Source organism: Ensifer adhaerens (assembly GCF_000697965.2).
In the GTDB taxonomy this organism is placed as follows: domain Bacteria; phylum Pseudomonadota; class Alphaproteobacteria; order Rhizobiales; family Rhizobiaceae; genus Ensifer; species Ensifer adhaerens.
In genome coordinates this window covers 680563-1141935 of record NZ_CP015882.1, presented here as the reverse complement: position 1 = coordinate 1141935, position 461373 = coordinate 680563, and the positions used below count along the sequence as shown (strand labels likewise).

The following is a 461373-nucleotide window of genomic DNA, read 5'->3' as shown; positions in this document are numbered from 1 at the left end:
ATCCGCGGCAACCCTATCGACGGCGTCGTGCTCATGGCGGGCTGCGACAAGACCACGCCGTCGTTGGTGATGGGGGCCGCCTCCTGCGATCTTCCTTCGATTGTCATCTCCGGCGGGCCGATGTTGAACGGCCGCTTCAAGGGTCGCACGATCGGCTCAGGCACCGATGTCTGGAAGTTTTCCGAAGACGTGCGTGCCGGTGTCATGTCTCAACAGGATTTCATGGCGGCCGAAAGCGCCATGTCGCGCTCGCCAGGCCATTGCATGACGATGGGCACCGCCTCGACCATGGCGTCCATGGTTGAAGCGCTCGGGCTTGCGCTGCCCGGCAATGCCGCCTGTCCGGCGGTTGATGCGGGCCGCGCCCGGCTGGCGCGGCTAACCGGGCGGCGGATCGTCGAAATGGTTGCCGAAGACCTGCGCCTGTCGAAGATCCTGACCCGTGACGCCTTCGCCAATGCCATCCGCGTCAACGGTGCGATCGGCGGCTCCACCAACGCCGTTGTGCATCTCCTGGCAATCGCCGGGCGGATTGGCACGAAGCTCTCTCTCGACGACTGGGACCGGCTCGGCCGCGATATTCCGACCATCCTCAACCTCATGCCTTCGGGGCGCTATCTGATGGAGGATTTCCACTATGCCGGCGGGCTGCCCGCCGTCATGAACGAGATTGCTGCGCTTCTGGAACTCAGCGCCCTGACGGTGACCGGCCAAAGCGTCGGCGCCAACATCGAATCTGTCGAGAACTACAACGACGACGTCATCCTGCCGCTCGATCGGGCCCTGACGTCGAGTGGCGGCATCGCCGTGTTGCGCGGCAACCTTGCGCCTGACGGCGCGATCATCAAGCCTTCCGCGGCGACCCCGGCGCTGATGCAACACCGCGGCCGCGCTGTCGTGTTCGAAACCATCGACCACTACAAGGCGCGGATCGATGACCCGGATCTTAACATCGACGAGACCTCGATCATGGTGCTGAAGAACTGCGGCCCGAAGGGCTATCCGGGCATGGCTGAGGTCGGCAACATGGCTCTCCCGCAGAAGCTCCTGAAAAAGGGCGTGCGCGACATGGTGAGGATCTCGGATGCCCGCATGTCGGGGACGGCCTTTGGCACCGTCGTCCTGCACACGGCACCCGAAGCTGCGGTTGGCGGCCCGCTGGCCCTGGTAAGGGATGGCGACTGGATTGAGCTCGACGTTGCCGGCCGCCGACTCCACCTCGACGTGAGCGACGAGGAACTGGCGCGCCGAAAAACCGCCTGGACCGCGCCACCCCCGGAAATGGTCGGTGGTTATCAGGGCCTCTATGTCGAGCGCGTGATGCAGGCCGACACCGGCGCGGATCTCGATTTTCTTGTCGGCAGCCGCGGCCACGCAGTTGCGCGCGAAAGCCATTGAGGAGGCGACGGTGGACGACTTCCGTATCGAAAGCCTTCATGGCATCCACGCCATCCTCTACGCGCTTTTCGACAAGGACGAAAAGCTCGATCGTGCCGCCATGCGCCGCCAGACGGAGATCTGCCTGGCAAGCGGCGTGCACGGCATGGCAGGGCTCGGCCTTGCGACCGAGGCCTCCAAGCTCGACGAGGTCGAGCGCATGGCAATCATGGAGTGGCTGGTCGAGGATACGGCCGGCCAGGTGCCGGTCGTCCTGACGATCTTTGGCGCGTCGGTCGAGGAACAGGTGCGCCAGGCGCGCCATGCGGCACGGGCCGGCGCCGACTGGCTGATCCTCCAGCCGCCGATGGTCGGCCAGTTCTCGGCCGCCGAGTACATCCGCTTCTTCGGCCGCGTCGCCGATCAGACCGAGCTGCCGCTTGCCATTCAGAACGCCCCGGCCCTGATGGGACGAGGGCTGACGGCCGCAGATATTCGCGAGCTGGTGCGCCAACACCCCAACATTCGGCTGGTCAAGGGCGAGGGGCCTGTCGTCGACATCGCCCATCTCATCGAGGTTACCGAGGGCCGGTTGCCGGTATTTAATGGTCGTGCGGGCCTCGAGCTGCTCGAGAACCTGCGCATCGGTTGCCACGGCCTGATCCTTGCGCCAGATTCGATCGACTATGCCGTGCGCGCCTACGAGTTCTTTTCAGACGGTTGGGACGAGCACGCGCAAGAGGCTTATCGGCAGATGCTGCCCGGCGTGGTCTTCACCATGCAGGGCATCGAGACGCTGCTTTGTTACGGGAAGCGCCTTTTCGGCGAACGGGCGGGCATAACCATCCACGACCGTGCGCCGGCCATGCGACCGACCGCGATTGGCATCGAGATGACCCGCCGCTACGCGGCCGCGATGGGTGGCTTTTCCTGATCGGGGCGACCGGCTATGAACGGGGCGGAGATGCAATGGAGAGAGTGGGCATGAAGGCAATCGCTCGGGAGGATCGCGGCCTGCCTGCTCGCATCGCAGGCGATATTGGCCGCCGCATCACGCTCGGCGAGCTGAAGGTTGGCGATACCCTGCCCAAGGAAGCCGACATGCTGGCGACGCTCGGCGTCAGCCGCACGACGTTGCGCGAAGCGCTGAAGATCCTGTCGACCAAGGGCTTCATTGAGGCAAAGCCCCGCCTCGGGACACGCGTGCGGGCGGCCGAACACTGGAACACCCTCGATCCCGTCGTGCTTTCGTGGCAAAGTGACGCGGAGGATCAGGCAACGCTTGCCGAAGAACTGTTCGAGCTCCGCCTGTCGATCGAACCGCTTGCTGCACGCCTTGCCGCCAGACGCGGATCTGCGGCCGAGCATGCAGAGATTCGGGCCGCTTTCGCACGAATGGCGGAAGGCGGCGCTCGTGTCGAAGACGCGATCGAGGCTGATATCGCCTTTCACCTCAACATCTTTCAATCCGCGCACAACCGCTTCCTCTTGCCGGTTGCTTCCGTCATTCGGGCAGCGCTCTCCATCAGCATCCCGAAGACGATGGCGGCTACAGGCGGTTTCGGCCAATCCCTGGCCCAGCATGAGGCGATCCTCGTCGCGATCGAAGAACGCGACGAGGACAAGGCATTCGAACGCGCTGCAGCGTTGATCGCGTCGACCTACAAGCGCAATTTCGCCTCCTAACCAGTTGCTCCGGCGATACCGCCCGCAAGTTCGAGATCGTCACCGCGGCTCACGGGGAGACCTGATCCAAGAAAATCAGGCGCAGAGGTTCTTCAAGGAGGGTATCGATTTCGGTCGCGAAGGCTTGAAAATGGGGTGTTGCGAAGTGCGCGTCGAGCGCAAGCTGGTCGGCGAAAGCTTCGCGCATGTAGAAGGTACCGGGCTCATCTCGCAGCTCGAACAAGACATAGTCGAGGTTGCCGGGTTCTGCCCGCGTTGGAGCGATGAGACCAAGCAGGCCTTGCCGGAGGGCCTCGCGTTGGTGCGGTTTGGCCTTCAAAATCGCGATGGAGATTACCTTTTGTGTGGTCATGACGGTTCCTTGCGTCGGGCGCTGGTGCGAACGATCTCGGGGTGGTTCTGCGGGTTGGTGGCGTGTGAACGGGTTTGAAATGCCGTGGGCCGATCGAGGTACATACTCATCTAGGAGCCCGGATCGACCAAGAGTGACGATAGTGCGGTGCAGCCCGGTCCGATAATCCGTCACGGACAGAAATGTTATTTCGGAGTTGGCGAATAATCTGTGCTCGCGTTGCCGGATCGCCGGCCTCGGTTCCGGCGGCAGGCCGCTGCTTAGAGCAAATCTCCTAGAACTCGACCGCCGACGTGCCCCTCGTTTTCTATGATCGGATGGCGTCGAGGACGATCTCTATCAGTCGGCCAGACGGTGCGTTGCGTGGCCTGAGCAAACCGATCTCACGGCTCGGCGCGTTCGGCAGCGGTAGCCGCGCGACGCGCAGCTTGTCGAAGAGCGGCGAGCGCCAGTCGGGCATCAGCGACACGCCGAGCCCAGCCTCAACCATCATCGATATGGCTTCCAGTGAATCGAGCTCCAGCCACTCTCGAGGGAGAATTCGCTGGGTTTGAAGGTAGGTATCGGCCAGTCGGCCACCCCAGTTGCTTCTGTCGTATCGAATGAACGGTTGCTCGCGAAGCAGGCGGTCGACAGGGGTCTCTGAAAGGTCCGGGGGGGCCAGGAGTACGAACCGTTCCGACCGGATGAGGTCCCAGTTGAGCGTCTTTGGAATGGGGAAGGGCGGTTTGACAAGGATTGCCGCGTCGATCTTCTCTTCAGCGACACTGTTATAGAGTTCGGCCGACGTTCCCGGCAGCAGGAAGATGTCGATGCCCGGCGTCCTGTCGAAAACCCGCCGCAAGGCGTTCGGAAGCAGGCCGGTCAGAACCGTCGAGATGGCTCCCAGACGGAGTTCTCCGAATGCCTGGTCGTCGCGCGCCACGCCTTTCAACTGCCTGACTTCGGCCAGAACGCGCCGGCTCTTTTCCAGGATTGCGACGCCCGCTTCGGTTGGCTTCACCCGCCGGCCTGATCGCGCAAGAAGAGGCAGTCCGATCTCGTCTTCCAACGCCTGGATCCGTTGCGCGACCGCCGCTGGCGTGACGCCCATGCGGCGTGATGCCTCGGCGAGCGAGCCATGCTGGACCACCGCCAGAAAGGTTTCGAGAAAGCGCGTTTCCATCGTTATTTTTACTATCGTCTGAAGGGATAAAAAGGAAGGTTTTTCTTCCGTTTCCACCTTGGCATAGTGCCGTCAAACAACAGGAGGAAGAGTTGGATCTTCAGTTGAACAGCAAGACGGCGCTCGTATTCGGCGCCGGTGGTGGGCTTGGCGGCGCGATCGCCAGGTCGCTCGCGGCAGAAGGCGTTTCCGTCGTTGTCGCCGACATCCACGAGGAAAGCGCCACGGCGACGGCAGAGGCAATCAGCGGCGCAGGCGGCAAGGCCATTCCGCTCGTTTGGGATATCGGCGACCTTTCCCTGATCGGTCAGAAGCTCGATGCCATAAAGGCTGCGTTCGGACCGGTCGACATCCTTGTCAACAACACCGGGGGGCCGCCGCCAACGCCCGCCGCCGGACAGCCGCCCGACGATTGGTCGAAATATTTCGACCTCATGGTTCGCTCGGTGATCGCGGTCACCGATGCGGTGCTTCCGGGTATGCGCGAGCGCAAATGGGGACGCATCATTACCTCGACGTCCTCCGGCGTCGTCGTGCCGATTGCAAATCTCGGGATATCGAACAGCCTGCGCCTGGCCTTGGTCGGCTGGTCGAAGACCCTGGCGCGTGAGGTTGGTCGCGACGGTATCACCGCAAACATCGTACTGCCGGGGCGTATTGCCACCGGGCGGATCGTCTTTCTGGACGAACAGAAGGCCAAGCGCGAGAAGCGCCCCGTCGCCGAGGTCACGGCTGAAAGCACCGCGTCGATCCCGGTCGGCCGCTACGGCGATCCGAAGGAATATGGCGACACCGTCAGCTTCCTTGCGAGCCCCCGCGCATCCTATATCACCGGCTCAGTCATCCGTGTCGATGGCGGGCTGATCAACAGCATCTGATGTGCGAGGTTTCTAATGACACTTGAGCCTCACGTCGTTGAAACTCTGACGAGCGTCTCCACCGCGACGCTCACCACGGTTCTCCTCAAAAAAGGGCTTCGCAACACCTGGCTGCGCGGCACGAAACCACTGAAGCCCGGCCAGGGACGGGTTGTCGGCAAGGCCTTTACGCTGCGGTTCATTCCTGCCCGGGAAGACCTCGCCACGCCTGCGAGCTGGGCGTCGCCAATCTCCACGCGGGCGGCGATCGAAGTGATGCCAGAGGGCTGCGTCGCCGTTGCCGATGCAGTGGGCGTCAGTGATGCCGGCATCTTCGGCGACATCCTGTGTGCCCGCATGGCGAAACGCAAAGTTGCCGGCCTCGTTACCGACGGCGTGATGCGGGACGCCGAGGGGGTGCTGGCGAGCGGCATGAAGGTGTGGTGCAATGGTGTTGCGGCACCGCCTTCAGTCGCAGGCTTGACCTTCGTTGGATGGCAGGAGCCGATCAATTGCGGCGGCGTCGCCGTTCTGCCTGATGATATTGTCGTCGTCGACGACGACGGCGCAGTCCTGATCCCGGCCGCGCTTCTCGAAGAGGTGCTCGCTGAGGCACCCGAGCAGGAGCGTATGGAAGCCTGGATCATGAGTGAAGTGGATCGGGGTGTGCCGCTTCCCGGTCTTTACCCGATGACCGCTGAAACGAAGGCCCGGTACGAGGCCTGGAAGGAAAGCCAGAAATGACGTTCAGCACGCAATCCAAGGGCGTCTACGCCATTGCGACGACACCGTTCTTCGAGGACGGCTCGATCGATTTCAATTCGATCGACAAGTTGACAGACTTTTATGAGGAGAGCGGTTGCACCGGCGTCACGATCCTTGGGATCATGGGCGAGGCCCCGAAGCTCGAACCGGAGGAAAGCAGAGCCATCGTCAAGCGGGTGGTCTCCCGGTCGAAGATTCCTGTCATCGTCGGGGTATCCGCTCCAGGTTTTGCCAGCATGCGCTCGCTGGCGCGTGACTCGATGGAGATGGGTGCTGCCGGCGTCATGATCGCTCCGCCACCTGCGCTGCGCACGGATGATCAGATCGTCAACTATTTCGCAGGTGCGGTGGAAGCGGTCGGCCAAGATGTGCCGTGGGTTTTGCAGGACTATCCGCTGACCCTCACTGTTGTCATGGCGCCTGGCGTCATCGCGAAGATAATCGCCAACCATTCGTCCTGCCTGATGCTGAAGCACGAGGACTGGCCCGGTCTTGAGAAAATATCAAAGTTGCGCGCCATGCAGAAGGCGGGCGAACTTCGCGAATTTTCCATCCTGTGCGGCAATGGCGGCCTCTTCCTCGACTTTGAGCCGGAGCGCGGTGCCGATGGTGCCATGACCGGCTACGGTTTTCCGGACATGCTTACCGAACTGATGGAGCTTTCTGCGGCCGGGAAAAGGGATGAAGCGCACGATCTATTCGACGCGCACCTGCCGTTGATCCGTTACGAGCAGCAGCTCGGGATAGGCCTTGCCATTCGCAAGCACGTTCTGAAGCGTCGCGGCGTTATCGCCACCGACGCGCAACGCAAGCCAGCCCAGATGCTGACCCCGACAGCGCGGGCGGAAGTGGACTATCTGCTTGCCCGTCTCGCGAGATACGACAGGCGAGCTGCTTTCTAGGCCGCTTCTTCTCCCCGGGGCTCCCGTCCGTCTCTGATCTGAAGCGGCGGACGGGTTTTTAAAGGTCGTTCCCGTTCTGCGACTTGTCATTGCGGTCTGTGCTCGCGCTCGCGCGCCTGATACTCTGACCTTGCCGATTGTCGATACACCTGTTTCAGAACGAGGTTTGACGATGCAGGGCCAGGAAACCTTCCTTGAAAGAACGTTGCGTATCGGTGTGACCGTTGTGATCGCGATCCTGCTTGCGGCGATCCAGTACGTGGTGTCTTCGCGAGGCCTCTATCCCGTTCTCTGAGAGAAAATCGCGACCTTCTGAGCTGGCGGCCTCGGCAATTATCCTTGCGGCCTGATCTGTATATCGAAACAGCCCCGCCGCCCAACACCGAGATGGATGTTGGACGCCGGGGCTTGTCTCACATTTAAGCGAGCGTGTAGGCCGTCTTGACGGTGGTGTAGAACTCGGCGGCGTAGCGCCCCTGCTCGCGTGAGCCGTGGGACGAGCCCTTGCGGCCGCCGAAGGGCACGTGGAAGTCGACGCCCGCCGTCGGCAGGTTGACCATCACCATGCCGGCGTCGGCATTGCGCTTGAAATGGGTCGCGTGCTTGAGGCTGGTGGTGGCAATGCCCGAGGACAGACCGAAGGGCGTGTCGTTGGCGACAGTGAGCGCCTCATCGTAGTCCTTGACGCGGATGACGGATGCGACCGGCCCGAAGATCTCTTCCCGAGAAATGCGCATCGCGTTCGTCGCTTCGGTAAACAGCGCCGGCTGCAGGTAGAAGCCGGGCGTGTCGCGCTTCAGAAGCTCGCCGCCGAAGGCAAGCTTGGCGCCTTCCTGGCGGCCGATGGCGATATAGTCGGTGTCCTGGTTGAGCTGGCTCTCATCGACCACCGGACCGATCTGGGTGCCGGCCTTCAAGGCGTCGTCGATCACAAGCCCCTTCATCCGTTCGCCCATGGCCCCCACGAAGCGATCGTGAATGCCCTCGGTGACGATGAGGCGCGAAGATGCGGTGCAGCGCTGGCCGGTCGAGAAGAAGGCGGAATTGACCGCCGCCTCGACCGCGACCGCAAGATCGGCGTCGTCAAGTACGACGAACGGGTTCTTGCCGCCCATCTCCAGCTGGTATTTGCGATTGTGTTCGACGGAGGCGAGCGCCACGCGTTTTCCCGTGCCGGTCGAGCCGGTGAAGGTGATGGCGTGAATGTCCGGGCTGTCGAGCATGGCCTGGCCGACGACCGAGCCCTTGCCCATCACGAGGTTCAAGACGCCCTTCGGCAGGCCGGCACGGTGAAGAATGTCGACGATCGCCCAGGAACTGCCGGGCACCAGTTCGGCCGGCTTGAAGACGACGGTGTTGCCGTAGCAAAGCGCCGGCGCGATCTTCCAGGCGGGAATGGCGATCGGGAAGTTCCAGGGCGTGATGATGCCGACGACACCGATCGGCTCGCGGGTGATCTCGACGCCGATATTGGGTCTTGCCGACGGCAGCACTTCGCCCGCCAACCGCAGGCACTCGCCGGCGAAGAAGTCGAAGATCTGGCCGGCGCGCACCGTCTCGCCGATGCCTTCGGCCAAGGTCTTGCCTTCCTCACGCGACAAGAGCTTTCCGAGTTCGTCCTTGCGGGCAAGGATCTCGTCGGCGGTCTTCCTCAGGATCGCGTGGCGCTCGAGGATACCGGAGCGCGACCAGGCCGGAAACGCCGCCTTGGCGGCAGCGATCGCTGCGCGCGCATCCTCGGCTGACGCGCGGGCGTATTCGCCGACCACGTCGTTGGTATCGGACGGGTTGATGTTGCGGAACGCTTCGCTACCGGCGATCCATTCCCCATCGATCAGGTTTTTCTGCACCATATCTATCCTCCGCGGCGCTCACACTTTGATCATGTCTCTGCTTATCGGATGCGATGGATCCGGCAGAAAGAACAATCTTTCGACCCCGTCATTGCCAAAACGGCAAACCTAAATTCCGACCCGAGCGTTGCCGTATCGGCAATGCCAACCGCTAAAAATTGTGCTTTATGAGATGCCAAATTCCATCATCATCGCTCCCATAACAAGCAAGGGGAACGATATGTCTCGTTTTATGATGAACCGCCGAGGTTTCCTTTCGAATGCGGCCGCAATGGGCGCGATTGCCGCAACTCATAGCCTCATCAATGTTTCACCAGGCCTTGCGGCCGATTCCGCGACGATACGCATGCAGCTCGGTTGGCTGCCATCGAACGGGCTTCTCGGAGAGCTCGTGGCCCGCAAGAAGGGTTACTACGCCGAGAAGAGCATAGAGCTCGAAATCGTGCCCGGCGGACCGAATGTCGATGGTGTTGCGGGTGTTGCCGTTGGCCAGTCGACCATCGGTCAGATTTCCTCCAGCCCGTCAGTCATGCTGGCTCGTTCGGCCGGCGCACCGATCAAGGCATTCGCCGCCGGCTACCAAAAACATCCCTTCGCCTATTTCTCTCGCAAGGCAAATCCGATCGCCAAGCCTCAGGACATGATTGGCAAGACGATCGCCGCGATCCCGACCTCGGTCATTCTTCTGCGCGCGCTTCTCGCCAAGAACGGCATATCGGAAGACCAGGTCAAGATCGTCAACATGGGCTCGGACATGAACCAGCTCGTGACCGGCCAGGCCGATGCGGTCTGTGGCTGGCTGACGAACGTCAACGCCCTGAAAGTGCTTGGGGATGACCGGGTCGATCTGACGCTCTGGGATGGCGGTATCCGGCTTTATGCCAACGTCTACTATACCACCGACGACCAGTTGCAAAATCACGCGGACCAGCTCGCAGCCTTCGTATCCGGTTCGGCGCGCGGGTGGGGTTATGCCCGCGACCATCAGGAAGAGGCCGTCGACATCCTGCTTGAATCCTACCCCAACCTCGACAAGGCGAGCGAGCTGGAGGCCATCGGACCGCTGATGAAGTTCGTGTTCAACGAAACCACCGCGAGCGAGGGTTGGGGAGGCATGGACCAGGCAAACTGGGCGGAGCAAATCAAGACATATGCGGACCTCGGCCAGTTCACAGGTCCGGTTCCCAACGTCGATGACGTCTACACAATGGCAATCCTGGATGCGACGGCCGATGTCCGCAAGAGCGTAGGATAAGGCGATGTTGGAAACGCTTATCAGACCCGGCCAGGCTTCGCTCGGCAACGCCGCGGTGTCGGTGAAGAACCTTCACATTCGCTTTGGCGCGGATGATTCAGGCTTCACCGCACTCTCCGATGTCTCGGTCGAGATACCGGCCGGCTCGCTCGTGACCATGCTCGGCCCATCCGGCTGCGGCAAGTCGACTTTGCTGCGTACCGTCGCGGATCTCGTGCACATCACCGACGGTTCGGTGTCCGTCCATGGCCAGACACCGCGCAAGGCGCGCGAGGGGCGCGATTTCGCCTTCGTCTTCCAGGAAGCGACGCTGCTGCCGTGGCGCAATGTGATCGACAATGTACGTCTCCCGCTGCTGGTGGGAAAACGCGAACCGGGCGCGACCTATGCCGATCCGGAAGAGCTTCTCGCCCTCGTGGGCTTGAAGGGGCGCGAGAAGGCGATGCCGCACGAATTGTCGGGCGGCCAGCGCCAGCGCGTGGCGATCGCCCGGGCACTGGTGACCCGCCCGCGTATTCTCTTGATGGACGAGCCTTTCGGCGCGCTCGACGAGATCACGCGCGACAAGCTGAACGAAGAACTGCTGCGCCTCTGGCAGGAAACCGGCACGACGATCCTCTTCGTCACCCATTCGATCCCCGAGGCCGTCTTCCTCGGTCAACATGTGCTGATGCTCGCCGCCCATCCCGGCCGCGTCAAAGAGTTCATGAAAGTCGACTTGCCCTATCCGCGAACTCTCGCGATGCGCGACACGGTCGAGTTCATCCAGGTGACCGCCCACCTGCGCAAACTTTTGGGAGAATGCTGATGGCGAATGCCCTTCCTTCACAGGCGGAAGGCCGCGCTTTGACCGACGGCAACCGGTTCCGGATACTCGATGGTCTTGCCGCTGCGATCCTGCGACATCTTCCGGCGACACTCGCGATCCTTGGCTGCATCCTTTTGTGGCAACTCGTCGTCTGGGGTTTTTCGGTGCCGACCTTCATGGCGCCCGGACCGGTCGACGTCATCAAGGCCTTCGGCGAAAACGCCGGCGTGCTCTGGACGAACTTCTGGCCGACGCTCATGGAGGCCGTTCTCGGTTTTATCTTCGGCAATGTCATCGCCGTCCTTCTGGCGGTCTGGTTCGTCTATAGCCCGCTCGCGGAACGCGCCTTCTATCCGATCGCCGTCATCATCAAGTCGATCCCGATCATCGCGCTTGCCCCGATCCTGGTGCTGCTTGTCGGCAACGGCATCGCGCCGAAGATCATCATCGCCGGCCTGATCTGCTTCTTCCCGACGCTGGTCAACATGGTGCAGGGACTGAAGTCGGCGAGCCCCGCAATGCTCGACCTGATGCGCATCCTGTCTGCCAGCAATTCCGAAATCTTCTGGAAGGTTCGCCTGCCGGGCTCGCTGCCCTTTCTGTTCGCCGCGCTGAAGATTGCGGCAACCAGCAGCGTGATGGGCGCGATCGTCGCCGAATGGATCGGCTCCAGCTACGGTCTCGGTGCGCTGATCATCGAGGCGACCTACAATTTCCGCTCGCCGCTGCTTTACGCGACGGTGGTGATTGCGGCCTCGCTTGCCGTGGTTCTCTTCTTTGCCGTCTCCTACGCGGAATCGAAGATCGTCCGCTGGAAACCGACGACAGACCACTGACCCCCAAACCCTTTGCTGCCGGACCTGGATAACCGGGTCCGGTCAACCGACGAAGTCACTGGCTGTGAGCTCCTCACATTTCGCCGGACACGTCCCCTATGGAGGAACGACCATGGAAACAATCAGAGAACCCCTGCGCAATGCCCGGATCGTCGACCGCTCGGACGTCGTCGTCGTCGGCGGTGGACCGGCTGGGATCTCCGCCGCGGTTTCGGCGGCACGCACCGGAGCCAGCGTCACGCTTATCGAACGCTATCCCTATGTCGGTGGCCTTGCCGCAGGCGGTATGGTTCTGGTGCTCGACGACATGGTCAACGGCGTCGAAATCACCGTGCGTGGCATCTGCATGGAAATGATCGAACGGATGAAGACGCTCGGCCTTTGCGTCACGCCGACGGATGGCGACCGCCAGCTCGATATTCGCGATACGCCGGAAGCCTGGCAAAGATGGGCGCGCTGGGGCCTGTTCGACTTCCACACGCCGTCTGCGCCGCACCCGATCTGCTATGCGGCCGCCTTCGATCCGGACGCCTTCAAGCGCGTCTCCTACGACATCCTGCGCGAATCCGGCGTGAAGCTGAGGACCCATAGCTGGTTCTCCTCGGCGATCGTCGAGAACGGCACGATCAAGGGTGTGGTTTGCCAGACGAAATCCGGCCGCGAGGCCATCATGGGCGACGTCGTCATCGACGCCTCGGGCGACCTCGACGTCGCGGCCGATGCCGGCGCCCAGCATACGGACGGCAATTTCATCCTGACGACGGTTTCCCGCTGGGGGGGCATCGACACTGAAGCCGCCGAGCGCTTCGAATTCGAGGAACCCGAAAAGTTCAAGGCAATCGACCACGAGGCCAAGCGTCTGATTGGCGGTTGCTGGTCGTTCTGGTGGCTGAAGACCCCGCTGCCGGGCGTCATCTGGCTCAACTGCCCGCACATGCCGAAGCTCTCTGGCCTCCGTGTCGAAGACTTAACCTATGCGGAACTCGAGGGCCGTGGCCGCATTGCCCGCCTGCTCGACTTCGCCCGCGCCAACCTGCCGGGCTTCGAAAATGCCCATGTGATCGACTTTGCGCCGCAGACGGGCGTGCGCCAGTCGCGACTGCTCCAGGGCGAATATGTCGTCACCAAGGACGACGTGATGAACCGCCAGCACTTCACCGACACCGTGTGCCGTGGCCGCGACTACTACACGCCCTATAGGGCCATGCTGCCCAAGGAGGTCGATCAGTTGATCGTCGCAGGCCGGCATTATTCCGCGACCATTCAGGCGCAAAAATCGAGCCGCGAGATCCCGCCCTGCATGGCGATGGGCGAGGCGGCCGGTGTTGCCGCCACCGTCGCGCTCAATGCCGGCGTCAAGGTGCGAGACGCCGACGTCAAGGCGATCCAGAAGCAGCTGCGGGCGCAGGGCGCCGATCCCGGCGACGTACCATCCGAAAATGCAACCTATCTGGAGGCCGCAGAATGACGTCTCTTCCCCTCGACGGTATCCGCGTCGTCGACTTTACCCAGGTCATGCTTGGCCCGTGCTGCACGCAGATGCTGGCCGATTACGGCGCCGAGGTCATCAAGGTCGAAAAGGCCAAGATCGGCGACCTCTCGCGCTGGTCGCTGGGCTCCGACCCGGATGGCCTCAACAATCCGGTTTTCTCCTCGCTCAACCGCAACAAGAAGAGCCTTGCACTCGACCTCAAGCAGGACGAGGCGCGGGCAGCCGTCCGCGCGCTGATCGACACTGCCGACGTGGTCGTCAACAATTTCCGTCCTGACGTCATGGAGCGCATGGGTTTCGGCTATGAAGAGCTGAGGCGGACAAACCCACGGCTGATCTACGCCGTCGGCACGGGCTTCGGCCTTGAGGGTCCCTACCGGCACAAGGGCGGGCAGGACATCCTGGCGCAGGCGCTTTCGGGCGTCATGCGGCGCAAGTCCGACGCGAGCCATCCGCTGTCGATCTACGCGACGCCGCTTGCCGACTACTCGGCCGGCATGCACCTGGTGCAGGGCATTCTGCTTGCCTTGCTGCATCGCGAAAAGACCGGGCACGGCCAGCAAGTGGCGGTCAGCCTCTACAGTTCGATGCTCGCCATGCAGATGCAGGAAGGCACCACGCACATGATGCGGGAAAAGGACCTGAACTGGGGCGCCTTCCCGCTGACGGGCGTGTTCGAGACGACCGACGGCGCCATCGTCATGGTCGGTGCCTTCAAGCAGAATCCGCTGCGCGACATCTGCAATGCCCTTGAGATCGAGGACCTGTCCCTCCAGCCGCAATTTGTCGATTTCGACGCGCAGATGCAGCGCCGTCCGGATTTGCAGCAAATCTTCCGCGAGGCGTTCGCAAAAAACAGCAGCGCCCATTGGCTCGGCCGCTTGGAACAGGTGGACATTCTCTGCGCACCGGTACGCTCGCTTCCCGAAGCCCTTAACGACGAGCAGACGACGATCAACGGCATGATCCTGGACGCGGGAGAGACGAAGGCCGGTCCGATCCGGCTGGTTGGTTCGCCGATCGACATGTCGGCGGCGACCGTGACGGTTCGCATCGCGCCGCCGACGCTCGGCGAGCACAATGACGAGATCCTTTCGGGGCTTTCGGTTCGTCAGGGAGATGCGGCATGAGCGTCACCTTCGTGGTAGAGGATCGCGTCGCAAGCGTCACTCTCAACCGTCCCGAGCGGATGAACGCGGTGGATGCCGCAACCGAGCGCGAACTGGATGCGATCTGGGAGGAGATCGAAGCACGCGACGACATCAGCTGCGTCGTCTTGACGGGCGCCGGCGAACGGGCGTTCTGCGCCGGGGCGGATCTGAAGGGGGCTGAAAAGACCGGCCTTGATTACTGGACCGAAAGCCGGCCGAACGGCTTTGGAGGACTGGCCTTTCGCCGCTCTCTGGATGTTCCTGTCATCGCGAGGGTCAATGGCTATGCGCTCGGTGGTGGATTCGAGATGGTTCTCGGCTGCGATATCGTCATAGCTTCGACGGAGGCGGCCTTCGGCCTGCCCGAGGCTCGCGTCGGGCGCCTGCCGCTCGATGGCGGCATGGTGCTTCTTCAGCGCAGGATCCCGCACAACCTTGCCATGGGTGTGCTGTTGACCGGTCGGCGGTTCTCGGCCGCCGAGATGCACGCCTTTGGTATCGTCAACGAACTTGCCGAACCGGGCGAGCTCGACGCGGCCGTCTCCCGCTGGGTGAAGGAAATCGTCGCCTGTGCGCCGCTCTCGCTGCGCGCCATCAAGCAGACGGTCAATCGCACCGCACACCTGTCTCCGGCGGAAGCCCAGGGATTACGCACGCCCGCGCTTGTGAAGGCGCTGAACAGCGAGGATGCGCTGGAAGGTGTGCGCGCTTTTCAGGAGAAGCGCGCGCCCGTTTGGAGGGGACGGTGAGCGTGTTATAGGTCGGGGCCCAGGGGAGGAGGGGTCCAATCGAATGCACGCCAGCATCCTGAAATACTTCGTCTCGGTCGCTCGGTCCGGGTCCATTCGCAAGGCCTCCGAGGAGCTTCATGTCGCATCCTCGGCGGTCAGCCGGCAGATCAAGAAACTGGAGGACGAGCTTGGGATCGCGCTCTTCGAGCGGCTCTCGAATGGTCTGAGGCTGACTGTTGCCGGGGAAAACGTGCTGCGCCACGCCCGGGTGACGCTGGAAAATTTCGAACTGCTGCGCAGCGACCTCGGCGCCCTGCAGGGGAAAAAGACTGGTCGGGTGCAGATGTCCTGCCTCGATAGCCTGGCGATCCAATTCCTGCCGGACATGGTCAACGCGTTCCACAGTATCCATCCCGGCGTGAGCTTTCACATCCACACCGCCGGCCACGGCAATATCAGCAGCCTGGTCGCCGAGGGCGATGTCGATATGGGCCTGACCTTCGATCTGGCCCGGCCTGACGATACCGAGATGCTCTTTCGCGTGCCGATGCCGCTGATGGCCTTCGTCGGACGGGAACATCCGCTGGCCAAACAGCGGCAGGTTTCGCTTGCCGAATGCGCCCAGTACGACCTTCTCCTGCAACTCGACACGCAACCGATCCGCTCGCTCATCGAAATCGAACTCTCGGTCTTCGAGCGGACCGGGCGGCCTTTTGTTCTCTCGAACAGCCAGATGATGCTCAAACCTTTCATCCTGTCCGGTCAGGGCGTGGCTTTCTTCACGCCGATCGGTTTCCTCGCCGAGATCAGATCGGGCGATCTCGTCGCCATACCGCTTTCCGGCTCGCGCCTTCAGAACCTGCATGTCGGGATTCTGGTGCAGCGACGCCGGCAGCGCACGCATGCGGCGGAAGCCGTCATCGAATTTGTCGGCGCGGAACTGCAGAGGTTCAGCGACCAGATCATGGAGGCGATCCATCCGTGAATACAGCATCCGTTCCCGGGCGACTTCTCTTGCGACCGGGCCACGAGGCCGCAGGGCGCACGCAAAATCTGTTGGATCATTTGCCTGAGGGCGCCTCATGGACGACGATCCCGGCCGGTGCTTTGCTTATGCCGCCGCCCGTCAACGCCCATGACCATGGTTATGGCATCCGCACGCTCGATTTTGGCAACGCGGACGATGCCCTGGAAGTGTGGATCCCGGGACTTCGGCTTCGACCGCGAACCGAGCCCTATCTGGAAGCGCTGGTGGCCTTCTCAAGGTTGGCGCAAACGGGCGTCGGCGCGACCATGCATTGCCATAATTCTTTGAACATCGACCGTCTCGTCGACGAGGCAGGCGCGGTCATGCGCGCGGCGTGCGACGCAGGCATAAGGCTTGCGCTTTCCTGCCCGCTTCTCGACTACGATCCGTGGGCCTATGACGGCGGGCCTCAGCGATTGCGGCCATATCTTGATCCGGCAGACTGGGACGATCTCAGCGGCTCGATCCCGAGCTATGCGCCGCCATCGGTGCAGATCTCGGCAGCCGACGCGGTCGCTGCGGCCAACACAAGTCCGTTGATCGATGTGCAGTATGGTCCGATCGGGCCGCAATGGTGTTCCAATGCACTGCTCGAAGCGATCGCCGAGGCCTCTCACGCAACCGGCCGGCGCATTCACATGCATCTCCTTGAAAGCCCGAGGCAGAGGCAATGGCTGGATCGGCGCTTTCCGCAAGGGGTTGTCCGATACCTCGACGAGATCGGCTTCCTGTCGCCCCGCCTCGCCGTCGCCCACGGCGTCCAGCTGCGACCGGACGAGTTGGAGCTGCTGGCTGCGCGCGGCGTGCAGCTCGTTTCGAACCCGTCGGCGAATTTGCGCCTGCGATCAGGCGTGGCGCCGGTCGCCACCATTCCGCCAAGCGGCCCCGCTTTCGCGTTCGGCCTCGACGGAACGGGCTTTGACGATGACCAGGATCTCTGGCGCGAATTGCGCCTTGCCCATCTGCTGCATGGCGGCCGCGACCTGACGCGAACCTTTACGGCGGGACGTGTCTTCGATGCCGCGATCCATGTCGGCGCCAAGGTGGTGAACGCCCCGGCGAACGAAGACCTGGTGCTCGTGGACTATGCTGCGCTGGTTGCCGACAGCCTGATGGACGACCTGGATGAAGCGGAGGTGCTGCTTACCCGGATGACGGCCGCGCATGCAAAGGCGCTCTATGTCGGCGGACAGGAGATCCTGTGCGATGGACGGTTGACCCGGGTCGATTTCGAGGCTGCCCGGGCCGAACTCCTGCAGCAGGCGCGCGCTGACCTTCCGCGGCTGACCGCCGAGCGGGGACGCGTGACCAAACTGGCCGCGGCAACAAGGGCCTATTACGCCAGCTGGTGAGCGCGGCGACAAGGCGGTAGGCGTCACCCTCTGGTCTCCTATAGGGGGCGGACTTGCTAAGCGATCGCGGCTGCCTTCTCGAAGGCGGCAACGAAAGGATGGTCCTGCGTCGTGGAGCACTCCTTGCTCCAGCCGCCGGGCGACCCCATCCCCGTGACATCGGACCCGAAGAACTCCTTGTTCACAGCGATGAAGTGGCGCTGGTTGTTTGGTATCTCCTGATCCCAGGCAATGGCATCGACGGGACAGATCGAAAGACAGAGCCCGCAATTTATGCATTCGTCGGGGTGGATGTAGAAGGTGCGGCCACCCTCGTAAATGCAGTCCACAGGGCAGGCGGCGGTGCAGTCGCCATCCTTCACGTCGATGCAGGGTTCGGTAATGACATAGGCCATCTTGCGGATCTCTGAAGAGTTGTTTGCACGGCCAATTATTCAGAGTTTCCCTTGCCGAAGAAGCACAGATATTCGCAAGGTCGATTGCCAAAAAGGCAACGTCCGGGGCCCGTTCTCTCGTGGTTGGGCCTGTCGCCATGGCGAAGTGCTGCACAAGCGCGAGCCGTGGAGCGCGCGTGACCGCCCGAACGTAGAGAGAGCCGGCAATCCCGAATGCGAGCTCGGTTGAGAGGCGTCGGTGATCGCTGCGACAGTTATCGCGATCCGATCTCGTGGTGGCAACGGGACGAGAAGACAACAGGCCAACGATTCCCGGGCGCGTTGATTGCAGCTATCAAAAACCGAGAGAAAAAACGGACGACCCACTTTGGATGAGACGATTTTTGTCAATTTTCAATTGACATTTGCAGCTTTCATTAAAGTAGCAGTGGCGATAACTTTACAGACGCGCTACAATGTCAAACATGAGTGGACAAAGCGAGACAAAGCTAAAGCAGCTTCTCCAAGCCGTCCCACCTGGATTCCTGGTGGACACTGCGTGGATGGCTCGTCACGCCATCTCGCGACAATCGGTTTCGGGCTACGTCAAACGCGGTTGGTTGGAACCAGCATTGACGGGCCTCTATCGACGTCCATTTTCGCCAGACACGAACCCGGATGCCGTTACGGGATGGAAGATCCCTTTGCTTTCGGCCATATGGCTGATGCGGCACAAATTCCACGTTGGCGGGGCAAGTGCTCTCTCCCTGCGGGGCCATAGTCACTATCTCTCGCTCAGCGGCGAGTTCGTTCTTTGCCTCTACGGCTCCGACATTCCGTTGTGGCTGTCGAAAATGCATACCGATGCGCGGATCCTGACCAGAAGCGCCAATTTGTTTGGAGACGCGGCCCTCGGCGTTGAACATTCTGATTTCAATCTATCGGACGATGCCGACGGCGAGCTCGCCCTGAGCCCGTGGCGCTGGCCGATCCCGATGTCGTCTCCTGAACGCGCGATCATCGAAATGCTCGATGAGCTGCCAAAGAGCGAAAGCTTCCACACCGTCGACATGGCGTTCGAGAGCCTGGCCAATCTGCGCCCGAAGCTGCTGACAAGACTTCTGGCGGAGTGCCGAAGTGTAAAGACCAAGCGCCTCTTCTTCGTTTATGCAGACAAGCACGGGCACGCTTGGCGCAGGCACATCGACATGTCGGCGATCGATCTCGGCACGGGCGACCGAGCACTCACCCCAGGTGGTCGGCTTCACCCGGCTTACCGAATCACCATTCCAGACGAGCTGATGCCAAATGAGACGCCCCGTGGCGCGTGAGCAATATATGCGGCAAGTGGAACTCCTGGTGAAGACCCTTCCTTTCATTGCACGTCAGGAAACCTTCGCCCTTAAAGGTGGCACGGCGATCAACCTCTTCTACCGCGACATGCCACGACTATCAGTCGATATTGATCTGACCTATCTCCCGATCGAGGATCGCGAGACGACGCTGAAAGGTATCGACACCACACTCGAGCAAATCCGCACGATCTACTGCGAAACCTCCGGGGTGTCACGGTGCAGAGGATAGCCGGCGGAGGCAACAACGACACGCGCGTCCTCGTCCGGCAAGGAGGCGCCGAAATCAAGATCGAGACCTCGCCGGTCGCCAGAGGGACGGTCCACCCGCCTGAACTACGACGCGTGAGCGAAGCGGTCGAAGACGAATTCGGCTTTGCGGAAATGAAGGTCGTTTCGTTCGAGGACCTTTTCGGCGGCAAGCTGCATGCAGCTGTCGACCGCCAGCATCCACGTGACTTGTTCGACGTGAAGCTGCTGTATGAGAATGAAGGTCTGACAGATGCGTTGTTTCACACGTTCCTCGTTTATGTCGCAAGCTCCGGCCGACCGCCGCACGAATTGGTGCGTCCCTCGCTCGTGAAGCTCGACGAGGCTTTCGTAAAAGAGTTCGAGGGCATGACATCGGAAGCAGTCAGCCTTAACGAGTTGGAAGGGGTGAGGAACCGATTGACCGGCGATATTCTCGCAAGGCTGGATGAAAAGGCCATGCGGTTCCTTCTAACGCTCCATGACGGCGAGCCCGATTTCGACGCGATCGGCCTTCCACAGGCAGCGGATCTTCCGGCTGTCCGCTGGAAGGTCCTCAACCTCGTAAAGCTGAAGGAACAGAACCCCGCGAAACACCTTAAACAGCGCCGTGAAATACTGGGCATTCTTTCTTAAATCTGGCCCAGCGGTTCTGGGTACCTCACATCGCCGACATGCCTCACATGCCCAAGCCCAGTCCCTTCTTCAGCCCACACGTGAGTTCATAGGCCCGGCTCAACTCCGCCCGGTGTCCTATTGACAAGGCTGGCGACGTCCTTGATGCGATCGACTACAGCCGGATCTTTCAACCCCAGACGATCGAGCTCCTAATTGAAACTTCCCGGATCCGAACTGCCAAGACGTCGCTCAAGAGCGCGGGCCAGGGCCTTGGCCTCTTCCAGCACCTGGCGGCCTTCCGGCGTGCCGGAGAGCCCCGCGAGCAATGGTGGCGGCGGAGAGAGTTTTTTGCCGATACCACTTCATCCAGGATCAACAGGACGGACGTCTGCTCCGCCGATGGGGCGATCGAACCCCAGCATGCCCAATGCCGCCTCGCGCCTCTACTGAACGGCAATCCGGATCGGCCAGCGTCGCGGCTGGCGGCCGCTCAAGTGGATCGCCACGACCGACAGCCATCTTAGTGATCACGGCTGCTCGTACACCTGGCCGATACTCCTCATTTTTGCCTTTCCGTTTCCCGGGACCGGCCGCCCGACCCTGCAGTTGGCAGTTTCGCAACAGGGTCTGCTGGGCGGAACCGTTTGTTCGCTGCTGCGTTGGGACTAGCCTTTGACTGCCACAAAAGTCGGAGGCTCGGGTGATGGCCCCGCTTGTGCCGCGTCGTAAGGCGCGCCGTTCGTACAGCGCCAACGGGCGCTGGGGTCTCCCAGTAACAGGAGTGAAAATCATGTCGATGCCTTCCAAACTTTTCGCAACGGTGGCCCTTCCAGTCTTCGCCGCATCATTCGTGATACAGCCGGCGCTGGCCGAGAACCTGAGGGTGCCGTTCCAGGTCGCTCAGGAAGGCGTCGACCAGCAGTCGCCCGAGGATTTACTGCTGCTCAAGAAGCGCAAGAAGCAGCAGGACGGGGGGGAAGGGCAGGTAGAACAGCAGCAACCGCAGGCCGAGGAGCCGCAGCGCCAGGCAGAAGAGCCGTCTCGCAAGAAGCGCAAGCAACAGGCTGAGGAACAGCAGCCCGGTACCGAGGAAAGCGCGCCACGGAAGGCTGAAGAACAGCAGGCGCCCGAACGCAAGAAGCGCAAGCAGCAGGCAGAAGAACAGCAACCCGCCATCGAGAAAGGCGCTCCGCGGCAGGCTGAAGAGCAACAGGCGCCTCAGCGCAAGAAGCGCAAGCAACAGGCTGAAGAACAGCAGCCCGGTACCGAGGAAAGCGCGCCACGGAAGGCTGAAGAACAACAGGCTCCCGAACGCAAGAAGCGCAAGCAGCAGGCAGAAGAACAGCAACCCGCCATAGAGGAAGGCGCTCCGCGGCAGGCTGAGGAACAACAAGCACCTGAACGCAAGAAGCGCAAAGAGCAGGCAGAAGGACAGCAACCCGCTATAGATGAGAGCACTCCGCAGAACGCTGGGGAAGCGCAGGTACCGGTGCCCAAGAAGCGCAAGCAGCAAACTGAACGTCAGCAGCCGGAAGAGCAAAAGCTGGCGCCACAGACCGGTGAGAGTGAGCCGCAGCCCGTTCCAGGGTCTGAACAGCCCGTGACGGCCGAACAGCGCCAGAGTGAGGAGCCTCAGGCCAAGCCTGCACCTGTTGTCGTCGACAAGCGCACGAAGGCAGACAAGCGAAAGATCGCCCAGGATCCGGCAGCGACCGACGAAACCATTGTGCTTCCGGTCGATAACGGCGCGGCCGTGCTCGACAGTGACAAGGACGCCGACAAGTCCGGCGGCAACCAGGGGCGCGAGGCTCGGCGCAAGCAGCGCGAAGAATTGCGCGTCCAGGGGAACATAGCGCCACCGACGGATGACGCCGCGGCCCAGGCTGAAATCCCGGCCGACGTGCGGCAGACGGCCGCGCAGAGGATCGAGGCCGGGATCAAGGAGGAAGGTCGACGCGTTGACGCGGTGCCAGCATTCGCGGTGCCGGACACGACGAACATCGTCAACAATACCGTCATCAACAACAGGACTGTCAACAGCACGACGAACAATGATGTGACCGAGGTGCGCGTCGTCGAGAGGCTCGACGATCGTGTCGTCCTTGGCGTCGGCGACCAGATCTTCGTGCGTGGCGACGATCGTCCGCGCCTGCGCCACGGCGCGCGGGAGGCGTACTACGACGAGCTTCCGCGCGGCCGCGTGCGTGAAACGATCGTGCGCCCGGGCGGCTACCGGATCGTCACCGTCTATGACCGTTACGGTGACGTCTTGCAGCGCTCGCGCGTCGACAGCGATGGCAACGAGTATGTGTTGATGTACGCGCCGGACTATCAGGACGAAAGGCGCCCGGCGATCGTCGACGTCGGTTATGACCTGCCGCCGATGCGCCTGACGATCCCGGTCGATGACTACATCGTCGACTATTCGCAGGAGCCGGATCGAGATTACTACGCGTTTCTGTCCGAACCGCCGGTCGAGCGCGTGGAGCGTGTCTATTCCATCGATGAAGTCCGCAATTCCGCCCGTCTCCGTGACAAGGTCCGGCGCATCGATCTCGACACGATCCATTTCGAAACCGGCAGCGCCGAAGTGTCGATGTCACAGGCAAAGACGCTGCGAACGGTCGCCGACGCCATGCAGAAGGTGCTCGGCAAGGATCCCGGTGAAACCTTCTTCATCGAGGGGCACACGGACGCTGTCGGTTCCGACCGGTCGAACCTCGTCCTCTCCGACGAGCGTGCCGAGTCCGTCGCGGTCCTCCTGACGGAAGTCTACGGCATCCCGGCGGAGAACCTGGTGACGCAAGGCTACGGCGAGCGTTTCCTCAAGATCAGTACGCCCGAGCCGGCGGAAGATAACCGCCGCGTGACCATCCGACGCGTGACGCCACTGGTACGCCCAGTCGCACAGCGATAACGCTCGCGACGTCCAGCCACCATGCGTTCGCGACGGCGCCCGGGAAGCTCAGTGTTGTTCGGTCCGATGACGTGGCGCCCTTAGACGAGAGCGGCGAAAACCGTCGCAGTCCTCGTGATCGAGGCTTATGGCATCGCGGCCTGAAACCTGCCGTTGCCATCCTATTGCGAGCGCTTCCTGAAAATCGGCGCACGGAAGCCCAAGGACGAGAACCGATGCCTAACATCGGTCGCGGCAGAGTGCGCCTAATTTGTAATTTCTTTCCAAAAAATATTGACATTTCAATATAAAATGGACAATTAAAGATAACAACAAATCGTCTGGATTTTGAGATGCTCGTCATTGTCGCTGATGATCTGACCGGCGCTCTGGATGCCGCGGCGCCCTTTGCCGCGAGGGGCTTTTATGTCGAAGTCGCTTTGGCGCCCGAAGCGATCGATGATGTCCTGAAAACGGGGCCGGACGTGGTTTCGGTCAATCTCGGATCGCGAGAACGCAGCCCCGCATCCGCCCGGCAACGAACAGTTGCCACGCTCGCTGCGCTGCCTTCGGGTTCGCGCATCTTCAAGAAGGTCGACTCCCGTCTTAAGGGCAACATCGTCGCCGAACTCGACGCAATGTCTTTCGGATCGGCGCTCGTGGCGCCCGCCATCCCGGCCTTCGGTCGGGTTGTCATGTCCGGCAGCGTGCAAGGCTTCGGAGTAGATGTGCCCATCTCCGTTGCCGAGAAGCTCGGCCGGCATGCGGCCAAGGCCATCATCCCGGACGTATCCACTGAAGCCGAGATGCGCGCCTTGCTTGAGAATGCGGAAAGAAGTGGTACGGATCTGCTGATTGGAGCGCGCGGTCTGGCCGAGGCGCTTGCCGAACGGATGAGTGGCGGTCAACAACCGCGGGCTGCCCAGGTGATTGCCGGTAGGGCTTTGTTCGTCATTGGGTCCCGAGACCCGATTACCCTTGCCCAGATCGACACGCTTCGCAACGACCTTGCCTTATCCTATTTGCCCGCGCCCAACGGGCGGCTTTCGGCCGCAGACGACACCGGCGGCGCAATCACGCTCGTTCAGGCGGTGCCGGGTGAAGGGGAGGTGACGCCGGAGGCCGTTTCCGAGGCGCTTGCCGAGAGCGTCTGTCCGGGCCTTGTCGAACGGGCAGGGACGCTGCTTCTGTCCGGCGGCGCAACTGGAGAGGCAGTTTTGAGGAAAATGGGCATCCAGCGTTTTCGCCTGCTGGGCGAGTGCCTGCCCGGCCTGGGCTTGGCTGAGGTCGATGGACGTTGCATCATTGCCAAGTCCGGCGGATTCGGCGCGCCGGATACGCTTAAGGAAATCGCGGAGGCTGTCCTTCGCAAGATGGGATGACGGATGGGACTGGAGAACGGAACAGCACGCAAGAGCCTCGGCGATCTCGTCTTTGAGCGCATGCACCGTGCGATCAAGTCCGGCGCCTACAAGCCGGACGAGCGCTTGCCGACCGAGCACGAACTGGCAAGTGAATTCGAGGTTTCGCGTCCGATCATTCGAGAGGCGTTGCGCCGGCTGCGCGAGCAGGGTTTCATCTATTCACGCCGCGGCGCCGGCAGTTTCGTTCGTGCCGTCGGCATGCGTGAGCCGCTGGGCTTCGGACAACTGGAAAACGTCGCCGATCTTCTGAACTGCTACGAGTTCCGATTGACGGTCGAGCCGGCTGCCGCGCAGGCTGCTGCCGAGCGGCATGACGCGGCCAGCTTGTCCGCCATCCGCCAGGCGTTGGAACTGATGCGGGACGCCACCAACCGGCAATCGCACCGGGAGGATGCGGACTTCCAGTTTCATCTTGCGATCGCACGTGCGGCCCAGAACAGCTATTTTTTCACGGCAATGGAAGCGCTCAAGGATCACATCGCGGTCGGGATGCGGTTTCATGGCGCCTCGGTCAAACGGGAGACGACCGGGCTGACGCGCGTTTTCGGGGAGCACGAAGCGATCGCGGAAGCGATTGCCGCGCGTGAAGGCGTAAAGGCGAGACAACTCATGCATGACCACCTTTCCGGATCCCGCGAACGTCTGTTCCAAGCGACCAAGTAATCGACAAAGCAAAAACCCCGGCAGACGCCGGGGTTTTGTTTTTTGCATGGTCTATGGATCAAAAGGCTGCCTTGTAGACGGCAAGCACGTCCTCCACACTCATATCGCTCGGGTTGTTGTCCATGAGCCTTCGGTTGGCATGGGCCTCGCTTGCATAAAGCGGCAAGTCGTCGGCACTTGCGCCGTGAGCGGCAAGCGACATCTCGATGCCGAGATCACGGCAGAAGCCACGGGCAGCGCCCAGGAGTTCCTGGGAGGAGAGATCTTCGCCGAGACCGAGCGCCCTTGCGACTTCTGCCGTCTTGGCCGCGGCAACCGGTTGGTTGAAGGCGAGCACATGCGGAAAGATGATGGCGTTTGCCAATCCGTGGGGCAGGCGAAGCCGCGTTCCGAGCGGATAGGCGATGGCATGGCCAGCCGCGGTATTGACCGGCCCAAGGCAGATGCCGCCGTAGTAGGAAGCAAGCATCATCCCTTCTCGCGCCTCGGTATCGGCTCCATCCCTGACTGCGCGGGCGAGATGTTTGCCCACGAGCTTGAAGCCCATTCGGGCAAAGCCGTCGATCATCGGATGGGCGCGGCGATTGGTGAAGGCTTCCACGCAATGGGCCATGGCGTCGACGCCGGTGGCGGCGGTTACCGCCGGCGGCACGGAATAGGTGAGTTCCGGATCGAGAACAGCCAGGTCGGCAATCATGTGCGCGCTTTCGACCGCGATCTTGTTTCCCTTGGCCGGGTCGGTGATGAGCGAGCGGATCCCGGCTTCCGAGCCGGTGCCGGCGGTCGTTGCGACCTGAGCCAGGCGGGTGTTGCGGCCGAGTACGCGGTTTGGCCCGGCGACATCGGCAAGCGTCTGCTCGGAGTCCCAAAGCACGGCGACAAGCTTGGCGACGTCGAGCACCGATCCGCCCCCAAGGCCGACGATGAGGTCCGGGCTGTTTTGGCGCGCGAAGTCGAGTGCGGCATCGAGCGTGTCGACATCGGGTTCGCCCGGGATGGCGTCGAACACCGTAACGCGGCCGGAAAGCTTCAGGCGGTCGACGAAGCCTGCGGTGATCGGCGTGGCGATGACGAGCACTGAACGGGCATCGGCCGCCCAGGCGCCGACCTCTGCGATTGTGCCGGCGCCGACGGCGAGGCGGCGCGGCTGATAAAGGGTGATGGGAGCGATGGTCATGGTGTCATCCTCGCTTGGCGTCGCCTGCCACCAACTTGCGGGCATAGGCGATGGCGGAGTTCATGTTGCCGTGGTTGGCGATCCCCTTGCCGGCGATGTCGAAGGCCGTGCCGTGATCGACCGAGGTTCGGTCGATCGGCAGGTCCACCGAGACGTTCACGGCGGTGTCGAAGGCGACAAGCTTCACGGGGATGTGCCCTTGGTCGTGATACTGCGCGACCACGAGGTCGAAGGCGCCCGAATAGGCGCGATAGAACACCGTATCTGCTGAAATCGGTCCATAGGCATCGATGCCTTCCGCGCGTGCTTGCGCAACGGCCGGCACGATCTGGTCGTCATCCTCGGTGCCGAACAGGCCATTTTCGCCACAGTGGGGATTGATGCCGGCGACCGCGATTTTGGGCGCTACGTAGCCGATACGCTTCAAGTGAGCGTCGCCGGCGCGGATCGTGGCGAGCACCCGTTCCGTCGTCGAGCGTCGGATCGCCTCCTGCAGCGCCACGTGGGTGGAAACGTGGATAACCTTGAGGCGCTCGGAGGCAAGCAGCATGTAGGCAGCCTTGGAGCCCGTGAGGCTGCGCAGCATTCCGGTGTGGCCGTCATAGTGATGACCAGCAAGGTTTAGCGCTTCCTTGTTGATGGGCGCCGTGACGATGCAACCGATCACACCGGCTTCTGCATCGCGCACTGCCTTTTCGATGAAGCGAAAGGCCGCGTCGCCGGCGACAGGGCTCAGCTGTCCCCAGGCAAGCGGCGCACCTTCAATCGGCAGATCGACGACATGTCCGGTGAGATCAACCTCAAGGCCGAGAGCGGCGCGGGCCGCTTCGAGCGTCGCGAGATTGCCGTAGATCCGGACCGTATCGCGTTCTTGCGGCGACATGTCGGCCAGCGCGCGCACCGAAATCTCGGGGCCGACGCCGCACGGGTCGCCCATGGTTATGCCGATGATATTGCTCATGAAGGTCTCCGTTGGTCAGCGTGGTCCCAGCCAGGGGCCAGGCGGACATATTTGATGGCGCGCCGGTGGTAGGTGTAGGCAAGGTGCATGGCGCCGTCCGGCCCCTCCAGCAGCCAGGGATAGGACATCTCCTTGTTGCGGCCGTCGGTCGAGTCATTGGAAAGGCATGTCCCGGGGCCGTCCTCGATCAGCAGGCGCACGGGAAATGTCTTGCCGCCATCTTGAGAGAGGCAAAGAGAGACTGGCGCGCGCCGGACACCCCAGATCGGAACGCAACCGCCCGTGGGGTCGGCGTCCGGGCGGTTGTCGTCCTCGCCGAGCTCGTCATAAAGCGACGTGCGTCGTTCGGCGGTGTCGGCCGCGCTTACGGGGTTGCAGATCATCGCGATCCGGCCGTCTTTCAGACTGAGAGCGGCGATCGAGGAATTGTTGTTCGGGATGTCACTGGCCTCGGGCCTGGACCAGGAGCGGCCCTCATCGAGGCTCTCGGTCCTGTAGACCCAGTCGGCCTGCCGCCGGCGGAAAAAGGCAGCAAGACGGCCTTCGCCAAGCGACACCGGCGACATGTGCACGCAGCCAATGGACTGATCCAGTTCTTCCAGTTGCCAGGTCTCGCTCTGATTAAGCGAAATGCCGACGGCTGCCGTATCATGGCTGCCGTTCCACTTCTGCCCGGGGCGCTGAACGCAGCGAAAGATCGGCAGCAGCCACGCGCCGTCACCGCGCACCACGAGCGGCGCGCGGATGAAGCAGCCACGGGGAAGGTCCAGGTAACGGCCTTCGCCGGTCGCTAGTACCAGCGGATCGGAAGCATCGCGGCGGACCTCAGCCATCCGGATCCGGCACTCGTCCTGATTGCCTGAGGGTTGGGAGGTGTGAAAGAGCCACAACCTGCCATCGGGCGCAGTGAAGAGCACCGGGTTTTGCTCCGAATGCGCGGCATCGAAGCTCAGGCGCTGCGGCGGTCCCCATTGCGTCGCCCCCTTGGGCAGCACCGAAGCAAAGATGGAAATGTCCGATTTGCCCTCGAGCGTGCCGCCGAACCAGGCACAGGCGAGCGCGCCGTCTGAAAGCAGATGCAGGAAGGCTGCATGGTTCTGGATCATCGGCGACGGCAACAGCGCTTCCATACGCTCGGGCGACACGGTTTGAAGCAGGCCATTCATGCTGCGGGCGATTTCTTCAGGGTCCATGAGTTCCTCCTGTATGCTTCGAAAATCACCCAATTTTCAAAGTTGTCAAGTTTGATAAAGTTACAAATAGACATGTGCCCGTTTACTATGACGCATAACGCACTGATTTTACTGAAATATTAATTGTGATTATTTCGATACAAAATTTACATCGCGAATTAATTTGACAAACTTTGGTGAAAGGTGGATGGTCTGAACAAGCCGGCAAGAGGATGCCGGGAGGAGGTCTGATGCTGGAAGCCAGCCCGAAGGGGGCTAAGATGGCGGTCATGTTCGCGGTTGGTGCAGCGATCCTTGCTGCCGCCGACGCGGTGATCGTGCGGGCGCTGAACGGCGCCGTGCATCCTTTCGTCATCGGCTTCTTCCGCGCTTTCTTCGGCGCGCTCATCCTTCTGCCTTTTGTTGCCCTGCGCCCATCGGTGCTCAAGTCGAGCCACCCCTTGCGTCAGCATGCGGTCCGTGCCGGCTTCAAGCTGCTCGCCATGGTCGCCTTCTTCGCTGCCTTCAGCTGGGGGCCGCTTGCTGACGTGACGGCCATCGCTTTCATGTCGCCGATCTTCCTTTTGCACGGTGCCGCACTGGCGCTGGGCGAAAGGCCTGGCCCGGCTATGATCGGTGCGGTGGTGCTCGGTTTTGGCGGCGCGATGCTGATCATCGGCCCCTCGGGAACCGGCTTCAGTCTCGCCATCCTTCTCGCCCTCACTGGCGCGATGCTCCAGTCGACCATTCAGTTGATCCTGAAGTCCATGTCGAAGGGCGATAAGACCTCAACGCTGGTCGTCTGGAATCTCCTTTTGACCGTTCCGATCGCGCTTCTTTTCGCCTTGCCGTTCTGGACCATGCCTGGGGCGAGGGAGATGACGCTTCTGGCGCTGCAGGGTTTCGTGGGAACTGCCTGCATGGGTATGATGACCCATGCTTTTTCACTCGCGCCCGCCACGATCGTCGCGCCGGTCGATTTTTTGCGCTTGCCGCTCGTGGCGCTCGGCGGCTTCGCGCTTTTTGGCGAACAGATCGCCCTCACCACCCTTTGCGGCGGCGGGCTCATCGGTTGCGCGGCGCTAATTGCCGCGCGATCCGGAAAAGCAACATCCAGCTGAACGAATTTCACTAGGGAGGAAATGCCGTGAAGAAATTATTTGTCTTGAGTGCACTCATGTTGAGTTCGGCCCTGTCGCCCGCATTCGCCGGGTCCGGCCCCATTAAGATCGTGCTGGCCGAGGAGGCCGACCTGCTGGAGCCCTGCATGGCCACGCGCTCGAACATCGGCCGCGTCATCATGCAGAACGTCAGCGAAACGCTGACCGAACTCGACGTTCGCAGTGACAAGGGCGTCATGCCGCGCCTGGCCGAAAAATGGGAGCAGAACGAAGACAGCAGCTGGCGCTTCCACCTGCGCAAGGGCGTCAAGTTCTCCGACGGCACGACCTTTGACGCCAAGGACGTCAAGCACAGCTTCGATCGCATCATGAGCGACAAGAACACCTGTGAATCGCGCCGCTACTTCGGCGGCATCACGGTGACCCCGACGGTCGTCGACGACTACACCATCGATTTCAAGGCCGATCCGGTTCAGCCGATCCTGCCGCTGCTGATGTCTCTCGTCACGATCGTGCCGGAGGAAACGCCGCTTGAGTTCGTGCGCGAACCGGTCGGCACCGGTCCGTACAAGCTGACCAACTGGACGCCGGGCCAGCAGATCGTGCTGACCAGCCGTGACGACTATTGGGGCGCAAAGCCCGAAGTGACGGAAGCCACCTATCTGTTCCGCGCCGACCCGTCGGTGCGCGCAGCCATGGTGCAGACCGGCGAAGCCGACCTTTCGCCGTCGATCTCGCAGCTCGATGCCACGAACCCGGCAACGGACTTTTCCTACCTCGACAGCGAAACCGTCTACCTGCGCATCGATCACAACATCGAACCGCTGAACGACGTTCGTGTCCGCCGCGCGCTCAACGTCGCCATCGACCGCCAGGCCTTCCTCGGTACCCTGGTTCCCGAAAGTGCATTGCTCGCCACCGCGATCGTGCCGCCACCGACGCTTGGCTGGAACCCCGACGTAAAGGTCTTCCCCTACGATCCGGAAGGCGCAAAGAAGCTGCTTGAGGAAGCCAAGGCCGATGGCGTCAAAGTCGACACGCCCATCACCATCATCGCCCGTTCTGCAAACTTTCCGAACGTGACCGAGATCATGGAGGCCATTCAGGCGCAGCTTGAGGAAGTCGGCTTCAAGGTCGAGCTGAAATTCGTCGAGGTCGCCGAGCACGAGCAGTACTATTCCAAGCCCTTCAAGCAAGGTCGCGGCCCGCAGATCGTTGCCGCCATGCACGACAATTCCAAGGGCGATCCGTCGTTCTCGATGTTCTTCAAATACGCAACCGAAGGCACCCAGTCCGGCTTCTCCGATCCGAAGGTCGACGACCTGATCAAGCGCGCGTCGGCTGCCGTCGGCGACGAGCGTGCCAAGCTCTGGTCGGAACTGATCGCCTATGTGCATGACGATGTCGTTGCCGACGTCCTGCTCTTCCACATGGTAGGCTTCTCCCGCGTTTCCGAGCGGCTCGAATTCAAGCCGACGATGGCGACCAACGGGACGCTGCAGCTCTCGGAGATCAAGATCAAGTAATCTGCCCTGGCGAACGACAGGTTCGCCAGTCACAACAGCAATCAAGGCGGTGGGATGATCCCGCCGCCGGATTTCTTCGAGGGCGCCATGCTGAAATTCGTTCGAAAACGCGCCGTGGCCAGTCTGATCTCGCTCGTCGGGCTGCTCGTCATGGTCTTCTTCCTGTCGCGGTTGACAGGTGATCCGGCCGCCTTGTTCCTGCCGGTCGAAGCCTCCGCAGAGATGAAGGCGCAATTCCGCGAGCTGCATGGCTTGAACGATCCAATGCTGGTGCAGTTCGGACGCTATGTCGGCGACGTCGTCACCGGCGATTTTGGCGAATCCCTGCGCAAGGCGCGTCCTGCTCTGGACGTGGTGCTTGAGGCCTTCACCTGGACGCTCTGGCTCGCAGTCATCACCATGACGCTGGTCGCTGGTGCTGCGATCGTCGTCGGTTCGCTTGCCGCCTTCCGCGCTGGAGGCTTCTTCGATCGGCTCTCCTCGCTGATCTCGCTGGTCGGCGCTTCCGTTCCCGATTTCTGGATCGCCATCGTCGCGATCGTCGTCTTTTCGGTAAACCTCGCCTGGCTGCCGACTTCGGGCACGGGGTCGCTGCTTCATTGGATCCTGCCGATCTCGGTTCTGTTCATCCGGCCTTTCGGCATCATCGTCCAAGTGGTGCGCGGCTCGATGATCGGGGCGCTTTCTTCGGCCTATGTGAAGACGGCGCGCGCCAAGGGCGTCAAATCCGGGCCGATCATCTTCGTGCATGCGCTGCGCAACGCCATGCTGCCGGTCATCACCGTCATTGGCGACCAGGCCGCGAGCCTTTTGAACGGCGCGGTCATCGTCGAGACGATCTTCGGGTTTCCGGGCGTCGGCAAGCTGATGATCGATTCCATCTTGCAGCGCGATTTCAACGTCGTGCTCGCCGCCATCCTCGTCACGGCGCTGGCGATCTTCCTCATGAACCTGCTGATCGATCTGGCCTACGCGCTGCTCGATCCGCGCATCCGGCACTGAGGAGGGGACCATGACCCTGCAGACCGCCGATACCGTTGTTACCGAAGAACCGCGCTTTGCGACCCGCATGTTCCGCATGCTGCTTGCCGACAAATTCGCGCTTTGCGCCGCGATCTTCCTGCTTTTCGTTCTCATCATCGCAATCATCGGGCCGACCTGGCTCGGCGATCTCGCGACCAAACAGAACCTTAGAGGCCGCAACGCCGTGCCTTTCGACTGGGAGCGCGGCTGGGTCTGGTGGATGGGGGCCGATGCCCTCGGGCGGCCGCTGCTTGCCCGCATCATCGTTGCCACCCAGAACACGCTGATGGTGGCCGCCGGTGCCGTCGCGCTTTCAGCAACCGTCGGCACCTTCCTCGGCCTTGTCGCCGGCTTTTCCTCGCCGCGCGTCAATCAGATCATCATGCGGCTCGCGGACGTGATCATGTCCTTTCCGTCGCTGCTGATCGCGGTCATCGTTCTCTATATTCTCGGCTCGTCGATCCTGAACCTCATGCTGGTGCTGGCGATCACACGCATCCCGGTTTACCTGCGAACCACACGCGCCGAAGTGCTGGAAATCCGTGAACGCATGTTCGTGCAGGCCGCGCGCGTGATGGGCGCATCAAGCAAGCGCATCCTGTTCCGCCACATTCTGCCTGTCGTGTTGCCGACGCTGACGACGCTTGCGACGCTCGACTTCGCCTATGTGATGCTGGCCGAAAGCGCGCTTTCGTTCCTCGGTATCGGCATCCAGCCGCCGGAAATCACCTGGGGCCTGATGATCTCGCAGGGACGTCAGTACCTCACCAACGCATGGTGGCTTTCGTTCTGGCCCGGCCTTGCGATCATCCTTACCACCATGTCGCTAAACCTCTTGTCGAACTGGCTGCGCATCGCGCTCGACCCAGTGCAGCGCTGGCGTCTTGAAATGAAAGGTCGCAAGAATGGCTGACCATCTCCTTGAAGTTCGCGACCTGTCGGTCGAATTCCACACCGCAGTCGGCGTCGTGAAAGCGGTCCGCAATATCTCCTACCATCTCGACCGTGGCGAGACGCTCGCAATCCTTGGCGAGAGCGGATCCGGCAAGTCGGTCTCCTCCTCGGCGATCATGAACCTGATCGACATGCCGCCGGGACGCATCAGCTCGGGCGAGATCCTGCTCGACGGCGTCGACCTGCTGCCAATGCCGGCGCAGGAAAGGCGAAAGGTCAACGGGCGCCGTATCGCCATGATCTTCCAGGACCCGCTGAGCCATCTTAACCCGGTCTATACCGTGGGCTGGCAGATCCGCGAGGCGCTCACCACCCACGGGACCGACGCCGCGAAAGCCGCTTCCGAGGCGTTGCGGCTGTTGACCCGGGTCGGCATCCCCGACCCGGAGCGCTCGCTCGACAAATATCCGCACGAATTCTCCGGCGGCCAGCGCCAGCGCGTCATGATTGCGATGGCATTGGCACTCAGGCCAGATCTCCTGATCGCCGATGAGCCGACGACGGCGCTCGACGTCACCGTGCAGGCCGAAGTGCTCGCGCTGCTTGAGGAATTGCAGCGAGAGACCGGCATGGCGGTCCTCATCATCACCCACGACCTCGGCGTGGTCGCGGAGATCGCCGATCGCGTGGTGGTGATGGAAAAAGGCGTTCTGGTCGAAGCCGGCACGGTGCGCGAGGTCTACAAGAACCCGCAGCATCCCTATACCAAGAAGCTGATTGCCGCCGCCCCAGGCAAGGGCGAGATGCATGTGCCAGCCGCTCGCGCCGAACCCGTTCTTTCAGTTCGCGACGTGCGCAAACGCTATGGTTCCTTCGAGGCGCTGAAGGGCCTGTCCTTCGACCTCATGCCCGGCGAGACCATGGCCGTCGTCGGCGAGAGCGGGTCAGGCAAGTCGACGCTGGCGCGCATCCTGCTTCGCCTCGACGAACCGGATAGTGGCAGCGCCTTGTGGAAGGGCCGCGACCTCTTCACGATGTCGCCCACGGAACTCTACAAGCTGCGCCGCGACCTGCAGATGGTCTTCCAGGACCCGACGCAGTCGCTCAATCCGCGTATGACCGTTTACCAGCTCATTTCCGAGGCCTGGGTCATTCATTCGGATATCTTGCCCAAGGCGAAATGGCGCGAGCGGGTGGCTGATCTTCTTGTGCAGGTCGGTCTCGGCCCGGAGCACATGGGCCGCTACCCACATCAGTTTTCCGGCGGCCAGCGCCAACGCATCGCAATTGCCCGCGCACTCGCACTCGAGCCGCAGCTGATCATCTGCGACGAGGCGGTCTCGGCGCTTGACGTTTCGGTGCAGGCGCAGGTGATCGCGCTGCTCGACCGGCTGCGCAAGGAAATGGGTATCGCCTTTATCTTCATCGCCCACGATCTGCCGGTGGTGCGCGACTTTGCCGACCACGTCATGGTCATGCAGAAGGGCAACATCGTCGAGCTTGGCACGGTGCGCGAGGTGTTCGACGCGCCGCAGCAAGACTATACGCGTGCGCTGCTTGCAGCCGGCCTCGACCCCGATCCCGACGTCCAGGCCGCTCATCGCGCCGCCCGTCTTCAGCGCGCGTCCTGAGGCGCCGTCCATTGAGAGGAAAATCCGCATGACCAAGCAAGCCTTCGTCGCCCTCGTGACCTGCTTCAACGACGACGAGACCATTAACTACCAGGCGACGCGCGCCCAGGTCCGCCGACAGGTCGCAGCCGGCAACAACATCATGTGCGCCGGAACCAACGGTGACTTCACCGCGCTGACATACGAGGAAAAGGTGCGCCTGACGGAGGAGGTGGTTGATGAGGTCGGCGGCCGCGTCAAGGTGATCGTCAATGCCGGCATGCCTGCCACCTTCGAGACAGTAAAACTCGCCCGAGAATTCGACCGGATCGGCGTCGACGGGATCGCAGTGATCACGCCGTTCTTCATTGCCTGCACCCAGGATGGCCTTGTCCGTCATTTCTCGACCGTCGCCGATGCCGTGAAGACGCCAGTCTACCTCTATGACATACCCGCCCGCACGCAGAACCATATCGAGCCCGACACGGCGCGCGCCCTTGCCGGCCACGGCAACATTGCCGGCATCAAGGATTCCGGCGGCGCGAAAGAAACTTTGGAAGCCTATCTGCAGATTGCCAACGAAGTCGATGGTTTCGAAGTCTACTCCGGCCCCGATCATCTCGTGCTCTGGGCACTGCAGAATGGTGCGGCTGGCTGCATCTCGGGCCTCGGCAACGCCATGCCGGATGTGCTTGCAGGTATCTTGAAGGCCTTCAATGCCGGCGACATTGTCGAAGCGCAGAAGCAGCAGGCAACCTTTGCTGCCTTTCGGACCGACCTCTATGCACTCGGCTTTGCCCCGGCGATGGTCAAGCGCGCCCTCTACCTGCAGGATGCATCTGTCGGCGCAAGCCGACAGCCAGCACTTCTGCCAAACAAGGCACAGGACGAACAGATCGCTGAAATCCTTGAACGATACCGCCTTCTCCAGCGGCTCTAAGACACGCAGGCGAATTTGGCCGGCACCGATCACTCAGGTCGCCAGCCCGATCAAGGCCGCCACTTGGCGATATCGGGCGATGACGTCGGGTGTGAAGTGGAAGGCGTCGAGGAAATTGTCCGTCCGGTAATCCGGCTTCTGCAGGCGGATGCGGGCCGCGTAGCTGCGAGCCTCACTGAGGCGTCCGGCGAGCGCAAGACAATGGGCTGCGATCGCGAGGATGTGCACATGCGCGTTCGGACGGGCTGCCGCCTTGATCGCCCAGTCTGCAGCCTCCTCGAAGGCGTCCAGCCGGATGAGGGCAATCGCGCGGGTGCCGAGCATGCCGAACAGCAGCGGGTCGTAGGGGCTCAAAAGCCGCGAGTAATCAGATGCGGTGATCGCCGCTGCGGGGTCGCCGGACTGCGCGTGCACGAAGGAGAGCGCATAGTGCCCGAGGGCGAAATTGGGGCTGAGAAGGACCGAGTGCTCCAGTGCGCGCACCGCCTGGTCGTGGTCTCCGGTCAGCCAGAGGGCACGCCCCATCGACCAGTGCGCGGCGGGGTTCTGATCGTCAACCAAGAGGCTCTGCCCGGCGGCCTTGAGCGCGTCCCGGGTCTCGCCGTCGCGGTCGCCCCAGCGCTGGAATGCCCTTTGCCAGTGGGTGAAGGACAGCCCGGCATGGGCGCGTGAGAAGGTTGGATCGAGGCGTGTCGAAAGGCGGAAGAACTCGGCGGCGCGCTCGTTTTCCTCGGCGGTGAAGCGAAACATGTGCCAGAGGCCGCGATGATAGGCCTCCCAGGCGTCGAGCGAATCCGGAGGCTTCAGGATCGCGCGGTTGCGCTCTTCGTTCTCGATTTCAGCGGCGATCGACGACACGATGCTGTTGCTGATCTCGTCGACGACGGCAAAGTGCTCGGCCGCGCGCGCCTCGAACCGCTCAGTCCAGACGATATGGGCGGTGGCCGCCTCTGCGACCTCCACGTTCACTGCGATCCCGAGTTCGTGCTGTTCCAGGAAGCCGGTGGCGACATAGTCGACGCCGAGCCGGCGGCCGATTTCCGGCAGTTCGAGCCCTTCGCCAGCGATGGCAAAAACAGAGCCTCGGGCAATAACGAAGAGACTGCGCAGGCGCGCCAGCTTGCTGATGACGTCATGCGCGACCGCGCTGCCGAGATCGTTCCGGCCCGCCCCGCCCGCGACAAGTTCGCGGAACGGCATGACGGCAATCGAGGCGCGGCGCGCGACCGTCACGTGGATGGGCTCGGAAGGTCTGCCAACACCGTCAGAAACGACGACGACCGCCGGTTGTCGGGACAGGGGCCTGAGGCGTTCCCATGCCTCTCGGATCGGCGCGAAGTCCTCGCCCTCATCGGCAAAGAGGCGCGCTGCCGCATCGAGATGCCGGTTGCAGGCGTCGCCCATCCGCCTGCGGGACAGTTCCGCCAGGAAGCGGAGATTTGCGTCTGCGTCGAGCGGCGCGAGGTCGAGCCATTGCCGGGCTGCCGGCAAGCCGTCCTCACCGCCGACGGGTGTTTTCTTGCCGATTTCTGCCGCGATCTCCAGCGCGTATAGGCGAAACTCGCTCCGCACCGATGTCAGCCAGTGCTCGAAGGCAGGGCTGTTGTCGATCTCGACCCCTTCGAGCAGATCGCCTCCGCATCGTCCAGCAATCGGCCGCAACGCCTCCAGATCGAGGTTTCCGATACCGCGCCGCCTTGCTTCCTGGATGTGGCGTGCGTCGATGTCACAGTCTTCGAGATCGAGTGAAATCCGGTCGTTAGCCGTGATCACGCGCTTGCGGCCATCCGTGTCCATGAGCAAGCGGATTTTGCTCAGGCTCCAGCGCAATTCACCGCGCGGATCGCTCGGCACTTGCCAGAGCAGATGGCAGAGCCGTTCCCGAGGAACCGAACCTGGCGTCAGGGCCAGATAAGCGAGCAGCGCGCGCACCTTGCGCGACGGCGGTAACGGCACGGCCACCCCGCGGCGCATGAGTTTCATCGGCCCGAGCAGCCGCAGTTCCAGCTCCTTTGCCGAAAAAACCACGTCCGGGCCATCCGTTTCCATGCGCACTCCCACGCCGGCTCCCACGCCAGCACTTTAGCATCCCTCGCCGAACCTAGCATCCGGAAGAGTGAGAGGACCCATGCCAAACAATTCTGGACTGAGAACCACGAGCGGCCGCGGGCGGCTTTTCGACAGCGTGCTGGAGACGATCGGCGACACGCCGGCGATCCGCGTCAACAATCTCGGCGTCGGCAACGCGACCATCTATGTCAAGGCGGAGTTCTTCAATCCGGCTTCGTCGGTGAAGGACAGGCTGGCGATTGCGATCATCGAGGAGGCCGAGCGCACAGGCAAGCTGAAGCCCGGACAGACCGTAGTCGAGGCCACCAGCGGTAACACCGGCATCGGACTGGCGATGGTCTGTGCGCAAAAAGGCTATCCGCTGGTTGTCACCATGGCCGATAGCTTCTCCGTCGAGCGCCGCCGGCTGATGCGCATGCTGGGCGCCAAGGTCGTTCTGACGCCGCGCGCCGAGAAGGGCCTGGGCATGTATCGCAAGGCGGTCGAACTCGCAGAGAAGAACGGATGGTTCCTCGCCCGGCAGTTCGAGACCACAGCCAACGCCGCGATCCACGAGGCGACGACCGGCCGGGAAATCGTCAACGACTTTGCCGGCTCCCGTCTTGATTACTTCGTCACAGGCTACGGCACCGGCGGCACGGTGGTTGGCGTCTCCCGGGTTTTGCGGCGTGAGCGTCCGGAGACGAAGATCGTGCTTGCCGAGCCCGCCAACGCGCAGTTGCTCGGCAGCGGTCATGCGCAACAGCGCGGAACGGGCGGTGCGCCGGCCGCCAGCCATCCCGCCTTCGAGCCGCATCCGATCCAGGGCTGGACACCGGACTTCATACCCGACGTCCTGCAGGAGGCGATTGACAACCGCTATTATGACGAACTCGTCCCCATTGCCGGTCCGAAGGCGATGGAATGGGCCAAGGCGCTCGCACAGAAAGAGGGCATCTTCACTGGCGTTTCGGGCGGCGCGACCTTCGGCGTTGCGCGCCAGATCGCGGAGCACGCGCCGGCCGGCTCGGTGATCCTGTGCATGCTGCCTGACACAGGGGAGCGCTATCTGTCGACGCCGCTGTTCGAAACGATCCCGGCGGACATGGATGACGAGGAGATGGAGCTGTCGCGATCCACGCCCGGCTTCCAGCTCGCCGCCGAATAGGGAGAGGAAGGATGGGAGCGCGATCACCGAGGCAAAGCGTGGGAGCCTTCACGCAACCGGAACTCCTGGCTACGCTCGAGACCCTCGACCCACCCGATTGGTCGTCCGTCTCGGCGCTCGCCCACCGGATCATCGACGATGCCGTCGGCCATCTCGGCCGCGTGCGCGAGCGTCCGGTCTGGCAACCGCTGCCGGAGGAGATCGAAGCGCTGTACCAGGCGCCGGTCCCGGATCGGCCGACGCCCCTCGAGGACGTGTACCGACAGGTCAAGGACACGGTGCTCGCCTATCCAATGGGCAACATCCATCCACGGTTCTGGTCCTGGTACATGGGCTCCGGCAACTTCACCGGGGCGCTCGGCGATTTTCTCGCAGCGATCCAGGGTTCCAATCTCGGGGGCGGACGCCATGCCGCTGCCCTCGTCGACCAGCAGGTCGTCGGATGGCTGCGCGACATGATCGGCTTTCCCGAGGCAGCGAGCGGCACGCTGGTCAGCGGCGGTTCGGTGGCCAACCTCGTCGGGCTGACGGTTGCCCGCAACGCCATGGCGGGCATCGATCTGCGCGAAGAGGGCGTTGCGGCCCTCACGGAACCCATGCGCTTCTACGCCTCGGATCAGGTTCATTCCTGCCATCGCAAGGCGGTCGAGACGCTCGGCCTCGGCAACAAGGCACTTAGACGGATCCCGACCGATTCCCGTTACCGCATCGACCTTGAGGCGCTTCGCGCGGCGATCGCCGAGGATCGCGCGCGGGGCTTCAGGCCTGCCTGCGTCATTGGTACTGCCGGTACGGTCAATTCCGGTGCAGTAGACGATCTCACCGCCTTGGCCGGGATCGCCGCGGAGGAGAACCTGTGGTTCCACGTAGACGGGTGTATCGGAGCGCTGCTTTCGATCGCGCCCGAGAACGCCTGGCGCGTCAAGGGCATCGAGCGGGCGGATTCCGTCGCGCTCGACCCGCACAAATGGCTGCATGCCCCCTTTGAGGTCGGTTGCGCGCTTGTCCGGGACCGGGCAAAGCACCGGGAAACCTTTGCGGTGTCGCCGGAGTTTCTGCAGGGCATGCCGCGTGGCATCGCCTCCGGTCAGTGGCTTCACGAATTCGGCTTTCAGACCAGCCGCGGCTTTGCGGCGCTGAAGGTCTGGATGGCGCTGATGGAGCACGGCATCGCCAAGTTCGGCCGGCTGATCGACCAGAACGTCGCGCAGGCCGCCTTCCTCGCCGATCTCGTCCGTTCGAATCCGCCTCTGGAACTCATCGTTGAACCGGAGATCAACATCGTCTGCTTCCGCTATGCGCCCCAAGGTCTAAATGAGGAGCGACTGAAGGAGACCAACCTCGAGATCATGCTGCGCCTGCAGGAAACCGGCGTGGCGGCGCTTTCCGACACGACGATCCGGGGCAAGCATTGCCTGCGCGCAGCGATCTGCAATCATCGCACCCGCCCGGACGACCTGAACCTTTTAATCTCGGAGGTCCTGCGGATTGGCAGGGAGATTGCGCAGTCGTGAGCCTGGTCGTTTTTGCGCATGAACACAGTCACTGACTGCGTAGGGTTTGCCTCGACCCTAAGGTTTCGTCGCGCGAATGGCGTAGCGATGCTGCGACTGTCGCGCCAAGCCCTTGAAAAGGTTCCAATTCGCGGCCTGGGTGCGATGGATTTCGCGAAGGTCCCTGTCGATCGTAATCTCGGTGAAGCCGGCCTCGCGCAACAGCGCGACGACGGCCTCGGCGCGGGCGCCTTGTGCGAAATGCACGCGGGAGAGGATGCTGCGGTGCGTCGCCGTCATCTGCGGCGAACCGGTTGGCGTCTCAGCCTTGAACAGGCCGAGGCGCTGTCCCCATGTGCTGAGCTTGGAGAACAGCCGCTCGAGCGCGGTTGTATTGACGAAGTCGCCATCGACGATCAGCAACATGCCGCCGGGCTTCAGGACCCGTAGCCATTCGCCAAAGGCTGCGGCCGGGTCCACGAGCGTCCAGACCAGATGCCGGTTGACGATTACATCGTAGTGGTTGTCGGGCTCCATGGTATTTTCGGCGTCGCCGAGGGCGAAGCGGATCGCTCGCCCGCGCTTGCGCGCCTTATCCCTGGCGCGTTCGAGCATCGGCTCGGCCCAGTCGAGGCCCTGCACCTTGAAGTCGAGTTCATCGAGAAGATGCGAGATGACGCCGGTGCCACTCGCAAGATCGAGCGCGGCACGCCCTGCGCCCGGCCCAAGGTGACGGAGAAACAGTTGATGCCAGGCCGCGCGTTCTTCCTCCGAGAAGATCTCGTGGCCCGGGGACAGATCGAAGGTTGCCGCGCGGTCCGACCAGTAGGCCTTGATTTCATCGCGCAGGTTGTAGTTCTGCCGCTCCGTCACATCGCTCATGTCGATACCGCTCGTTCCTGTTTGGAGGCGTTCTAAAAGATAAATGTTGACTAATAAAGTCATCAAACATTAGATCGCCTGAATTTTCCAGCGGAGCTAAAACAATGCGGTTTTTCAACAGGGTGGCTGCGGCCGCCGCAAGCCTTTGCGTGCTTTTTTCTACGGCAGCCTTCGCTGATGTCGTGACGTTGAGGGATGTCACGGGCCGCGATGTCGAGGTCAACGTACCCGTCGAGCACGTGATTCTCGGCGAAGGGCGGCAGATCTATTTCCTCGGCGCGCTCGACCGCGACGAGCCGTTCAAGCGCGTCGTCGGCTGGCGCGATGATCTGGCAAAGGCAGACCCTGAAAGCTATGCCGCCTATCTCGCAAAGTACCCTGAGATTGCCAAGCTGCCGACCTTCGGCGGCATGAAGGATGGCACCTTCGACATCGAGCAGGCGGTTGCCTTGAAACCCGATGTCGTTCTGATGAACGTCGACGCGAAGACGGCGACGGAGGAGGCTGGCTACATCGAGAAGCTTGCCAAGGTCGGTATCCCGCTCGTCTACGTCGATTTCCGCGAGAAGCCGATGGAAAACACCGAGCCGAGCATGCGCGTGATGGGCAAGCTTTTGGGAAAGGAAGAGAAGGCCGAGGGGTTCATCAAGTTTCGCGCCGAGAGCATCGCCAAGGTGACCGACGTTTTGGCGAAGGCCAATCCGAAGAAGCCGCTCGTTTTTGTCGAACGCGCCGGTGGTTACTCCGACGATTGCTGCATGTCTTTCGGTAACGAGAACTTCGGCAAGATGGTCGAGTTCGCCGGCGGCGTAAACATGGCAAAGGACATCATTCCCGGCACCTTCGGCGTGGTCAATCCGGAGCAGATCATCGCTGCCAATCCCGATCAGATCATCATCACCGGCGGCAACTGGCAGGGTTATGTGCCGGGTGGTGCCTGGGTTGGCGTCGGCTATGGCGCCGATGAGAAGGAAGCGGCCCGCAAGCTCGAAAACCTGACCAAGCGCCCGGCTTTCACCGGCGTTGAAGCCGTGAAAGACGGCCAGGTTCACGCCATCTGGCACCAGTTCTACAACAATCCCTACCAGTTCGTGGCCATCCAGCAGATCGCCAAGTGGCTGCACCCGGATCTCTTCGCGGACCTCGACCCGGAGGCGACGTTCAAGGAGTTGCATGAGCGCTTCCTGCCGCTTCCCTACAAGAGCGGCTACTTCGTCTCGCTGACGTCAGCCCAGTAAGCGCATCGACAGCTGGAGGAGGGGAGGACTCCGGCGTCGCAACTAAAAAGGAATGAGAATGTCGATCTTCGGGAAAATCGCGTCGGCGATGGTCGCAGCCTTGGTATTGGCGGCTTTGCCCGCCAGTGCGGCTGAAATCATCGACGTCACCGGCCGTCGGGTCGAAATTGCGCTTCCGGCCAAGCGCGTCCTGTTGGGCGAGGCGCGGCAGATCCACGTGGCCGCAGCGCTGAAAGGCGAGCATGTCTTCGACACGATCGTCGGTTGGCGCGATGATCTTTTGAAGAAGGATCCGGACTCCTACGCTGCCTATGTGGAGCGCTTCCCCGAAATCGAGAAACTGCCGCGGTTCGGCTATATCCCTTCGGGCGATTTCAGCCTCGAGGCAGCGATTGCGCTCAAGCCTGAGGTTCTGACGCTCAATCTCGAAGCGCAGCAGGCGGTCGAAGAATCGGGCTTCATCGAAAAGGCCGCTTCCGCCGGCATTGCCGTCGTCTATCTCGATTTCCGCGTGGATCCTGCCGCCAATAGCGAAAAATCGGTCGAAATCCTCGGCCAGCTCTTCGGTGCCGAAGCGAAGGCCCGCGAATTCATCGACTATCGCAATGCTCAAATCGCGCTGGTGACGGACCGCCTCAAGAAGGCGGGGGAAATTGCGCGGCCGAAAGTCTTCATCGAGCGCTCTCCCGGCATCACCGGCGACGTTGTCTGCTGCCGCACCTTCGGTCCGGCCAACTTCGGCAAAATGGTGGAAGAGGCCGGCGGCCACAATATCGGTTCTGACGTCGTCAAGGGGACCTTCGGCGACCTCAATCCTGAGCAGCTGATCGTCAGCGATCCGGATCATGTCATTATCACCGGCAGTAACTGGTCGGCGGAATCCGATCTCAACCAGTTCGTTAGCGTCGGACGCGGCGCCGATGCGGCGGCGGCAGAAGATCGCCTGCGCGGCCTTATGCAGCGCCCGGGCTTTCCCGGCCTGAAGGCGGTGAAGGAGGGCAATGTGCATGCCGTCTGGCACCAGTTCTACGGCGCCCCTTACGAGTTCATTCCGATCCAGCAGTTTGCCAAGTGGTTCCATCCGGAGCTCTTTGCCGACATAGACCCGGACCGGACTTTCCGCGAGTTCCATGAGAAGTTTCTGCCGGTGACCTACCGCGCGGGTTACTTCGCCTCGCTTCCAAAGAGTGGTGAATGATGGTTGCCATGACCGAACAAGTATCCGGCGTTGAAGGGCGAGGGCGCTACCGCTCTCTCGTTTTGCGCCGCTTGGTGTTGATCTTCTGCCTCATCGTTGCGCTCTTTGCGTCGGTTGCAGTCGACATGGCTCTCGGGCCTGCAAACTATCCACTCGCGGATGTGCTGACCGCGCTCTTTCGACCGGAAACTGTAAGCGACCAGCTCCGGGTGGTGATCTGGGACATTCGCATGCCGATCGCCCTGATGGCCGTGACGGTGGGTGCCTCATTGTCGGTCGCAGGCGCGCAGATGCAGACGATCCTTGCCAATCCACTGGCAAGTCCATTCACGCTCGGCATTTCCGCCGCTGCCGGCTTCGGTGCGGCCCTCGGTCTCGTTGCCGGCGTGGCGGTTTTTCCCGTCGCCGTCCAATACATGGTGCCAATCAACGCCTTCCTTATGGCGATGTTGGCGGCGCTCTTCATCCATTTCGCCTCCACCATGCGCGGCGTTACGGTCGAAACAATCGTTCTGCTCGGCATTGCGCTCGTCTTCACCTTCAATGCCGCGCTGTCTTTGCTCGAATATCTCGCCTCCGAACAGGCGCTGGCCGCCGTCGTCTTCTGGACGATGGGCAGTCTCACCAAGGCAACCTGGCCAAAGGTCTGGATCACCGGCGCCGTGCTGCTGTTCGCCTTGCCGCTGTTTGCACGGCACGCCTGGGCGCTAACCGCGCTTCGGCTTGGTGACGATAAGGCTGCGAGCTTCGGTATCAATGTTCGAAGGCTCCGGCTCGAAGCAATGATGACGGTCAGCCTGCTTGCGGCGATCCCGGTTTCTTTCGTTGGCACGATCGGCTTTGTTGGTCTCGTCGCTCCGCACATCGCACGCATGCTGGTCGGCGAGGATCAGCGCTTCTTCCTGCCAGCTTCTGTGTTGTGCGGCGCGCTCCTTCTTTCGGTCACTTCGGTCGTGAGCAAGATGATTATTCCGGGCGCCGTCCTGCCGATTGGAGTCATCACCGCGCTCGTTGGCGTGCCCTTCTTCTTCGTGCTGATTTTCACCAACAGGAGGCGCGCATGGTAAGCCTGTCGCTGGAAAAGGTCGGCGCGAATTATGGCCGGCGCACGGTGCTCTTAGATGTCAACACCGGTGTCTTGCGCGGCGGTGGCCTGACGGCGGTGATTGGTCCGAATGCGGCCGGCAAGTCGACGCTGTTCAAGCGCATAGCAAACCTGACCTCCGGTCCCGGCACTGTCCACCTGTCCGATACGGCCAAGGGGTCCGAAGGCATCTGCTACATGCCGCAGGATACCGGCGCCAATGCCGTGCTGACCGTCTACGAGTCGGTGCTGTTGTCGGCCAAGCAAGGCTCAGGCTGGAAGGTGAAGGACGCCGAACTCGCCGAGATCGACCGAGTGCTGGGCGAACTCCGGATCGCCGATCTCGCCTTTCGTGGCCTTGGTGAGCTCTCAGGCGGCCAGCGCCAGCTCGTCTCCATCGCGCAAGCTCTCGTGCGTAAGCCCGAAGTGCTGTTGATGGACGAACCGACCTCGGCGCTCGATCTCTTTCGCCAGATCGAGGTCCTTGGCTTCATGAAGCGTTTGTCGGCGCAGTCGGGTATGGCGGTGTTGATCGCGCTGCACGACCTGAACCATGCGCTGCGCTATTGCGACGACACGATCGTCATCAGCGGCGGGTCGGTGCTGGCGAGCGGCCCCACCCACGACGTCATCACCGCGGATATGCTGCGCTCGGTTTATCGCGTCGAGGCGCGGGTGGAGGCCTGCTCCCTGGGGCGACCGGTCGTCATTGTCGACGAATCCCTTTGATGCGTGGACGCGCGGGTCGTTCACGTTCGAGCTCGTCACCCCTGCAAATCTGAGCAGCTACGAAAGCCGCAACTAGAACATCCTCCCAAGGGGCCGCACGGCGCGGCACGCGGCGAGACCGCGTCGCCGTGCCGTGCCGAGGGCATTGAAATAAAAACTTCCGAAGGAGGGCTTGCAGCAGCGGCCCCGTAGCGTGTCGACGCCAGGCGCCGGATTGTCAGTCGCGGCTCGGCACGATTGTTTCATGAAACGCGCGCAGGTCGGGACCCCTCTCTGGTGAAGCGTCGCTTCACATACGCAATCGGCGGCCCCCTGGAGCCGATGCAGCACCCTCTTCGTGGGGGCGTCGCCGTCCCCTTTTTGTTGGCCATTGGTGCCCGAGCGGCCCGTCGGCTGGAGTGCTTGGCCAATAAAAACGATTAGTGAAAACTAAAAAGCGACAAGAATGGACGGATTCGCGGCAAAGCGTACTGGACAGTACTCTCAAGGTTTGCTTGTTCTGCTGTCGCATTGTTGAGGGACAAGGCATTGCCTAGTCGGCAGGAGAGGACAGACAAGCATGGCGATTAAAATTGGCGCGCCGCGGGAGGTAACCGCAAGCGAGGCGCGCGTGGCGCTGACACCTGACAGCGCGGTGCAACTTGCGAAACTTGGCTATTGCAGCATCATTGAGACGGGCGCGGGCGTTGCGGCCGGTTTTTCCGATGATGCCTATCGGGCCGTGGGCGTCGAGGTGGCCCCGTCGGCAGAGGCGCTGTGGGCTTCGGCAAATGTCGTCGCCAAGGTACGGCCGCCCGAGCCGAGCGAGGTCGCTTATCTGTCTGCGGACAAGACGCTGATCTCGTTCTTCTATCCGGGCCAGAATGCCGAACTTCTGGAGCTCGCCAGGGAAAAGGGCGTCAACGTCATCGCCATGGACATGGTCCCGCGCATTTCGCGCGCCCAGAAGATGGATGCGCTGTCGTCGATGGCCAATATCGCCGGCTATCGCGCGGTGATCGAGGCCGGCAACAATTTCGGTCGCTTCTTCACCGGCCAGGTGACGGCCGCCGGCAAGGTGCCGCCGGCCAAGGTCCTGGTGATCGGTGCGGGCGTCGCCGGTCTTGCGGCGATCGGGGTCGCCACCTCGCTTGGCGCTCAGACCTACGCCTTTGACGTGCGGCCGGAAGTCGCCGAGCAGATCGAGAGCATGGGAGCCGAGTTCGTCTATCTCGATTTTGCCGATGGTGAGGGGGGCGGTCAGCAGGATGGCGCTGCCACCGGCGGTTATGCGGCTCCCTCTTCGCCGGAGTTCCGCGAGAAGCAGCTTGCCAAGTTCCGCGAGCTTGCGCCCCAGATCGATATCGTCATCACCACGGCGCTGATCCCGGGCCGTGATGCACCGAAACTCTGGCTTGCCGACATGGTCGCCGCGATGAAGCCGGGATCGGTGGTGGTCGATCTTGCGGCCGAGCGTGGCGGCAACTGCGACCTGACCGTTGCCGATCAGCGGATCGTCTCCGACAACGGCGTCGTCATCATCGGCTATACCGATTTTCCGAGCCGCATGGCCGCGCAGGCGTCCACGCTCTATGCCACCAATATCCGCCATATGCTGACGGACCTGACGCCGGGCAAGGACGGCAAGCTCGTCCACAACATGGAGGACGACGTCATCCGTGGCGCGACCGTCACCTTCGAGGGTGCGATCACCTATCCGCCGCCACCGCCGAAGATCGCCGCGATCGCGGCGCAGAAACCAAAGGAGAAAGTGAAGGAGCCGACGCCGGAGGAAAAGCGTGCGACCGAGGCCGCAGCCTTCAAGGCCCAGACGAAGAGCCAGCTGACGCTTCTCGCCGTCGGCACGGCGCTGCTGCTTTTGGTCGGCGCCTTTGCTCCGCCTGCCTTCATGAGCCACTTCGTCGTCTTCGTGCTCGCCTGCTTCGTCGGCTTCCAGGTCATCTGGAACGTCTCGCATTCGTTGCACACCCCGCTGATGGCCGTCACCAACGCGGTTTCCGGCATCGTCATTCTCGGGGCGCTGCTGCAGATCGGGTCTGGCAACTGGCTGGTGGTGCTGCTTGCGGCGCTGTCGGTGCTGATCGCCACGATCAACATCGTCGGCGGCTTCCTCGTCACGCGGCGCATGCTCGCCATGTTCCAGAAATCCTGATCGGGCAGGGGTAAGCATTATGATGATCGGTATCGTATCGGCCGCCTATATTGCGGCAGCCGTCCTCTTCATCCTCTCGCTCGGCGGGCTTTCGGGCCAGGAAAGCGCCAAGCGCGCCGTCTGGTACGGCATGACGGGCATGGCGCTTGCCATTGTCGCCACGGTCTTCGGACCTGATGTCGGCAACTGGTTCATCATCGCGCTGATGATCGCGGGCGGCGCCCTGCTCGGCCACTTCGTCGCCTCCCGCGTCCAGATGACCGAGATGCCGCAACTCGTTGCAGCACTCCATTCCTTCGTCGGTCTTGCCGCAGTCTTCATCGGCTTCAACGCCCATATCGAGGCGGCTGATGTCGCCGGCCTCGATGCGGCGGCCCGCTCTGCATTGACCGGCTTTGCCGCGATCCTTGCCCACAAGGAACCGGTGGAACTGTCGATCATGAAGGTCGAGGTCTTCCTCGGCGTCTTCATCGGCGCCGTCACCTTCACCGGCTCCGTCATCGCCTTCGGCAAGCTTGCCGGCAAGGTCGACGGCAAGGCCAAGAAGCTGCCGGGCGGTCACCTGCTCAATGCCGGTGCTGCCCTTCTCTCGCTCGTGCTGCTGGTGCTCTACGTCAATGGTGCCGGCACCTGGACGCTGCTTGTCATGACGCTCGCCGCTTTCTTCATCGGCTATCACCTGATCATGGGCATCGGCGGCGCCGACATGCCGGTGGTGGTGTCGATGCTGAACAGCTATTCCGGCTGGGCGGCCGCGGCCATCGGCTTCACGCTCGGCAACGACCTGTTGATCGTCACCGGCGCCCTGGTCGGCTCCTCGGGCGCGATCCTCTCCTACATCATGTGCAAGGCGATGAACCGCTCGTTCCTGTCGGTCATCCTCGGCGGCTTCGGGGCAACCACGGGGCCGGCAATGGAAATCACCGGCGAGCAGATCGCCATTGATGCCGATGGCGTGGCCGCAGCCCTTAACGACGCCGACAGCGTCATCATCGTGCCGGGCTACGGCATGGCGGTGGCGCAGGCGCAGCAATCGGTCTCCGAGCTCACCCGCAAGCTGCGGGCGGCCGGCAAGAACGTGCGCTTTGCCATTCATCCGGTCGCCGGCCGTTTGCCGGGCCACATGAACGTGCTTTTGGCCGAAGCGAAGGTTCCCTACGACATCGTGCTCGAGATGGACGAGATCAACGAAGACTTCCACGAAACCGATGTCGTCATCGTCATCGGCTCGAACGACATCGTCAATCCGGCCGCCCAGGAGGATCCGAACTCACCGATCGCCGGCATGCCGGTGCTCGAAGTCTGGAAGGCCAAACAGGTGTTCGTCTCCAAGCGTGGCCAGGGAACCGGTTACTCCGGCATCGAGAACCCGCTGTTCTACAAGGACAACACCCGCATGTTCTACGGCGACGCCAAGAAGAGCATCGACCAGCTGCTGCCCGCGCTGGCGTGATGACGCCCTGAAAAGACAACTCATCGCTCCGCATATAGGGGCGGTGAGTTCAACTCCGTTGATGAGCGACCGATGCGTCCGATGGCGTCGCCCTAGGCGCCGAGTAGGTCGGGTTTGACGACCATCAGAGCTATTATCAGAGCAAAAAGCGAGATCGATGCCAGAAGGCCGCCCAAAGCGCGCTTGTTTCTAAGAAGCGTTCGGACTTCCATTTTGTCGATCGTGCCTTCAAGGGCTGGATGCACCTGTGCCTCCCATGGCCGCACGACCCTGCTTTCGACAATCATCAAGGCGGCGATCAGGGTGAATGACATCAGTAGCCAGGGTGTCGATAGCGGCCACCCACCCAAAACGATGAGGCCAATGCCTCCGGCAATCCCTATGCCGGTGAGCAGACCTGCAATCCTGTTTGCGGTCAGGGCCAACTTTGCAGCCCCGATTTGCCCTCGCCGGGCAGAAATGAAAAGGAGCTCCCTTGCTGCAAGCAGCAGAAATGCCGTGCCCATGGCCGCGGCATGAATCATCACGACGTGTGCGTACATCTCTTGTTACCTTGGTATGGAGCTTCGAGAAGCGGTCGCTCGACCGCTCGTGCTGCATTTGATTTCGACACGAGGTTGGCTGTCGGATTGGCCGCGTGCAGCCTCAATTGTGAGCGATCACTCGCAAAAATCTACTCGCGTTCGAGAAGCTGTCTCTGCGAGCGCCCCCGGTTCATATTCCCCCGGTAGTTCGCGCAGTTGGACGCCGGCGTTCACGGAGCGACATCAAGTCGCCAAGACCCAGCTCTCGCATCTTGGATGTCTGCTACCCGAAGGCCGTTACTTCAGGTAGCGCGTGATCAGCGTCGTCACTTCGTTGATGAAGGCGTCGACGTTCCCATCGTTTAGCTTCTCTGGACTGTCGACCACCGCGCCGTGCGTCAGCGCCTCCTTGCAGCTGACGCAAATGTAAGCGGCCAGATCCAGATCCATCGGCCGCAGTTCTTCCTTGTGCAATTCGAGATAAGCCCTGATCAACCCGTAGAACTCTCTGTCAAAACCGTCGATCGTACCGATCCGCCCTGCACGTGGCGTTTCCTCGACCAACACCCGATGAAGGTCCGGGTTCACACGATGAGCATCGATCATCGTCTTGACCAGTTCGCGCACGGCACTGTCGAGCGGCAGCGTCGCCACTTTGGCCAGCGTACCCCGCAAGACATCCACCATCTCGCTCTTGTGGCGTTCGATGACGGCAACGACGAGCGCTTCCTTGCCCGGAATTACTGATAGAGAGAGCCGATGCTGACGCCGGCCTCTTCGGCAATCCGGTTTGTGTTGGCGCGTTCAAATCCTTCTTTGATCAATGCACGCGCAGTCGCTTCGACCAAGGCCTCGATCATCGCTCGCGAGCGTTGCTGCGAACCGACCTTTCGTGGCGTCAGGAGAGCTTTCTTGTCCATTCGGCTTTGATCCGGTCGCGGCGGCCCACTTTCAGTTGGCGATCGATAGCGACTGACGCGGCGTTTCCATTGGCGAAAACCCGAAGCGCTTCTTGTAACAGGTGGCAAAGTATTGGCTCGATGAGAAGCCGCAATCAAAGGCGATGTTGGTGACCGATTGCGCGCCGCTTTCAAGAAGCAGCCGTGCGGCGTTGAGTCGGAGCGTCTGGAGGTAGCGGACAGGCGTCATGTTGGTCAGCACCTGGCAATGCTGCGAAAATTGCGTGCGGGAAAGATTGCACTCCGCCGCCATGTTCTCGAGCGTCCAGTCCTCGTCGAGCGCATGACGCAGCCGCTTCAGGAAGATCTCGACCGTGCGCTTCGAGCTTGCAAGAGCAAGATCGAGAACCGGTGCCTGGCTTTCCAGCATCTGGCGGAATTGCAGCAGCATCATCGAAATCAAGAGGCGCAGGTGCGCCTCTCCACCGTCGATATCGCCGCCTGCCACCACCTCGTGGATGTCGAGGAAGGTGCGGGTAACTTCGCGGGAGGCGTTGTAGGAAATCTGTTCGTTCTTCGACAGAAGTTCGCTCAGGCGCTTTCGGTCGCGCTCGGGCCAGCCGATCCAGTCGGGCCACAGCCAGGTTTCGTGTGGTCGGCGCACGCCCATATCCATGAGCACCCAGATGATGTGGCTGGCACCGACATTGGGATCGCCGAGCGCGTGCAACTGCCAGGGCCGCACGACGAACATCTGGCCTTCATTGATCGTCGTCCTGCGGCCATCCATGGTGACCGTCAATGAGCCGCGCGCCAGATAGGCGATCTTGACCCCCTCGTTGCAATGTTCGCGCAGGCCCCAGTCCTGCGGGGTCGTCGCATCCCATCCGCCAACGGAACAGACCTGCGGCAGCGCCGCGCCGAGGTCGATGCCGGGATAGCCGCGTCGCGTCCAGGCATTGAGCGACACCTGGCCCGCAAGCGAGGCCTTCATCAGGTCCTGGCAATTGCCGGCATAGAGCAGGGCGCCCGGCTCGCGGAAGACCGCGGGCCGATTGACCGCCCGTTCGTTGCTGCTCTTCGTCATCCCGCTCCCCCGCAGATGTATAAAATTTACCAGTCGTCTATTTCGAACGCAGGCAGCGATTTATTGCGCAATGCTTGGACATCATCAAGCGGCATTTTGGAGGCGCTGGTGATTTGCCGTTGAAACTCAATGGCATGGGGGAAATTGGGAGGATTTTGCCGGTGCGGATAGGCTTCCACACGGACGCGTTCAACTCGGCCTACTGGTCGTTTGAAAAATGCCTGGAATGGGCGAGCGACAACGATTTGCACTTCATCGAGTGTGGTCTGATCGACGGCGTGAGCTGGATCCACGGACTGGGCTATCAACCGCATGTCGCGCTCTACGAGGACCCGGTCCTCTTGCGTCGCAAGATGGAGCGTTACGGCGTGCGCTTTTCCCAGGTCGATGCGGCCTATCCGCTGTCTGGCGAGGACGGACCGCTCAGAGGTGTGCCCTATGTGCTGAAGTCGATTGCCTGGGCCGCGCAGGCCGGCAGTCCCTGCGTCGACACGACCGACGGGCTCCACATGCCGCCCGGACTTACCGAAGAAGACTCGATGGCGCTGATGAAGCGCAGCTACGAAAAGATCGTCGAAGTCGCCGAAGCGCACGAGATCGTCGTCAACATCGAGCCTCATGGTCATTTCACGACGCGTCCGGAATTCATGGAGCGCATGCTCGCCTTCGCAGACAGCAAGTGGCTGCGCATGAACATGGACACCGGCAACACCTTCATCGCCGGCCAGGAACCGCCGCAGTTTCTGTCGCGGTTCATCGACAGGGTGTCTCATGTCCATCTTAAGGACGTGTCACCGTCGCTGGCAGCGGCTGCCCGTGGCGGACAGACCGGGATCGCGGTCAGCCATTGTGCGCTCGGCGATGGCGTCAATGCCGAGAATATCAAGATCTGTCTCGCCATGCTTCGCGACCACGGCTACGACGGCGTACTCAGCCTCGAATGCGAAGGCGCCGCCGGCCCGATGATCGAAACGTCACTGGCCTGGATCCGCGCGACGTGTCGCGATCTCGGCATTTCGCTGAAGTGAGCGCGTCATGAAGCTTGGTATCAATCTCCTTTGCCTGACCGATTTCGTCGAGGAGAGGCATCTCGACAATATCGGCCGGTTGCGCGATCTCGGCTATGATGGCGTCGAAGTGCCGGTTCTGTCGGGCAAGGTCAGTCACTACGAACGCCTGGGCCGCGAACTGGACGGGCTCGGCCTTGGCCGATCCACCACATCGATCGTGCCAACGCCTGAGGCAAACCCCGTCAGTTGCGATGCCGAAGTGCGGGCGCGCGGGCTTTCCCATCTCGACTGGGCGCTGGATTGCGCAATAGCGCTTGGTGCTGAAAGCATGGGCGGGCCGTTTCATGCCCCGATCGGCTTCTTTACCGGCAGGGGCGCCAGCGAAGACGAGTTGAAGTATGGGGCAGACGCGCACCATGCGCTGGCGGAGCGGGCGGCGGCCAACGGCATGCATTTGAGCCTCGAGCCGCTCAATCGCTTCGAGACTTATTTTCTCAACACGATGGAGCAGGCGCGTGCCTATGTGGATCGCGTGGCGCATCCTGCCTTCAAGATCATGTACGACACGTTCCATGCCAATGTCGAGGAGCGTCGGCCGGAGGCGGCGATCCGCCTGATTGGCCAGGATATCGGGGTCTTCCATGTCTCCGAGAACGATCGTGGCATTCCCGGGCGGGGGCATATCGAATTTGGCGCGATGTTCACGGTGTTGAAGGAGCTCGGCTATGACGGTTGGCTGACGCTTGAGGCATTCGGCGCCGGGCTGCCGGCGATCGCGACGGCGACCCGCGTCTGGCGGCCGCTGTTTCCCGACTTCGATACGCTCTTTTCCGAGAGCGCGACATTCATCCGCAAGACATGGGCTGCTGCATGAACACGAAACACCCCGCTATCGAGATGCGCGGCATCGCCAAGAGTTTCCCCGGTGTCAAGGCGTTGAAAAACGTCAGCTTCTCCGCGCATTGCGGTGAGGTCCATGCGCTGGCGGGAGAAAACGGTGCCGGCAAGTCGACGCTCATGAAGATCCTCTCCGGCATCTATCGGCCGGACGCAGGCGCGGTTGTCGTAAACGGTGAGGAACGGCATTTCACGCATCCGCTTGCGGCGATCCGCGCGGGCATTGCCGTCATCTATCAGGAATTCTCCCTACTGCCCGAGCGAACCGTCGCACAGAACATCTTCCTCGGCCGCGAGCCGACGCGCCGCGGTCTAATCGACCACAGGGCGATGAATGACGAAGCGCGGCGCGTGCTTGCGCTCTTCGGCTCGGCGCACCGGATCGAGCCGAGCACCGTTGTCGCTGACCTCGACGTCGCCAGCCAGCAACTGGTGGAGATCGCCAAGGCGGTGTCGCTAGAGGCAAAGGTGATCGTGATGGACGAGCCGACGGCAGCGCTGAACGAGGCCGAATGCGAGGTGCTCTACGGTCTCGTCGACACCTTGAAGAAAAGCGGTGTGGCGATCGTCTACATCACCCACCGCATGCCCGAAATCACGCGGCTGGCCGATCGTGTTACCGTGCTCAAGGATGGCGAGGTGGCGGTTCGCTTCGACCATGTGCCTGAGCCCGAGGCGATCGTACGAGCCATGGTGGGCCGCGACCTTGGCGATTTCTATGCGGAACCGGCAGCACCGCAGGAGATCGGCGGCGTCGTGCTCTCAGTCCGCAACGCCGGCAACGAACGGCTGAAAAATGTGTCCTTCGAACTGCGCGCAGGCGAGATCGTCGGTTTTTCGGGCTTGCAAGGGGCAGGGCGCGTCGCGCTCGCGCAGGCGATATTCGGCCTTTCTCCCTTCACCAAGGGTGAGATCACCCTTTCCGGCAAGCCGGCGCGGTTCACCAGTCCGCGCGAGGCGATCAGCGCCGGGGTAGGGTTGCTGCCGGGCGATCGCAAGGCCGAAGCGCTGGTGTTGATGCAATCGGTCGTCGACAACGGCATGCTTACGTCTCGCGCACTCTCCGGCCTTTCCGGCAATGCCAATGCGACGCCTTTCGTTTCGGCGGAAGCGATGGAAAAGCTGCTGCGCGAACTCGACGTGCGCGCCGGCAGCTTTGCCCAGGACATCAAGGCGCTGTCGGGCGGCAACCAGCAGAAAGCCATCGTTGCGCGCTGGCTGGCGCTGGCGCCTCGGCTGTTGATCTTCATCGAGCCGACACGCGGCATCGACGTCAATGCCAAGGCCGGGATCTACCACCTGATGCGCGATCTCGCGCGCAGGGGCACGGCCATCATGATGGTCTCGTCCGATCTCCCGGAGGTTCTCGGCGTATCCGACCGCATCCTTGTGATGCGGAACGGCGAACTCGTCGCGGCGTTTTCGCGCGGGGCCTCTGAAGCCGATGTGATGTTGGCGGCAACCGGCGAGGAGGCGGTGGCAGCATGAACAAGGCAACTCTCATCCGGCGTCCGGCCTGGCGCATGGAACACTACGCGCCGGCGCTTCTGCTCGGTCTGGCCGTCCTGATCTATGCGGCGATTGCGCTCAGCCTCGGCCTGACACGCTTCCTGACACCGGAGGCGACCGTCTCCATCCTTAACCGGTCCATCGCGCTCGGCATCACCGCCGTTGGGCAGACCTTCACCATCCTCGTCGGCTCGATCGACCTGTCGGTGGCCCATCTCATCTCGGCCTCGGCCGTGGTGTCCTCTGCGATCATGAACGGCGACCCGGCGATGATGGTGCCGGCCGTTGCTGCGGTGCTCGTGATGGGGACGGTGGTCGGAACCCTCAACGGGCTCCTGATCACCCGCCTCGATGTCAACCCGCTTATCGCGACGCTCGGCATGGCGCTGATCATTCAGGGCTGTCTTGCCTCCCTTCATGGCCGGTTCGGCGGCTCGGTACCGGATGCGTTCCAGTATTTCGCCTATGGCGAGGTGCTCGGGCTGCCGGTCAGCCTGGTCGTTCTGGCGCTGCTGGTCCTTGGCGCATGGATCGTCCTGCGCTTCACGCGCTTTGGCTCCAACATCTACTCGGTTGGAGGCAACCGCGACACGGCGCGCGCGGCCGGCATCAACACGACGCGGGTCGTCATGGCGAGCCATATCATCTGCAGCCTTTGCGCGGCGCTCGCCGGCCTCTATTTGGCCAGCCGCCTGAAATCCGGTTCGCCCTGGATCGGCACGGAGGGCGCATATGATCTGGAATCGATCGCCGTCGTCGTCATCGGCGGCACAATCCTCTCCGGCGGCAAGGGTGGGATCTGGGGCACTGTTGCCGGCGTGATCATTTTCTCGCTGATCGATTCCATCTTCAATCTCGCCGGCATTGACGCCTTCGCCAAGCAGGTAATGCGCGGCATCATCATCGTCGCCGCCGTCGCCTTTTACGCAGTCCGTTCAAAGAGGATAGTGGCATGATCCAGGAAACCGTCGGCTCCGCAAAGACGCGCGGCGTGGCAAGCATTGGGCGGCTGCCGAAGATCAATCCCGTCTTCTTCGTGCTGGCAGCCCTTCTCGTTGCCATCACGTTTTCGAACCCGAACTTCATCGAGCCCACGGGCTACATGAATTTCCTGAAGCGAGCCGCTCCTCTTGCAATCCTTGCGGCCGGCCAAATCTACGTCATCGTCTCCGGCGGTTTTGACCTTTCGGCAGGCTCGCTCATCACGCTGACGGTCGTCGGCTCGTCGATGCTGCTCGACAACAGTGCCGATGCGACCTGGTGGGTGATTGCGGTCATGTATGCGGTGGGGCTCGCCGTCGGCGTGGTGAACGGCCTGGTCGTTTCCTATCTGCGGGTGCCGTCATTGATCGCCACGCTCGGCATGATGATCACGCTCAATGGTGCTGCCTTCATGTGGTCGAGCGGATCACCGCGCGGCTACCTGCCGGAGACGTTCCGCTTCTTCGGGCGCGCCAGCCTTCAGGGCATTCCATTGATCCAGTTCCTGCCGGTGGCATTGCTGGTGCTGTTGGTCGTCGGCTTCGTCTTCTTCTGGCTCATGCATCGCACCAATCTCGGGCGCATGCTGCATGCGCTCGGCGACAATCCGCGCGCGGCGCAAATGTCGGGTGTGCCGATCGAGAGGGTGCGCATCATCGCCTTTGTCGCCTCGTCGCTGAGCGCGGTGACGGCCGGCATCCTGCTCGGTGGATTTGCGGGCGTATCAACCGATGTCGGCGTCGGCTACGAGCTGCAGGCGATCACCGCCTGCGTGATCGGCGGAGCGCAGCTTCTCGGCGGCCGCGGCTCCGTGCCCGCCTCGATTGCAGGCGCGCTGACGCTGACCGCCATCTTCACGCTGCTCAACTTCATCGGACTGCCGAAGCCGACGCGCGATGTCGTCCAGGGCTTGATCCTGATCGCCGCAGTCGTGCTTGCAACCTACCGGCGCAACCGCGCCGGCGGGACCTGATTTCGAGGGTCAGAGCGGTTGCGGGCACTTTCCGCATTCCGCTCCAGGCCATCGGGAGGAACTGAAAAATCATGATCAATGGGAGTGAGACATGAAAAAATTGCTGACCGCCGCACTTTCGGCTGCGCTCGTCGCCGGCACGGCGCATAGCCAACAGCTGAACTTCGACGATACTGCCGAGTTCGACAGACAGCGGACGCTGCTGACGGCCAAGGCCAATGGTCCCGACGGGGAGCCTTGGGAGCAGTACTACGGCGACCAGATGGCCGACACCGCAAAGCACAAGAAGCCAGGTCCCTACACGATCTGCTTTTCGAACGCCGGCGTGAACAATGCCTGGCGGGTAACCGGCTGGACGAACATGCAGGCCGAAGTAAAGCTCCATCCGGAAATCAAGGAGCTCATTCACGTCGATGCCGAAGGGTCCGACGACAAGCAGATCGCTGACATCGACGACCTCATCAACGGCGGCAAATGTTCGGCCCTGATTGTCTCGCCGAATACGACGGCAGCCCTGACGCCTGCAGTCGAGAAGGCTTGTGCCAAGCTGCCGGTGATCGTCTTTGACCGCGGCGTCAACACCAAATGCCCGGTCACCTTCATCCATCCGGTGGGTGGTTACGGCTTCGGTATCCAGGCAGGCGAGTTCGTGGCGGCCACAGCACCCGCGGGCGCCGACGTCCTGATGCTGCGCATCGTACCGGGTGTCGATGTGCTCGAGACCCGCGCGTCCGCGGCCAAGCGCATTTTCAAGGAGACAGGGCTGAACGTCGTCGGCGAGGAATTCACCGAGGGCGACAATGCCAAGACCAAGTCGATCGTCGAAGACTACCTGCAACGCGGCAAAATCGACGCGATCTGGATGGACGCTGGTGCCACAGCAGTTGCAGCCCTCGAAGCCTTCGAGGATGCGGGCCTGCCGCCCCCGATCATTACCGGCGAGGACCAGCAGGACTTCCTGGTCAAGTGGAAGTCGGAAGGCTTCAAGGCGATAGCCCCGACCTATCCGACCTACCAATGGCGCACGCCAATCATCGCGGCAGTGAAGGTGCTGCAGGGCGAGGCGGTGCCGGGTCCGGAATGGGTAATGCCGCAGCCGGCGATCACGGCAGAAACGCTCGATCAATATGTCGACGCCAAGATGCCCCCGCTGCATCACGCCATGTGCGGCTGCGAGAAGCTGCCGGACTATCCCGCCGCCTGGGGTGGAAAATAAGCTTGAAGACCGAGCCGCTTGCGGCTCGGTCTCAGTCCCATCAGCTGAGTAGCAAGCCCAGCTTTCTCATTGTCTTGAGCAGCCTTCGGCTGACGGCACGAAGCGTGCAGCCGCTACGGCCGTGTCAACAGCATCGAGATGCCCTGTCCGACGCCGATGCACATGGTGGCGATCGCACGCTTGGCACCCTGCGCTTCGAGCTCCAACGCGGCGGTCAACGCCAGGCGTGCACCGGACATGCCGAGCGGATGGCCGAGCGCGATGGCGCCGCCGTTCGGATTGACACGGGGCGCATCGTCGGCAAGCCCCAGTTGCCGCATGCAGGCGAGCGCCTGCGCTGCAAAGGCCTCGTTCAACTCGACGACATCGATGTCGCCGATGCCGAGACCAAAACGTTCCAGGAGCTTGTGCGTGGAAAAGACCGGTCCGATGCCCATGATGCGTGGGGCAACACCGGCCGTTGCCATGCCGTCGACGCGGGCCAAGGGCTGAAGTCCGTAGCGCTCGACCGCGCCGGCTGAGGCGAGAATGAGCGCGGCCGCGCCGTCGTTGACGCCCGATGCGTTGCCCGCGGTTACCGTGCCATTGGCGCGGAACGGCGTCGGCAGGCTCGCAAGCTTTTCGAGCGTCGTCTCGCGCGGATGTTCGTCGTGTTCGACGTGGGTCGTCTCGCCCTTGCGTCCCTTGATCGCGTAGGCGGCGATCTCGCGGGCGAGACGCCCGCTCTTTTGCGCAACTGCCGCGCGCGCCTGGCTGCGCAGTGCAAAGGCGTCCTGATCTTTGCGGGAGATGGAAAATTCGGCGGCGACGTTTTCGGCGGTCTCCGGCATCGAGTCGATGCCGTATCGGTCTTTCATGGCCGTGTTGATGAAGCGCCAGCCGATCGTCGTGTCGTGGATCTCGGTGCTGCGCTGGAACGGGCTTTCGGCCTTCGGCATGACGAAGGGCGCACGCGACATGCTTTCGACGCCGCCGGCGACCACGATTTCGGCCTCTCCCAGCCGGATCGCGCGAGCGGCATAACCGACTGCATCGAGCCCGGAACCGCACAGCCGGTTGATCGTCGTTCCGGCGACCGTCTCCGGTAGCCCGGCGAGCAAGGCGGCCATGCGGGCGACGTTGCGATTGTCCTCACCCGCCTGGTTGGCGCAGCCAAGTACGACCTCGTCGATCGCTTCGGCCAGAATGGACGAAACACGCGCCAGCGCCTCGCGGATCACATGGGCCGCAAGATCGTCCGGGCGGGCGCTCGAGAGTGCCCCGCCGTAGCGGCCGATGGGGGTGCGCACGCCGCCGACGATGTAGGCTTCAGCCATGAGATTTATCCTTTGCTTTGCCCGGCTGCAAACATCGGCCCTCCCTTGTGCGCGGGAAATCCGTAGCCGTTGATCATCACGAGATCGATGTCGCCGGGACGCGCGGCGATGCCTTCGGCGAGCAGCGCCTTGCCTTCGTCGCACATGGCGTTCAGAAGCCGGTTCATGATCTCATCGGATTTAAAGGCGCGCGGCGTGATGCGCTTGGCTGCCCGCGCCGTTTCGATCACCGCCGTGACGTCGGGATCAACGGTGCGCTCACCATCGGGATAGGCGTACCAGCCGCGGCCACTCTTGCGGCCGAGACGGCCGGCCTCGCAGAGCCTGTCGGCGATTTCGACATAGCGTGCGGCAGGATCGCGTGTTGCCGCCTGTCGCTTGCGTCGTGCCCAGGCAATCTCCAGTCCGGCCATGTCGTTGACGGCGAAGATGCCCATCGGAAAGCCATAGGCCTCGAGCGCGGCGTCGATCTCCTGCGGCAGTGCTCCATCTTCCAGCATGAACTCCGCCTCGCGGCGATAGGCCGAGAAAATGCGGTTGCCGATGAAGCCTTCGGTGACCCCGGTTACGACCGGCAGCTTGCCGAGGCGTTTGACGAAGGCAAGCGCCGTCGCCAGGACGTCCGGCGCGGTCTTGGCGCAATCAACGACTTCGACGAGCCGCATCACGTTGGCGGGCGAAAAGAAATGCAGGCCCACCACCCGTGATGGATCGACCGTCGCCGCCGCGATCGTATCGGGGTCGAGATAACTGGTGTTGGTCGCGAGGATGGCGCCCGGTGCGACGATGCCGTCGAGCTTCTGAAACAACTCCGTCTTGACCTGGAGGTCGTCGAACACCGCTTCGATGACGAGGTCAGCTTTCGCGAGCTCAACGGCTTCTGCGGTGGTCTGCAGCCGCGCGAGGCATTCGTCGCGTCCGTCAGCAGTCAATCGTCCAGCCCGCACGGTCTTGTCGAGCGTCTCGGCAATGCGTGCCCGTCCGCCGGCTGCGGCTTCTTCCGTCTGCTCCAAGGCGACCACGCGGTAGCCGGAGATCAAGGCGGAGACCGCGATGCCGGACCCCATCAGCCCGGTGCCGACGACACCGACGATCGCGATCGGCCGAGGCGAAACCTTGTCGAGCCCTTCGACCTTGCCGGCGGCGCGCTCCGCAAAAAACACATGCCTGAGGGCCGCTGACTCGACCGAATCCCGCAGACGCCGGAAAGTCGCGCGTTCCTCAGCCAGTCCTTGCTTCAGGTCGAGTTCACCGGCTGCCTTAACGAGGCGGATTGCCTCGGCGGGGGCAGCCTGGCCGCGGGCCTTTGCCAGAACCTTCGCTTCCACCGCGCCGACGGCTTTGGCGTGCGCAGGCGGGACGGCGATCATGCCGGTCCGACGGAGCGGCTTGCCAGCTTGCTCTTGAACGAAAGCCAGAGCGACAGCGACAGGATCGGCGGCAATGCTGTCGGCAAGCCCAAGCGCCACAGCTTCGGCGGCCTTCACGGCACGACCGGTTCCGATGAGATCGATCGCCATGACCGTGCCGATCAGGCGTGGCAAGCGCTGCGTCCCGCCAGCACCCGGGACAAGCCCGAGCTTTACCTCGGGCAGGCCGAACGACACCTTCTCGCCGGCAATCCGGCCGTGGCAGGCAAGCGCCACTTCGCAGCCGCCGCCAAGGGCGGGGCCGTTGACGGCTGCGGCAACCGGCTTGTCGAAGGTCTCGATGCGCTCGATCACTTCGGGAAGCAGCGGGTCGACCGGCGGCTTGCCAAACTCCCTGATATCCGCGCCGCCGATGAAGGTATTGCCGGCGCCGGTGATGACGAGACCCGCAATCGTCGACCGTTCGGCAACATGGTCAAGCGCCGCCATCAGGCCGGAACGGACATCCGCGGAGAGCGCGTTGACGGGCGCGTTGTCGATGGTAACGAGGAGAACGCCACCTTCAAGTCGGGCGGAAACGCTTTCGGAAAATCGGATCTCGGCCATGCTGCCAAACCTCAATCGGGGACGACGGCCGTTGCCTGGATCTCGATCTTGGCGCGGTCTTCGACGAGCGAGACGACCTGCATCGCAGCCATGGCCGGGAAATGCCGGCCGATGATGTCGCGATAGGCCTGACCGATGCCGCGCAGATTGCCGACATATTCCTGCTTGTCAGTGAAGTACCAGGTCATGGTGGTGATGTGCTGCGGCTCGGCGCCGCCGGCCGCAAGCACTGCGACCACGTTCTTCAGCGTCTGGCGCACCTGCTCGACGAAATCGTCGGTCTCGAACTCGGACTGCGCGTTCCAGCCGATTTGGCCGCCGATGAAGACGGTGCGGCCTTTGGCCGAGACGCCGTTGGCATAGCCGATGGGCTTAGCCCAGCCTTCAGGTTGCAGGATGGTGTGCATCGGTCGTCTCCAGATGTTGTGTCAGCGCGGCGCGGATATCGTCCGGCCAGGCACAAGAAGCGTGATTGTCGAGCGAGGTGGCAACGACCCGCTGTTTTGCTGTCCAGAGCACGGTGCTTCTCGCCGAGACCGTGTGCTCCATGTCGAGCGACGAGCGGCCAATGCCGCGCACCGCCAGCGCGAAATCCAGATCGTCGCCCTGGAAGCCCGGTCGAGAGAAGGTGAGATCGAGGCGCACCGTCGGCACGCCGATCCGCCGCTCGTCGTTCATGGCTTTCCAGGGAAAGCCGAGCGAGGCGAAGAAGTCCTCCGTCACCCCGACAAGAATATTGAGATAGGACGGGAAGTAGGCGATCCCCGAGGGGTCGCAGTCTCCGAACCGCAGTGGTCTCGTGGTCCTGAACATCGATGCCGACCTCAGTTCGCAAAGGCGGCAATGCCGGTGATGGCACGGCCGAGGATCAGCGCATGGATGTCGTGGGTACCCTCATAGGTGTTGACCACTTCCAGATTGACGAGGTGGCGGGCCACCGGAAATTCGTCCGAAATGCCGTTGCCGCCGAGCATGTCGCGCGCAGTTCTGGCGATTTCCAACGCTTTTCCGCAGGAGTTGCGCTTGAGGATCGAGGTCAGTTCGACCGGCGGATTGCCTTCATCCTTCATGCGCCCGAGGCGCAGGCAGCCCTGCAGGCCAAGGGCGATTTCGGTTGCCATGTCCGCAAGCTTCTTCTGGATCAGCTGGTTGGCGGCAAGCGGCCGGCCGAACTGTTTGCGGTCGATCACGTATTGCCGCGCCGTGTCATAGCAGGACTCGGCTGCACCAAGGGCGCCCCAGGCGATGCCGAAGCGCGCGGAGTTGAGGCAGGTGAAGGGGCCCTTCAGTCCTGTCACCTCAGGCAGCATGTTTTCGTCCGGCACGAAGACCTCGTCCATGACGATCTGGCCGGTGATCGATGCCCTTAAGCCCACCTTGCCGTGGATCGCCGGCGCGCTGAGACCCTTCCACCCCTTTTCGAGGATGAAGCCGCGGATGGCGCCATCTGATGTCTTTGCCCAGACGACGAACACGTCGGCGATCGGCGCATTGGAGATCCATGTCTTTGAACCGGACAGCAGATAGCCGCCATCGACCTTGGCGGCCTTGGTGATCATCGATCCGGGATCAGAACCGTGGTCGGGCTCGGTCAGGCCAAAGCAGCCGATCTTGGTGCCGGCAATCAGTCCTGGCAGGTATTTGCGCTTCTGCGCTTCACTGCCGAAGGTATGGATCGGCACGATGACGAGCGAAGACTGCACGCTCATCATCGAGCGGTAGCCGCTGTCGATGCGTTCGACCTCACGGGCGATCAGGCCGTAGGAAACGTAGTTGAGGCCGGCGCCCCCGTATTCCTCCGACACCATCGGACCGAGCAGGCCGAGTTCGCCCATCTCGGCAAAGATCGACGGATCGGTTTTCTCGTGGCGGAATGCCTCCTGGACGCGCGGAGCCAGACGGTCTTCGGCATAACGCGCAGCGGTCTGGCGCACCATGCGTTCTTCTTCGCTCAACTGCTGATCCAGGTTGAACGGGTCCTGCCAGTCGAATGACGCCTTCGAACCATGCATGTTCGACACCCCTTGTTATCGTCCCGTGCCCTTCATCAGCTCGCGGCCGATGATGAGCTTTTGAACCTCGGTCGCGCCCTCGTAGATTCTGAGCGCGCGGATCTCGCGATAGAGCCGCTCGGTGATCTCGCCGACGCGCACGCCGCGGCCGCCAAAGAGCTGCAGCGCCTGGTCGATGACCCATTGCGCGTTCTCGGTCGCGGTCATCTTGGCCATCGCCGCTTCGCGCGTCGTTGGTCGTTTCTGCACGTCGCGTTGCCACGCCGTGCGGCCGGTCAGGAGTGCTGCCGCGTCGATAGCGGTCGCCATCTCGCCAAGCGTGCTTTGCGCCGTCGGCAGATCGCCAAGGGTCGCGCCGAACATCCTGCGGCTCTTCGCGTGGGCCACCGCCTCGTCAAGCGCGCGCCGGGCAAATCCGATCGCGGCGGCTGCCACGGACGGGCGGAAAATGTCGAGGGTGCGCATGGCGATCTTGAAGCCTTCGCCAGACGCGCCCAGAAGTTGCGACGCCGGGATGCGGCAATTGTCGAAACGAAGGCGGGCGAGCGGATGCGGCGCAATCGTCTCGATGCGCTCGGGGATGGTAAAGCCCGGCGTATCGGCGAAGACCACGAAGGCGGAAATGCCGCGCGTACCCGGCGCCTCGCCTGTGCGGGCAAAGACGGTATAGACGTCGGCGATGCCGCCGTTCGAGATCCAGGTCTTTTCACCGTCGAGTACGAAATGATCGCCATCCCGGCGCGCAGCGCACGCCATCGCCGCGACATCCGAGCCGGCCTCGGGTTCGGAAAGCGCAAAGGCGGAGATCCATTCGCCGCGGGCGACCTTGGACAGGACGGCGTGTTTCAACGCCTCGGAGCCGGACAGGCTGATCGCACCCGTCCCGAGGCCCTGCATGGCGAAGGCAAAGTCGGCAAGCCCGTCTGTGTAGGCGAGCGTTTCGCGGATGAGGCAGAGCGACCGGCTGTCGATCTCGTCGCTAGCACCGCCGAACGCCTTTGGCACGCAATGGCGAAGCACGCCTGCAGTACCGAGTGCCGCGACCAGCTGCTTGCAGGCGGCATCGACATCAGCGTGATCGATCTCGCCGAGGCCGCCACGAGCCACGAAGGCGTCGAGTTCCGCAGCGAGCGCACGGTGACTGTCATCGTAGAACGGCCAGTCGAGATGATCGCGGGAAGGTGGGCGCAAGGTCGTGCCATGGGAACTCATGCTCAGTTCCCCTTGAATTCAGGCTTCGCCTTGGCGGCAAAGGCCTCGAAGGCGCGGCGGAAGTCGCCGGTCGCCATGCAGATCGCTTGCGCCTGGGCTTCCGATTCGATCAGTTGGTCGATACCCATCGCCCATTCCTGGTCGAGCATCTTCTTGGTCATCGCATGGGCAAACCAGGGGCCGTCGGCGATACTGCGTGCAAATTTCTGGGCTTCGGCAAGCAGCGACGGACGCTCATGCAGAGCATTGTAGAAGCCCCAGGCGTGGCCTTCCGACGCGGTCATGACGCGGCCGGTGAAGAGCAGGTCGGCGGCGCGGCCCTGGCCGATGATGCGGGGAAGAATGCCGCAGGCGCCCATGTCGGCGCCGGCCAGCCCGACGCGGGTAAAGAGAAAGGCCGTCTTCGCCTCGAGCGTTGCCACACGGAAGTCCGAGGCCATGGCCAAAATGGCACCGGCGCCGGCGCAGATGCCGTCGACGGCTGCTATGACCGGCTGCGGGCAGGCGCGGATCTGGCGGACCAGTTCGCCGGTCATGCGGGTAAAATCCAGCAGATCGGGCATCGCCATACGCGTCAGCGGCTCGATGATCTCGAACACGTCGCCACCGGATGAAAAGTTGTCACCGGCGCCGGCCAGCACGACCGCGCGCACGTCGCTGGCGCGGGCAAGCGAGCGGAAAAGATCGCAAAGTTCCTCGTAGCTTTCGAAGGTCAGCGGGTTCTTCTTTTCCGGACGGTTGAGGGTGATCGTGGCGACGCGTCCGTCAGCATCCGTTTCGAACAGGAAGTGCTTGGCCTTGTGGTCTTTGAAGGCGCGCTTCTTGGCCTGCATCGGGTTTGTCATCTCTATCCTCCAAGAACTTCGCCGCCGGCGACAGCGATCGCCTGACCAGTGATTGCCGTCGCCTTTTCCGAGACGAGCCACGAGACCGTGTGGGCGACTTCTTCCGGCGTCACCAGGCGTCCCTGCGGGTTGGAGCGAGCAAGGCTGGCGCGCGCTTCCTCGCGCGAACGGCCGGTCTTTTCGCTGATCGTATCGAGCGCGCCGTCGATCAGCGGCGTGTCGGTGAAGCCGGGGCAGACGGCATTGACGGTGACGTCGGTGCGCGCAAGCTCAAGCGCCAGTGCCCTCGTCAAGCCGATGACGCCGTGCTTCGACGCGCAATAGGCCGAAACATAAGCATAGCCGGTCAGGCCCGCGGTGCTCGCAACGTTGACGATCCGGCCGTTGCCGGCCCGCCGCACGGAGGCAAGCGCTGCCTGCGTCACCAGATAGACGCCGGTGAGGTTGATGGAAAGCACCCGCTGCCAAAGCGCGAAGTCGGTCTTTTCGAACGGCGCCGAGGGCGCTTCGCCGGCGCAGTTGACGAGAACGGCAATCTCTCCGGCTTCAGCGATCGCAGCCGTGATACCTTGCTCGACGGCCTGCGGGTTGGTCACATCGAAGCCGTCACGGACAAAGGCCTGTCCGCCGGCAGCAAGGATGTCGCCCCGTACCGCTTCAAGCGGTGCTGCGCGCCGACCGGCGAGGCTGACGATGTGGCCGTCGGCGGCGAGCCTAAGGGCAATCGCCTTGCCGATACCGCTGCCGGCGCCTGTGACGAGGGCGTGCCTTGTCATGGCTTGCCTGCCGTCGTTGCGGCGCGCGCGAGGTTGTTCACGTACTGGGCCCGAGCCGAATGGTACTGTTTCGGCCAGGGCTCGCCGTCATAGCCAATCTTTGCCGCCTCGTGCATCACGAAGGACGGATCGGCCAGATGCGGGCGGGCAATCGCGCAGAGATCGGCTCGACCGGCTGCGATGATCGAATTGGCGTGGTCGGCCTCGGAAATCGCCCCGACCGCAATGGTCGGAACCTGGATCTCGTTGCGGATCTTATCGGAAAATGGCGTCTGGAACAGGCGACCATAGACCGGTTTTTCTTCTTTCACCACCTGGCCGGACGAGCAGTCGATCATGTCGGCGCCCGCCTCCTTGAACAGGCGGGCGAAAATTGCCGCGTCCTCGGGCGTGTTGCCGCCCTCGTGCCAGTCATGGGTCGAGAGGCGAACCGACATCGGCCGGTCCTCGGGCCAGACTTTACGCACTGCGTGGAACACTTCGAGCGGGAAGCGGGCGCGGGCGGCGTGATCGCCGCCATAGTCGTCGGTGCGCAGATTGGTAAGCGGCGACAGGAAGCTCGACAGCAGGTAGCCGTGCGCGACGTGCAGTTCGAGGATATCGAAACCGAGGTCACGGGCCCGTTCGGTGGCCCGCACGAAATCGGTGACGACCCGGTCCATATCCTCCCGCGTCATTTCGCGCGGCATGTCCGAATGCTTGAGGTAGGGCAGGGCGGACGCGGAAATGAGTGGCCAGCCGCCTTCGGCCAAGGGCTGATCGATCCCCTCCCAGGCGACCTTTGTCGCGCCCTTGCGGCCGGCATGGCCGAGCTGGATGCCGATCTTGGCGGGGGTCTGCTGGTGTACGAAGTCGACGATGCGCTTGAAGGCCTGGGCCTGCTCGTCGCGCCAGAGCCCCAGACATCCGGGCGTGATGCGGGCATCGGCCGACACACAGGTCATTTCCGGGAAGACGAGCGCCGCACCGCCCATGGCGCGCGCGCCGAGATGAACGAGATGAAAATCGTTCGGCACGCCGTCGGCTGCCGAATACATCGCCATCGGCGAAACCACGATGCGGTTCTTCAGCGTCAGGCCGCGGAGCTTGAACGGCGTAAACATCGGCGGCGGAACCGCCCCGTTCGCCGCCGGCGCCACACCGGCGCGTTCGGCAAACCAGCGCTCGAAGCCTTCGAGCCAGTCCTTGTCGCGCAGGCGAAGGTTCTCGTGGCTGATGCGCTGCGAGCGGGTCAGCATCGAATACATGAACTGTTCGGGCTCCAGCGTGTCGGCATAGCGCGTGCCGACCACTTCGAACCATTCCATCGCATTGCGGGCCGCATTCTGGATGCGGGCGACATCGACGCGGCGCACCTCTTCGTAAGCCGACAGCACGGCGGGAATGGTTGCCTTGTCGTGGCCCAGAATATCGAACTGGCGGGTGAGTTCGATCGCGTCATCGATCGCAAGCTTGGTGCCCGAGCCGATGGCGAAATGGGCCGTGTGGGCACTGTCGCCCATCAACACGACATGGCTCTGGCCGTTGAAATGGCTCCACTTTTCGCAGATCAGCCGGCCGAAGTTCAGCCAGGCGGAGCCGCGCAAGTGCCGCGCATTGGTCATCAGCTTGTGGCCGTCGAGCGTGCCTTCAAAGAGCTTTTCGCAGAACGCGATCGACTGGTCCTGGTCCATCTGGTCGAGGCCATGGGCGCGGAAGACGTCGTCGGTGGTCTCAACGATGAAGGTCGAGGTGTTCTCGTCGAAGCGGTAGATATGCGCCTGGAACCAGCCATGCTCGGTGCGCTGGAAGTCGAAGGTGAAGGCGTCGAACTTCTTGTCCGTGCCGAGCCAGACATAGCGGTTCGGCCGGATCACCATGTCCGGCTTGAAGATGTCGGCGTATTTGTTGCGGATCCTTGAGTTGACGCCGTCGGAGGCGATGATCAGATCGGCGTCGGCGAACTGCTCGTCGCTTTCCACGTCCTGCTCGAACAGCAGTTCGACGCCGAGTTCGAGGCAGCGTTCCTGGAGGATGTTGAGCATCTTCTTGCGGCCGATGCCAACGAAGCCGTGGCCGGTCGTGCGGATCTTGCGGCCCTTGAAGACCAGCTCGATGTCGTCCCAATGGTTGAAGGAAACCTCGATCGCCTCGGCGGTCTCCGGGTCCCATTGCCGCATCGACTGCATGGTCGCGTCCGAAAAGACGACGCCCCAGCCGAATGTGTCAAAGGGGCGGTTCCGTTCGACGACGGTGACGTGATGCTCCGGATGCTGCCGCTTCATCAGCAGCGCAAAATAAAGGCCGGCAGGCCCGCCACCGATACAGACGATCCGCATGTCGTTCTCCTCCCGAGTTCCGGCTGCGCGTCACCGTCGAGCTGGCACAAGTGGCCATGCTGGACTGTTGCAAGCAGGGTGGACTCGTTCAGGAGAAATTTCAAGCTTAAAATTGTTTTGGGCAGATGGGAAGCCGACGCCGGGCGCTCGCAGCGCCGCCGAGCGGCGTCGCATCGCTTCGGGGCCGGTGCGGCAGAAAGTAAGGCAGTTGTAGGCAGAAGCGCCGTGAACTCAGGAATTTCGCGCGAGCGAGGCGATGATCGACCGCTTGAGTGTGGCAAGCTCATCCATCAGCACGCCGCCTTCCTTGGCCGGAAGGCCGGCAAACAGATCCGAGATCCAGTCGGCATGGCTTGCTGCCATCTTCTCGAATTCGGCGCGGCCGAAGGGGGTAAGCGCGATGATCTGGACACGCCGGTCGGTCGGAAGCGTCGTGCGGCTGATGTGGCCGCTCTCGGTCAGCCGTTCCACCAGCACCGTGATGTTGCCGGGGGAGACCATCATGCGCTTGGAGACTTCGCCAAGCACCATGCCGTCAGGCGCACGCTCGAGCTGGGCCATCAGGTCGAAACGCGGCAAGGTCGAATCGAATTCTTCCCGCAACCGCCGACGGATTTCGCTTTCGACAAGTGTCGAACAGGTCAAGAGACGCAGCCATAGCCTGAGCTCTGCACGGTGATCGCCCGGAGCCTCGAGCGCCTTGGTCTCGCCATCGACCCATTCCGGCGAGGTGTCGAACTTGTCTTCACCCATCATTCCCAACGTCCGCTTCCAACCCTTGGCCGCAAATCAGCGGCTCTTTCGTTTTTCTGCTTTTAGAGAGGTAAGCAGGTCTTGGACAGGTTGTCACGGGCCGTCATTTGGACGCAAGCCCAGGTACCGACTGGGCGAGCAGCGGCGACGCGCGACCGCCATCCTCGGACTGGACATAGACGTTGACGGTAAAGCCGATGTGCTCGGCCATCAGGATGCGGGCACGCTCGATATCGCGATCGAGTGCTGCCTCCATCAGCTCGGTATGGTGCTCGATCGCCATCGCGTCCTCAAGCGCCGAAACGGCCTCCTCGTAGCCTGCGCTCATACCGGCGGCGGCCCTAATCGTCGGCGCCAGACTTAGGAAGCGGTGGTGACGGCGAAGCTGGTCGGAGATCGTCGCCTGAAAGCGCGTGAGCCAGCGCGACCTCGCAGCACTGATCAAGGCCGTATGAAACCCGGCATGCTTCTCGTCCCACTCGTCGACTTCGCTCTCGGAGAAACGCTCGACGGAAACCTTGCAGCGCGACAGCCGGTAGTGTGCCGTGACGACGGCGGATTCCCAGGCGCTGTCGCCGTTCTCGATCGACTCGATGAGCAGCGGCATTTCGACGGCAAGGCGGGCGCGGGTGAGGTCGTCGAGTTCCTCGCGTGACACCGGAGCAACAGCAAAGCCGCGATTACTGATGGCGGTCACCAGCCCTTCCGCCTCCAGCCGCGACAGAGCCTCGCGTAGCGGCGTCCAGCCGATCCCGTAGCTTTCGCGCAGCGTGCTCAGCTTCATCGGCGCGCCCGGCTTCAGCCGCGTCGAAAGAATGTCGCGGCGCAGCAACCGGTATGCCGATTCCGTTTTGGTCGACTGTTCGTGGTCTTGCATCAGGTTCCCTTAGCGCCCACACCGGGTCGATACAAATATATATAGTTCTGCGCCTCATGTGAAAATATATATATTAATTTGACAAGAGGCCGGAGCGGTTCCATGATCCGCGCAAGCCGCCGAGGAGGGCGGTAACGCTCGTCAAATTCTGGGAGGGATGTATGAGCAGGCTTAAGAGCACGTGGCTTTCGGGATTGGTTGTCGCCGGTGCAATGGCATGGGGACTGGGAGCAGCGGCCGCTGATCCGATCCGCATCGGCATCGCCAATTTTGGCGAGCATCCGCAATTGAACGCATCGATCGCCGGCTTCAAGAAGGCGCTGGCCGAAAACGGCTTCGTCGAAGGCAAGGACGTCGTCTACACGGAGAGCCACACCAATTTCGACGCCTCGCTGGTGCCGCAGATGATCGCCAAGCTGCAGGCCGAACAGCCGAAACTGGTCTACACGATCACCACGCCCGTCTCGCAGATCGCCAAGAAGGCGCTCGCCGGCTCCGGCATTCCGGTCGTCTTCTCCGCCGTTACCGATCCGGTGGCCGCCAAGCTCGTTCCGTCTTGGGAGGCCGGTGACGACGGCATGACCGGTGCGACCGACCTTCAGGACGTGGCCGCCGTCATGGCCTTCACCCACAAGCTGCTGCCGAACGCGAAGCGCTTTGGCGTGCCCTATAATCCGGGTGAGGCGAACGACCAGGCCCTGCTCGACAAGATCAAGGAAGCAGCGCCTGACGCAGGCTTCGAGGTCGTGGAGGTCGGCGTCGACAATGTCAACGACATCCAGCAGCGCATCGCCTCCTTCGCCGGCAAGGCCGACGTGATCTATACGCCCGCATCGAACCTGTTGCAGCCGGCGATCGGTGCTGTGTCGGCAGCCGCGCGCCAGGCGCAGATCCCGATCGTAAACTCCGACGACGGTGCAGTGCGTGACGGCGTCGTACCGGCAAGCTTTGCGGTCAACTATGAGCAGGTCGGCGTCAATGCCGGCAAGATCGCTGCTCAGATCCTCAAAGGTGCAGACCCGAAGACGATCGCGCCGTCGCGCCCGGCCTATGAGGATCACGCGCCGCTGATCTCGAAGAAGGCTGCCGCTGCCTTCGGCATCGAAGTGCCGGCAGCGCTCGCGACCGAATGCAACTGCGTGGTCGATTGATCTCCGTCTTGTCTCTTCAGTGACGGCGCCCCGAGCGCCGTCATCTCATAAGTTAAGGGGGAGCCAATGCTGGAAATCAGATCGGCCCGCAAAGTTTTCTACAAGGGGCAGGCGGACGAAAAAGTCGCGCTCGACGGCCTCAATCTCAGCCTTGCCACGGGCGAATTTGGCGTCGTCATCGGTTCCAACGGCGCCGGCAAGAGCAGCATGCTCAACGCCATTTCGGGTGCATTGGTGCTCGATAGCGGCCAGATCGTCATCAATGGCGACGACGTGACCGCAACGCCCGTACACAAGCGCGCGATGCGGCTTGCCCGCGTGTTCCAGGACCCGATGCGCGGCACCGCTGCCTCTATGACGGTGGCCGAAAACATGCTGCTTGCCGAATTGCGCAGCAACAAACGCACCCTGCGGCGCGGCCTGAACGCGACGCGGCTCGCCACCTACAGGGAACGCCTGTCGCTGCTCGGGCTCGGCCTTGAAAACCGCCTCGACACACGGGTGGAGCTGCTTTCCGGCGGCCAGCGGCAATCGCTGTCCTTGATCATGGCGGTCGGCGGCGAGCCGGAACTGCTGCTGCTCGACGAACACACCGCAGCGCTTGATCCGCGCACCGCCGATATCGTCATGCAGGCGACGATCCGCGCGGTCGAAGCCCTGAAGCTGACAACGCTGATGGTGACGCACAACATGCAGCACGCGGTGGATTTCGGTCACAAGGTCATCATGCTCGACGCCGGGCGCGTCCGTCTCGAAATCGACGGCAAGGAAAAGGCGCAGACGACCGTGCCGGATCTGATCGGCCACTTCTCCGTCAAAACCGACCGCATGTTCCTGGCGAGCTGACGATCATGGATATTCTTCAAAATACCTTCGCGAGCTTCGTCTCGCTCGTTCCCGTCACGCTCGCGCAGAGCCTGATCCTCGCCTTCGTCGTGCTCGGGATCATGATCCCGTTCCGCATGTTGAGCTTCCCGGATCTGACCAGCGAGGGTGCGTTTCCGCTCGGCGGCTGCGTCTGCGGCGTGCTGATGGCGGCGGGCATGTCGCCGCTCGCCGCGATCGCCATCGCACTTCTCGCCGGATTCGTTGCCGGCTGCTGCACGGCCTTCATCCATCTGCGGTTCCGGATCCACACGCTGCTCGCCGGCATCCTGATGATGACGATGCTTTATTCGATCAACCTCCGGATCATGGGGCGCTCGAACCTCTCGGTCTTCGGTGCGCCAACGGTGTTCGACTGGGCGCCGGGGCTGCAGCCGGGCTTCCCCGCAAGCAAGATCGTCGTCGCGGGCCTGATCGCACTCATCGTCTTCGTCCTGCTCTACCACTTCTTCCGCACGGAAAAAGGCACGGCCGTTCGCGCCGTCGGCGCCAATCCCGATATGGCTGAAGCTCAAGGGATCAATGTCTGGATGGCGACGATCGGTGGCGTCGGGCTTGCGGGTGCGTTTTCGGCGGCAGGCGGCGCGCTGATGGTGCAGTCACAGGGCTTTGCTGACGTCAACATGGGCCTCGGCATCCTGATCAACGGCCTTGCGGCGCTGATGATCGGCGAGGCGATCGTTGGCAAGCAGAGCGTGGCGCGCCAGCTCGCTGCGCCGTTCGTAGGTGCGATCGTCTACTACCAGCTCGTCTCCTTCTGCCTGGCCGCCGGCATGCCACCGCCGGACCTGAAACTTGCGACCGGCCTCTTCGTTCTGGCCATGCTGGCTCTTCCGAGCCTCAAGCGAAGCCGCGGCCCTGCGCCCGCCCGCGAAACCGTTCGCGAATAAATGAGGACCACCTTCATGAATGCAGTTCCTGATCTTGCCGCGATAAAGGCCATGGATGTGGCCGATGTGCTCAGCCCGATGCGCGAGCGTTTCATCCTGCCGCCGGGTCTCATCTATCTCGACGGCAACTCGCTCGGCGTTGCCTCGACCGCCGCCTTCGACGAGCTTCGCAAGGCCGCCACCGAGGAATGGGGGCAGGACCTCATCCGCAGCTGGAATACGGCCGGCTGGTTCGAGATGCCGCTGACGCTCGGCGACCGGGTCGGGCGGCTGATCGGGGCGGCCGCCGGCCAGACCGTCGTCTGCGACACCACGTCGATCAACATCTACAAGGCCCTCCATGCGGCCATGGCCTTGCGGCGCGATCGGTCGGTGATCGTCAGCGAAGGCGGCAGTTTTCCGACCGATCTCTACATGGCCGAAGGCGTGGTCTCGACGCGTCCGGGCGCCTCGCTCAGGCTCGAAGGGGTCGATGCGCCCGAGATCGAGGATCTGATCGATGGCAGCGTCGCCGTCGTTCTGGTCAACCACGTCAACTACAAGTCCGGCGAGCTGCGCGATATGGCGGCCCTGACCCGCAAGGCGCACGAACATGGCGCACTGGTCATCTGGGACCTCTGCCATACGGCCGGCGCGTTGCCAGTCGATCTTGACGGCGCCAATGTCGATTTCGCGGTCGGCTGCACCTACAAGTACCTGAACGGTGGCCCCGGAGCCCCCGCCTTCATCTATGCAGCCACCCGTCACCACGGCGATATCCGCCAGCCGCTCACCGGCTGGTGGGGACACGCCCGTCCCTTCGCCTTCGAGAAGCACTATGCTGCCGGCGAGGGCATCCGCCGTTTCCTCTGCGGAACACAGCCGATCCTGTCGCTGCGGGCGCTAAAGGGCGCGCTCGACGTCTGGGACGAGGTCGACATGAAAGCGCTGCGCGAAAAGAGCATCCAGCTCACGGATCTCTTCATCGCGCTCGTTGAGGCGAAATGCGGTGCCCACGGTCTGGCGCTCGAAAGCCCGCGCGACGGAACCAAGCGCGGAAGCCAGGTATCGTTCAAACACCCGCACGCTTACGAAATCATGCAGGCGCTGATTGCCCGTGGCGTTATCGGTGATTTCCGCGCGCCGACGACGATGCGCTTCGGCTTCACGCCGCTCTATGTGAGCTACGCCGACGTCTGGCAGGCCGTCGAAATCCTGGAGGACATCCTCAAGACCGGTGCATGGCAGGATGCGCGCTTCGCGGTCCGTGCGGCCGTAACCTGATTGATGGCACCAAAGAGCAGCGGGCGGTATTTCGCCCGTTGCCTCTTGTTCAGACACATACCGAGGCTGCCGCCCCGCAGCGGATTCGTTCAGAGCCATTGTGCCTGGAGGCGAGAGGACGGCTAACGGGGGATTTAAGCAATGATCGCGCCACACCGCCCGACCCCGGAGGAAATCGCCGATGCCCGTAAACGCATCGCGCCGCATTTCGCGCGCACACCGCTCGTCAGGCTCGATCTTGGGTTTCCGGACCGTCAGATATTCCTGAAACTGGAGACGCTGTCGCCAATTGGCGCGTTCAAGCTCCGTCCCGCCTTGAACGCTGTGTTGTCGCGCGATCCGGCCGAACTCGAAAGCGGCGTCGCAGTCACCAGTTCCGGCAATATGGCCTATGGCATGGCCTGGGCGGCACGCCTCATCGGTGTGCCGATGGTTGCCTACATGTATCGCGGCGCACCCCAGACCAAGATCGACGGTGTGCGTGCGCTCGGCGGAGAAGTACGGTTCGTCAGTGCCGAGACCTGGTGGGACTACATCACTGGCGCCGATCATCCGGATGCGCTGGAACTGCTGATCAATCCGGTGACCGATCAGGCGGTGCTGGCCGGGAACGGCTCCATCGGTGTGGAGATCATCGAGGATCTGCCCGATGTCGACGTCGTGCTTACCCCGTATGGCGGTGGCAGCATGACCACCGGGGTGGCCAGCGCTATCAAGGCCGCTTCCGACCGCTGCCGTGTCTTTGCGGTTGAAGATGACAGCGCCGCCCCTGTTTCGGCGGCCCTGGTCGCTGGCCAAATCGTGACGATCGAAACCCGCCCCTCCTTTATCAAGAGCATCGGCGCGCCGTCGCTGGTGCCTCAGATCTGGCCGGTGGTCGGTGACCTGATCGATGGGGCGATTGCGGTCAGCCCGGGGCAGGTGACCGAAGCGATGCGGATTCTCTTCAAGAAGGCGAAGATCGTTGCCGAAGGCGCGGGTGCTGCCTCGCTTGCCGCCGCAATCGCGCGGCCGGATCTCAAGGGAAACATCGTCTGCGTGGTCTCGGGCGGAAACATCGACGCGGCTGCCTATTCCACAGTGCTCGGCGGTGGCATTCCCTCGGCCTGAGCGACCGATCAAACGCCGAGATAGCGATCCTGGAGTTCTGGCGTCAGCGCAAGCGGCGCTCCCTCGAACACGGTCGCGCCCTTTTCCAAGACGAAGCAGCGGTCGGCAACGGGCAGGAGTTCCGAAAGCGTCTTGTCGACGACGAGGATCGACTGCCCTGCCGCCTTCAGAGTGCGGATCGCCGACCAGATATCCTGGCGAATGACCGGCGCCAGCCCTTCCGTTGCCTCGTCGAGAATGAGCAGGCTGGGATTGGTCATCAAGGCCCGGCCGATCGCAAGCATCTGCTGCTCCCCGCCCGAAAGCGTGTTGGCATACTGATCGCGCCGCTCGCCGAGGCGAGGGAAGAGCGCGGTCACTTTCTCGAAGGTCCATTCGTTTCCGCGAGCCGTGGCGACGAGGTTCTCCATGACGGTGAGATTGGGAAAGCAGCGCCGTCCTTCAGGAACGAGACCGAGGCCGAGCCTTGCAATCCGGTGCGGGCGCAGGCCGGAGATGGTCTTGCCGGCAAAGGAGATGGCGCCTGAACGCGGGCGCACGAGCCCGAGGATCGAGTTGATCGTCGTCGTCTTGCCCATGCCGTTGCGGCCCATGAGCGCGACGACCTCGCCCTCGCGCACATCTAGGGTGACGCCGAAGAGCGCTTGGGATGCGCCGTAGAAGGTTTCGAGACCTTTGAGTTCGAGCAGGCTCACGCGGCTTCTCCCAGATAGGCCCGGCGCACATCCGGATCGCTGCGGATTTCATCGACTGTGCCTGACGCGATGATGCGGCCGTAGACCAGCACGGAGATGCGATCCGCCAGCGCAAAGACCGCATCCATGTCGTGCTCCACCAAGAGCATTGGCGCTTCGTGACGCAGCCCATCAAGGAACGAAGTCAGCCGCTTGGAGCCCTCCGGTCCCATGCCGGCCATGGGCTCGTCGAACAGAAAGACTTTCGGCGACAGCGCCAGCGCGATGGCGATTTCGAGTTGCCGGCGTTCGCCGTGCGAGAGTTCGGCCGCCGGCACGTGGGCACGCGCAGCAAGATCGACGCGCTCCAGCATCGCCATCGCCGGTTCGGTCAGTTCCTTGTCGTTGCTGACCTGGCGAAAGAAGTGGAAGCTGCTGCCGTGGCGCGCCTGCACCGCCAGCATGACGTTGCGAAGAGCCGAGAATTCCTGCGCCAGCGAGGAGATCTGGAAGCTACGGGCAAGGCCGAGCCTTGCGCGGGCGGCCATATCGAGGCCGCCGATATCCTGGCCGAGAAAACGGATCGTGCCGCTGTCGGCCCTGAGCGATCCGGCGATCTGGTGGATCAGCGTGCTCTTGCCGGCGCCGTTCGGGCCGATCAGCGCATGGATCTGCCCCGGGTGAAGCTCGAGGCTGACGCCATCAGTCGCTTTAAGGGCGCCGAAGGATTTTCTGAGGTCGCGGATTTCGAGAACGGGCTCAGACATGGCGCGGCTTTCCGGAGAGGAGACCCAGCAGACCGCCGCGGGCAAACAGCACGATGCCGAGCAGGATGAGGCCGAGGAAGAACTGCCAGCGCTCGGTGATGCCGCCGAGCACATATTCGAAGAAGACGAAGATCATCGCGCCGGCAACCGGGCCGAACAGTCGGCCTTTGCCGCCGAGGATGATCAGCACGATCAGTTCACCCGACATGTGCCAGGAGAGCATAGAGGGACCGACGAAGCGATTGAGGTCGGCATAGAGCGCGCCGGCAAACCCGGTGATCATCGCCGAGACGGCGAAGGCGACGAGGCGGATGTTGAAAGGTGCGATGCCGACTGCGGCAAGGCGGGTACCGTTCTGTCTCGCCGCCTGCAGGGCGCTGCCGAAGCGTGAACCCTCGACCACGCGAAACAGAAGCAGCGCCGCCATCAGTGCCGCGTAGCAGATCAGGAAATAGGGCAGGGGCTTGGCCGTGTTGACGCCGGGAAAGGCGTTGCGCATCGACAGCGACAGGCCGTCCTCGCCGCCATAGGCCGGCCAGGAGATCGCGAAGTAGTAGATCATCTGCGCGAAGGCGAGCGTGATCATGATGAAATAGACGCCTGAGGTGCGCAGGCTGATCGCACCGATCGGCAACGCGATGAGCCCGGCGACTGCGACGGCGACGACCCAGATCAGCGGCATGGATGTCGTCGCCGGAATGCCGGCAAAGAGCGGCTCGGCATTGAAGGCGTGCGTGGCGAGGATGCCGGCGACATAACCGCCGAGGCCGAAAAAGGCCGCATGCCCGAAAGAGAGCAGCCCACCAAGCCCGAGCGCCATATTGAGGCCGACGGCGGCAAGCGCCAGCACGACGATGCGGGTTGCGAGCGTCACATAGAAGGGTTCGCCCAAGCTTGCAGCCAGTATCGGCGCACCGAGAAGCAGCAGGGCGAGCAGCAGGTTGATTGTGGTTTCGCGGGTCATCTTGGCCTCACGACTGTGCCGAAAACAGGCCACTCGGCCTGAAGGCGAGGATAAGGGCCATGACGACGTAGATCAGCATCGAGGCGAGCGCCGCCCCGATCGTGGTCGCCTGCGATGCGGGCATGGTGAGTGCCAGAAGCGATGGGAGCAGGAAACGGCCCATCGTGTCGACGACACCGACGATGACAGCGCCGACCAGTGCCCCCTTGATCGAGCCGATACCGCCAATGACGATGACGACGAAGGCGAGGATGAGGACCGGTTCGCCCATGCCGACCTGCACCGATTGCAATGCGCCCACCAACGCGCCGGCAAGCCCGGCAAGCGCTGCACCGAGTGCGAAGACGACCGTATAGAGCGTGCCGATGTCGACACCGAGCGCTCCGATCATCTCTCGATCGGACTCGCCCGCCCGGATGCGCATGCCGAGCCGGGTTCTGGAGATCAACAGATAGAGGCCGATCGCAACGGCAATGCCGACGCCGATGATCGCCAGGCGGTAGAGCTGGTACTGGCCGCCGCCCGGCAGCGGTACGGCACCCTGGAGCAAGGGCGGAATGTCGAGATAGAGCGGGAAGGAGCCGAAGAGCCAGCGGGCGCCTTCCGACAGGATCAGAATCAGCGCGAAGGTCGCAAGGACCTGATCGAGATGATCGCGGTCGTAGAGCCTGCGGATGACGGCAACCTCGATGATCGCGCCGACACCAGCTGCAGCTGCAAGGCTGGCGATGAGGCCGATCCAGAAGGAGCCGGTGGCGGCTGCGACCGTGGCGCAGGCAAACGCGCCGATCATATACAGTGAGCCGTGCGCCAGGTTGATGAGGCCCATGACCCCGAAAATCAGGGTCAGGCCGGCGGCCATCAGAAACAGCATCACACCGAGCTGGAGCCCGTTGAGCAGTTGTTCGATCAGAAGTGCGGTGAACAAGAGACCGGTCCAAGCTTGATGTCAGGAGGACATGGATCTTCGACCGGATGGCGGCATCAAGGCCGCGCACCCGGGCAAACGACAGGTGCAGGGCACTACATGCTGCACTTCTCGGCGTAGGCGTCCTTGTGGTCTTCGAAGGCGGTGGCGATAATCTTGTTGGTGAGCACGCCGTCGGCTTCCTTCACCACCTCGCGGACGTAGATGTTCTGGATCGGGTGGTTGTTGTTGTTGAAGACGAATTTGCCGCGCACCGACTGGAAGTCTGCTGCCTTAAGTGCCGCGCGGAAGGCGTCCTTGTCTTTGACGCTTGCCTTGGACAGCGCGGCGAGGATCAGGTTTGCGGTATCCCAGCTCTGCGCCGCGTAGATCGAGGGCAGGCGCTTGTACTCGGCCTTGAAGGCTTCGACGAACTTCTTGTTGGCCTCGTTGTCGAGGTCCTTCGACCAGGTCGCCGAGTTCTTGACGCCAAGCGCCGCGTCGCCGATCGCCGGCAGGACGTCCTGGCTAAAGGAGAAGCCCGGGCCCATGACGGGGATGTTCACGCCCGACTGGGCATATTGCTTCATGAAGGCGATGCCCATGCCGCCGGGCAGGAAGAAGTAGACGGTGTCGGCACCCGAGGCGCGGATCTGGGCGATTTCGGCGGCGTAGTCCGTCTGCCCGACCTGCGTGTAGATCTCGCCGGCAAGCGCGCCCTTGTAATAGCGCTTGAAGCCGGTCAGCGCGTCCTTGCCGGCCGGGTAGTTGGGGGCGAGGATGAAGGCGTTCTTGTAATCCTTGTTGGCGTATTGGCCCATCGCCTCATGGAAATTGTCGTTCTGGTAGGCGACGTTGAAATAGTTCGCATTGCAGTTCGCACCGGCAAGTGCCGAGGGACCGGCGTTCGGCGACAGATAGATCACGTCCTGCGCCACCGTGTTCGGCACGACGGCCATCGCAAGGTTCGACCAGATGATGCCCGTCATCAGGTCGACCTTGTCGCCCTGGATCATCTTCTCGGCGATCTGCACCGCAAGTTCCGGCTTCTGGGCATCGTCCTCGATCACCAGCTCGACGTCCTTGTTGCCCGACTGCTTGATCGCCAGCGTGAAGGCGTCGCGCATATCGATGCCGAGGCCGGCGCCGCCGCCCGACAGCGTGGTGATGACGCCGATCTTCACCGGCTCGGCATGGGCAAGGCTTGACGTTGCAAGTGAAAGGCCAAGAAGGCCTGGTGCCAGAATGCGGTTCATGCTGTTCTCCTCTTTGTTGGTTCCCTTTTGGGTTGTGTTCTATCAGAGACCCGTGCGCACGTGCCAGAGCTCGGGGAAAAGTTCCACTTCGAGCATCTTTTTCAGATAGGACGCGCCGGATGTGCCCCCGGTTCCGCGTTTCATGCCGATGATGCGCTCGACGGTCGTGACGTGGTTGAAGCGCCAGCGACGGAAGTAGTCCTCGAAATCGACCAGTTTCTCGGCGAGCTCGTAGAGCATCCAATAGCGCTCGGGATCGCGGTAGACGATCTGCCAGGCGGCGAAGACCTTTTCGCTTGCCGTGCGCGTCTCGCGCCAATCGCTCTTGTCCGCTTCCGCGCCGACATCGAAACCGTTGCGCGAAAGAAGCCGGATCGCCTCGTCGTAGAGCGACGGCGCTGCCAGGATCGCTTCCAGCTTTTCCATGATGTCGGGGCGGTGCGCATGCGGCCCGAGCATCGCGACATTGCGGTTGCCGGCGAGGAACTCGATCGCCCGGTACTGCCAGGACTGGAAGCCGGAGGATTGGCCGAGCGATTCACGGAACGTGGTGTATTCGCTGGGGGTCATCGTTCGCAGCACATCCCAGGCGCTGTTCAGCTGCTCGAAGATGCGGGCGACGCGCGTCAGCATCTTGAATGCGGGCTCCAGCCGGTCGTCGCGGATCGAGCGGACCGCCGCATTGATCTCGTGCAGCGCGAGCTTCATCCAGAGCTCGGACGTCTGATGCTGGATGATGAACAGCATCTCGTCATGGGCTTTGGAAAGCGGCTCCTGCGCATCCAGTACCTTTTCCAGCATCAGGTAGTCGCTATAGGACATGCGTCCCTCGAACGACATCTGGGCGCCTTCTTTCGAAGGGTCGTATGATTTGCTCATGTTTTCAGTTCTCCGACCGCAATCGGAACCGCTGGATCTTGCCCGTGGCTGTTTTCGGCAGGTTGTCCAGGAACTTTACCGATCGCGGATATTTGTAAGGCGCGATCGTCGCCTTCACATGATCCTGCAGACGCTTGATCGTTGCGTCGTCTGCCGACACGCCAGATATCAGAACGACATAGGCTTCGACAATCTGGCCGCGTTCCTGATCGGGCGCACCGACGACGGCGCATTCTGCGACCTCCGGGTGGGAAATCAGGGCGGCTTCGACCTCGGGGCCGGCGATGTTGTAGCCGGCGGTGATGATCATGTCGTCCGAACGGGCGGCGAAATGGAAGAAGCCGTCCTCGTCCTGATAGAAGGCGTCGCCGGTCAGGTTCCAGCCGTCGCGCACATAGTCGCGCTGTCGGCTGTCGGCCATGTAGCGGCAGCCGGTCGGGCCACGCACCGCAAGCCTGCCGATCGTGCCGCGGGGGACTTCCTGCATGTCGTCATTGACGATCCGCGCTTCGTAGCCGCCGACCGGCTTTCCGGTCGAGGCGGGCTTGCGGTCCTCGAAGCGGTTGGAAATGAAGATATGCAGCATCTCGGTCGCGCCGATCCCGTCGAGGATCGGCTTGCCGGTCTTGGCCGTCCATTCCTCGAAGACCGGACCGGGCAGGGTCTCGCCCGCCGAGATCGCGACGCGCAGTGATGAAAGATCGGCGCCGTTATCCATCGCCTTCATCATTGCCCGATAGGCGGTGGGGGCGGTAAACGAGATCGTCGCTTTGTACTTCTCGATGATCTCCACCATGTTGGCCGGCGTCGCATGCTCGAGCAGTGTCGCTGCGGCTCCAAAGCGCAAGGGGAAGATCGCGAGGCCGCCAAGGCCAAAGGTGAATGCGAGCGGCGGCGAGCCGACGAAGATATCGTCGGGCGTGACCCCGAGCACTTCGCGGGCATAGCCGTCGGCGATCGCCAGGAGATCGCGGTGAAAGTGCATGGTCGCCTTCGGAATCCCCGTCGTGCCAGAGGTGAAACCGAGCAACGCCACATCGTCGCGACCGGTATGCACCGCCTCGAAGACCACTGATTTGTCGAGCGCAATGCGGTCGAGTTCGGCGTCGTGGTTCGCGGTCCCGTCGAAACTCACGACCTGCTTCAGGAAGCGGCTGTCCTTCGCGCAGACGATCATTTCTTCCATCAGTCGCGTGTCGCAAAGTGCCAGGCTGACTTCGGCCTTGTCGACGATCTTGGCGAGTTCCCCGGCCCGGAGCATCGGCATGGTGTTGACGACGACGGCGCCGGCCTTGGTGGCTGCCAGCCAGCAGGCGACCATGGCCGGATTGTTGGCGGAGCGGATGAGCACGCGGTGCCCGGGCTTCACACCGTAATTCTCAACCAGCGCGTGGGCGAGACGGTTGGTCCAGTCGGACAGTTCCTTGTAAGTCCGGCGGCGGCCATTGCCGATCAACGCGGTATGATCGCCGAAACCCTTGGCAACCATGGCGTCCGTCAATTCGACGGCGGCGTTGAGGTGATCCGGGTAGTCAAAACCTTCGAGAAGAAACTCCGGCCATTCTTCCTGTGGCGGAAGATGGTCACGGGTGAACGTATCGACGTGCGAAGTCGGTCCAAGCATGTGGCGGCTGTTCCCTAATTTCGTTCGTGCCTGTTGCCCAGGCATTGTTCAAAGCCGGCGGAAAGTCTTGCGGTGGTTCAAAGCCCTGGTCTGCGGACAAGCGGCAAGCGTCGCGGCACTATTCAAAGTGACACGGGCCGTCGCCGGCGCGACTCCAGTTATGGCGATAGGCACAGCGAGACCTCCACTTCTCGGCTGAACATGGGGCAGCATCGCACCAGTCCAAAATTATTTCAAGCCTAAAGTTTTTTCGATTGCCGGCATTGCCTTTCCCGGTGGGGCAGGCGATTGCTATCTGTGAGGAGACATCAAAGGGAGGATGAAATCGATGCTGGAACACCGCATTTCCGACTGGGACGACGCCTATGCGAACGGCTCGAACATCGCGCGCGGCGATCGCTGGCCGGAAGCCTGGGTCAAACCGGCCGAGGCGTTCCGCAACGCCCTCTTGAGCGCTGGACGCGCCAAACTCGACCTTGCCTATGGCGATCGGCCGAGGAACCGCATGGATATCTTTCTTCCCGACGGTTCGCCCAAGGGCCTGGTGGTCTTCGTCCACGGTGGGTACTGGCTACAGCTCGACAAGAGCTTCTGGTCGCACCTGGCGGCCGGAGCAGTGGAGCGCGGCTATGCCGTCGCGATGCCGTCCTACACGCTCTGCCCAAAGATTCGCATTGCCGGGATCGTCGAAGAGGTCGCCGCCGCTATCAGCGAGGCATCGAAACGCGTCGAGGGTCCCTTGATGCTGACCGGCCATTCGGCCGGCGGCCACCTCGTCAGCCGAATGATCACGACGACCGCGCCGCTTTCGCCTGATGTCCAGGGCCGGATCCGCAACGTCGTCTCGATCTCCGGCGTGCATGACCTGCGCCCGATCATGTCGACGGCCATGAACGAGAAGCTCGCGATCGACGAGGCCGAGGCACTTTCACAGAGCCCGGCACTGCTGCGGCCGATGCCAGACGCCCGCATCACCTGCTGGGTCGGAGGCGGAGAGCGTGCGGAGTTCCTGCGTCAGAACGCGCTTCTTGCCAATATCTGGACCGGATTGGGTGCAACGACGGCTGCTGTCGCGGAGCCGGACCGGCACCACTTCAACGTCGTCGACGGCCTTGCCGACGCCAAGCATCCCCTGGTGCGGACGTTGCTGTTGGGCGTGTGAACGTCGGGCTGGGTCGCTCCCGCATTCCCTCGATAAGGGTATGAAGCGCATCTATCTGCGCCATATCTTGGTGTTTGTATCGCTACTATATCCGTCAAAACTGACTAGAGTGCTCCTCCCGGTCTCGCCGGAAGCGAGCGACGCAAAATGAAGGCAAGCATGGAGACGCCGTCGACTGTCATCGATCTCGCTTCGATCGTCCAAACCTCGCTGGCGCCCGTCTTTCTTCTCGCCGGCACTGCCGGCTTCGTCAGTGTCTATGCCTCCCGGCTTGGCAGGGTGTCCGATCGCGTCAACGAGATCGGGGAGAAATACGAGCAGAACGACGCGCGGCGGATGCAGCTTGACTATCTGCGCCGGCGGACGCTGGCGCTGGAGATCGCCGTTGCGCTGGGGACTTTCGCGGCGATCTGCACGGGCTGCGCCATTCTCAATCTGCTCGCCGGCGCGCTTGCCTTCGGGTTTCGCGAGGAGAACCTTTTCTGGTTTTTCGGCGGCGCGATCGTCTCGCTCATCGGGTCGCTGTTGGCCTTCCTGTTCGAGATGCTGATCGCCGGGCGGAACATGCTGCGCCAGATGCGCATGGATCAGGCAGCGTCGGGCGGCGACTGATGCCGGTGCCGCCGTCAGCTTTGAGGCGAATTCGACCGTCGCCTGCGCCTCGTTGACTACGTACTCGATCTTGGCGACCGGCATCGGTCCCGGTTCTTCGCACACATTTTGGCGATCGGCTTGCCCATCTCCATCGTATCGAGCACCGCCAGGATGTCACGGCTCTCGGCGATCAATTCGGAAAAACGGATGAGGACGTCGGTCCGCCGCCGAAGCGGAATGCGCGACCAGACATCCTATCGAAACCGCGTGGCCGCGATATCGCAGGCGACCTCGATGTCGGCGGCGTTGCCATGGCGCGATCGATCTTCAGGGCGTCTAACCTGGCACTCGCCGGTGATCGCTTTCGATCGCGATTTGATCGCGGCCGTTAGAGCAAGCGCAAAGAGGGTGCCAACTCTCCCATCGCGACATCGTTTCCGGTGCCGGCCATGACGTGTTCAATCTGACGCGCCGGGTCCGGCGCCAACGGGTGGGGAAGAAGTAGTCGGTCCGGGACCGGGAGAAAGTGTGGGACCGGAGGCGTCGGGTGAGCCGTAAAGCTGCCGTGGAATGGTCAGCAAATGGCCCCGATACGGCCGCATCGAGCCCATTCCAACGTTCCATCGTCGCGGCGCATTCGGTATCCGGCCGACCTTAGGGGCGATTGAAAGTCAGTATCGCTCCTAATCACGTCATGCGCATCAGAGAGGAATGAATATGATCACCGGTTACAAACCCGTCGCGTCGCTCGCGGCGGCAGTCTTTAGCTTCATGGTCGTCAGTCCCGCATCCGCCCTTGAGATCGCTCAGGCCGAAACGACCCAGCCGACGCAGGGCCAGGCTGGCAGCAAGGGCCCGGACGCTGCGATCAGCGACCAGAAAATCGAGGCCTTCGCGGTTGCCTATCTTCAGGTCGACAAGGTGAGGCAGGAATATTCCGCCAAGATAGAAGCAACGTCGGATGCAACGGCGAAGAAGGACCTGGAGACCGAAGCCAGCAAGAAAATGGTCGAGGCCGTCCAAGCCTCACCGGCCATTTCGATCGAAGAGTATTCGGCAATCCTTACGGCTGCACAGAGCGATCCCGCAGTCGCCAAGAAGGTTCAGGCAAAACTCCAAGACACCGCTCCGGCACAGCAATAGCCGGGCTCGGACGCAACCAGTTGGACAGCGACAAATGGGTAGCCCGCACCAGGTGTGGGCTACCCGCTACGAAATGGACCTTCACCGATCTGCCGGGCCAAGGTCCAGCCGCTTCAATATCGCCGGTTAGCCTCTTCCGCTTTCCTGTTGTCCTTTGACGATCGCTTAAGCCCCAGTTCGCGATCTCTCGCGCTGAAACCCGCAATCCGGCAATGAGCGCGTCAGTTCGGGCGCCTGGCAAGAAGTCCGGCGAGTGCTGTAATCTCGCGCTCGAGCACTTCGGGCGTTATTCCGATGAACCGTCCTTCCAGGCTGAGAGAGATTACCCCATGAACGGCCGCGAAGAACGTGCGGGCACGAACTGCCACATCCTCCTGAGCAGCCTCCGGAAACTGCTGCGCAAGCGGTGCTGCGATGAGACCGATCAGAAAGCCGTGTTCGGCAAGATGCCACTCGGGGACCGGGGCACCCTCGGGCATTCTGTGTTCAAATAGCGCCGACCATAGATTTCGCTCTGCGAGCGCAAAACGGAGATAGGCGAGCGACAGGCTCAGGAAGGCCTCCTGAACATCTGCCGCCGGTTGGACCGCAGCGTTGAGGGCGGCTTCCAGGCGCTTCAATGTACCCGAGTTGATATGCAGGATCAGTCCGTCGAGATCATCGAAGACGGTGTAGAGCCCGCCGAGTGCTGCACCTGCACGCTCGGCTATATCGCGGGCGCGCAGGTTCTTTAATCCTTGCTCCCGGATCAGCTCCGTGCCGGCGGCAATAAGCCTCGATCTCAGATCTTCCTTCTTCGCTTCACGCTTTCCGGCCACTGGCCACCTCATTTTGTTGAACGATGTTCATTTTCAATCTTGAACAACGTTCATTTTTGTGGGAAAACATTATTGAACATTGTTCATACATGGAGGTGAGGAGATGTTCAAACAAATCGTAACGCTCTTGCGCGGTCGCGCTCATATGGCGGAGGAGGCCTTCGCCGATCGGCATGCGCTGCCCATTCTTGCTCAGCAGATACGCGACGCTGCCCGCGGTGTCGAAAGCGCGCGACGGGCCGTCGCTTTGGCCATAGCGCAAAATCGCCTGGAAAAGGAAAACGTCGAGAGGCTTTCCGCTCACATCGAGGAGCTCGAAATCCGCGCCATTGCAGCCCTTGAAAAGGGGCGAGAGGATCTGGCCGCGGAAGCCGCAGCCTCGATCGCGCGGCTGGAAACCGAACTGCAGAATGCGCGCCAGGTTCAGGCGGAATTTGCAGACGGAATAGATCGGCTGAGGCAAGCGGTGCGGCAGAGCGAAACGCGCCTGGAGGCGCTGCGCCGCGGCGAACGCCTGGCCGCCGCACGTGACCGGACGCAGCGCCTTTCCAAAGAGGTGCCCGGCAATGATCTCGCGACACTCAGCGACGCCGAGGCAACGCTCACGCGGCTCGAAACGCGTCAGCGCGAGGCCGAATTGACCGCCGAGGCGCTGATCGAGCTGGAAGAGCGGCCGGATCCGGCAGCACTTGCGCAGAAACTGGCTGCGGCCGGTTGCGGACGCCCTCTGGTGACAAGCGCCGACGACGTGCTCGAGCGCTTGCGCGCCAAGATGAACCTTACGCTTTAGAACCTCTGTTTCTCAAAGGACAACAACGATGAACGACAGCCTGATGAAACACTCTCCGGCCTGGACCTCCTTCTCTTATGTTAGCTTCGGGGTGGCCGCTTTCATGGTGGTGATTGGCCTTTACATGATGCCGATCGACCTCTGGGGCAAAGGGTACCTGGCCATGGGCATCCTGATGCTGTTGCAGACGGCCGTGAACGTCACCAAGACGCTGCGCGACAATCTGGAGGCAGAAAAGCTCATCCGCAGGATCGATGATGCCAAGACCGAGAAATTGCTGCTCGGCATTAAGGCGGACGAAGTTTAATCGCTCATTAGCCTTGTCGCTATGGCGAACAACCTGTGGACGAGTGCGTAACTATTTTCATCTAGAACGCTCAAAAAAGGGAGACGTCCCGTGAAAACCAATCTCATGACATCCCGGCGCTTTGCGCCGCTCTTCTGGACGCAGTTTCTATCCGCGTTCAACGACAATTTTCTTAAGAATACGCTCGTCTTCCTCATCCTCGCAACCGTGGCGGCCGATGATGCGGGATCGCTGGTCACGCTGGCCGGCGCCGTCTTCATGGCGCCGTTCCTAGTCTTTTCCGCACTCGGCGGCGAACTCGCCGACAAGTTCGACAAGGCGATCGTTGCCGAGCGACTGAAGCGCTGGGAGCTTGCTGCCGCAGGCGTTGCGGTTGTCGGGATCGCGTTCTCCTCCATCGCGGTGCTGCTGGTTGCGCTCTTCCTGTTCGGCGCCATCTCCGCGCTCTTCGGGCCGGTCAAATACGGTATCCTTCCCGACCACCTGGAGCGCAAGGAACTACCGCGCGCCAACGCCTGGATCGAGGGTGCGACGTTCATCGCCATTCTCAGCGGCACTGTCATCGCAGGGATTGCCGCAGCCGACGGCGTCAATCCCTGGCTGTTTGGTCCCATGATGCTCGGCCTGGCGCTCGCCTGCTGGCTTTCGAGCCGCTACATTCCGCGTCTTGGCGCCAAGGCGCCGGACCTTGTCGCCGATCGCAACGTCTTGCGCTCCACCGGCCGGCTCGTTGCGTCGCTGCGCGGCGACAGGCGGCTTTGGCGCACCGCGCTGATGGCCGCCTGGTTCTGGCTGGCAGGCGCTATCGTGCTGTCGCTGCTGCCGCCGATGGTGAAGAATCATCTCGGCGGCGACGAAACCGCAATTACCGCCTATCTCGCTGTCTTTGCCGTGGCCATCGGTGTCGGCTCCGCAATCGCGGCCTGGATGTCTGCGGGCCGTATCGTGCTGCTGCCGGCACCAGCCGGCACGCTGATCATGGCGCTCTTCGGCCTCGATCTCGCCTGGTGCGTCGGGCATGCCGGTGCGGTCGCCCCGACGGAGACGCTCCCTGCCTTCTTCGCCGGTCCCTACACGGTACGGATCGCCATCGATCTTGCCGGCATGGCGATTGCCGGGGCATTCCTCGCCGTACCCACGCTCGCAGCGCTTCAGGCCTGGGCGCAAGAGGACCAGCGTTCGCGCGTCATCGGTGCGTCGAACGTGCTGTCTGCAGCCTTCATCACCGTTGGCGGCGGCCTTGTCGCGATCCTGCAGGCATTGGGCATGTCGACACCGGTGCTCTTTGCTGGCCTTGCCCTTGCCAATGCCGTTGCGGCCTGGGTTATGCTGCGCACGCTGCCGACCAACGCATTCCGCGATTTCGTCTCCATCCTCTTCCGCGCCTTCCTGCGGTTGGAAGTCGAAGGCCTCGACAATCTGAAGAAGGCCGGTCGCGCACCGATCATTGCGCTCAACCACGTGTCCTTCCTCGATGGTGCGCTGGCGCTGGCACTCACCGAGGAGGAACCGACTTTCGCGGTCGACTACACGATCGCCAAGGCCTGGTGGGTCAGGCCGTTCCTGAAGATGTGCAACTTCCTGCCTCTGGATCCGTCAAAGCCAATGGCAACGCGCACGCTCATCAAGACAGTCAACAATGGTGAGCCGTTGGTGATCTTCCCTGAGGGCCGCATCACGGTAACCGGTGCGCTGATGAAGGTCTATGACGGCGCCGCGATGGTGGCCGACAAGACCGGCTCCATGGTCGTGCCGGTGCGTATCGATGGGCTGGAGAAGAGCTACTTCTCACGCCTCAGTTCCATGCACGTTCGCCGTCGCCTGTTCCCGAAGGTGAAGGTCACCATTCTGGAGCCGGTTCGCCTGTCCGTTCCGGAAGAACTGAAGGGCCGCAAGCGCCGCATGGCCGCGGGTGCTGCGCTCTACCAGGTCATGTCGATGCTGATGTTCCGCACCACCGACACGGACACCACCGTGATCGAGAAGGTAATCAAGACGGCCAGGGAGCGCGGGTTCAACAGGCTCGCCGTGCAGGACCCGGTCACCGGTTCGCTCACCTATGGCAAGCTATTGACCGGTGCGGCCGTGCTCGGCGCGAAGTTCCAGTCGCTCTTCCCGAACGAAAAGGCGCTTGGCGTTCTCCTGCCCAACGCCAACGGTGCGGTTGCCACCATCCTCGGCGTGATGTCCGCCGGTAAGGTACCGGCCATGCTCAACTTCACCGCCGGTGCAGCCAACATCATCTCGGCCTGCAAGGCAGCCGAGGTCCGTCATGTGCTGACGTCGCGTGCCTTCGTCGCCCAGGCGAAACTCGGGCCCGTCGTCGAGGAATTGGCGAAGACGGTGGAGATCGTCTGGCTCGATGATCTGCGCCAGACGATCGGTCTTGCCGACAAGCTGCGTGGTCTTTTGCGAAAGGGGCGGCCGCTCGTCCGGCGCACGGCCGACGAGCCGGCGGTCATTCTCTACACTTCGGGATCCGAGGGTACGCCGAAGGGCGTGGTGCTGACACACCGCAACATCCTCTCCAACGCGGCCCAGGCTGCTTCGCGCATCGATTTCCACTCGGGCGACAAGGTGTTCAACATCCTGCCGGTGTTCCATTCCTTCGGTCTCACGGCCGGAACGGTCCTGCCGCTCATCTCCGGCGTGCCGGTCTATTTCTATCCGTCACCGCTGCACTACCGCATCATCCCGGAGTTGATCTATGCGTCCAACGCGACGATCATCTTTGGGACCGACACCTTCCTGAACGGCTATGCACGAACGGCGCACCCCTATGACTTCCGCTCGATCCGATACTGCTTTGCCGGCGCCGAGCCGGTCCGGGCAGCCACCCGTGCGCTCTACATGGAAAAGTTCGGCGTCCGCATCCTCGAAGGCTATGGTGTGACCGAGGCCGCGCCGGTGATCGCGCTGAACACACCGATGTTCAACAAGGCCGGCAGCGTCGGCAAGATCATGCCGGGCATGGAGTACAGGCTCGATGCCGTGCCGGGTGTCACCGAGGGCGGACGGCTCTTCATCCGCGGCGCCAACGTCATGGCCGGATATCTTCGCGTGGAAGCGCCCGGCGTGATCGAACCGACACCCGATGGCTGGCATGACACCGGCGACATCGTCACGGTTGATGAAGAGGGCTTCATCGTCATCCGCGGGCGGGCCAAACGGTTCGCCAAGGTCGGCGGCGAGATGGTTTCGCTCGGCGCCGTGGAGGCGCTGGCGGGCGAGATGTGGCCCGGCCAGTTGACGGTCGTCGTGTCGCTGCCTGATCCCAAGAAAGGTGAGCGCCTGGTCATGCTCACCGACGCTCCGGGTGCGACACGCGCCGCCTTCCTCCGCTTCGCCAAAGACAAGGGCGCCATGGACATGATGGTTCCCTCGGAGGTGAGGGTAGGTGCCGTACCGGTGCTCGGTACCGGCAAGGTGGACTTCGTCAACGCCCAGAGGCTTCTCGCCGAGACGGCAAAGGCCGAGAACGCCGCCTGAGGATGTCGAAAAGGAAGCCGGCCCTTCAGGCCGGCTTCCCGTCCAGCACGAGATCGCCTGCCGGAAGGCGATACTTCGGAACCGTCGACGGTGCCGGCCCAACGCGCAGCACGTTGATCAGCCGGTGTCCGGGTGGCAGCGCGAAGCGCTCTCGCAACGCCTGCGCAGCGGATGGCAGGTCGGCAAGCACCGCCATCGGCCAGCCGGCAAAACCAAAGCGGGTGAAGCTCAGCCAGAAACGGTAGAAGGCTTGTCCGGAGACGATCGGGCTCTCATTCTCCGGCCGGTGAAACAGGAGACAGGCGGCTGCCGTCATCGTCTTTTCCAACTCCGCGACGAGAGCTTGGCCAAGCCCCAGGCGGTCGGCAATGTCGAAAAGCGGTGAGGCCAGAAGATGTCCCGCCAGTGCACCTTCCAGTCGTCCCATCTGCAAGGCTGCGAGGTTGAGGCCGTCAGTGGAATAGGCCGGATGCCGGGGTGACAGTCGCATCCATCTTACGAGTTCATCGCGGAATGCGCGTTCTCGCATGGTTGCGAGGCTTGACCGGTCGTTGAGCGACGCAACGAAGGCAAGGTCCTTGCGGCCGTACGCAAGCCTCACATCGACCGCCTGAACGGCCCAGTGCTCGAGCCTCTTAATCTGCTCAGGGGAGGTTGGCGAGAAACGCGCCCGCCATGTGAAGCGCCTGGCGGTCCACTCAGAAAGCGCCGGCCGCACCGCGTCCTCGCCGGTAAGCTGTAGCCGTGCGGCCAACCGATAGCCGGGTCTCCAATCGAGTAGATTGCGCGTCCAGAGATCATCGATCGTCACACCGATCCCGCGGGCTGCGAGCGCCATCGCCATGCCCTCAAGTGCCGCCCCACAGGAAAGCCCCATATCGCGGCTGGTCGGATCGCCGACGCTCAGATGCCGGGAGAGGTCGGCGGCAAGCAGGACGCGTCCCTCCTCGTCGAGCGCCCAGCGCGCAGGCTGGGTGTTGTGGACGGAAGGGGCGAGGTTGGCCTCCGCCGCGAGAACGGCGAGCATGGCGGCATCAACGCGCTTCATAGCGTCTTTCCGAAGAGATGCAGGCGATGAAGCGGCCTTGCGCCCGCCTTCTCCGCCTGTCTCAGGCTCGCCGCGTTGACGTCTGCAATCCAGGTGCCACCGGCGGTGTCATAGCCGGCACGGCGCATCTCGCCCAGCACATGGGCAAGCAGCAGCGGGTTGAGCCCGCGTCCCTGGTGTTCCGGCTTCACACCCTGGAATATGATCACGGCGCGGCGGCGCTTCAGGCGATGCTTGAGCAGGTACCAGGGCGCAGTCAGTCCCAGCCGTGAGCCCATCGCCTTCAGCATCGGATTGACATCAGGAATGGCGATCACCGCGCCGGCAGGCGTGCCGTCCTTTTCCGCGACCGCCGAAATGCGTGGATCCATGATCCACTTCATCTCCTTGGCCTGAAACTCGAACTCCGCACGGCTGACGGGCACGAACATCGGATTGTCTGCGAAGCTCTCGTTGAGGATCAATCGGGAGTCTCCAGCCTTTGTTCGAGCGTCGATCGCCGGATTGGCGAAAAGCGGAAATCGTCGTCGAAAAGAGCGCGCATCTGCGCGCTGGCAAGCAATCCGTCGATCTCCACGGTGCGAATGTCGATTTCGAAAGTGGTCATCGGGAAACAGGGCGCATAGCCCCGGTTTTCCAACAAGCGAGGCAGATAGGGCGGTCCCCAGATCTGGTCGGTATAGGGCGCGTTCTCGAAACCACCGGTCATGACGCCCACCTGCTGCATGGCCGTCAGGTTGAAGTTTCCAAGGATCTCCCGAAAGCCCTTCGCGCGCGCCCAATCCTCTGCTCGCTCCAGGAGGGCGGCTGCGACCCGTTCATCGTCGGCACAGTCGAAGTAACCGAAATAGCCGCGATCAAGTGCGAACTGCGCGTTCGATGCGCGATGCACATGCGCCGTTATGCGCCCGCGCACGGCACCACCCTCATGGGCCGTGAAGCAGGCATAGTCGGCAGCCGTGTCGAAGAGTGGATTCGTCTCGGCGGAAAGGAAGCGCTTGAGGTCGCTCAGCATCGGCGAGACATAGGGTTTCCGCGCACCGTAGATCTGAAAGGGCGCTGAGAAGAAGGCGTCGATATCGCCGGTACGGATATCAATCATGAAGCGGGTCTCTTTCGGAGATCAGCATGGCCATGCGCTGGACGACCTTCAATTCGGTTTCTGCACCCGGCGTGGCGGAGACGGAAGGCATGTTGAGCGCAATCAGTCGGAACGGCCGGTTGGACACAAGCATGACGTGGGTTGCCTCGTATTTTTCAAGCAGCCAGGACATCTGCTCCGCATCCTCTTGAGGAAGGCCTCCCGTCTCGGCAATGCGCAGCAGTGGGCGGGTCGCAAACAGCGCCTTGACCGTGGGCAAGTCGAGGTCGGAGAGTTCGTCCTCGCCAAGCAGAAGTGCGCCGTCGACCAATGGATGGTTCTGCAGCTCCTCGAGAAAGCCCAGCGTGTCGTCGATGCTGTCCTCCGCCAGATGCCGGATCAGGCTTTGCCGCCGTTGCTCCATGCGCAGGCTGATGCTGTCCTTCCAGATCACGCCGAGCAGGGCGGCACTGAGGATGACGCTTGCCGCTCGCACCAGCGCGGCTGGTTCGAGGCTGTTTTCGACGCCGATGACGAGGGCTGCAAGGAGCGCAACGGAAAGCAGGATGACGAAGGAGACCACCGTGTCACGGTGCCCGACGGCGCGCTGGCCAAGGCTGATCAGCAGCCAGCACAGGAACAGGATGGCGACCCCGCCGAGCCGCACTGGCTGGTCGATGTAGACGGAGCGAAAGTCCGTCACGAGCAGCGGAAGGATCAAAAGCAGCGAGAGAGCAATGCGGTCGACGGCCTGGTTTTCCGCCTTCGACAGGCTCGTCCGATCGCGCGTCACTGTCATGTGACCGGCAAGGGCGAAGGTGACCAGTTGGTAGAGGAACAGCAGTGCGACCCGCCAGGGTTCGGCGAGCGATACCGGCAGGAATGCGAGGACGAAGAAGGTGGCCGCGCCGCCGGCCGCGATCCACTTCGTGTTTCTCGGCGCGTGTCGCCGCAACAGGCCCTCGGCAAGCAGAACGGTCGAGAGCGGGACGAGCCCCGCGGTTATGATCGTCGCGGCCTTGAAGATGAAAAGGTCCGTCCACCAGGCGAGCACCCGGCTCGCCATCAAGGCCGCCAGCACCTGCAGACCGAAGAGGAACCGACGGTTCAACGGGCTCTTGGCGTCGAAACTGCGGATCACCCCGATGAGCACGAGCAGACCACCCAGTGCCGCCAGCGAAACGAAACTATCGGCAATAAGCGAGGTGTTCATGGCGTCGCCGGAGCTGCAAGTCGGGTCAGGTAGCGCCTTACCAGCGGTCGCAGCAGTGCCGCAACGAGCGCATTGCGGGGTCGCTCGACGCGTCCGGCATGCGGGTTGAAGAACCAGCCGCGGCAATCGGCGGACTGTGGGCGGCCGAGGATTGCATGGATCGCCTCATAGGCCATCAATGTGCCCGTTGAGATCACCATCGGCGCGAAAGACATGCGGCTGCGGGTGCCGGCGATCACTTCACCGGCGAGCGACAGGTCGACATGGTGACGGGACGACGAATGCACCATCACATATTCCGCCTCGCGCAGGAACGCCTCGGCCCGCTGGTCCGGCGTCAACGCGTTCCAGGCCGTGCCGACAGTCGGATAACCGAGCCGCTCCTCGGGCATCGAATCCTGCGGGCGTGTCACATAGACGGAGGGCAGCGGCGAGGCGTAGGCGTCGATCACCGTCTGGCCGTGATCTCGCGACGTGCGATAGAGCAGCAGGCTGGCGCCGAGATCGTCGGTTCCGTTGATGACGACATCGGCTGCGGCAATGATCGCATCGGCATGGTCGGTCCATTCGGGCCCGTAGACGGTCACGTCCAGGCCGGGATTGATCTTGAGGCAAAGCTCGCGGGTTGCCTGCGCCTTCGGCATGCCGATCGTGTCGGCGAAGCAGAAGACCTGCCGGTTGAGGTTCGAAAGCTCGAAATCATCGATATCGGCAAGAACCAGGCGACCAATCCCGGCGCGCGCGAGCGACTGGATACAGGCGCCACCCATGCCGCCGGTTCCACAGACGAAAACGGTCGCCTGGCTCAGGCGCCGTTGTTCCGCTTCGGTGACGAAGCCGATGTTGCGTGTGGTGAAGGTCTCGTAGGAAAATTGGCTGCTCATCGGCTGGGCCTCAACACGCCCCACTGCCGGCGGCTGTCAGCCCAATGCAACGCGGGCAGCACGAGCCTTTGTACGAGGATGACACTACTTGCAACGGCAAGGCGACCAAGCGCGTTGCGCGGCACGCTTTCCATGAGGTAGCGCTGAGCCGCATTGAGATCCAACTGTCCGATTTGCAGGAGGTCGTCACCGCGATCGTAGTCGAGTTCGGCGGCGCAGAAGTCGTTATACTCCGCCTTGCGGTGCTTCGGGGCCGCCTCGAACGTCTTCTTCAGGTTGTCGGAACCGCCGGTATAGGAATTGGTGATGACGAAACGATCGGCATCGAAGCCGGCGTCAGGGCCGACCCCGAAGACATGGCGATGTGATTCCATGATGGCCGTGGCGATCAGTTGCTGGCGCAGGGATCTGCGTGCGCCACGGGTGGGTGCGGGAAAGACGCCGCTGAAGGTCTCGGCCACCATGCCGGCAACGGCCGGCACCTGGGTGACATTCGAAATCCAGAGCGGGCGAAGCTGGTTGCGCAAAAAGAGAAGGAAACAGGTGAGGCCGTAGAGGATCCAGGAAAGCCCTTGGCTGCGAACCGCCGGGTCGATCATCACGAGCCCCAGGTGGAGGACTTCGACCGGTTTGCCGGAAAGAGAGACCTGGAGGACAGGCAGCGCGTTGAAGGCAACCGGCTCACCGTCGGAAACCCGGTAGACGAGCGTGACGATCGTTCGGGTGAGCGCATCTTCACGCTCGGAGAAGATGCCGTAGCCGAGCTCCCCATCGGGAACCGACCGTTGCGCGACTTTTCGCAGGTCCTGCCTTAGCCTTCCGACCTCGCGCTCGTTCATCCATTGCCCGGGAGCTTCCACGATCCTTGCGCGGAAGTCTGGCGATGTCTTGAATGAAAGATCGAGGCGCTTCTTCAGAACGACCGATATCAGATTGTACAATGTCCCGTGTCCGCAGCTTCAATTCTGGGGTGGAGCTTCTGCAAGCTTCGGTCGCATCCTTGCGGAAGAGGACAAACATTTGGTTTAATTCCTGGAAGAGATGCCGGGGCGAGCGCAATCATGCTCCCGCCCCACTGGTTGTGCATGGATGTCTGACGCGGCCTTAGAGGCCGGTCGTCTTCAGCAACTGTTCTGGGTAGCGCTCTCCCTCGATCGGGATTGCCGCGGCCGCTGTTTCGATTTCTGCGAGATCGGCATCCGTCAGCGCGACATTGACCGAGGCGAGGTTCTCTTCCAGGCGATGAAGCTTGGTCGTGCCGGGGATCGGGACGATCCATGGCTTTTGTGCCAGCAACCAGGCGAGCGCGATTTGCGCAGGCGTGGCGCCCCTGTCGTCCGCGATCCTCTTCAGGAGATCGACGAGCGCCTGGTTCTTTTCCATTGCCTCGGGCGTGAAGCGCGGCAGGATCTTGCGGAAGTCGCCCTCGCCGAGCCTGGTATCCTTGCTCATCGCACCGGTAAGAAAGCCCTTTCCGAGCGGGCTATAGGGCACAAGGCCAATGCCGAGCTCTTCGCAGGCTTCAAGGATGCCGTTCGTCTCCGGGCCGCGGGTCCAGAGCGAATACTCGTTCTGGAGCGTCGTGACCGGCTGGACTGCATGCGCCCGCCGCACGGTTTGAGCCCCGGGCTCGGACAGGCCGAAGTGCCGAACCTTGCCGGCAGCGATGAGATCCTTCACAGCGCCTGCGACGTCCTCGATCGGCACGTTTGGATCGACGCGATGCTGATAGAAGAGGTCGATGACATCGACCCCGAGGCGTTTCAGCGATGCGTCGCAGACCGAGCGGATGTGCTCCGGCCGACTGCTCAAGCCCGACTGCTTGCCGTCAACGATGTTGAAGCCGAACTTGGTGGCGATGGCCACGCGGTCGCGTACGGGCTTCAGGGCCTCGCCGACCATCCCCTCGTTGGTGAAGGGGCCGTAGACCTCCGCGGTATCGAAGAAGGTCACGCCGCGATCGACCGCCTGGCGGATCAGCGTAACGCCCTCCTGCCTGCTGACCTTGCTGGCATAGCCGAAATCCAGGCCCATGCAGCCAAAGCCGAGGGCTGAGACTTCTAGACCCGCTCTTCCGAGAATTCGCTTCTTCATGTCTTTGCTCCGTTCGTGATAGCGGCGAGCGCGCACGAGACCAGCCGGCGCTCTCTTCAAGAGGGCACGCCGGTTCAACGCGTCCTGGCCCCAATCTAGATCTCGCGGAGAAATTCGATTAGATGCTAAATCAAGAATGAACCTATATTGTGGATTCATGAATGAAGCGAGATGAACTGGGTGATCTTGTCGCGTTCCTGACGGTTGGCGAGGAACGTAGCTTCACCCGAGCGGCCGCCCGCCTCGGCACGTCCCAGTCGTCGCTCAGCCATACGGTGCGACGGCTTGAGGAGCGCATGGGCGTGCGCCTCTTGACCCGGACGACGCGCAATGTCGTGCCGACGGACGCAGGGGAACAACTGATGGAGACGCTGCGCCCGGCCTTCAACGACATTCGCAGCCGGCTCGACGCGCTGAGCGCGATGCGCCAGCAGCCGGGCGGCACCATCCGCATAACCTCCAGCCGCCACGCGGCCGAGACGATCCTCATGCCCGCCGTGAAAAGGCTGATGGCCGAGTATCGAGAGATCAGCGTCGAGATCTCGATCGACCAGCGCTTCGTCGATTTGGTCACTGAGCGCTATGATGCGGGTGTGCGGCTGGGCGAAAGCATCGAAAAGGACATGATCGCCGTCCGCATAGGTCCGGATCTCAGAATGGTGGTGGCGGGGTCGCCGGACTATTTTGCACGCTACCCCAGGCCTCAGACACCTCATGATCTGACGGGACACAATTGCATCAATCTGCGCCTGCCCACGCTTGGCGGACTATACGCGTGGGAGTTCGAACGCGACGGTCGCCCGCTCAATGTCCGCGTCGAAGGGCAATTCGTCTCTAATGATGTGCCGATGATCATCGACGCGGCTTTAGGCGGCCTGGGCCTTGCCTGTCTTCCCGACGATCACTTGGGACCGCTCGTCAAATCGGGGCGGCTGGTGCCCGTGCTAGAAGATTGGTGCCCGCCTTTTCCCGGATTCCATCTCTACTATCCAAGCCGGCGGCTGGCGTCGCCCGCGTTTGCATTGCTGGTCGAGGCATTGCGCTTTCGCGGTGCCTAGCGTGCCGCGCCGGGCCGTGGACGAGCACTATCGATGATGTGGGACTGCGCTCGTTTTAGCGACCGCCAAGGGGCGAGGGAGCCGGGCAGGGCTCGGCTCCCCGTTGGTCCGTAGCGATATCAGGGCTGGTAGTCGGCAGGGGCGATGATCTTGCTGAAATCGTAGGAGGCGACCTTTTCGCGCGTCACCAGCAAAGCGGGGGCTTCAATGCGGCCCAGCACCTTGCCGCCTTCGATCGCGGCGGCCGCCTCGCGCATCGCATCGCGTCCCATCGACACTGCCGGCTGAAGCGACGCGCAGGTGAGCGTGCCCCTTTCAAGGGCGGCGCGCGCGGCGTCGTTGAGGTTCGAGGTCGAGACCTTGATCTTGTCGGTCGCCCCAGCCTGTGTCAGCGACTTGATCGACTCTATCGCCATGGTGTCGGCCGCGGTGAAGATGCCGTGAATGTCCGGGTGGCTCTTGGTCCAGTCGGTCGCCGCCATGCCCGCATCCTTGGTGCCGCCGGCCTTTTCGGCGACGATCTTGATCTCGGGAAATCGGCTTCGATGGTGCTCTTGAACCCGTTGACCCGAAGCTTGGCCCACATTTCGTCCGGACCGGGATTGCGTTCGTGCCGTCATTCCAATTGACAATATACATACGTATGTATATTTTTAGTCAGTATTGCGGATCGGCGACCAGGAGACGGCATGAAGGCGAACGACAAGCGGAGGGAGCGCGGCGATCGCGCCCGGGCGAACATTCTTCATCACGCGACGCAGATCGCGTCGGTGGAGGGGCTGGAGGGATTGACGTTCGGACGGGTCGCGGCTGATGCCGGTGTGGCGAGAGGCAACGTTCAGGTTCTCTTTGGCGACCGGGAAGCCTTGCAGTTGGCGACGATCGAGAACGGCGTGGCACTTTATGCCGAAACGGTGGTTGGCCCCGCGATGGCACTCCCGACAGCGGTCGAGCGCCTGATCGCTCTGATTGAGGGATGGTACACATTCGTTGAGCAGCGAACACTACCCGGCGGCTGCCTGGTGCATGCGCTCAGCAGCGAGTATCGCACCCGGCCGGGAGAGATCCGCGACCGTGTCGAGCATCACCGGGCCGAGGCGAGACAGCGTATCGTCGATCTGGCAAACGCGGCGATCAACGCAGGCGAACTTCAAGGCGGCATTGATGTCGGCGTGCTGGCCTTCGAACTGACGTCCTACCAGGCATCGGCCAATGTGGCAGCGCTCATGGGGGAGCCTGAGCAGTTCGAGCTGGCACGCCGTGCGTCCAGGGAGCGCCTTGCCGCGGCACGGGGTGTGTGATGGACAACGACCCCTTTCACGCCGGAGAGCAGCAACTCCAGAGCCTCTTTGCCGTCCGTGAGCAACTGGCCGGGTCGCGCGCGATACAGGCGAGCCTGCCACCCGGCTTTGCGGGTTTCCTTGCGGAACTGCACTATGTCGTTCTTGCCGTGCCTGACCGGGAGGGGCGGATCTGGGTCACCATGGTCTTCGGTCGGCCCGGCTTTCTGAGCGCACCAGATGCCATGCGTGTGCGTGTCGCAGCACGCCCTGACGCCGCAGATCCAGTGGCTCGTGGCATTGTCGAGGGAACTCCGATCGCGATCCTTGCGATCGATCTTTCGACCCGGCGGCGCATCCGCGTCAACGGTAGCGTAGGTCGGGTGGGACAAAGCGATTTTGTCGTCGACGTGCAGCAGGCCTTTGGAAACTGTCCGCAATACATTCGTCCGAGGGACGTTAAACAGGCGGTCGGCGCAAGTGGAGAGCCGCTTCTGATCTCGGCCGATACAAGTTTGGCTCGACGTGTCGTTGCTGGTGCCGATACGTTTTTCGTTGCGACCCGCGCCGCCTCCGATGCCGGCGGCGATATGGATGTTTCCCATCGCGGCGGTCCGCCTGGTTTCGTTCGGTGGGACGGCGAATGCCTGATCTGGCCGGAATATCGCGGCAACTACTATTTCAACACCCTCGGCAACCTGCTCGTCGATCCTGCCTGCTGTCTGCTGTTTCCTGATTTTGGCACGGGCGAGATGGTGGTCATGACCGGACACGCCGTGCTCGACGGCTTCGACGGCCGCCTGAGGCGCTCGCATGAGGGCATGCCGATGAACGGGCTGGTTCGCTTCAAGCCTGACCTCCTGATGAGCCGCACTGCGCTGGCGCGCCCGTAGTTCGATCCTATTCCAGTTTTGTCATTAGCATCTTGGCACCGGTCGTAACATGGCCGTGCCGGAAAGGTCTTGCCATGGTCAATGCCACGCTCGAAACCCCGCATGAGGCCGATCAGCCGCAGGCGACCAATCCATGGCTTTCGGTGTCGATGCTCGCCTTCGGCGTCTTCGTTGTCGGGACAGGTGAGTTCGTTCTGGCGGGCCTGTTGCCGCTTCTCAGCAGTTCGCTCGACATCGCGCCATCCGTTGCAGGGCAGGTCATTACGATTTTCGCTTTGACGTGCGCGATCGCGGGTCCGGTTCTCGTGGGCGTGACTGGCGGCTGGGAACGCCGAACCGTTCTCCTCGTCGCAGCCCTTGTCTATCTCTTCGGCAGTGTCTGGACCGCGCTTGCGCCAAGCTATGCGCAGGTTCTGATCGGTCAGGTCGTGGCGGCTCTTGGCGTCGGGCTGTTCGTGCCGACCGCCACTGTCACCGCCGCCGCCATGGTCCTGCGGGCACATCGGGGCAGGGCGATCGCTCTGGTCGTCAGCGGCTTTACGGCGGCCACTGCGCTTGGCGCGCCGCTGGGCACGGCTTTCGGCGGCGTGTTCGGCTGGCGATCGACCATGTGGCTTGCAACCGGGCTGGCAGCCCTCGGCGTCGTCGGCGTCGCCGTCTTCATTCCGAAGTCGATCAGGATCGCAACGACGACGGGCTTGCTGCAGCAGTTGCGGCTGCTGCGTAACCCGCAAATCCTGGCGGTCCTCGGAGTAACGCTCCTCGCCTTCACCGCGGTCTATCTGCCCTACACGTATATGGGCATCATCTTTGCGACCGCCACGCAAGGAAACGGCGTCTATCTGGCCGGCCTGATGGCGACGCTCGGCGTGATCGGCACGATCGGCAACCTGGGTGCCGGCATGCTTGCCGATAGGGTTGGCGGTCAGAAGGTTGTGGCAATCGCCTTGCTTTGGCTCATCGTCAGCATGCTGATCCTGCCGCTGACCACCGAGACACTGGCATCGGCCTTCGCGATCATCGCATTCTACGGGATCGCCGCCTTTGCGATCACGACGCCGCAGCAACACCGGCTGATCTCGCTGAAACCGGAGGCCGCCGGCGTGCTGGTCTCGCTCAATCAGGCCATTCTCTACCTTGCCATTGCGCTATCCGGTTCGATCGGTGGGCTTGGAATAGAGTGGGCAGGTGCTGGCAATCTCGGCTTGGTGGCGGCAGCGCTGGCAGCGGCGGCATTGCTGTTATCGGCGTCGATGAGATCGAGTGCCGATCGGAGCTGACAGGCAGGCAACCCGCCGGGTGTTCGGGCACCTCGTGCCCGGCTTGCCCTCCCAGACTATCCGCCGTGCCGCCGTGCAGGATAGAGCCAGGCAATCAAGAGAACTGCCATGGTGACGTCCGGTGCCGAGGCATCGCCATCGATCCGGACGCTGACCGTGCCACGGTCGGGAGCGCATCAGCCAGGACGGAGGCTGTTCTGAGCCGTGGACGTTTTGGCCAACGGCGTCTTCTCCACATTGAGTATCCAATCCCGGAAGGTCGCAATCTTTGGATTGTCCTGGGCGTGCTCGGGACACACCAGGTAATAGGCAAACTCGTCTATCAAAGCCGCGTCCAGGAGCTTCACCAACTCACCGCTGGCGAGTTCCGCTGCAATCATTGCAGCGGGCAGCAACCCTGCGCCATGGCCAGACAGGATCGCCTTCAAAATAAGGCTGCTATCGTCAAACGACGGACCGCGGGGAGAACGGAACTCTTCCACGCCATTTGCCTGGAACCAAAGGCTCCATCCCTTGCGGTCGGCATCATGGACATGCGGCCAGCGGATGAGATCGTCCGCGCATCGAGGGACGCCGAGGCGATCGACGAGATCAGGAGCTGCCACGGCGACCATCTCGACGGTTACGACGCGGTCGCTGCGCAAGCCCGGATAACGGCCGGCACCATGACGCACCGCGACATCGACGCTGCCGCGGGAGAAATCGGCAAGGGTGCTGCTTGCGACGATTTGGAGATCGATTTCGGGGCTGATCTCCTGGAAGGAATGCATGCGCGGCAAGAGCCATGCCGATGCGAAGAATGGCGTGACGCTGACTGTCAGCATGCCGCTGTCGTTGGAGGCCATGACGCGTCGCGAGGCTTCGGCAATCTGGCGAAAGGCATTGCGGACCGCTGGCAGGTAGTCCCGGCCCGCATCGGTCAAATAGATGCCGCGTGTCACTCGTTCAAACAGCTTCACGCCAAGATGCGTCTCGAGCGATTTCAACATCTGGCTGACAGCGCCCGGAGTGACGCAAAGCTCGTGGGCCGCCATCTTGACCGAGAGATGGCGGGCGGCGGCCTCGAAAGCCTTCAGGGCATTGAGCGGGGGAAGGTGGCGGCTCATGATTTAGATTTTCTAAGTTATAAGGATGATTAAATCTGGTTTGTCGGCCGAGTATGGCGTGCTTTATCACATTAAACTGTGCTTGTCTCGCTCCTCACAAGGAACAGGAGGCGCGATTGAAGATAGATAGATTTTCTAATGCATGTCGCTCACCGTAGTCGGGAAAAATTGAATGACGATAGTTTCGGATGATTTCACTTTGCTCAGCCTCACGGAGATCGGAGACAGAATCAAAAGAGGGAGCATTTCCTCGCTGGCGATCACCGAGGCGCAGCTTCGGCGCATCGCGCGACTGGAACCGGACCTCCACGCCTATGCGCAGGTGATGGACGCAAGCGCGCTGGAACAGGCGAAGGTGGCGGATGAGGAAATCGCCGCTGGACGCCATCGCGGCCCGCTGCACGGCGTTCCGATCGCCGTCAAAGACCTGTGCTGGATCGAAGGCGTGCCAACGAGGGCTGGCACACTCGTCCATGGCAATTTTGTTCCGGACGAAGACGCCACTGTCGTCAGACGCCTCAGGCAAGCAGGCGCGATCATTATCGGCAAGACGCAAATGACCGAGGGAGCGTATTCGGACTACCATCCGGCAATAACCCCGTCTGTCAATCCATGGAACGCGGACTACTGGACCGGGATTTCCTCGAGCGGTTCAGCTGTCGCGGCGGCAGCGGGCCTTTGTTTCGGTGCGATCGCGTCCGACACCGGCGGCTCGATCCGCTGGCCGGCGGCCGCAAATGGTGTCACGGGCCTCAAACCGACATGGGGGCGGGTCAGTCGGCACGGCGTTTTCGATCTCGCTCCCTCCCTCGACCACATCGGTACGATTGCGCGAAACGCCATGGATGCGGGGATCATTCTTGCCGCCATCGCGGGAAGTGATCCGAAGGACCCGACGGCGGCAGCGCAACCGGTGCCGGATTTCGCTTCCGCTTCGCGAAGCGGGGTCGGCGGTCTGCGGATAGGCTTTGATCCAGGGTGGAACAGCGAGGACGTGGAGCCTCAGACACAGGCCGCACTCGCCGCGGCCTCGGACGTTTTTTCCGATCTTGGCGCGCACATGGTCGAGATCAGGTTCCCGGACGTGAGCCAGGCCGTTGCCGATTGGGTGCCGAACTGCGCCGTGGAGGCGGCAGCCGTTCACGCGCGAGACTTTGCTGCGAACAAAGACTTGTACGGGCCTATCCTTGCCGGCGTCATTGAAAAGGGCAAAGCCGTCTCGGAGGCGGAGTATCAGCAGATCCTTCTGCGACGCGCGATTTTCCGCCGTGACGTCGAAGCCTTGTTTGCATCCGTCGACCTGATTTTGACCCCGGTTCAGCCGTTCGCTCCCCTGACACTCGCTGCCATCGCGACACTTGGTGAGCAGCCGGATCTGATCGCTAGGCTGCAGCGCTATACCTGCCCCCTCGATATGAGCGGCCATCCGGCACTGACTTTCCCTGCAGGTGTCACAAAGGACGAGATGCCGATCGGCCTTCAATTGCTGGCTGGTCAGTTCCAGGAACTGACCCTTGTGCGCGCCGGAGCGGCATTCCAGGGGCATACGGCTTGGCACCAGAGACACCCGGGAAAAGGGTGACGGAGACGAACGATCATGAACGCTCACCGCCAGCGCCAAGGCATCTTCTACGGATGGGTCGTCGTCGCCGCGACGTTTACGCTGACATTCGTAGGTTTTGGTAGCGCCTATACCTTCAGCGCCTTCATCGAGGTATTGCAGCAGGATCTCGGGGCATCGCGTGGCTCCGTTTCGCTTGTTTTTTCTTTGGCAGGGTTTTTGTACTTCGCCCTGGGCGTGATTTCCGGTCCCCTTGCGGATCGGTTCGGAGCAAGATCGCTTTGCCTTGTCGGCATGGTGCTTGTCGGCTTCGGCCTTGCCTTGGCGGGCCAGGCGCGCACCATCGCCGAGGTCTATGCCGCCTATGGGCTCGGAATAGGTCTGGGCGTGGGATGTGCCTATGTGCCGGCCCTTGGGGCCGTTCAGCGCTGGTTCGTCGCGCGACGTGGCCTGGCATCGGGTCTTGCGGTCAGCGGTATCGGCTTGGGCACGCTTGTCATGCCGCCGCTGGCGACTTGGTTGATCGCCGCTTTGGGCTGGAGAGAGGCCTATCTGGTGCTCGGTGGAGCGGCCGCGGCCTTCGGCATAGGCGCCGCATTGCTGCTCGAAAACGATCCGGGGCGACGTGGTCTTCGGCCGGACGGAGTCTTCGTCGAACCGGGCGTCGTGAATTCGGCAGCAAAGGAGGGCGTTTCGGTCAAGGATGCGATACGGACTCGGCAATTTGTCGGCATGTATGTCGCATGCCTGTTGAGTGCAGTCGGCGTGTTCGTTCCCTTTGTTCATCTCGTCCCGTTTGCAGTCGATCACCAGATCGCTCCGACGGTCGCCGTTCTCCTCCTGAGCGCGATCGGTGTTGGGAGCACGGCGGGGCGCTTCTGCCTTGGGGGGCTTGCCGATCGTTTGGGTCGCGACACTTTCCTGGCGGCAATGTACGCGGGCATCGCCGTGTCGCTTGCGGTTTGGGCCTTTGCGACCGGGCTTTTGGCCCTTGTTGCCTTTGCTCTGTTGTTCGGATTGTTCTACGGTGGCTGGGTCGCGGTGCTGCCGGCCGTGGTTGCCGATCATTTCGGCCGCCGCAATGTGGGCGGGATCATCGGGCTTCTTTACACGAGCGTCGCAATCGGCACGCTGATCGGCCCGAGCCTCGCCGGCTTTATCTACGACGCCAGCCACAGTTACTTCCCGGCCATTGCGATCAGCGGAGGCGCCAACGCGGTGGCCGCGCTTGTGGCGATCGTGACCATCGGTCTCAAATCAAGAACGGCTGCGGAAGGGCTTTGAACTGGCGGTGCAGTTTTTTCGTCCGTTTCGCAATTGCATATCGCTGCCATGCGTTCGCATTGCTTGCGATAAATTGCTAACGATACAACCAATGAGATATGGTCGAGGGTGAGGGAACGAATGCCGTTCCATCCCTTGCGCGTTTCGCTTGCCGTCACGCATGGCCCCAATCGAAGCCGGCCGAAGAATGGGCCTCGATACTTTGTGAGGGGGCGGTTGCGCAGGTGCCAGGAGCACGAGCCCAACACCCCCCTTTAGCGGGCGTAGTATTTCAGCCAGCCCGTCGGCCATGGACTTCGTCTCGGTGTCGGTCTTATCCGGGCCGTCATCGCGAAGAATAGCGGCTACAGAATCAGACGTGCGGCCAGGGCCTGCCGGGTGGGATTGCAAAGGACGAACGCAGTGAAGGATCTATCCCTAGAGCCAATCGCGACCGCCTCCGTTGAGAGGGAAGTCGACGCCACTCGTGGCGGTACCGATGCGATGCCCCTTCAGAGGATCGTTGCGGAACTTGGCTTGCCATCCGAGCCTGCGGCTGTCCTGATCGGCTCGGGGCAGAACTCGGTGGCCTACGAGCTTGACGGCAGGATCCTTCGATTACCGCGTCATTGCGGCGCTGAACGCGACCTGGTGCGCGAAGCCGCGGCGCTTCGCGCGGTGCGGCCGCTTCTCCCGGTGCCGGTACCTGATCTTGAGGTGCGCCGCATCGACGGCCAATTCGTCTCGCTGCACGCCAAGATCTTGGGCGAACCGCTTTCGGACCTGACCGGCTTCAGGATAGGCGCACAGAGGGTTTTGGCCGCGGATCTTGCCGCCTTTCTAAAGGCTCTGCATTCGCTCCCCATCGACAGCGTGGAGGCCGAGCCTGCCGGGGCGTCTTCATCCGAGTGGAATGGCCTTTTGGCGCAATGCGAAGCAGTGGCCTTTCCTCTGCTTTCGCCTGATGTCGTCACCGCTCTGCGGAAGCGCTTTTCCGACTTTTTAGCGACCTGCGACGCGCTTCCGCAGTGCCTTATTCACGGGGATTTTGGGACCGGAAACATTCTCGTCGATCGCGGCAGACTTTCAGGCGTCATCGATTTCTCCGGCTGCGGCCTCGGCGACCCAGCTTACGATTTTGCGAGCCTCGCGGCAGGGCTTGGTGACCCGTTCGTCGACCTGGTGCTCGCGCACTTTTCCCCAGACACGGCGGCAAGGGATCGTATGGGTTTTTATCGAATGACCTTTCCGCTTCTCGACATTCTGTACGGCGTCGAAAACCGCGACCCGGAGACAGTCCGCGCGGGCGTGCACGCCTTTGCGGCGTAGTCCGCTCATCCTCTCACCGGGATTTGCTTCGGCCCACCTCATCCGAACGCGGTTCGATGTCCGCCATTGGGCGCGATGTGGACTTCGCGCCTCGGTTTACAGCATCGAAAAAAGCCGTTCGGCTCTCGTTTTTTTTGCGCAATCGGGGAACAGCGGGCCAAGCCTATTCGTTGAGTGAGACGGGAGAATGTGTCGGAACGACGAGGGGTTCGCGAAGCAATGTCGGGTGAGCCTATCAAGCGTCATCGTGAACTGGTCCTTAGGCGACACGCAAATCTGGTCCGCCAAGGGTGTTTAGTTACTCTCCATACCGGCTGCCGTCGTGGACTTCTGTAGAAGCCCGCTACGGCGCTTTTCTCGTAGCCTGTAGCTGTCGCCACGGATTGTGATGACGTGGCTGTGATGCAGCAACCGATCAAGGATAGCAGTTGCCACGACGGGGTCGCCGAACACTGTTCCCCATTCTCCGACACTGCGGTTGGAGGTGACGAGCATTGCACCCCGCTCGTAGCGCCTCGATACGAGCTGGAAAAATAAGTGGGCTGCATTGGGCTCGAGTGGAAGATAGCCAAGCTCGTCGATGATGAGCAGCTTGGGCTTGGCGAGAAACCCAAGTCGTTCTTCCAGGCGTCCTTCGCCATGTGCTCTCACGAGCGTTGCGACCAATGCCTGCGCCGTTGTGAACAACACCGTGTAGTTTTGACGGATGACCTCTCTTCCAAGCGCAATCGCGAGATGGGACTTCCCAACGCCAGGTGGACCGAGCAGCAGCAAGGCATCACCATTTGCCACCCAACGGGCGGTGGCGAGTTCTCGTATCTGTTGCGGATCGACACTGGGCTGCGCCTCGAAATCAAATCCCTCGAGATCTCGTGCATGCGGGAAATGCGCGATCTTCATCGCCATGATGATGCGTCTCTCGTCCTTCCTTGCAATCTCGCGTTCGCACAGGAATGCGAGCGTCTCGCGAATGGTGAGATCCGCGCGCGAGGCTTCGTCAAGAAGGTTGTCGAGCTGGTCGCGGATGGCGGTGAGCTTCAGCCGGCTCAGCCAGCCGATCAGCGTGTCGTGATCAACTGCCATCACCATTGCCCTCCGATCAACCGCTCATATTCCGACAGTGGGCGAAGAAGTTCGGGCAGCTTGGGAGCGGGCGGATCGGCCTGCGCGGCTTGCTTGACAGGCATGCCGAAGCCGCTGACGCCGACAAAATGGGCGGGATCCGTCAGGCGACGATGACGCCCGTGTGACTCGGCGTGGCTCGCGACAAGCTGACCAGCATGGAATACGCGGACCTGGCCACCGCTGATCGTCACCTCGACAATCTCGCCGATGAGCCGCCACGGGACTGAGTAGGCGTTGGTGTCGACCTCAACGGCGCAATCGGCGTGGACCTTGCGCAGCAGTTCTCGGATCTGACGAAATGGCGGCCTGCCATTTAGTGGGTGTAGCGTCATAGCTTCGTCGCGGACAAAGCGCTCAAGTGGTGGTTCGCCTGTCGTGCCATGGCATCGAAGATCGGCAACCGTGCGCATCCACCACGCAAGGTGCAGGTGAAGGCCTTCCATGCTGTCAAAGCTGTGTCCGGCAAGTGCGTTGTGCTTCACATACCCGACGCCTCGCTCGTCCTTGCCTTTGGTACGAGCCCGGTATGGTGCACATGCGCGAGGACGGAAGTCCCAATAGCGGGAGAAGGCATGCAGCCGATCGTTGAACACGACCTCGCGGGTCACCGCGTCGTGCCGTGTTACCAATGCCGCAGCATTATCGAGAAGGACCTCGCTTGTGACACCGCCAAAATGCCTGAAGGCTGCCTCCATCCCATCGAACCAGGCAGACTGACGGTCGTGGAGAAACGCCGTCGCGTATGTGCGACGCGAATAGCCAAGCGTTGCCACGAAGATGTAGACGCGGACTTTCTCGCCTCCGATCTCCATTCGCTTCTCGCCAAAATCGATCTGTATCTGATGGCCTGGCGGTGTCTCGAAGCGCATCGTCGCTAAAGCCGATGCCGCCAACTGCTGCCGATACCCCGCGACCGCTCGCTCAACCGTGCGCAGACTGACCTCAATGCCGAGTTCTCGAGCCAGATCCTGCCGCACGACATCAGCATTGCCGCCATGGCGAAAGAACCGCTCACGGACCCACGCTTCATGCTTCGAGAGCTGCGTTTCCCGGCGGGCTCGCCGATACCCGCGCCAGCCACCCGTCTCGATGTATCGCTGTACCGTCGTGCGCGAGCATCCCAGCTCCGCCGCGATCCGCCGCGTGCCCCACCCCAGCTTCTTGAGCCGCAGCATCGCAGTCACCTCGTCCGGTTCGAGCATCGCTTCTCTCCGCGCCAATCTCGCGGAGATCTTCGTACCTGTCTCAACGTCCATTAGTCCCTCCTAAGGTCTGAAAGGGGGACCAGTTTTAGGTGTCGCTACCGGACCAGTTTTACATGTCGCCTGACAGAGCCATCAAATCGCCCCGGTGCGTATATTTCGTTTCCCTACGACCGAACCATGCTGGCAGAGTTTCGACGGGCTTTTCCCCGGGCCAGATGGAGCGATGATAGGCGCAATTGGTTTATTCCGGGCAAGACTGCCGACCGCCGGTTTACCAGATGGATGGACGGCCAATTGTCGGAACGAGATCCGTTCGGTGAATCAAAGGGCAGGGACGCTTACGACTTCGATCCCATCGGCAGTCCGTATCTGGTGGCAGGCGATGACCTTTGCCTGCGGACACCTTTCTCCCGCACCATCGTTGAGGAATTGCGACAGGTGCCGTGGGCGCATTTCGATGACAATTCCAGGACGTGGCATGTTCCGTTCCGCTCCTACGAGGAATTGCGGAAACGGTGGCCTGTGATCGAAGCGGCCGCCCGCCGCAATGAACCGGATGCACGAAAGCAACGCCGACTTGCGTCGCGGGGGTCCGCCGAGGAACTGGAAGCGAGAAGTCGCAGCGTCGAACGGAGAAGACGGCGATATCCTGTTCCTGCGGTTTTTCCACCGCGGCTCGGGCGTGCCGTCTCCACTGAAACCTACGGCGTCATAATATTCATCGGGATTTCACAGGAGATTGTCCCTCGAACTTTCTCCTGCTCGTATCCATTCATGAACAATAGCCTGATGGAGTTTGTCTGGGCCTCCTGGCGGCCCGCAACACTACCGGAATTGATCTCTGTATGGCCGGCACGCACCGGTCCCGATCATCGCAGCGGCTGGTGGCTTCCAGATCTGGAGGAATTGCGGGTTTCCAGGAAACAGGCCCGAACTCAAGAGCGCCGGCGCGCGGCATCCCGTTCTCATCGGGCGATTGCCGACGCGGGACGACCAAATGCACATTGATCGCTTTTGAAACAGGCAAAAGGTCATTCTCTGCTGACACGCCACACGACATTGCCGACATCGTCGGCAACCAGCAAACTACCCGTCTTATCGATTACCACGCCGACCGGGCGCCCCATGGCGCTGCCGCCTTTGCCGACGAACCCGGTGAGGACATCTTTTGGCCGGCCGCTGGGCTTGCCATTCAAAAACGGGACGAAGATGACCTTGTAGCCGCTGGGTACGCTTCGGTTCCAGGAGCCATGCTGTCCAACGAATGCGCCGTTCGAATAGGTGGGGCCGAGCGACGAGCCCCTCGAGAATACCAGTCCCAATGATGCCGTGTGGGCGCCCAGCGCGTAGTCGGGCTTGATGGCCCTTGCGACGAGGTCAGGACGCTGCGGCCTGACGCGGGTGTCGACGTTCTGGCCGAAGTAGCTGTATGGCCAGCCATAGAAGGCGCCATCGCGCACGGATGTCATGTAGTCCGGGACGAGATCGTCACCGAGTTCGTCGCGTTCGTTGACCGCGACCCACAGCTTTCCATTCTGAGGGTTCCAGGAGAGCCCGTTGGGATTGCGCAGGCCCGAGGCGAAGGGGCGCATGTGGCCGCTTGCCTTGTCGATCTCGAGCACGGCTGCACGGTGCCGTTCGACGGCCATGCCGTTTTCGGCAACATTGCTGTTGGAGCCGACCGTAACGTAGAGCTTGCGGCCGTCCGGGCTTGCGATCACATCCTTGGTCCAATGGTGATTGAGATCGCCGGCCGGTAGATCCGCGATCTTTTGCGGCGGCGCCGTGATCCGGGTCTGTCCGTTCGAATAGGGGAAGGCGACGAGAGCGTCGGTGTTGGCGACATAGAGCTTGCCCCGCGACAGCGTCATGCCGAAAGGCGAGTTGAGACCTTCGGCGAACGTGGTCCGCAGGTCGGCCACCCCGTCGCCATCGGTGTCGCGAAGCAGCGTGATCCTGTTTGCGCTTGGTGTGGCGGCGCCAGCGCGCTTCATGGCCGCGCTCATGAAGACCTTCTTCAGGCTGAAGCCCTCGTCGTGTTTGGCCGGAGCATTGCTTTCGGCCACCAGAACGTCACCGTTGGGAAGGACGCGCAGCCAGCGCGGATGGTCAAAATTCGTCGCAAAGGCGTTGACCTTCAATCCTTTGGCAGCGAGTGGATGTTCTCCGCCCCGCCACCCGGTCGCATCGGCGATGTTGACCGTCGGGATCACGGTTGGGCGTGGTTTTGGCAGAACCGGATCCGAACCGTATCCAACCTTGCCGGTGTTGCTCGCTGTCTGCCTGGCTGAGACGTTGGCGCAACCCGCCAGTAAAGCAGCGGTTAGGAGGATGACGACTGCCGCACACGGGAAACGGTTTTGCATTGGAAGGCCTCCGCAGGGATTGGCCCATCTCATCGTGAGACGCAACGGCGCCTCGCAACATTCCAACCACAAAACAGCAAGGGTTGCGACTTGTTCCCGGCGGTAGGAACGTTTGAAGAACTTTCCCCTGTCACAATGCCTGTAAGCGGCCTATAAGACACGAATGGTTCAGCGAGCTGGAAGTGCAGATCTCCCTCTTCATGGCGGCAGGGTTCCCCCGTGGCTCGGCGATCGCATGACGAAGCTCGGGACGATCATCGCCGAAGCCATCGTCATCGAATACGGCCGTGACGAGTTTCTGCGCCGTCTGGCCCATCCTTTCTGGTTCCAGTCCTTCGGCTGCGTCATGGGCATGGATTGGCACTCATCCGGCATCACCACCAGCGTCATCGGCGCTCTCAAGCGCGGTCTCGCTCCTCGTTCGCAGGATCTCGGGATAAGCGTCTGCGGCGGTCGCGGACGACATTCGCGGCAGACGCCAGACGAACTGATCGCCATCGGCAACCGCGTCGGCATCGATGGTGCCGGCCTTGCGGCCACCAGCCGGCTTGTTGCAAAGGTCGATAGTGCCGCGGTCCAGGACGGCTTCGACCTCTACCTGCACGGTTTCATCGTCGCTGACGATGGCAAATGGGTGGTGGTACAGCAAGGCATGAACGGCGATAAACGCCAGGCCCGGCGCTATCATTGGTTGTCGGAGGGCGTTTCCAGCTTCGTCGACTCTCCCCATGCGGCGATCGAGGGAAAAGGTCAGGGGGAAATCGTCAATCTCGCAGACAGACGGGCTGCCGCATCACGCCACGGGCAGCTTGAGCTTTTGGCATCGCTTGGGCCTGACCGAATTGTCCGGGAAGTCGTCGCTCTGGATCCAAAGGTTAAACCGAAGGAGGCCGATCAGCCGTTGCTCCCACATCTCGTGATGCCGGCACATCACGACGTACGGGAGGAAAACGTCAACATGCGACGGCTGCATGCGACACTTTCTGCGGCTGCCGATCGCGGGCCGGAAGATTTCGAGCGGCTTTTGATGGTTCCGGGCGTCGGTGCCCGTACGATCAACGCGCTCGCGATGGTGGCTGAAGTCGTTCATGGCGCGCCTTGCCGTTTCGCCGATCCGGCCCGGTTTTCGCTTGCGCACGGTGGCAAGGACCGCCATCCGTTTCCCGTGCCCCTCAAGGTGTACGACCACACGATCGCGGTCATGCGATCGGCCGTGACGAAAGCGCGGCTCGGACTTGGCGAGGAACTGGAGGCGCTGAAGCGCCTTGACGACCAGGCACGGCAGCTCGAAAGATACGCCACCGGCCCGGACCTCAAGGAAATTGTTGCCGGAGAGTTTCGCCACTCGCCCGAATGGGGCGGTCGCAGTGTGTTTGGATGGGAGGAGACTGGCGGATCGGCCGAGCAGAAGTCGCTGGAACCGACGCCGTCGAACGCTCACCGTCAGGCACGCTAGAAAATCGAGTGGCCGGCGCTGGTTCAGCGAGGTGAGCTTCAGTCGAGGGGCGGGAGCGAGATATTCCTTGGGGAAGGATGCCTTAGCCGATCTTCTCTCCCACCTCCAATAGATAAGCGTCATAGCCGAACAACAAATCCTGGCTCAGGTCCTTGCCGTCGAACCGCGCTATAAAGTCGTCAAGGTCGGCCTGACGCGAGAAGCCCATCGCCATGGCAGACATGCTTTCGATGTCGCCCTCTTCGTCCTCGTAAGTCGCGCTCATCTCCAGGACACCCAACCGATCGAAGTTCGCTTGCATGTGGAATGAAAGCCAGACCAGGTATTCCAGCGGGTAGCCGGGATTCCTCCCGTATGTCACCACAAAGGGATAAGCTGAACGGAACCGGCTGGCCAGAACTTCGCCATCGGTGGCAAAGACGAGCAGATCGCTATCCTCATCGAGGTTGTGAAGTTCGATTGTCAAATCATGCTTGCGCAACGCAACGTAGCCGCCAAGTTGGTCCCACGGCAAGGAAGTCAAGATGATCTCGCGCCATCGTGTGATGGCGACATCGAGATCGGTGCGGACCAAGAACATGAAGAAACCCTACAGCGTCACGACACAATCAAGAGCTTTCAGCCTTGCATAGTGCACGCTATAGTCAATAGATATTAGCCGCGCCTAAATTCATGGTAAGAGTTATCGTGATTTGAGAGGCGCCGGCGAACATCAGCTTCGCCGGCTGGCGGATCTATCGCCAGTATCCCCGCCCGGTATCGACCGATGACCGTCCCACGACGTAGCCGATGGTAAAGGCGAGGGCGCCGATCAGCAATCCGAGAGTGGTCGCGGTGTGAGGATGATCTGCTGCGGCAGTCGCGACAGCGCTCGTCTCTCTCTTCACTGCTTCGGTGGCTGTCTGCGCAGCTTTGCGAACGCCAGCGAGAGGTTCTTCGGGTGTGCCGGTAAAGCCGGCTTTTAGATCGTCGTCTTTGGCCATCGCCTTCTTCTCCTATCGCGTATGCAGGAGAAACCGAGGACAGCGCCATCGGTTCCGAATCCTTGGAAAGATCTTTTTTAAAGCACCAATTTGCTAGCGACCTTGTGCCCAGAGTTCTTCGGCAAAGTCCTAGTGGGTCGACAAGATCCGGTTGTTCAACGCTCCTTGATACGTCTTCCTGGTCGCAATTTTGTTCTCCAGCGACTCGAGGATGTCCTCGCAGAAGTCGACGTCGTAGAGTTCACGAATGGTCTGGAGACCACCGGGCGTGAACACGTTTATCTCAAGCAGCTTGTCGCCGACGATGTCGAGGCCGACCAGGAACATGCCATCTTCGACAAGCTTCGGGCGTAAGGTCTCGGCGATCGCCAGCATTTCCTTTGTCACATGCGCCCGTTTTGGCGTCCCACGCGCGTGAATATTGGAGCGCACGTCTCCCTTCGCGGGAACGCGCCTGAACGCAGCGTAGACGTCGCCGCGCTGCAAAGGTCGCCCGTTCATGAGAAACAATCTGGTATCTCCTTCCGACGCCTTCGGAAGGTAACATTGCGCAATGAGATAGCCGACCTCACCCACCGCATCGATGATTTGATTGAGGTTGGATTCGGTGCTGCTTCCGACCCGAAAAACGTTCTTGCCGCCAGATCCCTGTAGCGGTTTGATGATTACGCCGTCTGAATGATCGTCGATAAACGCCCTGATCTCCTCGATGTCCTTGGAAATCAAAGTGGTCGGACGAACGATGGCCGGGAAATCCTGGAAGTAAAGCTTGTCTTGCGCCAAGGCCAGACCACATGGGTCGTTGACGACGATCGTGCCTCTTTCTGCGGCAAGCCGACCAAAATTTGCACCCGCATGCGCGGCCCAGGGGCGAGTATCGGCATCCAGCGACGGATCGTTCCGCAAGAACAGAACGTCCACCTCCTCAACATTGACAAGGGCTCTTTGCTGTTCGGGCGCGATCAAAGCGCGTAGCAGTGTTTCGGACTTCTTGGGGCGTGCGTCGCCAAGATGTGCCGCCCGGATCATCAATGCGTCGTCGGGCCCAAGTATGAAGTCACTCGGCGTGATGTAGAGGACCTCATGGCCACGAGCAAGCGCAGCAAGCGCCAAGGATGTTGTCGTATAGGACGGCCTTTCGGTTTCGATCGCGTTGACAAGGAAGGCGATGCGCATGGGAGCTCCTGGCTTATGACAAGGGTGCAACCGGCCACACCCGGTACAATGGCCCCGAAGGCGACTTTAGGGGCCCGAAGCGTGTGGGGCTCGCGTTGGACCCAACCTGAAGACGACATGAAGGATCCGTTGCATTAACGCTCCTCGCTGCTACTGGTTCCTGTCAGTCTTGATTGTCTCCGCAGACGCGCCCTAACCCGATGGTCAGGGTTCCAGCTAGGTGATGTCTCTAAGGTTCGGACCGGAAGGTCTGGCAAGTCTCGGACGAGGATTAAGTGCGGGCTCAGCGTCAATCTCCTGGCTATGTCCGCATGGCACACAGCCGCACTGGGGTGCCTGCACGCGGACACACCGACAGGCAGAGGGCGCTCAAGCTCCCTCTGCCTCTTAAATGGTTCAGCGCTTGTGATGGACGCTTTGCAGACCGTAAACCGGCGTCTGAATACCCTCCAATCGTGCCTTCAGTTGCAGTGACAGGTACTGCGAATAATGGCGCGATTGGTGCAAGTTACCACCATGGAACCACAGGGCATCCTGTTGCGTGGGCTTCCACATGTTGCGCTGCTCGCCCTCCCAGGGGCCGGGGTCCTTCGGCGTATCGGAGCCAAGTCCCCAGACCTTGCCGACCCTGTCGGCTGTCTCCTGGTCGATGAGATCGGCGACCCAGCCATTCATCGAACCGTAGCCCGTCGCATAGACGATGACGTCGGCCGGGATCTCCTTGCCGTCAGCCAGTTTTATCGAGGTTTCGGTGATCTCTTCCACCTGTCCTGCGGCAAGCTTCACCTTGCCATCGATGATCAGCTGCGACGCGCCGATATCGATGTAGTATCCGGACCCGCGGCGCAGGTACTTCATGAAGAGACCTGAGCCATCCGCGCCCCAATCGAGTTGGAAGCCGGCCTTTTCCAGTGCCGCGTAGAAATCGGCGTCGCGCTCGCGCATCTTGTCGTAAAGCGGGATCTGGAACTCGTGCATGATCCGGTAGGGAAGCGACGCGAAGATGAGATCCGCCTTGCCCGTCGTTACGCCGTTGGCCAGCGCCTGTTCCGAATAAAGCCCACCGAGGCCGATATCCATCAGCGTGTCGGACTTGACGATATGGGTCGTCGAGCGCTGGATCATCGTGACGTCGACGCCCGCCTCGTACAGCGCGGCACAGATGTCGTGGGCCGAATTGTTTGAGCCGATCACAACGACCTTCTTGCCCTTGTAGCCATCCGGCCCCGGGTGCTGCGAGGAATGATGCTGGTCACCAACAAAGCGCTCACGGCCGTTGAAATTCGGAATGTTGGCCTTGCCGGACATGCCGGTCGCAAAGACGAGCTGCTTTGGCCGCAACACCACTTCCTCACCGTCGCGGTCAACGACGATGGTCCATTCCTTCGCGGCTTCGTCCCATTTTGCCGATTTGGCGGTGGAGCGTGTCCAGTAGTTCAGCTCCATCACCTTGGTATAGAATTCCAGCCAGTCGCCAATCTTGTCCTTCGGTGCGAAGACCGGCCAGTTCTTCGGGAAATCGATGTAGGGCAGGTGGTCGTACCAGACGGGGTCATGCAGGCAGAGCGACTTGTAGCGCTTGCGCCAGCTGTCGCCTGGCCGGTCGTTCTTTTCGAGGATGATGGTGGGCACGCCAAGTTGGCGAAGCCGGGCCCCGAGCGCAATGCCGCCCTGTCCGCCGCCGATGATCACGACATAGGGTTGCGTCTCATAGCCGAGCGTGCGCTCCTCGTGCTCGCGCTCCTCCTTCCAGGTTTTCGCGCCGACATTCTGGCCGTGCTTGGCGCCAAGCGGCCGGGTAAAGCCGGATTTCTCCTCGTGGCCCTTGAGTTCGGCCAGTGCCGTCAGCAGCGTCCAGATCAGGCCGTTCTTGATGCGCACGAGGCCGTAGCCGCGTCCCGTCGCAGTCTCGAACGAGATCCAGCTTTCAAGCACGCCATCCGCCTCGGTTGCTTCTTCGCCGGCGGCGACGCGCCAGTTGGAGGGTTTTGCAGAGGCAAGCTGTGCCTGAAGCATATCGCGCACCTCGTCCCGGCCTTCGACAGTCTTGAGGTTCCAGGTGAAGGCGACGAGGTCGCGCCAGTAGCATTCCTCTGCAAAGAGGTTGACCGCATCGTCGATACGGCCGGTTTCGAGTGCAGCGCCAAGGGCATCAAGCTGTGCCTGAACGCGGGTGGTGGGGGTCTTCTCGAGCATCCTTTATCCTCCTGCTCTGTGATGACAAACGGAACGGCTCCTCAACCGTCCCGCAATGGGGACCGGCCTAACGCTTGAGGTCGATCAGTATTTTCAGGTGCGTACCGGCGGGATCGAGCAACTGGTCGAACCCTGCCGAAACAGCTTCGCTCAGTGAGACATGTTTGGTGACGATGCGGCGAGCCGGTATTTGGCCGCTCGCGATCAGGCGCGCCACGCGCGGCCAGTAGTGGGTCGGATAGGCCCAGGAACCGCGGATATCGATGTCCTTGAAGGTCACGTCGAACCAGTTCAGCGGGTTCTCGCCTGGATGAAGGCCGGTCTGCACGACGACGCCCTGCTTGCGCACCGCGCTCGCGCAGTTCTTGAGCGCATGTTCGTTGCCGACGCATTCGATGGCGACATCGCAGCCAACGCCGCCCTCGGTTTCGGCCTGGACAACATCGCTGACCTTTTCGATCTTGGGATTGATGGTGCGGACCTCGCGGAGTGCTTCCTTCGCCAGTGAAAGCCGCGTCTCGTTGAGATCGGAGAGAAAAATCTTCGACGCGCCGGCCGCCCGCGCTGCCATGGCAACGAGAATGCCGATCGGTCCTGCGCCCGTGACCAGCACGCTGTTGCCGGCGGTGACGCTGCCGCGATCGCACGCATATACGGCGACTGCGGTCGGCTCTATCAGCGCGGCTTCTTCGTCGGATAGCGCATCGGGAATGGGCTGGACATTGTAGTCGTTGAGCAGCGCCGCTTCCGCCATTCCGCCGGAGTGCCAGGATAGGCCGGCCAGTGCCAGGTTGGCGCTCAGGTGAAACAGACCACGATCGGCATAATAGTCTCCGCGGCGCGGCATGATCAGCGGCTGGACGGAGACCCTGTCGCCCGGCTTCACATGGCTAACCCCTTCGCCGATCGCCTTCACGACGCCGCCGAATTCATGGCCGAGGATCTGCGGTCCATGAGCACCCGTGAAGGGATGCGGTTCCTTCGGGATGAAGATCGGGCCATAGGCGTATTCGTGCAGATCGGTCCCGCAGATGCCGCAGAAACGATTTTCCACCAGTACCTCACCGGGGCCAGGGGCAGGCGGAGCGTCGACATCGTCAATGCGTAGGTCCTTGGCGGCGTGAAAGCGCAGAGCTTTCATTGTGTTTCCTCCTGTTTGTTCTTGCACAGGAGAGGCAGCAAGCAGCATGCCAGATCGCAACTGCGTCTATTTTGTTTGTGATATCAAAGGCTTGAAACGTGACGGGAGCGAAAGTCACCGAAAATGCAACAGTCCGGGTGCAACAGGTGTTGCAGGCGTTGCGTCAGTTGAGCCGCTTCAGACGGCGGTGGATCGTGGAACGGTTGACGCCGAGCTTTCTCGCAAGCGCCGAAACGTTGTCGCCGCAGTCCCTGAGTGCCTGGCGTAACGCATCATCCTCGCCGGGCAACGAGTGGATGGCTTCGGAGAAGAGATGTTCCGGCAGGCACTCGCTATCGATGAGACCATTTTCGGAAAGGGCCGCGGCCACGCGCAGAACATTGGAAAGCTCACGCAGATTTCCGGGCCATTCATGCGCGAGCAAGGCCGCCCGAGCCGTCGTGTCGATGCGGTAGGACTCGTGGTTCTCCTTCTCGACACGAGCGCGTAATTGATCGATCAGCCAGCTAAGATCCTGACGCTCTCGCAAGGCGGGGAGCGAGAGCGTTGCGGCGTTCAGGCGGTAATAGAGGTCTTCCCGGAAACGGCCCTGCTTAACCAGTTCCGCCAGATCGCGGTGGGAGGCGGAGACGACGCGCAGGCGGATTGGCCGGGCCTTCAGCGCCCCAATCGGCTGAATCTCATTTTCCGAGAGCACGCGCAACAGCCGGCTTTGCAGCGTGAACGGCATGTCGCCGATCTCGTCGAGGAACAGGGTGCCACCGTCCGCATCCTCGATCAGGCCGCGCTTACCTTTCTGGCTGGCGCCCGTGAAGGCACCGGGTGCGTAGCCGAACAGTTCGGATTCGATGAGATGTTCGGGAATGGCTGCGCAATTTACGGCGACGAAATTGCCATTGTCGCCGCAGCTGTCATGGATCGCGCGAGCAAGATACTCCTTGCCGCTGCCCGTCTCCCCTTGAATGAGAATTGGGATGCGGCGTGTGGCCAATTTTGCCGCGCGGGTCTGCACCCGTTCCATTGTCGCGTCGCCCTGGCTGAGATCGCGCAGGGCTCGGGGGAGGCGCGCTTCGGGCGCGGCGGGCGTGCGCAGGCTGACGACGGGCGCGATGGCGCTGGCGAATAGGACTAGGCCGCTCTTGGCTCTCAGCAAGCGTTCGCCGTTCGGACGACCGCGCATGAAGTTGGGCAAATCGTCCACGTCGATATCGAACACCTCCGAGAGCGGAAGGCCGAGGAAATTGCGTGTCTGGAGGCCGCGGATGTTCATCGAGCGGGCGAGTGCGCCGAAGCCACCATGGGTCATGCCGGTGATGCGGCCGCTGCCGTCGAGGGCGATGGCGGCGTCCGGGTCGACATCCAGGAATTCCGGGGAGCGGGCAAGCCGCAGGACCCAGTCGTTGCGGGTGCGGGTCATGAGGTTGGCAAGCTCGATCCGCCGCGCAGTGGCGGATACCAGATGCAGCGCCAGCTGCTGGCTTGCCTTGGCAGTGGGCGACCGGAGCTGGGAGATGTCGAGCACGGCGGTCAGATCGCCGAGCGTGTCGAAGACCGGCGCCGCCGTACAGGTCAGACCGATATGGCTCGCGTCGAAATGATCGTCCTGATGGATGATGACCGGCTGGCCGGAGACGATGCACGCCCCGACGGCACAGGTGCCCGCCCGGCTCTCAGACCACTCCGAGCCGAGATAGAGGCCCGCCTTGCGCAGCTGATTGTCGAAGGTCGGATCCCCCATGAAATCGACGGTGACGCCGCGGGCATCGGACAGCAACAGGACATAGTTCTGTTCGGCGACTTGGTTGAACAGCCCTTCAAGCCCGGAACGCCCGATGCGGATCAGTTCTTCCGCCTGTTCGCGATGCTCGCGCAGCTTCGATCCCGGAACGATATAGGCTTCCTGCGCGATCGTCGGATCCAGCTTGTAATCATTGAGGCAGCGAAGCCAGGATTGGACGACGGGCTCGTCGCGTGGGCTCGCGGCCCCGGAGGCGACTCGTTCTATCTCACGAATATGCGACAGCGACGTCGACATCGAGCGCCCTCCTGGCGGGAAAGCTGACACACTCTCATCGACAACGTCAAGCCAACGGTGGACGGTGACGTGCGTCAGCCAAGCGCTTGCCGACGAGGCCTATCGAGGTCTGGGCTGCACGTCGTTGAGATCGGCAGCGTTCTGGCATTAACACCCCATTGCCTGAGTGCTTCCCATCCCATGCGCGATAGCCCTAGGATATGGGGTTCGCTGCCCCTTCCTCCGTCTGGAGGTAGCTGATCACGGCGTCGGCGATCATTCGGCGATGGCGGCCGATCGTGGCCGATTCGGAAAGATCCCTGCGAAAGATAGTCCCGAATGTATATCGGTTCGAAACCCGGAAGAAGCAGAAGGCACTGATCAGCATATGCACATCTATCGGGTCGGCCTTTCGCTTGAACGCACCCTCAGCGATACCGCGGTCCAGAATGCCCGCGATCGTTTCGATGACCGAGACATTCAGATCACGGATCGCTTCCGACCGAAGCATATGCGCTGCGTGGTGGATGTTTTCGATGCTGACCAATCGCACAAAGTCGGGATTGGCCTCGTCGTGGTCGAATGTGCTGGAAATTAGCGTACGCAACGCCTCTTCCGGGGCAAGGCTTGAAAGCTTCAGGTCCTCCTCGAGCGTGCGGATCTTGCGATAGGCGCGCTCAAGCACGGACAGGTAAAGTCCCTCCTTGCCCCCGAAATAGTAATAGATCATGCGCTTGGAGGTTCGGGTCCGTTCTGCGATCGCGTCAACGCGTCCGCCCGCAAGGCCGTGCGTCGAGAACTCTTCCGTAGCGACGACAAGGATGTCTTCCTTGGTGCGTTCCGGATCGTTCTTCCGACTTGCCTCAACCCGCCCCGCCATTCTCTTTCATCACTCCCCCGGCACTCGCCGAAATTTTCCAATGAAACCAAATCGAAACGGGCGAGCGCAGAGGCTCGCCACACCGCCTCCCGTGAGATTCATATTGAGGTTACGGGGGTCTTTCAAGAGAGTCTGCTTGACATACGTACTAGTTCGTACATTTTGTAGTGGCGAAGACGACTTGAGGAGGATGTGTTCGCACCGGTGCCCTGACGCCGCCCCGTGACGCCAATGTGATGCGCGGGCGCCAAGACGGCACTCCGCTTTGGGAGGAGCGCATGATCCGCATTATCGATTTCTATTTCTTCGCGCTGAAGGTGGCGATTGCCTTGCTGCTTGCCGGCATGGTCGTCCTCGTCTTCGGCAACGTCGTTTTGCGCTATGCGTTCAATCAGGGCATCACGGTCTCTGAGGAGCTATCACGCATCTTCTTCGTCTGGCTCACGTTTCTTGGCGCCGTGGTTGCCTTGCGCGAACACGGGCATCTCGGCGTTGATACGCTCATCAAACGACTGCCGCCGGCCGCCGCGAAGGTCGCGGTGCTTCTTGGCCATGTGTTGATGCTCTACGCTACCTGGCTGATGATCAGCGGCAGCTGGACGCAGACGCTCATCAACCTGCATGTCGGCGCGCCTGCGACTGGGCTTTCCATGGGCTTCTTCTACGGGGCCGGTCTCGCCTTTGGGGTACCCGCATTCCTCATCCTGCTTGCCGACGCTTTCGCCATCGCGACCGGACGCATCGACGTGACGACGGCGGAACTGGTGCGCGACAGCGAAGACGAAGTGGCGCTTGACCCACACCCCACGGCCACGCTCGGGCCGCTGCCCGTCAAACGCTGAGGACGAGCCGATGACGGTCACCATCTTCCTTGGCGCACTTCTCGGCCCCATGGCGCTCGGCGTGCCGATTGCATTTGCGCTGATCATCAGCGGCGTCGCCCTGATGCTCTTTCTCGGGCTCTTCGATGCACAGATCGTCGCCCAAAACGTCTTGAACGGCGCCGACAGCTTTCCGTTGATGGCCGTGCCCTTCTTCCTGCTTGCAGGCGAGGTCATGAACACCGGCGGGCTTTCCCGCCGCATCGTCGCCCTGGCGATGACCATGGTCGGTCACATCCGCGGCGGCCTCGGCTTCGTGGCGATCTTTGCCGCCTGCATTCTTTCCAGCCTCTCTGGTTCAGCTGTCGCCGACGCGGCGGCCCTCGGCGCGCTGCTTCTGCCGATGATGCTGAAGAGCGGTCATGATCCGGCGCGCGCCGGAGGGCTGCTTGCCTCTGCATCGATCATCGGGCCTATCATTCCGCCGTCGATCGGCTTCATCCTCTATGGTGTGGTTGGCGGCGTCTCGATCACCAAGCTCTTTCTTGCGGGCATTTTCCCGGGTTTGATGATCGCCGCGGCCCTTTGCATCACTTGGCTTATCGTCGCTCGCAAGGAGCAGTTCGAGCTCCCGCCAAGACAAAGCGCCCGCGTGCGGCTTGGAGCGCTGCTCGACAGTGTCTGGGCGCTTCTGTTGCCGGTGATCATCATCGTTGGTCTGAAGTTTGGTGTTTTCACGCCAACCGAAGCCGGCGTTGTTGCGGCGGTCTACGCCCTGTTCGTCTCGATGGTCATCTACCGCGAGCTGACGCCGGGCCAGCTCTTCCATGTCTTCGTAGCGGCCGCGAAAATTACATCCGTCGTGATGTTCCTGGTTGCCTGCGCTGCCGTTTCCGCCTGGCTGATTACGGTTGCAGACGTCCCCGGTGCGCTTGCCGCGCTTGTCGAACCGCTGATGGACAACCAGACCCTTCTGCTCATCGCAATCATGGTCCTGATCGTCGTCGTCGGGACAGCGATGGACATGACGCCGACGATCCTCGTCATGACGCCGGTTCTGATGCCGATCATCAAACAGGCGGGGATCGACCCGGTCTATTTCGGCGTGCTGTTCATCATCAACAATTCGATCGGCCTGATCACCCCGCCAGTGGGCACCGTTCTCAACGTTATCTGCGGCGTCTCGAAACTGACGATGGAGGACCTGATGAAGGGCGTGTGGCCCTTCCTCATTGCCGAACTGATCGTCCTTTTCCTGCTCGTCCTGTTCCCAGAACTGGTGACCGTACCGGTCTCCTGGTTCGGGCACTGACGGCAACTTTTTATTGCGCTTCAACAGGCCGGCGGGATTACCGGCTCAATCTGGGAGGATAACATGTTGAACCGATTGACAAAAATGGCACTGGGCGTCGCCCTGCCGATCGTTTTGTTTGCAGCAGCGCCAACGCTTGCAGAGATACGCGACCAGACCATCAAGTTCGCGTCAGCCAACAACAAGGGTCACCCCCAAGTGACGGGCATGGAGAAGTTCGCCGAGCTCGTGAATGAAAGGAGTGGCGGCAAGATCGAGGTGAAGCTGTTCCCCGGCGGCACGCTTGGTGGTGACGTGCAGACCGTCTCTGCTCTCCAGGGCGGCGTTATCGAGATGACCGTGTTGAACGCCGGTATTCTTGCCAACAACGTCAAGCAATTCGGTGCCGTCGACCTTCCTTTCCTCTTCAATAGTGGCGAGGAGGCGGACAAGGTGATGGATGGCCCCTTTGGCGAGAGCCTCAGCAAGCTTTTGCCCGATACCGGCCTAGTCGGACTTGGATACTGGGAACTCGGCTTCCGCAATCTCACAAACAATCGCCATGCAGTGACCAAGCTTGAAGACATCAAGGGCCTTAAGATCCGCACGATCCAGTCCCCGATCCCGATCGAGCTCTTCAACACGCTCGGGGCCAACGCCGTGCCGCTGCCCTACACCGAACTCTATACAGCGCTCGAGACCGGAACGGTCGATGGCCAGGAAAACCCCGCCGCAAACATCCTGAACGCCAAGTTCTACGAAGTGCAGAAATACATGACGCTGACCCGTCACCAGTACAATCCGCAGATCGTGCTCGTCAGCAAGAAGTTCTGGGACGGCCTGAACGACGAGGAAAAGACCGTCCTGCAGGCGGCCGCGACCGAGGCCCGCGACTATCAGCGCAAGGTCTCGCGCGAGGCGGATACCGCAGCCCTTGAGGAAATCCGCAAGACAGGCATGGAGGTCAGCGAATTCAGTCCCGAGGAGACGCAGAAGCTGCGCGACGCCGTCAAGCCGGTGATCGAGAAGTTTAGCGCCGAGATCGGCGCTGACACCGTGCAGTTGTTGTTCAAGGAGATAGGTGCCGCGCGGGGCCAGTAACCGCGCGAATACTTCGGCCCGCCCGCAAAGTCGCGGCGGGCCGCAGGCTGGCTGCCCTTTGCAACGGGCTCAGAAGATGGAAACGGAAACAATGTCCGAAACGCTTGTAAGACCCTTGAAGGCGGGCCTGATCGGTGCAGGCATCCAGGCCTCGTTGACGCCCGCCATGCACATGGCCGAAGGTGCAGCTCAGGGACTCCGCTATGCTTATGAGCTTATCGATCTTTCCGAAATTGGTGCGACGGAAAATGATCTGCCGCGGCTGCTCGCCGACGCTGAGAGGCAGGGGTTTGCCGGCCTCAACATAACCCATCCGTGCAAGCAGTCGGTCATTGCCCATCTCGATGAACTCTCGCCAGACGCACACAGGCTCGGTGCCGTCAACACGGTCGTGCTCACAGGAGGGCGACGATATGGCCACAACACCGATTGGTGGGGCTTTGCGGAAGGCTTCAGGCGCGGATTGCCCGATGCAGATCTTTCCTCGGGCGTGCAACTGGGAGCAGGAGGTGCGGGCGTCGCAACAGCCTATGCCGCGCTTTCGTTTGGCCTGAAGCGTCTCATCGTTTTCGATCGCGAGCCGGAACGGGCGCGATTGCTTGCCGCGATGCTGACCGCCTTGTTTCCAGAAGCCGACATCACCGCCGGTACGGACCTTTCTGTTGCGATGCGATCGGCATCCGGGTTGATTCACGCCACGCCGACCGGCATGGCGAACCATCCCGGGATGCCGCTTGACGCCGAACTTCTCGATCCGCGGCACTGGGTCGCCGAGATCGTCTATTTCCCGCTCGAAACGCCGCTGCTTTCAGAAGCGAGGCGACGCGGATGCCGCACGCTCGACGGTGGAGGAATGGCGGTATTCCAGGCAGTTGGCGCTTTTCGCCTGTTTACAGGTCTTGAGCCCGACACAACGCGGATGCTTGCCCATTTCAAGGCAATGACCGGCTGATTCCCGAAAATTCCACCGAGGAGCAAGTGATGAAGACCTCGATAGCAACGGTTTCGCTCAGCGGCGACCTCAAGGACAAGCTGCGTGCCATCGCCAAGGCGGGCTTTGCCGGTGTCGAAATCTTCGAGAACGATTTCCTCGCCTTTGACGAGAGCCCGCGTCAGGTCGGCCGCATGGTGCGAGATTTCGGTTTGGAGATCAGTCTGTTCCAGCCGTTCCGGGATTTTGAGGGCATGCCGGAGCCGTTGAGAGCCCGAACGTTCGACCGTGCCGAGCGCAAGTTCGACTTGATGGAGGAGCTTGGCACGGACCTCGTCCTTGTCTGTTCCAATGTCTCGCCGGCTGCCGTTGGTGGCATTGACAGGGCGGCCGCGGACTTTAGCGAACTCGGCGAAAGGGCCGCAAAGCGGGGCTTGCGCGTCGGTTACGAAGCGCTCGCCTGGGGACGTCATATCAGCGATCATCGAGACGCCTGGGAAATCGTCCGACGCGTCGATCACCCGAGTATCGGGCTGATTCTCGACAGCTTTCATACGCTGTCGCGCAAGATCGAGATCAACTCGATCCGCTCCATCCCGAAGGAGAAGATCTTCATAGTCCAGTTGGCCGACGCCCCGCTGATCGACATGGATCTGCTGTATTGGAGCCGGCACTTCCGCAATATGCCGGGCGAGGGCGATCTCCCAGTGACAGACTTTACCCGCGCGGTGGCGGCAACTGGATATGACGGCTATCTATCGCTCGAAATCTTCAACGACCAATTTCGTGGAGGCAATGCCAATGCGATCGCTGTCGACGGATATCGCTCGCTGATCTATCTCGGGGATCAGGTTAGGCGCGCCGAACCGGATACTCGTTTGCCGGTCCCCATAATGCCCCCCCGCGCCGACGTGAGAGGTGTAGCGTTCGTGGAGTTCAGTGCCTCGGAAGAGGAAGCAAGCGAACTCGAAGCGTTGCTCATTTCAATCGGATTCACGAAAACAGCACAGCATCGGACGAAACAAGTGGTGGTTTATCGCCAGGGCGCCATCAACTTGGTGGTCAACACCGAGCGCGAAGGCTTTGCCAGCGCTTCCTATCTCGTTCACGGCACGTCCGCCTATGCCTTCGGCCTCATGGTGGATGATGCTGCGGCGACGGTAGAAAGGGCACGGGTGCTTGGGGCAGAACCATTCGAGCAGCCGGTTGGTCCAGGCGAGCTCGTGGTTCCGGCGATCCACGGAGTGGGCGGAGGGCTCATCTATTTTCTGGACGACAAATCCGAGCTCTCCAAGATCTGGGAGATCGAGTTTGAGCCAGTGCGCGACGGCGGCTCTGTCATCGCGGCCGGATTATGCTCCATCGATCACATCGCTCAGACCGTAAAATATGAGGAAATGCTAACCTGGCTGCTCTTCTACACATCGCTACTCGATGCTCATAAGACGCCGATGATCGACATCGTCGATCCAGCAGGCATCGTTCGCAGCCAGGTCGTGGAAAATGACGCCGGCACGTTGCGCCTGACACTGAACGGCGCGGAAAATCGCAACACGCTGGCCGGCCGGTTCATCGCCGAAACCTTCGGTTCCGGCGTCCAGCATCTGGCCTTTGCCACCAATGACATTTTTTCGACTGCGCAGGCATTGCGCGCCAATGGTTTCAAGGCGCTACCGATTTCGCCGAACTACTACGATGACGTTGAAGCGCGCTTCGGTCTCGACGTTCAACTCGTCGAAAGGCTGAAGTCCGAAAACATCCTCTATGACCGCGACGAGGACGGCGAGTATTACCAGCTCTACAGCCCGACCTTTGGCGAAGGTTTCTTCTTCGAGATCGTCGAAAGACGGGGCTATCGCGGCTACGGAGCCGCCAACGCGATTTTTCGCATTGCAGCGCTACGAAAGTACCTGAGGCCAGAGGGGCTGCCAAAAGGCTGACAGCCTAGCGATGGTAATTCTTTCCGTTGCTAGGGAAAGTTCGCGCCCGGTTCCCGGCCGATGGCATGCCCTATGCTGAAATCCTTTGGCGCACGACCCTTCAACCGGTCAAGCCGCGTGCGAACGGACCCTGGCCGCGAGCAGTCGCCGCCTGGAATGCTCATCTTGGAGTGGTGAGATACTCGTAAGCTTTGAAACAACTGGTGGCGGGGTTCGATTCCGTTCAGGGAGTTGCACAGCGCGAAGGTTTCTCTGGCAAGGGCAGCCCGCATCGTTGCTGCAGCCGGATAAAAACCGGCAGCAAGGTCGCCGCCGGTTCCTCAACGCGAAGCTTAAAAGTTTCTTTGGAAGCGCACGACACCACCGAAGGCGTCCTCGTGTCCGCGAAACCCGCGAAAAGCGGTGTAGTCGAGCTCCGGCGTGATCTTGAAGCCCGGCGCGATCTCATAGGCAACATTGAGGGCTGCGTTCCAGGTGCCATCCTCCTCGAAGTCGATCTGGCTGTTGATGGTTGCCTTTTCGCTGACCTTCACGGAAGCACCGCCCCACATTGCCCAGTCGCCGTACCAGCTGCCGTAGTAGTTCGGCCGGCTCGGGTCGGACTGGTAGGCAGCCATGACGAACAATGAGAGCGTGTCGGTGACGTCGAGGTTGACGCGCGCCTTGAAGGCCCAGGCATCATAGCGCGTGTCATAGGCCGCCATGCCAAAAAGCGTCATCCGGTCCGCTTCGTATTTCACCCCGCCGAGGAGGTGGGGAATGCTGTCGGCCCGGAGGTCAAACCACTCGCGGCTTGCCACGCCGGACGCGTCGACCACCTCCAGTTCCCAGGAGCCATTGCCTTCCTCTGCGCCCACCATGGCGGAAAAGCCGTTGCCGAAGTCGTGGGTATAGCTCGCCTGCATCGTACGGTCGCCCGAGTAGTAAATGACGTCGTCGTAGATGACGTTGCCGGCACCCCAGGTCCAGTTGGCAAAGAGCGAATCGGCGATGCCGACCGAGAAGCCGGCAAGCTCGATAAGCGCTTCCGAAATGTAGATGCGCTCGCCCGATGCCTTGTGCTCGAAGCGCGTCTCCAGATAGGAGCGCAGCGTACCGAATTCGGTTTCATTGCGAGCGTCGAAGCGTAGTGTCGCCCGCGCCTTGCCGGGCAAGCCATCGAGCGAGCCGCCCCAGTAGACATCGTCGCCGGCCGCAACCTCGTGGCGCAGGTAGCCGCTGATCTTCAGGCAGGTTTCGGTGCCCGGAACATAGAAGAAACCGTTGCCATAGGCATCGCAGACGCGGACAGATTCGACCGGTTCCGCGTCTGCAGCCGTTGCCGCTTGGGTGGCGGCCATCAGGCAGAGCGCCGCTGCGGCACCTTTCAGGAGGAGAAGTGCCGTAGCACTGGTTGGTTTGTACATATCGAGTTCGTTCCCTTGTCGGTTCTTGAAAATTGGCAAAGCTTCGCCGGCTCCGTCCGTGGCGTGCGGGACAAGCGGGTGCTGAGCGGGTCTGTATGGAATGAGAGAAAAAAGGGCCGGTATCGTTTGCGATACCGGCCAGTCGGGGGTTACCCGCGCGGCGGCCAGACTTCGCCGGCAAGGCCGGTTTTCGGTACACCGAGAAGCGGCGTCTTCAGGGCGCGGATGCCGTCGATGCTGATCAGCCAGATGATGTTGCGGTCGTACTCGGTAAAGACCGCGAAGCTGGCGTTTTCATAGGTGTATTCGGGCATTTCCTCAGGCTTGGGGAAGCGCGGCACGTAGTAGCCGGCGATCTTCGGATCCTTCGGGTCCTTGACGTCGAAGATCTGCAGCCCGGCATTGTAGAAGGCATAAGGCAGGATGCCCTGCCGGCTGTAACCGGGCTGGTGGGTCGTGCCGGACCGCTTCGGACCAAAACTGCCGCGCCGCTGGCAATAGTCGGTGAATTCGGCCTCTGCCGGGGGTGTCGGACGCGGGAAGGTGGCGACGACCTTCGGGTCCTTCGGATCCTTGGCGTCGATGACCAGCACGTCCTTGTAGGGCTCGTAGCAGTTGGAGTTCATCGGGTAGCCGTTGGCAAAGACATAGCCGGTGCGCTCGTACTGGCTGGTATCGGCATTGTCGAATTCGGTACCGGCAAAGCTTGGCGGGATGCTCAGATGGCCCATCATTTCCGGCGTGCCGGGATTGGTGAGATCGAAGGTGTAGAAGCCGAGGCCGCCCATCGCGCCGAAGCCGATCTTGCCACCTTTTTCCACCGGCTTCGGCAGGAACAGCGGCATGCGCGAGCCCATCCAAGACGTGCGGTTGCCGGCGCGCGGGTTCATCAGGTAGGCGTCCTCGCTTGCCTTGTCGCCGACGACCTGTCCGGGAACGGTGACCTGGCTGACGAAAAGAGGATTGGCCGGGTCCGTCATGTCCCAAGCCTGGTAGCCCGGCGAATGCAGGTAGTCCGGATACTCGGTCAATGCGTAGCTGTCGTCGGGCGCCGACGAGAGGTACATGTACTTGCCGCCAAACCAGGCGGGTGCGTCGAGCGAACCGGAGCCCTGCTGCTTGCCGATGGGCGCGTCCGGGTTGTTGATGTCGGTCGTGCGGGTGGCGATCAGCGTCCAGTCACTCGGCAGCGGCCCGTTCATCTCGTAGACCTTGAAGCCCTTGAGCGAATTGTAGTGGCGTAGCGTCTCGACGATGTCGGGCTGGGTGCGCTTGTTGTCGAGAATGCCGAAGCGGCCGATCTCGTAGGAGGCTACGACGACGTTTTTCTGGAGCTTTTCACTCCAGGCAATCGTCATGCCGCCGAAATAGTCCTGGACCGTCTTGGCGTCCCAGTCTTCGCTTGAACCGTCCGGTCCCCAGACGCCGCCCTTGGAATAGACGACCTTGGCCTTGGCCGGGTCGGTGATGTCGAGCACGCGCATGTAGTCGCGGTCATGCAGGTACATGTAGCGCTTGCCGTCAAAATCCGCGACGTCGGGCCAGGCATGCCAGGGCGACGTGATGTGCGGGTAGAAGGCGATTTCCTCGACGTTGCTCTTGTAGGTTTTGTCGTCCCAATGGGTGAGCTGGCCGGGGAAGTTCGGCGATGCGCCGAGTGCTGTGGCGCGCGGCGCGTTGAACTTGCCCGTCGCCGGATCCATGCCGTAGTCCTTGCCCGGCGTCAGCGCCGGCGGCTGCTTGTCGTAGGTCAGTTCCGACCAGCGCTTGAGGTGGGGATCCTGGATGTTGATCTCCGTCGGTACTTCCTTTTCCCAACCCGCGGCAAGCGCAGTGCCCGCGGCCAGACACAAAATTGAGCACGTGATGATCAGCCTTCTCGGCATGTTGGTCTCCTCCTGGAATATCGGTGAACGGACGCGTCCAAGGCTGGCAGCGGCGCAAGCAAACGACAGCTCGGCGGCGAACACACCCCTGTGTCGCGTTCCGAATTCTTCTTTCGTCGTGTCAGTTGATCGCGCAGGCCTCCTCATGCCCGCGCAAATCACGCCGCTTCCGTTTGCTTAGGCGCCATGAAACAGGGTCGCTTTCCCCATAACAATCGCCTTAATCAGCATTAATTCATGCGGATTTCTTATGAGTTCCCGGGCGTGTTGATGGTTTGCGGGATGCAGATGACGCAGCTTCCCCTTCCTCGACGGCGTAGACTTCGAGCGGATAGCCGAAATGCTCGTCCATCAGGATCCGAGCGCGTTCGGCGTTGCGGTCGAGTACGGCCTCCATCAGCTCGGTGTGCGGACCGATTGATTGCGCCTTATGCAGCGCGGCCATGGCCTCCGCGTAGCCGGCCGTCTCTCCGTGCGCCACGCGCAGGACTGGGGCGAAGGCGAGGAACCGGTAGTGGCGTTGGAGCTGGTCGGAGATGGTCGAGCGGAAGTGCATCAGCCAACTCGATTGCGCAGCGCTCAAGAGGGCGGCGTGAAATGCCTCGTGCCGTTCCATCCAGGTATCCACGGCAAGGTCGGAAGAATCCTCGACGATCGTCTTGCAGCGAGACAGACGGTAGTGCGCCGTGACGATCGCCGATTCCCATTCCGAGCCGCCGCGCTCCATGGCTTCCAGCAATAGAGGGATTTCGACGACCGCGCGCGCCTTCGTCAGATCCTCCAGCCCCTTGCGCGACACGGGTGCGACGGTGAAGCCGCGGTTGGAGATCGCCACTACCAGCCGCTCGGCCTCCAGCCGTGACAGTGCCTCTCGAAGAGGTGTCCGCCCGACATCATAGGTCTTGCTCAGAAGGTCGGGCCGCAACGGCGCCCCCGGTTGCAGGCGGGCCATGAGGATCTCGGTCCGCAAAATCCTGTAGGCGGCCTCTGTTTTTGTGCTGTTTTCCTGCTCGTCGACCAAAGGCACCTCCAAAATTCACCGCCCGAATGTTCGGTAATCATATATGCGAGAATAATATATGATAATCGCCAATTGCTATAAGTGTATACTATATCGTTGACTTTGCCGTTGGGCTGCGCTTCCTCATCGCTCGTGCTGTCACTGCAACAGCTGGAGGAGGAACACATGGCGACGACAAAATCGAAACTCATCACAGGCCTGATGGCGGCGGGCCTGGTGCTTGCCGGCATCGGTTCGGCGGCTGCCGATCCGATCCGCATCGGCATCGCCAATTTCGGCGAACACCCACCGCTCAACGCCGCCATCGCCGGCTTCAAGGCGGCGCTCGCCGAAAACGGCTTCGTCGAGGGCAAGGACGTCGTCTACACGGAGAGCCACACCAATTTCGACGCCTCGCTGGTGCCGCAGATGATCGCCAAGCTGCAGGCCGAACAGCCAAAGCTCGTATACACCGTCACCACCCCGGTTTCGCAGATCGCCAAGAAGGCGCTCGCAGGCTCCGGCATCCCGGTGATCTTCACGGCCGTGACCGATCCGGTCGCGGCCAAGCTCGTGCCTTCCCGCGAAAGCGGTGATGACGGCATCACCGGTGCGACCGACAGCCAGGACATGGCGGCGGTGCTCGACTTCACCAGGAAGCTCCTGCCGAACGCCAAGCGGGTCGGTCTGCCTTACAATCCGGGCGAGGCCAACGACGTCGCGCTGCTCGAAGCTGTGCGCAAAATTGCGCCTGAGCAGGGCTTTGAAGTCGTCGAAGTCGGCGTCGACAACCTCAACGACATCCAGCAGCGCATCACCTCGCTCTCCGGTAAGGTCGACGTCATCTATGGCCCGACCTCCAACATGATCCAGCCGGCGATCGCGGCGGTCGCGTCGGCCGCGCGCCAGGCGGGCATCCCGGTCGTCAATGCCGTCGATACTGCCGTACAGGAGGGTTTCGTGCCGGCAAGCTTTGCCGTCAACTACGAGCAGGTCGGCAAGAATGCCGGCAAGATTGCGGCTGAAGTCTTGAAGGGCAAGGACCCGAAGTCCATTGCTCCTGTTTTCCCTGCCTATGAGGACCACCAGGCACTGATCTCGAAGAAGGCGATGGCCGCCTTCGGCGTCGAGATCCCGGCTTCGCTCGCCGACTGCAACTGCATCGTCGAGTAATCCGACGCCAGCTACGGCGGCGGCCACGACGCCGCCGTCCATGAGCGCGCCGCGCGCGCCCTGTCCATTCGTATTTACATGAATTCCGGAAGCAAGGCTGCGGAGGCGGCCTCTACGGAATTGCTCAGAGGAGGAACGGATGCTCGAAATCCGATCTGCACGAAAGGTCTTCTACAAGGGGCAGCCCGACGAGAAGATCGCCCTCAACGATCTCAGCCTGACGCTTCCGACCGGCAACTTCGCCATCGTCATCGGATCGAACGGCGCCGGCAAGAGCAGCATGCTCAATGCCATTTCCGGCGCGCTCATGCTCGATTCAGGCAAGATCCTCATCAACGGCGACGATGTGACGGCACTGCCCGTGCACAAACGTGCGACACGGGTGGCCCGGGTCTTCCAGGATCCGATGAAAGGCACCGCCGCCTCGATGACGGTTGCGGAAAACATGCTACTTGCCGAATTGCGCGGCAAGAAACTTGGCCTTGGCCGTGGCCTCAATGCCAGGCGGCTCGCAAGCTACCGCGAACGCCTCGCTGCGCTGAACCTCGGGCTCGAAAACCGACTGGACACGCGCGTCGAACTGCTTTCAGGCGGCCAGCGGCAATCGCTTTCGCTGATCATGGCGACGTGCGACCAGCCGGATCTGCTGCTCCTCGACGAGCATACCGCAGCCCTCGATCCCCGCACGGCTGACATCGTCATGCAGGCGACGGTACGCGCGGTCGAAGCCTTCAATCTCACCACGCTGATGGTGACGCACAACATGCAGCACGCCGTCGATTTCGGCCATAGCGTGGTGATGCTCGATGCCGGCCAGATCCGGCTCGAGATCACCGGCGCGGAAAAGGCCGAGGTCACGATCCCGAAACTCATTGGTCACTTCGGCATGAAGACCGACCGGATGCTGCTCGCAAGCTGAGACGGACATGGAAACGGTTTCTATGATATTTTCGAACTTCATCACGCTCGTCCCGGTCACGCTGGCGCAGAGCCTCATCCTTTCCTTCATCGTTCTCGGCATCATGCTGCCGTTCCGCACACTGAATTTTCCGGACCTGACGAGCGAGGGCGCATTCCCGCTCGGCGGCTGCGTCTGCGCGCTGTCGCTCGCCGGTGGCGCACCCGGTTGGCTGGCGATCCTCGTTGCGATGGCCGCAGGCTTCCTGGCGGGTAGCTGCACGGCCTTCGTGCATCTGCGCTTCCGCATCCACACGCTGCTTGCCGGCATTCTGATGATGACGATGCTCTACTCGATCAATCTGCGGCTGATGGGCAAGTCCAACCTCTCGGTGTACGGCACGCCAACCATTTTCGATGGCGTACCCTTTGCCGAGCCGGGTTTCCCGGTCGCGAAGATCGTCGTTGCAGGACTGCTCGGCATTGCCGTCTATTGCCTTTTGAACCTCTATTTCCGGACCGAACGCGGAACGGCCATGCGCGCCGTCGGCTCCAACCCGGATATGGCGGAAGCGCAGGGGATCAGCATCTGGGCCTTCACCATCGGTGGGGTCGGTCTAGCCGGTGCCTTCTCGGCCACCAGCGGCGCGCTCATGGTGCAGTCGCAGGGGTTTGCGGACGTCAACATGGGCATCGGTACGCTGATCAACGGCCTTGCGGCGCTGATGATCGGCGAAGCCATTGTCGGCAAGCAGACGATCCGGCGCCAGCTTGCGGCACCCTTCGTCGGAGCCATCGTCTACTACCAGCTTGTCTCGCTCTGCCTTGCCGCCGGCATGCCGCCGACCGACCTGAAACTTGCCACCGGCCTCTTCGTGCTCGCCATGCTGGCGCTCCCAACCCTCAAGCGCGCCCGCGGCCCCATGCCGGCCCGCGAAACCGTCCGTGAATAGAAGGACTGCCCCATGAACATCGATATCCATGCTGTCGAGGCGCTCGACCGCGACGACCCGCTCGCGGCCTTCAAGAAGCGCTTTGATTTGCCCGAAGGCGTCATCTATCTCGACGGCAATTCGCTCGGCGCGGCGCTCTTTGCCTCCTATGCCGAAATCGAGAAGGCCGCGAAACTCGAATGGGGCCGCGACCTCATTCGCAGCTGGAACACGGCTGGCTGGTTCGCCCTGCCGCTGACGCTCGGCGACCGCGTCGGCCGCCTCATTGGCGCAGCACCCGGCCAGACGGCCGTGACCGACCACACCTCGGCCAATGTCTACAAGGCGCTGCACGCCGCACTCGGCCTCAATGCGGAGCGCAAGGTCATTGTCGCGGAAAGCGAGAGCTTCCCGACCGATCTTTACATGGCTGAGGGCGTGATTGCGACGCGGCCCGGTACCGTCCTGCGGCTTGAGGGCGTCGATGGCCCGCGGATCGAAGACGTGATCGACGAGAGCGTCGCCGTGGTGCTCGTCAATCACGTCAACTACAAGACCGGCGCTCTGCGCGATATGGCGGCGCTGACCAAGCGCGCGCACGATGTGGGTGCGCTCGTCGTCTGGGATCTCTGCCATTCGGCCGGTGCGCTGCCGGTGGAACTCGATCGCTGCAACGTCGATTTCGCCGTCGGTTGCACCTACAAGTATCTGAATGGTGGCCCCGGTGCGCCAGCCTTTATCTATGTTGCCAGGCGCCATCAGGAAAAGGCCAGCCAACCGCTCAGTGGCTGGTGGGGCCACGCCCGTCCATTCGCTTTCGAGCGCAATTACGACGGCGGCGCGGGCATCTTGCGCTTCCTCTCCGGCACGCAGCCAATCTTGTCGCTGCGCACGCTTTCGGCCGCGCTCGATCTTTGGGATGAAGTGGACATGACGGCCATCCGCCGGAAGAGCATCGCACTCACCGACCTCTTCATAAAGCTCGTCGAAGCGCGTTGCGGCGCGCATGGCCTGAAGCTGGTCGGTCCAAGGGACGGCACGGTGCGCGGCAGCCAGGTCTCCTTCGAGCACGAGGGGGCCTATGAAATCATGCAGGCTCTGATCGAGCGGGGCGTCATCGGTGACTTCCGCGCCCCGGCCACCATCCGTTTCGGTTTCACACCGCTCTATACGAATTTTAAGGATGTGTGGAACGCCGTGGACGTGCTGCATGACGTGATGGAGACTGGCGCTTGGCGCGACGCCCGCTTTGCTGTCCGTAGCGCCGTGACCTGATCGCGATCGCTTGTGAAAAATGGAAAAGCGCTTTCCCTGTCCGGGAAGGCGCTTTTTTTCGTTTGGGCTGGCTCGAGACTTATCACATCTCGATATCAATTCATTCAACCTATGTGGATTGTTATATTAGACCGCTGATTGCATCCATTACCGGAACAGGAAGGCGCAGCCTCTGAAGGAATGGCGAAAAGGCAATCTCATGGCTCAGGATACGCATGCTCAGCTCTATATCGGCGGCAAATGGAGGGCGACCTCTGAGACGCTCGCCGTCATCAACCCCGCCAATGAGGATGTCATCGGCAAGGTGGCGGTCGCCCGCGAGACGGATCTCGCCGACGCAACGGACGCTGCCTGGCAGGGCTTTCAGGCCTGGAGCCGGACATCGCCGGCTGCCCGCGCGGCGATCATCCTGAAGGCGGCCCAGCTTATGCGCGAGCGCTCAGAGGAGATCGCGCGTTCGATCACGCTCGAAAACGGCAAGCCGCTTTCCGAGGCGCGGTCCGAGGTCATTCGCGGTTGCGAATTCTTCGAATGGGACGCCGGCGAATGCGTGCGTCTCTACGGCCGGGTTATCCCGAGCGCGCCGGGCATCCGCTACATCGTGCTGCAGGAACCGATCGGCCCGGTCGCGGCGTTCTCGCCCTGGAACTTCCCGATGAGCCAGCCCGCCCGCAAGATCGGCGGCGCACTTGCGGCCGGCTGCTCCATCATCATGAAGGCGTCCGAGGAGACGCCAACCGGCGTCGTGCACATAGCGCGGGCGTTCCACGATGCAGGCCTTCCTGCCGGTGTACTCAACCTCGTCTTCGGCCACCCCGCCGAAATCTCAGGCTATCTCATCCCTCAGGACCGGATCCGCATGGTCGCCTTCACCGGCTCGACCGTCATCGGAAAGCACCTGACGACGCTCGCTTCGCAAGTGATGAAACCGGCGCTGATGGAACTTGGCGGCCACGCGCCCGTCATCGTCTGCGAGGATGCCGATCCGGTTGCGGCCGGCATTGCCTGCGCCACCCGCAAGTATCGCAATTCCGGCCAGGTCTGCACCTCGCCGACGCGCTTCTTCGTGCACGAAACGCTCTACAGGCGCTTCACCGACGCCTTCGTGGAGAAGGCGCGTTCGATCAAGGTCGGTGACGGCCTCGACGCAGGGACGCAGATGGGCCCGGTGGCCAACGATCGCCGCATCGCTGCCCTCCAGGAGCTTGTCGACGATGCACGCGCAAAGGGCGCCCGCATCCTGTGCGGCGGCGGACGTCTGGACGGCAAGGGCTACTTCTTCGCGCCGACCGCGATTGCCGATCTGCCGGATGATGCCCGCGCGCTCAGCGAAGAGCCCTTCGGCCCGCTCGCGCTGATCAATCCGGTTGCCTCGATCGACGAAGCGCTTACGAAAGCGAATGCGCTTCCGTTTGGTCTTGCCGCCTATGGCTTCACCAACTCGGCCGCCAACATCGACCGCCTGATGCAGGGCATCGAGGCCGGCAATCTTTCGATCAACACGCTCGAGGCCTCCGTCGCCGAAACGCCGTTCGGTGGCGTCAAGGAAAGCGGCCTTGGCCGCGAGGGTGGCGCGGAGGGCCTGCATCACTACACCGTCGTCAAGAACGTCTCGCTGCGCACCGCCTGACGGCATCGCGCGCCGCAATGAATGGATGATCAGGCCGACACCGCTGTCTGGGTGGTTTCGGCCTTCTTGCGTTCCATCAGCCGACAACCGGGACCATGTCGCGCAGCACCTTGCGCAGCAGTGTGCGCACCGCGAGCGTCGCGGGGGAGGGCGTGCGTTCGCGCGCCGTGATGACAGAGACATCGCGGGCAATCGACGGCTCGACCAACGGGCGGGCTGAGATCTTCCGACCGTTGAGGCCGGTAAAGGCATAGGTCGGCAGGATGGCAACCCCCGCCTCCCGCTCGACGAGCGAAAGGGCCGTGTTGATCTGGTGCACTTCGAGAGAAGGGCGCAGTGGCACGCCGGCGCTTTCGAAGCCGACCTCGGTCAGAAGACGGATATTGCTTTCGCGCGTCAGCGTGATGATCGGCTGGTCGGAAAGCGCGGACCAGGCCACTTCGGCCTTCGTGCAGATGGCGTGGCCCTCGGGCGCAAAAACCATCAGCTGGTCGCGCAGCACGCGTTGGATCTCAAGGCCGTCCTCGTCGCTGGCAAAGGTGCCGACGCCGAGGTCGCAGAGGCCACTGCGCACCCGGGGCGCGATCATGTCCGTCACGACGTCCTCGATCCTGAGTTTGAGGTTCGGATGGCTTTGAGCGACTTCCTGCAGCAGGCGCGGCAGCACGGTTGCGCCAAGGAAGGGCGGGGCGGCGATGCGCACCAGGCCCGTTCTCAGTTGCCCGAGATCGTGCACCGCATCGACGGCGCGCTCGATTTCCGCAAGGCCGGGCAGCGCGGCCGCCGCAAAGACCCGACCGGCCTCGGTCAGTTCGACGCGTCGGGTCGTGCGGTCGAAGAGCCGCGCGCCGAGCAGCGCCTCGAGGTCGCGGATCGCATGCGAGATGCCGGCCTGGCTGGTGCGCAAGCGTTCGGCGGCGCGGGAGAAGTTGCCGAGTTCGACCACGGCCTGAAAACACTTGATCTGACGGAGATTGAGCATCGCGGGATCCATACTGATTTCGGCATGAATATATACAGACTATGTGTCTTAATGAATAAAAAAATCCTGCGCTAAATGCGCCGAGAGAGAGACCGGAGCGGTTGCTTCACGCGCCACCGGACGGACATGCGACAGGGAGCGTCATGAAATACCAGCGTAAAGATGCAAAGGCCCATTCCCGTGCCACAATGCGCGGCATCTGGGCGGCGGCGAACACGCCGTTTACGGCCGATGGCGCCATCGACGAAGAGGGCTACCGCCGCAATGTCGAGCATTGGATTTCCGATCTCGGTATCGACGGCCTCTTCATTGCCGGCAAGCAGGGTGAGTTCTTCTCCATGTCGGTCGACGAGCGCAAGCGGATGTTCGATCTATCGGTGGAAGCGGCCGGAGGACGGGCGCAGACGATCATGTCCTGCTCCGACCAGAACATGGATGTGGTGATCGATCTTGCCCGTCATGCGCAGGCCTGCGGCGCCGACTACATCGTCGTGCATGCGCCGATCCTGCATTTCTTCAAGCAGCAGGACGAAACGCTGCTGCGCTACTATGAGGCCATCGCCTCAAAGGTGGATATCGGCATGGCGCTGTGGTCGCATCCCGACAGCGGCTATCTGATGAGCCCGGAACTGTGCAACCGGCTTGCCGACATCGAGACGGTGGTAGCGATCAAGTATTCGGTGCCGCGCGCCATGTACAAGGCGCTGACGGCGCTCGCCGGCGACCGCATCCTCGTCTCGACCGCTTCGGAAGAGGAATGGCTGGATAACGTCTTGGAACTCGGTTGGCAGCTTTATCTCTGCTCGTCGCCACCCTACACGCTCCAGACCAAGGCCGACCGGCGCATGGCCGAGTACACAGCACTCGCCTTTGCCGGAAAGGCCGAGGAGAGCCGCGCCGTCAGCGCGAGCCTGCAAGGGGTGCGTGACGCCTTCCGCAAGTCCAAGCCCGCGGAAAAGCCCCATGCGCACCAGAAGTACTGGCAGGAACTGCTTGGCCAAGTGGGGGGAGCCGTCCGCCAGCCACTGCTGGAGCTGACGGATGCGGAAAAGAGACTGACCAGAGCCGCCTTCGAGGAATGCGGCCTGAAACTGCGCTGAACGGGACAGGGAGGAATATCGATGACGAAGCTCAAGGCGTTCAATCTGCAAAAGTGGATCGACGAGCACAAGCACCTGCTGAAGCCGCCGGTCGGCAACCAACAGATCTGGAAAGACGCCGACCTCATGGTGACGATAGTCGGTGGCCCCAACAAGCGCACCGACTATCACGACGATCCCGTCGAGGAGTTCTTCTACCAGCTAAAGGGCGACATGGTGCTGAAGCTCTATGACGGCAAGGAATTCTACGACGTGCCGATCCGGGAGGGCGACATCTTCCTGCTGCCGCCGCATGTGCGCCACTCGCCGCAGCGGCCGATGGTGGGATCGATCGGCCTTGTGATCGAGCCCACGCGGCCTGAGGGCCTGCTCGACGCTGTCGAATGGTACTGCTTCGAATGCACGGAGCTTGTGCACCGCGCGGAGGTAGACCTCGAATCCATCGTCGACGATCTGCCGCCGATCTATCAGGCCTTCTATGCGGACGAAAAGCTGCGCACGTGCCCGAAATGCGGAACCGTGCACCCCGGCAAGACCCCGCCCGAGGGCTGGGTGACGCTCTGAACCCGGCAGCCAACCAGCAAAGGATCGTCATGTCGAAAGTCGAAGCCATCTGCCTCGTGGGCTGGGGCGCCATCGGACAGCGGGTGGCAGCACTTCTTAAGGCGCGGGGCGCGAACGCCCGGATTGTCGGGATCGCCGTGCGCGATCCCAGGGAAATCGAAGCGACCATGCCGGAAGGGGCGGTTCATGTTGCCGGTCCAGAAGCGCTGACGGCGACCGGCGCGACGTTGGTCGTCGAGGCGGCGAGCCGCGAAAGCGTCCAGCCCTTCGCCCGGGCGGCATTGGCGGCGGGCATGGATTTCGCGGTGTCCTCGACCTCGGCCCTGGTGGATGCCACCGTGCTCGACGAACTCGTGGAACTTGCGCGGCGCAACGGTTGCAAGCTTATCATACCGCCGGGCGCTCTCGGCGGCATCGATGCGCTCTCGGCGGCCTCACGGTTGGGGCTGGACAGCGTGGAGCACATCATCACCAAGCCCGCGAGGGCCTGGTTTGGGACGCCCGCCGAAGAGTGCTGTCGCCTAGGCGAACTTCAGGAAGCGGAAGCTTTCTTTGCAGGATCGGCCGCTGAGGCGGCGACGGCCTTTCCGCAAAATGCCAATGTGGCGGCGACCATCTCCCTTGCCGGCATCGGTATGGAACATACGCGTGTGCAGCTCGTCGCCGATCCCAAAGCAGTGGAAAACACGCACAGCATTATCGCCCGCGGCGCCTTCGGCACACTCGAAATCCGCCTTCAGAACCGCCCGCTCGCAACCAATCCGAAATCCTCGGAGATGACGGCACTGAACCTCGTTCGCCTGATCGAGAACAGGACAAGCGCGCTTGTCCTTTAGTCGGTAGCTGCCGCTCGACTGCTCGGCCATTGCCGTTCCGGGCAGATCTTTGTGCTGCCGGCAACCGCATGCGCCGCTCGATCCGTTGGCTCTATTGAAACCACCTTTGGCATCGTCGGTGAAAGGCATCACGCGTGCGGTGGTGCTTGAACGCCCAGACGTTGCGGGGGCAGTCGCTCCGACGCGGGTTTTCACGCTCTTCCTAGCAAGCCGTCGGCCGATCCAGGAGAGGTAGGAGGTGGTTTTTCCTGCTGTCAACGGGGGATAATCGGGACAGAATCGCATTGCGCGAAAGCTCCGCGATACAGTGATGCGCGCCAAGGTGCCTGCTGCCGAACGAAGGCTGGATCAACTTCTTGCCCGCCAGGCTCGTCTCGAAGGAGAGCGAGATGGTCACCGCGAAGTTCGAACCCCGGCAAAACGTCTAGAGCGCGGGTTGATGCCGCAGAGGAAGTAACGATGGCCGGCGAGCGACGTAAGCCTGCGACTGGCTCGATGCCTGTCTTTGTGAAGCCCGTTTCGGGAACAAGAGCGAGGCGCAGCCGTTCTACGGTCAGACCTGCCTCATCGAGCCCGCACATGGAGCAACGGCCGAAGGGAAGAGATCTGACAGCGGCGTCAGCGCAAACGCGCCCCTACCCGAATGGACGCAGCGCGCTGCAGCATACTGCCACACCCACAGTGAAAACACGCCCGTTTCTCGCACGACCTTCGGGCAAGGTCCGCTTGCGAGACGAATGCGTTGCGATAGAGTTGCTCTGCGATTCGTCGCCTGGAGGAAAGATGCGTCAGCAGACAAAGCCGTTTATCGTTGAGATCAAGCAATCCCGAAAGCTTAAACCCAACGGCGAAAAACTATCGATCTGGGGGAAACTGGATTTGAGCGTTGCCGAAGAGCACGTGGCATCCGAGAACCCAGTAGAGGCACCGGCCGCCATCGAAAGCGGCGACCGGCTCTAGCGCGCGATCGGCGCAAACCCTCAAAGAGCCATCTCAAACATCCGTCGTGTCCGGTTACAGTTCATGAAGAGAGGCGGTCGCGCGCTCTTCTGGAGCGGCCGCATGGATGATTGCCCGCTTGTCGTCGTCCAGCGCCTTGCGCCAGAATTGAAGACAGGAAGTGTGAGCGGGCCGCGGTTCGCGTTCAGGCGCTATAGCAAGGTCGGCGCCTTTCGCCGAGCCGATAACAGGCGCGTTTTTGCGGCGCTTAATGGTATCGAAAGCTTCTGGCTGTATCGAAGCCCTATGCTTGGGGGTGGGTTTCGAAGTCGTGCTTTGGCAGTATTTCTGCTTTTGTTGATGCTGACGCACCTCGGCGTTGGATCGACCCACGCTGGTGATTCCAGCAACATTCGCAATTCCTGCTGGGCATCCGGCCGCATCTCAGAGAACGTGATCACCATAGCTTTGGCAGCCGAGCGGTGGTCCTGTGATGACCGGAAATTCTCGATTGATTCCGAACGAGTGCTGCTTCGCTTCGATCTCAGGCCGGGCGATAGCCCTCCTCGATACTTTCTCTCCAGGCGGAGCGCACTTGAGGCGGTGCATCTCCTTGCAATCGACCAGGACGGCGCGGTGCGGCAAGCCTCCGTTTCTGCAGCAGCGTTGCCCAGCTCAATGGCCGGTGGGTATTTCAAGGCTCCCCTGCCTGTAGTGACAGATGCGACGCGGCAAGTCGTCGTCGCAATCGATTTGCCTAGCCATCGGATGACACTGGAGCGAGCATATCTGGCACCAGTGGATGTCGCAGTCGATAGCATCGACGATATGCAACTCCTGACGTTCGTCGCAGGCCTAGCTGGCATGCTCGCCATGCTTCTGATCTTCAATGCGGCGTTCTATCGGATCCTGCGCGAACCTTTTGTTCTCTGGCACTCGGCTTTGACGCTGTCGTTGCTGATGACCATTATGACCTCATCAAGTTTGTCAGTCGTATTTTTCGACCCGCCGGCGATGACTTTGAGCTGGATGACCACCTTGCTCTTCGGGATGACGGTCGCATCAGGAGCGATGTTTACGTACAGCTTCATCGAACCTGGACTGATGCATCCTGCACTACGGCGTCTGCTACCCTATTGTGCGGCATCGGCATTGTTCCTGAGTGCGTTTCACGCGGCATTCCCGTTCGTTGCGCGGCCAATACAATTGACCGCGTACACGGCTGCGTTTGCACCGATCCTCATCATTTTCATACTGTCGATGATCGACGCATTGCGCCGCGGGAGCCGCGCGGCAAAATTTCAGGCAGTCGGATACACGCCAATGATCGCGGTCGGCTTGATCCGTCTGGTGACGGGCGTCGTACCCTGGTTCGACAGCATCGACGCCACGCTCGCGTTTTATGCTGGCTGTCTATTCGAAGCCCTCTTTACCACGCTCGGCGTAGCTGATCGCTTCGTGACCATGAAGCGGGAGCGAGATCGCGCACGCATCGAAGCCGATCTGCTTGAACGGCTTTCCGAAACGGACCCATTGACGGGCTTGCTCAATCGTCGAGCTATTGAGGGACAGTTCGCGCAGCTTCGAGCTGATGGCTTTGCAACATTGGCGGTCATTGACCTTGATCATTTCAAGTCAATCAATGACGTAAACGGACATGCCGTTGGAGATGCCGTGCTCAAAGCTGTAGCCAATGCTTTCCAGACAGGGCCGGACGTGCGGGCATACCGTCTTGGCGGTGAAGAATTTGTACTTCTCTTGCGCGGCAATGATGCCGCCACCCTCGCCGAACGCCGGCGACAGGCAATTCCGGTAATTGTCGCCAGTACCGTTCCGGGTCTCGAGCGACCTGTAACCGCCAGCATGGGAGTGGCGGATACCTTCGGCGATGAAGGTTTCGAGAAACTCTATGAACGGGCCGACAAGCTCCTCTACGAAGCAAAGAGCGCGGGCCGAAATCGAACTCGGAGCACCATCAAGGCAGAGACGGATCTGGAAATCTTTGTGAAAGAACAGGCCTTCGCCAACTAGAGCACTCACAGTGCTGAATGAACGGGGGCGGAGGTTGGTTGCGGGCTTGGCCATGTCTCTTTCTTTCGGGCCGCAGTGGTTCCGGCCCAGTGCCGAACCGGCGGAAGACGGCCGCTTCAATGTTCGGGCTCGGCCGGACAAGCGGAGACGATCTGCGGGCATACGAGGCAGTGCCCTGCGAAAGCAAGCGGGTCCGCTCCGCGCGCGGCGACGATGCCGGCCGCCACGCGGCGCAAATGCGGCCTTATAGCGGACGACCGACGTTTTAGATCGCAGCAAAACCGAAGGACGAGCCGTGACATTTGCGTCAGCACCGCAGAGAAGGTAGGGGTGCACCCCTATTGCAGCGATCGCGGACGCGACCACTGCAAGATCCGAAAAACCATGCAAGGCAGACCATGAGCGACCAGAACGACGACTACGTGTACGACGATGTAACGGGTGAGTGGCGGCCAGCCTCCGAACTTGCTGCCGAGAAAGCAAGAGCCGCCGAGGTTCGCGATGCGTCAGGGACCGTCCTTGCAGATGGCGACTCAGTCGTTTTGATCAAGGATCTCAAGGTAAAGGGTGCCGGGCAAACGCTGAAGCAGGGAACGGTGATCAAGTCGATCCGGCTAACTGATAATCCTGAAGAAATCGATTGCCGCCATGAGGCGATCAAAGGTCTTGTTCTACGCACTGAGTTTGTTCGCAAACGCTAGACGTTCGAAGCGTAACAGGTGATCGGCAGTCCTGAAGCGGCGCCGACGTCTTCGGAAGCCACCAGCTTGAGGGCCGAGGAGTTGTCGCCGCTTAGCCCAGCGGTTTGGTCGGCGTTCTCGGCCGTTGTAGTGCCGACTCGCACTTCCAACGCATAGCGACAACGGAGCGCGACTAAGCGGATTGCGGCCCATGAGCTCGCAGTCGCGCTGGATGGCAGCCTGGTCCCAGGCTGCGGCCATCCGCTAGCTGCTTCTCTTGCCGCGCAACGGGAGGGCCGCCCTTTCGCCTACGGGAATACGAGGGCTGCACCATCCCGGCTCGGCCCTTCCGGCTCGACCCATGGCGAGTGCGTCTAGCTATGGACCGCGGCGACCAGGCGGCGGCAGGCGTCCACGAGGTTCGGTTGCTGAAGCAGGGCGCCGCCGATCAGATACATGACGTCGTTGCCGTAGGCCTCACGCATCTCGGGAACGCGCTCGAAGGTCATGCCGCCACCGGGTGCAGCGACGATCGCCTTCGGCCCCCTCATGTCGGCCGCGCAGGCCCGAGCAATCGACAGGCATTCCTCTCGCGTAAAACCGAAGCGGCCTCCGAAGTTCGGGTAGATCACCGCATCCGCGCCCATCAGGCGATGCAGCGTGCCGAAGAACGAACGGTGCGAGAAGCCGCAATCGGCAGAGACCACATTTGCGCCGGAGAAGGCCGGGTGCGAAACGATCGGCAAGGTGAAATCGGGATCGGCCGCAAGTGTGCGCACGACATCATAGCCGGTCAATGCCGGGGCCAGCATCACGGCGCCCGCACCGGCGGCCTGCGCTTCCTTCGCCCGGTCAAGCACGGCCGAAGCCGGCCCGGTGACATTCGGCACGAAGCTTGTCCTGCCGCCGGTTTTGGCATTGGCCTCGCCGACGGCCTCGATGCAGGCCTTCAAGCGTTCGGCAAAAGGCGACGTCACCTGATCGACGAGACCATGGTCGTCCTTGACGAAGTGCATGCCGCCAAGCGCGAAATCATGGGCGCGGCTCGCAAGCTCGGATGTCGAAAGCCCGACGGGCTTGATCGCCGACATCAACAGAGGGCCTTCGCCCACGCCGGCGCGGGCGCGAAGCCCGGCAATGCCGTGGCGGGGTCCTGTGCAAAGCCCAAGGATACCCGGCGAAAGACCGATATCCTCGACCTTCAGGCCGGGCTTGATGGAGCTGTTACCGAAGATGACGTTTAAGAGCTGCAGAAAGTCGCCGCCAACATCGTCGTCGGAATAGGAGATCGAGGCGAGAAAACCCGGCCGGCCGGCCGGATCCGGCTTCAGGTCTTCCAGCTTGCCGAGGATTTCATCCTCGACGTAGCCCTTGGGAACGGCGCCGCGCGGAATTTCGACGGTCTGCTCCAGAGCGATATCGAGTGCGCGCGCCTTAGCCTCGTCGGCGTCAGCGGCACGCACGTAGTAGGTGACGGTGAAACGCGGAGCCACTAGAGCGCCTCCGCCTTCTGAGCCGAATGCACGTGGTCGATGCGGACCTCCGTCAATTCGTCCTCGCCGATCTCCAGCGGCTTGCCGACCAACTCGCTGATGGCGCCAACGAGCGCGCCGGCGTCGAGGCCATACTTTTTCATGAGGTAGGGCTTGGACGCACCATGGGCGAAGGTGTCATTGAGGCCCAGCCGCTTCAGGCGGATGCCAAGACCTTCTTCGGCCAGAATTTCCGCAACGAGCGAGCCGAGGCCACCGACGATGGTGTGGTTTTCCAGCGTGACGATCCCCCTCTTGCCCCGCGCGGCCTTCAAAAGGCCTTCGCGATCGAAGGGTTTCAGGGTCGAGGCGTGCAGATGGGTGATGCCGATGCCGCGTGCCTGAAGCGGTTGGGTGGCGCGCAGTGCTTCCTCGGTGCAGACGCCTGAGGAAACGACGAGAATGTCGTCGCCCTCGGACAGAACCCGCAGCTTGTTGAACGCGAAAGGCGTGGAGAAGAGACGCGGGACCTCGCCGCGAAGCACGCGCACATAGACGGGGCCATCGATGCTGTCGGCCACTTCGAGTACGGTCTCCACCTCGGTCGCGTCACCGGTCTCGAGGATCGTCATGTTCGGTACAGCGCGCAGAACGGCAATGTCCTCGATCGCCTGGTGGGTGATGCCGCCGGGCGTGGTGATACCGGGCAGGAAGCCCATCAGTCGCACCTTGCGATTGGAATAGGCGATGGAGTTGATCAACTGATCATAGGGGCGGCGATAGAGGAAGACCGAGAAGGTGTGAATGAACGGCCGGTAGCCTTCCATCGCCAGCCCGCCGGCAAAGGACAACATATTCTGCTCGGCCATGCCGAGCGAGAGGAACTGCTGCGGATGCCGGTCGCGGAAGCCGTCGACCTCGCAGGACGAGGTCAGGTCGGCGGAAAGGCAGAGGACTTCGGGTCGCGCGGTCGCGAAGGTCTCGAATGCCTTGGCGTAGGGACGATTGACGATCTCGACCATGTTCAGGCCCCTTTCATAGCTTCGACGTCGACGCCGAGTTCGGCCGCAAGTGCGGCCTGCATTTCAAGCCGTTCTTCCGCGCTCTTGAAGCGAACGTAATGAAGTCGCGGGAAACGCTTTTTGAGGAACTCCATGCCCTGGTAGGGCGAGGTGTTGGCGAGGATGACCAGCGGCTTGCCGGGCTCGGCGCTTCCGGCCGCAGCCCTGAGCGCTTCCAGGTCGTGCCCGTCCACCGAGCGGCAGGTGACGCCGAAGGCGCTCACCCGGGCGGCGAGATCGCCAAGGTCAAGCACCGACGACATGGCACCGTCGCACTGCTGGCGGTTCACGTCGACGACGACGCGGATGTTGTCGATGCCGTGGTAGCTCAGCGCCGCAAGGCATTCCCAGGTCTGGCCTTCCTGGAACTCGCCGTCCGACATGTAGACCCAGACCTTGCCCGGCTCCTTCTTCTGCAGCCGCGCCCAGGCGACGCCCGAGGCCATGGAGAGACCCTGCGCCAGCGAGCCCGTGGTCACTTCCATGCCGGGGCTGTGCTCGGCGCCGATCATCTCGACCGAACCGCCGTCCTTGTTGAAGTGATCGAGCGCGTGCTCGTCCATGCGCCCCATCTCGATCAGCGCCGAATAGATGACGAGCGCATAGTGGGCGGGCGAGATGAAGAAACGGTCGAACGCCGGCCCAACCGGTCCGTGATAGCCGGCGCCGGTAAAGGCGTCCGGATTGTGCGCCGAAGGAACACCGCGAAACGGCAGCGGCACCTTCGGCAACGTCGGCTCGCCGAGCGTCAGAAGCTCGTTATAGAGCAGCGCAAGGCTTTCGGCAGCCGAGCAGGCCTGGCTGAGGTAACCGCCATTGTTCTTCATCGTGTGGAAGAACACCCGTCGGCGGATGCCGAGCGCGATCTCTTCCGTTGAAACCCGGTTCGTGAGTGTCATCGTCTCAGCTCCGTTCTGGGAAAAGCGCCTTGAGGCCTTCGGGCGATGGTGTTGCGATGCCGCGCTCGGTGATCAGGCCGGTGATGAGTCGGGCGGGCGTGACGTCGAAGGCCGGATTGGCGGCAGGGCTGCCCTCCGGCGAAATGCGCACGCTGGCAATCGAGCCGTCGCTGGCGCGCCCCTGGACGAAGCTCACCTCGTCGGCGGTTCGCTCCTCGATCGGGATTTCCTTGATCCCGTCGCGGACCGTCCAGTCGATCGTCGGCGAGGGAAGGGCGACATAGAAGGGGACGCCATTGTCGCGCGCAGCTAGCGCCTTCAGATAGGTGCCGATCTTGTTGCAGACATCGCCATTGGCCGTCGTCCGGTCCGTGCCGACAATGACCATATCCACATCGCCGTGCTGCATCAGGTGCCCGCCGGCATTGTCGACGATCAGCGTGTGCGGCACACCGTGGCCGTTCATTTCCCAGGCGGTGAGATAGGCGCCCTGATTGCGCGGGCGTGTTTCGTCGACATAGACATGCACCGGAATGCCTTCCTCGACAGCCATGTAGATGGGTGCAGTCGCAGTGCCATAGTCGACGGTCGCAAGCCAGCCGGCGTTGCAATGGGTGAGGATGCGCACGGGTTCACCCGGCGCCTTCTTCGCAGCAATCTCGCGGATGACCTTCAGGCCGTTTGCGCCAATGGCGCGATTGAGTTCGACATCTTCGGCCGCGATCTCGGCGGCACGATCATAGGCCGCCTTGGCACGCCCGCCTTCCGGCAAGGGGCGCAGATGGTCGCGCATGGCGTTCAGCGCCCAGCGCAGATTGATGGCGGTCGGGCGTGTTTCGTTGAGTTCCTCCCAGACGGCGTCGAGATGGGCGTTCGACGGGTCCTTGGCCATCGCAATCGCAACACCGTAGGCGGCCGTGACGCCGATCAGCGGTGCGCCGCGCACCCACATGTCGCGGATGGCGACGGCGACATCGGCGACCGTTTTCAGCGTCACGACGCGGAACTCGTGCGGCAACCAGCGTTGGTCGATGATATCGACGGAGCGTCCGTCCTCGTTGAGCCAGATCGTATGGTAGTGGCGTTCTCCGACTTTCACGCTGATGTCTCCTTCTGAAGGCGCTCCGCGAGTGCGCGGATGTCCTTGAGGCTGTGGATATGATGCCGGTTGACGGCGAGGTGACGCCCGAGCTTCAGCGCCCTGGTTTCGCAGGCAGCACGGCGATCGGGGTCGACAATGGTTTCGAAGTCGGCGTTGTGGGCGAGCCCCAGGATGCGGCGGTGCATCTCGACGCCGGCAAAGCCCAACATCTCGCGCCAGATCTCGTCGATGACGATATCGAGCGCCTGTTCGGCGCCGAACGGATCGTTGCGCGCCTCAAAGAGGCTTGCCTGGTAGAGAATGCCGTTACGCTCCGTGCGCCAGAGATGGGCGAATTCGGTGCGGAAGGTTTCCCAGATGACTTCGACCGTATCGAGCAGATAGGTGCGCATGCCATCTCGGGCACTGGGCGCGTTTTCGTGTCCGCTCTGCGAAAAATAGCTCATCCAGAAATTGGCAAGCAGCATGCCGACGTCGAAGCTGATCGGTCCGTAGAACGCGAACTCCGGGTCGATGACGCGGGTCTCGTCGTCGGTCACCATAACAGAACCGATATGCAGATCGCCATGGCAGAGCGTTTCGGCTTTTGCCGAGAACAGATGTTTCAGCCGCTGTGCTTCGACCTTGAGGTCGCGGTCGGCGCGAAGCTCGGCCACGATCGGATCGAGCTGGGGCGTGGTGTGACGATTGAGCTCGGCCTCGAAATAGGGATCGGAAAACACCAGGTTTTCGGTGATGTCGCAAAGCTCGATATTGTCGGCGAAAAGCGCAAGGTCCGTCTTCTTTTCTCGCGTGGCCATGGAGAGGTCGGAGCCGCGAAAGAGCGTGCGGGCGACGAAGAGGCCGAGGTCACGCCCGATTTTCGGCAGTTGCCGCCCGTCGATCAGCGCGCGCCTCAAAATGACGTGCGGCGTCAGGAACTCCATGACGATGAGCGCCTGGGATTCGTCGAAGAAATAGATCTCCGGCACGAGGCCGGGGTCACGCGCTGCCTGGCGCTTCAGGGCATGATATTCGAAATAGGAGCGCTTCAGCGGCAGCGGCCAGCTTTCGCCGACAAGGCGCACATAGGGCAGCGCCTGCTTGACGATGGCAGCGCCCCTGTCGCCGGAGACGATGAAGACCAGATTGAGGTTGCCGTCGCCGACTTCCTTAACGCTCCAGCGCGAAAAGTCCGGCCCGATTTTTTCTCTCAGGACGGTGTTGCCGCCGAGTTTTTCCGGCAACGTCGCAGCGCTCAGCGCCTCGAAGACCTGCTTGTCCATATCGTTCTCCTCCAACGCATGGCGCGGGCCTCCACCGCTCGCAGCCATGCCGTGTGTGGTCACAACTAAGGCGGCATTCTAGCAAATGTCAATGGCCTTGACATTTGACGGAAGCCTATCCTAACCTGCCTTCATCGGGAGGAGAGAATGAGCGAACAGGCAGTGTTTCGCATTGAGGGCGTGCGCAAATCCTTCGGACCGGTACCGGTTCTTCGAGGGGTGGATCTCGATCTCAAGGCTGGGGCGGTTACCGTTCTGATGGGCGCCAATGGCGCCGGCAAATCCACGCTCGTGCGGATCCTGAGCGGCGTTTACACGCGCGACGCCGGCACGATCACGCTCGCCGGCATGCCCTTCGAGCCGACGGCCCCGGCCGAGGCGATCCGCGCCGGCGTTGTCACCGTGCATCAGAACATCAATGACGGGGTGGTCGCCGATCTCGACGTCGCCACCAATCTAACGCTCGACCGCTTGAACGGGCGCGGTGCGCGACTGTTCTTCAACCCGCGTCGGGTGCGCCGAGAGGCCGCCGCGGTCGCCTCGCGCATGGGGCTTGCGATCGATCTTGCCGCCAATATCAACGACCTGACGCTTGCCGACCGGCAGATGGTGGCGATCGCCCGTGCCATGGCGCATGAGCCGAAGGTGCTGATCCTTGACGAACCGACCTCGTCGCTGTCGAGCGCGGAGGCCGACCGGCTTTTCGATCTCGTCGATCGGCTGAAGGCGCGCGGCGTCGCCATTCTCTATATCTCGCATCGCATGTCGGATATTCGCCGGCTGGCCGATAGCATCGTGGCGCTGCGTGATGGCCGCATCAGTGGCCGCTTCGAAGGGCCGGAACTGGACTATGAGGGTGCGGTCAACGCCATGCTCGGTCGCAAGGTCTTGGCTGGCGCCGTTGATCTGCGCGACGGCGGCGCTCCGGTCTTTGCGGTCAGCGGCCTGAAGTTGTCGGAGCAGGCGCGCCCCTTCGATTTCACGCTCCGTGACGGGGAAATCGTCGCCGTCACCGGGCTCGTCGGCGTCGGCAAGACCGCGCTTGCCGAAACTCTGTTTGGCGCGCGCGCTCCGTTTGCCGGTGAGATGACGCTCGACGGCGCGCGTTACGCGCCGGCAAGCACCGGAAGGGCTATCGCCCGCGGCGTCTTCCTCGTCGCCAAGGACCGCGCCGAAAGCGGCATCGTGCCCGACTTCAACATCTACGAAAATATCAGCCTGCCGTTCCTGAGCCGGCTCTCGCGCTTCGGCATATCGAGCCGGCGGGCGGAAAAGACCAAGGCACGCCAGCAGATCGCCGCCCTCGGTGTCGTCTGCCGCAGCGAGCGCGACGAGTTGCAGACGCTTTCGGGCGGGAACCAACAGAAGGTGATGGTCGCGCGCTGGCTTTCCGAGCCGTCGCGCCTGCTCATCCTCGACGAACCGTTCCAGGGCGTCGACATCGCCGCACGCCGCGACATCGGCGAGAAGCTGCGCGCCTCGGCCGCGGGCCGCGCCACGATCCTCTTCGTGACCGAACTCGACGAAGCCTTCGAAGTCGCCGACCGCATCCTCGTGATGTCGGAACAGACCATCGTCGGAGAGCACCGCAATGCCGACATCGATGTCGAGCGGCTCCTGTCGGAAATCGCCGGTCAATTCTATCAACAGGTCCATGCGTCATGAGCAGTGAACAGAGCAATTCCGCAGCACCGGTTGCGGTCCCTTCGAGCGCATCGGGAATTCGCGAGGCGGCCATCAAATACGGCTTCCTCGTGCTTCTCGCCGGGATGGTCCTCTATTTCTCGCTCGTGACCGGCGGCTTCGCCTCACCGCAGAGTGCGGTCTTCATCCTGCAGTCGGTGTCGATTACCGGCATCCTGGCGCTGGGCGTGACAGCCACGCTTGTCGTCGGCGGCTTCGATCTTTCGATCGGCTCGGTCGCGACGACGGCGATGATGGCCTCGTCCTATGTGATGGTGGTGATGGGCGGCGACGCACTGACGGCGACGCTCGTGTGCCTTGCCATCGGTGTCCTGGTCGGTTTCGTCAACGGCGTCATTATCGTCTACATGCGCGTGCCTGATCTGCTGGCGACACTCGGCATGATGTTCCTCTTGCTCGGCCTCCAGCGCATCCCGACGGAGGGTCGGTCGATTGCCACAGGCATGACGCTTCCCGACGGCTCGGTCGCCGGCGGCACTTTCAGCCCGGCCTTCCTGGCACTCGGCCGCCACCGCTTCGATTTCGTCCTGCCCAACCTCGTGCCGGTTTCGGTCGTGGTGTTGATCGTGCTGGCGATCGTCATCTGGTTCTTCCTCGAATACACCCGCTTCGGCCGCATGATGTATGCCGTCGGCTCCAACGAGCGGGCAGCCGGCCTCGCCGGTGCGCCGGTCAATGCCTACAAGATTTCGGCCTATATCATTTCCGGCGTCTTCGCCTCGATCGGCGGCATCCTGCTTGCCGCCCGTCTTGGTCGCGGAGACATCGCGTCGGGCAACAACCTGCTGCTCGATGCGGTTGCCGCAGCGCTGATCGGTTTTGCCGTGCTCGGCGCCGCCAAGCCGAACGCTTTCGGCACGGCGATCGGCGCGCTCTTCGTCGGCATCCTGCTGCAGGGCCTGACGATGATGAACGCGCCCTATTACACCCAGGATTTCATCAAGGGCGCCGTGCTCGTCGCTGCCCTGATCTTCACCTTTGCGCTCTCGAAAAGAGGCAAACGCTGAAGGGGTGCCCTTCAGCGGAAAACAAAAAGTTCACCAGTGGAGGAGACTGACATGAACATGACTCGCAGAAGCCTGGGCCGCTTGACGCTTGGGTTGATGGGGGCAGCCGCCTTCGGCGTGCCGTCCTTTGCCGCCGAGATGCCAAAGCCGTTCGACAAGGCCGGCGATGTCAAGATCGCGCTTGTGCGCTACCTTTCGACCGGCGACTTCTTCCAGTCCTATCTCGCAGGCGTAGAGGCGCAGTCCAAGGCGCTCGGCGTGCAGCTTCAGGTCTTCGACAGCCGCCAGGATGCAGCGCTCCAGGCCGACATGGTCGACCAGGCGATCGCGCTTGGCGTGCAGGGCATCATCATCCAGCACGGCCTGACCGAATCGATGAAGGAAGCTGCCCAGCGCGCGGTTGACGCCGGCATCAAGGTCGTCGCCTTCGACGTAAACGTCGAGAACGAGAAGATCCCGCAGATCGAGCAGTCCGACCGCGACCTGGCCCGCCTCGCGCTCGAGCAGGCCGTCAAGGACAATGGCGAAAGCTTCAAGGCAGGCTACGTCTATGTCGCCGGCATCGCGCCGCTCGACCGCCGCGACGAGACCTGGAAGGAATTCAAGGCGAAGTATTCCGGCATCGAGGAAGCCGCGCAATTCGGAACGATGGACAACCCGATCGCCAACTCGGTAGCCAACCAGGCCCGCGCGGTGATTTCGGCCAAGCCCGACATCACCGTGATGTTCGCGCCCTATGACGAGTTCGCCAAGGGCGTGAAGATCGCCGTCGACGAAGCGGGCCTGTCTTCCAGCGTCAAGATCTACTCGGCCGACATTTCGACGTCCGACATCGCCGCCATGCGCGAAACGGGCTCGGCCTGGACGGCGACGGCCGCCACCAACCCCGCCGTCGTCGGCCAGGTCTCGGTCCGCTCGCTCGCCATGCTGCTTGCCGGCGAAAACCCGGGCCGCCAGGTGGTGGTACCGCCGACGCTGATCACCCAGAAGGACCTGAACGATCAGGACATCAAGAACATGGAAGAGCTCGGCGTGAAGCTGCCGCAGTTCGCCCATGCAGATGTTGTCATGCCCGCATGGATGCCGAAGCCTTAATCTCCCAAGGCGAAACGAAAGGGGCGGTCGATCAGACCGCCCCTTTTTTTGTCCTGACTACTCTAATTCGCTTTCCGCCTTTGGCGGCACCCAGGCTTCGATCGCCGTCTCGGGATAGATCTGCACGGAGCCCGGCTCGAAATGGCTTTCGATCGCGTAGCCGAGGCTGGTCAGGTCTGTGCGATACCAGCCGACGATCTTGCCGCGCCATGAGGCGCGGCCTTTCTTGGCTGCATAGTCACCCATTTGAAACGCGGCATCTGCGGGCCATCGATCGACCATTTCGTCTCCATCCGAACAACTCTGGCGGGAGACCGCAGTGTGGCACGTTTTTACGCTTAGACGGAAGCGCTCAGCGCATCGCCGCTGCGATATTGCCGCCATCCACAGTCGTCACATCCGCGGTGGTTCGTTCTGCGAGCGCGTGGTGCACGAAGGCGCGCGCTACGTCCTCGGCCGTCACTTCGAGACCGAGCAGGTTTCCGCCCATGTAGTCCTTGACCGAAAGGCCGCGGGCGGCTGCACGATTGGCGATCATCTCGTCATTGAGCAGGCCCGAGCGGATGCGATCGGCGTTGACGGCATTGACGCGGATATGGTCGGCACCATGCTCAAGCGCATATTGCCGCGACAGAAACAGCGTCGCCGCTTTCGGCAATCCGTAGGCGCCGAACTTCGCGCCCGGGTTGACTGCCTGCTTGGAGGCGTTGAAGAGCAGCACGCCGCCGGTCTTTTGTTCCTTCATGACGCGCACGGCATTCTGCGCGACCGTCTGATGCGCGAAGAAATTCAGCTCGAAGCTACGGCGCAGCAGGGCGTCGTCCATCGTCGCAATCGGGCTTTCCCAGGCGGCGCCCGCATTGGAGACGACGATATCGACGCCGCCGAAGGTCGCGACCACCCGGTCGAAGGCGGCGCGCACCGAAGCGGGATCGGTGATGTCGCAGGCGATGCCAATCGAGTTGTTGCCGGCCGCCTTCGCCACTGCGCTTGCTTTGTCGCCGTCGAGGTCGAGCACGACGGCATGCGCGCCCTCGGCGACGAAAGCCTTGACGATGGCAGCGCCGATGGCGCCGGCGCCGCCGGTGACGAGCGCGACCTGGCCGGTAAACGGCTTCGGCTTGGCGCCCGCGAGTTTCGCCTGTTCCAGCGACCAGTATTCGAGATCGAACAGATCCGGCCGGCTGACCGGCTCGAAGCGGCCAACGGATTCTGCGTCGCGCGCAGCCTCGATCCACATCTCGCCGACGTCGACGGCGATCATCGCGTCCTTGTAGGTGCGGCCATGGCCGAACATGCCGAGCCCGGGCACCAGCGTCAGGCGCGGCATGGGATCGAGCATGATGCGCTTGACGTCGTCTCGTGCGTCGTTGCTGTGGAAATACCCGGTGTAGTCGGCGGCAAAGGCGGTGACCCGCGCGTCGATCACGGCCCGGTAACCCGAGAGATCATCTTTAGCCGGCGCCGGAAGCACCAACGGGCCGGTCTTGATGCGGATGGAAAGATCGGGCGTCGAAACGCCCCTGGCTGCCATCTCCTCAACTTGCTGCGCATTGACGAAGTCGAGGATGTCGGGCGAGGTGCGGAACACGCTGACCATGCGGTCAAAACGGCCTTCGCCCTTGTCGACGGCAACGGCGCCGCGCAGCATTGGCGCGATATCGGCAGGGCTTGCAAGCACTGCGGGCAGGGCGGCGGGCGTAAACGGATTGTGCCCCTTCGCTTTCACATGCTCTTCGGCGCGCGTGACATAGTGGATCATCCGGTCATAGGCTTCCTTCGCCGTGTCGGCGAAGGTGAAGATCCCGTGCTTGTCGAGGATCAGCCCCTCGACCGTTGGATCCTGATCGAACACGTCCGCCGCAGCCTTCGCCAGCGCGAAGCCCGGCATGATGTAGGGCACGAAGCCCATCTTCCTGCCGAAAAGCTCGGCGCACATCTCCCGGCTCTTGGCCTGATCGGCGATGGCAAGAATGGCGGTCGAATGGGTGTGGTCGACGAACTTGTGTGGCAGGAAGGCGTGCAGCAGCGCCTCCACGGACGGGTTCGGCGAGGCCGGGTCGATGAGGTTGGCGCGCAACAGCGTCACCATGTCCTCGTCCGAAAGCCTTTCGAGCTTGCGGCTCTTGAGCAGGGGGGCGATCTTGACGGCTGGCAGGCCGGCGGGCTCGATCGTGCCCATGTCCCAGCCACTGCCCTTGACGCAGAGCACGGCATGCGTGTCCCCGACGAGGTCTGTGATTTCGGTTTTCACCGAGGTGTTGCCGCCGCCATGCAGCACGAGCCGCGGCTCGCCGCCAAGCAGTCGCGTCGTATAGGTCCGCAGCGCCAGATCGCGGCCGGTGCCCTTGGCCTGATAGCCCGTAACGACCTTCTCCGCCTCGTCGTCGCGCCAGAGATTATCCATAAGTTCAGCCTCCCGATAAACCGGCCCGGCCGGTATCGGCGGACCCAAATTCGAGGCTCAGGGGGCGCCTGAGCCGCTTCTGCCAAGCCCTTCGCGGTTCCAGCGATCGAGGACTTTGCGTGCCATCGACTCGGTGATGACGAGATGCGAGGCGAAGCCGCCCTTCAAGGCCGCCATCAGCGGTTCGAACTTGCTGTCCTCCTGCACGACCAGCATGCGCTTCTTGATCGTGCGGATGGAGCCGAGATCGGCCGAAATGCAGCGGCGATTGTGCTCGCAATCCATCCATTGGCCGTCGCGATCGATGAGCTGTCCGGCAATGACGCCGGCCGCGCCCTTTTCGCCCATCGCATGCATGTCTGCAGCCGAGAGCGCGCCGCATTTGACGAGGTGGCTGTCATCCTCGATGCCGCCGACCGAATAGAGCGCCAGACCGCAGTCGGAGATGGTCGCGAGCTGCTCCTTGATGACGGGTTCGCCGCGCAGTTCTTCGGCGAGCCGCTCGGAGGAAAGCACGAGCGGCGCATAAAAATTAATCCCTTCGGCATTGAGGCGGCGGGCGATTTCCGTCGTGCATTGATCCGGGCGGTAGGAATAGGGCGCGCCGAGGTTGCCGCAAAGTTGCACGACCGTGACGCCGCGCAGGTCCGCAAAGGGCATGACGTCGGCGATATGATAGACGGTGCGGCCCCAGGCAACACCGATCCGGTCGCCCTTGTTGATCAGTTCGAGAAAGACGGAGGCCGCGACGACGGGCATTTCGGCGGCCGGGTCCATCGCCTGCCGATCTTCCGGCACGAGCCATGCAGTCGTAAGCCCGGTGGCGTCTTCGAGCTCGCGGGCAAGCACGTCCTGCGAAAACAGTTCTGTCGACGTGGTGATCGTGACGATGCCCATCTCGCGGGCCTTGCGCAGATACATGGCGATCGAGGCGCGGGATATCTCCAGCCGCTGCGCCACTTCGTCCTGGCGCAGGCCGTGCGTATAATAGAGCCAGGCGGCCTTGTGAATGATCTGGTCTGTGGCTCGGATGGGCATTGGCGGAACCTTCGCAAGATGGATCTGACATATTTCATCTATACTGACAAAAGTCAACGTCGTTGACGAATGTCGCCACCTCGCGCGCACTGCAGAAGCTGAACCTCTATTTGAGTGATGGTCTTTACGGCGTCGCTTCTCGCCGCGAACGCGCTTGCAGTCCACAGCCGGTTGCAAACGGAATCCATATGTGAACATACTATTCATATAAGGATCCGAATGGAGATCGAGCGGCATTGCCCTCGGGAACCGTCGAACGGACCCGCAGTTGCCGACCTATTGCATCAGGGACTGACCAATGGATGACTTCATGCCCACTGTCGGGGTGTCCTCGACCCGTCCCGGGGACATGCCGGAGGAGCACGCCGCGCTTCCCGTGTGGAACGCGGAAAACTGGTTCTATGAGGACTGGCCAGTCGGCCAGCGTATAAGGTCCTTGCGTCGCACGATCGCCGAGAGCGACAGCCACCTCTTCAATACGCTCGTCGTCGACATCCATCCTTACGTGCAGGATCAGATGTTTGCCGAGCGCGAGGGCATCTTCGGCAGGCGTCTCGTTGCCGGCGCCTTCGTCTTTTCCGCAGGCCTCGGGCTGGTCGCCACCAACTGCGTCAACGCCTTTTCCTACGGCTATGACAAGCTGCGCTTCATCAAGCCGGTCTTCATCGGCGAAACGATCTACACGATCCGTACCAACATGGACAAAACGCCCCGCTACAGGGAGCTCGGGCTTATCCGGGCCAGCTACCAGGTCTTCAAGGGCGAGGGAGAGCTGGTGCTCTACTGCGAGCACCTGCAGACCGTGAAATACAAGAACCCCGCCGACTTCGTCGGCAAGACCGAGAAGTAAGATACCGATGACCGAAACCAACGAACTGCCGCTCTCTGGCCTTGTCGTCGTCGACATGAGCCAGTTTCTCTCAGGCCCCTACTGCTCCTTGCGCCTCATGGATCTCGGGGCGCGCGTCATCAAGATCGAGCGCCCCGACGGTGGCGACCTGTCGCGCCGGCTTTATCTGAGCGACACCGAGATCGGCGGCGATTCGACGATCTTTCATGCCATCAACCGCGCCAAGGAAAGCCTCGCGATCGACCTCAAGAACGAGGCCGATCTTAAAGCATTGCAGACGTTGCTCGCCAAGGCCGACGTGCTGATCCAGAATTTCCGTCCCGGCGTCATCCAGCGGCTCGGGCTCGACTACGAGGCGGTCAAGGCGATCAACCCGAAGATCGTTTATGCCTCGATCAGCGGCTATGGCGAGGAAGGCCCCTGGGTGAAGCGGCCGGGGCAGGATCTGCTCGCGCAATCGCGCTCCGGCGTCATGTGGCTGAACGGCGATGAGGGCCAAGGGCCGGTGCCCTTTGGTCTGGCGATCGGCGACATGCTTGCGGGCGCCGCAGCAGCGCAAGGTATCCTTGCAGCCCTCGTCCGTCGTGGCATTTCCGGCAAGGGCAGCCTGATCGAGACGAGCTTGCTCGAGGCCCTCGTCGACTTCCAGTTCGAAGTGCTGACGACGCACTTGAATGACGGCCGCCGGCTGCCGACCCGGTCGGGTTTTCGCAGCGCCCATGCCTATCTGTCGGCGCCCTATGGGGTCTATCCGGCCAAGGATGGCTATCTCGCCATCGCCATGACGCCCATCCCGAAGCTTGCCGATCTCTTGCAAATGCCACAACTCGACGCCTATCGCGACGATCCGGCTTCCTGGTTCTCCGAACGGGACGAAATCAAGGCGCTGATCGCCAAGCGGATCGCCGAAAACACCATCGACCATTGGCTTGGCGTGCTTGAGCCTGCGGACATCTGGTGCGCCCGGGTTCTAAACTGGAACGAACTGCTCGAAAGCGAAGGCTTCCGCGTGCTCGACATGCTGCAGACGGTGGTGCGCGAAGACGACGTTTCGATCCTGACGACGCGTTCGCCGCTCAGGGTCAACGGCAAGCGTGCGCAGGTGGACCGCGCAGCACCACGGATCGGCGAGCATAGCGCCTCGATCCGAGAGGAGTTCGGCCTGTGAGCGTCACATTGAAGGGCATGACCTGGAGCCACCCGCGCGGCTACGATCCGATGATCGCCTGTTCGCGGCTTTGGCAGGAACGCACCGGCATAACGGTAGAATGGGACAAGCGCTCGCTACAGGATTTTGAGACCTATCCGGTCGAGGAATTGGCGCGGGCCTATGATCTTATCGTCATCGATCATCCGCATGTCGGCCAAATCACCAAGGAGAAGTGCCTGGCGCCGCTCGATGTGGAAGGCCGCCAAGCCGAGAGGAAGGCGCTTGAGGATGCGAGCGTCGGGCGCTCCTATCCGAGCTATACTTGGCAGGGCCGGCAATGGGCCTTTCCGATCGATGCGGCGACCCAGGTCCAGGCGTGGCGCCCGGACCTGACGGACCGCATGGAAAGCTGGACCGACATGCTGGCGCTCGCGCGACAGGGAAGGGTGGCGCTGCCGATGCGCCCACCGCATTCCCTGATGAGCTTCTACACGCTCGCCGGCAATCTCGGTTCCCCCTGCCGCAGTGACGCTACCGGGCCGCTGATCGATCCGGATGCGGGCATCAACGCCTTCGAGCGCCTGCGTGAACTGACAGACCTGATCGATCCCTCCTGCTTTTCCATGGACCCGATCGCCGTGCTGGAGGCAATGAGCGATCCGCCGTCGAAAGTTGTCTGTGCACCTCTGATCTACGGCTATGTCAGCTACGCGATGCCGGGCTTCCGGCCGTCGCTCGTGACGTTCGGCGATGTTCCGATTGCCGGAACCAATGGTCCGGCAGGCTCGGCCCTCGGCGGAACGGGGATTGCGGTCTCGGCTTTCTCACAGGCGCGGGAAGCGGCGATCGATTTCGCCTATTTCGTTGCGAGCGGCGCCGTCCAGCGCGGTCCTTATGCCTCAGGAGGCGGGCAGCCCGGCCACGCGGCCGCCTGGGATGACGACGCCGTCAATGCCGCGACCTCCGATTTCTATCGTGCGACGCGCAAGACGCTGGAGAGCGCCTGGGTTCGCCCACGGTACGATGGCTACATGGCCTTCCAACAGGCGGCATCCGATCGCATCAACGACGGCCTCACGGGCAAAGAGGCGGCGCGAAAGGTCGTCGACGATCTCAATCGGCTGTTTGCAGAGAGTTTTGCTACAGCCTGATTTCTGAGTTCCGGGATGCCCAGGCGTCCCGGAACGGACTTAGGGCAGGGCTTGCTAGGCGAGATTCCAGATCCGGCGCGCGTTGTCGGCAAGCAGCTTGCGCTTTTCCTCCGCGCTGCAGCCTTCCAGAAGCGCGTGGGTGGCGCCGACCCAGGTCGAAAGATTGCCGCCGAGCGTGCAGACCGGCCAATCGCTTCCCCAGACCACCCGATCCCAACCAAAGACGTCGATCGTGTGCTCGACATACGGGCGCAGCGTCTCGACCTGCCAGGCCTCGTCCGCATAGGCGACGACGCCGGAGATTTTTGCCGTGACGTTCGCACGTTGGGCGATCTCGCTCATGTGCTCGCGCCAGGGATGCTCGGCGCCGGCGCGAATGTCGGGCACGCCGCAATGGTCGAGAATAAACGGAACGTCGGGCGCCAGATCGGCAAGCGCAATCGCCTTTTCGATCTGGTGCGGCAGGACGCAGAGGTCGAAGGTGAAGCGACGGCCGCCGAGCCGGCGGATATTGTCGCGAAAAGTCGCTCCTTCGGAGAGGTCATCCGGCATCACATGCAGCACGCGGCGGAAGCCCTTGATGAGGCCGTTTGCTTCCTGGCGTTCTAGATAGGCCGAAAAGCCATCCTCTTCAGGTCGGCAGGCGGCAATAGCGCCCTTCAGCAGGCTATCCGCCTGGCCTGCGAGCCGCGCGACCTCGGATGTCTCCTTCTCCATCTCTAAAGGATCGACATCGACCTCCATGTGCAGGCTGGCAGTAATGCCGAGCCGCCGCGCTTCGCGCTCGTAGGTGGCGTAGAGAAAGTCCTGGTTGAGGGCAGGCACACCGGCGAGCCAGGGATAGGCGAGCCTCGACCTGTCGATGAGGTGAAGATGGGTGTCGATGATCAAGGCGCGCCTCCTCCGAACGGCTTCTCACATAAGAATGATCTATTCAGATAAGAAGTACGACCGTTCCCAAGTGCCGTCAATCTGTTGTGGAGGCCACGTCCGAACCGGCCAACGTCGACAGTTGCTCGGCGGTTTTCAGCAAAAGGGCGATGCTTTCAGTGATGTCTGGCGCCGAGGGCGCGTTGACGAGCGCGATATAGGGAACGGTCAGCGCCGCGATGCCGCGGCCATCAGGCCCCAGGATCGGCGCCGAGAGGTTATAGACGCCGGCTGTCTGCGCGCTCGCCATCATTTCATAGCCGCGCTCGCGGATCTGATCGAGGCGCGCGTAGAACTCAGGCCCGCGCGGGACCTCGTCTTTGCTCCTGGCATGTTCCGCGATCATCATTTCGCGCTCTTCGGCCGAGCGGAAGGCAAGCAGGATATGGCCGGAACCCGTGTCGAAGAGGCTGATATGCGACCCGACCCGGATCGAAATGCCCCAATAATCAGGCGCTTCCTGCTGGGCGATGACGACGGCGGAGCCGCGATCGAAGACGGCGAGGTGGTTTGCCTGCTTCGAGCGCTGGGCCAGATCCCGCATCAAGGGCGTGGCGTAGGAGGCAAGCCTGCGGACCGGCGCATGCAGTTGCGACAACCCGAAGAGCTTCAATGTCAGCGAATAGCGATCTCCGTCGATGCGCGTGACATAGCCGCGCCGCACCAGCCGATCGAGCATGCGGTAGAACTCGTTCGGACTCCGGTTCAGGCGCTTGGAAATCTCGGCCTGCGTCAGTCCGCCGTCGACGCTGGCAAGCAGCTCGAGAATGTCGAGCCCCTTATCAAGGGCCGGTGCGCGGTAGCGATCTGACTCTTCGGTGTCCATGAAGCCTCCTTGGTGAATATTCATATCCATATACGCAGACGAAGGCGCCCACAAAGGAAAGTTCTCCCTTGACGCCTCATGAAAATGTTGTTTGTATATGAATTAGTTTCTCACAAATGAGAACGTCACGTCAGGAAGAGGGCGTGAACATGGGAGGAGTGGATATGAAAAGGCTGCTTGCCGGCGTCTCCGCCGGCGTCGTTATGCTTGCCTGTGCAGGGGGAGCGGCGAATGCCGCAGAACTGCCCGGCAAGTTCGAGGGCGTCACGATCGACGCCAAGCTGATCGGCGGACAGCAATACGAAAAGCTCTACGAGCGGATCGGCGAATGGGAGAAGGCGACCGGCGCCAAGGTCAACATCCTGTCGAAGAAGAACCACTTCGAACTCGACAAGGAGATCAAGTCGGATATCGCGACTGGCGGCGTCAGCTGGTGCGTCGGCTCGAACCATTCCTCCTTCGCGCCGCAATACCCCGACATCTACACTGATCTCCTGGCGCTCCTGCCGCCGGAGGAGATCGCCAAATTCGTGCCGGCGCTGATCGACGCTTCGACGCTCGACGGCAAGCTGGTGATGTTGCCGCGCGCCCAGTTCGACGTGTCGGCGCTCTACTACCAGAAGAGCCTCTACCAGGACGAAGCCAAGAAGACCGCCTTCAAGGCGAAATACGGTTACGACCTCGCGCCGCCGGACACCTGGGCCCAGGTCAGCGATCAGGCCGAGTTCTTCGCCGCCCCGCCGAATTTCTACGGCACGCAGTTTGCCGGTAAGGAAGAGGCAATCAACGGTCGCTTCTATGAAATGCTGGTCGCCGAAGGTGGCGAATATCTCGACAAGGACGGGCGCCCCGCCTTCAACTCGGAAGCCGGTGTCCATGCGCTTGACTGGTTCGTCAAGCTCTACAAGGACAAGGCCGTACCGCCGGGCACGACCAACTATCTTTGGGACGACCTCGGCCAGGGCTTTGCCTCGGGTTCGATCGCCCTCAACCTCGACTGGCCTGGCTGGGCGAGCTTCTTCAACGACCCGAAGTCCTCCAAGGTCGCCGGCAATGTCGGCGTGAAGGTGCAGCCGGCCGGTTCTTCCGGCAAGCGCACCGGCTGGTCGGGCCATCATGGCTTCTCGGTCACCGAAGATTGCGCCAACAAGGAAGCGGCCGCTTCGCTCGTCTGGTGGCTGACCAACGAGGACAGCCAGAAGCTGGAATCGGCTGCCGGCCCGTTGCCGACCCGGACTGCCGTCTGGGAATACAACATCAAGCAAGCCGAGGGCGACGCCTACAAGACGGAAGTGCTGCAGGCTTTCCAGGAAGCCGCAAAGCATGCCTTCCCGGTTCCGAAGACGGCCGAGTGGATCGAAATCTCCAACGCCGTCTATCCGGAACTCCAGGCCGCCATCCTCGGCGACAAGACGTCGAAGGAAGCGCTTGATGCCGCCGCTCAGAAAGCGACCGGCATTCTCGAAGACGCGGGCAAGCTCTGATCGTTACCCATGAGGCGGCGCCGATGCCTTGAAGGCGCCGGCGCCGCCTCAGCCATTTCATGCAATCCTCAGGACTGCCCGATGAAGCTCAAGAAATTGTCAGCACCGGCCCTGCTTCTGCTTCCGGCCTTTGTCGTGCTCGCGGCGGTGATCGTGTTGCCGCTCCTTTTTTCCTTCTATTCGAGCTTCACGCCGTTCCGCTTGACCAAACCGGAGACGCTGTGGGTCTTTGTAGGCCTGCGCAACTACGCGACCGTACTTGGCAACGCCGAATTCTGGGTCGCGTTTGGCCGCACCGTGCTGTTGCTGACTGTGGCTCTGAACGCCGAGATGCTGCTCGGTCTCGGCCTGGCTTTGCTTGTCAACAAGGCGACCCACGGCCAGCGCCTGCTGCGCACCATGATGATGTTTCCGATGATGTTTTCGCCCGTGCTCGTCGGCTTCCAGTTCAAGTTCCTCTTCAACGACAATATCGGCTTCGTCAACAATGCGCTGCAGTCGCTGGGACTGACGGATCAGGCAATTCCCTGGTTGATCGACGGCAATCTCGCACTGCTCTCGATCATCATCGCCGAAGTCTGGTCCTCGACCGCAGTCTTTGCGATCCTGATTCTGGCCGGCCTGCTCGCCATGCCGAAGGATCCGGTCGAGGCTGCCCATGTCGACGGCTGCACACCCTGGCAGACCTTCCGCTATGTCACCTGGCCCTATCTGATGCCGTTCGCCTTCATCGCCATGACGATCCGCTCTCTCGACGTCGCGCGCGCCTATGACATCGTCAAGATCATGACCGATGGCGGCCCGGCCAAGCGCACGGAGCTACTCTGGACGCTCGTCGGCCGCACGGCCTATGCCGATGCCCGCATGGGGCTCGCCAACGCCATGGCCTATGTCGCGATCCTCCTGTCGATCGTCTTCACCGTCTATTTCTTCCGCAAGCTCGCCGCGGCGCGCCAGCAGATCGGAGCCGAGTGGTAATGGATATCAACGCTTCGCACCGACTGCGCCGCCGCCTGTTGAAGACGGTGCACCTGATCGGCCTGTTTCTCGCAATGGCCGTGATCTGCCTTCCCGGCCTCTGGATCGTGCTGTCGTCGCTGCGTCCGACCGTCGAAATCATGGCGAAACCACCGGTTTGGATCCCCGAGAGCATTTCGCTCGATGCCTATCGCGCCATGTTTGCGGGCGCCGGGCAGGGTGGCGTTCCCGTCTGGGACTATTTTCGCAATTCGCTGATCATCTCGGTGACCTCGACGGTGATTGCACTGGCGATCGGCATGGCCGGCGGCTACGCCTTTGCCCGCTATCGTTTCAAGGCGAAGTCGGCGATCTTCCTCGGCTTCATGCTGACGCGCGCCGTGCCTGGCATCGCGCTCTCGCTGCCGCTCTTCATGCTCTACGCCCGCACCGGGATCATCGACACGCATTTTTCGCTGATCCTGACCTATGTCGCGCTCAACGTGCCCTTCACCATCTGGCTGATCGACGGCTTCTTCCGCCAGGTGCCGAAGGATCTCGCCGAGGCCGCCCAGATAGACGGCTGCACGCCGTGGCAGGCCTTCTGGCAGGTGGAGTTTCCGCTTGCCGGTCCCGGCATCGCATCCGCCGGCATCTTTGCGTTCCTGACGTCCTGGAACGAGTATGCGCTTGCCTCGCAGATCACCCGCTCGGTCAATTCCAAGACCTTGCCGGTCGGGCTTCTCGACTACACCGCCGAATTCACCATCGACTGGCGCGGCATGTGTGCGCTCGCCGTCGTGATGATCATCCCGGCGCTGACCCTTACCTTCATCATTCAGAAGCACCTCGTTTCGGGTCTCACCTTCGGCGCGGTGAAAGGATAATCGTTCATGGCTCCTGTCACTCTCAGGAAACTGGTCAAGCGCTACGGCGCGCTCGAGGTCGTCCACGGCATCGACCTCGAAGTGAAGGACCGCGAGTTCATCGCGCTCGTCGGCCCGTCGGGCTGCGGCAAGTCGACAACGCTGCGCATGATCGCAGGCCTCGAAGACGTCAGCGATGGCGCGATCGAAATCGGCGGAAAGAAGGTCAACGACCTGCCGCCTCGGGCGCGCAATATCTCCATGGTCTTCCAGTCCTATGCGCTCTATCCGCATATGACGGTCGCCGAAAACATGGGTTTTTCGCTGAAGATCGCCGGACGCTCGGCAGACGAGATCAAGACGCGGGTCGATGAAGCCGCTGCCATCCTCGATCTTAGCCATCTCCTGGAGCGCCGCCCGTCGCAGCTTTCCGGCGGCCAGCGCCAGCGCGTCGCCATGGGCCGCGCGATCGTGCGCCAGCCGGATGTCTTCCTGTTCGACGAACCTCTGTCGAACCTGGATGCGAAGCTGCGCACCCAGGTGCGAACCGAGATCAAGAAGCTGCATGCCCGCATGCAGGCGACGATGATCTACGTCACCCACGACCAGGTCGAGGCGATGACCTTGTCAGACCGCATCGTCATCATGCGTGACGGCTATATCGAACAAGTAGGCACGCCGGAAGAAGTGTTCCAGCGCCCGGCCACAAAGTTCGTGGCCGGCTTCATCGGCTCGCCGCCGATGAACATGGACGAGGCGATCGTCGACAACGGTACGCTCGTCTTTGTAAGCGGCATGCGGCTGCCGATCCCGCCGCGGTTTGTGAACGCGCTCCGTCCGGGACAGAAGGTCACCTTCGGTCTGAGGCCTGACGACATCTATCCGAGCGGCCATGGTCTGCATGCCGGCGACCCGGCCGCCGTGCACGAGGTCGAGCTACCGGTGTCGATCACCGAACCGCTGGGTAATGAAACGCTGGTCTTCATCCAGTTCAACGGTCGAGACTGGGTTTCGCGCATGCTCAATCCGCGCCCGCTTGGCCCGGGCGAGAAGGTGCACATGAGCTTCGACCTCTCGCGCGCCCATCTCTTCGACATCGATACCGGCAAGGCTCTGGAAGGCTGACATGGCAAGAATCGAGAAAATTGAACTGCGCATGGTCGACCTGCCGCCGAAGGTGAAGCGGACCGATGCGATCCAGAGCTTCGTCAGCCAGGAAACCCCGATCGTCACCATCACCGACAGCGATGGTGCGACGGGCACCGGCTACAGCTATACGATCGGTACCGGCGGTTCGTCGGTGATGCGGCTTCTCTCCGACCACCTGGTGCCGATCCTGATCGGCGAGGATGCCGATTGCATCGAGGCGATCTGGCACAGACTAGAATTTGCGACCCACGCGACGACGATCGGCCCGATAACGGCGCTGGCGCTGGCGGCAGTTGACACAGCACTTTGGGACCTGCGCGCCAAAAAGCAGAAGCTGCCGCTCTGGAAGCTTGCCGGCGGCGCCAAGGAAAGCTGCCCCCTCTACACCACCGAGGGCGGCTGGCTGCACATCGAAAAGGAAGCGCTGGTCGAGGACGCGCTTGCCGCCAAGACCAAGGGCTTTTCAGGTTCGAAGGTGAAGATCGGCAAGCCGCACGGCTCGGAGGATTACGATCGCCTGTCGGCAATGCGCAAGGCGCTCGGCGACGGCTTCGAGATCATGACCGACTGCAACCAGGGCTTCACCGTCGACGAGGCGATCCGCCGCGCGTCCAGGCTGAAGGAGCTCGACCTTGCCTGGATCGAGGAGCCGCTGCCGGCCGACGATCTCGACGGTCATATCCGGTTGACGCGCTCGACGCCCACGCCGATTGCGGTGGGTGAATCCATGTACTCGATCCGTCATTTCCGCGAATACATGCAGAAGGGCGCCTGCTCGATCGTCCAGGTCGACGTTGCCCGTATCGGCGGCATCACGCCGTGGTTGAAAGTCGCGCATGCGGCGGAAGCCTTCGACATTCCGGTCTGCCCGCACTTCCTGATGGAGCTGCATGTCAGCCTCGTCTGCGCCGTGCCGAACGGCAAATATGTTGAGTACATTCCGCAGCTCGATGATCTCACGACCAAGGGCATGGAGATCCGGAACGGTCGCGCATTGGCGCCGTCCGAGCCAGGCATCGGGATTTCCTGGGACTGGGATGCCGTGCGCGCCCGCTCGATCGACGAGTTTACCCGCGAGTTTCGGGGCTAGGATAGGGAGGTCATCATGCAGCGAATGGGAATGGTGATCGGTCTGGAGGCGTCCAAGGTCGCCGAATACAAGGCGTTGCACGCCGCCGTCTGGCCGGAGATCCTCGCGCTGATTTCCGAGTGCAACGTTACCAACTATTCGATCTTCCTCAAGGAGCCGGAAAACCTGCTCTTCGGCTACTGGGAGTATGTCGGCTCTGATTTTGAGGCGGACATGGCCAAGATGGCCGCACATCCGAAGAACCAGGAATGGTGGTCGGTCTGTATGCCCTGCCAGAAGCCGCTTGAGACGCGCCAGGAAGGCGAGTGGTGGGCGATGATGGAAGAGGTCTTCCATCACGACGGCAAGGTCTCCCACAATGGCTGAAAATTTCGATCCGGGCGCGCTCAGGCAGTGGTGGCCGAAACCGGCAGAGCCCCGGCCGATCGTGATCTTCGGCGCCGGCAGCATCGTCGGCGACGCACATCTGCCGGCTTATCGCCAGGCCGGCTTCCCAGTCGCGGGCCTTTATGATCCAGACCGGGAGAAGGCCGCGAAGCTTGCCGGCGCCTGGCGCATTCCCGCCTTCGAACGGGAAGAGGATGCGCTTGCGGTCGCTGATGCAATCTTTGATCTGGCGACCCCGCCGGCGGCCCATGCCGCCATCCTGGCGAAGCTTCCGATCGGCGCCGCTGCCCTCATCCAGAAGCCGATGGGCTCGGACCTTGAAGCCGCGACCGCCATTCTCGAGCTCTGCCGGACGCGCAAACTGAAGGCGGCGGTCAATTTCCAGCTCCGCTTCGCGCCGATGATGCTGGCGCTGAAAGACGCGATCGCCAAGGGATACCTCGGCGAGGTCGTCGATTTCGACGCCTGGCTTGCACTTGCTACGCCCTGGGGTCTGTGGCCCTTCTTGAAGGGCCTGCCGCGCATCGAGATCGCCATGCACTCGATCCACTATCTGGATCTCGTGCGCGGCCTGCTTGGCAATCCATTGGGCGTGCATGCAAAGACGATCGGCCATCCGAACCATGAGGTCGCCCAGACACGGACGGCTGCGATCCTCGACTATGGCGACCGCGTGCGCTGCGTACTTTCGGTCAATCACGACCATGATTTCGGCCGCAAGTTCCAGGCCTGCGAGTTCCGCATTTCGGGCACGTCGGGTGCTGCTTATGTAAAACTCGGTGTCAACCTCGACTATCCCAAGGGCGAGCCCGACGAGCTCTGGATCCGGCCAACCGGGGCTGTCGAGTGGGTGTCGGTTCCGCTTGAAGGCGCCTGGTTCCCCGACGCCTTCGCCAACCGAATGGCCAATCTGCAGCGTTTCGCCTCCGGCGAAGACCCGGAGCTGATCGGCTCGGTGGAAGACGCCTGGCAGACAATGGCCCTGGTCGAGGCCGCCTATCAATCGAGTGCCGCGCCGGCCACGGCGATCGCGCCACTTCCGGGACGCTGAGATGTCGGAACAGATCATCCATTTCGAAGACTACGAGCTCGGCCATGAGCGCCTGACGACGGGCCGGACGATTACCGAAACCGACTTCGTCGTTCATGCCGGCCACACCGGCGATTTCTTTCCGCACCACATGGATGCGGAGTTCGCCAAGACCCTGCCGGGCGGCCAGCGCATCGCCCACGGCACCATGATCTTTTCGATCGGGGTCGGGCTGACCGCATCTTTGATCAATCCGGTTGCGTTTTCCTACGGCTATGATCGTCTGCGCTTCGTGCGCCCGGTTCATATCGGCGATACGATCCGTACCCGCGTGACGATCGCCGCCAAGGAGGACGATCCGAAGCGGCCGAAGGCGGGACGCATCGTCGAACGGTTAGAAGTCATCAACCAGCGTGGCGAGGTCGTTCTCGCCGCCGACCATATCCTGGTCGTTGAACGCAAAGCATGAGGGATCGAGAATGACAGCGGATCTTAAAGGCAAGGTCGTCCTGATTACGGCTGCGGCTCAAGGCATCGGCCGCGCTTCGGCTTTGGCCTTTGTGAAGGCCGGCGCAAAGGTGCACGCGACCGATATCAATACCGATGCGCTTGCGGCACTTGCAAAGGAAGCCGACGTCGAAACGCACCGGCTCGACGTTCTCGACACGCAAGCGGTCGAAGCGCTCGTGGCAGAGATCGGCGCCGTCGACGTCCTCTTCAACTGCGCCGGTTTCGTGCATGCCGGTTCGATCCTGGAGATGAAGGATAGCGATCTGGAGTTCGCGCTCGACCTCAACGTCAAGGCGATGATCCGCACCATTCGTGCGGTCCTTCCGGGCATGCTTGTCCGCAAGGACGGCGCGATCATCAACATGGCTTCGGTCGCTTCCAGCATCAAGGGCGTACCCAACCGGTTTGCCTACGGCGTCACCAAGGCCGCCGTCATCGGTCTCACAAAGGCCGTCGCAGCCGATTACGTGTCTGAGGGCATTCGCTGCAACGCCATTTGCCCGGGCACCGTCGAAAGCCCGTCGCTGCAGGACCGCATGCGCGCCCAGGGAGACTATGAAACTGCGCGTGCCGCCTTTATCGCCCGCCAGCCAATGGGACGTCTCGGCACCCCGGAAGAGATCGCCGACCTTGCCGTCCATCTCGCGGGCGCCACCTATACGACCGGCCAGGCCTATGCCATCGATGGCGGCTGGACCATCTGACAACAGACAAGCAGGAAGCAGAGATATGAAACTTCTTCGTTACGGCCTCCCGGGCCAGGAAAAGCCGGGCATCCTCGATGCGAACGGCACCTTGCGTGATCTTTCCGGCCACGTCGCCGATTTCTCAGGTGCGGCGCTCGACCCGGACAAACTCGCCGAACTCGAGGCACTCGATCTCGCCGGCCTTCCGGCTGTCGACGGCAACCAGCGGCTCGGCCCTTGCGTGGCCGGTACCGGCAAGTTCATCTGCATCGGCCTCAACTACTCCGACCATGCCGCCGAGACGGGCGCCACGGTTCCCTCCGAACCGATCATCTTCATGAAGGCGACGTCGGCGATCGTTGGCCCGAATGACGACCTGATCATTCCGCGCGGCTCGGAGAAGACCGACTGGGAAGTGGAACTCGGCGTCGTCATCGGCCGCAAGGCCAAGTACGTCACCGAGGCGGAAGCACTCGACTATGTCGCCGGCTACTGCACCGTGCACGACGTCTCCGAACGCGCCTTCCAGATCGAGCGCCAGGGGCAGTGGACCAAGGGCAAGTCCTGCGACACCTTTGGTCCGACAGGCCCGTGGCTGGTGACCAAGGACGAAGTGGCGGACCCGCAGAACCTGCCGATGTGGCTGAAGGTCAACGGCGAAACCATGCAGAACGGCTCGTCGAAGACCATGGTCTATGGCGTTGCCTACCTCGTCTCCTACCTGTCGCAGTTCATGTCGCTGCAGCCGGGCGACATCATCTCGACCGGCACGCCGCCCGGCGTCGGCATGGGCATGAAGCCGCCGCGTTACCTTAAGGCCGGCGACGTCGTCGAACTCGGCATCGAGGGCCTCGGCAGCCAGAAGCAGTCCGTGCGCGCGGACGATTGATCATAAGACTGGAGTGACCATGACCCGCATCACTGATCTGCGCGTCTTCGACCTGCGCTTTCCGACCTCGCAGAGCCTCGACGGTTCCGACGCGATGAACCCGGACCCGGACTATTCCGCGGCCTATGTCATCCTCGACACCGATCGGGAGGGACTTGCGGGCCATGGTCTCACCTTCACTATCGGCCGCGGCAACGACATTTGCTGCATGGCGATCAAGGCCATGCGGCATCTGATCGTCGGCCAGGAGACATCAGACATTCTCGCCCATCCCGGCCGGTTCTGGCGGCACCTGACCAGCGACAGCCAGCTGCGCTGGATCGGTCCGGAGAAAGGTGCGATGCATCTGGCGACCGGCGCCGTCGTCAACGCCGTCTGGGACCTGCTTGCCAAGGAGGCGGGCAAGCCCGTCTGGCGGCTTGTCGCCGAAATGTCGCCGGAAGAGATCGCCGATATCGTCGACTATCGCTACATGACCGACGTGCTGACGCGTGACGAGGCGGTCGCCATCCTCAGCAGGGCCGAACCCGGCAAGGCTCAGCGCATCGCGACGCTCGAGAAGGAAGGCTATGCCTGCTACACGACATCGGCCGGCTGGCTCGGTTATGACGACGATAAGCTCCGGCGTCTCGCCCAGGAGGCGATTGACGAAGGTTTCAACCATATCAAGATGAAGGTCGGTCGCGACCTTGCCGACGACATCCGGCGACTGACGATCGCGCGCGAGGTGATCGGCCCGGACCGCTATTTGATGATCGACGCCAACCAGGTCTGGGAAGTCGGCGAGGCGATCGACTGGGTCAAGCAGCTCGCTTTTGCCAAGCCCTTCTTCATCGAGGAGCCGACGAGCCCCGACGACGTTGCCGGTCACCGCAAGATCCGCGAGGCGATCGGACCGGTGAAGGTCGCAACCGGCGAGATGTGCCAGAACCGCATCATGTTCAAGCAGTTCATCGCCGAGGGCGCGATCGACATCGTCCAGATCGATAGTTGCCGGATGGGGGGCCTGAACGAGGTTCTGGCGGTGCTGCTCGTCGCCGCCAAATACGGGCTGCCGGTCTGGCCGCATGCCGGTGGCGTCGGCTTGTGCGAATATGTCCAGCATCTGTCGATGATCGACTATCTGGCGGTTTCCGGCACCAAGGATGGTCGCGTCATCGAATATGTCGACCATCTGCACGAACACTTCCTCGACCCCTGCGTGATCGAGAATGCCGCCTATATGCCGCCGCAGCGGCCGGGTTTCTCGATCGAGATGAAACCGCAGTCGATCGCAGACTACACGTTCCGCGGCTAACCAAGGCTTCAAGATTTCGAAGGCCGGATCGGTGCACGCCGTTCCGGCTTTTGCTTGTCTGCGGAGCTTTCGCCGGTGCGCCCGTTGACCCTTATCCGTTGCGGCAAGGGTCGTGACAGATCACCAAAATGAATCGGTCGCACGTGATCGATTCAAAACTCTCGTTGGACCTATGCGCGCCGATCGCCGAATCTTCGCGCATGACGATCGTTCAGCCCTACCAGATCTATGTCGAGCGAAGGGACGCGGCCAGAAACATGGCGCGCTACTACTCCATGCAGATCTCCATGTCCCTATTGGGCGAGGCGTGCCTGACGCGGCGCTGGGGACGGATCGGAAGTCACGGCCAGATGATGGTGCACCACTTCGCGCGGGAGGAGGAGGCGGTCAAACTCTTCCTCGAGCTAACGCGTAGCAAACGTCAGCGCGGCTATCGTCCGAGGATGTGATCCGGAAAGGTGCGCGACTTCACCGCGGCTTGAAGTCGACCAGAAGCGATTTGAGCTCGATTTCGCGGACGCGCCGCGCCGCTTCATCGGGGCTGACCCAGGCGACCAAACGCTCGCCTTTCTCCTTGTATTTTTCCGCCAGCTTGGTGACTTCGATCTGGAAGATGTCAACGATACAGGGCACCACGTCGCCGTCATCGAGCATCTTTAAGTAGGTGTAGCTGCCAATCGGCTTCTTGCGAACTTTCCCGCGAACACCGGCCTCCTGCAAGGCTTCGATCGCCGCGGCCTCGTGCGGTTCCTTCTGTTTCATCGGCCAGCCTTTTGGAATGAGCCAGCGGCCGCTGTCGCGCGACGTCACCACAAGGATCTCGATCGCGCCGTCAGGCACGTAACGATAGCAAAGTGCTGCACATTGCTGGCGAAACGAACCCGAAAACAGTTTCTCGGGCGAGGCAGCCAGCTTCTGCAACAGCGTCTTCGGTTTTGGTGGTTTCGGCGCCTTTGACTTCTTGATCGCTCTCAAGCTCCTCGATACTTGGCGCCAATTTGCGGACATCTAGGACATCCGCCCCTCATGTCAAAGGAGAAAATGGAAAGAAACGTTCGGGCAAGAGGCTCACGCCTTGGCAGATATTGCGCTCAATTCCTCAAGGTCGAGATCGCGCTCCAGTTCGTGCAGCGTTTCATCGTCGATTTCGCCGGCGCGATGAAGCCGGATGAGTTCGCGCCGCCCGGTCGCGACCGCTTCGAGCACGACGTCGAAATGGGCGTGGAGGATCGGCGTGTAATGCTCCGTGCGCGCGGCATAGTCGACGATCGAAACCGCTCGGCGCTGATAGCGGTCCAGCAATTGCGGATGGATGAGATTGCCCGCCGTGTCATAGGCGCGGCTTTGAATGGTGATGAGCTGCGCCTGGGCCATCGCCGCCTCGGCCTGGCTTAGGGTGAGGGGCGCCTTTTCAGACGAAGGCTCGACGAGCCTCGCCCAGGCGATCACCCGCCCGAGCGTCGTTCCCTGGATCAGCACCGTTCCAAGGATCACGGCAAAGGAGGTCACCAGGATGAAGTCCCGGCCGGGGAAGCCTTCGGGCACGCTCAGCGCAAGGGCGAGCGTTACCACGCCGCGAACGCCGGCCCAGGAAAGCACGGTCGCACCGCGCGCGCCGACCGGCGTGTAGCGCTTGAGCCCCAGCCTGTTGCCAAGCCAGATTGCGAAGTCGGAACCGAACACCCAGAAGAAGCGGGCGACAGTGAGCGCGAAGAGCACCATGAGGATCGGCCACCCCAAGGTCGCTGCAACGGTCTCGAACCCGCCGCCGCGCTCGACCACGCCGCGAAGCGACAGGCCGATCAGGATGAAAACCGCGGCCTCCATCAGGAAGACGATGACGGTCCAGAAGGCGGAGCCGCGCATACGGGTGGCGGCCGAGAGCACGGTGTGCTGGTGCCAACTGGCGACGAGGCCGGTGGTAACTGTCGCGATCACGCCGGAAACATGCAGGAACTCGCCGAGCAGGTAGGACGTCCAGGACAAAAGGGCCGTCGCGGCGATGATCAGGTACTCATCTCCGAGGCGGCGGGCAAGCAGCACCCACGCCGTACCGATGGCGAGGCCGACAAGGGCACCGCCGATCGCCAGCAGGAAGAAGTTGCCGACCGCCTCGCCGGCGCTAAATGCCCCGGTGACGCCGGCGGCGATCGCGAAGCGGAACAATACCAGTCCGCTTGCGTCGTTGAGCAGGCTTTCGCCTTCGAGCAGGATCTGCAGCCGTCGCGGCAACTGCACGCGCTGCAGCACGGCCCGTGCCGAGACGGCGTCGGGCGGCGAGACGATCGCCCCGAGTGCGGCGCATGCGGCCCAAGGCAGGGACGGGAAGATGAGGTGCGTCACGACGGCAACGACGGCCGCGGTAAAAAACACTGCGCCGATCGCAAGCGAGGCGATGCCGATCAGGTGACGGCGCAGGCGGCCGACCGCGATCGTCCAGGCGCCGTCGAGGAGCAGCGGCGGCAAGAAGATGACGAGCACCAGCTCCGGGTCGACCGCGATGGCCGGCAGCCCCGGCATGAAGGCGAGCATCGCGCCACCGCTAAGAAGCGCCACCGACGGCGGCAGGCCGAGCCGATGCGCGACGTAGTGCAGCGCGATGATCGCGACAAACATGCCGATCACCAGTTCGAACAGATGTATCGGCTCCACCGGTCTCCCGCCTCCATCGCTCAATGACGCGGCCCATTACAGAACACGTTTTTTCGAAACGCAATTGCGCGTGCAGCAACAGTGGCGTGGAGCCTTGCCGAAGGTGAAGGGTCGCAGAAAAGAAAAAAGGGCCAGCGGAAGACCGCGGCCCATAAAGGTGTGAAGGTCAAAAACCTCCAGAGGGGAACAGCTGCTGCGGCGGACTGGGAGGAGACCCGCCATGTGCATCAGCTGTGTGCTTTATGCCTGATTTTTGACCAGCTGGAAAACATTTATTGTGCAATGCAGCTATGCATAAACGCAAGACGTGCGCCGCGGTCGTCGGCCGGAACTGCCAAACGGTGCCAAAATGAGCGTACGTCGGGAGGAGGGGGACGTCGCCAAGGACAGCCGCCCCGGCATACAATCGGGACCGGCACACGTGCCGGCCCCGATGAGATAGTTGCTACACTAACGGTCGTGAGCTTGACCGCACAGCCATTTTACGAGCGCTTTTACGATCGAACAGCCGGCAACCCGACTTCCGGCCTTGTCCGCAGCCGGTCCACAGGTTGTTCACAGGGAAAGGAGGCGCTAACGCGTTGAAACGCAGTTCAGTTTTCCAAACTGTGAGCTACTGCCCCTGAAAAGAATGCACCGTATCAGGTCAGCGATACCTTACGGGTTTCCGCATCGATCATCGCAGCGGCGATCGCCGCCACAAGCAGCAAGCCTGCAAAGGTGCCGATCGCCAGGCCGAAGCCCTTCGCCACCAGCAATCCGATGAGCGAAGGCGCAAGCAGGCCACCGAGCCGAGCCATGCCGCCGGCCGCCCCCATGCCGGTCGCGCGCGAGGCGGTCGGATAGAGTTCCGGCGTATAGGCATAGAGTGCGCCCCATGTGCCGAGCAGTGCAAAGCTCATGATCAGGAGCGCAGCAGCAACGACCAAGGCCGCATCCGCCACGACGAACAACAGGCAACTGAGGGCGGAGAGCAGGCAGAAACCGACCAGCGTCGGGCGCCGTCCCCACTTCTCGACGCCGTAGGCGGCAAGCGCATAGCCCGGGATCTGCGCCAGAGCGATGAGAACGAGGAACCCATAGCCACGCACGAAGCCGAAGCCTTCTCCCGCAAGCCGCGGCGGCATCCAGGTAAAGACGCCATAGTAGGAGACCGAGACGAGGAACCAGACCGAAAGGATCAGAAGGCTGCGGCGACGCAAGTCCTTCGAAAAGATACTGATATCGGCGGTCGGTACAGGCAGGGCGATCGATACGGTCGGCTCGAGTTGCGGTCGAGCGTTGGCTGCCAGCATTCGATCGACGATCGCCTTGGCCGCCTCCGCCTTGCCCGCGCGCAACAGGTAAAGCGGCGATTCCGGCACGAGAAAGCGTAGTCCGACGCCAATGACTGCCGGAATGGCCGTGACGGCAAAGATGTAGCGCCATCCGTCCGTAAGGCCGGCAAGAGCGATGAGCCATGCCGCCAGTGCCACGATCAGCGTGCCCACGGCCCAGAAGCCTTCGAGCATGACCAGCCATCGCCCGCGGCTGCGCGCCGGCAGGAATTCCGACATCATCGCATAATCGACGGGAAGTGTGCCGCCGACCGCAGCGCCGGTGAGGAAGCGCAGGACAAGCAGGACCACGAAATTCGGAGCGAAGATCGACAGAATGCCGAAGACCGCGTCGCAGGCAACGGTTACGATCAGGACCCGGCGCCGGCCGATCCGATCGGCAAGCCTGCCGAAGCCGACGGCGCCGATCAGCATGCCCAGGAAAAACAACGTGCCCGTCTGCAGCGCTTGGGGAACCGTCAGCCCGAATGTTGCGGCAATGGAGGCGGCGGTGAACCCGACGGCGAGCACCTGCATGGCGTCGGCCGTCCAAACCAGGCCAAATATGCCCATCAGGCGCCGCTGATAGGGGCCCGTGCCCGCCCGGTCGAGCGCTTCCTGTATCGTGATCGTCGTCATTCGACCCTACCTTGAGATTCGACGTGTGGACACTACGTCGACCGCGCCTGCTTGGATATTGCAGAAATGCCGCAGATGTCCGGCTGAGTGCGGCCGCGAGGATCGACCAATCTTCCGGGCACCTGGCACGGACCGGCAATTTCGACTTGCGCGACATGCACACGCGTGCAAATATGCACGCGTGTGCAATGGAGTATCGCCGATGAACGATCACAAGCCGCGCTATTCGAACGACCTTTCGGGGCGGGCCCTGTTGTGTCGGGATGTCATTCGCTCTGCCGGCGCTCTGGTGCTCGACGGCTTCAAGGCAAGTGCCGAGCGTGGCTTTTCCCTAAAGGGCCCGCAGGATTTTCTGACGGAAACCGATGCGGCCTCCGAGGCCCATATTCGCGACGCAATTGCCACCCATTTTCCGGCCGATGCGTTCCTGGGCGAGGAGGGCGGCGGGACCGTTGCCGATCGCGTCTGGGTCGTCGATCCCGTCGACGGCACGGCAAACTTCGCGCGCGGAATCCCGCACTTCTGCATCTCCATAACCTATGTCGAACACGGACACGCAGAGATCGGCGCAATCTACAATCCGGCCCACGACGAACTTTATTTCTGCCGCCGGGGAGAAGGTGCAACGCTCAACGGCAAGGTCATCACGGTCTCGTCGACGGCGACCTTCGATGCCGCGTCGGTCGAAATGGGCTGGTCGCGGCGGGTGCCGGACGAGACCTATCTGGAGACGATGCGGCAGATGCTGGAGAAGGGCGCCAATGTGCGGCGCGGCGCTTCGGGGGCACTTGCGCTCGCTTACGTCGCCGATGGGCGCTCGGACGCCTATGTCGAGCTGCACATGAACTCGTGGGATTGCCTTGCCGGACTGTTGCTCGTTGCCGAGGCGGGCGGCGCCGTGTGTCCCTTCATGGAAATAGGCAGCCTGCTCGACGGCGGGCCGGTGCTCGCATCGACGCCGGCGATTGCCGGCGGCGTAAGTGTGGCTTCAGGCATCCCGGTCCAAAAAAGGGAGCAAGCCGCCAGGCTCCAGCTGGCCTGAAACCGCGGTAGCCTGAACACGCATGCCACCCGTTCGCATACACAAGGGGAAATCCAATGGACGCACCGGTCTACACCCGGCCCGCTATCAGTCTGATCGCCAGAGAACTCGGGCCCCACAGCGCCGATCTCTATATCGGCGGCAGTGACGGCGCGCGTGACCTGGACCTGCTCAAGCGTCACGGGATCTCCATTGTCGTCAATTGCGCGATCAACCTGGACATCAACCTCGTGCGCGAAGAAGAAGTCAGCATCAATGATGATCTTTGTGCAAGCGGCTATGCGGCCGTCCGCTATTACAAGCTCGGCATGATCGACGGTGATGGCAGCCCCGACACGATGATGCTCGGTGCCTATTACATTCTCGACGGTGCGCTACGCCAGACGATGCCGAAGCGCGCAACCTACCCCTTCGCCGATGGCGGCAACATCCTCGTCAATTGCCGCGGCGGACGCAGCCGCTCGGTGTCGCTGGTGGCGCTGTTCCTGCACAAGCAGCAGCCGCATCTGTTTCCCACACTCGACGCGGCCGTCGCCCACATCCGCGAGCATCGCGAACTGCGGCCGGATGAATGGTTCGAGACGCCGAAGCCCATGCTCTATGAGGCAGCGCGCCGCGCTTCGGCCTGGATCGACCTCGTCGAGGCCTCCCGTCTGGAGGTGAAGGCCGATGTCTGATTTGCCTCGGATCGCCATCATCGCCGACGCCCATTTCCATGATCTTGAAGGCGATTTCGAGTTCCCGCGGATAGAGATCGACGGCGAAAAACTGGCCGTCAGAAGCTGGGCCGACACGCGCGAATCCACCCGCGTCTTCAACGAAAGTGCCAAAGCGCTGGACGAGGCCTTGGCGGAGGTCGCGCGCCGCGGCATCCGTCACGTCGTCCTTTTGGGCGACTACACGGACGACGGGCAAAGACAGACAACGGCGCGCGTGCGCACCATTCTTGATGGGCACGAGAGCGCCCATGGCACGCGCTTTTATGCGCTTCCGGGCAACCACGACATCTTCGGGCCCAAGGGGCGACACCACACCAAACAATTTCTTGATCGGAACGACGTGAGGGTCCTCGTCACGAGCGACATAGGAAAGGCAGCCCCCGGCAGCCACGCAACGCCGCGCATGTATTGCGAGGGATATCCGACGGGCCTTGCCCCCGTGGCTACCCATGGGTACTTCCGACGGCCGGACTATCTTCATTGGGAAACCCCGTTCGGGGCGTCTGACCGCGTCGAGGATCGGCTCTACCCGGTCTCGTCTCCGGACGGCCGGAATTGCTACCGGCTGATGGATGCCTCCTATCTGGTCGAGCCCGAGCCGGGTCTCTGGCTGCTGATGATCGACGCCAACGTCTTCGAACCACGCGACGGCCTGTTTGAGGAGGGTGATGAAGCCGCTTTCGTCGACAGCACCGGCGCGGGCTGGAACGCGCTTATCAGGCTGAAACCGTTCATCGTCGACTGGATTGCCGACGTGTCCGCGCGCGCAACGAAACTCGGAAAAACGCTGCTCGCATTCTCGCATTATCCGGTGCTCGATCCCTTCGATGGCGCAACGGGAGCCGAAAGCGTTCTCTTCGGCGAGACCAATATTGCCCGCAGGACACCACAGCAGGCGGTCGCAGATGCACTGATGACCGCCGGCATGACGCTGCATTTTAGCGGGCACCTGCATGTCGAAGGCGTTACGCGCCGCGCGCGCGGCTGCCGCTCGCTGATCAATGTCGCCGTGCCGTCGCTCGTGGCCTTTCCGCCGGCCTTCAAGATCGTCGAACCGTCTCAATCGGCGTCGTCCATCGAAACCGTCGAACTGTCCGCGATGGCCGTCGATCCACGCGTGCTGCGCGCCTATCGTCGCGAAGCGGCGCGAGCCGGCGAATATCCGGACCCAGCCTTTGCCGCGGCGGATTACGGTTCCTTCCTGAAGGCACACAAGCGTGCCCTGGTCCAGCATCGCTATTTTCCGAAGGAATGGCCCGGAGATGTCGTCAACGAAATATCCGGGCTTTCGATCGCTGCGGTCTGCAAGTTGATGCCCGACGCCGGCGCCATGACGAGCGCTTCCGGGCAAGGAGCGATCGCCATCTCTGAGGACGCCGCCAGCCTCGACATGATCGAGGTGATCGCCGATTGGTATTGCCTGCGCCAGGCCGGCGTCCTTGCGCTTGACAAGATACCTGAGCGGCGGCGCGCGCTTTATCGCCTGCTCGCCAAACACTTCGGCCGTCCGCCCGGGACCGGCTGGGACGGATCGACATCAGGCTTCCTGGCGATCTTCTTCGGGGCCTTCGACGCCTTCCTCGATCGTGCCGAAGCGGGAAGCCTGCACATCCGCATCGAGAGCACCTCCGACACGGAAGAGGCTGCCTGACCATGGACCAGTTGCTCTCCACGGCCTCTTCCTCCGCGCCGCCGGCGACTTTCATCGAGTTGCGGGAATCTTGCCGTCTGGGCCGACGTCATCTGAAGGGTGGGCGCCTGGAAGTGGCCAAGTTCGTGCTTGCCCATCCGTACGACGTCGCCTTTGCGAGCGCACGGGAAGTGGCCGTGCGCAGCGGTGTCTCGACGACGACAGTCATGCGGCTCGTCAGCGACCTCGGCTTTGAGACCTATGCATCCTTTCAGCAGCTCTTTCGAGCGGAGTTGCTGCGCGGCCGGCAATAAGCAGCATTGGGGAGGGGGCCATGAGCACTGCGATCGTCAGCATCAACCTCTTCGGCGCGGTGGCGCTCCTCCTGTTCGGCCTTGGTCAGGTTCGCGACGGCATGCAACGCGCTTTTGGTGCCCGTCTGAAAGCCGGACTGGCGGCCGGGACGCGTGACGGTCTTCGTTCGTTTTTCAGTGGCCTCGTCGCAACCATCGCCCTCCAGAGCTCCACCGCCACCGCTCTCATGGTCGCGTCCTTCGTCGAGCGTGATCTCATCGTGCCGCGCATGGCGCAGATCGTGCTGCTCGGCGCCAACGTCGGCACGGCGATGACGGCCTGGATCGTGGCTTTGGGGCTCGGCTGGCTCTCACCGCTCTTGCTGCTTTGCGGTTTCGTTGTCGGGCGCGGCAGCTCGAGCACGCGCAAGGGATCAGGCGCAGCGCTCGTCGGCATCGGGCTGATGTTGCTATCGCTGCATCTGATTGGCGGTGCGACCGAACCGCTGCGGACCTCTGCCGCCCTTTCGGCTTTCTTCGGGATGCTCGACAATGCCTGGCCGGTGGCGCTCGTCATCTCGGCAGGACTCGCAGCGCTCGCGTCATCGAGCCTGACAGTCGTGGTGCTGATCCTGTCTCTTGCAACATCCGCCAGCCTTTCGACCGGCCCGCTCATCGCCCTCGTTCTGGGAGCCAATCTCGGCGGTGCTGTGCCCCCGGTTCTAGCCACATTCAAGGCTGCGGCGAGCGCCAGGCGGGTTGCCCTTGGCAACCTGATCGTGCGTGCCGTCGGCTGCCTGGCCGCTCTGGCGCTCGCCGGGTACATCGCCCCGCATATCGACTGGTCGCCTGTCTCACGCGGCAATCTGCCGGTTGATGTGCATCTCGCCTTCAATCTCGCACTGGCGCTTCTGGCGGCTCCCCTCGCTCGGCCTCTATCCCGCCTGACCATGCGCCTGTTGCCGGACGAGCCAAAGGCGACGGACGGCCCGCTTTTCCTTGAACAGAACGATCTCGGCACGCCGGTCGCAGCGCTTGCCGGCGCAAGTCGGGAAGTGCTCGGCGTCGGCGACCTGGTCGAGCGCATGCTGGTCGAAGCAAACGACGCCCTGCAGCAGACGGACCCTTCCAGGCTTGCTGCGATCAGCACGCTTGAAGGGCGCGTGGATCGCGTGCAACACGAGATCAAGGTTTACGTCTCGCGCGTCGGCCAGTCCGAAATCGCCGAGGAACAGCGCCGCCACGCCATGGATATCGTCGACTATGCCATCAACCTCGAGCATATCGGCGACATCATCGAGAAGGGGCTCCTTGCCGAACTTGCAAAGAAGATCGCCCGCGGCCTGGCTTTCTCCTCCGATGGCCACGAGGAACTGTCGCGTCTCTTCGCCATCACGATCGACAATCTGCGCATGGCCCAGGCCGTGTTTGCCACGCGTGACAACGCGATGGCGCGGCGCCTGGTAGAAGCCAAGGAAGATGTCCGCAGGCTGGAGCGGCAGTCGGCTGAGCGGCATCTGCAGCGCCTGCGCGATGGTCGCGCCGAAAGCATCGAAACCAGCTCGCTCCATCTCGACATGCTGCGCGATCTCAAACGCATCAATGCACACATCGCAACCGTCGCGCACCCCATCCTTGATCAGAGCGGGTTGTTGATCGACAGCCGTATCCGGCCGGCGGCCACTTGAGCATTCCGGTCTAGCGTCGGGCGGTCTTGCGCTCGACCATCGTGACGGGAACGACCTGAAGTCGCGTTTCCATCTCGTCGGCTTCCAGCGCTTCGAGAACATGCTCCGTCAGAGCGGAGAAGGACTGCGCAACGGTGGTGAGTTCGTAGCTCTTCCACCCTGCCTGCGGAATATCGTCGAAGCCGACGACGGAAAGATCGGCCGGCACGCGGCGGTGCATTTCGGTGCGGGCAGCGTCGAGAAAGCCGAGAGCCAAGAGATCGGTAACGCAAAACGCGCCGTCGATCGCCTCGTCGACGAGCACCTCGCAGCCAGCCTGGTAACCGCTTTCATAACTCGTGGTACCGCCCGACCAGGCGACCACCTCGACCCCGGCGGTCGCCATTTTCTTTTTGAACGCAGTGGTGCGGCGCACCTGAGCAGGGGTTTGGCTGCCACTCGAGATCACCGCAACCTTCTTGCAGCCCGCCTCGATCAGGCGCAGTGCTGCAAGGTCCGCACCGCGGGAATCGTCGCTCAGCACCATGCTGGTATCGGTGCGATCGATTTTCTGGTTGATCAGGATCAGGCGCACGCCGTTGGCAATGCACTGGTCGACGATCGATTCCGGCGGCTCTCCGGAAAGAACGATGATCGCTTGCGCCCGGAACTCGAACAGTAGCTCGATCAGCGGCGCGATATCCTTTCGCGCATCCGCGGCGTTGAGCAACAGGCATTGCAGACCGCGACGCAACAGGCCGATGCTCAAGAGATCGAGCTGTTTTGCATGGAAGGGTGCGCTGAGATTGGCACCGACGACCCCGATGAGATTGGAGCGGTCGTTGTTCAGTCCCTGCGCCAGCCGGTTGACCCGGTAACCGAGCTCCCGGGCGGCTTTGAGAACCTTGCGCCGCACAGCCTGGGATACACTGGCTCCGGGCGTAAAGGTTCGCGAGACCGCCGAGCGTGAGACGCCCGCGCGTTTTGCAACCTCTTCGGCCGTCACAAAGCCCCTCGCCATGCCTTTCTCCTGCAGAATCAGATGCTTTTCATCAGGGCCACAAAAGCAGCCCCATTCCAACGAAAAAGTTCGAGCCTACCCGCTCGGTGAACCAGCCGACGATGCCGGTGAACGGTCGCCATCGCTCCGTCTATGGCGGCTGTTTCTCCCCGCTGAAGTCATTCGCCCAACCTCAATGATCACGTGTTCCAAAAACAATACATCATTGTCACAAAAGAGTCATCAAAAACAACGGCTTATATCATTGCGCACGTGTGCATTTTTTTGTTGACAACGGCGCCTCACCATTGGATCATACATTCCATAGACAGAGCTGGATTGGAATTTTTGTTCTGTCTATGTTCGTGGTGATGGCGGCGCGGTTGAGGAGCTTGCGCCGACATCTGGCAAGCGCTTGCGCCTGCCCTGCGAACGGGGAGGATTGAGTAACCGACAGCCGCGCCTTTTGCGTCATTGAGCGGCTTCTTGCGTAGGTCAGCGCCACGCCCTGGCGGCTGATTTCTATTCCCCGTTGGCACTTTGAAAGTTCCGCCAGGCATCGATCGCCGGCGCAGGCAGCGCATGTTGAGTTCCAAGGGGAAGAGCATGGCCTTATTGAGTGAGACAGCCAAAGCGGCAACATTGCCCGGCAGCGCAATGGCGCCGACGGCATGGCAGCGCTGGCGCTATCGGATGAAGGTCGCGTCGCGGGAGCCGACGACGCTGATCGGCGTCCTGACGGCACTTCTCTTTACCTATCTCATCGTCGTGCCGATCATCTCGATCGTGCTCGATTCCGTGCGCGTCCAATTCGGCCACGAGCGGCGGCTCGGCAAGGACTTTGGTGAGCTTACGCTCTACTACCTTGATCGAGCCTTCCTGTCGCCGGTCTCGGTCGATCTTTTCTGGCGGCCGCTCTTCAACACGCTATCGGTCGCGCTCGGAGCGATCAGCCTGTCTTTGTTGATCGGTACAGTGCTCGCCTGGTTGATCAGCCGGACAGACATGTTCGGACGGCGCTGGTTCGCAACAGCGCTGATCGTGCCCTACATGCTGCCGGCCTGGACCTTTGCGCTTGCCTGGACAACGCTCTTCAAGAACCGCACCGTCGGCGGCCAGCCGGGCTGGTTCGAGGCCATGGGGCTGACGCCGCCCGACTGGGTCGCCTATGGGCGCTTCCCGATCATCGTGATCCTGGCGCTACATTATACGCCTTTCGTCATCCTGCTGTTTGGCTCTGCCCTTCGTCGCTTCGATTCCCAGCTCGAAGATTCCGCCCGTATCCTTGGAGCCAAGCGCTACCAGGTGGCGATGCAGATCATCCTGCCGCTGATGCGTCCCGCACTTCTGTCCTCGATGGTGCTGATCTTCGCCAAGTGCCTCGGCGAGTTTGGCGTGCCCTATGTGCTCGGCCTGCCGGTCAGGTTCGAAGTGCTTTCCACCTCGCTCTTTCGCAGCATCGCGTCGCGCCAGACCGGCGTTGCCGGTGTCGTCGCGGCCTCGATCATGCTGATCGGCATCGTCACCCTGATGATCGATGCGCGTCTTGTTCGTGAAGCCCGGCGCTTCGTTACTGTTGGCTCGAAGGGTTCGATGAACCGCCAGAGCCGGCTCGGCAAGTACCGCCTGCCGGCGACCGGTTTTGCCGCACTTATCTTTCTCTTGAGCGTCGGACTGCCGCTTCTGACCCTGTTCCTCTCCACCATCATGAAGCTGCCGGCGCAGTTCACGCTCGACAATTTCACGCTCGACTACTGGATCGGCCGTGATCTCCACACGGTGGCACTGCAGACCGGGGTCCTCTTAAGCCCCGATCTATGGGCGGCTGCAAAAAACACGCTTGTCATCGTCGGCCTTGCGTCCTTGACCTCGGGCATTCTCGGACTTCTTGTTGGCTATGTGGTCATCCGCACGCCGGTGAAGGTCCTGTCGGTCTATCTGCGGCAGGTCACCTTCTTGCCCTATCTGGTGCCGGGTATCGCCTTTGCCGCCGCCTATCTGTCGCTCTTCGCCGTGCCACGCGGACCGATGCCGGCCCTCTATGGTACCGTCACCATCCTGGTCCTGGCGCTGATCGCCGACCAGATGCCTTACGCCTCGCGCGCCGGTATCTCGGCCATGACCCAGCTTGGCAAGGATCCGGAAGAGGCAGCCCAGATTTCCGGCGCCGGCTGGTTCCGGCGGATGATGTTGATCGTCATTCCAATCCAGAAGGGCTCGCTGGTAACAGGCGTGCTGCTGCCCTTCATCTCGGGCATCAAGGGCCTGAGCCTCTTCGTCATCCTCGCCGTGCCGAGCACCGATGTTCTGACCACCTATTCGCTCCGGCTCGTCGACTACCACTACACGCAAGCCGCCAATGCCGTCGTGCTGATCATCGCGGCGATCGCCTATCTCGGAACCCTGGCAGCCCAGAAGCTGACCAAGACCAATCTCGCAGAAGGACTCGGAAGCTGATGCCCACCATCAATCTCAGCGGCGCCCAGAAGAACTACGGCGTCAATTCCGCCAATGCCGTCTCGAACCTCGATCTCGAAATCCGCGACGGCGAGTTCATGTGCCTTCTTGGACCCTCTGGCTGCGGCAAGACCACGACGCTGCGCATGATCGCCGGCCTCGAAAACCTCTCGGACGGCGAGATCCGCATCGGAGAGCGGGTGGTCGACTCGGTCAGGGCAGGCGTGTTCATCCCGCCGGAAAAGCGTGAGATGGGGTTGGTATTCCAGAGTTACGCGCTCTGGCCGCACCTGACAATCGAACGCAACACCGACTTCGGTCTGAGGCTGCGCAAACTGCCGAAGGAAGAGCGTGAAATGCGCGTCGAGAAAGTGATGCAGGCGCTCGACATCGCCAAGTACCGCGACCGCTACCCGTCGCAACTCTCGGGCGGCCAGCAGCAGCGCGTGGCGCTCGCCCGCATGCTGGCGGTCAATCCGGGCGTTCTGTTGCTCGACGAGCCGCTGTCGAACCTCGACGCCCGGCTCCGGCTCGAGATGCGCGCCGAGCTCAAACGCATCCACAAGGAGTTCAAGACGACCATCGTCTTCGTCACTCACGACCAGTGGGAGGCAATGACGCTGGCAACGACGATCGCCGTCATGAACGAGGGCACGCTGCAGCAGATGGGCACGCCCAACGATATCTATGATCGCCCGGCCAATCGCTTCGTCGCGGAATTCGTCGGTAGCCCGCCGATCAACATCCTGAACTTCGGATCGGCCGCCGCCTCTGAGCTGTCGCGCGCAGCCGAGGCCTATCTTGGCACGCGCCACCCGTCGTTGCGCGGCATTGGCTCGATCGGCATCCGACCGGAAGCGATCGGCTATTCGGTCAAAACCAACGATGTGCCGGCCGGCAGCTTCTCCGGCGAAATGACGGTGACAGGCGTCCTGCCGACCGGCGGCAGCTGGATCCTGGAGCTCAGGAACGGCAGCGACACGCTGTTCTTGACGACCAATGCCCTGCCGCGCGTCGAGACCGGAACGAGGGTTTCGTTCTTTGCGCCGCCTGAGGCGCTGCACGTTTTTAACAAGGACGGCCAGCGGATCGCCGAAGCGGACGCGCTGCTGCGCAAGTCCACGCTGAACTAAGGCGCTTCAGTGCCGAACGACAAATCGAAACATAATCTGCGGGAGGAACAGACGATGCAATTTCTAAGGACTGAAAGGACGCACCGTGCAATCAGGCGCGCGCTGCTGGCAACGACCATCGTCGCCTTCGCCGGACCGGCGCTGGCACAAGAGCCGTTCGACCTGAACGCGCTGATCGAGGCCGCGCGCAAGGAACCTCCGATTACGGTTTATGACAGCACCGGCAAAATCGTCGAAATGGCCAAGGCCTTTGCCGAGAAATATGGCGTCGGCGCCGAGGGCTCCAAGGTCAAGGCGACGGCCCAGCTTGAGATGATCATTCGCGAGGCCCGTGCCAACAACATCCAGGGCGATGTCTCGATCATCAGCGACGCACCGGCCGCGATGGCGCAACTCATCCCGCAGGGCTTTGCCGAAAGCTGGCTGCCGCCGGATCTCGCAGCCAACATCCCCACTGAGTATCAGGACCCGCTGACCGTCGTTACCAGCGCCAATGTCTGGGCCTACAACACCGAGCTCTTCGACAAGTGCCCGGTCAGCAACATCTGGCAGCTGACGGGACCTGAGTGGAAAGGCAAGGTCGCCATGCAGGATCCGCTCGGCAAGCCATCCTATGTCGACTGGTTCAACCAGATGGCCAAGCACGGCGACGACAAAGTGGCGGCCGCCTATAAAGAGCTTTACGGGAAGGATCTCGAAACCGACGACGGCAGTGCGACGGCCGCCTGGGTCAAGGCGCTCGCTGCCAACGCTCCCTTGCTGACGGACGCCGATGCGGCCGCTGCTGATGCCGTCGGCGCGCCGGGTCAGTCGCAACCCTTCATGGGGCTGATGAGCTCGGCAAAGTTCCGCGACAATGCCGAAAAGGGCATGAAGCTCGGCCTTTGCAAGGACCTGAAACCCTGGCTCGGCTGGATGTATCCGGGCGTCGGGCTGATCACCAAGGGCACCAACAGCCCGAACGCCTCAAAGCTCTTCATCCACTACGTGATGACCGCCGAAGGCATCGCGCCGCAGGCAGAAGACGGAAAAATGTCGACCAACAAGGACGTTTCGCTGCCCGCAGACGAGCCGTCGGGCATCGGCGCCGTTCTTGATCAGGTCATGCCCTACCAGATGGCAACGAGCCTCGACGACTGGGACGCGCGCGAGACCTGGCAGGACCTCTGGCGGCTCAGCTACCAGAAGTAATCGCCTGAACATGTGAAACGGTCTCCTTGGGAGGGGAAACCATGAGCAAAGGTAAGAACAGGGTTATGATCATGGGGGCGGTATTTGCCGCCCTTGCGGCCGCATTGGCCGTCGAGGCAAACGCCGAGGAGGCGTTTGATCTCAATGCGCTGGTGGAGGCGGCGAAGAAAGAAAAGCCGATCAATGTCTATGACAGCACCGGCAAGATCGTCGAGATGGCCGAGGCCTTCACCGCCAAATACGGGGTGAAGGCGACCGGCGTCAAAGTCTCGGCCAACAGCCAGCTGGAGATGATCATCCGCGAAGCCCAGGCCGGCAACGTCCAGGGCGATGTCGCCCTGATCACCGACGCGCCGGCAGCGCTCGCCCAGCTTCTGCCGCAGGGCTTCGTCGAAAGCTATCTGCCCGGCGACATGAAGGAGAAGATACCGGCGGCCTTCCAGAACCCGCTGGCGATTTCGACCAATGCCAATGTCTGGGCCTATAACACCGAGGCCTATGACAAATGCCCGGTCGGCAATATCTGGGAGCTGACTGAGGCAAAATGGAAAGGCAAGATCGCGCTGGTCGATCCCCTGACCAAGAGCACCTATACCGACTGGTTCAACCAGTTGGAAAAGCATGCCGACAACGCCGTGAAGGAGGCCTACAAGGTCCACTTCGGCAAGGATCTCGAAACCGTTGAAAAAAGTGCAGCGGCCGCCTGGATCAAGGCCCTGGCACAAAACGGCCCGCTGGTAACGGACGGCGACGATCCGGTTGCCGAAGCCGTCGGCGCCGCCGGCCAGAAGGAGCCCTTTTTCGGGCTCCTGAGCTCCGCCAAGTTCCGTGATAACGAAGGCAAAGGCTACAAACTCGGGCTCTGCACGGAGCTGACCCCCTGGGTCGGCTGGACCTACACCAAGCTCGGCCTGATCGCCTCGAAATCCGCGAGCCCGAATGCCGCGAAGCTCTTCATCCACTACGTGCTGACGGAAGAGGGCATCGCGCCCCAGATGAAGGACGGCAAGCTGCCGACCAATGTCGACATCAAGATGCCTCAAGACGAACCGTCGGGGATCATGGAGGTAGCGGACCGCCTCTTTCCCTATGACGCGGCCACTGGGCTTGACGATTTCGACCGGCGCGAGGAGTGGCAGGATTTCTGGCGCATGAACTACAGCAAGTAAAATCCCGGCCGGCGCGGCCTCACGAGGACAGGTCGCGCCGGCCGTTCCAGTATGAACAGGAAGAGAGCATGACCGACGCCAATCTCGCCACGAGCCGTAACCAATCCGATAGAGACGCCATGCGCGACTACTCGCGGCGACTGATGACGATCGCCGAAGGTGCGGCCCGCTCGGCCGCCGGCCCCTTGCTCGCTGCGTTTCGCTCGGAAATGGTCGTCGACTACAAGCGCGATCTCCACGACGTCGTGACGGTCTACGACAGGCAAGCCGAGGCATCCATCCGCGACTACATCTTCGCGCACGAGCCGAATTCGGCGATGCTTGGCGAAGAGGGCGGGCAGGTCGGTGAGGGCGACATCCAATGGTATGTCGATCCGATCGACGGGACCGCGAACTTCGCACGAGGACTTGCCTTCTGGTGCATATCGATTGCGGCGGTTGAAGGCGGATCGGTTGTGGCCGGGGTCGTCTATGACCCGGTGGCCGATCTCCTGTTTTCGAGCGACGTCGAGCGTGCCTATCTCAATGGAAAGGTCATTGCCTCCAAAGCCATCGGTGACGAAAGCCGGGCAACGCTGATCACCGGCTACCCGGTCTCGCGCGACTTTCGCCTGGATGGCCGCAACGAGGCACTTGCCCGCCTCGGTGATCTGGTCGAAACCTTCTCGACCGTGCGTCGCCCTGGAAGTGCAGCTTTGAGCATCGCCCATGTGGCGGCGGGTTTTGTCGATGCGGCCGCGGGCTTTGGCGTCAACGCCTGGGATGTGGCCGCAGCGACGCTGATCCTGAAGAACGCAGGCGGCCGTTATGCGCCGTTGTCGCTTGGCAAAGTGCCGGAAGGATCCGCCGACTACCTTTGCCCGGGGTATCTCGCCTATGGCCGGGGTGGCGACTATCCAACCCTGAACCGTGTCGCCGCCGCAATCTCTGCCGGGCGCAGCGCGAAGGCGCCGTCGCCATGAAAGCCCATGAGGAAACCATGCTCGACAATCTTAGCGATGCCTCAACCACGGAAAAGACCAGCAGCGAATTGCCAAGGCTCAGTCTCGTGTATCCGAAGCATCCGACCTATGGCGTCGACATCTTCATTTCCGGCAAGGAAGGTGCGAGCGACCTCGAACTCCTGCGCAAGAGCGGGATCACGACGGTCGTCAATTGCGCGGTCAATCTGGACTTCAATTTCGTCGACCAGCCGAAGCTCGTCTCGGATCACCGCAACAGCATCCATGGACCGGGCGAAATCCGCTACTACAAGATCGGGCTTATCGACGGGGATGGGAACCCGGACACGCAAATGCTGGCTGCGCACTACATCCTGCGAGCGGCCCTGGAGCAGGTCCTACCCGAAAAGCCGTCCTATCCCAGGCGCGAACGTGGCGGTGTGCTCGTCAACTGCCGCGGTGGCCGATCGCGCTCGGTCGTCGTCGTGTCGCTGTTCCTGCATTTGACGCTGCCTGATCAATTCGAAACATTGGAGCGCGCCATCGACTTCGTCCGCGAGAAGCGCGAGATCCCAAAGGACGAGTGGTACAAGGCGCCCAAACCGGTTCTGGCGGCCTCGGCCGAGCGAGCCGCGGGATGGGCACGTGCGATTGAGAGCGGGAAGGCCTGACCCGAGAACGCAGTTCAGAGACCGTCTGCAGCATGGGCCAACGGAAACCTGCTCTCAGTACCGCCAGGGATGCCGACGTCTCGACGTCAGCCAGCCGTCGACGCATTCTCGGCCGCCCCTCCGGTCGCGACAAGCCGGTTCTTTCGTGCATGCCAACGCGTTCGAACGCCCAAGCGGAATCGAAATCGCTTTATTAGGCGGAGCGCCTTGACGCGCGCGGCCGGCGCCACCCTTGACGCCGGCAGGATCGTGATTGAGTAGAATGAAAGGCCCTATTGTTTGGGCAATATGCCCTTGTTTACGAGCCATGTTTCGAAGGTGCCGGGGCACCCTTCGCTGGTCCATCGTCCCCGATAGGAAAAGCCGGGTGCTGCGCGCGCCGTCCCGACGAAGCCGTCATATGCGCTTCTATCGGCCCCGCCTATTTTGAATGCCTTACCGGGATGTTTCCTCTTTGCCTTTGTGAATTTCATCGTCCGCCCCTTACGCAGTACAACCATGAAGTCGAAAGCGTCGCACAGCGCACGGTGCAGTCAAGGATTAGGCAATGAGCAAAAGGGGTTAGTCGCCGCACTGCCTCAGCAGTCCAGCAACCTCTGAGTGAAGAAGACCCAGAATCCGCGTCTCGGGCACGCCAAAATCGCTTCCAACCGGCGAGCGTGGCAGCTGGCCGGTTGTGCCGAAGTGACGCGCGTTTAGCGCAAAATATCTTCAAATAACCTCGTTTCGCGCCTGTGTCAGAGCTCTGAAGAGCGTCTGAAAGAGTGCATACCGTTAAATGGGCCCGAAATTAAAGGATTGGCAAGGCTCCCTGCACGAAGAGGCGACTACTCTCCATCTGGTTGCAAAGAAACTGCCATGAACATACTGACCCTGCCACTGATCAGGCATTGCGCCTCGGCCCTGCTGAAATGCCGGTCCGGGAACTTCGGCCTCTTGGCAGCGCTTGTCGCGATCCCCCTCATTGCCGCTCTTGGCGTTGCGATCGATTTCGCAGCCGCGGTCAACCGAAAGGCCGCTATGCAAAGCGCGGCCGATGCTGCGGCACTGGCGGGAGCTGCAGCAGGTGTCGGTTCGGAGCAGAAGATCGCCGTGGGTTTTCTCGGCGCCCATCTTGGCAGCAACGACACGCAAGATCTGAAAGAGCCCCCGAGCTGGAACCATCAGGTCACGGTCGAGCGGGATACGGTAGCGGTGGCCGTCAATGAGGACTACGAAACCGCCATCATGCATATGTTCGGCTTCCGGACGGTTCCGATCTCAGTCATCGCGAAAGCCGCCCGAGGGTCCGGCAGCTCGGCCTGCATCCTGATCCTTGATCCGGGCAGGGCCGATGCGCTGAAGATCATCAATTCGAACTCGGTCACCAGCGAATGCGGCTTCCAGGTGAACTCGTCCCATTCGCAACGTGCGTTCTACGCCGAAAACCAGGGGAAGTTCGCCAGTCGAAGCTTTCCGGCCGCCTGATTTCGCCGCCGCCGGTCGACGGATCTCCTGTCGTGCCCGACCCCATGGCCGGCATGCCCGAACCGGCGTCGCCGAACGACGCCTGTACCTCCCAAAGCCTGAAGACGATCAACAGCCAGGGCAAGTCGTCGCTCGAGCCCGGGATCTATTGCGGCGGGCTGACCGTGAATGCCACGGACGAGTTAACGCTGAAGCCCGGAATCTATGCGTTCCGCCGCGGCGCGTTGACCTTGAACACATCGGCCAAGGTCATAGGCAAGGACGTGCTTTTCTATTTCGAGGACGCGCAATCGCCGCTGTTTTTGAACGGTGCGGCAATCCTGCAGGTATCGGCGCCAACCAGCGGCGCGCATGCCGGCATCCTGATGTTCCAGGGCCGGCAGGCGAAGGACAGCAGCGTCCAGTTCCGCATCAACACGTCTGCTGGAAGCTTCTACAATGGGGCGATCTATTTGCCCTATGCGGTGGTCGACTGGAACGTCAGCGGAAGCCTCAATTCGGAATCGAAGTTTACCGCACTGATTACCAGGGTTTTGAACCTCTACGTGTCCGGAACGGCCTTCTTCAAGAAGCCGGGGGAAGAGGGCAAAGATTTCGTGCCCAACGGCTTCGGCAGGGGAGGCGGCGTGCGGCTGGTGGAATAGCGTCGAAACCAGCCCGTCGTAATTGCGTGCCCCGGTGGCTTCGCTCGTGCGCTCGATTTTTCGGCATTGCCAATCATCGCGAAGATGGAAATGCTCAGCGGCGAAGCAACAAAAGGCATTGCGCTTGGTGCGGGGCCGCAGATGGATGGATATGGCTGAACGACGATACGGCGAAGCGCCGCCCAAGACCGACAGCACGATTGCAAGCGCCGACTGGTACGGTCGCCAGATCGAGCGCGAGCGATACGACAACACGCTGTTCGTCGATCTCGACCTGACCGAGGCGCAGACCGTCGGCGTGGTCTTTCACGAATGCACCTTCCGGCGAGCCCGGTTCAATGCATCGTCACACCAGGCGAGCGCCTTCGTCAACTGCACGTTCGTCTCCTGTAAGTTCTTCGATAGCCGCTTCAAGGAGTGCAAGTTCGTCGGAAGCATGTTCGACGCTTGCGAGTTCGACCAGATGCAAGTGACGGGCGGCGACTGGTCCTTTACCGGATTGCCAGGCGCGGCTCTCGGCCGCGCATCCTTCAAGGAAACGCGAATGCGGGAAGCGGATCTGACCGGCGCCTCCTGCAAAGGCGGCTCGCTCAGGGACGTCGATCTTTCCGGTGCCTGGCTGCATGGGGCAGATTTTACCACCTGCGACCTCAGGGGCAGCGACCTCACCGCCTTCGATCCGGAGAACCTTCGCCTCAAGGACGCGATCATCACGATCGACCAGTCGATCATCATCGCCGAGGCTCTGGGTCTCGACGTCAGGCGAAAGTGACGCTGCCGGCGACGTATAGGACCCAACGGGTGCCTGCCGCGGACATGTCTTCGACGGCGCTATGGATCGCCTCAAAGGCATCGCTCCTGAACTTGCGCTTGGTCGCCATTGCAAATCTCCTAGAGGGCACCGGTCCTGATTTCCGCGTCAAGCTCGGCCTGCGCCGATAGAGTTCGGCGAACTTCCGGAAGGCCGCGAGGTCACTTGCCGGAAGATGGGGGAGGCGGGCTGGAGGTAAGGCCGGATTGCCCGAGAGCACCAAGAGATACCATCACACAGAGCTTTTACCCGATAGCATGCTGCAATGCCGCGGTGTCGACACCAAACGAAACCCACGGAAAGATATTTCCGCTGGCTACAGCCATCCGGACCTTTTGAACCGCCAGTAGAGAATAGAGCAGAGCGTCGCAATGACACCGAGGACGGCAAAGTAGCCGTAACGGGTTGCCAGTTCAGGCATGTGTTCGAAGTTCATCCCGTAGATTCCGGCAATGGCTGTCGGTACGGCAAGAATTGCGGCCCAGGCTGCAAGCTGCCGTGTGATGGTGCCCTGTCGTTGCTGCTCCAGGAGATTGGAGGCCTCGAACACGGACGTCATTATCTCGCGAAGGCCGCCTACCAGGCCTTCCACACGTCTGACATGGTCAAGAACGTCTTTGAAGAATGGCTTGGCATTGTCGTCGATACAGGGCAGCTCGAGATGAGTTAGCTTACCCGCCACCTCTCCCATCGGCCCGAGCACCCGCTGGAAGCGAATGACGTGACGGCGCATCCGGAAGATGCGCCTGATCTGCTCGGGCTGCAGGAAGGACACAAGTACGTGTTTCTCGAGCTCCAGAACTTTGTCCTCAAGCGTTTCGACCACCGGCAAATAGCCGTCGACAACGAAGTCGATGATGCCGTGCAGGACATAGTCCGGTCCGTGCTCAAGAAGCTGGGGCGACTGTTCCAGGTGTTGGCGCAGTTCCTTGTGGGAGCGGGCAGATCCGTGGCGAACAGAAATCAGGTGGTGCTTCCCCACGAAAATGCAGGTTTCGCCGTAGGTGATCTTGTCACCCTCAAGGTGGGCCGTCTTGACGATCACGAACAACTGGTCGCCGTAGATGTCCACCTTCGGCACCTGATTGCCGTTGAGGGCGTCTTCGACGGCAAGTGGGTGAAGAGCGAACATGGCCTGAAGGTCGGCCATTTCCTGCTTTGTCGGTTCAGTCAAACCGATCCAGGCGAAGTCGCTACCTGATGCTTCGAATGGTTTGGCGGCAAGCGGGATTTCTTCGGCGCGCTTGCCCGAACGATACATGTAGGAGGCGACGACTGGCATTTTTTGAAGTTCCGGGAGTTGATATCGCAGCGTGAAGCATCTGACCTAAGGTTAGATCGTGACTTGCTCGCCAATCTCGACCACGCGATTGGCTGGCAGCTTGAAATAGGACGATGGATCGATGCCGAGACCTGCAAGTGCAATGTAGAGCTTGTCTTGCCAGCCGGGCAGACCTGAGTTCGGGTCACCAATAAGGGTCCTGCGCCCGAGGTAGAAAGAGGTCTGCATGATTTCGAACTTGAAACCTGCCTTCTTGCACAGTGACAGCGCCTTCGAGACGTTCGGTTCGTCCATGAAGCCGAAGCAAAGCTCGAGCCTTGTAAACCTGTCTGACAGTTCAGTCATTGAGACGCGGTCTTCCTGCGCGACATACGGATGCTCGGATGTGCGAACCGTCAAAATAACATTGCGTTCGTGCAGGACATGATTGTGTTTGATGTTGTGGAGGAGAACGGCGGGTGTCTTATCGCCGACGCTGGTTAGAAAGATTGCCGTCCCTCGAACGGTCTGGGGCGCATGGGTGGACTTCTCTATCGAGCGGATGAATGTTTCCAGCGGGATATCGTTGCGCGCGGTCTTTTCGCGCAGCATTGCGGATCCCCGCGTCCAAGTCCACATCACCACCATGATTGTCAGTGCCAATGCCACCGGCACCCAGCCGCCATCATGAATCTTGAACAGATTGGCAAGCAAGAAGACGCTCTCGATGACGAGCAATGGCGCTAGAAGCAGTGCAGCCAGAACGGTTGAGTATCCCCAGACGGAGCGGAGAAACTGGAACGCCATCACTGTTGTCACAACCATCGCGCCTGTGACCGAGATTCCATACGCGGTCGCGAGAGACTCTGAGTCCCCGAACGAGAAAATCAGCACGATGACCCCGACGAACAGCAGCGCATTTACGGCAGGGACATAGATCTGGCCGGTGTTGGTTTCGGACGTAAATTTGATCAGCAGTCGAGGAAGAAAGCCCAAATGGACCGCCTGGCGAGCGAGAGAAAACGCTCCCGTGATGACAGCTTGGCTAGCGATGATTGTCGCCATGGTCGCGAGAATGACCATCGGCAGCAGCGCCCAGTCTGGATAGAGAAGATAGAATGGGTTGTTGACCGCGTCTGGGTGGCTCAGCACGAGCGCGCCTTGGCCGAGGTAGTTCAGCGCCAATGCGGGGAATACAAGGATAAACCATGCCGTGCTGATCGGTTTCCTCCCGAAGTGGCCGAGATCTGCATAAAGGGCCTCGGCTCCCGTGACCGTCAGGAAGACGGCGCCAAGCACGATCAGACCTGCCCAGCCTGCATGCGTGATGAACCACAGGGCGTTGATCGGGTTCAGAGCCTGCAGGATGGTCCAGTCGTCGCCGATGTGGATGAGACCGCCCCACGCCATCGCGAGGAACCACACAACCGTGATTGGCCCGAAAAACCTTGCGACCGCTTCCGTACCCTTGGACTGCACGGCAAACAATGCAACCATAATGACCGCAGCAAGGGGAAGCACGTAGTCCGAAAAGGCTGGTGTGACGAGTTTCATGCCTTCGAGCGCCGACATGACCGAGAGGGCAGGGGTGATCATGGCATCCCCGATAAACAGGGCCGCCCCGATTAGGCCCGCGAAAAACAACACGGGCATGAAACTGCCGGTCTTCTTCATCAAGAGCGCGAGAAGCGACAATGTTCCACCTTCACCGTCATTGTCGGCGCGTAGGAGGAAAAGCACGTATTTGAACGTCACGATACACGTCAACGTCCAAACCATCAGGGAAATGAGACCGATGACTTCGTCAGGCTGCGCCCCGTCGTTCAAGAAGGGGCGAAGGGCCTCGCGAAAAGCGTAGAGCGGACTTGTTCCGATATCGCCATAGACAACGCCGATGCATCCAAGCAGTAGAACGAGAAAGCTCTGCGTTCCCGATCGAGGTCCGACAGCTTCGCTGTGAGCATTGGGCATAAGGTCTCCTGAAACACCGTCGGCATTAGCGATGGCAGATATATGCTGCATTGCGAAAGTCCAGGCAATTCTCACAGGGACCGCTCGAGAATGTCGAGTGTGAATAATCGGCCGTTGGACAAACCTAACTCGCGAAAACATCAGGGAATGGTTTGCGTTCCCACCCGCATCGGCTGAGATCAGTGTTCCGCATTGCTGAGGCGAACCAATTGCGCTTTTCTCTTCGAGAATACCGAACGATGACCGACGCAGTGAATGTCGATTGTGAAGTCTCTGGGCCCGCATCGCAGACCGAGTTAAGCAAGGTTGCCCTTGAGGCAGAGTTTCGCACGCAACCTAGAATTACACACTTATTAAGAGAGTAGGTGTAGGCAATCTCGGGTGAGTTTGGGCGCTTCACACGAGTTTCATCTGCCATGAGTTTAGTTGTCGGCGAGACAAGTGTCGCGCGAGTTGATGAACGCTGGTCGGCAACGGGGTATTGGCTGATCTGCATCTTTATCGTCGGCCTACTCATCGGGTTCGATTTGTCCGGTGAGCGTATTCACAACGCTGACATCGACGACAGTTTGCGGGGTCTGCAAATCAAGGCATTCCTTGAGGATGGCGGGTGGCTTAGGCCGGCAATACCGCGGATCCTGATGCCCGAGCCGTATATTTCGCCTTGGTCGCGAATAGTTGACCTTCCCTACATGCTCATAGCTTTCTCTCTTCAGTCCGCCTTGGGAGCGGAAGACGCGCTCGCGGTGGCCTTCCAGGTTTGGCCAGCCGTAATGGCAGTCTTTTTCACCATTGGGGTTGTTGGGGTTTTGAGCCGGATAGCGCCACGAGAAGGTGAGCTTTCGCCCGGAATGCTATGCGCCGTCCTCGTCCTTATGGCCTTCGCGATCTGGGAATTTAGCCCTGGCCGCATTGACCACCATAACTTGCAGATGGTGCTGTTGCTTACGTTGATATACGGGGTTGGCAGGTTCGATCGCATGGGCGGGGCGGTCGTCGCGATTTCAGCGACGATCTCGCTCTTGGTAGGCCTGGAGACGTTGCCTGTTATCGCGCTGGTGTTGGGAGCCTTGGCACTAGCGTGGGCCGCGGGTTTGGACGGCACCCGAACGATGCTTGCCTCAACCGCCATCACATGCCTGGTTGCGGTACCCATCCTGACCTTTTTGGTAATCGGTCCTTCCGGGTTCTGGCGTGTGGAGAACGATGCTTTCTCCGCACCATTTGCATTCGCACTGCTTGGCTTTGGAGCGATCGCAACCGTGACCTTATGGCTGGTGCCGGAGGCTTCGAGCGCGGCGTTCAAGTTTGGACTTTTGGCTACCGCCGGTTCGATGCTATCGGCTGTGCTGTTGTTCGCCTATCCACAGCTTTTGGCCGGCCCATATGCAGCCATCGACGATCTGGCCCGGATATATTGGTTTGATCGCATCGACCAGGAAAAGAGTGCCCTGGAGTTTTTCCGAACAGGGGACTACGGCTCACTTGCTCTACTGGGTATTTTCAGCTGCGTCCTGGCTGTTAGCTTGCAGCGCGCGTTGAACGCCCCCCGAACGGCAAATCCGCAATTCGCTATCATCTATGCTGTCGCCGCAGCGCTCCTCCTGACCGCGTTGGTCTCCAACCGGTATTTGCGCTTCTCTGCTGCCGTCGTTCCGTTGTTGCTGCCGGCTGCGGCGTCGGTAACTCGCGAAGACAGCCAGGTGGCGGTTAGGCGGTTGGCTGCGTTTGGCGGGATGGCTGTTGTGATGGCCACCTCATTCTACTTCGTCGTGCCTTTTGAGCGTAAGACTACGGATGCTTTTGACCACCTGCTCTGGAATGATTGCAAGGGGGCGGATTTCTCGCTGCTTGCTACCCTTCCACCTGGACAAGTGATGACGCCGCCGGCACTGGGGCTTGAGATCGCCCGTAGGTCGCAGGACAGCCTTACGGTGTCGAGCGTTCCCTTTCACCGGGCCGCGCCAGCCATCGGACGGGTTCTTCGGGCCTTTATGTCGAGTAGCAACAATGAGCGGAATGCTCTTTTAGCGGGGTTCGACTACCTGGCCGTTTGTCGGGCGCCGTTAGGGCTCGTGGGAAGCGAGAAGATGCCGTTGTTCGATGCCATCATGACAGGCAGCGCTGGGCCGGGCCTTCATCCCGTATCATCAGTCAAACAGTCTGACCTCATCGTCCTGCGGATTGAAAAGTAGCGTGCGCCCAGGAGTATATGTTTGGTTTCGCAGGCCACGTTCAGCCGGGCCACGACAGGATCCGGGGCCGGCAGAAATCACGTCGAAGCGGTGAGTCGAAGCGGTGAACGGTCACGGGGAAAGTTCACCATTCCGGATCGCTGCGGGGCTGGAATGGACGCCACTGCCGTTCCGTTCCGCTCACGGTTTGAATTGTAACGATACTTATTGTCACTTCCCACTTGCCGCCAATCAGTGCAGTGGTTCATCACGTTGTTTGTTTGGTTGCTCCGCGACCAGCTTTGAGAGAACCGGCAGTATGAAGAAACCGAACCCTCTGACGCACTTCCCGCGGACGAACATTTTCCGTCCAGGCGATGTTTTCGTTCTGTTTGGTGAGCTGTTCGATCGGGGCTATGCCACCCATCTGGTCGACCAAGCCAAGAAGGCCGGCATGGAAATTGTCGGGATCACGGTTGGCAGACGAGACGAAGCCAATGTTCTGCGGCCACTGAACGACGAGGAACTTGCGGCGGCTGAAGCCCGGCTCGGAGGCAAGATCATCAACGTGCCGATCATGGCCGGTTTCGATCTTGACGCGCCTGAAGGCGAGCCCACTCCGACCGACCTTCTCGCGAAGATGACGCTCGAGACGTGGCAAGACGAGAAGCTCGACTGGTCGCACATCGAGAAATGCCGAAACGTCGGCGTCGAACGGTTCAAGAATGCCCTTTCTGAAGTCATGGGGATCCTCGATGGCATGATCGCTGATGGCAGGAATGTCTTCTTCGCGCACACCATGGCCGGTGGCATCCCGAAGGCCAAGGTGTTCATGGTCATCGCCAATCGCGTCTACAAGGGACGTGGCGCGCGCCACATGTCGTCGCAAACGCTGCTCGACAGCGATTTGGGCAAGCTCATTCTTCAGAATTTCGACGAGGTTTCGGCCAACACGTTCCGACACCTGATCGATCTGAGCACAGCCATCCGGGCGCGCATCGAAGCTTCCGGTGGCCAGGTTCGTTATTCGGCGTTTGGCTACCACGGTACGGGCATTCTCGTTGCTAACGAGTACCGCTGGCAGACCTATACCAATTACACGCAGGGCTACGCCAAGATGCGCCTGGAGCGCATCGCTGAGGAAGCCTGGAACAAGGGCATTAAGGCGACGGTCTACAATTGCCCTGAGATCCGCACCAATTCTTCCGACGTGTTCGCCGGCATCGAGCTGCCCCTCATTCCGCTTCTGCTCGCGCTGAAAAAAGAGGGCGGTGGCGAATGGGTCGCGCAGCAATGGCAGGCCTGCCAGGATTTGTTGGCAGATGGCTTCACCGTCGATGACGTCTTGCGGAAGATTTCCGATATGCAGACGAGCGAAGTGATGCGGCCGTTCTACGACTTTTCGTCCTGGCCAATGCCGAATAATCCGGGACAGTCCGACCTGACGATCGGTACGTCGAGCGAAATCACGGCGATGCACCGGGACGGCAAGGCGCTGATCTCCGATCTCTTGAGCCGGCTGGTGGTCGAAGCGGTTGGGCAGCTCATCTTTGGTGAGAGCTCGGCGCCATCGGGCCCTGTCCTGTGGCTCAACCACGACATCGTCGCGCGCACGCTGATCGAGACGAAAGGGTCAGCCCGCAACGCTCTCGAAGCGGCCTAAGCGCGACGACGCAGGCGGCTACTGCCTGTCTCCTTGAGTCGCCTCCGATTGCGCGTCTGATCAGACGCGCACGCGAGGTCGATGACCGTGACGTCAAGCAGTCTTGGCGGTACTGGTCGTTAGTTGAACCAGACGACGCGTGACGATTGCACCCGCTCGGCCGACCTCTTGGGGTGGCCCTCGGCGTCCTCGGCAAACAGCGTCTTGCGTGCCAGCCAATCCATTTGCGCGAGCGCTTCGGCGATCGTGGTGTCGGCTGCGATCGTTTCTCTCTTAAATCTTGTAGCTCAAGAAGTTTGCCGGCGTAGGGCGCGCAGAGAGAGGATGTGCGCCTTTGTTTCAGTATCGTGATCGTTCGGATACAGGGTTTGGTTGAAAGTCGTGTCATCGCCGGGTTGTCTGGGCGTTTGCCTGTGACTATGTGTGTGACAGCCAAGAAAGGATCAAACTCAATGCGTATTGCCACATTCTTGCTCGTACTCTCCGCGCTTGCCGGATGCTCCCAGACCGGCGGCGGTGCGACCAGTGTCAGACAGGATTACTATGGTGGCGACGGCGGTTTTTATGCGGGCGCGGTTGCACCGCGCTGAAGCCGCTCCGGCGGCGCTGTAACTGCACTGCCGACAGCGAACTCTGCAGGGGGTGGGCCCGCTCAGGCGATTTTGACAAGCATGAGGGGCCCATCGCCTGATCTTCGGCCGTAGTGGCGCCGAACGTCGCCAAGCCGCCACGAGAATGTTGGCTATGCGACCCTCGTCGAGAAAGCTCTCCTTCCATCAAGCCAACTCTCTGCCCTTCAGGTCCAAGCTCTGTCCGATTGTTCGGATTGCAAGGGCTTGCGCTTTGACAATGGCGCGGCCCGTAACGCCGTGATCTCCCCTGGAGCAACGTGCCGACCAACCGCTTTCATTCCCGACAGCCGGATGACGTCATCGCCCATTGCTCCGGAAAGCGTCCGTCTCAAGGACGCGATCATCATCGCCGATGCGTTGGGCCTCGACGTCAGGCGAAAGTGAGCGTCGAAGATGCCACCGTCCCAACATCGAGCTAGACGCTGGCGTCGGGTGTCTGTTGACAACCGACCAAGCGTCCCTGCTATTCAACGGGGGAGGGCTATTGTCGCGAGGAAGCTATGGAGCTTGATCTGAAGGTTAGCGCTTTGCCGCTCGGATGCCGGCTTCGACGCTTCCGCAGGCTCAGGCAGATCAAGCAGGAAACGTTGGCGGCGGATCTTGGCGTATCGCAGGGTCTGCTATCGCGATGGGAAGCCGGCCAGCATGAGCCTTCAGCAAAGGCCCGGGCCCGGGTCGAGACGCTGCTCGAGCGGCATGAGAGCGTCGGGATAGACTTGACATTGCGTCGGCTCATCGAAACGGCGCCGTTTCCGGTTCACCTTGTTTGCGACGACACCCATGCGCTTTTGAGCGTCTCACCGGCCAGGCAAGCCCAGTGGCGGATCTCTGCCGCGTCCTTTTTCGGCGTCTCGCTATGGCGATACGCGACGGCGGAAATCATCGAGAGAGAGCTTCAACTGCAAGAACTTGGCTGGTTTGAAGAGGTCTGGTCGGGAGCCGTCCAGTTCACGACCGGCGGCAGCGACGACCCCGATATGCCGATCCCCCCGAGCATCATCCGATGGGAACGAATAGGCATTTCCGACGGGCGCGTCGGCCGCCTGGTAACCAGTATCGATCCCATCTGAGACGCGAATATTTCATTCGTTGTCCGAGCTGTTCTGCCCCTGCTAGCCTGCCATGACCGCCAGTTGCCCCGAAACCGCCTACCAAAAAATTCGGCGGGCAGGGCGTCTGCGCTCACATCCCATCGGTCACGATAGATCCGCCAAGAGCACTCCGGACAATGACAAATTCGCGTCGCGCCATCACGTTTTCACTTCTCATCATCTGTGCAACGCTATCGCTGGCAGGGACCGACCTCGTCTTGCCGGCCGTTCCGCAATTGCCTGAAATCTTCGGCACTGACCGGGCGACCGCGCAGCTGGTGCTTGCCGCCTATGTCGGCGGCGGCGGTCTCGGCCTGCTTCTTTATGGGCGCCTGGCGGACCACTTTTCGCGCAAGGCGCTGCTTTTCTCTTCGCTCGCCGGATTTGCAGCCGCCTCGCTCGCCTGTGCCTTCTCGCCAAATATCACGGCACTTATCGCGCTGAGGTTCGTTCAAGGCGTGGCGTCTGCGGCGGCTCCGGTCTTTGGCCCAGGGTTGATCCGGCAGCTGTTCAGCGACAAGGCGGCGGTGCGCGCCATCGGGTTTCTCGGCAGCGTGGAATCGCTGGTGCCGGCGCTTGCGCCGATCTTCGGCGTGCTGCTGCTTTCGCATTTCGGATGGCAATCGTCATTCGAGCTGCTGGGTGTTTTGACGATGCTCGCTGCGGTCCTCATACTCGTGCTTGGGCTGCCCCGTGAGGAAGAACCCTCCGACACGCTCGGTAGTTATGGGCAACTGCTCACGGATCGCGTCTTCATGCGATACGCGCTCAGCCAGGCCCTGACGCTCGGCGGACTGCTCACCTTCGTCTTCGGCGCGCCGACAGTCATCGTCGCGTCGATGGGCGGCTCTCTGAACGACTTCATCATCATGCAGGTCATCAACATTTCCGGGTTCATCATCGTCGCCAATCTGACCGCCCGGATTGCCGAACGTTTTGGCGCTGAAAACGTCATCCTGACCGGCACCGTCATGGCTGCCTTGAGTGCCCTTGCGCTGTTCGCCTACGGTCTCATGGGCGGTACCAACACGCTGATGTTGCCTCTATTGTTTACGCCCATGGCGATTGGCCTGGGTCTTCGCGGCCCCATTGGCTTCTATCGCGGCATTCTTGCTTCGGGTGCCAATAATGCGCGCGGATCGGCGCTGATCGTCTTTTTCATCTTCATGATCACCACGCTTGGAACCGTCATCGCCGCGCCAATCATCGCAGCCGGGCTCGCGGCGCTCGCGTTCGTCGCCTGTGCTATCCACCTCCTGTCGGTGGCCCTCCTGCTCCTGCTTCCGGCAATGCCGGAGCCAACGCGCGATGCTGCCGGCGTACCCACGCTGTAGGTATCCGAACCAGATGAGGATCACTTGAACGGCTAAATCGACGAATCTCCAAAGACGTGCCGGTATACGCCGTAGCGCATGCCACTGATATCCACGTGTCGCTCAAGCGCGCCTCCAAGTTTTCTCGCGACCGCTTGGGAAGCCAAATTGTCATCAGTGATCAGGCTTATTGCCGTCCTCCAGCCAAGTTTGCTGGCTGCGAAGTCGAGAACGGCAAGCATCGCCTCGGTAGCATAGCCTTGCCCCTGGAACTGGGGGTAAATGCCCCATCCCAATTCAGGTTCAAGCTTGTCCAAAGGAAGCTGCGCTCCGCAGTAGCCCGCCATTTCACCTGTTTTAATATCCTCGACAACGAAAAAGCCAAAGTCGCGCAAGTGCCAATGACCGATGAACGACAACATCCTTCGCCAGGCATCCTCACGCTTGATCGGACCCCCGACGAAGGCGGTGGTGACGGGGTCCCCCCAGAATCGAGCGAAGGCCTCAAAATTGTCCTCGCGCCATTGGCGCAATATCAGTCGTTCAGTTGCTATAGTTTGCACGATGTTCTTCTTTCAAAGGTAGCCATTCTTCCTTCCGCATCCGCCGGATACCATGCCGATCGCCGCGGCGACCGGCTCCGGATGAAAGCTGCAGTTCTGCCGGCATACTGGCGCGTTAAGAGAGTTCTGAGATCGGGTTTGCAGCGACTTGGAAACATGACAGTCACGGCGCGACGCGCTACATTGTCGTTGCAGTCCACGCCACAGGTCACGGTATCGGGAGAATTATTATGCAAACGCATAAGGTCGGATACTTGATTGGTAGTCTCGCCAAAGACTCCATAAATCGCAAGCTCGCCCGTGCACTGGTGAGGTTGGCTCCTGCACAGCTTGAAATGACAGAAATATCGTTCAGGGAACTCCCGCTCTATAGCCATGACTATGATGCCGATTTTCCGCCGGTCGCGACAGCTTTCAAAGAAGAGTTGGCTGGGGTCGACGCCATTCTCTTTGTAACCCCGGAATACAACCGTTCAATCCCGGGTGGCCTAAAAAACGCCATTGACTGGGCGAGTCGCCCCTACGGAAAGAACTCCTTCACACGCAAGCCTTCGGCTGTCATCGGGACATCGCCGGGCTCGATCGGAACCGCGGTAGCGCAACAAGGACTGCGCAGTGTTCTTAGCTTCTGCAATTCACCGCAGATGAACGCCCCAGAAGCCTACATTCAATTCACTCCGGGGCTGATTTCCGACGACGGAGAAGTGACGGTGCAAACGACCGAGCAGTTTCTCCGTGGCTACATGGAAGAGTTTGCAGCCTTCATTGCGCGCGTGCTCTCTGTCCTGCCTCGCGACGCTTGAACAAGCGGCTGCCACTCGCGTCTCCTCAAGCCGTATGCAAGGGCGTCGAACAACGCTCGAAGTGGCTCAGGCGTCCTCACGATGGGTTCTGCCATGGCCACATCGAGGGTGCGGTCGAAATCGAGCGACGCAAGACGTATACTCGAAATGGCGAGCGCTGGTTCAATCATCTATCGCGAGGAAGTGAATTTTGATCAATGCGTTAGATGACATATTTGATACATCACATTCAGTTCCATAATTCAGATTATGCGATTTGAACTTGTAGCCGCAAAGTTAAAGTGTCCTGATCCTGCAAAGTTGGAATGTCACTCTCCCCGGGTTTTGATGACCTGGGAGATTGCGGATGGGATTGATTGCGATGAGCGAGCGCGATCTGCAGCGGATTGAGGTTTTGTCGAAGGTGATCGCCGGACGCATGACGTTGGTGTCGGCGGCACATGTGCTTGAGCTGAGCACCCGCCAGGTTCGCCGGTTGCTGGAGCGGATCAGCACTGGCGGTGCGGCGTCGATCCGGCACCAGGCGATCGGCCGGCCATCGAACAACCGGATCTGCGACGGCGTACGCGATTACGCCATGACGATCGTGCACGAGCGTTATGCCGACTTTGGTCCGACGCTGGCGGCCGAGAAGCTTGCGGAGCGTGATGGTCTGACGGTGTCGCGCGAGACCTTGCGCCAATGGATGTCGGAGGCCGGCTTGTGGCTGTCGCGCAAGCAGCGACGGACGTTCCATCAGCCGCGGCTGCGGCGCGAGGCCTACGGCGAGTTGGTTCAGATCGACGGTTCCGAGCATCGCTGGTTCGAAGATCGCGGCGATCCATGTTCATTGCTGGTGTTCATCGATGATGCGACCGGCAAGCTGATGCAGTTGCGGTTTGTGCGCTCGGAAAGTGCGTTCAGCTATTTCGAGGCGCTGGAACTCTATCTGAAGGCGCATGGTGCTCCCGTCGCCTTCTATTCCGACAAGCATTCGGTGTTCCGGGTTGCGAAGAAGGATGCCAAGGGCGGCCAAGGCATGACCCAGTTCGGGCGTGCACTTTGCGAGTTAAACATCGAGATTCTTTGCGCAAACTCGAGTCAAGCCAAGGGCCGGGTCGAGCGGATGAACCGGACGCTACAGGACCGGTTGATTAAGGATCTGCGTCTGGAGGGCGTCTGCGGCATGGACGACGGCAACGCTTTCCTGCCTCGGTTCATGGAGCGCTATAACCGCCAGTTTGCCATTACCCCTGCCCGATCTGATGATCTGCATCGGCCGCTGAACCTTGCCCCGGATCGGCTGCGCGACGTGCTATGCAAACGTGAGCAGCGTTATGTCGGTGCCCAGTTGACGTTTTCGTACGAGCGCCAGCGGATCATGCTGGAAGAGACCGAGGTGACGCGCGGGCTGGTCGGTCGCTATGTCGAGACCTACGCGCTTGCCGACGGCAGGCTGGATGTGCGTTGGAAGGGGCATTCCCTACCCTACCGGGTGTTCGACAAGGACCAGCGGGTGACGCATGCGGCGATCACCGAGAACAAGCGGCTCGGTGAACTCCTGACCTACATCAAGGAACGTCAGGAGCAGCAGACGAAGCCCGCCGTGAAGACGAACAGCGAGAAGAACGGCTACGTTCGACGCGCGCGCGGCCCGGGACGTCGGAAGGATTTCATGAACGATCCTGCGGTCATTGCCCGGCGGCGACAGGCGCTCTCTGACCTCGATGCGGCGGAATGACCGGCTGCTTCAACTGTCCAAGCTAAAGCCGATGGGTGCGTCTCATCCGCCCCCTCCCTTCCCTTGCAACCCGGTCCAGCCGGTTCGGTCGGGGGCTTGCCTCAGCGCCAACGGAGATGTCGAGTGTCGCATGTCTAAATGGCTGACGACGCGCCGCCCAAATTGACATTTTAACTTTGCGCCAAAGCGGACAGTTCAACTTGGCTGCCACAGAACTTGTAGTGGCTATTTAGTAATGCGACAGTTGGGCCAGTTAGAGATGCGACAGTCTCGCCTCTCGACGCACTGGTCAAAGCCAACGTTGGGAGCAAGGATGACGACCTTCAGCCTGGTCGAGACCATGAGCGGTCGGAGTCGTCATGTCCTGTTTGATCACCATGTCGCAGAAAGAGTTGCATCGCCTCGAAGTCATCCAGAAGATCCGTGACGAGCGCCTGAGCGTTGTCCAGGCTGCCGAACTGCTCAACCTCAGTCGAAGTCAGATCCACAGACTGCTGCAGGCTTATGATCAAGATGGTCCGGCCGGTCTTGTTTCGAAGAAGCGATCCCGGCCGAGCAATCGGCGCCACGGCGAGGATTTCCGCAATGCGGCGCTGGATCTGATCCGCGAACGCTATCTGGATTTCGGTCCGACGCTGGCGCGCGAGAAGCTCATCGAGCTGCACCGGATTTCTGTTGCCAAGGAAACGCTGCGGCAATGGATGACCGAGGCTGGCATCTGGATCTCGCGTCGGGAACGCAAGAAACGGGTTTTCCAGCCACGTGGCCGGCGCGACTGCTTTGGCGAACTGGTGCAGATCGATGGATCGCATCACTGGTGGTTCGAGAACCGCGGCCCCAAATGCGCCCTGCTCGTCTATATTGATGACGCCACCGGCAAGCTTTTACATCTTCGCTTTGCTGGATCGGAGAATACATTCGATTATCTGCACGCGACGAAGGCCTATCTGCAGCAATGGGGCAAGCCGCTGGCCTTCTACAGCGACAAGCACGGCGTTTTCCGCTCGCTCCATGCGTCGAAGAAAGACCGGACAAGCGGCCTGACGCAGTTCGGACGGGCGCTCTATGAACTCAATATCGACATCATCTGTGCCAACACCCCGCAGGCCAAGGGTCGAGTGGAGCGTGCCAACCAGACATTGCAGGATCGGCTGGTCAAGGAGATGCGACTTCGCGGCATCGATACGATCGAAGCTGCCAATGTCTATGCGCCTGAGTTCATTGCAGATTTCAACACTCGTTTTGGCAAGCAACCACGCAATCCGAAGGACATGCACCGGCCGCTGTCCGACCATGAGAACCTCGATGGTGCCATGTGCCGCAAGGAAGTGCGCACGCTGTCGCAATCCCTGACGCTGCGTTACGACAAGGTGCTGTTCATTCTCGATCCGACCGAGATTTCCAGGCCATTGGCGGGCCAGAAGGTGATTGTCTGCGATTATCCGGACGGTCGGCTTGAGATCATGCACGAGAGCTTTGCCCTGCCCTACAGGACCTTCGATACGTTGCGCTCGGTGCATCGTGCCGAGGTCGTCGACAACAAGCGGCTGGACGACATGCTGTCAATTGTCGCCGAGATGCAGGCCGGACGCCAACAGCAGCGCAGCAAGAGTGGTCCGAGCCGAACGGGCCAAACGGATCATATGTTCGGCATTCGAGACGGTAGCACAGCCAACGGCTACCAGAAGCGTGGTCCCAAGCCTGGCCGGCGGACGGATTTCATGAACGATCCGGCGGTGATTGCGCGACGAGAGAAAGCGTTGATGAGGCGGCCAGCGGCGGAATAAAGAGCGTCAATGCACGCCGATGTCGCTCTGCGTATCCGATTCCAACTGCAGGCAAGCTGGCCAAAGTGGCGTCTTGTGGAAGGCTCCATGCTGGAGGAGCGTGAGCCCCTCTCGTGCCTCATAGAGCACACCGAGCCAGCACAAGCGCCGAAAGACGCCATATTGGAGATCGGATTTCAACTTCCAGGCTTCTATGGTCATTTCGGTGTCCGACAGAGGCGCCAAATCTGGATAGAGGATCTTCACAACGTCTATTGGCGTGCACCCTTCCCTGGCTTTGATATTGAGAAGATTGAGGAACATGCGCCACCAGCGTAACCGCGCTCGGACCTCCTCTTCCCGCTCGGTGGTATGGACATACGAATAGAGATAATCCGTGGCGATCAGATCGAAGAAGGCTTGCGGGTTCACCAGGAACTCCCGGCCGCGTCTGGTTGGCAGCAGCACATCTTTTTTCCGACGAAGAAGCTTCAGATGACGGGTCATGTCGCGCACCACCCAAAGCGGCGGCATGTCGCTTTCATTGAGCACCTTGTTGATGCTGTAGAGGTCTTCGGCTGTGAAGCCTGGCCAAAGGAAGTGCACAGCGGCCCAATGCACGAACTTGCGGTTCATGGCGCCGGTCGCCGTCAATCCTATGCCGCCCTCACCGTCAGCATAGGCAACCGAAAGAAGCATACCGCGAAGAAGTGGGGACAGTGCGGCGACATCGACGTCACCATGCAGCTTGATTTCCGGAAGCATCGTGCGGCTGTGATCCCTACCTCGCCCTATGCAGGTGCAAGCGAGTATCAACCGGCGACAAAACAATTGCTACTGAGAAAGCTAAAGCCGAAGGGGAGTGTCATCACCCGCCCCCGCTCCGCCCTTTCAACCCGGACCAGCCGGTCGGATCGGGGGCTGACTGGCAGAGCAAGCCGGCGGGCAGTGTCGCATTTCTAAATGGCTGGCGACGTCGCAGCCCTATTCAGCTTTGACAGAACTTGTGGCCGGGTACATTCTAATTTGAAGTGCGACAGTTGGGCCAGTTAGAGATGCGACAGTCTCGCCTCTCGACTCACTGGTCAAAGCCGTGCCCCTTCGACGCGCCGGCCGAGCGCGACCATGTACCTACCTGCGCGGAGCATTCCGGCGCGCCTTAGTTGGTGCGCGACTGGCGACGAGAAGCGAGCCCCCGGCTTCGCCCCTCAAACCAAGACTCGACGTTCGCGCGGGACTTCGACCGGAAGCACCTGCCTCCTGGTTGCCATGGATGTTGCAAGATCGCCACCAAGTACCCAAGCGCAACCAGGTGAGAGCGACGATCTGCCTGCTCTAGTGCCAATCCAGGCAGACATTCGTGATCTTCTCCCGTTCGATCCGCAAGCGCAGCGCACCGATCCGAGCGGCTAGCTCTTCCGAGAAGAATTCATGGGTTTCCACCAGGATCAAGTCGATCTGACGCTCGAGGCGTTCCGCGAGCAGGGCTTCGAGGACTTCAGCCTCGTAACCTTCAATGTCGAGTTTGAGGATGCGCACGCGCTCCGGCAAACCACGAATGTATTCAGCCAGGTTGGCGATCTCCACCTGAGCAACGGGTGCCGTCGTGTGAACGTCGCGACGCATCAAGGAGGAGGCAATCGTCTCCTTGATGTTGCCATCGGCAAGCGCCTCGGTCTGATAGAAAGGCGCAAAGCCGGCGGCCGCCCCGACAGCCTTCTGCTCGATGACCAGTCGCGGCTCGTTCGGGAAGCGCGCTTTGAGGACCGCAAGTGCAGTCGGGTCCGGCTCAAACGCGATTACCTTCATTCCCTTGGCCAGGAAATAGCCGCTGACGTCACCGACGTTGGCGCCGCAATCAAGCACCAGTGCACCCCTTGGCAGTCTGCGCACGGCCGTCCGCATTTTCAGCAGGGCACCCTTGAAGGCATCTCCCTGCTTGCCCCTGCGCTTTCGATAGAGATGCCAGCGCAACCACGAAACCCAGTAGGCTTCCTTCTCAAACATCGACAACCAATCCCATTACCGCGAGTGCAGTCTGCTAGACGCAGACTCTCAGACCGCCGAAAATCACCGCGGCCGGATAACACACGTAACCATTGTGTACAAACGAGCGTTTTGATGTCGGTCGTGCTGATGACACACGCTGAGCAAGGGATCCGAAGTATCTAGATTACCGGCGTCTGCGTCACGGCCTCGCGCGCCGCGGCGGGGCAAGGGAGGGAGCGCTGCTGGCGGCTTTTATCGAGCGCTCTTTGAAGCTCTGGCTTCGGACAGGATAGCGGTGGTATCGCGAACCACCAGCGGTCCGTCGACTTTTATTGTCATCGGCCGCATGTGTTTTCCGTGGATCGCCATGTCGATCAGGAGTTCAGCCGCCTTCTGGCCCATTTCGTAGTTCGGCAGCACGAGGGTCGAGAGCGGCGGATGGGTGTAGCGCGCCAGTTCCTGGTCGTCATAGCCCATCACCGAGAGATCGGTGGGCACCCGCAAGCCCTTCTCCTGGGCCGCCTCCATGACGCCGATCGCCATCAGGTCGTTCCCGCAGAAAATGGCTGTCGGCGGGTTGGGCATGGAGAGCAGGTCCAACCCGGCCTCGTAGCCGCGAAGCGGCAGCCAGTCGCCATCGCGCACAAGCGTTTCGTCGAAGGCGATGTCGGCTGAGGCAAGCGCCTGCTTGTAGCCTTTTAGCCTATCCATGGCGGCGTCCATCCAGCACTCGCCGTTGATGAAGCCGATGCGCTTGTGGCCGAGCGCCGTCAGATGCGCTGTGGCGGCGAAACCGCCGGCGACCTCCCCCGGCACGATCGCCACATGCTGGCGCGGCTCGCAGTAACAATTGAGAAGCACGGTCGGCAGCGGCGCCAACGCCTCGGGAACGGCAACCTTGCGGGTGAAGATCGTCGCGTAAATGACGCCGGCGATGGAGGGGTCGCGCAGGACCGACCGCAACACCGCTTCCTCGAGTTCCGGATTCGAGCGGGTGACATGCGCCGAGACCAGCATGCCTTGCTCGAAAGCATAATCGCGAATGCCATCGAGGCTGACGACCGGGTGCGGGCTGGTGGAGATTTCATCGACGATGAAGGCGATTGTGTCCTTTTCCACCGCCGGCGCCGCTGCAACCGGACCTCGGGTCGCTGGCAGTTTATAACCGATTTTATGAGCAGCCTCGCGCACCTTCTGCTGCGTTTCGGGCGAGATGCGCGAGCCCGACATCTCGTTCAGCACCAGGGAAACGCTTGACTGGGAAACGCCGGCTATCCTGGCGACATCCGTCATGGTTGGGCGTCCTTCCCCCTTTTTCTCCAGATTTCGCCCGTTTCCCTTGGCCATGTGTGTTCCCCTACCCTACAGCACCGCGCGTCTAGGAGACTTGCAAAGGTCGCTGTAGCACTTTGAATTTCTGCATGTTTTTCCCCTTCAATCAGAGACGATTGACGGAAACATGCAGTTGAGCGTGCATTGCACCGCACGCGGGTTTTTGCAAGTGCTCATAAATTTTGGCCTTGACTGCTAATATTATTAGCGCAAGATTTGGAGATGTGAAGCGCAAAAACGCTCACGTCCGGTAGAGGAGCACCGGCCAATCTGGGAGGAGAACCCGATTATGACCACGATTTCCCGTCGTACCTTCATGCTGGCGGCAACGGCCGTCGGCGCGCTCGCCCTTGCGGGTGTCGCGATCGCCGAAGTGCCGAAGCTCGAGCAGAAGGACAAATACAAGGTCGGCTTCGCGCAGACCGAATCCAACAATCCCTGGCGCATCGCCCAGACGAACAGCATGAAGGCCGAAGCGGAAAAGCTCGGCTTCCAGCTCGTCTATACGGATGCCGCCGGTTCCGCCGCCAAGCAGGTCGCCGACGTCAACTCGATGATCGCTCAAGGCGTCGATGTGATCTTTCTCGCGCCGCGCGAAGAAAAGCCGCTGATCCCCGCCGTCATGGCCGCGAAAAAGGCGGGTATTCCAGTGATCCTGCTCGATCGCTCGGTCGATCCGTCGTTGGCCAAGGCCGGCGAGGATTATCTGACCTTCATCGGCTCGAACTTCGTCGAAGAAGGCAAGCGCGTTGCCGAATGGCTGGCAAAGAACGCCAACGGCAAGTCGAAGATCATCGAACTCGAAGGCACGACCGGGTCCTCGCCCGCCAACGACCGCAAGAAGGGCTTTGACGAGGCGATCAAGGCGGCCGGCGGTTTCGAGATCGTCGCCTCGCAGACCGGCGATTTCGCCCGTGACAAAGGCCGCCAGGTGGCAGAAGCCCTGCTCCAGGCCCATCCTGACGCGGACGTGATCTACGCCCACAACGACGAAATGGCGATCGGCGCGATCGCGGCACTCGAAGCGGCCGGCAAGGTGCCGGGCAAGGACGTCCTGGTGCTGTCGATCGACGGCGGCAAGGAAGCCGTGCAGGCGGTTGTCGACGGCAAGATCGCAGCAGTCGTCGAGTGCAACCCGCGCTTCGGGCCGAAGGCGTTTGAGACGATGATGCGCTACGCCAAGGGCGAAAAGATCGACCCGATGATCATCAACGACGACAAGTTCTACGACGCCTCCAACGCGGCCGCCGAACTCGCCAACGCCTATTGATCCAATCTCCCGAGCCTCCACGGCCGGGACGGCGCAACCGTCTCGGCCGTCTTTTTGACGGCAGCATGACCTTCAGCCCGTTCAAGTGTAGGCTGATGACGCCCACCCCCAAATGGGGCGGCGGATGGCGAAGATAGGGAGGAGACCCATGCTTCTGTCCATGCAGGGCATTTCCAAAGCGTTCGCCGGCGTGCCGGCACTGAAATCCGCCTCGCTCGAGGTCGAACCGGCGGAGGTCATGGCGCTTGTCGGCCAGAACGGCGCCGGCAAGTCGACGCTCATCAAGATCCTGACCGGCGTCTATCGCCGGGACGAAGGCAGCATCGCCTACGACGGTCGGGATGTCGATTTCTCGATGCCGGCTGAGGCGCAGGCCGCCGGGATCGCGACGATCTACCAGGAAATCAATCTCGCCCCGCAGCGCTCCGTGGCGGAGAACATCTACCTCTCCCGCGAGCCGAAGCGGTTCGGCATGATCGATTATTCCGCCATGTGGCGCGGGGCCGAAGCGGTGCTCAAAACCTTCAACCTGACGATCGACGTCGACCGTCCCGTCGCGCATTTCGATGCGGCGACACGGCAGATGGTGGCGATCGCCCGCGCGGTGACGCAGAGCGCCCGGCTCGTCATCATGGACGAACCGACCTCCTCGCTCGACGAGCGCGAGGTCGCCATCCTCTTCGATACGATCCGCACGCTGAAACGCTCCGGCGTCGCCGTCATCTTCATCGGCCACCGGCTCGACGAACTCTATGAGATATGCGACCGCGTGACGATCATGCGCGATGGTCAGACGGTCGCCAAAAGCCCGATGGCGGACATGCCGAAAATGGCGCTGGTGCGCCACATGCTCGGCAAGGAGCTTGCCGCCTTTCAGGCCATGGCACCGGAGAAGGACGCGCCGGTGCGGCCCGTCCGCCTCGAACTCGACAAGGCGGGCGCCGGCGTGCGCGTGCGCGACGTCAGCCTTGCTGTGCGAGAGGGCGAGATCTCCGGCCTTGCCGGACTGCTCGGCTCCGGCCGCACCGAAACGGCGCGCTTGATCTTCGGCGCCGATAGGATGGAGCGCGGCACGATCCGCATGGAGGGACAGGGACGCAGCTATCGCGAACCGGCGGATGCGATCGCTGATGGGATCGGCCTCGTGTCCGAGGACCGGAAGATCGACGGCATCGTGCCCGACATGAGCATCCGCGAAAACATGACGCTCGCCTTGCTGCCGAAGCTGAAGAAAGCCGGTATCGTCGACCGCGCGCGCCAGGATGAGATCGTCAGCCGCTACATCCGGGCGCTTGGCGTCAAATGTGCCTCCCCCGATCAGCCGATCAAGGAGCTTTCCGGCGGCAACCAACAGAAGGTGCTGCTCGCCCGCTGGCTTGCCACAGACCCGCGCGTCCTCATCGTAGATGAGCCGACGCGCGGCATCGACATCGGCGCCAAATCGGAAATCCTCAAACTCCTGCGCAGTCTCGCCGACGAGGGTTTGAGCGTGCTGATGATTTCGTCTGAACTCGAAGAACTGCTTGCCGCCGCCGACCGCGTGACGGTCCTGAGCGACGGTACTTCCGTCGCGACGCTGTCGCGCAAGGACTTGAGCGAGACGGCGCTGCTTGCCGCCATGGCCCACCAGGAAGTCCACCAGGAAGCCCACCAGGAAGAATGACATGACGACGATCGAGACCCCTGCCCCGCAGCCGTCGGGAACCCTTTCGTCCGGAAACAGGCTTTTGACGCTCGCCAGCCGCTACGGCACCTTCGTCGCCTTCCTGGCGCTGATCCTCTTCAACGTCGCCGTCACGCCGAACTTCCTGTCCTTGCAGACGCTGAACGTGAACCTCACCCAGGTTGCGACAATCGTCATCGTCGCGACCGGAATGACGCTCGTTATTGCCACCGGCGGCATCGACCTCTCCGTCGGTTCGTTGATGGCAATTGCCGGCGCACTGGCGCCGATGATCTTCATGGGCCAGTTCTGGCCGGTGGAAAACATGGCGCTCGCGGTGGCTCTTGCCTTCCTCTTGCCGATCGCCGCCGCTGCCCTCTTCGGCCTCTTCAACGGTTTCCTCGTCACCCGCTTTTCGATCCAGCCGATCATCGCCACGCTTGTGCTGTTCATCGCCGGCCGTGGCATCGCCCAGGTGATGACCAACGGCAACCTGCAGGTCTTCAAGAATGAAGGCTTCCAGTTCATCGCACTCGGTCGCATCGCCGGCGTTCCGGCCCAGGTCCTGCTGATGATCGTCATCGTCGCAGCGGCTTTCGCGATGATCCGCTACACCGTCATCGGCCGACAGATCATCGCCGTCGGTGGCAACGAGAAGGCCGCCCGCCTGACCGGAATACCGGTGAAACGGGTCAAGCTCTTCGTCTACATGATAAGCGGCGCGCTTGCCGGTGTGGCCGGTCTCATCGTCGTTGCCCGCAACTCTGCAAGCGATGCCAACCTTGTCGGCCTCGGCATGGAGCTCGATGCTATCGCCGCGGTTGCTGTCGGCGGGACGCTACTGACGGGCGGACGGGCCAACATCGTCGGCACGGTACTCGGCGCGCTCGTGATCCAGTTGGTGCGTTACACGCTGCTTGCCAATGGCGTTCCGGATGCGGCAGCGCTCATCGTCAAGGCCGGGCTGATTGTCACCGCCGTCTTCATCCAGCAGCGCGCCAGCAAACATTAGAGGCAACCACGATGCAACCGATCCTCCGCCTCTTCCTGGTCAAGAACTCCGGCGACCTTGCCCGGTTCGGCGTCATCCTGGCGCTTGCCGGTCTCATCCTCTTCGGGGCGCTGCGCTATGAAAACTTCCTGTCGCCCTATAACATCCTGAGCTTCCTGCGCTACAACTCGATGTTCGCGCTGATCGCGCTCGGCATGGCCTTTGTCATCATCACCGGCGGCATCGACCTGTCGGTCGGCGGCACGGCGGCGATGGCAAGCGTGGTGGCAGCCCTGTTATCCCCCTATCATTGGGCGGCGGGGCTTGCGGGCGGCATGGCGGCAGGCCTTGCCGTCGGCGCGCTCAACGGCTTCATCATTACGAAGATGCGGATCCAGCCCTTCATCGCCACACTCGCGACGATGCTCGCCGCCTATGGCACCGGCCTTTTGTTAGCGGACAACCAGTCTGTCTCCGTCTCCTATGACACCGGTTTCACGGTGATCGGGCAGGACGATTTCCTGGGGTTCCCCATTCCCGCCTGGATCGCGCTTGCGGCCTATGTGCTCGGCTGGCTCGTGCTGCAAAAGCTCCCGATCGGACGGCATATCCTGGCGATCGGTGACGGCGAGGCGACGGCTGGCCTGATGGGCCTGAAGGTGGAGCGCGCGCTTGCCGGCGTCTATCTCGCCTCGGGCACGCTCGCCGGTCTTGCCGGCGTCATCCTCGCTTCCCAGTTCGGCGCGGGGCAACCGACGGAAGGCGTGGGCTGGGAACTCTTCGCGATCGCTTCCGTCGTCGTCGGCGGTACGCTGTTGACCGGAGGTTCCGGCTCAGTTGGTGCGACGCTTGCCGGCGCGCTGCTGCTTGCCATGGTCTTCAACATCCTGAACTTCGAAAACGGCCTCGGCTGGATCTCGCTTTCCGCCTACTGGCAGTCCGTTATCCGCGGCGCCTTCCTGCTCGTCGTGGTCGTGCTTCAGGCAAAGCTGATGGCACGGCATCGCAGCACCTAGACCCTCCATCGCGAACGGGGCGCGAACATCCACAGGACGAAACGGGGAAACCTACCCCTGGATTAGCCCTCGTGGAGCAGGAACAATGCATGACCGCTAAAGGTGCAAGCCCGCGCCAATAGGATTGCGCATCGCAGCGATAAACAGACAGCAAAAAAGGCCGGAGCGCGCTGGCTCCGGCCTTCTTTTCTTTTTCGCTCTCAAGGCTTCTGCCAGTACATCCATGGTCAAAAGGCGAAAGCGATACGCAATTGCCGGCATCAACTTCCATTGCGCTCGACAATAACGTTTATGACACTTTTATACTTCGCCACGGCTGTTGGAGCAAGCTGTCCATTCGGGCTAGTCTCGACGAGCAGTACGTCTTTTTGAAGCGAGCCGGCTGTTCTCCGACCGAGGAAGAGATCACTTTATCTGCCAGCATCATCGCGGTTTCCGCTTCCGGCGCCGAGCGGCGAAAATGAATGTCGGGATCCCGCTTGGCCAATCGTCTTCAGGACAGGCAAGCCGTGGAGGATAAGATGACGATCACGATTACCGCCTTTGAAAAATCGCCCGATCGCGGCCGAGGTCTCGCACGCGACATGCGCGTTCGCTGGGCGCTCGAAGAAGTGGGGCAGCCCTACGAGGTTCGCCTCGTTACCTTCAAGACGATGAAGGAACCTGCGCACATCGCGCTTCAGCCGTTCGGGCAGATCCCTACCTATCAGGACGGCGACCTTGCCCTGTTCGAAACCGGTGCCATCGTGTTTCATGTCGCGGAGCGTCATGCCGGCCTGCTTCCAAGTGACGCCGATGCCCGCGCACGGGCGATCACTTGGATGTTTGCCTCGCTTAACACCGTGGAGCCGCCGATCCTCGAGCGTGAAGCGACCACCTACGTGGAGCGGGACAAGGACTGGTATCACGAGCGCCTGCTGATGCTCGAAGATCGTATCCGAGTTCGGCTCGCCCAATTGTCCAGGCGGCTCGCGGAGGCCGACTGGCTCGATGGCGCCTTCAGTGCCGGCGACCTGCTGATGGTAACGGTGCTGCGCAGGCTGGAAAACTCAGGCTTGCTCGACGCGTATCCCAACCTCTCCGCCTACGTCGCGCGCGGCAAGGCGCGGCCGGCCTACAAGCGCGCCTTCGATGCGCAGCTTGCGGTCTTCACATCCGCCTCATCCGCCTGAGGGTAGCGTGATCCCGGAACGGGCGGGCTATCCGTGTCCCGGCTGATCGTCGACCGCAGTCGGTCGTTCGCCCCTGGTGATCTGCAGCCCCTGGCGAACCAGGCGGGAAGCGACCCGCATGAAATCTTCCATGTATAGATAGATGACAGGGGTCACGAAGAGGGTCACAAGCTGCGACACCAGCAGGCCGCCGACGACGGCGACCCCAAGCGGCTGGCGCAGTTCTGCGCTGGCGCCGCTGCCGATCGCGATCGGCAGCGTGCTCATGATCGCAGCAACCGAGGTCATCATGATCGGGCGGAAGCGCATGACACAAGCCTTATGGATGGCCTCGGCGGCCGGCGAACCGGCGCGCTGCAGCGTCAGCGCAACGTCGATCATCATGATGGCGTTCTTCTTGACGATACCGATCAGCATTAGCACGCCGACAATAGCGATGATCGAGAGGTCGAAACCGCCGAAATAGATGGCAAGCAACGCCCCGGATATGGCTGACGGCAGACCGGAAAGCACGGTCAATGGATGGATCAGGCTTTCATAGAGAATACCGAGCACGAGGTAGATCGTGAGGATAGCCGCCAGCACCAGCAGACCCTGGTTGGCGGCGGCGTCTTCGAATAACTGCGTGGTGCCGTAATTGCGGGTCGTCACCTCAGACGGCATGCCGATTTCTGCCTTGAGGCGGTCGATCTCCGCAAGGGCGTCACCGAGGGCGACCTTGGCCGGCAGGTTGAAGGAAAGCGTGACCGCTGGCAGCTGGCCGAGCTGGTTGACGGTGAGCGGTCCGGATACGGTCTCGACCCGGGCGAAGGCCCCGAGCGGAACAAGGCCGCCATTGGCACTGCCGACACGCAGTTCGTCGAACTTGTCGGCTGACCATTGCATCGAGGGATCGAGTTCCAGGATCACTTCGTAGCTGTCGCCCGCCGTGTAGATCGTCGAGATCTGCTCGGTACCGAAACTGCCATAGAGCGTGGTGCGCAGTTCGCTCGCGTTGACCCCGAGCGTTGCCGCCTTGTCGAGGTCGACCACGAGGCGTGTTTGTGGAGCGTTGATCTGAAGGTCGCTGTTGACGTCGGTAAAGAAGGTCCGATCCGCGCTCATCGCATCATGGAGCTTCTGCGCCCATTCGTTCATCAACGGCTGATCGAGGCTCTGGAGCACCAGCTGGTACTGGCTGGCCGACGCGCGCGATCCGAACGAGAGGTTCTGGACCGGCGACATGAAGGCCTGGATACCGGGGATCGCCGCCAGCTTCCGGCGCAAATCCGCAAGGACGGTTTCAAGCGGCGGACGCTCGGTCTTGGGCTTTAGCTCGACGAAAAGCCGACCGGAGTTGAGCGCGCTCGACGCGCCGCCCGAGCCGATCGTGCTTGCGACATGGGCGACGTAGGGTGAACTGGCAAACACCGCCTCCACATTGGACTGGAGCTTCGACATGGCGGCGAAGGAAATGTCCTGGCGCGCCTGGGTCGTAACCTGCAACTGGCCGATGTCCTCCTGCGGGAAGAACCCCTTCGGGATCGTGGCGATCTGGTAGCCCGTGATCACGACGGTAAACAGGAAAAGCAGAAACACCAGCGCGCGCGCCTTTATGCAGAGCGATAGCAGCCGCTCATAGGCGCGCAGAAGCCCGTCGAAACCTCGTTCGAATACAAGATCCAGCTGCCGCAGCCAGCGCGCTTTCTCTGCTCCATCCGCCCTCACCGGAAGCCGCGCTGCAAGCATCGGCGTCAGGGTAAGGGAAACGAAGGCGGAAGCGAGGATGGCAACGGTGACGACGATCGCAAATTCGTTGAGAATGCGGCCGATCACGCCGCCCATCAGCAAGACGGGAATGAAGACCGCGACGAGCGACAGCGAAATCGCGATGATCGTAAAGCCGATCTCACGCGAACCGATGAGCGCCGCCGAGAAGGCATCGATGCCGTCCTCTTCCATGTGCCGCACGATATTTTCCAGCATGACGATGGCGTCATCCACCACCAGCCCGACGGAAAGCGTGAGCGCCATCAGCGAGATATTGTCGATCGAAAAGCCAAGCGGATACATCGCCGCGAAGGTGGCGATGATCGAGATCGGAACGGCAAGCGCTGGAATAAGCGTCGCCCAGAGGCGGCGAACGAAGGCGAAGATGACGAGGATCACGAGGCCGACGGTGAGGATCAGGGTGAACTGGACGTCGTGCACCGCCCCGCGGATCGACATGGAGCGGTCGCTGAGCGTTTCGATCGAGGCTGCGGCCGGAAGCGACTGGCGAAGCGACGGCAGAAGCGCCTGCACCCGGTCGACGACTTCAACAGTATTTGCATCCGGCTGCCGCTGGATGGCCAGGATGATCGCCCGCGAACCGTCGTGCCAGCTTGCCGTCTGGTTGTTGGCAACGGAATCGATCACCGTCGCGACGTCACCGAGCCGCACGGTCCTGCCGTCGACGCTTTTGACGATGATATCCGCGAAACTGGCGGCATTCATGCGCTGCGTGTCCGCAACGATCGCCGCCTGACGATCGCTGGTCTGCGCGGTGCCGAGAGGCGAATTGTCGTTCGCCGCCGCGACCGCCGTCCTCAACTGGTCGACGGAAATGCCGCGCGCGGCAAGCGCGTCAGGATGCATCTGAATGCGCACGGCATATTGCTGGCTGCCGAAGATGGACACTTCCGCCACCCCGTCGAGCACCGAAAGCGTGGGCGAAATCACCTGCTGCGCGATGGCGTCGAGGGCGGTGAGCGGCACGGTGCTGCTCTTCAGCGCCAGGAGCAAGACCGGTGCATCCGCCGGGTTGATCTTCCGGTAACTTGGCGGCGCCGGCATGTCCTGTGGCAGCAGCCTGAGCGTCCTGGTGATAGCTGCCTGCACGTCGGCGGCGGCGGCATCGATGTTGCGCCCGAGCACGAACTCGATTGAAATCGATGTCGAGCCGAGTGCATTCGTCGTCGAGATCGTGTCGATCCCGGCGATGGTGGCGAACTGCTTGATCAGCGGAATGGCGACCGACGTCGACATGGTCTCGGGCGAGGCGCCGGGCAACGAGGCAGAAACGTTGATGACCGGGAAATCCGTTCGCGGAAGCGCGGCAATCGGCAGGACGAGATAGCTGAAAACGCCGGCCAGGATGAGCGCGACCGATAACAATACGGTCGCGATCGGGCGGCGGATACTGAACTCGGACAGCGGCATTTCACGCACTCCCGAATGATGGCAAATCCTAATCCGCGGCCAGATCGGCCGCGCCTGCAGCGACAACGACATCACCCGACTTCAGCCGCGCCTGTCCTTCGATGATGACCCGGTCACCGGCGGCAAGGCCCGTGCCGATGGCGGCCTCCTTGCCGTCGTCGGCCAGCACGGACACGGCGCGGGTCTCGACCGTGTTGTCATCCTTCACATCAAAGACGAACGGGCCGTCCTGCCCGGGCTGGACCGCAACGCTCGGGATAACAGGCGCCTGATGCAGTTGCGCCTGATCGATATCGACATCCACGAACTGGCCCGGCCAGAGCTTCTGAGCGGTATTGGGGAAGGTCGCGCGCATGGCGATGGTGCCGGATGCGGTATCGACGGCAGAATCGATGAAATCGAGTACGCCTTCGCCGATCACTGTTTGCGTGCCGCTCGACCTGGCACGAACCGGTGGAGGCGTCCCGCGATCAATCAGATCCTTGAACGTCTGCAAGCGCTCTTCCGGCAGGCGGAACGTAACGTCGATCGGGTCGATCGCCGTGATCGTCACCAGATTGTTCGATGTCGCGCCCGATTGGCCGACAAGATCTCCGAGCGCGACCTGCACGGCGCCCAGGCGTCCACCGATCGGCGCGGTGATCTCGGTCAGGCTCAGCGCGACCTGATCGGCATCCACGGTGGCGCGATCGGCATCCAGGGTCCCCTGCGCCGCCTGCTGAAGCGAGAGAGCGGTGTCATAGCTTTGCTGGGTGCCGGTCTTGTCGTCGCGCAAGGTTTTGGCACGCTCGAGTTCCGTGTTGGCGTCGGCAAGCTGCGCGGTATCCTTGGCGACGATCGCCTGGTCACGGGCAAGCCCGGCCTTTATCGTGCGGTCGTCGAGCGTGAACAGCAGGTCGCCCGCCTTGACCATCTGCCCGTCCTTGATGTGGATGGCCGTGATCTGGCTCGCAATGCGCGCGCCCACTTCCACGGTATCGGGGGCCTGCACGTTGCCCAGGGCATGGACGACAACGGGAACATCTTTAAGCGTCACTGTCGCCGTCTGCACGGACACGGCGCCACGCTTGGTGCTGACGGCCGCGTTGGCTGGCAATTTCGCTTCGCTCGGCACGGGCTTGCGCGCCACCACGAACCCGACGGCGGCGATTGCGAGAAGAACGACGGCGATACGACACGTGACACTTGATCGGCTGAGCATCGGCGCCTCCGCAGACCTTGCTGTCGGCACGCGGCGATAGGTGGTGCCGACTATCGGAAGCTGGGCCTAAATGTGGCCGCTTCAATGGCGCAACACCCTGAAAAACAATTAAAAATTGTTCATATTCGGGTGTCGCTCATCAGGTTTTGACGGCCATCGCTTCAGTGGTGACGGTTCCTCCGTCCGTCAGGCATCGGCCGGCGCGCGCTCGATTTCGTCGGCAAGCGCCTGAAACAATTCGCGAAACCCAACCTCACGTTCGCCCGGCTCGTTGAGACGATCGAGGAAAGCGGCCTGCTCGGTGTAGTTGAGGCGCGTTCCCTCGCCGTCGGCGGAAAATTCGAGGGTTCCGAGCGAAGCCGAAATCGGCCTTCCCGCCACGGTCATCGTGTAGGAGAAGACGATGCGCTTATTCGCAACGATCTCAAGATAGATCGTGTCGTTGCACATGACCGGGCCGTTTCCGAAGCGGAAGCGGCTGTGCTCGCGGCCGCCGACCTCGAAAGACGAGGTGAATTCGTCGACCGTCCACCCCTCCCCTTCGAAGAACCAGCGTCGTTTGGTGGCGGGATCCGCAAAGGCATGGACAACGGTCGCCGGTGTTGCGGCATAGCTGCGGCGAATGACGAAGGTGGCGTGGCCGGCAGATCTTTCATTCATGCGCATGGGTCTCGCCGCTGGTTGCTTCATCCACCGCCCGCTGCTGGGCGGCGATCTTTTCGTTCTGGTGCGTGGTGTTCTGGGCGACAACGATCCTCCAGGCGCCATCGTGGCGTCGAAGAATATAGAGCGGCCGCCCCTCGTCCTCGCCCGGCCGGCGGTTGCCTTCGGCATCGACAGGAATTTGCCGCACGTTCACCGCGACGACATCCGCATGCAGGAAGGTGATGCGCTCGACGTCGTAGAGCGCCTGAAAATCGCGAAACAGGTTCGGGAGTACGGCGGCGGTGAAGGCATGGATTGCCGGCGCGCCGACGATTTGGCGCCCGAATGCGGTTGTCCATACGGCCTGTGGCGCCAGCAACGAGACGAAACCGTCGACGTCCCGGAGCCATTGGGTCTCTTCGACCCGGGCGACGAACGCGAGAACGGCACTGACATCGCGGGCATCAGGTGACGATACGCCACGAGCTTGGCCGATTGCGGGAATGGGGCGCATGCGCGGCATCACGGCGTGCTCCCAACGGTGCGGTACCCGACCGCTAGAGCCTGGGCGACAGATCCGGAAACGTGGGTGCGAAATACCGGATCCACGCCAGGCCCTAGCAGCAGGAAAGCCTCGTCCGGCGGCCGGCCGGCGATAGAAGCTTCATCGACGTTACACGGGACGGAAGAGGCGAAGATACGGACGGTGATGCGATCACAGTCGCATGCCTCCCGCGTGTCGGAGGTGTGGTGATTGATGATCGGCCGTTCCATTGCCTGCTCCCTTGACCCGTGGGCGGAGCATTGCCCAATTCAAATGATCAATGTAATTGCTCAAATATCGATCACTTTGATCGGGATGGCCGATCATGCTGGATGCCTTGACGCTCGACCAGTTGCGCGTATTCGTCCCGTCGTCGACCACGGTTCGTTCCGGGCGGCAGCGCGCGCGCTCGGGCGTGCCCAATCCGGCCTCAGCAGCGCCATCCTGAACCTCGAAACGGAACTGCGCCTGCCGCTGTTCGACCGCTCCCAGCACCGCCCCGAATTGACGAAGGCCGGAGCGACCCTGCTTGCAGAAGCCAGGACCTTGCTGATAAAGGCCGACGCGCTGCGGGCCAAGGCGAACGGCTTCAATCAGGGCATGGAATCGGCGCTGCGCGTGGCGCTCGACCCGCTGCTTCCTCTGCCGGATATTGCACGGGTCATCAGCGATTTTACCCGCGCCCATCCCGGCGTGCGGGTGGAGCTTGTGACGGCGCCGATGACGATGGCGTTGAGCCTGGTGCTCGACGGCGACTGCGACCTCGGCCTGACGGCGGCACAGGAAACGGACGCACATATCGCCAGCGAGGCGGTCGCAGCCTTTCCGGGCATGGTTCCGGTATGCGCCGGCGGTCATCCCCTGGCCGCACCCCGCGACGGAACCGTTGGCCTGACGACGGTCGATCTTGCCGACCATCTGCAGATCGTCGTTGCGGATCCTGCAGCCGATGCGCAGGCGGTGAGCTACGCAGTCTTCTCGCAGCAAACGCTGAGGGTCAGCGACCTTGCGACCAAACACGCCCTCATTCTTGCCGGGGCCGGGTGGGGTCATCTGCCGCTATGGCTGGTCGCGGCAGATATTGGTGAAGGGCGGCTCTGCGAGGTGCCACTCGCGGCCCGCAACGGTCTCCCCGGCCCGCTTCTCCCCCTCTACACGATCCGCCGGATCGATCGGGTCCGCGGACCCGCAATGGAAAGCCTGTGCAGGCTCATGATTGCCCACTTCGGCGGTCAGCCGCAGGCCACATCGGCACTCCCCTGATCGGGCTAGCAATACGCAGACGAGTTCGAGAAGGCAGCCAGGGGGTTGACGTCTGCGAGCGGAGCGTCTTCAGTTCGCCCCGAATAGGGTTGCCGCCTTGCAACGGGGCGGCCACGTCCCCATCTCCAGATCTCAAGGTCGCCTGGCCAGGCGACCTGTTCCCCATTGACCTGATCCTACGGCATCGCGCTCAAAGCGGCGAACTTCATTCAGTAAAGGGTTTCCCATGGCTCACTATCCAGACATCCTGCTTCATATCGACGGCGCCTGGCGGCCGGCGCGTTCCGGCAAGACCATTCCCGTCATCGACCCCGCCAACGAGGAAACGATCGGCCAGGTGGCCTGGGCCGAAGTGGAAGACCTCAATGAGGCGCTTGCGGCCGCCGAGAAGGGCTTCAAGACGTGGCGGGCAACCTCCGCCTTCGACCGCGCCCAGGTGATGCGGTCGGCAGCCGCCCTGCTGCGCGAACGGGCCGGCGACATCGCCTTTCTGATGACGCGCGAGCAAGGCAAGCCGCTTGCCCAGTCGAAGGGCGAGATCCTTGGCGCCGCCGACATCATCGAGTGGTTCGCCGAGGAGGGAAAGCGGGCCTACGGCCAGATCATTCCGCCGCGCGCACCCGATGTCACCCAGATGACCGTCAAGCTGCCGGTCGGTCCGGTTGCCGCCTTCACGCCCTGGAACTTCCCGATCAACCAGGTGGTGCGCAAGCTGTCGGCGGCGCTGACCACCGGATGCTCGATCATCGTCAAGGCGCCCGAGGAAACACCGGCGTCGCCGGCCGAACTCATCCGCTGCTTCGTCGATGCCGGGCTTCCGGCCGGCGTCGTCAACCTCGTCTACGGCGTGCCCTCGGTCATCTCGGAATACCTGATCGCCCATCCGGTGATCCGCAAGATGTCGTTTACCGGCTCGACCCCGGTCGGCAAGATGCTGGCGGCCCTTGCCGGCCAGCACATGAAGCGCGCGACGATGGAACTGGGCGGGCATGCGCCTGTCATCGTCACCGATGATGCCGATGTCGAACGCGCCGTCGCCATCATGTCCGCCAGCAAGTACCGCAATGCCGGCCAGGTCTGCGTGTCGCCGACCCGCTTCCTCGTGCAGGAGCGCGTCGCCGATCAGTTCCTCGACGGCTTCGTCGCCGCCTCGAAGACGATCAAGGTCGGCAACGGTCTCGAAGCCGGCGTCGACATGGGGCCGCTTGCCAACGAGCGGCGCATCCCGGCGATCGAAAGCCTGGTTGCCGACGCGCTCGAGCATGGTGCCCGATTGGCGACCGGCGGCCATCGCATCGGCAACCGCGGCTACTTCTTCGAGCCGACGGTTCTGGCGGACGTGCCGCTTTCCGCCCGGATCATGAACGACGAGCCGTTCGGCCCGGTCTCGATCATCAATCGCTTCCATGATCTCGACGAGGCGATCAACGAGGCCAATCGCCTGCCCTTCGGTCTTGCGGCCTATGCCTTTACCGGATCGGAGCGCAGCGCCCACCGCCTGGCAAGCGAGGTCGAAAGCGGAATGATTTCGATCAACCATCTGGGCCTGGCGCTCCCCGAAGTCCCCTTCGGCGGCATCAAGGATTCCGGCTACGGCACCGAGGGCGGATCCGAAGCGATCGAGGCCTATCTGGAAACACGCTTCGTCACGCGAAAGAGCGTCTGACACCGGCCGCAGGCAACTGCCTCGCGACCGAGAAGCAACAGGGGACGGCGCCCGATGGCGCCGTCCCCTGCTTAAAATGCGTTGCTGATCCAGTCCTCATGCCCATGACGGACGCGAACGACGAGGATGTCGCCGTCCGCCTCGACCCGGTAGACGACCAGATGCGCCTTGAACGGATGGATGCGCATCGGCGGCGACAGCTCCGTGCGTTCGCGCGCCATGCGCGGGTTGGCGGCAATCAAGGCGAATACGGCGAAGAGTTCATCGTGATATCGCCGCGCCTGGGCGGAGCCGAAAAGGCGCACCCCATCTGCGGCGATCGCGATGATGTCTTCTTCTGCCGCGACGGAAAGCCGAAACGCCATTATCCGCGCGGCACTTCAGCGCGCGTAAGCGCCGCGGAAAAGAGCTCGTCCTTGGAGCGGGACCCGACGCCGCTCTTCAGACCGTCGTCGACAAAGCGTTGCATCACCGCAACCTTGTCATTTCGCTCCTGATCCCTGCGGATGAGGTCGCGCACATAATCGCTGGCGTTGGCATAACGGCCCGTGCGCGTTTGCGCTTCCACCCAATCCTTCATCGGGTCGGGCAAGGATACGTTCATCGTCGCCATGTCGGTCTCCATTTCCTGCGGGCAAGCATGGCATACTTTGGCAAAGTTTGTCAAATCAGCAAGCCCAGGCTGCCGGTTTTCGCCCCGCACAGCCCCGCATCCTGCTACGCTCGTGCAGACCATCGTGCGGTGCATCGGAGGCGCCGGTCCGGTCTGATCGCCAAGGCGGTTGACTATCGGCATGCCAGCCTTTCTGAATGCCGTCGGCACTACTAAACGTCGGATTGCAATCAGGCCGCAAGAATGACTGAGACGCTTCATCGAAATGCAATGGCAGCAACGGGGTCCGCCCTTTCCGAGCCGGAAAAGAACGTCATCATCGGCGGCGTTCTTCTCTCCATGCTTCTGGCCGCGCTCGACCAGACGATCGTGGCGCCGGCGATGCCGACCATCGGCAAGGCGCTGGGACATAGCGACTACCTGCCCTGGGTCGTGACCGGCTACCTCCTGACCGCGACGGCCATGGCGCCGCTTTACGGCAAGATCTCGGATATCTACGGACGGCGGCCGACGATCTTTGCGGCCATCATCATCTTCCTTGCGGGATCGCTGATCAGCGCGCTGGCACCCAACATGCTGACGTTGATCGTCGGCCGCGCCGTCCAGGGCCTGGGTGGCGGCGGCCTGTTCGCACTGGCGCAGACCGTCATCGGCGACCTCGTTCCGCCCAAGGAACGGGCGCGCTACGCCGCCTGGATATCCGGAACGTGGGCGGTTGCGAGCATTGCCGGACCGCTGCTCGGCGGCACCTTCGCCGAACACCTGCACTGGTCCCTGATCTTCTGGATCAACATCCCGCTCGGGCTTGCGGCGATGGCGATCATCAACAAACCGTTGAGGAAACTGCCGACCGTCGCCCGTGCGCACCGGATCGACGGGGTTGGCGCTCTGTTGCTCGTCGCCGCGACCGCGCTCTTGCTGCTTGCGCTCAACTGGGGCGGCAGCCGCTATCCCTGGCTTTCCACCGTCATACTCGGCTTGCTCGGCGCTTCCGTCGTCCTCTGGCTCGCCTTCGCCCTGCGGCTGTGCAGGGCGAGCGAGCCACTGATCTCGCTGGAAGTGCTTGGCAATCCCATCGTCCGCTACGGAACGCTCGCCATGTTCCTGGCGCAGGGCGCCAATGTCGGGCTCTCGGTCTATATCCCCGTCTATGCGCAAACGTTCCATGGCCTGTCGGCCAGCAGTTCGGGCGTGGTGATGCTCGGCCTGCTGCTTGGGACCGTCTGTGGAGCGACGACCAGCGGGCGGACGATACCGCGCATCGTTCACTATAAGAGGATGGCGCTGGTCGGCGGCGCGCTGGCCTTTCTTTGCCTGGCGGCCCTTGCTGCTCTCGCCGGTCGGACCTCGCTCGTCGTCCTCGAAATGCTGACATTCGCCGCCGGTTTCGGCTCGGGCATGACCTTTCCGGTGGCGACGATTTCGGTTCAGAACGCCGTCGACCAGGCGCATCTTGGCGTCGCAACCGGTGTTCTGACGTTCCTGCGATCGCTCGGTGGCGCCCTCGGCGTCGCGGCATTCGGCGCGATCGCTCTTGGCAACGGACTGCCGCTTGCTGGCGAAGGGGTGGGACCGCTCGGCACGACGGTTACGTCGGCCGTGCCCTTCACCTATATCTTCATCGCGAGCGCCGCAGCGGTGGCGGCGGCGCTCGTCTTCTTTCATCTCATGCCGGAAAAACCACTGCGAGGCCGTGACGAAAATCCTGTCGCCGCAGTCGTCGAATAGCTGGCCGCGCCGGCGCCGGCGCGGTCATGAACGGCATGCGGTTCGCGGGCTCAGAACTCCGCCTTCAACGACGCGTAGAAGGTACGTCCCGGGCCGGGCTGCTGCACCAGGCTCAAGGGATCGACATAATAGGCGTCGGTCAGGTTCTCGATGCGGAAGGCCGCCGTCAGGGTCTCGTTGATCCGGTACTCGGCGAACGCGTCCACCAGCGTATAGGGCTTCCAGTCGATCAGCGAGATGAACTGGGAAGCGCCCTGCGCGGTCACGTCGCCATGACCGATCGCGCGCGATCCTGTGCGAGAAATCCGCCCGCCAACCGTCAAGGCGTCGTCGAGGAATGTCTGCGACAGCGTCAGCGCGACCGTGTATTCCGGCGGCACCTGGTTGGTGGCGTAGTCGGCATAGAGCGACTTGTGTCCGCAAGTGGTCGCTGTTCGGCAAAACTCGACGTCAGTGTAGTAGTTGGCGGCGAGCTCGGCGGTAAAGCCGCCGCGTTCATAACGACCGGACAGTTCTATGCCCTGGAAGTGCGCGCCGGCAATGTTGTGAATGCGCATGCCGGAGATCCCGCGCGGATCGGTATACCATTCGCGCGAGATGTAGTTGTCGACATTCCAGTCGAAGAAGCCGAGCTTCATCATCGCCTGGTCGTCGGCCGAAAATACGCCTTCGCGCCTCAGGTTGGTGCCCACTTCCCAATTGCTCGACCGTTCCGGCCGCAGGTTGGAATTGACGTTCATGGTGAAGGCCGAAACGCCCTCGAAGATGCTCGGCGAGCGCAGTGCGTTCGAGTAGTTCACATAAAATTGAGTGCCGTCGAAAGGCTCCAACGTCACGCCCACCGAGGGGCTGAAGCCGCCGTCGCTGAGGGCTGTGTCGTAGGTGTAGCCCGGTCGGGCCTGTTCGGGGGCATTTCGATCCTCGGTCCAGTAGTGCTGGTAGCGCAGGCCACCATTGATCGTCAGCCAATCGGTGGCTTTCCAGGCAGCCTTAGTGAAGGCCGCCGCCTCCTGCCGCGTGCCATCGCGAAGGTCGAGCCAGGTCTCCAGTTCCGGTGTGAACTTGCTCGGTCGCGTATCCTCGCTCAGGAACGACAGGCCGTAGGTCAGGTCGAGCCCGCCGTAGTCGGTCGTCAAAACCGACGTGTTTGCGACATCGGCGCCCCACATGAAGGTGTCGGAGCCGGTGCGGAAATCGGCCGGCAGGCCGAAATCTCCGGGCTGCGGATAGAGCACGCCGCTCCGCCGGGGATTGCGCAGCTCCAGCCGCGTGGCCCAGAGATTGGCCTTGAGATCGATGAGGTCGTTGTCGTCAGGCTTCCAGCCGTATCGAAGCGTGCCGGCATCGACCTTCGTTCCCGCCGTCTGGCCCTGCTGCATCGCCTGACCCCGATCCGAGGTCAGGCGCGACGCCAGGAGGTCGCCGGCCTCGCTGCGAAAACCATTGTAGCCGAACTGCAGGCTGTGACCGTTCTCGAAGCGAACGGTGCCCTTGGCGAGATAGGACTTTGTCTGGAGCTGGGTGTTCAGCACCTCCTCGCCGGCGCGGTAGTTGGCGATGCCAATATTGTCGATATAGTCTTTCCAGCCCCGGGCGGGCGGCAGGCATACGCCGCTCTCATAGCAGAAGGGTCGCGGTCCCATACTCACCGGTACTGCCGAGGGTCCGTTGGTGCCCGCGTGATAGTTGCCCTGCCGGCGATAGGCGTAACCGGCAAGGAGGTCGACGTTTTCTTCCTGCATCGCACCGACGATGCTGCCCGAGCCGCTGGTCGGATCGAAGAACGAGGGGCGGTCCATTCCGTCGCTTTTTGCCGTTGCGACCGGAGGCGCCCAGGTGCCCCCCGGCCAGGCATAGCCCGCCGTGGTGCCGGCCGGCGGCGGCGTGGATGTGTTGGTGCCAAAGCCGCCTTTGACCCGAAGGCCGAATGTGTGCCCCTCCTTCACGATGTCGCCGGCGTCCAGCGTGCGCATCGCCACCGTGCCGGAGATACCGCTCGATGCGACGTCCGATCCCTTGGTGATATCGACGCCCCCCAGGAAATCCGGATCGACGAAGGTCCGGTTGGAGATGCCCTGATAGCCCTGATAGACCGTGGCCGAATTGCTGGCTCCGTCGACGGTGACGGCAACGCGGCCCATACCCTGCATGCCGCGGATGTTGACGTCGACGGCGCCGGCGCCGTTGCGCGCTTCGCCGGAAAGCACGCCCGGCGTGCCGCGGAAAATGTCGGCCGGGCTCGAGCCGCGGAAGCGGTCGATATTTTCTTGCGAGATGTAGGCGGTCGGCGCAGCCGTTTCATAGGGCGCATCCACCGGATTGATGATGCCGCCGCCGGCGACGATCGGCGCAAGCATCGTCTCGCCGTTGGCCGCACCGACCGCGTGCGCACCGGAAACGCGCTCGGTGATCGTGACGGTCCCGCCGTTCAGGCTATAGGAGAGGCCGCTGCCGGACAAAAGCTGGGAGAGCGCCTCTGCCGGGGGGATCGGTCCGCTGACGGCAGGCGCGGATTTCCCCTGGGTCAGCGATGCCGAATAGGCAAGTCTCAGCCCCGACTGCCGCGCAAATGCCGTAAGCGCCGCGGTCAGGGACTGCGCCGGTATGTCGAAGGTGGTGGCGCCGGAACGGGCAGACCGTTCCTGTTGTGCCAGAGCCGGCATTGCCGTTTGAAGTGAACCGACCGCCGTGGTTGCGACCACGACCGCGCCAAGAAGTTTGTTTCGCCCCGTTTGTCTGGACATCTGATCCCTATTCCCATGCTGTGAGCGAGGGATCGTTCTTCCTGCTGGCAGGACACACCCCTCAAAAGCCGAGACGAGGCGTCACCCAAAAACCCGCAACGATGTTCGAAAAAAAATGAAACCGGCTAGACCGCCGAGATCAATGTCACGAAGCGCGTCATGCGCGTGACCCGGATCGGCAGGCCGGACGCAAGTGCTGAAAGCGAGGCGTCAGGGGTTCTGAGATCCAGCACCGCGCTGACCAATGTCGACTTCAAGCGGTCGTGGCTGAAGACGATCCAGCCGCCGTGATAGCGGCTAAGGGCAGCGACGACGTCGCCGAGCCTGCGGTTTTCGGCGACATACATGCCGGACTGCCATGCGAGTGCGATTGCCGGATCCTGCACGACAGGGTTACCGATGGCGCCGTCACCCCCGACCGACACGCGCTCTCCCTCGGCGATCGTAACGCCCATGAGGTCCCCGCCTGCCATTGGCGATACGCGAACGGAATGGCGGGTGACAGCAATGCCGAGCGAACCATCGGCGGCATTGGCGTCCACGTCGAAGGCGGTTCCAAGGGCCTTGACGATGGTTTCACCTGAGGCAACCTGAAAGGGTCGTGCGTCCGCCGCCACGTCGAAGAATGCCTGGCCTTCCTTCAGGACCACCCGGCGCGCCCGTTCGTCGAAATCCACGTCCATCGCAGTGCGCGCGTTGAGGACCACCCGTGACCCGTCGGGCAGGTTGATCGAACGCGTCTCTGCCGTGGTGGTCGCATAGTCGGAGCCGAGGATGCGCAGCCAGGGGCGCGAAGCGGCAAGCCCGCCTCCCAGAACAGCGATGCCGACCGCACCGGTTAGAAGACGGCGGCGCGAAAGGAGTGCGGTGTCGCGGCCGGGATAGACGAGACCGGTGCGGCGATCGCGGCGCAGATGTGCCGCATCGTCCCACAAGGCTTCCGCTTCGACCGCCGCCGCCTCGTGCTCGGCACTTTGTCCGCGCCACGCATCATAGGCGCGTTGGTCCTCGCTGGTCGCCTCGCCGGAATGCAGCCGGACGACCCAGGCGAGCGCCGCGTCGGAGATGTCCCTTGCGGGACATTGCGTTGTCGCTGATGCCGGTTTCATCGCCGCCCCTTGTCAGACATGGTCCAGCTCTCGCCGCACGTCGCGCAATGGCTCAGGGCACGCAGCATGTGCTTTTCGACCATGCTGACCGAGATGCCCAGCGTTTCGGCTATTTCGCGGTGCGAAAGGCCCTCGACCTTGTTCATGATGAAGGCCGTTCGGCAGGCCACCGGCAACTCGTTCAAGAGAACGGAAAGGGCTGCGACCTTGTCGCGAAATTCCAGCCGCAACGCAAAATCGTCCGACGATGACAGACGGTCTGCCTGGTCCAATTCGACCCGGCGCGACCACTCCCGCTCGAGCTTGATGCGAAAGTCGATCGCCGCATTTCGCGCTGCCCTGAACAGGTAGGAACGCGGGTGCTCGACGCTGCGGCGGTCTACCCTCACCATGCGCAGATAGGCGTTCTGCACAACTTCCTCACCGTCATCCCGATTGCCGATCAGGCGCGATGCGTAGCGCACCACCTCCTTGTGGTGACGCCTGAAGAGCAGACCGAGCCAGTGATTGAGAGAGCTTGCCATCAGCCACCCTTCCTAGCGAAGCGCGCCACGGCGGTCTTGGGGGTGGATTTCTTCAGGCATGATGCAAACTTCGCGGGAAAAGCTGCGGCTCGTCCGATGCCGCACGCCAATACTTGTCTCTTATACTCATGTTTTAGAGCCCGACAAGCGCCTTTGCGCGAAAACGCTGGGATTGGATCGCCGGCACCGAACCCCGGATGGTTCCGGGCAGTCGGTACCGGCGGCATTTATTGCTGATCAGAAGAAAATCGATCCAGGCTCTGTTTCAAACGGCCTGTTCGAAGTCTGTCGAAACGGAAACCGTGTGCCACTGGGCAAGAAGATCGCGATCCGAAGCGTGCTTGGCCTCGATCGCAGCCACCGTGTCGCTGCCAAGCGGAAGCCGGACCGGCGGCTGCTCCGCATCGACGAACGCAATCAGTACGTTCGCAAGCGTGTCGGGGTTGCCCGGCTGGTTGTGGCTGATCTCCTTCGCCTTGCTGCGAACGGCACCTGCGGTCTCCGCATAGTCGCTGATCTCGATCGGGCTGATGCTCAGTGACGTCGAGTCGAGAAAATCCGTGCGGAAATAACCGGGCTCGATCGCCGTCGCGTAGATTCCGAGGGGCGCGAGTTCCGCCGCCAAAGCCTCGGTCAGTCCCTCGACGGCAAACTTCGTCGAGCAGTAAACGCCGAAACCAGGTCCGCTGCGGTAGCCGCCGACGGATGAGAAGTTGAGGATCCGCCCATGGCGTTGGCGGCGCATGTGCGGCAGCACCGCGCGGGTCACGGCCAGAAGTCCGAAGACGTTGGTCCGATAGAGCGCTTCAATCTCGGGACCTGTCGCTTCCTCGACCGCGCCCAGGAGACCGTAGCCGGCGTTGTTGACCAGGATGTCGATGCGCCCGAAGCGCGCGATCGCCTGGCCCACAGCCTGATGCGCCTGGGCCTCGTCAGTGACGTCGAGCGCGACGGCCAGGAGATTGGGATGATCCCCGAAGCGGTTCGCGATCGCCCTGGGATTGCGCGCCGTCGCGACCACCTGATCACCCTTCGCCAGGGCCTTTTCAACGATAAGAGCACCAAATCCACGGGATGCGCCAGTGATGAACCACGTATGCATGTGAACCTCCGGTTTGTTTCGCCGCTCCATCGTCGGCGGCTGGGAAGGTTGTACTGCGAGACGTCTGCTGAGATAATCGACTGGATTCTTGTTGAGTTGTTGAATAGCATTCATCAATGCGAACCATATCGCCGTCCGACCTGTCGCCTTTCCTTGCGCTCGCCCGCCACCAGAGCTTCCGCCGTGCCGCCGACGAGATCGGCTGCACGCCGTCCGCACTCAGCCACGCCTTGAAGGCGCTTGAGGAGCGCCTGGACCTTAGGCTCTTCAACCGGACCACCCGCAGCGTTGCGCTGACCGAGGCGGGAGAACTTCTGCTCGCCCGCGTGGCGCCCGCCTTCCGCGACATCGAGGACGCCCTTGACGATCTCAACAATTTCCGGGGAGCGCCGATCGGACGGTTGAGGTTCAACACGGCGCGCGCTTCGGCAAAAATGGTTCTCCTGCCAATCGTTGCGCGGTTTCTCGAAAGTCATCCGAAGGTCAACATCGAGATCGTCGTCGATAACGACCTTGTCGACATGGTGTCGGAGGGTTTCGATGCGGGTGTTCGCTTTGGCGAGATCGTCGCGCAGGACATGATCGCCGTCCCGATCGGTCCGCGCCAGCGTACCGCGATCGTGGCAACACCTTCCTTCTTCGAGCGCCACGCAAGGCCGACTGCTCCCGAGCATCTGAAGGCGCTGTCCTGCATCGGACTGCGCTTCGGCAGCGGAAGGCTCTATGCCTGGGAGTTCGAGCGCGGCGGTGTCGAAGTTCAGGTCGAGGTGACCGGTGCCCTGATCGTCGATGACCAGGACATGATGGTCGATGCGGCCCTTCTCGGCGCGGGGATCGCCTTTGCCTTCGAGGACCAGGTGCGCGCGCTCATCGACGAGGGCAAGCTGGTCCGCGTCCTTGAAGACTGGTGCCCCTATTATGGTGGCTTCTATCTCTATTATCCGAGCCGACGCCAGATGCCGGCGGCGCTCAGGGCATTCGTCGATTTCGCCAGGGTCTGGGACAAGTCAACGCCTTGAGCCGGAACGGCGCAAGCGATCGTCGAGCCCGCTCGCTGCCCCCCCTTTCCGCGTAATGTCCGTGCAACCTCGCGTTTACAATCGTCTCGGCAAGGTTTTACTGACACCGGTCTATGCCGCCTCAATAAAAGCGTCAGCCGAACGGCGTTGCCGGTCCAACAACATGGTGCGGATAGTGTGGAAGCTCTGGCCACGGTCTCTCAAGCAACGTCTCATTGCACACTTGCTGGTTCTGCAGCTGGCGGTGCTTCTTGCGTTCGGCCTATCCTTCGTCACGCTGCTCGTCGTCGCTGACGAAGGCGGCGCGCTCGTCAGTCCCGCCCCGGTCGAGACGGCGTTCCGCGCGATCAAGCGGAGTGCCAGCGGCAAGCTCGAACTCGCTGACACCGCGGAACTGGCACGCGTTCGTCGCGAGCAACCGCATTTCTGGTTCATCGCGCGCAGCGACGGGGGCGAGATCGTTCAGTCCGGCGACGTACCGGACATCTACCGCGGCATGACCGTGGCCCTCGACCGAATGACCTATTCGGACATCCGCGACGACGGCCCGCCATCGAACTATCTCGCCGTCATCCGGCGCATGACAAACGAGGAAGGCAGCTTCACCGTATTCGGACAGGGAACGCTTCTGAGCCAACCGTCGCTCATCCTCTCGTTCTCACGCCTGTTCGTCGCGCCGATGCTGGTGCTGCTCGCGCTCGTCACGATCTTCGCGGTGCCCCGCATCGTCAACCGGGCGATCCGGGGCATCTCCGATCTCGCCCGCGAAACGGATGAGATCAACATTACGCACCGGAGCCACCGGCTGGCCGAAACGGCGGTTCCGAGCGAGGTCCGCCCGCTCGTGCGCGGCATCAACAGCGCCCTTCACCGGCTCGATCAATCCTATGGCCAACATCAGCGCTTCATTCTCGACGCCGCCCATGAGCTGCGGACGCCTGTGGCCATTCTTCAGGCGCGGCTCGACTTGCTCGCCTCAGGGCCGGAGCGCGACCGGTTGATCTCCGACTGCGAGAGGATTTCAGCGCTTGCCGAGCAGTTGCTCGATCTGCAACGGCTGGAAGCCGACGCCAGGCCCTTCACCGCCGTGGACATCGTCGCGCTCTGCCGCAACGTCGTTGCCGACCTTGCGCCGCTCGCCATCGACGAAGGCTACGACCTGTCGTTTGAACAAAACACCGAGCAGTCCCTGATACAGGGCGACGCAGTCTCGCTCGAACGGGCGGTTACCAATCTCGTCCAGAACGCGATCGAGCATGCCGGGAACCAGGGCGTGATCGTCGTACGGGTCGAGCCGGACGGCGTGATCGAAGTCAGCGACGACGGCCCGGGCATCCCGGAGGCGGAACGCGAGCGCGTCTTCGAGGCTTTTTACCGCCTCAAGCCGCGCGAACGTGGCGCTGGTCTCGGCCTCAATCTCGTTCTGCAGATCGCGCAGCGACAAAGGCCGCGTGAGCATCCTCACCTCACAGAGCGGCGGTGCCTGCTTTCGGCTGGCCTTTGAGAACGGACGCATCTGAGCTGCAATCCGTAGTACCCCCAACAGGCAAGTGTGAGCGTAGTCCGAGTACTAGTCGTCCGGAAAGCGGCCGAAATGGGCCTTTTCGGCGGAAAAAAATCGATCCGGGATCTATTTCGGCGGTTGGAAAGCAAAATTTAACCATACTTCTCCATCTTTTGTCCATCAGTCGTCAAGAAGGGGACAATCCAGAAATCGCGCAGCGGCGTTCGCTCGCCGGGCTGAGAGCCTTTGTGAGATTTTCTGGCTTGATTTGCGTTGTTGAGTAAGATCATTCGCCCACAGTCTTTGCACCGTCTGTTGCGCCCATTGCTGATCACTTGCTGCGGCACCGCCCTCGTCGGCGCGGCTGCGTGGTCGCTTGTCGGCATGGCCGCGATCGGCAGTTCCTACGCGCATGGTTCCGGCCGCCTGCTGCCGAAGCCGCAGCTGCATTTGGCCGAGACGACCAAAGAGCGCGCCTGGGACAAGCACGCCAGAACCAACCAGGCGACGCGGCTCGTGGCCGCCGCCGCGGCGCAGCCCGTCATGGTCGCAAGCCTCGCTCCCAGCGAGGCGAGGTTCGGGCACGATGCCCTGTTCCCGATAGATGCGGAAACGATCGGCAAGAGCGCCCGGATTGCAGCCGCGGTGAAAAAGGCTGTTCTCTCGTCCGAGAAAGTCGCGAGCGACCCCGTTCCCGCTACCCAGGTTCACCATCAGATCGCCACGGTAAAGCTCCCGGCGCCAGAACGCTTCGCGCCGGTGGCGTCTGTTGCCGTTGCCAAGAACCCGGTCCAGCTCGCCTACGCCACCCCCTCCCAGAGCCACGTGGAAGGCAGCGCCTTTTCGGCTCTGTTGACGGCGCCGTCCGAGGACGATCTCGCCGAACAGCCGGACCAGGACCAGGCTGAAGACACGGCCGCCCTGCCGAGCCATGAGGACACGCCCTCGGTCGGTCCCATGCCGCAATTCCGCCCCCGCACCGCGCAAGCGGAAAAGCCGCCCGCCGAAGACGAAAAGCCTGCGACCAAGCAGGCGGAAGACGCAGCGGTGAAAAAGGAAGAAGAGACAGCCAAGGCAGACGCGGACGAAGCGCCGAAGAAGCAGAATCTTGCCTATTCACGGCCGGAAGATCCGACCGAGAACAGTGCCGGCACCGGTTTCGGCCAGGCGTTGCGTAACATGTTTGGCGGCGGAGCGAAGGCCGGCAACGGCGTCGCCGTCTACGACATCACCGCTGCCAAGGTCTATATGCCTGACGGCAGCGTGCTCGAGGCCCATTCCGGTATCGGCAAGATGGCCGACAACCCGCGCTACGTCGACGTCAAAATGACCGGACCGACCCCGCCGCACACCTATAACCTCAGGATGCGCGAAACGCGTTTCCACGGGGTCGAGGCGATCCGCATGCTGCCGGTCGACGGAAGGAACAAGCACGGCCGCGACGGTTTCCTGACGCATAGCTACCTGCTGCGCGGCAAGCGCGCGGAATCCCATGGCTGCGTCGCCTTCGCCGACTATCCGCGTTTCCTGACCGCCTTCAAGCAGGGCAAGGTCAAGCAGATCGTCGTGGTGCCGAGCGGCGGACGCGCGGCCGGCATGCGCCTGGCACAGAACGGCCGGAACTCCTGAGCGGAGCCGGCCAACGGTTGGATCGCAGGCAGCGGACGGTAAAGGTCTTTCGCTGACGAGGAACGGGCACTAAGATCCGGCCCTCGACAGGAGCGAGAACGAAGAGGACCGGGAGCCCGTCATGTGCCGAAACATCAAACCCCTGTTCAATTTCGAGCCGCCGGCGACGAACGCCGAGATCCATGACGCTGCGCTGCAGTTCGTGCGCAAGTTAAGCGGAACGAGCAAGCCGTCCAAGCGGAACGAAGCGGCGTTCGAGCACGCGGTCAATTCGATTGCGGCATGCGCGCAAGAACTGCTCGATGCGCTCGAGACGTCACAGCCCCCACGCAACCGGGAAGAAGAAGCAGCCAAGGCGCGCGCTCGGTCCGCCCTCCGCTTCGCCTGACGGCGGCAAGAGGCTGGCCGCGCGCTCAGCCTAAATCGCAAATACCGTTGCCCGCCGCAGCGTCACGTAACCGGTGTCGCCGGCCTTCACGATCCGCTCCGGCTCCAGGTCCAACTCCAGCGGCACGCCACGCTCGGTCGTCGCGACCACCCGGCGGCCGCCAGGGCGATCCATCACCCGGCTGATATTGGCCGCGATACCCGGGCCTCCCGCCGCCCAGTCGAGATCGACCGGCCGGGCGTAAAGCTCGGCCTTGCCGTCGGCAATCCCTGCGGCATCGATGACCGCGCCATCGGCATAGGCCCGACCATCGCGCACCTCGGCGGGAAGCATGTTGGCATCGCCGAGGAACTTCATGACGAAGGCCGATTTCGGCTCGCGGCAGACCTCCTCCGGCGTCCCCTGTTGAACGATATGGCCATCCTTCAGGATCACCACGCGGTCAGCGAGATCGAGCGCCTCTTCCTGGTCGTGCGTGACGAAGAGCGTGGTGATGCCGAGCTCACTATGGATTTCGCGCAGCCAGCGCCGCAGCTCACGCCGGACATTGGCATCAAGCGCGCCGAAAGGCTCGTCCAGCAGCAGCACCTTTGGATCGACGGCAAGCGCGCGGGCAAGTGCGACGCGCTGGCGCTGACCGCCGGAGATCTGCGCCGGAAACCGTTCGCCGAGCCCTTCGAGGCGAACCAGGCGCAACAGTTCAGCGACCCGCGCATGGATGGCCGCCTTGTCGCGCTTGACCTTCGAGACCTCCATGCCGAAGGCGATGTTCTGCGCCACGGTCATATGCGGGAAAAGCGCGTAGTGCTGGAACACGAAGCCGACGCCGCGATCGCGCACCGGGATGTCGGTCGCATCCTGGTCGCCGAAATAGATGTGACCGCCATCGGCGAATTCGAGGCCGGCAACCATGCGCAATATCGTCGTCTTGCCAGAACCGGAGGGCCCAAGCAGCGCGACGAGCTCGCCGCTTTCGATCTCCAGGGAGACGTCCTTGACGGCACGGAAGGTTTGGAAAGTCTTGACGACGTGGTCAAGGCGGATCTTCATGATGCATTCTCCGCGGAATTGGCAACTGGGCGGACGCGGCCCGCCCCTTGGCGCTCCAGAGCGACCTTGGCGATGATGGTGAAGACGGCGATGAGCGCCAGAATGGACGCCGACGCAAAAGCGCCCGCCGCCTGATAGTCGTGATAGAGCAGCTCGATATGGAGCGGCAGGGTGTTGGTCTGGCCACGGATGTTACCAGAGACGACCGAAACCGCGCCGAACTCGCCCATCACGCGCGCATTACAAAGGACGACGCCGTAGAGCAGCGCCCACTTGATGTTGGGCAACGTCACCGAAAAGAAGGTGCGGAAGCCGGAAGCGCCGAGGGAAACGGCCGCCTCTTCGAGATCGCGCCCCTGGGCCTGCATCAGCGGAATGAGCTCCCGGGCGACAAACGGCGCGGTGACGAACATCGAGGCGAGCACGATGCCTGGAATGGCAAACAGGATCTTGATGCCATAGGCATCAAGTGTCGGACCAAACAGGCCCTGCAGCCCGTAGACGAAGAGATAGGCAACACCCGCGACGATCGGTGAAACCGAGAACGGGATCTCGATCACCACCAGCAGGAAGCCCTTGCCGCGGAAATCGAATTTGGTGATCGCCCAGGCGGCGGCGACGCCGAAGGCGGTGTTGATGGGTACGGCGATCAGCGCCGCAAGCACGGTCAGCATGATCGCATGGCGCGTGTCGGGATGCAGGATCGTGTCGCGATAGACCTGCCAGCCTTTGGCAAAGGCTTCGACACCGATGATCAGCAGCGGCGCGAGAATGAGGAATGCGCCGATGATCAGCACGATACCGATAAGGGCGCGGCGGAACACGGGGCCGTCACCGACCCGCGGCAGCGTGCGTACGGTCTTTTTGAAACTCATCGTCAAGACCTCCGGGTGTAGCGCAGCGCCCGCGCCTGCAGCCAGTTGGTTACCGCGAGCATGAGGAACGCCGTGAGCAGCAGGACGGACGCGATCGCCGCCGCTGCCTGATAGTCGTATTCCTCAAGCCGGATGAAGATCAGCAGCGCGGTGATCTCGGTCGACATCGGCTGGTTGCCGGCGATGAAGATGATCGCGCCGAATTCGCCGAGCGAGCGGGCGAAGGACAAAGAGACGCCGGCGAGAAGCGCCGGTGTCAGCAGCGGCAGAATGACCTTGCGGAAGATCGCGAGGTCCGAGCCGCCAAGCGACTGGGCTGCCTCCTCCAGCGCCGGATCGAGATCCTCCAGTACCGGTTGCACCGTGCGCACGATGAAGGGCAGCGAGGTGAAGCACATGGCGATCATGATGCCGATAGGCGTATAGGCAACCTTGATGCCGTAGTCTTCGAGGATTGAGCCAAACACGCCGTTGGTCGTGAAAAGTGCGGTCAGCGAAATGCCGGCAACGGCCGTCGGCAAGGCAAACGGCAGGTCGACCATGGCATCGACGATGCGGCGCCCCGGAAAGCGGTAGCGCACCAGCACCCAGGCGAGCGCCAGGCCGAAGAAGAGATTGAAGAGCGTCGCGCCAAGGGCGGCCGTCACGGTGACGCGATAGCTTGCGAGTGCCCGCGGCGACGAGACGATCTGCCAGTAGTCGAGAGGGCCGAGGCTTGCGGCCTTGAACACGAGGGCTGCCAGCGGCAGAACGACGATCAGGCTCACATAGAGCAGCGTCACCCCCAGCGACAGGCGGAACCCGGGCAGGACATTGCGTCTCAAGCGTTCATTTCCTTGTCATGTCATGGTGAAACCCGGCAGACGGTTCGTCTGCCGGGCTGACTGAATGCGAGTTTAAAGAGCGATCAGCGGCTGCCGTAGAGCTTGTCCAGAACGCCGCCCGAGGCGAAGTGCTCTGCCTGGATCTTGCTCCAGCCGCCAAAGACGTCATCGACATTGACGAGGCGAATGTCGGGGAACTGCGCCTTGAATTCGCCGGCAACCTTTTCGTTGCGGACGCGGTGGCCGAACTCGGCGGCGATGCGCTGGCCTTCCTCGGTATAGAGGAAATCGAGATAGGTCTTGGCGAGCGCCTGAGTGCCGTGCTTCTCGGCGACCTTGTCGACGACCGCGACCGGGAACTCGGCGAGCAGGCTGACCGACGGGATGACGGCCTCGACCTTGTCGGCGCCATACTGTTTGGCGATGCTGCGGGTCTCTGCCTCGAAGGTGATCAGGACGTCGCCGGTTTCGCGCTCGACGAAGGTGGTTGTCGAGGCGCGGCCGCCGGTGTCGAACACCGGAACGTTGTCGAAGATCTTGGTAATGTAGGCTTCGATCTTCGCCTCGTCGCCTTCATAGGCCTCCTTGGCCCAGGCATAGGCCGCCAGATAGGTGTAGCGCGCATTGCCCGACGTTTTCGGATTGGGGAAGACAGCGTGAACATCGTCACGGGCGAGATCGGACCAGTCCTTGATGTTCTTCGGGTTGCCCTTGCGCACCAGGAAGGACGGGAAGGAATAGAAAGGCGAGGCATTGTTCGGGAACGCCTTCGCCCAATCCTTGGAGACAAAGCCGTTCTTGGCCAGGAACTCGATATCGGTGGTCTGGTTGAAGGTGACGACGTCGGCTTCCAGGCCTTCGAGGATCGAGCGGGCCTGCTTCGACGTGCCGGCATGCGACTGGTCGATGGTCACGCCCGGATGCTGCTTGATGAAGGCCTCGTTCTCGGCAACGAAGAGCTCGCGGGAAACGTCGTAGGAGGCGTTGAGAAGCTTCGTCGGCTCCTGTGCCAGCGCAGGGGTCACAAAGTGCGCGACAAGGGTGGCGCCGAGAATGAGGAGGCGTTTCATGCGGTTCTCCGGTGTTGATGCTGACCCAGAACCTATCGGCAGGCGTGTGGGAGCGCGAGGGAACGCGGACCCTGGTTGTGCCAAGCCTTAGAAATTTCGTCTCGTTTCCGCTCAGTTTCGCGGAGTTTTTGCCTCAGCTTTCCCAAGGCAACCAATAGCTTACAGTCAGGGCTTATTCAGCACGCGCCACACGTCGATATGGTCGGCCCGTTGACGATAGAACACGAGGTATGGGTACCTCTTCAGACCGACACTTCGCCAATGAGGGAGCGCCAGTTCGTAGGCAAAGCGCAACGAACCGGATTCCGGACGCGCAACAATCAACGCATAGGCAGCCTGAAACGCGTCGCCAAAAGCGTGAGCGACGTCAGCCCCAGCCTACGTTGCATAACACTCGATCGCCGCCTCGACGTCGCTGCTGGCCGGTTGACGCGAAATGACCGGCTTGTTGCTCACTTGGCCGATCGACCACGAACCCGGTCACGCAAATCGGCGAAGTAGCCAGCGTCGGTCGGGTCGGCTTGTGCGGAAGAGGCACCATCGAGCAATAGCCGACGCAGATTGAGCCAGTCCTGAACCCGGCGGATCAACTCCAGGATAGACTCGCTGCTCGTACCATAACCTCGCCGGGCGACCTGCTCGTCGACGAAGCTTTTGAGAGAGTCCGGGAGGGAAATGTTCATGGTGTTCATGGGTGGCAGAATAGCGCATTCGGCAAAAACTGGCATGAATGGTGATCTTTAACACCAGAGCCGATCGCCTTACGCGGGGAACCTCTCGGCCGCAGCAATATGACAATCGGGGACTAGATACATCCTTGGCGCTTTGACTAGATAGGCGTTCAAGGCAGGGTTGGCGATTCGATGACGATATACTTCAAGGCAGGAATTTCCGATGAAATGGCGCTCGGGATGATCGAGCGTTGTTTCTCCGATGCGAACGACTATGACGGCTATCTCGACATTTTTGCCGACTACACCGAAAAGACCGTCTCGTGGAGCAAGGGCAGATCCGTCGAGGAGTTCAAGGACCAGATCACCGAGGCGCTGCGCGCGGCCTGGGAAGCTTCGCCCTTCTGGCAGGTCTATGAGCGCCGCGAAGAGCGGGACGACGCCGGCACCAACGAAATTCGAAGGGCAGCGATCGCCCTGACCCGCACCTATGGCGGCGTGGTCGTGATCACGCTCAGCCTGCTTGGAAGGCGCAGCAGCGCAAATGACCTCGAGCTGGTCTTCGTCTGCTTCCAGGAAGATGCGCAACGCCGGAATTTCCGCGTGCGTTATGACGGGAAGTTCATTCCGTCCTTGAACGCCTGACGCCCACCCCGGCGCTATGGAGACGAAGGGCGATGACAACCGAATATGATGCCGATGACGCCTTCGCCCTGATCGTTGCAAGTTACCGCCAGGTGACCGGCAAGGAGCTGGTCGACCATCCGTTCGACGGCCGCTGGCTCTACGAGAACGCACCCTTTGCGCTTTTGGCGCACGACCGGTCGGACGACCCGCGTTTCTTCTACGCGAACAAAACCGCCCAGGCCTGCTTCGGCTACAGTTGGCAGGAGTTCATCGGCATGCCGTCGCGCCTCTCGGCCGAGGCGCCGAACCGTGAGGAACGGCAGCGTCTTTTAGACAGTGTCTCCACCAAGGGCTTCATCGACGACTATCGTGGGCTTCGGATCGCAAAATCCGGACGCCGTTTCTGGATCGAGAACGCCATCGTGTGGCAATTGGTGCGCGCCAACGGCGAACATGCCGGCCAGGCCGCCATGTTCCATAGCTGGAAGGATCTGTGAGCGCGCCGTCCAAGGCGGAGGTCGCGCCCTGCCAGCTTCTTCTCAATTCAACAACCGGACGAGCGCCAGAGCGACGCCGGGTGACAGCGTGATGATCACCAGCCTGATGAGGTCGGCGATCACGAATGGCATCACGCCACGATAGGTCTCAACGATCGGAACGTCGGTCGCCAGCTTGTTGATGATAAACACGTTGAGGCCGATCGGCGGGGCGGAAAGGCCGATGCCGACGACGATGAGCACGAGAATGCCGAACCAGATGGCAACGTCCTCGGTCGGCATGCCCAAGTCCAGCGTCAGGATGATCGGAATGAAGACCGGCAACGTCAGCAGGATCATCGCCAACTCGTCCATGACGGCGCCGAGCACGAGATAGGTGACGAGCATTCCGCAAATGACGACATAGGGCGGTAGACCCGACTGTCCGACCATTGAGGCCAGCGTCGCCGGCATCTGCGTCAGCGCCAGAAACGCGCCAAAGACCTCGGCGCCGAGCAGGATCAGGAAGATCATCCCGCTCGTTTCAGCCGTCTGCAGCAGGGCGTTTTTCAGGGCGCCAAGGCTCAGGGTCCGTTGCAGCAGCCCCACCAGCAGCGTTACGGCGGCACCCACCGCGGCACCTTCCGTCGGTGTGAACACTTCGCCATAGATGCCGCCGACCACCGTGACGGCAACCGCCGCCGCGGGCACGATCGCAAAGTCCGCAGCCAGCAGCAGCAGGCCGAATATCGCCAGCAATACGCCCCCTACCGTCCCGAGCGAGCCGAGCAGCCAGCCGATCGCGCCACCGGCAAAGATGATCAGCCCTACGGGCCTCGCCCAGAAAGGACGGGGGGTTCGAACCGCCTCGGTCGCCGTGACCGGCGGTGCGAGATCGGGTTTGCGCCGGACGACGACGGCGATCGCGATCAGATAGAAGGCGGCCGCCAGCAGCCCCGGCACCAGGGCGGCCTGAAACAGCTTGGCGATATTCTGCTCGGCGGTGATCGCATAGATCACCAGGATGACGGATGGGGGAATGAGGATGCCGAGCGTGCCACCGGCGGCAATCGTCCCGGTGCCAAGACCGACATCGACGCGCGCCCGGCGCAGTTCCGGCAGGGCCGCACGCCCGAAGGTCGCCGTGGTTGCGACCGACGAGCCGCAGATCGCGCCGAATCCTGTGCAGGCGGCGATGACCGCCATTGGCATTCCGCCCTTGAACCGTCCGAAGCCTCGCTCGGCGACGCGAAAGAGCGTTGCGGCGATGCCCGATTGCTCGGCAAGCGCGCCCATCAGGATGAAGAGCGGTATGACGGAAAGCGTGTAGCTGGCAAACTGGCTGTAGGTGTTGGTCTGCAGATAGTAGACCAGCGCATGCGGGCCAGAGAGATAGGCATAACCGGCAGCGCCCACCGCAAGCATGGCAAGGGCGATCGGCATCCGGATGGCGATCAAGAGCAGCATGGCTGCGAATCCGACGAAGGCAATGGCAAAACCGCTCATCGGCCGCCTCCGATTTTCAAGAGGGAAACGGAAACTCCGATGATGGCTGCGAGCGCCGCCAGCGCCGCACAGGTCAGATAGACTGGCCAGATCGGCCAGGGCAGCTGGATCAGCGTCGTCCCGTATCCCCTCGCCTCCAGGCCACCGGTAAACAGACCCCAGGCAAAAAACGCCAGGCAGCCGGCCAAAAGCAGGTCCCAAAGGCCGTCGATGACCCGCGTGACGCGTGCGGGGAGAGCCAACGTGAAGGTATCGACGGCAATATGGCCGTTGCGGGCCTGTGTGTATGCGAGAAAGGAGAAGGCGGCGACGCCGACCGCCACCTCCACCAGCTCGTAGTCGGCCGGCACCGGCCGATTGAACAGCCATCGGCCCAGCACGCTGACGGTGACCAATCCCGCCGCAAGGCAAAGAAGCGTGCCGCCGATCAGTGCCAAACCGGCCGCGAGGCGTTCGACTTCCCTGCGGCGCGGCACCCTCACCGCGTCCTCGTATCCTACGTCTTCCATTGTTGAGGCCTCGAGCTGTTGGTTCATGCAGCGGCGCGTTCAGGCGCCACGTTCAGGCGAGTACGGCCGGCAGTGCGCTCAGGCGCTCGAATATTTCTGCACAAGCGCCTGCGCCGTGGCGATCAGCGCCTTGCCGTCGAGGTCCTTGGCCTTCATGTCCTCGATCCACTTGTCGTGGACGGGTCTGGTTGCCTCCACCCACTTCGCCTTTTCGTCCTCGCTGATCGTGCTGATTGTTCCTTCTCCGGATGTCTCGATTGCCGCGCGCACTTCGGCACCGACGCTGTCCCACATCTCGCCGGCCTTCTTGGCGAAGGCCATGCCGCTGTTGGCGTCCAGCACGGCCTTGAGGTCGGCCGGCAACCCGTCGTACTTGCCCTTGTTCATCGCCAGGAAGAAAGTTGCGGTATAGAGCGTCGGCGAGCCCGGGATTTCGGTATGGAACTTGGTGAGCTCGTTCACCTTGATCGAGGGAACCACTTCCCACGGGAGCACGCAGCCGTCGATCGACCGCTGGGCCAGTGCTTCGGGCACCTGCGGAATGGGCATGCCGACCGGCGTCGCCCCCAGTGCCGCCAGCGCCTCACCGGCAAGGCGCGTCGGATTGCGAAGCTTCAGCCCGGCGAGGTCCGCTCCGGTCTTCACTTCCTTATTGGTGTGGATCAGGCCCTGATCATGCGCCCAGAAGCACAAGAGCTGGGTATCGCCAGTTTCCTTCAGTACGTGCGTCTGGCCATATTCCTGGCAGGCTTGCGCGTTGACGGTCGCCTCCTTGGCGGCGACGAATGGCAGTTCGAACACTTCCGTGGACGGGAAACGTCCGGGCGTGTTGCCGGGCAAGGTCCAGACGATATCGACGACGCCGTTCGACGCCTGATCGTAGAGCTGCGGCGGCTTTCCGCCGAGTTGCATGGCCGGGAAGATGTCGACCTTCAGCGCACCGCCGCTTTGTTCTGCCAGCAATTTCGCCCATGGCGTCAACAGCCGCTGATGAACGTTGGATGCCGGCGGCAGGAAATGGTGCAGCTTCAGCGTGACTGTTTCCTGGGCGCGCGCCGCACCGATTTTCAGAACGAAGGGCGCTGCAAGCAGAGCGCCGCCGGTCTTCATCAAATTCCGTCTGCTCAGTTTCATAGGTTCCTCCCTGTCGACCCCACATTCACGCGCGGCGAACATCGCATGCACGCACCTGATCCTTCACGGCCATCCGGCGGGCAGATCTCCCTGGTCGCTTGAAACTTCCCTTTGCTCCTCATCGGAAAGCTTCAATCCATTAACATGTTAAGTTTATTTTGAACCGACTGTCAAGCGACGGCATCGGGCGACAAAACGGCATGGCGGATCACCCGGACACGTCCTCGTGAACGGGCCCGCTCGAGCCTTCCCGTAAGGATTTGAACCAGTAACGCGCCAGGAGATGGGATCAGAGCGTGAGCGTCTGCACAGTCCCCGCATATTCGCAGTCGAGCTTCCAATCGGCGCCATCCTGCCGGACGTGGAGAAAAGTCGCACCGTCGCCGGGAGCCGGCCGGGTCGCGTCGACGATGCAGTGATAGCGCTTGGCCTTGTAGTCGAACTCGAACGTCTCCTGCTCGACGATATCCTCGTCGATCCCGTTTGCAAAAGGATAAGGCGCATACATTGCCGCGGTGTGGATCGAATGCACGGTCGTGATCGGCGTGCCGTCCATTTCCGTCAGAAGCGCCGTTGCAATGCAGCCCCGGTGTTCATCACCGGAGAGGAGCACGACATGCTTGATCTTTCCGGCGGCGATGGCGCCGAGAACATCACGCAGACTGTTCGGATAGCCATCCCAGCCATCGGAACGCAGCGCACTCAGGTTGTCCGGGCTGAGGCTGGCATCGCGCTGGATCGCCCGGCGATGACGCGGGAGAAACATCGATGGCGACGCTATGAACTTCGGGCCATTTTTTAAAAGCCACGTCTCCAGGTCGCTCATCGTCTCGCCGACGCCCGTCTTGAACAGGGTCGCATTGGCAAGCCCGGCGCCGATCTTGCGGTGCGTCCTTTCGCTGCGCGTGTCGAGCAGGAAGAAATGGAAGCCCTCGTAGTCGAACGTCTTCAGCTTGGGATCCACTCCACGCTGGTATTTCTCGAAGGCCGCGAAACCCTCCTTCTTCAGCTTGGCATTCGTATCGATATCGTTCGGAGAGGCGAGCGGCTCCCAGTTGTCGTCGATCTCATGGTCGTCGAGCAGCATGAACGATGGTATGCGGCGCAGGACCTCGCGCACGCTGCGTTCCTGCAACCAAGCTTCGTAAGGGAGGCGATACCTGTCATCGCTCGCGGCCGGATCGTAGAGCCCTGCGGTCGGATCCACATAGACCTGATCGCCGACGAGGAGCGCGAACTTCGGCTGGATACCCACCCCCGCCCCTATTCTGTCAGCGACCTCGGCGAAGGAGCGATAGGCAACCTTCCTGTCGATGAACCCGGCCGGGTACTGGCACGAAGCCAGGATGAAGCTGGTGCCGGCGGGCGAAGGCTGAACAGGAGGAGCGAGCGGGGAATCGTAGGGGATAACGCCGTCCATCATTGCCCGGTCCTGCTCGACCAGATTTTCCAGAACCGACGCTCCCATAAGGAAGTTGAGGTTCATCGAGGAACTTGCAGGCGTCGCCGTCTGCGGAGCGGCGCCGACCGTCAGGTTGGTCGTCGGGGTCGTGTCCTTGTAGACGAGGCGGTTCGGCGAAAATTTCACAGCCTTGCCCGGATTGATGTCGGGCTGCGGCGCATCCATCATCCGCGAGGCGGCCTGCGAGATCCGCTCGAAACGCTGATAGGGAAGTACCTCCAGCACCCTCTCCGGGTTCTCGTTCGACTCGCGAAGCAGCGCCCGATAGACGACGCCATTCTTGGCGAGCGCGTAGTATGTCTCCTCAATGAACGGCGGCAGAAGCTTGTCTTCCGCGTAGGCAAGCAAGACGAGCAACGCGTTTCCCGGGAAGTTCGGATCATACCCCGGCATTGATGTCGGGAGCGGCGCCTTGAACGCATCCCAGTGGTTGTCGCGCAACGCCGGGGACCAGTAGACCATCATGTGGCTGACGATGTAAGGCAGATCCCAGGGCTGGCCATCCGGGCGCTGGATGTCGTCGCCGTTTACCAGCACGCGCAGCATGATCACGCCCTCGGTCTGGCGGATCGACGGCAGCGTGCCAAGGCGAATGGTCAGCTCGCCGTTCTCCTCGGTAATGATCGGCCCGATCCAGGGCGGGTAGGCCGTCATCTCGGTGTCTGCGGCCACAGGCTGGCGTTGGATGTTCTGGTCGAGGAAAGCTTCGATCTTCTGCAAGGTCGCATGCCGGGTCGTCCCGATAAGGGCGTCCTGGTGACCGGCGCCGGGGTTGAGATAGGGTTCCAGGTAGACACGACCTGCATCGTCGAAGACGCGGCGCATGCGGTCGACGGTGGCAGGATCCGTGAGACCGTTGCCCGATCCATGGACGCTGAAGGTGGGGAACTTCCACTTATCCTGCAGGACTTCTCGTGACACCAGTCGGTTTTGCCCCCGGAAGTCGGTGAGCATGGCATTACGCACGAAATGCACCGTCGTGGAGACCGTATTGAGGCTGAGCGCGCCGAAATGCTCGTTGATGAAGCGCAGCATTTCGGGCTCCATGTTGGCGACGTTGAAGTCGCGTCCGTAGAGCGCGTCCATCCGGTGCCGGGTTCTTGTCCACGGCGTCCGCTTCCATGGCCAGATCGGATTTTCCACGTCGAACTCCTCGACCGGGTAAGGAAGCGTCGAAAGCACGCGGTCCCAAAGGTCATCGGCGAGCGTCGGCTTATCCGGATTGAAGCTGTAGCTGTCGGGCAGGAAGCCGAGAAGGTAACGCACCGCATAGGCGCGGAAGATGTTGGCAGGCGTAAAGACCACCAGCGGACCGACCTGCGTGAAGGCCACCCGGTCAACGAGGTCCTGGATCTTACCCTCCAGTGTGGCGATGCTGAAAACCATCGTGCCCATGCAATGGGCGATGACGTCGAGTTTCGGCACACCGGTCTGTGTGGCGATCGTCCGCAACACCAAGGGCACGTCTTCCTTGCCGATTTCGTCGAAGCTCCAGGCCGCACTTGCGGTCGGGTGCGCCGGGCTGGTTCTGAGGTCGGCGATCCAGACATCACGCCCCGTCTTCCAGAAATGGCTGGCGAAGTTGGGATTGACGGCGTGGTGGGCAAAGGTCGTCCCGCCGGCGCTGTATCCGTGGATCATCACCAGCGGCCGCTTCGTCGTGCCCGGATAGGGATAGCGGGTTAGCAGTACTTTCCCGACAACCGGCGGGCCGCCGAGTTGAGGCTTGCTCGTTCCGACGACGAGCGTCTGTCGTTGCGCCGCGACCGTGCCGCCGCCCTTGATCTTCAACTGCGCCGGCGGGCGGAAATCCACCGCGTCGTTTGCCGGGTCCTTGTCTTTATCGGGTGCACGGAAACTCCAGATATGCATTCCCAAAAGCAGCCGGAGAAAATACCCGAGGAAAGTCAGGAGCGCTCCGATCGCGGCGACGCCGTCACGCTGTTCCGTGATGCGCACGAGCGGCACGCCGATGCGGGCGAGATAGTCAAGGTCGAGCGTCAGCACGCGCCCGCCGGACGCTGCCTCCAACCCCGGAAATTGCTCCAGCGCGACTTCCATGAGCTGACGCCAGGGATTGGAACGCCGATCATAGGTGAAGCGCTTGGTGCCGACGATACGATCGCCCGCAAGCGAGATGCCACCGGTGATCGGGTCCGGCGCGCCGACCTTTAGATCATAGACGAAGGCGCGGATCTCGCCGGACCGGCTGGCGATGGCAAGACCTGAGCGGACGCGCTCAAAGAAGCCGGGCCCACCGTCGCCGTCGACGATCGCCTGATAGCTGTCGCGCAGGCCTCGGTTGAGCACCCATGCCTTGCCGGCACGCCAGATCCTGCCGCCGACCCACGTCGACTGGCGCTCGAGGACCCGCAGGCTGCCGGTCAGGGGCGCCGTAAAGACGGCGATCGCCTGGAGCTTCTGCTCCACCAGACCGGCGGGCGCCCATGTCTGATGGAGATTGTCCCACTGATCCGCCGGAAAAATTCGGATCATGCTGCGGGCCAACGGCACGGAGGCGTCGGTCGCGACCTCAAGGGTTCCATCGCCACCATTGCTTGGCGCCAAATCGGCCAGCGCCTTCGGCTCGAAACGCAGTGTGAGCTCGACAACTCTCGTTTCAGAGGCCGTCCCGGGCGCTGAAAACCTGACCCGGCCGGCAAGGCGCTCGATGATCTCGGCATCGGTATCAGGGGCAGGTGCAGCGGCATCGGTTTCACGAAACACCGGGCGGACCAAAGCTAGGCCGGGCGCCGCAGGGGCCGGGGCGACATAATTCCAGGCGGCCGCGAGTGTCTCCGAGGCGCGCAGGGCCACTGCCGCTATGGTGAGCGCCGGATTGGTGCCAAGCGCCGTCGGGATAATCGAGCCGTCGAGGACCACGAGGCCACTATGGAAGTCGTTCGGGAGCTCCGATTTGAAAACACGCCCCAAATGATCGACGACGCCCGTCGCGCCGGTGTTGCCCATCACGCAGCCACCGAGCGGATGCACGGTGGTGAGCGGACCGCGCTTGTTTTGCAGCAGCCAGTTCAGGCTGGCCGGCAGGAGCTTCCAGACGGGATTGGCGATGACGCGCCCGCCCGTATTCTTCGCCAGCCGTGCCAGCGCCTCAACCTCGGTGTCGAAGATCGGCAGGGACGGCAGATCGTCCCAGCGCATCCGCGCCGTGCCGTCATCGCTGTCGGAAGCCGTTTCATCCAGTTCCATACGCCCGGCGGCGCCGTCATCGGCCATGACGGCATAGACGGCGGAATGTTCGATCCTGCCGGTCGGCGCCACATAGGCGTCGTCGTCCGGAAAGCCCCGCGTATGCGTCGACCAGTCGAACCGGTCGAGCCCGTGAAGCGTGTTGAGCGTTGCAAAGATCTCGGTGAAGGCGAGGCGCAAGCCAGCTGGAACGGAGAGTTCCTCGATCAGAACACCTGCCGTTTTTCGAAGATCGAGCACGCCGGTGATGGTGGGTCCGATCGCACGCTTGGAGGGCTGCACGGCCTCGTCCGAGACGGTATTGACCGGATTTGACGTGGCATAATCGGTCACCAGCATGTCGCCATTGGTCGAGCAATGGTTGCCGAAATGCACGGAGAGGCTGAGGCCTTTGGCCTGTGAGCGCTTCAGGATTTCGAACGAGCCGAGCGTGCCCGCCGCCAGCACGACCTTGCCTGCGCGCACCTGCAGCACGTCGCCGTCGCGTGCGCGCAGGGCCGCGTCGGTGTAGACGCAATCGACGATCCAGTTGCCGCCGTCCGGCTTGACGCTGAGCACGGTCGCGCCGCTGAAGATCTCTGCCTCGTTGCGCAGCGCCGTCACGAGCAGGTTGACGTCGAGCGAGTTCTTTGCGCCGAAATTGCAGCCCGTCGCGCAGTCGCCGCAGCGCACGCATTTATTGAGCCTGACATTTCCCGAGCTCACCGTGTCGGTCATCGCGACCGTAATCGCTGCCTCGCGAAAACCCGTCGACGCGATGCTGCGGAAGGACTTGTGTTTCTGGGGAATGCCGTCGGGATGTTTCGAGATGCTGTTGGGGACGCCGTTTGCGGTGCCGCCCAGAAGCTCGCCCGCACGATCATAATACTGCCGCCAGGTCGTCAGGTCCTTGAGGTCGTCGGGCCAGCGCGTGTGAAACACGCTCTCGTCGGGAACTTCCATGACGCCGGCATTGATCAGCGAACCGCCGCCGACGCCGTTTGCGACCACCGTGACGACCTCCGGGCCGATCCGCACGTCGACCAGCCCTTCCTTGTTGCGATCGCGGCGGATATGGCGAGGCAGTTCGGCAAGACCTGTTGGAAACGCGCCCGGCAGATACTCCTTGCCCCGCTCGAGCACCCCGACCTTGATCGGAGCGCCTCCCTTCGTGCGGCCGGCCATGGTGGCGGCAGCGATTGCGCCGCCATAGCCACTGCCGACGACCAGAACATCAAAGTGGAGCGCCGCCGGCGTCTTCCGAACCCGGTCGACCAGCCTTTCGAAACCCTGGGAAATCCACGCGGTGTGCGAGGTGTTGTCGAAGTCAATGCTGGCCATGGTCGCCTCCGGGACGTCGGTCTCGGGCACGGTGCGGGTATCCGTAGCTCCAATCGGACATAACGCTCTCCATAAGATGCGTCTGACGCCTGAACTCGGTGTGCGAGCCGCGATGGCTCATGTCTTTCGGTGATCCCCAACAGGGGGCATCGACATCCGGGAAGAATGCAAAAATCCGAAACCTGCGCGGTTTCTGCCAAAGCCGATCGATCGAAGTCGGCTAGCCCTCTTAGCGATTGCTAAATAATATGCGAGAGTCAGCAAATCGGCGAGGGATAAATGCACTTCTGCGCGAAGATGGCCCCTGTTTCGCGCATTTCGTGATCAATCACCGCGCGAAGGAAACATGGAGACGATCGCAAAATCGCTCGAAGGGTTTTTGCCGCTGAACTTGCTTGGCCGGCTTCACGGCTCTCACGGAGAGCGGCCGTCGGCGGTAGAGTTTCCGGCCGCCGTGATCTTTGTCGACGTCTCGCGCTATACGGCCCTCGTCGAGCAACTGGCGCGGCGCGGCAAGGAAGGGCTGGTGCAGATCCCGAAGCTGCTCAGTATTTCCTACGCGCGTTGCGCCGACCATGTCTGCGACCGGGGCGGCGAAGTCCTCCTCTTTGCGGGTGACTCGCTTCTGGCCTATTGGCCCGCCGACGAAACGGGTCTGGCGCGCGCGGTCAAGAGTGCGGCCGAGTGCGCCGAAGCGATCTGCAAGGAGAGCCGCGAGCAGCGAAATCCGGGTGCAGGCGAAATCGGACCTACCCTACATATCGGCATCGGCGCCGGGCAGCTCTGGGCGGCCGCCATCGGCGGCCAGCCGGTCTGGAACCTTGTGGCTGGGGGCGATGCCGTCGTTCAGGCCGCAAGTGCGCAGACACTTGCCCATCGCTGGGAAGTCGTTCTGTCACCAGAGGCGGCAAATGCCCTGACCGATGGCGAGGCAAATGCGCGCGCGCCCGCCGCTGCTCCAGCGCATCCGCACATCGCGCACGAATGGCTCGTCGCATTCCTGCCGATGCAGCTTCAGGAGTTGCTTGGCCCCTCGCCGACGATGATGGGCATCGAACCCGCATCCCCCAACGCCTTAGCCGAAGGCAATGTCCATCGCGATGCACGGCTGGACACGCTTGCGGAGATCAGACCAGTGTCCGTCATTTTCGTCCGGATAATCGGTCTGCAACACCAAGATGCCCAAGCGCTCGTCCGACACCAGAACCTCTGCGCAACGCTTCAGGCGATTTCGCACCGCTACGGCGGCCCTCCGGGCGAACTCCTCTTCGACGACAAGGGGCTCGTTTATCTCTGCGCTTTCGGGACACGCGGGACGTTTCACCGCGACGACCCGGCCCGCGCCGTGGATGCCGCCCGCGCCATCGGTCGCCATATCACGGAGATGGGGCTTGCCGTCTCGGTCGGCGTGGCGACGGGCGAGGCCCTGTTTCGAGTCGTCGGCAGCACGCGCCGGCGACAGCTGATGGTTCTCGGCACGCCGGTCAATCGCGCCGCGCGCCTCGTCACGACCGTCTCCAATGATGTGCTGTGCGATGCGCCGACCGAAAGGGCAAGCCGGGCGTCCTTCGATTTCGAGCAACGCGGAACCGTCCAGCTGGCGGGACTTGGCGACGTGGCGCCGGTCTTTCGGCCTCTTGAGCCGAAGTCGCGGGCCCTGTCTGCGGCAACGCTGATTGGCCGAGAGCGGGAACTCGCTTTCCTGCAGCATGCTTTCGAGGAGACGCGCGGCGGTTCGAGCCGTCTTGTCGTCATCCTGGGCGAACCCGGCATCGGCAAGAGCAGGCTGGCTGCCACCTTTACCGAGAATCTTCACGCCGCGGGAGTGGCGATTGCCGTGACGCTCGCCGAACGGGACGACCGGCGAAGCTCGCTTCTGGCCTGGCGACGCGTTCTTGAAACGCTTTTGGGATTGCCCGCCGAAAGCGATGGCCTCGTCCTGCTCGAAAGCATTACCGCGCGCATCCGCACGGCGCCGTGGATCGCAGACCGCCTGCCCCTTCTTAACGACCTGCTGGCGATCGAGATCGAGCAGAACGAGGGAACGCGCCACCTGGAAGGTGCCCACCGCGCCGATGCGACCATGCGCCTCCTCGGCGATATCCTCGGCGTCTTGGCGCCACGGCCGTTCGCCCTCGTACTCGAAGACAGCCAGTGGCTGGATTCCGCCTCCTGGCGGCTGGTCGAATGGGTGCTCGGTTCTGTGCCTTCGCTGCTGCTCGTGCTCTGCGTGCGCTCCGAAGAGGTGCCCGAGGATCTGAAGCAATTGCGACGACGGGTCGAGGCGGCAGGCGAAGCCGGGACCGAGACAGAGGAGCCGGCACGGCGCTACCGCATCCTCGAACTCGAAGAGCTCGACGACGGCACTGTTTGCGAACTCGTTTCGCGCACCCTTGGCGAGGTTCCGCCACAACAGGAACTCGCGCGCAGGGTCGCCGCCCTTGCCGGAGGCAATCCCTTCTTTGCCGAGGAGATCGCGCTGACGCTGAAGAGCGAAGGCTTGATCGCCGTGCGCGATGGCCTCTGGCGCTCGATCCGCCCCCTTGAGGACCTCCAGTATTTCGAGGGAGTCGAGCGCGTCATCCGAGAGCGAGTGGATCGCCTCGATTCGACATCGCAGGACGTGATCAAAGCGGCGGCCGTCATCGGACGCTCGTTCACCTTTGCCGAGCTGGAGGCATTGCTGAAAGAAGAGCTGAATGCGGAAGGGCTCGGCTCCGCCGTCGAAAGGCTGGTCGATGCCCATCTGGTGCGCCGGCTCGGCCAAGCCGGAAGCTACGAATTCCGTCACGACCAGACGCGCGATGTGGTCTACGGATCGATGCCGGGCGACCTGCGCAGCCGCCTCCACGCATCGCTCGCCCACTGGCTGGAGCGCAGCCGCATTGAAGCAATGGGTGGAGATCTGGCGGTTCTCGTTCAGCATTTCGAGGCGGCGGACAACAAGGAGAAGGTCGTGAAATACGCGGACCTGGCGGCCGCGAGGGCTTTGCAGGTCGGCGCCTTCCGCGAGGTCGAGTTCTTTCTCGGCATTTGCATGGCGCACGAGCCGAAGCCGCAGGACTGGACGCCCGAACAGCGACTGCAGGCGGTTCGCTGGCGGCGCAAACTTGCCGAAGCGCACTACAGTCGCGGCGACATTCACGCGCAGGGCATTGCCGTCAGGAATGCGCTGAAAGCGGCCGGCCAACCGGTTCCCGTCTCTTCGTCTGCGACGCTGGTACGGCTTGCCGCTCGCAGCTTGCGGCTTGCGGCGCAGCAGATGCTGCCGGAAACAGCGAAGCTTGCCCGCCGCGAGGACCGGCTGTCCTGGGAGAGGGAAATGGCGCGGTGCCTGAACCAGGCAGCGCTGGTTGACTACTTCGAGCTGCGCTTCACCCGTGGAATGTGCAATCTCGTTGGCGCGGTGGCGCGCGCCGAACGGACCGGACGGACGATCGAAATGGCCGTCGCCGCCTCGCAGCTCGGCTGCGGCTTCGGGATGATGGGCTGGCGCTCCGGGTGCCGCTATTTCATGGAAAGGGCGGAGCGGATCGCGACCGAGCTTTCAGACACCGCGATCCATGCGCATGTCTGCAATCTCGACGCGCTCTGGCAGCTCGGACGCGGAGAATGGGCGGGGGTGGACGCAAGGCTGGAACAGGGCCAGCAGTTCTGCCTTCGAGCCGGCGACCAATTGCGGTGGTGCAATGCCCAGGGCATGCGCTTCTGGTCGCTCTACTACCGTGGCGAGCAGGCCGCGCTCGAACCAACGGCGACCGCCCTGCTCTCGCGCGCGCAGAATGCCGGCAATATCCAGCAGGAAATCTGGGCGTTGCGGTGCAAGGCGTTGTGCGTGCTTCACACGGATCAGCCGCGCGAGGCCGTCGACATTCTCCGGCTGATCGGCTCGGCGATGCTCGGGTCGGTCGATCTGGCCGCGCAGATCTCGGCGAAGGGTGCGCTGGCGCTGGCGCTCGCGCGCACGGGGCGGCATGCGGAGAGTGTCCAGGCGGCCGCCGAAACCTTGCAACTGGTCAAATTGATGCGCCGGCCTTCGTCCCACAGCACTTTGGTCGGCATCTCCGGCGCCGCCGAGGTTTTCCTGCGGGGCCGCGAGGCCGGCCTCGCACACGCTTACGACGAATGGCCGCGCTGGGAGGCCCAAGCGCTACGCGAACTCAAACGTTATGCCCGAGCCTTTCCGATCGGCGTACCTCAACTCGCGCTGTGGTCGGGCGTATCGCTCTGGCTGGAGGGCAAGGAGGCCGGCGCAATGTCGGTGTGGAAGGATGGCATGGCGGCCGCGCAACACCTCAGTCTTCGGCGCGACGAGGCCATGATCGCCGCCGAGCTGCGTCGCAGGCGGGACCGGCTTTAGGGACGTGACTAATCGGCGCAACTCGCGAGACTATCGTTTCCAAGCCCGCCCAGCCGTTCGGTGAGAAGCGTTTTAAGGCCAGGCTGCCCGACAAGCGACGCCGCGAGGGACGCCGGCACCCAGCGCATCGCGCGCGCGCCCTTTTCCGGAAAGTCGGGCGCCATGGACACAACGGCGATCAAGTGAACCTGGACGTGATAGACGGCGGCCTTGCCGAGCTTGCTGTAGGTGTAACCGCCGATTTCGTCGTTTAACGCCGTTCCGATGACACCGGCCTCTTCGAACGCTTCCCGGACGGCAGCGCCAGGGGTGTCTTCACCATACTCCAGGTGCCCCTTGGGAATGCCCCAGAGCCCGGTGGTGCGGCCGCAAATGAGCAGCACCTCGAACCGGTCTCCGCCGCTTTCCTTGCGAATGCAGATCGCACCAGCCTGGTCGACGACGACCGGCTCTGCGTCGGAAGCGGCTATCGCGTCAGATGACAGACGTGACACAGCGGGTGTTTGCATCATCGCTCTCATGTTGAACTGACTGGAAGCCAAGGGAAGGTCAGGCGGCTATGTGACGGTTTTATGACGATTCATAGTGAAATTCAACAGCATGCTAATGCAATTGAAAGGCCGGCAAGATGGCCGGCCGCGGGGCAGTATTTTCAGCCTCGTCGAGCCTGATGACGGCCCACAAATCGCGGGCCGTCATCACATCAAAGCTTAATCAGAACGGCGAATCCGGGAAGTAGAAGTCCTTCGCATTGTCCTTGGTCACGAGCGTTGCATCGATCGTGTAGACGCCGCGCACCGGAACCTGGCCGTAGAAGTTGGCGACGGTCATTTCGAGCGCCGTGCCGACCATTGCCGGCGGATAGAGCACGTCGACCGGGATCATCTTGTCGCCGTCCATGACCTTCTTGATCATTTCCTTCGAGCCTGCGCCGGCGACGACATACTGGATGTCGGTGCGCTTGGCCTGCTCGATCGCCTGCAGCACGCCGACGGCCATGTCGTCGTCCTGGCACCAGACAACATCGATCTTCGGGTACTTGGTCAGGTAGTCCTGCATGACCTTGAAGGCATCGTCGCGGTTCCAGTTGCCGTACTGGCGGTCGAGAACCTTGACCTTCGAGCCTTCGATGCCCTTGTCGAAGCCGTCCTGGCGCTGCTGGTCGATCGGGATCGGCAGGCCGCGGATGACGACGACTTCAGCTTCCGGCGTCGTTGCCTTGATGTACTCGCCAGCGACCTGGCCAAGCGCCGGATTGTTGCCGGCAACGTAGAGGTCACGCACCGAGTTGTCGTTGACACTCGGGGCACGGTCGACGAGAGCGACGAAGGTGCCCTTGCCCTTCACTTCCTTGATGGCGTTGACCAGCGGATCCGGATCGGTCGGCAGGATGACGAGCGCGTCGATGCCTTGCGTCTCAAGATCCTGCACGGCGTTGGCCTGGCTTGCCGGATCGGGTGAGGTCTTGACGATGACGTTCAGGCCGGGATTACGCTCCATCAGGATCTTGGCGACCCGTTCGGCATGGAACACCACGCCGGCCGTCCAGCCATGGTCGGCCGCCGGGATCGAGACGCCGATGGTTACTTTCTTTTCCTCTTGCGCGTGAGACACGCCGGCAAAGGCGGTCATCGCGGCAAGGGTCAGGCCGAATAGCTTCTTGTGCATTAAGTTCCTCCCAAATTTCAGGTCAGCCTGTTCAAGGCCGGGAGACCTGTAGGCCCGGCCGTCTCACGACTTCCGCACCAGCGAACGCTGGACGAGCATCGCAATGATGATGATCGCGCCCTGGATGGCACCGATCAGATATTCGCTGATGAAGTTGGAGAGCAGCATGATGTTGCCGACCAACTCGAGGATGAACGCGCCGCAGATCGTGCCCCAGACGCGCCCTGCGCCGCCCTTCAGCGCCGTGCCGCCGACGACGACGGCGGTGATCGCCTGCAGCTCCCACAAAATGCCCGTCGTGGCCGAGGTCGAGCCGAGGCGCGGCACATAGAGGAGAACAGCGACCGCAACGCAGAGCCCTTGAATGACGAAGGCGATGGTGCGCACGCGATTGACGGAGATGCCCGAATAGCGGGCAACGTCGCGGTTGGAACCGACAGCAACGACGTGGCGACCGTAGCGCGTGCGGTAGAGGACAAAGGCAGCAACAGCAGTCACCGCAAGGATGACGACGATCGGAACCGGCACGCCGGCGATCGTGCCGAAATAGGCTGGCCGGTACATTTCCTGCAGCTCAGGCTCCTTGAGCGTGATCGCTCCGCCCTGCGAGAGCCAAGTCGTCAGCCCGCGATAGATGCCCATGGTGCCGAGTGTCGCGATGAAGGGCTCGATCTTGCCGACGGTGGTGATCAGGCCGTTGGTGAGGCCGCAAAGCGCACCGGCGACGATGGCAAAGAGGATTGCCGCCAGGAGCATGAGAACCGGATCGGCAATGACGCCGGAGTTCATGAACAGGATCATCAGGCTGGCGATGAACGCGACCATGGCGCCCACGGAGAGGTCGAGATCTCCGGACGAAATCACGAAGGTCGCGCCAACCGCGATGATCGCAATGAAGGCGCTTCGGGTGGCGACATTGGCGAGGTTGGTGATGCTGATGAAATTGGGATTGACCAGCGCGCCGACCAAGAGAAGCAACGCCAGCGCAACGAATGGCGCCACTGCCCTCAGATCAATGTCACGCCAGCTGCGGCGGCGGATGGCTTCCTGGCTGCCTTCCTGGTTCACGCTCATGTCCAATCGAACCTCCCCCATCTGTCGGGAATCTTGTTGTTGTTGCCGTCGGCCGCGCCGCTGATGCGGCTCAAGCCGCCGTCTTTTTCTTCAGGCCTGCGGCGTAACGCATGATCTCCTGTTCGGAGATCTCGTCGCCTTCGAGAATGCCGGCGATATGGCCTTCCCGCATGACCGCGACGCGACTGCAAAGGCCAATGATCTCCGGCATCTCGGAGGAGACGACGATGATCGAGCGGCCATCCCGGGCGAGCGCCGAAATGAAGTGATAGATCTGCTGCTTGGTGCCGACGTCGATGCCCCGCGTCGGCTCATCGATGATGATGATGCTGGGGTCGGTTTCCATGACCTTGGCGAGAAGCAGCTTCTGCTGATTGCCGCCGGACATGCGCCCGGCTACGATCCTGTCGTCCCGCACGCGAATGTCGAAGCGACGCCGCGCCTTGACCAGGGCCGCCTCTTCGCTGCCGGGATCGAGATAGCCGAGGCGGCTGTGGCGGCCGAGCGATTGCAGCGTCAGGTTCGCCATCATGCCGGCATTGAGCAGGAGCCCCTTGGCCTTGCGGTCCTTGGTCATATAGGCAAGGCCAGCCTTGTTGGCCGCATGCACGTCGCCGGATGGCACCGGCTCGCCACGCACCAGCACCTCGCCGGCCGTGCGCGCGCGCAAGCCGACGATCGCCTCCATCAGCTCCGTCCGGCCTGAGCCGATCATGCCGGAAAAGCCGAGGACTTCGCCGCGGCGCACCTCGAAGCTCGCGTCGCGGACATAGCCGGTCGATACCGCATCGACGCGCAGAACCACGTCTTCGTCGACATCCGGCTCGTTCTTTGCGGGATAAAGGCTCGACAGCTCGCGCCCGACCATCAGCTGGGCGATCGCCTCGCCGTCGAGAATGGAGGTCGGCGACGTCTTGATCCACTGGCCGTCGCGCAGCACCGTCACGCGGTCGGTCAGTTCCATCACCTCGTCGAGCTTGTGCGACACGAAGACGAAGCTCGTTCCCTTGTCGCGCAGCTTGCGCACCAGCCGGAACAGGAAGTTCGTCTCCTCGCGCGACAGCACAGCCGTCGGCTCGTCCATGAACACGACGCGCGCATCGCGGCTGATGGCCTTGGCGATCTCGACCATCTGCTTTTCGGCAATCGAGAGCGATCCGATCATCGCGCTCTCATCGACATGCGAACCGAGGAGATCGAGCACACGACGGGTCTCGGCGCGCATGAACTTGCGGTCGAGCACGCCGAAACGGGTTACCTCGCGGCCGAGAAACAGGCTCTCGGTAACGGTCAGATGTTCGGCAAGATTGAATTCCTGGTGGATGATGACGATGCCGAGCGCTTCCGCAGCGCCATTGGCCGGCAGCTTCGTCGACTTCCCGTCAAGCAGGATCTCGCCCGATGTCGGCTGCTCGAAGCCCGACAGGATCTTCACCAGCGTGGATTTTCCAGCCCCGTTCTCGCCCATGAGCGCATGGATTTCGCCCTGGCGAAGCTCGAAATCGACGCTGAACAGGACCTGCACGCCGCTGAACGATTTGCTGATGCGGCGCGCCGACAGCACGACGGGAGCCCCGTCGACATGCTCCGTGGTCATTATCCCCTCCCTGCGGCCTCCACCGCTATTTCAATGATGTAAACCTTTACACTCGCCGATGTAAAGGTTTACATCGTGATTGCTCGACAATTTTTTTGGCTTCTTCGTTTGACCGTCGGGCGAACCTGTGTAACGTCCTCGCAGCAAATCCCGAGGCCAAGTGTGTCCAATTCCCAGCCCGCAACCATTGAAGACGTCGCACGGATCGCCGAAGTGTCGATCGCGACCGTATCGCGGGCCATTCACATGCCGGAAAAGGTAGCCAAATCGACGCGCCTCAAGGTAAACCAGGCGATCGCGATTACCGGCTACACGCCCAATGCGATGGCGCGCAGCCTGCGGCTCGGGCGGTCGAACATGATCCTCGTTGTCGCACCGGATATCGGTGATCCGAACTTTTCCAGCATTCTTGTGGGTCTCGAAAACGAAGCGCGCGCGCATGGTTACGGCGTCCTGATCGGCCATACGCAGAACGACGCCCAGCGTGGCCTGGAATATTTGAAGTTCTTCAATTCCAACCAGGCGGCGGGCATGATCCTGTTTACGGGCATCCTTCCCTTCGGCCATCAGACGCTAACGGCGCGGCTGCCGCCGACCGTCGGCGTTTTCGAGCCGGTCTTTAACGGCGGCATCCCCTATGTCGGGGTCGATGACGTCGAGGGCGCTCGCAAAGTCGTCGATCTCCTGATTTCCGAAGGCCACCGGCGCATCGCCTTCATCGGCGATTCCAACACCCGCCTTGCCTATGGTCGCCGGCGGCAGGGATATGAAGCGGGGCTTGCAGCGGCCGATATTGCCATCAATAGCCGTCTGATCATGGAAGGCGACGGCACGGTGGAAAGCGGCAGGCTGGCGCTCGAACAACTCTTCATGCGTGACGACCTGCCGACCGCCTTCATGTGCGTCAACGACCAGACCGCACTTGGCGTGACGCTTGGCCTGCGCGCCCGCGGCTACGACATCCCTGACGATTTTTCCGTCACCGGCTTCGATGATGTCCCGCAAGCGAGTTTCATGACGCCTTCGCTGACGACCATCCGCCAGCCCCGCACCGCCATCGGCAAACACGCGATGGCGCTGCTTCTGGAACTGCTTTCAGACCGCGCGCCCTCCGAAACCGAAATCCTGCTGCGGCCTGACCTCGTCATCCGCAACTCCGTTGGCCCCCCGCCGGCACGGCGATGACGCGACATTCGCAGCCCTTCTAGAAACTCATGCCCGTGCTTGAACCTGTGACACGGTGATGGAACCGTTTGCGCTCGAGTCGGTTCTCCCACTATCAAGTCAAAGGAGCAACGAAGATGGATCACACTGGTCACGTACGCCTTGCAGCCACGGAACTGACACCGGCGATTTTGGAAGGGGCAACGGTTTACGGAGCGGACGACGATAAGGTCGGCACGGTCGACCACGTCCACGGCGTCGGCACAGCGAGCACCGTCGTCATCGACGTCGGCGGGTTTCTGGGCATCGGAGCAAAACCCGTTGCCGTGCCGCTTGCCGATCTCGATTTCATGCGTGACGAAGACGGCGACGTCCACGCCGTGACGACGTGGACCAAGGATCAACTCAAGGAAATGCCCGAGCATTACGACTCGTAGCTTGTCCGACATAAAGGCCTGAGGCTTCTAGCACCCAGGCTCACATCGGGATGGCGGCGGCGGCCAAAACATATCCGGCCGCCGCATACGGCTGAACACCCCGTCTCGCTGCGCCATCACTCCTGGAGCGAATGCCAGCCATTCCCCATCACCCAAGGACTGCAGTTTCAGTTTCGGCCGGGATCGGCGCCACATCCTTCGCCCTTCGCGGCAAGCCTTGCCTGATGTTCCTTGCCCCAAGTCGACAGGACCGTGACCGCCTCGTTCAGGGTCTTGCCGAACTCCGTCACCGAATACTCGACCCTTTGAACGGCGGCCGGAAAAACCTCGCGGCGAACCAGACGATCGGCTTCCATTTCGCGAAGTTGTTGTGCCAGGACCTTTTCGCTGATCCCCGGCAGAAGACGTCGCAATTCGCCGAAGCGACGCGGTTCGATGTTGACCTCCCACAATATCAGGGTCTTCCATTTGCCGCCGATCGCGTTCAGCGCCGATGCGAAGCCACAATCGTCCTGCTGCAACCGTTTCACGCGCCCCGCTCCCTACTTTCGAGTTACCGCTTACTTTAAAGTGCGTAATTTACAGGCTCCGAAAACCGCTCCTATTAGACGGCAGCTTTCAACCGGAGTTGTCGTTCATGACCAATATAGGTGTTGCCGGCGGCGGGCGCATTGGCCCCGCGCGCGCCCGGATATTTCTGAAGCCTGGCACGTTTGCGGCAAGATATCTGTCGCGTGAACGCGCGGCCCTGGCCAGGTCCGTGCCATGACCACAAGCGATCGCCTGAAAGACAATGGACGGCCGCAGACCCTAGAGTGCGCCGGAAAGCGAACGGCAAGCTGTGCCTGCGGTGGCCTGAAGATTACCGTGAACGGACCCCCTGCCCGTGTCTACGCCTGCGCCTGTCTGGAATGCCAACGCGCAACGGGATCGGGCTTCGGCTATCGCGCCCGATTTTCCAGAGCGTCCGTCATCGGCATCGAAGGGGAACGCCGGGTGTGGCGACGCGGCAGCGACGCCGGCCGCTGGGTGGACCAGACCTTCTGCCCGAAATGCGGAACGCTGGTCTACATGGAGGCGGAGGCGCTGACGGACGCGGTCATGATCTCCGCGGGCTGCTTTGCCGACCCGGACTTCCCGCCGCCCGCCGCCGTGTTCTGGGCCTCGCGCCGACATACCTGGTACGACCTGACGGAAGGCATCGAGACATTTGGATAGGTGGCCGATTTCCCCTCAGACGCAACATGTCGCAATCCACCGCGGCGAGGGCCACGGCGCAACATTAGGGAGCTTGTCCGCTCATCGTGTCTCGGTATCCGCCCGTCGGGCCACGAGGCCCAGGTCCTTGGCCCCGAGCCTGCCGATGGCCGACAGGATGCGGTAGCCTCCGACGACGGTCTCCCGCTCAGCGGTGGCGAGCTTCACCTGCGCCTTCACCACGTCGGCCTGGGCTTCCAGTACGTTGAGTAGCGTGCGCTGGCCGATCGCTTGTTCTGCCATCATGCCGTCCTTGGCCATTTTTGCCGCCTTGACGGCGGCCCGGTTGGCGGACGCGGTTGCGAGCGCTCCCTGGTATTGCGCCCAGGCAGAGGCCGCCTTCGACTGAACTTCGGCGTGCTGAACGTCGACGGTGAAGTTCGATTTCCCGAGGTCCTCCTTCGAGCGCCGTACCTCGGCCGCCGCCTTTCCTCCCTGATAGATGGGTACCTTGAGCTCGTTGCCCGCCTTTTGCTCCATCGCCGATCCGTCGAACGCCATTGCGTCGATCGCGCTCACGCGCTCACCTCTGCCAATCCCGATCGCCCCCTTCACGGTCGGCAGGAGCTTTCCCTCGCTGACGGCAACATTGAACATGGCGCCTTCGGCGAGGTGCCGTTTCGCCAGAAGAGCGGGATGCTGCTTGGCGGCAATCGCCAGCGCCTTATCGATGTTGGCGGGCAGCATTTTCACGGGAACTTTTCCACCGGTTAAATTGCCCGGTTCGTCGCCGATGACCTGCCTGTAGGTCGCTTGGGCACGCTTGGCTTCGGCATGGGCGAGGCTCAGTTCCGCCTGCGCCGCAGCGCGGCGCGCCTCGGCCTGAGCGATGTTTGTTCGGGTCCGTTCGCCTGCTTGGTGGCGGGCGATCTCGGATCGCGTGAGCTCCTTGAGGAAATCCAGATCCTGTTTGCGTAGCACGACGATGCGGCGCGTCAGCACCACGTCCATATATGCCTCGGTCGCCTCGAACAGGATGTTCTGCTCGGTGTTGCGGGTGTTTTCCTCGGCGGCGCGCTGTCGCGCCTTATTGACCTCGACATTGTTGGTCGTCTGCAGGCCGTCGAAGAGGGTCTGATCGAGAACGATACCAAACGTGCCGCGATTGGTCGCCGCACTGGAATTGTACCCGATCCCGCTGCGCCAGGTGATTTTCGGATGCATCGCCGACCGTGCGATGTCGATGTCGTACGCGCTCGCGCGCACTCCGGCCCGCGCTGCATTGAGCGTCGGGTTGTTGTGGTAGGCCTTCGCCAAGGCACTTGAAAGCGGCTCGGCATGAGCCTCAGCCATGGCAATCGGAGCAATCATTGCAACCAGGGTCACCAGTATTCGTTTCATCGAACAGGAATCTCCGTTGGGAACCCGGATGGCTCGCAAGCGAGATAATCCGGATCGAGGGCACGGAGACGCTCGGCGGACGGCGTCAAGGGACGGCCAACGGCCGAACAGCACTTGGCCGGCGCCATGGCAGAAGTACAGCGGCCCAAATTTGGTACCGATGGATCCGCCGTCACGAAAAAAGTCGTGCCGTCGCGAATCCTTTTCCGGGTTCCGCGCCTCTTGTGACTGAGACGATGGGTCTCGGTTTGCACCGGAGGTGTTGCATGGCATTTTTTCGCAAGAATATAGGTAAGGGGCAGCAGATCGTGCGGATTGGCCTTGGGGTTGGCGCGGCTGTGATGGCATACAGTTTCCTGAGCGGGTGGATCGCCCTCTTGGTGGGCGTATCGGCCCTCACCTTCGTCCTCACCGGCCTCATCGGCTATTGCCCGGCCTGCGCCGTTGCCGGGATCCATGATCGGATCAAGCCATGAACACAAAGGCGGTGACGACTGAAACTTTCGAAGCCGCCCGCCACGGCGATCGCAATGCGATCGTCCGGCTGCTCGAGCGGACGCAGCCGGATATTCGCCGATATGCCCGAGCAACCTGCCGGACCGCCGATGTCGACGATGCGACACAAGAAACGCTTTGGCTTCTGTCGCGCCATGTCGGCGCGATCCGGGCACTCGCGACCCTGTCGAACTGGTTGTTCAGCGTGGTGCGGCGGGAGTGCCTGAGGCTCGCCCGACGTACCGGCATGATCGCCGCCGTAGACGAGGACGCACTTGAAACAAGTCTGGTGCAGCGGCCCGAACATGTGTTGCGGCTTGATCTGGCAGCGGCCTTCGAGGCTCTGCCGCCGCACTATCGCGACGTGGCTCTGATGCGCGACCTCCAGGAGATGACGATCGACGAGATCGCCGCGGCTCTCGATCTTTCGCGACAGGCAGTGAAAGCGCGGCTGCACCGTGCACGCCTGCTGTTGCGCGAATATTTGGCGGAGTGAGCGAGCCGAAGAGATTGTGCGCGAGCGGCTTCAAGGAACAATGGCGCGGCTATCACGAAAACGCGGATTCCTTCGCAGTTTTCGGAAACGCCAGATCGACGACCAAACCGCCGTTCGCTGCTTCTCCGAGCGCCACGGAGCCGTTGTGTGCCGTCATAATCTGGGCAACGATGGCCAGTCCCATGCCTGTTCCCTCACTCGCGCTGGTATTGCCCCGCACAAACGGCCTCAGCATTTTCTCGCGCTCCGCGGCCGGGATTCCTGGGCCCTCATCGCTGACCCGCACGATCCGGGCTTGCAGAACCTCGACTACAAGCACTTCCGTTCCGCGTGCGTGTCGCATCGCATTGATGATCAAGTTGTCCAAGGCCAGGCGAATGGCCGGTTCGGAACCGGGGACAATGACCCGCCCCTCTGCTTTGAACTCGATGTCCATGCCCTGCTTCATCACGGATGGCACATGCTCGGCAATGGCCGCGCGCGCGATGGCTGCGAGATCTACCATGGTGAAGGTCAGCGCCTGGCCTGACAAACGCGCCAACTGCAACGATGTCGTGACGATTGATGCAAGCCGCGCCGTGTCGCGAACAAGGATCTCCCGCACGTCCGGGTCCTGAACAAGGTCGAGCTTCAACCGCAATTTGGTCAGCGGCGTCCGCAATTCGTGGGATGCGTTGGCAAGAAAGTTTCGCTGCGCTTCGAACGCGTTGTCGATACAACCGAGCGCCGTGTTGAACGCGGCAACCATCGGCTTCAGTTCTATCGGAGTGTCGCGATCCGATATCCGGCGACCATTGGGAAGCCCGTCGATCTGCTCGGCTGAATCGACAACCCTTCTTACAGGGGTTGCGATCGTGCGCTTGACAGCAACGACAGCGATCGTGGCCGTGGCAACAAGAACAATACCCAGAAGATGGTAAAGCCCCTGCGGCCAAATTTCGCGCAGGACCACGAGCAGCGTTTCAGCATTCGAAAATGTCACTCCGCCGACCACAACGAGTTTGGGTGGATCCTCCGCGTTCAGTTTTCGGAGCCCGAGAAACTGCTGCTGGCCCGCCATGTAAGAAAACTCAGAGGAGAATACCTGGGGAGAGGTCGTATCGATGATGTGTTGGACCGATGCCGGCACGGCACCGTGTATGATGGCTTGGGTTCCGTCACTGACAAAGTACCAGAATTCGGACTGCTCTTCGGAAAGCCTGATAATCTTTTCCGCAATTACGCCTTCGACCTCGAGCACAAACTTGCCGGTGTGATCGTAGCTCACACCATCCTGGAGAAGTTCGACGACACTTTCGACTGCGATTTTTTTCCTGCTCTGCCCATCCGTCAACAGGAACACCGCGACGGTGAGGACGGTGCTGATCACCATCATCAGCGCCATGCCCAAGATGAGCACAATGGCCACCGGAAACGCGATTGAATTCGGACGCCTCATTACTCTTGCACCAGCATGTAGCCGATGCCGCGAATGGTCCGGATCGTTGCGCTGCAATTGCCCTCGCGCAGACGCTTGCGTAGCCGCGAGACATGGGAATCGAGCACGTTGGACTCGATCTCCTCGTCGATATTATAGACGGCAGCTTCAAGATTGTCGCGCTGCACGACGCGCCCTGCCCGCCGGATCAACGCTTCCAGAACGGCGAGTTCGCGTCTCGGAACGCTCAGCGCGTTCGCACCGATCATGGCGGATCGATTGATGAGATCAAACGATAGATTGCCGAATTGCGTGCAGCCGGTCTCGTCCAGGCTGTAGCGACGAAGAACCGCGCGCGCCCGTGCAATAAGCTCCATGGGCTCGAATGGTTTGCCGACATATTCGTCTGCGCCCTTGTCGAGCGCAGACACGATATCGGTCGGATCGTCCAATGCCGTCAGAACGAGCGTTGCCGGCCTCGGGCGGAGTTGCCGCAGCGTCGGCAGCAGCGACAGGCCGTCACCATCAGGTAGGTTGCGGTCGATGACCACGAGATCGAACTTGAAGGCAAGCAGTGCCGCCTCGGCATCCGCAAGCGTTTCGAATACATCCGCAACGCCGATCGCGGCTTCCAGCATGGTCTTGAGCGAAGACGCCAGCTCACGATCATCTTCTACGATCAGAATTCGCATGTTGCCTGCCAGTGTCGACTAGAATTGAGTTTTGAAGATGCGAATATTCATGAAGGAAACAAAAGAGGATCCTAAACAACGCGACGTAAGTCAGGTCGCAATCATCCTAATCGAAACAGCCCTCGCTAAAACATCCGTCATCCCTGCGGAATTACTCGTAAGAATACACGGGAGGATCGTAATCGCGTCCTCTACGGCGTTCATCGGACATATCAAGACGTTGTACGCAATTAGCATAAGCATCGGTTCCCGGCACGAATCCGTACTCGGCACAACGGTTTCTGTATTCTACCGTTTCGCATCCCGCCAGCACGATCAGCAGGCCCGCTGCAATGAAAAGACGCATAAAATGACCTCGGTTTATTTCTCGTTTTGTCGATACCTGGATCCCATTGCCACCTTGCGACAATGTTACGAGACACAAGCGTAGTCCGCCTCAGCGGCTGCCAATGGAAGGGATTGTTTTTTCGGCAGAAACGGCTGTTCCGGTTGCCGCGACGGCGAGCTTGCCTCCCCTGTCCGTCCAGGACGGCGGCGCTCCGATGGAGGCGCCGATCATGCCGACCACACCCGGCGCACGCCCGAAGTCCTCACAGATCGCAGAACCGGGTTTCCCACCAAGCGACGTGCGAATGTCATAAACGGACGGCAAGTACAGATCGAAATCTCCAGGTTCTTTGCCGGCGACGACCATTCTTGAGAAATCCTTGCCGAAAGCCGCGGCCAGGTCATAGGCGTCACCAACCTGCGAAACGCGCGCTTCACTCGTAAACGAGTTCGCGCCCTTCGACCAAACGATCGCCGCCGTTTGTTTGCCGGTTCGATCGACGGCCTCCGCTTCGACGGCCAGCCCGCCGAGCCCGAAGGGCAGTCGTGGTATGCCGACCGGCAAGGCAAGCGAACTGCCGATGGAAATCGCCTTGGCGGCACCAGCGACGGACGGCTCGGTCGGGACAATGTCCGTAACAACCGTTCGGACCGTCAGATCTGCGGGCGTACCGAACGGGACGATCCGATATTTTTCGCTCATGGCGATGCAGATCGCGCGGTCAATCGCGTTCGTTACCAGCAGGCGGTCCTTCTGCTTCTCGACACGCTGCAGAGCAGGCGGGGCCAGAGACGTCGGCGCGATGCTCACCGTTTTGACGTCCTTCAGGCCATCCTTGCTGAAATAGACTCTCTTCTTCTCGAACTTCCCCTCCGGAGCACTGAGGTTGCTGTAGGAGGTAAGCGTTCCTGCTTCCTTCAAGGGAACGGTCGTACATCCCCCAAGAGTGAGCATGATCGGCACTATTCTTGCGATTCCCCGACCCCCTGCCACGCCCCTTCTATGGCTGTTCGTCTTCTCATTGCATGTCATTCGCCCAGAACCCTCGTTGTCAAAGACGAGCGCCGATTGGGGTCCTGCACCTTGTGAAAACATTACGAATTCAGCTCAAACGCGCTGACTACCATTTGAATTCAATATCCGGGAAAAATCAGGTCTCTTGCAGCGTAATGTTCCTGCAAAAGAACAATAGGACAAGGATGTACGGTGATTTTACTCGGAGCACATTGATGTACCTTTTTATGTTTTTTAGCGCGATAATCGTATTCAGCATTCTGTTCCTGAGCGCATACTCCATTTACTCGCAGCTCAGCGACGCCAACGATATTTTATAGGCTTGTACGTCTGCGCTGAGCGCGGGAAACAAAAAAGGTCGACAAAAGAGTGCTTTGTCGACCTTTCCTCAAGTACCCGCGCATCGGCCGAGCAGACTACTTTCTGGTGGCACTTGCCGGTGGCTGCGTGGCCGCCTTCAACCCACCTTCCTGCAAATCCGCCTCATCGGCCAGAATGGCGGTCGCCTCAGCAAGGAGAACGTCCTTTGCGTTCTTGCGGGCGTTTTCCATTGCGATATCGGCACTCAGGCTGCGTTCGTCCGCATTCAATCCATCGTCCTCACCGGTATCCTCGCCATCGCTTCCCTGAGCTCGAGCCTTAAGACGATTTTCGCGATCCTTCATTTCCTTGCGGCGTTCGGCTTCGTTGAGGGAGACAACGCCTTTTTCGCGTTGCGCCTTGATGTCGGCGATGTCTTCGAGGAGGCGCTGGAAATCGGGGTCGCTTGCAATGCGCGCATTATGGCGGTCCTGCAGTGCCGGCAGCAGCGCCGTGACGGTATCGGCCGGCATATAATCCGCAGGCTTGATCTCTGACCACGGCAGGGCATTATCATAGCTCGTTTCGCCAAAGCGCGTCGGGTCGGAAAGCCCCGGCAGACTGATATCGGGCGTTACGCCGTGCAGCTGCGTAGTGCCGCCATTGACCCGGAAGAACTGGGCGATCGTCACCTTGAGTTCGCCAAACGCAGGCTTGCTGTTGCGGACCATCTGGTCGAGGTCGACGACGGTTTGAACCGTGCCCTTGCCGAAGCTGGGCTCGCCGATGACGACACCGCGGCCGTAGTCCTGGATGGCCGCAGCAAAAATCTCAGAGGCCGAAGCCGAGCCGCGATTGATCAAAACACCGACGGGTCCTGACCAGAGAGGCTCAGGAAACTCCGAGCTTGTCACCACGACCTTGCCGTCGCCACTGCGTTGCTGAACGACCGGTCCAGAGCCGATGAACAGGCCGGTCAGGGCAATCGCCTGGTCCAGCGAACCGCCGCCATTGTTGCGAACGTCGATCAGAACGCTGTCGACCTGTTCCTGCTTCAGCTCTTCGAGAAGCTTTGCGACGTCGCGGCTCGCGCTGCGATAATCCTGCTCTCTTTTGCGCCGGGCTTCGAAATCCTCATAGAAGGCCGGAAGAGTGATCACCCCGATCTTGCGGGTGGTATCGCCCGCCTTCACAGACAGAACGCTCTTCTGCGCCGCCTGCTTTTCGAGGCTGATCTTGTCGCGCACGAGGGTGACGATGCGATGGGCGGCGTCTGCTCCCGCATCGGCCGGCAGAACGTCGAGGCGCACGACCGACCCCTTCTTCCCGCGGATCAACTGCACGACTTCATCGATGCGCGTGCCGACCACTTCCTTTATCGGGCCGTCGTGACCCTGCCCAACGCCGGTGATGCGGTCTCCGACCGCAAGCTTGCCGGACAGCTGCGCCGGCCCACCAGGCACGAGCTCGCGGATCGTCGTGTAGTCGTCCCGTTCCTGCAGCACCGCGCCGATTCCAACCAGCGAGAGCTTCATGGCGATATCGAAGTCGGCCGAAGCCCGGGCGCCAAAGTAATCCGTGTGCGGATCGACCGACGTCGTGTAGGCGTTCATGAACGACTGGAAGACGTCGTCACTCTTGTACTTGGAGGCACGCTCGAGCGCGTTTGCATAGCGCTTGTCGAGCGTTTCGCGAATGGCCGCATCAGTCTTGCCACTGAGCTTCAAGCGTAGCCAGTCGCTTTTCACACGCTTGCGCCACAGCTCGTTGCTCTCGGCTTCCGACTGCGGCCAGGGCGCCTTCTCGCGCGACAGGGAATAATCCTCCTGCTTCGTGAAATCGAAGTCCTGCTTCAGCAGTTCGCGCGCGTAGTTCATGCGGTCGACGACACGCTTTCCATAGACGTTGAAGATCGCAAACGGGATCTTCAGGTCCTTCTTCTTGATGGCGTCGTCGATCTCGTTGCGGTCAGGTTTGAAACTGTCGATGTCGGCCTGCAGGAAGAGCCCACGATCCGGATCGAGGGACTCGATGAAGCTGTCCATGATCTTGGCCGACAAGGCGTCATCTAGCGGAACGGGCTTGTAGCTGTAGCGCGTCAGAAATTTTGCGCTCAACTGTGCGGCCTGTGCCTGCTGCTTCAGCGGCTCCAGAACAGGAGGCGAGGCAACGTCGGCATAGGCGGACGGCGCGATTGCAAGAAATGCACCAAGGAAGACGTATGAAATGCGCATTCAGCGTTGACCCAATTCTTAATGCCGAGTGTCGAAGAGGGATCTAGGTGAAGCAATTATGGCTTTTTGGCAACCGGATTGATCCGACGCCGAGGCCGGCCTTACGTCAAGGCAGGCATCCGCCCGGGACTAATGGAGCGAGCCTGCCGCCCGGAATTCGCCCGGCGCCATCCCGTAAGCGCCCGTGAAAAGTCGGTAAAACCTTGCAAGACTATTGAATCCGCAGGCATAGGCGACCTCGGTGACGGGCAAGGCGGGCCGCTCGACGAGAAGCCGCCGCGCCTGCGAAGTCCGCATCGATGCCAGCGTGCGAGCGAAGGTCAATTCCGCGTGTTCGAACAGGACATGCAGCTGGCGCACGGAAATACCGAGCTCGAGCGCGACCTTTGCCGGCGTCAGTTTCTGCTGGTATTTGTCGCGCGCCATGATCTCTTCGGCGGCATAGCGCAGGCCCGAACGAAGGGCCGCACGCACTTCGGGCATGCCGGGTTTCAGTCTGTCGAGAATGGTCACCGGGTGGGCGGCATGTTCACTGATCCAGCGGCCGTGAATGCGCTTGATCGGCAGCGCATTGAGATAGTTCCAGCGCTCGCGTCCTGCCCGGCTGACGATGATCAGGTCGGCCTCTTCCAGCACCTTCAGATGCTGCATGACGGTACAGTGATCCATGTCTGAAAAGGCGGCGCAGAGCATGTCGGTGGTCTGCGCCTGGGCCAATGCCCAGAAAACCGAGACTTCTTCCCGCTTGCTTGACATGTTATGGTTTTACAACATATTGCAGCCAGATGCGACGGAGACCGCGCCGGTAAGATCGGATTGAGAGCTTTTCGGGAGCAATCGAACCGAGCCGGTTGGCTGGACGTCGCCGACCGGAGTTCAGCGTTGCAACGATGCCCCCACGCAAGTTGCCCAAAAAGGGAGATCATTGAGAATGTTGCCTAAGATCGTTTCAATGGATGAGTGGCAAGCCGCAATCGAACAACAGATTGCCAGGGAGAAAGCCCTCACCCGCGCACGCGATGACTTGAGCGCCGAGCGACGGCGCTTGCCGATGGTCAGGATCGACAAGGACTATTCGTTCGAAGGCCCCACGGGCACTTTAAGCCTTGCCGACCTCTTCGATGGTCGGCGGCAACTGATCGTCTATCACTTCATGTTCGCGCCCGGATGGAAGGCGGGCTGCGACGGCTGTTCCTGGGTCGTGGACGCGATGACCCACCCGGCGCATCTCAACGCACGCGATACGTCCATCGTGCTGATCTCGCGCGCGCCGCTCGAGAAGCTGCAGAAATATCAGGCCCGGATGCAGTGGCAGCACCCGGTCTGGTACTCGTCCATGGCGAGCGACTTCAACCACGACATGGGGGCCACGGTCGCCGACCCGGATGACCCGACCAGGACCAGCGAGCGTCATGGCGTCAGCGTTTTCCTCAGGGACGGCGACGATATCTACCGCACCTATTTCAACGGTGCGCGTGGCGTGGAGTATCTCGGCAGCATGTGGACGTATCTGGACCTGACGCCCTACGGTCGCCAGGAAACATGGGAAGTGTCTCCCGCGGGATGGCCACAGACCGAACCCTACGTTTGGAACCGGCGCCACGACGAATACGGGACCGAACCGGCCTTCTGATTTTCCCCGGCGGCGAGCATGGAATTGTCGTGCTGCCGTTCCTACGTCTTGTCTTGCCGATCGTCCGACCTCCGTCATTGCTGCGGGCCGGAACAGGGCTCGGGCGCGATGCTGAAGGAATATCGCCGGCCCTGGCTGGAGCGCCGAATTTGTGGATGGATCGCGCCTTGAAGAGGGGCGCTGTTGGGGGCCGTCAATCGATGGGAAACGAGACTCAAATCGGCAAGGAAGGTCCGGCGCCGAGAGGCAAGAGGTTTTGGCGGCGGCGCGGCGTTCGGATTGCATCGATCGCGCTTGCCGCCTTGCTTTTCCTGCTGGTCGCGCCGCTTGCGGCTATTCTCTATCCGACGCTGAAGAGCTATCCCCGAAGCGACTTTCCGGCCGCGACCTTGCAACTGGAGCGCAACAGGCAGGACCTTGCCCATCTGCGGCGCCTGATCGAGGTCGACCGCAGCTTCTCGCCGACCGCCCAGGCCGCGTTTGCCGCCGCCCTCGAAGTGATCGAACAACGGGCCGGTGATCTCGACCGCGCCGGTCTGGCGATCGCGGCTGCAAAAGCGGTCGCGCTCGCCGACAATGGGCACACCAGCGTGGTCGGCCTCGTCGGCGGCCACAGCTTCAATGCGGTTCCCATCCGGCTTGGCTGGTTTGCCGACGGCCTGTTTGTGATCGCCACGACAGGCGAGCAATCGCACCTTTTGGGCGGAGAGATCCTTGAGGTAAATGGAAGAGCGACGGAGGCCTTTGTCGATGCGCTTCGGCCCTATTTCGGCGGCCCCGCCAATCTCGCCAAGGAATTCGTCCCGAATGTCGCGATTTCGCCGGAATTGCTCCATGCCGCCGGCCTTGCCGAAAGCCCGCAGGAAAGCGCCTATTTCATCCGTCGCGAGGATGGAAGCGCTGCGCAGATCGCTCTTGTCGCCACGTCCGGTGCGCCGGAACCCTTGAACGCCCATGTCTGGCCACGACGCGATTTCAGTCCCTTGTCACAGACCGGTCGCGGCGCCGGGTGGCGGCACGTGCTCGACGATGTCACGCTACCGGCCTATCTCACGCGCCCCGACGCCAATGTCTGGCACCACTATCCCTTGCCCGATCTTCTCTACATCCAGATCAACCGCATCAGGGATGCGACGCCGGAGGGCCTGTCGCAGGGGCTCGCCAAGGTGCTGGACGAAGCTGAGAAAAAACCGATACGCAATGCAGTCGTCGACCTGCGGTTCAACAATGGCGGCAATTACGAACTGACCGCCGATTTCTCGCGAAGGCTCCCGGCCATCCTGCCGCCGGAGGGACGGCTGTTTGTGCTGACCAGCGCGAACACGTTTTCGGCCGCGATCAGCACGGCGGCGCGACTGAAGTACTTCGGCGGCCCGCGCACGGTACGTGTCGGCGAGCCGATAGGAGACCGGCTGCAGTTTTGGGGCGAAGGCGGCCGCACGGTTCTGCCGAACTCGAAGATCACCATCCGTTACTCGACGGCCTATCACGACTGGGAACACGGTTGCAGCCTGTCGGAGATCAGGACCTGTTTCCTGCTGAATTACGTCTACGACGTCCCGGCAGGTCCCCTTCAGCCAGACGTCGCGCGCTCCACTAGCTTTGCCGACTATGCCGCTGGCACCGACCCGGCAATGGCCGCCGTCATGAAGATACTCATGGTGGGCAATGCCGATTGAGAAGCAGCTTGTGGGGAGGCAGGGCCGCGGCCGTACGCCGCCGTGGCCGCTGACATCCGTTGGCCCGGCCATTCCCGGCGGCGAAGGATCTGCGGCGACGCTTTACATCTTCTCGCCCGGCAGTTCGCTGGCCTGCTTGACCCAATCCATGAACTGCGCCTCGTCGAGTTCGTCCGTCTCATAGATGTCGAGATAACGAACATCCGGCTGTTTTGACGTGCCGGGAGGTAAGGGGCTGAATTGCGCCCCGCGGAAGAAAGCGACCTTCACGTATTTCGTCATGCAATGAAAACTGAGGAACCAGACATCCTTTTCCACGCCATAAAAGGGAGAGTTCCACTTGACCGCTTTTTCGACGCCGGGAACGGTCTTGACGACCAGCCGGTCCAGCCGCTTGCCTAGATCGCTTTTCCACCCCGGCATCGCAGCGATGTACTGCTGCACCGGCGCATTTCCGTAGCCCTTTGCGATCTGCGGATTGCCGCCGGTTAGAAGGACGACGCCATCGGCCGATTTTGTCGGCGGCGTCTTGCGTCCGATCTTTGAGCGTGGCGCAGGGGAAGCGGCTTTCGGTGCGTTCTTTCCGACTTTCTTCTCAGACATCCCGGACCTCGACTGTTCCGTCAGTTCGTTCAGGGTCGGATCCACCGTGATGGGCGCGGAGCCCCATGCCAAATGGCTAAGCACGATACATAGCCATCCAGCTATGCATCGGTCAAGAATAAACCTCCGGTGTCAGCTGCATTGCGGGCCGCAACTCGATCAGAAAGCCGCTTCGCCAAGTATTGGCCATCGGCACGGCATCCCTCCACAGCCGTAGGGTCATGGCATGCAAACGGTCCGGATCCCCTTGCGATCCCGACCTGTGCAGCAGCGGCTCTCGTGACGAGCCATCATTCGGGATCTCGAGCGTGCTCTCCACCAACACCTTGACCGCCGGACAACACCCATGCCCAAACGGCTGTAGACCTGCTGAACTGAAAAGACGCTCTGCCGACACGACTGCGCGCGCTGTTGCAGCCTGCTCCGGTCGATTTGCCACGTGGGCCCAAGGCCACGGCCGCGATCCCTTGCCACCAGCATGCGCCTCTACCCGGCATGTGCCGAACTGGCCGTCGCGGCCCGAACCGAATAGCGAAAGAGCGAAAGCACCCGCAACATAGGCACCCCAAGGTGCGTACTTGTAGGTGGCCCTTGCGCCCGATAGGCCTGCAACCAAGCCCTGGAGTTTCCCTTTCCAGGTTGTCCGCTGCTTGAGGAAGATATCGATGAAGGCAATGGTTCTCTGCTCCAGCCCGCGGCGCGATGGAAACTCGACGACGATGGCGAATGCCGTGGCCGATGGCCTGCTTGAGGCGGGCCACGAGGTCGAGACCGTTCACGTCGACGACGTCCTGTCGGCGCTGCTTAGAGACTGTCGCCAATGTCGTATGCCGGATGGCGAATGCGCGATCGACGACGGTTTCCGGCGGGCGTTCTTTGGTTCCTACCTTCCCGCTGACGGCTTTGTCGCCGCAAGCCCGATCTACTGGTATGGCGTCTCTGCGCAGTTGAAGGCGTTCTTCGATCGAATGTTCTGCTACGTCGCCGCGTCGCATCCACAATCGGCGTCCGTTGTCGCGCAGATGACTGGAAAACGGATCGGCCTCGTCCTCAGCTCAGAAGAGACCTACCCCACCGTTTCGTCCAGCCCGCAGCATCAGTTCCAGGAATTCAGCCGCTATACGCGTTCGACCTTCGTCGGCGTCGTTCATGGCCATGGCAACGCACGCACAGATATTTGCCGCGATCCGAGTGACCCGATCGGACGGGCACGCGTGTTCGGTCGGAATTTCTTCAGCGCTCACACCTCCGACTACCAGATCGACACGCCGCGATCAGGTCGCGTCTGGGCGTGAGCCGTCTTGCGTGCGCGCAATATCTTTCGGCTAGGCCAGGCGGACCTTCCGCCGCCTGGCCGCCTTTGCCTCGCTCGCGGCCGCATCGTATTGCTCCCTGAAGTAATCAAGCTCCGGAAAGTTCCGCTCCGCCCATCGGTCGAGGCTGATGAGCGTTTCGCTGAGAGACAGGCCGACCGAGCTCAGACTGTACTCGACATGGGGCGGGTTCGTCTGGTGATCGTGACGCTGCACCAACCCGTTGCGCTCGAGGTCCTTCAACGTCTGGGTCAGCATCTTTTGCGAAATGCCCTCGATCTTGCGCAGCAACGCGCCATTGCGCATCGGGCCCGCCGCGAGCGCCGACATGATGAGGATCGCCCATTTCGTCGATATCAGTTCGAGCGCATGCCGAGCCGAGCAGGATGCGTCGAACACGTCGGGATTGCTCGCAGGCGGGGCTCCAGCTTGCGGGGGCAGTTTCATCATCACCTCAAGGACATGCCGTTGCGGCCGCCGCTCTTCACGCCTCACAGGTAGTGCGCGTGATCGCGCCCCACAAGTTGCGAGTAGCACAGCCGAAGGCATGAGGGCGCGCCGGGCTACGCCCAGGGCGCACCGGCCGCCCATTCCGCTCGGATGGCCTCAATAAAAAGGCGGACCTTTGGAGAAACGTGCTTTCGTGTCGGATAGACGACGCAAACAGACGGCTCGTCGCGTTCGAATTCTTCGAGCAGGGGGACAAGCCTGCCTTCCCTGATGTCGCGGCCCACCAGGAAGGCGCCGAGTTGCGCAAGGCCCGTTCCGGCGAGGCAAGCGTCGCGAATGGCCTCGGTGTTTCCGAGACGCAAGTTTCCCTGAACACCGACGTCCCGGTCTCCGCCGCCGACCCTGTAATGCCACGGTACCGGTCCGCCTGCGTGCTTGAACCCGATCCTGTCGTGGCGCGTCAGTTCGTCGATGGTGCGCGGCGTTCCGCGCCGCTTTAAATACTCCGGCGCAGCGCAGGTTATGAGCCGATGAGAGGCCAGGACCCGCCGCACGAGGCGACTGTCGGTGGGCCCGCCGATACGAACGGCAACGTCGATGCCGTCGCCGACGATGTCGCGATACTCATCCGAAAACGAAACCTCCGCTTCCACCTCGGGCCAACGGTTCAGGAAGCGCTGGAGAACGGGCAGAATGTGCAGCCTACCGAGGGCGATCGGCACATCGATGCGAAGGCGCCCTCTTGGGGCCTGGTGCCGTTGTGCCAAGGCGAACTCCGCGTCGTCCACTTCTGACAGGATCCTGATCGCATGCTCGTAGAAGAGCTGGCCCTCCTCGGTGAGGCTGACGCTACGCGTTGTTCTATGGATCAGCCGCGTTGCCATATTGTCTTCAAGACGTGCGACACATTTCCCGACCGCGGAACGGGAGAGGCCGAGCCGTTCCGCCGCCAGGGTGAAGCTCTGGTCATCGGCGACACGAACAAAGGCGCGCACATCGCCGAGATGGTCCAGCATCGCAAGATCCTATTGGGGACGATTCGTCCCTTTTGTTTCCATAAGGCCGAAGTTTATCTGAATATCGGAAACAGTAAAGAATGCCTTGCAACGTCCCGGCAACGGGACATGAAGGATTGGCTGGGCGCCACAACGTGCCTCGCCCCAGAATGAAAGAGGCAATTAGATGAAACTCCAGGAAGAAACCGACGGACTCCAAAGGAAGGGAGGCCCTGACCGGGAGAATTGGCTACCGGTCTATGCCGCCGGCCTGTCGACCTTTTGCGTCGTGACGACGGAGATGCTGCCCGTTGGGTTAATGACGCCGATCGCAGACGACCTTCAAACGTCGATGGGGACCGCCGGTTTGACGCTCTCGCTGCCGGCGTTGCTTGCCGCGCTCTTTGCGCCCACCGTGGTACTCTTGGCCGGCAGGATCGACAGAAGGCGCATCCTGACCACCCTTCTCTTGCTGCTGGTTGTTGCAAACATCATTTCGGCGCTGGCCAGTACGATCGGTTTGCTCCTGGCGGCGCGTATCATTGTCGGCCTTTGCATGGGCGGCATCTGGGCCGTTGCCGGAGGCCTTGCGCTACGGCTGGTTCCGGGCCGATCGATCGGTGTCGCAACGGCGATCATTTTCGGCGGCGTTGCAGCAGCTTCGGTTCTTGGCGTTCCGGTCGGAGCCATGATCGGTGACGCGGCGGGCTGGCGCTTCGCGTTTGCCGCGATGGCGGTCTTTTGTGCGATCGTGCTTGTGGTCAATCTCTGCGCGTTGCCTGCGCTGCCCGTCCACCAGTCCGTCCGGCTCAGCCAGTTTGGCCATCAGCTCTTGAACCGCCGGATCCAGCTTGGTTTGGCGATCACGTTCCTGTTCGTTGCGGGGCATTTCATGGCCTACACCTTCATACGTCCGCTCCTGGAAGTTGTTTCGGGCATCGGCACACAATGGGTCGGGCTCATGCTGTTTGCCTATGGAGCCGCTGGTATTGGCGGAAACTTTGTTGCTGGCCCTGGGGCCGCCAGGCGTACCGGCGCGACCTTGCTGTGCATTGCCGGTGCCCTTGCTGCTGTCCTCTTCGGCTTTGCTCTCTTCGGAAACTCCGCTCTTGGCGGTGCGGTCGTCCTCATCTTGTGGGGCATCGCCTATGGTGGCGTCTCGGTCTCATTGCAAACCTGGATGATGAAGTCGGCACCCTCCGACATCGAAGTCGCAACGGCGCTGTTCGTCGCAATCTTTAATATCGCCATTGCCGCCGGATCCTTTGCCGGCGGTCGTATTGTCGATCAGTTCGATCTCGGCACCAACCTGCTCGTAGCGGGCATCCTGCCTTCCCTCGGAATTCTGCTCGGATTGAAAGCGCAACGTCTGGCCACTGCTAAGGTTGACTGATCATCGGACATATATCGAGCGGATCGCACTTACCATCTGTGCGCAACCGGATGGACCGGGACGGCTTTCGTCCCGGCTCCGGCGGATCAGGAACAATCGCTTGAGGAAATTCCTACTCCGGCCGGGGGGAGAGAGAAGCAAAATCATTCCGCAATACTACATAAAATATATAGACTATATGTGTATAAGCCCAGTATTCTCACGCATGATGCTGGCAACAACACGTGCGCCGGACCCGTTCCGCCCACAACGAATGACAACGCTGGCCAGCCCAGATTTCGACGGAGGATCTCATGTCCAGTTCCATTTTCGGCCAGGCCTATCGCCGCCGCAGCGTGCTGAAATCGCTCGCGGCTGCCGGCGCCCTGCCCTTCATCGCGCCACTTGCCTCCTCGACGGCCCTTGCGTCCGGCAACAAATATGCCGGCCGCACGGTCAATCTCCTGATCATCCAGCCGCATGTCGTCACGGGCAAGAAAATTGCCGAAGATTTCGAAAGGCTGACCGGAGCCAAGGTCAACGTCACGGCGGTGCCCTACGACCAGGTCAGCGTCAAGGCGACGCTGGACGTGCAGTCGGGCGCCAACCAGTTCGACGTCATCGACTATTTCTATACCTACAAGGGTCAGCTCGCCGAAGATGGCGTGATCGAGGACGTGACCGATCTCATCGAGCGTGACAAGGCCGAGATCCAGCCGGAAGACTTCATCCAGACGATCTACGACCAGTACACGCTGCATGACGGCCGTCGCTATGGCCTGCCCTATGACGGCGACAGCCATCTGTTGTTCTATAACCGCGAGCTGTTTGATCGCTACGGCCTGAAGGCGCCGGCAACCTGGGACGAATACAACGAGAACGCCAGGGTGATCACCGAGGCGGAAAAGAAGAACGGCATCTATGGTGCTGCGGTTCTGGGCGCGAAGATCCCGGTCATCATTCTTTCCACCTATGCCAACCGGCTCACCGGCTTCGGCGGCAACTTCTTGAAGGCGGACGGCACCTCGGCGCTCGACAGCACCGAGGCCGTCGAAGCCCTGAAGTCGCTGCTTGCGTCGGCTCCCCATGCGCTGCCGACCCCACTTGAAACCCGCTTCGAAGAAGGGCTGCCCGCGTTTCTCAACGGCAAGGCTGCACAGATCGACTTCTGGACCGATCTCGGCGGCTATGCACAGGACCCCAAGGGCTCGAAGATCGTCGACAAGTGGGGGGTGACGCGCATTCCCGTCGGCGGCAGCAACAAAACACCCCGCCTCGCCTTCAATGCCGGCTTCGGTTTTGCGATCACCAGCGGATCGAAAAACAAGGACGTCGCCTGGGACCTGATCAAGCTTGCGACCGGCAAGGACTACCACCAGGAGCTTCTGGCGCTCACCGGCTCGGGCATCGACCCGGACCGCCAGTCTGGCTTGAAATCTAAGAATTTCAGAGACTTCCAGCCGTTGGTGCAACCGCTGCTCGATGATGGCGCATTGGAAAACAGCCTGGCCTGGCCGACCGCCGTCTATGCGCCAAAACTCGAAAATGCGCTGACCGACGAACTGGCCCTGGCGCTCGCCGGCACCAAAAGCGCGGAACAGGCGATCGCCGATGCCCACCAGGCCTGGACCGAAATCATCGAGACCAACGGCTGATTGCTTGCGGGGTGGCGCTTCCTCCCGGCGCCGCCCCGCCACTTTTTTTGAAACGAGGCAAAAGACCATGAGCGCAAGATCCTTGCCGAAACGCAGGCTCGGCCGAACCGATTTCGACATCACGCCCGTTGGCTTCGGCGCCTGGGCCATCGGTGGCCCCGATTGGGGCTGGGGATGGGGAAGTCAGGACGATACCCGGTCGATCGCCGCCATCCGTCATGCGGTCGAGCGCGGCATCAACTGGATCGACACGGCACCCGTCTATGGTCTCGGCCATTCCGAACAGATCGTGCGCGAGGCGCTTTCGACCATCCCACGCTCCCAACGTCCGTTGATCTTCACCAAGGCCGGGCTGATCTGGGACCCGGACAACCGCAACGCCCTTCCCGCCCGCATCGGCAATGCCCAATCCATTCGCCGCGAGCTGGAGGCTTCCCTGAAGCGGCTCGGCGTTGATGTCATCGACCTCTACCAGGTGCACTGGCCTGCCAATGACGGCACGCCGGTCGAGGAATACTGGGCGACTTTTGCGGAGTTGAAGAAAGAGGGTAAGGTACGGGCCATCGGGCTTTCGAACCACGATCGGGCGCTTCTGGAGCGCGCGGCAACGGTGGCGCCCGTCGATGTGGTGCAACCGCCCTTTTCGGCAATCAAGCGCCAGTTCGCTAGAGCAGACCTGCCGTGGGTGCAGGCGCATGGCAGCGGCGTCATCGCCTACAGCCCACTGCAATCAGGCCTGCTCACCGGCGCCTTTACGCCGGCGCGCGCCCGGGCCCTTCCGCACGACGATTGGCGATCGCGCGACGAGGAATTTTCGGGCGAAGCGCTTCACCGCAACCTGGCCTTTGCCGAAGGCTTGAGGCCGATTGCCGCGCGACACAAAACGACCGTCGCTGCGATCGCTGCGGCCTGGGCGATTTCCTGGCCCGGCGTCACCGGTGCCATCATCGGCGCGCGCGAACCGCTGCAGATCGACGGTTGGATCGATGCCGCAACCCTTGCGCTCACGCCCAGCGACCTCGACGATATCGAGGACATGTTGCTGGCCACCCGGGCCGGCAGCGGGCCGACACGCCCGGATCTGGCCGAGGCCGCATGACCACCTTTGCCGTCGAGGTGCTGGAACCCGCCGGCGCGGCGGGTGTTGCCGGGCGCGGCCACGCCTTTTGGGCGCGTCTCGCACGGTTGGCCTGGATCGCACCGGTCCTCGTCGCGCTGATCGTCACGACGCTCTACCCGACTGTCTTTCTGCTGGCGCTTGCCTTCAGCAAGAGCACGCTTGGAAAGCCGTTCCGCGGCTTCGTCGGCATCAAGCACTTCGCAACGGCGCTTCAGGATCCGATCTTCCTCGCGGCCATCGGCAGAAGCGTCGCCTATGCACTTGCCACCTCGCTGGTGCAGCTTGCGCTCGGCTTCCTGATCGCGCTGCTTTTCACTTCCCTGTTGAAGGCCGGCCGCTTTTTGATGAGCCTCGTTCTGCTGCCACTGATGACCCCGCCGGTCATGGTCGGCATCGCTTGGAAGCTGATCTTCGCGCCGGCAGGCGGGCTCCTGAACGGTACCCTGATCACCTATGGCTTTATCTCCGAGCCGATTTCCTTTCTTGGTCACCCGACGCTCGCCTGGCTGGCGATCGGCGCCGCCGACCTCTGGCAATGGACGCCATTCATCGTCATTCTCTGCTTTGCGGCTCTTTCCACGGTACCCGACAGCGTTCACGAGGCAGCGCTGGTGGACGGGGCCAATGGCTGGCAGCGCTTCTGGCACATCACACTTCCGCTGGTCGCAGCACCGCTTTCGTCGATCTATCTGCTGAAGCTCATTTTGTCGTTCAAGCTCTTCGACCTCATCTACATCCTGACCTTCGGCGGACCGGGCTTTGCGACGACATCGGCCGGCTTTGCCATCTATCGGCGGGCGATCGAACAGTTCGACGTCGGCCGCGCCGCGGCCGAAACGATGATCTATGCGCTTGTCATCGGGCTTGTGACCTTGCCCGTCGTACGGCTGCACCAGCACTTCGAAAGGCGAGAGCTGTGAGACCCGCCGCGCGACATCTGTGGCTCGGCCTTGCGACAGCGCCGGTCGTCAGCTTCTTTGCCTTGCCTTTCCTCTTTCTCATCGCGGTTTCCTTCAAGACGAAGGACGACGTGCTCAACGGACGCTTCTGGCCGACGATGCCGACGCTCGCCAACTGGCCGGCGGCCTTCGACGCGGCCAACATCCTCGGTTTCATCCTGAATTCCGTGATCGTGTCGCTGGTTTCGGGCCTCGTCACCATCGCGCTGGCGCTGCCGTCGGCCTATGCCGTCCTGCGGCTGAAGATCGGTGGCAAATGGCTGTCGGACGTAACGCTGTCGAGCTACATGGCGCCGCCGATCGTAGCGCTGATCCCGCTGTTTTTTCTGCTGAAGACAACCGGACTGCTCGATACGCGCGCCGGCCTGATTCTCATTTATGGTTTCGCCAACGTGCCGGTCGCCTTCTGGCTGCTGATGCCGTTCCTGCGCCGGATGCCGATCGAGATCGAACAGGCAGCGGCGATGGACGGCGCCGGTCCATTTCGCACGCTGCTGCAGATCGTCGTGCCGATCATCGCGCCCGGCATCGTCGCGACCTTCATCATCGTCACGGTCTTGTCCTACAACGAGTTCCTGTTTGCTTCCGCCTTCACCTTCTCCGACGCCACGCGGACCTTGCCGGTGGGCATCTCGCTCTTCCAGGGCGACCGTCTGGTGAATTTCGGCCAGATGGCAGCCGCCTCCCTGGCAGGCATCGCGCCGGTTTATCTGGTCGCGCTGTTCATGCAACGCTACCTCGTGAGCGGGCTTGCCCATGGCGGGGTGAAATAAGGATCGCCAACCGCAAGCTATCGCGCAGTAGGAGAGTTGAACGCTTGTTGCGCCGCAGCTTTTGGTTTCTTGTCGGTCCATTGAGGCGGCGCGCCGTATTTGGCTGCTATCGCGCCGACCAGGCCCGGTGCCCGACCGAAGGCATCGCATGCGGCATATTTGGGTTTGCCACCCAACCAGGACTGCATGCGTTGCCGGGTCGGCAGCGAGATATTTAATGCCTTCGGCTCCTTGCCGGAAATCAGCACCTGCGAAAACGCGTCGGCGAATTTCGTCGAAAAGCTATAGGCGTCGCCAACTTCCGAAACACGGGGCTTGTCGAGGATCGAATTTGCACCACGCGCCCAAAGCATGGCGGCACTTTGCAGACCGCTGGCATCGACCGCTTCGGCCTCTACAGCCAAGCCTCCCAGGCCGACAGGCAATCGCGGCACGCTGACGGGCAGGACGAACCCCGTACCAATGGTGATGGCCGTGGAAACCCCTGCGAGCGCCTTGTCTGTCGGGACAATATCGGCGATCACGGAGCGAACCGTCAGATCAGCAGGCTGATTGGCAGGAACCATCTGGTACCTGTCGCTGAGCGCGACGCAGAGCGCCCGATCGAGAGCGTTCGAAACCAAATCGCGATCGGCATCGGACTTGATCTTGGAGGCGGCTGCAAAGGAAAACGTCGTTGGCGCGATGCGGACGGTTTTCACGTCGACCAGACGTTGTCCATCAACGTAGAGGCGTTTCTTGGCCACCATGCCTTTCGACGGACCGAGCTTGCCATAGGAGGTCAAAGTCCCCGCCTCCTTCAATGGAACCGATTGGCATCCGACCAGGGTTGCCGAGAGTAGCCCTGCCAGCGCCACCGCGCCGGCCGGGACGAGCGATGAAGAAACCCAGGCAAGCGATTGAATAAAATATTCTTTTAGCACGTTTAATGATCTCCGTTGACATGCAACGGCGACCTTGGGGATGGACAATTGCTACAGAATTACAAGCAGGTTAGAGCTGACACCGAAGGGATGGTGTCTCGAAAACCCTTCAAGCATGGGCGCGGCGGTGACCGCGACCTAAATCCACGCCTCTCGCGGTCAGAGGTGGACGACCACCTTGGTTCCGCTCGCTGAACTCGTGAGACTGACACGCCCCCCGTGGTTTGAAGCCACCTGTTTTACAAGGCTCAAACCAAGACCCGCGCCCGTGTCCTTGGGAGAAACCCTGTAAAAGGGTTCAAAGACGAGTTCCTGATGCTCGGCAGGTATGCCCGGTCCTTCGTCGGAAACTTCCACGCGCCCATCGCTTGAGACCAAGACGGCAATCATGCCCGAATTGCCGCCGTGATCGATCGCATTTCGGACGAGGTTCGTGACCGCGCGCAACACGGCAGGTGGATTGCCCTTTCGCGCAAGCGTCTCCACGTCACTGTGGAAAGACACCTGATAGCCACCCCCTATCGCCAACGGAGCGAGATCGGCAACCGCCGATCGCGCGATGTCAACCAGATCCATCGGCTCGTCCAGAACGAGCGCCTGGTCGTTGCGCTCGAAGTCCAGAAGCTGCTCTGCCGCTTCTGCGAGCCGGGCGACATCATCCATCAGGCGCGTTCTCTCCCGGCCATCAGGCATGCCATCGATGCGCGTCTGCATGATCGCAATGGGGGTTCGCAGTTCGTGAGCCGCATCGATCAGGAAGCGCCGCCGCTTTCTGGACTCGTCCTCGAGACGCTCAAGTGCGCCGTTGAATGCGATCAGAACCGGGGCGACTTCGTTCGGGATTCCCGCGAGCGGAAGGCGCGTCCCGTGGCGGCGCGGATCGATCCGCGATGCTTCGTCGGCAACCTCGCTCACCGTCGCGAGAGCACGCCCGACGATGTGAGGAACGGCAAGAAAAATCGCCGGGAGAGCACTGGCGATCAAAGACAGGTAGATTGGATAGGCCTTCGCCAAGAGAGCCAGGGCACCCCAACCCTTGTCCGCCACGCCGCCAAACAGAATCCGGACTTCGCCAGCCGGCGTCTTCGCGTTTTCGATCGTCGCAATCTCGCCAGTGGTTGCGGCCCCCCTGATATCCGCTTCGTCGAACAGGTGGATTACCGAGGGCAGCGCGGCATAGGCGGGCGGAACGGATCCATAGGACGCGAAGGCACCGCTGGTGGTGGCGACTACGAACCACAATGCGCTGTTTTGCGCCTTGAGCGTCGTCAGGTCATGGGTCTCGGAAAGCTGCAGTTGACCATCGCTTCCGCGGCCTACGGCACGGGACACGACCGAGACGACCGTCCCCTCCATGGCCGTGTTCGGCGACATGATCGTGGTTGCCCAGATGCAGAGCCCGATGATCACCGAGGCAACGACGGCGATGATGACGAGGCTCAATTGCCAGCTGAGCCGCCACCAGAGCGACGGATTGCGTCCCGTCGTCTGACCCATCACTCTTCCTTCAGGAGGTAACCGACCCCACGGATGTTGTGAATCGAAACTCCGGCCCCAGCATCCGCCAGCCGCTTGCGCAGCCTTGAAATGTGGGCGTCGATCGCGTTCGACTGGATCTCTTCTTCGTAGTTGTAGACCGCTGCTTCGAGCGTCGAGCGGAGAACGGTTTTGTCCCGGCGCCTCGCAAGGGCCTGGAGCACGAAGAGTTCGCGCCTTGGGACGTCAAGCTTCACGTCATCGACGGTCACGGTGAGGTTCAGCGGATCGAGCGCCATTCGTCCCACCTTGATCTGAAGCTCAGCAAGCGCAGCCGGACGGCGCAACACGGCGCGCAGGCGCGCCATCAGTTCTTCGACGAGAAAGGGTTTGCCGAGATAGTCGTCCGCCCCGGTGTCGAGACCTTCAACCCGTTCCATCGGCTCGTTGCGTGCCGTCAGGACGATGATCGGCGCGTCTTGGCCAATGCGGCGCAATTGCGGGATGAAGCTCAGCCCTTCACCGTCGGGCAGGCGGCGGTCGAGAAGAATAGCGCCGTAGTCATTCTGACGCGCAAGTTCGGCTGCATCGGCGAGATGGGTCGTATGGTCGATGACGATGCCATATTTGCTGAGCGCCACAGCCAGTGCCGCCGCCAGCTCCCTCTCATCTTCGATCAGTAGTATCCGCATCGGCACCCCATGGCTTCGACCTTTCGAATCTGCCGCAAGAATTACAGCAGCATTACGGAAACCACGGGGCAGTCGAACGTAACACTGCTGCAATCGTTCAGAGCTAGCACACGCATCGAGCCGACCTCGCTCGTATCAGCAGTGATAGGCGCGGCCTTCAACGAATCGGAAAGGCAGGGAGCATGACGACGTCACAAGTGGAGTGCCCTCCCGGGTCGGGATTGAAAACTGTTAGTTCGCGCCATGAGCATAGGGCCGCTCGATGACCCGCGGGCCCCTGCTGCGCTTCCTCATACGCTCGATCCTGTCGGCACTTTTCCTCGCAGCCTTCCTGGCTGGCCCGGCGATCATTCTGATCCTGACGTCCGATCGAATTGCGATGTAGCGCGCCAACGGATCAGATCCCCGACGTGGCGATCTGGTCGATCCAGCCAGTCAAAACGTCGCCGCGCGGATTGACGGCGGACAACAATGTTCGAACTGCTTCGGGCCCATTCACGACCCTTGGTTGCCATCTTCGCCGGATGTGGGTGCCGGGGTGTTCTTCGCTTCCATCGCCGCTTCGATCTGCCTGATGACCTTGACGGCCTCCTGGAGGATTGCCCGCATCTCATCGTCATAGAGATATACCGGCATGCCGCCGGCGCGGATGATGTCCATCGTTTCGGCAGACTCGCTGAGGCGATTGGGCTGCCCGAGCAGCTCCCAACCTTCCTTGATCGCGACATAGGCCCGGGAGACAAGACGGAGCTTTTCGCCCTCCGTCAGCATGTGAACGTCGCGCGCGGCGCGGGTCAGTTCGGCGATGACGTCTTTCGTGCTTTTCATGGGACACCTTGGCTATGCAAGTACCGCGGTGCAACCGACCAATCCATTCATGGTAACTAATGTATAGATTGAGGAAAACAAGAGCCAACACCTTCACGTAAGGGCAAGCCGAGGCCCTGAAATCCATGCACATCGCGGAAATTCATCACCGGGGAAGCACGTCGGATGGCATCAACCGCTTCTTAATCCTTTGTTGACCATAATCTCCGTCGAAGAGCCGAGCCGCCGGCCGTTGCCGCCGGTGGATTGTACCTCGATTGAATCGGAAGCCGCTGTGTCTGAGTATCCTGTAACTGCGTATCCAGAGCCTGCCTCGCCTGCCATCGTCAGAGGCGTGAAGCGTATTGCCCGGTGGGCCGCTCGAGCGGCCGCCATCACCGCCCTTGCAGCATCCGCCATGACTTTCACCAGCACGGCGTCGTCGGCAGAAGTCCGGTCGCTGAAGCTGTTCTTCACGCACACCGGCGAACGCGCGACGATCACCTTCAAGCGTGACGGCAAGTACGACCAGAAGGGGCTCGCGCAGATCAATCGTTTCCTGCGCGACTGGCGCCGGAACGAGCCCGCCCGCATGGACCCGCGTCTTCTCGATCTTGTCTGGGAGGTCTATCAGCGCGCCGGTGGGAAGGACTATATCAACGTCGTCTCGGCTTACCGCTCGCCCGCCACCAACAGCATGCTGCGCGGCCGCTCCCGCAGCACCGGGGTCGCCAAGAACAGCCAGCACATGCTGGGAAAGGCGATGGACTTCTATATTCCGGGCGTGAAGCTCACCCGGCTGCGGGAAGTCGCCATGCAGATGCAGGTCGGCGGCGTGGGATACTACCCGACGTCAGGATCTCCCTTCGTACATCTCGACGTCGGAAACGTACGGGCGTGGCCGCGCATGTCGCGCCAGGAACTCGCCCGCATTTTCCCGAAGGGGCAGACACTCCACCTTCCGGCAAGCGGCGGGGCTTTGCCGGGGTATGACCAGGCGATGGCCGACTACAAGCGACGGGTCAAGGCCACCTCGATCGTCGCTGCAAACAGCGCCGGCCCAGCCAAACTGAAGGGCGGAGAACCGGCCGGCAACACGCTGTTGACCGCGATGCTTCCCACGCGCAAGAGCCGCGGTGAAGAAGCCCTCGAGCTTCAGACCATGCGGAAGGAAGCAGCCGAAAAGTCGCCGTTCTTCGACCTTGCGGCGATCACCGTGCCGCTGCCGACGCTGCGCGCCACGGCTACCGCCGCGACCGTGACGCCCGTCCCCACGCCCGAGCGCGCGCTACCCACAGACGTCTCGGCTTTCATTCCCTCCTCGTCGTTCAAGGTTGCGCTTGGCGTGGGCATGATGCGCCATCCAGCTGCAGGCGAAAGCAGCCTCACCGGCCCGTCGCCTACAAATGCCGAGTGGACAATTCGCGACGCGGCGCTCTTCAAGTGGGCGCTTGCGCCGGCCAAGGAGCTTGAGCGTCTGGCACTTCCGGCGAACCTGGAGCTCTCGGTGGCAAGCGCCGACGATACACCGCGCGTTCTAAAGCGGGCGTCCCAGGCTGGTAAGGAAAACAAGAGCTTCAACAAGGAGCGCTTCTGGTCGGACGGTTGATGCGGCAAGCACCTGTCACCATCTCGGCTTAAGGTTCGACCGGCCGGTCCGGCGTGCCACCAAGGCCGGCGTCACAGCGGCAGACGGCCCGATGATCACGCCAAGCTTTTCGGCCGAAGGAGCGGCGACCCCGCACACCTTTTGCCACGTCTTGTAACGCGGCCGCTCGAGAAAGTTCGCCCGAGCGGCCCGGTTTTCTCAGCGACCGCGGCCGCCGCCACCACCACCACGTCCGCCACCGCCGCCGCGGAAAGCAGCTCCACCGCCGCGACCACCACCTCCGTGGAAGCCGCCGCGGTTGCCACCCTGGAAGCCGCCGCCGCTGTAGCCGCCGCGACCACGGTCAAAGCTCTGGAAGTTCCGGCCGGACTCTTGGTAAAGTCGCCCATAATTGCGGCTCAGTTCGTTCTGGTTGCCGAATTGCCGTCCGGCGCGATCGAAGGACAGATGATCCGGCGCCCGTTGGCGAACCTGCTGGTTGCGGCGTGGTGCGGGTCTCGTTTCAGCACGGTTCTGGATACGCTGCGTGGCTTGGGGCCGGTTGGATGCCGCGCCTTGGGCGGCATTGCGCAGGTTCTCCCCGTCCGGCCTCTGAACCGGTTGCCAGCCATCCGGCGTATGCTTCTGCCATTGGCCGTCCTGACGGCGATAGACGCTGCCATCGCGGCCGGCATAAACGTCACCGCCCTTGCTGCCGGCGATAAAGCCCTTGTCGCCTTCCGAGTTGCGCCAGCGCAGGCCGCCGGCACTCCCGGTTGATCCGCCGCTGATGCGCGCGAACTCTCCGCCGTGCTTGACGGCTACACTGCCCCAGGAGCCGTAAACATTCTGCCCGCCCCGCGCGACCATCGCGTTGCCCGTGCGTGGATTGTAGGCAGAAATGAAACCGCGCTCGCCACCGGGACCCGCCACCGCGCCGCCGCGGAACCGTGTCCCCGTGACGGGGTTATAGGCTGCGCCGAAGACCAGGCCCCTTTCCGGGCCATAGGCGTAGCCATAGCGCCCGAAAGTGCCATAGGCCGGGTTGTACGAGGCGCCGAACCCGTAGCTGATCGGCGGCGGATAATAGGGCCAATCGTCGTCGTAATAGTCCCAATAGGGCGGATAATACCATCCCGAGCCCCAGACGACTGTATCCCAGGCAAGGTAGGTATAGAGATAGCCGAGCGTATAGCCGTACCAGATGGCATCCGGTTCCGTATCGTAGATGCGGACATAGGTCGCGTTATAGACCGGAGACGACGATGGGATCGTGTAGATCTCATCGGCAACGGCGCGCGCAACGGCGAAGGGCCCGGTCGGCGTATCGCCGACGAACCAGATGCCGTCCTTCAAGACGAAATACTTGTCCGCGACCTTGATGACCTGCTCGTTGGCATTGACGGCATAGAACATGGACGTGCCTTCGATCGGCTCGAACTTCGGCTCGCCATTGTAGTGGACGTCCACCTTCAGCGATCCATCCGTCGAAACCCGCGCGAGCTTCGGAATGCTCGCCCGCAGACGCGCCATTGCGCTTTCGGACGTGCCGGGGATCGACGCGCGCACAGCCGAGTAGGAGGCGTCGTCGGGCAGGTTTACGAAATCATCGGGCAGGTCAGGCGTGGCAAAGGTCCAGGGACCTTCGAGTGACGTTGAAGAAAACCACCGTCCGGAAACAAGTGTGTACCACGTCTTGCTGGCCCGATGGAAAAACACCGAACTGCTCGTATTGGAAATCCAATCCAGCCCGGTGCCCGCGATCGGTTCGAGGGCCGGTTTTCCTTCAAAGATCAGAAGCTCCGCCGGCTTCTCCGAATAGAAAACTTTCGGAACCTGGTTATCGCTGAAGGGCGTGGGCGGAAGAGAGGCCTTTACCCCTTTCCAGTTGTCGATTTCCGGTAGCTTGGAAAAGACGTCCGGCACCGATGCCGCTTCAACCCAACCGCTCTCCAAGGTCTTTGTTGTCAGCCAGTTCTTTTCGCTCCGCAGATAGTAGTCTGCCGCCTGATCCACTTTGAAGAGGTCCCAATTCGTATTGACCACGAAGGAGAGGCCCTCAACGCCCTTGACCGGAGCCGTCACCGGCTTGCCGTCCGTCTGCACCAGGATGGCCGGCGTCTCACTGACAAAGATCGGCGGCGGATCGGCCTTGATATCGGGGATATCGGCGAGGCGTTGGAAGTCCGCAAGGCTTGCCGCCAGGCGTTGCTGCGACACGACGATCGGATCGGTCGGGACAAGCTTGCCGATGTCGAGCGCGAGGTCAGCGAGCTGCTGTCGGTCCAGTGCGGAGAAATCGAGCTGCGTGGTGCGAACATCCGTCAGCGTAACATTCTCCGTCGCCTCGTCGGCCACAGTCTTGGCCGAAAGCCCGATGATCCCATAGATCGGCTTGGCGTCGGCGGACGGTTTGAGCTCGGTCGCGACAAGGGCTTCGAGCTCCTTGAAATCCTTCCAGGACGTGATCTGCGGCTGGAAGAGCGTGATCGTCGCGCCTTTTTCGGTGTTGAACATCCTTGGCCAGGCCGGCGCGGTGGCATCGGACTGGTTGAGATACTTGCCGGCAACAAAGCCATTTGCCCCGGCATAACTCACGGCACACCAGGAGGCTTCTGCGTCGCATTCCTTGATGTCGACTTCCTCGCCCTGGGGGATCACGCGCATGGCGTCAAATCCGGTTCCCGGGCCCACCCTGAAGTTCACATTTGCAGTCAGGATGGCGGGATCTGCAAAGGCTGAAGTTGAGAAGAACGAAGCGATCGTCAGGTACGCAAGAAGTCTACGCATGATCACATTCCCTTCCTGGGGTGTCTAAGCTGTTCGAAGTCCCTGCATGCTGGAGTGCTACTGAAAAAAAACGGACCGCCACGACAAAGTCGCCCGCGTTCGCAGCCGGTTAAAGTCGTTCAATTTCAGGATCATTGCACATTCGGTGATAGGTGCAACTGCGCAGCACGAAATCCTGGCGCGCACCGGCGCGCCTCGCGATCGTGAGGACTCTTCCGCCAAGCTGCGCTGAGCGTCAGCCGAGGTCGCCTGCCTGTTCGAGAACATCATGCGCGCGCTCGATGATCGGCGCATCCACCATGGTCCCGTTCAGCACGAAGGCGCCACGGCCGTCTGCCTGCGCCGTCTTCGCTGCGTCGATCACGGACTTTGCCCAGGCGATCCGTTCTGGGCTCGGGGAGTAAGACGCATTCAGCACCGGGACCACGGACGGGTGGACACAGCTCGCGCCATCGAACCCGTGGGCCTTCGCCTCACGAGCGGCTGCCTTCAAGGCATCCAGTCGCGTATAGTCCGCAACCGTCAAAAGCATGCCGAAGGACAGCTTGCCTTCCGCCTTGGCGGCAAGGTGGACCATCAGTTTCGGAAGTCGCAATACGTCTGGCAGCGGTTCTGCGCCCATGCTGGTCGCGATGTCTTCGCCGCCAGCGGCAAGGCCGACCACGCGGCTGACGCGGGCAATCGCGCGCGCATCGAGAACTGCCCCGGCATCTTCGAGGAGTGGCACGAAGGCGACCGGCGGCCTGCCGATCTGCCGCTCAACTGGTGCGAGATGCGCTGCAATATCCTCTAGCTCCTGCGGCGACCGGGTTTTCGCGACATAGAGACCGAACGCGCCGGCACGGCAGGCGGCCTCTGCATCCGCCATCCGCAGATCCGGCGCCGAATTGACGCGGACAAAGACGGTCGCACCACCGCGTGCCACCTGCGCCACGGCGTCCTTCAACCCATCCCTTGCGGCCTGTTTCTGATCCGGGGCGACTGAATCTTCCAGGTCGAGGATGATCGCATCCGCTCCGCGTTCGTGCGCCTTGGCGATGAATTTTGCGGACGAGGCCGGGACGTAGAGTAGGGAGCGAAGCCTCATGCGGCTTTACCCTGGAGTATCGTCTCGATCGCGCCGCGATCCAGTCCCGCTTCGGCCAGAACTTCCGCCGTGTGTTCCCCAAGCGCTGGTGCCGGCCGCCGCCAGACGCCCGGCGTCTGGGAAAGCCGCGGCACGATGTTGTGCATCGGCAGGCTGCCGAACTCGTCATCCTCCACATCGACGATGATTTCGCGCTCGACGAAATGCGGGTCCGACGCGGCATCTGCGATGTTGTAGATCGGCCCGACCGTCGCGCCGGCGTCACGCATGATCTTCAGCGCCTCGTCATGGTCGTGCCGGGCAAACCAGCCGCCAACGGCCTCGTCGACCAGATCGCGATTTTTGACGCGTTCAGAATTGGTGGCAAAGCGCGGGTCCTGGTTCATGTCGGCACGGCCGATGATCTCGAAGATCCTCCGTGCGACCTGCGGCGTCGATCCCGACAGCGCCACGTACTTTCCGTCGCGGCAGCGGTAGACATTGCGCGGGGCGGCCGTATTGGAGGCGCTGCCCACGCGCTCCTTGATCTTGCCGGTCGTCTGATAGATCGCCGCTTCTGGCCCGAGCACCGAGAACATCGGTTCCAGCAGCGACAGGTCGATGACCTGTCCTTTTGCGTAGCCGCGATCGCGCGCAAGCAACGCTGTCACGGTGGCCGAGCTGCCATAGACACCGGCGATCATGTCGGCAAGCGCCAGCGGCGGCAGCACGGGCTCGCGATCGGGAAAGCCGGTTCTGTAGGCAAAACCGCTCATGCCTTCGATGATGGTGCCAAAGCCCGGGAACTGCGCGTAAGGCCCCGTCTGGCCGAAACCGGAAATGCGCACGATGATCAGGTTGGGATTGCGGGCGTGCAGCGTTTCCGGCGAAAGCCCCATGCGCTCCAGCGTTCCCGGCCGGAAATTCTCGATGAAGACATCGGCCGTAGCGATCAGTGCCCAGAGCGCCGTCATCGCCGCCTCTTGCCTGAGGTTCAGAACGACGGAGCGCTTGTTGCGGCTATAGGTCTTCCAATAGAGCGAGTGGCCATCATCCTTCCAGTCTCTGAGCGGATCGCCCGCCGGCGGCTCGATCTTGATGACATCGGCGCCGGCATCGGCCAGCTGCAGCGACAACATGTTGCCGGCAACGAGCCGGGAAAGATCCAGAACCCTCGTGCCGACCAGCGGTCCCTTGGCGTCGGGATCGAACTGTCGCTTCGCAAATCCACTCATCGAAGGCGCTCCCCGGTATCCTTGTCGAAGAGCAGAACCTTGTCGGCATCGATCGTCAGCGTCACATCCTGCCCGGCCGAAAGTAGCTTGCCGCCGTGGACGACGACCGAGATATCCTGGCCGCCCATGTCGACGACGATTTCCTGGTCCTCGCCGGTCGGCTCGACGAGGCTGATGCGCCCCGGCACGCCCGTTGTTCCGAGCGTGATGTGCTGCGGGCGGATGCCGCAGACGACCCGCTTGCCAGCCTGCACCTGTCGCCCGAGCGGCAGGGATACGCCGCCCCGGGTCAAGGCCGTCGCTCCCTCTGTGACCGCCTCGATCAGGTTGATCTCCGGCGAGCCAATGAAGCCGGCGACGAAGAGATTGGCAGGATCGTTGTAAAGATCGAGCGGTGCGCCCGCCTGCTCGATCTTTCCGCCGTTCATCACCACAATCTTGTCGGCCATGGTCATGGCCTCGGTCTGGTCGTGGGTGACATAGACCATCGTGCGGCGAAGCCGTTGATGCAGCTTCTTGATTTCGCTGCGCATCTTCACGCGCAGCTTGGCATCGAGGTTCGACAGAGGTTCGTCGAAGAGGAAGGCACGCGGGTCGCGCACGATGGCGCGACCCATGGCGACACGCTGGCGCTGGCCGCCGGAAAGTTCCCGCGGCAGGCGGTCGAGCAGCTTTTCGAGGCCGAGGATTTCGGCCGCCTGGGTAACGCGCTTTTCGATCTCCGCCTTCGGCGCACCGGCGAGCTTCAAGGCGAAGCTCATGTTTTCCGCGACCTTCATGTGCGGATAGAGCGCATAGGACTGGAAGACCATGGCGATGTCGCGCTCCTTGGCCGGCATGTCGTTGACGACCTTGCCACCGATGGTGATCTCGCCAGCTGAAATATCCTCCAGCCCGGCGATCATGCGCAACAGCGTAGACTTGCCGCAGCCCGACGGGCCGACGAGCACGACGAATTCGCCGTCGCCCATTTCCAGCGAGATGTCGTTGAGCACGGCGACACTGCCATAGCTCTTGCCGACGCTTCTAAGCTCTATCTCGGACATGTTTCCTCCCTTTCTTTCCGCCTCGCGCAGTTAGCGCTCGGCGACCTCAAGCCGGCCGATCGACATGCGCCCGGCAGACGCCATGCGAAGGCCAGCCATGCCGTAGCGCAGCGTCCCATCGTCTGCCTGAAGCAGCCGCTCGCCATCGACGGAAAGCGTCAGCTTGCCACCTTCGACAGTGAGATCGACCGCGTAGCTCCGGCCGTATTCGGTACGGAACGGGCCGCGCGCGAGGATCTTCGTGCCGTGGTCTTCAAGAAGGATCACGGCTTCGCCGTTCTCGAAACCGGCGGCATAAAAGCGGCTCGTACCCTGAGCCCGGGCCACCACCAGGTGCGAGGCACCCGAGTGCGGCTGAAGCTCGGCCTTGACACTGACGTCGCGGAGATAGGCATTGCCCGTCCAGGCGTCCGCGTCGGTTGCGGTATGGGCATGGATGCGGCCTTGCTGCAGGCTCCAATGGCCGCGGTTCCAGGTGAAGCGGGTGATGCCGCCCCATTCATGCGCTTCCTTCGACGGGTCGATGACGGCGCGACCCTTGCCGGATACGGAAAAGTCCGCGAGGAACAGCCGGCCGAGGAATTTCAGGCGCCCGAAATATTCGACCAGGATGCCGATCTCGTCGACCGCCTCGCCGTTGCCGTCGGGGATGGTGAACGCGTAGTCCTGCCAGCCGCTCGCAGACGGCACGTGCCAGGCGCCTGTTTCCTGGATGGCGCCTGTCATGGCGCGGCGAACATAGGGCGCCACACGCAGGTTGCCGTCACCGTTCCAAGGGTCGAGCCAGAGCTTGAACGACACCCTTTGGCCGTCATCGGCAAGCGGCGTGAACATCGGGCGGTAGCGCTCGTCGTCGAAGTCGGAGCGGCGATAGAAGGGCTTCCAGAAAATGCGTCCACCATGCCCGCGCTCGAGACGGTCGAGCAGGATTTCCAGCGATCCCTTGGCGTTATCCGTATGACGCTCCGCCGATGCCTTGACGGCGATCTGGTTGAACGGCTCGGTGCGGAAGCCATGGGTGGCGCCGGGTGCGTCGAAATCGAAGCGAACGCCGCGGCGCTCGAAATCCTCGACCCAGAGCGCCGGAGCCTCCCGTCCCTGCAGGCGGAGCGCCAGCACCGTCAGTTCACGGGCAAAGGAGGGGATGTCGACGACGTTGACCGTACCGGTTACGCCGGAAGCGACGACGAAATCGTTGATCGGCTTGCGGTACTTGTCCCAGCCCGGCTGCACCTTTTGCAGCGTGCCGACGATCGCACCGGCATTGCCGGCGTTGCAGTCCGTGTCCCAGCCGGCCATGGTGGCGATCTCGACGGTGCGCGGCAGATCGCCCTGACCGTAGATCAGGCTCATGATCAAGACGCCGGCATTCGGAATGATGTGGCAGACGCCGGGATAGCGGTCATAGCCCCAATCCGCCGTCAACATGTCGCGGCAGGCACGCCAGTCGTTCCGGTTGCTGTCGTGGAAGCGGAGTACCGCGCGCGAAACCTTGGCATAGAGGGAGTCGGCCGGGATTGTCGCGAGACCCGTCTCGATCACGTCCTCGATGTTCTTGGCAACAAAAGCCTGGGCGATGGCCGCGGCGCAGAAGCGGGCGCCATGCAGGCCCTCGCCGTCATGGGCGACCCTTGCCGCACGGGCTGAGGCTTCGGCTGCCTTCTTCGGGTCGGCCGGATGCACCCAGCCCCAGCTGTCGATGAAAATCTGCCCGCCGATCTGCTCGGCAACCGTCGTGCCGTTCTGGGCGATCGAGCCGGATTGCGGCGCCGGAATGCCAGCGCGCAGGTTCTGGTAGGCGGTATGCTCGGTCGAATTGCCGAAGCCGCCCCACCAATACATGCCGTGTTCCTCGGCCGCATAGTTCAGCCAGGTCTTGCCGACCTCTTCGGCGGTGGCGCCGAGACCGTAGTCGCGCAGCGCCCGGATGAAATAGACCGGACCGTTGGTGTCGTCATCGGCAGCGAAATTCTTGAAATCGCGCAGATATTCCGTCACCTCGCCATAGGTGTCCCGGATGCGTTCATAGCTCCAGATCGTCGGCTCGACGGGTGCGCCCAAGCGCACGCCGATCGCCTTGCCGATAAAACCGGAATAGATACGCTCGAAGATTTCTGTGGTGCTGAGCATCGGATACTTTCGAATTCTAGAGACTGGAAACCTGGGTGAGCTCGGGAGCGGCAAAGAGGCCTGCGCGCGCCGTGGCACGCGCCATTTCGCGTTTGTGGTCGGCCGCCCGGATTGCGGTCACGGTTGCGGTAAACGCATCGGCCGATCGGTAGAGATCGAGCTTGTTGACACGGTCGAGCTGGGAGAGCATCGCCCGGTCGATGATGCTCTCGCCCTGCATGGCGCCGAGGATTGCGCCAGCCATGACGCCGATCGAGTCCGTATCGCGGCCGGAGTTGATGCCGTCGATGATCGACTTGTAGAAATCACCGTCATTGACGACCGCAAAGCCGAGCGCCAGCGGCAGTTCCTCGATCGCGTGCAGACGCGATGGCTGGTAGGCGTCGGTCGCAATGCCGGCCTTCTGCGGCGTGTGCTGCACGTCGTCGCCCATTGGAGAATAGCGCGCGATGATGCGGTGGAATTCGGCGACGACTGTCGCATGATCCGCGCCCTTCAATGAGCCAGCAGCCTCGACGATATCGGCGATCGCATCACGCGTTCCGTCCTTGGCAACGGCCAGCGTTTCTTTGATGACGGTGTCGAGGGTGGTGCCCGGCACGAAAGCGGCGGCGACCGCGGCGGCGAGTACGCCGGCAGCTTCCAGGCCGAAGCTCTGCTGGTGGCCGGAGGCAAAGGCGATCGCCTCATCATAGGCTGCCTTCGGATCACAGGCGTTGGCGACGCCGATCGGCGCGATGTACATCGCCGCGCCACAGTTCACCATGTTGCCGACGCCGCCCTGGCGCGGGTCGCAGCCGGAAAGTTGATGGCGCTGGAAGATCCACTTCTCAGGATAGAACAGCCGCTCGATCAGCATCGTCTCGCGCTGCAGCTCCGGCACCCAGCGCGGCGTCCAGGCAATTTCCCGCACCATGCCCGAGGCCATATCCCAGGCATCGAGATGGCGCTTCACGTCGTCGTAGATCGACATCACGCAGAGCGTCATCAGCGTGTCGTCGGTGACGATGCCGCTGCCGCGGACACGGCCGTTGCGGGCCGCCTCACTCTGCTTCATGCGGTGCCACTCTGTGTCGAGCGATGTCACCCGGCCATAGCGCTGGCGGATTTCCGCAGCGGAGAGCTTTTCGACCGGCGCCCCGATGGCGTCGCCGTAGGCGACGCCAAAGAGAAGCGCCCGAACCCGTCCCTTAAGGGAGAGCCCTTGAGCATCATTTGTCATTGAGAACCGTCCTTGCATATTCGGTCATTTTCTCGCCGCCGGCAGCGTTCCACTCGGAAACGAACTGGTCCCACTGGTCCATCTTGGCTTCGCCGGAGACGAACTTGTAAACCCAGGCCCGGTAGACGTTCTCCGTGGCGTCGATGTCGGTGGCGTATTCCGCAGGCCAGACGAAGGCGTTGTCCGGCTTGAAGTCGGCGGAGATCGTCTTCAGCGATTGCTGCGCGGCATCGCTCAGCCACTGAACCGGCGGCTGCCAGTTGGCGGCAACGAGGAAGCGGGCATACCAGGTAGCGAGCTTGTCGGTCGGCTTGATGGTTTCGCCGTCCTTGGTGTACTGCTCGCCCTCAAAGCCGAGCCGTTCAATCGCCTGGCCCTCGGGGCTGGCGATGAAGTCGAGCAACTTGACCACCTCCTCCTTGTGCTCCGAGGTCGTTGCGATCGCGAGACCGCGCGCTTCCTTGGAGACGTCCAGCGCCATCAGGCCCTGGCCGCCCGGACCCTTCGGCGGCGAAAGCAGGCTGAGGGTCACGCCGGGATGGGCCTGGCGCATCTTGCCGCCATAGATGTCGATGACCTCTGCGGAGGAACCGAAGATCACCCCGGCACGGCCGGAATAGAACTTGTCTTCCTTCACGTCCCACTTGGTGGTGATGAATTCCGGATCATAGAGACCTTGCTCGCGGAGCGATGCGTAGAAAGCGATCTTTGCCTTTTCCGCGGCCGAAACGCGGGCATGGATCCACTCGCCAGCATCGTTCTTCAGCCAGGTTCCGGTGACGCCAAATGCCTGATTGAAGACGGCGTCGAGCTCTTGAGTGTTGTCGGCGGTGGTAACGCCGTAGCTGTCGGCCTTGCCGTTGCCGTCGAAATCGCCGTCCTTGATCGCCTTGAAGAGGGTGACGTAGTCGTCCGTAGTCTTCGGTGCTTCGACGCCCGCTTTCTCGAGCCAATCCGCGCGGATCACCGGCTGCGGTATGCGCGGCGGGTAGACATAGAGCAGGTAGGGATAGTTCTTCAGCCGCTCGACATTGTGCGGGAAGAGCGCGTCCTTGAGATAGGTCGTCTTCGGCAGCCAGGTGTTCCAGTCCTCCAGCACGCCCTGTTCGGCCATCTTGGCGTCGCCGCCCTGGAAATAGATGAGATCGGGGATATCACCGGACAGAAGCATGGCGCTGAGCTTGTCGGCATAGCCAGAGGACGGCAGGTCGACGACCTGGATATGGATGTCGGTGCCCTTGGCCTTCAGCGCCTCCTCATAGGCCTTCATCAGCTTCACGTCGTCAGGATTGCTCGTCGTGAGATCCTTCGAGACGACGCGGATCGTCACCGGATCGGCGAAGGCGGGCATGGCGACGCTCGCCATCAATGCCATGGCGGTGGTTGCGCCAAGGATCAGATTTCCAAGCATGGTTGTTCCTCCCAATATGCTATGGCTTTTATGGTTCGGTTCTGCATCGTCAGCCCTTCAGCGCACCGCTCATGGTGCCCTTGGTGAAGAACTTCAGAATGAGTGGGTAGATTGCGAGGATCGGCGCGATCGTAAGCAGGATCATGCCTGCCTTCAGCGCGCGAATGTTGATCTGGCTCGCACCGGTGTAGTTGTTGCTGTCGACGACCCCGACCATGGCGAGCTTGTCGCCCTCGACCACGAACTGGCGCAGCACGACCTGCAGCGGCCATTTTGACTGGTCGTTGAGATAGATCATCGCCCGGAAGAACTCGTTCCAGTGGAAGACGAAGTAGAAGAGAGCGATGGTCGCAAGCGCCGACTTGGCGAGTGGTAGCGCCACGTACCAGAAGATCTGGAAAGGGTTGGCGCCGTCGAGCTCCGAGGCCTCGATCAGTTCCTTCGGCACTTCCTCGAAGAAGCGGACGAGAATGATCAGATACCAGGCGTTCACAACCTTGAAGAGGATCAGAGACCAGTAGCTGTCGAGAAGGCCGAGGCGCTTGTTGATGAAATAATCGGGAATGATGCCGGGCTCAAAGACGATCGTCACCAGCACGAAGACGAAAATCGCGCGCCGCCCCGGCAAACCCGGGCGGGAAAGTGCCCAGGCCATCAGCGCCGTCAGCACGACACCAAGGACGGTGCTGACCAGCGTGATGAAGATCGAGTTCAGGAGGCCGCGCTGGACGGCCGGGTTGTTGACCAGGAGGCTCCAGACGTCGGTCGAAAACCCGTTGGGGACCACCGTCAGGCCGCTCATGCCGGCAACCTTGCCCGGATCCGAAAAGGAGATGGCGAGCAGGTTGAGCAGCGGCTGGACCGTCAGTACGACGAGGAACATCAGCGTCGAGACGATGATCGCATATTCGAGCCGCTCGAGCGGCGTTCTGCGAACGTTGTGGGCGGCCATCACCATACCCCCTTGCCGGTAAGACGTTTGGAAAGAAGGTGGGCGGCGACGATCATCAGCATGCCGAGAACCGCCTTGAAGAGGCCGGCGGCCGTTGCCAGCGAATACTCGCCGGTCTGCAGGCCGATGCGGTAGACATAGGTGTCGATGATATCGATCTTGCTGCGCACCACGTCGTTGGAGAAGTTGATCACCTGGTTGAGGTCGGCGTTCAGGAACATGCCGGCGTTGAGGATGAACAGCGTCGCGATCGTCGGCACGATGCCGGGAATGGTGACGTAGCGGATCTTCTGCCAGCGATTGGCTCCGTCGATCTCGGCCGCATCATAGAGTTCCTGGTCGATGGCGATGATGGCGGCAAGGTAAAGCAGGCTGTCCCAGCCGGCCGATCGCCAGATCTCGGAGAAGACCAGCACCCAGCGGATCGAGCCCGTGTCGGTCATGAAGGAGACCGGCTGCAATCCGAAGAAACCGATGATGTCGTTGACCGCGCCGTCGCTCGGCGAAAGCACCGCGATGAACACGCCGGCGATGACCACCCAGGAAAGGAAATGCGGCAGGTAGATCGCCGACTGGATGAACTTGCGGAAAGCGCCGCCCCGGATCTCGTTGAGCAGCAGCGCAACGATAATCGGGACCGGGAAGACGAAGACGATCTTCATTGTCGAGATGATCAGCGTGTTTATCAGCACCTGCCAGAAGATCGGCGAGGAGAAGAGCGTCTGGAAATGCTTGATCCCGACCCAGATGTTCGGCGGGATGATGCGCAACTGCTCGAAGGCGATCTTGGCTTCCCAGATCGGAAAATAGTGAAAGATCACGAAGAAGATCAGCCCGGGCGCCATCATCAGGTAGTAGGGCCACCATTGCCGCACGTTTTTCGTGACGCTTCGCCGATGGACGTTGGGAACGTTCCCACTTCTAGGCATGGCTGCATCCGCTACAAGATCGTTGCTTACGCTCATTGTTACCTCCCTGCCGCCGTGCGCACAGCTACCGAGGCCGAGACATCGGCAAGCGAACCGCGCTCGACCAGTCGGCACGGCAGAAATATCCGGCCGTGCTCCGGGCGGCCGGCAATCTGATCGAGCAGGCATTCGACCGCGCGAATGCCGATCTGCCGGCCAGGTTTTTCGATCGTCGTCAGACCGGGCCAGGAGAAAGCACCCGCCGGAATGCCGTCGAAGCCAAGAATGGAAATATCCTCCGGGCACCGGAGCCCCGCCTCGCGCACGGCGATCATGGCACCGAGTGCCATCAGGTCGTTGGCGACGAAGACGGCGCGACTGCCTCTCCACGGCCCGGCGAGCAAACGCCCCATGGCCTTTCGGCCACCCTCGACCGTGTAGTCGGATTCTTCCACCAGCAAGATGTCGGGGTCGATGTCGCGCGCGATGCAATGCTCGTGCACGGCGCGCAGGAACCGGGCGCGCGCAAGACGCGACCGCGGGCCGAGCATCAGGGCCGGCGCCGGGTGTCCGCGCTCAACGAGGATATCCATGCCGAGACGGACAGCCTGGGCGATATCCGATCCGACGCTCAAGGTATCCGGAAAACGCTCGGCGCTCGATCCGATGAAAACGAAGGGTAAGCCGAAGCGATCGAGATCATCGAAATTGTCGGCGACCGGATTGATGATCGCGCCATCGACACGGGCGCGCCGCAGGGCGCGAAGATGCGTCGCCTCCGTGCCGGCATCCCAGTCCGACGAGAAGACGAGAAGCGAAATGTCGTCCTTGGCGGCGCGATCCTGGGCGCCGCGGGCGACTTCGGCCCAGAAGGGGTTGGTGATATCGGGAATGACCAGGCCGAGCATGCCGCTGCGCCCCGAACGCATGCCGACGGCCAGATGATTGCGCTCGTAGCCGGTGGCTGCAACGGCCTTCAGCACGCGGTCGCGGGCTTCGTCGGAAATGCTGGCAGAACCCGCCAGAACACGTGCAACCGTGCTCTTCGAGACCCCTGCCCGCTCCGCGACGTCGATAATGGTGGCCCGTTGCCGGGGTCCGTTCTTCATGTTTCCTCCCGGGCCGGAAGCCATCATCAAAGGTGACAGGCCTCAAGCTCGTGGGAACGTTACCATGAGAGTTCACGCATTGGCAAGACATGAAAATCCCGCCTTAACGCAAGGCTCCTTTGTCGCCGATTGCGCGCGACCGATCTCGCCGTGGGCATCTTGCCCCCTCACGCCAGGAACGTACTCGACGGATGCGGGGATATTATTGAGCGATCGCCTCATGATACCAGCAAGCCATTGGCTGAAAATAGACTTCCACACATTGTTTCGAACACGCGCCGATCCGGATCAGGCACCGGGCCCGCGCTTCGGGCTCGCCGGATGCGCGGAGGGAAACCTGTGCGAAGCACGCGCGGACCTGCCGGGCGGTCTGGTCGCGGAGCTGGAAGGACTTGCCGCAACCGAACCGCCCTTCGTTCATCCCAGCACGCCTGTGAACCTTGAGTGCTATCTGTCGCTGCTTGGTGATGATGGGCCTGCCGAATACGATTGCGGCCTTGTCTTTGAGTTGCAGCACGACACTCCTCACCAAGGCGATGCGCGGCTCGTTCGCAACGACCCCGAAGAAGGCGACGGATGGGGTTCCGGAGTCCTGGTTCGATCTTGGCTTCCACGGCGTTGCCGACTTCTGGTCGCCCTGGTGCGCTGCCATTGTCGACGGTGAAGTCGCCTCCCTGGCATGTGCGGCGCGGCTCACCGATTCCGGCGCCGAACTCGGGCTTGTGACCGCCAAGGCGTTTCGAGGACGCGGTTTCGGCGCTGCTGCGACGGCTGGTTGGTCGCGGCTGCCGACGCTTCGCTCTCGCACCTTGTTTTACAGTACCGATCGAGACAACGCCTCGTCGAAGCGTGTCGCCTCCCGCCTTGGCCTCCGGCATCACGGCGCGAGCTTGCGGATAACGTGAGCTTAGCTGCCGTGCCCTCGCCCGCTTCTCTACACCGAATGCAGCGCGGTCGCTCGCCGCATCGGTTTTTGGTCAATAACGCTTCGGTCAGAACGAGCGGGGCGCGGGATCCAGAAGCTTCACGCTGCCGGCGGTCACCTGATAGATGGCGCAGGTTCGCTCTACCGAGCCGTCCTTTGTGAACCGGAAGGTGGCCGCCGCACCGACGAAACCGTTTGGCGCGCGGATGCTTTCCTGATTGATGGCGCCTTCCCCCTGGGACCGCACGAGACCAGCCGCAAGGGCGATGACGTCGAACCCATAAGCCGCGTCCGCACTTGCCGCACGCTCGTAGCGATCGAGGAAGCGCGACGTCATCCGCGAGCCGTTTTCCGGGCCGAAGAGACAGAGGTGGCTTCCGGAAAATTCGGGTCGCTTGTAGGCGGCATTCGTCCAACCGGAAGTTCCGACGACCATTGCATTCGGTTTCAGATAGCCGTTGGCCTTGAGTTGCGACAGAGAACCGACCTCCCCCCCTTCCGATCCGATGAGGAGAACCGCATCAATATCCTTTAGCTTTGCCTTGGCGGCCGCGTCACCGGAAAATGTCGTGATGCCGGTCACGGCGACAAGCGCCGGCTTGATGCCATAGCCCGCAAGACCGCGATCCAGCCTTTGCCGTTCGGCGGCAGAGACATCGCTGGGCAAAAGCACGATCAGCCGCTTGCGGCCGGAGGCAAAAGCATAGGAAGCGCCCTCGACAGCGCTATCGATGCGGTCAGAAACGAAGGCGAAGGTGCCGGCCGGCCGCTCGGCGCCGTTGCCGCGCAACGCGAGAAGTGGCGCGCGGGCAGAGCCAAGTCCCTGGCGGACGGTGCTGACAGGCACGTCCGCAACCGACAGCGCAATCAACGCCGCGTTCTGGCCCGCGAGACGCTTGGCGGCGTCCTGGACTTGCTGCGGCGAACCGTCGGTATTTTCGACCAAAAGCGAAAGCTGGCCACCACCCACCTCGTCCACGGCGAGCGACGCCCCGTCGCGGATGTCGCGTTCGCGCACCGTTTCGCCCGACGGCGCCATCAGTGCAGTGATAAGCCCGACACGCGTTGCGCCGGTTCCGAAGGCCTCCTGCGACTTCACCGCATGCTCGGATGCGCGCCGGGCATGCCTTGCCTGCGGCGATTCGACGTCGAGCACCTCAGGGGCGGTGGGAGCGCCCTGACAACCGGCGAGAACGCCAAGCGCGAGCACGCCGAGTGCCAGCCATTGTCGGCACGACGACACGCGCCGTGCCGGGGAAACCACAACGTGGGGCATGTCGATCATACCGGCTGTCTCAATTCATGAAGTGCCGCATTTTGGCGTAGAAGCAATCGCACTTGGCAATGTAGTCCTCGTCACGCCAGCTCGATTGCAGGTAACCATAGGCCTTGCCGCAGGCGACCTTGGTCTCGGACGCCCAGACGAAGGCCGGCCGCGTCGAAGCGATCCAGCGCGGATCGTCGGCAACGGCAATCGCCTCGTCCATGCGCGCCACGACTTCCTTGGTCAGCGTCGCCACGTCCTGATCGACCGTCAGCGCGGACTGGCTGATCTCGGTGCATTGCCGGGCCGCCGGCGCATAGTCGCCGATAAGGTCGGCCGCGAAACTGGATATGGGCATCAGTGCGAGCATCACCCCCGCCAGCATGCTTCTGCTCATGAAAGCTCCCCCTGAATATGCGGTTCCCGGATGATTGCTGAGAACCGCAGAACTGTCGAGATCGACCTTGCGTTAGTGCACATCCTGCGATGTTTTCGTCCCGTTTTCGTTGAACAGCACCTTCACAACTTCCGTCGAGACATTGAAGTTCTCCAACACGGCAACCGTATGCCAGCCACCACTACCGGCGTTACCTTCGGTGTCCACTTGCAGGTTGGCGTTCTGCCCATCCTGAACCACCTGGAGATAGTCGCCATCAAGCGTCGTTCCCGAAGGCAGGTTACCGAGCAAAGCCGACAAGTCGACAGAGTCGTCGTCGCCGTCGTAGTCGGTGATGACGTCGGCGATGTCGAGTTGCAGGTCTTTCGCATCGAGAACGAAGGTGTCGTCGCCTGAGCCACCAGTCAGCTTGTCGACGCCCGTCCCGCCATACAGCGTGTCGTTGCCGGAACCGCCAACCAGCGTATCATTGCCGGCATCGCCGTAGAGCTTGTCGGCTCCGCCATTGCCCGAAAGCGTATCGTTGCCCTCGCCCCCGGCCAGAATGTCGCCATAACTGCTACCGTAAAGCTTGTCATTGAAGTCGGAGCCAATGACACCTTCTATATTCCTGTAGTCTTCCTCTCCCAGGCCGACGCTGGAAAGATCTACATCATCCTCCCAACTGCTCTGTACCAGCGTAAACGTGACGGGACCGGTCGCATCTGAAAAGTTGAGCAGGTCCACGCCTGCTCCGCCATTAATGTCGTCGTCGCCCGCGCTCGCATAGATGATGTCGTTGCCGTCACCTCCGTTGAGCGTGTCGTCGCCAGCTCCGCCATGGATGACATCATGCCCCGCACTGCCGCTGATCTCATTTGCCGTGGTTGTGGATCCGTCGGACACGAAGGTGAGCGTCGAGGAATTCGACAAATCGCCATCCCTGTCTTCTCCGGTAACGCCAAAAGTCAGCGTCAAATCCGAAGCGGCGACGGTTTCGGTGTAACCTACCGTCGTGAAGGAGACATTGATGCCGTTCTTGCCAAGAACTTCGATGTAATCGAACTTGAATCCGACATCGCTCGGAAGAATTGTAACACTCGTCTGCCCCGCGACGACAGTCTTGGAAAAGGTGTATGGCGTGGAATTGCCATCCCTTACCGTGAACTCAATCGATCCTGGATCTTTAACCGTCCCGAAACGCAAGGTAACCGACGATACATCCTTATCGAATTCAATCTTGAACTTCTCCCCAGTAGAGAAGGCCGGATTGCCGATCCCGAACTCGTTTCCACCGCCTGACGCCGTGTTGGCATTGAAGGTCACTTGCCCCGAGGAGGATGCAAGTGCTGTAAACTTGGCGAAGCCGAAATCGTAGGTCTTCGTTGGGCTATTGGGGAAATCGTTCGCCGCATCAATGGTTACCTGCGTTCCAGGACGTTCCTTCAACTGTTCCAGTTGATAGGTCCCGTCCGCGTTCGTTGTCAGGCGATAGATGTCGGTACCGAAGTTGTCCTTCACGAGCACCTGCCCGGTGCCCGTTCCCGTTGTGGTCCAGCCAGTAGGCAGCCCGCCCACGCTGTCGATCTTGTAAACTTTGATGCCGTCGGCGCCTGGCGTCGCATTGATGACACCTTCCAGCGCACCGGTACCGTTGCCCATGTAGGCGCTGCTGATGGATTGGACGGTCGGGACATCGTCGACGATCCGGATGTTGAGCGTGGCATTGCTCGTCGAACCATCTTCATCTGTCACGGCGACGACGAAGTTATCGAAGACCCCGCTATCGGCTCCAGCCGCAGTATGCGCCAAGCTGTTGTCCTGCAGCAGATAGCTGTAGGTGAAGGTTGCGCCCGTCACCGTACCGTTGACCGTCGTTGGCGTGTAGCCGGTGATCGTCAGAAGTCCAAGTGCCGTGTCCACCGTGGTTCCTACGGCGTAGGCGCCCCCCGTCACGACCGAAGTACCATTAATCTTCAGGCCGGCGAGTCCGTCCGGCGTCGTCACGGAGAAGCTGCCGGTCTGCGTAAGTGCAGCCACATTCGGCGAAGAACCATCCGAGAGATTTTTCTCGTAAACCGTCTCTTCGGCGCTGGACGACAGCCCGTTGACGCTCACGCCATCATCAGTGCCAGTGATCGTGATCGTTACCGTCTGTACCGCCGTGCCGCCATGGCCGTCATCGATCGTCACATCGTACTTCTGCGTCAGCGTCTCACCAGCATTCAGCGAATCCAGCACGTTGTCGGCCACCTGGAAGCTCCAGCCAACCGAGTCGGTCGACTGGTTCAGCGAGCCGAGCGAGAAAGTGCCGAGATAGCCACCGCCCTGCGCCGTGAAACTGGCGCTGTGGGTATCCAGCGTGTCGACGTCGGAAAAGCCGATCGTGCCGCCGTGCGTGTGCGTGGCCGTATTCTCACCGGTCGCTCCGTCGGCGATCTCCGTCACCGCACCGCCTTGTGAGACCGAGGTGATTACCGGAGCATCGTTCGTGCCGGTGATCGTGATGGTCACCGTCTGGGTCGCCTTGCCGCCCTTGCCGTCATCGACGGTGACGTCATAGGTCTGGGTCAGCTTCTGGCCGGACTGCAGCGAGTCGAGCACGCTGTCGACGACGTTGAAGCTCCAGCCAACCGCGTTGCCGGCCTGATCGAGCGTCCCGAGTGCAAAGGTACCGAGGTAGCCGTTGCCGTTCGCCGTGAAGCTGGCGCCGTGCTCATCCAGCGTGTCGACGTCGGAAAAGCCGATCGTGCCGCCGTGCGTGTGCGTGGCCGTGTTCTCGCCCGTCGCCTTGTCGGCGATCTCCGTCACAGAACCGCTCTGGGTGCCCGAGGTGATGATCGGGACGTCGTTGGTACCGGTGATTGTGATCGTCACGGTCTGGGTTGCCGTGCCGCCCTTGCCGTCATCGACGGTGACGTCATAGGCCTGCGTCAGGGTCTGACCAGCCTGCAGCGAGTCGAGCACGCTGTCGGCGACGTTGAAGCTCCAGCCGACCTTGTCGGTTGTCTGGTTCAGCGGATCGAGCGCAAAGGTCCCGAGGTAGCCGTTGCCGTTCGCCGTGAAACTGGCGCTGTGGGTATCCAGCGTGTCGACGTCGGAAAAGCCGATCGTGCCGCCCTGTGTGTGCATGGCCGTGTTCTCGCCCGTCGCCTTGTCGGCGATCTCCGTCACAGAACCGCTCTGGGTACCCGAGGTAATGATGGGCGCATCGTTGGTACCGGTGATCGTAATCGTCACAGTTTGCGTCGCCGTGCCGCCATGACCGTCGTCGATGGTCACATCATAGGTCTGCGTCAGCGACTGGCCGGCCTGCAACGAGTCGATGACACCGTCAGCAACCTTGAAGGTCCAGCCGACCTTGTCGCCCGCCTGATCGACGGGATCGAGCGCGAAGGTACCGAGATAGCCGTTGCCGTTCGCCGTTAAGCTAACGTTGTGCTCATCCAGCGTATCGACGTCGGAAAAGCCGATCGTGCCGCCCTGGGTGTGCGTGGCCGTGGTCTCGCCCGTCGCCTTGTCGGCGATCTCCGTCACAGAGCCGCTCTGAGTACCCGAGGTAATGATGGGCGCATCGTTGGTACCGGTGATCGTGATCGTGACCGTCTGGGTTGCCGTGCCGCCCTTGCCGTCATCGACGGTGACGTCATAGGCCTGCGTCAGGGTCTGACCAGCCTGCAGCGAGTCGAGCACGCTGTCGGCGACGTTGAAGCTCCAGCCGACCTTGTCGGTTGCCTGGTTCAGCGGATCGAGCGCAAAGGTACCGAGATAGCCGTTGCCGTTCGCCGTGAAGCTAGCGCTGTGCTCATCCAGCGTATCGACGTCGGAAAAGCCGATCGTGCCGCCCTGCGTGTGCGTGGCCGTGTTCTCGCCCGTCGCCTTGTCGGCGATCTCCGTTACCACACCGCCTTGGGCGTCCGAGGTGATGACCGGGGCATCGTTGGTACCGGTGATCGTGATCGTCACCGTCTGGGTCGCCGTGCCGCCGTGGCCGTCGTCGACGGTGACGTCATAGGTCTGCGTCAGCTTTTGGCCAGCCTGCAGCGAGTCGAGCACGCTGTCGGCAACCTTGAAGCTCCAGCCGACCTGATCGGTTGCCTGGTTCAGCGGGTCGAGCGCGAAGGTGCCGAGATAGCCGTTGCCGTTCGCCTTGAAGCTGGCGGTGTGGGTGTCGAGCGTATCGACATCGCTAAAGCCAACCGCACCGCCCTGCGTGTGTGTGACCGTGTTCTCACCCGTCGCCTTGTCGGTGATCTCCGTGACCGCACCGCTCTGCACGCCCGAGGTGATGACCGGTGCGTCGTTGGTGCCGGTGATCACGATCGTCACGGTCTGGGTCGCCGTGCCGCCATGACCGTCACTGATGGTCACATCATAGGTCTGCGTCAGCGACTGGCCGGCCTGCAGCGAGTCGATGACACCGTCAGCAACCTTGAAGGTCCAGCCGACCGAGTTGCCCGACTGGCTGACCGGGTCGAGCGCGAACTTGCCGAGATAGCCTTCGCCGTTCGCCTTGAAGCTGGCGCTGTGGGTGTCCAGCGTGTCGACATCGGCGAAAGCCACTTTGCCGGCGTTGACGTGCACCACTGAGTTCTCGCCGGCCGCACCGTCGCCGCGCTCCGTGACCGTGGCGCTCTGCGCACCCGAGGTGATCACCGGTGCATCGTTCGTCCCGGTGATCGCGATCGTAACGGTCTGCGCCACGATCCCGCCATGGCCGTCATTGACGAACACGGTGTACTTCTGCGTCAGCGTCTGGCCGGCCTGCAGCGAGTCCAGCACGCCGTCGGCGACCTTGAAGTTCCAGCCGATCCTGTCAGCTGCCTGATCGACCGCATCCAGCGAGAAGGTACCGAGATAACCACGGCCCTGCGGCAAGAAGCTGGCGCTGTGGGTGTCGAGCGTATCGACGTCGGTAAACGTCACCGCGCCGTCCTGCGTGTGCGTCACCGTATTCTCGCCCGTCGCCTTGTCGGCGATCTCCGTCACCGCACCGCTCTGCACACCCGAGGTGATCACCGGGGCGTCGTTGGTGCCGGCGATCACGATCGTGACCGTCTGCGTCGCCGTGCCGCCGTGGCCGTCATCGACGGTGACGTCGTAGGTCTGCACCAGGATCTGGCCGGCCTGCAGCGAGTCGAGCACGCTGTCGGCAACCTGGAAGTTCCAGCCAAGCTTGTCGGTTGCCTGGTTCAAAGGATCGAGCGAGAAGGTACCGAGATAGCCGTTACCGCCCGCCGTGAAGCTCGCCGTGTGCGTGTCGAGCGTATCGACGTCGCGAAAGCCGATCGTGCCGTCCTGCGTGTGCGTGACCGTGTTCTCGCCCGGAAAGCCGTCAAAGCGCTCCACCACGCCGCCGAGCTGCCAACCGGACGTGATCACCGGAGCATCGTTGGTGCCGGTGATCGTGATCGTCACGGTCTGCGTCGCCGTACCGCCCTTGCCGTCGTCGACGGTGACGTCATAGGTCTGCGTCAGCTTTTGGCCAGCCTGCAGCGAGTCGAGCACGCTGTCGGCAACCTTGAAGCTCCAGCCGACCTGATCGGTTGCCTGGTTCAGCGGATCGAGCGCGAAGGTGCCGAGATAGCCGTTGCCGTTCGCCTTGAAGCTGGCGGTGTGCGTGTCGAGCGTATCGACATCGCTAAAGCCAACCGCACCGCCCTGCGTGTGTGTGACCGTGTTCTCACCCGTCGCCTTGTCGGTGATCTCCGTGACCGCACCGCTCTGCACGCCCGAGGTGATGACCGGTGCGTCGTTGGTGCCGGTGATCACGATCGTCACGGTCTGGATCGCCGTGCCGCCATGACCGTCACTGATGGTCACATCATAGGTCTGCGTCAGCGACTGGCCGGCCTGCAGCGAGTCGATGACACCGTCAGCAACCTTGAAGGTCCAGCCGACCGAGTTGCCCGACTGGTTGACCGGGTCGAGCGCGAACTTGCCGAGATAGCCTTCGCCGTTCGCCTTGAAGCTGGCGCTGTGGGTGTCCAGTGTGTCGACATCGGCGAAAGCCACTTTGCCGGCGTTGACGTGCACCACTGAGTTCTCGCCGGCCGCACCGTCGCCGCGCTCCGTGACCGTGGCGCTCTGCGCACCCGAGGTGATCACCGGTGCATCGTTCGTCCCGGTGATCGCGATCGTAACGGTCTGCGCCACGATCCCGCCATGGCCGTCATTGACGAACACGGTGTACTTCTGCGTCAGCGTCTGGCCGGCCTGCAGCGAGTCCAGCACGCCGTCGGCGACCTTGAAGTTCCAGCCGATCCTTTCAGCTGCCTGATCGACCGCATCCAGCGAGAAGGTACCGAGATAACCACGGCCCTGCGGCAAGAAGCTGGCGCTGTGGGTGTCGAGCGTATCGACGTCGGTAAACGTCACCGCGCCGTCCTGCGTGTGCGTCACCGTATTCTCGCCCGTCGCCTTGTCGGCGATCTCCGTCACCGCACCGCTCTGCACACCCGAGGTGATCACCGGGGCGTCGTTGGTGCCGGCGATCACGATCGTGACCGTCTGCGTCGCCGTGCCGCCGTGGCCGTCATCGACGGTGACGTCGTAGGTCTGCACCAGGATCTGGCCGGCCTGCAGCGAGTCGAGCACGCTGTCGGCAACCTGGAAGTTCCAGCCAAGCTTGTCGGTTGCCTGGTTCAAAGGATCGAGCGAGAAGGTACCGAGATAGCCGTTACCGCCCGCCGTGAAGCTCGCCGTGTGCGTGTCGAGCGTATCGACGTCGCGAAAGCCGATCGTGCCGTCCTGCGTGTGCGTGACCGTGTTCTCGCCCGGAAAGCCGTCAAAGCGCTCCACCACGCCGCCGAGCTGCCAACCGGACGTGATCACCGGGGCATCGTTGGTACCGGTGATCGTGATCGTCACCGTCTGGGTCGCCGTGCCGCCGTGGCCGTCGTCGACGGTGACGTCATAGGTCTGCGTCAGCTTTTGGCCAGCCTGCAGCGAGTCGAGCACGCTGTCGGCAACCTTGAAGCTCCAGCCGACCTGATCGGTTGCCTGGTTCAGCGGGTCGAGCGCGAAGGTGCCGAGATAGCCGTTGCCGTTCGCCTTGAAGCTGGCGGTGTGCGTGTCGAGCGTATCGACATCGCTAAAGCCAACCGCACCGCCCTGCGTGTGTGTGACCGTGTTCTCACCCGTCGCCTTGTCGGTGATCTCCGTGACCGCACCGCTCTGCACGCCCGAGGTGATGACCGGTGCGTCGTTGGTGCCGGTGATCACGATCGTCACGGTCTGGATCGCCGTGCCGCCATGACCGTCACTGATGGTCACATCATAGGTCTGCGTCAGCGACTGGCCGGCCTGCAGCGAGTCGATGACACCGTCAGCAACCTTGAAGGTCCAGCCGACCGAGTTGCCCGACTGGTTGACCGGGTCGAGCGCGAACTTGCCGAGATAGCCTTCGCCGTTCGCCTTGAAGCTGGCGCTGTGGGTGTCCAGTGTGTCGACATCGGCGAAAGCCACTTTGCCGGCGTTGACGTGCACCACTGAGTTCTCGCCGGCCGCACCGTCGCCGCGCTCCGTGACCGTGGCGCTCTGCGCACCCGAGGTGATCACCGGTGCATCGTTCGTCCCGGTGATCGCGATCGTAACGGTCTGCGCCACGATCCCGCCATGGCCGTCATTGACGAACACGGTGTACTTCTGCGTCAGCGTCTGGCCGGCCTGCAGCGAGTCCAGCACGCCGTCGGCGACCTTGAAGTTCCAGCCGATCCTTTCAGCTGCCTGATCGACCGCATCCAGCGAGAAGGTACCGAGATAACCACGGCCCTGCGGCAAGAAGCTGGCGCTGTGGGTGTCGAGCGTATCGACGTCGGTAAACGTCACCGCGCCGTCCTGCGTGTGCGTCACCGTATTCTCGCCCGTCGCCTTGTCGGCGATCTCCGTCACCGCACCGCTCTGCACACCCGAGGTGATCACCGGGGCGTCGTTGGTGCCGGCGATCACGATCGTGACCGTCTGCGTCGCCGTGCCGCCGTGGCCGTCATCGACGGTGACGTCGTAGGTCTGCACCAGGATCTGGCCGGCCTGCAGCGAGTCGAGCACGCTGTCGGCAACCTGGAAGTTCCAGCCAAGCTTGTCGGTTGCCTGGTTCAAAGGATCGAGCGAGAAGGTACCGAGATAGCCGTTACCGCCCGCCGTGAAGCTCGCCGTGTGCGTGTCGAGCGTATCGACGTCGCGAAAGCCGATCGTGCCGTCCTGCGTGTGCGTGACCGTGTTCTCGCCCGGAAAGCCGTCAAAGCGCTCCACCACGCCGCCGAGCTGCCAACCGGACGTGATCACCGGGGCATCGTTGGTACCGGTGATCGTGATCGTCACCGTCTGGGTCGCCGTGCCGCCGTGGCCGTCGTCGACGGTGACGTCATAGGTCTGCGTCAGCTTTTGGCCAGCCTGCAGCGAGTCGAGCACGCTGTCGGCAACCTTGAAGCTCCAGCCGACCTGATCGGTTGCCTGGTTCAGCGGGTCGAGCGCGAAGGTGCCGAGATAGCCGTTGCCGTTCGCCTTGAAGCTGGCGGTGTGGGTGTCGAGCGTATCGACATCGCTAAAGCCAACCGCACCGCCCTGCGTGTGTGTGACCGTGTTCTCACCCGTCGCCTTGTCGGTGATCTCCGTGACCGCACCGCTCTGCACGCCCGAGGTGATGACCGGTGCGTCGTTGGTGCCGGTGATCACGATCGTCACGGTCTGGGTCGCCGTGCCGCCATGACCGTCACTGATGGTCACATCATAGGTCTGCGTCAGCGACTGGCCGGCCTGCAGCGAGTCGATGACACCGTCAGCAACCTTGAAGGTCCAGCCGACCGAGTTGCCCGACTGGTTGACCGGGTCGAGCGCGAACTTGCCGAGATAGCCTTCGCCGTTCGCCTTGAAGCTGGCGCTGTGGGTGTCGAGCGTATCGACATCGCTAAAGCCAACCGCACCGCCCTGCGTGTGTGTGACCGTGTTCTCACCCGTCGCCTTGTCGGCGATCTCCGTCACAGAACCGCTCTGCACGCCCGAAGTGATGACCGGTGCGTCGTTGGTGCCGGTGATCACGATCGTCACGGTCTGGGTCGCCGTCCCCCCGTTGCCATCATCGACGGTCACGTCATAGGTCTGGGTCAGGATCTGGCCGGCCTGAAGCGAGTCGAGAACGCTGTCGGCAATCTCGAAATTCCAGCCAACCTTGTCACCGGCCTGATCGACCGTCCCGAGCGAGAAGGTGCCGAGATAGCCGTCGCCACCTGCCGTGAAGCTGGCGCTGTGCTGATCCAGCGTATCGACGTCGGAAAAGCCGACCGCGCCGCCCTGCGTGTGCGTAACCGTGTTCTCGCCAGCGGCATTGTCGCCAATCTCCGCGACCTTGCCGCTCTGCGGGCCCGTCGTGATGACCGGGGCATCGTTCGTGCCGGTGATTGTGATTGTGACGGTCGTCGACGACCTATCACCATCTCCGTCAGTGATCTCGTAGGTGAACGTATCCGTCACCATCTGGCCCGCGGCGAGACTTTGCACACCGGCCGTCGCGTTGTTGAGCGTGTAGGTATAGCTGCCATCGGAATTCAGCACCAACGTGCCGAACTGACCTGCCGTCGAACCGCCGACCAGACCTGTTGTGCTCCCGAATGAAACGGACGTCACCGATACGCCGTCTGCCCCTGCGATATCCTTGACACCGTCCGTGCCGTTCTCATCCGCACCTCCCGAACCGGTCAGCACGTTGCCATCTGCAAAGACGGCGCCATCTTCGGACACGCTGTCCGTGTCGGCGGGAGCGACCGGCATGTCGTCAGAGACCGCGACCGTCACCGTGCCTTCGGCCCTGTCGCCGTCGATATCGGTCGCAACCACCTTGACCTGGCCAAGATTCGCAAGGTCGTCGGAATTGATGCCGGGATGGCTGGCGTAGTTGCCGTTCAAAGTCGCCGTTACCGTGGCGCTGTCGCCTGCGCGAACCAGGTCGAGCGTGACAAGCGTCGCACCGCCGGCCCGGCCAACGATCTGCGTATCGGAAACACGGTCCCAGACCAGCACGCCAGTCAGCCCGCTGGTGTCACCGAACGCAATCGTCGCGATCGCATCCGAACCCGCGACAAAGCCAATCGTGCCGCTGCTCGTCTCGGCGCCACCGACCGGCGTCGAGCCATTGGCAAGGTTCTGGTCATCGAGCGTCAGCGCTGCGGACGCGGCAAGCGGATCAACCGACGGACCTGCGCCGTCCACCACCTTGATCGTCTGGCTGTCGCTCGTTGCATCGTTGTCGCCGTCCCTGGCCGACAGCGAGAACGTCACGTCGAGACCGCCGGCATTGTTAAGATTGCTTGCTGCCGTGAACGACCAGGTCTTGTCCGCATTGACCGTCAGCGTACCCTCGGCGAGCGTGAAGTCCACCTTCTGGCCTGCGGTCAACGTCAGCGTCTGCGTGGTGTCGCCAACCGTCACGTCCACCGTGCCGACGCCGTCGGCACCTCCCGTCAGCGTCCAGTTGCCGGAAAGTGTCTGCCCTTCGGCAACTTGAGCCGTCTCGGGATTCGTGATGCCGATTACAGGAATGTCGTCAACGACATCCACGCGCAGCGTGGCCGTGCCGGTCGCGCCGTCACCGTCGGTGACCGTAAGGGTGAAGATATCCCGGTCCTGCTCGACATTGGCACCAGGGTTGACGCCCGAACTGGTGATGGCGCTCGTCAGTTCATAGGTATACTGCGCGACACCGGTCGCGGGATCGTAGGCCGTGATGGTGAGCACGCCGAACTGGCCCGCAACCGGCTGGCCGACCAGGCCGCCGATGGGAAAGGTCCGGCCGTTGATCGTCAGGCTGGCGATATCGCCGGCACCATCCGGATCGGAAATGGTGAAGATGCCCTTGACCGACGCGCTGCCGTCACCGGCGCGCGAACCGCTGGCGAGGCCCGCTTCATCGACCTGCCGGTCGCTGACAAAGATGCCGCCGGGGCCGCTGCTGCCGTCGGGAATGATCGACGGTGCGTCGTTGGGATCGAGGGTCGGCGGCAGAAGCTCGGTCGTCTCAAGCGTCGGAAACTGCAGCGCGGTCGGCGCCAGCAAGTTGATGACCGGTCCGGCCTCGCCGATATCGCCATTAGCCCCTGCGAAGTCGCCGCCGCTGCTCTGGTTCGAAACGACGCTGATGCTGCCGTCCGGGCCGGCCGCGACGTTGATGCCGTTTTCTCCGAGCACCGCCACGAGGGTTTCGCGCGGGATTTCGGCGTCACCGATCAGGAAGGTCGGGACCTTCAATGCCGCGTTGTGAATGGTGATCGTGGAGCCGTCAGGCTGTTCCAAAACGATATCGCTGCCAACGACCTTGATCTTTTCGATCGACGCGCCCACAGGCAAATGCACGATATTCGAAGCATCGGCGCTGATTTCCGTCGGCATGGGCGCTGTCTGGGGCACGGTTTCGGCGCCTTTCACGGGAGCGCCCGTCGCGGGGTCGATGAGTTCCGACTCGCCTGCGGGAGCGGCCTGCGCAACCAGGCGGTCAGCCTTGCCGTCGGGCGCGTTGCGGAATTCGATTGCCTCTGCCGACAGAGCTGCGGCGTCGTTGGAAATTGCGGTGCCTTCGGTTGCCATGGAAATACCCCTCGACCTTTGCGGGCGACGAAAACATCAACCCTGCGAGAGCGCAATCGGCACTGAAGAGCCTCACCTAAAACAGCATACTATATTATGCTAATACCCAAAATTGGTGACGTTAGTACAAATTTAGTATTTCTGGTCATCGTTCGGAAACCAACCCTGCTTTTGGATCAGCGCCGCGATGCTGCCACGGCAAAACGTGCGTCATTCAATGACGTGGACGTCTATATCGCCAGGTGCCAGCGCAAGCCTTTTCCGAGACAGGCGAATGTGATCGGCCACCATCCTCATCAGCAAGGTCAGCAAGTCCACGGCGTCCCCGATATAGAAGTGGCTTGAGCCGAAAGAATACACAAGTATAAAATTTGAATAAAATTTTAGATAAAACGTATCTCTTCGAAAAACTCTAAATAATACATACCGCTTTACCGGCATTTTTCTTTTCGTTCGTACAGTGTCCTCAAGAAACCGAGAGACACGGCGATGAATAAGACGCATTGGAAGCACGGCAGGAAATACCTGAAGACTTCGGTCTTCGCGATCGGCCTTGCGTCGCTTTTCGCAACGACACCTACGCAGGCTGGCCAACCGGCCGTGCTCGGCCCCGGCCTGTTGCATCAGATGGTGAGCCTGGCAAGCCCGCTCGCCGCCATCGCAACGCAGACCATCGACACCTGGTCAAAGCAGGCTTCCGAAGCCCTCCGGCGCCAGAACGTGCAGCAAGTGGCGCTGGCGACCCGCCCTGATCTCCGGCCCCAGTCGTCCGCACAGTCGGAACCATCCGCCGTTTTCCACTCGGTTGCGTTCCGGGTGTCAGCGATCCCGGTCGCCCGCAAGTGGAAGACCGTCTACCCGGCAGTAGTGGCTGCGGACTTCAACGATTGCGCACAAAAGAGCGGTTGCGCAGCCCGCGACATTCTCGGCCAGGCGATCGAAAACGCTGATGGTCTTGCCTTTCGCCAGAAGATCAGCGGCATCAACCGGACTGTGAACCGGATCGTTCGCTACCAGCCGGACGCGGAAAACTACGGGGCCAAGGATTATTGGGCGACGCCGGACGAAATTCTTGCCCGAGGCAAGGGCGACTGCGAAGACTATGCCATTTTGAAGATGGCCGCGTTGAAGGCGGCGGGACTGCCGTCGGAGGCGATGTCGATCGTGGTTCTGCGTGACGTCAGGCGCAACCTATATCACGCGGTCCTCGCGATCACGACGAGCCAGGGCCACTTCATCCTCGATAACCTCAGCGACGAGGTGAAGCTCGATACCGCCTTGCCGAGCTATCAGCCGCTGTTTTCGGTCAGCGCCGAGCGTTCCTGGATCCACGGCATCAAGAGCACCGGCGACAAGGTCGCCTCCGCCGCACCGCTTGCCGACGTCATGCCCGGAGAAGGCATCGCCGTTCGCTGACTGTGCCCGCCAGGCTCGACTTGGCTGACGGCCTTGTGGTTAGCAGCGACCACTACTCAGTCAACCGAGAATGAAGCCGATGATCACGTCCTGATCCACGAGCGGGGCGAGTGCAGCATTGAGCTTGCCGCGCGTAACCTGCCCCTGCACCCCGATGGTGAAGCCCGCCGGCTGCGGCTCGCCCGGAGCCGCTTTCAAGCGCTGGACCAGATCGACGAACTGAACGTCGAACGAAAGCCTCAAGCCACGCGCCGCCTGCGGCTGCTGGGAGCGCAATACGCGCGTCTGAACGAAGGAGAGGAAGGCCGCGTTGTAGGCGACGATGTGCTTGCTGCCCGTGAGCGCAAAAGCTGGCGACGGGCTGGCGCGTACCTGGCTGGCGACGGCCGCCAGGCTGCCGCGCTTTCTGGCCGTCTCAAGCTGATCACGAAGGTGGCGGGTCGCGACATAGCGCAGACGTGCGGTCAGATTGCCGTCGCCTTCGAGTTCCCTTTCGCAGGACGCAACGATATCGGCAAGCCGACAGCCATTCCGTGCGGCAAGCTCGCCCAGACAGTGCCAGTAGATTTCCTCGAGCTTGATGCCGCGGCGTTGACCGCCGACGGTAACGACGCGGAACCGAAGCGCACTCATGTCCTCTTCATCTGCCAGAGGCGGCGTCTCGTTCATCGGTCAGCGCTCCCGCAGCGCTTCCTCGCGGGCCTTGTTGATCGGCTTCATCAGGTAGGCAAGAATCGTCTTCTTGCCGGTCATGATGTCGACCGAGGCAATCATGCCCGGCATGATCGCGTATTCGCGCCCGTCCTTCACGAGGGCGGCCATGTCGGTTTTGACGCGCACGAGATAGTAGGTCTCACCGTTGTTCTGGTCGACGAGGCTGTCAGCGCTGACGGTCTCGACAATTCCGCCGAGCCCCCCATAGATCGAGAAATCATAGGCAGAAATCTTGATCAGCGCCGCCTGTCCGGTGCGAACGAAGGCGACATCCCGCGGAGAAAGCCGCGCCTCGACAAGCAGCGTCTCCGACGTCGGAACGACGCCGCCGATCACCGCTCCGGGCGTCACATAGGCGCCGACGGTGTTGACATCGAGCGTATTGATGATGCCATCGACCGGCGAGCGAATGTCGGTATTGGCAACCCGGCTTGTGGCGCCGCGAATGGTCTCATCGATCACCGAAAGCTGCGAAAGCGCCTCGGTTTTTTCGGCCAGCGCCTCCTGCTTCAGTTGCAGCGAGAGCTCCGTCACCTGCAGCGACGCCTCCCTGAGCGCCGCCTCGAGTTTGCCGACCGATTCTTTCCAGAGTGCGAGCTGTCCTCTGGTGTCGGTCAGTTCCTTCTCGACCCGAAGCAGTTCGGTTTGCGCGACGAGCTTGCGCTTGCCCATCGGCGCGAGCAGCTCCTGCTCGCGCTCGGTCACCTGCATGCTCTCGCTCAGCCGGGTGATGTTGGCCTCCGCTTCCGCCAATTCCTGCTGGCGCTGTCCCTCACGGGCCTGCATCACCGACAGCTTGTTGTTGAAGTTTCCGGCCTTGGCCTGAAGCAACTGTTCCTCGTTGGCGCAGATTGCCGGGGCAACCTTGGCGATATCCTCGGGGCAGATGTACTTGCTGTCGTAGGCCCCGGTCTCCTCGAGTTCCAGCCGTGCGATCTGCGCCCGCAGCGAGCGGGCCTTGGCTTCGAGCTCGCCGAGCGACGAGCCGCTTGCCGTATCATCGAGGCGCAGGATCAGGTCGCCGCGGCGCACGACCTGGCCGGGCTGCACGGCGATCTCGCGCACGATACCGGGCTCGCTCGATTGAATGATCTGCGTTTTCGAGACGGGAATGACCTTGCCTTCGCCGCGGGCGATCTCGTCGACCTCGGCGATCGCCGCCCAGGCGACGAAGGAACTGATCAAAAGGCCGATCACCAACAGTCCAGCGCGCGCGGCCAGCGGCGGTTTCTCAGTCATCTCGGCGCCCTCCGAAACGCGGGGACCGGCATTGCTTCATCGTCATTTAGATAAGGGTGGATCATAGCCCCGCCCCTTCTGCCGGCCCGGCGGGACCGGAACGTCGCTGCAACTGCTCGATAACGGCAGCCTTCGGTCCGTCGGCGACGATGCGCCCTCGGTCGAGAACCAGCAGCCGGTCGACAAGGCTCAGCATGCTATGGCGGTGCGTTGAGATCAAAAGCGTGACGTCGCCGCTGAAGACATTGGAAAGCTTGTTGATCAACTCGCGCTCGCTGGCGAGGTCCATCGCACCGGATGGCTCGTCCAGAAACACCACCTTCGGCTTGCGCAGTAGCAGCCGGGCAATGGCGACCGCCTGGCGCTGTCCACCCGAAAGCTGGGAACCGCGTTCGCCGACCGGCATGTCATAACCACGCGGATGATGCGAGACGAACTCATCGACGCCGGCCAGTCTCGCTGCCGCAACCACCTCTTCGTCGCTGGCGGTCGGGTTCGCCATCAGCAGGTTTTCCTTGATGGTCCCGGAAAAGAGGTCGGAATTCTGCGACACGAACGAGACGGCCGAACGGACGACGGAGGGGTGTAGCTGCCGAATATCGACACCATCGAGCAGGATGCGTCCGGCGCTCGGCGCGTAGAGACCCGCCAGAAGGCGGCCGATTGTCGTCTTGCCCGAACCGATGCGGCCGATGATGCCGACGCGCTCGCCCGCTTTGATCGTGACGTTCATACCGCTGACCACCTTGTGGTCCGTTTGCGGGTAAGCAAAGTCGAGATTCGTAAAGGTGATGCTGCCGTTGCGGATCTCGCGGTTGACGAAGCCGATCGTGTCCGGTCGGTCCTCCGGCTGCTCCATCACGGCATTGAGGATCCGCAGCGACAGAATGGCCTGGCGCAGTCGCGCCAGCGTCATGGCGATCTGCCCGAGCGGCGCGACGGCGCGGCCGGAAAGCATGCTGGCAGCAATGATCGCGCCGGATGAAATCTTGCCCTCGGTAAATTCATAGGCGCCGGCAACGACGATGCAGACCGTGACCAGCTGCTGCACGAACTGCGTCGCATGCGAGGCCCAGGAGGAAATCTCCTTGATCTGCTCGGACGTGTTCGAGGAATGCTTGGCGAGCTCGTTCCAGCGGCGAAGCAACTGCTTTTCCGAGTGCAGCGTCTTCACCGTCTCGATCGCACTGATCGTTTCGACCAGCAGCGCCTGACGCTGGGCTGATTCATTCGACGCGGCGGCGACGCGGTTGCCGATCTTGTATTGCGCGACATAACCGATCAGGAGACTGAAGATGAAGGCGACCGCCGGGATAATGGCGATCCAGCCCGCCACCGCATAGACGGCTGCGATGAAGACGAAGACGAAAAGACTGTCGATGATCGTGCTGAGCGTGTTCGACGTGAAGAATTCCCGAACGAATTCGTACTGCATCGCCCGGTTGGCGTATTCGCCGGTCGAAGGCGGTCGCGACGCCATGGTCGCATGCAGGATCTTCTCGAACAGCATGTAGGAGAGTTTCAGGTCCGCCTTGCGGCCGGCATAGTCGATCAGCGCCGCACGCACAGTCTTCAAAAGGAAGTCGAAGAGAATGGCGGTGCTGATCCCGAGCGCCAGCACCCAGAGGGTCGCGATAGCCTTGTTCGGCAGGATGCGATCATAAACGTTCATCGTGAAGAGCGGGGCTGCAAGCGCCAGCACGTTGATGAAGAACGCGGCGACCGCGACCTGCACATAGGCCTGCCAGAACGGCTTGACCGTGGCGGTCAGCCAATGGCGGCGGTCGATGTTGCGCGCCTCGCCGACGCCGCGGCCAGTCGCGGTGTTGAGGTAGGTGGCCGAGAAAGACAAGGCGTAGGCGAGCCCGCCGACCTCAAGGTCGGACAGGGTGATCGGCATCTCGCGGGGCGCCGCCAGTCTGTTGGAGAGGCTTAGCGTGCCGTCGGGCGCCTCTTCCAGAAGCGCCATGGCACTGCCATCGCGAAAGACCAGCAGCAGAGGGTAGACGAAATCACGATTGCCGATCGCGCGCGCGGAAACGAGCTCCGTTTCCAGGCCGACCCGCTCGGCAATACGGGAGACGTCCTCGGCGCTCGGCAACCGAGGGTCGAAGGGCACGTCCGAATAGAGCACACTATCTGACGAGGGGCGGTTCAAGAAGATGCAAATCTCCTTGAACGCCTCGGAAAAGCCGGTCAGAGACGGGCCAATCTGCACATGCCTGTCAATGCCTTGCATTACCACCGGTTGTGTCCACCCTGACGAGGACTATTCATTTCTGCCGGATCGGCGCCAACAGGTCGAGCGGCAAGTCGTTCGTCTGGCGCGACGGCACACGACGATAGGTTTCCGTGGCCGGCGCATCCGGGACATTGAACTCATTGCGCGCATAGGCTTCCGCCTGCGCCGGCGCCTTGATCTTCATGGTCGGCAGCAGCTGGCCTGTTGCTGCCAGCAGCCGGTACTCGGCAAAAAGCGCGGCATACTGCGCGGTCTTTGCGAGAACGCTGACGTTGAAACGCGAATTCTGCGCGCCGAGCACGTCGAGCAGCGAACGCTGGCCGACCTTGAGCTGCTCGCGATAGGATTCGACGAGTTGCACGTTCATCTGCGCCTGCTGGTTCAGCGTGCGGGCGATGTCGTACTGGCTGCCGCGGCGCTCCCAGGAGATGCGCACGGCTTCCTCGACCTCGCGGTGCGCCTGATGGAAGACCAGGCGCTGTTCGCTTGCGCGGCGCATCTGCTCCTGCTCGTTGGCGACATCGATGCCGCCACGATAGAGATTCCACTTCGCGACGATCCGGCCCTGTGCGTCCCAGGTGTTGCCGGTCGAGCCGTCGATATCGTTGCCTGAGCGCACGCGGCCCTCGGCGAAGACTTCGGGCAGCATGTTCGAGCGTGCCGCCTTGACCTGCGAGTCCGCGACATTGATGTCGGAGTCGGCAGCCTTGATCCGCGGATTGTTGGTGCGCGCAATGCCGATCGCCGTCTCCAGTGTCTTCGGCAGCGCGCCGGCGACCGACTTCGGCATGGATGGATTGGTGAGGGGCTGTCCGACCAGGCGGTTGAAGCTGATCTTGACCGTATCGAAGGCCTCTTCCGCTTCCTGCAGGCGGGCCTTGGCCGCCAGCAGCCGTTCGCTTGCCTGCTGACGGTCTGCCTCGGTGAGAGCGCCGCCCGAAATCAACGAACTGATATCCGACAAGATCGACTGGTGCACGCCGACGTTCTTGCGCGCTTCCGCAACGATCTGCTGCTGGAGAATATATTCGAAATACTCGCGAACGATCTGCAAGCCGATCGTCTCGGAACGCTCCAGCACCCGGAAGGAGGCGCTATCGACGCGCGCTGCTTGACGCTCGAGTTCGGCGCGACGGCCACCACCATCAAAGAGCTTCTGCGTGATGGTCAGCCCGACGTCGGAAGGATAGAGCGGATCGTTCTCGATCGAGGCAAGGCGACGGCTGCTGTCTTCGAGGTGGCGCACACCAGTCGATGCTTCGACGTCGACGCTCGGCAGATAGAGACCGCGCGCCTGCCGCAGTTCGAATTCGATTGCCTCACGGTTTTCGATCGACTGACCGATTTCCGGATTCGATTCCATCGCAATCTGAAGCGCTTCCCTCAGCGTCATCGCTTCCGCAGCACCACCCGCAAACACCGTCGACGCGAGCAGAATAGAAAGCAGCCCGCCTCCAATAAATTTCCCCACTTTCAACTCTATCCCCCTCGCAATCAGTACGACATGCTGGTTAATCCAAACGTACGTCGCAACTGCCTTATTTATCGACAGATAATACAGAGGTAATATAAAGCAGGGACCAATTTTGGGGTGGTCCCTGATAGGCCCAAGCTTTCGCACGGCTATGTTGCAAAAATGGAACAACGGTGTTGCGCCAAAAGATTCCAGTAACCTATTGAATTGAAATAAGCTCCACGACAGTACTGCAGATGACAGGCAACCCTTTGCAACAGTGGGGCCCAGCGCAACACAACCCTAAAGCGACAAACGAACTGGCCCTCAGCCGCCGCGAGCGATCGTTGCATACGACTCCGGCACAAGCAACGTTATCGCCAGTCATTCACGCCGAAGGCAGGCGGACAAAATCGACAGGCCGGGTGCCCTCGCTGGCAACTATGACCGTCTCGGAGGCAGCTGCCCGGCGCAAGCGTTCCAGATCGACACTGCCATCGAACAAAGCTCCGCCGACGCTGAGTTCGAGGTCGACCTTGCTGCCATCGGCAGAGAAATGGGCGGACGACAGCGCCGTCGTCAGGCGGTTTGAGACATGTTCCGCATCCGTCTCCGTTGCGCCGACGAGCAGGACGTCGAAACTGGCTGGGCCCGTCCGGGCGACGATATCGTCGCGACGCACGGACGTGCTGATCGTCGAAGCGACGAATTGCAGCAGCTCCTCGCTCCAGGCCGGGCCGAAAGCAGCGCCGACGTCATCGAGATTGTTGATACGCAGATGAATGAGCGCGCCATGCAGCTCCTCGCCGGCGCTTTGGCGGCGGCGTTCGAGGCCATTGACCTGCTGTACGAGCCCGCGACCGGTCACGCAGCCCGTCGTGGCATCATGGGCGACAACATGATTGATCTGGTTGCGCAGGCGCTGCGCCCGGCGAAACTGCGTCGCTGCCACGACGATCAGTGGCACGCCCATCAGCAGGGAGATTAGCGCGGCACCGACCATGGCAGCCGCATAAGGCTGGTCGACCAGGGCGACCAGGCTGAGATAGACCAGGAGCTGGGCGAGCACGGCGAATCCAACAATGCCGCCGATGGCATATCGCGCGATCCGCCAATCTTTCTGCCCGTTGAACTGCACGTCTCTTTGCATGCCTCGCTCCCGATTCACGAATGACGATCGGTCTAGCGCGAGTTTATGGATTTTCCATTTCGATGGTACCTACAACTTTATGCAGTGCGCCGGTTCTCCGCAAAAAATGCACCAAAACGGGAATCGTTTTTCCGGCGTCTGCCCGGCGAGGTGCGACGTTCGGTTGCTTATCGCTGCTCGCCTATCTCGACGCCGTCAAGCGCAGCAGATCTCTCGACACCTGGTTCCAGCTCGTCATCCAGGACTGAATGGCGAGCCGTTGCGGGCGACGCTTGGACGACCTATGACGTCGCCGCGGCCCGGAAGGCACCAGCCAGCTTCCGCACCGCCCCCTCGATCTCGCTTGGCGTATAAGCGGCAAACCCCATGAGGAACCCGGGCTCGGGCTTGCCGCCGGCGTGAAGCGCGGACAATCCCATGATCTCGATCCCGACACGTCGTGCCGCATCGACGGCCGCGGCCTCCGAGATCGCACCTGTCAGCGCGCACGGCATCTGCAGGCCGCCATCGGGCACCCGCGCTTCAAGGAAATGCGGCAGATGTTTTATGACAAGCATCGCCAAAAGGTCGAGCCGGTCGGCGTAGATGCTGCGCATTGTGCGCACATGGGCGCCGAAATGCCCGCCTTCCATGAAGCGCGCGAGTGTCATTTGCGCCATCGGAGCGGAGTGCCCGTCAAGCAGAGTACGCGCGACGGTCATCGGCTTGACCAGCTCAGGCGGCAGAACTGCATAGCCGATCCGAAGCCCTGGAAAGAGCGATTTGGTGAAGGTGCCGATGTAGATCGTCCGGTCGTGCGGATCGAGGCCCTGAAGGCAGGCCGTTGGTTTGCCGGCATAGTGGAATTCGCTGTCGTAGTCGTCCTCGAGGATCCAGGACTGATGGCGGCTCGCCCATTCGATCAGCGCAAGGCGGCGATCGAGCGTCAGCGTGGCGCCGGCCGGGAACTGATGCGAGGGCGTCAGGAATACGGCCTTGACCTTGCGCGTCTCCGCCTTGATCTGGTTGACGGCGATGCCATGGCGGTCGACGCGGATGGGGACGCATTCGAGCCCCGCCGCATCGAACGCCTTGCGCGCGCCGTAATAGGCCGGATCCTCGATGAAGATGCGGTCACCGGGATCGAGCAGCATGTTTGCGCACAATGTCAGCGCCTGCTGCGAGCTGGTGAGGATCAGCACCCGTTCGGCCGTGGTACGGGCGCCGCGTTCTAGGTTCACATAGTCGGCAATGGCACGGCGCAGCTCCTCGATCCCTTGCGGGTCGCCGTGAAGCAGCGCCCTTCTGCCGGTTTCGCGCAAGACCTGCCGTCCGAGGCGCTCCCACAGCGCGAGCGGAAAAGTGCGCGTCTCCGGCACGCCATGGGCGAAGGGGCGGGGCAACAGCTGTTCACTGACGCCGCCGCTGCCGAACATGGCATTGCCCCGCCTGCTCAAAGCCGCTGCCTGGTTGGGCGACTGCGCGCGCCTTGGAGACAGGCGCCTGCCGGGTGCAAACTCCTTCACCTCGGCCACGAAACTGCCGCTCCCGACGCGACGGTCGATGAAGCCTTCGGCATGAAGCTGGCCATAGGCCGCTTCGATCGTATCGCGCGATACGCCGAGGGATTTGGCGAGCACGCGCGAAGCTGGAAGCGGCTTTCCCGGCCCAAGCGCACCGTCGAGGATCAACTGCCGGATCGCCCGCTGGATGCGCGCATGAAGCGGCATCCCAGCCTGGGCGGGCTGGGCAATCCATGCCTTCACGGACTCGAGTTGGGAATGCTTGAACAAATGGTCTGATCCTCTTCAGCGAAATGGATGGGCATATCGGGCCAATGACTGGCTATTTGTCAACGCGGCTTGCCAGTCCTCCCCGAAATTTCAGGAGCCCCGATAGATCATGTCATCACATGTTTTCCCGTCATCCCTTCGCTTCAACGACCTTGCCCATCCCATTGTCGCGGGTCTGATCTCCGTCATCGTCAACTATGGCGGCACCTTCATCCTGGTCTTTCAAGCCGCGAAAGTGGCTGGGCTCAGCCCCGAGTTGACGGCTTCCTGGGTCTGGTCGGTCTCGATCGGCGTGGGAATGACGGGGCTTTGGCTGAGCTGGCGCTATCGCGAGCCTATCATCACCGCCTGGTCGACGCCGGCCGCAGCCTTTCTCGTCACTGCGCTTGCGACCACGCCCTATGCCGAGGCCATCGGCGCCTACATGATCTCGGCTCTAGCCTTCGTCGCACTCGGGCTTTCGGGCTATTTCGAGAAGGTCATCCGGCTGATCCCGCCAGGCATCGCCGCGGGCCTGCTCGCCGGTATCCTGCTGCAGTTCGGCATCGGCGCGTTCGGCGGCGCAAGCGTCGATCCGTTGCTCGTCGGCCTGCTGATTGTCGCCTACGTCGTCCTGAAGCGCTTCTCCGCCCGCTATGCCGTGGTCGGCATCCTCGTTCTCGGGCTCCTGTTCCTGCTCGCGGAGGGCCGGGTCGACCTGTCGGGTCTGAAGTTGGAGTTCGCGGCGCCCATTTTCACCATGCCGTTGTTCTCGCTGAACGCGCTGCTTTCGGTCGCACTGCCGCTGTTTCTCATCACGCTGACCGGCCAATACATGCCGGGAATGCTGGTGCTGCGGAATGACGGCTTCAAGACCAGCGCCAACCCGATCGTGACGACGACTGGCTTCGGTTCGCTGATCATGGCGCCTTTCGGCTCGCACGCCTTCAATATCGCGGCAATCACGGCGGCGATCGCAACCGGCAAGGAGGCCCACGAAGACCCCTCCAGGCGCTGGATCGCGGGTATCGCCGCGGGCTTTTTCTACGTGCTCGTCGGCGTGTTCGGCGTTACGCTTGCGGCCGTGTTCATGGCGTTTCCTGCGACCTTCATCGCCACGCTAGCGGGCCTCGCCCTTCTCGGTACCATTGGTGGCAGCCTTGCTGCAGCAACAGCCGACCCGGCCTGCCGCGAAGCGGCGCTCATCACGTTCCTGGCCTCCGCCGCCAACATCAAGCTGCTCGGGATCGGCGGGGCCTTCTGGGGCCTGGTGATCGGCCTTCTCGCCTACATCGTTCTGAACGGCCGCCTACCGCAGCGTCGCGGGAGCAAGCTGCCCCTGAACGAAGGCACAGCGAAGTAGCAGGATGACCGGGTCCCGCCGCGTTTGGCGGCCTTCGTCGCTGATGAAGGCCCTATGGCGGGTTTTGGTCCATCTCGCCCAAAGCCCCCCAGCCCTGAAAATCGGCGAAGCCCACCAACGGAGAAACCGAGCATTTCAAAGGGTGGCGGCAACACATGCCGCCATCCGCCGCTCCAGGCGAAGTCGCGGAATGCCAATCGGTCCGTCAGGACCGAGCTTCACACTCCTTAACGCCAGCGAGCCACGTAGGCCGCCGTCGCGGGCCGCCTGTGACGGCTTCGTTGACGCATGTGCAAACGTCAGCTTGTTGCCGCTGGACAAGGCGAATGTAACGCTATAACACAACACATGTTACGTTATTACATTATAGGAGATTTCATGTCCCGCTCCGGTTTGCCCGCGCTTTTCGCCACCACCATTCTCGCGACCCTCGCCTTTCCGTTGACCTCTCATGCCGAGGAAGAACAGCAGCGCGAGACCTGGCGTTTGTTCATTGCCGACCACACCCAGCCCGTGGTCCGCGCCATCGATTTGGAAACGGACAAGGAAATCGGCCGTTTTGACCTTGAAGGCTACGCCGCCCTTTCCCTGAGCGACACCGGACGAACCGTCTTTGCCGTCCAGGGCGAACAGAACCTGATCCATGCCATCGACACCGGCATAGCGCTTTCCGATCACGGCGAGCACCGGGACATCGAGGTCAAGGAGCCGAGGCTGCTTGAGAAAACCATTCGCGGACAAAAGCCCGGCCACGTGGTTGCCCATGGTGACGATCTCGCCATCTTCTACGATCGCGGTGGCAAGTTCGATCTGCTTGGCGAAAGCGCGCTTCTGGACGGCAAGGCGGAGCTCAAGGCTTACGATACTACCGCCGCACACCATGGCGTCGCGGTTTCGACCGGCAACCATCTTCTCGTTTCGGTCCCGAACCTCGAAGCGACGGTAAAGGAAGGTGAGCTTCCTCCCCGCCTGGGCCTGCGTGTTCTCGACAAGGAGGGCAAGCAGGTCGGCGATGTCGCAACCTGCACGGGGCTCCACGGTGAAGCGACGTCCGCCCGCCTGGCCGCCTTCGGTTGCGCCGAGGGCGTCCTGGTCGCACGCCCAGGTGGGCTCGATGGCCCCAAGCTCGAGATGCTCGCCTATGGCGACAAGCTGCCGGAAGGCAAGGTATCCACACTGCTCGGCGGCACTTCTATGCAGTTCTTCCTTGGGAACTACGGAGAAGACAAGGTCGTACTGATCGACGCCGACGCGAAGGAACCCTACCGCCTCGTCGAACTGCCGCTGCGGCGGGTGGACTTCATCCTCGATCCAGCAAAGTCACGCAACGCCTATATCCTGACGGAGGACGGCAAGCTTCACCTCCTTGACGTCGTGGATGGCGTGATCACCAAATCGGAAATCGTCACGGAGCCCTACAGCAAAGATGGCCACTGGCGCGACGCAAGGCCCCGCCTCGCCGTCGCCGGCAATCACCTCGCCATCACTGATCCGCGCCAAAGCCTGGTACGCGTGATCGACACGGAAACACTGAAGGAGACCCGCACGATCGCGGTCGAGGGACAACCCTTCGCAATCGTCGCAGCCGGTGGGTCGGGCGCAACCCACTAGGGAACATAGGCAATGAAGTCTGGACGCCGGCCAAAGGGCCGGTGTCCATAAGCAGGTGAACCGGCAGCGCCGGTTGCCCCACCATCGTTCGGCCTTTACTTCCGGAATTACACCGAGAGCCAGCGCCAAGGTCCTAGCGGATTAACTTGCGCGGCCCGTTTCTATCCTTCGCCTTGGACAATCATTTTAAGGCTGCCTTAAGGTAGCGGCCTGATCGCTCCGCCCTCGATTGAAGACGAGGACGCAAGAACGATGCGGAAAGCAAGTCTGCTGGCGCTGGTTTGGGTTTTGATTGCGGCCATCCTGCCAGCCCGGGCGCTCGAGGCGCCCCTGCCGATGGACGAGGCCTTCGTACCTGGGATCGCCAGGCAAGACGACGGCCGGCTGGCGATCACATGGACGATTGCTGACGGCTACTATCTCTACAGGGACTTCCTGGCAGCAGAAGATGAGGGTAACCGGCCGATCACCCTGCAAACCGAACCGGGGACAGTCAAGGACGATCCGGGCTTCGGCACAACCGAGGTCTATTACCAAAAGGCTTCGGCCCGGATCGCGAATGCGCCTCCGCTCATTCGCCTCACCTATCAGGGCTGCCAGGATGGCGGGCTTTGTTATCCGCCGACAACGCGGACGATCGATACCGCCGCGATGACCATCAGCAAACCGGTCGGTGGTTTTGCCTTTGCGCCTGCCAAGGACGCACGGCCCGTGGAAGCGCCGGACACAGGTTTTTCCATCGCAGCTGACGGCGGAGAAACGGCGGTCGACCGGCTCATGACCGGTGGCGGGTTTGCGCTGCTTCTTGCAGGCTTCCTCGGCTTCGGACTGCTGCTCGCCTTCACGCCCTGCGTTTTCCCGATGTATCCGATCGTCGCGGCCATGCTCACGCGCGAGGGAGAGGGGCTGACGGCACGACGCGGTTTCATGCTCGCCTCCGCTTATGTGCTGGCCCTTGCGTCCGCCTTCGGTCTCCTTGGCATCGTGGCCGCTTGGTCGGGGCAAAACCTGCAGATCGTGATGCAATCGCCCGTCGCTGTCGGCGTGGTCGCGGCACTGTTCGTCCTGCTGGCGCTCTCCAGCTTCGGGCTCTTCCACATCAAGCTGCCGGCAGTGATCGGCAACCGCCTGAGCGGCGGCCGGCAGAAGGGCGGCTCGGTCGCCGCCGCCGCCCTGCTCGGTCTTTCCTCCGCCTTCCTCATCGGCCCCTGCGTAACCGCGCCGCTTGCCGGCGCCCTCCTCTACATCGCCCGGACCGGTGACATTGCGGTCGGCGCACTCGCCCTTTTCGCCCTTGGCCTTGGCAAGGGCATCCCGCTCATCATCATGGCGACAATCGGCGGCAAGGCGCTTCCACGCGCCGGCGCGTGGATGGAACGTGTCCGGCACGTCTTCGGCTTCGCATTCCTGGGAACGGCGATTTGGCTTGCGACGCCGCTTGTGCCGGAGCGCTTCGTCCTCCTGCCCTGGGCCGTGTTTTCCCTTGCCTTCGGCATCTACGCGGTCGCTCCCGACGGGCTGCGGTCCACAGGCGGCTACGGCGTACTGACGCGCTTGACCGCCGTCGTCTCGCTCATTTGGGGTAGTCTGCTGCTGGTGGGCTTCGGCCTTGGAGCCAGCGATCCGCTCACTCCGCTCGGCCCGCTCAAGAGGGCGGCGAGTGTTGACCAAACAGCCGCCATCCAGAAGTCGGATTTTGCCAAGGTCGGCTCGGCCGGCGCACTCTCCCGCCTTCTCGACACCGCAGCCTCCGGGAGGCAACCCACCCTCGTCTATGTCACCGCTGGCTGGTGCGTCACCTGCCGCACGATCGAGCGGTCCGTTCTGACAAAGCCTGATGTCGCGGCGAGCCTTGACGGGATCCGCTTGGTCAGCCTCGACGTCAGCACCCTCGATGCGGAGAATGGCGCACTGATGCGATCACTTGCCGTCGTTGGCCCGCCGACTATGATCTTCTTCAACCGCAGCAAAGAGGAGGCCCCCGGTACGCGCCTCGTCGGAGAAATCACGGCCGGCTCGCTTGCGGAGGCGGCACGGATGGCCAAGGGCAGCGCGCAATGAACGCCGTCGCAATAGGTCCCTTCGCTTTTTCCGCCGATCGCTTTTCGGTCATCGCCGGGTTGATCGTCTTCATGCTTGTCGGCTCGCTCCTTGCCGCCCGCATCCACAACCGGCTTGGCACCTTTACGACGGCTGCCACACTTTTCGGCGTTGTCGGCGCGCGCGCCGGGCATGTGCTCATCCATGCCGAGAGCTTCCTGCAGGAGCCGTTGCGAGTTCTCGCCATCTGGCAGGGCGGCTTTTCCCCGACGGGCGGATTCCTCGGTGTTTTCCTCGCCGCAGTGATGCTCTGGCGAAACGCACCGAAAGCCGCTCCTTGGGCGATCCTGCCGCTTGCGGCCGGCCTCTTCGTCTGGGTCGTCGCCACAACCCTCACCGATAGCGGCGCTGCACCCCGTGCCCCGGAAACGTCCTATGCCGTTCTCGCACGTAACGAGAGCCTCGCCATCGCCGAGCGCAAGGGCCGCCCGGCGGTTCTCAATCTCTGGGCAAGCTGGTGTCCGCCCTGCCGGCGGGAAATGCCGATGATGGCGGAGATGACCGAAAGGAATCCTGAGGTCGACTTTTTCTTCGCCAACCAGGGCGAAAGCCGCGCGGCGATAGAATCCTATCTGCGCCAAACAGGCGTCGACCTGGAAACCATCCTTCTCGACCCTTTCTCGGGCCTATCCCGGCACTACGGCGCGATCGGCCTTCCTGCCACACTTTTCATCAACCCGGACGGTACGCTCGCCGCCACCCATCTCGGCGAAATCTCCCGCGAGGCAATCGCCGAACGGCTCGCCGCCTTTGCATCTGAGGACAGGAAGCAGGCAGAATGACAGCCCCGGCCTTTCCGACTTTCCTCGTTTGCCTGCGCGGCATGATCCTCGAAATCGCCGCACGCGCCGTCGCTCTCGGCCCCAATCCATTCGCACAAGGAGAAATCTGATGTTCACCCGCAGAACCGTTCTGACGGCCACGGTCGCGACCGCCGCCGCCGTGCTTGTCGGAGGCCGATCATCCTTCGCCCAGCAATTGACCAAGGAGGAGGTGTTTTTCGACAAGGACGCGCCCGTCCTTGGCAATCCGAAGGGCGATGTCACCATCGTCGAGTTCTTCGACTATCAGTGCCCTTACTGCAAGAAAGTGCATCCGACGGTCGAGAAGGTGGTCAAGGCCGACGGCAACGTGCGGCTCGTGCTGAAGGACTGGCCGATCTTGGGCGAAGCCTCCGTCTTCGCCGCACAGGCAGTGCTTGGAGCCGCCCAGATCGGCAAATACCAGCCGGCGATGGAGGCGCTGATGAAAACCAAGGCGAGGCTGTCGCAGGACGACATCGAGAAGGCGCTGACCGGGGCGGGTCTTTCGATGAAGGAGCTGACCGCAGCCGTGAACACGCACAATGCCAAGATTTCCGGGCTGCTCGACCGCAACTACAGTCAGGCACTCGCCTTCAATTTCGCCGGCACGCCATCCTTCGTCATCGGTTCGGCGATCATTCCCGGCGTTCTGGATGAAAAAGGACTGAAGGACGCCATCGCCAAAGCGCGGAGTTGAAGCACGAACTTGGTGAGCTTACCGGACTGCCGCTTCGAAAGGCGGCCAGAGCCCATTTGCGCGCGACCTGACCGGTTGAAAGGGTCGCGCGCCGAGAGGTTCACCTTGGCAGCCAGCCGACGAGCGGAAACCGGGATCGCTCAGCCTGGTGAGCCACCGCAGTCCGACCAGGCAGGCACCCATTCGGCCACCCGACTGCGGCCTTTCTGGCATCATTGAACGACCTTGCTAGGCCGAGAATTTCACCGTTACGCCGCGCTGCCGAAAGTACGCCTGCATCAGCTTCCGTCCGGAACGGTTGTTTTGCACGAGCCTGGTCGGGTCGAATACGGCCTCTTTCAAACCTGCCCGCATCAATGCTGCCTTGAGGGTCGCGATATGAAGATCGATGTCGGCATTGTCTGCCTGCAGCGATGCGTAAATGCGATCTGTTGCCTCTGCTACGGTCGGTTCGCTCACTATACACTCCTGTTGCTGTCTTGCTGGCGTTTGGCACGCTTGTCGGCTTGGCCCTATTTGCTGGAGCCGCCAACGTCAATCGGGAGAGGGCAGAATGTGCTTCCGACAGAACGCAGCAGGGCCTTGGAACAGGTTATCGAAGGTGTCGGCTTGACGCCTCGACGAAGGCGTCGAAGACGCGAGCGCCCGGATGGCTGTCGGCATCCAGCATTTCGGGGTGCCATTGAAGGCCCATGGCAAAGGTCTGCGAGCCGATCTCGATCGCTTCAACGACACCATCCGGGGCTCGGGCCGTAACGGTCACCGCGCCCGATACCTCCACGATCGCCTCGCGGTGAAACGTGTTCACGGTGAATGTTTCGATGCCGAGGATGTCGGCCATTCTGGTGCCGGGGACAACGCTGACGTCATGCGAGAAATTGGCCTGGTCGTGATTGAGCGCGTCGGGCCACGACGAATGGACATCGGAAACCATCCGGCAACCGTTGAGGCAGCCGAGCATCTGCATGCCGTTGCAGATGCCGAGCACAGGCTTGTCGCGCGCAAGGAAACTTTCCATCAATGCCATGTCGACGGCTAGCCGATCCGAGGGCGGATAGTGGGATTGGTCTCCTTCGACATACCAGCTTTTCGGGAAGTTGATGCGGCCGCCGACGCTTAAGAACCCATCAAAATCTTCGACGACCTGGTCGACGAGATCGGGAACATAGGGGATGCCGAAGGCAAAGGCGCCGGCGCGGCGCAGGGCGGAAAAGTAATTTCTCGAGACGTCATAGCGTCCACCGCCCGCACTGGTGTTTTCATCCATGATCACGGCGATCTTCGGCATGCGTTTCATCGGGTTCATCCTAGATTTCAATGATTCCAAGTTCGGACGTTGAGCAACCTAGCCTATCTTTGCCGCGGGGCGGAACGGGGCTTCGCTCAGCGCATTCCATCGGTTAGGCCAAAGCCATCCGAACCCTATGGTTCCCGCCGATCTCGATCAGTTCGGATCGAACAGGCGCGGTAAAAACATCCGGCGCGGTGCTGCCATCGGAAACGAAGCTGCGGCCGGCAAGTTGCGGCACGGTGGCGTCGCTCGCCTGCCTTTCCGCCGGATTCAGCGCAGCATCCGGATCGGGAATGGCGGCGATCAGGCGGCGCGTGTAGGGATGGGTGGGGACTTCGAAAATCTCGCGCCAGCCGCCCTCTTCCACGACTTCGCCGAAATACATCACCAGCACCCGGTCGCTCATGTGTTCCACCACGCTCAGATCGTGGCTGATCATCAGATAGGAGAGGCCGAGTTTTTCCTGAAGGTCGAGCAGCAGATTGATGATCTGCGCGCGGATCGACACGTCGAGGGCCGAGACCGGCTCGTCGAGCACGACGATCTCAGGCTCGAGGATCAGCGCGCGGGCGATGCCGATGCGCTGGCGCTGGCCGCCGGAGAACTCATGCGGATAGCGTTTGGCCTGTTCGGGCGTCAGGCCGACATTCTTGAGCATCGCCTCGATGCGGCCTTCGATTTCCGAGGCGGCGGTAATGCCGTGCAGCCGCAGCGGTGCTGCGAGCGAGGTGCGCACGGACTGGCGGGGGTTGAGCGAGGCATAAGGATCCTGGAACACCATCTGCACCGCTTTCGCCCGGTCCATCCGTTGCGGCGCGCCGGGCCCCGCGAGCGGCTGACCGCGATAGCGGATCATGCCCTCAGTCGGTTCCTGCAGGCCGAGAATGGAAAGCGCCGTCGTCGATTTCCCGCAACCGGATTCACCGACGATCGACAGGCATTCGCCCTTGGCAAGCTCGAAGCTGATGCCGTTGACGGCGTGAAGCGTACGCCGTCCTTTGCCGAGCAGGCCGCCGCCGGAAATGGGGAAACGGACATGGAGATCGTCCACCTGAAGCAGCGGCGCGGTCATGGCTGGCTCCCTTCCCGTTCGCGTGGCGCGATGAAGCGGCTTTCCGTCAGCTTCGAGCGGTCGGCGATGATGCTGTCGATGTCGACGAGCCGCTGCCGCCCATGTTCGCTGCGGCTGCCAAGGCGCGGCAGGGCGCCGAGCAGGCCGCGGGTGTATTCGTGCCGCGGGCTTTCAAAGAGCGCCCGCGTCTCGTTCTCCTCGACGAGGCAGCCCGAATACATCACGCCGACGCGCTGGCAGATGCTGGCGATGACGCCAAGGTCGTGGCTGATGAAGAGGACGGCCGTCCCGCGCGCCGCGCAGAGTTCCTTGATGAGGCGCAGCACCTCGGCCTGCACGGTTACGTCGAGTGCCGTCGTCGGCTCATCGGCGATCAACAGGTCCGGGCTGCAGGCAAGCGCCATCGCGATCATCACCCGCTGGCGCAGCCCGCCGGACATCTGGTGCGGATAGTTCCTAGCACGGCGATCAGGGTTGGGCACGCGCACATTCCCGAGCGCTTCGACGGCGAGCTTTTCGGCTTCCGCCCAGCTTTTTCCCTGATGTAGCACGAACATCTCGGCGATCTGTCGCCCGACCGTTGAAAGCGGGTTCAGCGCCGTCATCGGCTCCTGGAAGATCATGGCGATGCGATTGCCGCGCAGGCGCCGCATCTCGCGTTTCGGCAACGCCAGCAGGTTCTGCCCCTTGAACAATATCTCGCCACTGGTAACGGCAAGCGGCCGTTTCAAAAGGCCCATGACGGCAAGCGATGTGACCGATTTTCCGGAGCCGGATTCGCCCACGAGGCCATAGGCCTCGCCGGGCATGATCTGGAACGAGACGCCCTTGAGCAGTGGATGGTAGCTGGAACGGCCGAGCGAAACGCCAAGCTGCAGGTTCTTGATGTCGAGAAGCGGCGCGGTCATGGCTTTCGCGTCCTCATATGCGGATCGAGGCTGTCACGCAGACCATCGCCGAGAAGGTTGAAGCCAAGCACCGAAAGGAAGATGGCAAGGCCAGGGAAGAGCGCCGCCCAGGGGGCGAGCTGGATCAGCTGGCGTGCATCGGTCAACATCGAACCCCAGCTCGGGAATGGCGGCTGGATGCCGAGGCCGAGGAAGGAGAGCGCCGCTTCAGACAGCACCGCCGACCCCATGCCGAGCGTTGCCATGACGAGGATCGGCCCCATCATGTTCGGCAGAATCTGCGTGAACATGATGCGCAGGTCGCCATAGCCCAGCGTCTGGGCCGCCTGCACGTAGCCTTGCGATTTCAAGGAGAGAGTCGAGGAGCGAGCGATGCGGCAGGTCCAGCTCCAGTTGGTGAGGCCAAGCGCGATCAAGAGCGACGGCAGGCCGGGGCCAAGCACCGCCATGACGGCAAGCGCGAAGATCAACGAGGGGATGGCGAGCATGACGTTGGTCAGGCCGTTGACCAGATCGTCCCACCAGCCGCCCCAATAGCCGGCCGTCATGCCGAGCGTGACGCCGATGATCGAGTTGATCACCTGCGACACGATGCCAACAGTCAGCGAGATCTGCGCGCCGTAAAGAATGCGGGTATAGACGTCCCGTCCCTGCCCGTCCGTGCCGAACCAGAAGGTGGCGTCCGGCGGCAGTTCGGAGTTCATCAAGTCGGCATCGAGCACGGGGTCAAAGGGCGCGATCCAATGGGCAAGGACACCGGCGAAGATGACGAGCGCAGTCAGCGTCGCACCGAGCCAGAAGTTGAAGCCGAGGCGCACGGTCGTCACTCCTGCTTGATGCGCGGGTCGATCGCGGCATAGACCAGATCGACGGCGGTGTTGATGATCAGGAACCACAGCACGATGACGAGGATCGTGCCCTGCACCACGGGAATGTCGCGGATCGCCACACTATCGACCAGCAGCGAGCCGATGCCCGGCCAGGCGAACAGCTTTTCGATGACGACGGCCTGGCCGATCAGCGAGCCGAACTGCAGGCCGACCGTGGTGACGATCAGCACCAGCGCATTGCGCGCCACGTGCCAGCGCACCACCTTCGCCTCGCTCATGCCTTTGGAATGGGCGGTGCGAATGAAGTCGGCGTTCAAAACGTCGAGCACGCCGGCCCGGGTGGTGCGCGCCAGCAGCGCGAGCGGCGTGACGCCGAGGGTCACGGCCGGCAGGATGAGGTTTCGAAACGAGCCGTCGCCGTAACCGAAACTGGGCAGCCAGTTCAGTTGCAGGGCGAAGAGATACATCATCAGAAGGCCGAGCCAGAATTGCGGCATGGAGAGGCCCGAAACCGCCCCGATCATCGTCACCGTATCGAGGATCGAACCGGGCCTGAGTGCTGCAAGAAAGCCGAGCGGCACGCCGACAACGATGGCGAAGACCATGGCGGCGACGGCCAGCTGAAGCGAGGCGCCCAGCCGGTCGTTGATGAGGTCAATGACCGGCTGGCGGGTGCGGAAACTGGTGCCGAGATCGAACTGGGCGAGATCCGTAACATAGGTCACGAAGCGCTCCATCAGCGGCTTGTTCAGACCGAACTCCTCATTGAGGCGAGCGATCATTTGCGGATCGGCGGCACGCTTTCCGTCGGCAAAGAGGCTGGCCGCGAAGGTACCGGGGACGACGGAGAAGATAACGAAGATCAGCAGCGCCACCACGACGATCGTCGGGACGACCTGCAGAATGCGGCGCAGGGTAAAACGAAGCATGAGCGGTTCCATTTTGGCCACCCGGATGGGTGGGACAACTGATGTGTGGGGCGGCCGAAACCGCCCCGAACCTCTCAGGGCTTACTTGCGTGCGTCCGGCGCCGTGTCGTCGATCCAGATCTCGTCATAGGGCTGGACCGCCAGTTCCGTGGCGTTCGGGACAAGGCCGTGGATCCAGGGCTGGTAGGCCATGACCGCCTTGTTGTAGTTGAAGAACCAGACCGGCGCATCGTCCTGCACGATGTTGTTGGCCTGGCGCAGCAGATCGCTCTGCTTGGCAGGGTCGCGTTCCTGCTGGGCCGCCTCATAGAGTTTGTCGAAATCCGGGCTCGCATAGCTCGCGTAGTTGCAGGCGGACTGCGCCGTCTTGGAATAGAAGCAACGCAGTGCATTGAGCGGGTCGGGACCGGACAGGTTCGACCAGATGAAGGCCTGGAAGTTGTTCGACGTCACGGCATCGCCAAGCGCGGAGCTTTCGACCGGCTTCGGCTTCACGGTGACGCCGACCTTCTTCAGCATCGGCAGGATGGCTTCAACGATCGGCACGCCCCAGCTTTCGTTCGGGCTCGCCGTGACTTCGAACTCGAAGCCATCGGCATAGCCTGCTTCCGCCAGGAGTGCTTTCGCTTTCTCTGGATCGAAGGCGTAGGGCACCTTGTCCTTGTCGAAGGCCGGCGAAGACAGCGGCAGCCAGCCGGAGGCGGGGTAGGCCTTGTTCTTGACGAGCCGTTCAATGATCAGCGGCGCATTGATCGCATGGTTGATCGCCTGGCGGACCCGCTTGTCCTTGAAGGGTTCGAAGGCCGGGTTGAAGCCGATGTTGCGCGTATAGACCTCGGCAACTTCGAGCAGGTGATCCTTCAAGGCGTCTTCACCCTGATAGGCCTGGTATTGGGTCGGGCCAAGGATCGAGACATCGATTTCCTTGTTTCGGAACGCGACGTCGCGCGCGGCGTCCTCGGCCATCAGCACGATGTTGATGCGGTCGAGATAGGGCTTGCCCTCTTCGTAGTACTTGTCGAACTTTTCGACAACGACCTGCGATCCCGGCACGTGCTCCTTGAAGACGAAGGCGCCGAGGCCAACGGGGGTCTTGGCGAAGCTCGATTCATCCTTGACATCAGACGGATAAATCACCGTCGTGTTCTGCATCAGCGGGAAGCCGGGGTTGATCGGTCCGGTATAGGTGATCTCCAGCGTGTGGTCGTCGATTTTCTTGAGACCGGAAATCTCCTCAGCCTTGCCGGCGATGAACGCATCCGCACCCTTGATGACGGCAATGTAGCTTGCGCCCGGGAAGGCGTTCTTCGGGTTGGCGATGCGCTTGTAGCTGTAGATGATGTCGTCGGCCGTCAGTGGCTTGCCGTTGTGGAAGACGGCATTTTCGCGCAGGCGATAGGTGTGCACCGTACCATCCTCGGACACCTCTTCCGAGCTAGCGAGTTCCAGGACCGGCTTGTTCTGGGTCGAATCCCAGCTGTAGAGCGCGCGGTGGATCGCCTGGGTGATGAATTCCTCCTGGGTGTTCGGGCTTGCCTGAACGTCGAGCGTGGCGAAGCTCGAGCCATAGGGTGCGGTAAAGACGAGCGTTCCGCCGTGGCGTTCGCCGGCAGCCAGCGCTCCGGTTGCCACCCCGAGGCCGAGCATTGCGGCCAATGTCAATCTTTTCAGCATGCTGTTTTCCCTCTCGTGCCGTTTTCGGCTTTGTGTTGATTGGTCTTTCAGGTCGTCAGCGTGCGTCGTGCACGACGCGGCCTGCAAGCAGGGTCATCAGGCAGCGTGTGCCTGAGAGAATGGTATCGGCCGGTGCCTCCAAGAGGTCGTTGTCGAAGACGGCGATGTCGGCCCATTGTCCCGGCACAAGCCTGCCCTTCACGTCTTCGGCCTTCTGAGAATAGGCGCCGTATTCCGTGTAGGCCTGCAACGCTTCCTCGCGGCTCAGCTTTTCCGCCTCCACCATCACGGTACCCTTGCCGGTCTTGCGCGTGATCATGGCGTGAAGGTTCGGGAAGGGATCGGGCGAGCAGACGGGCGAATCCGAGCCGGTCGAGGGCTTGAGACCCATGCGCATCCAGGTGCCGATCTGGTAGGAGGCCTTGCCCCGTTCCTCACCAAGCACGGAAACGTAGCTGTCGCCGAAATCGTGGATGAAGGCCATCTGCGGCGCCGGCAGGATGCCTGCCGCCTTCATGCGCCGATCTTGCTCCGGGCTCGAGAAGCCGCAATGCTCGATGCGATGGCGCCGATCCGGATCGGGATTACCGGCCAGCGCCTTTTCGTAGGCCGTGATCAGCTGCTCGATCGCACCGTCGCCGATGGCGTGGCAAGCCATCTGATAGCCCCGGTCGTGGCAGGATTTGACGATCGCCTCGACGTCGGCATCCGGCAGCATCTGTACGCCGATATTGTCGGGCTCACCAAGATAGGGCTTCGACATCCATGCGGTGCGCCCGCCGGCCGAGCCGTCGAGGAAGATCTTCACGGCCCCGACGCGCAACATGTCGTCGCCCGCACCGGAAATGAGCCCGGCACGCCAGGAATCCTCTACGATCGAGACGCCGGGATCGCCGAGCAGTGTCAGCCAGACGCGCACCGGCAGGCGGCCGGAAAGCTTGGCCATCTCATAAGCCTGGATTTCCGCAAAGCCGGCAAGTTGGCCGACCGCCGCATCCATGCAGCTCGTAATGCCGAGCGACAGAAGATAGCGCCCTGCCCGCTCGATGCCGTCGATCAACTCCTCCGTCGTCACCTCGGGAATAGCCGTCTTGATGAGGTTCTGCGCGTTTTCCGCCAGGAACCCGTTGAGGCGCCCGTCCGTGGTGCCGATTACGCCGCCGTCCGGCACCGGCGTCGCCTCGGTGACATCCGCCAGGCTCAGCGCCAGCGAATTCGCGATGGCCACATGGCCGCAGGCGCGCGTCAGCAGCACGGGATGATCCGGTACGGCGCGGTCGAGTTCCTCGCGGGTCGGATGCCGGCCGACATCGAGCTTGACCTGGTCATAGCCCCGTGCCCGCACCCATGCGCCCTTCGGCGTGACGGCCGCGCGTTCGGCAAGTTTCTCCATAAGGGCGGCAAGCGTCGGCGCAGCGGCAGGGGTCGCGTCGACCCAGCCCATGGTGATGCCGGTGGAGATCAGGTGAAGGTGATTGTCGATAAGACCGGGGCTGGCAAAACGGCCTTCGAGATCGATCACCTTGGTTTGGGGCCCCTTGAGGCTCGCCATCTCGGCATCGCTGCCGGTGGCCAGAACCTTGCCCTGCCAAATGGCAACGGCCTCGCTGATCCCCTCCTCCCTGCCTCGCCAGATTCGGCCGTTGTGCAGAATAAGATCAGCGTGAAGCTGGAAGGCCATTAACAATCCCCCTTTTGTTATCAGCCTGATTTCGTGAGCCTCCTCGCTGCCTCGAAATCAGAACTGTTTGCCTTGGGCGCAACGTGGAAGGTTTGTCGGGGTTTGGCTAATTCGCTTTTAGCAAAGGCTGATGCAATATCGGCATAGCGATTTCTTTCCAACGACTTATGATCCCCTCAGCTGCAACGCAGGGGAGATCTGGGCATGGAGATCAAGTGGCTGGAGGACTTCGTGACCCTCGCCGACACGTGGAGTTTTTCGCGCGCTGCCGAGTTGCGCAACGTGACTCAGCCGGCGTTCAGCCGCCGCATCAAACAGTTGGAGCGTTGGCTCGGGGCAACGCTGATCAACCGCGCCACCATGCCGGCGGAACTGACGCCGGCAGGTCGCAATTTCCTGCCCATAGCGCAGGAGGCAATCCGAACCTTCTATGCAGCGCGCGAATCGCTACGCCCGTCTCACGAAGAAGGCCTCATCCGCTTTGCCGCGCTCCATACGCTGACGGTAACGATCTTCCCTGGCTGGCTCAAACTGCTCGAAAACGCAGGTGGCGCTTTCAGCACCTCGCTGATGCCCGACCGCGGCGGCATCGAGGCCAATCTTGACGCCCTCATTGGTGACGAGGCGGATTTCTTTCTGACTTATGCGCATTCGGAGGTGCCATTCCATCTCGACCGCGCACAATTCTCGTCGCTGACGATCGCCCATGATCGGCTGATCCCGCTCGCCGCCGCAAACGTCTCTATCCCCGATGGTACGCTACCGGGGCTGAATATTCTCGACCGGGCTGTGGCGCAGCCGCGGCTCGCTATTCCCTATCTGAGCTACGGGTTCAATTCGTTCTTCGGGGTCGCCCTTTCGCGTCTCATGCTGCGGCGCCCGCCCTTCCGGCGCCGCACGACGCATGAAAACACCATCAGTGCCGGGCTGATGAACATGGCGATGTCGGGTGCCGGCGTCTGCTGGTTGCCCGAAAGCCTTGCCCGTGACGCGATCGATGCCGGTGGCCTCGTACCCGCCTCTACGGATAAGGGCTGGAATCTCGACCTCGAAATTCGGCTTTACCGTCACGCCGCGACGCGCAGCCGCAGGGTCGAGGACCTCTGGCAAACGGCAAAGCTCTTGCTGGAACGCGAGCCCGCCTAGACGGGCTCGCGGGAAGATCAACACGCGCAATTCGTCGCATCGCGAAAAGATGGTCTAAATCTTGACCCTCAGCGCACGCGGATCATATGCCGGTGCCAGATGCACCGTCGCGGCATAGCGAATGCCTGCAAGATCGATCTCGAAGCGCTCCCCCTCGAGGAACGTTTTGTCCACGCCTTCAGGGTTTTCAAGCAGGCCGAGTGCGACCGAACGCCCAAGCGTGTGACCGTAGGCGGCGGAGCGGACCTCGCCGACCGGTTTTCCCGCACGCAGGATCAGTTCGCCGCCCCAAAGCATGGGCAAGGGATCGTCCAGGGTAAACTGAACGATGCGGCGCGAGGGCAGGCCCTTGGTCTTTGCGGCCACGAGCGCATCGTGGCCGACAAAGCCGCCGGGTTTTCCCAGAGCAACCGCAAAGCCAAGACCAGCCTCGTAGGGGTTGATGTCGGGCGTCAGTTCCCGGCTCCAGGCGCGGTAGCCCTTCTCCAGCCGCAAAGCCTCAAGCGCATAGTAGCCGCAATCCGTCAGGCCGAAGGCGCGACCGACCTCGTGCAGCGCCTCGTAAACACCGACAGCGAATTCTGTCGGCACGATCAGTTCCCAGCCGAGTTCGCCGACATAGGTCATGCGGTTGGCAAAGGCCGTGGCGTAACCGATATCGATCTCGCGGATAGTCGCGAAGGGAAAGCCCTCGTTCGAGATATCCGCCGAGGTAAGCTTCGAGAGGATGTCGCGCGATTTCGGTCCCATCAGCGCCAGGACTGCATAGGACGACGTCACGTCGGTCAAAGTCACGTGGGCGTCCGCGGCAAGGTTCTTGCGGATCCAGTCCGCATCATGCACCGCTTGGGCCGAACCTGTGATCAGCATGAAGCGATCGGCCGCAAGTCGCATGACGGTCAGGTCGCTCTCGTAGCCGCCCCGCGCGTTCAAGAGTCCGGTATAGACAGAACGGCCGATCTCGCCGTCGATGTCGGCAGCGCAGATGCGGTTAAGCGCTGCTGCCGCATCCCGCCCCTGCACAAGCAGCTTGGCGAAGGAGGTCTGGTCGAAAATGCCGGCGGCCTCGCGCGTTGCCTTCATCTCGCGCTTGACCGCTTCATGCCAGTTCTGCCGACCGAAGGAATACTCGGTGACGGGGCGCTCGCCTTCCGCAGCAAACCAATTGGCCCGTTCCCATCCCATTTTCGAACCGAAGCACGCGCCCTTGGCGGCAAGCCGATCGTAGAGAGGCGAACGGCGGAAGGGGCGTGCCGTATCCAGCTCCCGGTTCGGCCAAGGCATCGCATAGTGCAGACCGAGCGTTTCCTTGACGCGATCGTGAAGCCAGCGCGGATTGTTGTTGAAGCCCGCGAAGCGACGGATATCGACCGGCCAAAGATCCATGGTCGGCGCGCGGTTTACGATCCACTCGGCAAGGGCTCGACCTGCCCCGCCGGCGCTGGCAATCCCCATGGAGTTGAAGCCTGCGCCGACAAAGAAGTTCTTCAGTTCGGGCGCCTCGCCGAGAATGAAATTGTTGTCCGGGGTAAAACTCTCCGGGCCGTTGTAAAACTTCTTCACCTCGGATGTTTCAAGCTGCGGCACGCGCTGCAGCGCATTGTGCATCAGGATTTCGAACTGATCCCAATCGTCAGGTAAGAGGGCGAACTCGAAATCGTCGGGAATGCCTGCCATGCCCCAGGGCTTGGCTTCCGGCTCGAAGCCACCCATGACGAGCCCGCCGACTTCCTCCTTGAAATAGATGTAGCCGTCCGGATCGCGCATGACCGGCAGGTCAGGATGTACGCCCTCGATGCGGCCGGTGACGATATACATGTGCTCGGCCGAGTGCAGCGGCACGGTGACGCCGCACATCTGGCCGACCTTGCGTGCCCATTGACCGGCACAGTTGACGACGATCTCCGCGGCAATGGCCCCCCGATCGGTTTCGACGCCGGTGACGACGCCGTTTTTGGTCGAAATGCCTGTGACCCGGACGCGCTCGATCACGCGGGCGCCGCGATTGCGGGCGCCTTTGGCGAGCGACTGCGTGAGGTCTGTTGGATTGGCCTTGCCGTCGCCCGGCAGCCAGACGGCGCCGACGAGATCGTCGATCGCCATGACCGGCCAGAGCTCCTGCGCTTGCTTCGGCGAGATCACCTCGATCGCGACGCCTTGGGCGCGAGCAGAGGCCGCCGTGCGCTTCAACACGGTCATGCGGTCTTGCGTGCGGGCAACCGAGAGCGAGCCGCAATTCTTCCAGCCCGTGGCAAGGCCGGTCTCGGACTCAAGCTCGCTATAGAGCTTGGTCGAATATTTGATGAGGCCCGTCATGTTGGCGTGGCTGCGCAACTGACCGACGAGACCGGCCGCATGCCAGGTGGTGCCGCCGCTTAACTGCCCCTGCTCCAGCAAAACGACGTCGTTCCAGCCGAGCTTGGTTAAGTGATACGCGACCGAGCAGCCTATAATACCGCCGCCGACGATGACGACCTGTGCCTGTGTTGGAAATTCCTGCGCCATGAAACGACCTCCCGAACCCATGGAAGGCCGCACGGTAACAAAACGCGGACAAAGAACAAGACAAAAAGTTACAAAAGATTACATTTGTTGTTCTGCAACGACCAGGGCTGGACCTTTGCGCTCGAGCGCCTCGCGGATCGCCTCCGGCGGATGTCGGTCAACAATCACTCCGGCGGCGGCTTCGAAGCGGGGAATGCGAAGTGGCGTCAGCCGTCCGAACTTGGAACTGTCGAGTACGAAATAGGCCTTGGCCGCCGTTGCCACCATGCGCGAGCGCTGCTCGGCGCCGCTGCGGGTAAAGTCGGTCACCTCTCCATCGGGCGACAGGCCCCCGCCGCCTAAGAACGCGACGTCGACGCGGAAATGGCTGATCGCCTCGAGCGCATCGATACCGATGGCCGCTTCTTCATCCGGATCGATTTCGCCGCCGAGCATATGAACGCGCACCTGGGGCTGTCGGCACATCAGCAAGGCGATCGATAGCGAAGTCGTGCAAATCGTTAAGTTTTTTCGCCCAGTCAGGGCATGGGCCACAGCAAGCGTCGTCGTGCCGGAATCAAGGAAGATCACCATGCCGTCGCGCACGAGACCTGCTGCTGCACGACCGATCAGCGCTTTTGGCCCGGCATTCTCCTCCCGCCGCTCGACGAAGGCCGCTTCCGTCGGCTCGAACAGGGTGGCGCCGCCATGGACAAGATCGAGCTGGCCGCGATCGGCAAGAAGCTTCAGATCGCGCCTGATGGTCTGACGCGAAACATCGAAGAAATCCGCAAGCTCGGTGATACCAACGGTACCGTCGGCTGCAAGCCGCCTGAGGATCTCGCCGTGACGGCGTGGAGCAAGAGCGCGGGCGTTTTGTTGTTCTGACATGTGACTATCTGTGTCCATTTTTGTCCATTTGACAAGCTGCAACGGTTGTCCATGCCGCAGCGCACGCGCAGTAGCCCCTCACCTGCACGGATTTCGAGCGGATTTCTTCGGATCCTCGTTTTAACGGGATTGGCAACGGTCCAATATGTTGCATAATGTAACTATTCTTTCCGCGCACCACTTCGACGCCCTCAGGAAGAGACAATGCAACAGCCATGTACGCAGGCTCGCCACTTCACCTTCTACCTGCTCGATGGATTTACCCTCCATGGCTTCTCCGCGGCGATCGAAGCGCTACGCCTCGCCAATGACGTGGCCGGCCGCCCGGTATACGGGTGGCACCTTGTAGCGGCGGATGGAGCACCCGCCGTTTCATCCTGCGGCACGGGCATTCCGGTAGCGGCGCCGCTCTCGGCCGAACGCAACCGGTTTGGCCGCGATGCAGATCCGGGCTTCATCGTCATCTGTGGCGGCCGCAAGAAGCCATCGGCCGACAGGGCCCTGGAGGCCTGGCTGCGATCAGGCGCTCGCAGCAACGCGCGCCTCGCCGGGCTTGGCGGCGGCGTCTACTGCCTAGCGCGCGCGGGGCTGCTCGATGAGCGTCGCTGCGCCGTTCACTGGGAACACTTTCCAGACTTCTCCGAGCGGTTCTTCATCGCGGACCCGCGCCAGACCGCCTTTGAGATCGACGGCGGGATCTATACCTGCGCCGGCGGCAACGCGCCCTTCGACATGTTCCTGCACATCATCGAAGAGGACCTTGGTCGGGACGTGGCCACCCGTATCTGCGAGGCGGCACTCTGCGAGCGGCTGCGTGAGACCGGCGAGCGCCAGCGATTGCCGTTGCAGGCACGTCTCGGCATCGACAACCCTCTATTGATTCGTGTCATCGAAAAGATGGAGGCAAATCTTGCCGAGCCATTGAAGCTCGCCGACATGTGGCCCTCGACCGGACTTTCCCGGCGCCAGATCGAGCGCCTGTTTCGAAGAGAAATGGGGCGCACGCCGGCGCGCTACTATCTCGACCTCAGGCTCGAGCGCGCTCACCTGCTGCTCATAACCTCGTCGCTTCAGGTCATCGAAATCGCGGTCGCCTGCGGCTTTTCCACCGCCTCGCACTTTTCCCGCACCTACCGCGAACGCTACGGCCTTACGCCGCAGCGTTCGCGTCTCAACGAGATGGAGCGCCTGCGCGCAGGAAACGACCGCAAAGTGGTGATGGCGGAGCTCCGGGTGGCGTAGAGTGACGCGGACAAAAGCGCCGCCGTCCTTCAGAACGAAGGACGGCGGCGCTTTGCGAAGGGCTGGTTGCGGGTTAGCGCCAAGCCTGGGTGCGCGCGAGCAGACCGCGCGCGATCAGCGCGTGGACAAGTTTGGCCGCAACATTGGTGTAAAAGATCATCATGCCCATGGCCGCGGCCGGCGCGATATCGCCGGCGTCGTCCATGTTTAGCACGGCGACTGACGCGAGCTTGGTGTCGGTCGAGTAGAGAAACACCACCGCCGAGACGGTCGTCATCGCATTGACGAAGAGATAGATCGCGATGTTGAGGATCGCCGGCAGGCAGACCGGCACCGTGACCCGAAAGAACAGCCGGTGGAAGGGCTGTTTCAGCGACGCGGCGACGGATTCGAACTCCGGGTCCATCTGCTTCAGCGCCGTCAGCGCGGTCAGGTGCGCGACGGTATAAAAGTGCGTCACGGTCGAGACGACGAGGATCGTCATCGTGCCGTAGATCGGGTGCAGCGGATTGGCCGGGTTGTTGAAGAAGAAGATATAGGCAAGGCCGAGCACCATGCCGGGCACCGCCATCGGCATCATCGCCAGGAAGTGAAAGAGGCCACGGCCGAAGCGGAAGCCATCGGCCTTCTCCACCATGTAGGCGCCGGCAAAGACGACGATCGAACCGAAGAGTGCCGTCAAAAGCGCGAGCCGGATCGAGTTGCCATAGGCGGCCCAGCCGCCACCGTCCATCAGGTCGAAGGCAAAATTCTTGGCTGTCAGCGTCAGGTCATAGGGCCAGAACTTCACCACCGCTGCGATCTGGCACATGGCGATCATGCCGAGGATGAAGAGGCTGACGAAGCAGGCAAAGGTGAAGCACAGACCGTCCATGCGGGCATTGGGCTTCGGCTGATAGGGCACGGCGCGCGCCGACAGAAGCGCTACCTGCCGCTTCTGCATGTGCCGGTCGACGTAAAAGGCAAGCACCGCCGGCACCAGCAGGATGACGGAAACGACCGCGCCCATCTCGAAGTTCTGCTGGCCGATCACCTGCTTGTAAATGTCGACGGCGAGCATGCCGTATTGTCCGCCGATCACCTTGGGCAGGCCAAAATCGGTGATGACAAGCGTGAAGACGACGAAGGCCGCAGAGACGATGCCGAAGCGCGCGCCGGGCACCGTGACGGTCGTGAAGGTCCGCCATTTGCTGGCTTTGAGCGATGCGGCCGCCTCATAGTGGCGAGCATCGGCAATCGAGAGCGCCGTCAGGATGATCAGGAAGGCATGCGGCAGGGTGAAGAAAACAGAGCCGATGACGATGCCGATCGGCCCGTAGATCGAATAGCCAAAAAGCCAATCCCTGAAGATGCCCTGATTGCCGAAGAGATAGACGAGTGCAATGCCCGGCAAGAGTGACGGCACCAGGATCGGGATCGTCAGGATGCCGCGGAAAAGCCCTTTGAGCGGCATGCAGCTGCGCGTCAGGCCGTAGGCAAGCGCAAAGGCGACCGAGATCGTGAACACCGTGCTGATCACCGCCATCAGCACGGAATTGTAGATCGACTGCGCAAGCGCCGGCGTCGAGAAATAGGTCGTGAAGTTCGTAAAACCCAGAGCGCGCGCGGGTCGCAGCACGACGCGCCGGAAGGTACCGGAATCATAGTCCCGCCACTCAGTCCCCTTTTCGAGGGTGGAGCCGACCAGGAAGGCGGCATCGTCGTTCGTGCCGCGAATACGGTAGTGAACGGGGCTGCGGAACTTGAAATCCGGGAATAATTTTGTGGCCGCGAGCCGTCCGTCGGAACTGCTGGAAAGCTCGGCTTCCGTCACCGCCCCGAGTTCCCGGTTCAGGTCTTCGGCGGTGACGACCGGCCCCCAGTTCGCCCCCGTCTCGTCGCTCACCTGGAACTCGAAAGCCGAAAGCTCGAACCGGTAGGTCGACAGCGACTTCGACAGCATGACGAAGAGCGGCGCGCCAAGCGCGACGACCAGATATAGCCCGATGACCGCCATGAAGCCGAGCTTGATGCGGTCGTCTTTGGAGGATTCCTGGCGCAGCCGCTTGCCGATCAGGGGAAGGTGGGGTGCTTCCAGAACCATGTTCATCGTCCAGCCCCCCTCGGATAGAGCAGCAGGCGTTCGCGCGGGATCTCCACCTGGATGGCGCCGCCGGTTTCGATCCGGAGGCGTCTCACCGCGTTGACGGAGAAGTCGGCAACCAGCGTGCGCTCGCCGAGACGCGGGGCCGTCAGGCGCGTGCGCCAGAACATGCCGAGGAACTCCATCTCGCGCACCTCGGCATCGATCAGGTTCTGCGGTGTGGCCGGCCGGTCGCTGGCGTTGACGGCATGGGCATCGGCTCCGTGGGGAATGATGTCGACCGGGCGGACGACCGCCGTTGCCGCATGGCCGGCGGAAAAATCCTCCGTCGAACAGCAAAAGGCGGAGTGGCCGATCTCGACTTCGTCATCTCCAAGAACCCGGGCTTCGAACTGATTGGTCTCGCCGATGAAGTCGGCGACGAACAGCGTTTCGGGATGACGGTAGATTTCGGTCGGCGAGCCGACCTGCTCGATGACGCCGTGGTTCATGACGACGATCCGGTCGGCCATGGCGAGGGCCTCCTCCTGGTCGTGCGTCACCATGATGGTCGTCACACCGAGCTTTCTCTGCAGCGCCTTGATCTCATGGCGAAGGTGCACGCGAACCTTGGCGTCGAGTGCCGACAGCGGCTCGTCGAGCAACAATAGCCCCGGCGAGATGGCGATGGCGCGGGCAAGCGCGATGCGCTGTTGCTGGCCACCGGAAAGCTGGGCCGGATACTTCTTGCCGTGCGCCGAAAGGCCGACCGTTTCCAAGAGTTCGGCGACCCGGGATGCGACCCCCGCCTTCGATCGGCCGGTGTTTTCCAGGCCAAAGGCGATGTTCTGCTCGATCGTCAGATTGGGAAAGAGCGCATAAGACTGGAAGACGATGCCATAGTCGCGGCGGGAAGCCGGCAGCGTCGAGATATTGCGGCCGTCTTGCAGGATGGTGCCTTGCGTCTGCAGGTCGAGACCGGCGATGGCTCGCAGCAACGTCGTCTTGCCGCAGCCGGACGGGCCGAGAAAACAGACGAACTCGCCCCTGGCAATCGACAGCGAAATGTCGCGAAGCGCGACGAAATCGCCATAGGTCTTCCAGAGATCCGAGATCTGCAAGTAGGGGGCCGGCTCCGCGGCCGCGTCATCGGCGAAGTGCTGACGGCTGGTGGGCGTCGGTTCGATCGACAGGGCATGCCTCATCTGCAAGCTCCGCTGGCTTGAGGGATTTTCTTTCCGAGAAATGCGATGGGGCGCAGCGCAAAGGCGCTGCGCCCAGCCGATCAGGCTCAGCTCTTCGGTTCAGACTTGGCGTCGTAACGCTTCTGCCATTCCTTGAGGATGTCAGAGCGGTTGTTTGCAGCCCACTCGAAGTCGTTGACGATCATCCGGGAAGCGATGTCGTCGGGCAGGTGCTCGACCTGCTTGGCGACGCCCGGATAGGCAACGACGGCATAGCCGGCATTGTACATTTCGTTCGCTTCCTTGGTGACCGACCAGTCGACGAGCGTCTTTGCGGCTTCGAGGTTTGCCGTGCCAGCGATGATTGCGGTTGCCTCGGCCTCCCAGCCCGAACCCTCGGCGGGGAAGATGATGTCGATCGGTGCACCGGCACTCTTGGCCTTGGCGCCCGGAAACTCGAAGGACACGCCGATGACGGCTTCACCGGCGCCTGCCATCTTGCACGGCTTGGAGCCGGAATGGGTGTAGGCGGAGATGTTCTCGTGGAGCTTGTCCATGTAGTCCCAGGCCTTCTCCTCGCCCCACATCTGCATCCAGCCGGAGACGTCGAGGAAACCGGTGCCCGAGGATGCCGGGTTCGGCATCACCACGTGGCCCTTGTATTCGGGGTTCGTCAGGTCTTTCCAACTCGTCGGCGGCTTGAGGCCGAGCTTTTCGCCCTCGACCGTGTTGTAGCAAAGAGCCGCGACATAGGCGTCCATGCCGACCCAGCTCGGCGGCGTGTCCTTGTCGACGAATTTCGGGTCGAGCGTCTCGACGCCCTTGGGCTGGTAAGGTTCCAGCATGCCTTCGGTCTTCAAGAGAAGCAGCGAGGTTGCAGCGAGCCCCCAGACGACATCGGCCTGCGGATTGTCCTTTTCTGCAAGCAGCTTGGCGGTCATGACGCCTGTGGAATCGCGCACCCAGTTGATCTTGATGTCCGGGTGGGCCTTTTCGAAGGTCGCCTTGTAGCGGTCGAGGTCGACGGCTTCGACGGCGGTGTAGACGGTGAGCTGCGTTTCAGCGGCAGCGATGGCAGGAAGCACAGCGGAAACGGCGCCGGCAAGCACAAAGAGCATGCGTCTGTTCATGATTGAAGTTCTCCTCTGAGGTCCTGGTAAAACCGGGGAAGCGCGGCGGACAATCTTGTCGTTGCCCTGTTGTGATCGGCTTCGGGAAACATTCTGCGCAGCGGTTTCCTGTAAGTAAAATTTATTATTCTTATCGATTAGAAGAAAAAAACTATGGATGTTCTGCCGCAGAACTGGGCATGGAAACCGCGCTTGACCAAGGCGGCGGCAGGTTTCGATACGATTTCGCACAATCTGCCGGATGAAGGAGCAGATCTAAGATTGCGCGTCGCGCAGAGCCCCGCGACGCTGCGGGAGCAAATAAAAAGGGAGCCGCCATGGCGGCTCCCAGAGGGGTGAATCAGCGGGGGAAACGCTTGAAATCACCATGGCAAGGAGAATGTCTTGACGTTGGTAAAGCTCTTCATCGCCTCGATGACGCCTTCCTTGTAGCCGTTGCCGGAATCCTTGATGCCGCCGAAGGGGCTCATCTCGATCCGGTAACCCGGCACTTCCCAGATGTTGACCGTGCCGACCTTCAGCCCGGCGATGTATTTCTGCATTCGCCGGAAGTCATTGGTGCAGACGCCGGAAGAAAGGCCGAAGGCGGTTGAGTTCGAGAGCGCGATCAGCGCGTCGTCATCATCGGGCGCGCGCACGATCGGTATGATCGGCGCGAAGGTTTCTTCCATCACCAGTTCGCTCGAATGCTTAACGCGGTCGACAACGATTGGCGGCAAGAGGGCGCCTTTACGGCCGGGATCGTAGAGGATCTCCGCCCCTTCTTCCGCTGCCCGGTGCACCCGCCGCTCGAAGACTTCCGCCGCCTTGGCATGGACGACCGTGCCAAGGTCCGTCGCCCGGTCCATCGGATCGCCGAACCTCAGCTTTTTCGCTCGCTCGAGCACCAGCGGCACGAAGCGGTCGGCAACGCTCTCCTGGCAGAGGATGCGTTTCACAGCGGTGCAACGCTGGCCGGAGTTCTTCGTCGCGCCGGCAACGGCCAGATCCGCGGCTCTTGCGAGATCGTCGTCCGACAGATCGTTGAGGATGATCAGCGGGTCGTTGCCGCCGAGCTCCAGGATCTGCCGCTTGTAGTGGGCGTGGGCCGCGATCAGCTTGCCGACTGGAACGCTGCCGGTAAAGGTGATGAGGTCGAAGTTCGGATTGGTGATCATCTCCATGCCAATATCGGCGGGCCAGCCGGTCACGACCGAGAGCATTTCCGGCGGCAGGCCGGCCTCATAGAGAATGTCGGCGAAGATAAGCGCCGTCATCGGCGTCAGTTCTGTCGGCTTGAGCACAACGCAATTGTTCGTCGCAACCGCCGGCGCGACCTTGTGTGCCACCATGTTGAGCGGATGGTTGAACGGCGTGATCGCCGAAATGGCGTTGAGCGGTTCGCGCGTGGTGAAGATCTTGCGCGCCTTGCCGTGTGGTGTGAGGTCGCAGGAGAAGATCTCGCCGTCGTCATGAATGCACATCTGGCCCGACAGCGTCAGCACGTCGAAGGCGCGGCCGACCTCGTAGAGCGAGTCCTGCTTGGAGATCCCGAGCTCCAGCGTGATCAGATCGGAGATCTCCTCCTTGCGGGCAACGAGCAGGTCCGCAGCCTTGAGCAGGATGCGCTGACGCTCGTAACGCGTCAGCTTCGGCTGGTAGGCGGCCGCGATCTCGAAGGCCTTGCGCGCATGCTCGGCGCTGCCCGCAGGCACCGTGCCGATCACCGCATCGTTGAAAGGGTAGCGCACCTCGATGCGCCCTTCGGTATCGACTGTCTTGCCGGCGATCCGCATGGGCTCGTGGCGAATTGCAAATGCTGTTTCCACCTTGGTCATCGCTCCCTCCCTAGTGCGTTGTCTGGGCGGCTGCGACGAGCGCGTAGTAGAACGCATCGAAATTGCGCAACGACGCGGATGTCAGCAATTCGGGCAGTTTGCGGTTGGCGATGAAAGGCACCGCCTGTTCGGTCAGGCCGCCATGCGAGCGCAGCGGTTCGTTCAGCGCCGCCAGATCATGGCGATGTTCGCTGGTGCCGAGCGTCTTGTTTTCCGAGGAGATCAGCACGAGATCGCCGATCCGATCGTCGGGCAGCTCGAAGCGTACGCAGGCTTCCGGGCGGGAGAGCACGACGTCGATGCCTTCGATCGCCTGCAGCCGCTCGATGATCTCCTCCTTGTCCGCACTTTCGGGCAGATAGGCCGTGGCAAACGAGCCGAGCGCGCCGTGATGCACGACATAGGGGTCGGTGATCGGCAGGATGACGCGCGCGGCGTCCTTGCCGAGCCATTGGTCGAGCAGGTCCTGCACGTAGATGACATCCGGCGAACCGTCCGCCTTGTGCTTCGGCTTCATACCGTGGTCGGCCGTGACGATGATGGCCGCGCCGAGCGCGTCGAGTTCGGTCAGATACTTGTCGAACATCTCATAGAAGGCGTTCGCCTGGGGTACGCCCGGCGCATATTTGTGCTGCACATAGTCGGTGGTCGTCAGGTACATGACATCCGGCCGAAATTCCTTGAGCAGCTTGACGCCGGCGGCAAAGACGAATTCGGAGAGATCGGCCGAATAGACTTCCGGTACAGCGCGACCGAGCCAGGCCGAGGCATTGTCGAGGCCGTTTTCCGCCTCGGTCGTCTTGTCCGCCTTTTCAGACGAGAAGCAGATGGCCCTGCCCTCGTCATACTTCAGCCCGTGGCCGAGCAGCGCCCTGAGCTTGTCCTTCGCCGTCACCACGGCGACCTTCGCACCCGCATCGTAGAATGCCTTGAAGATGGTCGGGGCGCGCAGGAAGCGTGGATCGTTCATCATCACTTCGTTACCCGTCTGCGGTTCGTAGAGATAGTTGCCGCAGATGCCGTGGATCGCCGGCGGCCGGCCGGTAGCGATGGAAAGGTTGTTCGGATTGGTGAAGCTCGGGATAACGCTGAGCGCGGTGCGCTCCGTCCCGGTCTTGCGGATGCGCTCGAGCGTCGGCATCAGCCCGGCCTTGATGGCTTCGTCGAGATAGGCCGGCTCGCAGCCGTCGAGGCAGATGGCGATGGCCGGGACATTCGGCCAGGGATAGGTGCGACGGTTGGCGGTAACGGTGATCTTGGACATCTTGTTCATCGTAATTTCCTCAGTTCAGGCAGCGAGACGGCGACGTTCTTCAAGGGCGACGGCCGGGGGAGCGGCGCTGTCGACGCCCATTTCGGAGAGTGAGTTGCGGGCGGCCTCGACCACGCGGCGCATGACATGCTCGTCCATGCGACCGATGCAGCCGACGCGGAAACTGTCGACCACCGTCAGCTTACCCGGGTAGATTATGAAGCCTTTGTCCTTCATCAGGTCGTAGAAGCGGTCGAAGGCGAAGGCCGGGTGGGCCGGGCTGAAGAAGGTGACGATGATCGGCGACAGCCACTGGTCGGCAAGCAACGTCTCGAAACCGGCCTCGCGCATGCCCGCGACCATGACGTCGCGGTTGCGGGCATAACGGGCTCCGCGACCGGCGACACCGCCCTCTTCCCGATGCAGACGCAAGGCCTCCAGGAACGCCGCGACAACGTGGGTCGGCGGCGTGAAGCGCCACTGGCCGGTCTTGTTCATGTAGTCCCACTGGGCATGCACATCGAGGCTGAGTGAATGGCTGCGCCCCTTGGCTGCCTCCAGTTCGCTCTTGCGGGCGATAACGAAGCCGAAGCCCGGCACACCCTCGATGCACTTGTTGGCGGAAGAAACGATCGCCTCGTAGCGGAAATCGCCGATACCGGCCGGCACTGCGCCGAAGGCGCTCATGGAGTCGACGAGCAACTTGCGACCGCGGGAATAGACTGTGTCGGAAATCTCCTTCAACGGGTTGAGGATGCCGGAGCTCGTTTCGCAATGGACGATCACGACATGGGTGATTCCAGGGTCGGAATCGAGCGCTGCTGCAACCTCCGGACCGCGTGGCGGCATGTAGTCGCCCTTGTCGATCGTCACATGGTCACGACCGAGATAGGAAAGCGTCTGGGCGATGCGCTTGCCATAGGCGCCGTTCATCAGCACCAGCACACGGCCGTCCTTCGGGACGAAGCTGCCGAGCATCGCCTCGACCGAAAACGAACCGCTGCCCTGCATCGGCACGCAATCGAACTCGCCCTTGGCATCGCCGGCAATCTCGAGCAGTTCCTGGCGAAGCTTGGCGGTCATTGCCCGGAAATCGCCATCCCAGGAACCCCAGTCCCGCAGCATGGCTTCCTTAACCCGATAGGCCGTGGTTAGCGGGCCGGGCGTCAAGAGATAGGGCTCGCCCAGCCTCGGTGTTTCCAGGGGCGCGATGGTTCTTTCAGAAGCGGTGTTTGGCATTGTCCGTCCTCGCGGTTGGCGTGTTCGAGAACGACAATGGGGCGGAAACATCTATCTGTAAAATCGTTCTTTTGTATCAATCTATCGTTTCAATTTATATATCTAAGCAGCAGGCACGAGCCGGCTTTCCAGGAGGTCCCCGCTCTCGCGCAGGCGCGGATAGGCCATCGTCGTCACCAGCGAATTGACCTCCTTCAGCGCCCGAACGATCTCGAGATGCATGTCGCTCGACAGGATGCTGGTCGCGATGCCCTGCCGAAGCCGCTCCAGATGGCACTTGCTGCTTTCTTCGACCAGGCGACGCACATGTTCCTTCTGCCGAACCATTTCGCGCGCGATCACCGGGTCCGGGGAGACGAGAAGATTGGCCGCCAGCCTGACGTTGGAAGACACGGCCGCATGCAGCAAGGTGAGTTCACGCCATCCCTCCTGCGAGAAGGTCCCTGCGCCCGCAAGCCGCTCCTCGGCCATTTGCAGGAGGCTCTTTGCGACGACGTCTCCGGCATATTCGAGATGGATCGCTGCCTCGGTGAGTTCGATGCCGCGCCGCGATTGCTCTTCGGTCAGGATGCCGCGGTTGACGGCGGCGATGTAGAGCTTGATTGCGCTATGGGCCACGTGGATGTCGCCATCGATGCTTCTGAGCGCCTTGACCGCCTGCGGTGTCGGCGCGTGAATGACGGTCATGACGGGCTCCAGCATCCGGGCGATAAGATTGCCCATGTGCAACACCTCGCGTGCCGCGGCCGCCAGCGCCTGCGCCGGTTTGTCGATCAGCGCCGGGTCAAGCGCGCTGACATGAGCCGCACGATCATTGGCACCGGCGGCCTCCGGCATGAGCAACCGAACGAGGCGCGCCATCGGGCCGCAGAAAATCACCCCGACGAGAACCAGGGCAGCGTTGAAGAGCACATGCAGATTGACCAGCTTGCCGGCCACAGTCTCCCCAGGAAGCCAGTCGAACGGGGAATGCAGCGAAAAGAGTCCGAAGATCGCTGCGGCGAACAGGGCGCGGAAGAGGAGATTACCAAGCGGCAGGCGTCGGCCTTCGACCGGCAGACCGCGGGTCAGCCACAGCGCGATGAGCCCGCCGCCGATGTTGACGCCGAGCACCAGGGGAATGCCGACGTCCAGGGGCACGATGCCCTTCACGGCAAAGGTCAGGATCAGCAGGATCGCTGCCACGCTGGAGTGCAGCGCCCAAGTGAAGAAGGCGGCAAGGATCATCACGCTCAAGGCATCCTTGCCGACGAAAGCGACGACGGAAGGCAGCATCGGGCTCTGAGAGAGCGGCTGCGTTGCATGGCCGATCATCTGCAGCGAGAGCAGCAGCAGACCGATGCCGAGCACTGCACGCCCGGTCTCGACGGACTTGCGGGTCGATGCCTTCAGATGCGCAAGACCGCCAGCGGCGATCAGAAGCGGCGCCAGCCAATGCAAGTCGAAGGACAGGATCTTGACGACAAGCGCCGAGCCGAGATCGGCACCAAGCAGCACCGCCAGGCCGGTATCAAGCGCCAGCGCGCCGCTGACGGCAAAACCGGCGGCAAGCATGGCGACCGCCGTCGAGCTTTGCAGCGCAATGGCAACCGCGCAGCCGCAGATGGCCGCACGCGGTCGTCCACCGGCGCCACCGACGGTACGCGCGACGATGTCGCCTGCCGCCGCCTCAACACCTTTCTTCACGAGGCTGACGGCGTAGAGCAAGAGGACGGTGGCGGCGGCAAGCTCGAGGACGACGGCCGGGAGGTTCATGAGGCGCGCTCCGGATAGAGGTGGAATCCGAAAACTATCCGCGCCCGCTTTACATAAATCAAATCGTTCGTTTTAATCAAACTATCGTTCAAATCTATTCAAGAAGGCGTCGTACGCATGCGCTATGTCCAGCTCCGCGCCTTTCATAACGTGGCCATCCACGGCGGTTTCTCGCGTGCCGCCGAAGCGCTCTTCCTTACTCAGCCGGCAGTCTCGGATCAGGTGCGCAAGCTCGAGGAGGAATATGATGTCCTCCTCTTCAACCGGAACAAGAAGCAGGTGACGCTGACCCAGGCGGGCCAACAGCTCCTGGAAGTCACCCGCCGCATGTTCGACGTCGAGCAGCAGGCCCTGGATCTTTTGTCGGAATCACGGGCGCTGAGAGCGGGAAAACTACGGATCGTTGCCGATGCCGCCCATCACCTGCTGCATATCCTTGCCGCTTTCCGGCGCACCTATCCGACCGTCCAGGTGTCGATCGATTCCGGCAACACCGAAACCGTCATCACCAGCCTGCACGCCTATGAGGCAGACATCGGCGTTCTCGGCGAGATCCCGCAATCGAGCGACTTCGACATCCTGAAACTCAACTCCACGCCGATCATAGCCTTTGCGAGCCGTGACTATCCGCTGCAAGGCAAGAAAAAGGTGACTTTCGCTGAACTCGTGAAGCACCCCTTGGTCATGCGCGAGCAAGGCTCCAAGACCCGCCAAAAGCTCGAAACGATGTCGCAGCAATGTGGCGTGCAACTGACGCCGCTCATCGAAGCCGAAGGTCGTGAGGCGGTGCGCGAGATCGTCGCCGCCGGCGGCGGGGTCGGCTTCGTTTCGTCGGCGGAGTTCGGGCAGGACAGCCGCCTCATTCCCATCGAGATCGAAGCGCCCGAGATGCTGATGGACGAAGCACTCATCTGTTTGCGCGAGCGCAGCAACGGGAAACTGGTCAGCGCCTTTTTCGACATTGCCCGCAGGCTAACCTCTGCGCCGGCCTGATCGCTACCCGGACGGCAGCAACGCAATTCATCGCGCCAACCAGCCGCCATCAACCGGGACGACCGCGCCATGCATGTAGCGGGATGCCGGCGCCAAGAGAAAAACGGCAGCCTCGCCGATATCATCGGGCGTGCCCCAGCGACCGGCCGGGATGCGGTCAAGGATTGCCGCTGAGCGGTTCGCATCCGCGCGCAGCGCCTCGGTGTTGTTGGAGACGATGTAGCCAGGCGCGATCGCATTGACGTTGATGCCCTTGCTTGCCCATTCGTTGGCAAGGATGCGGGTAATGCCCAGCACTCCATGTTTTGAGGCGGTATAGGATGCGACACGAATGCCGCCCTGGAAGGACAACAACGAGGCAATATTGACGATCCGCCCGGCTCGCTTTTCGTCCAGGAGTTTTCGGCCATAGGCCTGGCAAAGAAGAAAGGCCGCCTTGAGATTGAGGTCGATCACGTCATCCCAGTCGGCCTCCGAGAGCTCGGTGGAGGCCGACCGACGAATGATGCCGGCATTGTTGACCAGTCCATCCAATGGGCCGCACTGTCCCCAGACGCGGTCAAGCAACGTTTTGACCGCCTCTCCATCGCTAAGATCGCAGGCAAACGGCTGGATCCGGCCGCCCGCCGCTTCGACCTTTTCGACTGTTTCGGCCATGGACGAGCGTCCGACCGCGACCACTTCGCCGCCAGCCCGGGCGACCGATACCGCGATGCCTTGGCCGATCCCGGTGTTGGCACCCGTAACCAGCACGCGCTTGCCGTCGAGGCTGAAGGCCGAGAGATCGCTCATCGCAACGTCTCCATCGGGACCGGGTCGGCGTCGGTGTAGTCGACATTGTCCCCCGCCATCGCCCAGATGAAGGCATAGCTGGAGGTGCCGCAACCGGAATGTATAGACCACACCGGCGACAGCACCGCCTCTTCGTTCGCCATCACGATATGGCGGGTTTCGGAAGGCTCTCCGAGAAAATGGAAAACCCGCGCCGGCTCCGGAAGGTCGAAATAAAGATAGACCTCCATGCGTCGATCATGGATGTGCGCCGGCATCGTGTTCCACACCGACCCTTCCTTCAGTTCCGTCATTCCGACGACCAGCTGGCAGGTCTCGATCCCATTGGTGAACTGAAAGATCGATCGTTCGTTCGATGTTTCCAGGCTGCCGAGATCGAGACGTTTCGCGCCCGCGATCGTCAAAAGCGCTGTCGGGTAAGTACGGTGCGCGGGGGCTGACAACAGATAGAACTTTGCCGGCTTCGACCGGTCGTCCGACGAGAACACCACGTCCGACCCCATGCCGACATAGATCATGTCACGGGGACCGAGCACATGGCTCTTTCCGGAAACGACGGCCCGCCCCGGCCCGCCGATGTTGACGGCAATCAGCTCGCGGCGCTCGAGAAACGTCTTCGTTCCCATCGGCTTGATGGCTTCGAGCGTCAGCTCCGCCTCGACCGGCATCGCCCCAGCGATCACCATGCGGTCGTAATGGGTATAGGTGAGGTTGACGCGATCGCTCGCAAACAAACCGCCAATGTGGAAATTGTGACGCAGCTCGTCGGTTCCCATCGCTGCGGCAGCAAGCGGATCGATGGCGTGGCGGGATGTAAAATCGGGGATCGTCATATCAAGTCTTTCGGTCGTTGTGGCAGGATCGAGGATGTCAGAGCGGTACGCCGCGCATCAGCGTTACGGTTGTCCCCGTCTCGGACACGCGCCGTCGCAGCGCTCCGACGTCGGGTGCTGCAGGCAAGCGGGATAGTTTCCTTGTCCCCTCTGTCGCATCGGCCTGCGCAAGCACGGCGACGGCGAGCGTGCTGACGCCGACTGGAACAGTACCGCGCAATTGCGGAACCAAGGTTTTTGCGGAAACCAGGTTGGTGTTTGGGGCAGCGATATGGCAGCGGCCCTCCCGAGGGTTCGTCGAACCGATGTCGAGGATGGCTGACAGGTCCGTCGCCGTGGCAACGACAGCGCGGCCGGCACCCTGTTTGCAAACTTCGCCGGCGTCTCGCCCGACTGCAAAGCCGCCTTCGATCGTGGCGAGCGTCCGCGGCGTGTCGATGCGGTGAAGCCGAACCTGGAAATCGCCGTCCCAGTAAAGCCAGGTCTCGACCAAGACATCGGCGAAGGGCCGCCAACGCGCATAGAGAAGGTTGTTGGCGACGAGCGCCTCTTCGTTGGTTTCGCGCACGCGGAAATGCACGCCGTCATCGCTGAAGCCGATCATGGATTCGAGCACGGAATTGTCGAACCGCCAGAGATCGTTCTCGATGCTGAAGCCGTATCGCCCCGAATAGGCGAACTTCGCGTATTTCTCAGGCGCGAAGCGGATGAAGGTGTTCTCGGCGCTCGTGTGCTGGCCACAGGAGAGCGCAATGGCATCCCCTGCCGGATTGGCGATCAGGAAACCGATATGGCGCTGCGTGGAGACGGCGGATCGCTGTGGGCAGGCGTCCTCATCGCTCGCCCAGAACGGATGGTCCGCCGGCAGCATCAGCGGAAGGAAGGCCTTCAGCGCCCAATAGGGCGATTGCGCGGAATTGTACGGTTCCGACATGATGAGGTTGGGATAGGCGTAGCCGACGGGCATCACGCCATCGCGCGCGGCGAAGGGGCGCTTCGCCCACCAGCGCAGATGACGCAGGAAGTAACCCTTCTGTTGTCCGAAGGGGATCTCCTCTTCGCCTGCGAGCGCCATGGCGCCGAAGAGGCCGGCAATGGCAAAACGATAGGTCATCGAGCGACCGAAGCAGAGCGCCGGTCCGTCATCGGCAAACCATCTCGCCATGTCTCCGGCGATCAGTCGGGCCCGCTCCCGATACCTTTTCGTCCAGTCGCCGCCATCGAGGGCCGCCAGGATCAGGCCATAGAAGTGAAAGGCGAAGGGAATGTAGTGGTCGGCGCGGCGCGTATCCCCATCGTGATACCAGCCATCGCCGAGGTAGAACGCGTCGAGTTCCTGCCGGTACTGGTCGTCGAGTTCTCGATCACAATCGACCCCGACATGTCTCAAACCCATGCTGACGAGCAACCGGAAGAACTTCCAATTGTTGTCGCTATATTCGCAGGCATGGCCTTTGAGCAGATAGGCAACAACGTTTCGCCGTTCGGCCGTAGACAGGGGCGCCCAGAGCTTGTCTGGAACGAGCCTCAGTGCAAATCCGATCGCTGCGAGTTCCACGAGGCGCTGGCTGCGGTCGAACGGGTCGCCCCAGTATTCCGGATGGGCCGGATCACAGCCATTGGCAAGACCGCGCGCGATCGGCGTCCAATCGATCCACGTTGCGCCGCCGACCTTGGCCGGTGCCAGGCCCCAGAGCAGACGGGAATAGCCCTCCAAGTCGGCGGACGCCTGGTCGAAATGTGCCGCATGCGCATCCAGCCGGATGCGAGCGCCGCCGGCAGACCGATATTGTTCAACCGGCTCCACCAGCGCCTTGAGCGCGGCCTCGACATCGGCGCGGCTTTTGAGCGGATTGCCCGCCCACGGTTTAAACAGGGTTTCGGGGAAGATCATGTCGGTCATGCCAAAGGTTTCCGTTCGAACATTGCCGCGCGGGGGGATGACTTCCCGCGCGGCCCGGCAAAGTGGAGCGGATGCTCAGGCCTTGAGAATGCGGTCGGCCGATGAGACGAGTTCGTTGCCTGCTTCCGCCGGCGTCAGCTGGCCGAAGGCGACCTTGTCGGCGAGCGGCCGGAAGACGCGCTCGTCAAGTTCACCAGCACCGAGCGGCACGGCCGGCGGGTAGGTGCCGACGCGATCCGCAATGCCGTTGACATAGTCGACCGTCTTTTTCGCCGTGGCGTCGATCGAGGGAAGAACGGCGGTCTGCACGTCGGTGTTTACAGGCACGCCGCGCTCGACCTGAAGGATCTTGCCGGCCTCCAGGTCGTTGACGAAAAAGTCGATGAATTGCGCTGCGAGTTCCGGGTTCTTCGCGGTGCTTGCGATCGACCAGTGCAAGCCGGGGCGATAGAAAAGCCCGGAGGGACCATCCGCACTGCTGACCGGCAGCGACGTGATATCGAGCGTGCTCTTGGAGATCTTCTGGAAGGCAGGGAGCTGGTTTGAGAAGGCAATCGCGATGGCCGCGTTGCCGGTCGCCAGCGGGTTGCTGTCGACCAGCACCTTGTCGAGCGCTTGTATCTCGGCGGAGACGCAGCCGCCGTTCTTGGTGAGGCTCTCCCAATAGCCGAACCAATCGGCCGCATCGCTGGCCTCATAGCCGAGCTTTCCGGCTTCCGTGTAGAGCTTCTTGCCGCGCTGATGCAAAAACGCCTCGAAGGCGTATGTGTAGCGCGACGCGTTTCCAACCGCCCAGACGTTCTTCTTGCCTATTGCCTTGGTAAGGTCGATCGAGAACTTGGCGAAGTCGTCCCAGGTGGTTTTGGCCGAAGGCGGGATAAGCCCGGCTTTCGTGACCGCATCAGCGTCGTAGATCATGGCAAAGGCGTTCAGCGACAACGGCATACCGGTCACCTTGCCGTCGACCGTTCCAAGATCGAGCACACCTGGCACCAGCTTGTCCGTGCGGATGACCTTGCCGAGATAGTCGTTGAGCGGCAGGTTGGTGGACCGGCGGCTATAATCGGCAAAGCGGCTGGGCTCGAGCTGGAAAATGTCCGGGGCGTTCCCACCGGCGATCATCGTCGTCAGTTTGGCCCAGTAATCGCTCCCGCCCACTTCGCCGACGATCTTGGCGCCGGAATGCGCCGCCTCGAAGAGCTTGGCAACGCCAAGCGTGCGCTCGGCGCGGCTGGGTGTACCCCACCAATAAAGGCGCATGGAATCCTCCGCAAAGGCGCGGATCGCGGGCATCGTCGCGAGCGTGGCGCCGGCCCCGAAAAGCGCGGCGTTACGCAGAAAATGGCGTCTGTTGATCATGTTCTCCTCCTCCATGATTTGTTCCTTGAGATCTCTCTTTGCGATCAATGGCCGATGCGGTCGCCGGCCCCGTCGAACAGGTGGCAGTTTTCCGCGGCAATCCGGACGTCCAGCGTTGAGCCGGCAGTGATCGGGCGTTGGCCATCGAGAGCAACCGTCAGCGACTGCCCGTCGGTGAGCCGCCCGTAAACGATGGTCTGACCGCCGAGATGCTCGACATGGACGACCGTCAGCGCGCCAAGTTCGAGCCCGCCGGTCGCGTCGATACCGATATGTTCGGGCCGCAGGCCGAGGCTGACCTTTGTGCCAACCGCGATGCGCTCCTCGATCGGGAGCCGCGCAATTCTGCCGGCAACATCGATCGAGATACCGCCGTCGCGGATGTCGCGTGCGACGGCATCGAGGAAATTCATCTTGGGCGAGCCGATGAAGCCGGCGACGAAGCGGTTGGCGGGCCGGTTATAGATCTCGAGCGGCGTGCCGTGCTGTTCGATGACCCCGGCGCGCAAGACGACGATGCGGTCTGCAAGCGTCATTGCCTCCACCTGGTCATGGGTGACGTAGATCATCGTCGCGCCGATATCCTTGTGCAGCTTGGCTATCTCGACGCGCGTCTGGACGCGAAGCTCCGCATCGAGATTGGACAGCGGCTCGTCGAACAGGAAGATCTTCGGGTCGCGCACGATTGCCCTGCCGATCGCTACGCGCTGCCGCTGGCCGCCAGAGAGTTGCTTCGGCTTGCGGTCGAGCAGATGGGTAATCTGCAGGATGTCGGCGGCCTTGCGGACCCGCTTGTCGATCTCCGGCTTCGGCATCTTTGCCGTTTCGAGACCGAAGGACATGTTCTTGTAGACGCTCATATGCGGGTAGAGCGCATAGGACTGGAAGACCATGGCGATGCCGCGCTGGCTCGCCTCCTTCTCGTTCATGCGCTCGCCGCCGATGGAAAGTTCGCCGCCGCTGATCGGCTCGAGCCCCGCAATCATGCGCAAAAGGGTCGACTTGCCGCACCCCGATGGGCCGACGAAAACCACGAACTCTCCGGAGCCGATCGCCAGATCGACGCCGCGGATGATGTCGAGATTGCCAAAGCTCTTCTTGATCTTGCTCAAAGCCAGCGTCGTCATCGTTTCCGTCCCTATCTCTCAATTCCAGTTGGTGTCAGCGCTTCATGCCGGTTGTCGCGATGCCTTCGATCAGCAGTCGCTGGAACAGCATGAAGAGGATGAAGATTGGCAGCACCGTCAGCGTCGACATGGCAAAGAGCGAACCCCAGTCCGACGTCCCGGTGGAGTCGACGAAGGTGCGCAGACCGAGCTGGGCGGTGTATTTTTCGATGTCATTCAGGTAGATGAGCGGCGCAAAGAAATCGTCCCAGGTCCAGATGAACGAGAAGACCGCTGCCGTCGCCAACACCGGCGTTGAGAGCGGCAGGATCACCTTCAGGAAGATGCGCAGCGGGCCGCAACCATCCATGATGGCCGCCTCGTCAAGCTCGCGCGGGATGCCCCGGAAAAACTGCACCATCAGGAAGATGAAGAAGGCGTCGATCGCCAGGAATTTCGGCACCACCAGTGGCAGGATGGAGTTCACCCAGCCAAGCTTCAGGAACATCACATATTGCGGGATCAGCACCGCATGCTGCGGCATCATCAAGGTGCCGAGCATCAGTGTGAACCAGAAACCGCGCCCCTTGAAACGTAGGCGCGTGAAGGCATAGGCCGCCATCGAGCAGGAAATGAGGTTGCCGATGACGACGAGCAGCGAAATCACCAGCGAATTGAAGAACATCCAGCCAAAGCCGATACTCAAGCCGGTCCAGCCGCGGCGATAGGCATCGACTGTCGGGTCAGTCGGGATCAGCCCCGTCGAGGTGAAGATCTCGCTGTCCGGCTTGAACGAGCTCGCGACCATCCAGAGCAGCGGATAGAGCATGAGAAAGCTGACCGCGACGAGCAGCGCATAAAGCAGAGCACGTTTCCACGGGGATGTGCCAGATACGCCGGCGTCGGCGCGCGAAGCGATGGTGGTCGTCGAAAGAGCGGCATCAGTCATCGTAGTGAACCCAGTACCTGGCTGTCAGGAATGACATGGCGGTGAAGAAGGCGATGATGAGCACCAGGACCCAGGCCAGCGCCGAGGCATAGCCGAAGCGGAAATTGGTGAAGGCCTCCTGGTAGAGGTAGAGCGTGTAAAACAGCGTGGAGTCGATCGGACCGCCGGTTCCGTCGCTGATGACAAAGGCCGAGGTGAAGGCCTTGAAGGCATCGATCGTCAGGATCACGGCATTAAAGAAGATCACCGGCGTCAAAAGCGGCAAGGTGATCTTGAAGAACTGCCGGGCCTTGCTGGCGCCATCTATGCTTGCCGCCTCGTACATGTCCTGCGGGATCTGACGCAGACCGGCAAGAAAGATGATCATCGAGGATCCAAACTGCCAAACCGCCAGGAGAACGAGCGTATAAAGCGACGTCGAAGGGTTCGAGATCCAGCTTGGCCCTTCGAAACCGAACAACGCGTTAAGCGCCTGATTGAGTAATCCGTCGCCGGCAAACACCTGTCGCCACAGGACCGCCACGGCGACGCTGCCGCCGACCAGTGACGGCAGATAGAAGATCGCACGAAAGAGCGACAGGCCTTCAAGCCCCCGGTTCAGCGCCACTGCCACGGCAAGCGCAAATAGCAACTTCAAGGGAACCGACAGCAGCACGAAGGTGAAGGTCACGTTCATCGCCGTCCAGAAGCGCGGATCATCGGTCGCGATGCGCACGTAGTTCTCCGCGCCAACCCAGTTTGCTGCGCCAAGGCCGCTGTAGTCGGTCAGAGACAAATAGAACGAGGCGACAGCAGGCCCGAGCGTCAGCAGAAAAAAGCCGATAAGCCACGGCGTGATAAAGCCGTACCCGGCCAGGCTCTCTGCGAGCCTGAACCCGCTGCCGGCAGCCGGCCTTTCAGTTGTCCCTAATGTGGACATTGTATCTCTCTCCAGCGATGCCCGGCTCCTCCCGAGCATCCGACTCCTAGCGGTTAGAAATTTTCCCGTCAACAGAAAGTTTCGTAGTTGACGAAATTATCGTATTTGTGCGAAAACTTCACGAAACCAACGTGAGGCTTATCATGCGCATCGAACGAAACAGCTACTTCAACGCCGTCGAAATGGTTGGCAATCGCCCCAATCGCGAACGTCACCAGCAGGCTTTGGAACGCTGCATTGCCAAATTGCGCCAGACCATGCCGACAATCGGTCTGCGCAATCCGAAGATTGGCCTGCCGGATCAGACGTGGAGCTATTGCGGGCCCTTTGACTGGGTCGTGAGCTTTCACGCCGGCCAGCTCTGGCTTGCGCTGGAACTCACGGGCGATCCCAGCTTCCTGAACGCCGCCCGGGCCCGCCGCGCCATTTTTCGCGACATCTTGCGCCATCGCGATGCGCAAGACCACGATCTCGGCTTCCAGTTTTCTTTGAGCTGCGTTGCGGAGTGGCTGCTGACAGGCGACCAGGAGGCTCGCGATCTCGCTCTTGAAGCTGCGGCGAGGCTGCTTGAGCGCTATCGCCCGGATGCACGATATATCCAGGCCTGGAATGCTCGCTCGATCCACGGTGGCATTCGCTCCGAATTCGTCAATGGGCGCGTCATCGTCGATACGATGCAAAACCTCGCGCTGCTACACTGGGCCCACCGCGAGACCGGCCGCGGCGATTTTGCCGAAGCCGCCGATGGCCACGCCGAAACGACCCTGAAGCACCTGGTTCGCGCCGACGACACAAGCTTCCACACCTTCCTGTTCGACCCTTCAAGCGGTAAGCCCCTGCGCGGGGAGACCCATCAAGGATATGCGGATGATTCCTGCTGGTCACGCGGCCAGGCCTGGCTGATCCATGGCTATGCGCAGTGCGCGGCAACCACCGGCAACCCTCACTTCGCCGACGCCGCCAGACGTCTGGCTGCCAAGGCCGAAGCTCTGATGGGCGACGACGGCGTCCCCGTCTGGGACTATTCGGTTCCTGATGCCAAGTCAGCGCCCCGCGACAGTTCCGCCGGCGCGATCATGGCGGCCGGCATCTTCATCCTCGCCGGGCTTTGTGAACCGGAGGAGGCACAACGCTGGTACGCATTCGGCGATCGCCTGATCGGTGGCCTGCTCGACACTTGCGATCTGACGGGCGATCCCAAGGCCGAAGGGCTGCTCGCCCATGGCGCAGCCCATGCCAGCGCCGGCTATTCCGATGCGATGCTGCCCTACGGCGACTATTATTTCATGGAGGCGCTGATGCGTTCGCTTGGGCACACGCGCTTCTTCTGGTAGTGGACGATCATGACCATGCAGCCGCGATCAATCTCGCCCACTCCGGCCAGATAGGAACCTTCGTCGAAATGGATGACGAATCGAACGCCCCGACACTCAAGGACATCGCCGACGCCGCGGGCGTTTCGGTCGCGTCCGTATCGAAGGTGCTCAACAATCGCGGTGGCGTCGGCGACGAAAGCCGGCGCAAGATCCTCGACCATGCGGAGCGCCTGGGCTACCAGGTCCGGGCGGCCCGCTCGCTCATCCGCGCCGGCGTCGAGAGCACTGTGCTGGTGATGCCGGCACAGTTTTATGCCAGTTCGGCTTTCTACGAGGACGTGATCCAGGGCGTGCTTGCAGAGGCCAGCACAAGCTCGCTCAGGATCGACGTCAGGCTTGTCTCGCTGGATGCGGAGATCGCGATCAGCGAAATCTCTGACATTCTGCGCGACATCCGGCCGGGCGCCCTTGTCGTGCTCGGCATGGACCATCCCGTCATGATCGACAGGATTGTCGATAGCGGCATCCCGGCCGTCATCATCAACGGCATGGACCGGACGATGCGGCTCTCATGCGTGCTGCCCGACAACTGGTCTGCCGGCTGGCTCGCTGCACAAAGGTTACTTGCGGCCGGCCACCGCGAGATCGTGCACGTGACAATTCCCCACCGCCTGTCGCTACGCCGGCGCCTTGAAGGCTTCCGGATCGCGCTGGAGGAGGCCGGAATTGCCTTCGACGAAAACAGACACATCTTTGATCTCGGTCGCATGGGCCTGCAAGAGCCCGACACCACGCCGGCGATACGGCAGGCCATAAAGCAGGGGCGTTTCACCGACACAACCGCGTTCTTCTGCAGCACCGATCTAATCGCGATCAACGTCATGCAAGCTCTCGAAGCGAGTAGTCACTCGGTTCCGGAAGACTTCTCGATCATCGGGGTCGACGATATCGCGATCGCCCGGCACAGCCGCCCGCCGCTGACGACGATGCGGATCGACCGGGGTGAGCTTGGCCGTGCCGGCATCCAACTCCTGCTGGAACGGATCAACGACCCCGAAATCAATGTGCGCCGGGTCAATCTCGGCGTCCGCTTGGTTGAACGCTCCACAGTCGCCGTACCAAGGAGCAGCCCTCACGCGAAAAGAGCGTAAGAGGTAGCAGGAACGAAAGCGCCTCTGCCTGGCGCGCACCACGTTCGACGGACGAGACCCGTGTGTCGGGAGCGCGGAGCCGTAAAATGATGTGGTCAACCACACGGCCACTCTCACGCGTGGCCGCACCTCACCTGCCATCGATGGATGGCCGCGTCACGCCCCACAAGCCATGTCACGCAACTGTCACGCGCAATAGATCAACGAGACTGCTAAGAAGTAGAAAAGTTATCATTGCTCGAGTGGCAACATGCCCCGATACCTCTTTCATATTCACCTGTCCGGCAGGATCAGTCGCGATGACCATGGAGCGTTTCACGCCAATGACAGTCAGGCGGTGACCAATGGCAGGTCGATCGCCGACAAGATCGCTGAAGACGACAGGCACCGTAGCGTCATCGTGACTGTCGAACGAGCCGGCGGCGTCGTTCTGGCCCGCGTGACTGCCAGGAGAGCAATGCCACCCTGGCAATCTGCGAGTTCGAAATTCGAACACGCTTGGAGAGAACTGTCCGACCTTGACGTTAGCCAATTCCGCAGGGCGCGTTAGAAATCCTGGCCCTGTTTTATTGACGTCAGCGAGGCGTCCCCTTTCGGTTAGGGGATGGCTCGCACGCGACGGTCGCCGGTGGTCCATAAGCCCTATGCCGCGACAATAGTTGCGAGCACGCTGACGCAATCACCGGATTTGACGAGGCCGGGGAAATGGCGAGCGACGAGGATGCCGTCCATCTTTGCCCGTATGTTCAGCGGTTCGTCGCCTGTACGGCCGATCGGATAGATGCGGGCGACGATTTCCCCGCTCCTCACCTGGTCGCCGAGATCGACGAACGGTTCAACAAGGCCGCCGTTCTCGGCAAAGCAAAAGCAGTTGCCGTCGGGCATGTCGAGCCACGTGGTTTCGCCGCTTTCGACTGCCCCTTTCAAGATACCTGCCGCCTTCAGCACGTTGGAAACGCCCGCCTTGGCGATACGCGCGCTCCTGGCCGTCGCCGTGCCGCCACCGCCGAGCTCGGTGGTGATGAAGACCTTGCCCATCTCCTCCGCCGCCGTGTCGTACATGCCGACGGCATCGATCTCCAGCATCTTCATCGACCATGGGGCGCCGAAGGCCCTGACGAGTTCGAAGGATTTTTCCTCCTGTGCCTTGTCTGGCAGCACATGGGCGGCGCAGAAAGGCAGAAAGTCGAGCGTCTTTCCGCCTGAATGAAAGTCGAGCACGATCTCGGCAAGCGGTAACAGCGTGCGCTGGAAATAGTCCGCGATCTTCTGGGTGACCGTGCCGTCCGGCGCGCCTGGAAAGCTTCGGTTCATGTTGCCCTTGTCGATCGGCGAGGTGCGGGTGCCGGCCAAAAAGGCCGGATAGTTCATCGCCGGCACGATGATGACGCGGCCCGTGACGTCATCGGCCTTCAGCGTGCGGGCGAGATCGAAGAGCGCAATCGGGCCCTCATACTCATCGCCGTGGTTGCCGCCGGTGAGAAGGGCCGTCGGGCCCTCCCCGTTCTTCACGACTGTCACCGGGATCATCACCGAGCCCCAGGCGGAATCGTCGCGGCTGTGAGGCAGACGCAGGAAACCATGCTGAACGCCCTCGGCCGAAAAATCGACCGTAGAACTGATCGGCGAAGGACGAAGGTTGATTTCCCGCATGGCTCAATCCTTCACGAGCAGTTTGCGCGGCACGTTGGCGAGGCACTCGACACCGCTCTCGGTGATCAGGATGCTTTCCGTGGTCTCAAAACCCATGTCCTCGAGCCAGAGGCCCGTCATGAAGTGGAAAGTCATGCCGGGTTTGAGTTCGCTGCGGTCACCTGGACGCAGGCTCATCGTGCGCTCGCCCCAGTCCGGCGGATAGGAAACGCCGATGCCGTAGCCTGTGCGATTGTCCTTCACGATGCCGTACTTCTTCAGCACGGCGAAGAAAGCGTTTGCGATATCCTCGCAGGTATTGCCGGGCCGTGCCTTTTCGAGGCCTGCCTCCATGCCTTCCAGCGTCGCCTTCTCGGCATCGAGGAACGCCTGTGTCGGCTTGCCGAGAAAGACGGTGCGCGACAGCGGCACGTGATAACGGTGGTAGCAGCCGGCAATCTCGAAGAACGTACCTTCGCCTCTCTTCATCGGCCGGTCGTCCCAGGTCAGGTGCGGCGCGGAAGCCTCCACGCCCGAAGGCAACAGCGGCACGATTGCTGGATAATCGCCGCCGATGCCATCGACCCCTCGGGTACCGGCATCGTAAATCTCCGCGACCAGATCGCATTTGCGCATGCCGACCGCGATCTTGTCGAAGATGCGTTCATGCATCTTTTCGACGATCCTTGCGGCGTTGCGCATGTAGCGGATTTCGGCCTCGCTCTTGACCGCGCGCTGCCAGTTGACGAGTGCGGTCGCATCGATGAAACGCGCATTCGGCAGATGCTTCACTAGTGAAGCGAAGGCGGCGGCGGAGAACCAGTAATTGTCCATCTCCACGCCGATCGTCAGCTTGTCGAGGCCCCGTTCGGCGAGCTTGGCCGAGAGGTAATCCATCGGGTGGCGCTCGGTGGACTGCACATAGTGGTCCGGATAGCCGACAATGTTCTCGTGTTTGAGGTAGGCGGTGAATTTGGCGCCGTTGGCATCCTGGCCGCGTCCGTACCAGATGGGCTCGCCCGTCGGCGGCACGACGACGCATTGGTGCACGTAGAAAGACCAGCCGTCATAGCCGGTCAGCCAGTTCATGTTCGACGGATCGCTGACGATCAGCACGTCGATGCCCTTGGCTTCCATCGCTTTTCGCGTTTTTTGAAGACGCGTTTCATACTCCGGAAGTGAGAACTTCAGGTTCGCTTGTTTCATCGGTTTTTCCTCTATACCCGGCGAAAAGCCGGTCTCAACTCTCGAAGATCGTGCCGGCGCCCGCCATTGCCGCGCGGGCGCCAGCAAGCGTAGCTATGGCCGTGTCCTGAATGCCCGTGCCGGTAAGGTCCGCCACGGTGATCTGCTCGGGGCCGCTGCGGCCCGGTTTGCGCCCGGCGACGATCTCGCCGAGTTCGGGGAAGATCGTATCCTCCGTCACGAGGCCCGCTTCGATGGCATGATGCAATTCGCCGAGCCTGCGCGTCTGCTTCAGGCTATCGGCGACATAGAGGCCGGCGGTGGCGACAATGGCGGGTTCGATCTCGTTTTTGTGCTCGGCGTCCGACCCCATGGCCGTGACATGCTGGCCAGGCTGGAGCCATTCGGCCCGAAGCACCGGTGTTTCGGAAGGCGTGGTGGTGACGATGATCTCCGCACCATCGACAGCCGCCCGGCCGTCGGCCTCCGCCCGAACCGGAAAGCCGAGCTTCACCGTCAAGTCCGCAGCGACGGCCTCGGCTTTAGCAGCATCTCTCGCCCAGATGCGCGCTTCGCGGATCGGCCGCACCAGACTTAAGGCCTCAAGCTGCAACCTTGCCTGCATGCCGGCGCCGAAGATGGCGGCAACCGCGGCATCCGAGCGCGAAAGTTGTCGAGCCGCGACCGCGCCGGCCGCCGCTGTGCGCACATCCGTCAGGTAACCGTTGTCGAGGAGGACGGCCTCTACCAGGCCGGTCTTCGCCGAAAGCAGCACCATCAGGCCGTTGGTGCTCTGCAGGCCGATCTTCGGATTATTGAAGAAGCCGGGGCTGATCTTGATGGCGAAACCGTCGAGACCGGGCACGTAAGCCGTCTTAACATCGACCTCACCGCGCTCTTCAGGGATGTCGAGCCTCAGGATCGGCGGCATCGCCACCGCTTTGGTGGCAAGCGCGTGAAACGCTCCTTCGACGCAGGCAATGGCATCGAGATCGAGCGGAACGATACGCCTGAGTTCCGCCTCGGTAAGAATTCTCATCGCCGTCATGCCGCGGTCTCCGCTAGCGGATCGACACCGCCATTGATGACCCGTCGATGCAGGTCCATGTCGACATTGCGGCCGGAGAGGATGACCGCCACCGGCCCCTCCAGCCGGCCAAACCGGCGGGAAAGCAAGGCCGCGATGCCGACGGCCCCTGCCCCCTCGATCACCTCGCGCTCCTGGGAATACGCATGCCGGATACCGGCCGCGATCTCGGCTTCAGACAGCAAGATCACGTCGTCGAGCAGCGCGCGGCACATTTCGAAGGTCACGGCGTTATCAAGGCCGATGCCGCCACCGAGGGAATCGGCAAGGCTTGCCACCTCCTCGACTTGCACCGGCCGCCCTGCGTTAAGGCTCGCCTTCATTGCCGCGCCACGTTCCATCGTAAGGCCGATGACGCGGGTCTTCGGTGACCGCCCTTTCACGGCCGCGGCGACACCGGCCGCAAGCCCACCGCCGGAAAGCGGCACAAAAACCGTCGCCACATCCGGCATTGCCTCGACGATCTCCAGACCGAGCGTGCCCTGCCCGGCAACGACCGTTCGATTATCGAAGGGTGGCACCATGACGAGACCCTCTTCAGCCACCAGCCGATCCACCTCAAGCTGGGCTTCGTCCTGCGATTTGCCGACGATCAGGACATTGGCCCCAAGCCTTCGGATGTCCGACACCTTGTTGTTGGGCACGAGTTTGGACACGCAGATTGTCGCGACTGATCCTTCGGCCTTGGCGGCATGGGCGAGCGCCCGGCCGTGATTGCCGGTCGAGGCGGCGACGACACCCCTCGCCCGCTCTTCCGACGTCAGCGAGAGCACGGCATTCGTGGCGCCGCGGAGCTTGAAGCTGCCTGTCGCCTGGTGGTGCTCAAGCTTCAGGCCGACGGGCACACCGAAGCGTTCGCAAAGCGAAGCGGAAAGCACGAATGGCGTATTCAAGACCCGGCCCTTTATGCGCCGCGCCGCCTGTTCGATATCCGCCACTGTTACGGGAAGGTTCGACATCGCTAGCGGTCCAAATAGGCAAGTGTCATGAGTTGCCCGAGATCCGGCCGTGCCGTCTCATTGCCGCAGAGGCGCAGGCAGGCCCAGGCGGTGGCGAGATTGCTGGTAACGACCGGCTTGCCGATGACGGCCTCGATCTCGGCCGCGACGCCTGCCGCGCGCACCGCCGTACACGATATGAAAAGCGCGTCGCTGTCTGGCGCCGTCGCTTGCTTCGCAAAGGCGACGATTTCGTCCGGAGAAATGCGCGCCATCTCCCGGTCGTCATCAAGACCGAGGCAAGTGAAACGGGCGATGTCGAAGCCAAGCGACACGAAATAGTTAGCCATCGGCTCGCTGGTCTCGATCGTGTAGGGCGTCAGTACGGAAATCCGCTTGGCACCGAACGCCTTGAGGCCAGACGCCGCCGCCGCAGTCGGCGTGACGACGGAAGCACTTGGCTTGGCCGCATGGACCGCCGCCTTGACTTGCGCGTCGCCGATGACGACGGACGCGGAGGTGCAGGAATACATGACGATGTCTAGAGGTTCGTCCGGCAGGATCAGTGCGGCCGCTGATGTCAGCGAGGGCTGCATGGCGCGCAAGTTCTCCGGCGTCACCGGGTTCGCGTAGGGAATGCGCGTCGCATAGACGCCAATCTGCTCGCTTGCAACCATGCGATGGAAGTCCACTTCCGTGGTGTGGTCGGTCGCAAGGATGATCAGGCCGATGCGCTTGTCGAGCGGACGCTCATCCAGCTTCGGCATGCGCGAGGAAAGTGTAAGATCGACCGCTCGCATCAGCGCTCCTCCACTTGGGCGTATCGTTCTTCCAGCCAGCGCAGGAAGACGACGGAGATCAGGCTCATGATCAGGAAGAAGACCCCGACCAGCGTCATCGGCTCGATGTAGCGATAGCTGCTGTTGGCCACGCTTTTCGCCTGGTTCATCAGTTCGAGCACTGTGATGGCGGAAAGGAGCGGTGTCTCCTTGAACATGGCGATCAGATAGTTGGCCAGCGCCGGGATCATCGGCGGGATCGCCTGTGGCAGGATGACGTGGACCCAGGTCTGGCGGCCGGTGAGGTTCGTCGCCTTGGCCGCCTCCCATTGGCCGCGCGGCACGTTCTCGATACCGGCGCGGTAGACCTCCGCCGCATAGGTGCCATAGTGGAGCCCAAGGCCGATGATGCCGGCGAGCATTGCCGGCAGGCGAACGCCAATATCCGGCAACACGAAGAAGATGAAGTAGAGCTGGACCAGGAGCGGCGTGCCGCGAATGAACTCCACGATGAAGCCCGTGACCTTCGCAATCGGCTTAGGCGCGGTCATGCGCAGGATGGCAAAGACGAGGCCGATGATGGCAGCGAGTGCCGCGCCGAAAACGGTTGCCAATATGGTGATCTTCAGACCCTCAAGCAGGGTCGGCATGATTTCCCAAACGAAATTCCAGTCCCATTCCATCGTCAGGTCCTCACGCCATCAAGGCCGCGTGTTACCCGGCGTTCCAGCCAGCGCATGCCGTTGGAGATGGCGAGTGCCATCAGGAAGTAGAGCACGAGAATCGTTGCGAAAGGAACGAGCGTGCTGCCGGTCTGGGCGCGGACCACCTGGGCCTGAAAGGTCATGTCGGTGAGCGAGATCAGCGACACGACGGCCGTACCCTTCAAGAGCTCGATCGCGTTGTTGCAGAAGGTCGGAAGCATCAGCGGCAGGGCCTGCGGAAGGACAACGTAACGCATCGACTGATAGCGCGAGAGATTGAGCGCTATGCAGGCCTCGCGTTGCTCGCGGCCGATCGCTTTGACCGCGCCGCGCACGACCTCCGCCCCATAAGCTCCCACGTTCAGTCCCAGCGCCAGTACGCCGGCCTGAAGCGGCGACAAGGTGACGCCGGCGAATGGCAGCACGAAGTAGACCCAGAACAGCTGGACGAAGATCGACGTGCCGCGGAAAAACTCGATATAGGTGGTGGCAAGCGCGCGAACCACGAAAATGCGGCTGACGCGCCCAAGACCCGCGACGAATGCCATGACGAGCGCGAGCAATGAGCCGAGCACGGTAAGCTCAAGCGTCACGAGCGCGCCTTCAAGGATCAGCCCTATGTAGCCGGACCAGTCGGTCATCGTTCTTCCATATACGAGGGAGCGTACTGCCTCTCCCCGGTTTGGGAAGAGGCCCGATTGCTGCGGCCTTACTTTGCGGCGCAGAGCTTTTCGCGGGTCGTCGACATCGCGGCCGCGGCAGAGAAGCCATAGGGTTCGATGATCTTGGCAAACTCGCCCGACTGCTTGAGCTTTGCGAGTTCCACGTCGAAGGCATCGCGCAAGGCTTCCTCGCCCTTCTTGAAGGCCGCGCCGTCGCAATAGACCGGCGCGCCTTCAACCGGCGCCACGACTTCGACACTGGGGTCGTTCGCCTTGGCGACAAGAGCGTTGATGGAAAGCACCGGCAGCGAATAGACGTCGATACGGCCGTCCTGCAGCATCTTCAGGCCGCTCTGGCCATCCGGAACGACAATGACACGATCGCGCGGGACGCCGGCTTCGAGCGCGAGCTTTTCTTCCGTACCGCCACCTGGCGCGCCGATCTTGGCGTCCGGGTTGTCGGCGATATCCTTGTAGCTCTTGAGCTTCAGCGGGTTGCCCTTTTTCAGCGCGAAGGCTTCGGCGTCACAAAGGATCGGTTCTGAATAGGCAACCGCGTTGCAACGTTCCGGCTTCATGAAGAGGCCGGCAGTGATGACATCATGACGGCCGGCCTGAAGACCCGGGATCATCGCGCCATATTCCGAGATCGAGGCGACGATGTCTTCGACACCGAGGCGCTTGAAGACCTCACGCGCGACGTCCGGAGCTGCGCCAGAAACTTTGCCGTCGGCGGCAACTGCCGTGAAGGGCGGTTCGTTGGCGATGGCGACACGGGCGAAACCCTGTTCCTTCAGTTCCTCAAGCTTGCCGTCGGCCCAGGCTGGCGCTGCGGCAACCATTGCCGTGAGGGCGCCCGCGCTGGCGGTTATGGTCAAATAGGTTCTCATGCTCATAGTTGCGAACTCCTCTGGCTGTCCCGGGTTTTTGTTTGGAGCCTTGTTTCCGGGCGGCAAAGCCGCTCAGACGCGGTGCCCTGCCGCGATGATCTTGCGCAGGAAGGTCTGCGTGCGTTCCTGCTTGGGCGTGCGGAAAATCTCGTCCGGCTTGCCCTCCTCGACGATCTTGCCGCGGTCGAAAAAGAGAATGCGATCGGCAAAATCATGGGCGAAACCCATCTCATGCGTGACGAGCAGCATGGTCATGTCTGTTTCGACCGCAAGCTTGCGCATGACATTCAGCACTTCTTCGACCAGTTCCGGGTCGAGTGCCGAGGTCACCTCGTCAAACAGCATGATCTTTGGCGAAAGAGCCAGCGCCCGGGCGATCGCAACGCGCTGCTTCTGTCCGCCGGACAATTGCGCGGGCATGCTCTTTGCCTTGTCGGCCATGCCCACCATGTCGAGAAGCTCCATCGCCCGCTTCTCCGCCGCGGCCTTCGCCATGCCTTTCGTCAGCATCGGCGCGAGCGTGACATTGTCGAGCACGCATTTGTGCGGGAAGAGATTGAAGTGCTGGAAGACCATGCCGATCTTCTCGCGCATCTTGTGCAGATGGCGGTCGTCGGCCGGCGCGAGGCTGCCGTTCTTCGGCATATGATATAGCTGGTCGCCGTCGACCTCGATATGGCCGCCGCTGATCGCCTCCAATGTCATGAGAATGCGCAGGATCGTTGTCTTGCCCGATCCGGAGGGACCGATAAGCGCCAGCTTTTCACCCGGCAGCACGTCCATCGACAAACCGTCGAGTACGGTCAAGGGACCGTAGCGTTTGGTGATGTTGTCGATGCGGATGATCGGCGCTGCCATGCATGTCTCTCCCTATTGAGACAAGTGATGGAGCAACGATGCGCGGCAAACAAAATCATGTCAATGTCAATAATAATATCAGTACAATTATTCTGACATCGCCCATTTGCAAGGCAGTTCACTCAAATCGCGAGCAACAGCGCTTCTGGATTTCCGCTGGCGAGTGAGGCGAGAATGCCAAGTCCGGTGCGCAATTCCTGCTCGGTGGTCGAGCCGAGCGAAATGCGCACCGCCGGCTGCCAACCCTGGTCGGCCGTGCGGAACGAAGAGCCGGGCGCAATAGCGACACCGCGCAGACGCGCCTGGGATACGAACCCTTCCTCCGCATGCCCTTCCGGTAAGGGTAGCCACACATGCAGGCTCTGCGGATGGCTATAATAGGGCAAGCCCGCAAGCGCATCCTCGGCGATCGCGTGACGTACGCCAAGTGCCCGGCGCTGCCAATTGACGAGTTCCATCGCCGTGCCGTCGCTGACCCAAAGTGTTGCGATCTCGGCGATTGAAGGCGTCGCCATCCAGTTGGAGACGAGATGGCGGTTGGCAACCGCTGCGACATAGCGATCCGGAGCGGCAAGATAGCCGATGCGCAGGCCCGGTACCGTGATCTTTGTGAAGCTGGTGACGTAGAGGGTACGCTCCGGCGCATAGGCCGCAATCGGCGGTGCCCGACCTTCCACAAGCGGCCCCAGGATGTCGTTCTCGATGATCGCGATATCGTGGCGTCGTGCAACCTCGGCAAGCGCCTGCCGGCGCTCGGGCCCCATCAACGCCGCGGTCGGATTGATCACCGAGGGCTGGAGAAAGACGGCGCGGATCACGCCGGTGCGGCAAGCTTCATCCAACGCCTCGGGGATCATGCCTTCGCGATCGATCGGCAAGCCCTCGAGATGAAGGCCAAGGTAGCTGGAAAGCGGCACGAGCGTGTGGTGGCTGATCGCCTCGGTCGCAACGGTCGAGCCCGGCGGAGCGACGCTCATCAGCGCCACTGTCATGCCTGAGGTTGCGCCATTCGTCAGACTGATATTGAGGGGTGATACATCGAGACCGCACTGCGACAGCCACTCGGCCGCGACGGTGCGATGGCGCGGGAAAACCATATTCGGCCGGAAGGAAAGCGCCGAACTTGACGGCAGGTTCTCCGCCAGCCACCCGAAGGCTGCGCGCATGCGCTCCAGATGGAGTTGCTCGCACACGGGCTTCAGGATCGAGAGATCCACCAGTTCGCCAAGACGCTCCGGCAGGTAGGGTGGCTCAGGTTCCTTCGGCCTTGTCTGCACGAAGGAACCGCGACCAATCTCTCCGGAAATGAGCCCTCGTCGGATCAGTTCGTCATAGGCGCGGCTGACGGTTTGCACGGAAAGTTTCAGGTCGTCGGCGAGCTTGCGATGCGGCAGCAGGCGCGTCCCGTTCGGCAGATGCCCTTCCTGGATGGCGCGGGCGATCTGCTCGGCGAGGGAGAGATAGGCCGGCCGGCGCAACTGGGATATGTCGGGTCGCCAATTTGTCATGATTTCGACAGTGCTCAAAATCAGTTCAATTGACAATGCCAAAATGGTTTCCCATTGTCTTTTCCTCCGCTTTGACACGATCCCCGCCCGGAGGGCGCCCCGAATGAAACTCGACGCCATCGACCTGCGTATCCTGGAGGCGATCCAGCAGAACGGACGCATCACCAAGCTGGCGCTGGCGGAACGGGCGGGTCTATCACCAACGCCCTGCTGGCTGCGCCTGCGCAAGCTGGAAAGGGCCGGCATCGTCACGGGATATCACGCGCGTGTTGCGGTGCGACGCGTTGCGCCTGTTGCCAGCGTGATGATGGAGGTGACGCTCGCCAATCATCGGCAGGTGGATTTCGAACGCTTCGAACGGGCTGTCGCGACAACGCCCGAGATCGTGGCCTGCTGGTCGGTCGGCGGTGGCGTCGATTACATCCTGAAGATCGTGGCGCGCGATATCGATGCGTACCAGCGCCTTGTCGACAGCCTGCTTGACCGTGAGCTCGGCATCGACCGCTACTTCACCTACATCGTCACCAAGACGGTGAAGGAGGAGACCGTGCTTCCACTCGAGACGTTGCTTCCCCCTTCCGAATAGAGAGATTGTCTACGGCCGGGCCAATCTTTAGCCAAAGTCTCTGACGCCCACCCCGGCAATGGACAATCTGTCCCTCGCCCTCTGGCAGACTCCCTCCAGACACCAAGAGGAGGCTGCCATGACCGCCGTATTTGCCCGCACGACCTTTCACGACGCGCTTGCCCGCCTTGCCGATCCGCACCTCTTAAGGGAGCTCTCCTATGTCGGTGGGCGCTGGATTGCTAGCCGCGACGGCGCAGGCTTCAAGGTGACGGACCCTGCCTCGTCGGCGACGCTTGCCTGGGTCGCAGCCCTTGGTGCCGATGAGGCCGCAGAAGCCATCTCGGCGGCGAGTGACGCACTGCCCGCCTGGCGCAGCATGCTGCCGCAGCAGCGTTCCGCTATTCTTCGCAAGTGGCACGACCTGATACTGGAGGCGCGCGAGGACCTTGCGCTCTTGATGACGCTGGAACAGGGCAAACCACTCGCCGAATCGCGCGGTGAAATCGACTACGCGGCCTCCTTCGTCGAATGGTACGCGGAGGAAGGAAAGCGGCTGAATGCGGAAAGCGTCACCAGCCATCTGCCCGGAGCCGAAATGATCGTGCGGCGCGAGGCGCTGGGTGTCGTCGGGATCGTGACGCCGTGGAACTTCCCCTCAGCCATGATCACCCGGAAGGCCGCAGCTGCCCTTGCCGCCGGCTGCACGGTCGTTGCGCATCCCTCCAGCGAAACGCCGCTTTCAGCGCTCGCCCTTGCCGAACTTGGCGAGCGGGCTGGGCTTCCCGCGGGTGTCTTCAATGTGGTGACCGGCGATGCCGCCACGATCGTCGGCCGCATGAATGCCGATCCGCGTATTCGCGCCATGAGCTTCACCGGCTCGACGCAGATCGGCAAGCTGATTGCGGGCCAGTGCGCTGACACCATGAAGCGGATGGTGATGGAGCTCGGTGGCCATGCACCATTGATCGTCTTTGCCGATGCCGACATCGAGAAGGCTGCCGACATCGCAATGGCGGCGAAGTTCGCCACATCCGGGCAGGATTGCCTCGCCGCCAACCGCATTTATGTCGAGCGCCCTGCACTTGCGGACTTCACGCGGGCGTTCAAGGCTCGCATCGAAGCGCTGAAGGTTGCCTCGGGCCTCGAACCAGACGCCGAGATCGGCCCCCTGATGCACGAGCGTGCCATCGCCAAGGTGGAAGAACAGGTCGCCGATGCGCTGAAGCGCGGCGCAAAGCTGCTGGCGGGCGGCAAGCGCCACAAGACAGGCGCTCTGTTCTTCGAGCCGACCCTTTTGACGGATGTACCGGACGATGCGCTGATCATGCGTGAGGAGACCTTCGGCCCGGTTGCCGCGGTCACCGCCTTCGACAGCGAGACCGAAGTAGTCGCCCGGGCAAACGACACCGAGTACGGCCTCGTCGCCTATGTCGTCACCGAAAACGGAGCGCGCCAGATGCGTCTTGCACGGGCTTTGGAGTACGGGATGGTCGCGATCAATCGGGTGAAAATCACCGGTGGACCGATCCCCTTCGGCGGCTGGAAACAGTCGGGCCTTGGCCGCGAAGGCTCCCGCCACGGCATCGAGGCCTTCACCGAACTCAAATATCTCTGCATCGATACGGCCGCCTGACCGCAGGCGCCACATTTCATACGCGAAAGGAAAGACCATGCTCGAAAAAAGCAACGAACTCAGCGCCTGGGACCGTGATCACTTCTTCCACCCCTCCACGCATATGGGCATGCATGCGCGTGGTGAAACACCGACCCGGGTGATCGGCGGCGGCGAAGGTGTGTATATTACCGACACCAGCGGCAGGACGAGCCTTGATGCCTTTGCTGGCCTTTATTGCGTCAATGTGGGCTACGGCCGGCAGAAGATCGCAGACGCGATCGCCGAGCAGGCGAAGAACCTTGCTTATTATCACGCCTATGTCGGCCACGGTACGGAAGCGTCGATCACGCTTTCCAAGATGATCATCGATCGTGCGCCGGCGGGCATGAGCCGCGTCTATTTCGGTCTTTCAGGCTCCGATGCCAACGAGACCAACATCAAGCTGATCTGGTACTACAACAACATCCTTGGCCGGCCGGAAAAGAAGAAGATCATCTCCCGCTGGCGCGGCTATCACGGCTCCGGCGTCATGACGGGCTCCCTGACCGGCTTGCATCTATTCCACAACGCCTTTGACCTGCCGCGCGCGCCGATCCTGCACACCGAAGCACCCTACTTCTTCCGACGCCCCGATCGCTCGATGGATGAAGAGCAGTTCTCGCAATATTGCGCCGACAAGCTCGAGGAGATGATCCTTGCGGAAGGACCGGAGACGATCGCCGCCCTCATCGGCGAGCCGATCCTCGGTACTGGCGGCATCGTGCCGCCGCCGAAGGGCTACTGGCAGAAGGTCCAGGCTGTGCTCGAAAAATACGACATCCTGCTCGTCGCAGACGAGGTGGTGACCGGCTTCGGCCGCCTCGGCACCATGTTCGGATCGGACCACTACGGCATGAAGCCCGACCTCATCACCATTGCCAAGGGTCTGACCTCGGCCTACGCGCCGCTTTCCGGCACGATCGTATCGGATAAGATGTGGCAGGTGCTGGTGCAAGGATCTGACGAACTGGGCGCGATCGGCCATGGCTGGACCTATTCCGCCCATCCGATCTGTGCGGCCGCGGGGGTCGCCAACCTCGAACTGATCGACGAGTTGGGCCTGGTTGAAAATGCCGACAGCACGGGCGCTTATTTCCGCTCCGAATTGACGAAGGCACTCGCTGACCACAGACATGTGGGCGAAATACGTGGCGATGGCCTGATGGCCGCAATTGAGTTCGTCGAGGATAAGGACGACCGGGTATTTTTCGATCCGGCAAAGAAGATCGGCCCGCAAGTTGCGGCTGCCCTGCTTGAGCGCGGCGTCATCGGGCGGGCCATGCCGCAAGGTGATATCCTCGGCTTTGCGCCACCGCTTTGCCTCACAAAGGATGAGGCCAATGTTGTGGTGAAAGCGGCGGTCGAGGCCGTCACATCTGTCCTTGGCAAAGCAAAGGCAAGATGAGTGCAGATGCCAATACACGCAATTTGAACCTTGTTGTCGATGGGGAAGTGCTACGCCGCCCCATCGACAACCGTTGAGCCAGCAGTGCAATGGAAGCCCTATTGGCGAACGCCGATCTCGACCCTCGGGTCTAACGTCGAGCTGTTCCGGCATGGAAAACATCTAGCCAATCCGTATACCCTATTGGATCGGCACCAAAAATCGACCGGCAAGTAATGTTGACTCTGGTCTTCACTCGGTTGAAAAAAGGGCGACCATAAAAAAGGGATCACTCATGCCTGACGAAAACACGACGCCAACCACCCTGGTTGCGGAGGACGCAACGACTGTGCACACACCCGAGCGAGCAAAGCGAAGCGCGACGAAGCGTCAGAAAGCGGCTGGGGAAACCACACGGGCGACTTCGAAGGCAACAGCATCAACGCAACCCACCAAGTCCCGTAAGTTCAGCGAACAAGATAAACTCGAGAAGCTGAGGCAGATCGGGGCCCAGGTCGCAGACGGCACGAGCACGATCAAAGATGCGATTAAAAGCGCAGGAATATCCGAGCAGACCTACTATAACTGGAAGGGTAGCTTAAAGGCGGATGATAAGACGAGCAAAAAGCCCGCGTCGGCCAGCGACGAGTTCGCCGAACTGGTGAAGCTAGACGACGAGAACCAGAAGCTGCGAAAACTCCTGGCGGAAAAACTGCGCACTGAGAATGCCGACCTGCGCAAGAGGCTTGGCATAGATTGAGGCCCGGAGAAGCCACGCGCTGAGCGCTGTGGCTCCACCGCTCCTTTGGCGGGCGGCTGAGATGCGAGGTTGCACCCGACGTTGTGCAGCCGATCATGCCGCAGCACGTCGATCTACATTGGGTTCAAACTATATGAAAACGCCACAACGCAGGTTCGTTGTTGAGTTCAAGTCCGGCCGCCGTCAGCCAAAAGTGCAAGCGGGTTCGATCTGGGGCAACACAGATCTCAAGACCCTTGCGCGCGAGGTTGAAAACGAAGCGGCTCATCTGTTCGGCCGTCAAGAATTGAATGCCGACGGCGGCATTGATCCCGCCTCTGATGCTCATGTCCCGAGTTTTGTTGACGAACCGGCCGTGATCACGGCGCCCGAGCCGGCGAATGAGGTGGCTGACCAGGTCGCTGCGGCGCATTTAATTTCCAATGTCGCTGATGAAGCTCGCGAGACCGCAATCGGCCCGCTCACTGTCGCCAGGACCCGCGGTTTACCGAAACGCGCCAGCGGGAAGCATCCTCCCCGCCCCTCCCCGAGGACCGCTTCGGAACCTACAGAGCAACAGTCGGATCTGGAGTCGAGATCGGCGCCAACGATGGTCTTGGAAGAGTTGGTTTCACTTGATGCGGAAAACAGCCGCCTCCGAAAACTGCTGGGGGAACAACTCCGTGCGCAGAACGTAACTCTCAAGAAGATGCTGGAACGGTTTTAGTTTCCGCTCCTTCGTTGACGCTGAGTTCCGCGACGGCCCGCGTCCAAGTGACGATCATTCGTGTCGATGGCACACAGATTGTAGATCCTTCCTCGATGACGTCGACGGAGCTCGGAGCTGCGCTGGCCTTCTTTTGGAGTGGCCTGCGACGGTCATGGAAACAGACGCCCCCCCGTCAGCGAGCAGGGCGACATTGCCGATCTGTAAGCCGGTGCAGGCCAAGAGCCACCATCGCGCCAAATGACGTTAGGCAAATCGCACCAGAGGAGGCCGAAAGGACGGGCAGGCTACCTCGGGGCAGGGCATTCATTCTGATCACACGGATGAAGATGCCTCCCCGTTCTTCTGCTCAAGTACCGCGTCCAGCGCTTCCACCAGGACAGAGTTCGAAAACGGCTTGGAGAGAACTGGAGCTGTGTGGCTGGTCCCAAGCAAGGCCGACGTCCCATATCCGCTTAGGACAAGAAACGGAATCGATTGCTGATAACACGCGTCAGCCACGGGAAGCCCGCTGTGTCCCTGGAGGTTCATGTCGAGCACGACGACGTCGATTTTCGTCGCGTCGTTAAGTAATTGCAGCGCCCGATCCACAGTCGGAGCAAGGCCCACAATCTGCATTCCAGCCGCAAGCAGAGTGTCCTCGATTGACATTGCCACCAGCATTTCGTCTTCAACGACGAGCACTCGACGTCCCGCTAATGTTGTTGAAATTGTCAACTTTACTGCGCTCCCGAGGGCTGTTTGCTACTGAAATCCATGCTCATTGTGCATCTGAGGCCATCCGGTTCGAACCGCAGTTCGACCGGATATCCGAGTTCGTGGGCTAGACCTCGGTTTAGAACCCGTAGACCGAACCCTTGGCGGTCCGGTTCAGACGTCGGAGGTCCGCCGCGCTCCTCCCAAAGAATGCTGCATACCTCCTGGCATTGCCATGATAATGCGACCCGACCAACCTGGTTCGAAAGTGAACCGTGTTTGATCGCATTGGTCAGCAACTCGTTGAACGCCATGGAAAGCGCCAGAGCTTTTTTCGGATCGATGCGGATCGCAGCGCCTTGGATCGAGACGCGCCCGTCCTCAATCCAAGCGGTAAGAACCGTTTGAGCGATATCGCTCAGGTTTACGGCCTGCCAAGCCTCCCGCGTAAGCAAGTCGTGCGCCTTGGCAAGAACGAGCAGACGAGTGTTAAAAGCCTGGGCGAACGCCTCGGGCGTTTCGGAGCTTTTCAATGTTTGCTCCGCGAGGGAATTCACGGTAGCCAGGGTGTTCTTCACCCGATGATTGAGCTCTCCCACCAAGAGCTTCTGCCTCTTCTCCGCCCTTCTTTCCTCTGTTCGATCCCGGAAGATCTTGAGGTAGCGATCAGGCCCGCTCTCCTCGACACGAAGCATGACACCTGAGCCCCAAAACCGTGACCCATCCTTGCGATAATGCCAACGCTCGTTCGCGGCACGTCCCGTTTCGGCCGCGGTTCGCATTTCCTGTTGTGGGATTTCCAAGGCTCGATCCTCAGGACTGAAGAAAATACTGCCGGAGAGACCAAGGACCTCGCTGTCGAGATAGCCCAAAAGGCGTTCAGCGCCACTGTTCCAGCTTGCGATCCGTCCGTCGGCGTCGAGCGTTATGATGGCATATTCGCTCGCGCTGTCGAGGATGACACGCAACCGTTCATTGGTGCGGCGAAGTCCCTCTTCGGCACGTTGATGCGCCTCTTCCGATTGCTTCCGCTCGATGCTGAACCCGAGTTGCCGGGCAATAGTGAGGCACAGGGTGGCTTCGTCAGCGGTATAGACGTGAGCGACGTCGCGGTAGGTCATGAATTTGCCAACGACGATGCCATCGACGGTCACAGGAATGAATGCGAGGGAGCGGATACCCTCCCCTCGTATGGCGTTCTTGAGCGCCTGAGGCTCGTCAGAAAGCTCTATGTCGCTTACGAAAATGGGAATAGGATCTCGATCTCCCGGCTTCCACGGCGAGTGTCCATCAACTGCCCGACGATAGTCCTCCGAGAGCCCGCGGGAAGCGACGAATCGCATCACTCCGTGGCGGTCAAAAAGCAGGATCGAAGCCCGCGAACACCCCAGCGCCCGCTCGATCGCATCGAATGTCGCATCGAAAGCATCGGTCTCGGACTCTGCGCGGTATAGGGCCTCCGTGGGCAATTCTGCAATAATACCCGCTAATGGGATTGGAAGTTCTTTGGGTTGAAGCGGTTGGCACGAAGTGGACTGAAGCGTTCGATGGGTCGGTCAATTTCGTTCCAGAGATAGTCGCCCGTGAGCGCGATGTGGGCCCATGGCAGCGGTGCGACTTGGGGCAAGCACTTCGTCGGGGATGAGGATGCCCTGGCTGCGGATATAATCGACGGCGCGGCTAGACTGTGTTCCACAGGATGACGGCGTTGACGACGAGGTTAAACCCGGAAGCCCGGCAGGATGGTTTCAGCGATGCTATCGCGCAGCTCGCCGAGTTGTTGGACAAAGACGGCACGGGCAAGGCATGGCAGCTTTCGCCTTTGTTGATGAAATCCCGCTGCTTGATTGAGATCTGGCGAGTGTCGCGGAAATACCGTATGCAACCGCGGCGCTGAAGCAATCGCTTCCGCTTGGCGGCGGTAGGGCACCGTTGAAAAGTGGTGGCGGAGGCATGCATCGTCGATTTCCGAACGGTAAGTTGCCGGGAGAGCCCTTTTCCAGCGTCTGCGCACGCGCAAGAAAAAGGTCATCCACCATCGTCGCTTGGGAAGTGAGATGGCGCCATTCCTGTCCAGCGTCTAAACGCGCGCGTGAAATGCGCGGGATCGCTGTAACCCACCCGATAGGCGATCTCGGTCATGCTGTAGCCGCCTTCGCGGATCAGCCGGATAGCCTCGCTTCGCCGAGTCTCATCAAGCAGTTCCTCGAACTCGACGCCGCAGTATTTCAGGCGCCTTTGCAGGGTGCGGACTGACACGCCAACTCTTCCTGCCGTGACTTTCAAGCTATGCTCGTGCTCGTCCGAGAGCCTGTCGCTGAGCAACCGTGCCACCTCCACCGTCGAGGTCAGGGCGGTCGTCGCCTTTGAGGGTCCGGTTTCCTGCGTTTTGAGAGGCAGATCAAGCAACTCGCGATCGATTTCGATCATGTCGTGCTCGCACCCCAATTCGATATTGGGCCCCCAGCACTCTTCGAGTGCCTCGGCCCCCCGTGTTTTCGTCGCGGTCAGTCGAACCTTTATACCGGACGGCTCCCCCGCCAAAAGCGGCACTTTTCGCAGAACCGCGAGACTGCCGAAGATGAACTGCCTGGGATCGAATTCGCAGCGGTCTGTGAAGCGGAAGACGATGCGAGCGGTTTTGCCCTCCACCAGGAAGCGGACCTCTGAACCGCGGTGGATCGAGGACACATTGTCGGACGCGAGCGCGCAGGCCTGTGCCACGTCCCTTGCTGCCAGAACGGATTGTCCCCACCCGCCGAACTCACGGAGGTCGGTGGAGGAGCCGATATGCGCGCCAGCGAACGGGTCCCCCGCGACAGCCGCCAGCTCGTTGCCCAAGCGAAAGCACTGGGCGCGTGGAAGCCAGCCATCGGCATTCTGGAACACGTTTGGCGAAATGCCGAGGCGTTTGCAGAACTCAATCGCCGAGACACCGTGCTTCGCCAGATAGGGCGCGATGGCCAAGAACGTCCGGATCCTGATCGAAGGTGCGGTATTCAACACTCACAACGCTAAATTGGCATGAAAAGGCAAGACGGAACATGTGCACTATAGCAGTATGCGGTCGATTGGGAAGACTTTCGCGAAGAAGTTGTGCAAGCGGCGAGGCCGGAACGGCCGATCGTCTGCGAGCCGCGTCGGAGGAGCTAGGTATGAAGGTGAGCGGATGAGCAAATTCAAACTGAAATGGCCTGGGGTAGCTCGGCGCCCGTACATATTGATGATAGCGGCCACCGTCTGCGCGGCGGCGTGGTCCGCTTCGGCCCAGGATGCGATAGAGCCCGAGGCTGCCAAGATTCTCGCTGCGATGAGCGACAATCTCAAATCGATGCCGTCTCTTAGCGTCACCTATGACGCAGACCAGGAAATCGTCGACCTGGAGGGGCAGAAGATCCAGTACAGCGCATCGGGTACTATTGCGCTCGATCGCGCCAAGGGTTTTCTGTTGACGCGCCAAGGCCCATTCGCCGACGCGGAGGTAGTGTTCGACGGCAGCACGATATCGCTCCACAGCAAACGCGTAAACGTCTACGCGCAGCTGCAAAGCCCGGGGCCAAGTGTTGAAGCGGCAGCAGGCGAACTTCGCGCCGCTACTGGACTGGATGCGCCGGGGGCCGACCTGTTGGCAAGCGACCCCTATGCCGTTCTTACTGACGGTGTGACCAAGGGAACCGTCGTCGGATCCGCGTTCGTTGGTGGGGTCGAGTGCGATCACCTCGCCTTCAGAACAGATATTGTCGACTGGCAGATCTGGGTCAGCAAGGGCAGCAATCCGTTGCCACTCAAATATGTCATCACGACCAAATGGGTAACCGGAGCGCCAGAATACTCGCTGCGGTTGAGCAACTGGAAGTCAGCTGGCATCGGTGCCGCTCAATTTAAGTTCACACCGCCAGCAAACGCCAAGAAACTCGAACACGTACATGCCGACGTCACCGGCGACATCTCGCTGGAGGTAGGGGAATGACGATCCGCAAGATGTACGGAAAGATCCTTTGCGCCACAGTCGCCGGCCTCGCCCTGCTCGCCGGCGACTATCTTGTACCGATGCCGTTCGGCTCGTTCGTGTCGGAGGCGCAGGCGGTCGTTGGGCGGCCCGCGACCCCGGGCAGCGTTGCCGGTGTTGCGCGCCGCACCACCCGCCGTGTAATCCGCCGCTCCGCGGTCTACGTCGCCGCGCTGCCCACCGGCTGTGTGAGGACCAGCGTCAACGGCGTTGTGATCTGGCGCTGCGGCGGGGTCTACTACCAGCCCTATGATGGGCGTTACGTCGTCGTCTACATCGACTGAACCCATATTGCATCGCAGTTCAATTTTTTTCTTCGGACCATTTTCCCACTGTTCGTGCATCGCCCTCGATGTTGGGCGCTACCGTAGTCGAACGATCGTCCGTCTGTAGAATTTGCCCCTGATTAAGGAACCACATGATGAGTTACTCGATGAAAGCCCTGCTCGGAGGGGCCTCTGTACTGGTACTTCTTGCCGGGCTCGCCCACGGGCAGACGGCGCCGAAAATGGAGATGACGACGCCGATACCGGATTCCATCATCACCCCGGACAAAGTTGAAACCCGGCTTGGAACGTTGAATTTCGTCGATGGTTTCCCAGACAAAGCCACCTCCGAGAAACTCTACGACAACCTCGACTTCATGCGCGGCGTCGACGCCTTTCTCAATGCCATGCCGGGTGCGTCGGTCGAAGCGCTGAGGGTTGGCCTTGCCAGCCAGGGAGTGGACAACAACCAGACCATCCTCATTTTCGAAGACCTGATGGACTCGCACTCGCTGTTCCTGACCGGTAATACCGAGAGCATCTACAATTTGATGTGGCTCGACACCAAAGCCGGGCCACTGGTGATCGAAACACCACCCAATATCCTGGGCATGATCGATACCCACTGGTTCGAATATGTCGGAGACGTCGGAAATGCCGGTCCGGACCAGGGCAAGGGTGGCAAGTACCTTCTGCTGCCACCCGGCTACAAGGGCGAGATCCCAGACGGCTATTTCGTGCTTCGCAGCTCAACCTACGGCAACCTGTTTTTCTGGCGGGGCTTTCTCGAAGATGGCAGCACGAAGACCGCAGTCGAGAACACCAAGAAGTTCGCCAAGGTTTATCCTCTGTCGGAGGCCGGCAATCCGCCGCCGATGAAGTTCATCAATGGCACCGGCAAGAAATTCAACACCATCCACGCGAACAACTTCCACTTCTACGAGGAAGTAAACGACATCGTTCAGTACGAGCCGAACGAGGCCTACCACCCGGAAGTGCTGGGGCAACTTGCCGCCATCGGCATTGAGAAGGGCAAGCCCTTCGCGCCTGACGAGCGAATGAAGAAGATCCTCACCGAAGCCGTGGCGGTCGGCAACGCAACGGCGCGCACAATCACCTTCGATACGCGGATGAAGGAGGCCTATTATTCTCCGGACAGCGCCTGGTTCACCGGCTTTGTCGGCGGTAGCTACGAATTCCTTCGGCAGCCCGGCGTTCGCTATCTGGATGCCCGGGTGCTGTTTCACTACTATGCGACGGGAATCTCACCGGCGATGGCGATAAAGCGTGTCGGCGTCGGTTCGCAATACGCTGGGGCAACAACTGACAGCGAGAAAAAACCTCTCGACGGTAGCAAGACCTACAAGGTTCACCTGCCGCCGAACATCCCTGCCAAGAACTTCTGGTCATTCGTCGTCTATGACAACCAGACCCGATCCATGCTGCAGACCGACAAGCAGTTCCCGAGCATAGGCAGCGACAAGAAGGACCTTGTCGTCAACGCAGACTCCTCGGTGGATGTCTGGTTCGGCCCGACAGCACCGGCAGGTCACGAGGCCAACTGGGTGCAGACCGTTCCCGGCAAGGGGTGGAACGTCCTCCTGCGCCTCTATGGGCCGCTAGAGCCGTGGTTCGATAAGACCTGGAAGCCGGGTGAAATCGAATTGGCCGAGTGACACCTGAATATCTGCGATGAATTGATCGCGACACAGGTGCTCGCCCCCATGCGGGTTTTCATCTGCAGCGCCGATCCGACTGGTTTTGTCGGATCGGCATCAGCTGCGGTTATTTGCCGCCGTATTTGAGAGCGGCCAGCGCTCGTTGGCCGCGTCGGAGTTACATGTTCATCATTCGCTTTCTGTTATTGAGCCTGCTCTTCGGTCTTTCGACCGTTTCTCCATTACACGCGCAGGCGCCGGCGACGAGCACGGCAGAACCGTCAAACGTCACCGAACTGCTGCGCCTTCTCGAAGCTGCGGACGTGAAGGCATGGTTGGCGCAAAGGCAAGCGGCAGTTCCCGAAACAGAGGCTACCGAGGCAACGCGGGTCATCGACGACTTGGAGGTCCGCTCGCGCACCCGTTTCAACGCCCTACTGTCTGCCGTGCCACGTGTGGGCAGCGAACTCTATCACGTAGCCTCCTCGGTCCGGCAAGAGGCGCATGATAGTGGCTTTGCCCCCGCGATCCTGCTGATCGGCATTATCGTGGGCATTGGCTTTGGCACGGAATGGTTCCTTCGTCGTTCAGTGCCAGCCGTGACCTTGCCCAATCAACTCTTGTCGCAGATACAGACGGAGTTTGCGCCCCTCTTGATATTCACGGCGACGATTGCCTTCGTCTTTCTTATCTTCGCCTGGCCGCCGCTCATGCGTGTGGTCGTGCTTTATTCGCTCGTCGCGACGGTCGCCTACCGAAGCGTGCTGGCGCTCTGCCGGCTCGCGATGACCGTTTCCGTGCCGATGGCGAAAGCCTACCCCCGTGTCCGGCTGTTCGTCGCGGTGTTAACAGCGGCGATGGCATTCTCTGCCATATGCGAGCGGCTCGCCGTTGCCCAGGATGTCTGTTCCTTGATTGCCATTGCATTTTCTGGCCTGCTTCTTCTGATCGCGATCGAAGCTATCGGCCGCAACCGCTCCAGCGATGATGCACAGCTTTTGGGACGACGCGTGCCTCGGACCACCGGCATTGCCGGCGTCGTAACACTCTGGCTGCTCTGGTGCGGTGGTTTCCTGGCGCTGTTTTGGCTCGGCATTATGTTTGTCGTTGTGCCCCGTGTCCTGTCAATCGCTGACGAGCTGAGCCACGCGTTTGCGGCTTCCCGCTGGAATGACGATGGTGCGACAGATCCGAAGACAGTGCTGCTTGTTCGGGGCGCCCGAGCTATCATCATCATCATCGCAGTGGATTGGATCGTATTCGTTTGGCATCACCATTTCCAGCCCATTACCGGTCAGCTGGCGCTCGCCAAGACAATCATAGCCGGCGCATTCAACAGCGTCGTCATTTTGCTGGTCATCGACCTCGTTTGGCAGTTGGGGAAAGCTTACATTGCCCGTCAACTCGGCCGCGTTGGCGATGGAGGAGCACTCACACCGAATGAGAACGCCCGCCAAGGCCGGCTTCGCACCCTGTTGCCGGTCTTTCGCAACGCCTTGGCCGCGGGGCTTCTTGGTGTGGCCGCCCTTACCGTTCTCTCGCAGATGGGGGTTCAGATCGGCCCGCTCATCGCCGGTGCGGGCGTGGTCGGCGTGGCGATCGGGTTCGGTTCACAGACGCTCGTCAAGGACGTCGTCAGCGGTATTTTTTACCTTTTGGACGATGCATTCCGCGTCGGGGAATATATTGAGGCGGGAAGTTACACCGGCACAGTCGAGTCTTTTAGCTTACGATCGGTGCGGTTGCGGCACCATCGCGGACCGATATTCACGGTGCCCTTCGGTTCGCTTGGCGCCATCAAGAATTTGAGCCGTGACTGGACGGTTGATAAGTTCCGCGTCCGTGTCCCCTTCAAAACTGATCTTGATAAGGTTCGCAAGCTGATCAAGACGATCGGCGGGCAATTGCTCGCCGATCCGGAGCTCGGCTCGTCATTCATCGAGCCGCTCAAGCTCAAGGGCGTTGAGCAAATTGGCGAGTACGGCATCGAACTCGGCGTTGGCTTCACCTGCAAGCCAGGCGATCAAACCATGATCCGCCGCAAGGCATATGCGATGCTAATGCAGGCCTTCGGCGACAACGGGATCGATTTCGCTCAGCCTGTGGTCCAGGTGAGCGGTGATGACAAAGGTTCAGCTGCTGCGGCTCACGCCACGCGGCAACTTCAAGGCATCACTGCTCCACCGGGGCCAGATGGGCTAGCTTCCTGAGAGGAATTATGGACACACCGCCGATCGTCAACGACCTTGCCTCTGTCATACAAACATCCCTTGCGCCGGTCTTTTTGTTGGCTGGTACCGCAGGCTTTGTCAGTATCTACACCATTCGCCTCGGGAGAGTATCGGACCGGCTGAACGAGGTCGCGGATAAGGGTAAGCAGGGCAAGTTGTTTCGCATGCAGCTCGCCTATCTGCGGCGAAGGGCACTTGCACTGGAGGTTGCGGTAGTGCTTGGAGTAGTGGCCGGCATTTGCACGGGAGGCGCAATCCTAAATCTACTTGCTGGGTCTCTGGCCATAGGCATACGCCATGAAAATCTCTTCTGGTTCTTTGGAGGCGCCATAGTCTGTCTCATTGGATCCCTCGTTGCATTCCTGTTTGAAATGGTTATCGCGGGACGAAACATGCTGCGGCAGATTCGATCCGAGCAGGTAACCACGGTGCAAGACTGATCAAGCGACTGGGCACCAGCATAACCGACATCTCGGTTAACTTGAATAGAGGCCGCTGCCCCCGCTGGAAACTCTGAATTTTGTGGGCGGTCAAGTGCCCTTGGCATTAAATGGCAAGCGACGCACTTGCGCTTACTGTAACGCTGTAACCAAGCGTTGTGAACGCGTTGTCGTCATGGGGGTCAAGGGGCGAGCGTGACTTTGAAATCGACTCACGGAACCACCGTTGCAGCGCGCGCGCGCGCCGGCATGATCCTCATCGAAGGCGGAACCTTCTCGATGGGGTCCAATGGACACTATCCCGAAGAGGGGCCGGTGGATCGCGCAAGCGTCGATAACTTTTCCCCAAGGCCGACAATATGCTCTTATCCAGGTACTCTCAGCCAAAATGCCGAAGGACCACAGATGAAGCCGCCACCCGTCGTTTCAGATCTTGTACCCATCATCCAAACCTCCCCCTCTTTCTCATTGCCGGCACGGCTGGCTTCGTGAGCACTTAGACCGGGTATCAGATCGCGGGAATAAGATTCTGCGGGCTCCTGTCCAAAGAAATCGAGCCACCTCAGAACTGAAGGAGACGAAGCCTTGAAGACAAAAAGTGCCATAATAGCCACACTGTTAATCGGTCTCGCGTTAGCGGGGGCGACGCGCGCAGAAACACTTAGCTACGCCGACGCCGTCACGAAACTGGCGCAGGACTGCGGTGCCGACATCAAGAAGTTCTGCCACGGCCTCAATCTCGGCAACGGGCGGATTGCCGATTGCCTCCAGAAAAACGCAGCCAAAATCTCACCGCTCTGCATCGGATCGATATCGACTGTGCTCACCTCGATCAGCCAACGGGAGCAGGCCCAGGCCGCATACGCGAATGTCTGCAAACACGATATCGCGCAGCTCTGCTCGAGCGTGAAGGGCGACGGTTACCGCCTGGCATGCCTTATCAAGGCCGAAAAGCGCGTGGGTAACGCGTGTAATCAGGCGATCACCGATGCCGGCTGGAGGTAGTCATATGACCAGGATTCGTTCCCTACTCCTCACACTTTCACTCGCTGCATCGATGGCACCGGATTTCGCGGCCGCTCAGGAGGTCTCCGAACAACGGATCGTCTCAGGGCTTGGCAAGATCGTTCGCGCGGCTCCGTTCATCGACATCGCCATTCTCCGCCAGGAAGCTATAGACGGGGGCGGAGTGGCGATGGCATCACTTCCGAACTGGGGCAAGATCGCCAAGCTTCCGCAAATGGTTGTCGAGATCGACTTCGAGAACGACTCGGTCATGATCAAGCCAGAGTCCTACAGGACGCTCGGCTTGATTGCCGATGCGCTTCATCATCCGAATCTCTGGGCCTACAAGTTCCTCATTGTCGGCCACTCGAGTTCAACAGGCAGCGACAAACATAATTTGGACCTCAGCGAGAAACGGGCCGCAGCCATAGGGGAGATTCTCTCAACGACATTCGCGGTCGACCCTGATCGACTCTACGCAGTTGGTGTCGGCGAGTATTTCCCAATCGACGGCTCGAAAGGCGATGCGGCCAGCAACAGACGCGTCCAGCTTGTCAATCTGGGTGTCTTTACAGCGCCGTAACGCTACCCTCCGGCCGGGAGACGACTAGTTTAATGTCCGGCGACTAGAACGAGTAATCAGGGACGGCTGGCCACCCTACCGAGTGACAAACGACCGGGCTGCGCTTTCGCCGAAGAAAACGCAGGCACTGTGGACCGATAGCTCGCATGACGCGCCGACGATCCCACGGGCTTCCACCGGATAAGCTCTTCCAAAGAGTGTCGATACGCAGTCAATGTTTACATGTGCAGGATGAGGCTACCTGTGAATGAACCAATGGCCACTGCTGGCCGAAGACATTGGAGTTTGTCATGAAGATTGTTATTCGCAGAATGATGATGGCGACCGCCGTCATGCTGCTGACGACCGGAGCGGCCCATGCCGACCCGATCGAAGGCGATTTTAGAACCCCGAAGACGGGCGCAACGGCAAAGGTGGCAGCTTGCGGAGCTGGCTTCTGCATGACCTACACGAGCGGCGCGTTCAACGGCAAGCAGTTCGCCGCTTTCGCGTCCACTGGCAACGGAAAGTATTCCGGCAAGCTGATCGACTTCACCAACGGCGGCAAGGAGTATACCGGCAAGGCCGAGATCGCAGGCAGCGACATCAAGGTGAGCGGCTGCGTGATGGGCGGTCTGGTCTGTAAGGACGAAATCTTCAAGAGACTTTGACGTCACTGGTGGGACGGCGAGCCAACGGCGCAGGGGGGAACCTAAAGGCCCGCCGCCTACCGGGATACGCGAAGCCGCCCCTTTTTGTTGGCCGCAGTTTGGTACAGGCGGGTTATGAGTGTCGCCGCAAAACCGGACAATTGCGTCCAGGGTTCCAGAACTGTCCTGCAGTTCGCGTCGTTTCGATAACTTATCGAACAATATAGGATACGGCAAATGTTGACGAAGCGAGATCTACTTCGATCCACCGCGGTAATCGCCGCTGGCGCCGCGCTTGCGAGGCCAAGCCTGCTGATGGCACAGAGCTACCCCGGCCTTGTCGAGGCCAAGGACATCGCCGAGGAAGGCTTCATCTACGGCCTGCCGCTCGTGATGAATTACGCGGTCATGCACGAGTTCGCCGTCGATCCGAAGTCCAGCCAGTTCAAGGCGCCATTCAATAAGATCGACAACATGCACCACGTCGCCACCCCGGCGGACACGGCAATCATTACGCCGAACAGCGACACGCCGTACTCCATTCTGTGGCTGGATTTGCGTGCCGAGCCGATGGTGATCACCGTGCCGGCGGTGGAGAAGGAGCGCTATTATTCGGTGCAGTTGATAGACGGTAACACCTATAACTTCGGCTATATCGGTAGCCGCGCTACGGGAAACGTTCCGGGTTCCTATCTGGTTGTTGGACCTGACTGGAAAGGCGAGGAGCCTGCCGGCATCAAACAAGTCTTCTCGTCAACCACGCCGTTCGTGTTCGCCAACTTTCGAACCCAGCTGATCAACGTTGAAGATCTGCCGAACGTGGAAAAGGTGCAGGCCGGCTACAACGTGCAGCCGCTCTCGGCCTTCTTAAAGCAACCCACACCGCCCGCCGCCCAGAAGATCGACTTCTTGCCAGCCACAACGCAGGGCATCAAAGACAACTTCTTCGACTATCTCGATGCCGCCCTCGAATTCGTGCCGCCCACGGAAGAGGACAAGGCCATTCGCGCCAAGCTCGCACGTATCGGTGTGGGCCCGGGTAAATCATTCGATTTCAAGGAGCTTCCGATCGCTCACAAACTAGAAATCGGCCTTGGTATGAAACGTGGTGATGACAAAGTCACGAAGTTCGCGGCCAGCGGAAACAAGGTGATCAACGGCTGGAGCGTCGGTTCGTTCTTTGGCGATCGCAACTTTTACAAGGGAGATTGGCTGAAGCGTGCCGCCGCGGCCAAGGCAGGGCTCTATGGGAACGACGCCGTGGAAGCCATGTGTCCCTTCACCCGCACAGATGCGAAAGGTGAAACACTCGACGCCAGCAAGCATAACTACAAGATCACTTTTCCCGCCGGACAACTCCCGCCGGTGAACTCTTTCTGGTCGGTGACGATGTACGACGGCAAGAGCCAGCTCCTGATCGAGAATCCGATCAATCGCTACCTCATCAACTCACCGATGTTGCCAGGCATGAAGAAGAACGAGGATGGTTCGCTCACCCTCTATATTCAGAAAGACAGCCCTGGCGCGGACAAGGAATCCAATTGGCTGCCTGCGCCGAATGGCACAATCTATCTCGTGATGCGCCTGTACTGGCCGAAGACGGAAGCGCCTTCTATATTGCCGGTCGGCGAAGGGACGTGGCAGCCGCCCGGCATCATTGTGGCCGAATAGTTCTCCCCCGACTGTGCTGATGCTTGGTTGGCGCCTCTGCTTCTTGTGGTCATCATGACCGAGGACGGTTGCCGCCGGCCGGCATTTGCACCGGCGGCGCAACACGGCGACTGGATTTGACGAACCCGGTCGGCTGTCCACCAAGTTGGAAATTGGCGGCTTCTGAAGTAGTTTTGGCATGAAATGGCAAGCGGCGATCTGAGGCCTATTGTAACGCTGTAGTCGAATAACGAACGAAATGTAGATAGACGCTTCCCCCCCCTTGTTCGATCGCGAAGTATAAACAACCACGATTAGATCTTTTAGCCCTCCAGTTGAAAGCCCTGTCGTTGTTCCAACGGCTGAAGTGCAGTTCTTGTCGAACAGGAGTGAATAGTTGACGCGCTACCTACCCCTGGACGCCAACGGTGGCGCGAAATCAAGACCGTATTTATCCTTGGTCGTTGGCCTAAGCGTCACTCTGCTCTCTGCTTGTGCAAGCAGGCCGACAGGCGTCCTCGAGCCAGTCGCAGCCGTCTCGTCGGCCAGCCAGGTTGAGATGTTGATCGCGACGACGCGGGGTCGAGCCACAAAGCGAGGCGAAATGTTTAGCGGCGAGCGCGCGCCTAGTCCGACCTTTGCGGACATTACGGTGTCGATCCCGCCTGACGCTGCCCGTAAGGCGGGCGAAGTCGCCTGGCCACGCAAACTTCCGCCCAACCCGAAGACGGACTTCGCAACGCTGAAAGCTGAGGAAATCGACCGAGCGACGGCCGAAAATTGGTTGAACACGAAAGTGCGAAAGAGCCCGGATGGTAGCGTCCTTGTCTTCATCCACGGGTTCAACAATCATTTTGAGGATGCAGTCTTCCGCTTCGCGCAGATCGTCCACGATTCAGGTGCCCGGAGTGTGCCGGTGCTCGCAACGTGGCCGTCTCGCGGCAGCCTTCTGGCCTATGGCTACGATCGCGAAAGCACGAACTATACGCGCAATGCCGTGGAAAACTTGTTCCAGTATCTGGCGCGCGATCCGGAGGTGAAGGAGGTCTCGATCCTCGCGCATTCGATGGGTAACTGGCTTGCACTCGAATCCCTGCGCCAGATGGCCATCCGCAATGACGGACTTCCGGGCAAGTTCAAGAATGTCATGTTGGCGGCGCCGGACGTCGACGTCAACGTTTTCAGCTCGCAGATCGCCGATATGGGCAAACAACGTCCGCGCTTTACACTTTTCGTGTCCCGTGATGATCGCGCCCTCGCAGTTTCTCGACGTGTCTGGGGCAATGTTTCCCGATTGGGCGCCATTGATCCGGAGCAGTCTCCCTACAAGGAGGAACTGGCAGTGAACGAAATCTCGGTCATCGATCTCACCAAGATCAAAGCGGGCGACAATCTGCACCACACCAAGTTTGCGGAGTCGCCGGAGATCGTACAACTGATCGGTACTCGTCTGTCGAGCGGACAGACCTTAACCGACAGTCGCCTGGGACTTGGCGACCACATCGTGGCAGCGACCGCGGGAGCCGCGCAAACGGTTGGAACCGCCGCGGGCCTGGTTGTTTCCGCTCCGGCCGCGATCGTCGATCAGAACACAAGGCAAAACTACGCTCAGCATGTCGAGATGCTTGTCGGGCCATCCAGTGGAACGACCACGACCAACAGCGTTTGCGGGAAGAATAATCGGGTTAGGAGCGAGAATTGTAGCCAGTAGCGCGCAAGACCTTAACGCAAATAGCATTTGGCCAAACTGCGATCTTCATCGATGTCTGCTCGGGACGCGGATCGATCTCGGTCGCATCAGCGACCACCAATGGGGGATAGCATGAAATTATACTTGGTTCGTGCTCTGGCGGCGATCGGAGCTTGTCTCGCTAGCAGCGGGGCGATGGCTGCGGACGTCTATTCGCCGATGACGACGGAGGTTCAGCAGACGACTACAGAGGGCGGCTGGACCTTTTCTTTTGCACCCTATTTCTGGGCAGCTGGATTGTCGGGCGAACTTGGGCAATTCGGATTGCCTGCGGTGGACGTCGACGCCAGTTTCAGCGACATCTTCGATCACCTCGATTTCGGCGCCATGGCGATGGGCGAGGCCCGTAATGGACCTTACAGCATCTTCGGCGATGTCATGTACACCAAGATTTCGGGGCAGGCTGGCACGCCAAGAGGCATTCTTGCCACAGACGTCGAGCTCAGATCCGAGACTTTTGCCGGGATGCTCGGTGCAGGGTACTCCGTTTTCGAAACCAGCACCGCGCGGCTCGAAATCGTCGGCGGCCTGCGCGTGTGGTCCGTCGAAAGCGAGCTTTCCTTCAGCGGTGGCATTCTCGATGGGCGCTCCAGAAGCGATGGTGAAACCTGGGTGGACGGTTTGGCCGGCCTTCGCGGCACCTATTCGCTCACTCCCGAAATCTATCTGACGGGGTGGGGGTTCATTGGGGCAGGTGGCGCCGATCTCGACTGGGATGTCGCGGCGACGATCGGCTACCGGTTCAGCGACACGATTTCGGCGGTTGCCGGTTACCGCGCCCTCGGTGTGGACTACAGCGACGACGGGTTCGTGTTCGACACCGTTCAGCAGGGGCCCATCCTCGGCCTGGTGGTACGGTTTTAGGATGCTCATGGGCTGTTCGCGACGTTCCGCGGATGTTTATAGACAACGAGCGGACCGATCGTGGTCCGCTGACTGTGCCGTTACGCGAGCTGCACCACTGCCGTCTTGAGGCAAAGCAGCACAGAAAAACTTCGAATCCAGGGGCCGAGGTCACAAAATGAAGCCGCACCACAGAATGATTTGTTTGGCAGTATCTTTCATGGCCAGCGTTGGGTCAGCCGTTGCTCAAGAGTCCGGCGCGGACCTCGCCAAGAAGCTCAGCAATCCGATTGCTTCGCTCATCAGCGTGCCCTTTCAGTTCAACTATGACCGCGGTTACGGCCCGGAGGACGGCAACCGCGAAGTCCTCAACATCCAACCAGTCATCCCAATCTCGCTAAACGAAGACTGGAACATCATCTCGCGCACAATCATGCCCGTGATCTCGCAAAATGACATAGCTGGGCAATCCGGGCACCAGTTCGGTCTCGGCGATATCACCCAGAGCCTTTTCGTTTCCCCCAAGCAACCTGGACCAGGCGGGATCATCTGGGGCGCTGGGCCGGTCTTCCTGATCCCAACAGCGACCGATGAACTGCTTGGGAGTGGAAAATGGGGAGCTGGCCCCACGGCTGTCGCCTTGAAACAGGACGGACCCTGGACATACGGGATACTGGCCAACCATATCTGGTCTTTCGCCGGCCAAAGCGACCGGCAGGATGTCAGTTCGACGTTTCTGCAGCCATTCGTTTCCTATACGACACCCGATGCATGGACTTTTTCGCTGAACACTGAAAGCTCATACGACTGGATGCAGGACGAGTGGTCGGTTCCGGTCAATTTTCAGGTGTCAAAGCTGGTGAAATTCGGTGAGCAGCCCGTGAGCTTCACAGCGGGTGCGCGGTACTGGGCACAAGCACCCGAGCACGGTCCAGAAGGATGGGGTTTCAGAGCGGCTGTAACGTTCTTGTTCCCGAAGTGACGGCGAGCGGCCGCTTGAACCGCGACTATCTGGAGCCCGTGGAACTCTGCAACAATACTCGCTAAGGGGATTTGATGGTGACGGGAAACAGGTGATTTCCGCGTAGCGCCCTCAAGGCTCAAGGTGATCTCAAAAAGACGGCGGTTTTCTGCGCGACAAACCCTGTCGGTATGTGACATTGTACGGCAAATTCAGATTTGGGGTTTGTCGTACATGCTTATCGGTTACATGCGGGTATCCAGTTGTGACGAGCGCCAGTCGGTCGCTCTGCAGCGTGACGCGCTGCTTGCGGCTGGCGTGGATGAACGCCATCTGCATCAGGATCGCGCGTCTGGTGCGCGCGACGATCGACCCGGCCTGAAGGCCTGTCTGGAGGAACTGCGCAGGGGCGATGTTCTGGTCGTATGGAAACTCGACCGGCTGGGGCGCTCGCTTTCGCATCTGATCCGGATTGTCGAGGAACTGAAGGCGCGCGGTATCGCCTTCCGGTCTCTCACCGAGGCAATGGATACGACGAACTCGCATGGCTCATTTTTGTTCAACCTGTTTGGCTCGCTTGCCGAATACGAAAGAGCGCTGATCACGGAGCGGGTCAATGCGGGCCTGGCCGCGGCGCGCCGACGCGGTCGCAAGGGCGGCAGGCCACCGGCAATCGACGCCGAAAAGGTCGAACAGATTCTTGCGGCTCTGGAAGGCGGCGCCAGCAAGGCGTCCGTTTGCCGGACTTTCAAGGTGCCGCGCTCCACGCTGATCGACACACTGAGGCGGATTGGATGGACCGGGCCCGGGAAGAAAGTCGCGCCCGACACCTCACTTTGAGGGCAGGCACGATCGATGTCCTTCCTCGACGCGCAGTCGCGTGCCATTCTGTTCGAGCCACCCGAAGCTTATGAAGAAGCGTTGGCGCGCTATGCGCTCTCGGTTGAGGATATTGCCTTCGCCAAGGGGCATCGCCGTTCGCACAACCGATTGGGCTTTGCGATCCAGCTTGCGTTGGTCCGGGATCTGGGGCGGCCTCTGCGGGCCGCCTCAGGCAATTATCTCGGTTGTCGCCGATCAGCTCGGCATCGAGCCTGCCGTTTTTGGCCTCTATGCACAACGTGAGGAAACACGCCGGGAACATGCGCGCGAGATCGTTGCCGCTCTTGGGCTGCGTGCTGTCCGGGCGAGCGATTACCGTAGTCTGATCACCGCGGCCGCACGCGAGGCGGCCGCTACCGAGAAGGGTATGCCGATCGCACAGGCGGTTATCGAGGCGCTGAAGGACGGGAAGCTCCTCGTTCCTGGTCCCGAACTGCTGATACGCCTGGCGATGGCCGGTCGGGCAGCGGCGCGCAGGCATGCTTATCGAGAGTTGATCCGGGGTTTGGGCCAGCCCTCCGTTGAGGTCCTTGACCAGCTTGTCGCTAACCGGATTGGAGACCGAAGCCACCTCGGCTGGATCGCGGAAGCGCCCGAAGGGGCGAAGCTGAAGAACCTCAAGGGTTTGATCGCCCGCCTTGAGGTTTTGCGTCCCGCCGCCATTCCGGATGAAAGGCGCAAGACGATCCATGCCAACCGCTATGGCATCATCGCCCGGGAAGCCCGCATCCTGCATGCGCGTGAGATACGGCGACTGACAGTCGAGCGTCGCTATGCCACGTTGACCGCCTTCGTCATCGAGAAGCAGGCGTCGATCACCGATCTTGCGGTCGACATGTTCTGCAAACTGATTGGCAGCGCCCGCCGCAAAGCCGAGGTCAGCCGCAAAGAACGCCGGCTGAAAGAAGCGGAGATCCTTGCCGGTGTGGCGCTCAATCATCTTCAGCTCGGTGAGGCGCTTGTGACGGCACGCGGGAGCAACGCTGATTTTGCCTCCGCAATCGCATCCAGCATCGGCTGGGAAGGACTGTTGGCCAGTATGGCGGCAGCCACATCTGTTGTTCGTCCTGATCGCAGTGACGAATTCGACGAACTGGTGGAGCGGCACAAGTCGATGCGCAAGCTGGCGCGGCTCCTGTTCGACACGTTTTGTTTCCGGTCCTTCCGTCCCGACGAACCGCTTCTGGCCGCAGTGGATTATCTGCGCGCGCTCTACCGCGGACGAAAGCTGCCCGCCCACGTGCCGCTTGCCTTCCTGACCCGCAAATGGCGACGACGTGTCCGGTCCGGCGGCGGCGAGATCGACTTCCGCGCCTGGGAAGTGGCGGTGCTGGTCCACCTGCGGGATCGTCTGCGGGCCGGCGACATCTGGGTCGATGGCAGCCGGGCATGGCGAAGTTTCGAAGATTATCTGTTGCCACGCGCGACCTTCGCCCTGATGCGCGCGGAAAAAAGGCTGGGGCTTGCCATCCCGGACAGCTTCGCGGCCTGGCGGGCCGAACGCACTGCCACGCTTGACGCCAAACTGAAAGCCCTGGCTCAAGCGGCTGCGTCCAACGCCATTCCGGATGCGGTGATTTCCGACAAGGGTCTGTCGATCTCGGCTATTCGCGAGGAGGAGCGCGATAGGGTCGTGGCGCTCAGCCGGCGTCTTTATATCCTTGTTCCACGGATCAGGATCACCAGCCTGCTCGCCGAAGTTCACAGCTGGACCAGATTTCTCGACAGCTTCACCCATTATCGCACCGGTGAGACGGCGAGCGATGAGGCGGCGCTGATGGCCGCGATCCTTGCCGACGCGACCAATGCAGGCGCTGAGCGCATGGCCGAAAGCTCGCGTGGTGTCACCATCCATCAGATGATGCTGATGGTGGACCGGCATGTGCGCTCGGAAACGTATGCCACGGCGACCGCCGTTCTGGTCGATGCGCAGCAAGTCCATCCCTTTGCCGCGATCTGGGGCGATGGCCATATCTCCTCCTCGGACGGTCAGTTCTTTCCGGCCGGCGGCCGCGGCGAAGCCAGCCTCGATTACAATGCAAAATATGGCAAGCGGCCCGGCGCCTCGCTCTATGGCTTCCTGTCCAACCGCTTCGCCTCCTTCTTCTCCCGCATGATCCAGGCATCCGAGAGCGAGGCGCCCTACGTGCTCGATGGGCTCCTTCACAACGAAAGCTCCATCGAAATCCATGAGCACGCCACAGACACCGCCGGCGCGACCGAAACGACGTTTTCGATGTTCCATGCCTACGGCTACAGGCTCATTCCGCGGATCCGCAATCTCGGCAATCGCAGGCTGTTCGTCATCGATCCAGATCCGGCTTACGCCCCGCTTGACGCGCTGATCGCGGGAACTGTCAATATGGATGTCATCGAGCAGCACTGGGATGAGGTATTGCGCCTGAAGGCTTCGATCGGCGCAGGTCTGGTGCGTATTCCGGTGAAGTCGGCCGCTGATTCCGAAACGAAGCCGGCCACCTATTCCGATTTCATTCCGGCCACCATTCCGATCTGAAGCCGGCCAGTTGATGCTCCCCTGGGTCGTTGTTTTGCATGGCGCGTGATTGTCGCGCGGTCAAGCGGCGGATGGTGTTTGACGCTGCTTTCGCAAGCTCTCGCCGTGCAGTTCGATGCGGTAGGCGTTGTGGACAAGGCGGTCGAGGATTGCATCGGCGATCGTAGGATTGCCGATCATGTCATACCAGTGATCGACGGGCACCTGGCTGGTGACGATGGTGGATCGCTTCTCGTAGCGGTCCTCGACGATCTCCAGGAGATCGCGCCGCTGCTCGTCGTTGAGCTTCTCCGGACCCCAGTCGTCGAGGATGAGCAGGTCGGTTCTGGCGAGCGCCTTGAGGACCTTGGGATATCGGCCGTCGCCGCGCGCCAGCGCAAGGGTGGCGAACAGCCTGGGCAGGCGATGATAGGCGACGGAGAAGTCCTCGCGGCATGCCTTGTGTCCGAGCGCGCAGGCCAGCCAGCTCTTGCCGACGCCGGCGGGTCCGATCAGCAAGAGGCTATGGTGTTGCCTGATCCAGTCGCAGTTGGCGAGCTTCAGGACGAGATTGCGATCGAGGCCGCAGGCGGCGCGGAAGTCGATGTTCTCGATCTGGGCATCATGGCGCAGCCTCGCGGCGCGAGCCCTTGCCTCGAAGCGCTTCTGGCGGCGCGTGGTCGCCTCGCGTTCGAGCAGCAGAGCGAGCCATTCGCCATGCTCGAGGTGTCTGGCTTCCGGCTGCGCCTCGAGCTCCTGATAGGCGCTGGCCATGCCTGTCAGGCCGAGTTCGCGCAGCATGTCGATGGTGGGATTGGTCAGCATTATCAGGTGTCTCCTCAATGGAAGTAGCCGGGGCCACGCAGATTGGCGTGTTCCATGACGGCGGCGGGTTCGGTGGAATGTCTGGGGGCCTTGTGGGTTGCGATGAGCGAGGCAATCGTCTTGCAGGTCAGGCCGCCGATCTCGACGGCCCGTGCCGAAACGACCTCGGCGCGCTCGCGGCCGAGGTCGCGATAGAGGCGCAGGATGCCGAGGCATGTTCTGAAGCCTTGCTCGGGATGTGGCCGGCTGGCGAGAATGGCGACGATCAGCCCTTCGGTCTGCGGACCGATGGACGCGCCCCAGCGCCGGAAGCGCTCCGGCGTCCATTCGGCGTATCGGCGGTGGGAGCTCGGCATGTGCGCGGGGTCTGTTCCATAGCGCGGCCCGCCATAGCGGCGCTGATGGACCGCGACGCGTTTGCCGCGATGGAAGATCTCGATCATTCGCGCGGTCGCCCGGATATCGACCTGCTGACGAATGAGCGCGTGCGGGACGGAATAGAAGAAGCTCCTGAACTCGGCATGGTAATCCGTCGAGACCCGCGCAAAGCGCCATTCGGCGAACTCGTACTCCTCGGCGGGCAAGCTTGCGAGCGCCGCGCGTTCGACCGTCTCGAAGAGATGGCGGCGGCTGACACCCAACCGGCGCATGACATGATTGTTGATGCGCTCCAGCACGTCGGCGATTGCGGCATTGGCCTCGGCGAGCGAGAAGAACGTCTGTTTGCGCAAGCGGCCGAGAAGGCAACTCTGGGCGAAGCGCATGCCGTTCTCGACCTTCGCTTTGTCCTTCGGGCGTCGCGGTCGGGCCGGCAGAACGCCGACACCATAGTGGGACGCCATCATGCCGTAACTGCGGTTGATCTCGGGATCGTAGAAGCTGGCGCGGCTGACGCCGGACTTCAGATTGTCGGGCACGACCAGGCGGGGCACACCGCCGAAGAAGGCGAACATGCGCACATGTGAGCCGACCCAGTCCGGTAAGGTCTGGGTCCAGGTCACCTCGGCGAAGGTGTAGCTCGATGCGCCGAGCACGCCAAGGAACAGCTCCGCCTCGCGGACTTCGCCAGTCTTGCGATCGACGATCGGCACCCTCTTACCGGAATAGTCGACGAAGACCTTGTCGCCGGCCGCATGCTCCTGGCGCATCGTCGGCGAAAGGCGCTGCTCGAACCCGCGGAACAGCTCGCAGAAACGGCTATAGCCATAACCATCGGGATGGACGCTGCGATATTCCTCCCACAGGATCAGCAGTGTCACGCCGGGCTTCTTCAATTCGATAGAGAGCTGTGCCCAGTTCGGCTCGTGACGTCGCCGTTGGCCCTGCTTGACGCCGGCGCGGGCGAAAAGCCGAGACTCAAGAGCATCGTCTGTCAGCTCTCCCGGCAATGGCCAGCTCAACCCTGCCATCGCAGCCCGCTTCAGGTTATCCTGGACGGTGCTGCGGGCAACGCCGAGGATCACCGCAATCTCTCGGCTGCTTGTCCCGCTTCCGGCAAGCCGGAGCATCTGTCGTAATTGTCGCATGGTCAGCCTTCTCTTCGCTGGCATCAAACTCTCCTCGTGTACCGGGAGGCTTGATGCCAAAGTTGCTGACCCAAGGGGTATCTTCAGAGCCGGAAACCGGCCGGTCTTTGATTGGAATCGTGGCCGGCTTCAAATCGGAACGATGGCCGGATTTTGATCGGAATGGTGGCCGGCTTCAGATCGGAATCCGCAGGTCTGGTGCCGCCGTCGGTGATCCTCAAGAAACTTGCCGCGTCGCCCCGGCAAAACCGGCTCAATCAGGCGCTGCGCGAAATGGGCCGCATCGAGCGCTCGATCTTCATCTGCGACTGGTTGCTCGACACGAAGCTGCGACGCAGATCGCACGCCATCCTCAACAAAGGGGAAAGCCGTCATGCCCTTGCCCGCGCCGTCTTTCTCCACCAGCTTGGTGAGCTGCGCAATCGCGTCGCTGAAACCATGGCCTACCGGGCTTCCGGCCTCAACCTCGTCGTCAACGCGATCATCCTGTGGAACACGGTTTATCTCAGCCGAGCCGTCGATTACGTGCGCGGCCAAGGCATCGCCATTCCAGACGATCTTCTCTCCCAGGTCGCACCGCTTCCATGGGCGCATATCGCGCTCACCGGCGACTATCTCTGGAACGAAATTGACAGACCCCTTGAACGCTTCAGGCCAATTCGAACCAACCGCTTCAATCCAAAGAACTTCCAATTCCCTTAACGGGTGCTATTGCAGAGATTCCCACGGAGCCCCGTATAGTCCGTCCGTCAATTGGAACAGCGCCTCCAACTCGTCGGCCTTCTTAATCCAGGGCGTGTCGTCGGCAGGTTCACGTTGGCTCATATGCGCCCCGCTGGGACGAGCCCGTACGGGCTCGGTTTCGATAGGGACTGCGACAATGAGCGTTTATATTTCCGCAGGCCCGGGTAAAGTTTAGGTGTGGCAGGCAGACCGGAATTCAAGCCCGAGCAGCGTCGAGTCCTGTCCGCAGGGCGAATGAATATCTCTGGTCGCGCGCCCTTATAGAATGAGCGATTAACCTATTAAATGGGACGTCGGCGAGTACCGATTTTAGGAGCAACCGGGAATGGGCACTAACCCCGGTAAACTGCTCGATTAGCAGCTTTATGCCAGCACACCACAAACAAAAGTGCGTCAAGCGTCCTTGCGGGGACCGATCAGTTTTTTAAACTAGCTAGCGGGATGCGGAGCGCCAGACAAAGCCCATCTGTCCGCCAATTTCGCGCCAGCGATCCGTTCAATCCCAAGATTGCCGCTTTCTCCAACGTTGTTCCAAATCCCGTCCTTTCGGAGCTCTGGGACAACGGATGTGATCCGTGTTCACTCCACTTGACGTGAAGTTCTTCGTCGAAAGTCGAAAGGTCGATGCTCAATTGCCCCGCAGGGCCGGAAAGGGCACCATACTTGACAGCGTTGGTGGTCAGTTCGTGCAGAAGGAGCGCCATTGACGTCAGTGCCTTGTCGCCGAGGGGAGCGTCCGTTCCGGAGATCAGGATTCGAGAGCCGTGAGCGTGGTCGTGTGGCGCAACGATCGCCTTCAACAGAGCCACAACCGTCGTCGCAATATCTCCGCGATCGTCCTCCCCGACAAGGTCGGGCAGCGTAAGTTCGTGGGCGCGAGACAGTGCGTGTAGCCGCGACCGTAGATCAGCCTCTAGATCGGAAACGGTTGTGGCTTGCCTGGCGCTCACCGAGATCAACCCGGCGGTGAGGCTGAACAGGTTCTTGATGCGGTGATTGATTTCCCGCAGCAGAATATCCTTGTGCTCTGCTGCCTGCTTAAGCGCCTGCGCCTGGGCAGCGAGTTCATCTCGTTGAGCGGCGAGTTGCTGCCTTTGCCGGTACAGTTCGAAGAACACGTCGACTTTGCTTGACAGAACGTCCGGTTCAATCGGCTTTTGGATGAAGTCCACCGCGCCAGCCTCGTAGCCGCGAAAACGGCGTCGGCCGTCTGCAATACCCGCCGTCACAAAGATGATGGGAATGTGTCGCGTGCGTTCGTTGCCGCGCATCAACTCGGCAAGTTCGAAACCGTCCAGACCCGGCATCTGAACGTCGACAAGCGCGAGCGCCACGTCTTGTCGAAGCAGGATCTCAAGCGCCTGATCGCCGGACCGCGCCTTCATGAGAAGGCGATCGTCTCGGCGGAGCAGTGCCTCCAGCGATATGAGATTTTCCTCGAGGTCATCGACCAGTAGAAACGGGACGGGCTCCATAGTTGTTCTCAGACCTCTTTCAAGTATTCGGCAATGGCATCGAGCGACAGGACGAGGGCGCTCGGGCATGATTGGATTGCAGCTTCCGGCATGGCGCGAGCGTGAGCGCCTTCGGGGTTTTGCACGATCACCGTTCCGCCTGCATTGTGGACAGCCGCCAGGCCGTCTGCCCCATCTCGGTTGGCGCCGGTCAGGACAATCGCGATAAGATCCGGCCCGAAGGCATCGGCAGCACTTTCGAAAAGTATGTCGATTGACGGGCGTGAGAAGAGGACAGGCTCATCAGAGGAAAGGGACAGGTTCCTGTCCGTTTCAACGAGCAGATGATAGTCCGGCGGTGCAAAATAGATCGTGCCGGCCTCGAGCGACTGTTTGTCCTCGGCCTCCTCGACAGGCAACCGGCACTTTGCACGAAACAGGTCGACCATAAGGCTCGGCCTGTCGGATGGAACGTGAACGACCACGATCACGGGCAACGGGAAGCTTCGCGGCAACGCCGGCAGGATTGCCGAAAGTGCTTCGACAGCCCCCGCCGAAGCGCCAATGATCACCGCTTGAGCTTTTGCTGGCGTCATTCGACACGCCTTTGGTAGATCTTCTCCTCACGCACGAAATCCGTGAACGCATCGGCATGAAGGGAAAAGCGCAAATTCTCCTTGGCGCCGAGCCCGAGGAAACCTTTGCGAGCGAGCGAGTCCTTGAAAAGACCCACCGCGCGGTCCTGAAGCGCGCGGTCGAAGTAAATCATGACGTTTCGGCACGATATGAGGTGCATTTCTGCAAAAACGGCGTCGGTCACCAGGCTGTGATCCGAAAACACGACATGGCGGCGCAAGGTCTTATCGAACAGCGCCTTGCCGTATGCCGCCTGATAGTAGTCCGACAACGATGATTTTCCACCCGATTTGCGATGGTTCTCGGTGAAAAGCTGTATCCTGTCGAGTGCATAGACGCCGGCCTCGGCCGCCTCCAGCGCTTCATGACTGATGTCAGTGGCATAGAAGATCGTTCGATCTTCGAGGCCTTCTTCGCGAAACAGGATAACCAGCGAATAAAGCTCCTCGCCGCTGCTGCAGCCAGCAATCCACACCTTCAAGGAAGGGTAGGTCCTCAAGTGGGGAACGACCTTTTCCCGGATCGCCTGGAAGTAACTCGGATCGCGAAACATCTCGCTCACTTGGACGGTCAGAAAACGCAGCAATTGCGGCAGCATTGCCTGATCGTGCAGAAGTCCCTCCTGCATCGCCGAGAAAGTATCGAACCCCAGTTGTTCGCGCGCCTTTTTCAGGCGGCGCTTGATCGAGGCCATCGCATAGTTGCGAAAGTCATAGTGGTATTTGAGAAACAGTGCTTCCAGCAGCAACCGGATTTCGATGTCTTCTACCTTTTCAACGGCGGTGGCTTCGCTCATTTGGGCATCCATACACGCACCAGCGACAGCAGCCTGTCGACGTCCAGCGGCTTGGCCATGTAATCATTCGCCCCAGCCTCAATGCAGCGCTCCTGATCGTCCGGCATTGCCTTGGCGGTCAGCGCAATGATCGGCAACTTCTTCCAAGTCGGGTTCCTTCGGATTTCAGCGGTCGCGACCAAACCATCCATCACAGGCATCATGACGTCCATCAGCACGAGCTCAATCGGGCGCCCGGGGCCAGATGAAGCTTTTTCGAGAACCTCCAGTGCCTCGCGGCCGTTGCGCGCGATCTCGACGATCGCACCGCGCGGTTCAAGAATGTTGGTTAGCGCGTAGACGTTTCGGATATCATCTTCCACCACGAGAATGCGACGCCCCTCCAACAGCGCATCGCGGTTGCGCGCCTTGCGGATCATCTTTTGCTGTTCGTCCGGCAGTTCCGATATCACCTGATGCAGGAACAGGCTCACTTCATCGAGCAGTCGCTCGGGGGATTTTGCCCCCTTGATGATGATCGACTTCGAGAAGCGCCTCAACTTCTGCTCGTCATCCGCCGAGAGTTCGCGTCCAGTATAGACGATGACAGGCGGGAAGGCATAAGCGCTCTGTGAGCTCAACGTCTCCAGCAACGAATATCCCGACGCGTCAGGCAACGACAGGTCAAGCACCATGCAGTCGAAAGTCTGGTGCTTCAGGAGGTCAAGGCATTCGGCGGCGGTGCTGGCGGTCACCGTCTCGACGTCCTGGGTGCCGATCAGTTTTGCCACCGCTTCGCGCTGCACCGGATCGTCCTCGACGACCAGGACGCGATGCATTTGTTTCGTAAACCGCGCCTCGAGCTTTTGCAGAACCTTCAACAGTTCTTCTCGATTGACGGGCTTGATGGCATAACCGGCAGCCCCGAGAGAGTAGGCACTCTCGGCGTGATCGCTCCCCGACACGACATGGATCGGGATATGACGGGTCAAGACATCATGCTTCAGCCGGTCGAGGACGGCGAGGCCCGATTGGTCCGGCAACCCTATATCGAGCACGACGGCGCTTGGCATGAATTCCTTCGCAAGCAAAAGCGCCTCTTCGGCGGTTGCCGCGACAATTGCCTGGAAGCCCATTTCCCGCGACAGATCACGCACGATGCCGGCAAAAGTGTCATCATCTTCGATTACCAGCAGCACGCGTTTTGTATTTGTCAGAACATCTCGGTCGTCGTCGATCCGGCGGATCGGCCTGGGCGTAACCGTACCTGCCTTTTGCGCCGTGACCGTCGTTGCGAGCGTTCCTGGACTTGGCGCAAGAGCTGTCGGCTTGGCCACATCGAACCGTTCCCCGATGGTAACGGTAAACGTACTACCCCGTCCCGCCTGGCTTTGAAGCACGATCGTTCCGCCCAAAAGCCGCGCCAGTTGCCGAGAGATGGAAAGGCCGAGCCCGGTGCCGCCATACTTACGGCTGATTGTGCCATCGGCCTGGTGGAAGGCATCGAAGATCGCCCGCTGATGTTCCTGTGCAATTCCGATTCCGGTGTCGCTGACGGAGAAGCTAACCTTGCCCTCGCCAACCGAACCAATCACCAAGGTGACCTTGCCGGTCTCGGTGAACTTGATCGCATTTGAAAGCAAGTTCTTGAGAATTTGTTCAAGCCGCAACGGATCGGTCTCGATAGTGAGCGGACATTCCTCAGCAAGTTCAACGGAAAACCCGAGTTTCTTCTCGGTCGCCAGCGGCAGAAACACCTGACGAAGGTTGCCGGCCAGTCGCTCGAGCGAAACGGTTTCCGGCCGGATTTCGACATGCCCGGCCTCGATCTTGGAGAGATCGAGAATATCGTTGATCAGGTTCAAGAGATCATTGCCCGAGGATTGGATCGTCTTGGCAAACTTCACCTGCTCCTCAGTCAGGTTTTCGTCGGGATTGTCCGCAAGCAGCTTGGCCAAAATCAAGGAAGAGTTCAGCGGCGTGCGCAACTCGTGGGACATATTGGCAAGGAAGTCGGATTTGTATTGGCTTGCCTGCTCTAGTTCCTTCGCCTTGGCCGATATCGATACGTTCGCGCGCTCCAGCTCGTCGCGCTGAGCCTCAAGCCGCTGGGCTTGTGTTTCCAGCTGAGCATTGGTCTGCTCAAGTTCAATTTGCTGCTGCTCGAGGTGCGCCTGAGATTCCTTCAGCGCCCGCCCCTGCTCTTCAAGCTCTTCGTTTGAAACGCGCAGCTCCTCGCTTTGCGTTTGCAACTCTTCGGACTGCCGTTGCGTTTCCTCCAGCAGGTCGTGAAGCTGGCCGCGATAGGTCGCTGCCTTCACGGCAATCGCGATAGCCTCCGATGCGCGGTCAAGAAAGGTGACGATGGTCTCGTCGATTGGCCCAAGAAAGCCGAGCTCGATCACCGAATTCACTGAACCATCGACCTTTCCGGTCTGGATCGCGAGATGGCGTGGTTTGTCCATCCCAAGCCCGGAACCGAAGGCCAGGTAACCATCCGGGACATCGTCGACGACGATTGAACCCCCTTCCGCAACCGCTTGACCCAAGAGGCCTTCGCGGGGTCGAACCGTCATTGGCAAGTTCGCCTCGGGCGGAACGCCACGACTACAAGCCCGCTGGAACGAACCATCACCGCGAATGAAGATCGCACCGGCAATGGCGCCTGCGTAAGGCGCCAGGAAGTCGAGAATACTTTTGCTCAGCTGCTCGATCGACTGATCGCCCATCATCGCCGACGCCAACCCGACCTGACCAGCCTGAAGCCATTCATCCCTTCGGCGGACGATCGTGGCCTTGCGAATGAGGAGGGCGATTGCTGCGGTCAAAGCAATTCCGAGAAGACCAGAAAGGAGAGTGCTGAGCCGCGCAGTCTTCTGCGCATTCTCCATTTCGGCCAATCGATCAAGGCGCACTTCCAGCTCAGCGCCCGACATGGCCGCAATCTGCGCGCGGACGGCATCCATTTCGATCTTGCCGCGATCGGAGTTTACCATCGCAATCGCCGCCTCAAGACCGTCGGCCCGTCTCCGATCGATGGTCGCCCCGAGTTCCGCGAGCTTGGCGTCCACATGTTGCCTGAGAGCCACCAGCCGCTGACTTTGGCCCGGATTGCTCGCAGTCAGTTGACCGATCTGATCGAGTTTTGGCCGAATGGCGCGAACTGCCGCGTTGTAGGGGGCAAGGTAGCCCCCACTATTGGTCAACAAAAACCCACGCTGACCGGTCTCGGCATCCTGAACAAGCGACAGCAGTTCGTCGAGAGAAACAATGGCAACGTGGGTTTGTACAATCCTCTCGTTGCCCCGTTGCAGGGCCTCCAGGTTGAGATAGGCAACGACGCTGCTTGCGACAAAAAAGAAGAGGGTGCCTGCCAGGCCGAGGGCCACGCCCGCTTCTAGGCCCAAAAGCGCGCGGAACGAGCGCGAACTCAAGCTCGATCTTCTGGTTGCGGTGGCGGACATTCAGACTCCGAGGAAAGAGCAAGCATTGAGTGGAAACAGCGACCGTGTGCTGACGGTGCGTGGCTGGATTGCGAAGACGTTCTGGTTCAGCGGCGGTTCCTGCCGAAGTCGGAATTCGACCAGCCCTGACGGATTCGCGCTGATTCTATGTTGCATTATCAAACCTGCCCGCCGAAGCGTACAAACTTTTGAAATAACAGGCCGTTTGTTCACCCGTCTGCCCCCAAAACCTTTCCCGCTAAACCGCGGAATGCTGAATTTGCGAGCTCTAACTATGGCTCCCTCGTTCTTTTTCCATCTCCCTGCCGCCACCTCATTCTCGCCAGGCACCGCCTGTCACATTTTGGTGACAGTGCACAGTGGTCACTGCAGTGATTTCACAGAGAGAAGCGCGGCCACTCCAGGAAGCGGTCCGCGGGCCCGACCAACCGCCACCGGGCAAATCCGTCTCCGTGGGCGGATTCCACCTTGGCGTTTAGGGCCTGCGGCACTGTCCTCTTTAGAACGACCGCGCCAAAACCCGAGCGCGGCAACTGATAGTCGCGACCTTCAGGGCCAGGGTGCTCATCCCAAGACATCGAAAAGGCAAGGCCTGCCGGGGAAGTGGCCAGCGCCCAGGTAATTGAAATCGTGCCGGCACGCGACCGCAATACGCCGCCCTTTGACGAATGAAGGGCTAACTCGTGGATCGCCATCCCAAGATTTTCGATTGCAGCTGGGGCAAGCGCGATGCCCGGGCCAGAAATCTGACAGAACGCTTCAGCATGAAACGCTGCGATCTGCTTTTCGACCAGGCCTCTTAGATCTGTTGCTTGCCAATCTGCCGACGCAATCAGGTCGTGGGATGCCGAAAGGGCCCATATGCGGTTTTCAAGGTCCTTCTGGAAAACCGCAGGTTCCGTTTCTTCGCTCCTGCTCTGCCGGATCATCGAAAGAATGATGGCATAGTGGTTCTTGACCCGGTGGTTGACCTCCCGCAGCAGCAGGCGAATTCGCCTTTCACGGTCCTTTGCGGATGTGATGTCGCGCGCAACCTTGGATGCTCCGATGATGCGGCCCTTGGAGTTGCGGATCGGGGAGATCGTCAGCGAAACGGTTACAAAGCTGCCGTCCTTGCGCTGCCTGACGGTTTCGAACGGTTCAATCCTTTCACCTTTGCGCAGGCGCTGCAGCAGATCTCGCTCTTCGTCGTGAAGATGAGTGGGTATGATCGTCAGGATTGATCGCCCGACCATCTCCTCGGCTGAGTAGCCGAACATGCGTTCGGCTGCGCCGTTCCAGGTTCGCACGGTACCATCGAGATCCTTGCTGACGATGGCGTCGAAGGACGACTCCACAATGGCCGCAAGCCTCGCTCGCAAGATATCTTCACTCCCCGCCTTGTCGAAAGAACCCAAGGGCATAGCTTACTGCTCCAACTTCACGAACATTCCCTTTCCCAAGGGCTACCAACCCCGTGGAAAGACGTGGACGTTGTTATTGTTCCAATGCCCTGAGCAACGAAAGCATGAGCGCTACGCGCCGGTCGCGATCACCGGAGTGCGGACGGCTGAACGGGTTCGATGTGCACTTGATCGATGCAAGCAAGGAAACGCCGACATTGAGGGGCTGGACCGGCCGGCTGGACATCAGGAACTTGCGCTGTCTCTCGACGTTACCTCTGTCAGAGAAATGCTGCCGCGTCCTTGCGAGGCCGACAGCAACCTTGAGAGGGAAAGATGACCAAGGGCGGGACGCGGGCCGATTTTGACCATGGCCGCTTCGCGAAGGGCCTCGCACGCGGCTTCGCCGGCGCGTTGCTTTTTGCGCTGCCTATGTTCCTCACGATGGAAATGTGGGAACTCGGCCTCTACATCGACCGCGACCGGCTGCTTATTTTGTTTGTGGTCAACATTCCGCTGCTTGTCCTCCTTGCGCGTCGGATCGGCTTTGAAAATGTATCGACGTGGCGCGAAGCGCTGCGAGACGCAAGCATTGCATACTGCCTGGGTATCGCGGCGAGTGTCTTTGTTCTTTTCATGATTGGCGTCCTAAAGATTGGCCAGGCCCTGCCGGAAGTGCTTGGAATGATCGCCATTCAGGCGGTCCCAGCCAGCATTGGCGCCTTGCTCGGCCGCAGCGAACTGGGGACACGAACCGAAAGCGGCGAGGACGAGAAGGATCCGATCGGCGAGACGCGGGGCGATGGTTACGGTGGCGAACTTTTTATGATGGTCGTTGGGGCTCTGTTTCTCGGTCTCAACGTCGCCCCAACCGAAGAAATGATCCTGATATCCTTTAAGATGTCGCTGTGGCACGCCATTGCCGCAATCTTGGCGTCGATCCTGCTGATGCATGGCTTCGTCTACGCCCTGTCTTTCATAGGCGGCCATGAACTCGATGAGAACACACCTGGCTGGCATGCCCTTATCCGCTTCACAACGCCGGGTTACGTCATCGCATTCGCGATCAGCCTCTATTGCCTATGGACGTTTCATCGGCTGGACGGCCTCGATCCAACACAAGCGATTGTCGCCACGGCTGTCCTCGCCTTCCCGAGCGCAATCGGCGCAGCCGCAGCGCGCCTCATTCTGTAGGTAACGTGATGGCAAAGACCCCGAAACCAGGCTCCGTTGAAAATCGTCGAGCGCATTGGATCGAATGGACGACCGGTGCGGTTTCCACCATCCTGATCACGGCGCTTATTGGCTGGATCAGCTATCAGGCTGCAACCCAGGCCGATGGGCCTCCGGACCTCTCGGTGACGATCGTCAGCAGCGCGGGGAGTGCTGGCGGATATCTGGTCATGTTCGATGTTAACAATGCAGCCGACCGAACGGCGGCCGCCGTCGTCGTACGTGGCGAAATCACCGACAACGATAATGTCATAGAGACCGCGGAGATCACGCTTGACTACGTGCCTGCGCGATCGAAGGCGCGGGGTGGACTGATCTTTCGCAACGATCCTGCAGGTCGCTCCCGTGTTTCCGCGACCGGTTTCAGCGAACCGTGACCGACGACGTGCGCCAGGGCGGTGTCAAGGAACCTGTTTGTGCTCTCGCGGTTAGGACCTGAACGCCAACGGGAGTGCACGATGACTTTGACGCTCAACGACATCTCCAACGAACTGAAGAATATCGACTTCGGCATGCTTTCGACAAAGAAGGCAGACGGAACCATCTCCAGTCGACCAATGAGCAACAATGGCGACGTGGACTATAGGGGGGACACCTGGTTCTTTTGCTTTGAGCAGTCACAAAAAATCACCGAGATCAAGGCAGATCCGAAGGTAGCCCTGACTTACACCGCTCGTCCGAGCCTTCTCGGCAAACCCGGTATTTTCATTGCAATCCAAGGGAATGCTTCGCTCGTGGGTGACAAGCAGACGTTTGCCGAGCATTGGATGAGCGAGCTTGAAAGATGGTTTCCCCAAGGCGTGGACACACCCGGTCTTTTAATGATCAAGGTTCACGCGTCGAAAGTCACCTACTGGGATGGCGATGAGACGGGGAGCATCTTCGCCCCTGACGACCACCCACAAGACTAGCGCGCAAAGCCCTCCGTCCTATGCACCGGCACCCGCGCTCGCTGTTCACTCTCAAGGCGGCCAAAAGCCCATAAAAAGCGCACATCTAGACCCACAGTTGCACGCGCTCCTAACGCACCAAACGCTTGGATGTTCCTTGAAAAAACTTCGCTTTTCGGCCCGCTATCAACGGAACAGAACGACCCGTTTTGCCGTTCAATCGCGGTGAACGCCGGTGTCGTATCGGCCCAATGGAGAACATACAAATGCTGAAACGGATTGCTACTTTCGCCCTCATCGCGGCATTTGCCAGCCCCGCTCTGGCACAGCAAAAGGTCGTTTGCGATGAAGCTTCAATCGCTAAGGCCGAACAGCAAGTCGCGCAAATCTCCGACGGCGCAAAAAAGATCGAGTCCACCAAGGAACTCACCATGGCGAGAGATGCCATGATGGCGAACGACATGGAGAAATGCACGTCGCATCTCGACAATGCCATCAAGGGCATGGACGCCATGTAGAGTCCGTCCGAAGGGAGCATTGATGCTGAAGCGCAGTGTTCCCTCAGTCTGCTGCATATAATCCATCATGCTGCTCACCGGGTCGAAACGAACGGAGATGTGGCTCTTATGATCTCAAATTTTTCCTCCGGATGCCCGCATCTCGAGGATCGAAACGAGGAACAAAATCATGAAAAATATCCTGCTAGCCGCGGTCTTCCTCGGCGTATCGAGTTTGGGCGCGCTCGCGCAGACCGCCACACCTCCCGCTACGGCAGATGGTGATACGCCTGCCGTGGCAACACCAGACACCACCAATCCAACAGCGCCCGTCGCCGGTGCCAACAGTTTCACTGAAGAACAGGCCAAGGATCGCCTTACTGATGCCGGCTACACCGATGTGACCGGTCTAAAGCTCGACGACAAGGGCGTCTGGCGTGCAACTGCCTCGAAGGACGGCAAATCCATGCAGGTCGCGCTCGACTACCAGGGCAACATTGTTGCCAACTAACTCCAGAACGAGGAAATCCCCATGAAAACCGTTAGTGGACTTTTTGACGACTATTCGGACGCCCGCGCCGCTGTGTCAGCCCTTGAAGATCGCGGCGTGCCGTCGGACGACATCAGCATCGTTTCCAACAATGTTGGGGATCGGTACGGCACTGCAAACGAAAGCAACGCGGCTGAAGGCGCTGGGACAGGCGCCGGTGTCGGCGCTGCGGTCGGTGGCATTGGCGGCCTGTTGACTGGCCTTGGGGTCATGGCCATCCCGGGTGTCGGTCCGGTGGTCGCAGCCGGTTGGCTTGCCGCGACCGCGGCGGGTGCTGCCGCCGGCGCGGTAGCAGGTGGTGCCGCCGGCGGGATTATCGGAGCGATGACGGATTCGGGCGTTCCGGAAGAACATGCCCATGTCTATGCGGAAGGCGTACGGCGCGGTGGCGCGGTCGTCACGGCACGGGTCGACGACGCGCTCCAGGCGGATGCCGAAGCGATCCTACGCCGCGGTAGCTGGGTCGACCCGGTGCAGCGTCGAGCTTCTTATTCAGAGCAGGGCTGGCGGCGCTTTGATCCGACGCTCGCTCCCTATACTCCCGATGAGGTTGAACAGGAGCGGCGGCGCTACAGGCGCTGATGTCCCCAAGGCGTCTTCTCGGGTCCTAAATTCATCCGTTGCCGGCATACCGGCATAATGCCGCTGGCAACGGATAAGCATTGCCTAAACCAACGAGGCAGGGCCTGCAGTCGGCTAAACTGTCTCGAGGTTCATAGAGCCGCGCCCGACAAACAGCACCATCATTCGTCTCAACAAATAACGGAACAAGTGCGTAGCTCACTCGTTCAAGAAATGTACCTGAAATAGCAATGGAGCGTCCCCAAAATGGATTGGAACCGTGTTGAAGGCAACTGGAAGCAGATTAAGGGTAAGGTCAAGGAGCAGTGGGGCAAACTCACCGACGATGACCTCGACCAGATCAACGGTAAACGCGAGCAACTCGAAGGCAAGATCCAGGAGCGTTATGGATATGCCAAGGATCAGGCGAGGAAAGATATCGACGACTGGTATTCAAACCAGCGTTTCCATTGATCCAAAGCTACCTCCACTCTTTATGTTCAAAGGCCGCCGTTCCGGCGGCCTTTCTGCTTGCTGCCTGGCTTCAAAGCTCAGCGAAAGGCAAACAATTCGCTATCTGGGTCGCGGTAGCCCAAAATCTCTGACGACACGATCTCCGCAGCGATCTGGCTGTAGGTAATGCCATTGCCCCCATAACCCATCACAGCATAGACATTCTCCAGCCCCGGAACGTTTCCGATAAGCGGCAATCCGTCAGAGGTAATGCCAAAAGGCGCGGCCCAAAGATAATCCGGTTCGCCGATTGGTATTTCCAGGAGCGCCGACAGCTTTGCGCGCAAGATCTGGGATTTGGCTCTAAGCTTGATAGGGTCCGCAAATGCGGTGGCGCTTTCTTCGTCCTCCCCTCCAACAATCACGCGACCATCCTTGGTCGAGCGAAAATAGAGGTATGGATCGGATGCCTCCCAAAGAACATAGTTCTTAAGCCAGTCAGGCCGTGGATGGTGCGGCTTAGTCGCAAGAGCCCAGGTGGATACCATCCGATGGCCTTGGTGGGCCACGACGTCGAGAAACTCGTAGCCCGTGCAAAACACAACGTGCTTGGCCAGTATGATTTCGCCTGTCGAGGTCGCAGCGGCGTTCCATCCTTCAACGCTGCGTACGTCGGTAATCTCCGTGTCGCCTATGAGCGAAACACCGTCCCTCTGGGCTTTGCGCCACAAGCCGGCTGTCAATTGCGCCGGATTTGCGGCTGCAGAAATATCGGACTCGATTGCCGCAGTCCGATTGAGACCGAACTCTTCGCGCAAGCAAGCAGACTTGAGAAACCTTGCTGAAATGCCAGCGGCCTGCCGCGCGTCGATTTCCAAGCGAAGCGCGCGGGCACCATAGGCATTGCCGGACAGATAAAGAGACTTCTTTTGTTCAAAGCCACAGTCGATTCCAAGACTGTCGATGAGCGTGATCAGTGCTTCCACTGCTCTTGCGGAGCGTTGCCATGCGCGCCGCGCCTTGTCCTGCCCAATCATCGTGGTGAGCTGGTGGAGCGGCACATCGATCTCGTGCTGGATCATCGCAGTGCTCGCCAAAGTGCTGCCTTGTACCGGCCAGCGTCGGTCGACGACGAGAATTTTCATGTCTCGCTTGGCAAGGGACAACGCCATCAGCGCCCCTCCGATGCCGGCGCCGACGATCAACACATCGACTTTGTCAACGGAGATGCGACTTTGCGCGACAACCTTGATATGACGCGTGTTGGACCACAGTGGCCGATTGGACCGCAATTTGCGCTTTCGCGTGATTTTCTCCAACTCTTTGCATCTCCATGTTCCGGTAGAGGTTGGATAGCCGGACGAACGCTCATTCTTCCGCTTTACTCTCGCTATCCATCGGGATCGCGATCCCTTGAATGCCTCAGCCGTCGCAACGCACGCCCGGGAGAGGCCGGTGCCGCCGAAGAATGTTCGTGCCGCAGTTGACTTGCGGGCTGCTCATCGCCCCGACACGGGCCGCACGCTGTTGCTCGCTTCGAGGCGCGCATCTTGGGATGGATAAAGGCAGTGCCTTCGAGGGCCGTTGTAGGGCTGGTAGGTGTTGTCATCGGCTCGATACGACTGATAGCGGACGGTACACGAGACGGTACGCGGTTCGGCCGTCGCGTAGCCCACGAACCGCCGATCGATTTGCGCCGTCCGGTCTTTGTGGATCGGGTACATGACCGCGTAAGGCGACTGGCACGTTCGTATTTGTCCACCGTATGAACGGTACGCGTTGGTTTCGGGGTTATAGGACCGGTAGCGGCTTGAGCACCAATCGCGGTGGGCTGTCGAGAGGCCGGTATGGGAGGTCACCAAGGTTGGAGCGGTGAGTGCCAGACGCCCCGATGTTCGCTTCGCCGAAACCGGGTTCGTGACGTAAGTGGAATAGACGGGCGGCAAACGCTGGTAGTTCTGCTGGCTCCGGTCGATCCGGACCGGTGTTGCGGTCCAAAGATCTGGAGCCGAAGCCGACTTCAGCAGAGGAGGTTCGGTGGGCTTGGCCAGCACGAGTGAGGCGACGGACGCAGCCGCGGCGCTGGCGCAAACGGACAATGCGATGCCAAATGCCAGCGATCCGATCGCTTTCATGGTTTTGCTCCTCTGCCCGTCACTGGGAATGCCTTTTGGTATCAGCGCGAAATCGAAAGCGATTGAATTTCCAACGAAAACGCCTTGCCGCGACGACCCTCGTCGCCGACAGTTAAATGCCGAGGTTGATTTTTTGTTCCCCTTACGGGCTTTGGTCGGGCGGAAATTCAGACCAAGGGCGTAGCTTGACCAGAACGAGGGTTATCGAGCACTTCGAAACTCCTGAAAAGAGCGCGGACTTGCAGATTGCCCGGTGGTCCCGTCAGCTGAGCGCAGTTGGCTGTCCATCGGCGAAATGCAGCAAGCCTGGCGCGCCAGACCCAGTTGTCATTGGCGGATCAAGCTTTCGACCCGCCGCGCCAGCACGTCAGCTGTGAAGGGTTTGGTGACCACTTCCATGCCATGGTCGAGGTGCCCGTGGTTGAGTACTGCGTTCTCCGCATACCCTGTGACGAAGAGTACGTTAAGACCGGGACGCTGGACGCGCACCGCATCCGCAAGCTGCCGTCCGTTCATGCCGTTCGGCAGCCCGACGTCGGTAACCAGAAGATCGATTGTGGGGCGTGCATCAAGCATTTTAAGGGCGGAAGGGCCGTCGCTCGCCTCCAGCACTTCGTAGCCCAGCTCTTCGAGAATTTCGACCGCGACCATCCTGACCAGGGGTTCGTCGTCCACGACTAGGATGGTGTGAACTCCGGTCGCTGCAGGCGCGGGCCCCGCGTCGGCTGGTATGTCGGAGCTATGATCTTCGGCCGCGTGGCGGGGCAAATAAATGCAGATCATCGTGCCCTTGCCCACTTCGGAGTATATGCGCACGGCACCACCGGATTGGCCGGCAAAACCGTAGACCATGGAAAGGCCAAGCCCCGTCCCCTGTCCGATCGGCTTCGTCGTGAAAAACGGATCAAAGGCGCGGGCGACCACATCCGGCGACATGCCCGTACCGGTGTCGCTGACGCACAAGGAGACATATTGCCCCGGCGGCAATCCACGTTGGGCCGCAGCGCGTTCGTCGAGCCACCGATTGCCGGTCTCGATCGTCAAGCGTCCACCATCCGGCATCGCGTCGCGAGCGTTGATGCAAAGATTGAGCAGAGCGTTCTCGAGCTGGCCAACATCGACGAAGGCCGTCCACAGCCCTCCTGCTCCGACAGTCTCGACCGCCACCCCAGGACCGACGCTTCGGCTGATCAGATCTTGCATACCCGCGACGATGCGATTGATGTCCGACGGCTTCGGATCGAGCGTCTGCCTGCGGGAAAAGGCAAGGAGGCGCTGAGTTAGGCCCGCGGCCCGCTTCACCGCCCCTTGTGCTCCCGTCATATAACGGTCGATCTCACCCACACGGCCCTGGGCGAGCCGAGTTTTCATCAGATCAAGGCTGCCGCTGATGCCGGCGAGGATGTTGTTGAAGTCGTGCGCCAGGCCCCCGGTTAGTTGCCCGACAGCCTCCATCTTCTGCGCCTGCCGCAGGGCGTCTTCCGCCTGGACAAGGGCTGCGGTGCGTTCCTCTACCCGTTGCTCTAGCGTTTCGTTGAGCGTGCGGAGGGCCGCAAGGGCATGGTCGCGTTCGGCTTCGACCGCGCGCCGCTCCTCGATATCGATCAGGACACCCGGAAATTTAAGCGCAACACCGTCACTGCTGCATTCCACGCGACCGTTCGCCTCGAGCCAGCGATACCTCCCGTCCTCGCGACGCGTCCTGTATTGGTGGGCATAGGCTCCGCCTTTTGCCAGGGCCTCTCTGACCGAGGCCGTCACTCGTTCCTGATCGTCGGGATGAACGGCGCCGACGATATCGGCAAGGCTCAGGCCTGAGCGCCCTTGCTGCGGATCGAACCCAAACGCGGCCGCAAAAGCTTCGTCGACCGTAAAGCGATCGGTAGGCACGTCCCACAGCCACGTGCCGATGATCGCCCCTGCGGCCATCGCCATTTGCACACGCTGTATGTTATCGCGCGCGTGGCTTTCGCTCTCGCGTAGCGCCGCTTCGGCCTTCTTCCTCTCGGTTACGTCGCGAAATAGGACCGCCACCTGGCGCAGGCCTGCCGGCTCGATGCGGGTGGCCGAAACTTCGATATGCCTGGCGACTGATTTGAACTCCTGCTCGAAGCGCACTGGTTTGCCGGTGCGCAACACGCTGCCATAGACGTCCAACCAGACATCCGCGTTGCCGGGTTCAATCTCCCGAAGCCGTTTGCCGACGATGTCCGAGATGCCTGTATGCCGGCCATAGCCGGAATTTGCTTCAAGGTGTACGTAATCGCTGAGCGGACCATGTGGTCCGTCGATGAAGCCAATAATGCAGAAACCATCGTCGATCGCCTCGAAAAGGGCTCGATAGCGTGCCTCTCGCGCGTCGTCGTCGCTGGCGTTATGGACCTTCAGCGCGGCGCCTCCCTGCGACAGGGCCCTCAGCCTCAGGATCTCGTCCTCGAGTTGCTCGCGAGACAGCGACTTGATGTCAGACATCGATTTCGGTCTTTCCCTTCGTCGTTCCTGTCACTGCCCTTTGCGCGTCTCTGGACAGGGTCTCGTCCCACAGCAGTGAAAGCGCTCCGACGATGGCATTTCTGCTGTAGGGTTTGCGCACGATCGGCACGCCGATAAGGTCCGGCGGCAGTTCTGCTCCCTCGCCATAGCCTGTAGCAAAAACGAATGGAGTGCCTCTGCGCATGAGTTCGCCGGCGATCCCGAACGAATTGGTCTGCCCGAGATTGATATCGAGAATCGCCAGTTCCGGAGCAGTCCTCTCGATATGTGCCATGGCCTGCTGCACGGAGCTCGCCGTCGAAACCTCCGAGAACCCTTCGTCCGACAGCATCGCTTCGAGATCAAGCGCTATGAGCATCTGATCCTCAACGATCAGAACCCTGGGGTTTGCACGGCCAAGGCCGCTTTGTTCGGGAGCGGCGGTACCGACCGTATATGTTTCCATTGTCGGACCTAACGCGGTGAGTTTGACGTGTGGGGAGGGGATGCTGAACTCTGCCTCAAGCCCCGATGGTTCGAAGCGGACGGAGCTGCGCCCATGAAGATCGTAGGGGACGCTGCGCTCGATGAGGGCACTACCGAATCCCCTGCGTAACGGCAGAGTGACGAGTGGACCGTTTCGCTCGCGCCAGGAGACGTCGCAATCGGAGCCGGTCATCGTCCAGCGCACCTCTACTTCGCCAGCCGTCACCGAAAGCGCGCCGTATTTGGCGGCGTTGGTCGCGAGCTCGTGAAACACCAGCGCCATTACCGAAAAAGCACGGCTGTCGAGCCAGACGGCAGGACCTTCGAGCGTTATTGTCGACAGATTTGTCCGGTAAGGCTGGAGTTCGGCCTCCAGGAGATCCGCCAGGATCCCGCCCCCATCGCCGCGCACGACCTGGTCATGCGCGATTGCGAGCGCCTCGATGCGACCCTGCAGCGTCGAAACATATTCTTCGAGCGAATTCTTGTGCCGTTGAGGGCTCGTCACCAGAGATTTGATGACGGCGAGGATGTTCTTGACGCGGTGGCTAAGCTCCTGGTTCAGCATCCGCTGCCGAACCTCGGACTTGCGCCGCTCGCCCGCCATCAGCTCGTTGTGTCGCAGCACCACCTCGACGATCGCGACCCGGACGATCTCGGCGATTTCCCGCTCGGCCTCCGACCAGGGCTGCGCCTGCGCCTGGACTGTCTCCTTCCAGATCGCAAAGCTCTTGCGTGGTGTCAGGCGGTCGCCGAGTGGACCTGCCTCATAGGTCTTTTCAGGATTGCCGGCCCAGTTGAGGGTCTGGACCAGTTCTTTGCGAAAAAACACCAGGCAATCCGAGCCGGTTTGCGAAAGGGGAATGGCGAGAACGCCCGAAAGCCGCTCGCTGTAGGCCGATGCCTCCGGGAACTTCTGTGACAGGGCATGTGTCGCCCAGACGCGCCCTTCGCTGACAGTGCGGATGAAGTCCAGAAGAGCGGCTCTTTCTTCGTCCGGCGGAGCGGTGCCGATCCCCGCCCATTTGCCATCGACCATGACGCCGATGCCGTCGTTTGCCAGCAACTGCGAGAATTCACGCAGGCTTTGGCGCAACAGCTCACCCACATCCTCGTGATGGGAGGACAAAATGAGAAAACGGTCGAGCGCTTCGCGTGTGCCGGCGACGGCCGCAACCCGGCGACGTTCCTTCAGAGATTTCAGGTGCAGCGAGAAAAATTCGCCGAACACTTCAAGCGCAACGCGTTGAGCCATCGGCAGGGCGCGCGGCGAATAATGGTGGCAGGCGATCAACCCCCAGAGCTGGCCGTCCAGAACAACCGAAATCGACATCGACGCGGCGACGCCCATGTTGCGCAAGTATTCGCAATGGATGGGCGAAACGCTGCGCAAGTGCGCGAAACTGAGGTCCAATGGTTCGCCGGATCCGTCCAGAACCGGCTCGACCGGGACGCGCGCACCGCTCGCGTCCGAAATGACGCGAATGGTGTTCTTGAGATAAAGTGCGCGGGCCTGCTGGGGGATATCGCTTGCTGGAAAATACTGGCCCAGAAAACTCTCAAGATCGGCGCGTTTCGCTTCGCTGACGACCTTGCCTGATCCGTCCTGCTCAAAGCGGTAGATCATCACGCGGTCATAGCCGATGGTACCGGCAACGATCCGGCACGCGCGCTGCACGAGACGGTCGACGTCGGTGATGTCCTTGATACGGCCAATCATCTCGCGCGCGATATGCAAGGGCTGACCGATCGACGGCGCCGGCTCGAACTCAATGATGACGGCCGACTTGTGAAGGTGGACGGCAATGTCGAACACGCGGTCGCCAAAAGCGACATCGAGCAAAAGGGCCGGTCGTGAGGCCGCTCCCGCGGCCGCAAGCGCATTGCGCAGATCATGCAACAACTTTGGGCCGAGCACGTCGACAAGAGGCCGCCCAAGGAGGCTGCCCTCCCAGGCGAGCATCTTCGCAGCGTTTGCCGATATGCGTTCGATCGTCGTGAACCCGACATTGCACGCCAGAAGACAACCGTGCGGTTGGATGCTCCCGGGGATATGAATGGGCTCCCTGTCGCAAGTCTCGAGGGTGACGGGTTCAACTGGCGACAAGATATGTACTTTCAAAGCAAGTTTGGGCGAGAGCAAACACGGCGTTCGCCGTGACGGCAGACCGAACGACGTCAAAATCGCGGGTTCGTTCGAGGAGCGACAGGAAGGACGGCCATCGGGTCGTGTCGTTCGCCATCGAAGCAAGGTGCTTCGCGCCGAAGGTTTCATCGAAACCAAGCTTCAACGCCCTCTGACGCAAGACCCGCGCACCGAGAGACGACCCTTCCACCACGTAGAGGGCACCGAGCAGCGCGCTTGGGTCGGAAAGATCGAAATCAGGCCGAATGCGGCGCGCCGGTGCCAAGCCGAGATCGCACGCGTCCTGAGCAAGCAGCTCTGCAACCCCTGATGGTCGCCAATTCCAGCCTTCAGGCCAAGAGACGTTCCTCAGCGCTTCGTCCATTATCGCACGAAACGGCAACACGCGCGCTACGTACCGGCGATAGTCCTCGATAGTGCTGAGCTCGCCGACCGCGGCGTCTACCCGCTGATGTGCATCCCGCGTCCTATTCCTCAATTCAACGCGTTCACTTCCGCGCATGCATTTTCCGCCTAATCATAAAATACGACCCGTTCTGTGGCACGTGGCCGAGGCAGGCCCCAGACTAAAATCGCTTCAAGAACTAGGGCATGGCCACGATTGCGACAAGGCAATCGCGTTCTGTTTTTGGAGATGAGAGTGAAGGGCACGGCGCTCGAACATCCAAGGCTGAAAAACGGCTTTCAGCGAAACGGCCGCGCAGGCATGGGAAAATTCCTATGATCGAGCGGTTCTATTGATGCACCCCGCAAGCGATCCAGGATCTCTCCGGATCGTGTGTAAGATGGCTCCCTCCTTGAGGACCGTCTTTTTTCAGCCACGTCTTTTCGAGTGCGCTGCACCGTCGCAGAGAGCAGGTGGGCACAGTTATCGTCGCCTCAAGAACGCGCTCCAGATATAACCTGCAACACCCGCGGTGATCAGAACCGGCGTGAGATGACGTCTGATACCGCTTTCTACCGTTTCTAAAACAACGGTCGCCTCGAGCGCCGCCAGTCTGGAAGTCCCGTCCGCTATGGCGATGAGGCGCTCGCGAAGCCGGGCCACGTCGGCCCGCAACACATCAAGCTGCTCTCTTTGCGTCGCCAGGCGTGGTGTCTTGAGAACCTTTGGCAGCGGGTCGTCACTCAACGACAAAATATCGCGTTCGCGCGGCTCGTCACTCATTGTTTGGTCCTCCTACGCCCGGTTTTTCTCAACGAGGAAAGGCCGCCCGTTGTTCCCTCGTTTTACCTTCCTCAGCGTTGACAATGTGCTTTTGAAAGCGGCGCCGGGTCCACGATGGCTTGCTGGCTGCGGAATTTTCACTATCCTTGAGGAATGAGGATACTAGGAATTTCAGGAAGTACGCGTCGGCTTTCCACCAATTCGGCCTTGTTGAGGGCTTTCCAATCCCTCGCTCCAGCCGATATCACCATTGAAGTCTTTGATAACATTGGTGAGCTGCCGATCTTTTCTCCCGATCTGGAGGGCGCAAACGCCCCAGAAAGCGTCATCCGCTTCGTCGAGAAAATTTCGGCAAGTGATGGGCTAATCATCTCCAGCCCCGAGTATGTTCGCACCATTCCCGGAGGCCTCAAGAACGCCATCGACTGGCTTGTCTCGGGGGAGGCCGTAATCGCAAAACCGATAGCCCTCATCCACGCTTCGCACCGAGGCGACGACATGCTCGCAGCGCTGCGCACCGTCCTTTTGACATTAAGCTCAAATTTCTCCGAGACGATTTTCTTCCGGCTTCCCGTTATGAAGGAGACGCCAGACGCAATCATGGAAAAGCTCATGGACCCCGCTCATCGTCCGGCGGGGGAGAAATTCCTCAAGGATTTTGCATCGTTTTGCCGAAGCCAGAACGGGGACGTCCCTGACGTGATCGCTATTTGACCAGCGGCGAGACGGACCACAACCCAGAGCGCTGTGGCTCCGTATTTCGAAAGTCGCATAAAGGCTATTGTTCCTGCGAAATATCCTGCCCCAAACACTTCCCCGGCGCAGCTGAACGTGGCAAAACGCGCCCTTCCCGCCTCCCATACCAGTAGCGGCCACTTCCCGATCAAGCACCAATTCAGATGAGCCGATTTCTCAGCCCACAGGTTAATGCCTGTCAAGCTACTCATCTGCACTCAAGGGATTTCATCGCGATATCCTCATTAGCCACAGGGTTTAGCCCGGATGGGCAAATAGAGTTCCGGCAAGCGGTGTGATAGCGAGCACCAGTCGTCTTCGGACGGGGAGGAGACGGCCAGAGGCCTGGCGCTCCAATCATAGCGACAGGCCTCGCCTGGGGATCCTTTGGCTAGTTTCCACGAGGACGCAAACGTTTTACGTCCTCGACAGGAAAAGAGACGACCATTCCCAAGCGGCATGATCCCGACAGGGGAGCAAAATGGGCTATGATTGGAACGGCACGCGGGTACGTTGGATGAAGGCTTTGCGACTTGGGACCGTGGTCGCGTTGGCGGCTGTGTTGATATCGGTAGCAACTCAGGTTGTATCCAACGCGCTCTAACCTGCAGACCGAGGCCTTCCGTGCATATGCGTTGTATCGCGGTGACTGTAATGTGGGCGCGTGAAGATCGTTGACCCTGCTCAGCGCTTAGACAACCCAGAGTACCGCTTTGCGCCTTCTAGTTCGGATCCCGCATGAAATGGAGTGTGTGGACGGCTCTCGAGGGGCGGTTTCTGTCGAAGTGGGCATCATCAACGCCCCGCTTTGCAAGCGAGCGGCCCCTTCGAACAGGGGGAATAGTTGTAAACAATCGTGCTCCTCTCCAATCCCTTCAGAGGCCTTCTCCTCATCGAGTGGGATATTGCTGGAACTCCGTCCCGCTCTACCTCTTTCTCCATCTCGGGCGGAGGAACAATAATGCACCCAGCGTCGCGACATCGAGCGGCAGAACCGACAGAGGCCAAGGGGGCGGCAACTGGAAAGCAATGGATAAGGAAGGCCGACGCCGACCAGACCAGAGCAAGCTTTCCCGAACTGTTCTTCGATCTCGTTTTTGTGTTCGCTTTGGTCCAGCTCGCAAAGACACTTGCTAGCGACTTCGGCCCCACAGCCCTTGTCGAGGCGGCGCTGCTCATTCTTGCGATCTGGTGGATCTGGATTCACTCGACCTGGGTTACAAACCTTCTCGATACCGAGCAAGATCCAGTACGGCTGATGCTCTTTCTCCTGATGTTTGGGGGTATCCTGCTGGCTATCGCCTTGCCGGACGCGTTTGGAGACCATGGATTTGCATTTGCGGTGATCTACTGCGCCATTCAGATGGGGCGTTCCTTTTTCATGCTCTACGCCTATCATCGCGTCGATGCGGCCTCTTTCCTGACGTTCCTGCGGATTACCCTCTGGCTAGTCCTTGCAAGCGCCTTCTGGCTTGTGGGTTCTCAAATGGAGACGACTCCGCGAATTGCATTTTGGAGTACCGCTCTTCTCGTCGAATATCTGGCTCCGGCCCTGCGGTACTATCTTCCTGGCCTGGGGAAATCAGCGCCCGAGACGTTGGACGTTTCTGGCAAGCATATGGCAGAACGTTGTGCGCTGTTCGTAATCATCTGCCTCGGTGAAACGATCCTGACGACCGGCCGCAACGCCGCAGAGCACATGGCGGACGACATGACCTTCGCTGTCTTCTGCAGCGCGTTTTTAAGCACCGGTTTCATGTGGTGGATCTACTTCCATCACGGCCAGGAAAAAGCCGCCAACAAAGCGGAGGCTACGTCGAAACCCGAGACATTGGCGCTCAATCTCTTCACATACGGCCATCTGCCAATCGTTTCTGGCGTCATCCTGACGGCAGTCGGAGAGGACTTCAGCCTGTCCCATGCCAAAGATGAAAGCACGATGCAAACCGCTCTGGCGATACTCGGAGGCCCGGCGCTTTTTTTGGCTGGCAACATCTGGATAAAGTTGGCCGCGGCGCACCAGTTCCCGATTTCGCACATTGTCGGGTTCGCGATCCTTGCCCTTGCAGGAGTGCTTTCTGCGCTTGCCGCCAATTATCATCTCCAGTTTCTGGCGACAGCGACCCTCTTTGGCGTTGCCATTTGGGAGTATCTGGCATTGCGTCGTGCTTCGGCTTCGACGGCATAACCGGAGCGCGAAGACGGCCGGCATAGCCGATAATCGAGACTGGGAAGGCGCGCCGGCGTCAGCAACATTAGGGCGCGGATCATCTGTCGCTTCAAGATATATGCGCAAGATATTGAAATTGAATGCGCTTTCGCCCTTGCGGCAACCTTCGGGTATCCAGCATATTCGCTCGCCGGTTCCCCGAAAGGGAACAACCGGCGATGGTACCAGTTATCTCCCGGTCACGAGCGGCTGCGCTTGTTGGTGGCTGCGCTTGTTGGTGATCGGTCGATGCCCTTCGAAAGCAGTCAGCTCATCGTGTGGAGGATTAGCTATGGACACGCTGGTACGGCATCGGCGGATCATGGTTGCCGGCATTGAGGTCTTCTATCGGGAAGCTGGACGACAAGATGCTCCGGTTGTCTTGCTACCACACGGATATCCGTGTTCATCCTACGAGTTTCGAAATCTAATGCCGCGGCTTTCCGACCGCTGGCACCTGATCGCTCCGGATTTCCCCGGTGCGGGCTACAGCGGGACGCCGGAGGATTTCGACTACAGCTTCGACGGATACGCAGCCTTTCTGAGCAGCTTCATCGACGCACTTAAGATCGATCGCTTCGTTCTGTATCTGCATGATTTCGGATCGCCGATCGGAATTCGCATGGCCATTCTACGGCCGGCATCCGTCGTCGGGCTCATCATTCAGAACGGCGACATCCCCTATGAAGATGCCTTGGGCCCCAAATATGCAGACATTGAAAAGACCTGGGCGCTTCCGTTGCCGGAAATGAAACGCGCATTGGCCGAGGCGGTGACCGAGGAGATTTTCCGGGAAGAGTTCCTGAACGACCTGGAGCCTAGTCTCGCAGAGGCCATTCCTCCCGACCTATGGAAACTGCATTGGTCCCTCATGACACCAAAGCGGAAGGAAATCGCCGTCAACCTGATCGCAGGTTTGAAGGAGAACCGGTCATGGTTTCCGCAACACCGCGGATATTTGGCGGACCATAAGCCCCCTGCCCTCATCGTCTGGGGACACAACGACCACTACATGCCGGAGAAATCTGCCCGAGCATATCTCCGCGACTTGCCGGACGCCGAACTTCATTTCATCGATGGCGGGCATTGGCTCCTAGAGACCCACCTCGATCAGGTAGCGCTGCTTATCCGTGATTTTCTCGCGCGGATTCACATTCGGCGGTAACCTGCCGGCCAGCTTCGACAATCGCGCTTTTTACGGCGCCGTGCGTTCCAACAAACGCTCAAAGGATGCGAGGCTGCGCGACTGCGCAGATGTCGGCTGGAACAAGCTGTCCATCTGGCAGTTAAACGCCTTGGAGCCACATCGATCTACAATCTTAAGGTTAGTGATGCAGCTGCATCGACGAATGCCCGACGCGCTGCGTCCGGCATCCTGGACACTAGAAAGCCCGTCTAGCAGGTGGCAATAGCCATCGCATATGCCGGCCCTTCGTGCAGGGACCAATGGTTTTCCAACACAGATAAGCTCCGCGTGCTTTGCACCCGGAGCAAATGCCCCTCGCGATCCAGTATCACCGGCTCGTTCCAAAGCCGGTCAACCTCCAAATCCATCATTCCGAATGCCTCCTTGGTGGTCGCCGGCGCATCAGACTGCTCTGGGACCGACGACCGCGAACAGGTTGAAGAAATGAAGCTTGGCTATTCCGAGCTAGTCCGATCGCCGGCGCGTAGTTCGGCACGGCTGACAATGGTCCTCAGCGCCTCGCTAAGAGCATTTTGGGAGGCGAACGCCATTCCCGGCACGACACCTGGATCTTCCTCGTGGCCTTGGATGACAAGGTCATCGCGAAGGTGTTCCATCAATTTGTGCCAGTAATCCGGATCGCCTGCCGCGATCGTCATAAGCGCGGTCAGGATCTTGCGGTGGGCCATCAGTTGCAGTTCAAGCGCTTCCATCGGGAACCTCGCTTTCCGTTCGAGCAGCCTTCAAGATCTTCGTGCAGGCACATCCACGACACGAAACAAAAACAAGCGCAGGGGACGTTGGTTCCCGGCCGGCGCTGCCTTAAAACCCAAGGGAACTTAATTGTCGGCCACGCATTGACTAACATTGAAATCCGGCAACCCCGAAAGGCAGCTACAATGCCTTCTATTCCAGTTCTCGACGATCAGACGCGGCCGCTTGAGACGCAGGTGGTCGATTTGATCCCGGCCTTGCGCGCATTTGCGCGAACCTTTGTCAGTTCAAGCTTCGAGGCTGACGATCTCCTGCAGGAAACGCTGTTTCGCGCGTTGCGCGGTATCGATGGTTTTCAACCTGGAACAAATCTCAAATCCTGGCTTTTCACAATCATGCACAACGCGTTTCGCACGCAGTACAAGCTGCGTAAGCGCGAGGCGCCGGGTGCCGTCAACTGCGCCGACCTTCCAATTCCCATTCCGGCCCCGCAGGATTGGTGCGTGTTGAATGGCGAGTTGCGTACCGCCCTCGAGGGGCTAGCACCCGACCACAGGGAAGTACTGGTACTCGTTGCCGGATACGGCCTCAGCTACAAGGAGGCAGCTGATATGTGCGATTGTGCGATCGGCACCATCAAGAGCAGGCTCAGCCGTGCGCGCGACGAACTTGCCTATCGCATGAATGGTGTTCCCCTCGAGTGATCGAGCCTTGCGCCCCGCTGACGACCATCTTTCAGAACCGGAGAACAAGATAGATCAAAGCGGCCGCTGCCATTCCCAAAAGCAAAGCGAGTCGTTTTGCAACGCGATCGGCGGCTTCGCGGCGGATCTCGCCAGCCTCACCCCGAGCTGATGACGCGGCGATCTTTCGGTCGGCGGACTCACTTTCCGCCCGATGACCGTCGTACGCTGCCGCAGCGTCGAGCAGAACCAGTCTTCGCCTATACTGCGTCCCATCCTTGCCTTGCCTTTCCACTTGGGAGAGATTGTCCAAAAGGTCGGCGCGTTTTACGACAGCTGCAAGCGCGTTTGACGCAGCGCGGATCGTTAAGGCATCCTTAGTTTCCCCGGTGCGGTGCGTCAGGCTTTCAACGGCGGCCACCACCTCCGGGGAAAAGCCAGAATCAAGCAGTCGCTCCGATGTCCAGCCAGGCGCCTTTTCGACAACGTCTTTCCGCGCCTCGTCGACAAGCTTGCGCGCGTTCACTTGCTGGTGCTGGATGACTGGGGAACCCACACCTTGAACGATCGACAGCGCCTCGATCTGCTAGAAATCTTCGAGGAACGATATCGGCGGAAATCGACCCTGATCACGGCTCAGCTTCCCGTGGCGGCCTGGCACGAAATGATCGGAGAGGCCACTTTAGCTGATGCGATTTTGGACCGTATTGTTCACAACGCTCACCGCATAACGCTCGAAGGCGACAGCATGCGGAAACGAAAAACGCCGACGCTCTTGACCGGCGGCGAAATAACCGAAATCAATCACCCGTAACAGCAACCAGGCAACCGGAATTCGATCGCACCCGTTGTCCGCGACTTAGCGAAACGCTTGTCCGCGACTTGCTGAAATGACTGTCCCGATCTAGCGAAATCCGCAAGGAAACGGGCCGCGAGACTTCGTTCGCCGAGGCATCCAGATCCAGGACGCTGTCAGCGACCGCCTCACCGATGCCACCTAGATCGACGCCTCTGAGATCGGCAGCGTGTCCGGCGTAACTTTGGTTCAGAACGATCGGCGCATCACCCGGCACGTCCGCGAGGTGTCGGGACGGCCGGGAGGCGCTCATTGCTATGTAGAACGCAATGCTCAGCAGGTACTGCGGTATATCTGCCCATAGATCAGCCCCTGATGGATTGCCCCCATTCTTCTTTCAGCGTCCTCGAGCGAATAGGCCTCGAGCGTCAACGCCCAAAGTCGGTCGTCCATCCAGTACTCCACTCCGTAAAGATACATCGGCCGGCCAAGGCTATCATGTGAGGCACAGTCCGGGTCAGGAGCATCTCGTGTGGCACGTGCGGATTGGAGATCGATAATCACTGGTAAAATCCTCTTTCGACCCGCCTAAAACGATCTGCCGGGGCGACCTGCGCGGCGTTTATCAAGATCAAACCGGCCGGGGGTCTGATGGTTCCGACATTTCCCACGTGCCGGCTCTCATATCGCCTAATTGACCGAGCCACTCCTAAGGGTCGCAAGCTCAAGTTGGACCCAGAAGCGTTGCCAAGCAGCTGAAGAGAGGCGTCGTTTGTTTGGTCGAGCTTTAAACGCCGTCCTTCGAGACGGTCACCTAGTATCCAAGATCGATTGCGCCGAGCATCGTCGCCATTACGAAAACGTCCGGCTCGCCTCCTGTAACAACAACCGTTCCGACACTTCCAAGCCCGAGTGTTCTTTCCAACCTCCCCGTGATCCCGGGCGAATAGGTGCACTTGTCGAGAATGCGAGCGGGCGGAATCAGGATTTGCAGGTTGGGGCGCATATCAAATCGCTTCAGTCGTTCTCGAGGATCATCGGGATGGCTAAATCTGGAAAGGAGACATCGAACAAATCTTCCAGCATTTATGACGAGAAGCTCTACGCCCCCGCAAAATCCCGGCCAGTTCTAAACTGGAACGGGATCGGGAAACGGGTGGCTCAAAAAGGCAGAGCCTTGCGCTCCGAACCGCCACCGCACGTCGGCAGCCCTCGTGACCCCAATACGAGGGCCTCGGCAGACATCCGTTTCGCCCTCCCCAACAGTGAGATAAAAAGGGGCCGCAAAGAGCGATCGTCCGTCAAGATGGCGGGTCACTCCGAGAGCTTGGCAAAGGCGTCCCGGCCCCGCGCACAAGACGGTTTCCCTGGCTGTCCCGCGCCTGATCCGCATCGTTCCAAGGCCCGTTTGCGGCTCGATCGCTCGGAGCAATACCGCGCTTGCGTCCTCGCAGACGAAGTTGAGGCACCAATGCAAACCGTAGGACCGGTAGACGTAAGCGGTGCCGGCGGGGCCGAACATCGCGTTGTTCCGGGCAGTTTTTCCAACGTAACTATGAGAGGCGGGATCCTCCCGCCCGTAAGCTTCCGTTTCCACGATCTTGCCGCCGATCCCATTTACTTCCAGAATGACGCCAATCAAAGCCTCCGCGACGGAAACGGCATCGCGCCCAAAAAATGCTGGAGTGATCCTTTCCAGTTGGTTGGGGTCGTGTCGCATGTTTACTCGCTAATCTTTTGGACTGCTTCAAGGCGTGGCATTGTCGAAGGCGGCGTTCGGCTGGTGCCAGAACCGTCTCGATACTCGAATACGTAGGCCGTGGGGCCCTCATTGCCGGCCACAGCGGCAGGAGCGACTGCACCCATTGCTTCGGGCATCGGATTCATTCAGCGCCGTAGCGAAAGAGGCGGTTTGGACAGCAGCGCCTTGGCATGGGCGATAAGCGGCTTCGTCATCCAGGCCCATTCGATTTGGCCACGTCGGGTGATGGAATCACCGCCTCTTTTCCCGTGTGTACCTCACGCACAGGAAACTTCGATGCTAATGATCTGCACGAAGATCAACCTGCATTGCCTAGGGGTCCTAGGAAACAAGCGCCTGCTCTTTCGATCGCTCTTCCCAATGCGCCGACACCGCTTCGATACTCAGGTCCTTTCCCAGTCAGGTCGTAGGAAGAACACTACTCCGCGTCCTCCGACGGCCGCCCGGCTTCCCCGCGCGGCGCGGTGGATGGAGCAACAATGGTGCCAGTTTGATCATCCCCGGTTTGACTGTTGGGAGGCAGACGCTCATGTTCCGCAATCTCCCTACTTGCTTGCTCCCAATGCCGGCGCTCCTGGCCCTCGGGGCGCCCCTCACGCTCCCAAATCTCGTAAGCGCGTCGCCGGATGAGTTCGTCTTTATCGTTCATGTTCAAGTACCTCCCTGCAGCCGTTGATCACTGAACCGAATACCGTCGCGTTTGTTCCAGCGCAGGCACAAGGTTGCTAGGAATTCATCGGGCACCGCCTCAGACGAGGCGCCCGGGCATCCTTATCCAATATGTAATCGGGGGGCTGAAGGGGGTTTCGATGACCTTGACAGAGCCAGAGTTCCTAGGCCGTAATTTTTCGAGAATGCGGTATACTGGCTGAGCGAGTTCGGCTTCGATGGCTGCGGCTCGATGCCGTCCAGGCTTGGGGCGTGGACGTAGCCGGGGAGATCATACTCGATGGCGACTGGACGAAGCGCGCGCCCGTATCCTCCCACCACGGCGCAGTGCCCCCAACGTCAGTAACATCCCCGGGTGAGGCAATAGGCGGGGTCAAATCTTCATTTCGCTTGACACCTCTCGTCGTTGGAGACGAGGAGCGCAGGCGTGATGTGATCCCTTATCGACTGCCGCACAGGCCGACCAGGTTTTCATTCAGTTGGAACGACGATTTTCCTTACGCCATCCATAAGATCGCAACCGGCGAAACCGGCGGTCACTACCGGCCCGATGCTGAGGCGCCGTCGCGCAAACTGACCGCCCTATGGCATTTTTCGCGCATTTCCGGGTCCTGGTTACGATACACCCGTCTCTTCTGAGGATCCGCGGTCGGAGATGGCGGAGCACGAACGTGCCCGCCTCATCGACGATCTCGTGCTTATGCCGAGGGCGGTTAAGGACAGCGGGCTGGAAAACCAGCATCCATATCCCGCGCTAAAGAAGGGAATCTGGTGGCTCGAAATGCACTTCTTGGAGGCAATATTTTTCTGCTCATCTTGTTTTTCGTCGCAGGCACTCTCGTGCAGCGGGCGATGGGACAGGACACGATTACCCGAATGAAGCTCTGCTCGCTCAAACCTCCGCAGCACCATATCGCTCCCAGCATACAGCGGACCGGCCGCTCGTTTCTGCCGCCATTGGGAACCTTTGGCGACGGCAGCGATTGGATATTCGTTGTCCCGGCCTGGCGGGTCGAAGGGATGATGACCTTCGAGCCGAGGACGGCATTGACGGAAATGGCAATGGAGAAACGCGATGGCCGAGCAGCTTGATGAACGAGGCGAACCCGAGAGAACGACCCACGGCGCTAACCGGACGAGGTTCTCGGCGCGGGAAACCCGTCAGGCGGGAATGGGTGTCCGTGTTTTCCTGGTGCTTGCCGCAAGTCTTTTCCTGGCGCTGCTCGCATGGGGATTTGTAGAATGGAGCCAGCCCGACGCCAGTCAAACAGGATCGGTAGAGCCCTCGCAACAGGCTCCGATGGAAAAGCCGCGGAGCACTGAACAGCTTCCGAGCACCGAGAGCCCGCAAGGCACGGTTCCGACAGACCGCACCCCCACCCGGCAGTCAGGCTCGGGCGCACCGAGGGAGAATTAACCCCAAACGATACCAACAGGTAAATGGGTACGAGGCCGCGCGGTTCCGCTCATAGTCGAATTGACCCCGACATAGCCTTGAAGGGTCTGCGCCCCGGCCAGGGAGGGGCCAGGCAAATCTTGCGGTTGCGGCGGAGGACTTGCGGACGTTGTGCCGGATAAGGTCATCGCGTCGTTGGATGCGGTCAAAGTCCTTCGAAGCTATGACGCGGTATTCGCCGTCAAGCTCGATCGAACGCGCAACTTCTCGGAACCAAGCACAGTGCACCTTGTTCTCCTCATGAAACGAGGAGCAAGGACGTGAACCCTCAACCCCGCGATCCGGGCGAGCGATTGCCGCCTGTACCACCGCCGAACGAGGGGCCGCGCCCGATCAGGGAGCTCGACCCCGAAGACATGCCGGATGAGAAGAGAACGCCAAATCCGGCCGCCCATTCACACCCATCACGGCTTTCGCACCGCGTCAAATGTCTTAATTCAGTCCATAGGGGCTCTCGTCATGGATGGCCGCCAATAAATCGTGCAACCAGGCATCGAGGCCCTGAGACCGGCGCCTTGTCCCGGCTAGCGCGATAGCGCGCTCAAGCGTACGCTCAACGAGCAGGTCGGCGGCCTCGGGAGGCGCTCCGGCCATCAGGAGCCGCGCCCTGTAGCGCAGCTCCGGTATAAGTTCACAGACCGATTGATCGGTTAGTCCGACATATAGTGGCGCCAAGTTTGACAGATTTTGGAGGTGTTGCTCAAAGACAGCATTTACGAGATCCGACGCGCCTGCACACTTGCTTAACCGTGCGGCCGACCGGAACCGTTCGGGCACGCTCATGTCGTCGTAACCACTAAAAAAGACCACGGGTACCGATCTGAGCGCGAGTTCGTCCGCCACGGGAAAGATCAGCTCGCCATTGAGGTTAATGTCCAGAACAGCAACTTGAACGTCGAAAGCCTGAGCAAGGCTCTTCAACGTTTCTTTTACTGTGGGCGTTGGGCCAATTATTGTCGCACCGGCCTTTTCGAGCCAAAGTGCGATATCATTTGCGACAAAAAATTCGTCCTCAGCAACTAGCACCCGCAATTGCTGCAGGTCCGGCATCACAAGCCATCCTTTTGCATTCTGACCACCTCAGTGTTTCCGGCGCGAGGGCCTGCTGATCGATTTCGTCGCCTGCCGTTTGTCCAGGGCTCGTTGCAGCCTAATGGCAAGGATCAGCAATCGATCCGGTACGTCATCAACTGGCACCGCATCGCTCTCGACCGGTCGGGACGCCACACCGCCTACCAGCAACTCCTCGTTTTCATCCTCGGCTTTTTTTCCCGGTGCCATCGTCTCAAACCTTGGTTATCCGAATGCCGCTCTTTCGGTCGTCCTCGCCGCCTATGGCGGCGCTTAAGAAGGATACGCTGTCGACAGCGAGAAGCCAAGCTTCCAAGCCCCAGGACATCCTGCGCTGGCAAATGGGTCACGAAAAGTCAGCGAGCGTACCGGGCATCCGATGAATCCGAACGCCGCTCGCCGCTGTGGTCAGGGGCGCTCGAACGAATGCGGCTGTGCGACCTTATCAGGTGGGTTGCCCAGGGGCACGGTCACCGTCTTTGTCGTTGAGCGGACCCGTAAGTTGTTCTGAACGTGGGGAACTCCGGAGAACAATTCGGCACAATCTTCAGCCCGGTGTTTGGCCTGCCTGCTCGATACTTCCCACGCAAGCGTCACCTCGCCGCTAGCAACCGCTACGTCTGAAGACATCGAGTCCCGACGGTCGCGGTAGCGGCATCCAATTGCTTCCTCGCGTTCATCCTCCTTGTCTAGCAGCTCTTCCGAGAGCTCCCACCTTCAAGACGCTGAAGCAGGTGCTCATGACGCCAGGACTTTAAAGCCGCTGCTGTGACCTCTCGCGTCGAAGAGACATCGTCACCGACCTTTGGCGTCAGGCGGTATGCAGCCGCTCCGGGAGCGCATTGGAACCAAATGCTCTAAAACGGGTTTGAGGGAACAACTAGGAGAGCTGATCATGAAGAGAACCGTCATGGCGAGCTTGCTGGCGAGCCTGTCTTTCGGCGGCGGCGCCGTTGCGCAAACTGCAACAGTCATCGTACCGGGCGAAGCTCAAACCTACCTACTTGACCAGAGCAGCCCTTCGGACGTGTATCAAGGCGACATCGCTGTAGGCACCCGTCTGCCTGATACCGTCGAAATCCAAACGTTTCCTGATCAGCCGGACTATGGATATGTCGTTCAAACGACCAAGGGGTGATGATCAATCGGCAACGACGCGCGGTGATCGCGATCCTTAAATGACCCTCCTCCCGAGTTTCGATGCTAGAGCCCCCGCTCGGCAAGTACGGGGGCAAACCGACGAAAACGACTTTATCGCTGTGTAAGGAGACCGCAAAATGCTTGGAACCGTACTTTTAGTCATTCTCATCCTGCTGCTCATCGGCGCTTTTCCGGCCTGGCCCCATTCATCCGGCTGGGGTTACGGTCCGTCTGGCGTTCTGGGTGTGGTGGTGGTCGTTCTTGTGATCCTCCTTCTGATGGGACGGATCTGATTGAGCCGGCGGGAAAGTCCGCAGGTAGGCGATGGCGCCGACCTCATCTACGTCTCCGACACTGAACCGGGTTACACCCGGTTTCGTTCCTCAAGCGGCTTTGTCTATCGGCGTCCGAACGGTGAACAGCTAAAAGATTCCCGCGTTCTTGCCCGTATCCAAGCGCTTGGCTTGCCCCCAGCTTACGAGAACGTCTGGATCTGCATGCAGCCAAACGGTCATCTGCAGGCGACAGGTTATGATGCGCGTGGTCGAAAGCAATATCGATATCACCAAGCATGGCAGGAGATGCGAAGCAACGCCAAATACAGCCAGCTTCCAGCTTTTGCTAAAACGCTCCCCCGCCTGCGACGCCGGATCCGCAAGCATATGGAGGGGCCTGTGGACGACCCTTTCACCGTACTTGCTGCCCTTGCGGCGCTGCTCGACCACGCGCCCCTTCGCATTGGAAACTCGACATACGTGAAGGAGAACGGGAGCTATGGCGCCTCAACCCTTCTTAAGCGCCACCTCAAGATTACCGACGATAGCATCAAGCTCAACTTCAAGGGCAAGGGCGGGCAACGTATCCGAAGACGGCTGAGAAATCCGCGACTGCAACGCTTACTTGAGGGAATCGCCGAACTCCCGGGTCGCCAGCTCTTCGTATCCGTGGGGCAAGACGGAAAACCCGAGCCAATCGAGTCGGGGCGCTTTAACCGCTATCTCGCAGAGATCAGCGGGGCGCCAATTTCGGCCAAAACGTTCAGAACTTGGGCTGGGAGCGTTGCCGCATATTCTGCCGCTCGCCAAGCATTCGCTCAGGGTCGACGCCCGACGATCAAAGAAATGTGCAACGCGGCGGCAGAGGCGCTGCACAACACGCCGGCCGTTTGCCGTAAGAGCTACGTGCATCCGGCAGTCCTCGCTCTGGCGCAAGCCGAGCAGAAAATCCCGCGGGTAAGGCCAAACGCAAAAGCCGTACCCGGACTTCGCGCCGACGAAATGCAGTTCCTGCGCTTTCTTAATTGGCTCGCCCGGCACGCACAGGGTTAGGGCTGTCCATTGTGCCTAAGTCTGCGGATAATGGCAGCCTCATCAGATTTCCAAAGCTTGCCGCAGAGTCTGGTCGATCAGCTTCTGCACCAGAAAGCCCATTTTGCGGTAAGACTCGCGTGCCGAAACTCCTGCGGCGCCGCTTATCGAGTTGTTTCAGTCCGGGCCGCATAGCCTGAAATGACCAGGCCTACTCTCAATGCGCGGTGGTTCAAGTTTTGGATTGCTCTGTCCGCGATCCCGGTGAGTGCATCTTCTTGGCTCGCGCGGGGGAAAGCAATATCGCAAGCCGCGGCAGTACCTCCCCCTTTTCTGCTGCACCTTCGGACCGCCGTCAGCCAATGCCGGTTTGTCGGCTAGGCTCCTCTACCCCAGTCGCGACCTTCGAGGCCAGTGAGGATGCTCTCGATCAATATCGCTCAACGACAATATCCGGACTGCGTGCGTGCTAACGTCGACGACGACGAGGCGACGAAACTTCGCTCCCAATCGCCCTTTCGTAGATGGTTCCTCATTCGGGGAAGCCGCGGCGCAAATCGCTGGAACGAAACTGTGGTTTGTATGTTTGGCTGGCCGAGGAGTGCACGGAGATGCGCATGGACACGTCGGCGCGAGATGTCAGCCCGCACAACACACCGGATTCCGATGCAGACGGCGTCGTCTGGCCGGAGAAACCGTTTGGCTCGGTCAAAGCTGATGACTGAGTGAGCTCGGGCTTTAGATCGACGGCATCACAGTCGGCCAACGAATGCTCAGCGCTTGTAACCGGAAAACGCAAGAAGCTTGTCCGTCTACAATCCCATCTGGCAAGGTTCACCGAATGCACGGACCGCGCCGACGGAAGGTAGACGGGAGCTCGGCTCGCCGGCACCTCTTCGATAAAGGAGGTTGAAAAATGCCCATGCTATTACGTTTTCTCATCTGGCATTTGTCGTCTGGATTTGCACTGGGAGCCCTCACCGCACTGGTAATCGCCGTTGGCTTCCCGCACGCGCTCGGTCATGATCGTGCGATCGAGCCCGTTGCTCTTTTCCTTCAGATATATGCCTTCGGGGCGTCGTTTGCTCTCGGCAGCCTCGGCACCGCGCTCATGGGAAAGATCGATTGATTTCGTGGCGCCGAGCCGAGTATCGTCGCGCTTAGCGACGCCCAGTCCTGGTTCGAGTATTTTCCGAACCGGCGATTGTAGTTTCGACGCTGATGCTTGTGTTGCAGTGGATATTCTTGCGCTATCGCGGCTCGCCCAAATCAAAGAAGGTCGACGCGGCAAACCATCAGACCACAAAAGACTAGCTGTTACGGGGTCTGGGGGCGAAGGGCGCATCGGCCCTCCGCCTAGAATATCGTAAGTTAAGCTGCAGCCTTAATATTTGCAGCGGACAAAGCCAACTTGCTCAAAGCCTTGTCAGTCGCACCCTCTTCCTGAAGGGTCTGATCGAGCAAGGCGACGGCGGCGTCCAACCCAAGCTGCTTGGCCCAGGTCTTCAGGGTGCCATATCGCGCAATCTCATAGTGTTCGACCGCCTGGGCCGCAGATATCAGCCCGGCGTCAAGGGCCGGACTTCCCTTGAACTCCTCGATGATTTCTTCGCCTTCGGCAATCAGGCCTTGAATAGCTTCACAGGTTTTACCCTGTGCGCGCTTGCCGATAATCTCGAAGACCTGTTGCAAACGCTCCACGTGGCCTTCCGTTTCATCGCGATGCTTTTCGAAAGCGGCCTTGCTATCAGGGGATTGCGCAGCCCGCGCCATTTTAGGCAGTGCCTTTAGTATCTGCCGTTCGGCGTAGTAAATGTCCTTCAACGTTTCGTGAAACAGCATGTCTAAAGTCTTCTCCGGCATGGCAACCTCCTTCGCCTTGGTGGGGAGCGGTTCTAACACCGTCCGGCTTCAAAGGTTCCGCAGTGGAACAAAAAGCACGAGTCGCTCTTTGAGGGGTTTACGCAAACCTCAAAGCCGGGTGATCCGCCAAACAAAGGATACGTCGGCAATCACGGGAAAGAACCAATCGATCTCGGGCAGTGGCGAGCCGGTTTCAGCGGACGTGCCAAGATCATAAATCCGGTCTCGCGGAATTCACTGCCGCCTTGGTTTGCCCGCTTGGACGGCTGCCCGCCGGAACGGACCAAGCCGAAGGAGAAGTCGTCGCGGCAGTTGGCATGGTTCTTCGCGCGATAGAGGAGCGCATAACACTCCGCGAAAAATGGCTGACGATGCGCGCGGCAGTGACCGTACTGCCGCCGCGAGAGCCAGTAAATCGGCGGGCGGAAGAGAGAGCAGGGATGCCGCGGCCTTGCGGCATGGATTGGACCAGGAGTTTGCACCGATCCGGCGTGACGTCACAACTTAAAGGCGCCTGGAACAATACTCACGGCTGCGGGTTCAATGCCCAGATTATTCGTTTCGGCCGTCTGGGAGAAACATATGCTAAAGTGGGCTATTATATTTTTTGTAATCTCGGTCGTAGCAGGCTTGCTTGGCTTCTCGGGTGTTTCTGCAGCAAGTGCTGGTATAGCGAAGATCCTCTTTTACGTCGCTCTGGCGATATTCGTGCTGTTTCTCGTCCTTGCCTTCATGGCAGGAAGCATTGCCTTCTAGCGCGAAGGTTCTGCGCCGAGGACGGCGCAGAACCTTGTCCTGAGACCTGAAGATTGTGAATTTGGCTGTTACTCGGCGCGATCCGGCTATTTTTCGTCAAAGCCCACATCCCATTATTTTTCGGAGTATTATGGCCCGGCGCCTGACGATGGCCTATCCTTAGACCCGGTCACGCAGTTGGTTTTGCGCTTGCAACGCCGCTGCTTTTCCGTCCGCCTGCGAAGGAACGCATTGCCCTTCGCTTCATTTTTTTGTCTTCAACGCATCGGATGGACGCTCCGGTTCGCGGTTGTTTTCGCCCACGGCGTCGCGATCGGAATCTGGTCCGTCTTTCGCTGGAAGATACCCCCGAGGTCTGCTCTCCTCCGGGCCTCCCAACGAGGAGACTGGTCGGTGGTGCCCGGTGCACCGTTTTTCGGTTTGTCAATGCCCATATGCAACTCCTCTCCTCCCACCCAACCAGAAAGCGGCGCACAGGTTCCGTGCCACGGCCTCCCGTGGGACAAATCAGGTTTCACGACGAGAAGCGCGGTCTCCCCGCCTCAACAGAAACTGCGCCCGCTTGCCGGACACTTTCGAAAAAACCGCTGCGCTGAAGTGGAGGACCGATTCCCGCAGGGAAGCCTCTGTAACTCGTCCAGCAGCCTCAGTTGATAATCTGAACGACACTACGAGTGCCAGTGTCCAGCACCGCGCGGTTGCCGACTACGACGTAGCGATACTTGATGTCTGGCCTCCGATGTTGAACTCACGTTCCGGCGTCGCCGCTTAGCTATCGGCCCTACGGCGAGTAGGCTGCCGGCCTTAAGATCCTCCTGATCACCTGTCGCGACCAAATCGCTTGCAAGGACCCTGCTTTTCGTCGGCCATCAGATCATCAGCATTTGACAAGTCCGATCCTTACTCCAATTCAGGAAGATGAGCTTGAGTGAAGTCGTGCGCGGCAAGGCGCATCGGGCAACAGCACGGGTTAAACGGTTCTTCGGCGAGAAACGGCGGCGCCCAAGCAGCCCCGTATCCTCGATGCGTAGCTTCTGGGGGCTGTTGCTCGCTTACTGGCTCTCTAATCGCTGGAGAGACGCTTGGGGCCTGACCATTCTCATCCTGCTGCTTACCGGATTGTCGGCTCAGGCAAGCGTATGGTTCGCGCTGACCTCAGGCGAATTGGTCAATCGGATCGCGAATTTCCACCACCCTACGGTACCGACAACGCCTGCGTCGCTTCTAAAGACCGCAGCGACGCTTGCTGCGATCGCGATCACAAGGGACGCGGGGTTTACTGCGGTCCGTCACTTCCTTTCGACCAGCCTACACCGAAAATGGCGCCAGTGGTTGGATGAACGCTTCAATCAGGCACTTCTCGATTCCAGTCACACCCACTTCCACTTGCAACAAAATGGCTTTGGTGGAGCGGGTGAAGCGAACACGTCATCGCCGGACAACATCGATCAGCGGGTGCAGGAAGCAATAAGGGGCATGACCGGCGGTGCAATCGGTCTGGGCATCGGCATCGCCGGGGTGGTGCTGTCGCTCGCGTTCGTTGGCGGTAAGCTGATCGAAACGTCGAGCCCGATCCGAGGGCTTGACGTTCTTGGGGGCTACGGCAGCGCCTTCCTGACGCTGCTGGCGATTGCGATCTACGTGCCCCTCAACACATTCATTGCGGCCAAGCTGGGAGGTATCCTTCAGGGGCTGTCTATCCGCATTCAATCGGCGGAAGGCAGTTATCGCAGCGAACTCAACCAGTTCTTGCGCCGCAGTTTTCACGTTGCGGTTATCAGAGGGGAGCCAGCGCAAAAGGCGCTCAATGTGCGCCGGTATCAAGATATTGACTACACATGGGCGAGGCTCAATCGGATTACCGCCGGCTATATGGGCTTTGAGCTGGTGCATAATTTCATCGGCTCACGCATCGTGGCCTACGCGCCGGGCCTGCTTCCCTATGTCGACAAGACCATCAGCCTACAAGACTATGTCACCGGTGCCGAACTAGCGACGGCCCTCATCAACGAATGCTCATGGTTTATTCATGCGATGCCTGACATCGCGACACTGCGGGCGGACGCGCGGCGCATAACAGAGCTTGCGGAAGCGATAGAAACGGTGCAGCGACCACAAGACTACTATGCTCAAAGTGGACCCGCCGCGTTTGAATATACCATAGCGGAAGCCGTAGAAGGCGGCTTGACCATCCATTCGGTCGAGCTCCTCCATACTGGTGAGGACGAGCCCTTTTTGACCGCCATTGAACTCAATTTCGCTTTGGGCGAGTGGACTTTGGTGATGGGTGAATCGGGGAGTGGAAAGACCTCACTTCTCAAGGCGATAAACGGTCTTTGGCCGCACGGTCGGGGCAAGATCACGTTGCCGGACGGTTTGCGAACTCTCTTTGCGGCCCAGGAGGTCAAACTACAGGGCGTTTGCCTGAAGGATCTCGTCTGTCTTCCGGATGACGCCCGTGAGCATAAGGACGCTGCGGTTTCCACGGCGCTTGAAGAAGCGGGGCTCCATGAAATTTCTGGGGAGCTCTTTGATGAGGGACGCGAGGGGCAGCAGTGGGACAAGCTGTTGTCCGGGGGTGAAAAGCAGAAGCTCGTTCTTGCGAAAGTCCTGTTGCTGAAGCCGGGTTTGCTCTTCCTTGACGAGGCAACAAGCGCTCTTGATGGGCAGGCGGTGCAAGCGTTTTATCAAGCGATCAAAGAGAATTGCCCGGAGGCGACGGTTATTGCCATTATGCACGATACCTCCTCGATCCAATCGGAGGGCGGAATTGATTTCTTCGATAGCGTGCTGGTGATTGAAGGAGGCATTGCTGAAAAGATGTCTATTTCGGCGTGGCGTTCTGCGCAGACGAACGCCCCACTTCGGTGATGCGGCAAGGCGTCGGCGGCACGTGACCATCGTGGCGAACCCGTGTCTCTCAACTACCAAAGCGATGGTTGGAACAATGCTTCCCGCTAGACGTTCTGTGCCGAACCGGAGTCAACGCAAATGCAAACCATCATTTGGGATAATCCTGTCAGGATTGGCGTGAATGGCGAGCGGTGTATCCACGGACCACAGGATGCCCTGCAATATCTGAGTGAGTTGCCCCAGGGCGGATGGTTCTATGAACGCGCAAGGAATCGCTGCCATGGCGCATTAGAGCGCGGCGAAGCGCTGGATCTGTCACGGAAAGCCTTCATTGGCGCAGCGATTGAAGGTTCATTCCCGATCCTCGATGACGACGTTCCTGCTATTCGGGAACCCTGATCACGAGTGACGGCGATTTTGCCCCTCGCCGTCGACGCTAGCTCTTCCCATCGCTCGCGCGAAATTGACCTGAGATCATTGACCACCTGAATATCGGCGAACAGACCGATGAGCAATTGCATGGGCTTTGCCTGGCGGCAAAGGGGGCTTGCATTTCCTGATCGATTTAATCGCGTTCAGATCCAAAGGTGCGGCCAGATAGGGGCATTCGACCCAGGGTGAATCAAAATCGATCACGGCGCCCGTTCCGAATTCGAGTACTTCACGCTTCCAGATCTTTTCGACCAGCACAGTCTCCAAATCAAGAGATGGCCGCAGAGGCGTCGCTGGGCTATTGTTGTTGGGTTCGGTTTGTGTAGCCAAGAGCATTTGGCATCATCAGGGGCGAGGAGATGAGCATCCTCGGAGAACGCAGACTGGCGGCAATCTTCGTTGCCGATATTGTCAGCTATTCACGTCTCGTCGAATTGGACGAGGCGTCAACTCTCGTGGCAGTCACGGACCTGCGCCGGAGACTGTTCGAGCCTCTCTTGGCGCAGCATCATGGGCGTCTCTTCAAGCTGACGGGCGATGGCCTGATCGCCGAATTCGGTTCCGTCGTCGAGGCTGTAGCCTGCGCCGCTGCGGTTCAAAAGCAATTGCCTGATTGGCAGGCGCGAATACCGGCTGAGCGCCGGATTGTCTTGCGTATCGGCATCAATCTTGGCGACGTACTGGTGGATGATCAGGACCTTTTGGGAGACGGTGTCAACGTGGCGGCCCGATTGGAACAGTGTTGCCCGCCAGGCGGTCTCCTTATCTCCGGGACAGTCTACGACCAGCTCTCTGGGAAACTCGACTGTCGGTTCGAGTTCGCGGGCGAGCAGCGTCTGAAGAATATTTCACGGCCGGTGCGGACTTACAGCTTGGTATTCGACAACGTCCTTGAGGGTGCGAAAGTCGCCTGGGCGTCGAGCGATAGACCTACGGTGGCGGTCTTGCCGTTCGAAAACATGAACGGCGATCCCGAACAGGTCTATTTCAGCGACGGTATCAGCGAAGACATAATTACGGAGCTGTCGCGCTTTCGCGAGCTCATGGTCATCGCGCGAAACTCTTCCTTCTCGTTTCGGGGGAAAATGTGGACGCTCGCGAGATAGGGCGTTCGCTCGGGGTTCGATACCTCGTCGAGGGCAGTGTCCGTCGCGCAGGCGAGCGCGTTCGCATCACGGCCCAGCTCATTGATGCTGGAAGCGGTGCCCATTTCTGGGCGGAACGATACGATCGCGCACTGGAGGACGTCTTCGCCCTTCAGGAAGAAATCTCCCAGAGCATTGTCGCAATGGTGGCCCAACGAATTATCCAAGATAGCGAGGTGACAGCCCGGCGACGTCAGCCGGAAGACATTCGGGCCTATGACCTCTTCCTCCAGGGGAATAGATTTTCCGACGTATTCACGCCTGAGGCCCAAGCACGTGCGCAAGCACAATTCGAAGAGGCACTCCAGATCGATCCAGGCTTTGCCCGCGCCCATGCGGGCCTCGCCTGGATTTATCTCAATCGTTCGGTCGAGATGAGCGTCGGAGTACCACGAGAGAAGGACGAGAACCGGATCGAGGCGTTTCACCAGGCCAAAGAAGCACTGGCGAAAGACCCCAACGATGCCCGGGTGCACTCCACCTTCGGATACATGTGCTTGATGTGGCGCGACTTCGAGCGGGCCGAGCGGCATTTGGGCCTTGCCCGGACCCTAAACCCTAACGATCCGCTGATCCAGATTTTCTGGGCCTGGGTCCAATCGTGCATCGGAAAGCCCGAACTGGCTCTGCACGCAGCCGAGATTGCTTTTCGACTCAACCCATGCCACCCCGCCCTGGTATAATTATTATCTTTCGCACATCATGTTTCGGCTCAGGCGCTACCAAGAGGCGGCCAGTCTATTGGAACAACTAATACTGGACGCACCAGGCCGGCGACACCCGCGGTACATGGCTTTGCGCGCGGCTGCCTTCGGTCACTTGGGGCGTCTCGAAGAGGCGCAGCAGTGTGGCAAGGCTTGCATCGCAGCAGTCAGCGCGTTGTGGCAAGGCGATCCGGCTGCCGGCCCAAGCGAACATGTAGATTGGCTCGTGGACGCTTTGTATCTCCAAAGGGCCGAGGATGCAGATCGACTGCGTGAGGGCCTGCGCCTCGCCGGCTTACCGGCTTGAGTATCAAGTCTGGCGATGGCTGGCCCGACCAAAGGAGAGCCTAATCGCCCTGTCAAGGAGCACTTCGCAATTCAGTGGCCGCGGCAATGCCATTCGAGAGCTTCCGCCCGTCACTCGGGTCGGACAGTCCGAGCGATCGAAACTCGCTCCCGGGCTGTGCCTTATTCGACACGCCAGCGAAGCCGGGCGCGTTGCCTGAAACCCGGCTGCGAAGGCCCTCTACCGGCAATCGTCACCATTGCCTTGCGCGACCAATTCACCTTCGCGAAACCTCAAACAGTCGATCGAGCTGCCTGCATTCAGGATGCGGACTCTGTATGGACTGGACATGACGCTGATCATGGTTCCACCCGTTGGCCGCCTGCACTGGTGCGCTGAACCGGTCCACATGCACTCCATCTCTTCGGCGCTTTCAAAAATGGTGTAACCATTTGCCTGAAGTGCACGCTGGACGTTCTCCCGCACGTTTAGTGAGACGGAGTTCTCATTCTCCTCGCGCGGATCGCTCCTTTCGGTCGTGGGTGCCTTTGCCTCCTGCCGTTCGCGTTGCTGTTCCTTGAGGATTGCGATCTCGGCCTTGGCTCGCTCTGCCGCGGCTTCCGCAGCGATCGCCCGCCGCTCCGCCTGCTCCGCCCTTTCGGCTTCGCTTTCAGCGCGTTCAGTTGCTTCACGCTGCGCATTTGTTGCGGCCTCGAGTTCGTTGACACGGCTTGTCTCAACGCCATTGAATATCGCTTCAACCGCAGCCGTTTGCGCCAAACACTCATCGACAAGCGCGGAGACACGGGACCGGGCCTGCATCGGGCTATTCACAAGATCGGCAGAAAACTCCTTCTTCAGGGTTTCGGCATTTTCCTCGGCTTCGGACGTTTCAACCCTGCTGCGCATGAACGCGAGCGCGCCACTCACAGCGTCCCGCGCGTCGGCAAATCCGTCGACATAGCTCTCGTAGCTCCTGCCTGCTTCCAATCGAGCCGCGCAAGACGCAAGCTGAGCGACGATATCTGCCTCTGCGGTTGCGGCCGAAACCGTTTTTGGAACGAGGAACGCGGCAGCAATCAATGCTGTGCAGACACCAGTCCCTGCAGTGGTCAATTCATCACCCATTTGCTCAGATAACGAGATTCTGGAAATAAGCGGCGGAAGAAGGAAGCGGCGCGAAAGATCATGGACCAATCTTGCTTCGCCGGTTTGTTCCTTAAAACTTTATTCTGGCGCCACCCAACACAGCGAAGCTATCTTGAAGATCGGCGGTCTCCTGGTCGAGCGAATAGGTCCGGGCTCCAAGGTAGAGTTCCGTCTGTAGATAGTCGAGGTTCTGGACAATCTGCGCGCCGAAGGAATCGCTCTTGCTGCCCCTGCCCGCGATGTCCTTGCCAAAATAGGCGTCGACCGAAAACGCGGTTTTGCCGACATCGAAGATATCCGCCTGATAGCCGATCTTTACGTAGCCGTAGCGTCCATCAACCGTCTCCTTGTCCGAGTAGCCCGCTGCAAGGGTGAGGCTGAGCCCGGTATCGAGATGCAGGACCGAAACGGACGCATCGTATATCGAGTTGCCATCGCCGGGCCTTGAAACGGCAAGTGCAGCTGCGACCTTGAAAGCGTCGTAGGTCTCATTGTATCGAACCGCCGCGTCCCAGACGGTGACGTCGGTTTCCTCCGGAACGACTTGTGTTCCGACCGACGTCGCAAAGCTGAAGCCGCCAAAGGCCGGGGTGTCGTAGCGGACGCGCAGCTTGCGGCTAAGGCCGTCATAGTTGGTGAACGCGTCCTTTACGCGGACCGTCGACAGCGTACCGTCGGAGTTTCGGAAAAACGGTCCGCCGGCCATATCCGACACCAGCGAGTAACCAACAACGTCCGTGCCGGACAAATCCACCTCGGCGGTCGTATCCGACGCCATGCTGCCCTGGCCGAACCAGAATTTGCCGTAGTCCTTCGAATTTAGATAGATTTCCGCCTTGCGCAGCAGATCGGTCCCCCAGTCGAAGTGATCCTCGTTCAACTGGTTCACATTGGTTGTCGAGTAAGGGTTCCACTCCCATTCGAGATTGGCCCCGAAAGACCAGTCGTTTTCCATGAGGCTGTAGATGCGAAAGCCCGCGCGTGACGACGAGTTCCCATTGTCGGCCGGAAAATAGTTATCCGTTTGCCCGCCGTCATCGTAGCTCAGCAGGCCCTTGTTGATCTGACCGTAGAATTCGAAATAAGCATTGTCGTCGCCGAGCCGCAGCTTCGGTATCCAATGCTCGGCTTCCTTGCTGGCCTGCGCCGGCTTTGCTGGCTCCTGGGCCGAAGCAGGTGCCGCAACCCCCAGTGCCACGCTGAAAAGTGCGGGTGAGACTACGTGTAATACATGCCGCATCAAAAGCACCTTTCAGTCACGGGCGATTCGCCTTGTCGGTCCGCAGTCAGTATTCGCCACTTTACTTTAGAAGTCTGTTGCAAATTCTCGTCGTGCACTTGTTTTGCCGCTGATCGATTAGATTATTGGCTTCTTATCCGGCGATGATACCCACGATCACCGTCCCCCATGTGGTGAGCAGTATATGGCCGATAGGCACTGCAGGCGTGTAACCAAGGACTGCTACCGAGCTCCCCGACCTGTCCTGGACGGCGGCCATGCCGGCCGTCATGGTCTGCGCGCCGGCTAGTCCACCCAACAACAGTATGGGGTTCATGCCAAGCACGTAGCGTCCAAAGTAAAGGCCTACGATCAATGGAACCATTGTGACGATGATGCCGCCGACCAGGAGCCCGACACCCGCTTCCGCGATAGCGGGGCCAAATACCGGACCTGCATGAAGGCCAGTCATCGCGACGAAGGCGGCAAGACCAAGCGCGGTCATGAGTGACACCGCAGCATCCGGTATGCGACCAAAAAGTGGAAAGCGCGTGCGCAGGTGCCCCACCACCAATCCGGCGAGGAGTGTGCCCACACTGGTGCTCAGCGAAATCCTCATGTCTCCGATGGGAAACGTGACGAGAACGCCGACAAGTCCGCCCAGGAAGATCGCAAGGCCGAGGACCAGGAAGTCCGTTGCAGTGGCCGGCGCGACCACGACACCAATGCGCTTGGCGGCGCTCACCACGACCGGTTCCGGGCCGACGAGGCGAAGGATATCCCCGCGCTGCATTGTGATCCCTGGCGCAAGAGGAATGTCCTGGCCGCCACGACTGATCGTTCGCAGATAGAGGCTTCTTGTCCAGCCTTCTGTCGCCACATCCGCAATGCTTCGGCCATTAAGTTCAGGGCTCGTCAGCAACACGTCGGTCACCGATATCGGCACGTCCAACAGCTCACGATCCTCGACTTCCTCGGAGCGCTGACCAAGGACGGTGACCAGCACCTCTCGTGTTCCGGACACCGCAACGATATCGCCAGGTTCAATCACAAGCTCGGGAGCGGCCTCAAGGATTAAGCCCCCGCGTCGCAGGCGTTGAATGAATAGTCGATGCTCCGGAAATGTTGCCTCGGCATCAACGACCGATCGACCGGCGATCGGCGCGCCCTCCGCTATCCGGTAGGCGCGAATTTCGAACCTGTGCCAGGCGGACGCGACCCCGGTGGCCTTTCGGGTTATCCCGTATTCTTTCTCAAGTTTTAGCGCCTCGGCGACGAGGTCGATGCCAAGCAATTTTGGACCGACAACGCTGCAAAACAGGATGACGCCAACAGCGCCGAAAACGTAGCAAACAGCGTCGGCCACGGCGATGTGGGCGACAAACCGTGCGCGATCCGCCTCGGGCAGCGGCAAGGCGTTGATCGCTTCGGTGGCAGTGCCCATTGCCGGACTCTCAGTGAGCGCGCCCGACAAAAGCCCGGCTCCAAAACCAGGGTCCAAGCCAAGGATTTTCGCGACCACGACGGCTGTGCCCAGCCCGGTCACACAGACGACCACCGCAAGCAGGACAGGCTTCATGCCGTCCCGTTTCAAGGCCTGCAAGAACTGCGGCCCGACTGAGTAGCCGATACCGAAAAGAAACAGGAGAAAAAGCAGCGACTTCGCCATCCCGGCAATCGGAACATCGGCGAACTGACCGATGAGGATACCGGCGAACAACGAGCCGGTGACCGGACCCAGACTGAAACCTCCGAACTTGAGGCCTCCGATCAGGTACCCGATGCTGATTGCAAGGAATACGGCAAGCTCAGGATACTTGACCAGGAATTGCTCGATCCAAATCATGACCAGACGAAGTCCCTCCCACCTCAATCAAGGGCCAAGGCACCTTTACCGCCGACCCCAAACGTTCATGCAAACCGGCAATCCATGCAAAGCATTGGGGGTCGAGTTCGTCCGGATAGCAGCCCGCGGACCCGTGGAAGCTCCGGCACTACCGTGCTTTCGCCGATCGTTTCGCCTTGGCCGCAACTGCATCAGGTTTGACCAGCTTCAGACCCCTTGCCTTCTCGTAGCCATGGATCTCCTTCACATCCAGCTTCCGCATGAAGTCGATCGTCTCCTGCGTCAGGACCTGACCCGGCACCATGATAGGGAACCCCGGGGGATAGGGGATGACGAAGTTGGCCGAGACCATTTCCGGACCTTCCTTCAGCCGCTTGTCGCACTCGGCTCCGATCAGCGGTACGTATTCGCAGACCGAAGCATCATAGGCGTGGAAGAAGGCGGCTCGCATGTCGCCTTCGGGCGACGTGCGTCCCGCGTCACCGCGATACAACGCGTGGAAGTGACTGAAATTTGGAAGGTCCGGCACATCCGTCATCAGCGACTTTACCCGTGCAGCGAAGGCAGCCCGCTCGCCCTCGCCGCCATCGGCAAGCCGTTTTTCGATACCACGGCAGATCTCGACCAGGACGCGAACGAGATGCGCGATATCACTGCGGGTATTGTTGATGTTGGACTGCAAAAGCACGCTGTTTCGCGACGTCTTGTTCAGCTGGATATCGTACTCGTTGGCCAGCAGCCCCTTGAATTGGGTTCCGTCAAAGCCAGCCGTTCCACATACCAGCGTCATACGCGTGGGATCGAGGTAGAATTCGTCTTCGTTCATGGCTTTCACCGCCGTGGCCCAGGTCGCACCCGGTGCCAGGTAGTCCTTGAACCCTGACTGGCGATACTGCGCAGGGATCATCTCATCCGCACCGAGAACGCGGAAATACTTCGAAATCAGCGGATGTTCGTTGATCGCCCGACGGATCTTGAGAGCGATCTCGATCGCGTTCATCACCAACCCATACCCATCGAGCTCCATCTGCCGGCGTGCAACGTCGAGACTGGCGATCAGCTGCTGGTTCGGACTTGTCGAGGCATGGGTGAACACCGCCTCGTGGAACTGGGCTTCGACGGTATGAAAATCGACATCCTTGACGAGCAACATTGAGCCTTGCCGGATCGCTGACATCGATTTGTGCGTCGAATTGGTCTGATAGACCCGAAGGCGAACAAGACGCGGATCGGGAAGTAGGCGTGCGGCGAGCAGCGCTTCGTCGGACGGCTCATCGCCAAGGTCCGCACGCTGCTTTTCGTAGGCACTGACCGACGCCGGATCCTGCAACCAGCTTTCGATATCCGCTGCTGCCCCCATGGCCGTGCGTGGCCGCAGGAAGGGTGAAAATCGGGCAAATCCGGACCACGCTTCATCCCAGAGGAAGATGAGGTCCGGCTTGATGGCGAGACACTCCTCCATCACGCGCCTGACGTTATACATGTGCCCGTCGAAGGTGCAGTTGGTGAGGTCGAGCAGTTTCAGCCGGTCCAGACGCCCTTCCGCCCTTAACGTCAAAAGCGCTCGCTTGATCGTCGCAAGCGGCACGGCGCCGTACATCGAGTACTCGGTCATCGGGAACGCTTCGACATAGTAGGGCTGCGCGCCGGTCAGCACCATGCCGTAGTGATGCGACTTGTGGCAGTTGCGATCGACTACCGCAATGTCGCCGGGCGCCAGAAGGGCCTGCACGGCCATCTTGTTGGAGGTGGAGGTGCCGTTCGTCACAAAGAAGACGTGGTCAGCGCCAAAGGCACGTGCCGCCAGCTCCTGAGAGCGTTTGATCGTACCTGTGGGCTCCAAAAGGCTATCGAGACCACCCGTCGTCGCACTGCTTTCCGCAAGGAACAGATTGAGCCCATAGAATTCGCCCATGTCGCGGATCCAGTCAGACTTGAAGACGGATTTGCCGCGCGCGATGGGGAGCGCATGAAATGTACCGATGGGCCGTCGCGCATATTTCTTAAGATTGTCGAAGAAGGGCGTTTCATAGCGTGCCTGCACCCCTTCGAGGATCGCGAGATGCATCTCCAGCGGCTCCTCCACCGCGTAAAACACGCGCCGCACCGCATCCGCCGTCGGATCTCCGGCGATCTTTTCGACTTGCCGGTCGGAAAGCAGATAGACGTCGAGTTCGGGCCGGATGCGCTTCAAGCCGCGCGCCAGGCGAAGCGCCGACATGTCTGGTCCCTCGGTTTCTCCCAGCGGATCAAGCACCGATCGAAGCACAGGCGCGTCGTGCCGTGAGCGGTAAGGAAAACCTTCAGCGAGCACGATAGCGATAATATCGGGGTTCAGGGCGGCCGCGCAGAACGCATCCTCGAAGGACCCGACCAGCACCGGCTCGTAAATGAAACCGTCCTCTGGCCGGCGCAGCCTCCTAATCTCTGCGGCGAATGCCTCCCAACGCGTGGCCGGCTGACTGTTGACGAACAGAACTTCGAAATAGGGCCGGCGCCCGCGAGCCTCTCCGGTTCCCGGCGGCATGATATCGGTCACTTCGGCTCCTGACATTTCGTCATGCACGTCCCATTCACTTTGGCGGCCGCGATAGGAATGGCTGAGCAGCCCATTGGAGATGCGTCGTGCAAGCCTTGCCGCTCCACCGGCATCGTCGGTGGCAATACGCTCTGCCAGAACCGAAAGCAGCCGTCTGCCCGGATAGGCGTAGTATTCCTCCGCCGGTGCCACAGCAGAAATCGCCGCTTCCAGGGCAGCCCGCGCGCCGCGATTGGCGGCCCAGGCGTCTGCCAGCGTCGTGATCTCACGCCAATTGTCGGCGCGTGCCGAATGGATGAGCAGAAACTGATCTACTTGTGCGGTCTTGTTCGGCATAGCGCGCTCCCAACTCGGCTCGTATGGGCTACCCGCGGCCACCGATCTGCGGTTTTCGTCAGTGGTCGCGGCTATTATTATCGACGCAATAAATGGGACGAAGCAGTCTCAAGAAAGGGTCTCGGATCCCGCTGGCCAGGGCTTCGAAAGACGAACCATCCCGGTCCGATAAGAAGCCGCCTACTGGAAAAGATGCGAGATACATGCCTGTAGTCGAAGGGACGCGGCACCTCCGCATCCCCATTTAACCCGGAGATGCGCTAGGTCATCATCATCACGAGCACCATGCCCCAGATCGTCAACAGGGTGTTGCCGACGGCATAGGTCACAGTATAGCCGAGGCCTGGTATCTGGCTCTTGGCGCGATCGTTGATCATCCCGAGCGAGGCAGTCGTGGTGCGCGCGCCGGAACAGCATCCCAACAGAATAGCAGGGTGGAACCGGAACACATATTTTCCGACATACATTGCCAGCACGAGCGGGACGGTCGTTGCGAATATGCCCCAAAGGAACAGGCTGAAGCCAAGCTGCTGCAAGCCAGCTACAAATCCTGGACCCGAGGAAATACCGACCACCGCGATGAAAACGTTGAGACCGACGGAGTTCATGAACCAGACCGTCGATGTCGGTATTCGTCCGAATTTCGGCCGCACGG

The 461373-nt window shown here is 61.4% G+C and carries 392 protein-coding genes and 9 pseudogenes (2 of these 401 cut by a window edge); 202 read left to right on the top strand and 199 right to left on the bottom strand.

Annotated elements, in window-relative coordinates:
• The 3 genes in view from araD to FA04_RS32765 are tightly spaced (at most 50 nt apart) and all read left to right on the top strand, a layout consistent with a single transcriptional unit that may run on beyond the window.
• Positions 1-1398: the 3' portion of an L-arabinonate dehydratase gene (araD, locus tag FA04_RS32775; protein ID WP_034798987.1), read on the top strand. 318 nt of this gene lie to the left of the window's left edge; the window shows 1398 of its 1716 coding nt (coding positions 319-1716); its start codon lies off the left edge, out of view; it ends in the stop codon at positions 1396-1398.
• A 10-nt stretch (positions 1399-1408) separates the two neighbouring features.
• Complete coding sequence (locus FA04_RS32770; RefSeq protein WP_051659479.1) at positions 1409-2311, top strand: dihydrodipicolinate synthase family protein; 903 nt, start codon at positions 1409-1411, stop codon at positions 2309-2311.
• Positions 2312-2361: 50 nt separating this feature from the next.
• A complete protein-coding gene (locus tag FA04_RS32765) occupies positions 2362-3063 on the top strand; it encodes a FadR/GntR family transcriptional regulator (RefSeq protein ID WP_051659470.1) in 702 nt (233 codons plus the stop codon).
• A 49-nt stretch (positions 3064-3112) separates the two neighbouring features.
• Here FA04_RS32765 and FA04_RS32760 read toward each other — a convergent pair whose 3' ends face one another.
• Together FA04_RS32760 and FA04_RS32755 are read right to left on the bottom strand one after the other, a co-directional pair.
• Positions 3113-3415: a putative quinol monooxygenase gene (locus FA04_RS32760; RefSeq protein WP_034798984.1), complete on the bottom strand. Its 303-nt coding sequence runs from the start codon at positions 3413-3415 to the stop codon at positions 3113-3115.
• A gap of 307 nt (positions 3416-3722) precedes the next feature.
• Positions 3723-4637 (bottom strand): LysR family transcriptional regulator, encoded by a 915-nt coding sequence (locus FA04_RS32755; protein ID WP_335669415.1) that lies wholly within the window; start codon positions 4635-4637, stop codon positions 3723-3725.
• Positions 4638-4672: 35 nt separating this feature from the next.
• Between FA04_RS32755 and FA04_RS32750 the strand changes: the two genes are divergently transcribed.
• From FA04_RS32750 to FA04_RS36465, 4 genes are all read left to right on the top strand, one after another.
• On the top strand, positions 4673-5458 hold the full coding sequence (locus FA04_RS32750) for an SDR family oxidoreductase (protein ID WP_034798980.1): 786 nt from the start codon (positions 4673-4675) through the stop codon (positions 5456-5458).
• Between the two features lie 15 nt (positions 5459-5473).
• The gene (locus tag FA04_RS32745; RefSeq protein WP_034798978.1) at positions 5474-6181 is read left to right on the top strand and encodes a ribonuclease activity regulator RraA; all 708 of its coding nucleotides are present in this window, start codon (positions 5474-5476) and stop codon (positions 6179-6181) included.
• Positions 6178-7104, top strand: coding sequence for a dihydrodipicolinate synthase family protein (locus tag FA04_RS32740; RefSeq protein ID WP_034798976.1), 927 nt, complete (start codon positions 6178-6180; stop codon positions 7102-7104). The genes FA04_RS32745 and FA04_RS32740 overlap by 4 nt, the downstream gene beginning before the upstream one ends.
• Positions 7105-7276: 172 nt before the next feature.
• Positions 7277-7399 carry a hypothetical protein gene (locus FA04_RS36465; protein ID WP_257785210.1) on the top strand — a complete coding sequence of 41 codons (123 nt, stop codon included), beginning with the start codon at positions 7277-7279 and terminating at the stop codon, positions 7397-7399.
• Between the two features lie 124 nt (positions 7400-7523).
• Here FA04_RS36465 and FA04_RS32735 read toward each other — a convergent pair whose 3' ends face one another.
• Positions 7524-8957 (bottom strand): aldehyde dehydrogenase family protein, encoded by a 1434-nt coding sequence (locus FA04_RS32735; RefSeq protein ID WP_064817076.1) that lies wholly within the window; start codon positions 8955-8957, stop codon positions 7524-7526.
• 220 nt (positions 8958-9177) lie between these two features.
• On the opposite strand from FA04_RS32735, the gene FA04_RS32730 reads away from it, so the two are divergent.
• The 8 genes from FA04_RS32730 to FA04_RS32695 all read left to right on the top strand — a co-directional run bounded on the left by FA04_RS32730 (position 9178) and on the right by FA04_RS32695 (position 17609).
• The gene (locus tag FA04_RS32730) at positions 9178-10212 is read left to right on the top strand and encodes an ABC transporter substrate-binding protein (RefSeq protein WP_034796052.1); all 1035 of its coding nucleotides are present in this window, start codon (positions 9178-9180) and stop codon (positions 10210-10212) included.
• A 4-nt stretch (positions 10213-10216) separates the two neighbouring features.
• Positions 10217-11020, top strand: a complete 804-nt coding sequence (locus tag FA04_RS32725) for an ABC transporter ATP-binding protein (protein WP_034796056.1) — start codon at positions 10217-10219, stop codon at positions 11018-11020.
• Positions 11020-11856: an ABC transporter permease gene (locus FA04_RS32720; protein WP_034796058.1), complete on the top strand. Its 837-nt coding sequence runs from the start codon at positions 11020-11022 to the stop codon at positions 11854-11856. Before FA04_RS32725 ends, FA04_RS32720 begins: the two co-directional genes overlap by 1 nt.
• A 112-nt stretch (positions 11857-11968) precedes the next feature.
• Entirely contained in the window at positions 11969-13324 is a 1356-nt protein-coding gene (locus FA04_RS32715; protein ID WP_034796075.1) for an FAD-dependent oxidoreductase, read from the top strand.
• A complete protein-coding gene (locus tag FA04_RS32710; protein WP_034796079.1) occupies positions 13321-14478 on the top strand; it encodes a CaiB/BaiF CoA transferase family protein in 1158 nt (385 codons plus the stop codon). Before FA04_RS32715 ends, FA04_RS32710 begins: the two co-directional genes overlap by 4 nt.
• Entirely contained in the window at positions 14475-15248 is a 774-nt protein-coding gene (locus tag FA04_RS32705; protein WP_034796082.1) for an enoyl-CoA hydratase-related protein, read from the top strand. The genes FA04_RS32710 and FA04_RS32705 overlap by 4 nt, the downstream gene beginning before the upstream one ends.
• Positions 15249-15291: 43 nt before the next feature.
• Positions 15292-16215 carry a LysR family transcriptional regulator gene (locus tag FA04_RS32700; RefSeq protein ID WP_034796085.1) on the top strand — a complete coding sequence of 308 codons (924 nt, stop codon included), beginning with the start codon at positions 15292-15294 and terminating at the stop codon, positions 16213-16215.
• A 68-nt stretch (positions 16216-16283) separates the two neighbouring features.
• Positions 16284-17609 carry an amidohydrolase family protein gene (locus tag FA04_RS32695; protein ID WP_335669437.1) on the top strand — a complete coding sequence of 442 codons (1326 nt, stop codon included), beginning with the start codon at positions 16284-16286 and terminating at the stop codon, positions 17607-17609.
• Between the two features lie 56 nt (positions 17610-17665).
• Here the strand turns inward: FA04_RS32695 and fdxA are convergent, their stop codons facing one another.
• On the bottom strand, positions 17666-18004 hold the full coding sequence (gene fdxA, locus FA04_RS32690) for a ferredoxin (protein ID WP_034796100.1): 339 nt from the start codon (positions 18002-18004) through the stop codon (positions 17666-17668).
• Positions 18005-18468: 464 nt separating this feature from the next.
• Between fdxA and FA04_RS32685 the strand changes: the two genes are divergently transcribed.
• From FA04_RS32685 to FA04_RS32665, 5 genes and pseudogenes are all read left to right on the top strand, one after another.
• A complete protein-coding gene (locus FA04_RS32685) occupies positions 18469-19314 on the top strand; it encodes a type IV toxin-antitoxin system AbiEi family antitoxin domain-containing protein (RefSeq protein ID WP_034796116.1) in 846 nt (281 codons plus the stop codon).
• Positions 19304-20220: pseudogene (locus FA04_RS32680) on the top strand (nucleotidyl transferase AbiEii/AbiGii toxin family protein). The gene FA04_RS32685 and the pseudogene FA04_RS32680 overlap by 11 nt, the downstream one beginning before the upstream one ends.
• A gap of 772 nt (positions 20221-20992) precedes the next feature.
• Complete coding sequence (locus tag FA04_RS32675) at positions 20993-23119, top strand: OmpA family protein (protein WP_034796119.1); 2127 nt, start codon at positions 20993-20995, stop codon at positions 23117-23119.
• A gap of 332 nt (positions 23120-23451) precedes the next feature.
• Positions 23452-24480 carry a four-carbon acid sugar kinase family protein gene (locus FA04_RS32670; protein ID WP_034796123.1) on the top strand — a complete coding sequence of 343 codons (1029 nt, stop codon included), beginning with the start codon at positions 23452-23454 and terminating at the stop codon, positions 24478-24480.
• 3 nt (positions 24481-24483) lie between these two features.
• Positions 24484-25185, top strand: coding sequence for a FadR/GntR family transcriptional regulator (locus FA04_RS32665; protein WP_034796126.1), 702 nt, complete (start codon positions 24484-24486; stop codon positions 25183-25185).
• A 58-nt stretch (positions 25186-25243) separates the two neighbouring features.
• Here FA04_RS32665 and FA04_RS32660 read toward each other — a convergent pair whose 3' ends face one another.
• Genes FA04_RS32660 through FA04_RS32650 form a run of 3 tightly spaced genes read right to left on the bottom strand, consistent with a single transcriptional unit; the run spans position 25244 to position 28516 of the window.
• Entirely contained in the window at positions 25244-26362 is a 1119-nt protein-coding gene (locus tag FA04_RS32660; protein WP_034796128.1) for an iron-containing alcohol dehydrogenase, read from the bottom strand.
• A 4-nt stretch (positions 26363-26366) separates the two neighbouring features.
• Entirely contained in the window at positions 26367-27323 is a 957-nt protein-coding gene (pdxA, locus tag FA04_RS32655; RefSeq protein WP_034796131.1) for a 4-hydroxythreonine-4-phosphate dehydrogenase PdxA, read from the bottom strand.
• Complete coding sequence (locus tag FA04_RS32650; protein ID WP_034796134.1) at positions 27320-28516, bottom strand: sialidase family protein; 1197 nt, start codon at positions 28514-28516, stop codon at positions 27320-27322. The genes pdxA and FA04_RS32650 overlap by 4 nt, the downstream gene beginning before the upstream one ends.
• A 230-nt stretch (positions 28517-28746) precedes the next feature.
• On the opposite strand from FA04_RS32650, the gene FA04_RS32645 reads away from it, so the two are divergent.
• From FA04_RS32645 to FA04_RS32620, 6 genes are all read left to right on the top strand, one after another.
• Positions 28747-29616, top strand: a complete 870-nt coding sequence (locus FA04_RS32645) for a DMT family transporter (RefSeq protein ID WP_034796137.1) — start codon at positions 28747-28749, stop codon at positions 29614-29616.
• Between the two features lie 56 nt (positions 29617-29672).
• On the top strand, positions 29673-31142 hold the full coding sequence (locus tag FA04_RS32640) for an ABC transporter substrate-binding protein (protein ID WP_418235978.1): 1470 nt from the start codon (positions 29673-29675) through the stop codon (positions 31140-31142).
• 87 nt (positions 31143-31229) lie between these two features.
• The gene (locus FA04_RS32635) at positions 31230-32144 is read left to right on the top strand and encodes an ABC transporter permease (RefSeq protein ID WP_034796335.1); all 915 of its coding nucleotides are present in this window, start codon (positions 31230-31232) and stop codon (positions 32142-32144) included.
• A 10-nt stretch (positions 32145-32154) separates the two neighbouring features.
• Positions 32155-33078, top strand: coding sequence for an ABC transporter permease (locus FA04_RS32630; RefSeq protein ID WP_034796145.1), 924 nt, complete (start codon positions 32155-32157; stop codon positions 33076-33078).
• Positions 33071-34690, top strand: a complete 1620-nt coding sequence (locus FA04_RS32625) for an ABC transporter ATP-binding protein (RefSeq protein WP_034796160.1) — start codon at positions 33071-33073, stop codon at positions 34688-34690. The genes FA04_RS32630 and FA04_RS32625 overlap by 8 nt, the downstream gene beginning before the upstream one ends.
• Before the next feature lie 28 nt (positions 34691-34718).
• Entirely contained in the window at positions 34719-35609 is an 891-nt protein-coding gene (locus FA04_RS32620; RefSeq protein ID WP_034796163.1) for a dihydrodipicolinate synthase family protein, read from the top strand.
• Positions 35610-35642: 33 nt separating this feature from the next.
• On the opposite strand, the gene FA04_RS32615 is transcribed toward FA04_RS32620, so the two are convergent.
• Positions 35643-37658: a transcriptional regulator gene (locus FA04_RS32615; RefSeq protein WP_034796169.1), complete on the bottom strand. Its 2016-nt coding sequence runs from the start codon at positions 37656-37658 to the stop codon at positions 35643-35645.
• A 79-nt stretch (positions 37659-37737) separates the two neighbouring features.
• On the opposite strand from FA04_RS32615, the gene FA04_RS32610 reads away from it, so the two are divergent.
• Together FA04_RS32610 and FA04_RS32605 are read left to right on the top strand one after the other, a co-directional pair.
• A complete protein-coding gene (locus FA04_RS32610) occupies positions 37738-38826 on the top strand; it encodes a PLP-dependent cysteine synthase family protein (protein ID WP_034796173.1) in 1089 nt (362 codons plus the stop codon).
• 38 nt (positions 38827-38864) lie between these two features.
• A complete protein-coding gene (locus FA04_RS32605; RefSeq protein WP_034796176.1) occupies positions 38865-40340 on the top strand; it encodes a pyridoxal phosphate-dependent decarboxylase family protein in 1476 nt (491 codons plus the stop codon).
• 57 nt (positions 40341-40397) lie between these two features.
• On the opposite strand, the gene FA04_RS32600 is transcribed toward FA04_RS32605, so the two are convergent.
• Positions 40398-41201 (bottom strand): class I SAM-dependent methyltransferase, encoded by an 804-nt coding sequence (locus FA04_RS32600; protein WP_034796179.1) that lies wholly within the window; start codon positions 41199-41201, stop codon positions 40398-40400.
• A gap of 104 nt (positions 41202-41305) precedes the next feature.
• On the opposite strand from FA04_RS32600, the gene FA04_RS32595 reads away from it, so the two are divergent.
• The 6 genes from FA04_RS32595 to FA04_RS32570 all read left to right on the top strand — a co-directional run bounded on the left by FA04_RS32595 (position 41306) and on the right by FA04_RS32570 (position 49055).
• Complete coding sequence (locus FA04_RS32595) at positions 41306-42439, top strand: ABC transporter substrate-binding protein (protein ID WP_034796194.1); 1134 nt, start codon at positions 41306-41308, stop codon at positions 42437-42439.
• A 58-nt stretch (positions 42440-42497) separates the two neighbouring features.
• Positions 42498-43637 carry an ABC transporter substrate-binding protein gene (locus tag FA04_RS32590; protein WP_156553142.1) on the top strand — a complete coding sequence of 380 codons (1140 nt, stop codon included), beginning with the start codon at positions 42498-42500 and terminating at the stop codon, positions 43635-43637.
• Positions 43637-44704, top strand: coding sequence for a FecCD family ABC transporter permease (locus FA04_RS32585; RefSeq protein WP_226020927.1), 1068 nt, complete (start codon positions 43637-43639; stop codon positions 44702-44704). Before FA04_RS32590 ends, FA04_RS32585 begins: the two co-directional genes overlap by 1 nt.
• Complete coding sequence (locus tag FA04_RS32580) at positions 44698-45450, top strand: ABC transporter ATP-binding protein (protein ID WP_034796220.1); 753 nt, start codon at positions 44698-44700, stop codon at positions 45448-45450. Before FA04_RS32585 ends, FA04_RS32580 begins: the two co-directional genes overlap by 7 nt.
• Before the next feature lie 565 nt (positions 45451-46015).
• Positions 46016-47602, top strand: a complete 1587-nt coding sequence (locus tag FA04_RS32575; RefSeq protein ID WP_034796338.1) for a Re/Si-specific NAD(P)(+) transhydrogenase subunit alpha — start codon at positions 46016-46018, stop codon at positions 47600-47602.
• Between the two features lie 19 nt (positions 47603-47621).
• Positions 47622-49055 (top strand): NAD(P)(+) transhydrogenase (Re/Si-specific) subunit beta, encoded by a 1434-nt coding sequence (locus FA04_RS32570; RefSeq protein ID WP_034796222.1) that lies wholly within the window; start codon positions 47622-47624, stop codon positions 49053-49055.
• Between the two features lie 92 nt (positions 49056-49147).
• Here the strand turns inward: FA04_RS32570 and FA04_RS32565 are convergent, their stop codons facing one another.
• From FA04_RS32565 to FA04_RS32555, 4 genes are all read right to left on the bottom strand, one after another.
• Entirely contained in the window at positions 49148-49597 is a 450-nt protein-coding gene (locus FA04_RS32565; RefSeq protein WP_034796228.1) for a DUF2269 family protein, read from the bottom strand.
• A gap of 279 nt (positions 49598-49876) precedes the next feature.
• A complete protein-coding gene (locus FA04_RS36225) occupies positions 49877-50266 on the bottom strand; it encodes a hypothetical protein (protein WP_234798835.1) in 390 nt (129 codons plus the stop codon).
• 53 nt (positions 50267-50319) lie between these two features.
• Positions 50320-50499, bottom strand: a complete 180-nt coding sequence (locus tag FA04_RS36220) for a helix-turn-helix domain-containing protein (RefSeq protein ID WP_234798834.1) — start codon at positions 50497-50499, stop codon at positions 50320-50322.
• Between the two features lie 31 nt (positions 50500-50530).
• Complete coding sequence (locus FA04_RS32555; protein ID WP_034796231.1) at positions 50531-51565, bottom strand: AraC family transcriptional regulator; 1035 nt, start codon at positions 51563-51565, stop codon at positions 50531-50533.
• Positions 51566-51726: 161 nt separating this feature from the next.
• On the opposite strand from FA04_RS32555, the gene FA04_RS32550 reads away from it, so the two are divergent.
• From FA04_RS32550 to FA04_RS32525, 6 genes are all read left to right on the top strand, one after another.
• Positions 51727-52593 (top strand): sugar phosphate isomerase/epimerase family protein, encoded by an 867-nt coding sequence (locus FA04_RS32550; protein ID WP_034796234.1) that lies wholly within the window; start codon positions 51727-51729, stop codon positions 52591-52593.
• Positions 52594-52600: 7 nt separating this feature from the next.
• Positions 52601-53449: a sugar phosphate isomerase/epimerase family protein gene (locus tag FA04_RS32545; RefSeq protein WP_034796237.1), complete on the top strand. Its 849-nt coding sequence runs from the start codon at positions 52601-52603 to the stop codon at positions 53447-53449.
• Positions 53446-54960, top strand: coding sequence for a sugar ABC transporter ATP-binding protein (locus FA04_RS32540; protein ID WP_034796240.1), 1515 nt, complete (start codon positions 53446-53448; stop codon positions 54958-54960). Before FA04_RS32545 ends, FA04_RS32540 begins: the two co-directional genes overlap by 4 nt.
• Complete coding sequence (locus tag FA04_RS32535) at positions 54957-55937, top strand: ABC transporter permease (RefSeq protein WP_082936627.1); 981 nt, start codon at positions 54957-54959, stop codon at positions 55935-55937. Before FA04_RS32540 ends, FA04_RS32535 begins: the two co-directional genes overlap by 4 nt.
• Entirely contained in the window at positions 55934-56935 is a 1002-nt protein-coding gene (locus tag FA04_RS32530) for an ABC transporter permease (RefSeq protein ID WP_051659341.1), read from the top strand. Before FA04_RS32535 ends, FA04_RS32530 begins: the two co-directional genes overlap by 4 nt.
• Positions 56936-57026: 91 nt before the next feature.
• On the top strand, positions 57027-58151 hold the full coding sequence (locus FA04_RS32525) for a substrate-binding domain-containing protein (protein ID WP_034796243.1): 1125 nt from the start codon (positions 57027-57029) through the stop codon (positions 58149-58151).
• A gap of 113 nt (positions 58152-58264) precedes the next feature.
• Here FA04_RS32525 and pcaF read toward each other — a convergent pair whose 3' ends face one another.
• The 11 genes from pcaF to FA04_RS32470 form a co-directional block, all read right to left on the bottom strand.
• A complete protein-coding gene (gene pcaF / locus FA04_RS32520) occupies positions 58265-59467 on the bottom strand; it encodes a 3-oxoadipyl-CoA thiolase (protein WP_034796246.1) in 1203 nt (400 codons plus the stop codon).
• Positions 59468-59472: 5 nt separating this feature from the next.
• On the bottom strand, positions 59473-61443 hold the full coding sequence (locus tag FA04_RS32515) for a 3-hydroxyacyl-CoA dehydrogenase NAD-binding domain-containing protein (RefSeq protein ID WP_034796250.1): 1971 nt from the start codon (positions 61441-61443) through the stop codon (positions 59473-59475).
• An 11-nt stretch (positions 61444-61454) separates the two neighbouring features.
• Positions 61455-61850, bottom strand: a complete 396-nt coding sequence (locus FA04_RS32510; protein WP_034796252.1) for a RidA family protein — start codon at positions 61848-61850, stop codon at positions 61455-61457.
• Complete coding sequence (locus FA04_RS32505; RefSeq protein WP_034796253.1) at positions 61828-62256, bottom strand: acyl-CoA thioesterase; 429 nt, start codon at positions 62254-62256, stop codon at positions 61828-61830. Before FA04_RS32505 ends, FA04_RS32510 begins: the two co-directional genes overlap by 23 nt.
• Before the next feature lie 11 nt (positions 62257-62267).
• Complete coding sequence (locus tag FA04_RS32500) at positions 62268-63455, bottom strand: acyl-CoA dehydrogenase (protein ID WP_034796255.1); 1188 nt, start codon at positions 63453-63455, stop codon at positions 62268-62270.
• Positions 63456-63470: 15 nt separating this feature from the next.
• A complete protein-coding gene (locus FA04_RS32495) occupies positions 63471-64667 on the bottom strand; it encodes an acyl-CoA dehydrogenase family protein (protein WP_034796257.1) in 1197 nt (398 codons plus the stop codon).
• 2 nt (positions 64668-64669) lie between these two features.
• Positions 64670-65512: an enoyl-CoA hydratase family protein gene (locus FA04_RS32490; protein WP_034796259.1), complete on the bottom strand. Its 843-nt coding sequence runs from the start codon at positions 65510-65512 to the stop codon at positions 64670-64672.
• A 2-nt stretch (positions 65513-65514) separates the two neighbouring features.
• Positions 65515-66288 (bottom strand): SDR family NAD(P)-dependent oxidoreductase, encoded by a 774-nt coding sequence (locus tag FA04_RS32485; protein WP_034796262.1) that lies wholly within the window; start codon positions 66286-66288, stop codon positions 65515-65517.
• Positions 66285-68606 (bottom strand): bifunctional salicylyl-CoA 5-hydroxylase/oxidoreductase, encoded by a 2322-nt coding sequence (locus FA04_RS32480; protein WP_034796264.1) that lies wholly within the window; start codon positions 68604-68606, stop codon positions 66285-66287. The genes FA04_RS32485 and FA04_RS32480 overlap by 4 nt, the downstream gene beginning before the upstream one ends.
• A 231-nt stretch (positions 68607-68837) precedes the next feature.
• Positions 68838-69362: a MarR family winged helix-turn-helix transcriptional regulator gene (locus tag FA04_RS32475; protein WP_226020898.1), complete on the bottom strand. Its 525-nt coding sequence runs from the start codon at positions 69360-69362 to the stop codon at positions 68838-68840.
• 100 nt (positions 69363-69462) lie between these two features.
• The gene (locus FA04_RS32470; protein WP_051659342.1) at positions 69463-70236 is read right to left on the bottom strand and encodes a GntR family transcriptional regulator; all 774 of its coding nucleotides are present in this window, start codon (positions 70234-70236) and stop codon (positions 69463-69465) included.
• 161 nt (positions 70237-70397) lie between these two features.
• On the opposite strand from FA04_RS32470, the gene FA04_RS32465 reads away from it, so the two are divergent.
• The 5 genes from FA04_RS32465 (at position 70398) to FA04_RS32445 (ending at position 75535) form a co-directional block, all read left to right on the top strand.
• Positions 70398-71387, top strand: coding sequence for an ABC transporter substrate-binding protein (locus tag FA04_RS32465; protein ID WP_034796266.1), 990 nt, complete (start codon positions 70398-70400; stop codon positions 71385-71387).
• A 66-nt stretch (positions 71388-71453) separates the two neighbouring features.
• Positions 71454-72233: an ABC transporter ATP-binding protein gene (locus tag FA04_RS32460; protein ID WP_034796269.1), complete on the top strand. Its 780-nt coding sequence runs from the start codon at positions 71454-71456 to the stop codon at positions 72231-72233.
• Between the two features lie 5 nt (positions 72234-72238).
• Entirely contained in the window at positions 72239-73162 is a 924-nt protein-coding gene (locus FA04_RS32455; protein ID WP_034796270.1) for an ABC transporter permease, read from the top strand.
• Between the two features lie 15 nt (positions 73163-73177).
• Positions 73178-74425: a kynureninase gene (gene kynU, locus FA04_RS32450; protein ID WP_034796348.1), complete on the top strand. Its 1248-nt coding sequence runs from the start codon at positions 73178-73180 to the stop codon at positions 74423-74425.
• A gap of 141 nt (positions 74426-74566) precedes the next feature.
• Positions 74567-75535, top strand: a complete 969-nt coding sequence (locus FA04_RS32445) for a threonine ammonia-lyase (RefSeq protein WP_034796273.1) — start codon at positions 74567-74569, stop codon at positions 75533-75535.
• 8 nt (positions 75536-75543) lie between these two features.
• On the opposite strand, the gene FA04_RS32440 is transcribed toward FA04_RS32445, so the two are convergent.
• The 7 genes from FA04_RS32440 to FA04_RS32410 all read right to left on the bottom strand — a co-directional run bounded on the left by FA04_RS32440 (position 75544) and on the right by FA04_RS32410 (position 82606).
• The gene (locus FA04_RS32440) at positions 75544-76230 is read right to left on the bottom strand and encodes an ABC transporter ATP-binding protein (protein ID WP_034796276.1); all 687 of its coding nucleotides are present in this window, start codon (positions 76228-76230) and stop codon (positions 75544-75546) included.
• Entirely contained in the window at positions 76227-76976 is a 750-nt protein-coding gene (locus tag FA04_RS32435) for an ABC transporter ATP-binding protein (RefSeq protein WP_034796279.1), read from the bottom strand. The genes FA04_RS32440 and FA04_RS32435 overlap by 4 nt, the downstream gene beginning before the upstream one ends.
• Positions 76969-77940 (bottom strand): branched-chain amino acid ABC transporter permease, encoded by a 972-nt coding sequence (locus FA04_RS32430; protein WP_034796282.1) that lies wholly within the window; start codon positions 77938-77940, stop codon positions 76969-76971. The genes FA04_RS32435 and FA04_RS32430 overlap by 8 nt, the downstream gene beginning before the upstream one ends.
• 7 nt (positions 77941-77947) lie before the next feature.
• The gene (locus FA04_RS32425; RefSeq protein WP_034796285.1) at positions 77948-78868 is read right to left on the bottom strand and encodes a branched-chain amino acid ABC transporter permease; all 921 of its coding nucleotides are present in this window, start codon (positions 78866-78868) and stop codon (positions 77948-77950) included.
• 95 nt (positions 78869-78963) lie between these two features.
• Positions 78964-80103, bottom strand: a complete 1140-nt coding sequence (locus tag FA04_RS32420; protein ID WP_034796288.1) for an ABC transporter substrate-binding protein — start codon at positions 80101-80103, stop codon at positions 78964-78966.
• A gap of 42 nt (positions 80104-80145) precedes the next feature.
• Positions 80146-80982 (bottom strand): tryptophan 2,3-dioxygenase, encoded by an 837-nt coding sequence (kynA, locus tag FA04_RS32415; RefSeq protein WP_034796290.1) that lies wholly within the window; start codon positions 80980-80982, stop codon positions 80146-80148.
• 4 nt (positions 80983-80986) lie between these two features.
• Positions 80987-82606, bottom strand: a complete 1620-nt coding sequence (locus FA04_RS32410; protein WP_034796293.1) for a benzoate-CoA ligase family protein — start codon at positions 82604-82606, stop codon at positions 80987-80989.
• Positions 82607-82934: 328 nt separating this feature from the next.
• Between FA04_RS32410 and FA04_RS32405 the strand changes: the two genes are divergently transcribed.
• On the top strand, positions 82935-83768 hold the full coding sequence (locus FA04_RS32405; protein ID WP_034796351.1) for an alpha/beta hydrolase: 834 nt from the start codon (positions 82935-82937) through the stop codon (positions 83766-83768).
• Positions 83769-83927: 159 nt separating this feature from the next.
• The gene (locus tag FA04_RS32400) at positions 83928-84380 is read left to right on the top strand and encodes a DUF2721 domain-containing protein (protein WP_034796355.1); all 453 of its coding nucleotides are present in this window, start codon (positions 83928-83930) and stop codon (positions 84378-84380) included.
• A gap of 56 nt (positions 84381-84436) precedes the next feature.
• On the opposite strand, the gene FA04_RS36745 is transcribed toward FA04_RS32400, so the two are convergent.
• Positions 84437-84601, bottom strand: a complete 165-nt coding sequence (locus FA04_RS36745; protein ID WP_110819259.1) for a hypothetical protein — start codon at positions 84599-84601, stop codon at positions 84437-84439.
• A gap of 478 nt (positions 84602-85079) precedes the next feature.
• Between FA04_RS36745 and FA04_RS32395 the strand changes: the two genes are divergently transcribed.
• Entirely contained in the window at positions 85080-85505 is a 426-nt protein-coding gene (locus FA04_RS32395) for a DUF4168 domain-containing protein (protein ID WP_060530163.1), read from the top strand.
• A gap of 221 nt (positions 85506-85726) precedes the next feature.
• Here FA04_RS32395 and FA04_RS32390 read toward each other — a convergent pair whose 3' ends face one another.
• Positions 85727-86323 carry a TetR/AcrR family transcriptional regulator gene (locus FA04_RS32390; RefSeq protein ID WP_034796298.1) on the bottom strand — a complete coding sequence of 199 codons (597 nt, stop codon included), beginning with the start codon at positions 86321-86323 and terminating at the stop codon, positions 85727-85729.
• A gap of 103 nt (positions 86324-86426) precedes the next feature.
• Between FA04_RS32390 and FA04_RS32385 the strand changes: the two genes are divergently transcribed.
• From FA04_RS32385 to FA04_RS32375, 3 genes are all read left to right on the top strand, one after another.
• Complete coding sequence (locus FA04_RS32385) at positions 86427-87113, top strand: PspA/IM30 family protein (RefSeq protein ID WP_034796301.1); 687 nt, start codon at positions 86427-86429, stop codon at positions 87111-87113.
• 28 nt (positions 87114-87141) lie between these two features.
• Positions 87142-87420 carry a YiaA/YiaB family inner membrane protein gene (locus FA04_RS32380; protein WP_034796305.1) on the top strand — a complete coding sequence of 93 codons (279 nt, stop codon included), beginning with the start codon at positions 87142-87144 and terminating at the stop codon, positions 87418-87420.
• A 90-nt stretch (positions 87421-87510) separates the two neighbouring features.
• On the top strand, positions 87511-90909 hold the full coding sequence (locus FA04_RS32375) for an acyl-[ACP]--phospholipid O-acyltransferase (protein WP_034796307.1): 3399 nt from the start codon (positions 87511-87513) through the stop codon (positions 90907-90909).
• A 25-nt stretch (positions 90910-90934) separates the two neighbouring features.
• Here the strand turns inward: FA04_RS32375 and FA04_RS32370 are convergent, their stop codons facing one another.
• The 7 genes from FA04_RS32370 to FA04_RS32345 form a co-directional block, all read right to left on the bottom strand.
• Positions 90935-91957 carry a nitroreductase family protein gene (locus tag FA04_RS32370; RefSeq protein WP_051659343.1) on the bottom strand — a complete coding sequence of 341 codons (1023 nt, stop codon included), beginning with the start codon at positions 91955-91957 and terminating at the stop codon, positions 90935-90937.
• The gene (locus FA04_RS36215; protein WP_234798833.1) at positions 91954-92421 is read right to left on the bottom strand and encodes a GNAT family N-acetyltransferase; all 468 of its coding nucleotides are present in this window, start codon (positions 92419-92421) and stop codon (positions 91954-91956) included. Before FA04_RS36215 ends, FA04_RS32370 begins: the two co-directional genes overlap by 4 nt.
• Positions 92418-93059, bottom strand: a complete 642-nt coding sequence (locus tag FA04_RS36210) for a hypothetical protein (RefSeq protein WP_234798832.1) — start codon at positions 93057-93059, stop codon at positions 92418-92420. Before FA04_RS36210 ends, FA04_RS36215 begins: the two co-directional genes overlap by 4 nt.
• Positions 93052-94251: a hypothetical protein gene (locus FA04_RS32360; RefSeq protein WP_034796309.1), complete on the bottom strand. Its 1200-nt coding sequence runs from the start codon at positions 94249-94251 to the stop codon at positions 93052-93054. The genes FA04_RS36210 and FA04_RS32360 overlap by 8 nt, the downstream gene beginning before the upstream one ends.
• On the bottom strand, positions 94248-95135 hold the full coding sequence (locus FA04_RS32355) for a HesA/MoeB/ThiF family protein (protein WP_034796311.1): 888 nt from the start codon (positions 95133-95135) through the stop codon (positions 94248-94250). The genes FA04_RS32360 and FA04_RS32355 overlap by 4 nt, the downstream gene beginning before the upstream one ends.
• The gene (locus FA04_RS32350) at positions 95132-96076 is read right to left on the bottom strand and encodes a hypothetical protein (RefSeq protein WP_156553138.1); all 945 of its coding nucleotides are present in this window, start codon (positions 96074-96076) and stop codon (positions 95132-95134) included. Before FA04_RS32350 ends, FA04_RS32355 begins: the two co-directional genes overlap by 4 nt.
• Before the next feature lie 163 nt (positions 96077-96239).
• Positions 96240-97229, bottom strand: coding sequence for an aldo/keto reductase (locus FA04_RS32345; protein WP_034796313.1), 990 nt, complete (start codon positions 97227-97229; stop codon positions 96240-96242).
• Between the two features lie 161 nt (positions 97230-97390).
• Here FA04_RS32345 and FA04_RS32340 point away from each other — a divergent pair, with 161 nt between their 5' ends.
• Positions 97391-98287 carry a LysR family transcriptional regulator gene (locus FA04_RS32340; RefSeq protein WP_034796315.1) on the top strand — a complete coding sequence of 299 codons (897 nt, stop codon included), beginning with the start codon at positions 97391-97393 and terminating at the stop codon, positions 98285-98287.
• A gap of 119 nt (positions 98288-98406) precedes the next feature.
• On the opposite strand, the gene FA04_RS32335 is transcribed toward FA04_RS32340, so the two are convergent.
• Positions 98407-98871 (bottom strand): sugar ABC transporter substrate-binding protein, encoded by a 465-nt coding sequence (locus tag FA04_RS32335; RefSeq protein ID WP_034796317.1) that lies wholly within the window; start codon positions 98869-98871, stop codon positions 98407-98409.
• A gap of 105 nt (positions 98872-98976) precedes the next feature.
• On the opposite strand from FA04_RS32335, the gene FA04_RS32330 reads away from it, so the two are divergent.
• The 3 genes from FA04_RS32330 to FA04_RS32320 all read left to right on the top strand — a co-directional run bounded on the left by FA04_RS32330 (position 98977) and on the right by FA04_RS32320 (position 101740).
• Positions 98977-99588 (top strand): TetR/AcrR family transcriptional regulator, encoded by a 612-nt coding sequence (locus tag FA04_RS32330; protein WP_034796319.1) that lies wholly within the window; start codon positions 98977-98979, stop codon positions 99586-99588.
• Entirely contained in the window at positions 99588-100460 is an 873-nt protein-coding gene (locus FA04_RS32325; RefSeq protein WP_034796322.1) for a pyridoxamine 5'-phosphate oxidase family protein, read from the top strand. Before FA04_RS32330 ends, FA04_RS32325 begins: the two co-directional genes overlap by 1 nt.
• A 74-nt stretch (positions 100461-100534) precedes the next feature.
• On the top strand, positions 100535-101740 hold the full coding sequence (locus FA04_RS32320) for an MFS transporter (RefSeq protein WP_051659344.1): 1206 nt from the start codon (positions 100535-100537) through the stop codon (positions 101738-101740).
• Positions 101741-101916: 176 nt separating this feature from the next.
• Here the strand turns inward: FA04_RS32320 and gcvA are convergent, their stop codons facing one another.
• Complete coding sequence (gene gcvA, locus FA04_RS32315; protein ID WP_034796324.1) at positions 101917-102846, bottom strand: transcriptional regulator GcvA; 930 nt, start codon at positions 102844-102846, stop codon at positions 101917-101919.
• Between the two features lie 172 nt (positions 102847-103018).
• On the opposite strand from gcvA, the gene FA04_RS32310 reads away from it, so the two are divergent.
• The 3 genes from FA04_RS32310 (at position 103019) to FA04_RS32300 (ending at position 106999) form a co-directional block, all read left to right on the top strand.
• Positions 103019-104428 carry an amidase gene (locus FA04_RS32310; RefSeq protein WP_034796327.1) on the top strand — a complete coding sequence of 470 codons (1410 nt, stop codon included), beginning with the start codon at positions 103019-103021 and terminating at the stop codon, positions 104426-104428.
• Between the two features lie 15 nt (positions 104429-104443).
• Positions 104444-105691, top strand: a complete 1248-nt coding sequence (locus tag FA04_RS32305) for an MFS transporter (protein WP_034796329.1) — start codon at positions 104444-104446, stop codon at positions 105689-105691.
• Positions 105692-106174: 483 nt separating this feature from the next.
• Entirely contained in the window at positions 106175-106999 is an 825-nt protein-coding gene (locus tag FA04_RS32300) for a phosphotransferase family protein (RefSeq protein ID WP_034796333.1), read from the top strand.
• 294 nt (positions 107000-107293) lie between these two features.
• On the opposite strand, the gene istB (FA04_RS32295) is transcribed toward FA04_RS32300, so the two are convergent.
• The gene (gene istB / locus FA04_RS32295; RefSeq protein ID WP_164475062.1) at positions 107294-108088 is read right to left on the bottom strand and encodes an IS21-like element helper ATPase IstB; all 795 of its coding nucleotides are present in this window, start codon (positions 108086-108088) and stop codon (positions 107294-107296) included.
• Positions 108082-109380: an IS21 family transposase gene (istA, locus tag FA04_RS32290; protein WP_034804431.1), complete on the bottom strand. Its 1299-nt coding sequence runs from the start codon at positions 109378-109380 to the stop codon at positions 108082-108084. Before istA (FA04_RS32290) ends, istB (FA04_RS32295) begins: the two co-directional genes overlap by 7 nt.
• A 126-nt stretch (positions 109381-109506) precedes the next feature.
• Here istA (FA04_RS32290) and FA04_RS34835 point away from each other — a divergent pair, with 126 nt between their 5' ends.
• Entirely contained in the window at positions 109507-110337 is an 831-nt protein-coding gene (locus tag FA04_RS34835; protein WP_234798831.1) for a hypothetical protein, read from the top strand.
• 23 nt (positions 110338-110360) lie between these two features.
• Here FA04_RS34835 and FA04_RS32285 read toward each other — a convergent pair whose 3' ends face one another.
• Positions 110361-111695: a PQQ-dependent sugar dehydrogenase gene (locus FA04_RS32285; RefSeq protein WP_034796519.1), complete on the bottom strand. Its 1335-nt coding sequence runs from the start codon at positions 111693-111695 to the stop codon at positions 110361-110363.
• A 163-nt stretch (positions 111696-111858) separates the two neighbouring features.
• On the opposite strand from FA04_RS32285, the gene FA04_RS32280 reads away from it, so the two are divergent.
• On the top strand, positions 111859-113151 hold the full coding sequence (locus FA04_RS32280) for a DUF763 domain-containing protein (RefSeq protein ID WP_051659350.1): 1293 nt from the start codon (positions 111859-111861) through the stop codon (positions 113149-113151).
• 82 nt (positions 113152-113233) lie between these two features.
• Here the strand turns inward: FA04_RS32280 and FA04_RS32275 are convergent, their stop codons facing one another.
• From FA04_RS32275 to FA04_RS32245, 7 genes are all read right to left on the bottom strand, one after another.
• Positions 113234-113731 (bottom strand): hypothetical protein, encoded by a 498-nt coding sequence (locus FA04_RS32275; protein WP_034796517.1) that lies wholly within the window; start codon positions 113729-113731, stop codon positions 113234-113236.
• Positions 113732-113885: 154 nt separating this feature from the next.
• Entirely contained in the window at positions 113886-114134 is a 249-nt protein-coding gene (locus FA04_RS32270) for a hypothetical protein (protein WP_034796515.1), read from the bottom strand.
• Between the two features lie 129 nt (positions 114135-114263).
• The gene (locus FA04_RS32265; protein WP_034796506.1) at positions 114264-115310 is read right to left on the bottom strand and encodes a glutathione synthetase; all 1047 of its coding nucleotides are present in this window, start codon (positions 115308-115310) and stop codon (positions 114264-114266) included.
• A gap of 396 nt (positions 115311-115706) precedes the next feature.
• Entirely contained in the window at positions 115707-117506 is a 1800-nt protein-coding gene (locus FA04_RS32260) for an NAD(P)/FAD-dependent oxidoreductase (RefSeq protein WP_034796504.1), read from the bottom strand.
• 67 nt (positions 117507-117573) lie between these two features.
• On the bottom strand, positions 117574-118647 hold the full coding sequence (locus FA04_RS32255; protein ID WP_029742884.1) for a 2,3-butanediol dehydrogenase: 1074 nt from the start codon (positions 118645-118647) through the stop codon (positions 117574-117576).
• 163 nt (positions 118648-118810) lie between these two features.
• Complete coding sequence (locus FA04_RS32250; RefSeq protein ID WP_034796501.1) at positions 118811-120682, bottom strand: sigma-54-dependent Fis family transcriptional regulator; 1872 nt, start codon at positions 120680-120682, stop codon at positions 118811-118813.
• A 193-nt stretch (positions 120683-120875) separates the two neighbouring features.
• A complete protein-coding gene (locus FA04_RS32245; RefSeq protein WP_034796499.1) occupies positions 120876-121541 on the bottom strand; it encodes a TetR/AcrR family transcriptional regulator in 666 nt (221 codons plus the stop codon).
• 278 nt (positions 121542-121819) lie between these two features.
• On the opposite strand from FA04_RS32245, the gene FA04_RS32240 reads away from it, so the two are divergent.
• The 5 genes from FA04_RS32240 to FA04_RS32220 all read left to right on the top strand — a co-directional run bounded on the left by FA04_RS32240 (position 121820) and on the right by FA04_RS32220 (position 127625).
• Positions 121820-122383 carry a TRAP transporter small permease gene (locus FA04_RS32240; RefSeq protein ID WP_034796497.1) on the top strand — a complete coding sequence of 188 codons (564 nt, stop codon included), beginning with the start codon at positions 121820-121822 and terminating at the stop codon, positions 122381-122383.
• A gap of 10 nt (positions 122384-122393) precedes the next feature.
• Complete coding sequence (locus tag FA04_RS32235) at positions 122394-123674, top strand: TRAP transporter large permease subunit (RefSeq protein WP_034796495.1); 1281 nt, start codon at positions 122394-122396, stop codon at positions 123672-123674.
• 63 nt (positions 123675-123737) lie between these two features.
• Positions 123738-124754, top strand: a complete 1017-nt coding sequence (locus FA04_RS32230; RefSeq protein ID WP_034796493.1) for a TRAP transporter substrate-binding protein — start codon at positions 123738-123740, stop codon at positions 124752-124754.
• A 91-nt stretch (positions 124755-124845) separates the two neighbouring features.
• Positions 124846-125706 (top strand): shikimate dehydrogenase, encoded by an 861-nt coding sequence (locus FA04_RS32225; RefSeq protein WP_034796491.1) that lies wholly within the window; start codon positions 124846-124848, stop codon positions 125704-125706.
• Between the two features lie 29 nt (positions 125707-125735).
• Entirely contained in the window at positions 125736-127625 is a 1890-nt protein-coding gene (locus FA04_RS32220) for a bifunctional sugar phosphate isomerase/epimerase/4-hydroxyphenylpyruvate dioxygenase family protein (RefSeq protein ID WP_034796489.1), read from the top strand.
• Positions 127626-127957: 332 nt separating this feature from the next.
• Here the strand turns inward: FA04_RS32220 and FA04_RS32215 are convergent, their stop codons facing one another.
• The 3 genes from FA04_RS32215 to FA04_RS32205 form a co-directional block, all read right to left on the bottom strand.
• A complete protein-coding gene (locus tag FA04_RS32215) occupies positions 127958-129031 on the bottom strand; it encodes a porin (RefSeq protein ID WP_034796486.1) in 1074 nt (357 codons plus the stop codon).
• 149 nt (positions 129032-129180) lie between these two features.
• Positions 129181-130917, bottom strand: a complete 1737-nt coding sequence (locus FA04_RS32210; RefSeq protein WP_034796537.1) for an LVIVD repeat-containing protein — start codon at positions 130915-130917, stop codon at positions 129181-129183.
• Positions 130918-131152: 235 nt separating this feature from the next.
• Positions 131153-131938, bottom strand: a complete 786-nt coding sequence (locus FA04_RS32205) for a GntR family transcriptional regulator (protein WP_034796484.1) — start codon at positions 131936-131938, stop codon at positions 131153-131155.
• Positions 131939-132103: 165 nt separating this feature from the next.
• On the opposite strand from FA04_RS32205, the gene FA04_RS32200 reads away from it, so the two are divergent.
• From FA04_RS32200 to FA04_RS32180, 5 genes are all read left to right on the top strand, one after another.
• Complete coding sequence (locus FA04_RS32200; protein WP_034796482.1) at positions 132104-133090, top strand: ABC transporter substrate-binding protein; 987 nt, start codon at positions 132104-132106, stop codon at positions 133088-133090.
• 139 nt (positions 133091-133229) lie between these two features.
• Positions 133230-134009, top strand: coding sequence for an ABC transporter ATP-binding protein (locus FA04_RS32195; RefSeq protein ID WP_034796481.1), 780 nt, complete (start codon positions 133230-133232; stop codon positions 134007-134009).
• 7 nt (positions 134010-134016) lie between these two features.
• On the top strand, positions 134017-134940 hold the full coding sequence (locus FA04_RS32190) for an ABC transporter permease (RefSeq protein ID WP_034796480.1): 924 nt from the start codon (positions 134017-134019) through the stop codon (positions 134938-134940).
• A gap of 12 nt (positions 134941-134952) precedes the next feature.
• Entirely contained in the window at positions 134953-136194 is a 1242-nt protein-coding gene (gene kynU / locus FA04_RS32185) for a kynureninase (RefSeq protein ID WP_034796479.1), read from the top strand.
• A gap of 199 nt (positions 136195-136393) precedes the next feature.
• On the top strand, positions 136394-137824 hold the full coding sequence (locus FA04_RS32180; protein WP_034796477.1) for an NAD-dependent succinate-semialdehyde dehydrogenase: 1431 nt from the start codon (positions 136394-136396) through the stop codon (positions 137822-137824).
• Between the two features lie 76 nt (positions 137825-137900).
• Here the strand turns inward: FA04_RS32180 and FA04_RS32175 are convergent, their stop codons facing one another.
• Positions 137901-138806, bottom strand: coding sequence for a LysR family transcriptional regulator (locus FA04_RS32175; protein WP_060580828.1), 906 nt, complete (start codon positions 138804-138806; stop codon positions 137901-137903).
• 143 nt (positions 138807-138949) lie between these two features.
• Here FA04_RS32175 and FA04_RS32170 point away from each other — a divergent pair, with 143 nt between their 5' ends.
• From FA04_RS32170 to FA04_RS32150, 6 genes are all read left to right on the top strand, one after another.
• Positions 138950-139906, top strand: coding sequence for a dihydrodipicolinate synthase family protein (locus FA04_RS32170; RefSeq protein ID WP_034796473.1), 957 nt, complete (start codon positions 138950-138952; stop codon positions 139904-139906).
• Positions 139907-139927: 21 nt separating this feature from the next.
• Positions 139928-140470, top strand: a complete 543-nt coding sequence (locus FA04_RS32165; RefSeq protein ID WP_034796471.1) for a 3-hydroxyanthranilate 3,4-dioxygenase — start codon at positions 139928-139930, stop codon at positions 140468-140470.
• A gap of 29 nt (positions 140471-140499) precedes the next feature.
• Positions 140500-141306, top strand: a complete 807-nt coding sequence (locus FA04_RS32160; protein ID WP_034796469.1) for an aspartate dehydrogenase — start codon at positions 140500-140502, stop codon at positions 141304-141306.
• 783 nt (positions 141307-142089) lie between these two features.
• Positions 142090-142266, top strand: a complete 177-nt coding sequence (locus tag FA04_RS35745; protein WP_167550733.1) for a hypothetical protein — start codon at positions 142090-142092, stop codon at positions 142264-142266.
• Between the two features lie 102 nt (positions 142267-142368).
• Complete coding sequence (locus FA04_RS32155) at positions 142369-144276, top strand: sensor domain-containing diguanylate cyclase (RefSeq protein ID WP_234798830.1); 1908 nt, start codon at positions 142369-142371, stop codon at positions 144274-144276.
• 398 nt (positions 144277-144674) lie between these two features.
• Positions 144675-144977 (top strand): alkylphosphonate utilization protein, encoded by a 303-nt coding sequence (locus tag FA04_RS32150; protein ID WP_034796466.1) that lies wholly within the window; start codon positions 144675-144677, stop codon positions 144975-144977.
• A gap of 353 nt (positions 144978-145330) precedes the next feature.
• Here FA04_RS32150 and FA04_RS32145 read toward each other — a convergent pair whose 3' ends face one another.
• Genes FA04_RS32145 through mtnK form a run of 5 tightly spaced genes read right to left on the bottom strand, consistent with a single transcriptional unit; the run spans position 145331 to position 150755 of the window.
• Positions 145331-146449 (bottom strand): RuBisCO large subunit C-terminal-like domain-containing protein, encoded by a 1119-nt coding sequence (locus FA04_RS32145; RefSeq protein WP_034796464.1) that lies wholly within the window; start codon positions 146447-146449, stop codon positions 145331-145333.
• Positions 146449-147450 (bottom strand): transketolase family protein, encoded by a 1002-nt coding sequence (locus tag FA04_RS32140; RefSeq protein WP_034796462.1) that lies wholly within the window; start codon positions 147448-147450, stop codon positions 146449-146451. Before FA04_RS32140 ends, FA04_RS32145 begins: the two co-directional genes overlap by 1 nt.
• Before the next feature lie 2 nt (positions 147451-147452).
• Positions 147453-148388, bottom strand: a complete 936-nt coding sequence (locus FA04_RS32135; protein WP_034796459.1) for a transketolase — start codon at positions 148386-148388, stop codon at positions 147453-147455.
• A gap of 4 nt (positions 148389-148392) precedes the next feature.
• Positions 148393-149487 (bottom strand): S-methyl-5-thioribose-1-phosphate isomerase, encoded by a 1095-nt coding sequence (gene mtnA / locus FA04_RS32130; RefSeq protein WP_034796457.1) that lies wholly within the window; start codon positions 149485-149487, stop codon positions 148393-148395.
• On the bottom strand, positions 149484-150755 hold the full coding sequence (mtnK, locus tag FA04_RS32125; protein WP_034796455.1) for an S-methyl-5-thioribose kinase: 1272 nt from the start codon (positions 150753-150755) through the stop codon (positions 149484-149486). The genes mtnA and mtnK overlap by 4 nt, the downstream gene beginning before the upstream one ends.
• A gap of 147 nt (positions 150756-150902) precedes the next feature.
• Here mtnK and FA04_RS32120 point away from each other — a divergent pair, with 147 nt between their 5' ends.
• From FA04_RS32120 to FA04_RS32110, 3 genes are read left to right on the top strand one after another with little or no spacing between them, the layout of a single operon-like run.
• Entirely contained in the window at positions 150903-152420 is a 1518-nt protein-coding gene (locus FA04_RS32120) for a sugar ABC transporter ATP-binding protein (RefSeq protein WP_034796453.1), read from the top strand.
• Positions 152417-153466: an ABC transporter permease gene (locus FA04_RS32115; RefSeq protein ID WP_051659349.1), complete on the top strand. Its 1050-nt coding sequence runs from the start codon at positions 152417-152419 to the stop codon at positions 153464-153466. The genes FA04_RS32120 and FA04_RS32115 overlap by 4 nt, the downstream gene beginning before the upstream one ends.
• Before the next feature lie 51 nt (positions 153467-153517).
• On the top strand, positions 153518-154561 hold the full coding sequence (locus tag FA04_RS32110; RefSeq protein WP_034796451.1) for a substrate-binding domain-containing protein: 1044 nt from the start codon (positions 153518-153520) through the stop codon (positions 154559-154561).
• 57 nt (positions 154562-154618) lie between these two features.
• On the opposite strand, the gene FA04_RS32105 is transcribed toward FA04_RS32110, so the two are convergent.
• The 3 genes from FA04_RS32105 to FA04_RS32095 form a co-directional block, all read right to left on the bottom strand.
• Positions 154619-154843, bottom strand: a complete 225-nt coding sequence (locus FA04_RS32105) for a hypothetical protein (RefSeq protein ID WP_034796449.1) — start codon at positions 154841-154843, stop codon at positions 154619-154621.
• A gap of 70 nt (positions 154844-154913) precedes the next feature.
• Positions 154914-156968: a bifunctional aldolase/short-chain dehydrogenase gene (locus tag FA04_RS32100; protein ID WP_034796447.1), complete on the bottom strand. Its 2055-nt coding sequence runs from the start codon at positions 156966-156968 to the stop codon at positions 154914-154916.
• Positions 156969-157025: 57 nt separating this feature from the next.
• Positions 157026-158006 (bottom strand): sugar-binding transcriptional regulator, encoded by a 981-nt coding sequence (locus tag FA04_RS32095; protein WP_034796445.1) that lies wholly within the window; start codon positions 158004-158006, stop codon positions 157026-157028.
• A 298-nt stretch (positions 158007-158304) separates the two neighbouring features.
• Here FA04_RS32095 and FA04_RS32090 point away from each other — a divergent pair, with 298 nt between their 5' ends.
• Genes FA04_RS32090 through FA04_RS32080 form a run of 3 tightly spaced genes read left to right on the top strand, consistent with a single transcriptional unit; the run spans position 158305 to position 161157 of the window.
• Positions 158305-158856 carry a MaoC family dehydratase gene (locus FA04_RS32090; RefSeq protein WP_034796442.1) on the top strand — a complete coding sequence of 184 codons (552 nt, stop codon included), beginning with the start codon at positions 158305-158307 and terminating at the stop codon, positions 158854-158856.
• A 7-nt stretch (positions 158857-158863) separates the two neighbouring features.
• Positions 158864-160024, top strand: a complete 1161-nt coding sequence (locus tag FA04_RS32085) for a CaiB/BaiF CoA transferase family protein (protein WP_034796440.1) — start codon at positions 158864-158866, stop codon at positions 160022-160024.
• A complete protein-coding gene (locus tag FA04_RS32080) occupies positions 160021-161157 on the top strand; it encodes an ABC transporter substrate-binding protein (RefSeq protein WP_156553132.1) in 1137 nt (378 codons plus the stop codon). The genes FA04_RS32085 and FA04_RS32080 overlap by 4 nt, the downstream gene beginning before the upstream one ends.
• 54 nt (positions 161158-161211) lie before the next feature.
• Here FA04_RS32080 and FA04_RS32075 read toward each other — a convergent pair whose 3' ends face one another.
• The gene (locus FA04_RS32075) at positions 161212-162048 is read right to left on the bottom strand and encodes an amidohydrolase family protein (protein WP_034796436.1); all 837 of its coding nucleotides are present in this window, start codon (positions 162046-162048) and stop codon (positions 161212-161214) included.
• 76 nt (positions 162049-162124) lie between these two features.
• Positions 162125-162913, bottom strand: coding sequence for an IclR family transcriptional regulator (locus FA04_RS32070; RefSeq protein ID WP_034796531.1), 789 nt, complete (start codon positions 162911-162913; stop codon positions 162125-162127).
• 164 nt (positions 162914-163077) lie between these two features.
• Here FA04_RS32070 and FA04_RS32065 point away from each other — a divergent pair, with 164 nt between their 5' ends.
• The 12 genes from FA04_RS32065 to FA04_RS32010 all read left to right on the top strand — a co-directional run bounded on the left by FA04_RS32065 (position 163078) and on the right by FA04_RS32010 (position 173707).
• Positions 163078-164397: a type 2 periplasmic-binding domain-containing protein gene (locus tag FA04_RS32065; protein WP_034796434.1), complete on the top strand. Its 1320-nt coding sequence runs from the start codon at positions 163078-163080 to the stop codon at positions 164395-164397.
• An 81-nt stretch (positions 164398-164478) separates the two neighbouring features.
• A complete protein-coding gene (locus tag FA04_RS32060) occupies positions 164479-165375 on the top strand; it encodes a carbohydrate ABC transporter permease (protein WP_034796432.1) in 897 nt (298 codons plus the stop codon).
• Positions 165375-166241 carry a carbohydrate ABC transporter permease gene (locus tag FA04_RS32055; protein WP_034796430.1) on the top strand — a complete coding sequence of 289 codons (867 nt, stop codon included), beginning with the start codon at positions 165375-165377 and terminating at the stop codon, positions 166239-166241. Before FA04_RS32060 ends, FA04_RS32055 begins: the two co-directional genes overlap by 1 nt.
• A gap of 6 nt (positions 166242-166247) precedes the next feature.
• Positions 166248-167345, top strand: a complete 1098-nt coding sequence (locus FA04_RS32050; protein ID WP_034796428.1) for an ABC transporter ATP-binding protein — start codon at positions 166248-166250, stop codon at positions 167343-167345.
• A 1-nt stretch (position 167346) separates the two neighbouring features.
• Positions 167347-168459, top strand: a complete 1113-nt coding sequence (locus FA04_RS32045) for a mandelate racemase/muconate lactonizing enzyme family protein (protein ID WP_034796426.1) — start codon at positions 167347-167349, stop codon at positions 168457-168459.
• Positions 168460-168474: 15 nt separating this feature from the next.
• Entirely contained in the window at positions 168475-168825 is a 351-nt protein-coding gene (locus FA04_RS32040) for an L-rhamnose mutarotase (protein ID WP_034796424.1), read from the top strand.
• Entirely contained in the window at positions 168818-169897 is a 1080-nt protein-coding gene (locus FA04_RS32035) for a Gfo/Idh/MocA family protein (RefSeq protein WP_034796422.1), read from the top strand. The genes FA04_RS32040 and FA04_RS32035 overlap by 8 nt, the downstream gene beginning before the upstream one ends.
• Before the next feature lies 1 nt (position 169898).
• On the top strand, positions 169899-170345 hold the full coding sequence (locus FA04_RS32030; protein WP_034796420.1) for a MaoC/PaaZ C-terminal domain-containing protein: 447 nt from the start codon (positions 169899-169901) through the stop codon (positions 170343-170345).
• A gap of 10 nt (positions 170346-170355) precedes the next feature.
• Positions 170356-171090: an SDR family oxidoreductase gene (locus FA04_RS32025; protein ID WP_034796418.1), complete on the top strand. Its 735-nt coding sequence runs from the start codon at positions 170356-170358 to the stop codon at positions 171088-171090.
• 25 nt (positions 171091-171115) lie between these two features.
• Entirely contained in the window at positions 171116-171961 is an 846-nt protein-coding gene (locus FA04_RS32020; RefSeq protein WP_034796416.1) for a fumarylacetoacetate hydrolase family protein, read from the top strand.
• Positions 171962-171980: 19 nt separating this feature from the next.
• The gene (locus FA04_RS32015; RefSeq protein ID WP_034796414.1) at positions 171981-173258 is read left to right on the top strand and encodes an L-fuconate dehydratase; all 1278 of its coding nucleotides are present in this window, start codon (positions 171981-171983) and stop codon (positions 173256-173258) included.
• Positions 173259-173458: 200 nt separating this feature from the next.
• Positions 173459-173707, top strand: coding sequence for a WGR domain-containing protein (locus tag FA04_RS32010; RefSeq protein ID WP_034796529.1), 249 nt, complete (start codon positions 173459-173461; stop codon positions 173705-173707).
• A 19-nt stretch (positions 173708-173726) separates the two neighbouring features.
• Here FA04_RS32010 and FA04_RS32005 read toward each other — a convergent pair whose 3' ends face one another.
• The 3 genes from FA04_RS32005 to FA04_RS31995 form a co-directional block, all read right to left on the bottom strand.
• Positions 173727-174233, bottom strand: coding sequence for an NUDIX hydrolase (locus tag FA04_RS32005; protein WP_034796412.1), 507 nt, complete (start codon positions 174231-174233; stop codon positions 173727-173729).
• Positions 174234-174326: 93 nt separating this feature from the next.
• Positions 174327-175910, bottom strand: a complete 1584-nt coding sequence (locus FA04_RS32000) for a Na+/H+ antiporter (protein ID WP_034796410.1) — start codon at positions 175908-175910, stop codon at positions 174327-174329.
• A 641-nt stretch (positions 175911-176551) separates the two neighbouring features.
• Entirely contained in the window at positions 176552-177865 is a 1314-nt protein-coding gene (locus FA04_RS31995; RefSeq protein ID WP_034796408.1) for an MFS transporter, read from the bottom strand.
• 202 nt (positions 177866-178067) lie between these two features.
• On the opposite strand from FA04_RS31995, the gene FA04_RS31990 reads away from it, so the two are divergent.
• From FA04_RS31990 to FA04_RS31970, 5 genes are read left to right on the top strand one after another with little or no spacing between them, the layout of a single operon-like run.
• Entirely contained in the window at positions 178068-178907 is an 840-nt protein-coding gene (locus FA04_RS31990; protein ID WP_034796402.1) for an inositol monophosphatase family protein, read from the top strand.
• A 56-nt stretch (positions 178908-178963) separates the two neighbouring features.
• Positions 178964-179584, top strand: coding sequence for a dual specificity protein phosphatase family protein (locus tag FA04_RS31985; protein WP_029742776.1), 621 nt, complete (start codon positions 178964-178966; stop codon positions 179582-179584).
• Positions 179577-181277, top strand: a complete 1701-nt coding sequence (locus tag FA04_RS31980) for a metallophosphoesterase family protein (protein ID WP_034796401.1) — start codon at positions 179577-179579, stop codon at positions 181275-181277. The genes FA04_RS31985 and FA04_RS31980 overlap by 8 nt, the downstream gene beginning before the upstream one ends.
• A 2-nt stretch (positions 181278-181279) precedes the next feature.
• Positions 181280-181570 (top strand): MurR/RpiR family transcriptional regulator, encoded by a 291-nt coding sequence (locus FA04_RS31975; RefSeq protein WP_049810991.1) that lies wholly within the window; start codon positions 181280-181282, stop codon positions 181568-181570.
• A gap of 20 nt (positions 181571-181590) precedes the next feature.
• Complete coding sequence (locus FA04_RS31970; protein WP_034796400.1) at positions 181591-183237, top strand: Na/Pi cotransporter family protein; 1647 nt, start codon at positions 181591-181593, stop codon at positions 183235-183237.
• Between the two features lie 10 nt (positions 183238-183247).
• Here FA04_RS31970 and FA04_RS31965 read toward each other — a convergent pair whose 3' ends face one another.
• Entirely contained in the window at positions 183248-184237 is a 990-nt protein-coding gene (locus tag FA04_RS31965; RefSeq protein ID WP_034796399.1) for a LacI family DNA-binding transcriptional regulator, read from the bottom strand.
• 585 nt (positions 184238-184822) lie between these two features.
• Between FA04_RS31965 and FA04_RS31960 the strand changes: the two genes are divergently transcribed.
• The 9 genes from FA04_RS31960 to FA04_RS31920 all read left to right on the top strand — a co-directional run bounded on the left by FA04_RS31960 (position 184823) and on the right by FA04_RS31920 (position 194661).
• Entirely contained in the window at positions 184823-186673 is a 1851-nt protein-coding gene (locus FA04_RS31960; RefSeq protein ID WP_034796397.1) for an ABC transporter permease, read from the top strand.
• Complete coding sequence (locus FA04_RS31955; RefSeq protein ID WP_029742782.1) at positions 186673-187806, top strand: ABC transporter ATP-binding protein; 1134 nt, start codon at positions 186673-186675, stop codon at positions 187804-187806. The genes FA04_RS31960 and FA04_RS31955 overlap by 1 nt, the downstream gene beginning before the upstream one ends.
• Positions 187807-187860: 54 nt before the next feature.
• Positions 187861-188997, top strand: a complete 1137-nt coding sequence (locus FA04_RS31950) for an ABC transporter substrate-binding protein (protein ID WP_034796395.1) — start codon at positions 187861-187863, stop codon at positions 188995-188997.
• 71 nt (positions 188998-189068) lie between these two features.
• Positions 189069-190166 (top strand): ABC transporter substrate-binding protein, encoded by a 1098-nt coding sequence (locus FA04_RS31945; protein ID WP_034796527.1) that lies wholly within the window; start codon positions 189069-189071, stop codon positions 190164-190166.
• A 119-nt stretch (positions 190167-190285) separates the two neighbouring features.
• Positions 190286-191128, top strand: coding sequence for an inositol monophosphatase family protein (locus FA04_RS31940; RefSeq protein WP_371813690.1), 843 nt, complete (start codon positions 190286-190288; stop codon positions 191126-191128).
• A gap of 17 nt (positions 191129-191145) precedes the next feature.
• Positions 191146-191778, top strand: coding sequence for a dual specificity protein phosphatase family protein (locus tag FA04_RS31935; RefSeq protein ID WP_029742786.1), 633 nt, complete (start codon positions 191146-191148; stop codon positions 191776-191778).
• 858 nt (positions 191779-192636) lie between these two features.
• Positions 192637-193245: a pilus assembly protein TadG-related protein gene (locus FA04_RS31930; RefSeq protein ID WP_034796392.1), complete on the top strand. Its 609-nt coding sequence runs from the start codon at positions 192637-192639 to the stop codon at positions 193243-193245.
• A gap of 32 nt (positions 193246-193277) precedes the next feature.
• Positions 193278-193889 carry a hypothetical protein gene (locus FA04_RS31925; RefSeq protein WP_156553130.1) on the top strand — a complete coding sequence of 204 codons (612 nt, stop codon included), beginning with the start codon at positions 193278-193280 and terminating at the stop codon, positions 193887-193889.
• Positions 193890-194040: 151 nt separating this feature from the next.
• Positions 194041-194661: a pentapeptide repeat-containing protein gene (locus FA04_RS31920; protein ID WP_034796525.1), complete on the top strand. Its 621-nt coding sequence runs from the start codon at positions 194041-194043 to the stop codon at positions 194659-194661.
• Positions 194662-194689: 28 nt separating this feature from the next.
• Here the strand turns inward: FA04_RS31920 and FA04_RS34830 are convergent.
• The 3 genes and pseudogenes from FA04_RS34830 to FA04_RS31910 form a co-directional block, all read right to left on the bottom strand.
• A pseudogene (locus FA04_RS34830) lies at positions 194690-194770 on the bottom strand (helix-turn-helix domain-containing protein); the annotation flags it as partial.
• A gap of 246 nt (positions 194771-195016) precedes the next feature.
• On the bottom strand, positions 195017-195982 hold the full coding sequence (locus FA04_RS31915) for a magnesium and cobalt transport protein CorA (RefSeq protein ID WP_029742789.1): 966 nt from the start codon (positions 195980-195982) through the stop codon (positions 195017-195019).
• Positions 195983-196033: 51 nt separating this feature from the next.
• The gene (locus FA04_RS31910; protein WP_034796384.1) at positions 196034-197932 is read right to left on the bottom strand and encodes a potassium transporter Kup; all 1899 of its coding nucleotides are present in this window, start codon (positions 197930-197932) and stop codon (positions 196034-196036) included.
• A 416-nt stretch (positions 197933-198348) separates the two neighbouring features.
• Between FA04_RS31910 and FA04_RS31905 the strand changes: the two genes are divergently transcribed.
• From FA04_RS31905 to FA04_RS31890, 5 genes are all read left to right on the top strand, one after another.
• Positions 198349-200127: a hypothetical protein gene (locus FA04_RS31905; protein WP_034796382.1), complete on the top strand. Its 1779-nt coding sequence runs from the start codon at positions 198349-198351 to the stop codon at positions 200125-200127.
• 298 nt (positions 200128-200425) lie between these two features.
• Positions 200426-201769: an enoyl ACP reductase FabMG family protein gene (locus FA04_RS31900; RefSeq protein ID WP_051659348.1), complete on the top strand. Its 1344-nt coding sequence runs from the start codon at positions 200426-200428 to the stop codon at positions 201767-201769.
• Between the two features lie 452 nt (positions 201770-202221).
• Complete coding sequence (locus tag FA04_RS35740; protein WP_167550732.1) at positions 202222-202359, top strand: hypothetical protein; 138 nt, start codon at positions 202222-202224, stop codon at positions 202357-202359.
• A 542-nt stretch (positions 202360-202901) separates the two neighbouring features.
• Positions 202902-203471, top strand: a complete 570-nt coding sequence (locus FA04_RS31895) for a helix-turn-helix domain-containing protein (protein WP_051659347.1) — start codon at positions 202902-202904, stop codon at positions 203469-203471.
• Between the two features lie 158 nt (positions 203472-203629).
• Positions 203630-204826 (top strand): MFS transporter, encoded by a 1197-nt coding sequence (locus FA04_RS31890; RefSeq protein WP_034796380.1) that lies wholly within the window; start codon positions 203630-203632, stop codon positions 204824-204826.
• 32 nt (positions 204827-204858) lie between these two features.
• Here the strand turns inward: FA04_RS31890 and FA04_RS31885 are convergent, their stop codons facing one another.
• Positions 204859-205368: a GNAT family N-acetyltransferase gene (locus FA04_RS31885; protein ID WP_051659346.1), complete on the bottom strand. Its 510-nt coding sequence runs from the start codon at positions 205366-205368 to the stop codon at positions 204859-204861.
• A gap of 230 nt (positions 205369-205598) precedes the next feature.
• On the opposite strand from FA04_RS31885, the gene FA04_RS31880 reads away from it, so the two are divergent.
• From FA04_RS31880 to FA04_RS31870, 3 genes are all read left to right on the top strand, one after another.
• Positions 205599-206171, top strand: a complete 573-nt coding sequence (locus FA04_RS31880) for an NADPH-dependent FMN reductase (RefSeq protein ID WP_034796378.1) — start codon at positions 205599-205601, stop codon at positions 206169-206171.
• 346 nt (positions 206172-206517) lie between these two features.
• Positions 206518-207891, top strand: a complete 1374-nt coding sequence (locus tag FA04_RS31875) for an ISNCY family transposase (RefSeq protein WP_034805396.1) — start codon at positions 206518-206520, stop codon at positions 207889-207891.
• 359 nt (positions 207892-208250) lie between these two features.
• Positions 208251-209678, top strand: a complete 1428-nt coding sequence (locus FA04_RS31870) for an ISNCY family transposase (protein WP_034804391.1) — start codon at positions 208251-208253, stop codon at positions 209676-209678.
• 6 nt (positions 209679-209684) lie between these two features.
• On the opposite strand, the gene FA04_RS31865 is transcribed toward FA04_RS31870, so the two are convergent.
• The 3 genes from FA04_RS31865 to FA04_RS31855 all read right to left on the bottom strand — a co-directional run bounded on the left by FA04_RS31865 (position 209685) and on the right by FA04_RS31855 (position 212993).
• On the bottom strand, positions 209685-210422 hold the full coding sequence (locus FA04_RS31865; protein WP_034804388.1) for a hypothetical protein: 738 nt from the start codon (positions 210420-210422) through the stop codon (positions 209685-209687).
• Between the two features lie 570 nt (positions 210423-210992).
• Positions 210993-211664: an FkbM family methyltransferase gene (locus tag FA04_RS31860; RefSeq protein WP_034803387.1), complete on the bottom strand. Its 672-nt coding sequence runs from the start codon at positions 211662-211664 to the stop codon at positions 210993-210995.
• A 234-nt stretch (positions 211665-211898) separates the two neighbouring features.
• Positions 211899-212993 (bottom strand): LacI family DNA-binding transcriptional regulator, encoded by a 1095-nt coding sequence (locus tag FA04_RS31855; RefSeq protein WP_034803385.1) that lies wholly within the window; start codon positions 212991-212993, stop codon positions 211899-211901.
• Between the two features lie 274 nt (positions 212994-213267).
• Between FA04_RS31855 and FA04_RS31850 the strand changes: the two genes are divergently transcribed.
• From FA04_RS31850 to FA04_RS31830, 5 genes are all read left to right on the top strand, one after another.
• Positions 213268-214248, top strand: a complete 981-nt coding sequence (locus FA04_RS31850; protein ID WP_034803383.1) for an ABC transporter substrate-binding protein — start codon at positions 213268-213270, stop codon at positions 214246-214248.
• Between the two features lie 148 nt (positions 214249-214396).
• Complete coding sequence (locus tag FA04_RS31845; protein ID WP_034803381.1) at positions 214397-215911, top strand: sugar ABC transporter ATP-binding protein; 1515 nt, start codon at positions 214397-214399, stop codon at positions 215909-215911.
• A 1-nt stretch (position 215912) separates the two neighbouring features.
• Entirely contained in the window at positions 215913-216923 is a 1011-nt protein-coding gene (locus FA04_RS31840) for an ABC transporter permease (RefSeq protein WP_034803379.1), read from the top strand.
• Between the two features lie 11 nt (positions 216924-216934).
• Entirely contained in the window at positions 216935-217918 is a 984-nt protein-coding gene (locus tag FA04_RS31835) for an ABC transporter permease (RefSeq protein ID WP_034803377.1), read from the top strand.
• A 521-nt stretch (positions 217919-218439) separates the two neighbouring features.
• On the top strand, positions 218440-219090 hold the full coding sequence (locus tag FA04_RS31830) for a glutathione S-transferase family protein (RefSeq protein ID WP_034803369.1): 651 nt from the start codon (positions 218440-218442) through the stop codon (positions 219088-219090).
• Between the two features lie 27 nt (positions 219091-219117).
• Here the strand turns inward: FA04_RS31830 and FA04_RS31825 are convergent, their stop codons facing one another.
• From FA04_RS31825 to FA04_RS31810, 4 genes are all read right to left on the bottom strand, one after another.
• Positions 219118-222270: an efflux RND transporter permease subunit gene (locus tag FA04_RS31825; protein ID WP_034803367.1), complete on the bottom strand. Its 3153-nt coding sequence runs from the start codon at positions 222268-222270 to the stop codon at positions 219118-219120.
• A gap of 28 nt (positions 222271-222298) precedes the next feature.
• Entirely contained in the window at positions 222299-223402 is a 1104-nt protein-coding gene (locus tag FA04_RS31820) for an efflux RND transporter periplasmic adaptor subunit (protein ID WP_234798829.1), read from the bottom strand.
• 255 nt (positions 223403-223657) lie between these two features.
• Complete coding sequence (locus tag FA04_RS31815) at positions 223658-224131, bottom strand: SRPBCC family protein (RefSeq protein ID WP_034803391.1); 474 nt, start codon at positions 224129-224131, stop codon at positions 223658-223660.
• Positions 224124-224639 (bottom strand): SgcJ/EcaC family oxidoreductase, encoded by a 516-nt coding sequence (locus tag FA04_RS31810; RefSeq protein WP_051659650.1) that lies wholly within the window; start codon positions 224637-224639, stop codon positions 224124-224126. The genes FA04_RS31815 and FA04_RS31810 overlap by 8 nt, the downstream gene beginning before the upstream one ends.
• Before the next feature lie 294 nt (positions 224640-224933).
• Here FA04_RS31810 and FA04_RS31800 point away from each other — a divergent pair, with 294 nt between their 5' ends.
• Both FA04_RS31800 and FA04_RS31795 read left to right on the top strand, forming a co-directional pair.
• Positions 224934-225923: a LysR family transcriptional regulator gene (locus FA04_RS31800; RefSeq protein WP_051659649.1), complete on the top strand. Its 990-nt coding sequence runs from the start codon at positions 224934-224936 to the stop codon at positions 225921-225923.
• 226 nt (positions 225924-226149) lie between these two features.
• Complete coding sequence (locus FA04_RS31795) at positions 226150-227589, top strand: NAD-dependent succinate-semialdehyde dehydrogenase (RefSeq protein ID WP_034805416.1); 1440 nt, start codon at positions 226150-226152, stop codon at positions 227587-227589.
• A 71-nt stretch (positions 227590-227660) separates the two neighbouring features.
• On the opposite strand, the gene FA04_RS31790 is transcribed toward FA04_RS31795, so the two are convergent.
• Both FA04_RS31790 and FA04_RS31785 read right to left on the bottom strand, forming a co-directional pair.
• A complete protein-coding gene (locus FA04_RS31790; RefSeq protein ID WP_034798189.1) occupies positions 227661-227954 on the bottom strand; it encodes a type II toxin-antitoxin system RelE/ParE family toxin in 294 nt (97 codons plus the stop codon).
• Positions 227954-228202, bottom strand: coding sequence for a type II toxin-antitoxin system ParD family antitoxin (locus FA04_RS31785; RefSeq protein ID WP_034798187.1), 249 nt, complete (start codon positions 228200-228202; stop codon positions 227954-227956). Before FA04_RS31785 ends, FA04_RS31790 begins: the two co-directional genes overlap by 1 nt.
• A gap of 270 nt (positions 228203-228472) precedes the next feature.
• Between FA04_RS31785 and FA04_RS31780 the strand changes: the two genes are divergently transcribed.
• On the top strand, positions 228473-229930 hold the full coding sequence (locus tag FA04_RS31780; protein ID WP_234798828.1) for an MDR family MFS transporter: 1458 nt from the start codon (positions 228473-228475) through the stop codon (positions 229928-229930).
• Positions 229931-229980: 50 nt separating this feature from the next.
• On the opposite strand, the gene FA04_RS31775 is transcribed toward FA04_RS31780, so the two are convergent.
• The 4 genes from FA04_RS31775 to FA04_RS31760 all read right to left on the bottom strand — a co-directional run bounded on the left by FA04_RS31775 (position 229981) and on the right by FA04_RS31760 (position 235409).
• Positions 229981-232674, bottom strand: a complete 2694-nt coding sequence (locus FA04_RS31775; protein WP_034798183.1) for a TonB-dependent receptor — start codon at positions 232672-232674, stop codon at positions 229981-229983.
• Positions 232675-232799: 125 nt separating this feature from the next.
• Positions 232800-233783 carry a FecR family protein gene (locus FA04_RS31770; protein ID WP_034798181.1) on the bottom strand — a complete coding sequence of 328 codons (984 nt, stop codon included), beginning with the start codon at positions 233781-233783 and terminating at the stop codon, positions 232800-232802.
• Positions 233780-234307: a sigma-70 family RNA polymerase sigma factor gene (locus tag FA04_RS31765; protein ID WP_051659402.1), complete on the bottom strand. Its 528-nt coding sequence runs from the start codon at positions 234305-234307 to the stop codon at positions 233780-233782. The genes FA04_RS31770 and FA04_RS31765 overlap by 4 nt, the downstream gene beginning before the upstream one ends.
• 265 nt (positions 234308-234572) lie before the next feature.
• A complete protein-coding gene (locus FA04_RS31760) occupies positions 234573-235409 on the bottom strand; it encodes an oxidoreductase (RefSeq protein ID WP_034798179.1) in 837 nt (278 codons plus the stop codon).
• 116 nt (positions 235410-235525) lie between these two features.
• Here FA04_RS31760 and FA04_RS31755 point away from each other — a divergent pair, with 116 nt between their 5' ends.
• From FA04_RS31755 to FA04_RS31740, 4 genes are all read left to right on the top strand, one after another.
• Entirely contained in the window at positions 235526-236428 is a 903-nt protein-coding gene (locus FA04_RS31755; RefSeq protein WP_034798177.1) for a LysR family transcriptional regulator, read from the top strand.
• 223 nt (positions 236429-236651) lie between these two features.
• Positions 236652-237932, top strand: coding sequence for a sensor histidine kinase (locus FA04_RS31750; protein ID WP_234798827.1), 1281 nt, complete (start codon positions 236652-236654; stop codon positions 237930-237932).
• A 276-nt stretch (positions 237933-238208) separates the two neighbouring features.
• Entirely contained in the window at positions 238209-239561 is a 1353-nt protein-coding gene (locus tag FA04_RS31745; protein ID WP_234798826.1) for a DUF2778 domain-containing protein, read from the top strand.
• A gap of 121 nt (positions 239562-239682) precedes the next feature.
• Positions 239683-239949, top strand: a complete 267-nt coding sequence (locus FA04_RS31740; RefSeq protein WP_034798165.1) for a DUF2277 domain-containing protein — start codon at positions 239683-239685, stop codon at positions 239947-239949.
• Positions 239950-239979: 30 nt separating this feature from the next.
• Here the strand turns inward: FA04_RS31740 and FA04_RS31735 are convergent, their stop codons facing one another.
• The 6 genes and pseudogenes from FA04_RS31735 to FA04_RS31715 all read right to left on the bottom strand — a co-directional run bounded on the left by FA04_RS31735 (position 239980) and on the right by FA04_RS31715 (position 244496).
• Positions 239980-240999 carry a sulfate/molybdate ABC transporter ATP-binding protein gene (locus FA04_RS31735; RefSeq protein ID WP_034798163.1) on the bottom strand — a complete coding sequence of 340 codons (1020 nt, stop codon included), beginning with the start codon at positions 240997-240999 and terminating at the stop codon, positions 239980-239982.
• Entirely contained in the window at positions 240996-241874 is an 879-nt protein-coding gene (cysW, locus tag FA04_RS31730) for a sulfate ABC transporter permease subunit CysW (RefSeq protein WP_034798161.1), read from the bottom strand. Before cysW ends, FA04_RS31735 begins: the two co-directional genes overlap by 4 nt.
• A 2-nt stretch (positions 241875-241876) precedes the next feature.
• Positions 241877-242698, bottom strand: coding sequence for a sulfate ABC transporter permease subunit CysT (gene cysT, locus FA04_RS31725; RefSeq protein WP_034798160.1), 822 nt, complete (start codon positions 242696-242698; stop codon positions 241877-241879).
• Between the two features lie 83 nt (positions 242699-242781).
• On the bottom strand, positions 242782-243768 hold the full coding sequence (gene cysP / locus FA04_RS31720) for a thiosulfate ABC transporter substrate-binding protein CysP (protein ID WP_034798159.1): 987 nt from the start codon (positions 243766-243768) through the stop codon (positions 242782-242784).
• Between the two features lie 165 nt (positions 243769-243933).
• Positions 243934-244224 (bottom strand): annotated as a pseudogene (locus FA04_RS34820) (type II toxin-antitoxin system RelE/ParE family toxin).
• Positions 244221-244496: a ribbon-helix-helix domain-containing protein gene (locus FA04_RS31715; protein WP_034798157.1), complete on the bottom strand. Its 276-nt coding sequence runs from the start codon at positions 244494-244496 to the stop codon at positions 244221-244223. The pseudogene FA04_RS34820 and the gene FA04_RS31715 overlap by 4 nt, the downstream one beginning before the upstream one ends.
• Before the next feature lie 135 nt (positions 244497-244631).
• Between FA04_RS31715 and FA04_RS31710 the strand changes: the two genes are divergently transcribed.
• Positions 244632-245084, top strand: a complete 453-nt coding sequence (locus tag FA04_RS31710) for a hypothetical protein (RefSeq protein ID WP_034798155.1) — start codon at positions 244632-244634, stop codon at positions 245082-245084.
• A gap of 32 nt (positions 245085-245116) precedes the next feature.
• On the top strand, positions 245117-245563 hold the full coding sequence (locus FA04_RS31705; RefSeq protein ID WP_034798152.1) for an MEKHLA domain-containing protein: 447 nt from the start codon (positions 245117-245119) through the stop codon (positions 245561-245563).
• A 42-nt stretch (positions 245564-245605) separates the two neighbouring features.
• On the opposite strand, the gene FA04_RS31700 is transcribed toward FA04_RS31705, so the two are convergent.
• The 4 genes from FA04_RS31700 to FA04_RS31685 all read right to left on the bottom strand — a co-directional run bounded on the left by FA04_RS31700 (position 245606) and on the right by FA04_RS31685 (position 254683).
• On the bottom strand, positions 245606-247048 hold the full coding sequence (locus FA04_RS31700) for a TRAP transporter large permease (protein WP_034798150.1): 1443 nt from the start codon (positions 247046-247048) through the stop codon (positions 245606-245608).
• A complete protein-coding gene (locus tag FA04_RS31695; protein ID WP_060607804.1) occupies positions 247045-247557 on the bottom strand; it encodes a TRAP transporter small permease in 513 nt (170 codons plus the stop codon). Before FA04_RS31695 ends, FA04_RS31700 begins: the two co-directional genes overlap by 4 nt.
• Before the next feature lie 78 nt (positions 247558-247635).
• A complete protein-coding gene (locus FA04_RS31690; RefSeq protein WP_034798149.1) occupies positions 247636-248691 on the bottom strand; it encodes a TRAP transporter substrate-binding protein in 1056 nt (351 codons plus the stop codon).
• A 289-nt stretch (positions 248692-248980) separates the two neighbouring features.
• Entirely contained in the window at positions 248981-254683 is a 5703-nt protein-coding gene (locus FA04_RS31685; RefSeq protein ID WP_034798148.1) for an alpha/beta fold hydrolase, read from the bottom strand.
• 346 nt (positions 254684-255029) lie between these two features.
• Between FA04_RS31685 and FA04_RS31680 the strand changes: the two genes are divergently transcribed.
• Positions 255030-259043 carry an AAA family ATPase gene (locus FA04_RS31680; protein ID WP_034798147.1) on the top strand — a complete coding sequence of 1338 codons (4014 nt, stop codon included), beginning with the start codon at positions 255030-255032 and terminating at the stop codon, positions 259041-259043.
• Between the two features lie 8 nt (positions 259044-259051).
• Here FA04_RS31680 and FA04_RS31675 read toward each other — a convergent pair whose 3' ends face one another.
• The 4 genes from FA04_RS31675 to FA04_RS31660 all read right to left on the bottom strand — a co-directional run bounded on the left by FA04_RS31675 (position 259052) and on the right by FA04_RS31660 (position 263382).
• Positions 259052-259555: an NUDIX hydrolase gene (locus tag FA04_RS31675; RefSeq protein WP_034798146.1), complete on the bottom strand. Its 504-nt coding sequence runs from the start codon at positions 259553-259555 to the stop codon at positions 259052-259054.
• A 202-nt stretch (positions 259556-259757) separates the two neighbouring features.
• Positions 259758-260711 carry a substrate-binding domain-containing protein gene (locus tag FA04_RS31670; protein WP_034798145.1) on the bottom strand — a complete coding sequence of 318 codons (954 nt, stop codon included), beginning with the start codon at positions 260709-260711 and terminating at the stop codon, positions 259758-259760.
• Between the two features lie 63 nt (positions 260712-260774).
• The gene (locus FA04_RS31665; RefSeq protein WP_034798144.1) at positions 260775-261785 is read right to left on the bottom strand and encodes an ABC transporter permease; all 1011 of its coding nucleotides are present in this window, start codon (positions 261783-261785) and stop codon (positions 260775-260777) included.
• Positions 261786-261855: 70 nt separating this feature from the next.
• Positions 261856-263382 (bottom strand): sugar ABC transporter ATP-binding protein, encoded by a 1527-nt coding sequence (locus FA04_RS31660; RefSeq protein WP_034798142.1) that lies wholly within the window; start codon positions 263380-263382, stop codon positions 261856-261858.
• 162 nt (positions 263383-263544) lie between these two features.
• Between FA04_RS31660 and FA04_RS31655 the strand changes: the two genes are divergently transcribed.
• Complete coding sequence (locus FA04_RS31655; protein WP_034798140.1) at positions 263545-264567, top strand: LacI family DNA-binding transcriptional regulator; 1023 nt, start codon at positions 263545-263547, stop codon at positions 264565-264567.
• A gap of 116 nt (positions 264568-264683) precedes the next feature.
• Entirely contained in the window at positions 264684-264983 is a 300-nt protein-coding gene (locus FA04_RS31650) for a PRC-barrel domain-containing protein (RefSeq protein ID WP_034798138.1), read from the top strand.
• Between the two features lie 167 nt (positions 264984-265150).
• Here the strand turns inward: FA04_RS31650 and FA04_RS31645 are convergent, their stop codons facing one another.
• Positions 265151-265513 carry a winged helix-turn-helix transcriptional regulator gene (locus tag FA04_RS31645; RefSeq protein ID WP_034798136.1) on the bottom strand — a complete coding sequence of 121 codons (363 nt, stop codon included), beginning with the start codon at positions 265511-265513 and terminating at the stop codon, positions 265151-265153.
• Positions 265514-265748: 235 nt separating this feature from the next.
• Here FA04_RS31645 and FA04_RS31640 point away from each other — a divergent pair, with 235 nt between their 5' ends.
• Complete coding sequence (locus FA04_RS31640; protein ID WP_082573047.1) at positions 265749-266201, top strand: GFA family protein; 453 nt, start codon at positions 265749-265751, stop codon at positions 266199-266201.
• An 81-nt stretch (positions 266202-266282) separates the two neighbouring features.
• On the opposite strand, the gene FA04_RS31635 is transcribed toward FA04_RS31640, so the two are convergent.
• Complete coding sequence (locus FA04_RS31635; RefSeq protein WP_167550731.1) at positions 266283-267620, bottom strand: TolC family outer membrane protein; 1338 nt, start codon at positions 267618-267620, stop codon at positions 266283-266285.
• Positions 267621-267847: 227 nt separating this feature from the next.
• On the opposite strand from FA04_RS31635, the gene FA04_RS31630 reads away from it, so the two are divergent.
• The gene (locus tag FA04_RS31630; RefSeq protein ID WP_034798134.1) at positions 267848-268057 is read left to right on the top strand and encodes a YgaP family membrane protein; all 210 of its coding nucleotides are present in this window, start codon (positions 267848-267850) and stop codon (positions 268055-268057) included.
• Positions 268054-268572: an RNA polymerase sigma factor gene (locus tag FA04_RS31625; RefSeq protein ID WP_034798132.1), complete on the top strand. Its 519-nt coding sequence runs from the start codon at positions 268054-268056 to the stop codon at positions 268570-268572. Before FA04_RS31630 ends, FA04_RS31625 begins: the two co-directional genes overlap by 4 nt.
• Before the next feature lie 52 nt (positions 268573-268624).
• Here FA04_RS31625 and FA04_RS31620 read toward each other — a convergent pair whose 3' ends face one another.
• From FA04_RS31620 to FA04_RS36200, 6 genes and pseudogenes are all read right to left on the bottom strand, one after another.
• Positions 268625-270010, bottom strand: coding sequence for a sensor histidine kinase (locus FA04_RS31620; protein WP_051659399.1), 1386 nt, complete (start codon positions 270008-270010; stop codon positions 268625-268627).
• Positions 270010-270681 (bottom strand): response regulator transcription factor, encoded by a 672-nt coding sequence (locus FA04_RS31615; protein ID WP_034798131.1) that lies wholly within the window; start codon positions 270679-270681, stop codon positions 270010-270012. Before FA04_RS31615 ends, FA04_RS31620 begins: the two co-directional genes overlap by 1 nt.
• A 436-nt stretch (positions 270682-271117) precedes the next feature.
• Positions 271118-271930, bottom strand: a complete 813-nt coding sequence (locus tag FA04_RS31605; RefSeq protein WP_234798825.1) for a DUF3313 domain-containing protein — start codon at positions 271928-271930, stop codon at positions 271118-271120.
• 509 nt (positions 271931-272439) lie between these two features.
• On the bottom strand, positions 272440-274557 hold the full coding sequence (locus FA04_RS31600; protein WP_034798128.1) for a carboxy terminal-processing peptidase: 2118 nt from the start codon (positions 274555-274557) through the stop codon (positions 272440-272442).
• 129 nt (positions 274558-274686) lie between these two features.
• On the bottom strand, positions 274687-274983 hold the full coding sequence (locus tag FA04_RS36205; RefSeq protein ID WP_234798909.1) for a helix-turn-helix transcriptional regulator: 297 nt from the start codon (positions 274981-274983) through the stop codon (positions 274687-274689).
• A gap of 63 nt (positions 274984-275046) precedes the next feature.
• Positions 275047-275313: pseudogene (locus FA04_RS36200) on the bottom strand (ArsR/SmtB family transcription factor); the annotation flags it as partial.
• A gap of 175 nt (positions 275314-275488) precedes the next feature.
• On the opposite strand from FA04_RS36200, the gene FA04_RS31590 reads away from it, so the two are divergent.
• Positions 275489-276190, top strand: coding sequence for a DUF899 domain-containing protein (locus FA04_RS31590; RefSeq protein ID WP_034798126.1), 702 nt, complete (start codon positions 275489-275491; stop codon positions 276188-276190).
• A gap of 200 nt (positions 276191-276390) precedes the next feature.
• Entirely contained in the window at positions 276391-277869 is a 1479-nt protein-coding gene (locus FA04_RS31585) for a S41 family peptidase (RefSeq protein WP_034798123.1), read from the top strand.
• A gap of 102 nt (positions 277870-277971) precedes the next feature.
• On the opposite strand, the gene FA04_RS31580 is transcribed toward FA04_RS31585, so the two are convergent.
• Positions 277972-278472 carry a DUF1801 domain-containing protein gene (locus tag FA04_RS31580; RefSeq protein WP_034798121.1) on the bottom strand — a complete coding sequence of 167 codons (501 nt, stop codon included), beginning with the start codon at positions 278470-278472 and terminating at the stop codon, positions 277972-277974.
• 665 nt (positions 278473-279137) lie between these two features.
• Here FA04_RS31580 and FA04_RS31575 point away from each other — a divergent pair.
• The gene (locus FA04_RS31575) at positions 279138-279767 is read left to right on the top strand and encodes a flavodoxin family protein (protein WP_034798119.1); all 630 of its coding nucleotides are present in this window, start codon (positions 279138-279140) and stop codon (positions 279765-279767) included.
• Between the two features lie 30 nt (positions 279768-279797).
• On the opposite strand, the gene FA04_RS31570 is transcribed toward FA04_RS31575, so the two are convergent.
• Positions 279798-280235 (bottom strand): winged helix-turn-helix transcriptional regulator, encoded by a 438-nt coding sequence (locus tag FA04_RS31570; RefSeq protein WP_200949935.1) that lies wholly within the window; start codon positions 280233-280235, stop codon positions 279798-279800.
• 113 nt (positions 280236-280348) lie between these two features.
• Positions 280349-281251 (bottom strand): LysR family transcriptional regulator, encoded by a 903-nt coding sequence (locus tag FA04_RS31565; RefSeq protein WP_034798117.1) that lies wholly within the window; start codon positions 281249-281251, stop codon positions 280349-280351.
• Between the two features lie 166 nt (positions 281252-281417).
• Here FA04_RS31565 and FA04_RS31560 point away from each other — a divergent pair, with 166 nt between their 5' ends.
• From FA04_RS31560 to FA04_RS31540, 5 genes are all read left to right on the top strand, one after another.
• The gene (locus FA04_RS31560; RefSeq protein WP_051659396.1) at positions 281418-282623 is read left to right on the top strand and encodes an MFS transporter; all 1206 of its coding nucleotides are present in this window, start codon (positions 281418-281420) and stop codon (positions 282621-282623) included.
• A gap of 293 nt (positions 282624-282916) precedes the next feature.
• Positions 282917-284257, top strand: a complete 1341-nt coding sequence (locus FA04_RS31555; protein ID WP_034798115.1) for an ABC transporter substrate-binding protein — start codon at positions 282917-282919, stop codon at positions 284255-284257.
• 67 nt (positions 284258-284324) lie between these two features.
• On the top strand, positions 284325-285356 hold the full coding sequence (locus FA04_RS31550; RefSeq protein WP_034798112.1) for an aldo/keto reductase: 1032 nt from the start codon (positions 284325-284327) through the stop codon (positions 285354-285356).
• A complete protein-coding gene (locus tag FA04_RS31545) occupies positions 285353-286297 on the top strand; it encodes a carbohydrate ABC transporter permease (RefSeq protein ID WP_034798110.1) in 945 nt (314 codons plus the stop codon). The genes FA04_RS31550 and FA04_RS31545 overlap by 4 nt, the downstream gene beginning before the upstream one ends.
• Positions 286294-287109 carry a carbohydrate ABC transporter permease gene (locus FA04_RS31540; RefSeq protein WP_051659395.1) on the top strand — a complete coding sequence of 272 codons (816 nt, stop codon included), beginning with the start codon at positions 286294-286296 and terminating at the stop codon, positions 287107-287109. Before FA04_RS31545 ends, FA04_RS31540 begins: the two co-directional genes overlap by 4 nt.
• A gap of 17 nt (positions 287110-287126) precedes the next feature.
• Here FA04_RS31540 and FA04_RS31535 read toward each other — a convergent pair whose 3' ends face one another.
• From FA04_RS31535 to FA04_RS31525, 3 genes are all read right to left on the bottom strand, one after another.
• Positions 287127-287966, bottom strand: a complete 840-nt coding sequence (locus FA04_RS31535; protein ID WP_234798908.1) for a DUF3313 domain-containing protein — start codon at positions 287964-287966, stop codon at positions 287127-287129.
• 225 nt (positions 287967-288191) lie between these two features.
• Positions 288192-289529, bottom strand: a complete 1338-nt coding sequence (locus tag FA04_RS31530) for a sensor histidine kinase (RefSeq protein ID WP_034798108.1) — start codon at positions 289527-289529, stop codon at positions 288192-288194.
• On the bottom strand, positions 289529-290200 hold the full coding sequence (locus FA04_RS31525) for a response regulator transcription factor (RefSeq protein WP_034798107.1): 672 nt from the start codon (positions 290198-290200) through the stop codon (positions 289529-289531). Before FA04_RS31525 ends, FA04_RS31530 begins: the two co-directional genes overlap by 1 nt.
• 262 nt (positions 290201-290462) lie before the next feature.
• On the opposite strand from FA04_RS31525, the gene FA04_RS36460 reads away from it, so the two are divergent.
• Complete coding sequence (locus FA04_RS36460) at positions 290463-290585, top strand: hypothetical protein (protein WP_255382254.1); 123 nt, start codon at positions 290463-290465, stop codon at positions 290583-290585.
• Positions 290586-290695: 110 nt separating this feature from the next.
• On the opposite strand, the gene FA04_RS31520 is transcribed toward FA04_RS36460, so the two are convergent.
• On the bottom strand, positions 290696-291028 hold the full coding sequence (locus FA04_RS31520; protein WP_034798100.1) for a hypothetical protein: 333 nt from the start codon (positions 291026-291028) through the stop codon (positions 290696-290698).
• 397 nt (positions 291029-291425) lie between these two features.
• Here FA04_RS31520 and FA04_RS31515 point away from each other — a divergent pair, with 397 nt between their 5' ends.
• On the top strand, positions 291426-292616 hold the full coding sequence (locus FA04_RS31515; protein ID WP_051659394.1) for a peptidoglycan L,D-endopeptidase MepK: 1191 nt from the start codon (positions 291426-291428) through the stop codon (positions 292614-292616).
• 198 nt (positions 292617-292814) lie between these two features.
• Here the strand turns inward: FA04_RS31515 and FA04_RS31510 are convergent, their stop codons facing one another.
• The 11 genes from FA04_RS31510 to FA04_RS36195 all read right to left on the bottom strand — a co-directional run bounded on the left by FA04_RS31510 (position 292815) and on the right by FA04_RS36195 (position 306981).
• Positions 292815-295385 (bottom strand): SH3 domain-containing protein, encoded by a 2571-nt coding sequence (locus FA04_RS31510; RefSeq protein ID WP_034798195.1) that lies wholly within the window; start codon positions 295383-295385, stop codon positions 292815-292817.
• A 235-nt stretch (positions 295386-295620) separates the two neighbouring features.
• Positions 295621-296472, bottom strand: coding sequence for an HpcH/HpaI aldolase/citrate lyase family protein (locus FA04_RS31505; protein ID WP_034798098.1), 852 nt, complete (start codon positions 296470-296472; stop codon positions 295621-295623).
• Entirely contained in the window at positions 296469-297686 is a 1218-nt protein-coding gene (locus tag FA04_RS31500; RefSeq protein WP_034798096.1) for a CaiB/BaiF CoA transferase family protein, read from the bottom strand. Before FA04_RS31500 ends, FA04_RS31505 begins: the two co-directional genes overlap by 4 nt.
• Complete coding sequence (locus FA04_RS31495; protein ID WP_034798094.1) at positions 297683-298732, bottom strand: ABC transporter ATP-binding protein; 1050 nt, start codon at positions 298730-298732, stop codon at positions 297683-297685. The genes FA04_RS31500 and FA04_RS31495 overlap by 4 nt, the downstream gene beginning before the upstream one ends.
• 30 nt (positions 298733-298762) lie before the next feature.
• Positions 298763-300862 carry an ADP-ribosylglycohydrolase family protein gene (locus FA04_RS31490; protein ID WP_034798091.1) on the bottom strand — a complete coding sequence of 700 codons (2100 nt, stop codon included), beginning with the start codon at positions 300860-300862 and terminating at the stop codon, positions 298763-298765.
• 16 nt (positions 300863-300878) lie between these two features.
• A complete protein-coding gene (locus FA04_RS31485; protein ID WP_034798090.1) occupies positions 300879-302084 on the bottom strand; it encodes an ADP-ribosylglycohydrolase family protein in 1206 nt (401 codons plus the stop codon).
• Positions 302074-303495 (bottom strand): extracellular solute-binding protein, encoded by a 1422-nt coding sequence (locus FA04_RS31480; RefSeq protein WP_156553128.1) that lies wholly within the window; start codon positions 303493-303495, stop codon positions 302074-302076. The genes FA04_RS31485 and FA04_RS31480 overlap by 11 nt, the downstream gene beginning before the upstream one ends.
• A 49-nt stretch (positions 303496-303544) precedes the next feature.
• Positions 303545-304447 carry a carbohydrate ABC transporter permease gene (locus FA04_RS31475; protein ID WP_034798191.1) on the bottom strand — a complete coding sequence of 301 codons (903 nt, stop codon included), beginning with the start codon at positions 304445-304447 and terminating at the stop codon, positions 303545-303547.
• A complete protein-coding gene (locus FA04_RS31470) occupies positions 304447-305376 on the bottom strand; it encodes an ABC transporter permease (RefSeq protein WP_051659403.1) in 930 nt (309 codons plus the stop codon). Before FA04_RS31470 ends, FA04_RS31475 begins: the two co-directional genes overlap by 1 nt.
• 38 nt (positions 305377-305414) lie before the next feature.
• Entirely contained in the window at positions 305415-306464 is a 1050-nt protein-coding gene (locus FA04_RS31465; RefSeq protein WP_034798087.1) for a LacI family DNA-binding transcriptional regulator, read from the bottom strand.
• Positions 306465-306666: 202 nt separating this feature from the next.
• Positions 306667-306981, bottom strand: a complete 315-nt coding sequence (locus FA04_RS36195; protein ID WP_234798824.1) for a hypothetical protein — start codon at positions 306979-306981, stop codon at positions 306667-306669.
• On the opposite strand from FA04_RS36195, the gene FA04_RS36190 reads away from it, so the two are divergent.
• Entirely contained in the window at positions 306962-307369 is a 408-nt protein-coding gene (locus FA04_RS36190) for a GNAT family N-acetyltransferase (protein WP_234798823.1), read from the top strand. The genes FA04_RS36195 and FA04_RS36190 overlap by 20 nt on opposite strands.
• 87 nt (positions 307370-307456) lie before the next feature.
• On the opposite strand, the gene FA04_RS31455 is transcribed toward FA04_RS36190, so the two are convergent.
• The 3 genes from FA04_RS31455 to FA04_RS35480 all read right to left on the bottom strand — a co-directional run bounded on the left by FA04_RS31455 (position 307457) and on the right by FA04_RS35480 (position 320606).
• On the bottom strand, positions 307457-308674 hold the full coding sequence (locus tag FA04_RS31455) for an ABC transporter substrate-binding protein (RefSeq protein WP_034798086.1): 1218 nt from the start codon (positions 308672-308674) through the stop codon (positions 307457-307459).
• A 10-nt stretch (positions 308675-308684) separates the two neighbouring features.
• Positions 308685-309050 carry a hypothetical protein gene (locus FA04_RS31450; protein WP_034798085.1) on the bottom strand — a complete coding sequence of 122 codons (366 nt, stop codon included), beginning with the start codon at positions 309048-309050 and terminating at the stop codon, positions 308685-308687.
• Between the two features lie 72 nt (positions 309051-309122).
• A complete protein-coding gene (locus FA04_RS35480) occupies positions 309123-320606 on the bottom strand; it encodes a VCBS domain-containing protein (RefSeq protein ID WP_064817072.1) in 11484 nt (3827 codons plus the stop codon).
• A gap of 489 nt (positions 320607-321095) precedes the next feature.
• Here FA04_RS35480 and FA04_RS31435 point away from each other — a divergent pair, with 489 nt between their 5' ends.
• Complete coding sequence (locus tag FA04_RS31435) at positions 321096-322022, top strand: transglutaminase-like cysteine peptidase (protein WP_234798822.1); 927 nt, start codon at positions 321096-321098, stop codon at positions 322020-322022.
• Positions 322023-322082: 60 nt separating this feature from the next.
• On the opposite strand, the gene FA04_RS31430 is transcribed toward FA04_RS31435, so the two are convergent.
• From FA04_RS31430 to pdxR, 6 genes are all read right to left on the bottom strand, one after another.
• Positions 322083-322691 (bottom strand): ribbon-helix-helix domain-containing protein, encoded by a 609-nt coding sequence (locus FA04_RS31430; protein ID WP_034794673.1) that lies wholly within the window; start codon positions 322689-322691, stop codon positions 322083-322085.
• Positions 322692-322694: 3 nt separating this feature from the next.
• Positions 322695-323975, bottom strand: a complete 1281-nt coding sequence (locus FA04_RS31425; RefSeq protein WP_034794676.1) for an HlyD family type I secretion periplasmic adaptor subunit — start codon at positions 323973-323975, stop codon at positions 322695-322697.
• A 61-nt stretch (positions 323976-324036) separates the two neighbouring features.
• A complete protein-coding gene (locus FA04_RS31420; RefSeq protein WP_051659312.1) occupies positions 324037-326214 on the bottom strand; it encodes a type I secretion system permease/ATPase in 2178 nt (725 codons plus the stop codon).
• 34 nt (positions 326215-326248) lie between these two features.
• Positions 326249-327610 (bottom strand): TolC family outer membrane protein, encoded by a 1362-nt coding sequence (locus FA04_RS31415; RefSeq protein WP_082566420.1) that lies wholly within the window; start codon positions 327608-327610, stop codon positions 326249-326251.
• A gap of 448 nt (positions 327611-328058) precedes the next feature.
• A complete protein-coding gene (locus FA04_RS31410) occupies positions 328059-328820 on the bottom strand; it encodes a GGDEF domain-containing protein (protein WP_034794682.1) in 762 nt (253 codons plus the stop codon).
• A gap of 281 nt (positions 328821-329101) precedes the next feature.
• Entirely contained in the window at positions 329102-330592 is a 1491-nt protein-coding gene (pdxR, locus tag FA04_RS31405) for a MocR-like pyridoxine biosynthesis transcription factor PdxR (protein ID WP_034794685.1), read from the bottom strand.
• A gap of 109 nt (positions 330593-330701) precedes the next feature.
• On the opposite strand from pdxR, the gene FA04_RS31400 reads away from it, so the two are divergent.
• From FA04_RS31400 to FA04_RS31380, 5 genes are all read left to right on the top strand, one after another.
• A complete protein-coding gene (locus FA04_RS31400) occupies positions 330702-331934 on the top strand; it encodes a benzoate/H(+) symporter BenE family transporter (protein ID WP_034794687.1) in 1233 nt (410 codons plus the stop codon).
• A 378-nt stretch (positions 331935-332312) separates the two neighbouring features.
• Positions 332313-333545, top strand: a complete 1233-nt coding sequence (locus FA04_RS31395; RefSeq protein WP_034794689.1) for a metallochaperone AztD — start codon at positions 332313-332315, stop codon at positions 333543-333545.
• Between the two features lie 252 nt (positions 333546-333797).
• Positions 333798-335606 (top strand): protein-disulfide reductase DsbD, encoded by a 1809-nt coding sequence (gene dsbD / locus FA04_RS31390; protein ID WP_034794691.1) that lies wholly within the window; start codon positions 333798-333800, stop codon positions 335604-335606.
• Positions 335603-336427: a TlpA disulfide reductase family protein gene (locus FA04_RS31385; protein ID WP_034794693.1), complete on the top strand. Its 825-nt coding sequence runs from the start codon at positions 335603-335605 to the stop codon at positions 336425-336427. Before dsbD ends, FA04_RS31385 begins: the two co-directional genes overlap by 4 nt.
• Positions 336428-336536: 109 nt before the next feature.
• Positions 336537-337145 carry a DsbA family protein gene (locus FA04_RS31380; RefSeq protein ID WP_034794695.1) on the top strand — a complete coding sequence of 203 codons (609 nt, stop codon included), beginning with the start codon at positions 336537-336539 and terminating at the stop codon, positions 337143-337145.
• Between the two features lie 228 nt (positions 337146-337373).
• Here the strand turns inward: FA04_RS31380 and FA04_RS31375 are convergent, their stop codons facing one another.
• The 8 genes from FA04_RS31375 to FA04_RS31340 all read right to left on the bottom strand — a co-directional run bounded on the left by FA04_RS31375 (position 337374) and on the right by FA04_RS31340 (position 345530).
• Positions 337374-337607, bottom strand: coding sequence for a hypothetical protein (locus FA04_RS31375; RefSeq protein WP_034794697.1), 234 nt, complete (start codon positions 337605-337607; stop codon positions 337374-337376).
• 130 nt (positions 337608-337737) lie between these two features.
• Complete coding sequence (locus tag FA04_RS31370; protein WP_082584576.1) at positions 337738-338442, bottom strand: gamma-glutamyl-gamma-aminobutyrate hydrolase family protein; 705 nt, start codon at positions 338440-338442, stop codon at positions 337738-337740.
• Positions 338443-338545: 103 nt separating this feature from the next.
• Positions 338546-339508, bottom strand: a complete 963-nt coding sequence (locus tag FA04_RS31365; protein WP_034794701.1) for an ATP-binding cassette domain-containing protein — start codon at positions 339506-339508, stop codon at positions 338546-338548.
• Positions 339505-340416, bottom strand: a complete 912-nt coding sequence (locus FA04_RS31360; RefSeq protein WP_034794704.1) for an ABC transporter ATP-binding protein — start codon at positions 340414-340416, stop codon at positions 339505-339507. Before FA04_RS31360 ends, FA04_RS31365 begins: the two co-directional genes overlap by 4 nt.
• A complete protein-coding gene (locus FA04_RS31355; RefSeq protein WP_034794912.1) occupies positions 340413-341234 on the bottom strand; it encodes an ABC transporter permease in 822 nt (273 codons plus the stop codon). The genes FA04_RS31360 and FA04_RS31355 overlap by 4 nt, the downstream gene beginning before the upstream one ends.
• A gap of 5 nt (positions 341235-341239) precedes the next feature.
• On the bottom strand, positions 341240-342175 hold the full coding sequence (locus FA04_RS31350; RefSeq protein WP_034794719.1) for an ABC transporter permease: 936 nt from the start codon (positions 342173-342175) through the stop codon (positions 341240-341242).
• A gap of 81 nt (positions 342176-342256) precedes the next feature.
• Positions 342257-343849 carry an ABC transporter substrate-binding protein gene (locus FA04_RS31345; RefSeq protein ID WP_034794723.1) on the bottom strand — a complete coding sequence of 531 codons (1593 nt, stop codon included), beginning with the start codon at positions 343847-343849 and terminating at the stop codon, positions 342257-342259.
• Positions 343850-343904: 55 nt separating this feature from the next.
• Positions 343905-345530, bottom strand: a complete 1626-nt coding sequence (locus tag FA04_RS31340; protein ID WP_034794726.1) for an amidohydrolase — start codon at positions 345528-345530, stop codon at positions 343905-343907.
• 204 nt (positions 345531-345734) lie between these two features.
• Here FA04_RS31340 and FA04_RS31335 point away from each other — a divergent pair, with 204 nt between their 5' ends.
• On the top strand, positions 345735-346676 hold the full coding sequence (locus FA04_RS31335; RefSeq protein ID WP_034794728.1) for a LysR family transcriptional regulator: 942 nt from the start codon (positions 345735-345737) through the stop codon (positions 346674-346676).
• A 54-nt stretch (positions 346677-346730) separates the two neighbouring features.
• Here the strand turns inward: FA04_RS31335 and FA04_RS31330 are convergent, their stop codons facing one another.
• Entirely contained in the window at positions 346731-349181 is a 2451-nt protein-coding gene (locus FA04_RS31330; RefSeq protein ID WP_034794731.1) for a GcvT family protein, read from the bottom strand.
• A 78-nt stretch (positions 349182-349259) separates the two neighbouring features.
• Positions 349260-350051 (bottom strand): DeoR/GlpR family DNA-binding transcription regulator, encoded by a 792-nt coding sequence (locus FA04_RS31325; protein WP_034794735.1) that lies wholly within the window; start codon positions 350049-350051, stop codon positions 349260-349262.
• Positions 350052-350255: 204 nt separating this feature from the next.
• Between FA04_RS31325 and FA04_RS31320 the strand changes: the two genes are divergently transcribed.
• The gene (locus tag FA04_RS31320) at positions 350256-351293 is read left to right on the top strand and encodes a GlxA family transcriptional regulator (protein ID WP_034794738.1); all 1038 of its coding nucleotides are present in this window, start codon (positions 350256-350258) and stop codon (positions 351291-351293) included.
• 73 nt (positions 351294-351366) lie between these two features.
• Here the strand turns inward: FA04_RS31320 and FA04_RS31315 are convergent, their stop codons facing one another.
• The 3 genes from FA04_RS31315 to FA04_RS31305 all read right to left on the bottom strand — a co-directional run bounded on the left by FA04_RS31315 (position 351367) and on the right by FA04_RS31305 (position 355669).
• Complete coding sequence (locus tag FA04_RS31315) at positions 351367-353376, bottom strand: putative 2-aminoethylphosphonate ABC transporter permease subunit (RefSeq protein ID WP_034794741.1); 2010 nt, start codon at positions 353374-353376, stop codon at positions 351367-351369.
• Between the two features lie 2 nt (positions 353377-353378).
• Positions 353379-354560, bottom strand: coding sequence for a putative 2-aminoethylphosphonate ABC transporter ATP-binding protein (locus tag FA04_RS31310; RefSeq protein ID WP_034794744.1), 1182 nt, complete (start codon positions 354558-354560; stop codon positions 353379-353381).
• Between the two features lie 86 nt (positions 354561-354646).
• The gene (locus tag FA04_RS31305) at positions 354647-355669 is read right to left on the bottom strand and encodes a putative 2-aminoethylphosphonate ABC transporter substrate-binding protein (protein ID WP_034794747.1); all 1023 of its coding nucleotides are present in this window, start codon (positions 355667-355669) and stop codon (positions 354647-354649) included.
• A gap of 153 nt (positions 355670-355822) precedes the next feature.
• On the opposite strand from FA04_RS31305, the gene FA04_RS35815 reads away from it, so the two are divergent.
• Entirely contained in the window at positions 355823-356008 is a 186-nt protein-coding gene (locus FA04_RS35815) for a hypothetical protein (protein ID WP_060516634.1), read from the top strand.
• Between the two features lie 23 nt (positions 356009-356031).
• Here the strand turns inward: FA04_RS35815 and phnY are convergent, their stop codons facing one another.
• The 4 genes from phnY to FA04_RS31285 form a co-directional block, all read right to left on the bottom strand.
• Entirely contained in the window at positions 356032-357486 is a 1455-nt protein-coding gene (phnY, locus tag FA04_RS31300) for a phosphonoacetaldehyde dehydrogenase (protein WP_034794751.1), read from the bottom strand.
• A gap of 10 nt (positions 357487-357496) precedes the next feature.
• Positions 357497-358759 carry a phosphonoacetate hydrolase gene (gene phnA, locus FA04_RS31295; protein WP_034794753.1) on the bottom strand — a complete coding sequence of 421 codons (1263 nt, stop codon included), beginning with the start codon at positions 358757-358759 and terminating at the stop codon, positions 357497-357499.
• A 15-nt stretch (positions 358760-358774) separates the two neighbouring features.
• Positions 358775-359977, bottom strand: coding sequence for a 2-aminoethylphosphonate--pyruvate transaminase (locus tag FA04_RS31290; RefSeq protein WP_034794756.1), 1203 nt, complete (start codon positions 359975-359977; stop codon positions 358775-358777).
• Positions 359978-360079: 102 nt separating this feature from the next.
• Complete coding sequence (locus FA04_RS31285) at positions 360080-361732, bottom strand: Na/Pi cotransporter family protein (protein WP_034794759.1); 1653 nt, start codon at positions 361730-361732, stop codon at positions 360080-360082.
• Positions 361733-361849: 117 nt separating this feature from the next.
• Here FA04_RS31285 and FA04_RS31280 point away from each other — a divergent pair, with 117 nt between their 5' ends.
• Positions 361850-362725 carry a LysR substrate-binding domain-containing protein gene (locus tag FA04_RS31280; RefSeq protein WP_034794762.1) on the top strand — a complete coding sequence of 292 codons (876 nt, stop codon included), beginning with the start codon at positions 361850-361852 and terminating at the stop codon, positions 362723-362725.
• 27 nt (positions 362726-362752) lie between these two features.
• On the opposite strand, the gene kduD is transcribed toward FA04_RS31280, so the two are convergent.
• The 7 genes from kduD to FA04_RS31245 form a co-directional block, all read right to left on the bottom strand.
• The gene (gene kduD, locus FA04_RS31275) at positions 362753-363517 is read right to left on the bottom strand and encodes a 2-dehydro-3-deoxy-D-gluconate 5-dehydrogenase KduD (protein ID WP_034794766.1); all 765 of its coding nucleotides are present in this window, start codon (positions 363515-363517) and stop codon (positions 362753-362755) included.
• Positions 363514-364350 carry a 5-dehydro-4-deoxy-D-glucuronate isomerase gene (gene kduI / locus FA04_RS31270; protein ID WP_034794769.1) on the bottom strand — a complete coding sequence of 279 codons (837 nt, stop codon included), beginning with the start codon at positions 364348-364350 and terminating at the stop codon, positions 363514-363516. Before kduI ends, kduD begins: the two co-directional genes overlap by 4 nt.
• Positions 364351-364387: 37 nt before the next feature.
• Positions 364388-366244: a DUF2264 domain-containing protein gene (locus FA04_RS31265; RefSeq protein WP_034794914.1), complete on the bottom strand. Its 1857-nt coding sequence runs from the start codon at positions 366242-366244 to the stop codon at positions 364388-364390.
• Between the two features lie 84 nt (positions 366245-366328).
• The gene (locus tag FA04_RS31260; RefSeq protein WP_034794917.1) at positions 366329-367612 is read right to left on the bottom strand and encodes an ABC transporter substrate-binding protein; all 1284 of its coding nucleotides are present in this window, start codon (positions 367610-367612) and stop codon (positions 366329-366331) included.
• Positions 367613-367656: 44 nt separating this feature from the next.
• Entirely contained in the window at positions 367657-368739 is a 1083-nt protein-coding gene (locus tag FA04_RS31255; RefSeq protein WP_034794772.1) for an ABC transporter ATP-binding protein, read from the bottom strand.
• Positions 368740-368773: 34 nt separating this feature from the next.
• Positions 368774-369667: a carbohydrate ABC transporter permease gene (locus tag FA04_RS31250; protein WP_034794776.1), complete on the bottom strand. Its 894-nt coding sequence runs from the start codon at positions 369665-369667 to the stop codon at positions 368774-368776.
• Positions 369660-370586, bottom strand: a complete 927-nt coding sequence (locus FA04_RS31245; RefSeq protein WP_034794779.1) for a carbohydrate ABC transporter permease — start codon at positions 370584-370586, stop codon at positions 369660-369662. The genes FA04_RS31250 and FA04_RS31245 overlap by 8 nt, the downstream gene beginning before the upstream one ends.
• Before the next feature lie 143 nt (positions 370587-370729).
• Here FA04_RS31245 and FA04_RS31240 point away from each other — a divergent pair, with 143 nt between their 5' ends.
• The 3 genes from FA04_RS31240 (at position 370730) to FA04_RS36740 (ending at position 373603) form a co-directional block, all read left to right on the top strand.
• Positions 370730-371920, top strand: coding sequence for a YyaL domain-containing protein (locus tag FA04_RS31240; RefSeq protein WP_051659314.1), 1191 nt, complete (start codon positions 370730-370732; stop codon positions 371918-371920).
• A 68-nt stretch (positions 371921-371988) separates the two neighbouring features.
• Positions 371989-373053 (top strand): LacI family DNA-binding transcriptional regulator, encoded by a 1065-nt coding sequence (locus FA04_RS31235; protein ID WP_127890390.1) that lies wholly within the window; start codon positions 371989-371991, stop codon positions 373051-373053.
• A gap of 250 nt (positions 373054-373303) precedes the next feature.
• On the top strand, positions 373304-373603 hold the full coding sequence (locus FA04_RS36740) for a DUF6894 family protein (RefSeq protein WP_034794785.1): 300 nt from the start codon (positions 373304-373306) through the stop codon (positions 373601-373603).
• Between the two features lie 92 nt (positions 373604-373695).
• Here FA04_RS36740 and doeB read toward each other — a convergent pair whose 3' ends face one another.
• From doeB to ehuR, 10 genes are all read right to left on the bottom strand, one after another.
• Positions 373696-374706 carry a N(2)-acetyl-L-2,4-diaminobutanoate deacetylase DoeB gene (gene doeB, locus FA04_RS31225; protein ID WP_034794788.1) on the bottom strand — a complete coding sequence of 337 codons (1011 nt, stop codon included), beginning with the start codon at positions 374704-374706 and terminating at the stop codon, positions 373696-373698.
• Positions 374707-374709: 3 nt separating this feature from the next.
• On the bottom strand, positions 374710-375891 hold the full coding sequence (doeA, locus tag FA04_RS31220; protein WP_034794791.1) for an ectoine hydrolase DoeA: 1182 nt from the start codon (positions 375889-375891) through the stop codon (positions 374710-374712).
• 34 nt (positions 375892-375925) lie between these two features.
• The gene (eutC, locus tag FA04_RS31215) at positions 375926-376918 is read right to left on the bottom strand and encodes an ectoine utilization protein EutC (RefSeq protein WP_034794794.1); all 993 of its coding nucleotides are present in this window, start codon (positions 376916-376918) and stop codon (positions 375926-375928) included.
• A complete protein-coding gene (gene eutB, locus FA04_RS31210; protein ID WP_034794796.1) occupies positions 376915-377916 on the bottom strand; it encodes a hydroxyectoine utilization dehydratase EutB in 1002 nt (333 codons plus the stop codon). The genes eutC and eutB overlap by 4 nt, the downstream gene beginning before the upstream one ends.
• Before the next feature lie 2 nt (positions 377917-377918).
• Positions 377919-378695 carry an ectoine utilization protein EutA gene (eutA, locus tag FA04_RS31205; RefSeq protein ID WP_034794799.1) on the bottom strand — a complete coding sequence of 259 codons (777 nt, stop codon included), beginning with the start codon at positions 378693-378695 and terminating at the stop codon, positions 377919-377921.
• Positions 378695-379357, bottom strand: coding sequence for an ectoine/hydroxyectoine ABC transporter permease subunit EhuD (ehuD, locus tag FA04_RS31200; RefSeq protein WP_034794801.1), 663 nt, complete (start codon positions 379355-379357; stop codon positions 378695-378697). The genes eutA and ehuD overlap by 1 nt, the downstream gene beginning before the upstream one ends.
• A 2-nt stretch (positions 379358-379359) precedes the next feature.
• A complete protein-coding gene (ehuC, locus tag FA04_RS31195; protein ID WP_034794803.1) occupies positions 379360-380019 on the bottom strand; it encodes an ectoine/hydroxyectoine ABC transporter permease subunit EhuC in 660 nt (219 codons plus the stop codon).
• A gap of 68 nt (positions 380020-380087) precedes the next feature.
• Complete coding sequence (ehuB, locus tag FA04_RS31190) at positions 380088-380930, bottom strand: ectoine/hydroxyectoine ABC transporter substrate-binding protein EhuB (protein ID WP_034794936.1); 843 nt, start codon at positions 380928-380930, stop codon at positions 380088-380090.
• Between the two features lie 72 nt (positions 380931-381002).
• Positions 381003-381788: an ectoine/hydroxyectoine ABC transporter ATP-binding protein EhuA gene (gene ehuA, locus FA04_RS31185; protein ID WP_034794806.1), complete on the bottom strand. Its 786-nt coding sequence runs from the start codon at positions 381786-381788 to the stop codon at positions 381003-381005.
• A gap of 122 nt (positions 381789-381910) precedes the next feature.
• On the bottom strand, positions 381911-383296 hold the full coding sequence (gene ehuR, locus FA04_RS31180) for a MocR-like ectoine utilization transcription factor EhuR (RefSeq protein ID WP_082573064.1): 1386 nt from the start codon (positions 383294-383296) through the stop codon (positions 381911-381913).
• A gap of 103 nt (positions 383297-383399) precedes the next feature.
• Between ehuR and FA04_RS31175 the strand changes: the two genes are divergently transcribed.
• From FA04_RS31175 to FA04_RS31155, 5 genes are all read left to right on the top strand, one after another.
• Positions 383400-383882, top strand: coding sequence for an Lrp/AsnC family transcriptional regulator (locus FA04_RS31175; protein ID WP_034794810.1), 483 nt, complete (start codon positions 383400-383402; stop codon positions 383880-383882).
• 118 nt (positions 383883-384000) lie between these two features.
• The gene (locus tag FA04_RS31170; RefSeq protein ID WP_034794812.1) at positions 384001-385497 is read left to right on the top strand and encodes an NAD-dependent succinate-semialdehyde dehydrogenase; all 1497 of its coding nucleotides are present in this window, start codon (positions 384001-384003) and stop codon (positions 385495-385497) included.
• Positions 385498-385534: 37 nt separating this feature from the next.
• Positions 385535-386923 (top strand): aspartate aminotransferase family protein, encoded by a 1389-nt coding sequence (locus FA04_RS31165; RefSeq protein ID WP_034794814.1) that lies wholly within the window; start codon positions 385535-385537, stop codon positions 386921-386923.
• Between the two features lie 274 nt (positions 386924-387197).
• The gene (locus tag FA04_RS31160; RefSeq protein WP_034794817.1) at positions 387198-387662 is read left to right on the top strand and encodes a transposase; all 465 of its coding nucleotides are present in this window, start codon (positions 387198-387200) and stop codon (positions 387660-387662) included.
• A gap of 133 nt (positions 387663-387795) precedes the next feature.
• Complete coding sequence (locus FA04_RS31155) at positions 387796-388368, top strand: hypothetical protein (protein ID WP_034794820.1); 573 nt, start codon at positions 387796-387798, stop codon at positions 388366-388368.
• Between the two features lie 315 nt (positions 388369-388683).
• Here FA04_RS31155 and FA04_RS31150 read toward each other — a convergent pair whose 3' ends face one another.
• From FA04_RS31150 to FA04_RS31135, 4 genes and pseudogenes are all read right to left on the bottom strand, one after another.
• Positions 388684-389052, bottom strand: a complete 369-nt coding sequence (locus tag FA04_RS31150) for a response regulator (protein WP_210188555.1) — start codon at positions 389050-389052, stop codon at positions 388684-388686.
• A gap of 35 nt (positions 389053-389087) precedes the next feature.
• On the bottom strand, positions 389088-390533 hold the full coding sequence (locus FA04_RS31145; RefSeq protein WP_051659316.1) for a sensor histidine kinase: 1446 nt from the start codon (positions 390531-390533) through the stop codon (positions 389088-389090).
• Between the two features lie 17 nt (positions 390534-390550).
• A pseudogene (locus tag FA04_RS36735) lies at positions 390551-390894 on the bottom strand (Tn3 family transposase); the annotation flags it as partial.
• A gap of 198 nt (positions 390895-391092) precedes the next feature.
• Positions 391093-392025 carry an AraC family transcriptional regulator gene (locus FA04_RS31135; protein WP_082573065.1) on the bottom strand — a complete coding sequence of 311 codons (933 nt, stop codon included), beginning with the start codon at positions 392023-392025 and terminating at the stop codon, positions 391093-391095.
• A gap of 208 nt (positions 392026-392233) precedes the next feature.
• Between FA04_RS31135 and FA04_RS31130 the strand changes: the two genes are divergently transcribed.
• The 14 genes and pseudogenes from FA04_RS31130 to FA04_RS31065 form a co-directional block, all read left to right on the top strand.
• On the top strand, positions 392234-393034 hold the full coding sequence (locus FA04_RS31130; RefSeq protein ID WP_082573051.1) for a DUF2092 domain-containing protein: 801 nt from the start codon (positions 392234-392236) through the stop codon (positions 393032-393034).
• Between the two features lie 80 nt (positions 393035-393114).
• On the top strand, positions 393115-393357 hold the full coding sequence (locus FA04_RS31125) for a hypothetical protein (protein WP_234798906.1): 243 nt from the start codon (positions 393115-393117) through the stop codon (positions 393355-393357).
• A gap of 149 nt (positions 393358-393506) precedes the next feature.
• Positions 393507-395015 carry a DUF1254 domain-containing protein gene (locus tag FA04_RS31120; RefSeq protein ID WP_234798821.1) on the top strand — a complete coding sequence of 503 codons (1509 nt, stop codon included), beginning with the start codon at positions 393507-393509 and terminating at the stop codon, positions 395013-395015.
• A 164-nt stretch (positions 395016-395179) separates the two neighbouring features.
• The gene (locus FA04_RS31115; protein WP_051659317.1) at positions 395180-397207 is read left to right on the top strand and encodes a mechanosensitive ion channel family protein; all 2028 of its coding nucleotides are present in this window, start codon (positions 395180-395182) and stop codon (positions 397205-397207) included.
• An 8-nt stretch (positions 397208-397215) separates the two neighbouring features.
• Positions 397216-397668: a DUF2721 domain-containing protein gene (locus FA04_RS31110; RefSeq protein ID WP_034794841.1), complete on the top strand. Its 453-nt coding sequence runs from the start codon at positions 397216-397218 to the stop codon at positions 397666-397668.
• Positions 397669-398253: 585 nt separating this feature from the next.
• On the top strand, positions 398254-398673 hold the full coding sequence (locus FA04_RS31105; RefSeq protein ID WP_127890125.1) for a cysteine rich repeat-containing protein: 420 nt from the start codon (positions 398254-398256) through the stop codon (positions 398671-398673).
• 4 nt (positions 398674-398677) lie between these two features.
• A complete protein-coding gene (locus FA04_RS31100) occupies positions 398678-399256 on the top strand; it encodes an OmpA family protein (protein WP_034794843.1) in 579 nt (192 codons plus the stop codon).
• A gap of 290 nt (positions 399257-399546) precedes the next feature.
• The gene (locus FA04_RS31095) at positions 399547-399906 is read left to right on the top strand and encodes a DUF2147 domain-containing protein (protein ID WP_034794846.1); all 360 of its coding nucleotides are present in this window, start codon (positions 399547-399549) and stop codon (positions 399904-399906) included.
• Between the two features lie 216 nt (positions 399907-400122).
• The gene (locus FA04_RS31090) at positions 400123-401556 is read left to right on the top strand and encodes a DUF1254 domain-containing protein (protein ID WP_034794862.1); all 1434 of its coding nucleotides are present in this window, start codon (positions 400123-400125) and stop codon (positions 401554-401556) included.
• Between the two features lie 436 nt (positions 401557-401992).
• Positions 401993-403246: an alpha/beta hydrolase gene (locus FA04_RS31085; RefSeq protein ID WP_234798905.1), complete on the top strand. Its 1254-nt coding sequence runs from the start codon at positions 401993-401995 to the stop codon at positions 403244-403246.
• Between the two features lie 111 nt (positions 403247-403357).
• A complete protein-coding gene (locus FA04_RS31080; protein WP_034794865.1) occupies positions 403358-404149 on the top strand; it encodes a hypothetical protein in 792 nt (263 codons plus the stop codon).
• Positions 404150-404348: 199 nt separating this feature from the next.
• Positions 404349-405110: a transporter gene (locus tag FA04_RS31075; RefSeq protein WP_234852765.1), complete on the top strand. Its 762-nt coding sequence runs from the start codon at positions 404349-404351 to the stop codon at positions 405108-405110.
• 213 nt (positions 405111-405323) lie between these two features.
• The gene (locus FA04_RS31070) at positions 405324-405929 is read left to right on the top strand and encodes a recombinase family protein (protein ID WP_034794871.1); all 606 of its coding nucleotides are present in this window, start codon (positions 405324-405326) and stop codon (positions 405927-405929) included.
• A 15-nt stretch (positions 405930-405944) separates the two neighbouring features.
• A pseudogene (locus FA04_RS31065) lies at positions 405945-408402 on the top strand (Tn3 family transposase); the annotation flags it as partial.
• A gap of 144 nt (positions 408403-408546) precedes the next feature.
• Here FA04_RS31065 and istB (FA04_RS31060) read toward each other — a convergent pair.
• Together istB (FA04_RS31060) and istA (FA04_RS31055) are read right to left on the bottom strand one after the other, a co-directional pair.
• Positions 408547-409290, bottom strand: coding sequence for an IS21-like element helper ATPase IstB (gene istB, locus FA04_RS31060; protein WP_034794875.1), 744 nt, complete (start codon positions 409288-409290; stop codon positions 408547-408549).
• A 14-nt stretch (positions 409291-409304) separates the two neighbouring features.
• Positions 409305-410840 (bottom strand): IS21 family transposase, encoded by a 1536-nt coding sequence (istA, locus tag FA04_RS31055; RefSeq protein WP_029742513.1) that lies wholly within the window; start codon positions 410838-410840, stop codon positions 409305-409307.
• A gap of 156 nt (positions 410841-410996) precedes the next feature.
• On the opposite strand from istA (FA04_RS31055), the pseudogene FA04_RS31050 reads away from it, so the two are divergent.
• Positions 410997-411518 (top strand): annotated as a pseudogene (locus FA04_RS31050) (Tn3 family transposase); the annotation flags it as partial.
• 458 nt (positions 411519-411976) lie between these two features.
• Here the strand turns inward: FA04_RS31050 and FA04_RS31045 are convergent.
• The 5 genes from FA04_RS31045 to FA04_RS31025 all read right to left on the bottom strand — a co-directional run bounded on the left by FA04_RS31045 (position 411977) and on the right by FA04_RS31025 (position 419292).
• On the bottom strand, positions 411977-413035 hold the full coding sequence (locus tag FA04_RS31045) for a response regulator (protein WP_034794882.1): 1059 nt from the start codon (positions 413033-413035) through the stop codon (positions 411977-411979).
• Between the two features lie 8 nt (positions 413036-413043).
• Entirely contained in the window at positions 413044-413610 is a 567-nt protein-coding gene (locus tag FA04_RS31040) for a chemotaxis protein CheB (RefSeq protein WP_034794885.1), read from the bottom strand.
• Positions 413607-414446: a CheR family methyltransferase gene (locus tag FA04_RS31035; RefSeq protein WP_034794888.1), complete on the bottom strand. Its 840-nt coding sequence runs from the start codon at positions 414444-414446 to the stop codon at positions 413607-413609. The genes FA04_RS31040 and FA04_RS31035 overlap by 4 nt, the downstream gene beginning before the upstream one ends.
• Positions 414443-417889 carry a response regulator gene (locus FA04_RS31030; RefSeq protein ID WP_051659320.1) on the bottom strand — a complete coding sequence of 1149 codons (3447 nt, stop codon included), beginning with the start codon at positions 417887-417889 and terminating at the stop codon, positions 414443-414445. The genes FA04_RS31035 and FA04_RS31030 overlap by 4 nt, the downstream gene beginning before the upstream one ends.
• A gap of 377 nt (positions 417890-418266) precedes the next feature.
• Positions 418267-419292 carry a PAS domain S-box protein gene (locus FA04_RS31025; protein WP_082573053.1) on the bottom strand — a complete coding sequence of 342 codons (1026 nt, stop codon included), beginning with the start codon at positions 419290-419292 and terminating at the stop codon, positions 418267-418269.
• 315 nt (positions 419293-419607) lie between these two features.
• Between FA04_RS31025 and FA04_RS31015 the strand changes: the two genes are divergently transcribed.
• The 7 genes from FA04_RS31015 to FA04_RS30985 all read left to right on the top strand — a co-directional run bounded on the left by FA04_RS31015 (position 419608) and on the right by FA04_RS30985 (position 423476).
• Positions 419608-420465 carry a TIGR02587 family membrane protein gene (locus FA04_RS31015; protein ID WP_034794893.1) on the top strand — a complete coding sequence of 286 codons (858 nt, stop codon included), beginning with the start codon at positions 419608-419610 and terminating at the stop codon, positions 420463-420465.
• An 8-nt stretch (positions 420466-420473) separates the two neighbouring features.
• Positions 420474-420881, top strand: coding sequence for a TIGR02588 family protein (locus FA04_RS31010; RefSeq protein WP_034794896.1), 408 nt, complete (start codon positions 420474-420476; stop codon positions 420879-420881).
• Positions 420882-420962: 81 nt separating this feature from the next.
• A complete protein-coding gene (locus FA04_RS31005; protein ID WP_034794899.1) occupies positions 420963-421415 on the top strand; it encodes a pyridoxamine 5'-phosphate oxidase family protein in 453 nt (150 codons plus the stop codon).
• A gap of 245 nt (positions 421416-421660) precedes the next feature.
• Positions 421661-421912 (top strand): hypothetical protein, encoded by a 252-nt coding sequence (locus FA04_RS31000; protein ID WP_034794901.1) that lies wholly within the window; start codon positions 421661-421663, stop codon positions 421910-421912.
• Positions 421913-422081: 169 nt separating this feature from the next.
• Positions 422082-422402 (top strand): PepSY domain-containing protein, encoded by a 321-nt coding sequence (locus FA04_RS30995; protein WP_060530546.1) that lies wholly within the window; start codon positions 422082-422084, stop codon positions 422400-422402.
• Positions 422403-422423: 21 nt separating this feature from the next.
• Positions 422424-423023: a general stress protein gene (locus FA04_RS30990; RefSeq protein ID WP_060530547.1), complete on the top strand. Its 600-nt coding sequence runs from the start codon at positions 422424-422426 to the stop codon at positions 423021-423023.
• Between the two features lie 246 nt (positions 423024-423269).
• Positions 423270-423476 (top strand): CsbD family protein, encoded by a 207-nt coding sequence (locus FA04_RS30985; protein WP_034803410.1) that lies wholly within the window; start codon positions 423270-423272, stop codon positions 423474-423476.
• A 77-nt stretch (positions 423477-423553) separates the two neighbouring features.
• Here the strand turns inward: FA04_RS30985 and FA04_RS30980 are convergent, their stop codons facing one another.
• The 6 genes from FA04_RS30980 to FA04_RS30960 all read right to left on the bottom strand — a co-directional run bounded on the left by FA04_RS30980 (position 423554) and on the right by FA04_RS30960 (position 431862).
• Positions 423554-424774, bottom strand: a complete 1221-nt coding sequence (locus tag FA04_RS30980; RefSeq protein WP_034803408.1) for an NAD(P)/FAD-dependent oxidoreductase — start codon at positions 424772-424774, stop codon at positions 423554-423556.
• Positions 424775-424954: 180 nt separating this feature from the next.
• A complete protein-coding gene (locus tag FA04_RS34745; RefSeq protein ID WP_082584573.1) occupies positions 424955-425590 on the bottom strand; it encodes a BA14K family protein in 636 nt (211 codons plus the stop codon).
• Positions 425591-425917: 327 nt separating this feature from the next.
• The gene (locus FA04_RS30975; RefSeq protein WP_034803406.1) at positions 425918-428062 is read right to left on the bottom strand and encodes a response regulator; all 2145 of its coding nucleotides are present in this window, start codon (positions 428060-428062) and stop codon (positions 425918-425920) included.
• Entirely contained in the window at positions 428055-430655 is a 2601-nt protein-coding gene (locus FA04_RS30970) for an HWE histidine kinase domain-containing protein (RefSeq protein ID WP_051659653.1), read from the bottom strand. Before FA04_RS30970 ends, FA04_RS30975 begins: the two co-directional genes overlap by 8 nt.
• The gene (locus FA04_RS36180) at positions 430642-431196 is read right to left on the bottom strand and encodes a biliverdin-producing heme oxygenase (RefSeq protein WP_051659652.1); all 555 of its coding nucleotides are present in this window, start codon (positions 431194-431196) and stop codon (positions 430642-430644) included. Before FA04_RS36180 ends, FA04_RS30970 begins: the two co-directional genes overlap by 14 nt.
• Positions 431197-431562: 366 nt before the next feature.
• On the bottom strand, positions 431563-431862 hold the full coding sequence (locus tag FA04_RS30960; protein WP_034803404.1) for a hypothetical protein: 300 nt from the start codon (positions 431860-431862) through the stop codon (positions 431563-431565).
• A 153-nt stretch (positions 431863-432015) separates the two neighbouring features.
• On the opposite strand from FA04_RS30960, the gene FA04_RS30955 reads away from it, so the two are divergent.
• From FA04_RS30955 to FA04_RS36175, 4 genes are all read left to right on the top strand, one after another.
• On the top strand, positions 432016-432576 hold the full coding sequence (locus FA04_RS30955; RefSeq protein WP_034803402.1) for an NADPH-dependent FMN reductase: 561 nt from the start codon (positions 432016-432018) through the stop codon (positions 432574-432576).
• Between the two features lie 982 nt (positions 432577-433558).
• Positions 433559-434785: a low temperature requirement protein A gene (locus FA04_RS30950; RefSeq protein WP_082936620.1), complete on the top strand. Its 1227-nt coding sequence runs from the start codon at positions 433559-433561 to the stop codon at positions 434783-434785.
• Between the two features lie 313 nt (positions 434786-435098).
• Complete coding sequence (locus FA04_RS30945; RefSeq protein ID WP_034803400.1) at positions 435099-435971, top strand: alpha/beta fold hydrolase; 873 nt, start codon at positions 435099-435101, stop codon at positions 435969-435971.
• Between the two features lie 599 nt (positions 435972-436570).
• Positions 436571-437410: a sigma-70 family RNA polymerase sigma factor gene (locus tag FA04_RS36175; RefSeq protein ID WP_234798888.1), complete on the top strand. Its 840-nt coding sequence runs from the start codon at positions 436571-436573 to the stop codon at positions 437408-437410.
• Positions 437411-437441: 31 nt separating this feature from the next.
• Here the strand turns inward: FA04_RS36175 and FA04_RS35735 are convergent, their stop codons facing one another.
• Positions 437442-437915, bottom strand: a complete 474-nt coding sequence (locus FA04_RS35735; RefSeq protein ID WP_167550724.1) for a hypothetical protein — start codon at positions 437913-437915, stop codon at positions 437442-437444.
• Between FA04_RS35735 and FA04_RS30920 the strand changes: the two are divergent.
• Positions 437871-438203: pseudogene (locus FA04_RS30920) on the top strand (ATP-binding protein); the annotation flags it as partial. The gene FA04_RS35735 and the pseudogene FA04_RS30920 overlap by 45 nt on opposite strands.
• A 1111-nt stretch (positions 438204-439314) precedes the next feature.
• On the opposite strand, the gene FA04_RS30910 reads toward FA04_RS30920, so the two are convergent.
• Both FA04_RS30910 and FA04_RS36730 read right to left on the bottom strand, forming a co-directional pair.
• The gene (locus FA04_RS30910; protein ID WP_051659463.1) at positions 439315-439905 is read right to left on the bottom strand and encodes a DNA-3-methyladenine glycosylase; all 591 of its coding nucleotides are present in this window, start codon (positions 439903-439905) and stop codon (positions 439315-439317) included.
• A 460-nt stretch (positions 439906-440365) separates the two neighbouring features.
• Entirely contained in the window at positions 440366-440596 is a 231-nt protein-coding gene (locus FA04_RS36730) for a DUF2934 domain-containing protein (RefSeq protein WP_034798762.1), read from the bottom strand.
• Positions 440597-441387: 791 nt separating this feature from the next.
• On the opposite strand from FA04_RS36730, the gene FA04_RS30900 reads away from it, so the two are divergent.
• The gene (locus tag FA04_RS30900) at positions 441388-441708 is read left to right on the top strand and encodes a hypothetical protein (protein WP_060530549.1); all 321 of its coding nucleotides are present in this window, start codon (positions 441388-441390) and stop codon (positions 441706-441708) included.
• Between the two features lie 796 nt (positions 441709-442504).
• On the opposite strand, the gene FA04_RS30890 is transcribed toward FA04_RS30900, so the two are convergent.
• Together FA04_RS30890 and FA04_RS34730 are read right to left on the bottom strand one after the other, a co-directional pair.
• Positions 442505-443122: a response regulator gene (locus tag FA04_RS30890; RefSeq protein WP_051659462.1), complete on the bottom strand. Its 618-nt coding sequence runs from the start codon at positions 443120-443122 to the stop codon at positions 442505-442507.
• A gap of 429 nt (positions 443123-443551) precedes the next feature.
• Entirely contained in the window at positions 443552-443773 is a 222-nt protein-coding gene (locus FA04_RS34730) for a BON domain-containing protein (protein ID WP_082566427.1), read from the bottom strand.
• A 265-nt stretch (positions 443774-444038) separates the two neighbouring features.
• Between FA04_RS34730 and FA04_RS30880 the strand changes: the two genes are divergently transcribed.
• The 4 genes from FA04_RS30880 (at position 444039) to FA04_RS30865 (ending at position 446719) form a co-directional block, all read left to right on the top strand.
• Positions 444039-444281, top strand: coding sequence for a DUF1236 domain-containing protein (locus FA04_RS30880; RefSeq protein WP_234798887.1), 243 nt, complete (start codon positions 444039-444041; stop codon positions 444279-444281).
• Positions 444282-444420: 139 nt separating this feature from the next.
• On the top strand, positions 444421-444576 hold the full coding sequence (locus FA04_RS30875; RefSeq protein WP_034798754.1) for a DUF3309 family protein: 156 nt from the start codon (positions 444421-444423) through the stop codon (positions 444574-444576).
• Positions 444577-445611, top strand: a complete 1035-nt coding sequence (locus FA04_RS30870) for a DNA topoisomerase IB (protein WP_051659461.1) — start codon at positions 444577-444579, stop codon at positions 445609-445611. It begins immediately after the preceding gene.
• An 895-nt stretch (positions 445612-446506) separates the two neighbouring features.
• Positions 446507-446719: a hypothetical protein gene (locus FA04_RS30865; protein WP_127890635.1), complete on the top strand. Its 213-nt coding sequence runs from the start codon at positions 446507-446509 to the stop codon at positions 446717-446719.
• A 242-nt stretch (positions 446720-446961) separates the two neighbouring features.
• On the opposite strand, the gene FA04_RS30860 is transcribed toward FA04_RS30865, so the two are convergent.
• Positions 446962-447453 (bottom strand): YciE/YciF ferroxidase family protein, encoded by a 492-nt coding sequence (locus tag FA04_RS30860; RefSeq protein ID WP_034798750.1) that lies wholly within the window; start codon positions 447451-447453, stop codon positions 446962-446964.
• A 582-nt stretch (positions 447454-448035) separates the two neighbouring features.
• Between FA04_RS30860 and FA04_RS30855 the strand changes: the two genes are divergently transcribed.
• Complete coding sequence (locus tag FA04_RS30855) at positions 448036-448209, top strand: DUF1328 domain-containing protein (RefSeq protein WP_034798746.1); 174 nt, start codon at positions 448036-448038, stop codon at positions 448207-448209.
• Positions 448210-448452: 243 nt separating this feature from the next.
• Here the strand turns inward: FA04_RS30855 and FA04_RS36165 are convergent.
• Positions 448453-448643, bottom strand: a pseudogene (locus FA04_RS36165) (hypothetical protein).
• Between the two features lie 490 nt (positions 448644-449133).
• Here FA04_RS36165 and FA04_RS30845 point away from each other — a divergent pair.
• The 4 genes from FA04_RS30845 (at position 449134) to FA04_RS36155 (ending at position 453322) form a co-directional block, all read left to right on the top strand.
• On the top strand, positions 449134-451080 hold the full coding sequence (locus FA04_RS30845) for an ATP-binding cassette domain-containing protein (RefSeq protein ID WP_234798886.1): 1947 nt from the start codon (positions 449134-449136) through the stop codon (positions 451078-451080).
• 120 nt (positions 451081-451200) lie between these two features.
• The gene (locus FA04_RS34725) at positions 451201-451461 is read left to right on the top strand and encodes a DUF982 domain-containing protein (RefSeq protein ID WP_082936617.1); all 261 of its coding nucleotides are present in this window, start codon (positions 451201-451203) and stop codon (positions 451459-451461) included.
• Positions 451462-451853: 392 nt separating this feature from the next.
• Positions 451854-452600 carry an adenylate/guanylate cyclase domain-containing protein gene (locus tag FA04_RS36160; RefSeq protein ID WP_234798885.1) on the top strand — a complete coding sequence of 249 codons (747 nt, stop codon included), beginning with the start codon at positions 451854-451856 and terminating at the stop codon, positions 452598-452600.
• On the top strand, positions 452582-453322 hold the full coding sequence (locus FA04_RS36155) for a hypothetical protein (RefSeq protein ID WP_234798884.1): 741 nt from the start codon (positions 452582-452584) through the stop codon (positions 453320-453322). Before FA04_RS36160 ends, FA04_RS36155 begins: the two co-directional genes overlap by 19 nt.
• A 547-nt stretch (positions 453323-453869) precedes the next feature.
• Here the strand turns inward: FA04_RS36155 and FA04_RS30835 are convergent.
• From FA04_RS30835 to aspT (FA04_RS30815), 5 genes are all read right to left on the bottom strand, one after another.
• Positions 453870-454826, bottom strand: coding sequence for a hypothetical protein (locus FA04_RS30835; RefSeq protein WP_143106285.1), 957 nt, complete (start codon positions 454824-454826; stop codon positions 453870-453872).
• Between the two features lie 22 nt (positions 454827-454848).
• On the bottom strand, positions 454849-456018 hold the full coding sequence (locus FA04_RS30830; RefSeq protein ID WP_034798740.1) for a porin: 1170 nt from the start codon (positions 456016-456018) through the stop codon (positions 454849-454851).
• 133 nt (positions 456019-456151) lie between these two features.
• Positions 456152-457843, bottom strand: coding sequence for an aspartate-alanine antiporter (aspT, locus tag FA04_RS30825; protein WP_034798737.1), 1692 nt, complete (start codon positions 457841-457843; stop codon positions 456152-456154).
• A 148-nt stretch (positions 457844-457991) separates the two neighbouring features.
• Positions 457992-460718, bottom strand: a complete 2727-nt coding sequence (locus tag FA04_RS30820) for an aminotransferase class I/II-fold pyridoxal phosphate-dependent enzyme (RefSeq protein WP_034798734.1) — start codon at positions 460716-460718, stop codon at positions 457992-457994.
• Between the two features lie 260 nt (positions 460719-460978).
• Positions 460979-461373, bottom strand: partial view of an aspartate-alanine antiporter gene (aspT, locus tag FA04_RS30815; RefSeq protein WP_034798732.1) — the 3' end only. It continues 1297 nt past the right edge of the window; 395 of the gene's 1692 nt are visible here — the last part of the coding sequence; its start codon lies off the right edge, out of view; the stop codon is at positions 460979-460981.

What these genes read in the sequence shown, in the direction of transcription:
- FA04_RS32765 (WP_051659470.1), top strand. Translation starts at nt 2,362, where the DNA reads ATGAAGGCAATCGCTCGGGAGGATCGCGGCCTGCCTGCTCGCATCGCA.
- FA04_RS32760 (WP_034798984.1), bottom strand. Translation starts at nt 3,415, where the DNA reads ATGACCACACAAAAGGTAATCTCCATCGCGATTTTGAAGGCCAAACCG.
- FA04_RS32745 (WP_034798978.1), top strand. Translation starts at nt 5,474, where the DNA reads ATGACACTTGAGCCTCACGTCGTTGAAACTCTGACGAGCGTCTCCACC.
- FA04_RS32740 (WP_034798976.1), top strand. Translation starts at nt 6,178, where the DNA reads ATGACGTTCAGCACGCAATCCAAGGGCGTCTACGCCATTGCGACGACA.
- FA04_RS36465 (WP_257785210.1), top strand. Translation starts at nt 7,277, where the DNA reads ATGCAGGGCCAGGAAACCTTCCTTGAAAGAACGTTGCGTATCGGTGTG.
- FA04_RS32735 (WP_064817076.1), bottom strand. Translation starts at nt 8,957, where the DNA reads ATGGTGCAGAAAAACCTGATCGATGGGGAATGGATCGCCGGTAGCGAA.
- FA04_RS32730 (WP_034796052.1), top strand. Translation starts at nt 9,178, where the DNA reads ATGTCTCGTTTTATGATGAACCGCCGAGGTTTCCTTTCGAATGCGGCC.
- FA04_RS32725 (WP_034796056.1), top strand. Translation starts at nt 10,217, where the DNA reads ATGTTGGAAACGCTTATCAGACCCGGCCAGGCTTCGCTCGGCAACGCC.
- FA04_RS32720 (WP_034796058.1), top strand. Translation starts at nt 11,020, where the DNA reads ATGGCGAATGCCCTTCCTTCACAGGCGGAAGGCCGCGCTTTGACCGAC.
- FA04_RS32715 (WP_034796075.1), top strand. Translation starts at nt 11,969, where the DNA reads ATGGAAACAATCAGAGAACCCCTGCGCAATGCCCGGATCGTCGACCGC.
- FA04_RS32710 (WP_034796079.1), top strand. Translation starts at nt 13,321, where the DNA reads ATGACGTCTCTTCCCCTCGACGGTATCCGCGTCGTCGACTTTACCCAG.
- FA04_RS32705 (WP_034796082.1), top strand. Translation starts at nt 14,475, where the DNA reads ATGAGCGTCACCTTCGTGGTAGAGGATCGCGTCGCAAGCGTCACTCTC.
- FA04_RS32700 (WP_034796085.1), top strand. Translation starts at nt 15,292, where the DNA reads ATGCACGCCAGCATCCTGAAATACTTCGTCTCGGTCGCTCGGTCCGGG.
- fdxA (WP_034796100.1), bottom strand. Translation starts at nt 18,004, where the DNA reads ATGGCCTATGTCATTACCGAACCCTGCATCGACGTGAAGGATGGCGAC.
- FA04_RS32685 (WP_034796116.1), top strand. Translation starts at nt 18,469, where the DNA reads ATGAGTGGACAAAGCGAGACAAAGCTAAAGCAGCTTCTCCAAGCCGTC.
- FA04_RS32675 (WP_034796119.1), top strand. Translation starts at nt 20,993, where the DNA reads ATGTCGATGCCTTCCAAACTTTTCGCAACGGTGGCCCTTCCAGTCTTC.
- FA04_RS32670 (WP_034796123.1), top strand. Translation starts at nt 23,452, where the DNA reads ATGCTCGTCATTGTCGCTGATGATCTGACCGGCGCTCTGGATGCCGCG.
- FA04_RS32665 (WP_034796126.1), top strand. Translation starts at nt 24,484, where the DNA reads ATGGGACTGGAGAACGGAACAGCACGCAAGAGCCTCGGCGATCTCGTC.
- FA04_RS32660 (WP_034796128.1), bottom strand. Translation starts at nt 26,362, where the DNA reads ATGACCATCGCTCCCATCACCCTTTATCAGCCGCGCCGCCTCGCCGTC.
- pdxA (WP_034796131.1), bottom strand. Translation starts at nt 27,323, where the DNA reads ATGAGCAATATCATCGGCATAACCATGGGCGACCCGTGCGGCGTCGGC.
- FA04_RS32650 (WP_034796134.1), bottom strand. Translation starts at nt 28,516, where the DNA reads ATGGACCCTGAAGAAATCGCCCGCAGCATGAATGGCCTGCTTCAAACC.
- FA04_RS32645 (WP_034796137.1), top strand. Translation starts at nt 28,747, where the DNA reads ATGCTGGAAGCCAGCCCGAAGGGGGCTAAGATGGCGGTCATGTTCGCG.
- FA04_RS32640 (WP_418235978.1), top strand. Translation starts at nt 29,673, where the DNA reads ATGTTGAGTTCGGCCCTGTCGCCCGCATTCGCCGGGTCCGGCCCCATT.
- FA04_RS32635 (WP_034796335.1), top strand. Translation starts at nt 31,230, where the DNA reads ATGCTGAAATTCGTTCGAAAACGCGCCGTGGCCAGTCTGATCTCGCTC.
- FA04_RS32630 (WP_034796145.1), top strand. Translation starts at nt 32,155, where the DNA reads ATGACCCTGCAGACCGCCGATACCGTTGTTACCGAAGAACCGCGCTTT.
- FA04_RS32625 (WP_034796160.1), top strand. Translation starts at nt 33,071, where the DNA reads ATGGCTGACCATCTCCTTGAAGTTCGCGACCTGTCGGTCGAATTCCAC.
- FA04_RS32620 (WP_034796163.1), top strand. Translation starts at nt 34,719, where the DNA reads ATGACCAAGCAAGCCTTCGTCGCCCTCGTGACCTGCTTCAACGACGAC.
- FA04_RS32615 (WP_034796169.1), bottom strand. Translation starts at nt 37,658, where the DNA reads ATGGAAACGGATGGCCCGGACGTGGTTTTTTCGGCAAAGGAGCTGGAA.
- FA04_RS32610 (WP_034796173.1), top strand. Translation starts at nt 37,738, where the DNA reads ATGCCAAACAATTCTGGACTGAGAACCACGAGCGGCCGCGGGCGGCTT.
- FA04_RS32600 (WP_034796179.1), bottom strand. Translation starts at nt 41,201, where the DNA reads ATGAGCGATGTGACGGAGCGGCAGAACTACAACCTGCGCGATGAAATC.
- FA04_RS32595 (WP_034796194.1), top strand. Translation starts at nt 41,306, where the DNA reads ATGCGGTTTTTCAACAGGGTGGCTGCGGCCGCCGCAAGCCTTTGCGTG.
- FA04_RS32590 (WP_156553142.1), top strand. Translation starts at nt 42,498, where the DNA reads ATGTCGATCTTCGGGAAAATCGCGTCGGCGATGGTCGCAGCCTTGGTA.
- FA04_RS32585 (WP_226020927.1), top strand. Translation starts at nt 43,637, where the DNA reads ATGGTTGCCATGACCGAACAAGTATCCGGCGTTGAAGGGCGAGGGCGC.
- FA04_RS32580 (WP_034796220.1), top strand. Translation starts at nt 44,698, where the DNA reads ATGGTAAGCCTGTCGCTGGAAAAGGTCGGCGCGAATTATGGCCGGCGC.
- FA04_RS32570 (WP_034796222.1), top strand. Translation starts at nt 47,622, where the DNA reads ATGATGATCGGTATCGTATCGGCCGCCTATATTGCGGCAGCCGTCCTC.
- FA04_RS32565 (WP_034796228.1), bottom strand. Translation starts at nt 49,597, where the DNA reads ATGTACGCACACGTCGTGATGATTCATGCCGCGGCCATGGGCACGGCA.
- FA04_RS36225 (WP_234798835.1), bottom strand. Translation starts at nt 50,266, where the DNA reads ATGGTGGATGTCTTGCGGGGTACGCTGGCCAAAGTGGCGACGCTGCCG.
- FA04_RS36220 (WP_234798834.1), bottom strand. Translation starts at nt 50,499, where the DNA reads ATGGACAAGAAAGCTCTCCTGACGCCACGAAAGGTCGGTTCGCAGCAA.
- FA04_RS32555 (WP_034796231.1), bottom strand. Translation starts at nt 51,565, where the DNA reads ATGACGAAGAGCAGCAACGAACGGGCGGTCAATCGGCCCGCGGTCTTC.
- FA04_RS32545 (WP_034796237.1), top strand. Translation starts at nt 52,601, where the DNA reads ATGAAGCTTGGTATCAATCTCCTTTGCCTGACCGATTTCGTCGAGGAG.
- FA04_RS32540 (WP_034796240.1), top strand. Translation starts at nt 53,446, where the DNA reads ATGAACACGAAACACCCCGCTATCGAGATGCGCGGCATCGCCAAGAGT.
- FA04_RS32535 (WP_082936627.1), top strand. Translation starts at nt 54,957, where the DNA reads ATGAACAAGGCAACTCTCATCCGGCGTCCGGCCTGGCGCATGGAACAC.
- FA04_RS32530 (WP_051659341.1), top strand. Translation starts at nt 55,934, where the DNA reads ATGATCCAGGAAACCGTCGGCTCCGCAAAGACGCGCGGCGTGGCAAGC.
- FA04_RS32525 (WP_034796243.1), top strand. Translation starts at nt 57,027, where the DNA reads ATGAAAAAATTGCTGACCGCCGCACTTTCGGCTGCGCTCGTCGCCGGC.
- pcaF (WP_034796246.1), bottom strand. Translation starts at nt 59,467, where the DNA reads ATGGCTGAAGCCTACATCGTCGGCGGCGTGCGCACCCCCATCGGCCGC.
- FA04_RS32515 (WP_034796250.1), bottom strand. Translation starts at nt 61,443, where the DNA reads ATGGCCGAGATCCGATTTTCCGAAAGCGTTTCCGCCCGACTTGAAGGT.
- FA04_RS32510 (WP_034796252.1), bottom strand. Translation starts at nt 61,850, where the DNA reads ATGCACACCATCCTGCAACCTGAAGGCTGGGCTAAGCCCATCGGCTAT.
- FA04_RS32505 (WP_034796253.1), bottom strand. Translation starts at nt 62,256, where the DNA reads ATGTTCAGGACCACGAGACCACTGCGGTTCGGAGACTGCGACCCCTCG.
- FA04_RS32500 (WP_034796255.1), bottom strand. Translation starts at nt 63,455, where the DNA reads ATGCATGGTTCGAAGGCGTCATTCGACTGGCAGGACCCGTTCAACCTG.
- FA04_RS32495 (WP_034796257.1), bottom strand. Translation starts at nt 64,667, where the DNA reads ATGAGTTCCCATGGCACGACCTTGCGCCCACCTTCCCGCGATCATCTC.
- FA04_RS32490 (WP_034796259.1), bottom strand. Translation starts at nt 65,512, where the DNA reads ATGACAAACCCGATGCAGGCCAAGAAGCGCGCCTTCAAAGACCACAAG.
- FA04_RS32485 (WP_034796262.1), bottom strand. Translation starts at nt 66,288, where the DNA reads ATGACAAGGCACGCCCTCGTCACAGGCGCCGGCAGCGGTATCGGCAAG.
- FA04_RS32480 (WP_034796264.1), bottom strand. Translation starts at nt 68,606, where the DNA reads ATGCGGATCGTCTGTATCGGTGGCGGGCCTGCCGGCCTTTATTTTGCG.
- FA04_RS32475 (WP_226020898.1), bottom strand. Translation starts at nt 69,362, where the DNA reads ATGATGGGTGAAGACAAGTTCGACACCTCGCCGGAATGGGTCGATGGC.
- FA04_RS32470 (WP_051659342.1), bottom strand. Translation starts at nt 70,236, where the DNA reads ATGCAAGACCACGAACAGTCGACCAAAACGGAATCGGCATACCGGTTG.
- FA04_RS32465 (WP_034796266.1), top strand. Translation starts at nt 70,398, where the DNA reads ATGAGCAGGCTTAAGAGCACGTGGCTTTCGGGATTGGTTGTCGCCGGT.
- FA04_RS32460 (WP_034796269.1), top strand. Translation starts at nt 71,454, where the DNA reads ATGCTGGAAATCAGATCGGCCCGCAAAGTTTTCTACAAGGGGCAGGCG.
- FA04_RS32455 (WP_034796270.1), top strand. Translation starts at nt 72,239, where the DNA reads ATGGATATTCTTCAAAATACCTTCGCGAGCTTCGTCTCGCTCGTTCCC.
- kynU (WP_034796348.1), top strand. Translation starts at nt 73,178, where the DNA reads ATGAATGCAGTTCCTGATCTTGCCGCGATAAAGGCCATGGATGTGGCC.
- FA04_RS32445 (WP_034796273.1), top strand. Translation starts at nt 74,567, where the DNA reads ATGATCGCGCCACACCGCCCGACCCCGGAGGAAATCGCCGATGCCCGT.
- FA04_RS32435 (WP_034796279.1), bottom strand. Translation starts at nt 76,976, where the DNA reads ATGTCTGAGCCCGTTCTCGAAATCCGCGACCTCAGAAAATCCTTCGGC.
- FA04_RS32430 (WP_034796282.1), bottom strand. Translation starts at nt 77,940, where the DNA reads ATGACCCGCGAAACCACAATCAACCTGCTGCTCGCCCTGCTGCTTCTC.
- FA04_RS32420 (WP_034796288.1), bottom strand. Translation starts at nt 80,103, where the DNA reads ATGAACCGCATTCTGGCACCAGGCCTTCTTGGCCTTTCACTTGCAACG.
- kynA (WP_034796290.1), bottom strand. Translation starts at nt 80,982, where the DNA reads ATGAGCAAATCATACGACCCTTCGAAAGAAGGCGCCCAGATGTCGTTC.
- FA04_RS32410 (WP_034796293.1), bottom strand. Translation starts at nt 82,606, where the DNA reads ATGCTTGGACCGACTTCGCACGTCGATACGTTCACCCGTGACCATCTT.
- FA04_RS32405 (WP_034796351.1), top strand. Translation starts at nt 82,935, where the DNA reads ATGCTGGAACACCGCATTTCCGACTGGGACGACGCCTATGCGAACGGC.
- FA04_RS32400 (WP_034796355.1), top strand. Translation starts at nt 83,928, where the DNA reads ATGGAGACGCCGTCGACTGTCATCGATCTCGCTTCGATCGTCCAAACC.
- FA04_RS32395 (WP_060530163.1), top strand. Translation starts at nt 85,080, where the DNA reads ATGATCACCGGTTACAAACCCGTCGCGTCGCTCGCGGCGGCAGTCTTT.
- FA04_RS32385 (WP_034796301.1), top strand. Translation starts at nt 86,427, where the DNA reads ATGTTCAAACAAATCGTAACGCTCTTGCGCGGTCGCGCTCATATGGCG.
- FA04_RS32380 (WP_034796305.1), top strand. Translation starts at nt 87,142, where the DNA reads ATGAACGACAGCCTGATGAAACACTCTCCGGCCTGGACCTCCTTCTCT.
- FA04_RS32370 (WP_051659343.1), bottom strand. Translation starts at nt 91,957, where the DNA reads ATGAAGCGCGTTGATGCCGCCATGCTCGCCGTTCTCGCGGCGGAGGCC.
- FA04_RS36210 (WP_234798832.1), bottom strand. Translation starts at nt 93,059, where the DNA reads ATGATTGATATCCGTACCGGCGATATCGACGCCTTCTTCTCAGCGCCC.
- FA04_RS32360 (WP_034796309.1), bottom strand. Translation starts at nt 94,251, where the DNA reads ATGAACACCTCGCTTATTGCCGATAGTTTCGTTTCGCTGGCGGCACTG.
- FA04_RS32355 (WP_034796311.1), bottom strand. Translation starts at nt 95,135, where the DNA reads ATGAGCAGCCAATTTTCCTACGAGACCTTCACCACACGCAACATCGGC.
- FA04_RS32345 (WP_034796313.1), bottom strand. Translation starts at nt 97,229, where the DNA reads ATGAAGAAGCGAATTCTCGGAAGAGCGGGTCTAGAAGTCTCAGCCCTC.
- FA04_RS32340 (WP_034796315.1), top strand. Translation starts at nt 97,391, where the DNA reads ATGAAGCGAGATGAACTGGGTGATCTTGTCGCGTTCCTGACGGTTGGC.
- FA04_RS32330 (WP_034796319.1), top strand. Translation starts at nt 98,977, where the DNA reads ATGAAGGCGAACGACAAGCGGAGGGAGCGCGGCGATCGCGCCCGGGCG.
- FA04_RS32325 (WP_034796322.1), top strand. Translation starts at nt 99,588, where the DNA reads ATGGACAACGACCCCTTTCACGCCGGAGAGCAGCAACTCCAGAGCCTC.
- FA04_RS32320 (WP_051659344.1), top strand. Translation starts at nt 100,535, where the DNA reads ATGGTCAATGCCACGCTCGAAACCCCGCATGAGGCCGATCAGCCGCAG.
- gcvA (WP_034796324.1), bottom strand. Translation starts at nt 102,846, where the DNA reads ATGAGCCGCCACCTTCCCCCGCTCAATGCCCTGAAGGCTTTCGAGGCC.
- FA04_RS32310 (WP_034796327.1), top strand. Translation starts at nt 103,019, where the DNA reads ATGACGATAGTTTCGGATGATTTCACTTTGCTCAGCCTCACGGAGATC.
- FA04_RS32305 (WP_034796329.1), top strand. Translation starts at nt 104,444, where the DNA reads ATGAACGCTCACCGCCAGCGCCAAGGCATCTTCTACGGATGGGTCGTC.
- FA04_RS32300 (WP_034796333.1), top strand. Translation starts at nt 106,175, where the DNA reads ATGCCCCTTCAGAGGATCGTTGCGGAACTTGGCTTGCCATCCGAGCCT.
- istB (WP_164475062.1), bottom strand. Translation starts at nt 108,088, where the DNA reads ATGGTGATGGCAGTTGATCACGACACGCTGATCGGCTGGCTGAGCCGG.
- istA (WP_034804431.1), bottom strand. Translation starts at nt 109,380, where the DNA reads ATGGACGTTGAGACAGGTACGAAGATCTCCGCGAGATTGGCGCGGAGA.
- FA04_RS34835 (WP_234798831.1), top strand. Translation starts at nt 109,507, where the DNA reads ATGCTGGCAGAGTTTCGACGGGCTTTTCCCCGGGCCAGATGGAGCGAT.
- FA04_RS32285 (WP_034796519.1), bottom strand. Translation starts at nt 111,695, where the DNA reads ATGCAAAACCGTTTCCCGTGTGCGGCAGTCGTCATCCTCCTAACCGCT.
- FA04_RS32280 (WP_051659350.1), top strand. Translation starts at nt 111,859, where the DNA reads ATGGTTCAGCGAGCTGGAAGTGCAGATCTCCCTCTTCATGGCGGCAGG.
- FA04_RS32275 (WP_034796517.1), bottom strand. Translation starts at nt 113,731, where the DNA reads ATGTTCTTGGTCCGCACCGATCTCGATGTCGCCATCACACGATGGCGC.
- FA04_RS32270 (WP_034796515.1), bottom strand. Translation starts at nt 114,134, where the DNA reads ATGGCCAAAGACGACGATCTAAAAGCCGGCTTTACCGGCACACCCGAA.
- FA04_RS32265 (WP_034796506.1), bottom strand. Translation starts at nt 115,310, where the DNA reads ATGCGCATCGCCTTCCTTGTCAACGCGATCGAAACCGAAAGGCCGTCC.
- FA04_RS32260 (WP_034796504.1), bottom strand. Translation starts at nt 117,506, where the DNA reads ATGCTCGAGAAGACCCCCACCACCCGCGTTCAGGCACAGCTTGATGCC.
- FA04_RS32255 (WP_029742884.1), bottom strand. Translation starts at nt 118,647, where the DNA reads ATGAAAGCTCTGCGCTTTCACGCCGCCAAGGACCTACGCATTGACGAT.
- FA04_RS32250 (WP_034796501.1), bottom strand. Translation starts at nt 120,682, where the DNA reads ATGTCGACGTCGCTGTCGCATATTCGTGAGATAGAACGAGTCGCCTCC.
- FA04_RS32245 (WP_034796499.1), bottom strand. Translation starts at nt 121,541, where the DNA reads ATGGCGGGGCGGGTTGAGGCAAGTCGGAAGAACGATCCGGAACGCACC.
- FA04_RS32240 (WP_034796497.1), top strand. Translation starts at nt 121,820, where the DNA reads ATGATCCGCATTATCGATTTCTATTTCTTCGCGCTGAAGGTGGCGATT.
- FA04_RS32235 (WP_034796495.1), top strand. Translation starts at nt 122,394, where the DNA reads ATGACGGTCACCATCTTCCTTGGCGCACTTCTCGGCCCCATGGCGCTC.
- FA04_RS32230 (WP_034796493.1), top strand. Translation starts at nt 123,738, where the DNA reads ATGTTGAACCGATTGACAAAAATGGCACTGGGCGTCGCCCTGCCGATC.
- FA04_RS32225 (WP_034796491.1), top strand. Translation starts at nt 124,846, where the DNA reads ATGTCCGAAACGCTTGTAAGACCCTTGAAGGCGGGCCTGATCGGTGCA.
- FA04_RS32220 (WP_034796489.1), top strand. Translation starts at nt 125,736, where the DNA reads ATGAAGACCTCGATAGCAACGGTTTCGCTCAGCGGCGACCTCAAGGAC.
- FA04_RS32215 (WP_034796486.1), bottom strand. Translation starts at nt 129,031, where the DNA reads ATGTACAAACCAACCAGTGCTACGGCACTTCTCCTCCTGAAAGGTGCC.
- FA04_RS32210 (WP_034796537.1), bottom strand. Translation starts at nt 130,917, where the DNA reads ATGCCGAGAAGGCTGATCATCACGTGCTCAATTTTGTGTCTGGCCGCG.
- FA04_RS32200 (WP_034796482.1), top strand. Translation starts at nt 132,104, where the DNA reads ATGGCGACGACAAAATCGAAACTCATCACAGGCCTGATGGCGGCGGGC.
- FA04_RS32195 (WP_034796481.1), top strand. Translation starts at nt 133,230, where the DNA reads ATGCTCGAAATCCGATCTGCACGAAAGGTCTTCTACAAGGGGCAGCCC.
- FA04_RS32190 (WP_034796480.1), top strand. Translation starts at nt 134,017, where the DNA reads ATGGAAACGGTTTCTATGATATTTTCGAACTTCATCACGCTCGTCCCG.
- kynU (WP_034796479.1), top strand. Translation starts at nt 134,953, where the DNA reads ATGAACATCGATATCCATGCTGTCGAGGCGCTCGACCGCGACGACCCG.
- FA04_RS32180 (WP_034796477.1), top strand. Translation starts at nt 136,394, where the DNA reads ATGGCTCAGGATACGCATGCTCAGCTCTATATCGGCGGCAAATGGAGG.
- FA04_RS32175 (WP_060580828.1), bottom strand. Translation starts at nt 138,806, where the DNA reads ATGCTCAATCTCCGTCAGATCAAGTGTTTTCAGGCCGTGGTCGAACTC.
- FA04_RS32170 (WP_034796473.1), top strand. Translation starts at nt 138,950, where the DNA reads ATGAAATACCAGCGTAAAGATGCAAAGGCCCATTCCCGTGCCACAATG.
- FA04_RS32165 (WP_034796471.1), top strand. Translation starts at nt 139,928, where the DNA reads ATGACGAAGCTCAAGGCGTTCAATCTGCAAAAGTGGATCGACGAGCAC.
- FA04_RS32160 (WP_034796469.1), top strand. Translation starts at nt 140,500, where the DNA reads ATGTCGAAAGTCGAAGCCATCTGCCTCGTGGGCTGGGGCGCCATCGGA.
- FA04_RS35745 (WP_167550733.1), top strand. Translation starts at nt 142,090, where the DNA reads ATGCGTCAGCAGACAAAGCCGTTTATCGTTGAGATCAAGCAATCCCGA.
- FA04_RS32155 (WP_234798830.1), top strand. Translation starts at nt 142,369, where the DNA reads ATGGATGATTGCCCGCTTGTCGTCGTCCAGCGCCTTGCGCCAGAATTG.
- FA04_RS32150 (WP_034796466.1), top strand. Translation starts at nt 144,675, where the DNA reads ATGAGCGACCAGAACGACGACTACGTGTACGACGATGTAACGGGTGAG.
- FA04_RS32140 (WP_034796462.1), bottom strand. Translation starts at nt 147,450, where the DNA reads ATGGTCGAGATCGTCAATCGTCCCTACGCCAAGGCATTCGAGACCTTC.
- FA04_RS32135 (WP_034796459.1), bottom strand. Translation starts at nt 148,388, where the DNA reads ATGACACTCACGAACCGGGTTTCAACGGAAGAGATCGCGCTCGGCATC.
- mtnK (WP_034796455.1), bottom strand. Translation starts at nt 150,755, where the DNA reads ATGGACAAGCAGGTCTTCGAGGCGCTGAGCGCTGCGACGTTGCCGGAA.
- FA04_RS32120 (WP_034796453.1), top strand. Translation starts at nt 150,903, where the DNA reads ATGAGCGAACAGGCAGTGTTTCGCATTGAGGGCGTGCGCAAATCCTTC.
- FA04_RS32115 (WP_051659349.1), top strand. Translation starts at nt 152,417, where the DNA reads ATGAGCAGTGAACAGAGCAATTCCGCAGCACCGGTTGCGGTCCCTTCG.
- FA04_RS32110 (WP_034796451.1), top strand. Translation starts at nt 153,518, where the DNA reads ATGAACATGACTCGCAGAAGCCTGGGCCGCTTGACGCTTGGGTTGATG.
- FA04_RS32105 (WP_034796449.1), bottom strand. Translation starts at nt 154,843, where the DNA reads ATGGTCGATCGATGGCCCGCAGATGCCGCGTTTCAAATGGGTGACTAT.
- FA04_RS32100 (WP_034796447.1), bottom strand. Translation starts at nt 156,968, where the DNA reads ATGGATAATCTCTGGCGCGACGACGAGGCGGAGAAGGTCGTTACGGGC.
- FA04_RS32095 (WP_034796445.1), bottom strand. Translation starts at nt 158,006, where the DNA reads ATGCCCATCCGAGCCACAGACCAGATCATTCACAAGGCCGCCTGGCTC.
- FA04_RS32090 (WP_034796442.1), top strand. Translation starts at nt 158,305, where the DNA reads ATGGATGACTTCATGCCCACTGTCGGGGTGTCCTCGACCCGTCCCGGG.
- FA04_RS32085 (WP_034796440.1), top strand. Translation starts at nt 158,864, where the DNA reads ATGACCGAAACCAACGAACTGCCGCTCTCTGGCCTTGTCGTCGTCGAC.
- FA04_RS32070 (WP_034796531.1), bottom strand. Translation starts at nt 162,913, where the DNA reads ATGGACACCGAAGAGTCAGATCGCTACCGCGCACCGGCCCTTGATAAG.
- FA04_RS32065 (WP_034796434.1), top strand. Translation starts at nt 163,078, where the DNA reads ATGAAAAGGCTGCTTGCCGGCGTCTCCGCCGGCGTCGTTATGCTTGCC.
- FA04_RS32060 (WP_034796432.1), top strand. Translation starts at nt 164,479, where the DNA reads ATGAAGCTCAAGAAATTGTCAGCACCGGCCCTGCTTCTGCTTCCGGCC.
- FA04_RS32055 (WP_034796430.1), top strand. Translation starts at nt 165,375, where the DNA reads ATGGATATCAACGCTTCGCACCGACTGCGCCGCCGCCTGTTGAAGACG.
- FA04_RS32050 (WP_034796428.1), top strand. Translation starts at nt 166,248, where the DNA reads ATGGCTCCTGTCACTCTCAGGAAACTGGTCAAGCGCTACGGCGCGCTC.
- FA04_RS32045 (WP_034796426.1), top strand. Translation starts at nt 167,347, where the DNA reads ATGGCAAGAATCGAGAAAATTGAACTGCGCATGGTCGACCTGCCGCCG.
- FA04_RS32040 (WP_034796424.1), top strand. Translation starts at nt 168,475, where the DNA reads ATGCAGCGAATGGGAATGGTGATCGGTCTGGAGGCGTCCAAGGTCGCC.
- FA04_RS32035 (WP_034796422.1), top strand. Translation starts at nt 168,818, where the DNA reads ATGGCTGAAAATTTCGATCCGGGCGCGCTCAGGCAGTGGTGGCCGAAA.
- FA04_RS32030 (WP_034796420.1), top strand. Translation starts at nt 169,899, where the DNA reads ATGTCGGAACAGATCATCCATTTCGAAGACTACGAGCTCGGCCATGAG.
- FA04_RS32025 (WP_034796418.1), top strand. Translation starts at nt 170,356, where the DNA reads ATGACAGCGGATCTTAAAGGCAAGGTCGTCCTGATTACGGCTGCGGCT.
- FA04_RS32020 (WP_034796416.1), top strand. Translation starts at nt 171,116, where the DNA reads ATGAAACTTCTTCGTTACGGCCTCCCGGGCCAGGAAAAGCCGGGCATC.
- FA04_RS32015 (WP_034796414.1), top strand. Translation starts at nt 171,981, where the DNA reads ATGACCCGCATCACTGATCTGCGCGTCTTCGACCTGCGCTTTCCGACC.
- FA04_RS32010 (WP_034796529.1), top strand. Translation starts at nt 173,459, where the DNA reads ATGACGATCGTTCAGCCCTACCAGATCTATGTCGAGCGAAGGGACGCG.
- FA04_RS31995 (WP_034796408.1), bottom strand. Translation starts at nt 177,865, where the DNA reads ATGACGACGATCACGATACAGGAAGCGCTCGACCGGGCGGGCACGGGC.
- FA04_RS31990 (WP_034796402.1), top strand. Translation starts at nt 178,068, where the DNA reads ATGAACGATCACAAGCCGCGCTATTCGAACGACCTTTCGGGGCGGGCC.
- FA04_RS31985 (WP_029742776.1), top strand. Translation starts at nt 178,964, where the DNA reads ATGGACGCACCGGTCTACACCCGGCCCGCTATCAGTCTGATCGCCAGA.
- FA04_RS31980 (WP_034796401.1), top strand. Translation starts at nt 179,577, where the DNA reads ATGTCTGATTTGCCTCGGATCGCCATCATCGCCGACGCCCATTTCCAT.
- FA04_RS31975 (WP_049810991.1), top strand. Translation starts at nt 181,280, where the DNA reads ATGGACCAGTTGCTCTCCACGGCCTCTTCCTCCGCGCCGCCGGCGACT.
- FA04_RS31970 (WP_034796400.1), top strand. Translation starts at nt 181,591, where the DNA reads ATGAGCACTGCGATCGTCAGCATCAACCTCTTCGGCGCGGTGGCGCTC.
- FA04_RS31965 (WP_034796399.1), bottom strand. Translation starts at nt 184,237, where the DNA reads ATGGCGAGGGGCTTTGTGACGGCCGAAGAGGTTGCAAAACGCGCGGGC.
- FA04_RS31960 (WP_034796397.1), top strand. Translation starts at nt 184,823, where the DNA reads ATGGCCTTATTGAGTGAGACAGCCAAAGCGGCAACATTGCCCGGCAGC.
- FA04_RS31955 (WP_029742782.1), top strand. Translation starts at nt 186,673, where the DNA reads ATGCCCACCATCAATCTCAGCGGCGCCCAGAAGAACTACGGCGTCAAT.
- FA04_RS31950 (WP_034796395.1), top strand. Translation starts at nt 187,861, where the DNA reads ATGCAATTTCTAAGGACTGAAAGGACGCACCGTGCAATCAGGCGCGCG.
- FA04_RS31945 (WP_034796527.1), top strand. Translation starts at nt 189,069, where the DNA reads ATGGGGGCGGTATTTGCCGCCCTTGCGGCCGCATTGGCCGTCGAGGCA.
- FA04_RS31940 (WP_371813690.1), top strand. Translation starts at nt 190,286, where the DNA reads ATGCGCGACTACTCGCGGCGACTGATGACGATCGCCGAAGGTGCGGCC.
- FA04_RS31935 (WP_029742786.1), top strand. Translation starts at nt 191,146, where the DNA reads ATGCTCGACAATCTTAGCGATGCCTCAACCACGGAAAAGACCAGCAGC.
- FA04_RS31930 (WP_034796392.1), top strand. Translation starts at nt 192,637, where the DNA reads ATGAACATACTGACCCTGCCACTGATCAGGCATTGCGCCTCGGCCCTG.
- FA04_RS31920 (WP_034796525.1), top strand. Translation starts at nt 194,041, where the DNA reads ATGGCTGAACGACGATACGGCGAAGCGCCGCCCAAGACCGACAGCACG.
- FA04_RS31915 (WP_029742789.1), bottom strand. Translation starts at nt 195,982, where the DNA reads ATGCCAGTCGTCGCCTCCTACATGTATCGTTCGGGCAAGCGCGCCGAA.
- FA04_RS31910 (WP_034796384.1), bottom strand. Translation starts at nt 197,932, where the DNA reads ATGCCCAATGCTCACAGCGAAGCTGTCGGACCTCGATCGGGAACGCAG.
- FA04_RS31905 (WP_034796382.1), top strand. Translation starts at nt 198,349, where the DNA reads ATGAGTTTAGTTGTCGGCGAGACAAGTGTCGCGCGAGTTGATGAACGC.
- FA04_RS31900 (WP_051659348.1), top strand. Translation starts at nt 200,426, where the DNA reads ATGAAGAAACCGAACCCTCTGACGCACTTCCCGCGGACGAACATTTTC.
- FA04_RS35740 (WP_167550732.1), top strand. Translation starts at nt 202,222, where the DNA reads ATGCGTATTGCCACATTCTTGCTCGTACTCTCCGCGCTTGCCGGATGC.
- FA04_RS31895 (WP_051659347.1), top strand. Translation starts at nt 202,902, where the DNA reads ATGGAGCTTGATCTGAAGGTTAGCGCTTTGCCGCTCGGATGCCGGCTT.
- FA04_RS31890 (WP_034796380.1), top strand. Translation starts at nt 203,630, where the DNA reads ATGACAAATTCGCGTCGCGCCATCACGTTTTCACTTCTCATCATCTGT.
- FA04_RS31880 (WP_034796378.1), top strand. Translation starts at nt 205,599, where the DNA reads ATGCAAACGCATAAGGTCGGATACTTGATTGGTAGTCTCGCCAAAGAC.
- FA04_RS31875 (WP_034805396.1), top strand. Translation starts at nt 206,518, where the DNA reads ATGGGATTGATTGCGATGAGCGAGCGCGATCTGCAGCGGATTGAGGTT.
- FA04_RS31870 (WP_034804391.1), top strand. Translation starts at nt 208,251, where the DNA reads ATGTCCTGTTTGATCACCATGTCGCAGAAAGAGTTGCATCGCCTCGAA.
- FA04_RS31865 (WP_034804388.1), bottom strand. Translation starts at nt 210,422, where the DNA reads ATGCTTCCGGAAATCAAGCTGCATGGTGACGTCGATGTCGCCGCACTG.
- FA04_RS31860 (WP_034803387.1), bottom strand. Translation starts at nt 211,664, where the DNA reads ATGTTTGAGAAGGAAGCCTACTGGGTTTCGTGGTTGCGCTGGCATCTC.
- FA04_RS31855 (WP_034803385.1), bottom strand. Translation starts at nt 212,993, where the DNA reads ATGGCCAAGGGAAACGGGCGAAATCTGGAGAAAAAGGGGGAAGGACGC.
- FA04_RS31850 (WP_034803383.1), top strand. Translation starts at nt 213,268, where the DNA reads ATGACCACGATTTCCCGTCGTACCTTCATGCTGGCGGCAACGGCCGTC.
- FA04_RS31845 (WP_034803381.1), top strand. Translation starts at nt 214,397, where the DNA reads ATGCTTCTGTCCATGCAGGGCATTTCCAAAGCGTTCGCCGGCGTGCCG.
- FA04_RS31840 (WP_034803379.1), top strand. Translation starts at nt 215,913, where the DNA reads ATGACGACGATCGAGACCCCTGCCCCGCAGCCGTCGGGAACCCTTTCG.
- FA04_RS31835 (WP_034803377.1), top strand. Translation starts at nt 216,935, where the DNA reads ATGCAACCGATCCTCCGCCTCTTCCTGGTCAAGAACTCCGGCGACCTT.
- FA04_RS31830 (WP_034803369.1), top strand. Translation starts at nt 218,440, where the DNA reads ATGACGATCACGATTACCGCCTTTGAAAAATCGCCCGATCGCGGCCGA.
- FA04_RS31825 (WP_034803367.1), bottom strand. Translation starts at nt 222,270, where the DNA reads ATGCCGCTGTCCGAGTTCAGTATCCGCCGCCCGATCGCGACCGTATTG.
- FA04_RS31815 (WP_034803391.1), bottom strand. Translation starts at nt 224,131, where the DNA reads ATGAATGAAAGATCTGCCGGCCACGCCACCTTCGTCATTCGCCGCAGC.
- FA04_RS31810 (WP_051659650.1), bottom strand. Translation starts at nt 224,639, where the DNA reads ATGCCGCGCATGCGCCCCATTCCCGCAATCGGCCAAGCTCGTGGCGTA.
- FA04_RS31800 (WP_051659649.1), top strand. Translation starts at nt 224,934, where the DNA reads ATGATCAATGTAATTGCTCAAATATCGATCACTTTGATCGGGATGGCC.
- FA04_RS31795 (WP_034805416.1), top strand. Translation starts at nt 226,150, where the DNA reads ATGGCTCACTATCCAGACATCCTGCTTCATATCGACGGCGCCTGGCGG.
- FA04_RS31790 (WP_034798189.1), bottom strand. Translation starts at nt 227,954, where the DNA reads ATGGCGTTTCGGCTTTCCGTCGCGGCAGAAGAAGACATCATCGCGATC.
- FA04_RS31785 (WP_034798187.1), bottom strand. Translation starts at nt 228,202, where the DNA reads ATGGCGACGATGAACGTATCCTTGCCCGACCCGATGAAGGATTGGGTG.
- FA04_RS31780 (WP_234798828.1), top strand. Translation starts at nt 228,473, where the DNA reads ATGGCAGCAACGGGGTCCGCCCTTTCCGAGCCGGAAAAGAACGTCATC.
- FA04_RS31775 (WP_034798183.1), bottom strand. Translation starts at nt 232,674, where the DNA reads ATGTCCAGACAAACGGGGCGAAACAAACTTCTTGGCGCGGTCGTGGTC.
- FA04_RS31770 (WP_034798181.1), bottom strand. Translation starts at nt 233,783, where the DNA reads ATGAAACCGGCATCAGCGACAACGCAATGTCCCGCAAGGGACATCTCC.
- FA04_RS31765 (WP_051659402.1), bottom strand. Translation starts at nt 234,307, where the DNA reads ATGGCAAGCTCTCTCAATCACTGGCTCGGTCTGCTCTTCAGGCGTCAC.
- FA04_RS31760 (WP_034798179.1), bottom strand. Translation starts at nt 235,409, where the DNA reads ATGCATACGTGGTTCATCACTGGCGCATCCCGTGGATTTGGTGCTCTT.
- FA04_RS31755 (WP_034798177.1), top strand. Translation starts at nt 235,526, where the DNA reads ATGCGAACCATATCGCCGTCCGACCTGTCGCCTTTCCTTGCGCTCGCC.
- FA04_RS31740 (WP_034798165.1), top strand. Translation starts at nt 239,683, where the DNA reads ATGTGCCGAAACATCAAACCCCTGTTCAATTTCGAGCCGCCGGCGACG.
- FA04_RS31735 (WP_034798163.1), bottom strand. Translation starts at nt 240,999, where the DNA reads ATGAAGATCCGCCTTGACCACGTCGTCAAGACTTTCCAAACCTTCCGT.
- cysW (WP_034798161.1), bottom strand. Translation starts at nt 241,874, where the DNA reads ATGAGTTTCAAAAAGACCGTACGCACGCTGCCGCGGGTCGGTGACGGC.
- cysP (WP_034798159.1), bottom strand. Translation starts at nt 243,768, where the DNA reads ATGAAACGCCTCCTCATTCTCGGCGCCACCCTTGTCGCGCACTTTGTG.
- FA04_RS31715 (WP_034798157.1), bottom strand. Translation starts at nt 244,496, where the DNA reads ATGCCAGTTTTTGCCGAATGCGCTATTCTGCCACCCATGAACACCATG.
- FA04_RS31710 (WP_034798155.1), top strand. Translation starts at nt 244,632, where the DNA reads ATGACGATATACTTCAAGGCAGGAATTTCCGATGAAATGGCGCTCGGG.
- FA04_RS31705 (WP_034798152.1), top strand. Translation starts at nt 245,117, where the DNA reads ATGACAACCGAATATGATGCCGATGACGCCTTCGCCCTGATCGTTGCA.
- FA04_RS31700 (WP_034798150.1), bottom strand. Translation starts at nt 247,048, where the DNA reads ATGAGCGGTTTTGCCATTGCCTTCGTCGGATTCGCAGCCATGCTGCTC.
- FA04_RS31695 (WP_060607804.1), bottom strand. Translation starts at nt 247,557, where the DNA reads ATGGAAGACGTAGGATACGAGGACGCGGTGAGGGTGCCGCGCCGCAGG.
- FA04_RS31690 (WP_034798149.1), bottom strand. Translation starts at nt 248,691, where the DNA reads ATGAAACTGAGCAGACGGAATTTGATGAAGACCGGCGGCGCTCTGCTT.
- FA04_RS31685 (WP_034798148.1), bottom strand. Translation starts at nt 254,683, where the DNA reads ATGGCCAGCATTGACTTCGACAACACCTCGCACACCGCGTGGATTTCC.
- FA04_RS31680 (WP_034798147.1), top strand. Translation starts at nt 255,030, where the DNA reads ATGGAGACGATCGCAAAATCGCTCGAAGGGTTTTTGCCGCTGAACTTG.
- FA04_RS31675 (WP_034798146.1), bottom strand. Translation starts at nt 259,555, where the DNA reads ATGATGCAAACACCCGCTGTGTCACGTCTGTCATCTGACGCGATAGCC.
- FA04_RS31670 (WP_034798145.1), bottom strand. Translation starts at nt 260,711, where the DNA reads ATGCACAAGAAGCTATTCGGCCTGACCCTTGCCGCGATGACCGCCTTT.
- FA04_RS31665 (WP_034798144.1), bottom strand. Translation starts at nt 261,785, where the DNA reads ATGAGCGTGAACCAGGAAGGCAGCCAGGAAGCCATCCGCCGCCGCAGC.
- FA04_RS31660 (WP_034798142.1), bottom strand. Translation starts at nt 263,382, where the DNA reads ATGACCACGGAGCATGTCGACGGGGCTCCCGTCGTGCTGTCGGCGCGC.
- FA04_RS31650 (WP_034798138.1), top strand. Translation starts at nt 264,684, where the DNA reads ATGGATCACACTGGTCACGTACGCCTTGCAGCCACGGAACTGACACCG.
- FA04_RS31640 (WP_082573047.1), top strand. Translation starts at nt 265,749, where the DNA reads ATGACCACAAGCGATCGCCTGAAAGACAATGGACGGCCGCAGACCCTA.
- FA04_RS31630 (WP_034798134.1), top strand. Translation starts at nt 267,848, where the DNA reads ATGGCATTTTTTCGCAAGAATATAGGTAAGGGGCAGCAGATCGTGCGG.
- FA04_RS31625 (WP_034798132.1), top strand. Translation starts at nt 268,054, where the DNA reads ATGAACACAAAGGCGGTGACGACTGAAACTTTCGAAGCCGCCCGCCAC.
- FA04_RS31620 (WP_051659399.1), bottom strand. Translation starts at nt 270,010, where the DNA reads ATGAGGCGTCCGAATTCAATCGCGTTTCCGGTGGCCATTGTGCTCATC.
- FA04_RS31615 (WP_034798131.1), bottom strand. Translation starts at nt 270,681, where the DNA reads ATGCGAATTCTGATCGTAGAAGATGATCGTGAGCTGGCGTCTTCGCTC.
- FA04_RS31600 (WP_034798128.1), bottom strand. Translation starts at nt 274,557, where the DNA reads ATGCGCATTTCATACGTCTTCCTTGGTGCATTTCTTGCAATCGCGCCG.
- FA04_RS36205 (WP_234798909.1), bottom strand. Translation starts at nt 274,983, where the DNA reads ATGGCGCGCGACAAATACCAGCAGAAACTGACGCCGGCAAAGGTCGCG.
- FA04_RS31590 (WP_034798126.1), top strand. Translation starts at nt 275,489, where the DNA reads ATGTTGCCTAAGATCGTTTCAATGGATGAGTGGCAAGCCGCAATCGAA.
- FA04_RS31585 (WP_034798123.1), top strand. Translation starts at nt 276,391, where the DNA reads ATGGGAAACGAGACTCAAATCGGCAAGGAAGGTCCGGCGCCGAGAGGC.
- FA04_RS31580 (WP_034798121.1), bottom strand. Translation starts at nt 278,472, where the DNA reads ATGTCTGAGAAGAAAGTCGGAAAGAACGCACCGAAAGCCGCTTCCCCT.
- FA04_RS31575 (WP_034798119.1), top strand. Translation starts at nt 279,138, where the DNA reads ATGAAGGCAATGGTTCTCTGCTCCAGCCCGCGGCGCGATGGAAACTCG.
- FA04_RS31570 (WP_200949935.1), bottom strand. Translation starts at nt 280,235, where the DNA reads ATGATGAAACTGCCCCCGCAAGCTGGAGCCCCGCCTGCGAGCAATCCC.
- FA04_RS31565 (WP_034798117.1), bottom strand. Translation starts at nt 281,251, where the DNA reads ATGCTGGACCATCTCGGCGATGTGCGCGCCTTTGTTCGTGTCGCCGAT.
- FA04_RS31560 (WP_051659396.1), top strand. Translation starts at nt 281,418, where the DNA reads ATGAAACTCCAGGAAGAAACCGACGGACTCCAAAGGAAGGGAGGCCCT.
- FA04_RS31555 (WP_034798115.1), top strand. Translation starts at nt 282,917, where the DNA reads ATGTCCAGTTCCATTTTCGGCCAGGCCTATCGCCGCCGCAGCGTGCTG.
- FA04_RS31550 (WP_034798112.1), top strand. Translation starts at nt 284,325, where the DNA reads ATGAGCGCAAGATCCTTGCCGAAACGCAGGCTCGGCCGAACCGATTTC.
- FA04_RS31545 (WP_034798110.1), top strand. Translation starts at nt 285,353, where the DNA reads ATGACCACCTTTGCCGTCGAGGTGCTGGAACCCGCCGGCGCGGCGGGT.
- FA04_RS31530 (WP_034798108.1), bottom strand. Translation starts at nt 289,529, where the DNA reads ATGGGTCAGACGACGGGACGCAATCCGTCGCTCTGGTGGCGGCTCAGC.
- FA04_RS31525 (WP_034798107.1), bottom strand. Translation starts at nt 290,200, where the DNA reads ATGCGGATACTACTGATCGAAGATGAGAGGGAGCTGGCGGCGGCACTG.
- FA04_RS36460 (WP_255382254.1), top strand. Translation starts at nt 290,463, where the DNA reads ATGACCCGCGGGCCCCTGCTGCGCTTCCTCATACGCTCGATCCTGTCG.
- FA04_RS31520 (WP_034798100.1), bottom strand. Translation starts at nt 291,028, where the DNA reads ATGAAAAGCACGAAAGACGTCATCGCCGAACTGACCCGCGCCGCGCGC.
- FA04_RS31515 (WP_051659394.1), top strand. Translation starts at nt 291,426, where the DNA reads ATGACTTTCACCAGCACGGCGTCGTCGGCAGAAGTCCGGTCGCTGAAG.
- FA04_RS31510 (WP_034798195.1), bottom strand. Translation starts at nt 295,385, where the DNA reads ATGCGTAGACTTCTTGCGTACCTGACGATCGCTTCGTTCTTCTCAACT.
- FA04_RS31505 (WP_034798098.1), bottom strand. Translation starts at nt 296,472, where the DNA reads ATGAGGCTTCGCTCCCTACTCTACGTCCCGGCCTCGTCCGCAAAATTC.
- FA04_RS31500 (WP_034798096.1), bottom strand. Translation starts at nt 297,686, where the DNA reads ATGAGTGGATTTGCGAAGCGACAGTTCGATCCCGACGCCAAGGGACCG.
- FA04_RS31495 (WP_034798094.1), bottom strand. Translation starts at nt 298,732, where the DNA reads ATGTCCGAGATAGAGCTTAGAAGCGTCGGCAAGAGCTATGGCAGTGTC.
- FA04_RS31490 (WP_034798091.1), bottom strand. Translation starts at nt 300,862, where the DNA reads ATGCTCAGCACCACAGAAATCTTCGAGCGTATCTATTCCGGTTTTATC.
- FA04_RS31485 (WP_034798090.1), bottom strand. Translation starts at nt 302,084, where the DNA reads ATGACAAATGATGCTCAAGGGCTCTCCCTTAAGGGACGGGTTCGGGCG.
- FA04_RS31480 (WP_156553128.1), bottom strand. Translation starts at nt 303,495, where the DNA reads ATGCTTGGAAATCTGATCCTTGGCGCAACCACCGCCATGGCATTGATG.
- FA04_RS31475 (WP_034798191.1), bottom strand. Translation starts at nt 304,447, where the DNA reads ATGGCCGCCCACAACGTTCGCAGAACGCCGCTCGAGCGGCTCGAATAT.
- FA04_RS31470 (WP_051659403.1), bottom strand. Translation starts at nt 305,376, where the DNA reads ATGCCTAGAAGTGGGAACGTTCCCAACGTCCATCGGCGAAGCGTCACG.
- FA04_RS31465 (WP_034798087.1), bottom strand. Translation starts at nt 306,464, where the DNA reads ATGAAGAACGGACCCCGGCAACGGGCCACCATTATCGACGTCGCGGAG.
- FA04_RS31455 (WP_034798086.1), bottom strand. Translation starts at nt 308,674, where the DNA reads ATGATCGACATGCCCCACGTTGTGGTTTCCCCGGCACGGCGCGTGTCG.
- FA04_RS31450 (WP_034798085.1), bottom strand. Translation starts at nt 309,050, where the DNA reads ATGAGCAGAAGCATGCTGGCGGGGGTGATGCTCGCACTGATGCCCATA.
- FA04_RS35480 (WP_064817072.1), bottom strand. Translation starts at nt 320,606, where the DNA reads ATGGCAACCGAAGGCACCGCAATTTCCAACGACGCCGCAGCTCTGTCG.
- FA04_RS31435 (WP_234798822.1), top strand. Translation starts at nt 321,096, where the DNA reads ATGAATAAGACGCATTGGAAGCACGGCAGGAAATACCTGAAGACTTCG.
- FA04_RS31430 (WP_034794673.1), bottom strand. Translation starts at nt 322,691, where the DNA reads ATGAACGAGACGCCGCCTCTGGCAGATGAAGAGGACATGAGTGCGCTT.
- FA04_RS31425 (WP_034794676.1), bottom strand. Translation starts at nt 323,975, where the DNA reads ATGACTGAGAAACCGCCGCTGGCCGCGCGCGCTGGACTGTTGGTGATC.
- FA04_RS31420 (WP_051659312.1), bottom strand. Translation starts at nt 326,214, where the DNA reads ATGCAAGGCATTGACAGGCATGTGCAGATTGGCCCGTCTCTGACCGGC.
- FA04_RS31415 (WP_082566420.1), bottom strand. Translation starts at nt 327,610, where the DNA reads ATGACGCTGAGGGAAGCGCTTCAGATTGCGATGGAATCGAATCCGGAA.
- FA04_RS31410 (WP_034794682.1), bottom strand. Translation starts at nt 328,820, where the DNA reads ATGCAAAGAGACGTGCAGTTCAACGGGCAGAAAGATTGGCGGATCGCG.
- FA04_RS31400 (WP_034794687.1), top strand. Translation starts at nt 330,702, where the DNA reads ATGTCATCACATGTTTTCCCGTCATCCCTTCGCTTCAACGACCTTGCC.
- FA04_RS31395 (WP_034794689.1), top strand. Translation starts at nt 332,313, where the DNA reads ATGTCCCGCTCCGGTTTGCCCGCGCTTTTCGCCACCACCATTCTCGCG.
- dsbD (WP_034794691.1), top strand. Translation starts at nt 333,798, where the DNA reads ATGCGGAAAGCAAGTCTGCTGGCGCTGGTTTGGGTTTTGATTGCGGCC.
- FA04_RS31385 (WP_034794693.1), top strand. Translation starts at nt 335,603, where the DNA reads ATGAACGCCGTCGCAATAGGTCCCTTCGCTTTTTCCGCCGATCGCTTT.
- FA04_RS31380 (WP_034794695.1), top strand. Translation starts at nt 336,537, where the DNA reads ATGTTCACCCGCAGAACCGTTCTGACGGCCACGGTCGCGACCGCCGCC.
- FA04_RS31370 (WP_082584576.1), bottom strand. Translation starts at nt 338,442, where the DNA reads ATGAAACGCATGCCGAAGATCGCCGTGATCATGGATGAAAACACCAGT.
- FA04_RS31365 (WP_034794701.1), bottom strand. Translation starts at nt 339,508, where the DNA reads ATGACCGCGCCGCTGCTTCAGGTGGACGATCTCCATGTCCGTTTCCCC.
- FA04_RS31360 (WP_034794704.1), bottom strand. Translation starts at nt 340,416, where the DNA reads ATGACCGCGCCGCTTCTCGACATCAAGAACCTGCAGCTTGGCGTTTCG.
- FA04_RS31350 (WP_034794719.1), bottom strand. Translation starts at nt 342,175, where the DNA reads ATGCTTCGTTTTACCCTGCGCCGCATTCTGCAGGTCGTCCCGACGATC.
- FA04_RS31345 (WP_034794723.1), bottom strand. Translation starts at nt 343,849, where the DNA reads ATGCTGAAAAGATTGACATTGGCCGCAATGCTCGGCCTCGGGGTGGCA.
- FA04_RS31340 (WP_034794726.1), bottom strand. Translation starts at nt 345,530, where the DNA reads ATGGCCTTCCAGCTTCACGCTGATCTTATTCTGCACAACGGCCGAATC.
- FA04_RS31335 (WP_034794728.1), top strand. Translation starts at nt 345,735, where the DNA reads ATGGAGATCAAGTGGCTGGAGGACTTCGTGACCCTCGCCGACACGTGG.
- FA04_RS31330 (WP_034794731.1), bottom strand. Translation starts at nt 349,181, where the DNA reads ATGGCGCAGGAATTTCCAACACAGGCACAGGTCGTCATCGTCGGCGGC.
- FA04_RS31325 (WP_034794735.1), bottom strand. Translation starts at nt 350,051, where the DNA reads ATGTCAGAACAACAAAACGCCCGCGCTCTTGCTCCACGCCGTCACGGC.
- FA04_RS31320 (WP_034794738.1), top strand. Translation starts at nt 350,256, where the DNA reads ATGCAACAGCCATGTACGCAGGCTCGCCACTTCACCTTCTACCTGCTC.
- FA04_RS31315 (WP_034794741.1), bottom strand. Translation starts at nt 353,376, where the DNA reads ATGGTTCTGGAAGCACCCCACCTTCCCCTGATCGGCAAGCGGCTGCGC.
- FA04_RS31310 (WP_034794744.1), bottom strand. Translation starts at nt 354,560, where the DNA reads ATGAGGCATGCCCTGTCGATCGAACCGACGCCCACCAGCCGTCAGCAC.
- FA04_RS31305 (WP_034794747.1), bottom strand. Translation starts at nt 355,669, where the DNA reads ATGAACAGACGCATGCTCTTTGTGCTTGCCGGCGCCGTTTCCGCTGTG.
- FA04_RS35815 (WP_060516634.1), top strand. Translation starts at nt 355,823, where the DNA reads ATGGATGTTCTGCCGCAGAACTGGGCATGGAAACCGCGCTTGACCAAG.
- phnY (WP_034794751.1), bottom strand. Translation starts at nt 357,486, where the DNA reads ATGACCAAGGTGGAAACAGCATTTGCAATTCGCCACGAGCCCATGCGG.
- phnA (WP_034794753.1), bottom strand. Translation starts at nt 358,759, where the DNA reads ATGAACAAGATGTCCAAGATCACCGTTACCGCCAACCGTCGCACCTAT.
- FA04_RS31290 (WP_034794756.1), bottom strand. Translation starts at nt 359,977, where the DNA reads ATGCCAAACACCGCTTCTGAAAGAACCATCGCGCCCCTGGAAACACCG.
- FA04_RS31285 (WP_034794759.1), bottom strand. Translation starts at nt 361,732, where the DNA reads ATGAACCTCCCGGCCGTCGTCCTCGAGCTTGCCGCCGCCACCGTCCTC.
- FA04_RS31280 (WP_034794762.1), top strand. Translation starts at nt 361,850, where the DNA reads ATGCGCTATGTCCAGCTCCGCGCCTTTCATAACGTGGCCATCCACGGC.
- kduD (WP_034794766.1), bottom strand. Translation starts at nt 363,517, where the DNA reads ATGAGCGATCTCTCGGCCTTCAGCCTCGACGGCAAGCGCGTGCTGGTT.
- kduI (WP_034794769.1), bottom strand. Translation starts at nt 364,350, where the DNA reads ATGACGATCCCCGATTTTACATCCCGCCACGCCATCGATCCGCTTGCT.
- FA04_RS31265 (WP_034794914.1), bottom strand. Translation starts at nt 366,244, where the DNA reads ATGATCTTCCCCGAAACCCTGTTTAAACCGTGGGCGGGCAATCCGCTC.
- FA04_RS31260 (WP_034794917.1), bottom strand. Translation starts at nt 367,612, where the DNA reads ATGATCAACAGACGCCATTTTCTGCGTAACGCCGCGCTTTTCGGGGCC.
- FA04_RS31255 (WP_034794772.1), bottom strand. Translation starts at nt 368,739, where the DNA reads ATGACGACGCTGGCTTTGAGCAAGATCAAGAAGAGCTTTGGCAATCTC.
- FA04_RS31250 (WP_034794776.1), bottom strand. Translation starts at nt 369,667, where the DNA reads ATGACTGATGCCGCTCTTTCGACGACCACCATCGCTTCGCGCGCCGAC.
- FA04_RS31245 (WP_034794779.1), bottom strand. Translation starts at nt 370,586, where the DNA reads ATGTCCACATTAGGGACAACTGAAAGGCCGGCTGCCGGCAGCGGGTTC.
- FA04_RS31240 (WP_051659314.1), top strand. Translation starts at nt 370,730, where the DNA reads ATGCGCATCGAACGAAACAGCTACTTCAACGCCGTCGAAATGGTTGGC.
- FA04_RS31235 (WP_127890390.1), top strand. Translation starts at nt 371,989, where the DNA reads ATGGATGACGAATCGAACGCCCCGACACTCAAGGACATCGCCGACGCC.
- FA04_RS36740 (WP_034794785.1), top strand. Translation starts at nt 373,304, where the DNA reads ATGCCCCGATACCTCTTTCATATTCACCTGTCCGGCAGGATCAGTCGC.
- doeB (WP_034794788.1), bottom strand. Translation starts at nt 374,706, where the DNA reads ATGCGGGAAATCAACCTTCGTCCTTCGCCGATCAGTTCTACGGTCGAT.
- doeA (WP_034794791.1), bottom strand. Translation starts at nt 375,891, where the DNA reads ATGAAACAAGCGAACCTGAAGTTCTCACTTCCGGAGTATGAAACGCGT.
- eutC (WP_034794794.1), bottom strand. Translation starts at nt 376,918, where the DNA reads ATGACGGCGATGAGAATTCTTACCGAGGCGGAACTCAGGCGTATCGTT.
- eutB (WP_034794796.1), bottom strand. Translation starts at nt 377,916, where the DNA reads ATGTCGAACCTTCCCGTAACAGTGGCGGATATCGAACAGGCGGCGCGG.
- eutA (WP_034794799.1), bottom strand. Translation starts at nt 378,695, where the DNA reads ATGCGAGCGGTCGATCTTACACTTTCCTCGCGCATGCCGAAGCTGGAT.
- ehuD (WP_034794801.1), bottom strand. Translation starts at nt 379,357, where the DNA reads ATGGAATGGGACTGGAATTTCGTTTGGGAAATCATGCCGACCCTGCTT.
- ehuC (WP_034794803.1), bottom strand. Translation starts at nt 380,019, where the DNA reads ATGACCGACTGGTCCGGCTACATAGGGCTGATCCTTGAAGGCGCGCTC.
- ehuB (WP_034794936.1), bottom strand. Translation starts at nt 380,930, where the DNA reads ATGAGAACCTATTTGACCATAACCGCCAGCGCGGGCGCCCTCACGGCA.
- ehuA (WP_034794806.1), bottom strand. Translation starts at nt 381,788, where the DNA reads ATGGCAGCGCCGATCATCCGCATCGACAACATCACCAAACGCTACGGT.
- ehuR (WP_082573064.1), bottom strand. Translation starts at nt 383,296, where the DNA reads ATGACAAATTGGCGACCCGACATATCCCAGTTGCGCCGGCCGGCCTAT.
- FA04_RS31175 (WP_034794810.1), top strand. Translation starts at nt 383,400, where the DNA reads ATGAAACTCGACGCCATCGACCTGCGTATCCTGGAGGCGATCCAGCAG.
- FA04_RS31170 (WP_034794812.1), top strand. Translation starts at nt 384,001, where the DNA reads ATGACCGCCGTATTTGCCCGCACGACCTTTCACGACGCGCTTGCCCGC.
- FA04_RS31165 (WP_034794814.1), top strand. Translation starts at nt 385,535, where the DNA reads ATGCTCGAAAAAAGCAACGAACTCAGCGCCTGGGACCGTGATCACTTC.
- FA04_RS31160 (WP_034794817.1), top strand. Translation starts at nt 387,198, where the DNA reads ATGCCTGACGAAAACACGACGCCAACCACCCTGGTTGCGGAGGACGCA.
- FA04_RS31155 (WP_034794820.1), top strand. Translation starts at nt 387,796, where the DNA reads ATGAAAACGCCACAACGCAGGTTCGTTGTTGAGTTCAAGTCCGGCCGC.
- FA04_RS31130 (WP_082573051.1), top strand. Translation starts at nt 392,234, where the DNA reads ATGAGCAAATTCAAACTGAAATGGCCTGGGGTAGCTCGGCGCCCGTAC.
- FA04_RS31125 (WP_234798906.1), top strand. Translation starts at nt 393,115, where the DNA reads ATGCCGTTCGGCTCGTTCGTGTCGGAGGCGCAGGCGGTCGTTGGGCGG.
- FA04_RS31120 (WP_234798821.1), top strand. Translation starts at nt 393,507, where the DNA reads ATGAAAGCCCTGCTCGGAGGGGCCTCTGTACTGGTACTTCTTGCCGGG.
- FA04_RS31115 (WP_051659317.1), top strand. Translation starts at nt 395,180, where the DNA reads ATGTTCATCATTCGCTTTCTGTTATTGAGCCTGCTCTTCGGTCTTTCG.
- FA04_RS31110 (WP_034794841.1), top strand. Translation starts at nt 397,216, where the DNA reads ATGGACACACCGCCGATCGTCAACGACCTTGCCTCTGTCATACAAACA.
- FA04_RS31100 (WP_034794843.1), top strand. Translation starts at nt 398,678, where the DNA reads ATGACCAGGATTCGTTCCCTACTCCTCACACTTTCACTCGCTGCATCG.
- FA04_RS31095 (WP_034794846.1), top strand. Translation starts at nt 399,547, where the DNA reads ATGAAGATTGTTATTCGCAGAATGATGATGGCGACCGCCGTCATGCTG.
- FA04_RS31090 (WP_034794862.1), top strand. Translation starts at nt 400,123, where the DNA reads ATGTTGACGAAGCGAGATCTACTTCGATCCACCGCGGTAATCGCCGCT.
- FA04_RS31080 (WP_034794865.1), top strand. Translation starts at nt 403,358, where the DNA reads ATGAAATTATACTTGGTTCGTGCTCTGGCGGCGATCGGAGCTTGTCTC.
- FA04_RS31075 (WP_234852765.1), top strand. Translation starts at nt 404,349, where the DNA reads ATGGCCAGCGTTGGGTCAGCCGTTGCTCAAGAGTCCGGCGCGGACCTC.
- FA04_RS31070 (WP_034794871.1), top strand. Translation starts at nt 405,324, where the DNA reads ATGCTTATCGGTTACATGCGGGTATCCAGTTGTGACGAGCGCCAGTCG.
- istB (WP_034794875.1), bottom strand. Translation starts at nt 409,290, where the DNA reads ATGCTGACCAATCCCACCATCGACATGCTGCGCGAACTCGGCCTGACA.
- istA (WP_029742513.1), bottom strand. Translation starts at nt 410,840, where the DNA reads ATGCCAGCGAAGAGAAGGCTGACCATGCGACAATTACGACAGATGCTC.
- FA04_RS31045 (WP_034794882.1), bottom strand. Translation starts at nt 413,035, where the DNA reads ATGGAGCCCGTCCCGTTTCTACTGGTCGATGACCTCGAGGAAAATCTC.
- FA04_RS31040 (WP_034794885.1), bottom strand. Translation starts at nt 413,610, where the DNA reads ATGACGCCAGCAAAAGCTCAAGCGGTGATCATTGGCGCTTCGGCGGGG.
- FA04_RS31035 (WP_034794888.1), bottom strand. Translation starts at nt 414,446, where the DNA reads ATGAGCGAAGCCACCGCCGTTGAAAAGGTAGAAGACATCGAAATCCGG.
- FA04_RS31030 (WP_051659320.1), bottom strand. Translation starts at nt 417,889, where the DNA reads ATGTCCGCCACCGCAACCAGAAGATCGAGCTTGAGTTCGCGCTCGTTC.
- FA04_RS31025 (WP_082573053.1), bottom strand. Translation starts at nt 419,292, where the DNA reads ATGCCCTTGGGTTCTTTCGACAAGGCGGGGAGTGAAGATATCTTGCGA.
- FA04_RS31015 (WP_034794893.1), top strand. Translation starts at nt 419,608, where the DNA reads ATGACCAAGGGCGGGACGCGGGCCGATTTTGACCATGGCCGCTTCGCG.
- FA04_RS31010 (WP_034794896.1), top strand. Translation starts at nt 420,474, where the DNA reads ATGGCAAAGACCCCGAAACCAGGCTCCGTTGAAAATCGTCGAGCGCAT.
- FA04_RS31005 (WP_034794899.1), top strand. Translation starts at nt 420,963, where the DNA reads ATGACTTTGACGCTCAACGACATCTCCAACGAACTGAAGAATATCGAC.
- FA04_RS31000 (WP_034794901.1), top strand. Translation starts at nt 421,661, where the DNA reads ATGCTGAAACGGATTGCTACTTTCGCCCTCATCGCGGCATTTGCCAGC.
- FA04_RS30995 (WP_060530546.1), top strand. Translation starts at nt 422,082, where the DNA reads ATGAAAAATATCCTGCTAGCCGCGGTCTTCCTCGGCGTATCGAGTTTG.
- FA04_RS30990 (WP_060530547.1), top strand. Translation starts at nt 422,424, where the DNA reads ATGAAAACCGTTAGTGGACTTTTTGACGACTATTCGGACGCCCGCGCC.
- FA04_RS30985 (WP_034803410.1), top strand. Translation starts at nt 423,270, where the DNA reads ATGGATTGGAACCGTGTTGAAGGCAACTGGAAGCAGATTAAGGGTAAG.
- FA04_RS34745 (WP_082584573.1), bottom strand. Translation starts at nt 425,590, where the DNA reads ATGAAAGCGATCGGATCGCTGGCATTTGGCATCGCATTGTCCGTTTGC.
- FA04_RS30975 (WP_034803406.1), bottom strand. Translation starts at nt 428,062, where the DNA reads ATGTCTGACATCAAGTCGCTGTCTCGCGAGCAACTCGAGGACGAGATC.
- FA04_RS36180 (WP_051659652.1), bottom strand. Translation starts at nt 431,196, where the DNA reads ATGCGCGGAAGTGAACGCGTTGAATTGAGGAATAGGACGCGGGATGCA.
- FA04_RS30960 (WP_034803404.1), bottom strand. Translation starts at nt 431,862, where the DNA reads ATGAGTGACGAGCCGCGCGAACGCGATATTTTGTCGTTGAGTGACGAC.
- FA04_RS30955 (WP_034803402.1), top strand. Translation starts at nt 432,016, where the DNA reads ATGAGGATACTAGGAATTTCAGGAAGTACGCGTCGGCTTTCCACCAAT.
- FA04_RS30950 (WP_082936620.1), top strand. Translation starts at nt 433,559, where the DNA reads ATGCACCCAGCGTCGCGACATCGAGCGGCAGAACCGACAGAGGCCAAG.
- FA04_RS30945 (WP_034803400.1), top strand. Translation starts at nt 435,099, where the DNA reads ATGGACACGCTGGTACGGCATCGGCGGATCATGGTTGCCGGCATTGAG.
- FA04_RS30910 (WP_051659463.1), bottom strand. Translation starts at nt 439,905, where the DNA reads ATGCGACACGACCCCAACCAACTGGAAAGGATCACTCCAGCATTTTTT.
- FA04_RS36730 (WP_034798762.1), bottom strand. Translation starts at nt 440,596, where the DNA reads ATGAACGATAAAGACGAACTCATCCGGCGACGCGCTTACGAGATTTGG.
- FA04_RS30890 (WP_051659462.1), bottom strand. Translation starts at nt 443,122, where the DNA reads ATGCCGGACCTGCAGCAATTGCGGGTGCTAGTTGCTGAGGACGAATTT.
- FA04_RS34730 (WP_082566427.1), bottom strand. Translation starts at nt 443,773, where the DNA reads ATGTCTTCAGACGTAGCGGTTGCTAGCGGCGAGGTGACGCTTGCGTGG.
- FA04_RS30880 (WP_234798887.1), top strand. Translation starts at nt 444,039, where the DNA reads ATGAAGAGAACCGTCATGGCGAGCTTGCTGGCGAGCCTGTCTTTCGGC.
- FA04_RS30875 (WP_034798754.1), top strand. Translation starts at nt 444,421, where the DNA reads ATGCTTGGAACCGTACTTTTAGTCATTCTCATCCTGCTGCTCATCGGC.
- FA04_RS30865 (WP_127890635.1), top strand. Translation starts at nt 446,507, where the DNA reads ATGCCCATGCTATTACGTTTTCTCATCTGGCATTTGTCGTCTGGATTT.
- FA04_RS30860 (WP_034798750.1), bottom strand. Translation starts at nt 447,453, where the DNA reads ATGCCGGAGAAGACTTTAGACATGCTGTTTCACGAAACGTTGAAGGAC.
- FA04_RS30855 (WP_034798746.1), top strand. Translation starts at nt 448,036, where the DNA reads ATGCTAAAGTGGGCTATTATATTTTTTGTAATCTCGGTCGTAGCAGGC.
- FA04_RS34725 (WP_082936617.1), top strand. Translation starts at nt 451,201, where the DNA reads ATGCAAACCATCATTTGGGATAATCCTGTCAGGATTGGCGTGAATGGC.
- FA04_RS36160 (WP_234798885.1), top strand. Translation starts at nt 451,854, where the DNA reads ATGAGCATCCTCGGAGAACGCAGACTGGCGGCAATCTTCGTTGCCGAT.
- FA04_RS30830 (WP_034798740.1), bottom strand. Translation starts at nt 456,018, where the DNA reads ATGCGGCATGTATTACACGTAGTCTCACCCGCACTTTTCAGCGTGGCA.
- aspT (WP_034798737.1), bottom strand. Translation starts at nt 457,843, where the DNA reads ATGATTTGGATCGAGCAATTCCTGGTCAAGTATCCTGAGCTTGCCGTA.
- FA04_RS30820 (WP_034798734.1), bottom strand. Translation starts at nt 460,718, where the DNA reads ATGCCGAACAAGACCGCACAAGTAGATCAGTTTCTGCTCATCCATTCG.